Origin of the sequence: Paractinoplanes ovalisporus (assembly GCF_016834655.1) — a bacterium.
Taxonomy (GTDB): Bacteria; Actinomycetota; Actinomycetes; order Mycobacteriales; family Micromonosporaceae; genus Actinoplanes; species Actinoplanes ovalisporus.
Map to the genome: position 1 here is coordinate 56,702 of NZ_JAENHP010000006.1, position 402,779 is coordinate 459,480.

353 protein-coding genes, 1 tRNA gene, 1 pseudogene and 4 riboswitches (1 of these 359 cut by a window edge) are annotated in these 402,779 nt (G+C 70.3%); of the genes and pseudogenes, 210 read left to right on the forward strand and 145 right to left on the reverse strand.

Annotation, left to right across the window (positions count from 1 at the left end; genetic code table 11):
• The 5 genes from JIG36_RS54090 to JIG36_RS20380 all read right to left on the reverse strand — a co-directional run.
• Positions 1-2,466, reverse strand: the 5' portion of a protein-coding gene (locus JIG36_RS54090; RefSeq protein WP_203377937.1) for an FG-GAP repeat domain-containing protein. The gene continues 531 nt to the left of window position 1, outside the view; only the first 2,466 of its 2,997 coding nucleotides appear in the window; the start codon lies at positions 2,464-2,466; its stop codon lies beyond the left edge, outside the window.
• A 14-nt stretch (positions 2,467-2,480) separates the two neighbouring features.
• A complete protein-coding gene (locus JIG36_RS20365; protein WP_203377938.1) occupies positions 2,481-5,474 on the reverse strand; it encodes an FG-GAP repeat domain-containing protein in 2,994 nt (997 codons plus the stop codon).
• An 11-nt stretch (positions 5,475-5,485) separates the two neighbouring features.
• Positions 5,486-8,485, reverse strand: a complete 3,000-nt coding sequence (locus JIG36_RS20370) for an FG-GAP repeat domain-containing protein (protein ID WP_203377939.1) — start codon at positions 8,483-8,485, stop codon at positions 5,486-5,488.
• Positions 8,485-11,514, reverse strand: coding sequence for an FG-GAP-like repeat-containing protein (locus tag JIG36_RS20375; RefSeq protein ID WP_203377940.1), 3,030 nt, complete (start codon positions 11,512-11,514; stop codon positions 8,485-8,487). Before JIG36_RS20375 ends, JIG36_RS20370 begins: the two co-directional genes overlap by 1 nt.
• Positions 11,515-11,601: 87 nt before the next feature.
• Positions 11,602-13,686, reverse strand: a complete 2,085-nt coding sequence (locus JIG36_RS20380) for a S9 family peptidase (protein WP_203377941.1) — start codon at positions 13,684-13,686, stop codon at positions 11,602-11,604.
• Between the two features lie 201 nt (positions 13,687-13,887).
• Here JIG36_RS20380 and JIG36_RS20385 point away from each other — a divergent pair, with 201 nt between their 5' ends.
• Positions 13,888-15,030: an FAD-binding oxidoreductase gene (locus JIG36_RS20385; RefSeq protein WP_307872814.1), complete on the forward strand. Its 1,143-nt coding sequence runs from the start codon at positions 13,888-13,890 to the stop codon at positions 15,028-15,030.
• 6 nt (positions 15,031-15,036) lie between these two features.
• Here the strand turns inward: JIG36_RS20385 and JIG36_RS20390 are convergent, their stop codons facing one another.
• Positions 15,037-15,648, reverse strand: coding sequence for a dihydrofolate reductase family protein (locus tag JIG36_RS20390; RefSeq protein WP_203377942.1), 612 nt, complete (start codon positions 15,646-15,648; stop codon positions 15,037-15,039).
• 182 nt (positions 15,649-15,830) lie between these two features.
• On the reverse strand, positions 15,831-17,918 hold the full coding sequence (locus JIG36_RS20395) for a SpoIIE family protein phosphatase (protein ID WP_203377943.1): 2,088 nt from the start codon (positions 17,916-17,918) through the stop codon (positions 15,831-15,833).
• 62 nt (positions 17,919-17,980) lie between these two features.
• Here JIG36_RS20395 and JIG36_RS20400 point away from each other — a divergent pair, with 62 nt between their 5' ends.
• Positions 17,981-22,387 (forward strand): HAMP domain-containing protein, encoded by a 4,407-nt coding sequence (locus JIG36_RS20400; RefSeq protein ID WP_203377944.1) that lies wholly within the window; start codon positions 17,981-17,983, stop codon positions 22,385-22,387.
• A 19-nt stretch (positions 22,388-22,406) separates the two neighbouring features.
• The gene (locus JIG36_RS20405; RefSeq protein ID WP_203377945.1) at positions 22,407-22,955 is read left to right on the forward strand and encodes a response regulator; all 549 of its coding nucleotides are present in this window, start codon (positions 22,407-22,409) and stop codon (positions 22,953-22,955) included.
• Positions 22,956-22,959: 4 nt separating this feature from the next.
• On the opposite strand, the gene JIG36_RS20410 is transcribed toward JIG36_RS20405, so the two are convergent.
• Complete coding sequence (locus tag JIG36_RS20410) at positions 22,960-23,286, reverse strand: STAS domain-containing protein (RefSeq protein ID WP_203377946.1); 327 nt, start codon at positions 23,284-23,286, stop codon at positions 22,960-22,962.
• A 146-nt stretch (positions 23,287-23,432) separates the two neighbouring features.
• On the opposite strand from JIG36_RS20410, the gene hemL reads away from it, so the two are divergent.
• The 6 genes from hemL to ccsB are packed head-to-tail and all read left to right on the forward strand — an operon-like array spanning position 23,433 to position 29,370.
• Positions 23,433-24,776 carry a glutamate-1-semialdehyde 2,1-aminomutase gene (gene hemL / locus JIG36_RS20415; protein ID WP_203377947.1) on the forward strand — a complete coding sequence of 448 codons (1,344 nt, stop codon included), beginning with the start codon at positions 23,433-23,435 and terminating at the stop codon, positions 24,774-24,776.
• Positions 24,773-25,420 carry a histidine phosphatase family protein gene (locus JIG36_RS20420; protein WP_203377948.1) on the forward strand — a complete coding sequence of 216 codons (648 nt, stop codon included), beginning with the start codon at positions 24,773-24,775 and terminating at the stop codon, positions 25,418-25,420. The genes hemL and JIG36_RS20420 overlap by 4 nt, the downstream gene beginning before the upstream one ends.
• Positions 25,417-25,980, forward strand: a complete 564-nt coding sequence (locus JIG36_RS20425; RefSeq protein ID WP_438870742.1) for a TlpA disulfide reductase family protein — start codon at positions 25,417-25,419, stop codon at positions 25,978-25,980. The genes JIG36_RS20420 and JIG36_RS20425 overlap by 4 nt, the downstream gene beginning before the upstream one ends.
• Complete coding sequence (locus JIG36_RS20430; protein ID WP_203377950.1) at positions 25,980-26,774, forward strand: cytochrome c biogenesis CcdA family protein; 795 nt, start codon at positions 25,980-25,982, stop codon at positions 26,772-26,774. The genes JIG36_RS20425 and JIG36_RS20430 overlap by 1 nt, the downstream gene beginning before the upstream one ends.
• The gene (resB, locus tag JIG36_RS20435; RefSeq protein WP_203377951.1) at positions 26,771-28,393 is read left to right on the forward strand and encodes a cytochrome c biogenesis protein ResB; all 1,623 of its coding nucleotides are present in this window, start codon (positions 26,771-26,773) and stop codon (positions 28,391-28,393) included. The genes JIG36_RS20430 and resB overlap by 4 nt, the downstream gene beginning before the upstream one ends.
• Entirely contained in the window at positions 28,393-29,370 is a 978-nt protein-coding gene (gene ccsB / locus JIG36_RS20440) for a c-type cytochrome biogenesis protein CcsB (RefSeq protein ID WP_203377952.1), read from the forward strand. The genes resB and ccsB overlap by 1 nt, the downstream gene beginning before the upstream one ends.
• Positions 29,371-29,386: 16 nt before the next feature.
• Here the strand turns inward: ccsB and JIG36_RS20445 are convergent, their stop codons facing one another.
• Positions 29,387-30,295 (reverse strand): hypothetical protein, encoded by a 909-nt coding sequence (locus JIG36_RS20445; protein WP_307872816.1) that lies wholly within the window; start codon positions 30,293-30,295, stop codon positions 29,387-29,389.
• Between the two features lie 116 nt (positions 30,296-30,411).
• Between JIG36_RS20445 and JIG36_RS20450 the strand changes: the two genes are divergently transcribed.
• Genes JIG36_RS20450 through JIG36_RS20480 form a run of 7 tightly spaced genes read left to right on the forward strand, consistent with a single transcriptional unit; the run spans position 30,412 to position 36,707 of the window.
• Positions 30,412-31,872: a menaquinone biosynthesis decarboxylase gene (locus JIG36_RS20450; RefSeq protein ID WP_203377953.1), complete on the forward strand. Its 1,461-nt coding sequence runs from the start codon at positions 30,412-30,414 to the stop codon at positions 31,870-31,872.
• Positions 31,869-32,765, forward strand: a complete 897-nt coding sequence (gene mqnP / locus JIG36_RS20455; RefSeq protein WP_203377954.1) for a menaquinone biosynthesis prenyltransferase MqnP — start codon at positions 31,869-31,871, stop codon at positions 32,763-32,765. The genes JIG36_RS20450 and mqnP overlap by 4 nt, the downstream gene beginning before the upstream one ends.
• A gap of 31 nt (positions 32,766-32,796) precedes the next feature.
• Positions 32,797-33,309: a SigE family RNA polymerase sigma factor gene (locus JIG36_RS20460; protein WP_203377955.1), complete on the forward strand. Its 513-nt coding sequence runs from the start codon at positions 32,797-32,799 to the stop codon at positions 33,307-33,309.
• On the forward strand, positions 33,290-34,342 hold the full coding sequence (locus JIG36_RS20465) for a hypothetical protein (RefSeq protein ID WP_203377956.1): 1,053 nt from the start codon (positions 33,290-33,292) through the stop codon (positions 34,340-34,342). Before JIG36_RS20460 ends, JIG36_RS20465 begins: the two co-directional genes overlap by 20 nt.
• 41 nt (positions 34,343-34,383) lie before the next feature.
• On the forward strand, positions 34,384-34,908 hold the full coding sequence (locus tag JIG36_RS20470) for a SigE family RNA polymerase sigma factor (RefSeq protein ID WP_203377957.1): 525 nt from the start codon (positions 34,384-34,386) through the stop codon (positions 34,906-34,908).
• A complete protein-coding gene (locus tag JIG36_RS20475; protein ID WP_203377958.1) occupies positions 34,895-36,052 on the forward strand; it encodes a hypothetical protein in 1,158 nt (385 codons plus the stop codon). Before JIG36_RS20470 ends, JIG36_RS20475 begins: the two co-directional genes overlap by 14 nt.
• 16 nt (positions 36,053-36,068) lie before the next feature.
• Positions 36,069-36,707 (forward strand): UbiX family flavin prenyltransferase, encoded by a 639-nt coding sequence (locus tag JIG36_RS20480; protein ID WP_203377959.1) that lies wholly within the window; start codon positions 36,069-36,071, stop codon positions 36,705-36,707.
• Here JIG36_RS20480 and JIG36_RS20485 read toward each other — a convergent pair.
• Positions 36,680-36,955, reverse strand: coding sequence for a BldC family transcriptional regulator (locus JIG36_RS20485; protein ID WP_030442123.1), 276 nt, complete (start codon positions 36,953-36,955; stop codon positions 36,680-36,682). The two genes, JIG36_RS20480 and JIG36_RS20485, sit on opposite strands and share 28 nt — an antisense overlap.
• A gap of 213 nt (positions 36,956-37,168) precedes the next feature.
• Between JIG36_RS20485 and JIG36_RS20490 the strand changes: the two genes are divergently transcribed.
• The gene (locus tag JIG36_RS20490) at positions 37,169-37,618 is read left to right on the forward strand and encodes an Lrp/AsnC family transcriptional regulator (protein ID WP_203377960.1); all 450 of its coding nucleotides are present in this window, start codon (positions 37,169-37,171) and stop codon (positions 37,616-37,618) included.
• 162 nt (positions 37,619-37,780) lie between these two features.
• Here JIG36_RS20490 and JIG36_RS20495 read toward each other — a convergent pair whose 3' ends face one another.
• The 4 genes from JIG36_RS20495 to JIG36_RS20510 all read right to left on the reverse strand — a co-directional run bounded on the left by JIG36_RS20495 (position 37,781) and on the right by JIG36_RS20510 (position 45,223).
• Positions 37,781-38,431, reverse strand: a complete 651-nt coding sequence (locus JIG36_RS20495; RefSeq protein ID WP_203377961.1) for a putative glycolipid-binding domain-containing protein — start codon at positions 38,429-38,431, stop codon at positions 37,781-37,783.
• A gap of 245 nt (positions 38,432-38,676) precedes the next feature.
• Complete coding sequence (locus JIG36_RS20500; protein ID WP_236047829.1) at positions 38,677-40,653, reverse strand: DEAD/DEAH box helicase; 1,977 nt, start codon at positions 40,651-40,653, stop codon at positions 38,677-38,679.
• A gap of 301 nt (positions 40,654-40,954) precedes the next feature.
• Positions 40,955-43,336: a hypothetical protein gene (locus JIG36_RS20505; RefSeq protein WP_203377962.1), complete on the reverse strand. Its 2,382-nt coding sequence runs from the start codon at positions 43,334-43,336 to the stop codon at positions 40,955-40,957.
• A 207-nt stretch (positions 43,337-43,543) separates the two neighbouring features.
• Positions 43,544-45,223 carry a C40 family peptidase gene (locus JIG36_RS20510; protein ID WP_307872817.1) on the reverse strand — a complete coding sequence of 560 codons (1,680 nt, stop codon included), beginning with the start codon at positions 45,221-45,223 and terminating at the stop codon, positions 43,544-43,546.
• Between the two features lie 292 nt (positions 45,224-45,515).
• Here JIG36_RS20510 and mqnE point away from each other — a divergent pair, with 292 nt between their 5' ends.
• From mqnE to JIG36_RS20540, 6 genes are all read left to right on the forward strand, one after another.
• Positions 45,516-46,685: an aminofutalosine synthase MqnE gene (mqnE, locus tag JIG36_RS20515; RefSeq protein WP_203377964.1), complete on the forward strand. Its 1,170-nt coding sequence runs from the start codon at positions 45,516-45,518 to the stop codon at positions 46,683-46,685.
• A 25-nt stretch (positions 46,686-46,710) separates the two neighbouring features.
• A complete protein-coding gene (locus JIG36_RS20520; RefSeq protein WP_203377965.1) occupies positions 46,711-47,145 on the forward strand; it encodes a hypothetical protein in 435 nt (144 codons plus the stop codon).
• Positions 47,146-47,156: 11 nt separating this feature from the next.
• The gene (locus JIG36_RS20525) at positions 47,157-47,432 is read left to right on the forward strand and encodes a DUF4229 domain-containing protein (RefSeq protein WP_203377966.1); all 276 of its coding nucleotides are present in this window, start codon (positions 47,157-47,159) and stop codon (positions 47,430-47,432) included.
• A 56-nt stretch (positions 47,433-47,488) separates the two neighbouring features.
• Positions 47,489-47,554: riboswitch (cobalamin riboswitch) on the forward strand.
• Positions 47,555-47,686: 132 nt separating this feature from the next.
• On the forward strand, positions 47,687-48,622 hold the full coding sequence (locus JIG36_RS20530) for an ABC transporter substrate-binding protein (protein ID WP_203377967.1): 936 nt from the start codon (positions 47,687-47,689) through the stop codon (positions 48,620-48,622).
• Positions 48,619-49,704: a FecCD family ABC transporter permease gene (locus JIG36_RS20535; RefSeq protein ID WP_203377968.1), complete on the forward strand. Its 1,086-nt coding sequence runs from the start codon at positions 48,619-48,621 to the stop codon at positions 49,702-49,704. Before JIG36_RS20530 ends, JIG36_RS20535 begins: the two co-directional genes overlap by 4 nt.
• Entirely contained in the window at positions 49,701-50,465 is a 765-nt protein-coding gene (locus JIG36_RS20540; protein WP_203377969.1) for an ABC transporter ATP-binding protein, read from the forward strand. The genes JIG36_RS20535 and JIG36_RS20540 overlap by 4 nt, the downstream gene beginning before the upstream one ends.
• Here the strand turns inward: JIG36_RS20540 and JIG36_RS20545 are convergent.
• Genes JIG36_RS20545 through JIG36_RS20570 form a run of 6 tightly spaced genes read right to left on the reverse strand, consistent with a single transcriptional unit; the run spans position 50,462 to position 55,887 of the window.
• Entirely contained in the window at positions 50,462-51,214 is a 753-nt protein-coding gene (locus JIG36_RS20545; RefSeq protein WP_203377970.1) for a VOC family protein, read from the reverse strand. The two genes, JIG36_RS20540 and JIG36_RS20545, sit on opposite strands and share 4 nt — an antisense overlap.
• 50 nt (positions 51,215-51,264) lie before the next feature.
• The gene (locus JIG36_RS20550) at positions 51,265-52,005 is read right to left on the reverse strand and encodes an ABC transporter permease (protein ID WP_203377971.1); all 741 of its coding nucleotides are present in this window, start codon (positions 52,003-52,005) and stop codon (positions 51,265-51,267) included.
• A gap of 17 nt (positions 52,006-52,022) precedes the next feature.
• Positions 52,023-52,907 (reverse strand): ABC transporter ATP-binding protein, encoded by an 885-nt coding sequence (locus JIG36_RS20555; RefSeq protein ID WP_203377972.1) that lies wholly within the window; start codon positions 52,905-52,907, stop codon positions 52,023-52,025.
• Between the two features lie 9 nt (positions 52,908-52,916).
• Positions 52,917-53,231, reverse strand: a complete 315-nt coding sequence (locus JIG36_RS20560; RefSeq protein ID WP_203377973.1) for a winged helix-turn-helix domain-containing protein — start codon at positions 53,229-53,231, stop codon at positions 52,917-52,919.
• Positions 53,228-53,860 (reverse strand): transporter, encoded by a 633-nt coding sequence (locus tag JIG36_RS20565; RefSeq protein ID WP_203377974.1) that lies wholly within the window; start codon positions 53,858-53,860, stop codon positions 53,228-53,230. Before JIG36_RS20565 ends, JIG36_RS20560 begins: the two co-directional genes overlap by 4 nt.
• A 50-nt stretch (positions 53,861-53,910) precedes the next feature.
• Positions 53,911-55,887, reverse strand: a complete 1,977-nt coding sequence (locus JIG36_RS20570) for a HelD family protein (protein ID WP_203377975.1) — start codon at positions 55,885-55,887, stop codon at positions 53,911-53,913.
• A gap of 170 nt (positions 55,888-56,057) precedes the next feature.
• On the opposite strand from JIG36_RS20570, the gene JIG36_RS20575 reads away from it, so the two are divergent.
• The 5 genes from JIG36_RS20575 to JIG36_RS20595 all read left to right on the forward strand — a co-directional run bounded on the left by JIG36_RS20575 (position 56,058) and on the right by JIG36_RS20595 (position 61,258).
• Complete coding sequence (locus tag JIG36_RS20575; RefSeq protein WP_236047831.1) at positions 56,058-56,645, forward strand: helix-turn-helix domain-containing protein; 588 nt, start codon at positions 56,058-56,060, stop codon at positions 56,643-56,645.
• Positions 56,646-56,694: 49 nt separating this feature from the next.
• Positions 56,695-57,918: an MFS transporter gene (locus tag JIG36_RS20580; RefSeq protein ID WP_203377976.1), complete on the forward strand. Its 1,224-nt coding sequence runs from the start codon at positions 56,695-56,697 to the stop codon at positions 57,916-57,918.
• Positions 57,915-58,766 carry a menaquinone biosynthetic enzyme MqnA/MqnD family protein gene (locus tag JIG36_RS20585; RefSeq protein ID WP_203377977.1) on the forward strand — a complete coding sequence of 284 codons (852 nt, stop codon included), beginning with the start codon at positions 57,915-57,917 and terminating at the stop codon, positions 58,764-58,766. The genes JIG36_RS20580 and JIG36_RS20585 overlap by 4 nt, the downstream gene beginning before the upstream one ends.
• A 34-nt stretch (positions 58,767-58,800) precedes the next feature.
• A complete protein-coding gene (locus tag JIG36_RS20590) occupies positions 58,801-60,261 on the forward strand; it encodes an LPXTG cell wall anchor domain-containing protein (RefSeq protein ID WP_203377978.1) in 1,461 nt (486 codons plus the stop codon).
• Positions 60,262-60,442: 181 nt separating this feature from the next.
• On the forward strand, positions 60,443-61,258 hold the full coding sequence (locus tag JIG36_RS20595; RefSeq protein WP_203377979.1) for a class I SAM-dependent methyltransferase: 816 nt from the start codon (positions 60,443-60,445) through the stop codon (positions 61,256-61,258).
• Positions 61,259-61,269: 11 nt separating this feature from the next.
• On the opposite strand, the gene JIG36_RS20600 is transcribed toward JIG36_RS20595, so the two are convergent.
• The gene (locus JIG36_RS20600; RefSeq protein WP_307872818.1) at positions 61,270-62,178 is read right to left on the reverse strand and encodes an AraC family transcriptional regulator; all 909 of its coding nucleotides are present in this window, start codon (positions 62,176-62,178) and stop codon (positions 61,270-61,272) included.
• A 126-nt stretch (positions 62,179-62,304) separates the two neighbouring features.
• Here JIG36_RS20600 and JIG36_RS20605 point away from each other — a divergent pair, with 126 nt between their 5' ends.
• Positions 62,305-63,078, forward strand: coding sequence for an SDR family NAD(P)-dependent oxidoreductase (locus JIG36_RS20605; protein WP_203377980.1), 774 nt, complete (start codon positions 62,305-62,307; stop codon positions 63,076-63,078).
• A gap of 2 nt (positions 63,079-63,080) precedes the next feature.
• Here JIG36_RS20605 and JIG36_RS20610 read toward each other — a convergent pair whose 3' ends face one another.
• Complete coding sequence (locus tag JIG36_RS20610) at positions 63,081-64,037, reverse strand: aldo/keto reductase (RefSeq protein ID WP_236047834.1); 957 nt, start codon at positions 64,035-64,037, stop codon at positions 63,081-63,083.
• Between the two features lie 138 nt (positions 64,038-64,175).
• On the opposite strand from JIG36_RS20610, the gene JIG36_RS20615 reads away from it, so the two are divergent.
• The 3 genes from JIG36_RS20615 (at position 64,176) to JIG36_RS20625 (ending at position 67,094) form a co-directional block, all read left to right on the forward strand.
• Entirely contained in the window at positions 64,176-65,777 is a 1,602-nt protein-coding gene (locus tag JIG36_RS20615) for a beta-1,3-glucanase family protein (protein ID WP_203378253.1), read from the forward strand.
• 57 nt (positions 65,778-65,834) lie between these two features.
• Entirely contained in the window at positions 65,835-66,470 is a 636-nt protein-coding gene (locus JIG36_RS20620) for a Type 1 glutamine amidotransferase-like domain-containing protein (protein WP_203377981.1), read from the forward strand.
• Between the two features lie 153 nt (positions 66,471-66,623).
• Positions 66,624-67,094, forward strand: coding sequence for a cytidine/deoxycytidylate deaminase family protein (locus JIG36_RS20625; RefSeq protein WP_203377982.1), 471 nt, complete (start codon positions 66,624-66,626; stop codon positions 67,092-67,094).
• Between the two features lie 226 nt (positions 67,095-67,320).
• Here the strand turns inward: JIG36_RS20625 and JIG36_RS20630 are convergent, their stop codons facing one another.
• Together JIG36_RS20630 and JIG36_RS20635 are read right to left on the reverse strand one after the other, a co-directional pair.
• Positions 67,321-68,154 carry an SWIM zinc finger family protein gene (locus JIG36_RS20630; RefSeq protein ID WP_203377983.1) on the reverse strand — a complete coding sequence of 278 codons (834 nt, stop codon included), beginning with the start codon at positions 68,152-68,154 and terminating at the stop codon, positions 67,321-67,323.
• 1 nt (position 68,155) lies between these two features.
• On the reverse strand, positions 68,156-71,446 hold the full coding sequence (locus JIG36_RS20635; protein WP_203377984.1) for a DEAD/DEAH box helicase: 3,291 nt from the start codon (positions 71,444-71,446) through the stop codon (positions 68,156-68,158).
• Positions 71,447-72,010: 564 nt separating this feature from the next.
• Here JIG36_RS20635 and JIG36_RS20640 point away from each other — a divergent pair.
• The 19 genes from JIG36_RS20640 to nuoN all read left to right on the forward strand — a co-directional run bounded on the left by JIG36_RS20640 (position 72,011) and on the right by nuoN (position 92,574).
• Positions 72,011-72,736: a TetR/AcrR family transcriptional regulator gene (locus JIG36_RS20640; protein WP_307872819.1), complete on the forward strand. Its 726-nt coding sequence runs from the start codon at positions 72,011-72,013 to the stop codon at positions 72,734-72,736.
• 33 nt (positions 72,737-72,769) lie between these two features.
• Positions 72,770-74,011 (forward strand): cyclic dehypoxanthinyl futalosine synthase, encoded by a 1,242-nt coding sequence (gene mqnC, locus JIG36_RS20645; protein ID WP_203377986.1) that lies wholly within the window; start codon positions 72,770-72,772, stop codon positions 74,009-74,011.
• 298 nt (positions 74,012-74,309) lie between these two features.
• The gene (locus tag JIG36_RS20650; protein ID WP_203377987.1) at positions 74,310-75,005 is read left to right on the forward strand and encodes a demethylmenaquinone methyltransferase; all 696 of its coding nucleotides are present in this window, start codon (positions 74,310-74,312) and stop codon (positions 75,003-75,005) included.
• 140 nt (positions 75,006-75,145) lie between these two features.
• Complete coding sequence (locus tag JIG36_RS20655) at positions 75,146-75,406, forward strand: hypothetical protein (protein ID WP_203377988.1); 261 nt, start codon at positions 75,146-75,148, stop codon at positions 75,404-75,406.
• A 106-nt stretch (positions 75,407-75,512) separates the two neighbouring features.
• On the forward strand, positions 75,513-76,808 hold the full coding sequence (locus tag JIG36_RS20660; RefSeq protein WP_203377989.1) for a geranylgeranyl reductase family protein: 1,296 nt from the start codon (positions 75,513-75,515) through the stop codon (positions 76,806-76,808).
• A 70-nt stretch (positions 76,809-76,878) separates the two neighbouring features.
• Positions 76,879-77,244: an NADH-quinone oxidoreductase subunit A gene (locus JIG36_RS20665; RefSeq protein WP_133873576.1), complete on the forward strand. Its 366-nt coding sequence runs from the start codon at positions 76,879-76,881 to the stop codon at positions 77,242-77,244.
• 6 nt (positions 77,245-77,250) lie between these two features.
• Positions 77,251-77,922, forward strand: a complete 672-nt coding sequence (locus tag JIG36_RS20670; protein ID WP_203377990.1) for a NuoB/complex I 20 kDa subunit family protein — start codon at positions 77,251-77,253, stop codon at positions 77,920-77,922.
• Positions 77,919-78,614 carry an NADH-quinone oxidoreductase subunit C gene (locus tag JIG36_RS20675; RefSeq protein ID WP_203377991.1) on the forward strand — a complete coding sequence of 232 codons (696 nt, stop codon included), beginning with the start codon at positions 77,919-77,921 and terminating at the stop codon, positions 78,612-78,614. The genes JIG36_RS20670 and JIG36_RS20675 overlap by 4 nt, the downstream gene beginning before the upstream one ends.
• The gene (locus JIG36_RS20680) at positions 78,611-79,936 is read left to right on the forward strand and encodes an NADH-quinone oxidoreductase subunit D (RefSeq protein ID WP_203377992.1); all 1,326 of its coding nucleotides are present in this window, start codon (positions 78,611-78,613) and stop codon (positions 79,934-79,936) included. Before JIG36_RS20675 ends, JIG36_RS20680 begins: the two co-directional genes overlap by 4 nt.
• Positions 79,936-80,778: an NADH-quinone oxidoreductase subunit NuoE gene (nuoE, locus tag JIG36_RS20685; protein WP_203377993.1), complete on the forward strand. Its 843-nt coding sequence runs from the start codon at positions 79,936-79,938 to the stop codon at positions 80,776-80,778. Before JIG36_RS20680 ends, nuoE begins: the two co-directional genes overlap by 1 nt.
• Positions 80,775-82,091 carry an NADH-quinone oxidoreductase subunit NuoF gene (gene nuoF, locus JIG36_RS20690; protein ID WP_203377994.1) on the forward strand — a complete coding sequence of 439 codons (1,317 nt, stop codon included), beginning with the start codon at positions 80,775-80,777 and terminating at the stop codon, positions 82,089-82,091. The genes nuoE and nuoF overlap by 4 nt, the downstream gene beginning before the upstream one ends.
• Entirely contained in the window at positions 82,091-84,565 is a 2,475-nt protein-coding gene (locus JIG36_RS20695) for an NADH-quinone oxidoreductase subunit G (RefSeq protein WP_203377995.1), read from the forward strand. The genes nuoF and JIG36_RS20695 overlap by 1 nt, the downstream gene beginning before the upstream one ends.
• Positions 84,566-84,570: 5 nt before the next feature.
• Complete coding sequence (nuoH, locus tag JIG36_RS20700; RefSeq protein WP_438870746.1) at positions 84,571-85,929, forward strand: NADH-quinone oxidoreductase subunit NuoH; 1,359 nt, start codon at positions 84,571-84,573, stop codon at positions 85,927-85,929.
• A 1-nt stretch (position 85,930) separates the two neighbouring features.
• Positions 85,931-86,524, forward strand: a complete 594-nt coding sequence (nuoI, locus tag JIG36_RS20705) for an NADH-quinone oxidoreductase subunit NuoI (RefSeq protein WP_203377996.1) — start codon at positions 85,931-85,933, stop codon at positions 86,522-86,524.
• Positions 86,524-87,267, forward strand: a complete 744-nt coding sequence (locus JIG36_RS20710; protein WP_203377997.1) for an NADH-quinone oxidoreductase subunit J — start codon at positions 86,524-86,526, stop codon at positions 87,265-87,267. The genes nuoI and JIG36_RS20710 overlap by 1 nt, the downstream gene beginning before the upstream one ends.
• Positions 87,264-87,563 (forward strand): NADH-quinone oxidoreductase subunit NuoK, encoded by a 300-nt coding sequence (gene nuoK / locus JIG36_RS20715; RefSeq protein WP_015618499.1) that lies wholly within the window; start codon positions 87,264-87,266, stop codon positions 87,561-87,563. Before JIG36_RS20710 ends, nuoK begins: the two co-directional genes overlap by 4 nt.
• A 12-nt stretch (positions 87,564-87,575) precedes the next feature.
• Entirely contained in the window at positions 87,576-89,501 is a 1,926-nt protein-coding gene (nuoL, locus tag JIG36_RS20720; protein ID WP_203377998.1) for an NADH-quinone oxidoreductase subunit L, read from the forward strand.
• On the forward strand, positions 89,498-91,039 hold the full coding sequence (locus JIG36_RS20725; RefSeq protein ID WP_203377999.1) for an NADH-quinone oxidoreductase subunit M: 1,542 nt from the start codon (positions 89,498-89,500) through the stop codon (positions 91,037-91,039). The genes nuoL and JIG36_RS20725 overlap by 4 nt, the downstream gene beginning before the upstream one ends.
• A gap of 2 nt (positions 91,040-91,041) precedes the next feature.
• Complete coding sequence (gene nuoN / locus JIG36_RS20730; protein ID WP_203378000.1) at positions 91,042-92,574, forward strand: NADH-quinone oxidoreductase subunit NuoN; 1,533 nt, start codon at positions 91,042-91,044, stop codon at positions 92,572-92,574.
• Between the two features lie 243 nt (positions 92,575-92,817).
• On the opposite strand, the gene JIG36_RS20735 is transcribed toward nuoN, so the two are convergent.
• Entirely contained in the window at positions 92,818-93,852 is a 1,035-nt protein-coding gene (locus JIG36_RS20735; protein ID WP_438870743.1) for a polyprenyl synthetase family protein, read from the reverse strand.
• A gap of 86 nt (positions 93,853-93,938) precedes the next feature.
• Positions 93,939-95,132: an MFS transporter gene (locus tag JIG36_RS20740; RefSeq protein WP_203378001.1), complete on the reverse strand. Its 1,194-nt coding sequence runs from the start codon at positions 95,130-95,132 to the stop codon at positions 93,939-93,941.
• Positions 95,133-95,284: 152 nt separating this feature from the next.
• On the opposite strand from JIG36_RS20740, the gene JIG36_RS20745 reads away from it, so the two are divergent.
• Both JIG36_RS20745 and JIG36_RS20750 read left to right on the forward strand, forming a co-directional pair.
• Positions 95,285-96,079 (forward strand): IclR family transcriptional regulator, encoded by a 795-nt coding sequence (locus JIG36_RS20745; protein WP_203378002.1) that lies wholly within the window; start codon positions 95,285-95,287, stop codon positions 96,077-96,079.
• A gap of 144 nt (positions 96,080-96,223) precedes the next feature.
• The gene (locus JIG36_RS20750; RefSeq protein WP_203378003.1) at positions 96,224-96,964 is read left to right on the forward strand and encodes an anti-sigma factor family protein; all 741 of its coding nucleotides are present in this window, start codon (positions 96,224-96,226) and stop codon (positions 96,962-96,964) included.
• Between the two features lie 15 nt (positions 96,965-96,979).
• Here the strand turns inward: JIG36_RS20750 and rarD are convergent, their stop codons facing one another.
• The 3 genes from rarD to eccE form a co-directional block, all read right to left on the reverse strand.
• A complete protein-coding gene (rarD, locus tag JIG36_RS20755) occupies positions 96,980-97,921 on the reverse strand; it encodes an EamA family transporter RarD (RefSeq protein WP_203378004.1) in 942 nt (313 codons plus the stop codon).
• 355 nt (positions 97,922-98,276) lie between these two features.
• Entirely contained in the window at positions 98,277-98,657 is a 381-nt protein-coding gene (locus tag JIG36_RS20760; RefSeq protein WP_203378005.1) for a phage holin family protein, read from the reverse strand.
• A 350-nt stretch (positions 98,658-99,007) separates the two neighbouring features.
• Positions 99,008-100,753, reverse strand: a complete 1,746-nt coding sequence (eccE, locus tag JIG36_RS20765) for a type VII secretion protein EccE (RefSeq protein ID WP_236047835.1) — start codon at positions 100,751-100,753, stop codon at positions 99,008-99,010.
• A gap of 429 nt (positions 100,754-101,182) precedes the next feature.
• On the opposite strand from eccE, the gene JIG36_RS20770 reads away from it, so the two are divergent.
• From JIG36_RS20770 to JIG36_RS20790, 4 genes are all read left to right on the forward strand, one after another.
• The gene (locus JIG36_RS20770) at positions 101,183-101,500 is read left to right on the forward strand and encodes a WXG100 family type VII secretion target (protein WP_307872820.1); all 318 of its coding nucleotides are present in this window, start codon (positions 101,183-101,185) and stop codon (positions 101,498-101,500) included.
• Positions 101,501-101,517: 17 nt separating this feature from the next.
• On the forward strand, positions 101,518-101,814 hold the full coding sequence (locus JIG36_RS20775) for a WXG100 family type VII secretion target (RefSeq protein WP_203378008.1): 297 nt from the start codon (positions 101,518-101,520) through the stop codon (positions 101,812-101,814).
• 510 nt (positions 101,815-102,324) lie between these two features.
• Positions 102,325-105,621 carry an SseB family protein gene (locus JIG36_RS51995; RefSeq protein ID WP_307872821.1) on the forward strand — a complete coding sequence of 1,099 codons (3,297 nt, stop codon included), beginning with the start codon at positions 102,325-102,327 and terminating at the stop codon, positions 105,619-105,621.
• Complete coding sequence (locus JIG36_RS20790; protein ID WP_203378009.1) at positions 105,618-105,983, forward strand: UCP033725 family protein; 366 nt, start codon at positions 105,618-105,620, stop codon at positions 105,981-105,983. Before JIG36_RS51995 ends, JIG36_RS20790 begins: the two co-directional genes overlap by 4 nt.
• Before the next feature lie 79 nt (positions 105,984-106,062).
• Here the strand turns inward: JIG36_RS20790 and JIG36_RS20795 are convergent, their stop codons facing one another.
• The 3 genes from JIG36_RS20795 to acs form a co-directional block, all read right to left on the reverse strand.
• The gene (locus tag JIG36_RS20795) at positions 106,063-106,986 is read right to left on the reverse strand and encodes an alpha/beta fold hydrolase (protein ID WP_203378010.1); all 924 of its coding nucleotides are present in this window, start codon (positions 106,984-106,986) and stop codon (positions 106,063-106,065) included.
• A gap of 93 nt (positions 106,987-107,079) precedes the next feature.
• Positions 107,080-107,574, reverse strand: coding sequence for a hypothetical protein (locus JIG36_RS20800; RefSeq protein WP_203378011.1), 495 nt, complete (start codon positions 107,572-107,574; stop codon positions 107,080-107,082).
• 123 nt (positions 107,575-107,697) lie between these two features.
• On the reverse strand, positions 107,698-109,689 hold the full coding sequence (acs, locus tag JIG36_RS20805; RefSeq protein WP_203378012.1) for an acetate--CoA ligase: 1,992 nt from the start codon (positions 109,687-109,689) through the stop codon (positions 107,698-107,700).
• Positions 109,690-109,902: 213 nt separating this feature from the next.
• Between acs and JIG36_RS20810 the strand changes: the two genes are divergently transcribed.
• Together JIG36_RS20810 and JIG36_RS20815 are read left to right on the forward strand one after the other, a co-directional pair.
• Positions 109,903-110,634, forward strand: a complete 732-nt coding sequence (locus JIG36_RS20810; protein ID WP_307872822.1) for a Fic family protein — start codon at positions 109,903-109,905, stop codon at positions 110,632-110,634.
• Positions 110,635-110,702: 68 nt separating this feature from the next.
• Positions 110,703-111,176: a PH domain-containing protein gene (locus JIG36_RS20815; RefSeq protein WP_203378014.1), complete on the forward strand. Its 474-nt coding sequence runs from the start codon at positions 110,703-110,705 to the stop codon at positions 111,174-111,176.
• 615 nt (positions 111,177-111,791) lie between these two features.
• On the opposite strand, the gene JIG36_RS20820 is transcribed toward JIG36_RS20815, so the two are convergent.
• Both JIG36_RS20820 and JIG36_RS20825 read right to left on the reverse strand, forming a co-directional pair.
• The gene (locus tag JIG36_RS20820; protein WP_203378015.1) at positions 111,792-112,592 is read right to left on the reverse strand and encodes an HAD family hydrolase; all 801 of its coding nucleotides are present in this window, start codon (positions 112,590-112,592) and stop codon (positions 111,792-111,794) included.
• Between the two features lie 398 nt (positions 112,593-112,990).
• Positions 112,991-113,365: an STAS domain-containing protein gene (locus JIG36_RS20825; protein ID WP_203378016.1), complete on the reverse strand. Its 375-nt coding sequence runs from the start codon at positions 113,363-113,365 to the stop codon at positions 112,991-112,993.
• Between the two features lie 217 nt (positions 113,366-113,582).
• On the opposite strand from JIG36_RS20825, the gene ssd reads away from it, so the two are divergent.
• The 8 genes from ssd to JIG36_RS20865 all read left to right on the forward strand — a co-directional run bounded on the left by ssd (position 113,583) and on the right by JIG36_RS20865 (position 118,649).
• Positions 113,583-114,656, forward strand: a complete 1,074-nt coding sequence (gene ssd, locus JIG36_RS20830; protein ID WP_203378017.1) for a septum site-determining protein Ssd — start codon at positions 113,583-113,585, stop codon at positions 114,654-114,656.
• Entirely contained in the window at positions 114,653-115,876 is a 1,224-nt protein-coding gene (locus tag JIG36_RS20835) for a TadA family conjugal transfer-associated ATPase (RefSeq protein ID WP_438870744.1), read from the forward strand. The genes ssd and JIG36_RS20835 overlap by 4 nt, the downstream gene beginning before the upstream one ends.
• Complete coding sequence (locus JIG36_RS20840) at positions 115,873-116,577, forward strand: type II secretion system F family protein (RefSeq protein ID WP_307872823.1); 705 nt, start codon at positions 115,873-115,875, stop codon at positions 116,575-116,577. Before JIG36_RS20835 ends, JIG36_RS20840 begins: the two co-directional genes overlap by 4 nt.
• Positions 116,574-116,807 carry a hypothetical protein gene (locus JIG36_RS20845; RefSeq protein WP_203378018.1) on the forward strand — a complete coding sequence of 78 codons (234 nt, stop codon included), beginning with the start codon at positions 116,574-116,576 and terminating at the stop codon, positions 116,805-116,807. The genes JIG36_RS20840 and JIG36_RS20845 overlap by 4 nt, the downstream gene beginning before the upstream one ends.
• A 128-nt stretch (positions 116,808-116,935) precedes the next feature.
• Positions 116,936-117,520, forward strand: coding sequence for a type II secretion system F family protein (locus tag JIG36_RS20850; protein WP_203378259.1), 585 nt, complete (start codon positions 116,936-116,938; stop codon positions 117,518-117,520).
• Positions 117,521-117,603: 83 nt separating this feature from the next.
• Positions 117,604-117,789: a DUF4244 domain-containing protein gene (locus JIG36_RS20855; RefSeq protein WP_203378019.1), complete on the forward strand. Its 186-nt coding sequence runs from the start codon at positions 117,604-117,606 to the stop codon at positions 117,787-117,789.
• Positions 117,786-118,145: a TadE family type IV pilus minor pilin gene (locus JIG36_RS20860; RefSeq protein ID WP_203378020.1), complete on the forward strand. Its 360-nt coding sequence runs from the start codon at positions 117,786-117,788 to the stop codon at positions 118,143-118,145. The genes JIG36_RS20855 and JIG36_RS20860 overlap by 4 nt, the downstream gene beginning before the upstream one ends.
• A 105-nt stretch (positions 118,146-118,250) precedes the next feature.
• The gene (locus JIG36_RS20865; RefSeq protein ID WP_203378260.1) at positions 118,251-118,649 is read left to right on the forward strand and encodes an Rv3654c family TadE-like protein; all 399 of its coding nucleotides are present in this window, start codon (positions 118,251-118,253) and stop codon (positions 118,647-118,649) included.
• Positions 118,650-119,145: 496 nt separating this feature from the next.
• Here JIG36_RS20865 and JIG36_RS20870 read toward each other — a convergent pair whose 3' ends face one another.
• Positions 119,146-121,461 (reverse strand): DEAD/DEAH box helicase, encoded by a 2,316-nt coding sequence (locus tag JIG36_RS20870; RefSeq protein ID WP_203378021.1) that lies wholly within the window; start codon positions 121,459-121,461, stop codon positions 119,146-119,148.
• A gap of 132 nt (positions 121,462-121,593) precedes the next feature.
• On the opposite strand from JIG36_RS20870, the gene JIG36_RS20875 reads away from it, so the two are divergent.
• From JIG36_RS20875 to topA, 6 genes are all read left to right on the forward strand, one after another.
• A complete protein-coding gene (locus JIG36_RS20875) occupies positions 121,594-121,950 on the forward strand; it encodes an STAS domain-containing protein (RefSeq protein WP_203378022.1) in 357 nt (118 codons plus the stop codon).
• The gene (locus JIG36_RS20880) at positions 121,947-122,387 is read left to right on the forward strand and encodes an ATP-binding protein (protein WP_203378023.1); all 441 of its coding nucleotides are present in this window, start codon (positions 121,947-121,949) and stop codon (positions 122,385-122,387) included. Before JIG36_RS20875 ends, JIG36_RS20880 begins: the two co-directional genes overlap by 4 nt.
• Positions 122,388-122,649: 262 nt before the next feature.
• Complete coding sequence (locus tag JIG36_RS20885) at positions 122,650-124,992, forward strand: sodium-translocating pyrophosphatase (protein WP_203378024.1); 2,343 nt, start codon at positions 122,650-122,652, stop codon at positions 124,990-124,992.
• Positions 124,993-125,086: 94 nt separating this feature from the next.
• Positions 125,087-125,617: a hypothetical protein gene (locus tag JIG36_RS20890; protein WP_203378025.1), complete on the forward strand. Its 531-nt coding sequence runs from the start codon at positions 125,087-125,089 to the stop codon at positions 125,615-125,617.
• A 36-nt stretch (positions 125,618-125,653) separates the two neighbouring features.
• Positions 125,654-126,604 (forward strand): hypothetical protein, encoded by a 951-nt coding sequence (locus JIG36_RS54795; RefSeq protein ID WP_438870745.1) that lies wholly within the window; start codon positions 125,654-125,656, stop codon positions 126,602-126,604.
• Between the two features lie 206 nt (positions 126,605-126,810).
• Complete coding sequence (gene topA / locus JIG36_RS20905) at positions 126,811-129,663, forward strand: type I DNA topoisomerase (protein ID WP_203378026.1); 2,853 nt, start codon at positions 126,811-126,813, stop codon at positions 129,661-129,663.
• A gap of 7 nt (positions 129,664-129,670) precedes the next feature.
• Here topA and JIG36_RS20910 read toward each other — a convergent pair whose 3' ends face one another.
• The gene (locus JIG36_RS20910; RefSeq protein WP_203378027.1) at positions 129,671-130,972 is read right to left on the reverse strand and encodes a D-arabinono-1,4-lactone oxidase; all 1,302 of its coding nucleotides are present in this window, start codon (positions 130,970-130,972) and stop codon (positions 129,671-129,673) included.
• Between the two features lie 114 nt (positions 130,973-131,086).
• Between JIG36_RS20910 and JIG36_RS20915 the strand changes: the two genes are divergently transcribed.
• The gene (locus JIG36_RS20915; protein ID WP_203378028.1) at positions 131,087-131,716 is read left to right on the forward strand and encodes a TetR/AcrR family transcriptional regulator; all 630 of its coding nucleotides are present in this window, start codon (positions 131,087-131,089) and stop codon (positions 131,714-131,716) included.
• Between the two features lie 4 nt (positions 131,717-131,720).
• On the opposite strand, the gene JIG36_RS20920 is transcribed toward JIG36_RS20915, so the two are convergent.
• On the reverse strand, positions 131,721-132,926 hold the full coding sequence (locus tag JIG36_RS20920; RefSeq protein WP_203378029.1) for an amino acid deaminase/aldolase: 1,206 nt from the start codon (positions 132,924-132,926) through the stop codon (positions 131,721-131,723).
• Between the two features lie 228 nt (positions 132,927-133,154).
• Between JIG36_RS20920 and tmk the strand changes: the two genes are divergently transcribed.
• A complete protein-coding gene (tmk, locus tag JIG36_RS20925) occupies positions 133,155-135,989 on the forward strand; it encodes a dTMP kinase (protein WP_438870747.1) in 2,835 nt (944 codons plus the stop codon).
• A gap of 389 nt (positions 135,990-136,378) precedes the next feature.
• Here tmk and JIG36_RS20930 read toward each other — a convergent pair whose 3' ends face one another.
• Positions 136,379-137,572, reverse strand: coding sequence for a DNA polymerase III subunit delta' (locus tag JIG36_RS20930; protein WP_203378030.1), 1,194 nt, complete (start codon positions 137,570-137,572; stop codon positions 136,379-136,381).
• Between the two features lie 163 nt (positions 137,573-137,735).
• On the opposite strand from JIG36_RS20930, the gene JIG36_RS20935 reads away from it, so the two are divergent.
• From JIG36_RS20935 to JIG36_RS20945, 3 genes are read left to right on the forward strand one after another with little or no spacing between them, the layout of a single operon-like run.
• Positions 137,736-138,062 carry a YbaB/EbfC family nucleoid-associated protein gene (locus JIG36_RS20935; protein WP_203378031.1) on the forward strand — a complete coding sequence of 109 codons (327 nt, stop codon included), beginning with the start codon at positions 137,736-137,738 and terminating at the stop codon, positions 138,060-138,062.
• Positions 138,063-138,064: 2 nt separating this feature from the next.
• Entirely contained in the window at positions 138,065-138,694 is a 630-nt protein-coding gene (locus tag JIG36_RS20940) for a hypothetical protein (RefSeq protein ID WP_203378032.1), read from the forward strand.
• Positions 138,694-139,302 carry a hypothetical protein gene (locus JIG36_RS20945; RefSeq protein ID WP_203378033.1) on the forward strand — a complete coding sequence of 203 codons (609 nt, stop codon included), beginning with the start codon at positions 138,694-138,696 and terminating at the stop codon, positions 139,300-139,302. Before JIG36_RS20940 ends, JIG36_RS20945 begins: the two co-directional genes overlap by 1 nt.
• 576 nt (positions 139,303-139,878) lie before the next feature.
• Here the strand turns inward: JIG36_RS20945 and JIG36_RS20950 are convergent.
• On the reverse strand, positions 139,879-141,789 hold the full coding sequence (locus tag JIG36_RS20950; RefSeq protein ID WP_203378034.1) for a hypothetical protein: 1,911 nt from the start codon (positions 141,787-141,789) through the stop codon (positions 139,879-139,881).
• A gap of 159 nt (positions 141,790-141,948) precedes the next feature.
• On the opposite strand from JIG36_RS20950, the gene JIG36_RS20955 reads away from it, so the two are divergent.
• Positions 141,949-142,785: a PSP1 domain-containing protein gene (locus tag JIG36_RS20955; RefSeq protein ID WP_203378035.1), complete on the forward strand. Its 837-nt coding sequence runs from the start codon at positions 141,949-141,951 to the stop codon at positions 142,783-142,785.
• A 539-nt stretch (positions 142,786-143,324) separates the two neighbouring features.
• On the opposite strand, the gene JIG36_RS20960 is transcribed toward JIG36_RS20955, so the two are convergent.
• Entirely contained in the window at positions 143,325-145,049 is a 1,725-nt protein-coding gene (locus JIG36_RS20960) for a metallophosphoesterase (RefSeq protein WP_203378036.1), read from the reverse strand.
• Positions 145,050-145,160: 111 nt separating this feature from the next.
• On the opposite strand from JIG36_RS20960, the gene JIG36_RS20965 reads away from it, so the two are divergent.
• Positions 145,161-145,237, forward strand: a tRNA-Thr gene (locus JIG36_RS20965).
• A gap of 52 nt (positions 145,238-145,289) precedes the next feature.
• Here the strand turns inward: JIG36_RS20965 and JIG36_RS20970 are convergent.
• Together JIG36_RS20970 and JIG36_RS20975 are read right to left on the reverse strand one after the other, a co-directional pair.
• Positions 145,290-145,832, reverse strand: coding sequence for a type 1 glutamine amidotransferase domain-containing protein (locus JIG36_RS20970; RefSeq protein ID WP_203378037.1), 543 nt, complete (start codon positions 145,830-145,832; stop codon positions 145,290-145,292).
• A gap of 52 nt (positions 145,833-145,884) precedes the next feature.
• A complete protein-coding gene (locus JIG36_RS20975; RefSeq protein ID WP_203378038.1) occupies positions 145,885-146,343 on the reverse strand; it encodes a DUF2231 domain-containing protein in 459 nt (152 codons plus the stop codon).
• A gap of 574 nt (positions 146,344-146,917) precedes the next feature.
• Here JIG36_RS20975 and JIG36_RS20980 point away from each other — a divergent pair.
• From JIG36_RS20980 to JIG36_RS21005, 6 genes are all read left to right on the forward strand, one after another.
• A complete protein-coding gene (locus JIG36_RS20980) occupies positions 146,918-147,061 on the forward strand; it encodes a hypothetical protein (RefSeq protein ID WP_203378039.1) in 144 nt (47 codons plus the stop codon).
• A gap of 380 nt (positions 147,062-147,441) precedes the next feature.
• Positions 147,442-147,894 carry a DUF6232 family protein gene (locus tag JIG36_RS20985; protein ID WP_203378040.1) on the forward strand — a complete coding sequence of 151 codons (453 nt, stop codon included), beginning with the start codon at positions 147,442-147,444 and terminating at the stop codon, positions 147,892-147,894.
• Positions 147,895-148,038: 144 nt separating this feature from the next.
• Positions 148,039-148,971 (forward strand): helix-turn-helix domain-containing protein, encoded by a 933-nt coding sequence (locus JIG36_RS20990; protein WP_203378041.1) that lies wholly within the window; start codon positions 148,039-148,041, stop codon positions 148,969-148,971.
• Positions 148,972-149,032: 61 nt separating this feature from the next.
• Complete coding sequence (locus JIG36_RS20995) at positions 149,033-149,227, forward strand: DUF397 domain-containing protein (RefSeq protein WP_203378042.1); 195 nt, start codon at positions 149,033-149,035, stop codon at positions 149,225-149,227.
• A 251-nt stretch (positions 149,228-149,478) separates the two neighbouring features.
• The gene (locus JIG36_RS21000) at positions 149,479-149,676 is read left to right on the forward strand and encodes a DUF397 domain-containing protein (RefSeq protein ID WP_203378043.1); all 198 of its coding nucleotides are present in this window, start codon (positions 149,479-149,481) and stop codon (positions 149,674-149,676) included.
• A 60-nt stretch (positions 149,677-149,736) separates the two neighbouring features.
• Complete coding sequence (locus JIG36_RS21005; RefSeq protein ID WP_203378044.1) at positions 149,737-150,282, forward strand: DUF6226 family protein; 546 nt, start codon at positions 149,737-149,739, stop codon at positions 150,280-150,282.
• Here the strand turns inward: JIG36_RS21005 and JIG36_RS21010 are convergent.
• A complete protein-coding gene (locus tag JIG36_RS21010; protein ID WP_203378045.1) occupies positions 150,262-151,425 on the reverse strand; it encodes a geranylgeranyl reductase family protein in 1,164 nt (387 codons plus the stop codon). The genes JIG36_RS21005 and JIG36_RS21010 overlap by 21 nt on opposite strands.
• Between JIG36_RS21010 and JIG36_RS21015 the strand changes: the two genes are divergently transcribed.
• From JIG36_RS21015 to JIG36_RS21030, 4 genes are read left to right on the forward strand one after another with little or no spacing between them, the layout of a single operon-like run.
• Positions 151,424-151,984, forward strand: coding sequence for a sugar O-acetyltransferase (locus tag JIG36_RS21015; RefSeq protein ID WP_203378046.1), 561 nt, complete (start codon positions 151,424-151,426; stop codon positions 151,982-151,984). The two genes, JIG36_RS21010 and JIG36_RS21015, sit on opposite strands and share 2 nt — an antisense overlap.
• Positions 151,981-152,550 carry a TetR/AcrR family transcriptional regulator gene (locus JIG36_RS54095; RefSeq protein ID WP_203378047.1) on the forward strand — a complete coding sequence of 190 codons (570 nt, stop codon included), beginning with the start codon at positions 151,981-151,983 and terminating at the stop codon, positions 152,548-152,550. The genes JIG36_RS21015 and JIG36_RS54095 overlap by 4 nt, the downstream gene beginning before the upstream one ends.
• Positions 152,551-152,564: 14 nt before the next feature.
• Entirely contained in the window at positions 152,565-153,806 is a 1,242-nt protein-coding gene (locus JIG36_RS21025) for an MFS transporter (protein ID WP_307872824.1), read from the forward strand.
• Positions 153,807-153,811: 5 nt separating this feature from the next.
• On the forward strand, positions 153,812-154,051 hold the full coding sequence (locus tag JIG36_RS21030) for a hypothetical protein (RefSeq protein ID WP_203378048.1): 240 nt from the start codon (positions 153,812-153,814) through the stop codon (positions 154,049-154,051).
• 58 nt (positions 154,052-154,109) lie between these two features.
• On the opposite strand, the gene JIG36_RS21035 is transcribed toward JIG36_RS21030, so the two are convergent.
• On the reverse strand, positions 154,110-154,598 hold the full coding sequence (locus tag JIG36_RS21035) for an NUDIX domain-containing protein (RefSeq protein ID WP_203378049.1): 489 nt from the start codon (positions 154,596-154,598) through the stop codon (positions 154,110-154,112).
• Positions 154,599-154,611: 13 nt separating this feature from the next.
• Positions 154,612-155,562: a non-homologous end joining protein Ku gene (gene ku / locus JIG36_RS21040; protein ID WP_203378050.1), complete on the reverse strand. Its 951-nt coding sequence runs from the start codon at positions 155,560-155,562 to the stop codon at positions 154,612-154,614.
• Positions 155,563-155,658: 96 nt separating this feature from the next.
• Here ku and ligD (JIG36_RS21045) point away from each other — a divergent pair, with 96 nt between their 5' ends.
• The 4 genes from ligD (JIG36_RS21045) to JIG36_RS21060 are packed head-to-tail and all read left to right on the forward strand — an operon-like array spanning position 155,659 to position 158,296.
• Entirely contained in the window at positions 155,659-156,609 is a 951-nt protein-coding gene (gene ligD, locus JIG36_RS21045; RefSeq protein WP_203378051.1) for a non-homologous end-joining DNA ligase, read from the forward strand.
• Complete coding sequence (gene ligD / locus JIG36_RS21050; protein WP_203378052.1) at positions 156,599-157,507, forward strand: non-homologous end-joining DNA ligase; 909 nt, start codon at positions 156,599-156,601, stop codon at positions 157,505-157,507. Before ligD (JIG36_RS21045) ends, ligD (JIG36_RS21050) begins: the two co-directional genes overlap by 11 nt.
• Positions 157,508-157,541: 34 nt before the next feature.
• Entirely contained in the window at positions 157,542-157,886 is a 345-nt protein-coding gene (locus JIG36_RS21055) for a PadR family transcriptional regulator (protein ID WP_203378053.1), read from the forward strand.
• Positions 157,883-158,296, forward strand: a complete 414-nt coding sequence (locus tag JIG36_RS21060; RefSeq protein ID WP_203378054.1) for an HAAS signaling domain-containing protein — start codon at positions 157,883-157,885, stop codon at positions 158,294-158,296. The genes JIG36_RS21055 and JIG36_RS21060 overlap by 4 nt, the downstream gene beginning before the upstream one ends.
• A 36-nt stretch (positions 158,297-158,332) precedes the next feature.
• Here the strand turns inward: JIG36_RS21060 and JIG36_RS21065 are convergent, their stop codons facing one another.
• A complete protein-coding gene (locus JIG36_RS21065; RefSeq protein ID WP_203378055.1) occupies positions 158,333-159,994 on the reverse strand; it encodes a DNA repair helicase XPB in 1,662 nt (553 codons plus the stop codon).
• 121 nt (positions 159,995-160,115) lie between these two features.
• Positions 160,116-162,545 (reverse strand): helicase-associated domain-containing protein, encoded by a 2,430-nt coding sequence (locus JIG36_RS21070; RefSeq protein ID WP_203378056.1) that lies wholly within the window; start codon positions 162,543-162,545, stop codon positions 160,116-160,118.
• Positions 162,546-162,633: 88 nt separating this feature from the next.
• On the opposite strand from JIG36_RS21070, the gene JIG36_RS21075 reads away from it, so the two are divergent.
• Genes JIG36_RS21075 through JIG36_RS21085 form a run of 3 tightly spaced genes read left to right on the forward strand, consistent with a single transcriptional unit; the run spans position 162,634 to position 163,932 of the window.
• Entirely contained in the window at positions 162,634-162,837 is a 204-nt protein-coding gene (locus tag JIG36_RS21075) for a hypothetical protein (RefSeq protein ID WP_203378057.1), read from the forward strand.
• Between the two features lie 34 nt (positions 162,838-162,871).
• The gene (locus tag JIG36_RS21080) at positions 162,872-163,495 is read left to right on the forward strand and encodes an HAD family hydrolase (protein WP_203378262.1); all 624 of its coding nucleotides are present in this window, start codon (positions 162,872-162,874) and stop codon (positions 163,493-163,495) included.
• Positions 163,496-163,545: 50 nt separating this feature from the next.
• Positions 163,546-163,932 carry a cold-shock protein gene (locus tag JIG36_RS21085; RefSeq protein ID WP_203378058.1) on the forward strand — a complete coding sequence of 129 codons (387 nt, stop codon included), beginning with the start codon at positions 163,546-163,548 and terminating at the stop codon, positions 163,930-163,932.
• Here JIG36_RS21085 and JIG36_RS21090 read toward each other — a convergent pair.
• From JIG36_RS21090 to JIG36_RS21100, 3 genes are all read right to left on the reverse strand, one after another.
• The gene (locus JIG36_RS21090) at positions 163,929-164,741 is read right to left on the reverse strand and encodes a 1,4-dihydroxy-6-naphtoate synthase (protein WP_203378059.1); all 813 of its coding nucleotides are present in this window, start codon (positions 164,739-164,741) and stop codon (positions 163,929-163,931) included. The two genes, JIG36_RS21085 and JIG36_RS21090, sit on opposite strands and share 4 nt — an antisense overlap.
• Before the next feature lie 139 nt (positions 164,742-164,880).
• The gene (locus tag JIG36_RS21095; RefSeq protein WP_203378060.1) at positions 164,881-165,561 is read right to left on the reverse strand and encodes a futalosine hydrolase; all 681 of its coding nucleotides are present in this window, start codon (positions 165,559-165,561) and stop codon (positions 164,881-164,883) included.
• Positions 165,562-165,908: 347 nt separating this feature from the next.
• Positions 165,909-167,786 (reverse strand): MFS transporter, encoded by a 1,878-nt coding sequence (locus JIG36_RS21100; RefSeq protein WP_203378061.1) that lies wholly within the window; start codon positions 167,784-167,786, stop codon positions 165,909-165,911.
• An 87-nt stretch (positions 167,787-167,873) separates the two neighbouring features.
• On the opposite strand from JIG36_RS21100, the gene JIG36_RS21105 reads away from it, so the two are divergent.
• Positions 167,874-168,719: a DUF3027 domain-containing protein gene (locus tag JIG36_RS21105; RefSeq protein ID WP_203378062.1), complete on the forward strand. Its 846-nt coding sequence runs from the start codon at positions 167,874-167,876 to the stop codon at positions 168,717-168,719.
• Positions 168,720-168,728: 9 nt separating this feature from the next.
• Here the strand turns inward: JIG36_RS21105 and JIG36_RS21110 are convergent, their stop codons facing one another.
• Positions 168,729-168,941, reverse strand: a complete 213-nt coding sequence (locus tag JIG36_RS21110; protein ID WP_236047979.1) for a DUF2530 domain-containing protein — start codon at positions 168,939-168,941, stop codon at positions 168,729-168,731.
• 172 nt (positions 168,942-169,113) lie between these two features.
• Here JIG36_RS21110 and JIG36_RS21115 point away from each other — a divergent pair, with 172 nt between their 5' ends.
• The 4 genes from JIG36_RS21115 to JIG36_RS21130 all read left to right on the forward strand — a co-directional run bounded on the left by JIG36_RS21115 (position 169,114) and on the right by JIG36_RS21130 (position 172,928).
• Complete coding sequence (locus tag JIG36_RS21115) at positions 169,114-170,538, forward strand: NCS2 family permease (protein WP_203378064.1); 1,425 nt, start codon at positions 169,114-169,116, stop codon at positions 170,536-170,538.
• A 71-nt stretch (positions 170,539-170,609) separates the two neighbouring features.
• Positions 170,610-171,056 carry a MarR family winged helix-turn-helix transcriptional regulator gene (locus JIG36_RS21120; RefSeq protein WP_203378263.1) on the forward strand — a complete coding sequence of 149 codons (447 nt, stop codon included), beginning with the start codon at positions 170,610-170,612 and terminating at the stop codon, positions 171,054-171,056.
• A gap of 67 nt (positions 171,057-171,123) precedes the next feature.
• Positions 171,124-172,455, forward strand: a complete 1,332-nt coding sequence (locus JIG36_RS21125; protein ID WP_203378065.1) for an MFS transporter — start codon at positions 171,124-171,126, stop codon at positions 172,453-172,455.
• A gap of 59 nt (positions 172,456-172,514) precedes the next feature.
• Positions 172,515-172,928: a hypothetical protein gene (locus JIG36_RS21130; protein ID WP_307872825.1), complete on the forward strand. Its 414-nt coding sequence runs from the start codon at positions 172,515-172,517 to the stop codon at positions 172,926-172,928.
• A 33-nt stretch (positions 172,929-172,961) separates the two neighbouring features.
• On the opposite strand, the gene JIG36_RS21135 is transcribed toward JIG36_RS21130, so the two are convergent.
• Complete coding sequence (locus JIG36_RS21135; RefSeq protein ID WP_203378066.1) at positions 172,962-173,297, reverse strand: hypothetical protein; 336 nt, start codon at positions 173,295-173,297, stop codon at positions 172,962-172,964.
• Between the two features lie 54 nt (positions 173,298-173,351).
• Between JIG36_RS21135 and JIG36_RS21140 the strand changes: the two genes are divergently transcribed.
• On the forward strand, positions 173,352-173,978 hold the full coding sequence (locus JIG36_RS21140) for a TetR/AcrR family transcriptional regulator (protein WP_203378067.1): 627 nt from the start codon (positions 173,352-173,354) through the stop codon (positions 173,976-173,978).
• A 136-nt stretch (positions 173,979-174,114) separates the two neighbouring features.
• Here the strand turns inward: JIG36_RS21140 and JIG36_RS21145 are convergent, their stop codons facing one another.
• The 3 genes from JIG36_RS21145 to sepH are packed head-to-tail and all read right to left on the reverse strand — an operon-like array spanning position 174,115 to position 176,083.
• Complete coding sequence (locus tag JIG36_RS21145) at positions 174,115-174,489, reverse strand: hypothetical protein (RefSeq protein WP_307872826.1); 375 nt, start codon at positions 174,487-174,489, stop codon at positions 174,115-174,117.
• A gap of 32 nt (positions 174,490-174,521) precedes the next feature.
• Positions 174,522-175,049: an RNA 2',3'-cyclic phosphodiesterase gene (gene thpR, locus JIG36_RS21150; protein ID WP_203378265.1), complete on the reverse strand. Its 528-nt coding sequence runs from the start codon at positions 175,047-175,049 to the stop codon at positions 174,522-174,524.
• Positions 174,998-176,083: a septation protein SepH gene (gene sepH, locus JIG36_RS21155; protein WP_203378069.1), complete on the reverse strand. Its 1,086-nt coding sequence runs from the start codon at positions 176,081-176,083 to the stop codon at positions 174,998-175,000. The genes thpR and sepH overlap by 52 nt, the downstream gene beginning before the upstream one ends.
• A 323-nt stretch (positions 176,084-176,406) precedes the next feature.
• Here sepH and JIG36_RS21160 point away from each other — a divergent pair, with 323 nt between their 5' ends.
• Positions 176,407-179,736 carry a hypothetical protein gene (locus JIG36_RS21160; RefSeq protein ID WP_203378070.1) on the forward strand — a complete coding sequence of 1,110 codons (3,330 nt, stop codon included), beginning with the start codon at positions 176,407-176,409 and terminating at the stop codon, positions 179,734-179,736.
• Here JIG36_RS21160 and serC read toward each other — a convergent pair.
• Together serC and JIG36_RS21170 are read right to left on the reverse strand one after the other, a co-directional pair.
• Positions 179,715-180,827, reverse strand: a complete 1,113-nt coding sequence (gene serC / locus JIG36_RS21165) for a phosphoserine transaminase (RefSeq protein ID WP_203378071.1) — start codon at positions 180,825-180,827, stop codon at positions 179,715-179,717. The genes JIG36_RS21160 and serC overlap by 22 nt on opposite strands.
• Complete coding sequence (locus JIG36_RS21170) at positions 180,824-181,930, reverse strand: citrate synthase 2 (RefSeq protein WP_203378072.1); 1,107 nt, start codon at positions 181,928-181,930, stop codon at positions 180,824-180,826. Before JIG36_RS21170 ends, serC begins: the two co-directional genes overlap by 4 nt.
• Positions 181,931-182,192: 262 nt before the next feature.
• Here JIG36_RS21170 and pdxH point away from each other — a divergent pair, with 262 nt between their 5' ends.
• From pdxH to JIG36_RS21205, 7 genes are read left to right on the forward strand one after another with little or no spacing between them, the layout of a single operon-like run.
• A complete protein-coding gene (gene pdxH / locus JIG36_RS21175) occupies positions 182,193-182,819 on the forward strand; it encodes a pyridoxamine 5'-phosphate oxidase (RefSeq protein WP_203378266.1) in 627 nt (208 codons plus the stop codon).
• Positions 182,816-184,138, forward strand: a complete 1,323-nt coding sequence (locus tag JIG36_RS21180; protein WP_203378073.1) for an MFS transporter — start codon at positions 182,816-182,818, stop codon at positions 184,136-184,138. The genes pdxH and JIG36_RS21180 overlap by 4 nt, the downstream gene beginning before the upstream one ends.
• A 10-nt stretch (positions 184,139-184,148) precedes the next feature.
• Positions 184,149-185,069 carry an aldose 1-epimerase family protein gene (locus JIG36_RS21185; protein WP_203378074.1) on the forward strand — a complete coding sequence of 307 codons (921 nt, stop codon included), beginning with the start codon at positions 184,149-184,151 and terminating at the stop codon, positions 185,067-185,069.
• A gap of 6 nt (positions 185,070-185,075) precedes the next feature.
• Positions 185,076-185,690: a nitroreductase family protein gene (locus JIG36_RS21190; protein ID WP_203378075.1), complete on the forward strand. Its 615-nt coding sequence runs from the start codon at positions 185,076-185,078 to the stop codon at positions 185,688-185,690.
• A gap of 35 nt (positions 185,691-185,725) precedes the next feature.
• Positions 185,726-186,019 carry a type II toxin-antitoxin system VapB family antitoxin gene (locus tag JIG36_RS21195; protein ID WP_202993985.1) on the forward strand — a complete coding sequence of 98 codons (294 nt, stop codon included), beginning with the start codon at positions 185,726-185,728 and terminating at the stop codon, positions 186,017-186,019.
• On the forward strand, positions 186,019-187,185 hold the full coding sequence (locus JIG36_RS21200) for an acyl-CoA dehydrogenase family protein (protein WP_203378076.1): 1,167 nt from the start codon (positions 186,019-186,021) through the stop codon (positions 187,183-187,185). The genes JIG36_RS21195 and JIG36_RS21200 overlap by 1 nt, the downstream gene beginning before the upstream one ends.
• 42 nt (positions 187,186-187,227) lie before the next feature.
• Complete coding sequence (locus JIG36_RS21205) at positions 187,228-188,004, forward strand: DUF4230 domain-containing protein (RefSeq protein ID WP_203378077.1); 777 nt, start codon at positions 187,228-187,230, stop codon at positions 188,002-188,004.
• 210 nt (positions 188,005-188,214) lie between these two features.
• On the opposite strand, the gene JIG36_RS21210 is transcribed toward JIG36_RS21205, so the two are convergent.
• The gene (locus JIG36_RS21210; protein ID WP_203378078.1) at positions 188,215-188,403 is read right to left on the reverse strand and encodes a PspC domain-containing protein; all 189 of its coding nucleotides are present in this window, start codon (positions 188,401-188,403) and stop codon (positions 188,215-188,217) included.
• A 238-nt stretch (positions 188,404-188,641) separates the two neighbouring features.
• Between JIG36_RS21210 and JIG36_RS21215 the strand changes: the two genes are divergently transcribed.
• The 7 genes from JIG36_RS21215 to JIG36_RS21245 all read left to right on the forward strand — a co-directional run bounded on the left by JIG36_RS21215 (position 188,642) and on the right by JIG36_RS21245 (position 198,949).
• On the forward strand, positions 188,642-190,492 hold the full coding sequence (locus JIG36_RS21215; RefSeq protein WP_203378079.1) for a DUF5941 domain-containing protein: 1,851 nt from the start codon (positions 188,642-188,644) through the stop codon (positions 190,490-190,492).
• A complete protein-coding gene (locus JIG36_RS21220; protein WP_203378080.1) occupies positions 190,489-192,645 on the forward strand; it encodes a bifunctional glycosyltransferase/CDP-glycerol:glycerophosphate glycerophosphotransferase in 2,157 nt (718 codons plus the stop codon). Before JIG36_RS21215 ends, JIG36_RS21220 begins: the two co-directional genes overlap by 4 nt.
• 133 nt (positions 192,646-192,778) lie before the next feature.
• Positions 192,779-194,080, forward strand: a complete 1,302-nt coding sequence (locus JIG36_RS21225; RefSeq protein WP_203378081.1) for an ABC transporter ATP-binding protein — start codon at positions 192,779-192,781, stop codon at positions 194,078-194,080.
• 167 nt (positions 194,081-194,247) lie between these two features.
• Entirely contained in the window at positions 194,248-195,114 is an 867-nt protein-coding gene (locus JIG36_RS21230) for a hypothetical protein (protein ID WP_203378082.1), read from the forward strand.
• An 81-nt stretch (positions 195,115-195,195) separates the two neighbouring features.
• Complete coding sequence (locus JIG36_RS21235) at positions 195,196-195,696, forward strand: ATP-binding protein (RefSeq protein ID WP_307872828.1); 501 nt, start codon at positions 195,196-195,198, stop codon at positions 195,694-195,696.
• An 87-nt stretch (positions 195,697-195,783) separates the two neighbouring features.
• Entirely contained in the window at positions 195,784-196,524 is a 741-nt protein-coding gene (locus JIG36_RS21240; RefSeq protein ID WP_203378084.1) for an HAD family hydrolase, read from the forward strand.
• 61 nt (positions 196,525-196,585) lie between these two features.
• Positions 196,586-198,949 carry a glycoside hydrolase family 65 protein gene (locus JIG36_RS21245; protein ID WP_203378085.1) on the forward strand — a complete coding sequence of 788 codons (2,364 nt, stop codon included), beginning with the start codon at positions 196,586-196,588 and terminating at the stop codon, positions 198,947-198,949.
• Positions 198,950-199,010: 61 nt separating this feature from the next.
• Here the strand turns inward: JIG36_RS21245 and JIG36_RS21250 are convergent, their stop codons facing one another.
• A complete protein-coding gene (locus JIG36_RS21250; protein ID WP_203378086.1) occupies positions 199,011-200,042 on the reverse strand; it encodes a coiled-coil domain-containing protein in 1,032 nt (343 codons plus the stop codon).
• 3 nt (positions 200,043-200,045) lie between these two features.
• Positions 200,046-200,178, reverse strand: a riboswitch (cyclic di-AMP (ydaO/yuaA leader).
• Between the two features lie 211 nt (positions 200,179-200,389).
• Positions 200,390-200,524: riboswitch (cyclic di-AMP (ydaO/yuaA leader) on the forward strand.
• Positions 200,525-200,527: 3 nt separating this feature from the next.
• On the opposite strand from JIG36_RS21250, the gene JIG36_RS21255 reads away from it, so the two are divergent.
• Positions 200,528-201,562 (forward strand): coiled-coil domain-containing protein, encoded by a 1,035-nt coding sequence (locus JIG36_RS21255; protein WP_203378087.1) that lies wholly within the window; start codon positions 200,528-200,530, stop codon positions 201,560-201,562.
• A gap of 25 nt (positions 201,563-201,587) precedes the next feature.
• Here JIG36_RS21255 and JIG36_RS21260 read toward each other — a convergent pair whose 3' ends face one another.
• The gene (locus JIG36_RS21260) at positions 201,588-202,364 is read right to left on the reverse strand and encodes an ABC transporter ATP-binding protein (RefSeq protein ID WP_203378088.1); all 777 of its coding nucleotides are present in this window, start codon (positions 202,362-202,364) and stop codon (positions 201,588-201,590) included.
• Positions 202,357-203,253 (reverse strand): ABC transporter permease, encoded by an 897-nt coding sequence (locus JIG36_RS21265; protein ID WP_203378089.1) that lies wholly within the window; start codon positions 203,251-203,253, stop codon positions 202,357-202,359. Before JIG36_RS21265 ends, JIG36_RS21260 begins: the two co-directional genes overlap by 8 nt.
• Before the next feature lie 179 nt (positions 203,254-203,432).
• Between JIG36_RS21265 and JIG36_RS21270 the strand changes: the two genes are divergently transcribed.
• Positions 203,433-204,035, forward strand: coding sequence for a TetR/AcrR family transcriptional regulator (locus tag JIG36_RS21270; protein WP_307872829.1), 603 nt, complete (start codon positions 203,433-203,435; stop codon positions 204,033-204,035).
• Positions 204,036-204,125: 90 nt separating this feature from the next.
• Positions 204,126-204,398 (forward strand): Atu4866 domain-containing protein, encoded by a 273-nt coding sequence (locus JIG36_RS21275; RefSeq protein ID WP_203378091.1) that lies wholly within the window; start codon positions 204,126-204,128, stop codon positions 204,396-204,398.
• Between the two features lie 199 nt (positions 204,399-204,597).
• Here JIG36_RS21275 and JIG36_RS21280 read toward each other — a convergent pair whose 3' ends face one another.
• Positions 204,598-205,836 (reverse strand): MFS transporter, encoded by a 1,239-nt coding sequence (locus JIG36_RS21280; protein ID WP_203378092.1) that lies wholly within the window; start codon positions 205,834-205,836, stop codon positions 204,598-204,600.
• 73 nt (positions 205,837-205,909) lie between these two features.
• On the opposite strand from JIG36_RS21280, the gene JIG36_RS21285 reads away from it, so the two are divergent.
• The 3 genes from JIG36_RS21285 (at position 205,910) to JIG36_RS21295 (ending at position 208,096) form a co-directional block, all read left to right on the forward strand.
• Positions 205,910-206,920 (forward strand): LacI family DNA-binding transcriptional regulator, encoded by a 1,011-nt coding sequence (locus JIG36_RS21285; RefSeq protein WP_203378093.1) that lies wholly within the window; start codon positions 205,910-205,912, stop codon positions 206,918-206,920.
• A gap of 31 nt (positions 206,921-206,951) precedes the next feature.
• Entirely contained in the window at positions 206,952-207,506 is a 555-nt protein-coding gene (locus tag JIG36_RS21290) for a hypothetical protein (protein WP_203378094.1), read from the forward strand.
• Between the two features lie 143 nt (positions 207,507-207,649).
• On the forward strand, positions 207,650-208,096 hold the full coding sequence (locus JIG36_RS21295; protein WP_203378095.1) for a hypothetical protein: 447 nt from the start codon (positions 207,650-207,652) through the stop codon (positions 208,094-208,096).
• 67 nt (positions 208,097-208,163) lie between these two features.
• On the opposite strand, the gene JIG36_RS21300 is transcribed toward JIG36_RS21295, so the two are convergent.
• Positions 208,164-209,720 (reverse strand): GGDEF domain-containing protein, encoded by a 1,557-nt coding sequence (locus JIG36_RS21300; RefSeq protein WP_203378096.1) that lies wholly within the window; start codon positions 209,718-209,720, stop codon positions 208,164-208,166.
• 45 nt (positions 209,721-209,765) lie between these two features.
• A complete protein-coding gene (locus JIG36_RS21305) occupies positions 209,766-210,494 on the reverse strand; it encodes a TetR/AcrR family transcriptional regulator (protein ID WP_203378097.1) in 729 nt (242 codons plus the stop codon).
• Positions 210,495-210,581: 87 nt separating this feature from the next.
• Between JIG36_RS21305 and JIG36_RS21310 the strand changes: the two genes are divergently transcribed.
• Positions 210,582-212,228 carry an MFS transporter gene (locus tag JIG36_RS21310; protein ID WP_203378098.1) on the forward strand — a complete coding sequence of 549 codons (1,647 nt, stop codon included), beginning with the start codon at positions 210,582-210,584 and terminating at the stop codon, positions 212,226-212,228.
• 7 nt (positions 212,229-212,235) lie between these two features.
• Here JIG36_RS21310 and JIG36_RS21315 read toward each other — a convergent pair whose 3' ends face one another.
• The 3 genes from JIG36_RS21315 to JIG36_RS21325 form a co-directional block, all read right to left on the reverse strand.
• The gene (locus tag JIG36_RS21315) at positions 212,236-212,643 is read right to left on the reverse strand and encodes a rhodanese-like domain-containing protein (protein ID WP_203378099.1); all 408 of its coding nucleotides are present in this window, start codon (positions 212,641-212,643) and stop codon (positions 212,236-212,238) included.
• Positions 212,640-213,113 (reverse strand): cysteine dioxygenase, encoded by a 474-nt coding sequence (locus JIG36_RS21320; protein ID WP_307872830.1) that lies wholly within the window; start codon positions 213,111-213,113, stop codon positions 212,640-212,642. Before JIG36_RS21320 ends, JIG36_RS21315 begins: the two co-directional genes overlap by 4 nt.
• Before the next feature lie 294 nt (positions 213,114-213,407).
• Positions 213,408-214,400 carry a magnesium transporter CorA family protein gene (locus tag JIG36_RS21325; protein ID WP_203378101.1) on the reverse strand — a complete coding sequence of 331 codons (993 nt, stop codon included), beginning with the start codon at positions 214,398-214,400 and terminating at the stop codon, positions 213,408-213,410.
• A gap of 276 nt (positions 214,401-214,676) precedes the next feature.
• Between JIG36_RS21325 and JIG36_RS21330 the strand changes: the two genes are divergently transcribed.
• From JIG36_RS21330 to JIG36_RS21340, 3 genes are all read left to right on the forward strand, one after another.
• A complete protein-coding gene (locus JIG36_RS21330; protein WP_307872831.1) occupies positions 214,677-215,786 on the forward strand; it encodes a neprosin family prolyl endopeptidase in 1,110 nt (369 codons plus the stop codon).
• 154 nt (positions 215,787-215,940) lie between these two features.
• On the forward strand, positions 215,941-216,462 hold the full coding sequence (locus JIG36_RS21335) for a sigma-70 family RNA polymerase sigma factor (protein ID WP_203378102.1): 522 nt from the start codon (positions 215,941-215,943) through the stop codon (positions 216,460-216,462).
• A complete protein-coding gene (locus JIG36_RS21340) occupies positions 216,459-217,169 on the forward strand; it encodes an anti-sigma factor family protein (protein ID WP_203378103.1) in 711 nt (236 codons plus the stop codon). The genes JIG36_RS21335 and JIG36_RS21340 overlap by 4 nt, the downstream gene beginning before the upstream one ends.
• Before the next feature lie 22 nt (positions 217,170-217,191).
• On the opposite strand, the gene JIG36_RS21345 is transcribed toward JIG36_RS21340, so the two are convergent.
• The 6 genes from JIG36_RS21345 to JIG36_RS21370 all read right to left on the reverse strand — a co-directional run bounded on the left by JIG36_RS21345 (position 217,192) and on the right by JIG36_RS21370 (position 228,230).
• A complete protein-coding gene (locus JIG36_RS21345) occupies positions 217,192-218,205 on the reverse strand; it encodes an ABC transporter permease (protein WP_203378268.1) in 1,014 nt (337 codons plus the stop codon).
• A gap of 2 nt (positions 218,206-218,207) precedes the next feature.
• Positions 218,208-219,176: an ABC transporter permease gene (locus JIG36_RS21350; protein ID WP_203378104.1), complete on the reverse strand. Its 969-nt coding sequence runs from the start codon at positions 219,174-219,176 to the stop codon at positions 218,208-218,210.
• On the reverse strand, positions 219,166-220,689 hold the full coding sequence (locus JIG36_RS21355) for a sugar ABC transporter ATP-binding protein (RefSeq protein WP_203378105.1): 1,524 nt from the start codon (positions 220,687-220,689) through the stop codon (positions 219,166-219,168). Before JIG36_RS21355 ends, JIG36_RS21350 begins: the two co-directional genes overlap by 11 nt.
• A 61-nt stretch (positions 220,690-220,750) precedes the next feature.
• Positions 220,751-223,492 (reverse strand): AbfB domain-containing protein, encoded by a 2,742-nt coding sequence (locus JIG36_RS21360; RefSeq protein WP_203378106.1) that lies wholly within the window; start codon positions 223,490-223,492, stop codon positions 220,751-220,753.
• A 237-nt stretch (positions 223,493-223,729) separates the two neighbouring features.
• A complete protein-coding gene (locus JIG36_RS21365) occupies positions 223,730-224,809 on the reverse strand; it encodes an ABC transporter substrate-binding protein (RefSeq protein ID WP_203378107.1) in 1,080 nt (359 codons plus the stop codon).
• A gap of 160 nt (positions 224,810-224,969) precedes the next feature.
• Complete coding sequence (locus JIG36_RS21370; protein ID WP_203378108.1) at positions 224,970-228,230, reverse strand: ATP-binding protein; 3,261 nt, start codon at positions 228,228-228,230, stop codon at positions 224,970-224,972.
• 223 nt (positions 228,231-228,453) lie between these two features.
• Here JIG36_RS21370 and JIG36_RS21375 point away from each other — a divergent pair, with 223 nt between their 5' ends.
• Positions 228,454-229,077: a response regulator transcription factor gene (locus tag JIG36_RS21375; protein ID WP_203378109.1), complete on the forward strand. Its 624-nt coding sequence runs from the start codon at positions 228,454-228,456 to the stop codon at positions 229,075-229,077.
• Between the two features lie 17 nt (positions 229,078-229,094).
• Positions 229,095-230,123, forward strand: a complete 1,029-nt coding sequence (locus tag JIG36_RS21380; protein WP_203378110.1) for a S66 peptidase family protein — start codon at positions 229,095-229,097, stop codon at positions 230,121-230,123.
• On the opposite strand, the gene JIG36_RS21385 is transcribed toward JIG36_RS21380, so the two are convergent.
• Positions 230,107-231,591 (reverse strand): MFS transporter, encoded by a 1,485-nt coding sequence (locus tag JIG36_RS21385; RefSeq protein WP_203378111.1) that lies wholly within the window; start codon positions 231,589-231,591, stop codon positions 230,107-230,109. The genes JIG36_RS21380 and JIG36_RS21385 overlap by 17 nt on opposite strands.
• A gap of 166 nt (positions 231,592-231,757) precedes the next feature.
• On the opposite strand from JIG36_RS21385, the gene JIG36_RS21390 reads away from it, so the two are divergent.
• The 3 genes from JIG36_RS21390 to JIG36_RS21400 are packed head-to-tail and all read left to right on the forward strand — an operon-like array spanning position 231,758 to position 234,373.
• Positions 231,758-232,051: a helix-turn-helix domain-containing protein gene (locus JIG36_RS21390; RefSeq protein WP_203378112.1), complete on the forward strand. Its 294-nt coding sequence runs from the start codon at positions 231,758-231,760 to the stop codon at positions 232,049-232,051.
• Positions 232,048-233,340: a type II toxin-antitoxin system HipA family toxin gene (locus JIG36_RS21395; protein ID WP_203378113.1), complete on the forward strand. Its 1,293-nt coding sequence runs from the start codon at positions 232,048-232,050 to the stop codon at positions 233,338-233,340. Before JIG36_RS21390 ends, JIG36_RS21395 begins: the two co-directional genes overlap by 4 nt.
• 19 nt (positions 233,341-233,359) lie before the next feature.
• Positions 233,360-234,373, forward strand: a complete 1,014-nt coding sequence (locus tag JIG36_RS21400) for an NADPH:quinone reductase (protein WP_203378269.1) — start codon at positions 233,360-233,362, stop codon at positions 234,371-234,373.
• On the opposite strand, the gene JIG36_RS21405 is transcribed toward JIG36_RS21400, so the two are convergent.
• From JIG36_RS21405 to pseB, 6 genes are read right to left on the reverse strand one after another with little or no spacing between them, the layout of a single operon-like run.
• Entirely contained in the window at positions 234,351-235,364 is a 1,014-nt protein-coding gene (locus tag JIG36_RS21405; RefSeq protein WP_203378114.1) for a PseG/SpsG family protein, read from the reverse strand. The two genes, JIG36_RS21400 and JIG36_RS21405, sit on opposite strands and share 23 nt — an antisense overlap.
• 2 nt (positions 235,365-235,366) lie before the next feature.
• Positions 235,367-236,092 carry a cytidylyltransferase domain-containing protein gene (locus JIG36_RS21410; protein ID WP_203378115.1) on the reverse strand — a complete coding sequence of 242 codons (726 nt, stop codon included), beginning with the start codon at positions 236,090-236,092 and terminating at the stop codon, positions 235,367-235,369.
• Entirely contained in the window at positions 236,089-237,585 is a 1,497-nt protein-coding gene (locus JIG36_RS21415; protein ID WP_203378116.1) for a class I SAM-dependent methyltransferase, read from the reverse strand. The genes JIG36_RS21410 and JIG36_RS21415 overlap by 4 nt, the downstream gene beginning before the upstream one ends.
• Positions 237,582-238,445 carry a hypothetical protein gene (locus tag JIG36_RS21420; protein WP_203378117.1) on the reverse strand — a complete coding sequence of 288 codons (864 nt, stop codon included), beginning with the start codon at positions 238,443-238,445 and terminating at the stop codon, positions 237,582-237,584. Before JIG36_RS21420 ends, JIG36_RS21415 begins: the two co-directional genes overlap by 4 nt.
• 3 nt (positions 238,446-238,448) lie before the next feature.
• Positions 238,449-239,567 carry a DegT/DnrJ/EryC1/StrS family aminotransferase gene (locus JIG36_RS21425; protein ID WP_203378118.1) on the reverse strand — a complete coding sequence of 373 codons (1,119 nt, stop codon included), beginning with the start codon at positions 239,565-239,567 and terminating at the stop codon, positions 238,449-238,451.
• Positions 239,567-240,547, reverse strand: coding sequence for a UDP-N-acetylglucosamine 4,6-dehydratase (inverting) (gene pseB, locus JIG36_RS21430; RefSeq protein ID WP_307872832.1), 981 nt, complete (start codon positions 240,545-240,547; stop codon positions 239,567-239,569). The genes JIG36_RS21425 and pseB overlap by 1 nt, the downstream gene beginning before the upstream one ends.
• A gap of 193 nt (positions 240,548-240,740) precedes the next feature.
• Here pseB and JIG36_RS21435 point away from each other — a divergent pair, with 193 nt between their 5' ends.
• The 9 genes from JIG36_RS21435 to JIG36_RS21475 all read left to right on the forward strand — a co-directional run bounded on the left by JIG36_RS21435 (position 240,741) and on the right by JIG36_RS21475 (position 251,817).
• On the forward strand, positions 240,741-240,986 hold the full coding sequence (locus JIG36_RS21435) for an acyl carrier protein (protein WP_202993943.1): 246 nt from the start codon (positions 240,741-240,743) through the stop codon (positions 240,984-240,986).
• Entirely contained in the window at positions 240,979-241,716 is a 738-nt protein-coding gene (locus JIG36_RS21440; protein WP_203378120.1) for an SDR family NAD(P)-dependent oxidoreductase, read from the forward strand. Before JIG36_RS21435 ends, JIG36_RS21440 begins: the two co-directional genes overlap by 8 nt.
• Positions 241,713-242,942 carry an AMP-binding protein gene (locus JIG36_RS21445; RefSeq protein ID WP_307872833.1) on the forward strand — a complete coding sequence of 410 codons (1,230 nt, stop codon included), beginning with the start codon at positions 241,713-241,715 and terminating at the stop codon, positions 242,940-242,942. The genes JIG36_RS21440 and JIG36_RS21445 overlap by 4 nt, the downstream gene beginning before the upstream one ends.
• Complete coding sequence (locus tag JIG36_RS21450; protein WP_203378121.1) at positions 242,939-243,976, forward strand: LuxE/PaaK family acyltransferase; 1,038 nt, start codon at positions 242,939-242,941, stop codon at positions 243,974-243,976. The genes JIG36_RS21445 and JIG36_RS21450 overlap by 4 nt, the downstream gene beginning before the upstream one ends.
• Positions 243,973-245,160 (forward strand): acyl-CoA reductase, encoded by a 1,188-nt coding sequence (locus JIG36_RS21455; RefSeq protein ID WP_203378122.1) that lies wholly within the window; start codon positions 243,973-243,975, stop codon positions 245,158-245,160. Before JIG36_RS21450 ends, JIG36_RS21455 begins: the two co-directional genes overlap by 4 nt.
• A gap of 5 nt (positions 245,161-245,165) precedes the next feature.
• Positions 245,166-247,514, forward strand: a complete 2,349-nt coding sequence (locus JIG36_RS21460; RefSeq protein ID WP_203378123.1) for a hypothetical protein — start codon at positions 245,166-245,168, stop codon at positions 247,512-247,514.
• Between the two features lie 83 nt (positions 247,515-247,597).
• On the forward strand, positions 247,598-248,899 hold the full coding sequence (locus tag JIG36_RS21465) for a sensor histidine kinase (RefSeq protein ID WP_203378124.1): 1,302 nt from the start codon (positions 247,598-247,600) through the stop codon (positions 248,897-248,899).
• 27 nt (positions 248,900-248,926) lie between these two features.
• Positions 248,927-249,571 carry a response regulator gene (locus tag JIG36_RS21470; protein WP_203378125.1) on the forward strand — a complete coding sequence of 215 codons (645 nt, stop codon included), beginning with the start codon at positions 248,927-248,929 and terminating at the stop codon, positions 249,569-249,571.
• Between the two features lie 71 nt (positions 249,572-249,642).
• Positions 249,643-251,817, forward strand: coding sequence for an MMPL family transporter (locus JIG36_RS21475; protein ID WP_203378126.1), 2,175 nt, complete (start codon positions 249,643-249,645; stop codon positions 251,815-251,817).
• Here JIG36_RS21475 and JIG36_RS21480 read toward each other — a convergent pair.
• From JIG36_RS21480 to JIG36_RS21490, 3 genes are all read right to left on the reverse strand, one after another.
• Positions 251,814-252,464, reverse strand: a complete 651-nt coding sequence (locus JIG36_RS21480; RefSeq protein WP_203378127.1) for a GNAT family N-acetyltransferase — start codon at positions 252,462-252,464, stop codon at positions 251,814-251,816. The genes JIG36_RS21475 and JIG36_RS21480 overlap by 4 nt on opposite strands.
• A 168-nt stretch (positions 252,465-252,632) precedes the next feature.
• A complete protein-coding gene (locus JIG36_RS21485) occupies positions 252,633-252,986 on the reverse strand; it encodes a fluoride efflux transporter FluC (RefSeq protein ID WP_203378128.1) in 354 nt (117 codons plus the stop codon).
• Between the two features lie 37 nt (positions 252,987-253,023).
• Entirely contained in the window at positions 253,024-253,395 is a 372-nt protein-coding gene (locus JIG36_RS21490) for a fluoride efflux transporter FluC (RefSeq protein ID WP_203378129.1), read from the reverse strand.
• Positions 253,396-253,791: 396 nt separating this feature from the next.
• On the opposite strand from JIG36_RS21490, the gene JIG36_RS21495 reads away from it, so the two are divergent.
• Positions 253,792-254,631: a hypothetical protein gene (locus JIG36_RS21495; RefSeq protein ID WP_203378271.1), complete on the forward strand. Its 840-nt coding sequence runs from the start codon at positions 253,792-253,794 to the stop codon at positions 254,629-254,631.
• On the forward strand, positions 254,631-256,499 hold the full coding sequence (locus JIG36_RS21500) for a hypothetical protein (protein ID WP_203378130.1): 1,869 nt from the start codon (positions 254,631-254,633) through the stop codon (positions 256,497-256,499). The genes JIG36_RS21495 and JIG36_RS21500 overlap by 1 nt, the downstream gene beginning before the upstream one ends.
• Before the next feature lie 91 nt (positions 256,500-256,590).
• Here the strand turns inward: JIG36_RS21500 and pseI are convergent, their stop codons facing one another.
• Together pseI and JIG36_RS21510 are read right to left on the reverse strand one after the other, a co-directional pair.
• Positions 256,591-257,619: a pseudaminic acid synthase gene (gene pseI / locus JIG36_RS21505; protein WP_203378131.1), complete on the reverse strand. Its 1,029-nt coding sequence runs from the start codon at positions 257,617-257,619 to the stop codon at positions 256,591-256,593.
• Positions 257,619-258,071 (reverse strand): GNAT family N-acetyltransferase, encoded by a 453-nt coding sequence (locus JIG36_RS21510; RefSeq protein WP_369076881.1) that lies wholly within the window; start codon positions 258,069-258,071, stop codon positions 257,619-257,621. The genes pseI and JIG36_RS21510 overlap by 1 nt, the downstream gene beginning before the upstream one ends.
• Positions 258,072-258,197: 126 nt before the next feature.
• Here JIG36_RS21510 and JIG36_RS21515 point away from each other — a divergent pair, with 126 nt between their 5' ends.
• Entirely contained in the window at positions 258,198-260,444 is a 2,247-nt protein-coding gene (locus JIG36_RS21515; protein ID WP_203378132.1) for a putative bifunctional diguanylate cyclase/phosphodiesterase, read from the forward strand.
• 32 nt (positions 260,445-260,476) lie between these two features.
• Here JIG36_RS21515 and JIG36_RS21520 read toward each other — a convergent pair whose 3' ends face one another.
• Entirely contained in the window at positions 260,477-261,412 is a 936-nt protein-coding gene (locus tag JIG36_RS21520) for an aminoglycoside phosphotransferase family protein (RefSeq protein WP_236047852.1), read from the reverse strand.
• Positions 261,413-261,690: 278 nt separating this feature from the next.
• Positions 261,691-263,922, reverse strand: a complete 2,232-nt coding sequence (locus JIG36_RS21525; protein ID WP_307872834.1) for a putative bifunctional diguanylate cyclase/phosphodiesterase — start codon at positions 263,920-263,922, stop codon at positions 261,691-261,693.
• 263 nt (positions 263,923-264,185) lie between these two features.
• Here JIG36_RS21525 and JIG36_RS21530 point away from each other — a divergent pair, with 263 nt between their 5' ends.
• The 7 genes from JIG36_RS21530 to JIG36_RS21565 all read left to right on the forward strand — a co-directional run bounded on the left by JIG36_RS21530 (position 264,186) and on the right by JIG36_RS21565 (position 271,389).
• On the forward strand, positions 264,186-264,947 hold the full coding sequence (locus tag JIG36_RS21530; RefSeq protein WP_203378134.1) for a DeoR/GlpR family DNA-binding transcription regulator: 762 nt from the start codon (positions 264,186-264,188) through the stop codon (positions 264,945-264,947).
• A 55-nt stretch (positions 264,948-265,002) separates the two neighbouring features.
• Complete coding sequence (locus JIG36_RS21535; protein WP_203378135.1) at positions 265,003-266,364, forward strand: ABC transporter substrate-binding protein; 1,362 nt, start codon at positions 265,003-265,005, stop codon at positions 266,362-266,364.
• An 84-nt stretch (positions 266,365-266,448) separates the two neighbouring features.
• Entirely contained in the window at positions 266,449-267,297 is an 849-nt protein-coding gene (locus JIG36_RS21540) for a carbohydrate ABC transporter permease (protein WP_307872835.1), read from the forward strand.
• Positions 267,298-267,325: 28 nt separating this feature from the next.
• Entirely contained in the window at positions 267,326-268,141 is an 816-nt protein-coding gene (locus tag JIG36_RS21545; RefSeq protein WP_203378137.1) for a carbohydrate ABC transporter permease, read from the forward strand.
• Positions 268,138-269,127: a zinc-dependent alcohol dehydrogenase family protein gene (locus JIG36_RS21550; protein ID WP_203378138.1), complete on the forward strand. Its 990-nt coding sequence runs from the start codon at positions 268,138-268,140 to the stop codon at positions 269,125-269,127. The genes JIG36_RS21545 and JIG36_RS21550 overlap by 4 nt, the downstream gene beginning before the upstream one ends.
• Before the next feature lie 53 nt (positions 269,128-269,180).
• Positions 269,181-270,692: an APC family permease gene (locus tag JIG36_RS21555; protein ID WP_203378139.1), complete on the forward strand. Its 1,512-nt coding sequence runs from the start codon at positions 269,181-269,183 to the stop codon at positions 270,690-270,692.
• Positions 270,693-271,080: 388 nt separating this feature from the next.
• Positions 271,081-271,389, forward strand: a complete 309-nt coding sequence (locus JIG36_RS21565; protein WP_203378140.1) for a hypothetical protein — start codon at positions 271,081-271,083, stop codon at positions 271,387-271,389.
• On the opposite strand, the gene JIG36_RS21570 is transcribed toward JIG36_RS21565, so the two are convergent.
• On the reverse strand, positions 271,386-271,919 hold the full coding sequence (locus JIG36_RS21570; RefSeq protein ID WP_236047853.1) for a hypothetical protein: 534 nt from the start codon (positions 271,917-271,919) through the stop codon (positions 271,386-271,388). The genes JIG36_RS21565 and JIG36_RS21570 overlap by 4 nt on opposite strands.
• 95 nt (positions 271,920-272,014) lie before the next feature.
• On the opposite strand from JIG36_RS21570, the gene JIG36_RS21575 reads away from it, so the two are divergent.
• Entirely contained in the window at positions 272,015-272,464 is a 450-nt protein-coding gene (locus tag JIG36_RS21575) for a MarR family winged helix-turn-helix transcriptional regulator (protein WP_307872836.1), read from the forward strand.
• Between the two features lie 73 nt (positions 272,465-272,537).
• Positions 272,538-274,316, forward strand: coding sequence for an MFS transporter (locus JIG36_RS21580; protein WP_203378141.1), 1,779 nt, complete (start codon positions 272,538-272,540; stop codon positions 274,314-274,316).
• A gap of 45 nt (positions 274,317-274,361) precedes the next feature.
• On the opposite strand, the gene JIG36_RS21585 is transcribed toward JIG36_RS21580, so the two are convergent.
• From JIG36_RS21585 to JIG36_RS21595, 3 genes are read right to left on the reverse strand one after another with little or no spacing between them, the layout of a single operon-like run.
• Positions 274,362-274,757 carry a nucleotidyl transferase AbiEii/AbiGii toxin family protein gene (locus JIG36_RS21585; protein ID WP_203378276.1) on the reverse strand — a complete coding sequence of 132 codons (396 nt, stop codon included), beginning with the start codon at positions 274,755-274,757 and terminating at the stop codon, positions 274,362-274,364.
• A 52-nt stretch (positions 274,758-274,809) separates the two neighbouring features.
• On the reverse strand, positions 274,810-275,157 hold the full coding sequence (locus JIG36_RS21590; RefSeq protein WP_203378142.1) for a hypothetical protein: 348 nt from the start codon (positions 275,155-275,157) through the stop codon (positions 274,810-274,812).
• A gap of 57 nt (positions 275,158-275,214) precedes the next feature.
• Complete coding sequence (locus JIG36_RS21595) at positions 275,215-275,799, reverse strand: TetR/AcrR family transcriptional regulator (RefSeq protein ID WP_203378143.1); 585 nt, start codon at positions 275,797-275,799, stop codon at positions 275,215-275,217.
• Between the two features lie 97 nt (positions 275,800-275,896).
• On the opposite strand from JIG36_RS21595, the gene JIG36_RS21600 reads away from it, so the two are divergent.
• From JIG36_RS21600 to JIG36_RS21620, 5 genes are all read left to right on the forward strand, one after another.
• The gene (locus tag JIG36_RS21600; RefSeq protein ID WP_203378144.1) at positions 275,897-277,108 is read left to right on the forward strand and encodes an MFS transporter; all 1,212 of its coding nucleotides are present in this window, start codon (positions 275,897-275,899) and stop codon (positions 277,106-277,108) included.
• A gap of 86 nt (positions 277,109-277,194) precedes the next feature.
• The gene (locus JIG36_RS21605) at positions 277,195-278,808 is read left to right on the forward strand and encodes an alpha/beta hydrolase (protein ID WP_203378145.1); all 1,614 of its coding nucleotides are present in this window, start codon (positions 277,195-277,197) and stop codon (positions 278,806-278,808) included.
• A gap of 237 nt (positions 278,809-279,045) precedes the next feature.
• The gene (locus JIG36_RS21610) at positions 279,046-279,633 is read left to right on the forward strand and encodes a TMEM165/GDT1 family protein (protein ID WP_203378146.1); all 588 of its coding nucleotides are present in this window, start codon (positions 279,046-279,048) and stop codon (positions 279,631-279,633) included.
• 9 nt (positions 279,634-279,642) lie between these two features.
• Positions 279,643-280,590, forward strand: coding sequence for a cyclase family protein (locus JIG36_RS21615; protein WP_203378147.1), 948 nt, complete (start codon positions 279,643-279,645; stop codon positions 280,588-280,590).
• 84 nt (positions 280,591-280,674) lie between these two features.
• Positions 280,675-281,364, forward strand: a complete 690-nt coding sequence (locus JIG36_RS21620; RefSeq protein WP_203378148.1) for a tetratricopeptide repeat protein — start codon at positions 280,675-280,677, stop codon at positions 281,362-281,364.
• On the opposite strand, the gene JIG36_RS21625 is transcribed toward JIG36_RS21620, so the two are convergent.
• The 3 genes from JIG36_RS21625 to JIG36_RS21635 all read right to left on the reverse strand — a co-directional run bounded on the left by JIG36_RS21625 (position 281,344) and on the right by JIG36_RS21635 (position 284,164).
• Positions 281,344-282,315 carry a lysylphosphatidylglycerol synthase transmembrane domain-containing protein gene (locus tag JIG36_RS21625; RefSeq protein ID WP_307872837.1) on the reverse strand — a complete coding sequence of 324 codons (972 nt, stop codon included), beginning with the start codon at positions 282,313-282,315 and terminating at the stop codon, positions 281,344-281,346. The genes JIG36_RS21620 and JIG36_RS21625 overlap by 21 nt on opposite strands.
• A gap of 110 nt (positions 282,316-282,425) precedes the next feature.
• Positions 282,426-283,640: a TolB family protein gene (locus JIG36_RS21630; protein WP_203378150.1), complete on the reverse strand. Its 1,215-nt coding sequence runs from the start codon at positions 283,638-283,640 to the stop codon at positions 282,426-282,428.
• Positions 283,637-284,164, reverse strand: a complete 528-nt coding sequence (locus tag JIG36_RS21635; RefSeq protein WP_203378151.1) for a SigE family RNA polymerase sigma factor — start codon at positions 284,162-284,164, stop codon at positions 283,637-283,639. Before JIG36_RS21635 ends, JIG36_RS21630 begins: the two co-directional genes overlap by 4 nt.
• A gap of 359 nt (positions 284,165-284,523) precedes the next feature.
• Here JIG36_RS21635 and JIG36_RS21640 point away from each other — a divergent pair, with 359 nt between their 5' ends.
• On the forward strand, positions 284,524-285,813 hold the full coding sequence (locus JIG36_RS21640) for an NAD(P)/FAD-dependent oxidoreductase (protein WP_203378152.1): 1,290 nt from the start codon (positions 284,524-284,526) through the stop codon (positions 285,811-285,813).
• Between the two features lie 51 nt (positions 285,814-285,864).
• Entirely contained in the window at positions 285,865-286,575 is a 711-nt protein-coding gene (locus JIG36_RS21645) for a LamG-like jellyroll fold domain-containing protein (protein ID WP_203378153.1), read from the forward strand.
• On the opposite strand, the gene JIG36_RS21650 is transcribed toward JIG36_RS21645, so the two are convergent.
• Positions 286,572-287,789, reverse strand: a complete 1,218-nt coding sequence (locus JIG36_RS21650; RefSeq protein ID WP_307872838.1) for a glycoside hydrolase family 18 protein — start codon at positions 287,787-287,789, stop codon at positions 286,572-286,574. The genes JIG36_RS21645 and JIG36_RS21650 overlap by 4 nt on opposite strands.
• 126 nt (positions 287,790-287,915) lie before the next feature.
• Between JIG36_RS21650 and JIG36_RS21655 the strand changes: the two genes are divergently transcribed.
• Together JIG36_RS21655 and JIG36_RS21660 are read left to right on the forward strand one after the other, a co-directional pair.
• A complete protein-coding gene (locus JIG36_RS21655) occupies positions 287,916-290,039 on the forward strand; it encodes a phage holin family protein (protein ID WP_203378154.1) in 2,124 nt (707 codons plus the stop codon).
• A gap of 46 nt (positions 290,040-290,085) precedes the next feature.
• The gene (locus JIG36_RS21660) at positions 290,086-291,168 is read left to right on the forward strand and encodes a hypothetical protein (RefSeq protein WP_307872839.1); all 1,083 of its coding nucleotides are present in this window, start codon (positions 290,086-290,088) and stop codon (positions 291,166-291,168) included.
• Here JIG36_RS21660 and JIG36_RS21665 read toward each other — a convergent pair.
• The gene (locus JIG36_RS21665; RefSeq protein WP_203378156.1) at positions 291,122-291,991 is read right to left on the reverse strand and encodes an SDR family NAD(P)-dependent oxidoreductase; all 870 of its coding nucleotides are present in this window, start codon (positions 291,989-291,991) and stop codon (positions 291,122-291,124) included. The genes JIG36_RS21660 and JIG36_RS21665 overlap by 47 nt on opposite strands.
• Before the next feature lie 38 nt (positions 291,992-292,029).
• Here JIG36_RS21665 and JIG36_RS21670 point away from each other — a divergent pair, with 38 nt between their 5' ends.
• A complete protein-coding gene (locus JIG36_RS21670) occupies positions 292,030-292,992 on the forward strand; it encodes a Dyp-type peroxidase (protein WP_203378157.1) in 963 nt (320 codons plus the stop codon).
• Here the strand turns inward: JIG36_RS21670 and JIG36_RS21675 are convergent.
• The 5 genes and pseudogenes from JIG36_RS21675 to JIG36_RS21695 form a co-directional block, all read right to left on the reverse strand.
• On the reverse strand, positions 292,985-293,620 hold the full coding sequence (locus tag JIG36_RS21675) for an HAD-IA family hydrolase (RefSeq protein WP_307872840.1): 636 nt from the start codon (positions 293,618-293,620) through the stop codon (positions 292,985-292,987). The two genes, JIG36_RS21670 and JIG36_RS21675, sit on opposite strands and share 8 nt — an antisense overlap.
• A gap of 87 nt (positions 293,621-293,707) precedes the next feature.
• Entirely contained in the window at positions 293,708-294,319 is a 612-nt protein-coding gene (locus JIG36_RS21680) for a hypothetical protein (RefSeq protein WP_203378158.1), read from the reverse strand.
• 28 nt (positions 294,320-294,347) lie between these two features.
• A complete protein-coding gene (locus JIG36_RS21685; protein WP_203378159.1) occupies positions 294,348-295,034 on the reverse strand; it encodes a DedA family protein in 687 nt (228 codons plus the stop codon).
• A 46-nt stretch (positions 295,035-295,080) separates the two neighbouring features.
• Positions 295,081-295,428 (reverse strand): DNA polymerase ligase N-terminal domain-containing protein, encoded by a 348-nt coding sequence (locus JIG36_RS21690; protein WP_203378160.1) that lies wholly within the window; start codon positions 295,426-295,428, stop codon positions 295,081-295,083.
• A gap of 10 nt (positions 295,429-295,438) precedes the next feature.
• A pseudogene (locus tag JIG36_RS21695) lies at positions 295,439-296,176 on the reverse strand (dolichyl-phosphate beta-glucosyltransferase); the annotation flags it as partial.
• 72 nt (positions 296,177-296,248) lie between these two features.
• Between JIG36_RS21695 and JIG36_RS21700 the strand changes: the two are divergent.
• Positions 296,249-297,433: an MFS transporter gene (locus JIG36_RS21700; protein WP_203378162.1), complete on the forward strand. Its 1,185-nt coding sequence runs from the start codon at positions 296,249-296,251 to the stop codon at positions 297,431-297,433.
• Between the two features lie 56 nt (positions 297,434-297,489).
• Positions 297,490-299,088, forward strand: coding sequence for a glycoside hydrolase domain-containing protein (locus JIG36_RS21705; RefSeq protein WP_203378163.1), 1,599 nt, complete (start codon positions 297,490-297,492; stop codon positions 299,086-299,088).
• A gap of 65 nt (positions 299,089-299,153) precedes the next feature.
• Here JIG36_RS21705 and JIG36_RS21710 read toward each other — a convergent pair whose 3' ends face one another.
• On the reverse strand, positions 299,154-299,969 hold the full coding sequence (locus JIG36_RS21710; protein ID WP_203378164.1) for an RNA polymerase sigma factor SigF: 816 nt from the start codon (positions 299,967-299,969) through the stop codon (positions 299,154-299,156).
• Between the two features lie 338 nt (positions 299,970-300,307).
• Here JIG36_RS21710 and JIG36_RS21715 point away from each other — a divergent pair, with 338 nt between their 5' ends.
• From JIG36_RS21715 to JIG36_RS21725, 3 genes are read left to right on the forward strand one after another with little or no spacing between them, the layout of a single operon-like run.
• Positions 300,308-300,721, forward strand: a complete 414-nt coding sequence (locus tag JIG36_RS21715; protein WP_203378165.1) for an ATP-binding protein — start codon at positions 300,308-300,310, stop codon at positions 300,719-300,721.
• A gap of 29 nt (positions 300,722-300,750) precedes the next feature.
• Positions 300,751-301,068, forward strand: coding sequence for an STAS domain-containing protein (locus JIG36_RS21720; RefSeq protein WP_203378166.1), 318 nt, complete (start codon positions 300,751-300,753; stop codon positions 301,066-301,068).
• Positions 301,069-301,077: 9 nt separating this feature from the next.
• Positions 301,078-302,304 carry an SLC13 family permease gene (locus JIG36_RS21725; protein ID WP_203378167.1) on the forward strand — a complete coding sequence of 409 codons (1,227 nt, stop codon included), beginning with the start codon at positions 301,078-301,080 and terminating at the stop codon, positions 302,302-302,304.
• 167 nt (positions 302,305-302,471) lie between these two features.
• Here the strand turns inward: JIG36_RS21725 and JIG36_RS21730 are convergent, their stop codons facing one another.
• Positions 302,472-303,467, reverse strand: coding sequence for an intradiol ring-cleavage dioxygenase (locus JIG36_RS21730; RefSeq protein WP_203378168.1), 996 nt, complete (start codon positions 303,465-303,467; stop codon positions 302,472-302,474).
• A 193-nt stretch (positions 303,468-303,660) separates the two neighbouring features.
• On the opposite strand from JIG36_RS21730, the gene JIG36_RS21735 reads away from it, so the two are divergent.
• The 8 genes from JIG36_RS21735 (at position 303,661) to JIG36_RS53305 (ending at position 313,692) form a co-directional block, all read left to right on the forward strand.
• The gene (locus tag JIG36_RS21735) at positions 303,661-304,806 is read left to right on the forward strand and encodes an ROK family transcriptional regulator (RefSeq protein WP_203378169.1); all 1,146 of its coding nucleotides are present in this window, start codon (positions 303,661-303,663) and stop codon (positions 304,804-304,806) included.
• Positions 304,803-305,612 carry an ABC transporter permease gene (locus tag JIG36_RS21740; protein ID WP_203378170.1) on the forward strand — a complete coding sequence of 270 codons (810 nt, stop codon included), beginning with the start codon at positions 304,803-304,805 and terminating at the stop codon, positions 305,610-305,612. The genes JIG36_RS21735 and JIG36_RS21740 overlap by 4 nt, the downstream gene beginning before the upstream one ends.
• Positions 305,609-306,370: an ABC transporter ATP-binding protein gene (locus tag JIG36_RS21745; protein ID WP_203378171.1), complete on the forward strand. Its 762-nt coding sequence runs from the start codon at positions 305,609-305,611 to the stop codon at positions 306,368-306,370. The genes JIG36_RS21740 and JIG36_RS21745 overlap by 4 nt, the downstream gene beginning before the upstream one ends.
• Complete coding sequence (locus tag JIG36_RS21750; protein ID WP_203378172.1) at positions 306,367-307,356, forward strand: aliphatic sulfonate ABC transporter substrate-binding protein; 990 nt, start codon at positions 306,367-306,369, stop codon at positions 307,354-307,356. The genes JIG36_RS21745 and JIG36_RS21750 overlap by 4 nt, the downstream gene beginning before the upstream one ends.
• Positions 307,353-308,822, forward strand: coding sequence for a sulfatase family protein (locus tag JIG36_RS21755; RefSeq protein ID WP_203378173.1), 1,470 nt, complete (start codon positions 307,353-307,355; stop codon positions 308,820-308,822). The genes JIG36_RS21750 and JIG36_RS21755 overlap by 4 nt, the downstream gene beginning before the upstream one ends.
• Positions 308,819-310,234: a sulfatase family protein gene (locus JIG36_RS21760; protein WP_203378174.1), complete on the forward strand. Its 1,416-nt coding sequence runs from the start codon at positions 308,819-308,821 to the stop codon at positions 310,232-310,234. The genes JIG36_RS21755 and JIG36_RS21760 overlap by 4 nt, the downstream gene beginning before the upstream one ends.
• Before the next feature lie 77 nt (positions 310,235-310,311).
• On the forward strand, positions 310,312-311,148 hold the full coding sequence (locus JIG36_RS21765; protein WP_307872841.1) for a formylglycine-generating enzyme family protein: 837 nt from the start codon (positions 310,312-310,314) through the stop codon (positions 311,146-311,148).
• A gap of 354 nt (positions 311,149-311,502) precedes the next feature.
• Entirely contained in the window at positions 311,503-313,692 is a 2,190-nt protein-coding gene (locus tag JIG36_RS53305) for a glycoside hydrolase family 43 protein (RefSeq protein WP_203378176.1), read from the forward strand.
• Between the two features lie 89 nt (positions 313,693-313,781).
• On the opposite strand, the gene JIG36_RS21775 is transcribed toward JIG36_RS53305, so the two are convergent.
• Positions 313,782-314,585: an SDR family NAD(P)-dependent oxidoreductase gene (locus JIG36_RS21775; protein WP_203378177.1), complete on the reverse strand. Its 804-nt coding sequence runs from the start codon at positions 314,583-314,585 to the stop codon at positions 313,782-313,784.
• A 231-nt stretch (positions 314,586-314,816) separates the two neighbouring features.
• Between JIG36_RS21775 and JIG36_RS21780 the strand changes: the two genes are divergently transcribed.
• Positions 314,817-315,668 carry a LysR family transcriptional regulator gene (locus JIG36_RS21780; RefSeq protein WP_203378178.1) on the forward strand — a complete coding sequence of 284 codons (852 nt, stop codon included), beginning with the start codon at positions 314,817-314,819 and terminating at the stop codon, positions 315,666-315,668.
• Here the strand turns inward: JIG36_RS21780 and JIG36_RS21785 are convergent.
• A complete protein-coding gene (locus JIG36_RS21785; RefSeq protein WP_203378179.1) occupies positions 315,665-317,230 on the reverse strand; it encodes a cation:proton antiporter in 1,566 nt (521 codons plus the stop codon). The two genes, JIG36_RS21780 and JIG36_RS21785, sit on opposite strands and share 4 nt — an antisense overlap.
• A gap of 145 nt (positions 317,231-317,375) precedes the next feature.
• Positions 317,376-317,476, forward strand: a riboswitch (ZMP/ZTP riboswitch).
• Between the two features lie 18 nt (positions 317,477-317,494).
• On the opposite strand from JIG36_RS21785, the gene JIG36_RS21790 reads away from it, so the two are divergent.
• The gene (locus JIG36_RS21790; protein WP_203378180.1) at positions 317,495-318,919 is read left to right on the forward strand and encodes a glycine hydroxymethyltransferase; all 1,425 of its coding nucleotides are present in this window, start codon (positions 317,495-317,497) and stop codon (positions 318,917-318,919) included.
• Positions 318,920-318,973: 54 nt separating this feature from the next.
• Here JIG36_RS21790 and JIG36_RS21795 read toward each other — a convergent pair whose 3' ends face one another.
• On the reverse strand, positions 318,974-319,549 hold the full coding sequence (locus JIG36_RS21795) for a YbhB/YbcL family Raf kinase inhibitor-like protein (RefSeq protein ID WP_203378181.1): 576 nt from the start codon (positions 319,547-319,549) through the stop codon (positions 318,974-318,976).
• A 68-nt stretch (positions 319,550-319,617) separates the two neighbouring features.
• On the opposite strand from JIG36_RS21795, the gene JIG36_RS21800 reads away from it, so the two are divergent.
• Positions 319,618-320,028, forward strand: a complete 411-nt coding sequence (locus JIG36_RS21800) for a MarR family winged helix-turn-helix transcriptional regulator (RefSeq protein WP_307872842.1) — start codon at positions 319,618-319,620, stop codon at positions 320,026-320,028.
• A gap of 91 nt (positions 320,029-320,119) precedes the next feature.
• On the opposite strand, the gene JIG36_RS21805 is transcribed toward JIG36_RS21800, so the two are convergent.
• A complete protein-coding gene (locus JIG36_RS21805) occupies positions 320,120-321,046 on the reverse strand; it encodes an aminoglycoside phosphotransferase (protein WP_203378182.1) in 927 nt (308 codons plus the stop codon).
• A 525-nt stretch (positions 321,047-321,571) separates the two neighbouring features.
• Between JIG36_RS21805 and JIG36_RS21810 the strand changes: the two genes are divergently transcribed.
• Positions 321,572-324,214 (forward strand): AAA domain-containing protein, encoded by a 2,643-nt coding sequence (locus JIG36_RS21810; RefSeq protein WP_203378183.1) that lies wholly within the window; start codon positions 321,572-321,574, stop codon positions 324,212-324,214.
• 31 nt (positions 324,215-324,245) lie between these two features.
• Here the strand turns inward: JIG36_RS21810 and JIG36_RS21815 are convergent, their stop codons facing one another.
• The gene (locus tag JIG36_RS21815; RefSeq protein WP_203378184.1) at positions 324,246-324,737 is read right to left on the reverse strand and encodes a metallophosphoesterase family protein; all 492 of its coding nucleotides are present in this window, start codon (positions 324,735-324,737) and stop codon (positions 324,246-324,248) included.
• 364 nt (positions 324,738-325,101) lie between these two features.
• Here JIG36_RS21815 and JIG36_RS21820 point away from each other — a divergent pair, with 364 nt between their 5' ends.
• The gene (locus tag JIG36_RS21820) at positions 325,102-327,333 is read left to right on the forward strand and encodes a discoidin domain-containing protein (RefSeq protein ID WP_203378185.1); all 2,232 of its coding nucleotides are present in this window, start codon (positions 325,102-325,104) and stop codon (positions 327,331-327,333) included.
• 71 nt (positions 327,334-327,404) lie between these two features.
• On the opposite strand, the gene JIG36_RS21825 is transcribed toward JIG36_RS21820, so the two are convergent.
• From JIG36_RS21825 to JIG36_RS21835, 3 genes are all read right to left on the reverse strand, one after another.
• Positions 327,405-328,574 carry a helix-turn-helix domain-containing protein gene (locus tag JIG36_RS21825; RefSeq protein ID WP_203378186.1) on the reverse strand — a complete coding sequence of 390 codons (1,170 nt, stop codon included), beginning with the start codon at positions 328,572-328,574 and terminating at the stop codon, positions 327,405-327,407.
• A 212-nt stretch (positions 328,575-328,786) separates the two neighbouring features.
• On the reverse strand, positions 328,787-330,052 hold the full coding sequence (locus JIG36_RS21830) for an ATP-binding protein (RefSeq protein WP_203378187.1): 1,266 nt from the start codon (positions 330,050-330,052) through the stop codon (positions 328,787-328,789).
• Between the two features lie 154 nt (positions 330,053-330,206).
• Positions 330,207-331,181, reverse strand: a complete 975-nt coding sequence (locus tag JIG36_RS21835) for a LacI family DNA-binding transcriptional regulator (protein WP_236047855.1) — start codon at positions 331,179-331,181, stop codon at positions 330,207-330,209.
• Positions 331,182-331,322: 141 nt separating this feature from the next.
• On the opposite strand from JIG36_RS21835, the gene JIG36_RS21840 reads away from it, so the two are divergent.
• From JIG36_RS21840 to JIG36_RS21850, 3 genes are read left to right on the forward strand one after another with little or no spacing between them, the layout of a single operon-like run.
• Positions 331,323-332,372 carry a sugar ABC transporter substrate-binding protein gene (locus JIG36_RS21840; protein WP_236047857.1) on the forward strand — a complete coding sequence of 350 codons (1,050 nt, stop codon included), beginning with the start codon at positions 331,323-331,325 and terminating at the stop codon, positions 332,370-332,372.
• A gap of 1 nt (position 332,373) precedes the next feature.
• A complete protein-coding gene (locus tag JIG36_RS21845; RefSeq protein WP_203378189.1) occupies positions 332,374-333,396 on the forward strand; it encodes an ABC transporter permease in 1,023 nt (340 codons plus the stop codon).
• Entirely contained in the window at positions 333,393-334,196 is an 804-nt protein-coding gene (locus JIG36_RS21850; protein WP_203378190.1) for an ATP-binding cassette domain-containing protein, read from the forward strand. The genes JIG36_RS21845 and JIG36_RS21850 overlap by 4 nt, the downstream gene beginning before the upstream one ends.
• A gap of 41 nt (positions 334,197-334,237) precedes the next feature.
• Here JIG36_RS21850 and JIG36_RS21855 read toward each other — a convergent pair whose 3' ends face one another.
• From JIG36_RS21855 to JIG36_RS21870, 4 genes are all read right to left on the reverse strand, one after another.
• Positions 334,238-334,447, reverse strand: a complete 210-nt coding sequence (locus JIG36_RS21855) for a hypothetical protein (protein WP_203378191.1) — start codon at positions 334,445-334,447, stop codon at positions 334,238-334,240.
• 71 nt (positions 334,448-334,518) lie between these two features.
• On the reverse strand, positions 334,519-336,468 hold the full coding sequence (locus JIG36_RS21860) for an ABC transporter permease (RefSeq protein ID WP_203378192.1): 1,950 nt from the start codon (positions 336,466-336,468) through the stop codon (positions 334,519-334,521).
• The gene (locus JIG36_RS21865; protein WP_203378193.1) at positions 336,465-337,895 is read right to left on the reverse strand and encodes an extracellular solute-binding protein; all 1,431 of its coding nucleotides are present in this window, start codon (positions 337,893-337,895) and stop codon (positions 336,465-336,467) included. Before JIG36_RS21865 ends, JIG36_RS21860 begins: the two co-directional genes overlap by 4 nt.
• 142 nt (positions 337,896-338,037) lie before the next feature.
• A complete protein-coding gene (locus JIG36_RS21870) occupies positions 338,038-338,808 on the reverse strand; it encodes an IclR family transcriptional regulator (protein ID WP_203378194.1) in 771 nt (256 codons plus the stop codon).
• Positions 338,809-338,920: 112 nt separating this feature from the next.
• Between JIG36_RS21870 and JIG36_RS21875 the strand changes: the two genes are divergently transcribed.
• Positions 338,921-339,772, forward strand: a complete 852-nt coding sequence (locus JIG36_RS21875; protein ID WP_203378195.1) for a fumarylacetoacetate hydrolase family protein — start codon at positions 338,921-338,923, stop codon at positions 339,770-339,772.
• A gap of 52 nt (positions 339,773-339,824) precedes the next feature.
• On the opposite strand, the gene rhaI is transcribed toward JIG36_RS21875, so the two are convergent.
• The 6 genes from rhaI to JIG36_RS21905 all read right to left on the reverse strand — a co-directional run bounded on the left by rhaI (position 339,825) and on the right by JIG36_RS21905 (position 346,385).
• Positions 339,825-340,991, reverse strand: a complete 1,167-nt coding sequence (gene rhaI, locus JIG36_RS21880) for an L-rhamnose isomerase (protein ID WP_203378196.1) — start codon at positions 340,989-340,991, stop codon at positions 339,825-339,827.
• Complete coding sequence (locus JIG36_RS21885) at positions 340,988-341,317, reverse strand: L-rhamnose mutarotase (RefSeq protein ID WP_203378197.1); 330 nt, start codon at positions 341,315-341,317, stop codon at positions 340,988-340,990. The genes rhaI and JIG36_RS21885 overlap by 4 nt, the downstream gene beginning before the upstream one ends.
• 25 nt (positions 341,318-341,342) lie before the next feature.
• Positions 341,343-342,419, reverse strand: a complete 1,077-nt coding sequence (gene rhaS / locus JIG36_RS21890) for a rhamnose ABC transporter substrate-binding protein (protein ID WP_307872843.1) — start codon at positions 342,417-342,419, stop codon at positions 341,343-341,345.
• A gap of 23 nt (positions 342,420-342,442) precedes the next feature.
• The gene (locus JIG36_RS21895) at positions 342,443-343,444 is read right to left on the reverse strand and encodes an ABC transporter permease (RefSeq protein ID WP_203378198.1); all 1,002 of its coding nucleotides are present in this window, start codon (positions 343,442-343,444) and stop codon (positions 342,443-342,445) included.
• Positions 343,437-344,480, reverse strand: a complete 1,044-nt coding sequence (locus tag JIG36_RS21900) for an ABC transporter permease (protein WP_236047859.1) — start codon at positions 344,478-344,480, stop codon at positions 343,437-343,439. The genes JIG36_RS21895 and JIG36_RS21900 overlap by 8 nt, the downstream gene beginning before the upstream one ends.
• A gap of 99 nt (positions 344,481-344,579) precedes the next feature.
• On the reverse strand, positions 344,580-346,385 hold the full coding sequence (locus JIG36_RS21905; RefSeq protein WP_307872844.1) for a sugar ABC transporter ATP-binding protein: 1,806 nt from the start codon (positions 346,383-346,385) through the stop codon (positions 344,580-344,582).
• Between the two features lie 209 nt (positions 346,386-346,594).
• Between JIG36_RS21905 and JIG36_RS21910 the strand changes: the two genes are divergently transcribed.
• The gene (locus tag JIG36_RS21910) at positions 346,595-347,629 is read left to right on the forward strand and encodes a LacI family DNA-binding transcriptional regulator (RefSeq protein WP_203378199.1); all 1,035 of its coding nucleotides are present in this window, start codon (positions 346,595-346,597) and stop codon (positions 347,627-347,629) included.
• Between the two features lie 1,008 nt (positions 347,630-348,637).
• On the opposite strand, the gene JIG36_RS21915 is transcribed toward JIG36_RS21910, so the two are convergent.
• The 4 genes from JIG36_RS21915 to JIG36_RS21930 all read right to left on the reverse strand — a co-directional run bounded on the left by JIG36_RS21915 (position 348,638) and on the right by JIG36_RS21930 (position 350,546).
• Entirely contained in the window at positions 348,638-349,054 is a 417-nt protein-coding gene (locus JIG36_RS21915; protein WP_203378200.1) for a roadblock/LC7 domain-containing protein, read from the reverse strand.
• 42 nt (positions 349,055-349,096) lie between these two features.
• Positions 349,097-349,651 (reverse strand): hypothetical protein, encoded by a 555-nt coding sequence (locus JIG36_RS21920; protein ID WP_236047861.1) that lies wholly within the window; start codon positions 349,649-349,651, stop codon positions 349,097-349,099.
• Between the two features lie 80 nt (positions 349,652-349,731).
• Positions 349,732-350,178, reverse strand: coding sequence for a hypothetical protein (locus JIG36_RS21925; RefSeq protein WP_203378202.1), 447 nt, complete (start codon positions 350,176-350,178; stop codon positions 349,732-349,734).
• Positions 350,175-350,546: a hypothetical protein gene (locus tag JIG36_RS21930; RefSeq protein ID WP_203378203.1), complete on the reverse strand. Its 372-nt coding sequence runs from the start codon at positions 350,544-350,546 to the stop codon at positions 350,175-350,177. The genes JIG36_RS21925 and JIG36_RS21930 overlap by 4 nt, the downstream gene beginning before the upstream one ends.
• Positions 350,547-350,954: 408 nt before the next feature.
• On the opposite strand from JIG36_RS21930, the gene JIG36_RS21935 reads away from it, so the two are divergent.
• From JIG36_RS21935 to JIG36_RS21975, 9 genes are read left to right on the forward strand one after another with little or no spacing between them, the layout of a single operon-like run.
• Positions 350,955-352,985 (forward strand): bifunctional aldolase/short-chain dehydrogenase, encoded by a 2,031-nt coding sequence (locus JIG36_RS21935; RefSeq protein WP_203378204.1) that lies wholly within the window; start codon positions 350,955-350,957, stop codon positions 352,983-352,985.
• Positions 352,982-354,325, forward strand: coding sequence for a rhamnulokinase (locus JIG36_RS21940; RefSeq protein WP_203378205.1), 1,344 nt, complete (start codon positions 352,982-352,984; stop codon positions 354,323-354,325). The genes JIG36_RS21935 and JIG36_RS21940 overlap by 4 nt, the downstream gene beginning before the upstream one ends.
• Positions 354,326-354,328: 3 nt before the next feature.
• On the forward strand, positions 354,329-355,066 hold the full coding sequence (locus tag JIG36_RS21945; protein ID WP_203378206.1) for a (Fe-S)-binding protein: 738 nt from the start codon (positions 354,329-354,331) through the stop codon (positions 355,064-355,066).
• Entirely contained in the window at positions 355,063-356,472 is a 1,410-nt protein-coding gene (locus JIG36_RS21950) for a LutB/LldF family L-lactate oxidation iron-sulfur protein (protein ID WP_203378207.1), read from the forward strand. Before JIG36_RS21945 ends, JIG36_RS21950 begins: the two co-directional genes overlap by 4 nt.
• Positions 356,469-357,065, forward strand: coding sequence for a LutC/YkgG family protein (locus tag JIG36_RS21955; protein WP_203378208.1), 597 nt, complete (start codon positions 356,469-356,471; stop codon positions 357,063-357,065). Before JIG36_RS21950 ends, JIG36_RS21955 begins: the two co-directional genes overlap by 4 nt.
• The gene (locus JIG36_RS21960) at positions 357,062-358,477 is read left to right on the forward strand and encodes an L-fucose/L-arabinose isomerase family protein (RefSeq protein ID WP_203378209.1); all 1,416 of its coding nucleotides are present in this window, start codon (positions 357,062-357,064) and stop codon (positions 358,475-358,477) included. The genes JIG36_RS21955 and JIG36_RS21960 overlap by 4 nt, the downstream gene beginning before the upstream one ends.
• 18 nt (positions 358,478-358,495) lie before the next feature.
• A complete protein-coding gene (locus JIG36_RS21965; RefSeq protein WP_203378210.1) occupies positions 358,496-359,383 on the forward strand; it encodes an NmrA family NAD(P)-binding protein in 888 nt (295 codons plus the stop codon).
• A gap of 24 nt (positions 359,384-359,407) precedes the next feature.
• The gene (locus JIG36_RS21970) at positions 359,408-360,199 is read left to right on the forward strand and encodes an SAM-dependent methyltransferase (RefSeq protein ID WP_203378211.1); all 792 of its coding nucleotides are present in this window, start codon (positions 359,408-359,410) and stop codon (positions 360,197-360,199) included.
• Positions 360,200-360,216: 17 nt separating this feature from the next.
• Entirely contained in the window at positions 360,217-360,780 is a 564-nt protein-coding gene (locus JIG36_RS21975) for a DUF1707 SHOCT-like domain-containing protein (protein WP_307872845.1), read from the forward strand.
• Between the two features lie 12 nt (positions 360,781-360,792).
• On the opposite strand, the gene JIG36_RS21980 is transcribed toward JIG36_RS21975, so the two are convergent.
• Both JIG36_RS21980 and JIG36_RS21985 read right to left on the reverse strand, forming a co-directional pair.
• Positions 360,793-361,515, reverse strand: a complete 723-nt coding sequence (locus JIG36_RS21980) for a LamG domain-containing protein (RefSeq protein ID WP_307872846.1) — start codon at positions 361,513-361,515, stop codon at positions 360,793-360,795.
• 5 nt (positions 361,516-361,520) lie between these two features.
• Entirely contained in the window at positions 361,521-362,645 is a 1,125-nt protein-coding gene (locus JIG36_RS21985) for a hypothetical protein (protein WP_203378212.1), read from the reverse strand.
• Positions 362,646-362,754: 109 nt separating this feature from the next.
• Here JIG36_RS21985 and nhaA point away from each other — a divergent pair, with 109 nt between their 5' ends.
• The 4 genes from nhaA to JIG36_RS22005 are packed head-to-tail and all read left to right on the forward strand — an operon-like array spanning position 362,755 to position 369,843.
• Positions 362,755-363,909, forward strand: a complete 1,155-nt coding sequence (gene nhaA, locus JIG36_RS21990; protein ID WP_307872847.1) for a Na+/H+ antiporter NhaA — start codon at positions 362,755-362,757, stop codon at positions 363,907-363,909.
• 36 nt (positions 363,910-363,945) lie between these two features.
• Positions 363,946-365,868: a putative bifunctional diguanylate cyclase/phosphodiesterase gene (locus JIG36_RS21995; protein WP_307872848.1), complete on the forward strand. Its 1,923-nt coding sequence runs from the start codon at positions 363,946-363,948 to the stop codon at positions 365,866-365,868.
• Positions 365,865-366,746: an ABC transporter substrate-binding protein gene (locus JIG36_RS22000; protein WP_203378213.1), complete on the forward strand. Its 882-nt coding sequence runs from the start codon at positions 365,865-365,867 to the stop codon at positions 366,744-366,746. The genes JIG36_RS21995 and JIG36_RS22000 overlap by 4 nt, the downstream gene beginning before the upstream one ends.
• 46 nt (positions 366,747-366,792) lie before the next feature.
• Positions 366,793-369,843 (forward strand): M4 family metallopeptidase, encoded by a 3,051-nt coding sequence (locus tag JIG36_RS22005; protein WP_203378214.1) that lies wholly within the window; start codon positions 366,793-366,795, stop codon positions 369,841-369,843.
• On the opposite strand, the gene JIG36_RS22010 is transcribed toward JIG36_RS22005, so the two are convergent.
• The 6 genes from JIG36_RS22010 to ahcY all read right to left on the reverse strand — a co-directional run bounded on the left by JIG36_RS22010 (position 369,844) and on the right by ahcY (position 376,983).
• Positions 369,844-371,421, reverse strand: a complete 1,578-nt coding sequence (locus tag JIG36_RS22010; protein WP_203378215.1) for an ABC transporter permease — start codon at positions 371,419-371,421, stop codon at positions 369,844-369,846.
• The gene (locus tag JIG36_RS22015) at positions 371,418-372,311 is read right to left on the reverse strand and encodes an ABC transporter ATP-binding protein (RefSeq protein WP_203378216.1); all 894 of its coding nucleotides are present in this window, start codon (positions 372,309-372,311) and stop codon (positions 371,418-371,420) included. The genes JIG36_RS22010 and JIG36_RS22015 overlap by 4 nt, the downstream gene beginning before the upstream one ends.
• Positions 372,308-372,913, reverse strand: a complete 606-nt coding sequence (locus JIG36_RS54100) for a TetR/AcrR family transcriptional regulator (RefSeq protein WP_307872849.1) — start codon at positions 372,911-372,913, stop codon at positions 372,308-372,310. The genes JIG36_RS22015 and JIG36_RS54100 overlap by 4 nt, the downstream gene beginning before the upstream one ends.
• Positions 372,914-373,113: 200 nt before the next feature.
• A complete protein-coding gene (locus tag JIG36_RS22025; protein ID WP_203378217.1) occupies positions 373,114-373,731 on the reverse strand; it encodes a hypothetical protein in 618 nt (205 codons plus the stop codon).
• 57 nt (positions 373,732-373,788) lie between these two features.
• On the reverse strand, positions 373,789-375,459 hold the full coding sequence (locus JIG36_RS22030) for a Na+/H+ antiporter (RefSeq protein WP_203378218.1): 1,671 nt from the start codon (positions 375,457-375,459) through the stop codon (positions 373,789-373,791).
• 48 nt (positions 375,460-375,507) lie between these two features.
• The gene (ahcY, locus tag JIG36_RS22035; RefSeq protein ID WP_203378219.1) at positions 375,508-376,983 is read right to left on the reverse strand and encodes an adenosylhomocysteinase; all 1,476 of its coding nucleotides are present in this window, start codon (positions 376,981-376,983) and stop codon (positions 375,508-375,510) included.
• A 185-nt stretch (positions 376,984-377,168) separates the two neighbouring features.
• Here ahcY and JIG36_RS22040 point away from each other — a divergent pair, with 185 nt between their 5' ends.
• From JIG36_RS22040 to JIG36_RS22055, 4 genes are all read left to right on the forward strand, one after another.
• Positions 377,169-378,491, forward strand: coding sequence for a HAMP domain-containing protein (locus tag JIG36_RS22040; protein ID WP_203378220.1), 1,323 nt, complete (start codon positions 377,169-377,171; stop codon positions 378,489-378,491).
• A 300-nt stretch (positions 378,492-378,791) separates the two neighbouring features.
• Entirely contained in the window at positions 378,792-379,853 is a 1,062-nt protein-coding gene (locus JIG36_RS53310; RefSeq protein WP_203378221.1) for a LacI family DNA-binding transcriptional regulator, read from the forward strand.
• Between the two features lie 80 nt (positions 379,854-379,933).
• Positions 379,934-380,263, forward strand: a complete 330-nt coding sequence (locus tag JIG36_RS22050) for a YciI family protein (RefSeq protein ID WP_203378222.1) — start codon at positions 379,934-379,936, stop codon at positions 380,261-380,263.
• Positions 380,264-380,265: 2 nt separating this feature from the next.
• Complete coding sequence (locus JIG36_RS22055) at positions 380,266-381,423, forward strand: RNA polymerase sigma factor (RefSeq protein ID WP_203378223.1); 1,158 nt, start codon at positions 380,266-380,268, stop codon at positions 381,421-381,423.
• Here the strand turns inward: JIG36_RS22055 and JIG36_RS22060 are convergent.
• From JIG36_RS22060 to JIG36_RS22075, 4 genes are all read right to left on the reverse strand, one after another.
• Positions 381,403-382,095 (reverse strand): SDR family NAD(P)-dependent oxidoreductase, encoded by a 693-nt coding sequence (locus JIG36_RS22060; RefSeq protein ID WP_203378224.1) that lies wholly within the window; start codon positions 382,093-382,095, stop codon positions 381,403-381,405. The two genes, JIG36_RS22055 and JIG36_RS22060, sit on opposite strands and share 21 nt — an antisense overlap.
• 37 nt (positions 382,096-382,132) lie before the next feature.
• Entirely contained in the window at positions 382,133-383,353 is a 1,221-nt protein-coding gene (locus JIG36_RS54105) for an EAL and HDOD domain-containing protein (protein WP_307872850.1), read from the reverse strand.
• A gap of 7 nt (positions 383,354-383,360) precedes the next feature.
• A complete protein-coding gene (locus JIG36_RS22070) occupies positions 383,361-384,587 on the reverse strand; it encodes a CehA/McbA family metallohydrolase (RefSeq protein WP_203378225.1) in 1,227 nt (408 codons plus the stop codon).
• Between the two features lie 85 nt (positions 384,588-384,672).
• The gene (locus tag JIG36_RS22075) at positions 384,673-385,476 is read right to left on the reverse strand and encodes a lipoprotein (protein WP_203378226.1); all 804 of its coding nucleotides are present in this window, start codon (positions 385,474-385,476) and stop codon (positions 384,673-384,675) included.
• A gap of 135 nt (positions 385,477-385,611) precedes the next feature.
• Here JIG36_RS22075 and JIG36_RS22080 point away from each other — a divergent pair, with 135 nt between their 5' ends.
• The 3 genes from JIG36_RS22080 to JIG36_RS22090 all read left to right on the forward strand — a co-directional run bounded on the left by JIG36_RS22080 (position 385,612) and on the right by JIG36_RS22090 (position 390,045).
• Positions 385,612-387,594 (forward strand): glycosyl hydrolase family 28-related protein, encoded by a 1,983-nt coding sequence (locus JIG36_RS22080; protein WP_203378227.1) that lies wholly within the window; start codon positions 385,612-385,614, stop codon positions 387,592-387,594.
• Positions 387,595-387,691: 97 nt separating this feature from the next.
• Positions 387,692-388,579 (forward strand): NAD-dependent epimerase/dehydratase family protein, encoded by an 888-nt coding sequence (locus JIG36_RS22085; RefSeq protein ID WP_236047863.1) that lies wholly within the window; start codon positions 387,692-387,694, stop codon positions 388,577-388,579.
• Between the two features lie 35 nt (positions 388,580-388,614).
• Positions 388,615-390,045, forward strand: coding sequence for an aminotransferase class I/II-fold pyridoxal phosphate-dependent enzyme (locus tag JIG36_RS22090; protein ID WP_203378228.1), 1,431 nt, complete (start codon positions 388,615-388,617; stop codon positions 390,043-390,045).
• Positions 390,046-390,048: 3 nt separating this feature from the next.
• Here JIG36_RS22090 and JIG36_RS22095 read toward each other — a convergent pair whose 3' ends face one another.
• Together JIG36_RS22095 and JIG36_RS22100 are read right to left on the reverse strand one after the other, a co-directional pair.
• Entirely contained in the window at positions 390,049-391,479 is a 1,431-nt protein-coding gene (locus JIG36_RS22095; RefSeq protein ID WP_203378229.1) for a calcium-binding protein, read from the reverse strand.
• A 43-nt stretch (positions 391,480-391,522) separates the two neighbouring features.
• Positions 391,523-393,064, reverse strand: a complete 1,542-nt coding sequence (locus tag JIG36_RS22100) for a calcium-binding protein (RefSeq protein ID WP_203378230.1) — start codon at positions 393,062-393,064, stop codon at positions 391,523-391,525.
• Positions 393,065-393,303: 239 nt separating this feature from the next.
• Between JIG36_RS22100 and JIG36_RS22105 the strand changes: the two genes are divergently transcribed.
• On the forward strand, positions 393,304-393,852 hold the full coding sequence (locus tag JIG36_RS22105; RefSeq protein WP_307872851.1) for a SigE family RNA polymerase sigma factor: 549 nt from the start codon (positions 393,304-393,306) through the stop codon (positions 393,850-393,852).
• Complete coding sequence (locus JIG36_RS22110) at positions 393,849-394,568, forward strand: hypothetical protein (protein WP_203378232.1); 720 nt, start codon at positions 393,849-393,851, stop codon at positions 394,566-394,568. Before JIG36_RS22105 ends, JIG36_RS22110 begins: the two co-directional genes overlap by 4 nt.
• Positions 394,569-394,622: 54 nt before the next feature.
• Here the strand turns inward: JIG36_RS22110 and JIG36_RS22115 are convergent, their stop codons facing one another.
• The 3 genes from JIG36_RS22115 to JIG36_RS22125 form a co-directional block, all read right to left on the reverse strand.
• Complete coding sequence (locus tag JIG36_RS22115) at positions 394,623-395,213, reverse strand: class IV adenylate cyclase (RefSeq protein ID WP_203378233.1); 591 nt, start codon at positions 395,211-395,213, stop codon at positions 394,623-394,625.
• A 154-nt stretch (positions 395,214-395,367) separates the two neighbouring features.
• On the reverse strand, positions 395,368-397,746 hold the full coding sequence (locus JIG36_RS22120; protein WP_203378234.1) for an AAA family ATPase: 2,379 nt from the start codon (positions 397,744-397,746) through the stop codon (positions 395,368-395,370).
• A gap of 3 nt (positions 397,747-397,749) precedes the next feature.
• A complete protein-coding gene (locus tag JIG36_RS22125) occupies positions 397,750-398,415 on the reverse strand; it encodes a hypothetical protein (protein ID WP_203378235.1) in 666 nt (221 codons plus the stop codon).
• 165 nt (positions 398,416-398,580) lie between these two features.
• Here JIG36_RS22125 and JIG36_RS22130 point away from each other — a divergent pair, with 165 nt between their 5' ends.
• Complete coding sequence (locus JIG36_RS22130) at positions 398,581-400,467, forward strand: hypothetical protein (protein WP_203378236.1); 1,887 nt, start codon at positions 398,581-398,583, stop codon at positions 400,465-400,467.
• Here the strand turns inward: JIG36_RS22130 and JIG36_RS22135 are convergent.
• The 3 genes from JIG36_RS22135 to JIG36_RS22145 are packed head-to-tail and all read right to left on the reverse strand — an operon-like array spanning position 400,440 to position 402,344.
• Entirely contained in the window at positions 400,440-401,150 is a 711-nt protein-coding gene (locus JIG36_RS22135) for a hypothetical protein (RefSeq protein WP_203378237.1), read from the reverse strand. The genes JIG36_RS22130 and JIG36_RS22135 overlap by 28 nt on opposite strands.
• A 26-nt stretch (positions 401,151-401,176) precedes the next feature.
• Entirely contained in the window at positions 401,177-401,881 is a 705-nt protein-coding gene (locus JIG36_RS22140) for a beta/alpha barrel domain-containing protein (protein ID WP_203378238.1), read from the reverse strand.
• A complete protein-coding gene (locus JIG36_RS22145; protein ID WP_203378239.1) occupies positions 401,871-402,344 on the reverse strand; it encodes a hypothetical protein in 474 nt (157 codons plus the stop codon). Before JIG36_RS22145 ends, JIG36_RS22140 begins: the two co-directional genes overlap by 11 nt.
• Between the last annotated feature and the right edge of the window lie 435 nt (positions 402,345-402,779).

The following is a 402,779-nucleotide window of genomic DNA, read 5'->3' on the forward strand; positions in this document are numbered from 1 at the left end:
CTCGCCGCCGAGGTAGGCGCGCAGGCTGCCGTCGGAGCGGCGGATCAGCAGGTCGTTCTTGTAGTCCTTGCTGATGTCGCCGAACGGCACGAGACCGTTGAGCGCGCCCAGCGACTCGTCGCCGGCACTGTTGAGCACGGTGGTGCCGTTCGGGCCGGGCTCGGTGAACTGCCAGCTGCCCTGACCGGTCGCGGCGCTGCTGAGCGCGAGCAGCGTCGGCCGGCCGGTGCACTCGTAACTGTGCAGGGTCGGAGTGCCGCCGCAACCGACGGTGAAGAGCCCGGTGGCGACGTTGGTCGAAGCGCCGTCCACAGTGGCCGCCAGCGTCCAGCGGAACGTGCCCTTGGTGGCCCGCCGGCCCCCGATGGTGCCGTCCCACGAGAGGCTCGTGGTGACCCGTGCGGCGCCGCCGGTGACCCGGGCGGTCTCGGTGGACCGCAGGGGTGCGACGGTCAGCGTGGTCGACTCGACCGGCCGGCTGAGCTGAGCGATCACCGGGAGGGCGCCCGGCAGGGTGATCGCGGTGGGCACGGTCGTGACGCCGGCCGCGGGAGCCGAGGGGGTCACCCCGGGGTCGACGACGTGGACCGCGTTGCCGGCGTCGACCCAGGCGGCGTCGCCGCCGAACTTGTCGACGGCCCACGTGATGTTGCGGTCGTCGGTGAGGTCGCCGCGCGGGAACGTGGCCATCCTGACCGGCTCGCCCAGGACGCCGCCGGTGAGGTCGTAGCGCAGCAGGTCGCCGTTGGCGTCGTGCCGGACCAGGTAGTTGTCCGCGAGCAGGAACTGGCCCGCCGGTACTCCGATCAGCTTGCGGGTGGCCAGCTCCACCACCCCGGCCGTGCCGTCGGCGCAGGCCCAGTAGACGTGCTTGCCGGTCGCCTGCAGCTCGGTCTTGGCGCAGGGCGACCCGGTGCCGACCGGCTGCAGGCCCTGGACTCCGGTGGCCAGGTTCCAGACCTCGACCAGGGCGCCGGTGCCGGCCCGGTACATCGTGTTGAACCACAGCGCCGAGGCGGGCGCGCCGGCGAAGCTGAGCTTCGTACCGTTGGCCCGGAAGACGTCCTGCGAGTTCGGGTAGTTGACCAGACGGTAGTTGGGTGACGCGTCGACCAGCCGGGCGTTCGGCCCGATCGCGGGCAGGACGGTGCCGAGCGGGACCGACCGCAGCTGCGGGTTCTCCGGCTCGTCGCTCAGATAGGCCGACCCGTTGCTGGCCCCGTCGATCGCCCGGACGCAGATCACGCCGGCCTGGCACGCCGCCGGGTTGACCAGCGGGCCGTCGGCCACCGCGGAACCGGTGCCCGGCGCGCCGACCCCGAGCTGCGTGGCGTACTGCCGGAAGAGGGGCGAGACACCGGGCCGGATCAGGGCCGTCGTGTGCCGCACGACACCGGTCGAGATGCTGACACCGGCGCTGGTCATGGCGGTCAGGGGCAGCACGACCGACTGGCCGTCCGCGGTCGCCTTGCGCACCGACCAGTCGCTGGTGCCGGTGCCGCCGGTGAGAAGAACCCCGTCCGCGCCCTGCAGAAGGGTCTCCCCGCCCTGCGCCACGACCTCCGTCGGCGTGGTGCGGCCGGCGGCGTAGCGCAGAACCGGCAGCTTGCCGGTGGAGTTGATCGACGTCGTGGCCAGGATCAGATCCTCGCCGGCCAGGCCGACGTGCCCCGAGTTGATCGTGGACACCTCGATGGGGTCGGGCGCGGTCGCCGTGCCGTCCAGGATCTCCTCGCGGTTGAGGATCTCGGCCGTTCCGCTGGTGAACAGGCCGACCGCCTCGTCGGAGAGCTTGTACCAGCCGGCCGCGGTGGTCGTGGGCAGCACACCGATCTTGCCGGTGGCGGCGTCCAGCAGGCCGTAGCGCGGTCCGCCGCCGTTGGAGCCGAGCCGCAGCAGGGCGCCCTTGCCGTCGCCGTGAGCGATGGTGACGGTGGTCGCGTCGGCCGGGACACCGGTGACCGGCACCGCGGTCCAGGAGCCGTCCGCGGCCCGCTTGCGCGGCTCCAGCTCGGACGGGCTGCCCTCGGAGATGGAGAGCAGCGAGTCGCCCATCAGCCGGAACCGGGCGATGCTCGGTCCCATCGGCACCTCACGCCACGTCATCGTGGCGAGGTCGAGCGCCTGACGGGTCGTGTCGGTGACCGGATGGCCCGGTGTCGAGATGCCGAGCACGACGGTGTCGCCGCCGGCCGGGGTGAGGTTGGTGGCGTTCACCCCGGCCAGCTCCTCGACCACCGTGGTGCGCCGGTCGGCGTAACTGGTCCACAGCCACGGCGTGCCGAAGCGGTGCAGGTATCCGGTCGCCCCGGCGAACAACAGCTCGTCGGAGATGTAGGAGTCGATGGTCGGTGCGGGCAGAACCCGCACCTCGGACGGTGCGGCGGCCGCCCGGGCGATGCCCGGGACGGCCAGTGCGGTAGCGACGAGAACGCCGCCGAGTGATACTGCGATGGATCTCTTCACGTTTCCCCCGTGAATCAGTAGAGACCTGCGTAACTCTGGTAGCCGGTGCCGACGAGCAACCGGTCGCCGAAGGTGCCGGTGCCGGTTCCGAGACGCCGATAGACGTTGCCCGCGGCGTCACGGAGCAGAAGGTCGTTCTTGCCGTCCTCGTTGAGGTCCCCGGCGCCGACGACCACGTTGTAACCGAGCCAGCCCGTACCGACGACCTTCAAACCGGCCTGGAAGGTGCCGTCGCCGTTGCCGTAGAGGGCGTACATCGTGCTGGTCGGGTCGTACTGCAGCATGAGGTCGGCTTTGCCGTCGCCGTTGATGTCGCCGTTGCCGACGAACCGGCTGTAGCCCTTGTAACCGCCCTCGATCTTGGTGGCCGCGTTGAACCCGCCCTTGCCGTTGCCGGTGAAGAGGTAGAGCGCGCCGGTGGACGTCTCGCGGGCGATCAGGTCGGACTGCCCGTCGCCGCTGACGTCACCGGTGTGGATCAGCGCGTTGTACGAGTTCCAGTTGCCGGGGATGACCAGCGACTTGCTGTTGACGTTGGGCGGCCCGCCGTCGCTCAGCAGGACCCGCAGCGAGCCGTCGGAGCGGCGCACCAGCACGTCGTTGCGGTAGTCCTTGCTGATGTCGCCGAACGCCACCACCGCGGTCGGCCCCGCCCACGAGCTGATGTGGTTCGTCGGCAGCAGGCTCGTGCCGGGCGGGTTGGTGAAGAACCAGCGGCTGAGGCCCGTGGCGCTCGGGCTGAGCGCGAGCACGGACGGCCGTCCCTGGCAGTCGTAGCTGTGCAGGGCCGGCATCCCGTCGCAGACGACGACGGTTCCGTTCGCGACCGGGGTGGTGGTCGCGTCGGCGGTGACGGACAGCGTCCACCGGTACGTCCCGCTGGCCGCCCGCTTGCCCGCGATGGATCCGTTCCAGGTCGCCGCGGTCTCATAGCGCGTCGGCCCGGAGGCGGGTCCGGTGACGGTGGTCCCGGTACGCACCTGGGTGAGGGTGAGCCGGGCCGAGTCGACCGGCCGGGTCAGCCGCACGGTCGCCGAGAACGCGTCCGGCAGGGTCACGGTGGTCGGGGCGTAGTGGTAGAGGGCGGTGGGCGCCGACGGGGTCACGCCCGGGTCGACGATGTGCGTGGCGCTGTCGCCGTCCACCCAGGCGACGTCGCCGCCGAACTTGTCGACGGCCCACGCGATGTTGCGGTCGTCGGTCAGTTCGCCACGCGGGAAAGTGGCCATCGTGACCGCGTCGCCCAGCGTGCCCTCGGTGAGGTCGTGGCGTACGAGAGCGCCATTGTCCTCGTGCCGGGCCAGGAAGTTGTCGCCGAGCAGGTGGAGGCCCGCCGGGACCGGGATGTTCCGGCCACCGACCTTGTCGTAGACGCCGGCCGGGCCGCTCGCGCCGCACGTCCAGTAGAGGTGCCGGGCGGTTGCCTGGACCTCGGTGGCGGTGCAGTCCGATCCGGTGCTGACCGTGGTGCCGGCCAGCCCGCTGTCCAGGTCCTTGCCCTGGATGGTGCCGGCCCCGGTGGCGGTCCACAGTGTGTCGAACCACAGGGCGGCGCCGGTCACCGGGCCGGTCGAAAGGACGGTTCCGTCGTACCGCACGACGTACTGCCGATCCGGACCGGTGCCGTTGACGATCCGGAAGCGGTTCGAGGCGTCGACCACGGTTCCGCCGGTGGACGGCAGGGGCGTGGCGGTGATGTGCGAGGTCGATTCGGTCGACGTCATCAGCGAGACCTCGGACGGGTCGGCCCTCATGTAGGACGTCCCGGTGGCGAAGCCGTCCACGGTGCGTACGCAGGTCTCGCCGGTCTGGCACGGAATCGGGTCGTGCAGGGCGTGCTCCGGGGCGGCCGGACTGCCGGGTCCCGCGGCGAACTGGTGGGCGGAGAGGCGGTACTCCGTGGCCTCACCGGGACGGTGCCGCGCCGTGACGCGGCGCAGCATGCCCGAGCTGAGCGTGACCCCGGCGTTGATCCTCGGCCCGGTCAGGGACAGAACCACCGGCTGGCCGTCGGCGTCGGCCCGGCGAACGGCCCAGTCGGCCGGTCCGGAACCGCCGACGAACAGCACACCCTCCGGCGCCTGGACGATCTCTTCGTTCGCCTCGGCCACCTTCGCCGGGGTGGTGTTGTCGCGGGTGAACCGCCACAGACCATCCCGCGTGGGGCTCGGATTCTGGACGACGACATCGCGCCCGGCGAGCCCGGCCCGATGGGTGTAATAGCCGTCGGGCAGGGTGATGGTGTCCGGCTCGTCGGTGAGCGCCGACCGGGAGAACGTCTTGGCCGCGGCCGGGAGCAACAGCCCGACACGGTCCTCGGTCAGCACCACCCGGGAGGCGGCGCCGGCGGCGGGCATCAGTTCGGTCCGGCCGGTGCTCGCGTCCAGCAGGCCGTAACGGGTGCCGAACGAGCCGCCGAAGCGGAGCACGGCATGGGTGTCGTCGCCGGCCTCGATCGTGATGTTGGACGTGCCCTCGGGAACGCCGGTGACGGGGGTCGTCGTGGTCGTGCCGTCCGCCGCCGTCCGCTGCAGTTCGGCCTCGTAGATGGCGACGAGCAGCAGCGAGTCGCCGATGAGGCGGAAGTACTGCCGGTCGTTGGGCTTGGTCACCGCGCGCCATGTCATGGTGCCGAGGTCGAGCGTCTGACGGGTCGTCCCGGAGCTCGGGTGGCCCGGGGTCGACGTCCCGACGCCGATGACGTCGCCGCCCATGCCGGTGATCGACCCGGCGCCGACGCCGTCGAGGGCGTCGACCACGGTGGTGACCCGGTCGGCGTAACGGGTCCACAGCCACGGCGTCGAGCTCATGCGGCGATGCAGGAATCCGGTTGTCCCGGCGAAGACCGGGAGGTCGCGCTGGTAGTCGGCGGTGTCGTTCGGGTAGGCCGGGGCAGGGACGACGGTCACCTCGGACGGCGCGGTGGCCGCCTGAGCGATGCCGGGAACGGTCAGACCGCCGCCGGCGACGATGACGACGCCGGCGGCGGCCGCAAAAGCTTTCTTCATGATTCCCTGTGTCAGTAGATGCCGGAGTACTGCTGGTATCCGGTGCCGATCTGGGTCCGGTCGCCGAAGGTCCCGTTGCCGGTGCCGAACCGGCGGAACAGGTTGCCGGCGGTGTCGCGCAGGACGAGGTCGTTCCGGCCGTCCTCGTTGATGTCGCCGGCGCCGATCACGACGTTGTAGCCGAGCCAGCCGGTGCCGACGACCTTGAGACCGGCCTGGAAGGTGCCGTCGCCGTTGCCGTAAAGGGCGTACATGGTGCTGGTCGGGTCGTACTGCATCATCAGGTCGGCCTTGCCGTCGCCGTTGATGTCGCCGTTGCCGACGAACCGGCTGTAGCCCTTGTAACCGCCCTCGATCTTGACGCTCGCGTTGAACCCGCCGGTGCCGTTGCCGGTGAACAGGAACAGCGCACCCGAGTCGCGGTCACGGGCGACCAGGTCGGAGCGCCCGTCCCCGTTCAGGTCACCGGTGTGGACGAGGGCGTCGTAGACGTTCCAGTTGCCCGGGATCAGCACCGACGAGTTGCTGCCGAACGGCGCCTGGTCGCCGCCGAGGTAGGCGCGCAGGCTGCCGTCCGAGCGCCGGACCAGCAGGTCGTTGCGGTGGTCCTGGTTGATGTCGCCGAACGGCACCAGGCCGTTGAGCGCGCCCAGCGACTCCGGGCCGCCGTCGAGCAGCAGGGGATTGGTGGGGCTGCCCTGTTCGAAGAACCACCAGGAGCCCCGGCCGGTCGAGGCGCTGGTCAGCGTCAGCAGCGACGGCTGGCCGGTGCACTCGTAGCTGTGCAGGGGCGGGGTGCCGCCGCAGAACACGGAGAAGATCCCGTCAGCCACCTCGGAGGTGCGTCCGTCCACTGTGCCGGAGATCGCCCACCGGTAGAGGCCCTGGGTGGCCCGCTTGCCGTCGACCATGCCGTCCCACGAGAGGGCCGCGGTGACCCGGGCCGGGCCACCGGTGGTGCGGGCCGAGACCTTTCCCGTACGGACGGAGGTGACCGTCAGCGTGGACGAGGTGATCGGACGGGACAGCTGGGCGCTCGCGGTGAACGTGCCCGGCATGGTGAGACGTCCGGTGTCGGTGGACGAGGGCCCGACCGGGTCGGACGGGTCGACGCCCGGGTCGACGATGTGCACCGCGTTGCCCGGGTCGACCCAGGCCACGTCGCCGCCGAACCGGTCGACCGTCCACGAGATGTGGCGGTCGTCGGCCAGCTCACCGCGCGGGAAGGTGGCCATGGCGACCGGCTCACCCAGCGTGCCACCGGTCAGGTCGTAGCGCAGCAGGGCGCCGCCGGCGTCGTGCCGCACGAGGTAGTTGTCGCCGAGCAGGAACTGATGCCCGGCCGGAACCGGGATGCTCTTCTTGGCGGCCAGGTCGTAGACACCGGCCGGCCCCTGCTGACCGCAGCTCCAATAGAGGTGCTTGCCGGTCGCCTGCACCTCGGCCGCCTGGCAGGGCGCGCCGGTGCTGATCAGCTTGTTGTCGGGGTTGCTGATCCGCAGGTCCCAGGGCGCGAGCACGCCGTCGGGCTGGGCGCGCCACAGGGTGTCGAACCACAGCGAGGCGGCCGGGGTGCCGGGGAAGGACCGCCAGTCGCCGTCGGCCTGGTAGGCCCACTGCGAGGTCGGCGTGTTGACCAGCCGGAAGCCGGGCGAGGCGTCGACCAGCGAGGCGTCGGTGGTCTGCAGGTCCCAGGCGGTGTCGCCCGGGGTCGAGCTGCGCATCAGGCGGTTGCGGGGGCCGGAGGCCACATAGGAGGCGCCCTGGCTGTTGGAGCCGTCCACCATCCGTACGCAGGTGGCCCCGGTCTCGCACGGCAGCGGGTCGACCAGAGCGATGTCGTTCACCTGGGAGCCGGTTCCGGGGGCGCCGACGCCGATCTGCTCGGCGAAGAGCCGGTAGTCGGCCGCCTCGCCCGCCCGGGGCAGGGCCGCGACGTGCCGCAGCACGCCCGACGAGAGGGTGACACCCGCGTTGACCATGTCGCCGACGAGCGGGAGCACCACCGATTCGCTGGTCGCGGTCGCCTTGCGCACCGACCAGTCGCCGACGCCCGACCCGCCGACGAAGAGCACGCCGTCGGGGGCCTGCGCGGGGAACGTGTCGGCGCGCGGCACCAGCGTCGTCGGCTGGCTGCTGCCGACGCGGTAACGCAGCACCGCCTTGTCGGTGAGCGTGATGGACGGGGTGACGATGATGTCCTCGCCGGCCAGCCCGATCAGGCCCAGCGAGACGGTGGAGGGGAAGGTGACCGCCCGGGGTACGGTCGCCGTCCCGGCCAGGACTTCGGCGCGGGGAAGGCTGCGGGCCCCGAAGTTGGTGAACATGCCGATCCGGTCCGCGGTGAGCACTACGTCCTGGGCGGCGGGGACGTTCGGCAGCTCGGCGACCCGGCCCGAGGCGACATCGAGCAGCCCGTAGCGGGCAGTTCCGGAGACGGCATAACGGAGTACGGCGCCGGTGGCGTCGGCGGCGGCGATGGCGAGGTTCGTGGCTCCGTCCGGGATGCCGGTGACCGGAACCTCGGTGGATCCCCGGCTCAACTGCACGACGGCCGGGGTGTCCCGGCTGATGGTCAGCACCGAGTCGCCCAGCAGCCGGTTGTACGACTCGGCGGCGCCCATGGTGATCTCGCGCCAGGTCATCGTGGCGAGGTCGAGGGCCGGGCGGGTGGTCGTGGTGACCGGGTGGCCGGGAACCGAGACGCCGAGCACCACCGTGTCACCGCCGCCCGAGGTGATCGCCGAGGTGGCCACGGCGGCCAACGCACCGACCACTGTGGTCCGGCGGTCGGCGTAGGTCGTCCACAGCCACGGCGTGTCCGACGCACGGCGGTGCAGGAAACCGGTGTCGCCGGCGTGGGCCAGCGTCTCGGTCGGATAGGTGGGATAGGCCGGGGCCGGAACGACCCGGACCTCGGAGGGGGCCGTGGCCGCCACGGCGACGCCGGGAACGGCCACACCGGTCGCGATCAGGAGGCCACCGAGGGCGGCCGTCAACGTCTTCTTCATCAGTAGATCCCCGTGTATTTCTGGTAGCCGGCGCCGATGAGCTGGCGGTCGCCGAAGGTGCCGGCGCCGGTGCCGAGGCGGCGGTAGAGGTTGCCGGCCGCGTCGCGGACCACGAGGTCGTTCTTGCCGTCCTCGTTGAGGTCGCCGGCCCCGATGATCAGGTTGTAGCCGAGCCAGCCGGTGCTCACGAGCCGCAGACCGGACTGGAAGGTGCCGTCACCGGCGCCGTACATCGCGTACATCGTGGTGCCGAGCAGCAGGATGAGGTCGGCCTGGCCGTCGCCGTTGATGTCGCCCGGCCCGACGAAGCGGTCGTATCCCTTGTAGCCACCGGCGAGCTTGACGCCGGCCGCGAAGCCGCCCGTGCCGTTGCCCTTGAAGAGATAGAGGGCGCCGGTGTCGGTCTCGCGGGCGATCAGGTCGGACTGCCCGTCGCCGCTGACGTCCCCGGTGTGGATGAGGGCGTTGTACTTGTTCCAGTTGCCCGCGATCAGCAGCGACGTGCGGCCGCCGAAGTTCGGGTCGTCGCCGCCGAGGTAGACCCGGAGCGAGCCGTCACTGCGGCGGATCAGCAGGTCGTTGCGGAAGTCCTTGCTGATGTCCCCGTACGGCACCACGGCCGTGACGCCGTTCCACGACTCGGTGAAGCCCTGGTCGTGCAGCGCGGCCGTGGCCGGATCCGAGATCAGCCAGTGCCCCTCACCGGCCGGCGACTGCCGCAGGCCGAGCAGCGACGGCACCCCGGTGCACGAGTAGCTGTGCAGGGTGGGCACGCCGCAGTTCACCGTGATGAGGCCGGTCGTGACGGCGGCGGTCGAACCGTTCGCGGTCACGGTCCAGCGGTAGCGGCCGCTCGGCACCCGCTTGCCGTTCTGATAGCCGTTCCACGACAGGGTCACTGTGGTGCGGGCCGGGCCACCGGTCGAGGTCGCGACGACCGTGCCGGTGCCGGCGTCGGCGATCGTGAGCTTCCACGAGTCGATCGGCCGGGTCAGCGTGATCCAGCGGTTCCAGGCGCCGTCGGTCATGTACCAGACGTCGGTCGAGAACGTCTCGCTCGAGGTGAAGACGCTCGGCGCGGACGGGGTCACGCCGGGGTCGACGATGTGCACCGCGTTCTGCCCGTCGACCCACGCGACGTCGCCGCCGAACTTGTCGACGGCCCAGGTGATGTTGCGGTTGTCGGCGAGCGAGCCGCGCGGGAACGAGGCGAGGCGGACCGGTTCGCCGACCGTGCCGTCGGTCAGGTCGAGGCGTACGAGGGTGCCGTTGTCGTCGTGGCGGACCAGGTAGTTGTCGCCGAGCAGGTAGAGGCCCGCGGCCAGCGGCAGGTTGACGCCGCGCACCTTGTCGTAGACGCCGGCCGGCCCGCTCGTGCCGCAGGTCCAGAAGACGTGCCGCGCGGTGGCCTGCACCTCGGAGGCGGTGCAGTTCGAGCCGGTGCTGAGCGTGGTGCCCGTACGGCCGCTGTTGAGGTCCTTGCCCTGGATCGAGCCGGGCGCGGTGGCGCTCCACAGGACGTCGAACCACAGGCCGGCGCCGGTGACCGGGATGCTCGTGTACCGGTCGTAGCCCGGGTCGTAGACGTACTGCGACGCGGGCGAGGTGCCGCGGACGATCGCGTAGTTGAAGGACGCGTCGACGACGGCGCCGCCGGCCGGGGGCAGGACCTTCTCGACGTGGCTGGTGTGGATGTCCTGCCGGCTGATCACCGAGATCGAGTCCTCGCCCGGGGCCCGGCTGACGTACATGGTGCCGTAGTGGTTGCCGTCCACCGACCGGACGCAGGCCACCTGATCGGCGCAGGGCACCGGGTTGTCGAGCGGGCCACCCTCGAGCCGCTTCGGGTCGTCGGCGCCGGGCACCAGCTCGTGGTTGAAGACCTGATAGTTGGACTCGGAGACGGCCTCGATGTGCCGCAGCACGCCGTGTGCGAGCGTCACACCGGCGTTGGTGAGCGGCTGCATGTCGCTGATCCGCAGGACGATCTGCTGGCCGGCGCCGGTGACCCGGCGGATCGCCCAGTCGGCCGGGCCGGTGCCGCCGACCAGCAGCACACCGTCCGGCGCCTGCTGCATGTGCGGGAGGGAGGTCTGGGCGAGCGCCACCGCCGTGCCGGTCTCGCCGGGCGCGGTGAGCCGCTGCGCCGGGACCTGGCCGGTGCCGGTCGGAACGACGATCACGTCGCGGCCCGCGAGCATGGCGCGGTCGGCCGGAATCGCGGCCTCCGGGTTGATCACCTCGGCCTCGGCGCGGCCGGCGACCACACCGGAACGGTCGTAGGTGTGGGCGACGTCGGAGGTGAGCAGCGCGACCCGGTCGTCGGTCAGCCGGGCGGCGGTCGCGATGCCCGGGAAACCGGCCGGGATCAGCGCGACCTCGCCGGTCTTCAGGTCGAGCAGGCCGTAGCGCGCGGCGCCGCCGACGGCGAGCCGCAGGACGGCCGACGTGTCGTCACCGGTCAGGACGGCCGGGGCCGGGAACGTGGTGCCCGTTTCGAGCCCGCTGAGCGGCACCACAGTGGCCGACCCGTCGGGGGCGATGTGCCGCATCTCGAGCAGCGACGCGCTCGCGCTGTTGCGGGAGAGCATCGTGCCGCCGTACACGAAATGCAGGTTGGTCTGGCTCTTCGGCTTGGCCAGTTGCCGCCACGTCATCGTGGACAGGTCGAGGGTGGTCACCGTGTCGGCCGAGGTGTGGCCGGGGACGCCGGAGAGCGTGACCGTGTCGCCGCCGGACGGGACGAGGTCGCTGCGCGAGATGCCCTCGAGGCCCTCGACCAGCGTGGTGGCACGGGTGTCGTACCGCGTCCACTGCATGGTCCCGGTGCCGGCCCGGCGGTGCAGGAACCCGGTGCGGCCGGCGAACCAGATCTGCTCGACCTGGTAGCCGGTGACCGTGTCGGACGGGATGACGGTCACTTCGGACGGAGTGGTGGCGGCCTCGGCCGGGGAGGCGACCGAGACGCCGACCGTCAGAACGAGACCGGAAACGACCGCCGCGATCGCGCGGCGGGAAGCACTGTGCATTTATAGCCCCCGTATTGATCGACCGGATCGTAGACATTCACCGTCGCCGTTTCAACAGTGATGTCTCCGGTCGGCCCGGGGGCCCTGCTAATTGCCGCTGAGTCCCAGCACGTCGAGCGTCCAGGAGAGTACGAACGCCTCTTCGCGCCAGGCGTCGTAGCGCCCGCTGGGACCGGAGTGGCCGGCGCCCATCTCGGTCTTGAGCAGGTAGTCGCCGTCGGGGGCGACCGCGCGCAGCCGGGCCACCCACTTGGCCGGCTCGTGATAAAGCACGCGGGTGTCGTTCAGGCCGGCCATCACGAGAATTCGCGGATATTTGAGCTCCGCGACGTTTTCGTACGGGCTGTAGCCCTTCATATATGCGTAGACGTCGGATGATTCGATCGGGTTGCCCCATTCTTCCCACTCGGTGACCGTGAGCGGGAGAGAAGGGTCGAGGATGCTGGTCAGCGGGTCGACGAACGGCACCTCGGCCAGGATCCCGGCGAACTCCTCCGGCGCCAGGTTGGCGATCGCACCCATCAGCAGGCCACCGGCCGAGGCGCCCCGGGCGACCAGCTGAGCGGGCGTGGTCCAGCCGCCGCGGGTGAGGGCCTGGGCGCAGGCGATGAAGTCGGTGAAGGTGTTGCGCTTGGTGAGGATCTTGCCCTGCTCGTACCACCGGCGGCCCATCTCGCCGCCGCCGCGGATGTGGGCGATGGCGAAGACGACGCCGCGGTCGAGCAGCGACAGGCGGGCGATCGAGAAGTACGGGTCGACGCTGGTCTCGTACGACCCGTAGCCGTACAGCAGCATCGGGGCCGGGCCCTGCTCGTGCACGCCCTTGCGCGCGACGATCGAGATCGGCACCCGGGTGCCGTCGGACGCGATCGCCCACTCACGGAACTGCTCGTAGTCGGCCGGGTCGTAACCGCCCAGCACCGGCTTCTGCTTGCGCAGCATCATCGAGCGGGTGTTCAGGTCGACGTCGTAGACCGAGCCGGGCGTGACCATCGACGTGTATCCGATGCGGACGGTCGCCGTGTCGTACTCCGGGTTGCCGGCGAGGCCCACCGCGTACAGAGGCTCGGGGAACTCCATCTCGTACGAATCGGTGCTGCCCGCGGTCATCACGCGCAGACCGGTCAGGCCGTCGCGGCGCTGCGAGACGACGATGTGGCGGGCGAACGCGTCGACCGACTCCAGGCGGGTGCCCGGCTCGTGCGGGATGAGATCGACCCAGTCGCCGGGATGGTCGGCCGAGGTGTAGGCCAGCGCGAAGTCTTCGGCGTCGCGGTTGTGCAGGATGAGGAAGCGGTGGCCGTGGTGCTCGATCGAATATTCCACGCCCTGCTCACGCGGCGCGATCAGGGCTGCCTCGGAGTCGGGGGCGTCGGCCGGGATGACCCGGACCTCGGAAGTGATCTTGCTGCCGGCCGAGATGACGATGAACTTGTCGCTGCGGGTCGTCTCGACGCCGACCCAGAAGCGCTCGTCCGCCTCCTCATAGATGATCACGTCTTCGTCCGAGGGGCGGCCGATCGTGTGGCGCCAGACGCGGTGCGGGCGCCAGGCCTCGTCGACCGTGACGTAGAAGAGCGAGCCGGCGTCGGTCGACCACGCGCTGTCGTAGAACGTGTCGGGCACCTCGTCGGCCAGCACCTCGCCGGTGCGCAGGTCCTTGACGCGCAGCGTGAAGCGCTCGTCGCCCGAATAGTCGGTGGAGTAGGCCAGCCAGTTGCCGTCGACGCTGACGTCGAACGCGCCGAGAGCGAAGTAGTCCTTGCCCTCGCCCAGCTCGTTGCCGTCGAGGAGCACCTGCTCGTCGGCCTGGTCGGTCATCGACGGCGGGTCGGTCTCGCCGGGGCGCACGGGCACCCGGCAGTGGATGCCGTACTGCTTGCCCTCGACCGTGCGCGTGTAATACCAGTAGTCGCCCCTGCGGGAGGGCACGCTCAGGTCGGTCTCGAGGGTGCGGCCCTTGATCTCGTCGAAGATCGTGCCGCGCAGGGCCGCCAGATGGGCCGTCGCCTGCTCGGTCCACGAGTTCTCGGCTTCGAGGTAGGCCAGGGTGCGCGGATCCTCCTTGCCGGCCAGCCACGCGTATTCGTCGGTCACGGTGTCGCCGTGGAAGGTGCGCTCGGTGGGCACCTGGTCTGCCGTGGGTGGGCGGTCGGGAGTCTGGATCGTCACCTGCCCTAGGTTACCGGTCCGGTTTTCCCGGCTTCCGGAGTTCTTGCGCCTGTGGACCGCGCTCATTCGAACACGTGTACGATATGCCAGAGTGGACGATCTTCAGACCGTTCGATCCGCCGCCGTCAACGATTCCGCTGTTTTGACAAGACCCGCTGTTTTCGACAAGACCCGCTGTTTCGACAAGACGTGGAGGGCCCGGTGCCGTCGCAAGATCCCGATCGGGTGCTCAGTGCGCTTGTGGACATCTGCGGACCCGACTATGCGCGTGCTGCCCGCTCGATCGACACGGTCTCCGGCCGCCGGGTCGGCCACGTCGCCGTGCCGGCCACGGCCCGGGCGGTGGCCGATGTGCTGCGCCTGGTCGCCGACGAGGGCCTGAGCGCCCTGCCGCGGGGCAGCGGCTCCAAGATCGACTGGGGAACGCCGCGGGCCGGGGTCGACGTGCTGATCGACACGGGCCGGCTCAGCGGCATGTGGAACCACGACGTCGAGGGCGCCACGGCCGAGGTCGCGACCGGCACCCCGGTGCGGGCCCTGCAGGCCGCGCTCGCGTTGCAGGGTCAGCGCCTCGTGGCCGACCCGCCCTCCCGCGCGGCCACGGTCGGCGGCATGCTCACGGTCAACGAGTCCGGGCCCCTGCGCTACCGCTACGGCACGCCCGCGGAATACGTCACCAGCGTGGCCTACATCGACCGGGTCGGCGAGGCGGCCTCGTCCGACGGGGAGGACGGCCGACCCGGCCTGGCCGAGATCGACGGTGTGATCACCGCGGCCACGCTGCGTCTGGAGCCGCTGCCGCAGGCCCGCCGCTGGGTCGGGGTCGCCGTGCCCACCCCGATGCAGCTGGGAAAACTCGTCGCCGCGGCCGATGAGGCCGAGCCCAGCGCGATCGAGGCCGATCTGCCGGCCGGCGGTCAGGGCGGCACCCTGGCCGTGCTGTTCGAGGGCGCCGAGGCGTCGGCCGTCGAGCGGGCCGAGTCGCTGGCCGCCGCGTGGGGCTCCGGCGCCGTGGTCACGCCGATCGCGCCGCCGTGGTGGGGTGTCTATCCGTTCCGCCGCGACGACGTGGCGCTGCGGCTCTCGGTCTCCGCCGCCGACCTGCCGGCCGCGCTCTATGCCCTGGGCGACGCCGTCGGCGGGCCGGTGCCGGTGCGCGGTTCGGCCGGGCTGGGCAGCGTCCACGCGGTGCTGCCGGGCAGCCTTCCGCCGACTCGCATCACCGAGATCGTCGAGAGCGTCCGGCACGTCCTGCTCGCCCGCAACGGGCGGGCGGTCGTCGTCGCGGCGCCGGCCGAGGTGGCCCACGAGGTCGAGATGGCCGGGCGGCTCGACTTCTTCTAGTGCTTCCTAGTGCAGCACCGCATACCTGCTCGACGCGGCGGCCGGGTGCCGCTCGGGGATGTAGTCGCTGCCCACGGCGTAGGTCAGATAGGCGAAGGCGCCGATCTGGGCGGTGCCGGTCAGCGCCAGGTGCCGCGCGGTCAGGTGGCGGGGCAGCAGCGGAGCGCCGCGGCCGAGCACCACCGGGGCGATACCCAGGATGATCTCGTCGAGCAGGCCCTGGTCGACGAACTGGCCCACCAGGTCACCGCCGCCGACCAGCCAGACGTTCTTGCCCTTGGCGGCCACCAGCATCGCCTCGTGCACCCGCTTCACGTCGCCGCTGACCATGAAGATGTTGGCGTCGGGCACGAGCGGCAGCTCGCGGTTGGCGAAGACCCAGCACGGGATGTCGCCGTAGAGGTCGTGCCAGTTCTGCGGCTGGGCCAGCACGTTGTCGTTCTCGAGCACCCACTCGTAGGTGGTCGCGCCCATGGCGAACGCGCCGACACCCGCGAAGAAGCCGCCGAAGGGGTTCTCGTTGCCCCCGTCGACGTCGAAGAGCCACTCCAGCGAGTTGTTCTCATCGGCGATGTATCCGTCGATGCTCGTCGCCGTGTAGTACTGAGTTTTCGCCATGACAAACACCATGCCACGAAATATCAGGCTTAAAGGGGCGAATCGGCTGCCTTAAGAGTGGCTGTGCGCAGGCTGTGCCGCCGTCCTTCTCAGGCGCCGTCGCGTGGGTCAGGATCGCGGTGTCAGGCCGAGCCTGTCAGGAGTCGTTTCGCGGGCCGGACCGCGATGTCGGGGCGGACCGGTCAGGCGTCGTTGCGCAGGACCAGGATCGCGATGTCGTCCCGGGGCTCCTCGACCGAGAAGTTAATGGTGGTGGAGCGCAGCCGGGCCGCCATCACCTCGGCCGGATAGCCGGCCAGCGGCCCCGCCGCGTCGCGCAGCCGGCTCGTGCCGAACAGCTCCCGCCCGCGCCGGCGCTCGGTCACGCCGTCGGTATAGAAGATCAGCGAGTCGCCCGGCTGCAGCCGCACGTCGACGTCGGGCGAGGTGATCGACTCGAGCAGGCCGAGCGCCGTGCCGCCCTCACCCACGAACGACGTCTTGCCGTCCCCGTTGACCAGCACGGCCCGGTCGTGGCCGGCCAGGTGCAGGCAGACGTCGAGCACGCCGCCGGCCGAGCGCGTGACCGAGGCCATCGCGAGCGTGCAGTAGCGCCCACCACCCCGCTGGACCAGCGTCTTGTTGACCCGGCAGAGGATCTCGCCCATCGGCTTGCCGTCGTCGACCAGGATGCGGATCACGTCGCGGACCAGGCCGGTCACCGTCGCCGCCTGCACACCCTTGCCCGACACATCCCCGACGACCACGATCCAGCTGTCGGGGCCCGAGGGCACCACGTCGTAGAAGTCGCCGCCGACCTCGGAGCCGGTCGGCACGTATTCCGCGGCGAATCCAACCCCCTCGACCTTGGGCAACGCCGGGGGCAGCAGGGAGGCCTGGAGCGTACGGGCGACCTTGTGCCTCTCGTCGTGGATGCGCGCGTTGTCGATCGCCAGGGCCGCGCGCCGGGCGACGTCTTCCAGCACGTTCACCTCGTCGGCGTCGTGCCGGATGCGGTGGTGCCGGCCCACGGCCAGCGTGCCCAGCCGGGTGCCCCGAGCGACCAGCGGCACCGCGAAGCCCTCGGTCGGCGCGCCCAGCATCACCTGGGTGCCCAGGCGGGAGGCCTCCTCGAGGCGGGTCAGGATCGAGTCGGGCCCGGTCTCGGCCAGCGTCTCGTGCAGCTGGGGCAGCAAAGCCTCGTCGGTGTGCGTGGCCGCCGCCAGCTGCAGCCGGCCCCAGGCGTCGGTGGTGTGCACCGCACACCACTGGCCCAGCCGCGGCACCACCAGCTGCGGGATCAGCGCCATCGTGAGGTTGACGTCGAGCGACTGGGCGAGCAGCTCGCTCGCCTCGGCCAGGAAGGTCAGCCACGTCTGGCGGCGCAGGTCGGCGCGGCGCAGGCGGTCGTTCTCCAGATGGAGCGAGAAACGCTCGGCGACCAGCGTGGCCAGCGGCTGGGCGAAGCCGACGGGGGAGGCGTCGAGCTCGAGCTCACCCGCGTACGGCCGTTGGACCAGCAGCGGCACCCGGATCGTGTCGGCGTCGTCGCGCGGCGCCCGGCCGTAGCGGGCCAGCATCTGGCGCCCGCCGCCGTCGCCGCGGTCGAGCCGGATCACACCACCGGCCGCGCCGGTCAGCCGCGCGAGCTGGGCCAGCAGGTCGGCCGCGAACTCGGCCACGCCCTCCTCGGAGTGCCGCTCGGGGTTGACCTGCAGCAGCGTGGTGAGCGCGCCGACGCTGGGCGTGCCGTCCTCGGGGGCGTTCATCGTCGCGGGCACCACGGCGGTGACCTCGCCGGTCGGGGCCCGCTCGAGCCGGAACCAGACACCCTTGCCCGAACCCTCGTGCACCGTGCCCCAGCGGCTCGCGAAATGGTCGACCAGCAGCAGGCCACGGCCCCGCTCGGCCACCTCGCCGATGTCCACGCTCTCGTTGCGCGGCCCGATCGCCAGCTGCTCGACCGGGCCCGGCGCGAAGTCGGTGACCGTTACCGTCAGTCCGGTCGTGTCGGCGCGCACCTCGATGTCGAGCTCGGTGTTGGCGTGCACCACCGCATTGGTGGAAAGCTCGGTGGTCAGCAGCAACGCCTCGTTGAGCAGGCTTTCGAGCCCGGCCTCCTCGAGGACCGAGCGCACGAGGGCGCGCGCGGCGGCCGGGGTTCTCCGGTCGTTGGGCAGCCGGACGCGCCGGACCAGCCCACCCGAAGGGGTGTCCGAGATCGCATCGGCCACTGACACGCATGCATCCTCTCCTGTAGGTGGGCCCGTGCACAAAGTCGTCTCTCGCATTGACCCGGTCGAGCGAGAGAGGATAGGGAGCCCACGCCGGATGGACAGCGAGTGAGGACAGCATGACCGCGGCCAAAGAAGCCAGCGTCGGCCTGCCCGACGACACCGCCGTGCTCGGTGAACTCGCCGAGGCCCTGCGGCGTGTTCGCCGAGGCGATCTCAAGGTGCGGCTGCCCCGCCGCAGCGGGACCGCCGGTGAGGTCGCCGATGCGTTCAACGAGGTGGTGTCGCTCCAGGAGCGGCAGAATCTCGACCTGCGCCGGATCAGCCGGATCGTCGGACGCGACGGCCGGCTCACCGAACGCCTCGACGACGAGGGCCTCGACGGCTCCTGGGCCGACAGCGTCCGATCAGTGAACTCCCTGATCGATGACCTCGGCCGGCCCACCACGGAGATCTCCCGCGTCATCGTGGCCGTCGCCGAGGGTGACCTCTCGCAGCACATGGCGCTGGAGATGGACGGACGACCCCTTCGGGGTGAATTCCTGCGCATCGGCCGCACGGTCAACACCATGGTCGACCAGCTGTCGTCGTTCGCCGACGAGGTGACCCGGGTGGCCCGCGAGGTGGGCACCGAGGGCGAGCTGGGCGGCCAGGCCGACGTCCGGGGCGTGGCCGGCACGTGGAAGGACCTGACCGATTCGGTCAACACGATGGCGTCGAACCTGACCCACCAGGTGCGGTCCATCTCACAGGTCGCGACGGCCATGGCGCGGGGCGATCTGTCCCAGAAGATCACGGTTTCGGCCCGGGGTGAGGTCGCCGAGCTGTCCGACACCATGAACGGCCTGACCGACACCCTGCGGCTCTTCGCCGAGCAGGTGACCCGGGTCGCCCGCGAGGTGGGCACCGAGGGCAAGCTGGGTGGCCAGGCCGAGGTGCCGAACGTGGCCGGCACCTGGAAGGACCTCACCGACTCGGTGAACTCGATGGCCTCGAACCTGACGAGCCAGGTGCGCAACATCGCCCAGGTGTCGACGGCGGTGGCCAAGGGTGACCTGTCGCAGAAGATCACGGTGGCCGCGCAGGGCGAGATCCTGGAGCTCAAGGACACCGTCAACACGATGGTCGACCAGCTGTCGAGCTTCGCCGACGAGGTCACCCGCGTGGCCCGCGAGGTCGGCACCGACGGCCGGCTGGGTGGTCAGGCCCAGGTGCGCGGCGTCTCCGGCACCTGGCGCGACCTGACCGAGAACGTGAACCAGCTCGCCGACAACCTCACCGACCAGGTGCGCAACATCGCCCAGGTCTCCACGGCGGTCGCCAAGGGTGACCTGTCGCAGAAGATCACGGTTGACGCCCGGGGTGAGATCGCCGAGCTCAAGAACACCGTGAACACCATGGTCGACCAGCTCTCCAGCTTCGCCGAAGAGGTGACCCGCGTGGCCCGCGAGGTCGGCTCGGAGGGCAAGCTCGGCGGCCAGGCCCAGGTGAAGGGCGTCTCGGGCACGTGGCGCGACCTCACCGACAACGTGAACTACATGGCCTCGAACCTGACGAGCCAGGTGCGCAACATCTCGTCGGTCACCCAGGCCGTGGCCAAGGGTGACCTGTCGCAGAAGATCACGGTCGACGCCCGCGGCGAGATCCTCGAGCTCAAGTCGACCGTCAACACCATGGTCGACCAGCTGTCCTCGTTCGCCGACGAGGTCACGCGTGTGGCCCGCGAGGTGGGCACCGAGGGCAAGCTGGGCGGTCAGGCGCAGGTGCGGGGCGTGGCCGGCACGTGGCGCGACCTCACCGACAACGTCAACTCGATGGCCTCGAACCTCACCGGCCAGGTCCGCAACATCGCCCAGGTCTCGACGGCGGTCGCCAAGGGTGACCTGTCGCAGAAGATCACGGTCGACGCCCAGGGCGAGATCCTGGAGCTGAAGTCGACCGTGAACATCATGGTCGACCAGCTGTCGTCGTTCGCCGACGAGGTGACCCGCGTGGCCCGCGAGGTGGGCTCGGAGGGCAAGCTGGGCGGTCAGGCGCAGGTGCGGGGCGTGGCCGGCACGTGGCGCGACCTCACCGACAACGTGAACTACATGGCGTCGAACCTGACGGCCCAGGTGCGCAACATCGCCTCGGTCACCACGGCGGTGGCCAAGGGTGACCTGTCGCAGAAGATCACGGTCGACGCCCGCGGCGAGATCCTGGAGCTCAAGGACACCGTCAACACGATGGTCGACCAGCTCTCCAGCTTCGCCACCGAGGTCACCCGGGTCGGCCGCGAGGTTGGCGTCGAGGGCAAGCTCGGCGGTCAGGCCCAGGTCAAGGGCGTCTCCGGCACCTGGCAGGACCTCACCGACAACGTGAACCAGCTGGCCTCGACGCTGACGATCCAGCTGCGCGCGATCGCCGAGGTGTCCACCGCCGTGACCCGCGGCGACCTGACCCAGAGCATCGCGGTCGAGGCCCAGGGCGAGGTGGCTGAGCTCAAGGACAACATCAACCAGATGATCGTCACGCTCCGCGAGACGACCAAGGCCAACGCCGAGCAGGGCTGGCTCGACTCCAACCTGGCCCGCATCGGTGGCCTGCTGCAGGGTCAGCGTGATCTCGGCGAGGTCTGCCGCATGATCATGACCGAGGTGACCCCGCTGGTCGACGCCCAGCTCGGCGCGTTCTTCCTGGTCGACAACGAGCAGGCGGTCATGCGGCTGCGGCTGGCCGCCTCGTACGGCTATGTCGCCCGCAACCACGAGGTGACCTTCGGGCCGGGCGAGGGGCTGGTCGGTCAGGCCGCGGTCTCGCGCCGCACGATCCGGGTGCGGGCCACCCACGACGGCATCCTGACCATGCGCTCCGGCCTGATGTCGATGCCGCCGAACGACCTGGTCGTGCTGCCGGTGCTGTTCGAGGGCGAAATGCTCGGCGTGATCGAGTTCGCCTCGGTGGCGGCCTTCTCCGGGTTGCATCTCACGTTCCTGGAGCGGCTGGTCTCCACGATCGGCGTCGCCCTCAACACCATCCAGGCCAACCGCCGTACGGAGGAACTTCTCTCGCAGTCGCAGCGTCTGGCCCGCGAGATGCAGGACCAGTCGGCCGAGCTGCAGCGCACCAACGCCGAGCTGGAGGACAAGGCCCAGCTGCTGAGCGAGCAGAAGGCCAACATCGAGACCAAGAACCGCGAGATCGAGCAGGCCCGCCGCGGCCTGGAGGAGAAGGCGCAGCAGCTCAGCCGGGCCAGCGCGTACAAGTCGGAGTTCCTGGCCAACATGAGCCACGAGCTGCGCACGCCGCTGAACTCGCTGCTGCTGCTGGCCCGGCTGCTGGCCGACAACAACGACACCAACCTGACCGAGAAGCAGATCGAGTTCGCCCGCACGATCCACAGCGCCGGCACCGACCTGCTCTCGCTGATCGACGACATCCTCGACCTCGCCAAGATCGAGGCCGGCCGGATGGACGTCGAACCCGACCAGGTCGACTTCGAGGGTGTGCGCAGCTACGTCGAGCAGGCCTTCGCGCCGCAGGCCAACGAGAAGGGCCTGGAGTTCCGGGTCTGGCTGCAGCCGGGGCTGCCCGAGTCGATCCTCACCGACACCCAGCGGCTCCACCAGATCCTGCGCAACATGCTGTCCAACGCGGTCAAGTTCACCGACAACGGCTCGGTGACGCTGAGCATCTTCGGCGCCCCGCCCGAGACCGACTTCGAGATCCCGGCGCTGGCCGCGGCCCGGCAGGTGATCGCGTTCGCGGTGACCGACACCGGCATCGGCATCAACGACGAGAAGCTGGCGATCATCTTCGAGCCGTTCCAGCAGGCCGACGGCACGACGACCCGCAAGTACGGCGGCACCGGCCTGGGGCTGTCGATCAGCCGCGACCTGGCCGCCCTGCTCGGCGGCACGATCGTGGTCTCGTCCCGGCCCGGTGAGGGCTCGACGTTCACGCTCTACATGCCCGACGCGCTCAGCGCCGAGGCCATCCCGCCGCTGAGTCTGCCCACCCTGCCGTCGACCACGGTCGTGGTGCAGCCCGCGCCGGCCCCGCTCGACATGCCGCTGATGGAGATGCCGGTGCTCAGCCACCGCCCCGAGATCGAGGGACATGTGGTGAGCCCGGCCAGCCGTCAGCTCGACGGCGCGACCGTGCTGATCGTCGACGACGACGTGCGCAACGTGTTCGCGCTGACCAGCGCGCTCGAGATGCACGGGCTCAACGTCCTGTACTCCGACAACGGGGTCGACGGCGTCCGCAAGCTGGCCGAGCACCCCGAGGTCGACATCGTGCTGATGGACGCGATGATGCCCGACCAGGACGGCTACGAGACGACCCGGGGAATCCGCCGAAATCAGCGCTTCCAGGATCTCCCGGTAGTCTTCCTGACGGCGAAGGCGATGCCCGGCGACCGGGAGTCGGCGCTCGCGGCCGGCGCCAGCGACTACATCACCAAGCCCGTCGACCTCGATGAGCTGATCGAGCTGATGGCCCGCTGGGTGAACGCCGACAAGACCACGGAGCCGGACCTGGGCTGAGGTCCACGAGGGGAGCACGGTGGCGGAGCGCGCGAAGGCCCTGCTGGTCGACGATCGCAAGGACAACCTGCTCGCCCTGGAGGCCATCCTCCAGGGCCTGCCGGTCACCCCGGTGGCGGTCGAGAGCGGCGAGGCCGCGCTGAAGCAGCTGCTGACCGACGATTTCGCGGTCATCCTGCTCGACGCCCAGATGCCCAACATGGACGGCTTCGAGACCGCCGGCCACATCAAACGGCGGGAACGCACCCGGCACGTGCCGATCCTGTTCCTCACCGCCGCCGACCGCGACGCCCAGCTCGCGCTGCGGGGCTATGCGGTCGGCGCGGTCGACTACCTGACGAAGCCCTTCGACCCGTGGGTGCTGCGGGCCAAGGTCTCGATCTTCGTTGATCTGTGGAACAAGACACAGCAGCTCAAGGCCCATTCCGAGGCGACCCGTGAGCGTGAGGCGCAGTGGCAGCGGCTCACCGAGACGGTCGACGAGGCAGCGCGGGTGCTGCGCTCGGGCGGCGACGAGGCGGCCGCCGAGGCGCTGGCCCTGCTCGAGAAGGCCCGCTGGGGAAACTGACCCCTCAGGCGGTGCTGCTGATCATCAGCGCGCTGCGCAGGCCCGTGATGTCGAGCACTCGGAGCAGGAAGTCGCCGACGTTGGCCAGAGCCAGGACAGAACGGGCATGTTGCGCCTTGCGGCTGAGCACCACGAGCGTGCCGAGGCCCTGGGAGTCGCAGAACGTGACGCCGGCCATGTCGAGCACGATGCGGGCGGGCGGATCGGTCAGAACCTCGTTGACCAGCGTCGACAGGTTCGTGACCGTGAGCACGTCGATTTCCCCGGCGAGGTGGAAGATGACCTCGTCGGGTGCGTGCTCAGCTGTGATCGACAGCTCGGGTCGCTCCACGCGGCCAGCCTATCGCCTGTGCGCATGTTCGGCCTGTTGGGCACGACCGTATCGGGGCGTTCCCGACAACACCGGTGGCCGCTGCGCGTCATCCTCGGGTGATGTGAGGAACCCTCTTGAGATTCCCGCCGGACCGCGCTGACACAATGGGAGCCGCTGTGACCACCTCATACCGCGCCGAGGGCCTCCCCTACCCGGAGGACGCCCCGGTCTCCCAGGCCCTGTTCGACCGCGCCCAGGCCATCGTGCCGGGCGGGGTCAATTCACCCGTGCGTGCGTTCCGAGCGGTCGGCGGCACGCCCCGATTCATGGACCACGGCAAGGGCCCGTGGCTCACCGACGCCGACGGCCGCCGCTATGTCGACCTGGTCTGCTCGTGGGGTCCGCTGATCCACGGTCACGCCCACCCCGAGATCATCGCGGCGATCACCGCCGCCGCCTCGCGGGGCACCAGCTTCGGCACCCCCACGGCGGGCGAGGTCGAGCTGGCCGAGGAGATCGTCCGCCGCACCCCGGTCGACGAGGTCCGCCTGGTCAACTCGGGCACCGAGGCCACCATGACGGCGATCCGGCTGGCCCGGGGCTACACCGGCCGTTCCAAGATCGTGAAGTTCGCCGGCTGCTACCACGGCCACGTCGACGCGCTGCTGGCCGCGGCCGGCTCCGGGGTCGCGACGCTGGGCCTGCCCGACTCGCCCGGCGTGACCGGCGCCGCCGCCAGCGAGACGATCGTGCTGCCGTACAACGACGTGGCCGCCGTCGAGGAGGCCTTCCGGCAGGACGGCGCCGACATCGCCGCGATCATCACCGAGGCCGCGGCCGGCAACATGGGCGTGGTCGCCCCGCGCGACGGCTTCAACCAGCGGCTGGCCGAGATCGCCCACGCGGCCGGCGCCCTGCTGATCGTCGACGAGGTGATGACCGGCTTCCGCGTCTCGGCCGGCGGCTGGGCCGGGCTCGACCCGGTCGACGCCGACCTGTTCACCTTCGGCAAGGTCATGGGCGGTGGCCTGCCCGCGGCGGCGTTCGGCGGCCGCCGCGAGATCATGTCGCGGCTGGCCCCGGCCGGCCCGGTCTATCAGGCCGGCACCCTCTCGGGAAACCCGCTGGCCTGCGCGGCCGGCGTCACCTCGCTGCGGCTCGCCGACGAGTCGGTCTACAAGCGGCTCGACGAGCTCTCGGCCACGGTCGGCGCGCTCGCCTCCGACGCCCTGACCACCGAGGGCGTCCCGCACCGGCTCTCGTTCGCCGGCAACATGTTCTCGATCTTCTTCACCGAGTCCGAGGTGGTCGACTACGAGTCGGCCAAGACCCAGGACGCGGGCGCGTTCAAGGCGTTCTTCCACGCGATGCTGGCCCGGGGCGTCTATCTGCCGCCGAGCGCCTTCGAGTCGTGGTTCGTCTCGACCGCGATCGACGAGGAGGCGCTGGAGCAGATCGCCGCCGCGCTGCCCCATGCGGCGCGGGCGGCAGCGGGGGGAGCGGCATGAGCAAGACGACCGTCCACGTGCTTCGGCACGGCGAGGTCTTCAACCCGAACAAGATCCTGTACGGCCGGTTGCCCGACTTCCATCTGTCGGAACTGGGCGCCCAGATGGCCGTCGCGGCGGCCGAGGCGCTGGCCAAGCGCCCGATCACCCACGTCGTGGCCAGCCCGCTGGAACGCGCGCAGGAGACGGCCGTCCCGATCGCCAAGGAGTTCGAGCTCGACATCGCCACCGACGTGCGGCTGATCGAGAGCGCGAACTACTTCGAGGGCAAGAAGGTGTCGGTCGGCGACGGCGCGCTCACCAACCCGCGGCACTGGTGGGTGCTGCGCGACCCGATCACCCCCTCGTGGGGCGAGGCCTACCTGGTCATCGCGCAGCGCATGTTCGCCGCGGTGCAGGCGGCCCGGGTCGCCGCCGAGGGGTCCGAGGCGGTCTGCGTCTCGCACCAGCTTCCGATCTGGACGCTGCGGCGCTATATAGAGAAGAAGCGTCTCTGGCACGACCCACGCCGCCGCCAGTGCGGCCTGGCCAGCCTCACGTCCTTCCACTTCGAAGACTCGAAGGTGGTCGGCATCGACTACTCCGAGCCCGCCGCCCATCTGGTGGCCCTCTCCGCGACTGCCAAGACCGCCAAGGGAGCTTGACCATGCGCCGCCTCGCCGCCGTCCTGGCCGCCGCCGCTGTCACGGCCGGCGTCCTCACCGGATGCGGCGGGGAGGACAATTGGGCCAAGAAGTGCGGCACCGCCGGCGGGGTGGTGGAATGCGGGCCCGATCAGCGCACCGAGGTCAAGCCGGTGAGCGGGGAGCTGCTCGACGGTGGCAGCTACGACCTCGCGCAGGACCGGGGCAAGGTCGTGGTGGTCAACTTCTGGGGATCGTGGTGCGCGCCCTGCCGGGCCGAGGCCGACGACCTGGAGAACACGTTCCAGGCCACCAAGGACAAGGGCGTCACGTTCATCGGGGTCAACTCCCGCGACGACAAGGACGCGGCCCGCGAGTTCGAGCGCGGCCGGGTGACCTACCCGAGCATCTACGACTTCGAGGGCCGGGTCGGCCTCCAGTTCGACGTGACCAACACCGCCATGCCGTCGACGCTGATCATCGACCGTCAGGGCCGGATCGCCGTCGCGATCCGCCAGGCCACCACCGTCACGCAGCTGCAGCCGCTGGTGGAAAGGGTGGCCGCGGAGGGGAACGGCTGATGGGTGAGAGCTTCGCCGGAATCGCCGGCACCGGGCCGCTGCTGCTGGCCATCGGGGTCGCGGTGCTCGCCGGGCTGGTCAGCATCCTGTCGCCGTGCGTGTTGCCGCTGCTGCCGGGCTATCTCTCCTACGTGACGGGCCTGGCCGGCTCCGACCTGGATGCCAAGGAGCCCGCCGAGGCCGGTGGCGGCGTGGCGACGCTGGCCCGGCCCAAGGCGCGGACCGGTCGTGTTCTGGCCGGGACGAGCCTCTTCGTCCTCGGGTTCACGGTCGTCTTCACTATCCTGACCACGGCCGTGGCCAACCTGACCTTCCTCGTACGCCATCAGGACGTGCTCAACATCGTCCTCGGCATCCTGATCATCCTGCTCGGCGTGGCCTACCTGGGGTGGATCCCCGGCATGCAGCGCGAGGCCCGCATCTCGAAGCTGCCCGCGGCCGGCCTGCTCGGCGCGCCGGTCTTCGGGGCGATCTTCGCGTTCTCGTGGATCCCGTGCGTCGGCCCGACCCTGGGCGCGGTCATGCTGCTCGCCTCCACGACCGGGGAGACCAGCCGCGCCGTCACGCTCGCCGTTGCGTACAGCCTGGGCCTGGGAATTCCGTTCGTGATCTTCGGTCTTTTCTTCCGCAAGCTGCTCGGCGTCTTCCGGGCGATCCGCCGGAACAGCCGCTGGGTCACCCGGATCGGCGGCGTGCTGCTCATCCTGGTCGGTCTGGCGCTGGTCACCGGCGGCTGGGCCCACTTCCTGGTGTGGCTGCGGGTCACCTTCGACTTCGGGGGGACGGTGCTGTGACCGTCGTCGAGGAACGCCCGGCTCCGTCCTCGGCGCCGCCACCGAGACGCGTCAACCGGCTCTGGGCGCTGCTGCGCAACTCGTGGCGGCAACTGACCAGCATGCGTACGGCGTTGGTCCTGCTCTTCCTCCTGGCCGTCGCGGCGATCCCCGGTTCGGTCTTCCCCCAGCGCGGGGTCAACGCCGAGCGCGTCACCCGCTATTACCAGGCGCACCCGCAGCTGGCGCCCTGGCTCGAGCGGCTCGGCGGTTTCGAGGTCTACTCCTCGGCCTGGTTCGCCTCGATCTATCTGCTGCTGTTCACGTCGTTGATCGGCTGTGTGGTTCCGCGCCTGCTCGACCACGTCCGTGCGCTGCGCCAGGCCCCGCCCGACGCGCCCAAGCGGCTCAACCGGCTGCCCCAGCACGCCGAGCCCTGGTCGCAGCCCGGTGTGCCGGCCGAGGTGGCCAAGTCCGTCGCGGCCGGCCTGCGCCGTCGCCGGTTCCGCACCAGGCTGCGCGAACGGGAGGACGGCAGCTGGACGGTCTCGGCCGAGAAGGGCTACCTCAAGGAGACCGGCAACCTGCTGTTCCACGCCGCCCTGCTGGCCGTGCTGATCGGGGTGGGCTTCGGGCACTGGTACGGCTGGCACGCCAACCGCATCCTGATCGGCGGCAACGAGCTGGGCTTCTGCAACACGCTCACCCAGTACGACGACTCCACGCTCGGCCCGCGCGTCGAACCGGCCGACCTGCCCAACTTCTGCCTGCGGCTCACCGACTTCGAGGCGACGTTCCAGTCGACCGGCCAGCCCCGGACCTTCTCGGCCACGGTCGGGGTCAGCGAGGACAACGGCCCGTACGAGACCCGCAAGTTCACGGTCAACGACCCGTTGCGGCTCGACGGCGCGAACGTCTATCTGCTCGGCCACGGCTACGCCCCGATCCTGAAGTACACCGACCGCTACGGTGTCTCGCAGACCAAGGTCGTGCCGTTCCTGCCGATGGACGCCATGCAGACCAGCGAGGGCGTCGCGCAGTTCCCCGACGTCAACATCGACCCCAAGAGCGACAAACGGGACTCCACGCTGCAGATGGGCTTTGAGGGGCTCTACCTGCCGACCTCGCCCACCGACGGCAGCGCGACGTCGGCGTTCCCGGCCGAGAACAACCCGATGCTCTACCTCAGCGCCTACCGCGGAGACCTCGGGCTCGACGTCGGCACGCCCGGCTCGGTCTACTCGCTCGACCAGGGCCAGATCGCCGGCGGCGACCTCAAGAAGGTCAGCGGCGACCGCCCGCACGCGCTCAAGCTGGGCGACACGTGGACCCTGGACGACGGCACCAAGCTGGAGTTCGTCGGCACCCGCCCGTTCGCCACGCTCTCCATCCGGCACGACCCGACCCAGGTGCTGGCGCTGGTCGGCGCCGTGGTCGGCCTGCTCGGCCTGATGCTCTCGCTGGGCGGTCACCGCCGTCGTGTCTGGTTCCACGTGCAACCAGATGCCGACCTGGCAGGTTCGCCCGGAGAGTCCGGCGGTACGTTGTTGACGGCCGGTGGTCTGCCCCGCACCGACTATCCCGGTTTTGAAGACGAGTTCAAGGCACTGGTGAAGGCCGCCGAGGAAGGGACACCCTGATGGCGGAGTTGTCGAATCAGCTGATGGCGGCGGCCGTCCTGGCCTATCTGGCCGCGATGGTCTGCTACGCGGGCGAATACGCGTTCGGCAAGCGCAGCCGCATCGGCCGCGCCGCCGTGCGCCCGGCGAAACAGCTGGTCGGCGCCGGTGCGCCGGTCTCCGACGACGTGGTGCCGGACGACGCGCCGGTGGTCGAGGAGCCGGTCCGGCGTGACCGCGGCGAACTCGTCGGCCGGATCGCGGTCGGCGTCAACCTGCTCGCCCTGCTGCTGCACCTCGGCGGCCTGGTCACCCGTGGCGTCGCGGCCGACCGCATGCCGTGGGGCAACATGTACGAATACATCCTGGCCACCACGTTCATCGCCTCGGCGGTGTGGGCCGGTGTCGTGCTCGCCCGCCCGGCCGTCCGCCACCTGGGCCTGTTCGCCACGCTGGCGCTGGTCGTCATGCTCGGCGCGGCCAGCATGATCGCCTACACCCCGGTCGGCCCGCTGGTGCCGGCGCTGCACTCCTACTGGTTCATCATCCACGTGTCGACGATCATCATCGGCTCCGGCATCTTCCTGATCGGCGCCGTGCCGGCCGCGATGTTCCTCATCCGCAACGGGTACGACGAGGGCAAGCGCCGCTTCCCCTACACGCTGGGCAAGCACGTGCCCGAGGCGATCGCGCTCGAGCGGCTGACGTTCCGCCTGCACGCGTTCGCGTTCCCGCTGTTCACGTTTGGCGCGCTCATCGCCGGGCCGATCTGGGCCGAGGCGTCGTGGGGCCGCTACTGGGGCTGGGACCCCAAGGAGGTGTGGGCGTTCATCTCGTGGATCGTCTACGCCGGTTACCTGCACGCGCGGGCCACACCCAGCGTCAAGCGCACGGTGGCGACCTGGATCGCGCTGCTCGGCTTCGTGACCATGCTGATGAACCTGTTCGGCGTCAACCTGTTCTTCGAGGGTCTGCACTCGTACGCCAACGCCGGCTGAGACCCCGCGGCCGCCCTCAACGGCGGCCGCAGTCGCCCGCCGTCCACGTGTCGTAGCGGGTCAGCCAGTCGAGGCAGAAGCCGCCGCTGAGCTCGCGCTTGGCCGGGTCGGTGCCGGTCAGCGTGGGCACGTCGTCGCGCCAGAACCGGGGCGACCCGCCGTCCGCGGGCCGCAGCCGCACGTTGTCGACGGTCACCGGCGGCACGTCGACCCGGCCCGGCCGCCCCGCGTCCACGTGCACCTCGACGTACTGCTCGATGGTCGCGGTGCTGCCCAGCGGCAGCTTCTGGGCGGTCAGCAGGTTCCACCGGTCGCCCCACCACAGCCAGGCGCTCCACACCCCGTCGGAGTCGGCGTGCAGGTCGAGCCACACCTTGTCGCCTTGCTTCAGCGTGTACTGGTCGTAGAACTGCCAGGTCTTGGTGTTGGTGTTGAACGTGTAGACCTTCTGGCGGCCCGGGTCGGCCCATCCCGTCTCGGCCCATCCCGCCTCGAGCCAGTTGATGGTGCCGCGGCCCATGTTGCGCTTGACCATGAAGCGGCTCGCCACGAAGTCGTACGTGCGGGGACGGATCGTGGTGTCGACGACCGACATCCGCCCGGAGACGCCGGCCCACTCGCCTCCGGTGTTGGCGCCCAGGTGGTGGTAGCCGCTCGGGGTGAACCCGGTCTGGCCGCGCCGCGCGATCCGCACCCCCGACTCCAGGATGTGACCTGCCGCACGACAGGCCCCCGGGGTCCGTTCGCCGGCCGGCCGGGTCGGCGCCCGCTTCGACTTGGCGGCGGGCGGGCAGGCCGGCAGGGACCGGATCGCAGCCTCTCCCGCGTGGGTCCTCTTGCCTGCGGAAACGGCCGGCGGAGCGGGAATCAGCGCCGTGGTCAGGGCCGCCATCGCGCACCACAGCACCGCGTTCCGGATCTTCACCTGCACCTCGTCTGCGCCGGAGGGGACAATTGCCCACTCAACGCGAATCGGACATGGTGAGTGACGGTGATCGCCCGCGCGCGGAACTGTCGGACCGGTGCGCGAGACTGGTTGTCATGGCGCCTCGTGGGTTTCCCTTTGAAGATCTGCAGAGCTTTCTCGACGCCCTCGAGGCGGCCGGCGAGCTGCGCCGGGTGACCGTCCCGATCGACCCGTCGCTGGAGATCAGCGAGGTGGTGACGCGTACGGTCCGCGAGGGTGGCCCGGCTCTGTTGTTCGAGCGACCCACCCGCGGCTCGATGCCCCTGGCGATCAATCTCTTCGGCACCGAGAAACGGATGGCCATGGCCCTCGGGGTCGAAAATCTTGACGAGGTGGGCGACCGCATCGGGGGGATGATCAAGCCCGAGCTTCCGGTCGGCTGGTCGGGCATCCGCGAGGGCATCGGCAAGGTGCTCCAGCTGAAGTCGCTGCCGCCCCGCAAGGTGAAGACCGCGCCCTGCCAAGAGGTGGTGCTCAAGGGCGACGAGGTCGACCTCGGCCTGCTTCCCGGCCTTCAGGTCTGGCCCGGCGACGGCGGCATCTTCCACAACTTCGGGCTCACCCACACCAAGCACCCCGAGACCGGCAAGCGCAACCTGGGGCTCTACCGCCTTCAGCAACACTCGAAGAACACGCTCGGCATGCACTGGCAGATCCACAAGGACTCCACGGCCCACCACGCCGTGGCCGAGCGGCTGGGCCAGCGCCTGCCGGTGGCCATCGCGATCGGCTGCGACCCCGTGGTGAGCTATTCGGCGTCGGCGCCGCTGCCCTCCGACATCGACGAATACCTGTTCGCGGGCTTCCTGCGCGGTGAGCGGGTCGAGATGGTCGACTGCCTGACCGTCCCGCTGCAGGTGCCGGCCGAGGCCCAGATCATCCTCGAGGGCTATCTCGAACCCGGCGAGCGGCTGCCCGAGGGCCCGTTCGGCGACCACACCGGCTTCTACACGCCGGTCGAGCCGTTCCCGGTGCTGCACATCGAGTGCATGACGATGCGTAGGAAGCCGATCTACCACTCGATCATCACGTCGAAGCCGCCGCAGGAAGACCACGGCCTCGGCAAGGCGACCGAGCGCATCTTCCGGCCGCTGCTCAAGATGATGATCCCCGACATCGTCGACTACGACCTCCCGTCGGCCGGCGTCTTCCACAACTGCGCGATCGTCTCGATCAAGAAGCGCTACCCGAAGCACGCCCAGAAGGTCATGAACGCGATCTGGGGCGCCCACTCGATGGCGTTCACCAAGCTGATCGTGATCGTCGACGAGGACTGCGACGTCCACGACTACAACGAGGTCGCCTTCCGCGCGCTCGGCAACGTCGACTACGCCCGCGACCTGCTGCTCACCGAGGGCCCGGTCGACCACCTCGACCACGCGTCCTACCAGCAGTTCTGGGGCGGCAAGGCGGGCATCGACGCCACCCGTAAGCTGCCGTCGGAGGGCTACTCACGAAGCTGGCCCGAAGAGATGACGATGTCGCCCGAGGTGATCAGCCTGGTGGACAAGCGCTGGAAGGAGTACGGCATATGACGGCGATCGCGGCGGTGCCCGAGAAACCCGGCAAGGTCAAGGCGTTCCTGCGCCTGGTCGCCATCGAGCACTCGGTGTTCGCGCTGCCGTTCGCCTATCTGTCCGCGCTGGTCGCGCTCGACCGCCTCGACACCGGCATCCACTGGGTCGACCTGCTGCTGGTCACGGTCGCGATGGTCTCGGGCCGCACCTTCGCCATGGCGGCCAACCGCATCCTCGACCGCAAGATCGACGCCCTCAACCCCCGCACGCAGAACCGCGAGCTCGTCACGGGCGCGGTCAGCCTGCGCACGGCGTGGACCGGGGCCGCGGTCTCGCTGGTGGTGCTCTTCGTCGCGGCCGGCCTGCTCAATCCGCTCTGCCTGCTGCTCTCGCCGCTCGCCGTGATCCCGCTGGTGATCTACCCGTACGCCAAGCGGTTCACGAACTTCCCGCATTACGTGCTGGCCCTGGCCCAGGCCGTGGCCCCGGTCGGCGCCTGGCTCGCGATGACCGGCACGTTCGACGGCTCGGGCCCGGCCTGGCTGCTCGGCGTCGCGGTCGGCCTGTGGATCGGCGGGTTCGACATCATCTACGCCTGCCAGGATGTCGAGATCGACCGCAAGATCGGCGTTCACTCGACCCCGGCCCGGTTCGGCGTGCGCACCGCGCTGCACATCTCCACCGTCACCCACGTGCTGACGTTCGCGCTGTTCGTGTGGTTCGGCCAGATGGTCGGCCTGGGCTGGCTCTGGTGGATCGGCCTCGCCCTGACCGCGGTCGCCTTCGCCTACCAGCACATCGTCGTCACGCCGAACGACCTGTCGAAGGTCAACCGGGCCTTCTTCACGGCCAACGGCTTCGTCGGCATCGCGCTGTTCCTCTTCGCGCTGCTCGACCTGATTCTTTTGTAACCCGCCACGTGTCGGCGTCCGTCTAACTCTCGTGAGTGACAAGGACGCCGAGTTCCGGGAGTTCGTGACGGCCCGTCTCGACTCCCTGCGCGCGCTCGCGTTCCTGACGTGCGGCGACTGGCAGGTCGCCGAAGACGCCGCCGTCACCGCCCTCAGCAAGCTCTACGGGCGGTGGAACCGGGTCGACAACCGGGAGGCGTACGCCCGCACGATCGCGGTGCGGGCCGCCATCGACGAGACCCGACGGCCGTGGTGGCGGCGCGAACAGTCGCACGGGGACGCGCTGCCCGAGATGCCGGTCGACGGTGGGCACCACGCGGTCGACGAGCGGCTGCGCATCCAGCAGGCCCTGAGCCGGTTGCCGGCCAAACTGCGCGCCGTCCTGGTGCTGCGCTTCCTCGAAGAGATGAGCGTGCAGGAGACGGCGGCCGCGCTGCGCTGGCCCGAGGGCACCGTGAAGGCGTACACGTCGAGGGGTCTGGAGGCGCTTCGGCAGATCCTGGACGAGCGGAGGGAGGGGCGTCGTGCGTTCCGAAATGGGTGAGCTGCTCGAGGAGGCCGCGCAGGGCGCGCCGCCGCTGCGGCACGACGCCGAGTCGGTGCTGCAGGTCGGTCGTCGCCGGCAGCGACGCCGCCACGCCGGCTGGGCGATCGCGGCCGTGGTGGCGGTGACCGCCGCGATCGGGGTGCCGCAGATCGCCCGGCGCGGGCCGTCTCATCCGGTCACGCCGCCGCCGACCCCGGTGGTGATCACGACACCGGTCAAGGGCGCGCTGCTGCCGTTCGTCACGCGTTTCCAGGGCTACGAGACCGTCGGCTTCCGCGTCACCGATCCCGAGATGGTGTCCACGTCATGGAACCTGGCCTCGGTCTCGTTGGCCGCCAGCAGCCGGAAAAATGACTGGATGAAGCTACTGGTGTATGAACCCGGCACCGACCCGGTGGCCCGCTATCCGGGCGCGAAAATCATCGCCGTTGCTCCGATCAACGGCCGCCGAGCCTTCTTTCTCCAGCCGGCCGGTGCGAGCGACCGGGATCGCTCCCTCTTCTGGGAGTACGCCGAGGGACTTTTCGCCCGACTGATGCGAGCCCAGCCCGAGACGTCTGACCTGGACATGCAGAAGGTGGCCGATGGCTTCCGGCTGAGCCCGGAGAAGCCGGTGAAGGTCCCGTTGCGGGTCGGTCATGTGCCCCCCGACTACCGGCTGGTGGCCGTGTCCGGCCCGCTCCAGAATCTGACTTTCGAGCATGTGGATCGGGCGGCCGCGCGGATGGCGACGCCGGACCGCGACTACGACAACCGGTACACCGGCACCAGCCATCGGAGCCTGTCCATCAGGCTGATGCGCGTGCCCACGGGTGCTGATCCTGACCCGGACCGGGTCACGTGCAAGTCGGACACCTGCTTCCGCTCGGTGGCCGGTGGCCGATATCGGCTCCTGGTGGGTGGCGGGCACGGCCTGGAGGACGACCGCCGGGTGCTGGAGTCGATCACCATGGCCGACCTGGACGATCCGGCCGGCTGGATCCCGGTCAACGAGGCCGTGCCGGAGTCCGTCCAGCTGCGGGTGCCGTAGATGCCTGTAACCGTTTCTCCAGTGACCTCCGTCTAACCCGCGTGAGCGACAACGAGGCCGAGTTCCGCGAGTTCGTCGGGGCGCAGATGGATTCGCTGCGCGGGCTCGCCTACCTCACGTGCGGCGATTGGCAGGTGGCCGAGGACGCGGTTCTCTCGGCCCTCGCCCGCCTCTACGTGAAGTGGGGACGGGTGGAGAACCACGATTCCTATGCCCGTACGGCGGTGGTCCGCGCGGCGATCGACGAGACGCGCCGACCCTGGTGGCGTCGCGAGCAGTCGCACAGTCACGCCATGCCCGACATGGCGGCCCCCGACGTCATCCCGCACGCCGACGACCGGATGCACCTGCGTGAGGCCCTCCTTCAGGTGCCGGTGAAGCACCGCGCGGTTCTGGTGCTGCGGTTCCTGGAAGGGCTGAGCGTTCCGCAGACCGCGGCCGCGCTGCGCTGCCCGGAGGGGACCGTCAAGGCGTACACGTCCCGTGGTCTGGAGACGCTGCGGCGGATCCTCGGTGTCGACATCAGCCTCGACGAACGGACGGAGGCCCGTCATGAAGCTGTCTGACCTGCTGGAAGACGCGCCTCCGCCACGGTTCACGGTCGATGACTTCATCCGTGCCGGACGTCGGCGTCGTCGGCGGCGGAATGCCGGGTGGGCGATCGCGGCCGTGGTGGCGGTGGCCATCGCGATCGGGGTGCCGCAGATCCTCACCCGGCCCCCGTCCCACCCGGTGAACCCGGTGCCCACGCCGACGCGGGCCCTCGACCGGCTGTTCAAGACCTACCAGGTCGGCGATCTCACGGTGGGCGATCCGGAGTGGGTCGGGGTGAACAACCAGACCACCTACATCGGGCGGGACCGGCCACCTGGGCGTCCGCTGCGCGCGGTCGGCATTCTCAACGTCTATCGCGCCGGATTCGAGCCGACGCGCGCCTGGGCCGAGAAAGTCACCCCGACCGACCCGATCGGCGGGCGCCCGGCCTACTTCGCCGCGGCCCGTCCCGCCCGGGACAACGGGATCTGGAAACCGGTCCGGGTGCTGGTCTGGCAGTACGCCGACAACGCGACCGCCGTGGTCACGGCGTACGACCGCTATCTGGGTCTCGACGACGCCGAGATGCGTGCGGTCGCGTCGCGGTTCGTTCTGCAGGCCACACCACAGCCGATCCGCCAGCGATACACCGTCAGCTGGACACCGCCGGGCCTGCGACTCGCGGCGGTGGAGTATTCGATGCGGGGCCCCGGGTCGGTGGTGTTCGTGCCCGAGGCAGCGGCGGCCACCTTCGAGAGCACCGCCCTTGACGGCGAGACCGCGGGTTTTCTGGCCAACCTCGACACGAAGAACCAGAATTTCGGTCCGATCGCCGTCCCGCCGGGTGGGATGGTCATGGACCTTCTCGGCGGGGGCCGCAGCGACCAGGGTCCGGTCCCCGAGTGCGGACCGAAGCGGTTTCCGGACTTCAACGCCGAGACGAACGCGTCATGGACGAGACAGTGTGTCGCCCAGATCGTCCCGATCTCCACCGCCGGCGACCCGGACAGTACGACCGGGCTCTATCTGACCGTCCGCGCCGGCGACGCCGTGCCCCTGGACCATCTGCGGCAGGTCGCCGCGTCGAGCAAACCGACGGGCCCGATGGCGAGGCCGGATTCGTGGAAACCGTCGGTGGAGGCCTTCCCCACTTCTGCCCAACTGCCGCGCGACTAGGAGGCACACTTGGGACATGCGTGAACCGTGGGTCGTGGGTGTCTCGGGTGCCTCGGGCACGCCCTATGCCCGGGCCGTGCTCACGGGGCTGCTGGACGCCGGCGAGGCCGTCGACCTGGTGATCTCCAAGGCGGCCCGGCTCACCATTCTCGACGAGACCGGCGCCACCGTACGCGATGCGCACTGGAAGGACGACGTCGGCGCATGGCTGGGCCGTGACCTGGGCGACCTGTCGTACTGGCCGGCGGGTGACCTGGCCGCGGGTCCGAGCAGTGGCTCCTACCCGGCCCGGGGCATGATCGTGGTGCCGGCCAGCACGGCGGCGTGCGCGGGCATCGCCATCGGCCTGTCCAAAGACCTGCTGCAGCGAGCGGCCGAGGTGAATCTCAAGGAACGTCGACGCACAGTCATCGTTCCCCGCGAGACACCGGTGACACGCAGTCACCTCGAGCACCTGATCGCCCTGCACGACGCCGGGGCGGTCGTGCTGCCGGCCAGCCCGGGCTTCTACGGTTCGGGCGCCCAGGCGACCGCACAACAGCTGGTCGACTTCGTGGCGGGCAAGGCGCTGGACGCACTAGGCGTGCCTCACACGCTCCTGACCCGGTGGAAGGGCGAGCTGAACGCTCAGCGCAACCCGTTGGGCGGGCCGTAACCCATGCCCGGGTTGGTGGGACCAGCATTCCGGGGCCGGTTGGCGGCGTCGTCCTCGCGCATCTCCTCGACCACGCCATCGCCTTCCAGCAATGCGCGGACCTCGGATTCGCGGAATCGGCGGTGGCCACCTGGCGTGCGAATGCTGCCGATACGTCCGGCGGCGGCCCAGCGCGTGACCGTCTTCGGGTCGACGCGGAACAGCGCGGCCACCTCGCCTGGTGTCAGCAGACGATCTCCAGTGTCCACAGCCCCCTCCTCGCGTCGGTCATTTGGAGCGGCCGTGATCACGGTGAGTGTCGGCGTGCTCGATCGGGACGTAAAGCCATTAGAGCATTGCCCCGGAACCGAGTCCCTGGAATGCGGAAAAAGCCCTAATTGCGACAGTGATCGTTATCCTGCCGCCGTTTTCGCCGCTACCGGGCGTGAGTGACGATCTGCCACCCGTTTAGGGTCATCACCATGGACTCCATCGACCTCCGCCTGATCGAGCTGCTACGGGAGAACGCCCGCTCGTCGTATGCCGAGCTCGCGCGCAAGGTCGGGCTGTCCGCTCCGGCCGTGCACGAGCGGGTCGGCAAACTCGAGGCAGCCGGCACCATCCGGGGTTATCGGGCCGAAGTCGACCACGAGGCGCTGGGCCTCGGGGTGACCGCGCTGATCGGCATCATCGAGGACTCGGGCGCCGACACCGACGACGTGCTGACCGCCGTGCGGGCCATGCCCGAGGTCGAAAGCTGCTATTTCATGGCCGGCGTGGAGTCGTACCAGCTGACCGTCCGGGTCGGCACGATCGCCGAGCTCGAGCAGCTGATCGTGCGCATCAACCGCACACCCGGTGTCGCCTCCACCCGTACGGCGATCGCGCTTTCGACCAAATGGGAGAACCGGCCCCAGCCCGGTCTCGCCTGAAAAAGCCATTTCCCGTACGGCGTGAGGTGGCGCTCGGCCGGCCGTCGCGTTGATGTCGTCGTCCGGCCGCCGTCGCCGGGCAAGCGGGTTCGGGCGTGATCGCCGGGACCGTCCATCGAGGCCGATGCCCCGGGAAGGCCGGTCAGAGGCCGCCTGCGCCGCTCAATCCGCCCTCTTGGGGCGTGGATCACCCGCCCGGACGGCCAGGCCCGGATAGTCGATTACGAAGCCGTCGTCGTCGATGGCCAGGTCGGCGCTGAACGTCTCGGTGGCGAATCGGACCCGGCCCTCGCCGAGCGCGGTGTAGATCTGGTCGGCCTGCACGATCTCGAGGCTCGGCAGCAGCACCCAGGCCACACTGACCCGGTGCGCGACACCGGTGTCGCCGGCGGCCGGGTGGTGCAGCCCGAGACGGCGGATCGGGAGCGTGTTGGTGAGCGGGGAGCCGCTCAGGTCGACGTCGAACGCGCCGTACAGCAGATCGGGGTCCTCGGTTCCCGGCAGGCCCGCGCCCGCGTGCCCGGCCGCCGACAGCACGGCGTCGAGGTCACCCTGCTCGGCGGTGGTGGCCCGCCAGCGCCCGGCGGCCAGTTCGAGCCGGATGCTCCGCTTCCAGCCCGCCCCCTCGGCGACGACGTCGAAGAACCCCGTGACCCAGGCCGGATCCGTACGCAGTTCGTACCGGCACGTGTAGGGGACCGGATCGACGGCCAGGGCCGTCCCGCGGGCGTAGAGCCCGTCCGACGCGTCGACCAGGACGTGCTCGGACCCGGCAGTGTCCTTGCGTTGCCAGAACAGGGCGGAGGTCAGCATCCTCCCTGTCTACCCGGGCCGCTGCCTCGTGAAAAGCCACCCGCTCACGCCGCGGCCAACTTCCCTGACGGCCCGTCCTCGTTCCGGAGGGTGGGAAAGGCGAACGCCGACACCTGCGTCGGCGCGTGACGGCCGGCCCCTCGTTCCGGCGGGCGGAAAGGCGAACGCCCGGCACCTGTGGATGCCGGGCGTTCGTGGTGGTTCGTCAGCAGGCGGCTGGCGCGGCCTGCGTGGACCCTCTTCGGTCAGTAGCTGCGCGCGGGGCGGGCGGTGCCGTAACGGCCCGACGGGCCCTCGCGGCGGTCGTTGCGCTGGTTGTTGTCGCGGCGGAATCCGCCGGTCCGCTCGCCGTTGCGGCCATAGCCGCGGTCGCCGCGGGAACGGTCGCCACCACCGGCGTAGCCGCCACGGTCGGAACCAGTGCGGTCGCCACCGGCGTAACCGCCCCGGTCGCCGCCGGCGTAGCCACCCCGGTCGCCCGAACCCGTGCGCTCGCTGTAGCCGCCGCGCTCGGGACGGTCGCCGTACGAACGCTGCGGACGGTCACGGTCGCCGTAGCCGCCGCGCTCCGGGCGGTCGCCGTAGGACCGCTGCGGACGGTCACCGGACGGGCGGTCGTCGAAGGACCGCTGCGGACGGTCACCGTACGAGCGTTGCGGACGGTCACCACGGGGACGGTCGCCGTACGAGCCGCGCGGGCGGTCGCCGAAGCGGCCCCGCGGACGGTCGCCACGCTCGCGGCGGGGCTCCGGCTCGTCGACCACGGGAACGCCGCTCGGCTCGCGGGCACCGGTGATCTCGATCAGCTTCTCGTCGCCGTTGCGCACCCGCACCTCGGCCGGCGCGACCCCGGCCTTGGACATCATGGCCTGGGTGCTGCGGCGCTGCTTGGGCAGAACCAGCGTCACGACCGCGCCCGACTCGCCGGCCCGGGCGGTGCGACCGGCCCGGTGCAGGTAGTCCTTCGGGTCCTTGGGCGGGTCGACGTGCATGACCAGCGAGATGCCGTCGACGTGGATGCCGCGGGCGGCCACGTCCGTCGCCACGAGGACGCTGGTGCGACCCTCCTTGAACTCGGCGAGCGTGCGCGTGCGGACCCGCTGGGTCTTGCCGCCGTGCAGCCCACCGGCCCGGACGCCGACCTGCCGGAGCTGCTCGACCAGCCGGTCGACGCCCATCTGGGTGCGGGCGAAGACGATCGTCTTGCCGGCCCGGTTGGCGATCGCCGCCGCGATCGGGAACTTGTCGTGCGGCGGGATCAGCAGCAGGTGGTGGTCCATGGTGGACACGCTGGCCTCGGCCGGCGCGGTCGAGTGCGTGACCGGGTCGTGCATGAACCGCTTGACCAGCGCGTCGACGTCACCGTCGAGAGTGGCCGAGAAGAGCAGCCGCTGCGTGCCCTCGGGCGTCTTGGCGAGCAGCTCGGTGACCTCGGGCAGGAAGCCCATGTCGGCCATCTGGTCGGCCTCGTCGAGAACGGTGATCTCGATGTCGTCGAGCTTGCAGGCGCCCCGCTCGATCAGGTCGCCGAGCCGGCCCGGGGTGGCGACCATGACCTCGACGCCGCGGCGCAGCGCGTCCATCTGACGGTCGTACGGAACGCCGCCGACCGCGGTCTTCAGGAACACGCCGACCGAACGACCCAGCGGCATCAGCGCGTCGGCGACCTGCATGGCCAGCTCGCGCGTCGGCACCAGGATCAGGGCCTTGGGGTGGTGCGGGCGGGCGCGGCCGCCCTGGGCGATGCGGGCCAGCAGCGGCAGGCCGAACGCCAGGGTCTTGCCGGAGCCGGTCTGGCCGCGGCCGAGAACGTCACGGCCGGCCAGCGCGTCGGGCATGGTCGCGGCCTGGATCTCGAACGGCGTGGTGATGCCCTCACGCGTGAGGACGCGCACGAGCTCGGCCGGCAGGCCCAGCTCGGCGAAGCTCGGAACGACGACCGGTTCCGCGACGGGCTCCTCGGTGGTGGCTTCCGGAGCTTCGACGGCCTCGACGGCGGTGGTGGCTTCCGGAGCCTCGACGGCCTCAACGGCGGTGGCTTCCGGAGCCTCGACGGCCTCGACGGCTTCGGTCGAGTCGGCGTCGGTCGCGACAGCCTCGGTGGCGTCGGCCTCGACCGTGACCGAGGTCTCTTCGGCAACCGGAGTCTCGGGGGTCTGGTCTTCGGTGGAACGGGGTTCGAAGACGGACGGGAACGTGCTGGGATCAGCGAAAGTGGTCAAGAGAACCTCTCTACGGGGGCGCATGCTCGCGAATGACCCCGCCGCGGCTGTGGTGATAGCCGACCGCTGAAATGCCCGCAAGAACGCCCGTGGCGTGCGCCGCAAGGGCACGCCGCTTCAATAACTGTCATAAGTGTACGGCTCAACGTTTCGCACGCCGACCGCATTCCGCGCCGCTAGTGGGCAGGCTCACCGCACGCGTGACGCACGGCACGAGACCCCTGAGGCGCAAACCCGACCAGCTTAGGTCGCGTCCGGTGATGCGCCAAATCCGGCGACCGGCGTCACCGGCCGCCGGCAATCATGAGAAGACGCCGCTCATCCAGTCGCTGAACGAGCTTCCGGCGGTCAGCAGGAACACCACGCTCACCGTCACGAGCAGGCCCAACACGACCAGCATGGCGACCGCGACCTTGAGGTTGCTGCGCCGCCGGTCGATCACCTCGTCGCGCCAACCCTGGGCCAGGATGTGTCCGGTAAGCGACCCGGAATTCTCCACGGCGTTGGTCGAAACGGGCATCGTCGCGTCGATCGTCTCGTATCCGCCGGTTCCGTAGAGCGTGCCCGGCGGCATCCCCGGTTGCGTCCCCGGCTGCATCCGCTGCTGCGGAACGGCCATCGTCGGCTCGGGGTCGAAGCCCGGCGGGTAGGCCGGCGCGCCACCGACCTGAGTGGCCGGTGCTCCGCCGAGCTGGGTGGTGGGGGCGCCGCCGGCGTGGGTGGCCGACGGGCCGGACTGCTTGGCGGGCGCGCCGCTGACCGGGGGTGCCGGCGCGGTCGGGGGCTCCTCGTTCGGCCGGGCCGAACGGGCCGGCGAACCGAACGGCTGAGTCGGATTCGCACCGAAAGGAGCCTGCTTCGGATCCGGCCCGACGACCCCGTACGGGGTGGTGGCGGCCGGCGAGCGCCCTCCGGTGGCGGGCGGCACGGTGTACGACGGCAGGCCGCTTCCCCTCGACGGGATCATCGGCGGCGGCGGGACGATCGGCTGCGGCGGACCGGGCACCGGGCTCGGTCCGGGCGGACCCGGAACCGGGCTGGGCGACGGTCCCGGCGGAACCGGCGACGGTCCCGGGCCGGGCGGCACGGGCGAGGGGCCAGGGCTGGGCGGAACCGGCGACGGTCCCGGGCCGGGCGGCACGGGCGAGGGGCCAGGGCCGGGCGGAACCGGCGACGGACCGGGACCGGGCGGAACCGGTCCGGGCGGCATCGGGCTCGGCACCGGGCCGGGCGTCGGGCTCGGCGGCGTGGGTGCCGGCCCGGGGGTCGGGCTCGGGAACGGTCCCGGGGTGGGCGCCGGGAACGGGCCGGGCGACGGCGGGGCCGGGAACGGGTCGGGCGGCCGGATCGGATCGGGTCGTCCCGGGTCGGGGCGCTCCGGTTCCGGCTCGGTGGGCTCCGGACGCGACGGCGGGGCCGGCACCGGGGCCGGCGGCTCGGGCTTCGAGGGCTCCGGCTTCGACGGGTCGGGCTCGCCGGGCTCAGGGTCACCCGGCGTCGGCTCGGTCGGCTGCGGATCTCCGGGCTGCGGGTCTTTGGGCTGCGGGTCCTTGGGCTCGGGGTCGCCGGGAGCGGGTTCGGGCGTGGTCGCGACCGGTGGCCGGGAGCCGGTCGGCGGCGGCGTGACCTTGGCCCGCGCCACGACGGAACGGCTCTCCTGCCCCGGCTCACCCGAAGCGGGCGGCGCCGAGGTGGGAACGGCCGCAGAGCCCGAGACGGGAGCTGAGGTCGGTCGAGCCGAGCCGGACGCGGATCCCGAGACCGGGGCGCCGCTCGGCCGGGCCGAAGCGGATCCCGCGGCGGGCGGCGCCGAGGTGGGAACGGCGGCGGAGCCGGAGACGGGGGCCGAGGTGGGTCGGTTCGAGCCGGATCCCGCGGCGGGCGGCGCCGAGGTGGGAACGGCGGCGGAGCCGGAGACGGGGGCCGAGGCGGGTCGGTTCGAGCTGGATCCCGTGGCGGGCGGCGCCGAGGTGGGAACGGCGGCGGAACCGGCGGCGGGGGTCGAGGCCGGGACGACGGGCGCCGAGGGGGCGGCCGAGACCGGGGCCGACGCGACGACGGTCGGCTTGACGACCTTGGCGCCGGCGGCCTCATCGGAGGACTTGCTGCCATAGAGCTTGGCCTCACCGGTGCCCCACCCCGCGGCCCGGGAAGCGCCGGCCGACTCGGGGCTGATCGAACCGGGCACGGTGGCGCGGGCGGCACCGGAGCTGAGCGAGGTGGGCAGGCGGCGGCTGGCGCCGTCGACCCGCTCGGGCACGAGCTCGGAGGCGGGGCTGACCGGTCGCGCCGACCCGACGGCCTTGCTGCCGCCCTCACCAGGCACACCCGAAGCGGGCGCACCGGAAGCGGGCGCACCGGAAGCGGGCGCACCGGAAGCGGGCGCACCGGAAGCGGGGGCGTCGGAGATCGGGCCGCCGGACCTGGGCGCGTCCGAAGTGGGCGCGTCGGAGGTGTCAGCGTCGGGGAGCGGGCCGCCGGACGTCGGCGTGCCCGAGGCTGGAGTGCCCGAGACAGCGGCCGACGCCTTCGCTGAACTTCCGTCACCGGTGGGCTTGGCCGCCCACAGGGCTCCGGGCGCGGGCGGCGGTGGCGGAGCGTATCCGTCCTGGTCGCCCGCCGGCGTCCGCGCAGCGGGCGGCTTCATGCCGTCGCTGTCCGGTGCCGCCTGCCGCTCGTCCATGGATCCTCCCGACCGCCGCGTGCCGACGGGATTCGGTCGTCGGGCGCTGCAATAACCGTGCCATATCCGTGCTCGTCAGCACACCCGGCATCAACCGGACCATGCCCCCGGCCCGGCCCGGACCACCGGAAAGGCGATATTTGATCGCCTCGTGGCCGAGCGTGCCAACCGGCAAGACCGAAGCGGACGCGAGGCCCGGAACGGCCGTCAGGAGCCGGAAGAGGACGCCTTGCTGCTCGCCGACTCGGCCGCGTTGGCCGAGCTGGTCGTGCCGGTCGGCGTGGACACCGAGTTGGACGCGCTGGATCCACCAGAGCTGGAACCGCCGGAGCTGGAACCGCCCGAGCTGGACCCACCCGAGCTGGAACCGCCGGAACTCGAGCCACCGGAGTTCGACCCGCCGCCCGAGGGGCTCTCGCCGCCACCCGTCGCCGGGGGCGTCGTGGCCGGCGGCGGATTGGTGGCCGGTGGCGTGGTGGCGGGCGGGGTCGTGGCCGGGGGTGTCGTTGCGGGCGGCGTGGTGGCGGGCGGCGTCGTCGCCGGCGGCGTGGTGACCGGAGGCGTCGTGACCGGCGGCGTCGTCACCGGCGGGGTGGTGACCGGAGGCGTGGTGCCGGGCGGGGTCGTGCCGGGCGGGGTGGTTCCCGGAGGCGTCGTGCCCGGCGGGGTGGTTCCCGGCGGTGGCGTCGTCGGCGGCCGGCCCGGCGTGGTCGGGTTGCCGGGCGTCACCGGGTCGGGGTCGGGGCTGCCCAGCTCGGGACCCTGGACGATGCCTTCGATCGAGCCGAACACCCGCGTGGCCTGGAACAGGCGCGACCAGCGGACGGGCGTCAGCCGCACGTTGAGACCCGTGCGCGGGGCCTCGACCATCATGCCGTCACCCGCGTACATCGCGACGTGGTGGATGCCCCGCCAGCTGTTCGTGTAGCTGAAGAACAGCAGGTCGCCGGGGAGCAGCGAGTAACGCGAGACGACCTTGTTGCGGGTCTGCCAGTACTGGTCGCGGGAGACGCGGGTCAGCTGGAAACCGACCGAGCGGTATGCCGCGTACATCAGGCCGGAGCAGTCGTATTCGTCCGGGCCCTCTTCGGACCAGACGTATGGGTCGCCGCGCTGAGCCAGCGCGAACCGCAACGCCTGCATGGCCCGGGCGTCGGCGCCGCGACCAGCCTCGGCCCCGGCCAGGAAGCCCGCGCCGAGCGCGCTGTCGACCCCGGCCTGGCTGGCCTCGGCGGCGGCGATCTCGTCGGCGTGCGCGAGCTCGAGGCGCTGCTGGGCGGCCTGCTTCTGGGTCAGCTGGGTGTTGAGCTTGGTGTATTTCGCCGCGAGATCGGAATAGCGCGCGCTGCTCACCGTCTGGTCGTCGAGGGCGAGCTGAGCGGTGATCTGGGCCAGCTCGATCTGACGGGCGATGGCCTGCTGGGTGCCGTCGCCGCGCTGGAGGCGGGCCAGGTCGCCGAGGTCGGAGAGCCCGCCGAGGCCACCCGGCGGCATCGCGGCGGCGTCGATCACCGACTGGGCGGCGGCGTCGGCGGCGGAGGTCTGCGCCGTCTGCAAGGTCTCGGACGCCTGCTTGTATTTCAGCTGGGCCGCGGTCTGCTGGTCACGGGCGAGATCGCGGTCTTGTTCGAGCTGGATCAGCTGGTCGCCCAGGGTGGCGACCTCGTTGCGACCCTTTTCGATCTGCTGGAGGACCGGGCTCGAAGCGGCGCCGGCCAGCGAGGCGGCCGGGGTCGCGGCCTTCTGACCGGGCATGGCCAGGGTGCCGAGGGCCATCGGGCGGGAGCCGACGTCGGGCACGGCGACGCTGAACGTGTCTTGCGGGGCGGCGGCCGGGTCGGCGAAGGCCGGGACGGGCTGGAAAAGGGCAGCAATAGTGGCAGCCACGGTCGAAAGCAGCACAGGACGCCACAACAGGGGCGCGCTGCGTGATCGCCGGACTCCAACTCGTGCTGTCGCCATGTGCTCCCCGTCCGCCGCGGTGTCGCCACCGCATGCCGTTCCCCCTAAAGACTTACCTCACGCCTTGCATGCCTGTCGATTGATCGAAGGTGAAAGAAGGCTGGGAATCCGGTGACCAACCGCGTGACCTGCACCGCCGCCCGAACGGCCCGATCAAGATCACTAACGGCAGGACGTACGCTCGACGGCGAGGAACCGAAAGAGGGGCGCACACCACATGGATGCCGGACTGAAGCGCGAGCTCGAGGCCAAGGTCTACGCGGGTGAGCGGTTGAGCCGTTCCGACGGTGAGGCGCTCTACGCCAGCGACGACCTGGCGTGGCTCGGCCGGCTGGCCCACCACAAGCGCACCGAGCTCAACGGCGACCGCGTGATGTTCAACGTCAACCGGCACCTCAACCTGACCAACGTGTGCAGTGCCAGTTGTGCGTACTGCTCGTTCCAGCGCAAGCCGGGCGAGAAGGACGCGTACACGATGCGCATCGAGGAGGCCGTGGCCAAGGCCAAGGAGATGGAGGACGAGCAGCTCACCGAGTTGCACATCGTCAACGGCCTGCACCCCTCGCTGCCGTGGCGTTATTACCCCAAGGTGCTGCGTGAGCTGAAGGCCGCTCTGCCCGATGTGAAGCTCAAGTGCTTCACCGCCACCGAGGTTCAGTGGTTCGAGAAGATCAGCGGCCGGCCGGCCAGTGAGATCCTCGACGAGCTGATGGACGCCGGGCTCGAGTCGCTGACCGGGGGCGGCGCCGAGATCTTCGACTGGGAGGTCCGGCAGCACATCGTCGACCACAACACCCACTGGGAAGACTGGTCGCGCATCCACCGGCTGGCCCACGAGAAGGGCATGAAGACGCCGGCCACCATGCTCTACGGCCACATCGAGGAGCCCCGGCACCGCGTCGACCACGTGATGCGGCTGCGCGAGCTGCAGGACGAGACCGGTGGCTTCGCCGTCTTCATCCCGCTGCGCTACCAGCACGACTTCCACGACTCGCAGGACGGCAAGGTGCGCAACCGGCTCCAGGAGCGCACCACGATGGCCGCGCCGGCCGAGTCGCTCAAGACGTTCGCCGTGTCGCGCCTGATGTTCGACAACGTGCCGCACGTGAAGTGCTTCTGGGTCATGCACGGCCTCTCGGTCGCGCAGCTCACGCTGAACTTCGGCGCCGACGACCTCGACGGCTCGGTGGTCGAATACAAGATCACCCACGACGCCGACTCGTACGGCACCCCGAACACGATGCACCGCGACGACCTGCTCGAACTCATCTGGGACGCGGGTTTCCAGCCGGTCGAGCGCAACACGCGGTATGAGGTCGTGCGTGAGTACGACCGGGCGCCGTCCCTGGCCGAGCGGCGCAGCGAGCCGCAGAAGGTCTGGGCCTGAGCCCAACGCGTACGCTGAACCCGTCATGACGGACACGCAGAGCGAGCGCCGCCCGCGCCGCGACCCCAGTGGACGCCTGGCCACGATCGGTGACCTCGTCGGCACCGCCATGGCCGGGCTGGTGACGGGCGCCGTCCTGCTGCTGATCCTCGAGGCGATCCTGTCGCTGACCCACGTCTCCGAGTTCGGCGACACCAGCGGCTGGCTCGCGATCATCCTGCCGGTCTGGCTGTTCGTCGAGGAGTTCCGGGCCGAGGGCTTCGGCGCCTCGCGCGTGGTGGTCGCCCTGCTGTCGGCCGGTTTCGCCGTGGCCGCCGGCATGACGGTGGCCGGTTTCGCCGCGAGCCAGTTCGAGTTCCCGACCTTGGTCAGCGGGCTGGCCGGTGCGGCCGGCTTCACCGTCGTCTACTGCCTGATCTGGTTCTACGGCCTGCGCTGGCTCAACGACCGCAACGGCTAGGGAGAGGGAAAATGAGTCCCGCCATCAAATACACGCTGGGCCGGATCGGCCTGTTCGTGATCGTCCTCGGGGCCCTTTCCTTCGCGCCGCTCAACCTCCTGGTCGCCGGCATGATCGCGATCGTGGTGTCGGCCGTCGCGTCCTATTTCCTGCTCGCCAAGTGGCGCAACGAGATGAACGAGCAGCTGGCCGGCGCCGTCACCCGCCGCAAGGCCGAGAAGGACCGGCTGCGCGCCGCCCTGGCCGGCGACGAGGAAGCGGCCTCCGAGGGCGACCGCGCCAAGTGACATGCGGTTGATCAAGCTCCGCGTGGGATAGCGTCGGAGGGACCGCGTTCAGCGAAGCCGGTGCGAGTCCGGCGCTGTCCCGCAACTGTGTGCCCGTTCCGTGCCGGGACGGGCGAGCCAGGTCGCCTGGACGCCGGTCGCGAACCAGCGCTCCCGGGGAGGGGCGCCTCGCGGACGGACCGCCCCCGAGGCCTCGTCGGCGAAGCACCCGGCCGACATCCGTCGGCACAGCACCCGGCCGACCGGAGGACCTCATGAAACGCGTGCTCACGGCTGCCCTCGCGGCCACCACCCTGCTCGTCGCCGGCGCCTGCGGCGGCAACGACGACACCGACACACCGTCGGGCACCTCGCCCTCCAGCGCGGCCAGTGCGTCGTACCCGGTGACCGTCGGCGACCTCACGCTGGACAAGCAGCCCGAGAAGATCGTCTCGTTGAGCGCGACCGCCACCGAGATGCTGTTCGCCATCGGGGCCGGCCCGCAGCTGACCGCCGTCGACGACCAGTCGAACTATCCGGCCGACGCGCCGAAGACCGACCTGTCCGGATTGAAGCCGAACGCCGAGGCGATCGCGGCCAAGGATCCCGACCTGGTCATCCTCTCCAACGACATCGACAAGATCGTGTCGCAGCTGGACGCTCTGAAGATCCCGACCTTCCTGGTGGCGGCCTCGACCGACCTCGACGGCACGTACGAGGAGATCGGTGAGCTGGGCACGCTGACCGGGCACAAGGCCGAGGCCGACGCGCTCAACGAGAAGATGAAGGCCGACATCGACAAGATCGTCAAGGACGTGCCGAAGCGGAGCACGCCGCTGAGCTACTACTACGAGCTCGACCCGACGTTCTACTCGGTCACGTCGAAGACGTTCGTCGGCTCGATCTTCTCGATGTTCGGCATGGAGAACGTGGCCGACGCCGCCGACGCGGACGGCGCCAAGGGCGGCTATCCCCAGCTCTCCCAGGAGGCGCTGGTCAAGTCCGATCCGGACACGATCTTCCTGGCCGACAGCAAGTGCTGCCAGCAGTCGCCGCAGACCGTGGCCGCCCGCAAGGGCTGGAGCACGATCACGGCCGTGAAGAGCAATCAGATCTACGCGCTGGACGACGACATCGCCTCCCGCTGGGGCCCGCGCACGGTCGACCTCGTGCGCGCCATCGCCGACGCGGTGGCCAAGGTCCCCGCGTGACAGCTCTGCTCCGGGACAACCGGAGCGCCGTGCTCAAGCCGGCCGGCCTGCGGGCCGGCTGGCTGGCCGGTGGTGTCGTCGCGGTGCTGATCGCCCTGATCGCCGGGCTGGCCTTCGGCTCGGTGTCGCTGCCGCCGGCCGGGGTCGCGGTGGAAATGCTCAACCTCGTCCCCGGCGTGCATCTGCACAGTGGACTCTCCGACCGCGAGGTGGCCATCCTCACCGAGCTGCGGCTGCCCCGGGTCGTGCTCGGGCTGCTCGTCGGTGGCCTGCTCGCCCTGGCCGGGGCCGCCTACCAGGGCGTCTTCCGCAACCCGCTGGCCGACCCGCACCTGCTCGGGGTCGCGGCCGGCGCGGGCCTCGGCGTCACCGCGGTGATCTCGCTGCGGGCCGGGGCGACCGGTGACGCGACGGCCGACCTGCCGATCGGGGTGCCGGTCGCGGCCTTCGCGGGCGCGCTGCTCGCGGTCGCGCTGACCTGGCTGCTCGGTGCGGCCGGGGGTCGCGACCGCTCACCCGCCACGCTGATCCTGGCCGGGGTGGCGGTCTCGTCGTTCCTGGCCGCAGGGCAGACCTTCCTCATGCAGCAGCACGTCGACACGCTGCGGGAGGTCTATTCCTGGCTGCTCGGCCGGCTGGCCACCGCCGGCTGGCACGACGTGCTGATCGTCCTCCCGTACGCGGTGGTGACCGCCGTGATCGTGCTCGCCCAGCGCCGCGAGCTCGACGTGCTGACCGTCGGCGACGAGGAGGCGAGCGGTCTCGGGCTGCATCCGCAGCGCAGCCGCTACCTGCTGATCGTGGCCGCCTCACTGGGCACGGCGGCCGCGGTCTCGGTCTCGGGCCTGATCGGTTTCGTCGGCATCATCGTCCCGCACACGATGCGACTGCTGGCCGGGCCCAGCTACCGCTCGATCCTGCCGCTCTCGGTGCTGTTCGGGGGCGCCTTCCTGGCCCTGGCCGACCTGCTCGCCCGTACGGCCGGAGGTCAGGCCGAGATCCCGATCGGCGTGGTCACCGCCTTCTTCGGCGCGCCGTTCTTCATCGTCGTGCTGCGCCGCAGCCGGGCCGGCGCCGCATGATCAGGGTCAACGACCTGCGCGTACGCCTGGACGGCAACCCGATCGTCGACGGCGTGGACCTGGACGTGGCCCGGGGCGAGTGGGTCATGGTGATCGGTCCCAACGGGGCCGGCAAGTCGACCGCGTTGCGCGCGATCGGGGGCCTTCTTCCCTTCACCGGCACCGTCGAACTGAACGGCCGGCCGGTCGACACGCTGCCCCGCCGCGAGCGCGCGAAGACGATCGCCATGGTCAACCAGACGCCGACGGTGCCGCCCGCGATGCGCGTCCTCGACTACGCGCTCCTCGGCCGTACGCCGTACATCCCCCCGCTCGGCCGGGAATCCGCCACCGATCTGGCCGCCGTCGAGGAGGTGCTGGAGTCGCTGGACGTCGCGCAGTTCGCCGGGCGGCGGCTCGAGACGCTCTCGGGCGGCGAACGGCAGCGGGTGTTCCTGGCCCGCGCGCTCGCCCAGGGCGCCGGCATCCTGCTGCTCGACGAGCCGACCAGCGCGCTCGACATCGGGCACCAGCAGGAGGTGCTCGAGCTGATCGACCGGCTGCGGGCCGAGCGCGGCCTGACCGTGCTCGCCACCATGCACGACCTCTCCGTCGCCGGGGAGTACGCCGATCGCATGGTGCTGCTGGCCGGCGGGACCGTGGCCGCGGCGGGACCGGCCCGAGCCGTGCTGACCGAGGAGAACCTGGCCGAGCACTACCGGGTCCGCGTACGCATCATCGAGGGCGAGCACGGTCCGCTGGTGGTACCCGTACGGGGCTAGGAAGGTCTGCCGGCGAGGACGGCGAACCAGCCGCCCTGGGCGTCGGCGAGCACGGCGTAGCGGCCGATCGGAAGAGTGGTCGGGGGACGCACGATCGAGCCGCCCAGCGTGAGCGCCCGGTCCGTCGCGGCGTCGCAGTCGGGCACCGCGAAGTAGACCGTCCAATGCGGACCCACGTCATCGTGCCATTCCTCGGCGAGCATCGGCTGGATCCCGCACACGGGGGTCTCGTGCACCTTCGCCACCACGTACGGGATGCCGGACATCGAGCTGTTGCGGAACTGCCAGCCGAAGACCGCCCGGTAGAACCCCATCGAGGCGTCGAGGTCGCGGGTGTTCAGCTCGTTCCAGGTCAGCGCGCCGGGCACGTCGAACAGTTCGGCCCCGCGCATCGTGCCCGGCTCCCACACGCTGAACGGCGCGCCGCCCGGGTCGAGGAACGCGGCCATCCGGCCCTGGTCCTGCACGTCGAACGGGGGCACCAGCACCTTGCCGCCGGACGCGGCGACCCGGGCGGCGACCCCGTCGGCGTCGTCGGTGCCGATGTAGGTGCTCCAGGCGGTCGGCTGGCCCACCCCGTAGAGCGGGCCGGCGCCGGCGACCGCCCGCCCGTTCAGCAGGAAGGTGGTGTAGTCGCCGGCGACGTCCGCCGTCCAACCGAACAGGCGCGTGTAGAACCGTTCCGCGTCAACGGGATCGGCGGTACCCAGATCGACCCACGCGGGTGATCCGGGAGTCGATGGGGTCATGGCCGCATCGTCGCATCGCGCACCTTTGGACGGGCTTAAGTGTCGTGGTTCTAGCTGAACCGCCGACCCTCGTCCCGTCGATAGGCCCACACGGCCACCCAACCTAGGGTGATCGTCCAGCCCGCCAATGCGGCGATCGAGCTGAAATCGTACGGAAAGTCACTGACCGCGGCCCACATGAGCCGGGCCGCCCCGCCGGTCGGCAGGTAGGGCGCCAGGTCCTCGACGAACCCGGGCGCCATGCCGGGGCCGGTCATCAGGCCGCCCAGGAACGCCAGCGGGAAGAACAGCAGCTGAGCCACCACGACCGCGGCCTTCTGGGGCATCGAGTAGCCGATCGCGAGTCCCATCAGGATGAACGGGATGGCGATGACCACGGTCGTGGCCAGGGCGACCAGGAAGGCGGTCATCGTCACGGTGGCCTCGGTGAGGAACGCGGCGATCAGGATCACCGGCAGCAGCGAGACCAGCATCAGGGTCAGGCCGGCCATGACACGACCGGCGAAGCGCGGTCCGGCCCCGGCGGGCAGAGTGCGCACGTACGGATCCCAGGGCTGCGCCCGGTCCTCCGACACCCCCACGCCGTACTGGAAGAGGTTGGTCGACATCACCGAGAACGTGACCATCGAGGCGGTCGCGGCCGTCGCGTACTCGGCGTTGCTGCCGACGAACGGGACGACAAAGGCGAGCATCGCCGCGGCCGGGAAGAACGCGCTGCCGAACAGGGCGATCGGGATGCGGGCGGTCTCGATCAACTGGAACCGGGCATGGGTCATCGCGAGCGAAGTCATCAGGATCTCCTCAGGCTTCAGGCGGCGGCCGGGGTGCGGTCTTCGGTGATGGTCAGGAACGCCTCCTCGAGCGAGGTCGGGCGCACCTCCAGGCCCCGGAAGGGGACCTCGTGAGCGACCAGGTCGCGCACCAGGCGGTCGGCGTCGGGGGTCAGCACGTGCAGCCGGTCGCCGTCGCGCTCGACACTCGCCACGCCGGCCAGTTCGGGCAACGCGTCGCTCAGGGTGAGGCTGACCCGGTGGACGGCGACCAGGCCGCGTACGGCGTCGACCGTGTCGTCGGCGAGCACCCGGCCACCCCCGATCACCACCACCCGCCGGGCCAGGGCCTCGATCTCTTCCAAATAATGGCTGGTCAGCACGACCGTGCCGCCCTCGGCCGAGAACGAGCGGATGCCGTCCCACAAGAACCGCCGGGCCTGCACGTCGAGGCCGGTGGTGGGCTCGTCGAGGAACACGATGCGTGGCCGGCCGACGAACGCCAGCGCGACGGCGACCCGGCGCTTCTCCCCGCCGGACAGGCCACCGGTCTGACGCCGGACGAGATCGGTCAGCCCGAACCGGTCGAGCAGCTCGCCCTTGGGCAGCGGATCGTCGTAGTGGGCGGAGACGAAGTCGACCACCTCACCCACCCGCAGCGAGGCGGGCAGGCCGGTCTCCTGTGGAGTGACGCCGAGGTGTCGCCGGTTCTCCGGACGGCGGGGGTCGCCGCCGAGCAGCTCGACCCGCCCCGACGTGGGCCGCCGGATGCCGGTCAGCAGGTTGACCAGGGTGCTCTTGCCGGCGCCGTTGGGACCGAGCAGACCGACCAGCTCGCCGGCCTCGACCTCGAAGCTCACGCCGTCGAGAGCCAGCTTGTCGCCGTAGCGGCGGGTGACGTCTTCGGTGCGGGCCAGGATCACGACTGCTCCTCAGGGGTTCAGCAGCGCGCGGAGCGCCGCGGTGTAGTCGTCGAAGGCGAGCCGGCCGCGGCGGGTGAGCCGGACCAGGGTGGCCGGGGTGCGGCCCTGGTGGGTCTTGGTGACCTCGACATAGCCCGCGTCCTCGAGCTTGCGCAGGTGGACCGAGAGGTTGCCGGCGGTCATCCGCAGGGATTCCTGCAGCTGGGGGAAGGTGATGCGGTCGTGCTCGCCCAGCACCGAGAGGGCCGAGACGACGCGGAGCCGGGCCTGGGCGTGGATCACCGGGTCGAGCTCGGTGACGAGTGGTTCGCTGTTGTCGCTCATCGCAGGCGCTGCCACCCGATGATCCCGGCCGCGATCATGCCGCCGCCCCCGGCCACGGCGACGATCAGCGCGTGCCAGCCCGGGCCGATCAGGATGCCGGCGACGTTGATGGCGCTGGTCCAGGCGCCGAGGACGAACAGGTCACGGTCGTTCCACACGGCGCCGCCGGCCATGTGCAGCGCGCCGGTCAGCGCGACCATGCCACCGGCCCACAGCAGGCCCGCCTTGTCTTCCGGCAGCAGGTCGCTGAACTGGCCGAAGAGGATCGAGAAGGCGGTGAAGGCGATGGACCAGCTGACGCCGTACATGATGCCCTGGCGGGTGCTGGGACCGGAGACGCGGCTGCTGACCCGGCTGCCGGCGATGCCGGTGGTGATGCCGGCCGCGACCATCAGCAGCGCCAGGCCGGTCAGCGGGATCCACTCGGGCAGGTCGACGAAGACCCGGCCGTCGGGACCGAAGCGCAGGAAGAAGAGCGTGAAGCCGACGAGCCAGGCGATGCCCCACGGCCAGAACATCATGCGCGGGTCGGGCGACAGGTCGCGGCCGAGGTTGTGACGCTCCCGCTCGATCAGGGCCAGGGACTCGGCCGGGTCGAGCGGGGGCGCGTCGTCGTCGATCGGGGTCATGCAAAGAACTTTACCGCACAAAGTCAAAGAGGTTTGTGCCATAAAGTTGACTAGGCGGATGCGAGCGGTCCCGGAAGCGGTTTCGCATGTACGACCGACAGCCGCGAGACCGCGCGGGTCAGCACCACGTAGAGCCGGTTGAGACCCTTGGCCTCCGCGTCGGCGATGTCGGCCGGCTCGTGGACGACCACATGGTCGTACTCGAGGCCCTTGACCATCGTGGCCGGCACCACCTCGACGCGGGGCTCGTCCTCGATGCCGGCCGCCGCCAGGTGCCCGCGCAGCCGGTCCACCGCCGCGTCGGCCGCGATCACCGCGACCGAGCCCTCGTGGGTCAGGGCCGCGGTCACCTCGGCCAGGGTCTCGGCGTCCAGATCGGACGGATCGGTCACCGCCACGATCGCCAGGTCACCGTCGCGGCGCAGCGACACCGCCTCGGGCACGTCGACCCCGAGCGCGGGCAGCAGGCGGTTGGCCAGGGCGACGACCGAGGCCGGCACGCGGAACCCGACGGTCAGCGGCACCACCGCCGCCTCCGGTTTGCCCAGGTGGGCCAGCGTCTCGGGCCACTCGGCGGCGGCCCACGGCGCGGTGCCCTGAGCCAGGTCGCCCAGCACGGTGATCGACCCGTGCTCGCTGCGCCGGGCGATCGCGCGGGCCTGCATGGGGGAGAGGTCCTGCGCCTCGTCGACCACGACGTGCCCGAAGCTGGGCTCACGGTCGAGCAGCCCGGCCGCCTCGTCGATCAGCACCAGGTCGGCGACGCTGAACTTGGCCGACTTCACGGTCCTGGGCGGCTTGGCCCAGCGGATCGCCGCCCGCTCCTCGTCGGTCAGCACGCCCTCCGGCGGGTCGGTCAGCACCTCGGCGACCAGCGCTTCCGGAGTGACCGCGGGCCAGGCCGCCTCGAGGAAGGCCGTCACCGGGGCGACCTTGCCCATCTTGCGCAGCCACCCCTCACCCGGCGAGTTACCGGTGCGGTATTCCGACTGCCGCTGCAGAAGAGCAACCACACGCGCCCGTACGCGGTCACGCCCCACCGCGTACGGAAGGCCCTCGCGCCGTGCCTCGTCGACGATGCGCCGCAGCGGTTCGGCGTCGATGCGCCACCGGTACGAGCCGTCCGACACCATGATCGGTTCGGTGGGTTTGGTGAGCTTGCGCCACAGCGCCCGGCTCAGCACCTCGGCCATCCGCACGTCGTTCTTGACCAGGGTCGCGGCCGGGGTGTCGACGGCCCGCACCGGAACCCGGGCGACCAGATCGTCCACCGTGCCCTGCTGCACCTCGACCTCGCCCAGGGCGGGCAGCACGGCCGAGATGTACGACAGGAAGGCCGTGTTCGGCCCGACGATCAGCACGCCGGAGCGCCGCAGCCGTTCCCGGTGCAGATAGAGCAGGTAGGCCGCCCGGTGCAGGCCGACCGCGGTCTTACCGGTTCCGGGCGCGCCCTGCACACAGATCGAGTCGGCCAGGTCGGCCCGCACCAGTTCGTCCTGCTCAGGCTGGATGGTCGCCACGATGTCGCGCATCGGCCCGACGCGGGGCCGCTCGATCTCGGCGGTCAGGATGCGGCTCTTCGTGCCCAGTTCCTCGCCGCGGTCCAGGTGTTCGTCCTCGAAGCTGGTCAGCTCGCCCTGGACGAACCCGAACCGGCGCCGGGTCGCGACGCCCTGGGGGTCGCGCACGCTGGCCCGGTAGAAGGAGCGGGACAGCGGCGCCCGCCAGTCCAGCACCATCGGCTCGCCGGCGTCGTCGGTGACGTGGCGCCGGCCCACGTGGTAGGCCGCGTCGTCGATGTCGAGGCGGCCGAAGAACAGTGGCGTGGTCGGGTCGTCGGCCAGCTCCTTGACGCGGCGGGCCATGTGACGGCCCAGCTGCTCGGCGGTGTAGGCGTCGCCGGCCACCCGGTCGCCGGTCGAGAAGAGGGCCTCGGCGCGGCCTCGCATGCGGGCCAGAGCGGCCCGCGACTCGGCGAGGTGGTGGCGTTCGGCGGAGAGTTCGGTGTCCAGATCGAATGCGGGCACGGTGCATCCTCGGGCCGGTGTTGCGTCGGCTGCTCGCGTATCCGGGGGGCTGCAGGTCACCGCCCGGCGCGAAGGGACGTCCGCTGCGGTGCATGCTCACCACGGCCGTCAAGCGGCCGTCCACGTTACGCCACGTGAAGCGTCCGCCTCCACCGAATTAATCTGGCCGCATGACGGACGAGCGTGGGCGGGGCGGCGGGATGCGGATCACGGACCCGCAGGTGATGCGGGCTCTGGCCCATCCGGCGCGGATCGCGATCGTCGAGCATCTGAACAGCACCGGGGCCGCCGTGACGGCGACCGAGTGTGCGGAACTGGTGCATCTCTCGCCCAGCGCGACCAGCTATCACCTGCGGGAACTGGCCAAGTATAGGCTCGTGGAGCAGGCGGCCAGCCGAGGTGACGGGCGCGAGCGGGTCTGGCGCAGCACGAGCACCGGGTTGCGGATCGACACCGACCGGAACGACCCGGAGACCGCGTCGGCCCGGGCGGCGCTGGTCGACATCTTCCTCGAGCGCGACATGGCCCGGGCCCGGGAGTTCATCGCCCGCGCCGCGAGCGAGCCGGAGGACTGGCTCGAGACGTCCACGCTCAGCAGTCATCAGCTTCTCCTCACGGTCGACGAGCTGCGGGAGCTCAGCGAGAAGTTGAACGCGCTGGTCGATCCGTACCGGGCCCGCCGACGGCAGGAAGATCCGCCGGCGGGGGCGCGCCGGGTCCAGCTCACCTACATGGCGTATCCCGACGAAGCCCCATAAACCTCGCACGCTCTAGCGCCGGCGAGACGTGAAGGATTATTTTCGAAGTATGTCCTTCACATCTCGCGATGACACGCGCTGGCGTGACGTGTACGTCGTGGCGGGATCGCGCGCGGTCTCGGTCTGCGGCGACTTCCTGGCCGCCACCACGCTGGCGCTCGTGCTCCAGCAGGGCGGCCACGGCGGCCTGGCCGTCTCGGGGCTGATGCTCGCGGCGAGCCTGCCGCTGGCCGTCCTCGCGCCGATCACCGGCCGCCTCGCCGACCGGGCCGACAGCCGGACGATCCTGGCCGTGGTGCCGCTGCTGCAGGCCGCCGTCTGCCTGGCCCTCGCCTTCGCCACCCATCCGGTGGCGATCATCGGGCTGGTCGCGCTGCTGGCCTGCGGACTGGCGTTCACCCAACCGGTGCTGGGGGCCCTGCTGCCCGAGATCGCCCGCCGGGAGGATCTGGCCAAGGCGAGCGGCCTGACCCAGACCGCGGGCAACATCGGCATGCTGGTCGCGCCCGCCCTGGCCGGCATCCTCGTGGGCCAGACCGGTGCCCGGTTGCCGCTGCTGCTCGATGCGGCGAGTTACCTCGCGCTCGTCGTGGCCGCGCTCTCCCTGCGTACACGCCGAAAGGGTCTGGGAACCGGAAAGGCGGCGCTGGTGCCATGGCGGCTGCGCGACGACCGCACGCTCAGCGTCATGGTCGGCGTGCTGGCCGCCTCGATCGCCGGAGTCAGCCTGATCCAGGTCGTCGAGGTGTTCTTCATCCGGGACACGCTCGGCGCCTCGACCACGGACTTCGGCTTCGTCGCGGCCTCCTGGACCGTCGGGATGCTGCTCGGCAACGTGATCTTCAGCCGGGTCCCGCCACGGCGCATCACCGTGCCCGCGCTGCTGGTCGTGGTGGCCGGTTCCTGCCTGCCCCTCGTGCTCGGCGCGACCGCGCCCGGTCCGTACTGGCTGATCCCGCTCTGGATCGCCGGTGGCGTGTGCAACGGCGGCATCAACGTCTTCATCACGGTGATCGTCGCGGGGCGTACTCCCTCCGCTGCCCGCGGCCGCGCCTTCGCCGCCCTGAACGCCGCCGTGCAGGGCGCGGGCATGATCGGACTGCTCGTCGCGGGCCCGCTCGTCGAGGTGGCCGACCCGCGGCTGCTGATGGCCGTGGCGGGGGCGTTCGGCCTGGTCATCCTCCTGTCGAGCATCCCCCTGGTGCGACGTGAGCCACCTTCGGTTCCAGCCACGAGCGAAGCGCCACCGGTGCGGGATAGCGTCGGAGCATGAGCGACAGCGCCGGTCGGCCCCGGGTCGGGCACATCCAGTTCCTCAACTGCCTCCCGATCTATTGGGGTCTGATGCGGTCCGGCGCCCTGCTCGACGTCGACCTGCGCAAAGACACACCCGAGCGGCTCAGCGCCCAGCTGGTGGCGGGCGACCTCGACATCGGCCCGATCACGCTGGTGGAATACCTGCGCCACGCCGACGACCTGCTGCTGCTGCCCAACCTCGCCGTCGGCAGCGACGGGCCGGTGCTCAGCGTCAACCTGATCTCGACCCGGCCGCTGGCCGAGCTCGACGGCCGCCCGGTGGCGCTCGGCTCGACCTCCCGCACGGGCGTGATGCTGGCCCAGATGCTGCTGTCCGAGAAGTACGGCGCCGAGCCGGAATACTTCCGCTGCCCGCCCGAGCTCACCCAGATGCTCATCGAGGCCGACGCGGGCGTGCTGATCGGTGACCCGGCCCTGCGCGCCATGTACGAGGCCCCCCGCTCGGGCCTCGAGGTCGTCGACCTGGGCCAGGCCTGGCGCGACTGGACCGGCCTGCCGATGGTCTTCGCCGTCTGGGCCGTCCGCAAGGACTTCGCGGCCGCCCACCCCGGCATGGTCAAGGACGTGCACGAGGCGTTCCAGCGCTCGCGCGACCTCTGCCTGGGCGAACTCGACGAGGTGGCCGCGGCCGCCGCCCGCTGGGAGCCGTTCGACGCCGACACCCTGGCCACGTACTTCCGGGCGCTCGACTTCTCGCTCGGCGAGCGGCAGATCGCCGGTGTGCGGGAGTTCGCCCGGCGTGCGGCGGCTCGCGGTGAGGTGCCCCCGTTGCCCGCCGAAGGCCCGCTTTTCGCCGAAGTTTGATCTCTGTCAGCGCAGGTCCTACGCTGCGCGGACTATGCGCAGACTCGCCCTTCCCGCGGCCGTGGCCGCCCTGGTCCTCGGCGGTCTCGCCGCACCCGCCCAGGCCGCGCCCGAGCCCGATGAAGCGCTGGTCGGCGTGGTGCTGCCCGAGCAGGTGGCGGTGATCGCCGGGCAGACCAAGACGGTCCGGGCCGAGGTGTTCAACGCCGGCCGGACCACGGCCCGGAACGTGCGCGTGGACTTCGGTGGCGTAGACCCGGCCCTCGCCCTCACCCTGCCCGCCGGCTGCGACGCCACCTCGTGCCCGGTCGGCGACCTGGCTCCCGCCAGCAGCAAGGTCCTCACCCTGAAGATCGGCGTGACCGGCGACAAGCTGGCCTCGACGTTCACCGTCACCACGGGCGCCTTCGAGACCGAGGTGACCGTCGTGCGCTCGGCGGGCGGCGTCGACCTCGAGATCGAACCGATCCCGGGCCTGAAGCTCGGCCGTGGCCAGTCCGCGACCCTGCCGATCACCGTGCACAACACCGGCACCGAACCGGTCGACTCGGTCGGTCTCGTGGTGCTCGGCGAGGCCGGTCTCACCGCGCTCGGCGCCTATCGGAACTGCCTCTCGCTCGACGACATCGAGGAAGACCTGGACTCCGGCGCCGGCGTGATCTGCAAGTTCGACGAGGAATTCGCGCCCGGCTCGACGTTCACCGTCCCCGGCAGCGACCCGCTCAAGATCAAGGTTGACCGGGACGCGGGCGGCCCGTACACGTACTCCGCCGCCGTCATGGCCGTCGGCGTGAACGACGCCGACGCCGCGCTGCTGGCCAGGAAGAAGACCGGCAAGGTGCTGACCCTCAACGCGCTGCGCACAACCTCGGACATCACCGACGGCGACGCGCCCGAGGACATCAACGAGGACGACAACGTCGCCCTGTTCGGCGTGGCCGTCGGCAAGTCGGTCGCCGACCTCGCCGCCGTGGGCGCCACCGCCGAGGGCGACCGCGTCACCCTGAACGTCGGCCTGCGCAACAACGGCCCGACCACGCTGATCCCCGGCAACGACGACTTCACCTGGTTCCCGAGCGTCCAGGTCACCCTGCCCGCGGCTCTCGAACTGACCGATGTGGACATCAACTGCCTGCCCGGCGCCGACGCCACCGAGTGGGACTTCGAGGGCGCCGGAACCGTCGACGGCCTCGTCTACACCTGCTTCCCCGAGATGGGGGCGGCGGTCGGCGAGACCGTCGAGTTCGAGTTCGGCGGCACGGCGACCGGCCGCGGTGAGGGCTCGGTCGTCGTCGACGGCGGCGTCCAGGACACCAACGCCACGAACAACCGGGCCGCGATCATCGTCACCTCCGACGGGGGCGGTCAGGGTGGCGGGCTCCCGGTCACCGGCGCGCCTGTGGGGTGGGTCACGCTGGGCGGGGCGCTCCTGCTGATCGCGGGGGCGGTGGCGGCCTTCGTCTTCCGCCGCCGGCGAGTGGTCACGACGCTTTAGGAGATTTCGTACGGGAGGTCGCGCGCACCAGAAACACCGGGGTTGTCCTGATCTGCTCGAGTCCCCGGCTTCGGTCGCGTCCGACCAGGCATCCCGGGAGGCCCCACGTTCCGGTCGTCCCCGGTCGATGCGTCAAGCGGGCTCATACACGTTGCCCGTTCTTGCTAGCGTCCGACGGATCATGATGAGTCCCGACTTCGACGGGCACGAGCGGGCCCGCTGGGCCGGCCGGGCCACCGTCTACGACCGCAGCTTCGCCCGCCTCTGCGCCCACCCGGCCGAGGCGCTGCTCGACGCGGCCGGTGTCGACAAGGGACACCGCTTGCTCGATGTCGGCACCGGAACCGGCACGGTGGCGGCCCTGGCCGCCGCCCGCGGCGCGACCGTGACCGCGGTCGACGCCGAGCCGTCGATGCTGGACCTGGCCGCCGAGCGCCTGCCCGCCGGCGCCACGGCCCTGGCCACGCTGCCGATACTGCCGTTCCCGGCCGGAATCTTCGACGCCACGGTGGCCAACTTCGTCATCAACCACGTCGGCAACCCGGTCGCCGCCGTCTCCGAGCTGGCCCGGGTGACCCGCTCCCGGGGGCGCGTGGCCGTCACCGTGTGGCCGTCACCACCGCCCACGGCCCAGCAGCTGTGGTCGTCGATCTTCGACGCGGCCGGCGCCGAACGGCCCTCGTCGTTGCCGAGCCTGGAGCCCGCGAAGGACTTCCCCCGTACGGAATCCGGCCTGTCCACGCTGCTCGGCGCGGCCGGCCTGACCGAGGTCACGTGCACCACGATCGCGTGGACGCTGCACATCGCCCCCGACGACTGGTGGGCCGGACCAGCGGCCGGGTTGAGCAACGCAGGCCTGATCCTGGCCGCCCAGCCGCCGTCGGTAATCGCCGAGATCAGGGCCGCGTTCGACGAGCTGACCGCCCCCTACCTGTCGGACGACGGCTTGCTGGCGTTGCCCACGCAGGCCCTGCTGGCCGGCGCTCAACGCCCCTGACCGCCGGTCTGCTACGGCACGGACAGGGCGGCGAGCGGAGCGTCGGCTCGGAAACGGGCGGCGTCGCGGCTCGGGGGTGCGCCGAACTGGCGGCGGTACTCGCGGCTGAACTGGGACGGGCTGTCGTAGCCGACGTGGTGGCCGACGCCGGTGACGTCGTTCGGGCGGGTGGCCAGCATCAGGCGAGCCTCCTGCAGGCGGATCTGTTTCTGGAACTGGATCGGGCTCATCGCGGTGACCGACTGGAAGTTGCGGTGGAACGCCGACACGCTCATGCCGGCCAGGCGGGCCACGTCCTCGACGCGGAACGACTCCCGGTAATGGTCGCGAATCCACCGCACCGAGCGGGCCACGTGCGCGAGGCTGCTGTCGGCCAGGCCCAGCTGCCGTACGGTCGCGCCCTGCTCCCCGGTGACCAGCCGCCACAGGATCTCGCGCCGGATCAGCGGCGCCATCACGGGAATGTCGCGGGGGGTCTCGAGCAGTCGGAGCATCCGTACGGCGGCATCGACCAACTCGGCCGGGGCGTCACTGACCGCAATGGCCGACGGGGCTCCGGTGACCGGTGGTAGGGAACCGTCCGGTGCCTGGAGCAGCATCTCCGCGATCTCGGCCGGGTCGAGCACCAGCCCGAACCCCAGCGCCGGCGCCTCGGTGTAATGCCCGGTCACCGGCAGGTCGATCGAGGCCACCAGGTATTGGCCGGCGCGATATTCGAAGACTCGTTCCCCGAGCGCGAGCGTCTTGGCCCCCTGCGCGATGAGGGCGAGCACGGTTCCCGACATCGAGGCGCTGTTCTCGTACGCGGTAATGGCCCGCCCGATCAGCACGCCGTCGATGGCCGTGGTCGCCTCCGGCCGCGCATGCCGATCCAACAGGCCCCGCAACTCGCCCAGCCGACTGCCACCATCTGACCTCACCGTTCCACCCTGCCGCACATCGAGAGGATTGGGCAAGCAAGGGCGACTCGCGTTCTACTCCACAACCCCGAGCCCTGGTGACATGGAAGGAGAGAAATTACGCCGTACGGGAAGAGGGGTTGAATTATGCGAGTCGCGGTTGTGGTGGGTGGCAGTTCGGGGATCGGCCAGGCGGCTGCCGTCGAGCTGGGACGCCGGGGAGTCGGCGTGATCGTCACCTACAGCGGCAACCCCGCGGGCGCCGAGGACACCGTGGCCGCGGTCGAGAAGGAGGGCAGCACGGCCGTCGCGTTCCGGCTCGATGTCGGGCGCACCGAGGAGTTCCCCGAGTTCCGCGAGCGGGTCGCGGGCGCGCTGCAGGAGAAATGGCAGCGTGACACCTTCGACTACCTGGTCAACAGTGCCGGCTTCGGCGGGATGGCGATGTTCGAGGACGTGACCGAGGAGCTGTTCGACCGGTTCCACCGGGTGCTGCTCAAGGGGCCCTACTTTCTCACCCAGACCCTGTTGCCGCTGCTCGCCGACGGTGGGGCGATCGTCAACGTCAGCAGCAACTCGGCGCTGCCCACGGGTGAGGCCGATCCGGGTTACACGGCGTACGCGGCGATGAAGGGTGGCCTCAACGTGTGGACCCGGGTGCTGGCCAAGGAACTCGCCGGTCGCGGGATCCGGGTCAACGCGGTGTCGCCGGGACCGACCCGCACCCGGCTCGCGGATGCCGACGGCGTGGTCGGGTTCGACGCGTACCCGGAGGTCATTCCGATGCTGGCCGCGAAGACCGCGCTGGGCCGGCTGGGCGAGCCGGACGACATCGGGGTGGCCGTCGCCGCGCTGCTCGGCGACGACGGCCGGTGGATCACGGCCCAGAACATCGAGGTGTCGGGCGGCTTCGGCCTCTAGGTTCAGGCGCCCAGGGCCTCATCCAGCGCCGCGAGGTCGGCCGCCGACAGCTCCCACGAGCCGGCGGCCGCGTTCGCGTGCACCTGCTCGGCGGTCGTGGCGCCGGCGATCACGCTGGTCACGGCGGGTTTGGCGGCCAGGCCGGCGATCGCCACGTCAAGCAGGCTGTGCCCGCGATCGGCGCCGAACGCGGTGAGCGCCTCGATGGTGTCCCAGTCGGCGCCGTCGACCCAGCGCTGGTAGCGGGGGAGCGACAACCGGGTGCCCGGGGCCGGCTTTTGGTCGCGGCCGTATTTGCCGCTGAGCAGGCCCGAGTCGAGCGGGAAGAACGGCAGCAGGCCCAGCCCGAACTGCTCGCAGGCGGGCACGACCTCCTTCTCGACGTCGCGGTGGAGCAGGCTGTACTGGTTCTGCGCGCTGATGAACGGGGTCAGGCCGCCGGCCCTCGCCGTCCAGTCGGCGTCCGCGATCTGCCAGCCCGCGAAGTTGGAGTTGCCCAGGTAGCGCACCTTGCCCGAGCGTACGAGGTCGTCGAGGGCGGACAGCGTCTCGTCGATCGGCGTACGGGGGTCGGGTTCGTGCATCTGGTAGAGGTCGATGTAGTCGGTCTCGAGCCGCCGCAGTGACGATTCGACCGCCCGTACGATGTAGCGCCGCGAGCCCCGGGCGCCGAAGTCGTTGCCGTTGAGCCGCCCCACGTCCAGCCCGAACTTGGTGGCCACGATGACCTCGTCGCGGCGGCCCTTGAGCGCCGCGCCGAGGCATTCCTCGGAGGCCCCCGGGTCGGTGCCGTAGCGGTCGGCGGTGTCGAACAGCGTGATCCCGGCCTCGAACGCGGCGTCGACGACCTCGCGGGTGCCGTCCATGTCCAGCTTGCGGCCGAAGTTGTTGCAGCCGATGCCGACCACGGAGACGACCAGGCCCGAGGTGCCCAGCCGGCGGTAGCTCATCTCACTCATGAGCACGACCCTATGCCCGTTCGGGCCGACGTTTGCCCGGGACGCCATCACATCGGCACCCGTCTATTGACACAGCTCGGAAACAAAACGGACTCTTTTCTGAGAGCGCTCTCCCCGTTCCGTTCCCCCTTGAAACGGATGGTGTTCCCCGTGCGTAAGTTCCTGCGATCCTTGGCCGCCCTGGCCATGACCGTGCCGATCGCGGTCGCGGTTTCCCCGCCGACGGCCCAGGCCATCGGCCCGAACATCCTGCCCGTCACCGTCTCGAACAACACCGGACGCGGCGACGCCGTCTACCTGTACGTCATCGGTATCCAGCTGTCGTCCGGCCGCCTCGGCTACGTCAACCAGGGCGGCACGTTCAGCCCGTGGACCGGCGGCGCCATCCCGCCCGCGCCCGCTCCCGACGTCGCCATCAACGGCGCCGGCAACGGCGGGTCGACCACCATCAACTTCCCGCGCGGCTTCTCGGGCCGGGTCTACTTCTCGCTCGGGCAGAAGCTCAAGTTCTTCCTCACCCCGGACGGTCTGGTGCAGCCGGCGCCGTGGGCAGGCGGCGACGCGAACCGGGACATCCTGTTCGACTGGAGCGAGTTCACCTACAACGACTCGGGTCTGTGGCTGAACAGCTCGCAGGTCGACATGTTCGCGGTGCCGCACGCGGTCTCGGTCACCGGGGCCAACGGCGCCACCAAACGTACGGGTGACCTGGTCGCCAACGGGCGCGACAACATCATCAACGGCATCCGCAACGCGGGTCTGGGCAGCACGGTCTACTCCCGCTCGGACGGCACGGTGCTGCGGGTGCTCGCCCCGGGCAAGGCGGCGGGCGCGGGCCTGATGAGCACCACGTACCTCGACCCGTACATCGCGTCGGCCTGGAACGCGTACACCGGGAAGAACTTGACCGTGGTGCCGTTCGCGGACCAGCCGAACACGCGCTACACCGGGCGCACCTCGGGCAACGTCATGCGTTTCACGAACTCGTCGGGCGCGCAGGTGGCGTCGTTCAACCGGCCGTCGTCGGCGTCGGTGTGGGGCTGCGACGGCGACCTGCCCGCGCCCAACGACCTGGTTGTCGGACCGATTTCCCGTACGCTCTGCGCCGCGCTCAACCGGGGCACGCTCGGCACCATCGACACCCAGCCCAGCACCAACGCGGCCGACTTCTACAAGAACAACCCGACCAATGTGTACGCCAAGGTGATCCACGCCAACATGCAGGACGGCAAGGCGTACGCGTTCGCCTTCGACGACGTCGGCGCGTTCGAGTCGCTCGTGCACGACGGCGACCCGCGTTCGGCCGGCATCCACTTGACGCCGTTCACCGGTGGCGGCGGCCCGACCAACCCGCAGCCTACGGGCGTTCCGGTGATCAGTTCGCTCAACAACAAGTGCATCGACGTGCCGAGCTCGAACTTCGTCGACAGCGCGCCGCTGCAGATGTGGACCTGCAACAACTCCGGCGCCCAGAAGTGGACCTTCACCGGAGGCACGCTGCAGGCCGGTGGCAAGTGCATGGACGTGCAGGCCGCGGGCACCGCCAACGGCACGCCGATCCAGCTCTACACCTGCAACGGAACGGCGGCCCAGCAGTTCGTGCTGAGCGGGGCCGGTGACCTGGTCAACCCTCAGGCCAACCGTTGCGTCGACATCAAGGAAGTGAACCCGAACGACGGCGCCCGCCTGCATCTGTGGGACTGCCTGGGCGCGGCCAACCAGAAGTGGCGGAAAGGCTGACAGTCCGCGCTGAGATCGGCCCCACCGCGACTCGTGGTGGGGCCGTACCTTTGTCGCATGATCTTCCTCGGGGGCGGCGGCAGCGAGAACGACGAGGCGAAACTGTGGGACGAGGTCTTCCTCCCCGGCCGCCGGATCGCGCTCTGGCCCGAGGCGATGCCCAGCAGCCGCCATCCCGACGTCGAACAGTGGTTCCGCCAGGCCCTCCACCCGCGCGGCGAGTTCGTCATCGCGTCGCCCGCTTCCGAACTCGCTGATGTGGACGTCCTGGTCATTCCCGGCGGAAACACGTACGAGTTGGTGGCGGCGGTCCGCGATCGCCTACCCGCCCTGCGCGCTTTCCTGGCCCGGGGCGGCCACATCTACGGCGGCAGCGCGGGCGCGATCCTGTTGGGCGCCGACATCGACATCGCCGGCATCCTCGACCCCAACGACATCGGCCTGACCGATACCGCCGGCGCCGACCTGCTGGCCGGATACGTGGTCTACCCCCACTTCACCCCCGACCAGTCACCGACGGCGGCGGCGTGGGCCACGAGTCACAACGTCGCCGTCCTGGCCATCCCCGAGACGGCGGGCGTCATCGTCGACGGCACCACCGCCCGGAACGCCGGCCCCGCCCCCGTCGACGTCTTCACCCCGACCAGCCACGCGTCCCACGCCGCCGGCGACTCCTGGCCCCTGACCGCATAGCGCCGACCTCACTACCTGTTGGCGGCATCGCCGCCATTTCCCGGCCCCTGACCGCACAGCGCCGACTTCGCTACCCGTTGGGGGCATCGCCGGCATTTCCTGGCCCTCGATCGCTCAGCGCCGACCTCGCAGCCCCGAATCTAGAATCGGCCGGTGGACATTCCCATGCGTGAGTTGACCGATGACGATCTGGCCCTGATCGAGTTCGCGCGGGAGATCGTGGACGCCAACACCGACGGCGAGTTCGGGGTGCACACCATGGGCGCCGCGGTGCGCGAGGCGGACGGGCGTATGTTCGGCGGTATCAACATCTACCACTTCCTGGGCGGCCCCTGCGCCGAACTCGTGGCCCTGGGAAACGCTCGGGCCTCCGGCGGACGCGAGTTCACAACCATCGTCGCCGTGGGCAACTGCGAGCGGGGCACGGTGGGCCCGTGCGGCCGTGACCGTCAGATCCTGTTCGACTACCACCCGCGCATCCGCGTTCTGCTGCCGACCGAACAGGGCATCCGCAGCGTCGCCGTCACCAACCTGATGCCGTTGGCCGCACGCTGGGACGCCGCCGAAGGAACACAGCCCTACGACCCGAGCGACTTCACCATCCACAATGGGCAGATCTCGTAACGCCTCGCGGCGTACCGGCGTGCGGCGAGCGTCCAGTTCGGAGACTCGGCGCCGCCGCTGCCGATCCACGCGTGCAGGTCCAGCGACGCTCACGCCTCAGGTGGGGGCGCGTCGAGGTCCTGCCGCAGCAGTTCGCCGGAGCCTGGCCGGTCGCCGCCGGTAGCGCGGTCGCGGTAAGCGGGTTCGGAGGCTCGGCGCCGATCCGCCCGTGCAAGCCCAGCGGCGCTCACGCCTCGGGTGGGGGTGCGGCCAAATCGCGGTAGGCGGGGCGTAGCAGGTCGACGAGCGGGATGTGACGGACGCGGATCGCGGGGGCGTCGAGGGCGCGCAACAGCAGCTCAGGCGGGGCCGTGATGCGGGACGGGCGCTCGCGCAAGCGGCTCAGGCTGATCGCGGGGGTGTAGAAGTCGGCGAGGTGTTCCTCCAAAGGGGACTCTTCAACCGCGAGGGGGTCGACCGGCGGCGTCGGCTCGGGAGTTCCGCGGAGCGCGTCGAGCAGCGCCTCGCGCGGGCGGCCGCGCCAGGCCAGCACCAGGAAAGGGTCGGTGTCGAAGGCCTCGGCCAGCACGTACAGCACCGCCGAGCCGTGCTTGCAGGGCACGCTCCAATCAGGACAGCTGCACCGGATGTCGAGACGATCGGGGAACAGGGGCGCTTCGTGGGCGGCGAACAGCTCGACGATCTCGTGGGGCATCTCGCCCGCCAGCAGAGCCGCACGATAGAGGGCCTGTGAGCCCAGCGCATCCGTCAGCTCGGTCCACTGTGTTTCGTCGAGCGCCGTGATGTCGATCGTGACCTCGTACGGCTGCGGCCGTGAGCCCTGCACCCGGCCGGTGACCCGACCCGCCGTCAGCGCGAAGTCCATCACCTGGCCCTTGCGCGCGTAGGCCCGCCCTCGCGCGAGCCGGCCCCCGTCGCAGATCTGCTCGAGCACGTCGACGAACCGGCGCGACCACCAGCTGTCGCCGATCTTGCCGCGCTTAGCCCGCACGGCGATGCCGCCCTCGACCTCGATGGGCCGCGCGGTCTCGAAGAACCGTCCATTGGGGTCGATCGGCATGTCAGCGCACCGCCGCGGGGTCGAGCGCGAACAGTTCGCGCAGCTGATCGGTGCTGAGGTCGGTGATCCAGTCTTCGCCGGTGCCGACGACCGACGACGCGAGTGCCTTCTTCCGTTCGATCATCGCGTCAATCTTCTCCTCCAGCGTCCCCGAGCAGATGAACTTGCGCACCTGCACGTTGCGCGACTGTCCAATGCGGAAGGCGCGGTCGGTCGCCTGGTCTTCGACGGCCGGATTCCACCACCGGTCAAAGTGGACGACGTGGTTGGCGGCGGTCAGGTTGAGCCCGGTGCCGGCCGCCTTCAGCGACAGGAGGAACAGCATCGGCTCGTCGTGGTTCTGGAACCTTTCGACCAGTTCGTCCCGCTTCGGCTTCGACAGTCCACCGTGGAGCCACAGAACCGGGCGGTCGAGGTGTGCCGCCAGGTAGGGCTGGAGCAGCGAACCCCACTCCGCGTACTGCGTGAAGATCAGCGCCTTGTCGCCGTCCTCGATGATCTCCTCGGCGAGCTCTTCGAGCCGGGCCAGCTTGCCCGAGCGACCCGGCAGCCGGGAGCCGTCTTTGAGCAGGTGGGTGGGGTGGTTGCAGACCTGCTTGAGCTTGGTCATCGCGGCCAGCACGTTGCCGCGCCGCTGGATGCCCTCGCTGCCCGAGATCGCCTCCATCATGTCTTCGACAACGGCCTGATAGAGCGTCGCCTGCTCGGGCGTGAGCGTGCACCAGACCTTCATCTCGTTCTTCTCGGGCAGGTCCGAGATGATCGTCTTGTCGGTCTTCAGCCGGCGCAGCACAAACGGCCCGGTCGCCCGCTTCAACGCGGCGGCGGCGTCCTCGTCCTGGCGCACCTCGATCGGTTCCTGGAACCGGCGCCGGAACCGCTTGACCGGCCCGAGCAGGCCCGGGTTGCAGAAGTCCATGATGGACCACAATTCGGCCAGGTGGTTTTCCACGGGCGTGCCGGTGAGGGCGAGACGCGTGCGGGCCGGGACCGATCGCACGGCTTGGGCCTGCCGGGTGCCGCTGTTCTTGATGGCCTGCGCCTCGTCGCACGCTACGCGTCCCCATTGGACTCTGTGCAGCGCCTCGATGTCGCGAACAGCCGTGCCGTACGTGGTGAGCACCAGATCGGCGTTGCGAACCGCCACGTCGAAGTCTTCGCCGCGCTGCCGCGTGCCGCCGTGATGCACATAGACCCGGAGGCTGGGCGCGAACCGGGCCGCCTCCTTCTGCCAGTTGCTCACCAGAGACATAGGACAGATGAGCAGCGTCGGTGCGACGAGCGAACCGGCCGGGGACGGCGTGGCCGCGTCGGCGGTTGTGGCGGCAGCGACGTTCGAGCCAGCGGTTGTGGCGACCATGACGGTCGCGTCGGCGGTTGCCGCGGCAGTGATGGTCGCGTCGGCGGTGACGGTTGCACCGGCTTCGGCCCGTTCGGCGAGCAGCAGCGACAGGGTCTGGGCCGTCTTTCCGAGGCCCATGTCGTCGGCCAGGATGCCGCCGAGCCCCAGGCGTGACAGGAAGTGCAGCCAGGAGAGACCGCGTTCCTGGTAGGGCCGGAGCGTGCCCTGGAAATCGGCCGGCGTCGGCACCGGCGCGAGACGTTCGGCGGCCTGCCCGGAGAGCAGGTCACCCAGCATCCCGTCGGCGTCGACCTCGACCAGCGGCAGATCTTCCTCGCCGCCGTCCATGACCTGCTGCAGCACCTCGCCCGCGGTGAGCTCACCCTCCCGCCGTTTGCCGACGGCCTTGAGCGCGGCCTTGAGCTGACGGTCGTCGAGCTCGACCCACTGCCCCCGCACGCGGACCAGCGGAACCTTGAGCCGGGCCAGCTCGGCCAGCTCTTCCGCGGTCACCACCCCGTCGCCGATCACCAGGTCGAGCTTGAAGTCGACCAGGTCGTCGAGACCGAACCCGGAATCGGCCACGGCTCGCGTTGCGCTGCCCTTGCGGGACTTCGACCGGGTGGTGAGCTTGAGCCCGACCCCCTTGCGGCCGGCCCACGCCGGCAGCTGCACACCGAACCCGGCCGCCTGCAGCAGCGGCGCGGCCTGACGCAGGAACTCGTGCGCCTCGCCGGTGTCGATCTCGAGCCCGTCCGGTTCCTGGTCTTGCAGGGCGAGGTGGAGCAGCGGGAACAACCGCACGGCCCGCCCGAGCCCGGCCAGCAGCGTCTCGTCGGGCCGGGCCGGCAGCCCTGGGAACCGGCCGCCCTCCCACACGTCGGCGGCGCTCAGGTAGAGGCTCGGGTCTTCGGCCGACTGCAGCGCGAACTCCAGCCCCCACGCGTCGCTGCCGACCTCGGGCTCGCTGAGCCGGAAACTGACCCGGATGGGCCCGTTGGCCTCGTGTGCCGCGCGGAGCCACTCGGTCAGCGCCTCGCGCAGCTCGCGCTCCTCGGCCGGCTTGGCCCCGGGCAGGGCCGGGTCGGCCGCGGTGAGCGCCGCGATCCACCGGTCGGCGAGGGGTCCCTTGGGGCCGGTGCGGTGGCCCAGCAGAATCCGCTCGGGCATGACCGCCCGGGCCGCCCCGTCGAGCAGCGAGGCCAGCGCATCGCGCAGCGTGACGGCCACTCCGGCGTCGGCCGCGCGGGCCTCGGCCGGCACTGTCTCGGCCGCCGCCGACTCGGCCGCCGCTGACTCGGCCGCCGTTGTCTTGGCCGCCGCAGCGGCGGTCGTCGCGTCGCCGGTGCCCGCGGGGACCGGGGAACGGACCACGGCCGGCATGGCGGCGGCGAAGTCGCGGTAGGTGGCGGCGTCGGCCCCGGTGATGACCGGACGCCAGCGGGCGGTCGCGACACCCGCCTCGGTGACCAGCTGGGGCAGCATCCGGCCCCGGCGAGCCAGGTCGCAGGCGTGACCGGCCAGCACGCTGAGGTAGCGCAGCGACGACCCGGCCAGCCACGGTCCGGCCGGGTCGGGCTCGGCCAGCGCGGCGAGGGCCGCGAGCGCGGCGTCACCCGGCAGCAGCAGGACCGGCACCGACCACTCGGCCAGCCGGACCCCGCGGCTCGCCGACTCGACGCCGGTGTCGGGGGAAGGGAGCGGGCCTCGGGCCGAGCTCGGCAGCCGCAGGGTCAGCGACCCCGCGACCGCCTTGGTCAGCGCGTCGCGGACGTCGTCGGACGTCTCGGTCAGCTCCGCGAGCAGCGCCTCGGCGCCGGGCGCGAACGGATGCGGCCGCTGCTGGGCCCGGGACCGGGTCGTCGACGGGAGATCCGGATCTTCGGCCCAGAGCGCGAGCTGACCCGGCCGGTCTGTGCCCGGCACCCAGCCGCCATGCACGACGAGCACACCCACCCCCTGAAAGAACGCATCGAGACTAACGACCCGGGCCCGCCGAAACGACTCGCGACCCGGCCGCCACTCCACCCAGAGCGGATCGGCCAGCGGCAGAGCCCTCGCCGTCAGCCGTGAGACCGAACCGCAGGAGAACCCGGACGGGTCGAGGCGTCGAACCATACGGAACAGATCAGCGGACGCGGACCGGCCCTGTGGCGGAGGTCCCGTTCGCGGACTGCGTCGTCGCAGGCCGCGGATCGCGAGAACGTCGAGCAGCCGCACGAGGGTCGCCGAGGTCTTGGGGGTGAAGCCGACCTCCGGAACGGAGTCCCAGGGTGCGGCGAACCGTGACCTGCGGCGACGACCGTAAGAGCGACGCCGGCCGCGCGTCTTCCAAGGCTGAGGATGCACAGGAGGCCTCCGACGTCAGCTCACGCGGAGAATCACGAGAAACTTGCCAGAGACGGACAACGAGCGGGGCACGTCGTCAACAGTGATCGTCACAGGTCGCCTCCCCCGAGGACGGAAGTCTGTACGCCGTACATAATACGGCGTACAAGAAAGGAGTGCCACCCCGTGGCCGAGGCTCGACGCACCATCGATCTGCTGTGGTTCCCCGAGGCGGGGGAGAAGCGGCGGGGCCGCCGCCCGGGCCTGAGCGTGTCGCGCGTGGTCGAGACCGGCATCGCGCTGGCCGACGCCGAGGGGCTGGAGGCCGTCTCCATGCGCCGGGTGGCTCAGGAGCTGGGCGTCGTCCCGATGACCCTCTACACCTACGTGCCCGACAAGGCGACGCTGCTGGAACTGATGCTCGACCGCGTCTACCTCGCGATGACCCGGGTGGACCGGCCGGACGAGCCGTGGCGCGACCGCCTGGCCGCGATCGCCGAGGAGAACCGCCGCCTCTACGCCGAGCACCCGTGGGCGGCCGACCTGCCCGCCGGTCGCCCGCCGCTGGGCCCGGGTCTGATGGCGAAGTACGAACACGAGCTCACGGCGTTCGCGGGCTGTGGCCTCGACGACGTCGCCACCGACGCGGCCCTGACCTTTCTGCTGGGGTTCGTGCAGTCGTCGGCCCGGACCGCCGCCGAAGCGCGCGACGACGCCGGGTGGTGGGAGGTGAACGGCCCGGCCTTGGCCGTCGTGCTCGACGAGCAGGCCTATCCCACGGCCGCGCGCGTCGGGGCGGCGGCGGGCGAGGCGCAGGGGGCCGCGATCAACCCCGATCATGCGTACGCGTTCGGCCTGGACCGAGTGCTGGACGGGCTCGGAGTGCTCATCGCCACGCAACGTGCCGACTGACGGCGAGGGAGCCGGGGACGTAATCTCGACTACGTGACGGCGAACCCGGAGATCGACAGCATCCTGCAGCGCGCCGCTGACGGCGGACGGATCACGCCCGAGGAGGCGCTGCTCATCTACACCGACGCGCCGTTCCACGCGCTGGCCGAGGCCGCCGACACGGTGCGCCGCCGGCGTCACCCCGAGGGCATCGTCACCTATCTGATCGACCGCAACATCAACTACACGAACGTCTGCGTCACCGCGTGCAAGTTCTGCGCCTTCTTCCGTGCCCCGAAGCACAAGGAGGGCTGGGCCCACCCGATGGAGGAGATCCTGCACCGCTGCGGCGAGGCGGTCGATCTCGGCGCTACCCAGGTGATGCTGCAGGGCGGTCACCACCCCGAGTTCGGTGTGGCGTACTACGAAAATCTCTTCTCCTCGGTGAAGCAGGCCTACCCGCAGCTCGCGATCCACTCGATCGGCCCGAGCGAGATCCTGCACATGGCCAAGGTCGACGGCGTCTCGATCGAGGAGGCGGTGCTGCGCATCAAGGCCGCGGGTCTCGACTCGATCGCCGGGGCCGGCGCCGAGATGCTGCCCGACCGGCCGCGCAAGGCGATCGCCCCGCTCAAGGAGAGCGGCGCCCGGTGGCTCGAGGTGATGGCGGTCGCGCACCGCCACGGCCTGTCGTCGACCGCGACGATGATGATGGGCACCGGCGAGACGCACGCCGAGCGCATCGAGCACATCCGCATGATCCGCGACGTGCAGGACCTGGCCGTCGCCAACGGCTACCGCGACGACGCGGTGGAGACTGGCCACCAGGTTGGGGGCTTCCGCGCGTTCATCCCGTGGACCTACCAGCCCGAGAACAACCACCTGAAGGGCCGCACCCAGGCCACGACCATGGAATACCTGCGGTTCCTGGCCATGTCCCGGCTGTTCTTCGACAACGTGTCGCACCTGCAGGCGTCGTGGCTGACCACGGGCAAGGACGTCGGCCAGCTCTCGCTGCACCTGGGCGTGGACGACCTGGGCTCGATCATGCTGGAGGAGAACGTCATCTCCTCGGCGGGCGCCCGGCACCGGTCGAACCTGCACGAGCTGATCTGGATGATCCGCACGGCCGACCGCATCCCGGCCCAGCGCGACACGCTCTACCGCCACCTCGCGGTGCACCACACGCCGGCCGACGACCCGACCGACGACCGCGTGGTCTCGCACTTCTCGTCGATCGCGATGCCCGGGGGCGGCGCCGGCCGCACCCAGCTGCCGCTGGTCGAGGCCCAGTAGAAGCCCGAAAAGCCGAAGAGACGTACCGCCATTGACCGTTCGGTCAGGTAGCCCTCCCCAAACTGTGGAGGGCGGGTATCTCCTTCGTAACGAGCCCTGTGAACCTCTGTTGCGGGTGTTCCACAGGCGGTTACGTTGCCTGCGTAAGGCCTGAGAACTTCCTGACGCAGAGCCGGGGATTCATACCGGTGATGGTCGCGGACCCGACCGATGGCGGTCGTATATATAACGCACAAGGAATCGGGCGGGATGGTTACCCATCCCGCCCGATCTGTGTCTCGGGTGAGACAGTTGACGCGTGACGCGCGCAGATCTGGACAAGCAGCCGCATGAGGTCGCCGAGATGTTCGACGGCGTGGCCGAGCGGTACGACCTGACCAACACGGTGATCTCCTTCGGGCAGGACCGTGGCTGGCGCCGCGCCACCCGCGCGGCCCTGGGTCTGCGGCCGGGCGAGCGGGTGCTCGACGTCGGCGCCGGCACCGGCATCTCCACCGACGAACTGGGTCGCTCGGGTGCCTTCGCCGTCGGGGCCGACCTCTCCACCGGCATGCTGCGGGCCGGGCGTCGCGTACGCCCTCAGGTCCCGCTGGTCGCCGGTGACGCGTTGAAGCTGCCGTTCGCCGACGAGACGTTCGATGCCGTGACGATCTCGTTCGCGTTGCGCAACGTCGTCGATATCGAGGGCGCGTTGCGTGAGCTGGCCCGGATCACGCGTCCCGGCGGGCGGCTCGTGATCTGCGAGTTCAGCACCCCGACGTTCGGTCCGTTCCGCACCGTCTACATGCAATACCTGATGCGCTCGCTGCCGTCGGTCGCCCGCGGGGTGTCGAGCAACCCCGACGCGTACGTCTATCTCGCGGAATCGATCCGCGCCTGGCCCGACCAGCCGGCCCTGGCCGCGCGGATCGCCGCGGCCGGACCGTGGAGCCGGATCGGATGGCGCAACCTGACCGGCGGTGTCGTGGCCCTGCACCGCGCCACCAAAGCCTAGGAGCTGCACCGCGCCCCAAAGCCTAGGAGCTGCACCGGGCCACCAAGGCCGAAAGCTGCACCCGGCCACCAAGACCGGCCTGAAGAGGGATAAATACGCCTTTTGCCGCGAAACGGCGAACGGCCTGTTTGGCTCGGCTCATGACGACCTTCGGGCAACTCGAAGACACCGACATCGACATCGCGATCGACGAACGCGACGCCGGCGAGCGCCGCGGCATGGAGCTGGCCACCCGGCTCCGGATGGTCGCCGCCGAAGACCCTGACCTGGCCCAGGAGCTGGTCGACAACCTGATCGTCGCCCTCGACAAGGCGATGGGCGGCAACTTCCGCGAGTACCTGGACGGTGACGCCCGCACGGCGGCGGACAGAGTTCTCGCACAGGGCAATTCACCCAGCTGAAACAGTTAGGGTTCCCTAACCCGAACGACCTTCAATGGCCGTCCTAGACTCCGACTTGGCGCGCTTGTGAACTGTTTCACGAGCCGCTGCGAGACGGAGGTGTGGTGTGCGCAACCAAGTACCATCCGGGCGAATAGCCGACGAGGCTGATGTCATCGTCGTCGGGGCCGGTCCGGGAGGATCAGCGGCGGCCTATCACATGGCGCGGCACGGGCTCAGAGTCGTGCTGCTGGAGAAGACCGAGTTCCCGCGCGAGAAGGTGTGCGGCGACGGGCTCACCCCGCGTGCCGTCCGCCAGCTGGTGCGGATGGGCATCGACACCTCGGAGAAGGCCGGCTGGCTGCAGAACAAGGGTCTGCGGGTCATCGGTGGCGGCGTACGCCTGGAACTGGACTGGCCCGATTTGGCCAGCTTCCCGAACTACGGCCTGGTGCGCACCCGCCTCGACTTCGACGACATGCTCGCCCGGCGGGCCGTCGAGGCCGGCGTCAAGCTCTACACCAATACCAACGTCAGCGGTCCGGTGCTCGACGACGACGGGCATGCGGTCGGTGTGGTGGCCAAGATGGGCCCCGAGAAGGAGCCCGTCGAGTTCCACGCCCCGCTCGTGATCGCCGCGGACGGCGTCTCGGGCAAGCTCCCGATCGCGATGGGCCTGACCAAGCGCGACGACCGCCCGCTCGGCGTGGCCGTCCGGCGCTATTACCACTCGCCGGTCCGCGCCGACGACGACTACCTCGAGTCGTGGCTCGAGCTGCGCAGCGCGCAGGACCGCGACCGCCTTCTCCCGGGCTACGGCTGGATCTTCGGCATGGGTGATGGCAGGGTGAATGTGGGCCTCGGCATTCTCAACAGCTCCAGCGCGTTCGGCAAGACCAACTACCGCGCGATGCTGACCGACTGGCTGGCCGGGACGCCGGCCGACTGGGGCATGCGCGACGAGTCCAACGCGGACGGGCCGATCCTCGGCGCCGCGCTGCCGATGGGCTTCAACCGGGTGCCGCACTACACCCGCGGCCTGATGCTGGTGGGCGACTCGGGCGGCATGGTCAACCCGATGAACGGCGAGGGCATTGCCTACGCCATGGAGAGCGGCGAACTCGCGGCGGAGGTCGCGGTCCAGGCGCTCGCCCGCCCGGCCGGCGCCGACCGTGAGCGCGCCCTGCGGGCGTACCCGGCGGAACTGAGCCTCAGGTTCGGCGGCTATTACCGCCTTGGTGGCGTATTCGTGAAGTTGATCGGGAATCCTCAGATCATGCGGATTGCCACGAAACACGGCATGCCGCATCCGACTCTGATGCGATTCGTTCTGAAGCTGCTGGCCAACCTCACGGACCCGCGGGGAGGCGACAGCATGGACCGGATCATCAACGGCCTCAGCAAGGTCGCTCCGGCGGTATGAGCACCCCGCGGCCGACACGATCAAATCGGACTAATAGTGTGAACCGGCTAATAGTCGACCAGGAGACACGATGACGATCAACCCATACGTCCCGATCGTCGGGTTACTGATCCTCGGCGCGCTCTTCGCGTTGTTCTCGGTCTCGATCGCGCCGATCGTCGGCCCGCACCGCTACAACCGGGCCAAGCTCGACGCTTACGAGTGCGGCATCGAGCCGGCGCCGCAGCCGGTCGGTGGAGGCCGCTTCCCGGTCAAGTTCTATCTGACCGCGATGCTCTTCATCATCTTCGACATCGAGACCATCTTCCTCTACCCGTGGGCCGTCTCCTTCGGAGCGCTCGGCCTGTTCGGGTTCGTCGAGATGGTCCTGTTCATCGTCACCGTCTTCATCGCCTACACGTACGTGTGGCGACGCGGCGGACTCAACTGGGACTGATGCGTCATGGGTATCGAAGAGAAACTCCCTGCCGGAATCCTGCTCACCTCCGTAGAGAAGGTCTCGAACTGGGCGCGTAAGTCCTCGTTCTGGGGCGCGACGTTCGGCCTGGCCTGCTGCGCCATCGAGATGATGGCGGCCGGTGGCCCGCACTACGACCTGGGCCGCTGGGGCATGGAGGTCTTCCGGGCCTCGCCCCGCCAGGCCGACCTGATGATCGTCGCGGGCCGGGTGAGCCAGAAGATGGCGCCCGTCGTCCGCCAGATCTACGACCAGATGCCCGAGCCGCGCTCGGTGATCTCGATGGGCGTGTGCGCCTCGTCCGGCGGCATGTTCAACAACTACGCGATCGTGCAGGGCGTCGACCACATCGTCCCGGTCGACATCTACCTGCCCGGCTGCCCGCCGCGGCCCGAGATGCTGATCGACGCCATCCTCAAGATGCGCGAGAAGGTCATGGCCCAGCCGCTCGGCCCGAACGGCAAGAAGATGCTGGAGGCCCGCAAGGCCGAGGGCAAGGTGCCGATCGTCGCCCCGGGCGCGATGCCGTCGTCGTACCGGGTCGACAAGGCCCGGCGTGCGGAGTGGACCCAGGCGGTCAAGGAAGGCCGCGAGGAGCAGCTGCGCATCGAGAACTGGATGAAGCTGCAGCCGCACCTGCGGGAGGGTGGCAAATGACGGTCGAACCCAGCAGCCCGGAAGGCGCCAACCTCGGCGCCCCGGCCCAGACGCCGTCCAGCCCGCAGAAGGGCATGTTCGGCATCACCGGCACCGGCGACGTCTCCGGCTTCGGCGGCCTGGTCCGCCCGCGCCATGAGGTGGTCGGCAGCCCCAAGCCGTACGGCGGGTACTTCGACGAGGTCACCGACGCGCTCGAGGAGGCCTACCCGGGCTTCGCCGACGCCGTCGAGAAGGTGGTCGTCGACCGCGACGAGCTGACGCTGCACATCGTGCCCGAGCGGATCGCCGAGGTCGCGCAGATCATGCGGGACGACGATTCGCTGCGCTTCGAGCTCTGCTCGTCGGTCTCCGGCGTGGACTACCTGAACAGCGACGCCCGCCGCCTGCACGTGACCTACCACCTGGCCTCGATGACCTACCGGCGACGCGTACGGCTCGAGGTGGCCGTGCCCGCCGGCGGCAGCGTCCCCACGGTCACCAGCGTCTACCCGACCGCCGACTGGCAGGAGCGGGAGACGTACGACATGTTCGGGGTGATCTTCACCGGCCACCCGAACCTGACCCGCGTGCTGATGCCGGACGACTGGGAGGGCCACCCCCAGCGCAAGGACTACCCGCTCGGCGGCGTGCCCGTCGAGTACAAGGGCGCCGAGATTCCGCCTCCTGACCAGCGGAGGGTCTACCAATGACACAGTCCGGATACGCAAGCGAGCGCGAGACCACCGAGGGTCGCGTCTTCACGGTCACCGGCGGCGACTGGGACACGGTCACCGGCAGTGTCGACCCGCTGAGCAACGAGAAGATCGTCGTCAACATGGGTCCGCAGCACCCGTCCACGCACGGCGTGCTGCGGCTGGTGCTCGAGCTCGAGGGTGAGACGGTCACCGACGTCCGGCCGGTCGTCGGCTACCTGCACACCGGCATCGAGAAGAACCTCGAATACCGCAACTGGACCCAGGGCACGACGTTCGTGACCCGCGCCGACTACCTGGCGCCGCTGTTCAACGAGGCCGGCTACTGCCTCGCGGTCGAGAAGCTGCTCGGCATCACCGACGACATCACCGAGCGGGCCAACACGATCCGGGTGCTCTTCATGGAGCTCAACCGGATCTCGTCGCACCTGGTGTGGCTGGCCACCACGGGCATGGAGCTCGGCGCGATCTCGATGATGCTGTACGGCTTCCGCGAGCGCGAGTACATCCTCGACATCTTCGAGGAGACCAGCGGCCTGCGGATGAACCACGCGTACTTCCGCCCGGGCGGCGTCGCGCAGGACATCCCGGAGTCGGCGATCAAGAAGATCCGCGACTTCCTGGTCTATCTGCCGAAGAAGCTCAAGGAGTACGAGGCGATGCTCTCCGGCCAGGTCATCTGGCAGGAGCGTACGCAGGGGGTGGCCGTTCTCGACGTCACCGGCTGCCTCGCCATGGGCGTCACCGGTCCGGTGCTGCGCTCGGCCGGCCTGGCCTGGGACCTGCGCAAGACCATGCCGTACTGCGGGTACGAGAACTACGAGTTCGACGTGCCGACCGCCACCACCGCCGACGTGTGGGGCCGCTACCAGGTGCGCCTGGCCGAGATCCGCGAGTCGCTGAAGATCGTGGAGCAGGCCCTCGACCGGCTGCGCCCCGGCCCGATCTTCATCGCCGACAAGAAGATCGCGTGGCCGGCCCAGCTGGCCGTCGGCCTCGACGGCATGGGCAACTCGCTCGAGCACGTCGCCAAGATCATGGGCCAGTCGATGGAGTCCCTGATCCACCACTTCAAGCTCGTGACCGAGGGCTTCCGCGTGCCGGCGGGCCAGGTCTACGTCGCGATCGAGCACCCGCGCGGCGAACTGGGCGTGCACGCCGTGTCGGACGGCGGCACCCATCCCTACCGGGTCCACATGCGGGACCCGAGCTTCGTGAACCTCCAGGCCATCCCCGCGATGGCCGAAGGCGCGCTGCTGGCCGACGTGATCGCCGGCGGCGCGTCCCTCGACCCCGTGATGGGTGGGTGTGACCGCTAATGACTGACACCTCGGTGGAATTCTCCCCCGCCGCCGCTCCGCTCGCCGAGAAGCTGCTCCCGGCCGCGCTCGAGATCATCGCGCGCTACCCGGCCGACCGCAGCCGCTCGGCCCTGCTGCCGTTGCTGCACCTCGTCCAGACCGAGGACGGGCACGTCAGCCCGAACGGCGTCGCCTTCTGCGCCGAGATCCTGGGCATCAACAAGGCCCAGGTCGGCGCGGTCGCGACCTTCTACACGATGTACAAGCGGCGGCCGACCGGCGAATACCTGGTCAGCGTCTGCACCAACACGCTCTGCAACACGCTCGGCGGCCAGCAGGTCTACGACGAGCTGTCCGAGCACCTCGGCGTCGGGCACGACGAGACCACGGCCGACGGCCGGATCACGCTCGAGCACGCCGAGTGCCTGGCCGCCTGCGACTACGCGCCGGTCGTGACGGTCAACTACGACTTCGCGATCGACGAGGCCACCCCCGAGGCGACCATCGGCCTGGTCGAGCAGCTGCGCAACGGCGAGCGGCCCACGCCCAGCCGGGGTTCGCGCATCTGCTCGCTCAAGGAGATGCAGGTCCAGCTGGCCGGGTTCGCCGACCCCCGCGAGGGCGCCGTCGCCGACGGTGTGGCCGGGGCGCCGACCCTGCGCGGCGTGACGCTCGCGCAGGAACACGGCATCGCGGTCGCGAACTTCAACCCGGACACGCCGATCACCAAAACGAAGCCGGCCCGCGAGGAGAAGACCAAGCCGGTCAACGCCGCCGAGGCGGCCGGTGTGGCGTCCAACAAGCCCGCCGCCGACGCCAAGCCGGCCGGGGACTCCCGCGGTAACGAGGTGAAGAAGTGACTCAGCCACGGCGTGAGGTTCTCCAGAAGCTGACCCCGGTGCTCACCAAGCGCTGGCTCTCGCCGGACGCCTGGAAGATCGGCGTCTACGAGCGGCTCGACGGCTACGCGGCGCTGCGTAAGGCCCTCGACGTGCACCCCGACGACCTGATCCAGCTGGTCAAGGACTCGGGCCTGCGCGGCCGGGGCGGCGCCGGCTTCCCGACCGGTCTCAAGTGGGGCTTCATCCCGCAGGGCGACGGCAAACCGCACTACCTCGTGATCAACGCGGACGAGGGCGAGCCGGGCACCTGCAAGGACCTGCCCCTGATGACGTACGACCCGCACTCGTTGATCGAGGGGGCGATCATTGCCTCGTACGCGATCCGGGCGAACCGTGCGTTCATCTACATCCGCGGCGAGGCCGTCCACGCCGCCCGCCGCCTGCGCAACGCGGTCGAGGAGGCGAAGGCCAAGGGCTACCTCGGCCGCAACATCCTCGGCTCGGGCTTCGACCTGGAACTGGTCGTGCACAGCGGCGCCGGCGCCTACATCTGCGGCGAGGAGACGGCGCTGCTCGACTCGCTGGAAGGCTTTCGCGGCCAGCCCCGGCTGCGCCCGCCCTTCCCGGCCATCGCGGGCCTGTACGCCAGCCCGACCGTGGTCAACAACGTCGGGACGATCGCGAGCGTGCCGTACATCGTGCTCGGCGGTCCGGACTGGTGGAAGAGCATGGGCACGGAGAAGTCGTCCGGCCCGATGATCTATTCGCTCTCCGGCCGCATCGCCAATCCCGGCCAGTACGAGTGCGGGCTCGGCATCACGCTGCGCGAGCTGATCGAGCTGGCCGGTGGCATGAAGCCCGGGCACAACCTGAAGTTCTGGACCCCGGGCGGATCGTCCACCCCGCTGCTCACGGCCGAGCACATCGACACCCCGATGGACTTCGAGGGCGTGGCCGCGGCCGGGTCGATCCTGGGCACCACCGCGATGCAGATCTTCAGCGACCAGGACTGCCCGGTCTATTCGACGTGGCGGTGGCTGGAGTTCTACCACCACGAGTCGTGCGGCAAGTGCACCCCGTGCCGCGAGGGCAACTACTGGATGGTGCGGACCTACCGCCGGATCCTCAGCGGCGAAGGCACGTACAAGGATCTCGACACCCTGCAGGACACCGCCGACAACATCTTCGGCCGGTCGTTCTGCGGTCTGGGCGACGGCGCCGCGACTCCGGTCATGTCGACGCTCAAGTTCTTCCGCCAGGACTACCTGGACTACATCGAGGGCCGGACCGCTCCGCGGCTGTCCGCCAAGGCTCTGGTTGGAGCTCACTGATGACGGACGTAGCCAAGAAGGCTGACACGGTCACCCTCACCATCGACGGCATAGAGGTCACGGCGGCCAAGGGCGAGCTGGTCATCCGCGTCGCCGAGCGGATGGGCATCGCGATCCCGCGGTTCTGCGACCACCCGCTGCTGGCCCCGGCCGGCGCCTGCCGCCAGTGCCTGGTCGACGTGGAGGGCCAGCGCAAGCCGGTCGCCTCGTGCACCCAGACCGTGGCCGAGGGCATGGTGGTGCGCACGCAGCTCACCTCCGAGGTCGCGGCCAAGGCCCAGGGCGGCGTGATGGAGCTGCTGCTGGCCAACCACCCGCTGGACTGCCCGACCTGCGACAAGGGCGGCGAGTGCCCCCTGCAGAACCAGGCGATGACCAACGGCCGGGCCGACTCGCGGTTCAAGGAGCACAAGCGCGAGTACGAGAAGCCGATCCACATCAGCAGCCAGGTGCTGCTCGACCGCGAGCGCTGCATCCTCTGCCAGCGCTGCACCCGGTTCTCCGAGGAGATCGCCGGTGACAAGTTCATCGACCTGATGGACCGCTCGTCCGGCGAGCAGATCAACGTCTACCGCGACGACTTCTTCGGCGGCACGGGCACCGGCGACGGACAGGTCGGCGAGGGCGAGGGTGACGTCGCCTTCAACTCGTACTTCTCCGGCAACACCATTCAGATCTGCCCGGTCGGCGCGCTGACCAGCGAGCAGTACAGGTTCCGGGCCCGCCCGTTCGACCTGGTCTCCACACCGACCACCTGTGAGCACTGCGCGGGTGGTTGTTCGCTGCGGGCCGACCACCGGCGCGGCAAGGTGCTGCGGCGTCTGGCCGGCGACGACCCGGCGGTGAACGAGGAGTGGAACTGCGACAAGGGCCGCTGGGGCTTCCAGTACCAGGTCGCCAACGACCGGATCATGAACCCGCTGCTGCGCGACACCGAGACCGGTGAGTTCCGCGAGGCCTCCTGGAGCGAGGCGCTGCTGGCGGCGGCCGAGGGCCTCAAGGCGGCCACGGCCAAGGGCGTCGGGGTGCTCGCGGGTGGCCGGCTCACGGTGGAGGACGCGTACGCGTACGCGAAATTCGCCCGGGTCGCCCTCGGCACCAACGACATCGACTTCCGGGCCCGCCCGCTCAGCGCCGAGGAGGCCGACTTCCTGGCGTCCTCGGTTGCCGGGGTCTCCGACGTCACCTACACCGACGTCGAGAACGCGCCGTCGGCCGTGATCGTGGGGCTCGAGCCCGAGGAAGAGAGCGGCATCCTCTTCCTGCGCCTGCGCAAGGGCTTCCTGCGCAAGAAGCTGCAGGTCACGGCGGTCGCGCCGTACCTCACCCGCGGCTTCGGCAAGATGGGCGCGACCCTGGTGCAAACCGTTCCGGGCGACGAGGCCCGGGTGCTGGCCGAAGACCCGGCGGTCGCCGCCGCGCTGGCCGCCCCCGGTTCACTGCTGCTCGTCGGTGAGCGCCTGGCCACCGTGCCCGGTGCGCTTTCGGCCGCGGCCGCGCTCGCCGCCCGTACGGGAGCCCGGTTGGCCTGGGTCCCCCGCCGGGCCGGCGACCGGGGCGCGATCGACGCCGGCGTCCTGCCCAACCTGCTGCCCGGTGGCCGCCCGGTGGGCGACCCGGCCGCCCGCGCCGAACTGTCGCTGGCCTGGGACGTCGAAGCCGGTGCGCTGCCCAGCAAGCCGGGCCGTGACACCGACGCCATCGTCGCCGCGGCCGCCGCCGGTGAGCTCGGTGGCCTGCTGGTGGCCGGCGTCGACCCCGGTGACCTGTCCGACCCGCGGCTGGCTGAGCAGGCGCTCGACCACGCGGGCTTCGTGGTCAGCCTGGAGCTGCGGCACAGCGCGGTCACCCGCCGCGCCGACGTGGTGCTCCCGATCGCCCCGGCCGCCGAGAAGTCCGGCACCTACCTCAACTGGGAGGGCCGCCTGCGGTCCTTCGGCACGGTCCTGCCGAGCACGGCGATGACCGACGGCCGGGTGCTCGAGGCGATCGCCGCTCTGATGAACGTGACGCTCGCTACCGGCGACGTGATGGCCATCCGCCGGGAGCTGGGAGCAATGCCGCTCACCAAGGCGCCCCGCCCGTCGGTCCCCTCGGTTGCCGCCGCGGCGCTGCCCGAGCTCGGCGAGAACGAGGCCGTGCTGGCCACCTGGCACCACGCGATCGACCAGAGCTCGCTGCTCGAGGGCGACGAGGCGCTGGCCGGCACCGCGCGGACGCCGGTGGCCCGGATCGGCAAGGACCTGGCCGAGTCGCTCGGTGTGATCGACGGTGACGCGGTCACCGTCGGCACCGACCGCGGCGCGATCACCCTGCCGGCCGAGGTCACCGACCTGCCGGCGCGGGTGGTGTGGCTGCCCACCAACTCACCGGGCTCGTCCGTCGGACGCAGCCTCGGTGTGACCGCGGGTGCGGTCGTCCGGATCTCCGCCGGCGCCGCCGGCCCGATCCTCGCGTCGGAGGCCTCGGCATGAACGACATGATTCTGGCGGCCCATGCCGTCGATCCCACCTTGCAGACGTTCGAGAACGACGTCTGGTGGATCTCCCTGATCAAACTGTTCGGCGTCTTCGTCCTGCTGCTCCTGCTGACGCTCTTCACGATCGTCTACGAGCGCAAGGTCGTGGCCCGGATGGCGGTGCGGCCCGGTCCCAACCAGGTCGGGCCCTGGGGCATCCTGCAGAGCCTCACCGACGGCGTGAAGCTGCCGTTCAAGGAGGAGATCATCCCGAAGACGGCCGACAAGGTCGTCTACTTCATCGCTCCGGTGATCTCGGCGACGGTCGCCTTCACGGCGTTCTCGGTCATCCCGTTCGCGGGCGTGGTCCCCATGTTCGGCCACCAGACGGCCCTGCAGCTGACCGACGTGCCGGTCTCGGTGCTGGTGCTGCTGGCCTGCTCGTCGATGGCGGTCTACGGCGTCGTGCTCGCCGGGTGGGCGTCGGGTTCGACCTACCCGCTGCTGGGTGGTCTGCGGTCGAGCGCCCAGATGATCTCGTACGAGGTCGCCATGGGTCTCTCGATCGTCGCGGTGTTCATGACCGCCGGCTCGATGAGCACCTCGCAGATCGTCGCCGCCCAGGCGCACGGCAACCCGGTCAACCTCTTCGGGTGGGAGGTGACGACCCCGAGCTGGTACGCGGTCCTGCTGCTCCCCAGCTTCGTCATCTACTGCATCGCGGCCGTCGGCGAGACCAACCGCGCGCCGTTCGACCTGCCCGAGGCCGAGTCCGAGCTGGTCGGTGGTTTCCACACCGAATACTCGTCGTTCAAGTTCGCGCTGTTCTTCCTGGCCGAGTACATCAACATGATCACCGTCTCGGCGTTCGCCACCACGCTGTTCCTCGGCGGCTGGCGCGCCCCGTGGCCGATCACCTGGTTCTGGGAGGGCGCGAACTCCGGCTACTTCGGGCTGATCTGGTTCTTCGCCAAGGTGCTCCTGCTGCTGTTCGGTTTCATCTGGCTGCGGGCCACCCTGCCCCGCATGCGCTACGACCAGTTCATGCGCTTCGGCTGGAAGGTCCTCATCCCGGTCAACCTGGTGTGGATCCTCTTCCTGAGCTACGTCAAGGTCGCCAACAACGAGCTGTCGCAGCAGGCCAAGTGGTTCTCGATCGTCGGCATCGTGGTCGTCGTCCTGCTGATCGCCATGCTCTGGCCGGCCGCCCGCAAGCCACGCCAGCTCTCCGTCGAGGAGGAGCTGGCCTCCAGACCACCAGGAAGTTTCCCGGTACCACCGATGGATCTTCAGGTTCCCCCCAGTCCTCGGGCCCGCCGGGCGGTGGCCGAACGCGCCCCCGCCACGGTCGGGTCTCCGGAAGAAAACAAGGAGGTGTGACGTGGGTACGTTCACCGGCTCCTTCAAGGGCTTCGGGGTGACCTTCGCGCACATGTTCCGCAAGGTCGTCACGACCGACTACCCGTTCACGCCGCCGACGCCGGCGCCGCGCTACCACGGCCGGCACATCCTCAACCGGCACCCGGACGGCCTGGAGAAGTGCATCGGGTGCGAGCTGTGCGCCTGGGCCTGCCCGGCCGACGCGATCTATGTCGAGGGCGCCAACAACACCGACGAGCAGCGGTTCTCGCCGGGCGAGCGCTACGCCGGGATCTACCAGATCAACTACGCCCGCTGCATCTTCTGCGGGCTCTGCATCGAGGCCTGCCCGACCCGTTCGCTGACCATGAGCAACGAGTACGAGCTGGCCCGCGACAGCCGCCAGGACCTGATCTTCACGAAGAAGGAACTGCTGGCTCCGCTGCTGCCCGGCATGGAGCAGCCGCCGCACCCGATGCGCCTGGGTGACACCGACAAGGACTACTACGTCGGCGCGCTCGACAACCCGGGCACCTCGGCCGGCGCCGAGCGGGCGCCGTGGGCGACCAACGAGGCCGAGGACGCCACCGGAAGCGCCGCGAAGGAGGCCGTGTGATGGACCACGTGTCCACCGGCGAAGCGGTCGCCTTCTGGATCCTCGGCTCGATCGCCGTGATCGGCGCTCTCGGCATGGTGATCGCCCGCAACGCGGTGCACTCCGCGCTGTGGCTGGTCGTCACGATGCTCTGCCTGGGCTTCCTCTACGTGGTCAACTCGGCGCCGTTCCTGGGCGCGGTGCAGATCATCGTCTACACCGGCGCGATCATGATGCTGTTCCTGTTCGTGCTCATGCTGGTCGGCCGGGACGCCTCGGACTCGCTGATCGAGACGCTCCGCGGCCAGCGGGTGGCGGCCATCCTGCTCGGTCTCGGCTTCGCCGCGCTGGTCGGAACCGGTCTGGCCCGCTCGCTCGGCGACGTGCAGGCGGTCGGCCTGACCGAGGCGAACGCGAACGGGAACGTCCAGGGACTCGCGTCTCTGCTCTTCACCCGCTATGTGTTCGCCTTCGAGGTCACCTCGGCGCTGCTGATCACCGCCGCCGTCGGCGCGATGATCCTGGCGCACGTCGAGCGGGCCAAGGAAGACGTGGTCAACCAGGTGACCCGCATGAAGCAGCGGTTCCGCCCGGGCAACTACCCCGGTCCCAAGGCCGGACCCGGCGTCTACGCCAACACCATGTCGGTCGCCGCCCCCGCGCGGCTGCCCGACGGCAACGGCGCCGAGCGCAGCATCTCCCCGATCCTGCCGATCCGTGAACTCACCGCGGACGAGGCGGCACCGAAGGGAACCGAGAAGTGACTCCCGACTACTACCTGGTGCTCGCGGCGATCCTGTTCACCATCGGCGCCGCCGGGGTGCTCGTGCGCCGCAACGCGATCGTGCTGTTCATGTGCATCGAGCTGATGCTCAACGCCGCGAACCTGGCCCTGGTCACCTTCAGCCGCATCAACGGCAGCCTGGACGGCCAGATCATCTCGTTCTTCGTGATGGTCGTCGCGGCCGCCGAGGTCGTGGTGGGTCTCGCGATCATCATGTCGATCTTCCGTACGCGGCGCTCGGCGAGCGTCGACGACGCGAACCTTCTGAAGTACTAAAGGGGCCTTCACGTGGAACAGACAGTGGAGTACGCCCCCGCGACGGGGGCGCTGAGCGGAATTTGGCTGCTTGTCGCCATTCCGCTCGTCAGCGCCGCGATCCTGCTGCTCCTCGGCAAGCGGGCCGACAAGTGGGGGCACTGGCTCGGCGTCCTTGCGGTGGCGGCCTCCTTCGTGCTCGGGTTGATCTTCTTCTTCAGCCTGCGCGGCCTCGAGGCGGAACAGCGGTCGGCCGAGCTGAGCCTGTGGGACTTCATCGCGGTCGGGAACCTGCACGTCGACTTCGGGCTGTTGTTCGACCCGCTGGCCGGCGTGTTCGTCCTGCTGATCACCGGTGTCGGCTCGCTGATCCACCTGTACGCGGTCGGCTACATGGAGCACGACGAGGGCCGGCGGAAGTTCTTCGCCTACTTCAACCTCTTCGTCGCGGCGATGCTGTTGCTGGTTCTCGGCAACAACTACGTGATGCTCTACTTCGGCTGGGAGGGCGTGGGTCTCGCGTCCTACCTGCTGATCTCGTTCTGGTACACCCGGCCGTCGGCGGCCACCGCCGGCAAGAAGGCGTTCCTGATGAACCGGGTCGGCGACGCCGGCCTGGCCATCGGCATCTTCGTGATGTTTGCGACGCTCGGCACCACCCAGTACGACGAGGTCTTCGGCAACGTCAGCGCGCTGAGCTCGACCACGGTGCTGATCCTGGGCCTGCTCCTGCTGCTGGGCGCGGCCGGCAAGTCCGGTCAGTGGCCGCTGCACGCGTGGTTGCCCGACGCCATGGAGGGCCCGACCCCGGTCTCGGCCCTCATCCACGCGGCGACGATGGTCACCGCTGGCGTCTACCTGATCGCCCGCTCCAACGCGATCTTCACCGCCAACACGGTGCTGCAGACGGTCGTGGTCAGCGTCGGTGCGCTGACGCTGCTGATCGGCTGCATCATCGGCGCCGCCAAGGACGACATCAAGCGGGTGCTGGCCTGGTCGACCGTCAGCCAGATCGGCTACATGTTCCTCGGCGTCGGGCTCGGCGGCGGGGCGTACGCGCTGGCGATCATCCACCTGCTGGCGCACGGCTTCTTCAAGGCCAACATGTTCCTCGGCGCCGGTTCGGTCATGCACGGCATGCACGACCAGGTGGACATCCGGCGCTTCGGCGGCCTGCGTAAATACATGAGGTGGACCTGGCTCACCTTCATGATGGGCTGGCTCGCGATCATCGGTATCCCGCCGCTGTCCGGTTACTTCTCCAAGGAGCCGATCATCGCGGCGGCCTTCGAGCGCGGCGACTGGACCTCCTGGCTGTACGGCATGGCGGCGCTGCTGGGCGCGGGCCTGACCGCGTTCTACATGACCCGCCTGTTCGTGCTGACCTTCCACGGCCCCGAGCGGTACACCGAGGACAACAAGCACCCGCACGAGTCGCCGTTCATCATGACCGTGCCGCTGATGCTGCTGGCCCTCGGCTCGATCGGCGCCGGCTGGCTGATGTCGACCTCGGTGCCGGGCTGGCTGGAGCCGGTCTTCGGGGCCGAGGAGGCGCACCACGAGGCGGTGCTGCCGCACTCGCTGATCTCGATCCTGGGCATCGTGGTCTCGGTCCTCGGCGCGGGTCTGGCCTGGGCCATGTTCCGCCGGGGGACGGCGCTCGAGCCGCAGCCGGCCGGGGTCGTGGTCACCGCGGCCCGCCGCAACCTCTACACCGACGCGATCAACGAGGCGGTGTTCGAGCGGCCCGGCATCTATCTGACCCGGGCGCTCGTCTTCCTCGACAACAGGGGCATCGACGGGCTGGTCAACGGCATCGCGGCCGGCATCGGGGGCAGCTCCGGCCGACTGCGGAGGCTGCAGACCGGCTTCGTACGCTCGTACGCCCTCTCCATGCTCACCGGTGCCGTCGTAGTCGTCGGCGCCTTCCTCGCGATCCAGCTTGGGTGGTTGGCGTGAACGACTTTCCGTTTCTGTCCATCCTGACGCTTCTGCCGTTGGTGGGCGCCATCGCGGTGGCGCTCATCCCCAAGGCCAAGGCCGAGCTCGCCAAGACTGTGGCGTTCGTCTGGTCGCTGGTCGTGCTGGTGCTGAGCATCTTCATGTGGATCGCCTTCCAGGTGGACGGCGACCGCTTCCAGTTCCGCGAGTCGTACGCCTGGATCCCCTCGTGGGACGCCCGGTTCACGTTCGCCGCCGACGGCATCGCGCTCGTCATGCTGATGCTGATCGCGATCCTGTTCCCGATCGTGATCCTCGCGTCGTGGCACGACGTCGAGAAGACCAACCGCTCGGCGCCGGTCTACTTCTCGCTGCTGCTGGCCTTCGAGTTCACGATGATCGGCGTCTTCGCGGCCGCCGACATCTTCCTGTTCTACGTGTTCTTCGAGGTCATGCTCATCCCGATGTACTTCATCATCGGCTCGTTCGGTGGCCAGCGCCGCCAGTACGCCGCGGTGAAGTTCTTCCTCTACAGCCTCGTCGGCGGTCTGTTCATGCTGGCCGCGGTGATCGGGCTGTGGGTGGTCGGCGGCCACACGTTCGACTTCAGCAAGCTGGCCGAGGCGGGCGCGTCGATCGACCAGAACACCGCGCGCTGGCTGTTCCTCGGCTTCTTCGTGGCGTTCGCGATCAAGGCGCCGTTCTTCCCGTTCCACACCTGGCTGCCGGACGCCGGTGGTGCGGCCCCGGCCGGCGCCGCGGCCCTGCTCGTCGGCGTGATGGACAAGGTCGGAACGTTCGGGATCCTGCGCTACTGCCTCTCGCTGTTCCCGGAGGCGTCACGCTGGTTCGCCCCGGCGGCCCTGGTGCTCGGTGTCATCGGCATCATCTACGCGGCACTGCTCGCGGTCGGCCAGAACGACCTCAAGCGCCTCGTGTCGTACACGTCGATCGCGCACTTCGGCTTCATCGGCATCGGCATCTTCGCGTTCACCACCCAGGCCGGCACCGGCTCGGTGCTCTACATGGTCAACCACGGTCTCGCGACCGGCCTGCTGTTCATCGTGGTCGGCATGTTCGTCGCCCGCCGCGGCTCCAACCTGATCAGCGACTTCGGTGGCGCCGGCAAGCTCGTCCCGGTCCTCGCCGGGGTGTTCTTCTTCGCCGGTCTGGCGTCGCTGGCGCTGCCCGGCACGGCGCCGTTCATCAGCGAGTTCCTGGTGCTGATCGGCACGTTCACCGTGCACCCGGCGTACGCGGTGGTGGCCACGGCCGGCATCATCCTGGCCGCCGCCTACGTGCTCTGGATGGTGCAGCGCACCACGCAGGGCACCCTCAACCCGGCCCTCACCGAGGTGCCGGAGATGAAGAAGGACATCACGCTCCGCGAGAAGGTCGTGGTGGCCCCGCTGATCCTGTTGATCATCCTGCTCGGCTTCTATCCGAAGCCGGTCACCGATGTGATCAACCCGGCGGTGCAGGCCACCATGCAGGACGTCGGCGTCGAGGATCCGGGGCCGACAGCGGTCGTCGCTAACGAAAGGGTGGGCCGCTAGCCATGGGAGAGCTCTCACTGCCCGGGATCGACTACGGCGCACTGCTGCCGATGCTGATCCTCTTCGGGGCGGCCTGCCTCGGGATCCTGGTCGAGGTGTTCACGCCCCGCCGGTCCCGCAACGGCATCCAGCTGACCCTCGCGTTCCTCGCCCTCGCGGCGTCGTTCGTGGCGGTGATCGTCCAGCACAGCACCCGGAAGATCACGATCGGCGGCGCGGTCGCCGTCGACGGCCCCACGGTCTTCCTCCAGGGCGCGCTGCTGGTGCTGGGTGCGGTCTCGCTCATGCTCATCGGTGAGCGCTCGATCGAGCGGGGCGGCCCGTTCGTCTCGCAGGCGGCCATCACGGTGGGCTCGCAGAAGGACGTCAAGCAGGCGAACGACCAGCCCGGTATGACCGAGGTCTACCCGCTGACGATCTTCGCGATCGGCGGCATGATGCTCTTCGTCGCCGCCAACGACCTGCTCACCATGTTCGTCGCGCTCGAGGTCTTCTCGCTGCCGCTCTACCTGCTCTGCGCGCTGGCCCGCCGCCGGCGTCTGCTCAGCCAGGAGGCCGCGCTCAAGTACTTCCTGCTCGGGTCGTACGCGTCCGCGTTCTTCCTGTTCGGTGTGGCGCTCGTCTACGGCTTCTCGGGCGGCATCTCGCTCTCGGCCGTGCACGACGCGGTGGCCAACCCGCAGCGCAGCCAGATCCTGCTCTACGCGGGCCTGGCGATGATCGCGATCGGTCTGCTCTTCAAGGCCGCGCTCGCGCCGTTCCACGTGTGGACGCCCGACGTCTACCAGGGCGCGCCGACGCCGATCACCGCGCTGATGGCGGCCTGCACCAAGGTCGCCGCGTTCGGCGCGCTGCTGCGGATCCTGTACGTGGCCTTCGACGGTGTGCGCTGGGACTTCCAGCCGGTGCTGGGCGCGATCGCGGCGCTCACGATGCTGGTCGGCGCGATCCTCGCGGTCACCCAGACCGACATGAAGCGCCTGCTGGCCTACTCCTCGGTCGCGAACGCCGGCTATCTGCTGGTCGGCGTCCTCGCGCTCAACGAGGAGGGGCTCAGCAGCACGATGTTCTACCTGGTGGCGTACGGCTTCTCGGTCCTCGCCGCCTTCGGCATCGTGACCCTGGTGCGGGACGCCGACGGGGAAGCGACCCACTTGGCCCGCTGGGCCGGTCTGGGCCGCAAGAGCCCGCTGTTCGCCGCGACCTTCACGTTCATCCTGCTGGCCTTCGCCGGTATCCCGCTGACCAGCGGTTTCACCAGCAAGTTCGCGGTCTTCGGGGCGGCCGTCGAGGGCGGCCAGACGTGGCTGGTCATCTTCGGCGTGATCACCAGCATGCTGCTGGCGTTCCCCTACCTGCGGGTGGTCGTCATGCTGTGGCTCTCCGAGCCCAGCGAGACGACGCCTACGGTCTCGATCCCGGGCTTCCTCACCTCGGCCGCCCTGGTCATCGGTGTGGCCGCCACGATCGCTCTGGGCGTGGTCCCGGCCCCGCTGATCGACCTCACGCGAGACGCGGCGCAGTTCGTACGCTGATATCACTCCACTGACGAGAAAGCCCCGGGCCTGGTGGTCCGGGGCTTTCTCGTTGCCGGTCCGTGCGCTCGGTCCGGCCTTCAGATGGTCGTCTCAGGTCAGCCGGGCGGTCGGCCCAGCTTGTGACTCAGCTCGTGTGGCTCAGCCGCGGTCGGCTCGTCTCGTGTGGCTCAGCCGCGGTCGACTCGTCTCGTGTGGCTCAGCCGCGGTCGACTCGTCTCGTGTGGCTCAGCCGCGGTTGACTCAGCTCGTGCGGTCGGCGATGAAGTCGCAGAGGGCTTCCATCGCCCGCTTGGCCTCGCCGTCGGGCAGCGGCGCCAGCTCGGCCCGCGCCTCTTCGGCATAGGTGCGGACCGTCTCGCGTGCCCGCTTCATGGCGGCCGACTCGCGCAGCAGCGTCAGCGCCTCGGCGTGCAGGTCGTCGTCGGTGATCGGGCCGCTCGCCAGCAGCTCACGCAGCCGCACGGCCGAGGCGTCGGTGTCGTCACCGGCCAGCGCGTAGAGCACCGGCAGCGTCGGCACGCCCTCGCGGAGGTCGGTGCCCGGCGTCTTGCCCGACTGCACCGACTCGGAGGCGATGTCGAGCAGGTCGTCGGAGAGCTGGAAGGCGATGCCGATGGTCTCGCCATAACCCGCGAGGGCCTCGACGAACTCGGCCGGAGCGCCCGAGAACAGGCCGCCGAACCGGGCCGAGGTGGCGATCAGCGAGGCCGTCTTCTCGGTGATGACGTGCAGGTAGTGCTCGATCGGGTCGCTGCCGCGGGGGCCGACCGTCTCGGCGATCTGACCGTGCACGAGCCGCGCGAACGTGCGCGCCTGCAGCTGCACCGCCTCGGGGCCGAGCGAGGCCGCCAGATCGGCCGCCTGGGCGAACAGGTAGTCGCCGACCAGGATCGCCACCGAGTTGGTCCAGCGTGCGTTCGCGCTCGGGGCGCCGCGGCGTACGGGGGCCTCGTCCATGACGTCGTCGTGGTAGAGCGTGGCCAGGTGGGTCAGCTCGACCACGTTGGCAGCCGCGATGATCTCGGGCGCGGACGGGTCGCCGAACTGGGCGCCGAGCGCCACGAGCATCGGCCGGAACCGCTTGCCGCCCGCATCGGCGAGATGGCGCGCGGCCTCGGCCACCAGTGGGTCGGCGCTGGCCACGTTGGCCCTCAGCGCCTCCTCGACAGCGGCCAGCGTCGCCGTCACCCTCTCGTCGACCACGGGATCGATGTCGAGGCCGAGCGACGACAGCGTCATGTCACCGGTGCTCACCACGCTTTCACGATGCCACATGGGTCCGACGACTTCGGCCCCAGGGGTCGCGCCAGCAAGATCAAAATCCGGATCTGGCACACGTACGGCTCACGCCCGGACCGCCCCTATGCAGTGGGCTCCGGGGTGTGGCGCCTCAGCAGGTGGCTGCCCAGCAGCATCGCCCCCGCCGCGGCCAGCATGAGCCCGGCCGCGACGAACCACATGGTGGGGTAATCGGTCGTGCTCGCCACGGCGCCCAGCCCCAGCGGGCCCAGGCAGCCCCCGGCATAGACGCCGGTCTGCGTGATCGAGGTGGCCGCGGCCGGTGCCTGCGGGTGCAGGCGGACCACCGCGAAGTTCATCAGGCCGGGCCACGACCAGCCGAAACCGAAGCCGAGCACGACCCCGGCGACCAGCGGCAGCCCGCCCGGCACGGCGAGCAGGGCCAGGCCGGCGGCCCCGGTCAGCAGCAGGCCGGCGATCACGGCGATCGAGCGGTCGGGCCGGCGGTCGGCCAGCCAGCCGCCGAGGACCCGGGCGACCACGCAGACCGCACTACCCAGCGTGAGGGACAGACCGGCCGGACCCGGAGAAATACCGCGAGCTACCGCGGAATCGACGAGGAACGTGCCGAGCGCGTTGGCCGCGGCGGCGGCGAGCGTGGCCGCGACGCCCACGACGATCAACGCCCCGGTCGCCTGTTTCGCGGTCCGGACCGAGGTACGGCGGGAATGGGAAGTCTCGGCCGGAACGAGCAGCAGGGCGCCCGCCGCGAGCACGGCGACGAAGACGAACGCCCACCGCCAGCCCAGGGTCAACGCGACCGTCGGCACCGCGGCGCCCGAGAGCAGGGTCGCCACCGGGATGGCGGCCTGCTTGATGCCGAAGGACAGGCCCTGGCGTCGCGGCGGCACGTGCCGGGACAGGGTCGTGTTGCTGGCGAGCTGACCCATCGCGTTGGCCCCGGCGCCCAGGGCCAGGATCGCGATGAGACTCCACAATGTATTGGCGAAGGCCGCTACGCCGAGCAACGAGGCCGAGGCGAGCGCGATGCCGGCCCGAGAGACGCGCGTGGCGCCGTAACGCTCGACGAGATAGCCGGCCGGCACGGAGGCGAGCGCGCTCGCGCCGAAGTACGCCGACACCGCGAGCCCGAGCCCGGCCGGGGAGAAATCGAGTTCGTCGCCGATCTGCACGGCGAGGCCGCCGACGAGGAACACCGGGACACTGACCGCGATGGTCGTCGTCAGGGCGCCCGTCGATGCCCGGAATGCGCTGGTCGGCGCGCTCGGTGGAGAAAGGATCTTGAGCTTCGCCATCTCCCGCAGACTAAGCCGGGAGAATGCATCCGTGCGCGCTGAGTGCTAATGACCACACGGCTCGTGTAAATCGATCGTGATCCACATGCTTTTGGCATTCCATCGGAGGAAGATTATTCATATGGTGTAAGTCCCTGGCGTCGGAGGTAGCAGTGCGCGACCCCCTGGCGGAGCCGTCCGACCTGATTCGGAGCGTGTCACGCGCCCTGCGCGTGCTCGAGTCGGTCGGCCGGGCGCCCCGCGGACTCACCGTGAAGCAGATCGCGCGACGGTGCGAGTTGACCGTCGCGACGACGTACCACCTGGTGCGCACCCTGGCCTACGAGGGTTACGTGATCCGCCGTGAGGACGGCACGTACATCGTGGGCCTGGAGATCGCGGACCGGTACCGGGAGCTGGTCTCCGCCTTCCGGGGCCCGCCCGCGGTGGGGGAGGCGCTGCGGCGCGCCGCGCTCGACAGTGGTTACACCCACTATCTGGGCCGCTTCGTCGGCGGGCGTATAGCGGTGACGGCCTCGGCCGAGGGCGCACGGTCGCCGTTCGTCGACGACATGTCGCCCGGCTTCGACGAAGGCGGTCACGCCACCGCCCTCGGCAAGGCTCTGCTGGCGACGCTCACCCCGGATCAGCGGGCGCGATATCTGCGCGACTACGGCATGCGGGCGTTCACCCCGGCCACGCTGACGACCCCGGAAGCGCTCGAGGCCGACCTCGCGGCCGGTGAGCGGCGCGGCATGCAGCTCGAGATGGGCCAGTTCCGGCAGGGTCTGGCCTGCGCATCGGTGCTGGTCATTGCCGACCGTGACATCGAACGGCGGCTCGTGCTGGCGTGCGCGTTGCCGGCCGCCGAGATGCTGACCTCGGCCCGGGTCGTGCGGGCGAAGCTGACGGCCGCCGCCCGCAACGTGGCCGAGGCGCTCTCCGCCGGAGAGTCGGCCACGGCTTGACGGCGGTGCGGGATCTGGTCGCGCCGGCGGCGGTGCGGGATCTCGTCGCGGCCTGACATGCGTACCTAAGACTCCGTTGAACCTCTGGTGCATCCCTCACGTAAAGCAGGGTGCAAGGGGGATGTCGGCGGAGGGTGGTGACGGGTGCACTGCGAGCACGAGCACGACGACGGGGCGTACGTGCTGGGCGCCTTGTCGCCGGCGGAACGAGCGGCCTACGAGGGGCATCTGGCCACCTGTTCCTTCTGCCGGGAGGCCGTCGCCGACATCTCGGCGCTGCCTGACCTGCTGTCCCGGCTCGACGCGAAGGAGTTCGCGAAGCTCCTCGACCCGTCGCTGACCAGTGGCGAGGGTCACCCCGGGGCGGCTTTCCGCGACTGGGCGACCAGCGAGTGGCAGACCCTGGCGTCCGATGCCAAGCGGCGCACTCCCGATGCCAAACGACGCAAAAACGGCAAAGCTTTCCGCGTACGGGCATTGAGCACCGCCGCGGCCGCGGTGCTCGTGGCGCTCATCGGTCTGGGCGTCTTCGCCTGGACGCGTGACAACGCCGCTGCCGACGCGCCTCCGAGCGGTCCCGCGGTGGCGATGACCGCCGTGCAGCGGTCGTCCCCGGTGTCCGCCTCCGTGCGTCTGACCAGCACTTCCGGCGGCACCAAGGTCGACCTCGTCTGCTCCTACAGCGCCGAGGCCACCCGGCCGTACACGTTCACTCTGATCGCCTACGGCCCCGACGAGGAGAAGGAGTCGCTGGGCTCCTGGAAGGCGATACCCGGCGCGGAGTTCGAGATGCCCGGCGTCACGCACTTCGGCATCGACAGCCTCTCGCGACTTGAACTGGTGCAGTACGACGGAAAGGCGCTGCTCGCCTACGACGTCCCCTGATCTGTTGATTCCAGGTCAGCGGGGTGGCAGGGTGGCGGCCGGTTCGACGGTGGCGGCCGTCGTTCCGGCCGCCGTCTCTCCCCGGCGGGGGCGGCGGCGGAGGGCGTCGACCGTGAAAATGATCAGTGCCAGCCACACCAGCGCGAAACCGGCGAGGCGGGCCGGCGGCATCGGCTCGTGATAGATGAGCAGCCCGACGGCGAGCTGAAGGATCGGCGCGATGTACTGCAGGATCCCGATCCCGACCATCGGCACCCGGTTGGCCGCGGCCGCGAACAGCAGCAGCGGAAGCGCGGTGGCCAGCCCCGAAAAGATCATGAGCACGGTGTGGGTGGCCGAGACGTGCCCGAACTCGGCGTCACCGGCCGTCGTCAGCCAGGCGACGTAGACCAGCGCGGGCAGCGCCAGCACCGACGACTCCACGAACAGGCCCTCGGCCGGCGGCAGCGACATCCGCTTCTTGACGAGGCTGTAGGTGCCGAAGCTGCCGGCCAGGATCAGGGCGATGTACGGCAGGTGGCCGTAGTCGACGGTCAGGACGGCCACGGCGACCGCGCCGACGCCGACCGCGACCCACTGCAGCGCGTGCACCTTCTCGCGCTGCACGGTCACGCCCAGCAGCACGATGACGAGCGGCGTGATGAAGTAGCCGAGCGCGGTCTCGACGACCCGGTCCGAGTTGACGCCGTAGATGTAGGCGCCCCAGTTGGCCCCGATCAGCAGGGCGGCCAGAGTGAGGCCGCCGAGCAGTTTCGGGCTGCGGGCGAGGCGCTTGACGAACGCCCAGTTGCGCATCGCGGCGAGCAGCAGGCTGACGAACACGACCGACCAGATCACCCGGTGGGCCAGGATCTCCAGCGGTGACGCGGGTTGCAGGTGCTTGAAATAGATCGGGAAGAACCCCCACAGCACGTACGCACCGATGCCGTAGAGGTATCCACGCCGCTCGTCGCTCATGCCCCTCACCGTAAGGTTTCGAGCGTGTTGCGCCCCTTGCATATGGCCGACCTCACGGCCGTCGCCGCGCCGGCGGACGACGTGCGCCCCCGCGCATGGCCGACCTGACAGCTGTTGCCGCGCCCACGGACGACGTGCGCCCCTGCGCATGACCTCACGGCCATTGCCGCGCCCACAGACGACTCGCGCCCTTGTGCATGGCCGACTTCACGCCCGCGAACGACGAAGCCCGGCCCGCCCCTTTCGTACGGGACGCGGCCGGGCTGTAGCAGGTGCGCAGACCCACCCCGCAGACGCGCGACGGGCCGGTGGTGGACGACGTCGCGTGCTTCAGTTTGTCGTCGTCGGGATGTGATCAGTCGTCGCCGTCGGGGACGAGCATGTTGAGCAACCAGCTCACGATGCCGACAAGCAGCGCTCCGAGCACGGCGCTCGGCCAGAACTCGTCCACGTGGAACGGCAGGTCGAACTGACCGGCGATCCAACTCGTCAGCAGGAAGAGCGCGCCGTTGACGACCAGCGCGATCAGCCCGAGGGTCAGCACGTAGAACCCGCAGCCGACAACCTTGATGATCGGCCGCAGCACCGCGTTGATCACACCAAAGATGACCGCGACGATCAGCAACGTAATGATCTTCTGCGACACGGAGTCGGTCGTGAGTTCGATGCCGTCGATCAAGACGGTGGCCAGCCACAACGAGAACGCCGTGATCAGAAGCCGAATGATGAGGCCCATGGCCCGGAATGGTGCCACGATCACGCCACTCCCGGCCGCGACACACCCCGATCTTGTCGATGTCGTTGCGACAATTCTCCCATATCGACCGCACCCACGGACCGGCGCGCCCCTGCTGTCTCTGCGGAACGCTGCTCCCGGCCGTCCGAATCCGCCCTGCCTGGTCGCTCTGCCGCTCCCGGGTCGCATCGCCACGCGGCCGCCCCGTCGCACTGCCAGCCAGTCGCATTTTCCGGCCGGTCGCGCTGCCACGCTGCCGCACTGCCGACTGGCTGCCCACGTTCCCAGCTGACCGGACGCCGCGTCGCCCACCGGCCAGTCGCTGCGCCGCCGGCGCGTTGTGGGTGGGGTCAGCGGCCGGGTGGGCCGACCAGCTGGGTTTCGATGGGGGTGTGGGCCAGGGCGGCCCAGCGGACGGCTCGGCGGTTGACGACGCCGACCATGTCGGGGCGGATCCGGGTCATCCACTGGGCCACCTCGCCCAGGCCCAGGGCGCCACCGATCAGCGTCGCCTCCTCGGGGCGCAGCGGCTGGAGGATCAGCAGGTCGGCCCGGGACGCCACGTCGACGTCGGCGGCCGAGAACTCGTCGCGGACCACGAGCGTGGCCTGCCAGCCCTCGCCAGGGCGGTTGTCGGCGCCGACGGGGCCGATGTCGACAACGATCAGAAGCGGGTGCAGGGCCGAGCCGGGCGGGATCTCGATCGGGCGGCCCGGCGGCACCACGGCGATCGACTCACCGGGGACGGCGGCGCCGCGTACGAACGGCTCCCAGGCCCTCGGACGGGCCGTCTGCACCACCACGCGCGCGCCCAGCGCCATCGCCCGCAGAGCGACGAGCTGAGCACACCGGACGCCGCCCACCAGCAGGGCGCGGGTCTGCTCGGGCCGGAAGAGGCGGCTCACCACCGGGTTGCCGTGGCGGTTGCGGCCCAGCATCAGACCCGACGTGCCGACCGGCAGCTGAAGGCCCTCCAGCAGCTCGGCCGGCTGGACGCCGTCGGCCGGCAGGCCGGGCACGGCACTCGGGACGCCCCCGAGCGGCAGCGTGGCGAACAGCCCCTGAAGATGCTCGCCGTCGAGGCGCTGGGCCGACGCGTGTTCGGCCGACAACAGCTTGCGCAGCGCCTGGGTGGCGACGCCCAGCGACTGGGGCTCGGGCGTGGCCAGGCGGACCGTCATGTCGAGCGGGGTGGGGCCGTGCGCCGCCTGCGGGCCGGCGATCAGCGACACGGTCGTCGCGGAGGCGGGCAGCGTGAGCATGCGGGACACCAGCCGCCGGGAGGTCTCGACCCGCGGGTCGGGCCAGCGCCGCAGCCGGAACGTGGTCTGGCTCAGGCCGCCGATGCGCAGACCGGGCCACGTCTCCTGAGCCGTGCCGACGCCGTCGTCGTGGGCCAGCTCGGCGATGACCCGTAACGCGGCCGCCTCACCCAGCGGGCGGGCCGGCACCGCGGACAGGCGGCGTACGAGCTTGCGAACCAGGCCGGACAGCGACCGGCGCAGCTCATCCTCGGACCAGCCCTCGGCCCGCAGCACCCGCACCGCGAGCAACGCCCTGCTATGGCCGAGCAGGCGGCCCTCGGTCAGCTGACGGTACGAGTTGGCGGGCGTGCCCGCACCGGCGCGCAACGCGGGGGCCGGAGCCCCGGTCATCAGCAGCTGGATCAGCACCGGCGGCAGCTCGGCCTCGGCCGAGGGGAGCAGGGAGGCGGGGGAGGGCAGATCGGGCGCGTCTTCGGCGAGCAGGCCGGCCGGGTCGCCCAGCTCGAGCACCGCGGTGAGGCCGTGACCGTCGACGACGACCGCCGCCGGGTCGCCGGCGAGATCGGTCTGTTCCACGCGGGCGCCGGGCGCCAGGAAACGCAGCAGCGCCGTCGGCCCGGTGTCGATCGCGGCGGTGTGGCGGCGACCGCCGAACCGGAGCCCGACGCCGAGCCACTCGAACGCCCAGCGCCGCCGCAGCCGCAGCCAGGTCAGAGCGAGGATCGCCACGGCCAGGACACCGCCCGCGACGCCGCCGATCGGGCCGTTGACGGCGCCGACCGCCACCGCCACCGCGGCGACCTGGGTGGCGACGAGCTGACCGACCCGCATGCCGAACAACCGTCCACGTCGGAGCGGCCGCGCGCCTGCCTTCGGTTGTGGTTTCGCCGGGCCGGAGAGCTCGCGGTAGTCCCGGTCGCCCGCTGCCACGCCAACCGTCACGACACACCGCCTTTCCCCGCGTCTGTCCTTGTGCGGCGCCTATCGTATTTGCTTCGCCCCACCGGACGTGGGCCCTGTGGACAAGCGGAAAGTTATCCACAGGCCTTGATGCCGGGCTTTCACGCCTTGACGAGTTTCGCTACGGTCGGCGACATCAATGAAGAGTAGTCGGCCGCTCACGGCCCGCCCCCCAAGGCTTGTGGTCAGGGGTTAGCCTGGTGGCCAGCGTCGATATGTCGCAGGTGAATGATCACCGTCCGTCCACAACGGATCACGACATGGGTCGGCGAACCGACGAGAAAGCGGGGTGACTTCCGGGTGGCCGGAACGCAGGTAACAGCGGACGAGATGGCGGCGGCGGCGAAAAACTTCGACAACGTCAACGCGGGGCTGCAGCAGATGCTGTCCACGCTGATGAACGAACTGTCGTCGCTCAGCGGCACGTGGAAGGGCATGGGCGCCGCGGCGTTCGATCAGGTCAAGGTGCAGTACGAGACCGACCTCAAGTCGCTCAACTCGGCACTGGCCCAGACCGCGGAGTCGATCCGCGTGTCCGGCGTGAACTACACCTCGACCGATGACGACGCTGCCAGCCGCGTGACCGGCTCCGGTGGCTCCTTCTCGCTGCCGCTCTGATCCGGGGGAGACAAGACATGGCTAACGACGGAATGTTGCTCGTCAACTTCGAAGCCCTGCGCGGCGCGAGCGACCACATCAACAAGGCGATCAGCACGCTGCAGCAGCAGCTCAGCGACCTCGAGCGCGACGCCAAGCGGCTTGTCGACTCGTGGGACGGCGAGGCTCAGCAGGCGTACTACCAGCGGCAGGAGACCTGGCGCCGGTCGGCCAACGACCTGACCACGATCCTGCAGAACATCAAGGGTGCGGTCGACCAGTCGGCCGACGACTACGTCAGCACCGAGAAGTCGGCGACCGCGCGCTTCCAGTGAGGGTGCGGCCCTGCCGCATCCGTGAACGGCCGGACCAGTCATGCGACTGTCCCGGCCGTTTCGCATTTCTCGGAGCGGACAGGTCAACGTCGCGGTGTGCGCGCCAGGGCGCCGGTGACGGGCCGGCCGGGGGTGTCGCGGCGTGGGCGCGAAAGAACTGTTGTGCGTCTGGGCGGGCAGCGCACCGGAACGCGGGCATTGCGGGGCGGCCGGCAGGCGATTCGGGGTGGAGATCACGGACGGGGGAACGTACGTCCGTTAGGTCCGTTCTTGCGAAGCTTGGTGTCCCTCGAACGCGTACTGGTACGTCTGGGCGATACGGCTACGATCAGTTGTTGATTGATCGCTTCGAGCGACCGAAACGGCGTTCCGGAGAGCTTCCGGGCGCATACTTAGGGCTTCGACCACCCGCTTTACTCATCTGCGTACTGCCGCCCATTGTGATCGTGGCCTGACCTTGTAGGTTGTACGCGTTGAGATGGCCTCGTCGCGCGGTGGGGAGAGGTGGACGTGTCCGAGTGGGAGCCGGCTACGGACGCCGAGGTCGCTATGCGCGATGCTTTGCGCACCGACGACCAGGAGTCGTACTTCCGTATTCTCTCCGGCGTTGACCTGCTCTTACCCGTCTCCGCCGATGCGCTCGCGGGTCTCGCGCCGCTCGGCTGGGGCACGTGGAGCACGGGCGGCCGCACACACGTGCTGGCCTTCACGTCGACGTCAGCATTGCAGGCCTGCCTGGCCGACTACACGGGTTCGGCCCGTCGCGTGCCGTACGCGGAGCTCGCCAACACCTGGCCCAACCTCGAGTGGTGGCTGGCCGTCAACCCCGGCCTGCCGATCGAGGGATATCTGCCGGCCTGGTTCGTGGCCCAGCTCTCGCGCGGCGACCTGAGGCTGCCGACCCGCGGCCCGGGCCGCGCCGAGTCCTCGACCAGCTCGGGCAAGATGCAGGACCTCCAAGCCGCCGCGATGGCTGCCAACGCGGCCGCCGCCCGCACCGAGGAGCCGGCCCGTCCGGGCGGCCCCACCCACGAGGGCCAGCCGCTCACCGCGGCCACGGGTTCCTACCCGCAATATCCGACGCCGGCCGCCGCCTCCTACGGTCAGGCCGCTGCCGCTTCCTACGGTCAGGCCCCGGCCGCCTACGGCCAGGCCGCTGCGAACACGTACGGCGGCGCTTACGCCCACGGACCGGGCGAGCCCCCGGCCAGCGACCTGCCCACCCGCACGCCCTCCGGCCCGTACGGCCAGCCCGGGCAGCAGTCTCCCGCCGGCGGTCTGCCGACGCGGACGCCATCGCCCGGCCCGGGTCAGGCCGAGCCTCCGGCCTACGGTCAGTCTCCGGCCGGTGGTCTGCCGACACGGACGCCGTCGCCCGGCTTCGGTCAGGCCGAGCCGGGCGGTCTCCCGACCCGTACGTCTTCGCCCGGCTTCGGTCAGGCCGAGCCGGGTGGGCTGCCGACCCGCACGCCGTCCGCCGCCGGTGGCCTGCCCGCTCGCACGGCCCCGGCCGCGTTCGGCCAGCAGCCGTCGAGTGCCCCGCCCGCGGCCGACCGCCCGGCGAGCGCCCCTCCGGTCTACGGCCGTCCGGCGAGTGCGCCGCCCGCAGCCGACCGCCCGGCGAGCGCCCCACCCGTCTACGGCCGCCCGGCCGGCGCGCCGCCCGCAGCCGACCGTCCCGCGAGCGCTCCTCCGGTCTACGGCCGCCCGGCCAGCGCCCCTCCGGCGTACGGTCAGCCGACGAGCCCGCCGCCCGCGAGCGCACCCCCGGCGTTCGGCCAGCCCGCAAGCGCGCCGCCCGCATACGGCCAGCCCACAAGCCCGCCCGCATACGGCCAGCCCACGAGCCCGGCGGCCTATGGCCAGCCCGCGAGCCCGGCTGCGCCCGGCCACGCTCCGGTCCGTCCCGGCGGCTTGGAAGCGCCGGCTTCGCCCGCCGAGGCCCGGCCCGAGCAGGTCGGCCCGAGCGGTCTTCCGGTCCGCACCCCCGGCACGGTGCTGCCGAGCGGTCTGCCGTCGCGCAGCCCGAGCGCGGCGCCGGCCTCCAGCCCGGCGTCGGCCCCGCCCGCGCCCGCCGTGGTGCCCCCGGCCTATCAGGCGCCGGCGGTTCCGCCGACGGGTGGCCGCCCGACGTCGATGGACGAGAGCGCGCTCGCCGCCCTCCAGGACCCGAGCGGTCCGCTCCCGGTCCGCACCCCGATGGCGCAGACCCCGCCGCCGCCGGACAACTTCGCCCCGCACAACCCGGACGAGACGCCGTTCGACCCGAGCTGGTCGGCGTCGGCCCCGCCCGCGAGCCCGCGCAGCAGCGCCCTGACCGACCTGCCGCGTCGCAAGCCCGCCGAGAACGGCCAGTCGGCCGGCTTCCCGCAGGGCCCGGCCTCGGCCCAGGCCGCAGCCGCCCAGCGCCAGCCCTCGGCGATGCCGCCGATCTCGGCACCTCCGGCTCCGGCGGCATCAGCGGCCCCGTACGCCCCGCCCGGAAGCCCCGCCGGCAGCCCGCCGGCCGGAAGCCCCGGAAGCCCGCCGTCCGGAATGTCGTCGGCGGGACTGCCGCAGAGGGGCGCGTCCCAGGCCGGAATGCCGCCCGCCACAACGTCGCCGGCGGGAATGCCTACCGAGCCCAGCCCGGGCTTCGGAACCCCGCTGCCCCGCCGGCAGGCGACGTCGCCGGCCGAGCGCCCCGGTCTCACGTCGTTCCCGGCGTTCCAGACCAAGTCCGAGGCCGCCGCCCCGCAGCCGATGGCCCCGCCGGTCATCCCGGGCTCGCCCGGCAGCGACCGCCCGGCCCGGCTCGGCGCCCAGCCCTCGTTCGAGAACCCGGCCCCGCTGAGCCCGCCGCCCGCGCCGAAGGTCGACTTCCACCCGGCCAACGACGTCGAGCAGGACCTCTTCGACGCCGCGAGCGTGCACAACACCGACACCTTCCTGTCGACGCTGCTGCTCGCCACCGTGCTCGTCCCGGTCGCGAACCACTCCCGCCCGGGCAGCGCGCCCGGCGAGTCCGGCTTCGCGTTCCGCACCGAGCAGATCGACGGCGAGACCTTCCTGGTCGTCTTCACCAGCAAAGACAGGCTGGACGAGCACCACACCGCGCCGACCCGCACGGTGGGGGTCAAGTTCGTCGACCTGATCCGCAACTGGCCCGACCCGGCCTGGTCGTTCGCGGTCAACCCGGACGGCCCGATCGGCGCCAAGTACCCCGGACCGCAGGTCATCGCGCTGGCCAGCTGGGCCGCCGAATCCGGCCTGGGCAACGACGCCGACGGCCCGGTCGAGGACACCCCGGTGCCCGCGCCCGAGCCCGCCAGCGACGACAAGCAGCACGCCACGGTCATGCAGAAGACCCTGCCGCCGGACCAGGTCGACTACTACCTCGAACGCGGCTACGACCGGGTGGCCGGGTTCGTGCACCGCGCGACCGAGGTCGAACACCTGCGGACGCCGGCGGAACTGCTCGGCGCCCTGGGCCTGAGCTACGACACCTCACCGCACCAGGCCGACGCCAAGGAGGCGTACGTCCTGCGCTGGCCCGCCTATCGTCCGAGCCTCTACCGGATCCCGTACGGCGGTCAGAACGAGCAGGCCCTGCGCGCGATGGACGGCTGGGTCATCGAGCGCGCGCCCTTCCGGGGCAACGGTTTCGCGCCCGGCGAGGGCCGCGACGTGATCGCCGAGTTCAAGGTGGACAGTGTCCGCCTGCCGCACGGCGCGCAGCTGTGGCGCATCGACGTCGACGGCAACGAGCGCATGGTCGCGATCTTCGACAACGACGGTCCGCTCTGGCGCCGGGTGGGTGAGCAGTGATGCGTGACGGCTACGTGGTCGCCTGGCAGGGCAGCGAATACGACGCGGCGCCGGACGGCGACAACGTGCGGATCTATCGCACCGACCCGGCCGACGGCTTCGACGAGGTGCGTCCGGGCCGCTATTCGCGGGTGCTGACCCCCGAGGAGTACGACGAACTGGTCTACGTCCGCACCACGTGCACGTGGCGTGGCGCCCCGTTCATCGTGCTCGCCGAGGCCAACGCGTGGTTGCGGGTGGAGTACACCGGCGGTCGCGCGCCGATCGCCCGCCAGCTGGGCCTGGAGGAGTTCGACTTCGGGGTCTACCAGGGCTGGGCGCCGCTCCACGAGGTCTCCGACCTCCACGAGCAGCGCATCTGAAGACCTTCACGAGCAGCGCATCTGAAGACCTTCACGAGCAGCGCATCTGAAGACCTTTACGAGCAGCGCATCTGAGGCGCTAGTTGGTCTTCAGCCAGCGCAGCACTTCGCCGGTGACCACGTCGGTCGCCTCCTGGTGCAGGAAGTGTCCGACGTCGGGGATCAGCCTCCACTCGTACGGCGCAAGAACGTAGCGCCCCGACCCCTGCGCGGTGCGGGGGAGGGTAGCCGTGTCGAGCCCGCCGTGCAGTTGCAGCGTCGGCGTGACCAGGGGCTTCTGCATCAGCTTGACGAAGCGGTAGCCCTGCAGGCGGAGGGCACTGCGGAACACCCAGCGGTAGGCCTCCAGGGCGCAGAACGCCGCCTGCGGGATCTGCATGGCCTCACGGCAGCGGGCCACGTAGTCCTTGAAGTCGGGCGTCTCTCTCCACTGCGGACTGGTCCAGTTGGTCATGAGCTCGCCCACCATCGCCGCGTCGTCGCGGGTGAGGACGTGTTCGTAGCGCGGCACCTGGAAGCGCAGCACGGCCGAGGAGGCGGCGAACTGGCCGCGCGGGTCGGCGAACAGCGCCGCCCGCAACCGCAGCGGGTGGGCCGCACCGAGCACGACCAGCCGGTTGACCAGTTTGGGGTGGAAGGCGGCGGCGGCCCAGCCGATCATGCCGCCGGCGCCGGCCCCGACGATCGTCGCGTTGCGTTCGCCGAGCGCCCGGATCAGCCCGGTGACGTCGGCCGCCATCGTGTAGCCGTCGTAACCCCGTGGCGGCTTGTCGCTCGCGCCGTAGCCCCGGAGGTCGATCGCGGCCGCCCGGAAGCCCGCGTCGGCGATGCGGGGCAGCACGTCGTGCCACGCCCACCAGAACTCCGGGAAGCCGTGGAGGAAGAGCACCAGCGGGCCGGTGCCGGCCTCGACGACGTGGAAGCGGCTGCCGTTGGCACCGACGAAGCGATGGGTCCAGGGTCCGTCCACCAGCACGCACGACTCGTCCACCCGACCGCCCATGGCCTCCAGCCTAGGCGTTCGGGTCGAGCGCGACCGCGCGGCGGCCGCAACCAACGCGCGACGGGCCGGTGGCGGGCGTAACCGGGCCGAAACTCAGTCGGATCCGATCATCACGCGGTCGAGGACGGCCGGCTTGCCGGAGCCGCAGTCGACCGGGGTCTTGCCGGGGGTGATTCGGGCCTGCACGTGGTCACCCTTGGCCAGCGGCAGCGGCTTCTTGGAGTAGACCGACCAGGCCACGCCGTCTTCGGACTTCAGGCCGTAGCAGGGCCCGGAGCCGCCCTTGGTGACGGTCGCGGTGATCGAGCCGACGCGCAGCTGCGAGAGGTCGCCCGGCGCCGGGGCGGCGATGTCAGCCGGGCGGCTGGGCGGCGGAAGGGGCGAGCTGTCGCTGTCGGCGGGCTGGCCGGGCGGCGCGTTGGGATCGGCGGCGGCCGGCGGCGCCTCCGACCCGGTGACCGTGCCGGGGGAGGGCGAGACGGCGGGGCCGGTGCCTCCGGCCGGTGTCACGTCGTCGCGTGAGCAGCCGCCGACCAGCAGCAAGGCCAGTGCCAGCGCACCGGCGACGCCCGCGGTGGACCTGACCATGACCTGTACCCCCGTGACCGACGATCGCGGCCGACCCGGACCGCGGCGCAAAGCGTAACGGTTTCACGTCGTGCGTGGGGTACCGCGGCGCCCGGGGTGGTCCCGGGCGCCGCGTCAAAGGCGTCAGTCCTCGGACTTGCCGGTGTTCATGCCCTTCGAGATCAGGTCCATCACCGCGGAGTCCTGCAGCGTGGTGACGTCACCGAGCGACCGGTTCTCGGCCACGTCCTTGAGTAGGCGCCGCATGATCTTGCCGGAGCGGGTCTTCGGCAGCTCGGGCACCAGCATGATCTGGCGGGGCTTGGCGATCGGGCCGAGCGTCTTGGCCACGTGGTTGCGCAGGTCGACGTTGAGCTGCTCGCCCGCGTCGCCCTCGGTGTCCACGTTGCCGCGCGGGATCACGAACGCCACGATCGCCTGACCGGTCGTCGGGTCGGTCGCGCCGACCACCGCCGACTCGGCCACGGACGGGTGCGAGACCAGGGCCGACTCCACCTCGGTGGTCGAGATGTTGTGGCCCGAGACCAGCATGACGTCGTCGACCCGGCCGAGCAGCCAGAGCGCGCCGTCCTCGTCCTTCTTGGCGCCGTCGCCGGCGAAGTAGATCCATTCGTCCGACGAGCTCGAGTCGGCTCCGGCGCCGAAGCGCGACCAGTACGTGTCGAGGAACCGCTTGTCGTCGCCCCAGATCGTGCGGAGCATCGACGGCCACGGGTCGCGCAGCACGAGGAAGCCACCGCCGCCGTTGGGCACCGACTGCGCCTGGTCGTCGACCACGTCGGCCGTGATGCCGGGCAGCGGGGTCATGGCCGAGCCGGGCTTGGTCGCGGTCACACCGGGCAGCGGCGAGATCATCACGCCACCGGTCTCGGTCTGCCACCAGGTGTCGACGATCGGGGTGCGGTTGCGGCCGATGTTCTCGCGGTACCACATCCACGCCTCGGGGTTGATCGGCTCACCGACGCTGCCGAGCACGCGCAGCGACGAGAGGTCGTACCCGGCCGGGATGTCGTCGCCCCACTTCATCATCGTGCGGATCAGAGTGGGGGCGGTGTAGAGGATCGACACCTTGTACTTGTCGACGATCTGCCAGAACCGGTCGCGGCCCGGGGTGTCCGGCGTGCCCTCGTACATGACCTGGGTGGCGCCGTTGGAGAGCGGCCCGTAGACGATGTAGGAGTGCCCGGTGACCCAGCCGATGTCGGCCGTGCACCAGTAGACGTCGGTCTCGGGCTTGAGGTCGAAGACGGCGTTGTGCGTGTACGAGACCTGGGTCAGGTAGCCGCCGGTGGTGTGCAGGATGCCCTTCGGCTTACCGGTCGTGCCCGAGGTGTAGAGGATGAACAGCGGGTGCTCGGCGTCGAAGGCCTGCGCCTCGTGTTCCGGGCTGGCCTGCTCGACCGTCTCGTGCCACCACTTGTCCTTGTCGGTCCACGCGACGTCCTGGCCCGTACGGCGTACGACGAGCACGTTCTCGATGCTCGGGCTCTTCGCGACGGCCTCGTCGACGGTCGGCTTGAGCGCCGACGGCTTTCCGCGCCGGTAACCGCCGTCGGCCGTGATGACCAGCTTGGCCTCGGCGTCAGCGATGCGGGTCGAGAGCGCGTCGACCGAGAAGCCGCCGAAGACGACGCTGTGGGTGGCGCCGACGCGGGCGCAGGCCAGCATGGCGACCGCGGCCTCGGGGATCATCGGCATGTAGATCGCGACCCGGTCGCCGGCGGTGATGCCCAGGTCGGTCAGCGTGTTCGCGGCCTGACTGACCTGCTTCAGAAGTTCCGCGTACGTGATGGTGCGGGTGTCGCCGGGCTCGCCCTCCCAGTGGATGGCGACCTTGTCACCCCGGCCCGCCTCGACGTGCCGGTCGACACAGTTGTAGGCGATGTTCAGCTCGCCGCCGATGAACCACTTCGCGAACGGCGGGTTGGACCAGTCCAGAACCTGGTCCCACTTCTTGGCCCACGTGAGGCGGTCGGCCTGCTCGGCCCAGAAGGCAAGCCGGTCGGCCTTGGCCTCCTCGTACGCTTCCGCCTTCACATTGGCGGCCGCGGCCAGGGCCTCGGGCGGCGGGAACTGCCGCGTCTCCGAGGACAGGTTTTCCAACGTCTCACTCATGAGGGCGGCTCCTCTTCACTGCTGACCCGGGCATCTTCGTTGCACACTAGTTGCGCCGATGGACACCGGCGAGGGTTGTGCGGCTGTGCGCGCCAGAACGTCCCGCACGCGCGCCGGGTGACCATTAGCTGATTGATACTGCGCGAATCTTGCCAGTTCTGAGCCCGTTTGTGCAGCCCATGTTTCGACCGTTTTACCGGCTACGGTGTTCCCGTGGATCCACTATCCCCGCTACTCGATCTTGCCGACGTCGCTCCCGCCCTGGCTGAGGCCCGTGAGCGTGTCGACGCCGCGATGCGGCACCGGGCGCTGCGCCGGCACGGCGGTCAGGTGGCGGCCGAGGCCAGTCTTCGCGCAGCCGTGGCGAGCGCCGCGCTCGAGGGTCATCCCTACGAGCTTGATGACGTACGCGGGGGGACCGTCACCGATCCCGTCGTGCAGGGGGCGTTGCGGGTCGCCGAGGGCGTGGGCGGGCTGGTCGACCTCTGGCCCCGCGCGCCGCGCCAGGTGCTGGCCAAGCTGCACGTGCTCGCCGCCGGGGGCGTGGTGCCGCCGGCCGAGCTGGGCCGGCTCACCGGGGCGGCCGACCGCGTCGACATGCTCGCCGGCCTGGTCGCGGGCAACGACCGTACGCCTCCGCTCCTGCTCGCCGCGATCGTGCACGCCGAACTGATCACGCTGCGGCCGTTCGCCGGTCCGGCCGGTGTCGTGGCCCGGGCCGCCGCCCGTCTGACGCTGATCAGCCGCGGATTCGATCCGCGAGGTTTGGTGGCGGTGGAAGTGGGGCATCAGGCCCGGGAACCGGAGTACGTCGGTTCGGCCGGCGCCTATGCCACCGGCACGCCCGACGGGGTGCGGTCGTGGCTGCGTCACTACGCCGCCGCGGTCACCGTCGCCGCCGACGACATCACCGCTATCGGTGACGATGTCCTGGCATCCGTATGACCGGACGTTGAACCATGCATTTGTGCGGACAGCGGAAGTGATCGCCGGCGGCTTCTAGACTTTGTCGCGTGGAGACGTGGGAGCGCCCGTACTCGCCCGGCGCCGGTCGCTGGCTGGTCATCGGGTGGGAAGCCTTCGCCCTGGGCCTGGTCGCCTGGACCTCGATCGAGACGTTCGCGCTGGGCTGGCACGGCGTTCGCCTGCTGACCTGCGCGCTCGCTGTTCTCTGGGTGCTCGGGGCCTACCGGATCATGCAGATGGGCGCCTACGTCAGCGACGGTGGGCTGCGCATCCACGGCCTGCTGCGCTCGCGCACGATTCCGTGGGAAGACATTGCCCACGTACGTCTCCACGAGGCCAGCCACCGGATCGGTCCCTGGAAGATTCCCAGCGGCATGACCGTGCTGGTCGAGCGGCGCGACGGCTCGACCATCAACACCGAACTGTGGGCGCAGGGAGTCGATTTCCACTCGCGGCCCAAGCTGTTCCGCGCCGTCTATCACGAGCTGCGGAACCGGCACCTGGCCGCGCAGAACGCCTGACGGTTCTGGGCCCTCTTCCGCGAGCACCGCAACCGGCACCGGGCCGTCCTTTGTGACGGGGCTGCGGAACCGGCGCTGGGCATCTTTGTCACGGGCTGCGGAACCGGCGCCTGACCGTGGAGAAATTTAGAGCCGGCGTCCCTTGAGGGGCGCCGGCTGCTGCGCGTCCGGACCGGGTTATCAAGCGTGCACCTGGGTCGTTGTCGCCAGTCCACGAGCCTCGCGGCTCCTCGATCGGAGCCCAGGGGGCCGCGGTCCCGACGCAACGTGCCTGCCGTGGCTGATCGCGCGTGGGTTCCCGGTGGCCGTGCACGATTTCCGCTGCCGGCCGACCGGAAACCCGGCCCTTCGGCGACGAACCTCGCCAGTTCTTTCTACGCCCGACGGGGCATGATCGCCAGAGCTTCGGCCCGGCAAAACTGGCTTTCGGTATTAGTCAGACCAAAGCCATTCGCGCTGCTCATTGGGGTTGCGCACGCGGGCGCGATCACTGAGCGCAACGCGCACAGATACGCATCGTCTCCGGCTGAACGGTATTCACGCAAGGGTCGGAACGCGCCCGGCACCTCGGAAAATCGCCGGCCCTCAGCCCGTACGGGGAAATGGTCTTGATCTTCAAGCCGGTGTGCGCGTGCGGCGGTGGCGGGCGTAGAGGGCCAGACCGATCGCGGCGCCGACGCTCACACCCAGGGCCGCCGCGGCGACCGGCACCGCGGGACGATCACGCAGACGCCGGCTCAACGGAATCGGGTGGCGGAACTCGAGGACGGGCCACTCGTTCTCGGCGGCGGCCCGGCGCAGAGCCCGGTCGGGATTGACGGCGCTGGGATGACCGACCGCCTCGAGCAACGGAAGATCACTGCTGGAATCGGAGTAGGCGTAGCAGTCGGCCAGGTCGTAACCGCGCTCGTCGGCCAGCTCGCGGACGCCGACGACCTTGCTCGGGCCGGCCGCATAGAACTCGACCTCACCGCTGTAACGCCCGTCCACGATGCTCATGCGGGTCGCGATGATGTCGGTGATGCCGAGCAGCGCGCCGATCGGGCGGACCATCTCGTCGCCCGATGCGGAGACCAGCACGACATCGCGCCCGGCCGCCTGGTGCTCGGCGATCAGCGTCGCGGCCTCGGCATAGACGTACGGGTTGATCAGCTCGTCGAGCGTCTCGGCCACGATCTGCTGCACCTGCTCGACCCGCCAGCCCTTACAGAGCGCGGCCAGATAGTCGCGGGTGCGGGCCATCGCCTGTTCGTCGGAGCCGCCACCCAGCCGGAACATCAGCTGTGCGTAAGCGGACTGGACCATGTCACGGCGGCTGATCAGGCCGTCACGGTAGAACGGCCGGCCGAAGGCCAGCGCGCTGGACTTGGCGATGACCGTCTTGTCGAGGTCGAAAAACGCGGCACTCAGGCCCACGGGCGGCAAGTGTAGTCGCATGGGGCTCCCCGCCGTCGTCCTCGCCGCGCCCGAGCGGTCCGGCCGTGACTGCCTGTGAAATCGGTCAGACGGGCAGCAGTATCGCAGTGAGCAACAATCAGTACTCGACTGTGCTGCTCTTGTGAGGCATGCTTGTGCTGTTGCGATCGGGATTCACGTTGTGACGGTCGCGCCCCACCATTCAAGAACCCTCGGTGATTGCGCCCCCCGCGATCACCGAGTCGATTCGGCTCGACCCCCCCGGAGCCGAATCCTCGGACGGCCCCCGTCTCCCCCGACGGGGGTCGTTCCCTATCCGCGGGCTCTTCCGGGGTTTCCCGATCTGCTTTCCTTCCGGACGCCGGTTTTTGGCCTTCCAGACGACCGTTTCGGAGCTTCTAGGCGCCGGTGGCCCGGGTCTGGCCGGCCGTTTCGGTCTCGCCTCCGGCCTCAACGGTCGCGCCCAAGCCGAAAAAATCGCAGAGCCCCGTCACCTCGAGCACCCGGCGGAAGGCCGGGCTGGGGTTGATCACGAGGAAGCGGGACTCGATCTCGGTGGCGGCGCGGTAGCCCTCGATCAGCGCGCCCAGACCGGTCGAGTCGATGAAGGTGGCGGATTTCAGGTCGACCCGCACGGAAGGCGGGGACCACTCGGTGACGGCGTCGCGCACACTGCCGGCCAATTCGTCCGCATTCGAGAAGTCGACCTCACCCACGACGGTCACGGTGGCCGAGCCGTCGGCGTCGAGCGAACGGTTGATCGAGCTTTCCATGCCAACCCCATTGGTCCGTGTCGGACCCCAACATACCCAACCGTCGCTGCTTCCACTCGTCGGCGACAACCCACTTTCCATAGCAGATCGACCGTACGAAGACGCGATATCCACAGGGCATCGAGTTGTCCACAGGCTCGGCGGTCGCCGCTCGCCGCCGCCCGGACGGGTCGCCAGGGTGGGCGCCACAACCGACGCCCCGCGCTGGAGACCGCCGATGCCCGCTGCCCGTCTGCCCCTCGTCGTCACCGCCGACCCCGACCTGCTCGACGACCTGCTCCGCCTCGCCGCCGCCGGTGGCACCCAGGTCGACGTGGCGCCCGACCCGGCCGCCGCCCGCGCCCGCTACGGCACGGCCCCGCTCGTCATGATCGGCGCCGACCAGCTCGACGCCTGCCTGCGCGCCCGGCTGCCCCGCCGCTCCCGGGTTGCCGTCGTCGGCCGCGGCGAGGTGGCCGAGTCTAAGTGGACCGCGGCCAACGCCCACGGCGTCGAACACATCGCCGAACTGCCCGCCGCCGAGGGCTGGGTCGTCGACCGCTTCGCCGAACACCTCGAACAGCCGGTCGGACGCGTCCTGGCCGTCATCGGCGGGCGCGGGGGCGCCGGCGCGTGCACCCTGGCCGCCGGGCTGGCCACCACCGCGGCCGCGGCCCGCCGCCGCACCCTGCTGATCGACGCCGACCCGCTCGGCGGCGGCCTCGACCTGATGTTCGGCTGGGAGTCGCGCGACGGCCTCCGCTGGTCGGCGCTGGCCGAGGCCGGGGGCCGGGTCGACCCGCCCGCCCTGCTCGAGGCGCTGCCGCACCACGGCGACCTCGTGGTGCTCTCGTTCGACCGCGAGGCGACACCCGTCGTCCCGCCCGAGGCGATGGGGTCGACCATCGACGCCGGCCGCCGCGCCCGCGACGTGATCGTGGTCGACCTGCCCCGCCGGCTCGACGACGCCGGGGTGCTGGCCCTCGAGTGCGCCGACCAGGCGGTGCTGATCGTGCCGGCCGAGGTGCGGGCGTCGGCCGCGGCGGCCCGGGTCGCGCGGATGGTGCAGGCCCACCGCAGCGAGCTGTCCCTGGTGGTGCGCGGGCCTGCGCCGGGTCGGCTGCGGCCCCGCGAGATCGCCTCGGCGCTCGGGCTGCCGCTGATCGGCACGCTGCGCCCCGAGCCCGCGATCAGCCAGCTCGTCGAGCGGGGGCGGCCACCCGGGGCCGACGGCAAGGGGCAGCTGGCCGAACTGTGCCGGCGGATCCTGGCCGAGCTGCTCGGGGACGTCTCGGCCGAGGTGGCGGCGTGACCGCGTACGGGGGTCTGGGCAGCCGGCTCGCCGCGTCCGCGCCGGCGGTGGCTGACCGGGTCCGTCACCGGTTCGCGGTCGACGGCGGGGAGGCGACACCCGCCGCCGTCGTGCACGCCGTCCGCAGCGAGTCCGACGCTGCGGCGCTGGGCGACACGGCCGTGCTGCGCCTGGCCGACCGCGTGCACGACCAGCTGGTCGGGGCCGGGCCGCTCGCTCCGCTGCTGGCCGATCAGCAGGTCACCGACGTGCTGGTCAACGGCTTGGCGGTCTGGGTCGACCGGGGTGCGGGCCTGACCCGGGCGCCGATCGTGCTGGGCAGCCTCGAAGAAGTCCGCCGCCTCGCCCAGCGCCTCGCGGCCGCGTGCGGGCGGCGGCTCGACGACGGCCAGCCGTACGCCGACGCTCGGCTCCCCGACGGCACCCGGCTGCACGCGGTGCTGCCGCCGGTCGCGACCGACGGGCCCTATCTGTCCCTGCGGACGTTCCGCCAGCGGCCGTTCCGCCTCGACGACCTGGTCGAGCACGGCACCGTCTCGGCCACGGTCGCCCCGCTGCTGGCCGCCGTCGTCGCGGCCCGGCTGGCCTACCTGGTCGTCGGCGGCACCGGCAGCGGCAAGACGACCCTGCTGGCCACGCTGCTCGGCATGGTGCCGCCCACCGAGCGGATCGTGCTCGTCGAAGACGCCGCCGAGCTGCGGCCCCTGCACCCGCACGTGGTCGCCCTGCAGGCCCGCACCGCGAACGTCGAGGGGGCGGGCGCGATCGGGCTGACCGACCTGGTGCGGCAGGCGCTGCGGATGCGGCCCGACCGTCTGGTGATCGGGGAGTGCCGCGGCGCCGAGATCGCCGATCTGCTGGGCGCACTCAACACCGGCCACGACGGCGGCGCGGGCACGCTGCACGCCAACACCCCGGGCGACGTCCCGGCCCGGCTCGAGGCGCTCGGGTTGCTCGGCGGTCTGCCCCGGGCGGCCCTGCACGCCCAGGTGGTGGCGGCGCTGCAGGTGGTGCTCCAGGTGCGGCGTACGGATCGGGGCCGTGTCCTGGAATCGGTGAGCGTGCTGCTGCCCTCGGGCGAGGAGCGCCTGGCCACCGTGGTCCCGGCCTGGCGGCGGCGACGCGGGGCCGGTCCGGCGGCCGGGGCGCTGGCCCGCATGCTGGCCGTCCGCGGTGTCGCCGTGCCCGCGATCCTGACCCCGCCGGTGGTGGCGCCGTGACCTGGGGGCCGTTGCTGCTGGCGGTGGGCGCGCTCGCCGTCGTGCTGCCGAGCGGATGGACCCGCCGGATGCCCCGCACGTCGCCGGTGGCGCTCGGCCGTCGGATCACCGCGTCGGCCCGGCGGTCGCCACGGCGGACGGTGGCGGGCGGCGTCGCGACCGCGGCGACGATCGGCCTGTTCGCGGGCGGCCCGGTGGCAGCGGCGATCGCGGCCGCCTACGCGGGTCTCGCCGGGCGGGCCCTGGTGCGGCGCTCGGCCCGGCAGCGGGCGGCCAAGGAACGCGCCGCGGCGCTCGACGCGCTGGCGTCGCTGGCGGCCGACCTGAGGGCCGGGCTGCCGCCGGCGTCGGTGCCGGCCACCGGCAACCGGCTGGGGCGGCTGACCGCCTCGGTGTGGCACCTCGCCGAGAGAACCGGTGCGCCCGCCGCCGACCTGGTCGAACGCATCGAGGCCGACGCCCGGGCGGCCGACCGCGCTGCCGCCTCGGCGTCGGCCCAGGCGGCCGGGGCCCAGGCCACCGCGATGCTGCTGGCGGCGTTGCCGGTGGCGGGCCTCGGTCTGGGGATGGCCATGGGAGCCGACCCGTTCCAGGTCCTGCTGCATACGCCGTTGGGCGCGGCGTGCGGGCTCGTCGCGGTGGTGCTCCAGACGGCCGGGCTCCTGTGGTCCGAGCGCCTGACCCGAGGGGCGGCCCGATGACTGCGACCCAAGGCGACCCGATGAGTGCGGCCTACGAGCGATCCGGCCGACTGGTCGAAGACGCGGGCCTGATGAGTGCGGGCTGCGAGCTCGACGAGTTTCTGCGGGCCGGGCAGCCGGGGCGCGTGCCGTTGCGGTCGTGCTGCATCGCCGTGCTGCTGGCCGTCAAGGGGGAGCGCTGCCAGTCGCTGCCGGTCGAGCGCGCCCACGAACGGACCTGCGCATCGTGACGGCCCTGCTGGTTGTGGCGGCGGCCCTCGTGCTGGTCGTCGCCCCGGTCACCGGTGGACGCGCGGTGCGGCGCCGGCTCGTGCGGCTGAGACCCACGGCCGGGGCGTCCGCGACCGACGGCGGTCGCATGCGCGTCCTGCTCGCCGTCGGGGCCGGCGTGATCGTGGCCGGGTTCTTCGCGACCTGGTGGGGCGTGGGGCTGGGCGTTGTCGCCGGGGTGGGGGCCGAGCGCTTCCTGCGGCGGCGCGAGCCGGCCCACGTACGGCAGGAACGCCGCGCCGCCGCAGCCGACCTCCCGCTCGGGGCCGACCTGCTGGCCGCGGCGCTGCGGGCCGGCGCACCGGTCGACGGGGGCGCCGCGGCGGTGGCCGACGCGCTCGACGGCCCACTGGGGACACGGTTGCGGCGGACGGCACGCTCCCTGGCCCTCGGGGCGGCGCCGGCCGAGGCGTGGGAACACCTCGACGGCGTTCCGGGCGCCGAGCGGCTGATCTCGGCCGCCGTGCGCACCAGCGCGAGCGGAGGTGCGCTGGCCGGGGCGCTCGGCCGGCTCGCCGACGACTTGCGGGCCGACCGGGCGGTCGCCGTCGAGGCCGCGGCGCAGCGGGCCGGGGTGCTCATCGTGCTGCCGCTCGGGCTCTGCTTCCTGCCCGCCTTCCTGCTCGCCGGGCTTGTCCCGGTGCTGATCGCGGTCCTCGGGGACGTCCTCTGACCCGGGGCCACCAGGGCCGGCCGCGGGCCGGTCGTCAAGGCCGGCCGCGGGCCGGTCGTCACCACAACCGAAGGAGAACCACCGTGCGCAAACTGCTCGCGAACTACGCCCGCCTGCGGGTCGAGGCCGCGGACGCCGGGATGAACACCGCCGAGTACGCCGTCGGAACGCTGGCCGCCGTCGCCTTCGCCGGCATCCTCTACAAGGTCGTCACCGGCGCCAGCATCACGGCGGCGCTGTCCGGCATCATCGGTCGGGCGCTGAAGTGACCGGGCGCCGGTGGCCCGGCCGCGACCGGGGAGCCTTCACCGCCGAGCTCGCGGCCGGGCTGCCGGCGCTCATGCTGCTGCTGTTCGCCGGCTTGGCGGCGGTGTCAGCGGTGGCGGCCAAGGGCCAGTGCCTCGACGCGGCACGCGAGGCCGCCCTGGCCGAGGCTCGCGGCGGTTCCGGAGCCGCCGCGGGCGCCCGGGTCGCCCCGCCGGGCGCCGCAGTCGAGCTGACCGGCGACGGCGAGGCGGTGACGGCCCGGGTGCGCGCCCACCTGAGGGTGCTCGGCGCCAACTTGCCGGCAATAACCGTCGAGGGCACAGCAACAGCCGCCCGCGAACCCGAGGCGATCCCATGAGGCGCCGCGGTGGCGCATCGTCAGGGTCGGGGGCGGTGCCGTGAGGAGGCTGCGGTGGAGCGTCAGGTGCCGCGATGGTGCGTCTTCAGGGCGGGGGCCGGTGCCGTGAGGGGTTGTGGTGGCAGCAGCTCGCGAGCCGGCGCCGGCTCCAGGAGAGATCGCGGTGCGGCGACGATCCTGGTGCTGGCGATCGGCCTGACCCTGACCGCGGCGGGCCTGGCCGGTGCTTCCGTCGGCGCGGCCCGGGTGGGCCGTCACCAGGCGCGCGCGGCGGCCGACCTGGGCGCGCTGGCGGGCGGCGCGAGGGCGGTCTTCGGCCCGGAGACCGCCTGCGCACGGGCCGCCGAGTTCGTGGCCGCCAACCACGGCCGCATGACGTCGTGTGTGGTCGAGGGTCTGGAGATCGTCGTCCAGGCCGAGGTGGTCGTCCACACCGTCGTCGGCATCAGCGGCCGCGCAACCGCGACTGCCCGAGCCGGCCCGATCTACGCCGTGCCGAGTTGACCTGCTCGCCCGACCAGGCAAAGTCGGGTGGATGTGAGCGCGCACGTCAGCTGTCCCACGATGCCGACATCAGTCCTTCGCTCCGTGGGACGGGGAGAGCTGGGTTACTTTTCGGCCGGAGGCTCATCGTCCGCACTCCGCGCTGGGAGGACTCAAGCTCATTTGGCATCCCCGGAAGGTTCGGCCGGGTCTGCGGCTCTCTTCGCCGATCGACGCTTGACGGAACTTAGTGCGCGACGAACGCGGGAGCCGGCCGAGCCCGTCCTGCTGATCCAAGGCTCAACTTCGATGCTGCGCAGTGCCTCGATGGGCTGTTCACGCTCATCCGGCTTCATCGGGATCACATGCTTGCTCAGAAAACGCTGGTCCATCCACTTAGCGAGGACTGGACGAAAGCAAGCACCAACTTAACCAAAACGGGCGACGTCACCACTATGGTGCGCCCGGTTGCTCACAAGACATCGCGCCCCTACAACCGCTGCCAATTACGCACGCGTTACGCCGTGGCGAGGGCGGCCAGGACGGTCCGCAGCACCTGGACGGCTCCGGGCTTGTGCAGCGGATTGTTGCCGTTCCCGCACTTCGGGGACTGCACGCACGCCGGGCACCCCGCCTCGCAGGCGCACGCCCCGATGGCCTCCATCGTCGCGGACAACCAGGCCTCGGCCACGGCGTAGGCACGCTCGGCGAAACCCGCCCCGCCCGGGTGGCCGTCGTAGACGAAGACCGTCGGGGCCTCGGTGTCCATGTGGTTGGCCGTCGACAGGCCGCCGATGTCCCAGCGGTCGCACGTCGCCATCAGCGGCAGCAAACCGATCGCGGCATGTTCGGCCGCGTGCAGGGCGCCGGGAACGTCGGGCGGTTCCACGCCGGCGCGGTCCAGGGCCTGGGGTGAGACCGTGAACCAGACCGCGACCGTACGCAGTTCGCGTACGGGCAGGTCCAACGGCCTGGTGTCGATCACCTCGCCGGTTGCGATGCGGCGGCGTTGGTACGAGACGACCTGGCTCGTGACCTCGACGTCGCCCAGGAACAGGCCCACCGGTCCGGCGTCCACGTGGGAGCGGATGCCCAGCACCGACACGTCCGTCACGTCGCGGGCGTGGGTCGACCAGTCGGGTTCCTCGTGGTGCACCAGGGCGATCGCGTCGTCCAGGTCGAGGTTGTCGACGACGTAGGTCACGCCCTGGTGCAGATAGACCGCGCCCGTGTGCAGCATGACGTGGGACGACGTCTGGTCGATCGTGCCCAGCAGGCGGCCGGTTGACGACTCCACGACCGAGACCGGGGCGCCGCCGGCGCCGCGCAGGTCGACGTCGGGGCGGCCGGGATGCGTCCAGTACCAGCCCGACGGTCGTTTCCGTAGCGCGCCCGAGGCAGTCAGGCCTTCGACGGCGGGAAGGGCCGCCTCCCCGAACAGCTGCAGATCGGACGATGTCAGCGGCGCCTCGGAGGCCGCGCAACACAGCTGCGGGCCCAGCACGTACGGGTTCGCGGGGTCGAGCACCGTCATCTCGACCGGGCGGCCGAACAGCGCCGACGGGTGGTGCACCAGGTAGGTGTCGAGCGGGTCGTCGCGGGCGATCAGCACCGCCAGGGCCTCGCCGCCGTCGCGTCCGGCCCGGCCCGCCTGCTGCCAGAGCGACGCCCGGGTGCCGGGGTAGCCGCAGATCAGCACCGCGTCCAGGCCGACCAGGTCGACGCCCAGTTCGAGGGCGTTGGTCGAGGCCAGCGCGAGTAGTTCGCCCGAGAGCAGGGACCGTTCGATGTGGCGGCGGTCCTCCTTCAGGTAGCCGGCCCGGTACGCCGCCACGCGGTCGCCGAGCCCGGGCACCACCTCGTCGAGCGAGCGCCGCGTCATCGTCGCCACCACTTCGGCGCCCCGGCGCGAGCGGATGAACGCCAGCGTTCTCGTGCCCGCCACGACGGCGTCGGTGAGCAGGTCGGACGTCTCGCTCAGGGCGGAACGCCGTACGGGGGGAAGGTCTGGCTCCTCGGGCGGCAGCAGCGGCGGCTCCCACAGCGCGAAGGTCGTCGCACCGCGCGGTGACGCGTCCTCGGTCACCGCGGTCACCGGCAGGCCGATCAGCCGCGAGGCCGCGTCGGCCGGATCACCCGAGGTCGCGGAGGCCAGCACGAACGTCGGCGACCCTCCGTAACGGGCGGCCAGCCGGCGCAGACGGCGCAGCACGTGCGAGACGTGCGAGCCGAACACACCGCGATAGGCGTGGCACTCGTCGATCACCACGTATCTCAGGCGGCGCAGGAACGTCCCCCAGCGCGCGTGGCCAGGCAACATGCCGTGGTGGAGCATGTCGGGATTGGTGAGCACCAGCCGCGAGTGCTGCCGGATCCACTCCCGTTCCTCGCGGGAGGTGTCGCCGTCGTACGTGGCCGGCCGCACCCCGTCGAGGCCGAGCTTCGTCACCGCGCGCAACTGGTCGGCCGCGAGCGCCTTGGTCGGCGAGAGGTAGAGCGCCGTCGCGCGCGGATCGCCGAGCAGCGTCGAGAGCACCGGCAGCTGATAGGCGAGCGACTTGCCGGACGCGGTGCCGGTCGCCACCACGACGTGGGTGCCCGCGGCCGCCAGGGATGCCGCGGTCGCCTGGTGTTGCCACGGCTGGGCGATGCCGTGCGCGGCCAGGGCGGTGATCACTTCGGGTGACGCCCAGGAGGGCCAAGGAGCGGTTTTTCCCGTACGGGCGGGGATCTGCTCGACGTGGGTGATGGGGGAGTCGGCCGCCGGGACGCGGGCCCGCAGCCGGTGCAGCAGCTCGGCGGGGTTGTGGGCGGTCGACGTCACGCGCGCCACTGTGACACCCGAATGACGTCAACCTCAAACGGGTACGACGGTGGAGCCGGACGAAGGGTCCGTGCCGGTCAGTGGTTAGATTCGCTGGGGAGTTTCGCCCTGGATCAGCGTGCCCCGCAGGGAGGAGGAGCGATGGAGCTGTCCCTTGCGACCCGGACTGTCGCCGAGCACACGGTGCTCGAGGTGGGCGGCGAGGTCGATGTCTACACGGCGCCGAGGTTGCGTGAGCGCCTCGTCGAGCTGGTGGACAGCGGGGTGCGTAACGTCGTCGTCGACCTCGGCGGGGTCGAGTTCCTCGACTCGACCGGCCTCGGTGTGCTGGTCGGCGCGATGAAGCGGCTGCGGGTGGCCAACGGGCGGTTCAGCCTCGTCTGCTCCAAGGAAGCCCTTCTCAAGATCTTCCGGATCACGGCCCTCGACCAGGTGTTCCCGATCTTCCCCACGATCGAGGCGGCGACCCGGGACAGCGACGGCAGCGCGAATTCGTGATGGCGACGGTTCGGCTTTCCTTCTCGCCGGCCCCCGTGCATGTCCGCACTGCACGGTTGGTCGGTGTTGCGGTGGCCCGGCGCGCCGGGGTCGCCGAGGAACTGCTGGACGAGGTCCGGCTGGCGATCGGTGAGGCCTGCACCCGTGCCGTCGCCCTGCACAACCAGTACGGTCTGCCCGACCTGGTGACCGTCGAGATGTCCGATTCGGACTCCTATTCCGTACGGGTCATCGACCACGCCCCGATCGAGGCGAGTGTCGGCCTGACCAAGCTGCCACCGGACGAACTGGCCGACGAATCGCTGACCGACGAGGCGCTCACCACCGGGGTGGGTTTCGCGCTCCTGGCCGGTTTTGTCGATGACCTCCAGGTGCGCCCGGTTGAGGACGGCCCGGGCACCGAGGTCCGTATGGTGTGGCCCGTTCAGCGGCGCTGACCGAAAAAAGCAAGTCAAGAACCATATCAACTGACATCTATACCCACCGACGCGCCCGCTAACACAGCGGCGAACATCACCACGACACGGCCGGATTCAGGTGTGACCATCACCACGATTGGCCGCTACAGTACGCGAGTTATCAGCTACTGCTCCTGGTCCCGCGGCCGCGGGACCCAGTTGTCGTTTCCCCTTGGACGGGGATGCGCCCGGACGGATACGTCCGCCGCACCGGGCGCGGTCGGTGTACAGGAGGACATTGATGTCCGGGACCTCATTAAGTGGTTCTAACGTCACATTTGTCATCGTCGCCCTGGTCTTCGCGCTCATCGCGCTGGGCTTCGCGGCGATGTTCGTCCAGTCGGTTCTCAAAGCCGGCCGGGGCACCAAGAACATGCAGGAGATCGCCGGAGCCGTCCAAGAAGGCGCGTCGGCCTACCTGTTCCGCCAGTTCAAGACCCTCGCCATCTTCGTGGTGATCGCGGTCGTCCTGCTCTTCCTCCTGCCGGTGCACGACACCGACAACGAGGTTTGGGTCAAGATCGGACGCTCGCTGTTCTTCATCGTCGGCGCGGTGTTCAGTTCGTTCATCGGCGGCGCGGGCATGGCGCTCGCCACGCGGGCCAACCTGCGGGTGGCCGCGGCGGCGAGTGAGCAGGGCGGTCGCGAGACCGCGATGGGTATCGCCTTCCGCACCGGTGGTGTGGTCGGCTTCCTCACGGTCGGCCTGGGCCTCTTCGGTGGCGCGCTGGTCGTGCTGATCTTCCGCAGCGACGCCCCGACCGTGCTCGAGGGCTTCGGCTTCGGCGCCGCGCTGCTCGCCATGTTCATGCGGGTCGGCGGCGGCATCTTCACCAAGGCCGCCGACGTCGGCGCCGACCTGGTCGGCAAGGTCGAGCAGGGCATCCCCGAGGATGACCCGCGCAACGCCGCCACCATCGCCGACAACGTGGGCGACAACGTCGGTGACTGCGCCGGCATGGCCGCCGACCTCTTCGAGTCGTACGCGGTGACCCTGGTCGCCGCGCTGATCCTGGGCTCGGCCGCGTTCGGCCAGGACGGCCTGATCTTCCCGCTGATCGTCTCGACGGTCGGCGTCGTCATCGCCATCCTGGGCGTCTTCATCACCCGGCTGCGGCCCAGCGACCGCAACGGCCTGACCGCCATCAACCGGGCGTTCTACATCTCGGCGGCCGTCGCGGCCGTCGCCGTCGCCGTGGTCAGCTTCGTCTACCTGCCGTCGAGCTTCGCCGGCTTCGACGACGAGGGCATCGCCGCCGACATCCTGGCCAGCGGCCGCGACCCGCGCTGGATCGCCGTCGGCGCCGTGGTCATCGGCATCGTGCTGGCCGCCGCCATCCAGGCGCTGACCGGCTACTTCACCGAGACCAACCGGCGTCCGGTGCAGGACATCGGCAAGTCGTCGCAGACCGGCGCGGCCACCGTCGTGCTGGCCGGAATCAGCGTCGGCCTGGAGTCCGCCGTCTACTCGGCCCTGCTGCTGGGCGCCGGAGTCTTCGGGGCGTTCCTGCTGGGCGGCTCGTCGCTCACCCTGTCGCTGTTCGCGGTCGCGCTGGCCGGCACCGGCCTGCTCACCACGGTCGGCGTCATCGTCGCGATGGACACCTTCGGCCCGATCTCGGACAACGCGCAGGGCATCGCCGAGATGTCCGGCGACGTCGACGAGAAGGGTGCGCAGATCCTCACCGAGCTCGACGCGGTCGGCAACACCACCAAGGCCATCACCAAGGGCATCGCGATCGCGACGGCCGTGCTCGCCGCGACCGCCCTGTTCGGCTCGTACACCAACAGCCTGGCCACGTCGCTGGCCGACGCCGGCATCGACGCCGGCCAGGTCGGCAACGAGATCCTGGGCCTGCTCAACATCGCCAACCCGCGCAACCTCGTCGGCCTGCTGGTCGGCGCGGCCGTGGTGTTCCTCTTCTCCGGCCTGGCCATCAACGCCGTGTCCCGCTCGGCGGGCGCGGTGGTCATGGAGGTCCGCCGCCAGTTCCGCGAGTTCCCCGGCATCATGGACCGCACCCAGCGGCCCGAGTACGGCCGCGTGGTCGACATCTGCACCCGGGACGCGCAGCGCGAGCTGCTCACCCCGGGCCTGCTCGCGATCATGGCTCCGATCGCCGTCGGCTTCGGCCTCGGCGCCGGCGCGCTCGCGTCCTACCTGGCCGGTGCGATCGGCACCGGCACGCTCATGGCGGTCTTCCTGTCCAACTCCGGTGGCGCCTGGGACAACGCGAAGAAGCTGGTCGAGGACGGCAACTTCGGCGGCAAGGGTTCCGAGTCGCACGAGGCGACGATCATCGGCGACACCGTCGGCGACCCGTTCAAGGACACCGCGGGCCCGGCCATCAACCCGCTGATCAAGGTGATGAACCTGGTCTCGCTGCTGATCGCCCCGGCCGTCGTGGCCTGGAGCATCGGCAGCGACCAGAACAACCCGCTGCGCATCACGATCGCGGTCGTGGCGGCGGCGATCATCGCCGGTGCGGTCGTCTGGAGCAAGCGCAAGCCGATCTCGATGGGCGAGGACGCCCCGTCGAACCCGGCCGGCGACTCCTCCCCGACCGCCAAGGTCACCGCCTGATCCACGGGCACGGCACCAACGCGGGGCACCCGGTGACGCCGGGTGCCCCGCACCATAGATGAGGTTGTCGGACGTTGCCCGTACGCTGCTTCCCATGCGCCCGGCCCGACCCCTCGTTCTGCTGGCTCTTCTCGCGCTCGTCGTCTCGCTCGGCGCCTGTTCGGGTTCGCACAGCGCCCGCGCCTGGGCCGCCTCGGTGTGCACCACTCTCGAGCCGTGGCGCTCCGAGATCGGTTCCCTCACCAGCCGCACCCAGCAGCAGATGGACAGCGCGACCACGCCCCGCCAGGCCAAGGAAAATCTGATGCGCCTCTTCACCGGCGCCGCCGACGCGAGTGAGAAGGCCCGCGCCGGAGTGGCCAAGGCCGGCGTGCCCGACGTCGACAACGGGCAGCAGATCGCCGACGGCTTCACCGGTTCGCTGGCCGCCACCCGCGACGCCTACGCCAAGGCCAAGAGCGGCATCGAGGTGCTCCAGACGGCTCCCGCCCAGACCTTCTATCAGCAGGTCGGCCAGGTCGTTCAGCAGCTGCAGACGGACTATCAGGCCAGCGGCCTCGACACCAGCAAACTCAACTCGACCGAGCTGCAGACCGCCTTCGACGAGTTGCCCGAGTGCCGGTGAGATGACCGAGCCGAGAATCGCCCGAGTGCCGGTGAGATGACCGAGACGGGGTGGCCGCTGATCCCGCGCGAGGTGCTCCCCGCGCCGGTCCCGGCTGCCAAACGCCCCGCTCACCCGCGTGCCGACCCGCCCGCCGAGGCCGGTCGTCAGCTGCCGTTCTTCGGGGCCGAGACGATCGAGCCGTCGCCCGCCGATCTGGCCGGGTTGCTGGCCGGGCCGGGGGTGCTCGGTCGCATGGGCGGCACGGCTCGCGTCTCGGTGCCGGTCGACGCCGCCTGGCGGGTGCACGTCCTGGTCGGTGAGCTGGTGATCCGCGGGCTCGTGGTGAGCTGGCGTCCGACAGATCAAGAGCCTTCCCTCGTACGGGATGTCGTGTATGCCCCGTTGGAAGAGGATTCGCCGCCCGAGCTCGACAGCGACGCCGACCCGCCTGCTAAATCCGCTGAATCAGAAATGTCCGATAAGGGCCGAGCGCGAAGGGAGGGCCAGGCTCATGCGGAGGCCAGCGGCGTTCCCGTCATCGAGGGCGACGACGTCTCCGCCATCGAGGGGCGAAACGCCGGGGAGCAGGGCGAAGGCGAGCCGGTGAGCGGGTCGGAACCGGAGGGCGGCGACGAGCCGGAACCCGAGCCGGCCGGTCCCAGGTTCGAGGTGCTCACCGCGTACTCCCGAAGATTGAACGGTCTTGCTCAGGCCTGGCCCCAAGCCGCCTCCCAGCTTTTTCTCAGCGGCCCGCGCCTGCGCCTCTGGGTGGCGGCCGCCGGCGAGCCGGTGCCCGGTGGTTACGCCCTCGGTCTCGACCCGGCCAAAGACGTCGCGGAGATCGACGCGGCGCTGGTCCGGGCCGGTCTCGCCGGGCGCCCGTCCGCCGACGGCCGACGCTATCTGATCATGGGGAAGAGGCGGGTCGCGCGCCTCGCTGAGCTGGTCGGAGACAGACCCGCGGCGGCGCCCGAGCAACTGTGGCCGGGCGGCGCGGGTGCGTGATCTTCCTGGATTGTGTGCGACACGACAGCATGTCGGCGGTGTACGGTGTCGCCGTCGGAGGCATACGGTGGCCGGACCGTTACCATCCGACTCCGGGGTTCCCGGGGAATGCTGACTCGTCCGGCGCGTTACGTTGAAAGTCTGTGTTCCGCCGGGTCCGTCTGGTGGAACATGGCGGAACGCTGAGTTCGAAGTTTGGGAGTGCCGTGCCGAGTGACACCAGGACGACCCGTCTGGTCATCGTCGAGTCCCCGTCGAAGGCCAAGACGATCGCCGGTTATCTGGGGCCCGACTATCTGGTCGAGGCCTCCATCGGCCATGTCCGTGACCTGCCCAAGAACGCCGACGAGGTGCCCGAACAGTACAAGGGCGAGTCGTGGGCGCGTCTCGGGGTCGACGTCGACAACGGCTTCCACCCGCTCTATGTGATCTCGGCCGACCGCAAGCAACAGATCGCCAAGCTGAAGAAGCTGGCGAAGGAGGTCGACGAGATCTTCCTCGCCACCGATGAGGACCGCGAGGGTGAGGCCATCGCCTGGCACCTCCTCGAGACGATCAAGCCCAAGGTCCCCGTCCACCGGATGGTCTTCCACGAGATCACCCGGCCCGCGATCCAGGCCGCCGTGGCCAACCCGCGCGCCATCGATCAGAATCTGGTCGACGCCCAGGAGGCCCGCCGCATCCTCGACCGGCTCTACGGCTACGAGGTCAGCCCGGTGCTCTGGAAGAAGGTCATGCCGAAGCTCTCGGCCGGCCGTGTCCAGTCCGTGGCGACCCGCATCGTGGTCGAGCGGGAGCGCCAGCGCATGGCGTTCCGCACGGCGGAATACTGGGACATCAACGCCCTGCTGGCCGTCCGGGGCGAGGTCGACGGTCCGCGCCAGTTCGGCGCCACGCTGATCGCGCTCAACGGCGACCGCATCGCCACCGGCAAGGACTTCGAACCCACGACCGGCCGTCTCAAGCCCGGCGCGGCCGTGACGCAGCTCGACGAGAGCGGCGCCCGGGGGCTGGCCGCGCGCCTCGAGGGCCAGGAGTTCACCGTCACCCGGGTCGAGGAGAAGCCGTACCGCCGCCGGCCGTACCCGCCCTTCATCACCTCGACGCTGCAGCAGGAGGCCGCCCGCAAGCTGCGCATGTCGTCGGCCCAGGCGATGCGCACGGCCCAGCGCCTCTACGAAGAGGGCTACATCACCTACATGCGTACCGACTCGGTCAACCTGTCGGAGACGGCCATCGCGGCCGCCCGCCGGCAGATCGCCGAGCTCTACGGCGAGCGCAGCGTTCCGCCGGAGCCCCGCCACTACAAGGGCAAGGTCAAGAACGCCCAGGAGGCGCACGAGGCCATCCGGCCCGCCGGAGACAGCTTCCGCACCCCGGCCGAGGTCTCCAACGAGCTCTCGGGCGACGCGTTCCGGCTCTACGAGCTGATCTGGCGCCGCACGGTCGCCTCGCAGATGACCGACGCGGTCGGCAACTCGATCTCGGTGCGCATCCGGGCCGTCTCCACGGCTCAGGAAGAGGCCGACTTCGGCGCCACCGGCAAGACGATCACCGAGCCGGGCTTCCTGAAGGCCTACGTCGAGTCCTCCGACGACGAGAGCGCCGAGGCCGAGGACGCCGAGCGTCGCCTGCCCAACCTCGTCAAGGACCAGTCGCTCGACGCCGACGAGCTGAACGCCGCGGGCCACCACACCAGCCCGCCCGCCCGTTACACCGAGGCGTCGCTGGTCAAGGCGATGGAGGAGCTCGGCATCGGCCGCCCCTCCACATACGCGTCGATCATGCAGACGATCCAGGACCGCGGTTATGTCGAGAAGCGCGGGCAGGCCCTGATCCCGACGTTCATCGCGTTCGCCGTGATCAACCTGATGGAGCAGCACTACCCGCGCCTGGTCGACTACGGCTTCACCGCCGCGATGGAGAACGATCTCGACGGCATCGCGGGCGGCGACCACGCCTCCCTCGACTTCCTGACCTCGTTCTACTTCGGCAGCCAGACCGCCGGGGCCGACGACGAGATCGCCAAGGCCGGCGGCCTGCGCAAGCTGGTCACCGAGAACCTGAGCGCCATCGACGCCCGCCTGATCAACTCGATTCCCCTCTTCGACGACGAAGAAGGGAGGCACATCGTGGTGCGGGTCGGTCGTTTCGGGCCGTACCTGCAGCGTCAGATCCCCGGTGCCACCGAGGAGCAGGCGAACGACAAGGCGAACCGGGTCTCGATCCCCGAGGGCGTCGCGCCCGACGAGCTGAACCCCGAGAAGGTCAAGGAGCTCTTCCTCGGCGGTGGCGGCGAGCGCAGCCTGGGCGACGACCCGCAGACCAACGAGCCCGTGCTGATCAAGTCGGGCCGGTTCGGGGCCTATGTGCAGAGCGGGGAGCGGCGCGGTTCGCTGTTCCGCTCGCAGACGCCCGAGACGCTCACCCTCGACCAGGCACTCCAGCTGCTCAGCCTGCCCCGGGTGGTCGGCAAGGACCCCGAGGGCAACGAGATCATCGCGAAGAACGGACGCTTCGGCCCGTACGTGCAGCGCGGCACCGACTCGCGCTCACTGGCGAGCGAGGACCAACTGTTCACAGTCACCCTCGACGAGGCGCTGGCGCTGCTGGCGGCCCCGAAGACCCGCGGGCGGGCCGCGGCCAAGCCGCCGCTGCGCGAGATGGGTCCCGACCCGGTGACCGAGAAGCCGATGGTCATCAAGGACGGCCGCTTCGGCCCCTATGTCACCGACGGCGAATACAACGCGTCGCTGCGCGGCGACCAGACCCCCGAGAACCTGACGATCGAGCAGGCCTCGGAGATGCTGGCCGAGAAGCGGGCCAAGGGTCCGGCGCCGAAGAAGCGGACGGCCAAGAAGGCGCCCGCCAAGGCCGCCGGCGAGACGGCCGCGAAGAAGGCTCCGGCCAAGAAGGCGGCGGCGAAGAAGGCCACGCCCGCCAAGAAGGCCGTGGCGAAGAAGGCGACGCCCGCCAAGAAGGCCACGCCGGCCAAGAACGCGGCTCCGGCCGCCGCCAAGAAGACGGCGCCGGCCAAAGCAACGGCGAGCGCGGAGTAAATAAGGTCTAGGCTCCGAGCACCCGGTCCAGGTAGTCGTTGGTGAACACCCGGGCCGGGTCGAGCCGGTCGCGCACGGCCACGAAGTCGTCGAACTTCGGATAGACCGGGCGCAGATCCTCGGCCGTACGGTAATGCAGTTTGCCCCAGTGCGGCCGCCCGCCGAGCGGCTGGCAGACCGCCTCGAACGCGCGGAAGTACGGCTCGTAGGGCGCCCCGGTGAACTGGTGCACCGCCACGTAAGCCGATTCGCGCCCGTAGCCGTGCGAGAGCCAGACGTCATCGGGGCCGGTGAACCGCACCTCGACCGGGAACTGGATCTTGAACGGCAGGCCGTCGATGATCCGGGGCAGCGCGTCGAGCACCTCGGGCAAAGCCTCGCGCGGGATCTCGTACTCCATCTCGGTGAAGTGGACCCGCCGCGGCGTGCAGAAGACCCGGTCGGAGCGCTCGGTGTAGGTGCGGGCGGTGAGCGCGCGGGCGGCGATCGACTGGACGGTGGGGACGACCGCCGGCACCCGGCGACCCAGCTTGCAGACGCCCTGCCAGACCGTGTTGGCCAGGAACTCGTCGTCCATCCAGCCCCGGAACGACGACAGCGGCCGGTCGTTCTCGGCCACCTTGTTGTTCCGCTTGAGCTGGGCCCGGTCGGTGTACGGGTACCAGTAGAACTCGACGTGCTCATTGCTCGGGATCCACTCGCCGAGCCCGGCCAGCACGTCGGCCAGCGCCATCGGCCGCTCGTCGGCCAGCAGCGTGAACGCCGGCACGCAGCGCAACGTCACCTCGACGAGAATCCCCAGAGCGCCGATCCCGAGCCGTACGGCGGGAAAGATCTCGTCGTCCTTGCTCACCGTGAGCACTTCGCCCGAGGCGGTGACCAGCGTGACCGCCTCGACACAGGTCGCCAGGGTGCAGTGGTTCGCGCCGGTGCCGTGCGTACCGGTGGAAATGGCTCCGGAAATCGTCTGGGCGTCGATGTCACCGAGGTTGGGCATGGCCAGGCCGTGCTGGGCCAGGATCTCGTTGAGCTTCCACAGCGGCATCCCGGCCTGCACCGTGACCAGCGGACCGTCGACCGAGACGAGGTCGGTGAGCTGGTGCATGAGCATCCGCTGGTCGTTCGCGACCGCGATGTCGGTGAAGGAGTGGCCGCTGCCGACGACCTTGACCCGGCGTCCGGTTTCCGACGCCACCTTGACGTGGCCGACCACCTCGTCGACAGTGCCAGGGGTCAGGACGTCTACGGCGAGTGACTGCTGGTTGCCGCCCCAATTGATCCACCGACGGGCGTTCCGGGGAGTAGTCATTCAGGCTTTGTCCTCCGTACGAGCGGACACCGGCACCGCGCGTCCCGTCGATGCCCCTCGCTCGTTGATCCGAGTAACGTTCCGATTATCACTGCTGAGAGGGAGTGGCGACGCGTGTCGACACCAACCGTCACCACCGGGCCGCTGCGGCGTGTCCCGGTGCAGGGCAGAAGCGTTGCCCGGGTCCAGCGCATGCTCGACGCCTGCGCCGAGCTCGTGGACGAGGTCGGCTATGAGGGCCTGACCACCACGCTTCTGGCCGAGCGCGCCGAGGTCGCCATCGGCTCGGTCTACCAGTTCTTCCCCGACAAGAGGGCGATCGTCCAGGCACTGGCGATGCGCAACATGGATGCGTACCTCCAGGGTCTGTCCGACCGGTTCGGCAGCGAGACGTTCGCCCACTGGTGGGACGGCGTCGACGCGGCGATCGACATCTTCATCCAGATGCACCGCTCGGTGCCCGGCTTCCGCACGCTGCACTTCGGTGACGTGGTCGACGTGCACCTGCTCGACATCGAACGCGACAACAACGCGGTCATCGCCGAGCGCCTGGCCGAGCTTCTGGTCGATCAGTTCCAGCTGATGGACCGGGCTCGCCTGCGGTTCTCGCTGGAGATCTCGGTGGAGGCGGCGGACGCGCTGATCAAGCTGGCGTTCCGGCGCGACCAGAACGGCGACGAGTCCGTTCTGACCGAGGCCAAGGCGCTGATCCGGGAATACCTGCACCGCGCCGTGACCAACTGAACGGTCACCCGAGGAAAGCATGACCCTCTCCCCGGTACGTCGGGGCCGGCGTCGCTGACTCGCCGTCGACCAGCTGAAGCTCGTTGACGTGCTCGCACAGCTCGCCGGCCTTGGCGTGACGGAACCAGACCCGGTCGCCCGGCCGCAGCGTGCTCGCGACGTCGCCGACCAGCGGCGTCTGCACCTCGCCCGGGCCCTCGTCGGGCTTGAACCTGAGGCCCTCGGGCAGCCACGGGGTGGGCTGCCGGGACGTCTCGGCCGGTCCCGACGCGATCCAGCCCCCGCCCAGCACGGTCGCGATCCGCGGCGCCGGGCGGCGCACCACACTGAGCGCGAAGAACGCGGCCGGGGTCGGGCGCCACGCGGAATAGGCGTCGAACAGCGTCGGGCCGTACAGGCCGGAACCCGCCGTGACCTCGGTGACCACCGGGTCGGCGCCGGTCGCGGCCACGCTGCCGGTGCCGCCGGCGTTGACGAACTCCAGGTCGGCGTGCTCGCGGACGGCTTTGACGGCCTCGGTGCGCCGCCGCACGATCTCGGGGAACGAGCGCGACTGCATCAGGCGGATCGCGCGGCCCCGCAGCGCCCGGCCGGGCGGCAGGTCACCCAGTCCGGCGATCTGAGCCTCGTACGACATCATCCCGACCAGCCGGAACCCGGGGCGCGCGGTGAGGCGTCGAGCCAGCGCCGAGGCCTGCCCGGCGGAGTGGACGGGGGAGCGGCGCACGCCGACATGCAACCCGCCGGCGGGACGCCACGACGAGTCGAGATCCAGACACAGCCGTACGGCGGGACGGTCGCCCGGCGGAGTGACCTGATCCACCAGATCGAGGTGCGACGGGTGGTCCACCATGATCGAGATGGCGTCGGCCAGCTTGGTGTCGGTGGTCAGCTCGCGCAGCGCGGTGCGGTCGACCGACGGGTACGCCACCAGCACGTCATCGGTCAGACCGGAGCGCACGAGCCAGATCGCCTCGGGCAGTGTGTATGCCATGACGCCGCGCCAGCCGGGCCGGGCGAGAACGCGTTCCAGCAGCGTACGGCAGCGAACCGACTTGCTCGCCACGCGCAGCGGCTTGCCGTGGGCGCGGGCCACCAGCTGATCGGCGTTGTCGTCGAAGGCCGCCAGGTCGACCGCCGCCACGGGCGTCTCGAGATGGGCCGTGGCCCGGTCGAGCCGCTTTTGCAACGCCTTGCGTTCCTCGATCACGCCCGCACCGTATCTCCGTTCCTATCAATGCGAAAGCTCTTCACTTATTCGATACCCGAACGTGGGTAAACCGGCGGCTACGACCCGCCCGATAGAGTGCACCCTGCGGTAATCACGGGAGGTACGGCCATCGACACCGAAAAGCGGGAAACCGGCCCGGTCGACTTGTCGGGCGCGGCGGCGCTGCGCTCGGTGCTTCGCATCCGGCCCTTCCGCCGCCTCTGGCTCGTGCTCGGCCTCGCCTCGTTCGGCGACTGGATCGGCCTGCTGGCCACCGGCATCTTCGCCGCGGCCCAGTTCGAGAGCAGCGTCGGCCAGGGCGCGGCGTTCGGCGGCACCATCGCCGTCCGCCTGCTGCCCGCGCTGCTGCTCGGCCCGATCGCGGGCGTGTTCGCCGACCGCTTCGACCGGCGCTACACGATGGTCATCACCGACCTCATCCGGTTCGTGTTCTACGGCTCGATCCCGCTCGTCCCGCTGTTCGGCGGGTCACCGGGCGTCACCGTGCTCTGGGCGACCATCGCCACGTTCATCGGCGAGACCATCACGCTGATCTGGATCCCGGCCAAGGAAGCCGCGGTGCCCAACCTCATCCCGAAGTCGCGGATCGAGGTCTCCAACCAGCTCACGCTCGTCACCACGTACGGCATCACGCCGATCCTGGCCGCGCTCGCGCTCTCCGCTCTCACCGCGGGCATCCAGCAGTCCGGCGCCACCCTGCCCGACTGGGCCCAGCCCGTGCAGATCGCCCTCTATCTCAACGCGATCTCCCGGCTCGCTACTGCGCTCACCGTCTTCTTCGGCATCAAGGAGATCGGCGGCAAGAGCGCGGAACGTCAGGAAGCCGCCCAGCAGCAGAGCATGACCCGGCAATTCCTCGACGGCTGGAAATACATCGGGACCACCCCCCTCGTACGGGGTCTGGTGCTCGGCATCTTCGGCGCGTTCGCGGCCGGCGGCGTGGTGATCGGCGCCGCCAAGACGTTCGCGACCTCGCTGGGCGCCGGTGAAGCCGCGTTCTACCTGCTCTTCGGCACCATCTTCATGGGCCTGGCGGTCGGCATCGGCCTCGGCCCGATGATCATCCGGGACCTGTCCCGCCGTCGCTGGTTCGGCATGAGCATCGTGCTGGCCAGCGGCTCGGTGATGTTCCTGGGCGTGGCCTTCCACCTGTCCATGGCCCTGGTCGGCGCGCTGCTGGTCGGCGCCGGCGCGGGCATGGCGTTCCTGGCCGGCACCACTCTTCTCTACGGCGAGGTCGACGACGCCGTACGGGGAAGGGTCTTCGCCGTTGTCCAGATCGGCGTGCGGATGGTGTTGCTGCTCGCCATCACGCTCTCCGGTTTCCTCGTCGGCCTGGGCAGTTCCCGCCGCGTCGAACTGGGCGTCGTGCATTTCGACGTCTCCTCGACCCGCGTGTTGCTGCTGGTCGCGGGCGCGATCGGCGTGTTCGTCGGCATCGGCTCGTTCCGCCAGATGGACGACAAGCGCGGCGTGCCGGTCCTGGCCGACCTGTGGGGCTCGCTGCGCGGCCGTCCGCTGGCCCCCGACGAGCAGTTCGTGCGCAGCGGCGTCTTCGTGGTCTTCGAAGGCGGCGAGGGCGCGGGCAAGTCGACCCAGGTCACCCGGCTCGCCGGGCTCCTGCAGGCCGAGGGTCGCGACGTGGTGGTCACCCGCGAGCCCGGCGCCACCGATGTCGGGGCGCGCATCCGCCACCTGGTGCTCGACAAGAGCGAGGCCCCGTCGGCGCGGGCCGAGGCGCTGCTCTACGCGGCCGACCGAGCCCACCACGTGGCGACGGTGGTGCGGCCCGCCCTGGCCCGGGGCGCGGTGGTGATCAGCGACCGTTACGTGGACTCCTCCCTGGCCTACCAGGGCGCCGGCCGCACGCTGCCGGTCGCCGAGATCTCGTGGTTGTCGTCGTGGGCCACCGGCGGCCTGAAGCCCGACCTGGTGGTGCTGCTCGACGTCGACCCCGGAGTGGGCCTCAACCGGGTGGACTCGCGCGGCGAGGGCACAGACCGCCTGGAGAGCGAGTCCCGGTCGTTCCACGAGCGGGTGCGATACGCCTTCCTCGACCTGGCCGCCGCCGACCCGAAGCGTTACCTGGTGCTCGACGCGGCGCGGCCGCTCGAAGAGATCACCGACGCGGTGGAGACCCGTCTGGCCGGCCTGCTGGGAGCGAACGAGCCCAGCCATCCCGCGCCGGCCTCGACCGACCTGCCGCCGGAGCCCGATTTCGACGCCCCCGACCTGACCACACCGCCCGACCGCCGAACCGGCCCCACCGACCGCCGCGGCGCCGATCAGCCGACCACCGACTTGTTCGCTCCCACCGAGCCGGTCCCCGCCCCGACACCCCTGACCCCGACCACACCGGCCGCGTCTCCGGCCGCCTCAGTTTCGGATGGCCCGGTTGCGGACGGCCGGGTTGCGGGCGGCCCGGTTGCGAATGGCATGGCCGGAGACGGCTCGGTTGAGGCTGCCCTTGTTGCGGACGCCCCCACGCAGCCGATCCCGGCGGCCGAGGTAACCCAGCCCGTCGAGCCCCGCCCGTCGGTCGACGCCACCCAGCCGATCGATTCCCGCTCAGCCGCTGACCTGACGCAGCCGATCGACCCCGGTTCGGTAGCCGAGGCCACCCAGCCAGGCGAAGCGGGTTCGACGCGCGACGCCACGCGGCCGATCGATTCCCGCGCGGTGGTCGAGGCCACTCAGCCGATCGAGTCCCGTCCGGCCGTTGACGTCACGCAACCGGTCGACCCTGGCTCGGTGGCCCCGGCCACCCAGCCGAGCGAAGCGGGTTCGACGCGCGACGCCGCGGATGCCACGCAGCGGATCGATGCCGGGTCGACGCGGGATGCCACGCACCCGACCGGATCCCGTTCCGCCGGTGACGTTGCTGACTCCTCGCGGCCGGCCCCGTCGAACGCCGACGAACGCCCCCGCCACCACGCCAACGGCCGCGACGAGGAGCCGCCGCTCGAAGAGATGGCGGAACTGCTCGGCATCAACGACGACGAGACCCCGGACGGCCCCAACCGCTACAGCGGCCGTCGCTGACCTCTCGCTTCTCCCGCACGACCGTCCGGAGGGACGCGTGCGCCGTTTCGGACTGATTGGCCCAGCGGACCACGGCGTCCCGTTGACCACCAGCACCCAGGCCGAGATGCGGCCCGACGAACCGGGAACCACCGTCTTGGCCGCCCACATCACCAGGGCCAGCTGCAGACTTCTACAGCCCCACCACTTCCGGCGACGGCTGCGTCCCCGATGACGCCGGGTCAGCCGCGCAAGGGCGAAGTGTTGTTACTCCCTGCTCTCGCCCCGCCAGCGGTGCGGTGACCTGGCCGACGAGGCGGTGCGAGCCCGGTCGGTGACCGTCGGCATCGGTGTCGCCCGCGTTGCCGGCCCGAAGCTGTGCCGTCGGCTGCGTCTCGGACGGCGGTGGGTCAGCCGCGCCAGAGGGTCAGCATCATGGCCTCCACGGCGATCTCGGGCTTGACGTTTTCGTCGATGGCCTGGCGGCAGGCCAGCACGGCCTCGAGGCGGCGCAAGGCACTCTCGGGGGACCAGCGGCCGGCCGCGGCCTCGGACTGGGCGGCCACGTCGGTGTGCACGACGCTGACCGGTGCGCGCATGTTCGTGACGAGGACGTCGCGGTAGAAGCCGGCCAGGTCGACCAGCGCACGGTCGAGCGCGTCGCGTTTCGAGCGGGTGGCCCGTGACTTCTGGCGGCGCTCCAGGTCTTTGATCTGGCCGGCGGCGCCGCGCATCGCGCCCGCCGCGCCCCGGCCCGTGCCGCCGGCGCCGAGCGCCTGTTCGAGGGAGGCCCGCTCGGCTGCGTCGGTCTCGACCAGCTGCTCGGCCGCCTCGGCCTCGGCCGCCTTGATCAGCGCGCTGGCCGCCTCGAAGCAGGCACCCACCCCGCTCAGGCGGCGCGGCACCGACAACACGGCATCGCGCCGGCCGCGGGCATCGGTGTCGTTCGCCAGGCGCTTCGCCCGGCCGACATGCCCCTGCGACGCGGCCGCCGCCCAGGCCGCCACGTCGGGCGCGATGCCGTCGCGACGGACCAGCACCTCGGCCACCGCGTCGGCCGGCGGCTGCCGCAGCGCCACCACCCGGCAGCGCGACCGGATCGTCACCGAGATGTCGTCGGGGTGGGTCGAGGGGGTGCAGAGCAGGAACACCGTGCGCGGGGGCGGCTCTTCGATCGCCTTGAGCAGCGCGTTTCCCGCCTGCTCGGTGAGGCGGTCGGCATCTTCGATCACGACGATCTGCCACCGCCCGCCCGAGGGCGCGCTCGCCGCCCGCAGCACCAGCGCACGCATCTCGTTGACGCCGATCGACAGACCCTCGGGGACCACGAACCTCACGTCGGCATGGGTCTTGCCCAGCGTCGTGTGGCAGCCGTGGCACTCGCCGCAGCCGATGCCACCACGCTCGCACTGCAGCGCGGCCGCGAAGGACCGCGCGGCCACCGACCGGCCGCTGCCGGGCGGGCCCGTGAAGATCCAGGCGTGGGTCATCGCGCCCGCGGCCACCTGCTCACCGGCCACGACCCGGGCCGCGGCCGCCGCGGCCTGGCGCAGCGTGGCAACCGGCTCATTCTGGCCCACCAGATCGGCGAAGACGTCACTCACGGCACCGATGGTATTGCGCCCCACCGACAGAAGCGCATCCGTCATCCACAGGCCCGGCAGTTATCCACAGTGGAAAACCTGGCGTAGCGAAGGAGTCACTCTTCCGGGTACGTTCTGGTCCCGGTGCGCGACGGCGCGCTGACGCACGGTGAGGAGCCTCGGCATGGCACGTGAGATCGACGAGGCGTGGATCAGCGAGGCCATCGAGAGGCATCGACGTGTGGAGCAACTGCGCGACGACTATGAACGAGCGGTCGGGTCACATCATGTCTCGGTCCACTCACCCGACGATTCGATCGAGGTCACGGTGACCGCTGCCGGCCAGATAACCGACATCCAGATCCACGGTGGTCTGCAGCATCGCCGACCGGCCGAGTTCGCCCGCGAGCTGCAGGCCGCGGTCGCCAGTGCCGCCGAGGCCGCCCGCTGGGCCCGCGAGAAGCTGCACGACGAGATCTTCGGCCGGCTGCGGTCGCTGGGGGAGGCCTGAGCATGGACGAACTGGCCGATCGACTCGACCAGGCGGCCGACGCCCTGGCCGCCGTCGCACGCGAGGTGCCCACCCTGACGGTCACCCCGGCCGTGTTCGGTGTTGTCGATGCCGGGGCCGAGCCGGAGCCGGGTGGCGCCGAGGCCGCGTCCGGGCCGGGTCGGGCCGGGGTCGCGTCCGGCCTGGGTGGTGCCGGGGTCGCATCCGGCCTGGGTGGTGCCGGGGTCGCGTCCGGCCTGGGTGGTGCCGGGGTCGCGTCCGGCCTGGGTGGTGCCGGGGTCGCGTCCGGTTCCGGTGCAGCGAGTGCGTCCGGTTCCGGTGCTGGGGGTGCGTCCGGGGCAGGTGCCGGGATCGCGCCCGGGTCGCGTGGCGCCGGGGTCGCGCCCGGGTCGCGTGGCGCCGGGGTCGCGTCCGGGTTGAGTGGTGCCGGGAGCGTGGGCGGGCCGGGTCTGCCCGGGCGTCTCGGCCGGTCGCTCCACGAGCATTTCGGCGCCGTCCTCGAGGCCCGGGCCCATGAGGCCTCCTCGGCTGCAGCGCGCCTGGCCGACATGGCCGGCTCGGTGCGCACGACGCGACGGCACTATGCGGAAACCGATCACGCGGTCGAACGCCGCTTCACCCGGGAGTTGTGATGGACCGGCTCGACCAGGTGCTCGATTCCGCGATCCCGCTGCTCAAGCGGGCCGAAGACGTTATCGGCGCGGCCGGTGCTCCGCCGGGTCATCCGGTGTGGGGGCAGCTTCGGCTCGTACGGCTGATGCCCGCCGACGCCGCGCACGCGGTGGCCGCCCTGCGTCCCGAAGCCCTGGCCGAGGCCGAGCCCGAACTGCGCGCCGACGCCCGTGCCTGTGCCGAAGCCGCCGTCCTGCCGCCGCCCGGTGAATGGGAGGGCGAAGCCGCCGAGGCCTACGACGACCTGCGCCGGCGCACCGCCGCCCACCTGTCGGGCGGCGACGACAGCCTAGACGAGCGTTTCGAAGCCACCGCCGACCTGGCCGCCGCCCTGCACGACTGGATGACCCGTACGCGGGAACACCTGGCGGCCGCCCTGGCCGACGCGCTGATCTCGGCCGAGGCGCTGACCCTCACTGCTGCGGCGAGCCACCCACCCCTGCCCGCCGAGACGGCCGCGGCCGCCGATCTCACGGCTTACGTCCTGCGTACGATCGCCGCCGACTACGCCGAGGCCGAAGAACTCCTGGCCGGCTCGCAGCGGCTGGCCGAACCGATACCGCTGTGATATTCCGGCCGGCGCGGCGGTGATGAGGGCGAGTCTGGCCCCGTACGGAATGGGGTCGTCGCTGTGCGCCGCAGGGACCGCGTCGGGCACCTGATCCGGCTGCGTGCCCGGGTGTACGCATGGGCGCGGCGCCGCATTCGGATAACCGGAAAGAACTCCGAATGCGACGCCGCGTCCTCCTGCACCCCCCGCAGGTGTAAGACCACTCAACGCTACTGATCGATGAATGTCTTGGGGTTGAGCGGGCTTCGAACCGCTCGGTGGAGACGGGAGGGGACAACCGTTCGGGTCCGACTCATCCATCAGGAGATCGACATGACTCCATCTGGATGACTCCGGTTCCGGAATCCGCCCCGGGCCGCTCGCTTCGCGGCAGCAGGAAGAGGGTCGCTCGCCGCACCGCAGTGAGAAGACGGCCGGGTCCCACTCGCCATGCCGCAGTGAGATGTGGGTCCGGAATCCCGCAGGCCCGTTCGCCGTATGGAAGCGGGATGCTCGGGGCATGGGAAGCCGAGCGGGCGGCCCACCAGCTGGTTCGCCGGCGGGCCGCCCACTTGTGTGATCACACCCGAGTGATCACGCCTGGGTGCGGCGGCGTCGCAGGCCGATCAGAACGGCCCCGACTCCGGCCAGCAGCAGAGCGCCGCCGGCCATGGCGATCCGGTCGAGCCGGGGGCCCGTCACCGGCAGACCGCCGCCCTGGCCCGCCGGGGAGACGGCGGGAGCCTCGGGCGAGACGGCGGCCGCCTCCAGCAGGCCCATCGACATGGTCAGCGTGAGGTCGGAGCCGCTGCCGTAGCCGTCCTGGCCGCGGCCCTTCGAACCCGAAGACTGCGTCATCGCGACCTTGATCGACGCGGCCCGGGCGGCGATGGCGTGTCCCTTGATCGCGTGCCGGACGTCGCCCAGCGAGACCCGCAGCTTGATCCCCTTCTCGGGCGCGGTGGCCGACTCCGGCTGCGGGGCCGAGACCGGCGGCAGTCCGGGAATGGTCGGAACCGGCATCGGCGCGGTCCGTCCGAGCCCGGTCAGCCCCTTCAGCGACGCCGACTCCATCGTGTGCCGGTCCGGGGTCAGCGCGATGTCGACGTGCTCGCCCGCGGCGGACAGGCGCTTGGTCGCGATGCCCTCACCGGAGACCTCGACGACCGCGGGCCGATAGCTGACCTTGCCCCCGGAGGTCGCGGACATGGCGGCCTCGAGGGTGGGCGCCCGCAGCACCCGTACGCGGACCTTGCCGCCCGCGAGTTCGATGAGTCCCGCGGTGACGGTCGAGCGGGCCGCCGTACGGGCCTCGTCGTTGTGGTGTTCGATCGCGGTCGTGCCCCGGCTCGTCATCGTGCCGGGAACGCGGACCAGGTCGCCCTTGAGCAGGCTCAGGCTCGACAGGGAGACGTCGGAGCGCCCCGTCTCGCCGGCGACGCGGCCGCACGCCATGCCCGGGTCCCACTGGGCGTGGGTGCCGATCCGGCCCTTGCCGAGGGTCAGCGGGCCGGTCCGGCCGGCCGGGGTCGAGCGCTGGGCCGCCTTGGCGTTGGTCGGCGGGGCCTGCTGGAGCAGCGGCTTCGCGACCGCCGGGTGGCCGGAGCCGTCAAGCAGGCGGGCATAGGCGGCCGCGGAGATGCGGGCTTTCGCGATCATTGCCGTACGGGCCTCGCCGAGCCCGATCTCCGACACCGCAGCGATGGTCTTGTTGCCGTCGCTCGTCGGGCGGGCGCGCTTGTCCGAGACCCGGCCGTCGCCGTCGTCCTCGGCCCCGGTGCCGTTCACCCGGTCGGCCCGTCGGTCGCCATCGCCCGGGTCTCCGGCCTCGGCGCCGCGTGCGTCCGCCCCGCCGGCCTTCGCGCCGTCTGTGCTTGCGCCGTCTCCGGTCGCGCTGTTTCCGGTCGCGCCGACTCCACGCGCGCCGTTTCCGCTCGCGCCGCCCGTCTTCGAGCCGGCCGGGCCGGTGTGACCATTGCCCGAATTGTCAGCTTCGTCGCCGGTCGGTTCACCGCCACCGACGCCACCGGTCAGGCCGTCCACCACGTCGCCACCCTGCTCGGCGATCTTGTCCACCGGTCCGCGCCGGGCCGGCGGCACCACGTCGGCGACCCCGTCGGTCCCGGTTGCCGCCTTGGGCGCTGCCCCGAGATAGCCCAGAACCCCGGTGCCGATCATCCCGATGCTCTCGCTGACGGTGTCGCTGTCCTCCGGGTCGGGTACGACCGAGTCGTCGTGCCCGCTCAGAACCCGGCCGGCCGCGCCCCCGGCCGTGCCCTCGGTGCCGGCCTTCTCGCGGTCCCGGCCGTCGCGCACCTTCGGTCGTTCCGCCGACGAGCGGATCTCCAGCTTGTTGATCCTCAGGAGCTCGGCCCCGGACTGCGCCGCGAAGTTCTCGGCCCGTTCGCAAGGGGCGGGCGCCGCGAGTGCGGGCTGCGGTGCGGTGAGGGCGCTCGCGAATCCGAGCGCGACGACACTGGCGGCCAGCGACCTGGCGGGCGTCATGTGGCAGTTCCCTCCGGAGATGGGCCGCGCTGAGCGGCGTCTACGGGTCTGCCCAACGAAGGTCGATTAGGGCGGTTGCGATGCATCTATGCGACAACCCCGACGGGTAGCCCAAAACCGGCATTTGGTGCGGGCTGTGCGGCGTCGTAGGGTGGGAGCATGGGCATGCTGTGCGCGGTCAGTTTCAACCGGTACGGCCGCCTCTACTACCTCGATCCGGGCGAGTTCTCGCCCCAGGTCGGCGACCGTGTGCTCGTGCCCACGGACGACGGCCCCGAGGTGGCGGAGTGCGTCTGGGCGGCGCAGTGGGTGAGCGAGGACACTTCGGGGTTCCCCAAGGTGGCCGGGCTCGCCGATGACAACGATCTGCGACGCGACGAGCTGCTGCGCAAGCGCAAAGCGGAGGCCAAGGTCGCCGCCAAAAAGCTGATCAAGGCCCACGAGCTGCCCATGAAGGTGGTGGCGGTCGACCACGTGCTCGACCAGACCGGCTCAGGCAGCGCCCGCACGACGATCTATTTCACCGCCCCGCACCGGGTCGATTTCCGTTCCCTCGTGAGGGACCTGGGCGCGACCCTGCACTGCCGCGTCGAGCTCCGCCAGCTCTCGGCCCGCGATTCCGCCCGGGTCCAGGGCGGCATCGGCTCATGCGGCCGCGACTTGTGCTGCGCCACGTTCCTCACGGACTTCGAGCCGGTCACCATCCGCATGGCAAAGGACCAGGACCTCCCCCTGAACCCCTTGCGGATCTCCGGCGCCTGCGGCCGCCTGATGTGCTGCCTGAAATACGAGCACCCGCTCTACCAGAAGTTCCAGGCCACGGCGCCCGCTGTCGGCACGAGGGTGACCACCCCCGAGGGCGACGGCCGGGTGGTCGCCCACAGCGTCCCGAAAGACGCGGTGGTGGTCCGCATGGACGCCGACGGTTCCCGCTGTTCCTGCAGCCGAGCCTCAGTCTGCGGCCCGCGCCAGGCCCACGACGAGCAGTACAACTAGCCGAGCCGCAGCTCTCTCACTCGTCACACCACCACCCAGCTGCCGGGCGGCAGCTCTCCGCTCGTCACGCCACCACCCAGCCGCCGGACGACAGCACTCCGCTCGTCACGCCACCACGCAGCGGCCTTGCGGCTGCTCTCCGCTCGTCACGCCGCCACGTGGCCGCTCTTCCACTCGTCGCGGCGCCTGGTGCCGGCGCGGCGTGTCAACGCCGCCGCAGTCACCGATCTCCATCCCGACACGACCGCTTCGGTGGTAGGTCACGTGGTCTGGCGGGCCGTGACCAGCAACGGGACCTCGCGGGCACGGCTGTTGAGGCGGCTGCCGGACAGATTCCTGTGCGGCGTCGCACGCTTCGATGCGGGACAAGTCACGTGGTCGAGCGGTGCTCAGCCGTCCAAGACGCATACACCGGCCCAGGCCCACAGAGGCGCCCAGCTAGCAGTCGGCAGCCACCAACTCGGCCCCATCTCGACGCGCCATCACGTGCGGCCCGTCGGCGTCCCTCGGACGGGCGTGATCATGCGGCAGTGTCGGGCTCAGCGGACTTCGATGGGCGGCTCGATTCGGGTCGGGGTCAGCGGGCCGTTGGGGTGCAGCCAGGAACTGTCGGGAGCGCCGTGCGGATCGGCCGTCCACTTGCGGCAGATCTTCTCCACGGCGATGGGGTGGATGGTCAGGGTGCCCTCGCGGTCGATGTGCATGCGCAGGAAGCTCTTGGCGTCTTCGATGCCCTGGCCCGCGAACAGCTCGTTGACGTTGACGCCGACCAAGGACGCCAGCAGCAGGTAGAGCGCCGTCACCTGCGTGGCCAGGAAACCGAACACCGGCCCGTAGACAACGGCGGCCACAACCAGCGGGCCCGGCCACGTCCAGTCGTGGAACGGCAGCTGGAGCCACAGCCACGTGCCGAACACGGCGAGTCCGATGTGGGCGAACGCATGCAGCAGGCCGGCTATCCAGTGGCGGGCATGCTTCGGTTTGTCGGCTTTGGGGGGTTGGGCGAAGGCCACCGACCCGCCGATGATCAGCACCAGCATGACGGACAGCGGGATGCTGAACAGGCGGGCCACGATGCCGGCGCCGTCGGTCGACGCGCCCGCCATCGCCAGCATGGTCAGCACGTGGATGATGCCGAGCATCGTGACGAAGCCGGGGTTGCGGGTCGGCACCCGGTGAAACACGCTCCAGCCCATACGCTTGGAGGCGGCAGCGTCCGGATAGGACTTGCGGAACGCGTACGGCTTGCTCACGCTGCGATTGCGGGTGAGCGTATCGGGCTGCGGGACGATCAGCTCGTTCGGGAGATCCTGCGTGCCGAGCAGATAGGCACCGCCGCCCCCACAGGTGATCATCTCGCGGTCGGGGTCGCTGTAGCGCGCGTAGTGGTGCATGTCGCCGGAGACCAGCACCCGCGTGGTCGCCCCGGTCGGGTCGAGGATCTTGCGGATGAAGTAGTCGATCGCGTCGTAGTCCTCGGGGGCGTCCTTCGCCTTGACCCACTTCGGCGAGGGGGTCATGAGGATGACGCGGTCGTGCGGCCCGAGATGGTGGGCCGCCTCTTCGAAATATTGCAGCTGAGGGTCGTCGATGTACGCCCCGAACTGCTCGTCGATCGCGAACAACCACCAGTTCGCCGGCAGCTTGACCGCGAAGTAGGACCGGCGCTGCTCGGTGCGCCAGCCGCCGATGTGCCCGTCTTTCCGGCGGGCGAAGAGCCGGATGAACGCGGTGAGACCGTCGTACCAGTCGTGGTTGCCGGGCAGCGCGAACAGCGTGGGCTGAGGGGCGCCGGCGGGCGGCTCGGGCAGCGCGGCGCGGTAGGGCCCCTTCATGCGGCTCTCGTAACCGTCGCCGCTGGCCAGCGGATAGACCTGATCACCGCCCATGAGCAGCAGGCGGCCGCGGGGCAGGGAGGCGCCGCCGACCTCGAGCCGCGGCTGGGCCAGCAGGTAGGCCACCGAGTAGGTCGCGTTGAAGCCGTCACCCAGGTCGGCCACGTAGTCGAGCCAGAGCTCGCCATCCTCCGTACGGGAATGGTCGAACCACCCGCCGTCGAGCGCGTTCTGCAGCTCGCGCTTGTCGAGATAGGCGCCGAAGAGGACCGCCAGCAGGGTGCGCACACCCGTGCTGAGCAGCAGAAGCGGGGCCAGCCAGCCGACCGGTCGCTGCGGCGTGAACCCGAGCTCACGCGGGTGCATGCCGGTCGGCCGGCGCGGCACGACCTGACCGGTGGGCGGAGGCTGCGGGTGATCGTCGGTCACGCCTGGCACACTAGCCCCCGCCCCCGACAGAAACCCTGTCCGATTACGGCGGACCGGAGTGCCGCCCCCGCCGAGACGCCCGGGGCCGATACCGTACACTTGATTCTCGTTGCCGCCTTAGCTCAGTCGGCTAGAGCGACGCACTCGTAATGCGTAGGTCGACGGTTCGATTCCGTCAGGCGGCTCCACTGCGAAGGCCCAGGTCAAGCGACCTGGGCCTTCGTTTTTGCCCGTACGGAGTCACGCCTTCGCGAGGCGGCCGACCAGCTCGTCGCAGAACGCGGGCAGGTCGTCCGGCTTGCGGCTGGTGATCAGGTTGTCGTCGGTGAAAACCTGCTCGTCGACCCAGGTGGCGCCGGCGTTGGACAGGTCGGTGCGCAGGCTGGGCCAGCTCGTCAGGGTGCGGCCGTCGACGACACCGGCCTCGATCAGCGTCCACGGGGCGTGGCAGATGGCGGCCACCGTTTTGCCCGACGCGACGAAGTCACGCACAAAGGCAACGGCGTCGGGGTCCGTACGGAGGAAATCGGGGTTGGCGACACCGCCGGGTAGGACGAGTGCGTCGTAATCAGCGACGCTCGCTTCCTTGACCGGCTTGTCGACCCGGTGTTTGCCGCCCGGGTCCATGTGATTGACGGCTTGAATCTCGTCGTCGTTGATCGAGACGAGCTCGGCCGTGCCACCGGCTGATTCGACCGCCTTGCGCGGCTCGGTGTATTCGACTTCTTCCACGCCGTCCGCGGCGAGGAACGCGACGCGTTTGCCCTGAATCGACGGTGCCATCTCGGCGCCCCTTTCTCGTTCGGATCAGGGCGCCGAGAACCGTGCTGACGCCCTAATAGCCGCGATTCCCGACGGCGGCGCGCGCAAACGCCGGCGTACGGCCGTTGGCCAGCTCGCCGCCGAACCAGGCGCCGAAACCGGAGATGGCCAGCGCCAGGATCTCGAGGAGGAACAGCCCGACACCGGCCTGCCGGTCGGGGTCGCCGACGCGGACCATGAGGATCACGGCGAACAGGAACAGCACGCCCATGTTGAGCAGCAGGCGGAGCACCCCGATGCGCTTGGCGTCGGGACGGCGTACGAAGGCCAGGTCGATCGCGCCCGCGAGGGCCGCGGCCACACCGCCCACCAGACCGGCGACAATGTTCCAGTAGGCCAGCGATCCAACGATCGCCGGGGCACCGAGCAGGTTGGCCACGTCGAAGATGACGGCCATCGCGAACAGGCCCAAGGGGAACATCACCAGAATCGGCTGCACCGCCTGGCCCGCGATCTTAAGTCGGCTCTCCATGCGGGTTATCGCCCTTCTACCTGCGAGATCACAGGTTCGAGGTTGGCATCCGACGGTGCCCTACCCGGTCGGTTCGTCTATGAAACGCCACAAGGTGGTCAGAGTGACGCATGCTACCCATCGTTCATTCGGCTTCTACTCAATCTGCAACATGGCAGATTGATGCGTAGCGGACCGCCGGGAGGCATGTTCTACTGGACTGACAAGGGCGGAGTTGGAGGGGAGACGGTAAACAACGGCACCCGGCGGCAACCGGGTGCCGTTCTTGCCTTCGCGGGCGATCACTGTGGTCTTCGTGCGGGGCGGACGACGTCTCCCTCCAGCGCCATCCTGGCCCGGTCTCCCGGCTTGTCGCAAGAAGCCGGGAACAACGAATGCGCCATGAGCAAACGCTCCACTCGATCGTGATGGACGGCCGGCTCCGTGTCGGTTCCCAAACTCGCACCACGTCGTCGGCCGTCCTTCGCACCCGAAGTGAAGCGCTTGGCACCTCACGCGTCCGAAGTGATTCGATGATGGACGGGGAGTCGCCGACGATCGCTCGCCTGCGGGTGCAAGATTGAAGCCTTGGCCGATGGTCGCCGGCGTCGCGGGGAAGCTCTGGTCGGCCGGCGCTCGACACCGCAATCGGTTCGAACAACTCTGGGCCGCGGCCCTCAGTGAGGGCGACACGACGCGGTTCCTCAAGGGGCGCATCGACGATCTGGCGGTCGGCTGATACCAGCTCTCAGCTGCGACGATCCGCCATGAATGACCCCGCCCGAACCTATCGCGGGCGGCGAACGCATCGATGACGTCTGAGTGGCCGCAACGAGGCGCCTACCCGGCTTGTGCTCAATCTGCTACATGGCAGGTTGATGGGTAGCGTGCTCGTCGCTCAGCGTGCTGTACTACCTGTAGGGCAACAAGGGCGGGTTGGAGGAAAGGCGGCTTGACGGCGGCGCCCGGCGGCAACCGGGTGCCGTTTCCGTCTCTGTGATGCCTTCTAGCTACGCCGAAGATCTTCCGAACTGGCGAGGCGGGAAAACATCTCTCTCTGAGCGCCATATTGGCGCGGTCTTCCTTTCCTCGCAAGTACGCAAGCGGAAGGAATGCGCCATGAGCAAACGTCTCTACTATCGCAGTCCGAGCGTCGTGATTACCGACGAGCTGTTTGTCCGCCGTGGAATGCCGCTGACCAGCTACGCCGTCCGCGATCTCCACAACGTCGGCGTGGTTCGGGCCGGCAGCGCGCCGGGTTCCCCGACCACCGTGCTCGCCGTGGCTGCCGGTACGGTGGCCGCCGTCGGTGCGGGGTGGACACTCCTGGAGCCACCCACCGCTTACGGGATCGGACTTCTGGCCGTGACTGTGCCTCTGGCGTGCACCATTCCCTCAATGGTGCGACGTGGCAACCGTGCGTGGGAGCTGCGCGCGATCTATCGGGGATCCGACGTAACGCTCTTCTCCAGCTTCGACGAACGTGAGTTCAACCAGGTCAAGCGTGCTCTGCGACGTGCTATCGAGCAGGCGCCTCCACCCCGGAAGGGCCTCGATCTGGCCGCTGCTTGATCTTCAACGAATCACCTCACCCCAACTTCCCTCGTCTGGTAGGACGTAGTTAGGATGGCCGCGACCTTGCGGACTGCCATTAGGCAATCCGCGAGGTAGCAGGTTGTTTGATCCCAAACGGACTACTTCAACGATGAAGGACCGATGGCCGACGGCGAATCGCCTACGATCGCGCGCCTACGCGTACGCATCGCTGTTCGCGAGGCGCGTGAGGCCGCTGGTCTGACGCAGGCGCAGGTCGCCGAGTCTCTGGAGTGGTCCCACAGCAAGGTCATCCGGATCGAGAACGGCGACAACACCATCTCGATCCAGGACCTGCGAGGTTTGCTAGCACTGCTCAACATCCAGGACAAAAAGCGGGTCGATGCGCTCCTGGCCGATGCCCGGATCGCCCGCAAACGGCAGCCGGAGCAGTCAGCCTGGTGGAAGAAGTCGCCGTTCCGCGAGGAGATGTCCGATCCTCTGCGACGCTTCGTGGAGTACGAGGCCGAGGCGTCCGAGATTCGTTCCTTCAACATTTTCTATGTCCCTGGTCCGCTCCAGACTTCTGCCTACGGCGCTGCCCTCACCGCGATGTGGAAAGGCGACGGTGAGGCACTGTCGGAGGAGAGCGAAGGCGGCGGATTCACGGAGAAGAAGGTCGAGGCGCTGGTCGACGCCCGACGTCTGCGCCGGGAAGCGATGCAGCGCCGGAGCGGGTCGCTGAAGTATCTCGTTCTGTTCGACCAGTCGGTCCTGATGCGGCCGATCGGTGGCGCCAGCATTTTCGCTGCTCAGTTGCAGCAGATCGTCGATCTGGCCGGAGCCGGGTTCACCAAGGTGCGCATGCTCCCGTTCGATCTCCCCATCGCCATTGCCAACAACGGGAGCTACGACCTGCTCCAAGTGGGTGAGGACGGCTCCCGCAGTGAGGTGATGTACCGCGAGAGCGGCCCGAAGGACGAGATGGTGGAAAACCGGCCGGTGACCGAGCGGCACCGTCATAGATTTGATCAACTTTGGGAAGCAGCAACGGCTGAAAGCGACACGATCAACTTCATCCGTACGCGAATCGATTCGTTGGCGAAACCTAAGTGAGGTCTAGCACATGAAATCGAAAACTGCCATGTAGTACGTTATTCGAAGCAGGAGATATTAGATGGTTGAGGTCGTTCCTTCTGAGTGGCGTCGGAGCACCCGATGCACCGGTGGTAACTGCATTGAAGTAGCCAAGGTCGACGGTGGCTACCTCATCAGGGACAGCAAGAACCCGGACTCGGGCCAGCTCTCGTTCAATGACGCGGAGTGGGATGCTTTTGTCGCCGGAGTGAAGGCTAACGACTTCACTTTCTGAGAATAGTTCTGCATGCCCGCCCCGCGCTGAACACGGCGCGGGGCGGGCGTCGTAGGGATAACTTCGGCATTCCTTAGCGGCGTGGCGACGCCCGTGCGCTGCAAAACGGGCGAAAGCCTTCATGGCGGGTCAAATTTCCGGTCATCAAGGTACATAGTGTGCGCACGTCCCGTGACTGAGCTATTCATTCCTGCCGTGCCTAGAACCCGTCGCCTACCGTGGGATTCGGGAACCGGCACGGAGGTGTGCAGATGAACCAAGGAAACGAAGGCCCACAGTGGCGTAGCTCCAGTCGTTGCTCCGGGGGCACTTGCGTCGAAGTCGCGAAGGTCGGGGATCTCTACCTGATTCGTGACTCGAAGAATCCCGGCGCCGCCGCTCACTCGTTCACCGAAGAGGAGTGGCTCGCGTTCGTCGCGGGTGTCAAGAACGGCGAGTTTGTCTTCTGATTGGGGGGAAGCTCGCGGAAGTGCTGGTGGGTCGTCGGCCGAGGGCGGCATACTGCGCTGGTGAGGGCTGACCCGCACGCTGCCCGCTTTGCCGTTCTGCATGACGCGGCCGAGGCGTTGCTGGACGAGCTGGCGGAGCGGTACACGGTTGACCGCCGGGAGAGCAAAGAACTGCTCGGTCCGGCCGATGCCCTGGTGCGGATGGAAAGGCTCATGCCGCGTACGCCCGCGGCCGCGCCCCTGGCGGTTGCGTTCACCGAGGCTCCGGGACTGGCCCTGCGTCTCGGGCGATGGTGGGTCGAGACCCTGCCGATGTGTGCCTGCGAGGTCTGCGACGAAGACCCGTCACGCCTGGTCGAGGTTCTGCGGACGCAGGCGTCGGCCCTGGTCGAGGGCGGGTTGTGGGAGCGGGTGCGGCGCGGGGTCGGCGGGTCCTGGTTCGAGAGCCGGCTCATCGGTGACGGCATCAACGCCCGGCGCGACGGGCCACTGACCAGGGGCGACGCACGCGAGGCGCGGCGCAGCGGATTCGCCGCGGCCGTGCAATGGGCGCCCTGGCCGCATCGGGCCACCAACCTGTCCGGGTCAGGCTCGGAAAAGGGCTAACAGGGCCCGTACGCCGGGACGCCTGATCGCGTGGGCCATGGAAAGGTCACCCCGGCAGAACGTCTCGAACGCGCGCCAGCCCAGGGGCGTGGCCATCGCCAGGTGCACGACACCGGGCAACCGGGAGAAGGCGTTCAGCAACCGGCGCCCGGCGGTCATCTCGGGCACCAGCTCGGCGGCCACCCGATGTTCGTACGAGGAAAGGTCGTTCCACGCGGCGCCGGCCCACGAACCGGACCGCAGCGCGTAACTGATGCCCTCGCGGGTCCACGGCTCGAGCAGGCCCGCGGCATCGCCGACGACGACCACCCGGCCCCGGCGCAACGGAGCGTCGGGGTGCCGGCAGCGTGTCAGGTGGCCGGAGTCGCGCACGACCGGACGGTCCGCGAAGCCGAGCCGCGAGACGAAGTCGTTGAGGTATTCCTTGGTCGCCGCGCCGTGGCCCTTGGCCATGATCACGCCGACCGTGAGCTCGTCCTCCTTGGGGAAGACCCATCCGTAGGAGCCGGGGAACGGGCCCCAGTCGAGCAGGACCCGGCCCTGCCACGCCGCCCGGTCGGCCGGGGTCGCGGCCAGCTCCACCTCGAGGCCGAGGTCTTGCTGCTCGAACGTCACGCCCACGTAGCGGGACGTGATGCCGGCCGAGCCGTCGGCACCGATGACCACGCCCGCCGTGATCTGGTCGCCGCCGGCCAGCGTCACGGTGGCGACGTCGTCGTTCTGCTCGACCGACCGGACCTGGGAGTTCTGCCGCACGACGGCGCCCGCGGCGACCGCCGCCGAATACCAGGCGTGGTCGAAGTCGTCGCGGCGGACCAGGGTGAGGAACGGCCGGCCGGACGCCCGGCGGGTGAAGGAACGCCGTCCGTCGCGCGTGAACGTGAGAGCGGAGATCCGGTCACGGGCGGGAACGTCGATGTGGGCCGAGGCGTACGACAGGGAAGTTCCGATGAGACCGCCGCCGCAGGTCTTGTAGCGCGGGTGCTCGGCGCGTTCGAGGACGATCGTGCGGGCCCCGGCTGCGGCGGCCGCGCGCGCCGCGGACAGTCCGGCCGGGCCGCCGCCGACCACCGCAACATCCCATGCCGGCTGTTCGCTCACGAGCGGGAGTCTAGCCACGAAGTTATGTACGCTCGTACGCATGAGTACGATGCGCGAGCGGATGCTCGCCGGTGAGCTGTACCGCGCCGACGACCCGGCTCTCTTCGAGGACATGGGACGCGCCGCGTCTCTGTCCCACCGCCTCAACCTCGCCGACCCGGCCGACCACGTTCTGCGGCGTGAGCTGCTGACCGAGCTGCTGGGCGGCTTCGGCGAGGACAGCGAGATCCGGCCGCCGTTCCGCTGTGACTACGGCTACCAGACCTTCGTCGGGGCCCGCACGTTCGCCAACTTCGGGCTGATCAGCCTCGACGTGGCGACCGTCACGATCGGCGACGACGTGCAGATGGGCCCCAACGTGCAGCTGCTCACCGCCTGGCACCCGGTCGCGGCCGGTCCCCGCCGGGACAAGTGGGAGGCGGCCTCGCCGATCGTCATCGGCAACAACGTCTGGCTCGGCGGCGGGGTGATCGTCCTGCCCGGCGTCACGATCGGTGAGAACACCGTGGTCGGCGCGGGTGCCGTGGTCACCAAGGACCTGCCACCGAACGTGGTCGCCGTCGGCAATCCGGCCCGGATCATCCGCGAGGTCGAGCCGTGACGGCCGTTCCCGCCGCGCGCTCGCCGCGGCGCTACGACCCCGACCGCAAGAGCCGGATCATCGACGCGGCCCTCGAGGTGATCGCCGACCACGGCGTCGCGGGCACCACCAGCCGGCGCATCGCGGCCGCGGCCGACGTGCCGCTGGGCTCGATCACCTATCACTTCAGCGGGATCGAGGACCTGCTGGAACAGGCCTTCCGGCGGCACTCCGAGCAGATGTCGCCGCGCTACGAGGCGCACTTCGAGCACGTGACCGACCTGGCCGGGTTCGCCGACGCGGTCACCGACCTGATCCACGGCGGGGCGGGTGGCGACGCGCGGGACTGGGCCGTCGCGTACGAGCTCTATCTCGCGGCCCTGCGCGACCCGGCGCTGCGGAGTGTGACCGAGTCGTGGATGCGCCGGTCACGGGCGGTGCTGGAGCGTTTTGTCGATCCGGTCAGCGCCCGGGCCGTCGACGCCTTGATCGAAGGACTCGTCATGCATCTGACCCTGTCCACCGCCACCTTCGACCGCGCCGACACCCGCGCGATGGTCGGCCGTTTCCTGGGGATAGCGCAGTGACGGAGAAACGGGCAGTGACTGAGGAACGAGCAGCGCCGGAGGTGCGAGCGGCCACCCGGGCCGTCTACGCCGCCTTCATCATGGCCGGGGTCGCGGCCGCCAGCTGGGCCTCCCGCATCCCGCAGGTGCGCGACGAGCTCGGGCTCACCCCGTCCCGCCTGGGGCTCGTGCTGCTCGCTCTGGCCGCCGGCTCGATCGTCTCGTTGCTGCTCGCGGGCCAGATCGTCGATCGCTTCGGGTCGAGCCGGACGGTGGCCGCGATGGGCGGGCTGCTCGGCCTGGCCATGCTCTCGATCTCGGTCGGCTACGAGTTCGGCGTGCTCCCGGTCGTGCTCGCCCTGTTCGCGTTCGGCTTCGCGAACGGCGCCTGGGACGTCGCCATGAACGTGCAGGGCGCGATCGTCGAGCGCCGTCTCGGGAAGGCGATCATGCCGCGCTTCCACGCCGGTTTCAGCGTCGGCACGGTCGCGGGCGCGCTGGTCGGCGCGGGTGCGGTCGCGGTCGGCGTCTCGGTCACGATCCACCTCGCGGTCACCGCGGTGCTGATCGCGGCGATCGTCATCGTCTCGGTGCGGGCCTTTGTCCCCGACGACGCGGGTCCGGCGCCGACCGTGACGCCCTCCGACCCCACGATGATCGGCTCCAACCCGCCGGTCATCTCGCGGGGCGAGCGTTTCCGGCAGGCCGTGTCGACGTGGCGGGAGCCGCGCACGATCCTGGTCGGCATCTTCGTGCTGGCGTTCGCCTTCACCGAGGGCGCCGGCATCGACTGGATCAGCGTCTCGATGATCGACAGCTACGGCACTTCGGCGGCGGTCGGCACGCTGGCGTTCGCCCTGTTCCTGAGCGCGATGACCGCCGGCCGCTGGTTCGGTCCGGCCCTGCTCGACCGTTACGGCCGGGTTCCCGTCGTACGGGTCCTGGCCGCGGTGAGCCTGGCCGGCCTCGCGCTGTACATCCTCGGGCCGTCGACGCCGTTCGCTTTTGTCGGCGCGCTGTTCTGGGGGCTGGGCGCGTCGCTGGGCTTCCCGGTCGGCATGAGCGCGGCCGCCGACGATCCGGCCCACGCGGCGGCCCGGGTCAGCGTCGTCGCCTCGATCGGCTACTGCGCGTTCCTCGGCGGCCCGCCCCTGATCGGCTTCCTCGGCGACCACGTGACCGTCAAGAACGGCCTGGCCGCGGTGGCCGTCCTGCTGATCGTCTCGCTCACGCTGGCCGGGGCGGTCAAGCCACTGCCCGAGCCCGCCGTACGGTGAATGACATGCCCAAGCCTCAGATGAGTGCACCCCAGCCCGCCGCCGACGAGATGCCGGCCCACGTGTTCGGGGTGGTGACCGAGGACGGTCGCTGCGTCACATGCGGTGACGCCGTGACCGACGTGAATGCCGAGCCGCTCGACTACGAGGAGTTCCCGGACGGCACCATGGTCGTCCGATCGGTGGTCTTCGTGGTGCTCCCCTGCGGCCACGACTTCACGCGTGAGGTGCGGAGCGCCGGCTGACGGCGGGGCGGCCTGGACGCGTACGGGGAAATGGTTGGTCGGCGGCTCGAGGCCGAGCTCACTTCATGACCAGCCGGCCGGTCGACTCGAACTGAGCCAGGTCGGCCAGCACCTCGTCGATCACGAACGACTTCGGCCCGGGGAGCGCGTCGAGCGGGAAGAAGCCGGCGTCGACCGATTCGTCGGTCTGGCGCAGCAGCTCGCCCTCCCAGGTGTGGATCCGGAACGACATCAGGATCTGCTGGTAGGAGTGGCCGTAGTCGTTCGTGTACGTGTAGGCCGAGTAGAATGCGAACGGCGTGAGCGAGGTGGCCCGCAAGCCGGTCTCCTCCCACGTCTCGCGGATCGCGCACTCCTCCATGCTCTCGCCGAGTTCCATCGCCCCGGCCGGGATGGCCCAGCGGTGGTTGTCGGAGCGCTGGATGAGCAGCAGACGGTTCTGATCGTCGAGGATCACCCCGCGCGCCCCGACGAACAGGATCGTGTCGGTGTCGCCGATGCTCGCCCGCACCTTGCCCAGATAAGACTCAGCCCACGTCAATCCCACGGCGCAACTCTAGTCATGCCGACTTCTTCACGGCCTTCTTGGCGGGCGTGGCCTTCGCCGCGGTCGTCTTCTTGGCGGGCGTCGCCTTCTTCGCCGGGGCCTTCTTGGCTGCTGCCGTGGTCTTCGCAGCGGGCGCCTTCTTCGCTGTCGACGCTGATCCGGAGCCGCCCGCTGCGGCATCCTCGCCGCGCGCCTTCTTCGCCCGCTCGACCGAGGCCTTGAGCGCCGCCATCAGGTCGACCGCGGCCGCCGGGGCCTCCTCGGCCTCTTCCGGCTGCACGATCTCGCGGCCCTCGACCTTGGCGTCGATGACCTCCTGGAGCGCGGCCCGGTAGTTGTCGGTGAACTCGTCGGCCTTGAAGCTGCCGGCCATCGAGTCGATCAGCGAGCTGGCCATGGCGAGCTCGGCCGGGCGGGTCTCGATGTCTTCGTCGAGGAAGCCGAAGTCGGGGGTGCGCACCTCGTCGGGCCAGAGCATCGTGTTGAGCACCAGCACGTCCTCGTGCACGCGCAGGGTGGCCAGCTGCTCCCGCTGCCGGATGGCGATCTTGACGATGGCGACCCGGTCGGCGTCCTGCAGGGCGTCGCGGAGCAGCACGTACGGCTTGGCCGCCTGCCCCTCGGGCTCGAGGTAGTACGCCTTGGCGAACAGGATCGGGTCGATGTCGTCGGCCGGCACGAACTCCAGCACGTCGATCGCCCGGGACGTGGTCAGCGGCAGGTCGGAGAAGTCTTCGTCGGTCAGGATGACCATCTCGCCGCCGCCGATGTCGTAACCCTTGGCGATGTCGTCGTAGCTGACCACTTCGCCGTCGATCGAGCACGTGCGCTGGTATTTGATGCGGCCGCCGTCGGTGCGGTGCACCTGGTGGAACCGGATGTCCTTCTCCTCGGTGGCGGAGTACAGCTTGACCGCGATGGACACCAGCCCGAAGGAGACCGCGCCCTTCCAGATCGCTCTCATGTCCCCTCCAGATACCCCGTTCGGGAAAAACCCCTGATCAGGATCGCATCACTGAGACTCCTGCGTAAGGTGTTCGTCCCTGCCTATGGTGATCGGGTGCCCGGTGCGCCATTGTCTCCCATGCTCGCGACCTCGGGCGCGCTGCCGGCCGGGCCCGGGTGGAGCTACGAGTTCAAGTGGGACGGAGTCCGTGTCCTCGCGCTCTTCACCGGGGGTCCACCCGACCTGTTCGCGCGTTCCGGTGCGGTCGTCACTGCCGCATACCCCGAGATAGCCGATCTTCACCTGCCCGAGGGCACGCTGCTCGACGGCGAGATGGTCGTGCTCAACGACGCGGGCCGGCCCTCGTTCACGGCGCTGGCCGAGCGGATGCACGTCCGCGAGCGGCTGCGGGCGGCCCGGCTGGCGGCGACGCTTCCCGTCACGTACATGATCTTCGACCTGCTCTACTACGACGGCGAGGACCTCACCGGCCTGCCCTACCTGGCCCGTCGCGAGAAACTCGAGGAGCTGGGGCTGGCCGCGCCCCGGTGGATGGTGCCGCCCGCGTTCGGTGACGGGCCGGCGACCGCGCAGGCGGCCCGCGAGAACCATCTCGAGGGCGTGGTGGCCAAACGGGAGGACTCGGTTTATCTGCCGGGGTCGCGCTCGCCCGACTGGGTCAAGGTCAAGTTCGACCGTACGGGCGACTACGTGATCGGTGGGTGGCGCGCCGGTGTCCGCAAGCTCGGCGGCCTGCTCGTCGGCGTGCCGACCGCGGACGGACTGGCGTTCCGGGGCCGGGTCGGCGGCGGCATCGGGGCGGTCGCCGAGAAGGAGCTGCTGGCCGCGCTCGAACCGCTGGCCCGGAGCGATTCGCCGTTCGTGGCGGGTGCGGTCCCGCGTGAGGATTCCCGGGGCGCGCACTGGGTACGGCCCGAACTGGTGGTCGAGGTGCGTTACGGGAACCGGACGCCGGACGGACGGTTGCGGTTCCCCCGTTTTCTGCGTTTGCGTGACGACAAGTCTCCCGAGGAATGCGTGGAGGAGGACGAGGATGGCCGGTGAACGGTTTCCCGTCTCGATCGACGGACGCGATTTCGAATTGTCCAACCTCGACAAGCTGATGTACCCGGCCGCGGGTTTCACCAAGGGCGAGGTCATCGACTACTACACACGGATCGCGCCGGTGATGCTCCCGCACCTGGCCGGCCGTGCGGTCACCCGCATCCGTTATCCGAACGGCGTCGACGGGGTGCATTTCTTCGAGAAGAACAAGCCCGGCGGTACGCCGTCCTGGGTGCGCCTGGAGACGCTGCCGGTGCCCGGGTCGACCAAGAGCCGGGAGACGATCGACTTCGTCGTGGTGGACGACCTGCCGACCCTGGTCTGGCTGGCCAACCTGGCCGCCCTCGAGCTGCACACGCCGCAGTGGCGGATCGGTCAGGATCCCGACCTGCTGGTGGTCGACCTCGATCCGGGCGCGCCGGCCGGGTTGCGGGAATGCAGCGCGGTGGCGGTTCTGATGCGCGACCGGCTGGCCTCCGACGGGGTGGCCGCCTATCCGAAGACCTCGGGCAAGAAAGGCATGCAGTTGTGCTGCCCCATCTCGGGCACCCAGGATTCGGAGTTCGTTTCCCGGTACGCGAAGAGGGTCGCCGAGGAACTGGCCACGATGGTGCCCGGCTCGATCACCGCGAAGATGGCCAAAGCCGTACGGCCGGGAAAGGTCTTCATCGACTGGAGTCAGAATGCGGCCGCCAAGACCACGGTGACGCCGTATTCGTTGCGGGCCCAGGAGGTGCCGACCGCCTCCACGCCGCTCACGTGGGACGAGGTGGAGGCCGTCGCGACCGGGGCCGAGGAACCGCGGCACTACCGGGCGTCCGACGTGCTGGAGCGGGTCGAAGAGCACGGTGACCTGCTCGAAGACCTGCTCACGCCGGGGCCCGCGCTGCCGGGGTAGCGGGTACCTTGCGACGCAAGGTACTGTGTGCCGCATGGCAGATGTCTCGCAGTTGTCGACGAGTCTGCGCCGCGGCACGTTGGAGTTCTGCGTCCTGTCGATGGTCGAGCTCGAAGACAGGTACGGCAACGAGATCGTGCGTCGGCTGGGCGAGGAACCCAACCTGGCCGCCGGGGAGGGCACGATCTATCCGCTGCTCTCGCGCCTGCGCCGCTCGGGTTGGCTGGAGAGCAAGTGGGTCGAGTCGCCGAGCGGACCACCGCGGCGCTACTACGGGTTGACCTCGGACGGGCGCTCCGCGCTCGACCATTTCCGCACCGAATGGGTGTCGTTTCGACAGACCGTCGACCGTCTCGTGGGAACCGGGGAGGCCGCATGAAGACCAGGCAGAACGATGTCGTCGCGGAATATCTGCGCGAGGTCGACCAGCGGCTGGCCGGGATCCCCGTGCTCCAGCGCCGGGAACTGCTCGCCGACCTCGAGGCGCACATCGCCGCCGAGCGGGTCGACCGCAACCTCGACAGCGAGGGTGAGCTCATCGAGATGCTCGAAAAGCTCGGCAGCCCCGAGGTGGTGGCGGCGGCCGCACACGAGGAGGCCGGCACCCAGCCGAGGGCGCCCCAACCTCCCCGCCGGCGGCTCTGGCCGTGGTTCGTCGGAGTCGGCGCGCTGCTGGTCGTGTTCGCGTTCTGCGCGTCCGCGCTCTTCCTGGCCCGGGTCGATTCCACCGAGCAGCCGGCCCCGCCCGAGCCCGCGGTCACCGCTCCCGTGCCCCAGCCGACCTCATAGGGCGTACGGCCCGTGCGGCCGTACGCCCGGATGTCGTCAGTCGATCTGGGGGAGCGCCGGGCCGAGGATGTCGTCGGCGTCGACGATCGTGTAGGCGTAGCCCTGCTCGGCCAGGAAGCGCTGGCGGTGGGCGGCATATTCGGTGTCGATGGTGTCGCGGGAGACCACCGTGTAGAAGTGGGCCTGGCGCCCGTCGGCCTTGGGGCGCAGCACCCGGCCGAGGCGCTGGGCCTCTTCCTGCCGGGAACCGAACGTGCCGGAGACCTGGATGGCCACCGCCGCCTCGGGCAGGTCGATCGAGAAGTTGCCGACCTTCGACAGCACCAGCGTGCGCAGCTCACCGGCCCGGAACGCGTCGAACAGGCGCTCGCGCTCCTTGTTGGTGGTCGAACCCTGCACGATCGGGGCGTCGAGGTATTCGCCGAGCTGGTGCAGCTGGTCGAGGAAGCCACCGATGACCAGCACCGGCTCGTCGGGGTGTTTGTCGACCAGCGCCTTCACCACCGGCAGCTTGGTGCGGGCGGTGGCCGCCACCCGGTAGCGCTCCTCGGACTCGGCCACCGCGTAGGTCATCCGCTCGGCGTCGGTCAGCGTGACCCGCACCTCGACGCACTCGGCGGGCGCGATCCAGCCCTGGGCCTCGATGTCTTTCCAGGGGGCGTCGTAGCGCTTCGGACCGATCAGCGAGAACACGTCACCCTCGCGGCCGTCCTCGCGCACCAGGGTGGCGGTCAGGCCGAGCCGGCGACGGGCCTGCAGGTCGGCGGTGAACCGGAAGATCGGCGCCGGCAGCAGGTGGACCTCGTCGTAGACGACCAGGCCCCAGTCGCGGGCGCCGAACAGGTCGAGGTGGGTGAACGCGCCGCCGCGGCGGGACGTGAGCACCTGATAGGTCGCGATGGTGACCGGCCGGATCTCCTTGCGCTCGCCCGAGTATTCGCCGATCTCCTCCTCGGTCAGCGACGTGCGGGCGATCAGCTCGCGCTTCCACTGCCGCCCGGCCACCGTGTTGGTCACCAGGATCAGCGTCGTGGCCTTGGCCGTGGCCATCGCGGCCGCGCCGACCAGCGTCTTGCCGGCGCCGCAGGGCAGCACCACCACGCCCGAGCCGCCCGCCCAGAAGCCGTCGACCGCCTCCTGCTGGTAGGACCGCAGGGTCCAGCCGTCTTCGGCCAGGCTGATCTCGTGGGCCTCGCCGTCGACGTAGCCCGCGAGGTCTTCGGCCGGCCAGCCGAGTTTGAGCAGCGCCTGCTTGAGGCGGCCGCGCTCGGACGGGTGGACGGCGATGGTCTCGTCGTCGATCTTGGCGCCGAGCATGCCGGCCAGCTTCTTGGACTTCGCCACCTCGACCAGCACGATCTTGTCGAGGCCGCGCAGCACGAGGCCGTGACCCGGGTCGTTGACCAGCTGGAGACGGCCGTAGCGGTCCATGGTCTCGGCCACGTCGACCAGCAGCGCGTGCGGGACCGGGTAGCGCGAGTATTTGATCAGGGAGTCGACCACGCTCTCGGCGTCGTGGCCGGCGGCGCGGGCGTTCCAGAGGCCGAGCGGGGTCAACCGGTAGGTGTGGACGTGTTCCGGAGACCGTTCCAGCTCGGCGAACGGGGCGATGGCCATCCGGCACGCCTGCGCGTCGGGGTGGTCCACCTCCAGCAGAAGAGTCTTGTCGGACTGGACGATCAGAGGTCCGCCGCTCACTGAATCACCCTTCGAAGAGCACTAACCGACCCTCCAGTGTGACACGGAAACCCGGGCAACCCTCCGGCCCCGCGACTCGTTGATCAAGAGGCCGCACGCGTTCGGGGGCGTGCGGCCACTTCTACGCCTGATCGTCCGGTACCGCGGCCGTGATCCGGTGCAGCGCGAACGTGTGCAGGGTCTCGGTTCGTTCGTCCTCGGCCCGCAGATAGCCCGCACTCAGCGACACCGGCCGCACCAGCCGCGACAGAGTCGCCCCGTGCGAGTCGACATAACCCACCCAGACCCGGACCTTTTCCCGTACGGCCTGTTGCAGCACCGCCATCGCCTGCCCGTGCTGCTGCACCGAGGTGAGCCCCGGCACGCCCTGCCCGTTGGCCGCGCGCACGCTGACCGGGGCCCGGCGGGCCGCGCGGGTGGCGATGTCACCGCGCCGGATCTGTTCGACCACGCCGGCCAGCCGCGGCCCGGCGAGCACCGGCGGACCGGTCTGTTCGGCCAGGCGCGAGGCCACCGACGAACGGGTCGGAGCTCGCCGCACCTTGGGCCGGGTGAGCACGGCGGCGCCCCCGGCGTCCTCGGCCACCGGCGCGAAGCCCGCCTCGCGCAGGCCGCCCAGCAGCCGCGCCACCTGCAGCGGACTGACCAGCACGGTCGGGGCGATCTGGCGCAGGCCGAGCGGAGCGAGCCGCTTTTCGGCCATCACCTCGGCCAGCAGCGCCTCGTCGTCGCTGCGCAGGTAGGAACCGGCCGACCCGGCCCGCAGCCCGCCGTGCTTCCGCGCGGCGTCGTCGATCATGTAGGTCAGCGTCTGCGGCACCGGGGTGCGCGACCGGCGCCGGAACAGCGAGTGCAGGTCGGCCGCCGTGTAACCGACGTCGAGGGCCCGCCGCACACTGGCCGCGGTGACCCGGAACACGCTGGCGCCGCCGGCCGACTCGGGCTCGGCGATCACGTCGAGCTCGGCCGCCAGTTCGGGCTCGGGCGGACCGGGCACCACCACCGACAGATCGGCCTGCACGAGCACGTGGTCGACCGGGGCCGGCAGCAGCGCGTCGAGCGTGCGGACGGCGTCACCGGGCGGCTCGGCCGAGCCCGGCCGCACCCCGAGCGGGTCGGTGTCGCCCTCGTCCACGTCTTCCAGCAGCAGTCGCCCGTACGAGGTGATGGCCCCGAGCGCGCTCACACCCAGTTGCGCCGCGCCGGCCAGGGCGTCGCGGTGGGCCGCCTCACGCCCGCGCGAGCGCCGCGGGGTCTGCCAGGCGAGCAGGCCCAGAACCTCGTCGACCTGCGGTGCCGTGCCCGGTTTGAGGTCGGCCAGCACGAGCAGGCCCTCGCGCCGGGCCAGCGGGGCGCCGGCGCGCTCGGCGTCGGGGGCGAGCGCGTTGATCGGGCGGTCCCGGTCGTCGCGCTGACCCACCAGGCCCGGCTGCCGGGTCATCGCGAGCCACGCGTGGGCCAGGGCCGACCAGCGCTGGGCGATGCTGAGCGCGCGCCACAGGTCGTACGCACCGGTGGGCAGGAAGATCTCGTCGACGGTTCCGCCGGCCCGGCTCACCGTGACCGAGCGGCTCGTGCCGGACGCGTCGGTCTCGCCGAGCAGCCCCGACGCGTACGCGATCTCGAGCAGCAGCGCGGCCCCCGGCTCGTCCAGCCCGGCCGCGCGGGCGAGACGCTTGAGATCCCGTACGCCCAGACCACCGGCCCGCAACACCGGAGCGGGCTCGGCCGCGAGCGCCTCCAGCAGCGACTCGGTGCTGCGGACGGCCTCCATCACCTGACCCGCGCCGGCCGAGTCGACCGACTTCGGGTCGCGGGTCGTGCCCTCGGGGATCGGCGGGAACGGCCGCAGCGCACCCAGCGGGCCGGTGTCACGCCGCAGCAGCATGCCCACCTCGCGCGGAAGCTCGACCAGCTCGCCGTCGGGGCGGGGCGCGCGGCCGGCTTCGCTGATCGGCACCAGCACGTGGTTGTCGACCAGCCACTGCACCGGCTCGGCGACCGACTCGCGACGCAGGGCGCCGATCGGCGGGCCCACGGCGAGCCGGTCGAGCACCGCGCGGGCGCCGGGCGGGGCGGCCAGGACCGTACGGCGCAGCTTGGCCTTGTCGGCGCAGAGCGCGGCCGCCTGCGGGTCGAGGAAATCGGCGGGACGGCCCAGGCCGGCGGGGTAGGGGGAGGTGACCTCGTCGATCGCGCCGACCAGGTGGAGGGCGTCCGCACCGCCGTACAGGAGGAAACGCACTCGCAGCCGGTCGACCGCGACCCGGACGTCGTCGGGCGCGACCCCGGGGGCCAGTTCGAGAATGGCCTCGACCGAGGTGGTGGCCGTCTCTTCGGAGCGGCTCAGGCGGGCCGCGTCGAGGATGTGGAGGGTGAACTCGTCGAGGCCGTCGAGGCAGCGCGCGACCGAGCCGCGGGACTGCGCGCGCACGGCGAGCGCGGAGATGTCGGCGGGCACGGGCACGACGAGGTCGGGACGCAACTGGACGAGCGCGCTCAGCGCCTCGTCGGTCAGCGACCGGAGTTGATCGGCGAATGTGGTGGCCATCGTGTTCAACGCTAGCCGCCGTGGGACGATATTGAGGTGTCCGGCATGGCCCGGACACTGATCCGTACGGACGCTGAAGGGGACATCTGTGGCCGCGAAGAACAAGTTGCCCGGGACCGACGTCAAGGGCGGCGCGGGCCCCCGCCAGACGCAGTCGGTCGACATGAAGGGCCACCTGAACGTTTCCGAGCTCATCTCGGACCGCGCGGCGGCGCCGTCACCGTTCGGTGACGACCAGACCTTCCCGCTGCCGGTGGACCGCCTGAACTACATCCCGTCGACCCCCGCGTGACGCTTTTCTCACACGTGCGCCGGGTTCGTCGATGATGAGCCCGGCGGTCGGGTTCGACCTGGACATGACCCTGATCGACTCCCGGCCCGGCATTCACGCCGCCTACCGGGCGCTGACCGCTTCGACCGGCGTCTTCGTCGACGCCGACCTCGCGGTCACGCGCCTGGGGCCGCCGTTGCGCACCGAGCTGGCGCACTGGTTTTCGGCCGACCAGGTCGAGGAGGCGGTCACCACCTATCGCGCCCTCTACGTCGAACACGCGATCACCCCGGCCGTGCCCACCGAGGGCGCGGTCGAAGCGTTGGCGGCCGTCCGCTCGCTGGGGCTTCGGGTGGTGGTCGTCACCTCGAAGCTGGGGCGGCTGGCCGCGTTGCATCTCGACCACCTCGGCATGGTCGCCGACGAGCTGGCCGGTGACCTGTTCGCCGAGGGCAAGGCGGCGGCGCTGGTCGAGCATGGTGTGCGCTGGTATGTGGGCGATCACGTGGCCGACATGGTGGCGGCGCGAACGGCCGGGGTGCCTGGGATCGGTGTGACGACCGGGCCTTGCTCAGCCGACGAACTCTGGGACGCCGGGGCCGCGTACGTGCTGAAGGATCTGACCGCCCTGCCCGCTCTGCTGCGCGAGATTGCGGTTGGGCCGACGGGCACCGCTTAAGTAGCCTTGCGGTGAGCGGTTGTTTCCATTGAGTGAAGTTGAGGTCAGCGGTGCCCACGGGTCGAGTGAAGTGGTACGACGCGGCGAAGGGATTCGGATTCGTCACCAGCGATGAGGGCGGCGACGTGTTCCTGCCCAAGGGCGCGCTGCCGGCCGGGGTGGCCGAATTGAAGACGGGTCAGCGCATCGAGTTCGGTGTGGTCGACAGCCGCAAGGGCGCCCAGGCCATGGGCGTCAAGCTGATCGACGCCCCGCCGTCGCTGGCGGAGCTGCGACGCCGCCCGGCGGAAGAGCTGCACAGCATGGTCGAAGACATGATCAAGGTCCTCGAGTCGCAGGTGCAGCCCGGACTGAGCCGCGGGCGCTACCCGGACAAACGAGTCGCGCAGAAGATCGCGCAACTCGTGCGTGCCGTCGCGAAAGAGTTCGAAGTCTAGATAAAAGGTTTCACAGCAGGCGTCAGACCCGCCGCTGCCGAACGCTGCAACAGGGCGTCGGCGGCGGCGAGTCCGTCTCGGCCCAGCTCCAGCGTGAACTCGTTCACATAGAGGTCGATGTGCTGCTGCACGACCTCGGGCTCCATCTCCTGCGCGTTGGCCAGGATGAACTCGCGGCTCGCGTCGGGGTTGGCCCAGGCCATGCTCACCGAGTTGCGGATCCACTCGGTCGCCTGGGCCGGGTCGACCACGCCCCGCTTGGCGAGGATCGCGCCCAGCGGGATCGGCAGACCCGTGTCGGCCTCCCACCACTCGCCCAGGTCGGCCAGCGCGTGCAGGCCGTGGCGCTGGTAGGTGAAACGGGCCTCGTGGATGACCAGACCGGCGTCGTACTTGCCCTCGGCCACGCCCGGCATGATCTGGTGGAACGGGACGACCTCGATGCGGCCCGGCGCCCGGTCGGCCGACCAGAGGCGGAAGAGCAGATAAGCCGTCGTACGGTCGCCCGGCACGGCCACGGTCTTGCCGGTGAGATCGACGCCCGGTTCCCGGGTGAGCACGAGCGGACCACAGCCCCGGCCGAGCGCGCCGCCGGTGGGCAGCAGCTCGTAGTCGTCGAGCAGCCACGGCAGAGCCGCGTAGCTGACCTTGACCAGGTCGAACTCGCCCCGCTCGGCCGCCGTGTTGGTCACGTCGACGTCGGCGAACGTCAGGTTGACCTCGGGAGCGCCCGGGATGAGCCCGTGCACCAGAGCGTGGAAGACGAACGTGTCGTTGGGGCACGGAGAGACCGCGAGTGAAAGCGCCACGGCGTCCACGCTAGACGCGTCACCCGGTCATCGGGCGGCGCGACAGGTGTCTCTCATCCCACACGCCCTCCGCGTGCCTTTCTCGCCGCTTCGCTCCGGGCTCCGTTCCGGGCTTCGTTCCGGGCTTCGTTCCGGCAAGTTATCCACAGGCTTTCCACAATGCGCCGGAAGCTGTGGACAACGCCGCGAAGGCCTCCTTGAGCCGCCACGCCGCCCTGTCCCGAGGCCCGATCGGGTTGGAGATGCTGCGCAGCTCAACGAAGGGAAGCCCGGCGGCGGCGACCGCCACCCCGTAGCCCTCCATGGCCTCGGCCACGGCCTGTGGATAACTTCGCGCCAGCCGCTCGGCGGTGGCGGTGGTGCCGGTGACGGTGCTCAGGGTCACGACGTCCCCCGGGACCGCTGTGGGCAGGGCATCGGTGAGCGCTTTCACGAGCGCCGGGTCGGCGTCGATCACGCTGGTGCCGAAGCCGAGCTCGTCGACCGTGAGGAAGCCGTCGGGGGTTTCGGCGCCCAGATCGGCGGCGATGCTGCGGACGCCGACAACGACTGATCCGACCGGCGCCCGCCCGACGAAGCCGCCCGCGATTCCCGCTGAGACGACGGCGCGGTAGGGCCCGTTCCCGCTCGCGCTTCCACTCCCACGCCCGCTCGCGCTCGCGCTCGCGCCTGCGCTTGCCAGCAGCCGGGCCGTGCCGGCCGCAGCGGCCGCGGGCCCGACACCGACAGTTTCGACGACGACGTGGTCGGGGTCGGCGCCCGCCCGCACAGCTTCGGCCTCAGCGGCCACAGCGGTTACGACCAGGAGGGGCAGAGTCATCGGGCGGCGTCCTTGAATCTCAACGGGGCTCCTCGCGGTGCTTAGTGACGGTCCCGGCTGCTGTGGCTGGGCGCGATGGTGACAGCTCCGGAATCCGTGGCTTCGTGACGGGCCCCGACAGCCGCGGCGGTCGGACCCGGTCGCACGTCCTTGATCGTCGTCTCTGTAGCGCGCCTTACCTAGCGCCTTACCTAGCGCATTACCCGCCCTACCAGGGGGCCTCCACCCAACACCCATCCTGGCGGAAATTGGCGATCAACGCGGACCTGGGGGTGTCCTGCCTGTGGACAGCGCGGGATTGTGGATAACCCCCGGGCGGGCCGGTTGGCGAGCATGATGGGCGGGTCTCAGCGGTCCGGGTCGTTGGTGGGGGAGGAGTTGCCGTTGGTGGGGTGGTCGGCTGAGCTCGGGCGATAGACGTGGAAGCCGGGCGGGGCCAGTGCCGGGTCGGGCTTGGGCTCCTCCTGGGTCGGCGGCGGAGGAGGCGGCGGCGGGGGTGGCGGCTCGGAGGCGGCCTTCTTGTCCCTGCGGCGACTGAGCCAGCCCTTTTTGGGCTCGCCCAGGTCGACCTTGGTGGGGTCGGTGCCGCGCGGGGGCCGCGCGGGCTGCGCCGAGGGCTGCCCGGGCCGCGACGAGGGAGACGTGGGCCGGTTGGGGGGTGGCACGTTGTTGGCTCGGGTCCGGGTCGGCACGGTTGGTGCCTCGGGCCACGGGTCGGTCGGCTCGGCGGAGCGGGTGGTCCGTGTCTGGCCGTCACGTGACTCGCCGGGAGTGGACGGCTGGCTGTCGGCGTGAGAACGGCCGGGCGAAGCGGGGCCAGGTTCGGCGGAGGTGCCGACGGCGGGTGAGACGGGCGTGGGGTCGTCGACCCGGCCGCTCAGGCGTTCGTTGTGCAGGCGCGTGGCGATGTAGCCGGCCCGGACCGCGGCCGCGACGGCCAGCAGGGCGGCCAGGCCGACGCCGAGGCGGCCGGGGAGCGGGATGATGCCGATGCCGCCGCCCAGCACCCAGGCGATCATCAGGACCGTCTCGGAGTGGGCGAACGCGCTGGCGCGCAGGCGTTCGGGGACGCGTTCCTGGATGCTGGCGTCGACCGCCAGCTTGGCAATGCCGCTGAAGATGGCCACCACCAGCGCCAGCAAGGTGACCGTGGCCAGGCTGTAGAAGAGCGTGGCCAGCACGCCCGTCGCCGCCGTCACTGTGAGGCCGGCTGACTGCAGGGCCAGCGGGCGGCGGATGCGCAGACGGGTGCCGACGGCGGTGGACAGGAACGTGCCCACGGCCAGGGCGCCACCGATCAGACCGACCGAGCCCTGGCGGCCGATGTCGTTGCCCAGGATCGTGGTGTCGAGCTGGTCGGCCATGATGACGAAGGCCAGGAACAGCAGCATGAAGCCGTAGAGCAGGCGGAGACTGGCGGCGCCGATCAGCGTGGCGACCACCAGCTTGCCCGAGAGCGGGCGGTCCTCGCCGCGGCCCAGGCGCAGCATCGTGCGCCACGGGCGGGGCACGGCCTCGGGCGGGTCGGAGTCGGCGCGCGGTGGCAGGCGCAGCGACACCACCATGCCCACGATAAAAATGATCATCGCCACGCGCAGGGGCCACTGCGGGCCGAACTTGAACGCGAGCAGGCCGACGGGGGCGACCACGGCGCCCGCGAACGTGCCGTAGACGCTGGCCCGGGCGCCGACCTGAGACAGGCCGATGCCCTCGGGCAGAAGTCTGGGCACGGCGGCTGACCTGGCTACGCCGTACGCACGGGAAAGCGCGAGAACCCCGAAAGCCGCCGGATAAAGTCCCCAGCCGAAAAGGTGATCGGAGATCACGTAGGCCAGGAAGGCCCGGCCGAGCATCGTGACCGCGAGGGCGTAGCGGCGGCCGTGGCGGAAGTGGTCGAGCAGCGGGCCGACCACGGGGGCCAGCAGCGCGAACGGCACCATGGTGATGAGCAGGTAGAGCGCGACCTTGCTGCGGGCCTCGCCCAGCGGGACGTTGAAGAAGATGGTGCCGGCCAGGCCGATCGCGATCAGCGTGTCACCGGCGCAGGAGAGCGCGTGCAGGTCGAAGAGCCGGATCATGCCGGTCTCGTTGGCGGCGCCCTTGGCCCGCGCCGTGCCGACCCGGCGGGTGGCCCACGCTCCACCGCGCACGGAACCGCGCACCAGCAGGCGGGCCGCCTTGACGCCGGTGCCGACGGTGCGTCCGAGAGAGGGAAGCAGCGGCATGGCACCCATCCTGACTGATGGGAGCGAGCGGTGTCCCGTTCCGGGACCGGCAGAATCCGGGGGAGTCGGTGCGGAACAGGTGACCGGGTGGGGGACAATAGACAGGTGACGACTCGGACCACCACGCGTGCCGCCCGCCTCGACCAGGTTTGTGCCGATGCTGTCGGGGTCGCTCGGGGCGCCATCACCGATGTGGACCCGGCTGACGTCGGCGACCACCTCGAGGCCATTGCCGAGGGCGACCGGGTTGTGACCCACCTGTTCGAGAGTCACCTCGCGGGCTACCGCGGCTGGCGCTGGGCGGTCACGGTGACGCGGGTGCCGCGCAGCCGCCACGTCACCATTTGCGAAACCGTGCTGCTGCCGGGGCCCGACGCGCTGCTCGCTCCGGGCTGGGTGCCGTGGAACGAGCGCCTCCAGCCGGGCGACCTCGGTGTGGGCGATCTCATGCCCACCGCGCCCGACGACGAGCGCCTGGCCCAGGGCTACGTGTTGAGCGACGACCCAGCCGTCGAAGAGGTCAGCTGGGAACTCGGCCTCGGCCGCTCGCGGGTCATGTCGCGGGAGGGCCGCATCGACGCCGCCCAGAGGTGGTACGACGGTGAGGCCGGTCCCGAGGCGCCCATCTCAGTGGCCGCCCCGCGCAACGCCCGCTGCGGCACCTGCGGGTTCTACCTGCCGCTGGCCGGTTCGATGCGTTCGATGTTCGGCGTCTGCGGCAACCTCTACGCCCCCGACGACGGCCGCGCCGTGAGCTCCGACCACGGTTGTGGCGCCCACTCCGAGGCCCTGCTCGGCACGCCCGAGCCGCAGGCGCCGGTCGACGAGCTGCCCACGGTCTACGACGACAGCGAGGTCGAGTCGGTCGCGGTCAGCCGCGGTCACGGCTCGGTCGAAGAGAGCGAACCGGCCGAGGACTACGGCCACAGCTAGGCAGACCACCTAGGCCTCTGACGTCACCCTGAACTCGGGGTGAGTCAGCGCGCGGCGGCGGCGACGGTGCCGGTCGTGGACGATCATGGTGATCAGGCCGGGGATGCCGGCCAGGAACCCGGCGATGCAGATCTGAAGCCAGCGGTCGGGGCCGTCGGCCAGCCACACGATGAGGGCGGCGACGGCGAACGCGGCCAGGCCGCCGACGGCGAACGGGACCATGGGTGGGTCCAGCGGCTCGACACGGGGCTGCGGAGTGCTCACACCGACAGGATAGGTCCGCGGAGATCACCGGTGGGTCCCTGTGACAGGGCCGACACAGCCTGGTTTTGCGCAGGTCATCGACTGCTGAGACCATGCCCGCGAAGTTTCCTCGTGAACCGGAGAGGGCCGCATGACCGCCGCAACCGATACCCGTACACCGAAAAATGGTTTTGATCGGTTCTTTGAGATCTCGGCCCGGGGCTCGACCCTCGGCCGTGAGGTTCGCGGTGGCCTGGCCACCTTCTTCACGATGGCCTACATCGTGGTGCTCAACCCGCTGATCCTCGGCAACGGGGTCGACGGTGACGGCGCCCAGCTGGCCATCACCGCCCTGGCCGCGGGCACGGCGCTGGTGGCCGGTCTGATGACCATCCTGATGGGCGTCGTGGCCCGGTTCCCGCTCGCTCTGGCCGCCGGCCTCGGTGTGAACGCCCTGGTCGCGTATGAGATCGCCCCCACCATGACCTGGGCCGACGCGATGGGCCTGGTCGTCATCGAGGGCGTGCTGATCGCGATCCTGGTGCTGACCGGTCTGCGCACGATGGTCTTCCGGGCCGTTCCGACCCAGCTCAAGACCGCGATCGGCGTCGGCATCGGCCTGTTCCTGATGATCATCGGGCTGGTCGACGCGGGCTTCGTGCGCCGCATCCCGGACGCGTCCGGCACCACCGTCCCGCTCGAGCTCGGCGTCGGCGGCAAGCTCTCCACCTGGCCCACCGTGGTCTTCGTGGCCGGTCTGCTGTTCACGCTGGTGCTCTTCGTCCGCAAGGTGCGCGGCGCGATCCTGATCGGCATCCTCGGCAGCACCGTGCTGGCGATCATCGTGGAGGCCATCGCCCACCCCAAGGGCTGGTCGCTGAACACCCCGAAGCTGCCCGAGAAGATCGTCAGCTCGCCCGACCTGTCGCTGCTCGGCCACTTCAACGTGCTCGACTCGTGGTCGCGGGCGGGCTGGCTGGTCGTGATCATGTTCATCTTCACGCTGCTGATCACGGACTTCTTCGACACCATGGGCACGATGGTCGCCGTCGGCCAGGAGGGCAACCTCCTCGATTCCGAGGGCATGCCGCCGCGTACGCGGGAAATTCTGCTCGTCGACTCGGTGGCGGCCGCCGCGGGTGGTGCGGCCAGCGTGTCGAGCAACACGTCGTACATCGAGAGCGCGGCCGGTGTCGGTGAGGGCGCCCGCACCGGAGCCGCCAACCTGGTCACCGGCGTGCTCTTCCTGCTCGCCATGTTCCTGGCGCCGCTGGTCACCGTGGTGCCGTTCGAGGCCGCGTCGACCGCGCTGGTCGTGGTCGGCTTCCTGATGATGACCGCGGTGAAGCAGATCGACTGGAGCGACTACACGATCGCGATCCCGGCGTTCCTGGCCATCACGCTGATGCCGTTCACCTACTCGATCTCCAACGGCATCGGCGCCGGCATCATCACCTACGTGCTCCTCAAGGCGGTCACCGGCAAGGCCCGCGAGGTCCACCCCATCCTGTACGGCGTGGCTGTGCTCTTCGTCCTCTACTTCTTGCGTGGCCCGCTGGAGACTTGGATCCTGTGACCTGCGGTGACCGAGGTCATGTGCGTTTCCAATGTCGTTAGCCTGGCTCATTAGCTAGGCTAAGAACCGTGATGGAGTGTCCCGTGGTGGCGGATCGAGGCACAGCCGATGAGCTGGCCAAGGCCCTGCGCGAGGCGATCATGCGACTGAACCGGCGGGTCCGTCAGGCCCGCCCGGTCGGTGATCTCACCTTCAGCCAGCTCTCCGCGCTGACCAGCCTCCAGCTGGCCGGCGCGCTGACCCCGCGTGAACTGGCCGACGTCGAACGCGTCCAGCCCCCGACGATGACCAAGATCGTCGGGAAGCTGGAGGAACGTGGCCTGGTCGCGCGGACCCCGCACCCGACCGACGGCCGGCAGGTCATCCTGTCGGCCACGGAGCAGGGACGGGCCGTGCACGCCCAGTTCGAGAAGGCGCGGAACGTCTGGCTGGCGACCCAGCTGGCCGACCTGGCGCCGGACGAACGGGAAACACTGGCCCGGGCCTCGGAGATCCTGCAGAAGATCTCCCGCGCCTGAGGGTTCGGCTACGCGGCGCTTCGTCACGAGACGATGACGCGTACGACCGAACAGGAGGCACAACCGCGTGCGGTCAGTGCTGGACACCACATTCCGGTCCCTCAGGGTTCGCAACTACCGGCTCTTCGCCACCGGCCAGCTCGTGAAGCTGGTCGGCGTGTGGATGATGTTCACCGCCCAGGACTGGCTCGTGCTCGACCTGTCCGGCAACTCGCCCAGCGCGCTCGGCCTGGTGACGTCGCTCCAGTTCCTGCCGGTCCTCCTGCTGACCCTGTACGCCGGTAAGCTCGCCGACCGCTTCGACAAGCGCCGCCTGCTCGTGATCGCCAACGCCGCGTTCGCGATCACCGCGATCGCCCTCGCCGTGCTGGTCGCCTCGGGGCACGCCGAGCTCTGGCACGTCTTCCTCTTCGCCGGTCTGCTCGGCATCGCCAACGCCGTCGAGACCCCCGTCCGTCAGGCGTTCGTCTCCGAACTGGTGGAACTGCCGCTGCTGCCCAACGCGCTCGCCCTGTCGGCCGCGACCTTCAACACCGCCCGGATCGGCGGCCCGGCCCTGGCCGGCGTCGCGCTCGCGCTCTTCGGCACCGGCCCGGTCTTCCTGATCTCGACCGTCCTGGCGATCGCCCCGATCTTCAGCTACACCCGCATGCGCGCGGCCGACCTGAGGCCCGCGGCCCGGCAGGCCAAGAAGGACGCCCGCATCATGGACGGCCTGCGCTACGTCGGCCGGCGCCCCGACCTGGTGCTGCCGATCAGCCTGATGTTCGTGGTCGGCATGATCGGCTTCAACTTCCCGGTCACCCTGGCCGCCCTCGCCAAGATTGACTTCAACGCCGGACCGTCCACGTTCGGCCTGCTCACCACCGCCCTGGCCGTCGGCGCGCTCGGTGGCGCCCTGGCCGGCAGCGCCCGCCGGGCCCGGCCCAGCTCGCACCTGGTGATCGGCGCGGCGATCGCGTTCGGCGCGCTCGAGTTCGCGGTCGGCTTCGCCCCGAACTTCGTGGTCGCCATGCTGGTGCTGATCCCGACCGGGTTCTTCTCGATCTACTTGGCCCAGGCCGCGAACCACCGCGTGCAGATGGGCGTCGACCCCGAGTACCGCGGACGGGTGATGGCCCTCTACGTTCTGGTCTTCCTCGGCACCACGCCGATCGGGGCGTCGCTGGCCGGCTGGTGGGGTGAGCGGTTCGGGGTGGCGTCGAGCATCTCCGGCGCCGGGGTCGTCTGCTTCGTCGCCGGGCTGATCGCCCTGGTGTGGCAGCTCCGCACGAACGGTGAGCGGATCGAGATGACGCTGCGGCCTCGTCCCCGCCTGACGCTGGTGCCTCCGGCGCCGGTCTCCATCCCGCCGGTCGCGCCAGCAGCCCCTCCCAAAGTCGCGGAAAGGGCGGCCTGACGGGTATTTGGCAGGAAAGCCTATTCCGATCCGGCTCGGTTCCCCTTTAGCGTCAGTGCGTGGCCTACGCGCACATGGTTGTGCTCACGGCGGCGCTCGTTCCTCTCCTGCCGTACGCGGTAGTGGTCGTCCGGCGGAGGGAAGAGCTCCGCCGCAAGCGTGCGTGGACCCCTCTCGACCAGGCGTGCCACGAGGTCGACCCGGCCGCCGTGGTGGCCCGCCTCGGCCCGCCGCCGATCGAGTGGCTGGCCCACGACCTGCGGCGTCTCGAGCGTCAGCGCCGCGGTGGGGTCACGCTCGAGTCCGACCGCTGGTTCGAGGCCGTGATGCGGGCCTACGACGACCGCCTCTGCATGGCCTGCGAGTGCCTCGGGGTGGAGCAGAACCTGCGCCCGCTCCACGGCATCGACCGCGAGATCGAGCGCGTGCGGGTCGTGGGTGCGCTCGAAGCGGCCGGCCTGGACCTGCGCTGAGGGGCCGGCCTGGACCTGCGCTGAGGCGCCGGCTCAGACCTGCGCTGAGGTGCGCCGGCCGGCCATGAGCGCGGCCAGGATCAGGGCGACGGCCGCTCCGGCGATGCTGGGCAGGCCGACCTCATCGCGTACGGCGTAAGAAGCCGCCGATGTCGCCAAAACACCGCCGCTGTAGGCGAACGCGACCGGCAGCGCCATGCGGGCCGCTCGCTCGGGCAGGGCTGCGGCCACCGCCAGCGCGACGATCAGGATCAGATCGGGCACCAGGAACATGTTGTCCGAGCGCCAGGAGTCGTGAAGGAACAGGAAGACGAAGGTGCTCAGGCTGAGCGTGGCCCCTACGAGTCGGCCCCAGGCTACGAGTCGCATGTCTACACCGTAGACAAGCGCGCGGCCCATGTCTACGGCGTAGACTTCGGCGCTGTGCGGTTGACCCCTGCCCTGATCACCGAGGCCACGCTCGCGCTCGGCGACCGTGAGGGCGAGAAGGCGATGTCCATGCGGCGCATCGCGAACGAGCTCGGCTGCGACCCGATGGCCATCTACCGCCACTTCCCCAACCGCGAGGCCCTGCTCGACGCGGTCGCCGACCAGATCGTCGACGAGGTGCCGCCGCCGGCCGAGGGCGAGCCGTGGGACGAGCGCATCCGGGCCGTGCTGACCGGGATGCGAGCGGTGGCGTTGCGCCATCCCGGGATCGCCGGTCACGTCGCCGCGCGGCCGCCGCTGGGCTCGCGGGGGCGGCGCTACGCGGGCGGGCTGCTGGCCGCGCTGGCCGAGGCGGGGCTCCCGCCGGCCGACGTCGTGCGGGCGTTCCAGGCCCTGATCGCCTACTCGGCGGCCGGCTTGCGGATGGCGGTCGACGCGGGAGAGCGCGACGCCCGCTGGCACCAGGTGAGCGGCGCGATGGACGACCTGCCGGGCGACGCCATGCCGGTGGTGGGTTCGGAGGAGCAGTTCGAGTACGGCTTGAGGCTGCTGCTCAACGGGATCCGAGTGGAGGGCCGGTTATCCACAGCCGAGGGTTGTCCACAGGGCACCCCACGTTGATCGCCGGAAATGGGGACAATCGATTTGGGGGGATCCCCCGCGGGGTGAGTTGCTTGGACGGCGGAGTGAGGTGCTTGGTCCGCGGGTGGCGCGTGGTGCGTGGTCCGTGGGTGGCCCGTGGTCCGCGGGTGGTGCGTCAGGTTGTCGCGTCGCCTGTCGCTGGAAGGGCGCGAATCTTGATCAGTTCCGCCAGCAGTGTCTCGGGGAGTCGTAGCGGCGCGAGCAGATCGCGGACGTAGCCGGCGCGGACATCGGGACTCATGCTGTTCCACGCGTCGCCGCTCGAGCGTAGGTGACGGCGGACCGCTTCGACGCGGGTCTCGTGCCCGTCGGCCGCTCGCCAGTTGGTCCAGCCGTCTCCGGGGTCGGCGGCCTCGAGAGCGTCAGCGAGGCGGTTCTGCACCGCGGCGATGTACGGGCTGCCGGCGTAGATGCTGGTGAGATCGTCGCCTTTGCTTTCGAACAGGAAGCGGTGCAGGGCCAGAATCTCGCGGTAGTCCTCGACGCGCACGGCATCAGTGTTCACAAGCGGCAGTATGCCGTTCAGAGAAGCCAACTGGCGAGGCGGTTGTAGCGGCCCTCGGTGCTCTCGAGCAGGGTGAACCCGGTTACCGGCCACGGGGCGCCCTCGTAGGCGGCCAGGGCGTTCCGTAGGGCCGGGTCGGGGGTGTAGGAGACCGTCAAGTGGGGCTGGAACGGGCGGCTGTCGCTCGGGAAGCCGGCCAGCGTCAACGCGTCGCGGATGCCCTCGCGCAGCTCGTGCAACTGAGCCACGTCACCGTCCACTCCGGCCCACGAGACTGAGCCGAAACGACCGCCGCCCGACAGGCGTAGCTCGAACGGGGGCGGGGACGGGACATCAGCCAAGGCCTCGGCGACCGGAGAGGCTGCAGCGTCGCCGAGGAACACCAGCGTGAGGTGCCACTTGTCGAGCGCGGTCAGGCGGGATGACGACGGCAGGGCGTCGAGCAGCGGCGTGAGGGCCGACGGCGGTGGGTAGACCGCGACGAAGAGCCGGGTCAGGACGACTCTCGGGCCGCGGGGCCGCCGCCGAACAGGACGTCGTCCCAGCTGGGCAGGCGCTTGCGGGGCTTGGCCTCGTCGGTCTCGCCGGACTGCTGCTGGCCCTGGCCCACCGTGCGCCGGGGGCGCAGGACGGCCAGCGACGGCACCGCCGGGACCTCCTTGGGCAGGTCGGAGTCTTCGTCGAAGGCCGAGCCGGAACCGCCGCCGAGCAGGGCCGCGGCACCGCCGGCGACCGGGCGGCGAGGCGTCTCGGCGGGGCCGGCGTCGAGGCTGCGGCTGCCCGCGGACGGGCTGAGCGGGCGGTCGAGCGAGGCGAGCAGCGCGTCACGCCCGGCCCGGATCGGGTCGCGGGTGGGACGGGCGGCCGGAGTTTCGGCGGCGGGCAGGCCGTGGCCACCGCGAGTCGGTTCGGCCGAGCGGGACGGGCCGGGCAGGCCGTGACCGCCGCGCTCGGTGAAGGCGCGCTCGGGAGCGGGCTCCTGACCCAGGATCTGGGTCGGCCGCTCGGCGCACAGGTATTGCGCCATGTCGTCGTGCGGCGACACGACCTGGCGGCCCTTGTCGAGGTCCCAGATCGCCTGGGCCGTCGCCTTGCCGGAGGGCCAGGTGGCGACGATGCGCCACGTGCCGTCCTCGCGGCGGAACGCATCCCACGAGATCTTCTCGGTGTCGATGCCGTGCTGGGCCAGGCGGCTGTCGACCACCTCGGCCAGCGGGGCGCCGGAGTCCGAAGTCTTCAGACGGGTGCGGCGGGCGTGCTGCGCCAGCATGGCGCGTTCCTGCAGCACCGGACCCGCGTAACGCAGGACGCGGTCGACCGGCACGCCGGCGATGCGGGCGACCTCTTCGGCCGACTCACCGGAACGGATGCGGGCCTGGATGTCGCGTGGGGACAGCACGGGCTGGGCGTCGGGCGCCATGACGGCGACGGCCGTGCCCGGTGAGACCGGGTGCCCATCGCTGCCGATCGCGCCGGAGACCCGGTCGTCGATCGGGAGAGCCAGGAGCCGGCCGACCTCGTCGGCGAGCACCATGGCCTGGCCGTCCTCGGAAAGGGCGACGAAGCGTACCGGCCGCATGCGTTGCCTCCGTCCCGTCGCGTTGGCCTTGCCACCCGAGCCTCATCGACCCGGGCGCATTGGGGAACACGGTACGCGCCTTGGTCACCTAATGGTGGTAAGCCACGCCGCCCAAGTTCGCTGAGCTGCGATGATCTTGAAAATTCAGAACCTTCAACTGCGGATGTACGCAGGGCGGGGTGACCAAGAGCACTAGGTCAGAACCCTGCCGGACGACGCGGCCGGCTGCAACTCCGGGCCGCAAAGCGGGCGCCGGCCGTAGTGGGTGGTCACGCGAAGGTGTCCCCGCACGAGGGCCACGCGCGGGCTAAGGTCTCCCGTTCGTGACCGGATTCCTGCGCGCGGGACGACTGGCCCGCCTCGCCCCGGCCGATCTCACCGTGGCCCAGGCCGGGCGTCTGAGGTTCCCGTCGGCGTCACGGGTCGAGAAGTTCACCCGTGACCTGGAACGAAACGGCGCGTTGCGGGCGCTGCTGCGGGCCCATCGGGGTTGGCTGGCGCTCTACTGTGTCGCCGGGCTGGGTGTCGTCGCGCTCGGGCCGGCCGTGCCCGCCCTGGTCGGCCGGGTCGCCGATGAGCTGCGGGCCGGTGCGGTGACGCCTTCCGTAGCCGCGCTGGTCGTCGGGGCCGTCGCGCTCGCGGCTGCCCTGCGCTGGCTGTCGACCTGGCTGGTGCGCGCGCTGCTCTACCAGATGACCACCCTGCTCAAGGGTGCGATCTTCGCCCGGCTGCAGCGGGTCGATCCGGCGTGGACGGCCGGCGGCGGCCGCTCGGTGAGCACCTTCCTGGTCACCGCGCCGCAGCAGGTCGCGCAGATCGCGTTCGGGGCCGAGTTTGTGGTCAACACCGTGCTGGTGCTGGCCCTCACCGGCTATCTGTCGGTGGCGTTCGGGTGGGTCGGGCTCGCGGTCGCCGGGCTGGTCGGGATGCTGGTCGCCGGGTGGCAGAGGCTGGTGCGCCGCGAGACCCGGGTGATGCACGGCTATCTGGCGTACGGGCACCGGCGCGTCGCGCTGGTCGACACGGTCACCCGGCACTGGGCGTCGATCGCCCGGCAGCAGTGGTCCCGGCCCGTGCTCGAAGCGGCCGAGCAGGCCCGGGACGGCCAGCTCGCGGCCCTGCGGTCGGCGTCGCGGCCCGGGGCGGTGCTGGCCGCGCTGGCCGGTGGCGGCACGGCGCTGGTCTGCCTGGTCGCCGTGGTGCTGGCCGGCGACCTGGGCGCGGGCCTGGCCCTGCTGCTGGTCGTGCAGCTGCTGGTCGCCGCGGTCCGCGAGAACATGTCGACCTATGGCGCGGTGGCCTGGGCCGCGACCATGACCGCCGACGTCGAGGCCCTGTTCCGCGAGGCGCCGCTGATCGCGCCGGCCGGCGACCCGCCCCGGCCCGGCGAGCGGATCGTCGTGCTGGGCGATTCCGTCGCGGTCCGGACCTATCTGGACGACCGGCCCGGACGGGTCGCCGTGGTCGCCCGCAACGAGCCCGAACTCGACGGCACGATCGCCGACAACGCGACCCTGTGGAACACCGCCTCGACCGGGCTGAGGGACGGGCTGAGGGACGGGCTGAGGGACGGGCTGGGGGCGGCGGTCGCGCGGGCCGGGCTGAGCGGGCTCTTCGCGGCGCGCGGGGACGACGGGCTGGCGACCGGGCAGCGACGGCTCTCCGACGGCGAGGCGGTGCGGCTCAGCGTGGCCCGGGCCTGGCTGTCGGCGCCGGACGTGCTGGTGGTGGACGACGCGTTCTCGGCCCTCGACCCCGCGACCGCGGCCCAGGTGAGCGCGGGTGTGTTCGGCGAGGAGGAGGGGCCGGCGCGGGTTTACGCGGGCACCCGCACCGACCCGGCGGCCTGGGCGGACACGGTGGTGCTGTGCGGGCCGGACGGTGTCGACGTGCGCAAACGGGCCGATGTGACGGCGGATGATCTGGCCCGTTGTCTCCCGGCCGAGGAGGCCCGCCGGTGGGCCGCGGCCCTGGGGCCCGCGTCGGCCGACATGCCGAAGGCGCCGCTCAGCACCCGCTCGCAGGACGCCGCCCGGGAAGGCGACGGCTCGGGGGACGCCGCCCGGGAAAGCGACCAGTCGCGGGACGCCGCCCAGGAGGGCGCCCGCTCGCGGGACGCCGCCCGGGATGCTCCGTTCACGGCTCGCGCCCGGACGGGCGTACTGGACGGGGTGGGCCTGGAATCCGACGTGGAGCCGCCGAGCCTGCGTGCGGCGGCCGCGCGACTGGCCGCTCTCTTTCCCCGGCGGGTGCTGGCGCTGACCGGGGTGCTGCTGGCCGGGCTCGTGGTGACCGAACTCGCCGTGGCCGGAACGCTCGGCGCCGAGCGGGTGAACGTGGTCGCGCTGGCGGTTCTGGCCGGGGTCGCCCTCGCCGTCGAGGGCGGATACCGGTTCGTGGTGCTGCGCGGCCCGTTGCCGGCGACCCGTCGGCTGCACCGGCGAATTCTCGAAGGGATGCTCGACCGGGGCCTGACCGAGGGCTCGGCGACCGCGGCCGGGCGGTTCACCGACGACTTCACGACGACCGAGCTGTGGTCGCCGGGGATCCTGCTGCGGGGCGTACGGGCCGTGCTCGCGACGGCGGCCTCGGTCACCGCGATGGTTCTGGCCGCCCCGGTCGCGGCGGCCGGAGTGGTGATCCTGGGCGTCCTGGCGGTGGTGCGTTACCCGTCAATGCGGCGGGCCGGCATCCGCGGCCGGGCCCTGCTGGCCGCGACCCGGGGGCCGCTGCGCACCTATGCCGGAGCCGTGTTGACCAGCCGCTCGTTCGTGCACAGCAGCGCCCTGCGGCCCGGTCTGGCCGCTCGCTTCCGTGACCTGCTGGCGATGGAGCACCTGGGCCTCTACGCCGCCCACGGCACCCGGATGGCGATCGTGGCGTCGGTCGAGGCGGCCGGGGTGCTGCTCTTCGCCGGCACGGTGGCCGCGGCCGCCTGGGCGCCGGTGGGCTGGACCGGTCTGCTGGCGGTCGCGGTCTATGCCGCGTACGCGATCGGCGAACGTTTCGCGGCCGTGGTCGAGGCCCATCAGGAAGTCGACGGCACCACTCAGGTGCTGGCCCGCGTCTACGCCCTGCTGCCCCCGGCGACCGACCCCAAGCAAGCCGAGCAGACCGAGCGAACCGAGCGAACCGAGCGAACCGAGCGAACCGAGCAAGCCGAGCGCGCCACAGCCGGTCCGGGGCCGGAGCCTGACCTGGTGACGCCGGGCCAACTGACCGTCCTGCGCGGTCCGTCCGGGGCCGGCAAGAGCACGCTGCTGAGGACCGTGCCGGGCCGCCTGGTCGAGAACGAGCCGCCGCCGCTCCCGATCCCGCTCGGCGAACTGCGCCGGCCCGACGCGCTCGCCCTGACCGGCCGCTGGTCGGCGACCCTCGGCCTGCCGAATGCCGAAAAATCAGGACAGCTGGCCGAGATGAGCGTCACCCACCGGCAGCTCGTGGCGCTGGCGACGGCCTGCGCGGACGAACCCGATGTGTTGCTGATCGACGAGACGACCAGCGCCTTCACCCCGGCCGCCGAACGGCAGCTGCTCACGCTCGTGCGCGAGCGCCTGCCGCGGGCCGCCATCGTGGCCGTGCTGCACCGCCCGGACAACACCGACCTGGCCGACCGGGTGGTCGAGCTGGGTCAGAGGCGCTCGGCAACGTAGTCGATGCAGGTGGTCAGCGCGGTCACGTCGGACGGCTCGACCGTCGGGTAGAGCGCGACCCGCAGCTGGTTGCGGCCCAGCTTGCGGTAGGGCTCGGTGTCGACGATGTCGTTGGCCCGCAGCACCTTGGCGATCGCCGCGGCGTCCACGCCCTCGAAGTCGATCGTCGCCACGGCGGCCGAGCGCAGCGCGGGGTCGGTGACGAACGGGGTCGCGTACGAGGAACGGTCGGCCCAGCCGTAGATCGCGGCCGCACTCTCGGCGCTGCGCTTCACGGCCCACGACAGACCGCCCTGCGCGTTCATCCAGTCAAGCTGCTCGGCCGCCAGGAACACCGTGGCCAGGGCAGGCGTGTTGTAGGTCTGCTCGAGGCGCGACTGCTCGATCGCGGTCACCAGGTCGAGGAACTGGGGGATGTAGCGCCCGCTCGCCTTGATCTCGAACGCGCGCTCGATCGCCGCCGGGGACATCAGGGCCAGCCAGATGCCGCCGTCGGAGCCCAGCGCCTTCTGCGGGGCGAGGTAGTAGACATCCGTCTCGCGCAGGTCGACGTCGAGGCTGCCGCCGCCCGAGGTGGCGTCGGTGAGCAGAAGCGCGCCCTCGTCGACACGGCGGACCGGAACGGCCACGCCGGTGGACGTCTCGTTGTGGACCGAGGCGTAGACGTCGACGCCGGCCTCGGCCGTGAGGTAGGCCGCGGAGCCGGCGGGGGCCCGGTGGATGGTCGGCTCGGCCAGGAAGGGCGCGTCGGTCACGGCCTTGGCGAACTTGGCCCCGAACTCACCGAACTCGGCGAACTGCGCTTTCTCCCGTACGAGACCGAACGTCGCCGTCTCCCAGAAGGCGCTGGTGCCGCCGTTGGACAGGACCACCTCATAGCCCTCGGGCATCGAGAAGAACTCGGCCAGGCCACGGCGCAGGCGGGCCACCTGCTCCTTCACCGTCTTCTGCCGGTGGGACGTGCCGAGGAACGTGCGGGACACCGCGGACAGCGACTCGACGCCCTCGGGGCGCACCTTGCTCGGGCCGGAGCCGAAGCGTCCGTCGACGGGGCGAAGGGTCTCGGGGATCCGGATGTCAGTCACGGTCAAACATTATGCGGCAGGTTGTCGTAGCCCTCGACCTGCTCCGGCTTGCGCGGCGCCGCTCCCACATAGCGGACGGACGGGTGCACGACCCGGCCCAGCTTCTTCTGCTCCAGCACGTGCGCGCTCCAGCCGGCCACCCGCGCGCAGGTGAACATCGAGCTGAACATGTGGCCCGGCACCTCGGCGAAGTCGAGCACGACGGCCGACCAGAACTCCACGTTGGTGGGCAGTGGCCGGTCGGGCTTGCGCGCCTGCAGCTCGGCCAGCGCGGCCTGTTCGAGCGCCACCGCGACCTCGTAGCGCGGGGCGCCCAGCTCGCGGGCCGTGCGCTTGAGCACGCGCGAGCGCGGGTCTTCGGCGCGGTAGAGCCGGTGACCGAAGCCCATCAGCCGCTCGCCGCGGTCGAGGACACCCTTGACGTACGACTCGGCGTCGCCGCTGCGCTCGACGTCTTCGAGCATGGTCAGCACCCGGGCCGGGGCGCCGCCGTCGAGCGGGCCGGAGAGCGCCCCGATGCCGGAGGAGATGCAGGCGGCCACGTCGGCCCCGGTCGAGGCGACCACGCGGGTGGTCAGCGTGGAGGCGCTCATGCCGTGTTCGGCGGCCGAGATGAAATAGGCGTCGACCGCCTTGACGTGCCGCGGGTCGGGCTCGCCCCGCCAGCGGCGCATGAACCGCTCGACGATCGTCTCGGCCTTGTCGATGTCTTTCTGCGGCACGGCCGGCAGGCCCAGCCCGCGGGCGGCCTGGGCGACGAACGAGAGCGCGGTGACCGACACCCGGGCCAGGTCGCGCCGGGCCTGGTCGTCGGAGATGTCGAGCAGCTGGTCGAGACCCCAGTAGGGGGCGAGCATGGCGACCGCCGACTGCACGTCGACCCGGATGTCGCCGGAGTGCACCGGCACCGGGAACGGTTCCGCCGGGGGCAGCCCGGGACCGAAGCGCCCGTCGACGAGCAGGCCCCAGACATTGCCGTACGAGACCTGGCCGATGAGGTCCTCGATGTCGACGCCGCGGTAACGCAGTGCGCCACCGGCCTCGTCGGGGTCGGCGATCTCGGTCTCGAAGGCCACCACGTCCTCGAGCCCGGGCTTGAAGTCGGTCACGACCCTCCTGCCACCAGAATGCTGTAGGTGTTTCATCTTGCTCGTCAGGTAACGGCAGGTCGACCCACCGCGATGTGCTCTCCGCGACACCCATCCTCACCGACCTGACGGACGGCCCGAAGCGACTTAGGGTCGTTTGCGGTGCTAACGATCCCCGGAAGCACGGTCCCAGGAAGCACGATCCCCGGAAGCACGATCTCCGGAAACGGAAAATCAGAAAGCTGGAACGCTCGTGACCCTCGAACCGCCGTCGCCCGCGAGCATGCGACGTGACTACACCGCGCGCGGGGCGCTGCTCGAGACGGACCTCGCGGCCGACTGGCGCACCCAGTTCGAGGCGTGGTTCAGCGACGCCACCGGGTTCGGGCTGCCCGAGCCGAACGCGATGATCGTGTCGACCGCCACCCCCGAGGGCCGGCCGAGCGCGCGCACGGTGCTGCTCAAGGAGTACGACGAGCGCGGGTTCGTGTTCTTCACCAACTACACCTCGCGCAAGGGGTCCGAGCTCGCGGCCAACCCGTACGCGAGCCTGGTCTTCCCGTGGTTCGGCATGCAGCGCCAGGTGCTGGTGGCCGGGGCGGTCGAGCGGGTCGGGCGGGCCGAGACCGAGGAATACTTCGCCTCCCGGCCGCGCGGATCGCAGCTGGGCGCGTGGGCCAGCCCGCAGTCGTCGGTGCTGCCCGACCGGGAGACGCTCGACGCGAGCCTGGCCGCCGTCGAGGAGCGCTTCGGCGACGGTCCGGTGCCGCCGCCCGGGCACTGGGGCGGCTTCCTGGTGCGGCCCGAGACGGTCGAGTTCTGGCAGGGGCGGAGCAGCCGCCTGCACGATCGGCTGCGCTACCGCCGTACGGGAAACGGGTCTTGGGTCGTCGAAAGGCTGGCGCCGTGAGTCAGGACGCGGTCGAGGCCACCGAGAAGGTGACCGAGCGCCGGTCCTGGGTGATCGACATCCGCCCGCTGAGGGTGACCGCCTACCGCCGGATGTGGATCGGCAACGGCGTCTCGTTCTTCGGGTTCCAGTTCACCTCGGTGGCCGTCCCGGTCGAGATGTACGCGATCACGAACTCCTCGGCCTGGGTCGGGCTGCTCGGCGTGGCCGGTCTGGTGCCGTTGCTGATCTTCGGGCTGTGGGGCGGCGCGGCGGCCGACGTGGTCGATCGCCGCAAACTGCTGCTGGCCAGTTCGATGCTGGCCTGGATCGCCACCGTCGGGCTGCTCGTGCAGGCGCTGTTCGCCGTGAACAGCGCCTGGCTGCTGCTCGCGCTGACCGCCGTGCAGTCGGCCGGCTTCGCGATCAGCTCACCGACCCGGCAGGCGATCATCCCGCGCATCGTGCCGTCCGGGCTCGTCCCGGCGGCGAACACGCTCGCCTACACGACCACCACGGCCGGGGGCGTGCTCGGACCGCTGGCGGCCGGGCTGATCTTCGCGGTCTCCGGCACCGGCGCCGGCGTCACCACGGCCTACCTGGTCGACGCCGTGCTGTTCACGATCTCGTTCTGGGCCACCTGGCGGCTGCCGCCGATCCCGCCGGTCGAGCACGGGCCGGGCGAGGACAAGCCCACCGCCGGCCTGCGCGGCATCGCCGTCGGCCTGCGCTTCCTGGTGACCCAGCCGGTGCTGCTGCTCTCGTTCGCGGTCGACATCGTCGCGATGGTGTTCGCCATGCCGCGGGCGCTGTTCCCCGAGGTCGCGGTCGACCGGTTCGGCGGCGACTGGGCGGTCGGCTGGCTGTTCAGCGCGATCGCGATCGGCTCGGTGGTGGGCGGCCTGACCTCGGGCTGGATCGGCCGGATCAAACGCCAGGGCCTGGCCCTGGTGATCGCCGTGGTCGCCTGGGGCATCGCGATCGGGCTCTCCGGCCTGGCCCACAGCCTGTGGCTGATGGTGCTGCTGCTGGCCGTGGGCGGCGCGGCCGACCTGGTCAGCGCCGTCTACCGGCAGTCGATCCTGCAGGTCTTCGCGCCCGACCGGCTCCGCGGCCGGCTCCAGGGCGTGTTCACGGTCGTGGTCGCGGGCGGACCCCGGCTGGGCGACCTGCGGGCGGGCGCCACCGCCGACCTCACCTCGCCCGCCGTCTCGTGGGCCGGCGGCGGGTTCGTGGCCGCCGGTCTGGCCGTCGCTCTCGCCGCCGCCTTCCCGGCCCTGCTCAGATACCGCCCGCCCGCCGTGCAAGCCGCCGCTACGGACGACGATGCGAACCGATAATGTCCAAGCCATGACGAGTGTCGTTGCCGCGAAGTCCGGCACCCAGTGGTCCATCGAGTCGGACGGGCAGAGCGCCGTCGTCGTGGAGGTCGGCGGCACGCTGCGCGGCTATTCCGTCGGCGACGTGCCGGTGCTCGACGGCTTCGAGGCCGACGAGCTCTCCCCGGCCTCGGCCGGTCAGATCCTCGCGCCCTGGCCCAACCGCATCCGCGACGGTAAGTACACCTTCGAGGAGCAGTCCTACCAGCTCTCGCTCACCGAGCCGGCCCGGCACAACGCCATCCACGGGCTGGTCAACTGGAGCAGCTGGACGCTGGTCGAGCAGACCGCGTCGTCGGTCACCCTGCAGTTCGAGCTGCCCGCCCAGATCGGCTACCCATGGTGGCTGACCCTGCGCTCCACCTGGTCGATCTCGGCCGACGGGCTGCGCTGCGACCAGACGGTCGTGAACAACTCGCCGTCGAACGCGCCCTGGGGCTACTCGGTGCACCCCTACGTCCAGCTGCCGGGCGTGAGCGTGAACGACACCCTGCTGCACGTGCCGGGTCGCACCCGGATCGTGGCCGACGGCCGCCTGCTGCCGATCGGCTCGAACGCGGTGGCCGGCACGGAGTACGACTTCACCGAGCCCCGCAAGATCGGTGACCTGGTGCTCGACACCTCGTTCGGCGACATCACGCACGATGCCGACGGCATCACCGAGGTGACCATCGCCGACCCGTCCTCCGACCGCAAGGTCGTGGTCTGGGCCGACGAGAAGTTCAAGTTCTGGCAGGTCTTCTCGGGCGACACGCTGCACGGTGAGCGGTTCCGCCGGTCGCTGGCGATCGAGCCGATGACCTGCCCGCCCGACGCGTTCCGCACCGGCCGCGACCTGATCGTGCTGGCCCCCGGCGAGAGCTGGTCGGCTTCGTGGGGAATCCGGGGCTGACCCGCAGTGGATTTCGAAGAGGTTCTGCGCAAGCGGCGGATGGTCCGGAGCTACGACCCGGACCGTCCGGTCCCGTCCGAGATCGTCGACAAGATCGTGCGGCACGGGCTGCGGGCGCCGAGCGCCGGCTTCTCCCAGGGCTGGAGCTTCCTGGTCCTGACCGAACCGAAGGACCGCGAGCTCTACTGGTCGTCGACCGCCGGTGACGGCGCGCCCGACGAGTGGCTGGCCCGGATGAGCACGGCACCGGTGATCGTTGTGTGCTTCTCGAACAAGTCGGTCTACCTGGAGCGTTACGCCCAGCCTGACAAGGGCTGGACCGACAAGGACGAGGCGCGCTGGCCGGTGCCGTACTGGGACATCGACACCGGCTTCGCCGCGCTGTTGATGCACCTCAGCGCGGTCAACGAGGAACTGGGCTCCTGCTTCTTCGGCATCCCGGTGCCGGCTGTCGCGGGCTTCAAGGAGGCGTTCGGGGTTCCGGACGAGTTCAACCCGGTCGGGGTGCTCACCGTCGGCTATCGGGCACCGGACAAGAGGTCTCCGTCACTCAAGCGCGGGCACCGCCCGGTGGACGATGTGGTGCATCATGGCCGATGGGCCGCGCCGAGAGAGGGTTAGGCTGTGCTGATGGGTTCGGGAGAGGGGGATCGGCCGTGATCTTCAAGGCGGTCCGGGACGGCGCTCCGTATCCCGATCACCACACCACCCTCAAGGCGTGGGCCGAGATCCCGCCGCGCCCGATCCGGCTGGCCGATCTGATCACGACGAAGCGCGAGCTGGCGCTCGACAAGCTGCTCGCCGAAGACTCGACGTTCTACGGCGACCTCTTCCCGCACGTCGTGGAATATCAGGGCCATCTCTACCTGGAAGACGGCCTGCACCGCGCGCTGCGGGCGGCGCTGCAGCAGCGCAACCAGATCCACGCCCGGGTCCTGGTCGTCGACTGATGGTCGCGCCGCTCGATCTTCTCGACCTCGACACGCTGCTGAACGACGAGGAACGCGACATCCGCGAGGTCGTGCGCCGGGTGGCCGACGACCGCGTACGCCCGCACGTCGCCGGCTGGTACGAGTCGGGCACCACCCCGGTCCGCGAGCTGGCCCTCGAGTTCGGCAAGCTCGGCCTGCTCGGCATGCACCTGACCGGCTACGGCTGCGCCGGCGCCTCGGCCGTCTCCTACGGCGTGGCCTGCATGGAGCTCGAGGCGGCCGATTCCGGGGTGCGTTCGCTGGTCAGCGTGCAGGGTTCGCTCGCCATGTACGCCATCTGGAAGCACGCCTCCGAGGCGGAGAAGCAGCGCTGGCTGCCCGGCATGGCGACCGGCGAGCTGATCGGCTGCTTCGGGCTGACCGAACCCGACCACGGCTCCGACCCAGCCAACATGTCGACCCGGGCCCGCCGCGACGGCGACGACTGGATCCTCGACGGCGGCAAGATGTGGATCACCAACGCGCCGGTCGCCGACGTCGCCGTGATCTGGGCCCGCGCCGAGGAGGGCGTGGTTGGCTTCGCGGTGCCGACCGACACGCCCGGCTTCTCGGCGCGCGAGATCAAGCACAAGATGTCGCTCCGCGCGTCCAGCACGGGCGAGATCACGCTCGACGGCGTCCGCCTTCCCGATTCGGCCCGCTTCCCCGAGGCGCGCGGGCTCAAGGCGCCGCTGTCCTGCCTGACCGAGGCCCGGTTCGGCATCATCTGGGGCTCGATGGGCGCGGCCCGTGACTGCCTGCGGGTCGCGATCGACTATGCGACCACCCGGGAACAGTTCGGCCGGCCGATCGGCGGCTTCCAGCTCACCCAGGCCAAGCTGGCCGACATGTCGCTCGAACTGCAGAAGGGCTTCCTGCTCGCGCTGCACCTGGGCCGCCTGCGCGACTCGGCCGGCTCGCTGCGGCCCGAGCAGGTCAGCGTGGGCAAGCTCAACAACGTGCGCGAGGCGATCGCAATCGCGCGGACCTGCCGGACGATTCTGGGCGGCAATGGGATCAGCGGGGAATATCCCGTTATGCGCCATGCGAACAATTTGGAGAGCGTCCTCACCTACGAGGGAACATCCGAGATCCATCAGCTGGTCATCGGCCAGAAATTGACCGGATTGAACGCTTTCGCCTGACGGTCCGCTGCGGATGTCGTACCCCCCTCGTACCTTGAAGTCATGGCCAAGTCACCGGACGCTTCCACCTCCACCGACGTGGGAGAGCCGACACGGGAATACCCCGCCGTGCCGACGGAGCAGCCCGCCGCGCCGCCCGAGACCGCTTCGGCGCCGCCCGAGCCCGCACCCCGCGTCAGCGGCTTCGCACGCCTGCTGATCTTCACGTTCTTCGTCTTCGCGCTGATGGTCGCGGCCTGCCTCGGCCTGCGCGCGGTGAACGTGCTGCCCAGCTTCGACAACCCGTTCTCCGACAAGACCACCGACCGCAGCCAGCCGGTGCTGCTGCAGTCCATGCGTGACCTCAGCCGCTACGTCGCGGCTGACGGCACCTTCCAGGTCATCGTCGACCTGCAGGAGAACAAGGAGAACATCCCCGACTTCCTGGTCAACCGGCGCACGCTGTTCGTCGGCTCGGGCACGGTCGAGGAATACGTCGAGTTCGGATCCCTGGCCGACGACGCCTTGACGATCGACAACGACAAGAACACGGTGACGATCACGCTGCCGCCGCCACAGCAGGGCACGGCCAACCTCGACATGCAGAAGAGCTATGTCGTGGCCGAGGAGCGTGGCTTGTTCAACCGCATCGGCGACGCCTTCCGCAGCGACCCGGGCAAGCAGCAACAGGTCTACGCCCTAACCCAGCAGCGCATCACCGAGGCCGCCCGGGCCAGCGGCCTCGACGCCCGGGCCAAACAGAACACCGAGCGCATGCTCGAGAGCCTGTTCACCCGGCTCGGCTATCAGACGGTGACCGTCACGTTCGATACGCCGTAGGAGCAAGGCACACCGTAGAGGCAAGACGCGCCCTTGAAGCAGGACGCGCCCTTGAAACAGAACAGGCCGTAGAAGCGACACGGGCCTCGCCGGAAGGCGAGGCCCGTGCGGAAAAGTGGCACCCGTAACGGTGAAACCGGGCGCCGCCGGCCCGGGGGCGGGGTGGCGGCGCCCGGCGTTCTACCGGCGCTTCGGGGGGAGCGCCGCGGCTTACTCGTTGGGCAGCATGACCCAGAGGATGATGTAGATCAGGAACTGCGGACCGGGCAGCAGGCACGAGATCACGAAGATCAGCCGCATGATGTTCGGCGAGACGCCGAAGCGGCGGGCCAGGCCGGAGCAGACGCCGGCGATCCAGCGGTCGTTCCGGGGGCGAGCGAGACGGCGTGTCACAGTCACTTCACTCCTTCATCGGGGGCTACCGGCTGCTTGCCGGTGCATGTACTCAACGGTAAGGACGCGGTGACCGTCCGCCCTCGGTCCGCAGGTGGAGAAGGGCGACCCGGCTCCCGTAAGGGTGACCCGTACCCCCGTACCATCCGCTGTTAACCTGGGTGCCGATTTGCCGCCTCTGACACGCTCAGGGGCGAGTGGCAGGCCCTTAAGCAGGCCCTAGGAGGCATGCGGTGACAGACCGGTGACGCTGGCCGTCCTGCACGCCGGCACCGGCAACGCCCTCGACCCGTCCGACGCCGACCGGCTCGGCGCGGAACTGTCGGCGGCCTTGCGCTCGGCCGGTGCGAGCAGCGTCGACCGCGGTCCCGACGCGCTGCGCGAGGTGGCCCGCCGCGCCCAGGAACCGGTGCTGATCAGCGAGGACAACCTGGTCGCCCACCCCAGCCTGCTGTGGATGCTGGCCACCGAACCGGCCGGCCGCAGCACCGTGCTGGTCGTCCCCGACCCGGCCGGTGACCTGCGCGAAGACCGCGGCAAGATCCTCCCGGCGGGCGAGGGCCCCGGCAACGTGCGCTACGGCGGCGCGATGTGCGTAGCCCCGGCCGACCTGCCGCTGCTGGCCCAGGTCGCCGAGAAGGGCGACGCCGACCTGCTGCCCGCCCTGCTCGAGGCCGGTCTGGTGCCGGTCGCGACCCCGCTGCGGCTGCTCCGGGCCGAGCTGGTGCACGACACCGACGAGCTCGCGCGGGCCCGGCAGCGGGTGGCGGCCGTCGACGAAGACCGGGCGCGCCTGCGCATGGCGGTCAAGGAGAAGGACGACTTCTTCACGACGTACGCCGTGAGCACCTGGTCGCCGCTGGTCACCAAGCTCTCGGCCCGGCTCGGCCTGACCCCGAGCGGCGTCACGGCGATCTCGGTGCTGTTCGCCGTCGCCGCCGCGCTCGCGTTCTGGCAGGCGTCGCGCCCCGCCATGATCGCCGGTGGCATCCTGCTCTACCTGGGCTTCGTGCTCGACTGCGTGGACGGTCAGCTCGCCCGCTACACCCGGCGGTTCGGCGCGTTCGGCGGCTGGCTCGACACGATGGCCGACCGCGCAAAGGAGTACGCGGCGTACGCCGGTCTCGCCGCCGGGGCCGAGCGCATCGGGCTGCCGTACGCCTGGCCCCTCGCCATCACCGCGATCGTGCTGCAGACCGTGCGGCACATGACCGACGGCTGGTACGGCGCGCTGCACGACGAGGCCGCCGCCCATCCGCGCCCGCAGGCCGCCGGGGGAGTGGGCGCCCGGCTCAGTGCGGCGTCGACGCGGGTCCAGGGCGACACGGGCTCGGTGGCGTACTGGCTCAAGCGGATCGTGGTGTTCCCGATCGGGGAGCGCTGGGCGCTGATGTCGGTGCTGGCGATCTTCACGAACGGGCGGATCGCGCTGGCCGGCATGGTCGTCTGCGGCCTGTTCGCGATGGCCTACACGCTGGCCCTGCGCTCGCTGCGGGCGATCAGCATGCGGGTCGGCGTGCTGGACAAGGTGGACACCTCCCGCTTCCGCGACGACGGTTTCCTCGTACGGGCCGGGCTGAGCCGAGTCAAGGCGCCCGCCCCGCTCGGGTTCGCCGCCCTGGCCGCCGTCGCCGCCCTGGCCCTGGTGATCCTGCTGCTCACCGGCGTGGTCGAGCCGCCGGCCAAGGTCGCCCTCGCGGTCACGGCGCTGATCGTGCTCGCGGCCGGTCTGCCCGCCCGGGCCCGGCACGGCGGCCCGCTCGACTGGCTGATCCCGGCCGGCCTGCGCGCGGCCGAGTTCCTGATCGTGGTCGCCGTCGGCGCGTCCGGCTCGGTGCCGACCCCGGTGACCTACCTGCTGATCTTCATGCTGACGCTGCACCACTACGACCTGGTCGCGCGGATGGAGAAGATCGCGCCCGCGGGCCGGGCCGGTGGTGATCCGCTCGGCTGGGACGGCCGGGTGGTGGTGCTGACCGTCGCCGCGCTGGCCGGGGTGCCGACCGCCGGCGTGGTGGTGCTCGCCGTGCTGGTCGGCGGCATGTTCGGATTCAACGCGATCGCCGACTGGCGGACAGGTGGCACCCGCTCGTGACTCTCCTGAGCATCGTTCTGCCGGTCTACAAGGTGCAGGGCTACCTGCGTCAGTGCCTCGACTCGCTGCTGAGCCAGTCGTTCGCCGACTTCGAGATCGTCGCCGTCGACGACCGCTCGCCCGACTACAGCGGCGCGATCCTCGCCGAGTACGCCGCACGCGATCCCCGCGTACGGGTCGTGACCGCCCCCGAGAACCTGGGCCTGGGCCGTGCCCGCAACCTGGGCCTCGAGCACGCCGTCGGCGAGTACGTCTGGTTCGTCGACTCCGACGACTGGCTGTCCCCCGGCTCACTGGCCGCGGTGGCCGCCCGGCTGCGCGCCACCGACGCCGACCTGCTGATCGTCGGCTGGGACCGGGTGCACTGGGACGGCCGGGTGCAGCTCGGCAGCGCCCGCAAGCCGCTGGCCGAGGCGCCCGAGGTGTTCTCGGTTGAGCAGTGGCCGCGGGTCCTCAACATCCTGCACGTGGCCTGGAACAAGGTGGTCCGCCGCGAGTTCCTGCTGCGCCTCGGGTTCGTCTTCGAGGCCGGCTGGTATGAGGACGTCTCGTTCTCGTTCCCGGTCATGCTGGCCGCGCCCCGGATCAGCACCCTGCCGCGCACGTGTGTGCACTACCGGCAGCGCCGCACCGGCGCGATCACCCGGACCGTCGGCGACCGGCACTTCGAGGTCTTCGACCACTGGGAGCACGCGCAGGCCCTGGTCGCCAAGTACGCGTCCCCCACCGACGAGGTGCGTGGCCTGCTCTTCCGCCGGATGATCTGGCACTTCCTGCGGGTGCTGCGGCACGACGCCCGGGTGCCGCGCGAGTCGCGGGCCCGGTTCTTCGGCCGGATGAGCGAGATGTACCGGCAGTACCTTCCGCCCGACGGCTATCCGCAGCCGGGCGGGGGCGAGGGCGTCCGCTACCGCATGGTGGCCCGCGGCTCGTACCGGTCGATGCGCGCGTTCGACTTCGCCCTGCGCACGCTGCGCCGGGGCAAGCGCCTGGTCCGCCGTACGGGCGGGTTCGTCAAGCGCCGCTCGCGGCAGGCCCTCGGTCACCTCTACTACCGGGCGCAGCTGCGCATGCCGGTCGACCGGTCGCTCGCGCTCTACGGCGCCTACTGGTACCGCGGGGTCAGCTGCAACCCGGCCGCCGTCGCGGCCAAGGCCGCCGAGCTGGCACCGCACATCCGCCACGTCTGGGTGGTCGCTCCGGGTCGCTCCGGGTCGCTGCCGCCGGGCACCGACCATGTGGTCGCGGGCACCCTGCCGTACTACCGCGCCCTGGCCCGGGCCCGCTACCTGGTCAACAACGTCAACTGGCCGAACCGCATGGTCAAGCGGCGCGGCACGACCCACGTCATGACCCACCACGGCACCCCGCTCAAGAAGATGGGGGCCGACCAGGTCGACCACCCGGCGGGCGTACGGGATGCCGACTTCAAGGGCCAGATGCGGCGCGCCGACCGCTGGGACTTCAGCGTGACCGCCAACGCGCACACCACGATCGCCTGGGAGTCGGCCTACCCGACCTCCTACCAGACGCTCGAGGTGGGCTACCCGCGCAACGACCGGCTGGCGCTGGCGACGGCGGCCGACAGCGCCGCGGCCCGCGAGAAGATCGGCGTCACGGCCGGCTCCGGCCCGGTCGTGCTCTACATGCCCACCCACCGCGAATGGCTGCCGGCCGGGCAGCAGGTGGTCGACGTCGAGCGGCTCGCCGAGTCGCTCGGGCCGGACGTGGTGCTGCTCGTCCGCAAGCACTACTTCTCGGCCACGACCGAGCTGCCCAGCGCGGGCACCGTCGTCGACGTCACCGACCACCCCGTGGTCGAGGACCTCTACCTCGCCGCCGACGTGCTGCTCACCGACTACTCGTCGGCCATGTTCGACTTCGCCGTGCTGGACCGGCCGATCGTCGTCTTCGCGCCCGACTGGCCGGTCTACCGCGACCTGCGCGGCACGTATTTCGACCTTCTCGCCGAGCCGCCGGGCGCGGTTGCGACGGATTTCACAGCGCTGGCCGACCTGTTCCGCAGCGGCGCATACGCGGACGAGACGACCCGGGCCGCCCGCGCGGAGTTTCGGCAGCGCTTCTGCTATCTCGACGACGGGCACGCCGCGGAGCGCATTGTCCGCCGTGTATTCCTCGGGGAAACGGCGTAACCAAGCAGTGACCCAGCGCGAATGGCACGTTCACCCGATGGCGTGACATCGATACTCCTCGTCAAATTAGGCCGATCGCCGGCCGTCGTGGGACCGGGATCACATTGATGGAGCCCGGCAGGGGAGGTAGACGGTGTCAACCGTCTCGCTCAAGGACGTCACGAAGGTCTGGCCGGACGGCACGATAGCCGTCAACAACGTCAGCCTGGACGTCGACGATGGTGAGTTTCTGGTCCTTCTCGGGCCCTCGGGCTGCGGGAAGTCCACCATCCTCCGCATGATCGCCGGCCTCGAGGATCCCACCGAAGGCGACATTCTTCTCAACGGCGACCCGGTGCTCGAACTCGCGCCGCGCGACCGCAGCATCGCCATGGTCTTCCAGGACTTCGCCCTCTATCCGCACATGACGGTGGGCGACAACATCGGCTTCCCGCTCAAGCTGTCCGGGGTCGAGCCGGCGCCGCGCGGGGAACGGGTCGGCGACGTCGCCGCCGCGCTCGGCATAGGGGACGTGCTGCGGCGCAAGCCGAGCCAGCTCTCCGGCGGCCAGCGGCAGCGGGTCGCGATGGGGCGCGCGATCGTCCGCCGCCCGGGCCTGTTCCTGATGGACGAGCCGCTCTCCAACCTCGACAGCGGGCTGCGGGCCGAGTTGCGGGCCGAGATCTCGAGCCTGACCCGCGAGCTGGGTGTCACCACCATGTACGTGACGCACGACCAGGCCGAGGCGCTCACCATGGCCGACCGGGTCGCGATCATGCGCAAGGGCATCCTGCAGGACGTGGGCACCCCGACCGAGGTGTACGGGCGCCCGGCGACCCTCTATGTGGCGGCCTTCCTGGGTGCGCCCCGGATGAACCTGCTCGAGGCGTCGGTCTTTGTGCACCTCGAGCGCTACATCGAGCTGAACTTCGGTGAGCAGGCGCTCTACCTGCCCTGGAACGACATCCGGGCCCGCGCGGTGGCGCACTACCACGGTGAGCGGATCGTGGTCGGCATGCGGGCCGAGGCGCTCACCCCGGTCGCGCCGGACCAGCCGGGCGACGTGCTGCGTGGCCGCATCCGCTATCTCGAGCACCACGGGCACGAGTCGCTGGCCTACCTCGACATCGGCGCCACGGCGATCGTCGTCGACGAGATGGGCGCCCGGGCGCGTGAGGACGAGGAGCCCACCGGGGGCGCGCTCAAGCGGTTCGGCGGCGCCCTGCAGCGCCTCGCCGGCCGGTCGAACGGCACGGCCGTCAAGACCCGTGAGAGCGAGCAACAGAGCGTGCTCAACGACCCGGGCCGCCACCACCGCCGCCCGGCCGAACTGGGGGTGCGGCTGGCGCCATACCCGCCGGTGCTGCCCGGGCATCCGCTCGCGGTCGCGGTGAAGATGGACGCGCTGCACTTCTTCGACGAGCGCGGCGACCGGATCGACGTCGGCTGGCGCTGACGTCGTCTTGCGCTGATATCGGCTTGCGCTGACCTCGGCGATCTACCCGAAAGGCTCCCGCTCAGGCGGGGGCCTTTCCCCGTTTGCGGTCATGGCGTACGGTTCCGCTCACACGTCGGTGCGATGGCGTATCGACGGTACGGACCCGACCTCTAGGAGGTAGGCACGTGGCTAACGCGTCTGGGCTCTTGGTAATCGAGCGCATCCTGCGTGACCGGCAGGGCATCTGGCAGCAGGTCGTGGAGGATCGTGACCTGCCCAAACTCACCGGGCAGATGCTGGTCAGCTCGGTGGTGGCACTGGCCGTCTACGGCGCGGTGCTGGGTTCCTTCCACAGCGTGCTGATGGCCCTGACCTCGGCGGTCAAGCTGCCGCTGCTCTTCCTGGTCACCCTGGCCATCAGCCTGCCCACGCTCTACCTGTTCAACCTGGTGTTCGGCGCCCGGCTGTCGATCCGGCAGTCGCTCTCGATGGTGATGGTCGCGCTGACCGTGACCGCCATGCTGGCGCTGGCGTTCGCGCCGATCAGCCTGTTCTTCCGGATCACCGCGCCCGACTACGCGTTCTTCAAGCTGCTCAACGTGGCCATCCTCGCGCTGTCGGCCCTGATCGGGCTGCGCTTCCTGACCGGCGGCATGCGGGTGCTCAACGAGCACGGCCTGCTCGCGCCCAAGCCCGTCGAGGCCGCCCCGCCGGCCGCCGCCGAGCCGGCCAAGGCCCTCGTGACGGCGGGCGCGCCGGCCGAGACCGCCAACGGCACGGCGGCCCAGCCGGCGCCCGTTCCGGTGCAGATCCCGCCCGGCTTCGGGCACCACCCGCCGCAGCGCCCGGGGCAGCGGCCGGTGGGTCAGCCGACGCCGCCCAGCATGACCCTGCTCTACATCTGGATCCTGCTCTTCGGGTTCGTCGGCACCCAGCTCGCCTGGACGCTGCGCCCGTTCTTCGGCAGCCCGAACATGGACTTCAGCCTGTACCGGGACATCAACGGCAACTTCTACGCCGAGATCTTCCGGACGATCGCCGACCTTTTCTGAGCCCCGCCGGCTCTTTTATCGTGGACGCGTGGTGCCACTGAGGTGGCACACCGCGTAGGCTGCACCACGGTGGAGGAAAGAGTGAGGCAGGGTGTGCGACCGGCTCCGGGCGCGGAGCCGGTGGAGGCTGGTGTCTCGCCGACGGTCCTCGCCGAGCCGGTGCCCGCCGCCGCGGGCCGGCTGCTCGACCGCCGCTTCGGGCGTGACGAGATCACCCTGGTGCGGCACGAGGTGTCGGCGCGGCTCGGGACAGCCGGGCTCGGCGGCGACCGGCTGGCCGGCTTCGTGCTGGCGGTCAACGAGGTGGTCACCAACGTCGTGCTGCACGCCGGCGGCAACGGCCGGCTGCTGCTCTGGCTGGCCGGCGACTCCGCATGGTGCTCGGTGACCGACTCCGGCCCCGGCATCCCCACGCACTACCTGACAACTCCAGAGATTCCCGAGGCATATGAGGTGGGTGGCCGCGGCATCTGGCTCGCCCACCAGCTGTGTGACGAGGTCACCGTGGCGACCGGCCCGATCGGTACCACGATCGGGTTGCGGATCATGGTCGCCACGCCGATCGACACACACCGGCAATAGCACTTTGAACTGCCCGTAAACGCGCCGTCGAAATGTGAAGCCGCCCTTCCGGGCTCATGGGTGTCCGGGTGCGACTACATTGGGCGCGTGCTCGGACTACCTCCTCAAGTGACCGCATGCCTTTTCGACCTTGACGGCGTGCTCACCCAGACCGCCCTTGTGCACAACGCCGCGTGGAAGCAGACGTTCGACACCTTCCTCGAGGCGTGGTCGGCGCAGCACGGGCAAGAGTTCGTGCCGTTCGACCCCGGCGCCGACTATCACAAATATGTCGACGGCCGCCCCCGTGCCGACGGTGTCCGCACCTTCCTGGCCTCTCGGAACATCACCCTCCCCGAGGGCACCCCGGACGACGGTCCCGACCAGCAGACCGTGAACGGCGTCGGCAACAAGAAGAACCTCCTCGTCCTGCAGAAGATCAAAGAAGGCGCCGTCCAGGTCTACGACGGGTCCGTCGACTATCTGAAGGCCGCGAAGGAGGCCGGCCTGCGCCGGGCCGTCGTGTCCGCCAGCGCCAACTGCAAAGACGTGCTCGAGGCGGCCGGCATCGCGGACCTCATCGAGGTGCGCGTGGACGGTGTCACCGCCCGCGAGCAGAGCCTGCCGGGCAAGCCCGCGCCCGACACTTTCCTCTACGCCGCCGAGCAGCTCGGCCTTCCGCCGGAAAGCTGTGCCGTCTATGAGGACGCCCAGGCCGGCGTGGCCGCCGGACGGGCGGGAAAGTTCGGGATCGTGGTCGGGGTTGACCGGGTGGGTCAGACTCAGGCCCTTCTGGACAACGGTGCCGACATCGTCGTCACCGACCTGTCCGAACTCCTGACGCGCTGAGCACGTATCAGCGTTTACATCATCAAGACTTTTCCCTTGCTCATTTTCGAGAGGCACCACCGTGATCCGTGAACGGGCTTATCCCGTCGACCCGTGGCACATCCGGGAGACCCGGCTCGACCTGGACCTGCTGGCCCAGTCAGAGTCGGTGTTCGCGCTGGCCAACGGACACATCGGGATACGCGGAAACCTGGACGAGGGCGAGCCCCACGGCCTGCCGGGCACCTATCTGAACTCGTTCTACGAGCTCCGCCCCCTGCCGTACGCCGAGGCCGGATACGGCTTCCCCGAGTCCGGCCAGACGATGGTCAACGTCACCAACGCCAAGCTCATGCGGCTGCTGGTCGACGACGAGCCGTTCGACGTGCGCTACGGCGAGCTGCGGTCCCACGAGCGCGTGCTCGACCTGCGGGCCGGCACGCTCGAACGCACCGTCGAGTGGGTGTCCCCGTCGGGGCAGGCGATCCGCGTGCGCACCGTACGAATGGTCTCCTTCACCCAGCGCTCGGTCGTGGCGTTCCTCTACGAGGTCGAGCCGCTCGACGGCCCATCGCGCCTGATCCTGCAGTCCGAGCTGGTCGCCAACGAGCAGCTCCCGCCGATGAGCAAGGACCCGCGGGTCGCAGCTGTGCTCGACCACCCCCTGCAGTCCGAGGAGGTTCTCGAGCAGCGCACCGGCGGTCTTCTGGTGCACTGCACCAAGGCGAGCGACCTGCGGATGGCCGCGGCGATGGAACACCTCGTCGACGCGCCCGGCAAGCACGCGGTGACCACCGAAGGCCACCCGGACTGGCTGCGGACGACCGTGGCCTGCAAGCTCGAGCCGGGCCAGAAGCTGCGCGTGGTCAAGCTGGCCGCGTACGGCTGGTCCAGCCACCGCTCGCTGCCCGCCGTGCGTGACCAGGTCGGCGCCGCGCTGGCCAGCGCCCGGCTCGACGGCTGGGAGGGCCTGGTCGAGGCTCAGCGCGAATACCTCGACGCCTTCTGGGACCACTCCGACGTGAAGGTCGAGGGCGATCCCGAGGTGCAGCAGGCCGTACGCTTCGGCCTCTTCCACACGCTGCAGGCCGGTGCCCGGGCCGAGCAGCGCCCGATCGGCTCCAAGGGCCTCAGCGGCCCCGGCTACGACGGTCACACGTTCTGGGACGCCGAGACCTTCGTGCTGCCGGCGCTGACCTACACCCAGCCGTCCGCGGCGGCCGACGTGCTGCGCTGGCGGCACTCGACGCTCGACCTGGCCCGGGAGCGGGCCCAGACGCTCGGCCTGCAGGGCGCCGCCTTCCCGTGGCGCACCATCCGCGGGCAGGAGTGCTCGGCGTACTGGCCGGCCGGCACCGCGGGCTTCCACATCGGCGCCGACATCGCCGACGCCGTCCGCCGTTACGTGCAGGCCACCGGCGACTACGACTTCGAGCGCGAGGTCGGCCTCGAACTGCTGGTCGAGACCGCGCGGCTGTGGCGCTCGCTCGGTCACCACGACCGGCACGGGCGCTTCCACATCGACGGGGTGACCGGCCCCGACGAGTACACGGCCGTGGTCAACGACAACATCTACACGAACCTGCTGGCGCAGCAGAACTTCCTGGCCGCCGCCGACGCCACCAAGCGTCACCCCGACCTGGCGCGCAAGCTGGGCGTGGACGACGAAGAGACGGCGAGCTGGCGGGACGCGGCGGCCGCGACGCATATCCCGTACGACCGGGAACTGGGTGTCCACCAGCAGTCCGAGGGCTTCACCCGGCTGCAGGAGTGGGACTTCGAGAACACGCCGCCCGAGGCCTACCCGCTGCTGCTGAACTACCCGTACTTCGACCTGTACCGCAAGCAGGTGGTCAAGCAGTCCGACCTGGTCATGGCCATGTACGTCCGCGGTGACGCGTTCACGCCGGAGGAGAAGGCGCGCAACTTCGCCTACTACGAGGCGCGTACGGTCCGGGACTCGTCGCTGTCGGCCTGCGTGCAAGCGGTGATGGCGGCCGAGGTGGGCCACCTCGAACTGGCCCACGACTATCTGGGCGAGGCCGCCCTGATGGACCTGCACGACCTGCACCAGAACTCGCGGGACGGCCTGCACATCGCGTCGCTGGCCGGCACCTGGATCTCGCTGGTGGCCGGTCTGGGCGGCATGCGCGACTTCAACGGCCAGCTGTCGTTCGCGCCGCGCCTGCCCAGCCGCATCAACAACATGGAGTTCTCGCTGCTCTGGCGCGGCCTGCGGCTGCGGGTGAACGTGACTGCCGAAGACGTGACCTACTCGCTGCGCAACGGCGGCGGCTCGGCCCGCCTGGTGATCAACCACCACGGCAAGGACGTCGAGGTCACCCAGGTGAAGCCGGTGACCGTGCCGATCCCGCCGGCGCACCCGGTCGGCCCCGCGCCGACCCAGCCGGCCGGCCGGGCCCCGGTGCGGCGCGCGACGAGCTGACCCGCACGTTCCGTTCGCAAAAAAGGCCCCGGGTCACCCCGGGGCCTTTTTGTAGCTGCGGTCAGAGCATCGACACGTGCACGTGGTCGGTGTGGTCGCTCGGCCCGCTGTAGGACTTCCAGCCGCTGGCCGGGAACCAGATCTGCTTGTACCAGATGACGTAGTAGATGCCGAGCCGGTCGGCATTACGCACCAGGAACGCCATCAGGTTGTTGCCGTACGTGCGGGTGTCGGCATTGTGGGCGGGCGCGAAGCCCTTTTTCTGCAACGACCAGTCGCAGGCCCGGCCCTTCGGATGCTCGAACGGCCCGCCGTTGCGGTGACAGCCCACGAACCGATTGAAGCCGGCCTTCTTCACCTCTTTGTACATGTGCATCGTACGGGCGGTGACACAGCCGCTGGTGGTCTCGTCCTGCACGTTGCAGCCCTCGGGCGAGAAACCGCCGTCGGAATTGCGCGGCGCGGGCGCCGCCTGGGGCGATTTCGCCAGCACCAGACCGTGCGTGAGGCTTTCCCCGCCGACCAGCGCGAGCGCCTTGTCGGCCGACTCTTTCTGCTTCCTCATCGCGACGAGGTTGGTCTGCTGCTTCCTGACCTCGGCGTCGAGCGCGGCCTTCTTGCTGTTGACGTCGTCGATGGCCCGGTTGAGCTCGGCCAGCTTGCGGTCCTGCAAGGCGTTGATCTCTTCGAGCGAGACCGCCTTGGCCAGGAAGTCGTCGGAGTTCTGGCTGCCGAGCAGGAAGCCGGCGGCCCCCAGGTGACCGGTGCGGTACTGCTGACCGGCGATCGCGTTGACCTCGGGCAGCAGCGCGAGGCGCCGGCCCTCGGCGAGCTTGATCTCGGCGGCCAGCTTCTTCTGGGCGGCGGTGGACTTGGTCACCGCGGACCGGGCGGCGACGAAGCGACGGTTCGACGACTCCAGCACGTCGTCGAGGGTGGCATTTTCTCCCACTGAGCTGCCGCCCTCGTCGGGGGTGGCGGAGGTGCCGTCGCCCGGCTCGGCGCTCGCCGGGGAGGCGGGCACGGCCAGGAAAGAGATGGCCACGATCGGCGCCAGGGCAAGCATCAGCCACCGGCGGGGTCGTACGGTCAATGCAGTTCCTTCCGGTAAACCGCCGACCGGGTTAGCTGACGGGTTCGGGACGGAAGCGATCCCTACCGCTTGCGCGGATGCACCCCACTGACCTGGTTCCCCGGCTCGCCTCGCGGCGATTGGGCGGTGGCCTGCCGGCACCTCGGGGGCGGCGCCTCGGTGGCAGAACCGGCGGCCAGTTTACCCGAGAGTCCGCCCCGCTTCAGCGCTCGGGAAATGGCAATTTCGTAGTTGTCCGAACACATTCCGTAAGTGCCGTGACGGGCCGTCGCAGGTGAATAGCGGTGCGTATGAAAACTGTCGATCAGTCGATGTAATGGGTATGGTCGGTCACGGCCCCCACCCCCAGGGGACCGCCGCCTAATCGTCTTCGGACGAGCCGGGGAACCAATCTTTCCGGGGTGAATCCGCGTCCGCGCGGTAGGGATCACTTCCGTCCCGAACCCGTCAGCTAACTCGGTCGGCGGCCGACGGAAGGAACAGGTGTGCGGCACAAGACTGTCCGGCGACGAACGGCGGCCCTGCTGGCCCTGCTCGTCGCGATCTCCGGGCTGACCCTCGCGGTGGCCGGTCCGGCCTCGGCGGCGCCGGGTGACACCGGCGACGACGGCGAGGGTGCTCCCAAGTCCCTGATCCAGCAACTGCAGGCCGCCTCCAAGGGCTTCGTCGAGGCCAAGGAGGCCCTGGCGCGGTCCAAGAGCCGGCAGGCCCAGCTCGCCGCCAAGGTCAAGGAGCTCGACGCCGAGCTCGCGCCCCGGCAGGCGGCCATCGACGAGATCATCCAGCAGTCGTACCGGACCGGTCGTCTCGGCCCGATGAGCGCGCTGCTCACGGCGGGCTCGGCCGGCGGCTTCCTCGACCGCGCCGAGACGCTCGAGACGGTCGCCGTGAAGGAGAACCAGGTCGTCGCCGACCTCAAGGCCACCCGGGACGCCCAGGCCCAGGCCAAGCTGGCCATCGACATCGAGGTGCGTAACCAGCAGAAGCAGGTCAACGTGATGGCCAAGCGCAAGGTGCAGGCCGAGAACGCGTTGAAGGCGGCCAACACCGGCGGGGATGCCGACGAGCCGACCGACGGCGGGTCGAGCGACAAGGCCACCCCGGCGCCGCGCAACCGGGACGGGTCGCTGCCCGACGAGAGCTGCAGCGAGAACGACCCCACCACCAGCGGCTGCCTGACGCCGCGCACGCTGCACGCGCTCAAGCAGGCCCAGGCCGACGGCTTCACCCGCTATGTGGCGTGTTTCCGGCACCAGAACAGCGGTGAGCACCCCAAGGGGCAGGCGTGCGACTTCGCGGCCGAGAAGAAGGGTTTCGGCGGCGTCGCGTCGGGTGGTGACAAGACGTACGGGACCAACCTGGCCAACTACTTCATCAACAACTCGGACCGGCTGGGCGTGCTCTACGTCATCTGGTTCAAACGCATCTGGCTGCCGTCGAGCGGCTGGAAGGCGTACTCCCGAGGTAACGGGGACCCTTCCAGCGACCACACCAACCACGTGCACCTGTCGGTGCGATGACCTGGCGGGGGAGTGCGGGACCTACCTATTTGTTGACGTAGGTCTCGTACTCCTTCAGCACGTCCTCGGTCGAGCCGTCGGCGCGGATGACGCCCGACTCGAGCCAGATGCTGCGCTCGCACGTGTCGCGGATCGACTGCTCGCTGTGGCTGACCAGGAAGACCGTGCCGGCCTCCTTGCGCAGGTCACGCACCCGCTGCTCGCTGCGCTTGCGGAACTTGGCGTCACCGGTGGCCAGCGCCTCGTCGATCAGCAGCACGTCGTGCTTCTTGGCCGCCGCGATCGAGAAGCGCAGCCGGGCCGACATGCCGGACGAGTAGGTCTTCATCGGCAGCGAGCTGAAGTCGCCCCGGTCGTTGATGCCGGAGAACTCGATGATGTCGGCCGTCTGCGCCTTCACCTCGGCCGGCGACATGCCCATGGCCAGGCAGCCCAGCTCGACGTTGCGCTCGCCGGACAGGTCGTTCATCAGGGCCGCGTTCACGCCCAGGAGGGACGGCTGGCCGGCCGCGTAGATGCCGCCGCCGCGCTCGACCGGGAGCAGCCCGGCGATCGCCCGCAGCAGCGTCGACTTGCCCGAGCCGTTGGTGCCGATCAGGCCGATCGCTTCGCCCTTGTAGGCGACGAAGCTGACGCCCTTGACCGCGTGCACCTCGCGTACGGCCGCGCTCTTCTTGCCCGTGACGATGCGCTTGAAGCTGGCTAGCGGCGTGTTCGAGCCGGCCGCGGCCGACCCGTAGATGCGGTAGACGACATGCGCGTTGTCCGCGATGACGGTCGGTTCCCGCTCGTTGTCAGCCACGGCCGTAGCCCTTCTCTCCGCGCCAGAAGTAGACGTAACCACCAAAGCTGACCAGGACCGTCCAGATGATCGCCTGGATCCACAGGAGGCCGACCGGCTGGGCCAGCGTGACGTTCTCCATCAGCGCGTGCCGGATCAGCTCGATGAAGATCAGCATCGGGTTGGCCTCGACCAGGGCCAGCTGCCACCCGTGCAGCCGCTCGGCGAAGAAGGTCACCGGGTAGAGCACCGCCGAGCCGTACATCCAGATGCGCAGGATGTACGGGATGAGCTGCCGGATGTCGGTGACCTTGGAGATCAGCCGGGACACGAACAGCGCCAGGCCCGCGTTGAAGAACGTCTGCAGGATCAGGGCCGGGATCAGCAGCAGCCATTCCACGGTGATCGGCTCGCCGGTGAGCAGCACGATCGCGATCAGCACGACGATCGAGGCGATCATGTTGCGGACCTCGACCAGGGTGACCGCGATGGGCAGGCTGGCCCGGGGGAAGTGCAGCGCCCGGATCAGCGCCATGTTGGCGGTGATCGACTGGGAGCCGGCCTGGACCACCGTCTGGGTGAACCCGAAGATGAAGACGCCGGCGCAGAGGTACGCGATGAAGTTGTCGACGTTCTGCTTGGTGTTGATCAGGACGCCGAAGATCAGGTAGTAGACACCCGCGTTGATCAGCGGCGTGAGCAGCTGCCAGACCACGCCCAGCTTGGTGCTGCCCAGCGAGGCGCTGACCTTCGCGTTGGCGAAGGCGGCAATGAAGTGCCGGTAGGACCAGAGGTGCCGGGTGTATTCCGGCAGCCTGGGCAGGCGCCCGGCCTTGGTCAGGCCGTGCTCACGGGCCAGCTCCTTGAGCGATGGCCCGGTGTCGGACTCGGCAACCGCCGTCTGAGCCATGGGGTGGTGCTCCGATCTCGTCGGCCCGTGCGAGGAGGCGGGCCCTGGTTCTTTAGGCGAGAACACTCAATCAGCATGTCAAGTCTCGGCCGATGGAACGGCCTCGTATCGACGTGACCGGAAGGTTATCGGACCAAACGGCGGAACGCAACCGTAACGTCCTGGCGTATAGTGACCGTGTGGCGACAGGAAAGCGTGCTCCCGCCGGGGCGGCGGTGCTCCGTACCGACATCACCGTGGCAATTCGTGACGCGGTGATGCACGAGCTGGCCGAAGTGGGTTACGGCCGGCTCTCCATCGAGGCCGTGGCGCGGCGCGCCGGCGTCGGCAAGACCGCGATCTACCGCCGCTGGAGCAACAAGCTCGAGATGGTGCTCGAGATCGTCTCCGACGTGGCCGGCCGCAGCGTGCCACTGCCCGACACCGGCAGTTTCGCCGGTGACCTCCAGCTGATCATGATGATCGTCAGCCGGGCACTGCAACACCGGATCGCGTCGCAGATCATTCCCGACCTGATGGCCGAGGCCGCGCGCAACCCGCAGATCGCCGAGACCCTCCAGAAGGCCCTGCGCACCCACCAGCAGGCGGTCGGCGAGAAGCTGGTCGGCCAGGCGGTGGCCCGCGGTGAACTGCCCGAAGGTACCGATCCGGACGTCGCGGTCGATCTGATCCTGGGGCCGCTCTACTGGCGTCTGGCCGTCTCGCGTTCCAAGCCCGACGCGGAATACCTCGAGAAGCTGATGACGGCCGTCACGGCGGCTCTGCGGGCCGGCGGGAGCTGAAAGCAACCCGGTCGCACCGGTCGGTCGGGTCGAGCCGGGCGCGCATCTGCCGAAGGTAGGGGCTCTGAACCCCTGACCTCCGGAGCAGCCATGCGCAGTCACCACGCCGACACCGCCGTTCTGGACGCGGCCGTGTTGCTCGCCGGCGCTTGGAAGAGCGCTGACGGCTCGGTCCGCCTCGACATCAAGACCGACGGAACGTACGCGGGGAAGGTCGTTGGTCGCAAGCGTCGGCCGCGCGGCACCTACGACCTGAACGGTCGCACGCTGACCCTCAGCGACGACTCCGGCCTGCACACGCCCGTGATCGTCGGCGACGGAGTGCTGGAGATGGCCGGTCACCGGCTCGGGCGTGCCAATTAGCAACTGGTCGTAACCCCTACCCCTCCCTACCGGGGGCGGGCCCAGACCCTACTCGGCCCGCCTGAAGATCGCCGGGTTGTCCACAGGCGCGGAGTTGTCCACAGGCTGAGCTTCCAGCCGCCTCCAAGATCGCCCCCACTCGATAAAATCGCCGAGGGTGGGGGACCCCCGGTGGGGCGGGCCTCTGATCATTTGAGGCTCAGGCGGCGGCCGGCTCCAGTTGGGGCGCGTCGGGGGTCGACGACGGGCGGCGGTCCAGGCGGAAGCTCAGCGCGGCCAGCAGCAGGCCCGTGACGGCCAGCAGCACGCCGATCCAGGCCGCGGAGAGGTAACCCCACCCGGCCGCGATCGTGACGCCGCCCAGGGCCGCTCCGGCGCTGTTGGCGATGTTCGAGGCCGACTGGTTGACGGCCGCACCCATGAGCTGGGCGCCGGGAGCCACGGCGATCAGGCGGGCCTGCAGGGCGGGGCCGATGAACAGGGCCGCCGCGCCGACCAGGAAGGCGGCCGCGAACAGGCCGACCGCGGTGTGGGCGACCACGCCGAACAGGGCCACGGTGGTGATCATGGCGGCGAAGCCGAGCAGCATGGTGCGGCGCAGATTGTGGTCGGCCGCGAAACCGCCCACGGCGTTGCCGACGGTCATGCCGACGCCCATCACGGCCAGGACCCACGGCACGTACGACTCCGACAGGCCCGTCACATGCGTGGTGACCGGGGCGATGTAGCTGTTCACGGCGAAGAAGCCGCCGAAGCCGACCGCACCCACGGCGGCCGCCAGCCACACCTGCGGGGAACGGAACGCGCCCAGCTCGGCCCGTGGCGAGCCGCCGGCCACCGGGGCCACCTCGGGCACGGTGAAGAGCACGAAGAGCAGGGTGAGCGCGAAGACGCCGGCCACCGCCAGATAGGCGATCCGCCAGCCGGCCGCCTGACCCAGGCTGGTGATCAGCGGGACGCCGAAGACGTTGGCCGCGGTCAGGCCGCTGAGCACGACGGCGAACCCCTTGCCCTGGCTGCCCGGGCCGAGCATGGAGGCGGCGAGCAGGCCGGCCGCCCCGAAGTAGGCGCCGTGGGCCAGCGCGGCGACGAAGCGACCGGCCAGCACCAGGCCGAACGTGGGGGCCAGGGCGGAGGCGATCGTGCCCGCCACGAACAGCGTGAGCAGGCCGAGCACCAGGCGGCGCCGGGGCATGCGGGCGGTCAGGGCGGCGATCGTGGGCGCGCCGACCACCACGCCCAGCGCGTAGACCGTGATCATCCAGCCGGCCGTGGCGACGGCGTCCGGCGCCGAGCGTGCGTAGGCCGTCGGCAGCAGGTCGCGGGCCAGGTCGGGCAGCAGGCCCATGGCGACGAACTCGGTGAGGCCGAGGCCGAAGCCGCCCAGGGCGAGGGCGAGCAGGGCCGCCCAGCGGCGACCGGCGGTGAGGTTCTCCACCTGATCGACTCTAGAACGTTCTAGTTGCGTCGGTGGTAGAACGTTCTAGTCATCACAGGTAAATTCTCCGGACATGACGGTGGGGGATCGGCGGACGACGCTGGCCGACGTCGCAGCCGAGGCGGGCGTCTCGGTGGCATTGGTCTCGATCGTGATGCGCGACGCCCCGGGCGCGAGCGCCGCCACCCGGGAACGGGTGCTCGAGGTGGCGCGCCGGCTCGACTACCAGCCCGACAGCCGGGCCCGGCTGCTGCGCAGCGGACAGAGCCGCCTGCTCGGCGTGGTCTTCGGGGTGCAGCACCCGTTCCACGACGACCTGCTCACCGGGCTCTACGACGCGGCCGAACGGATCGGCTACGAGCTGACGCTGAGCGCGGTCACCCCGCGGCGTGACGAACGTACGGCGATCTCGGGTCTGCTCCAGGACCGGTGCGCCGCGCTGGTGCTGCTCGGGCCGCAGATCCCGACCGCCGAACTGGCCGCGCTGGCCGATCGGCTGCCGGTCGTGGCCATGATGCGTACGGTGCGGCAGCGGCAGGTCGACGTGGTGCGCACCGACGACGCCCGCGGGCTGCATCTGGCCGTCGACCACCTGGTCGAGCTGGGCCACCGGAACATCGTGCACGTCGACGGCGGGCGCTGGCTGTCCTCGGCCGAACGGCGTCAGGGCTATCGCGACGCGATGCGGCGGCACGGGCTGGAGGCGTACGCGCGGGTGGTGAACGGTGGTTTCGGCGAGGAGGACGGGGCCCGTGCCGCCCGGGAACTGCTCGACGACCCGCCGACCGCGGTGGCCGTCTTCAACGACCTCAGCGCCACCGGCCTGCTCGACGTGCTGCGCCGGCACGGGCTCGAGGTTCCGGGCGACCTCAGCGTCGTGGGGTACGACGACAGCAGCTTCAGCCGGCTCGCCCACATCGACCTCACCACCGTCGCGCAGGACATTCCGACGATGGCGACCCTGGCCGTGGCCCGCGCGGTCGAACGCATCGACGGCGCCCAGGTCGCGCACCGCGAGGTGGTGATCCCGCCGCGCCTGGTGGTCCGGGGGACAACCGGGCCCGCTCCCGCGCCCGCCACCTAAGCATCCGGCGTTCTGCGCCGAAAAGAGGCTCATGAGGCTTCGAGGGACGGCCCTGGTGGTGGTGCCGTTCCTGCTGAGCGCCTGTGGCGGCGGCTCCGACCCGTCGGCGAACTCCAGCCCCACGGCCGACGCGGGCGGCGGCGCCTGGGTCAAGGTCCAGCCCGGCAACCCCACGGCCAGCCCCTCCGTCAAATACACCGGGTCGCCCCGGCCCGGGTTGCCGCCGGTGTCCTTCATGCCCACGAGCACGGAATGCGCGGTGCCCTGGGACTCCGACATCGAGAAGGTCCTCATCCCGATGACCGTGACGGTGGGCCAGGGCTCGCTGAAGGTCCAGTGGCCCAACCGCTACGGCAACCGCTACCGCGTCGCCGCCGTTCCGCAGGAACTCGTCAGCGGCGCCCAGCCCGAGCCGGTCTGGCAGACCATCACCACCGGCGGCGAGTGCACGGCCAGCGCCACGATCAGCGGCCTGACATCCGGAGCCGCGTACGTCGTCTGGCTGGACGCGCCCGACACCCCGCGCGGGCCGGACAACTCCCGCGGTCTCTACAGTGGTCGTTCCTCGGTCGTGAAGCCTCAATAGCACTCCGCTTGCAGGCAATGATGTGCACTGCCGATGCCTGATAATACCTACACCCCACCGCGTATCCGTTTTTCCGGTTGACGATGCGTTGACGGCGTCGTGTATCGTGGCGATCGACGTTGACGCATGTCACTGTCTGTGACATGGAATTCTGCGGGGGAAAAATGAAGAAAAATGTCACGCGCCTAGCGACCGTCATCAGTGCGGTGGTGGCGACAATCGCGATTTCGGCGTCGGCCGCAATGGCCGCGACGACGTGGTCGAAGGCGGCCAGCTTCGGCAAGGCGATCGCCACGATGACTCCCAGTGGTGACCTCAAGTTGCGAGTGGAAGCACAGGATCTGCTGGGTGACAGCAACGCCGTCACCGCCGAGGTGGACATTGTCTCCGGCGACCAGACCACGCACTGGCGCGTGGTCAACAGCTTCGGCTACGGCAGCTCGCAGACTTTGGAAAAGCGTTTCGACGGTGGCAACGTCGGTTTCAGCGGCCACGTGAAGATCCGGATCTGCAAGTGGCGCCAGAACGGTATTCCGGGCGGCCTTTCCTGGGGTTGCACGGCGTGGGCCTCGCGGTCTTACTCGCTGTGACCCAGTCTTGATCAACTGAATATTGAAATGGTCGCCCGGGTGCACCCGGGCGACCATTTATTTTGCTTCAGGAGGCGATGGTGTTGCGGCCGCTCCACTTAGCCGCGTAGAGGCGGTCGTCGGCCTCCCGGAAAAGCGTCTCGCCCGACATGCCCTCGGCGAGCGCCGCCAGTCCGACGCTCACGGTGAGTCGTACGCCGGGAAGAATGTCAGTGCGGGCCACGGCGGCGCGGATACGTTCGGCCACTTCACGGCCCACGTCGAGGTCGCCCCGCAGGAAGACGGTGAACTCGTCGCCGGCGTAGCGCACCGGGATGTCGTCGGGGCGGCAGTGCGCCCGCAGGATGCGGGCCACCTCTCGCAGCGCCCGGTCACCGGTGGCATGCGAGTACGCGTCGTTGATCGCCTTGAAGTGGTCGACGTCGACCAGCAGCAGCACCGTCGGAGCGGTGAGCCGGCCCTGGTCGATGCGCTCCATCAGCAGGTCGAAGCGGCGCCGGTTGTCCAGCCCAGTCAGCGGGTCACGCAGCACCTCGCGCTCGGCCCGCGCCCGGGCCGCCTCCGACTCCTCCCGCTGCCGGGCCTGCCGCAGCATCGCGAGCCTCTGCTCCCGCAGCCGCCACAGCTCGCGGGTCTGCCCCTCGACCGCCTCGAACAGGTCACGCCCGGCCTGCCCGTCGTCGGCGGCGAGCGCGGTCAGCGCCAGTTCGAACCGGATGATCGGCTTCTCGTCGGGCCGGGTGCCGAACCCGCACAGTTCCCGGGCGGCGACAAATTCCGTACGGGCCTCGCTCAGGGCGCCCTGGGCGCGCAGACTGATGCCGAGGGCCAGATGGGCCATCCGGGCGTACCGGTGGTTCTCGGCCTCGCGCAACGGCATCACCGCCTCGCGGGCCAGCTTCTCGGCCGGGATCACGTCGCCCAGCTTGGCCAGCGCCGGCGCCAGCATCGAGGCCGCGATCACGTCGTCGGGGCGCTGTTCGACCTGCTGCCGGGTGATCTCGGCGCTGCGCCGCAACCGGGTCGCGGCCTCGTCGTGCCGGCCCACGTGGCTCAGCCGCAGACCCCAGTGCAGCAGGGTCGCCGCGTGCACGAGGGCGAAGTTGGCGTGGGTGATGCTCAGCCGCTCGTATGTGGACGCGGCGATTTCGTACATCTCGGCCGCCGTGGCCGCCTCGGCATACGAGCACAGCGCCGAGATCCGCCGCTCGCCGTCGGTGAACGGCCGGTCGAGCAGCACCGCGGCGCGGGCCAGATGGCCCATCCCGAGGAAGTAGCGTCCACCCAGGACGTCGAGTTGAGCCAGGTCGCAGAGCGTCTTGGCCTCGCCCAGGCTGGAACCGGCGGCCTGGTGCAGGCGCAGCAGCCGCTCGCCGAGCTCGGCCGCCTCGGCCAGGCGCCCCAGGAAGAGGTTGGCGTACATCTGCCCCTGGACGAGGAACGGCACGCTGCGTTCGTCGCCCACGGCGTACGCGATGGCGAGGTAGGCGTCGGCGGCCTCCAGCGCCTCGTGACCGTGACCGGTGTTGGCCAGACGGTGCACCCGGCGTGCCAGCAGGTGCAGCGGCCCGAACGTGGTGACCGGCACCGGCAGCCGCGCACCCCCCGCGATCTCGCCGTCCATGGTCCCAGTATCAACATTGGACGGGCGATCACCTACGGCGGATGTCTATCGATCTGGTGGACGTGGTGTCGCGTACCGGTCGAGACCGTCGACCAGCAGCTCGAGACCGAGGTCGAAACGGGCCTCGGGACCCCCGCCCATCAGGTCGTCCGCGTATTTCCGGACGTTCGGATAGCGGTCGGCCGGCAGCTCCTCGAAATATGCCTTGGCCTGCTCGCCGAGTTGCCCGATGTAGGTCTGCTTGTCGCTGCCGGCCTCGCGGACCTGACGCCGCCAGATCGAATATTCGTACGCGTCGGCGGTGATGTAGAGAAATATCCGATCCATCGCCCACGAGGCGATCCGGGACGGTATGCCGCCGGCCAGCATCATGCCCAGCATCGCCTCGGTGATGAGCAGCGCGTTGGGCCCGGTGGGGATGGTCGCGAGCGCGGCCCGGGCCAGGTCGTTGTGCGCGATCATCGCCGCGTGCCCGGCCCGGGCGAGTTCCTTGACCTGTTCCTTCCACCGCGGCGGGTCGAGCTCGGGGATCTCGACCAGGCCGCACATCTCGTCGAACATGAGCTGGAGCAGCTCGTCCTTGCTCGCCACGTGGGCATAGAAGCTGGCCGGGCCGGTGTCGAACTCGGTCGCGAGCCGCCGCATGCTCACGGCGTCGATGCCTTCGGTCTGCACCAGGCGCAGGGCCGTCCGCACGATCTCGGTCCGGGTGAGCGGGGTCTTGGCGGGCCGGGCGCGGCGGCGCCGGCCGGGCGGCCAGTTCAGGTCGGTCATCGCCGGCAAATTTACTTTGACGCGAACGGCGTTCGCTAGTAGAACGGTGTTCGTATCATACGAACACCGTTCGTCAGGGGTCTCATCATGTATTCCGTAATCGAAGCGGAGCAACGAACGCCGTACCGCTGGCGCTGGGTCGCGCTCTTCGTGATCCTCGCCGTCGAGGTGATGGATCTGCTCGACGCGCTCGTCACCAACATCGCCGGGCCGGCCATCCGGGCCGAACTGGGCGGCTCCTACAGCCTGATCCAGTGGCTCGGCGCCGCCTACACGCTGGCCATGGCGATCGGCCTGCTCACCGGGGGCCGCCTGGGCGACATCTTCGGGCGCCGTCGCCTGTTCCTGATCGGCGCCGCCGGGTTCACCCTGGCCTCGCTCGCCTGCGGCCTGGCCCAGACGCCGGGCCAGCTGATCGCCGGGCGGGCGATCCAGGGCCTGTTCGGCGCGGTGATGCTCCCCCAGGGCCTCGGCATGATCAAGCAGATGTTCTCGCCGGCCGAGCAGGCCAAGGCGTTCGGCGCGTTCGGCCCGGTCATGGGCCTGTCCTCGGTCGGCGGCCCGATCCTGGCGGGTTGGCTGGTCGACGCCGACTTCTTCGGTTCCGGCTGGCGGATGATCTTCTTCATCAACCTGCCGCTCGGTGTCTTCGCGGTGATCGGCGCGCTGCGGTTCCTGCCCGAGTTCAAGAGTGAGCGCGTGCCGCGCCTCGACTGGCTGGGTGTGGTGCTGGCCGCGGCGGGCGCGTTCCTGCTGCTCTATCCGCTGGTGCAGGGTCGCGAGCTGGACTGGCCGGTCTGGTGCTTCGTGCTGCTGGCCGCCGGCGTCGCCACCTTCGGGTTGTTCTCGATCTATGAGGCCCGCCGGGATCGCCGTGGGCTCGACCCGCTGGTCACGCCGAGCCTGTTCCGCAAGCGTGCGTTCAGCGGCGGCCTCGCCGTCGGGCTGGTGTTCTTCGCGTCTCTGATCGGCACCGGCCTGGTCTTCACCTTCTATCTGCAGATCGGCCTGGGCTATTCGCCGCTGAAGGCCGGTCTGACCACGCTGCCGCAGGCCCTGGGCACGGTGGCCGGCTTCGTGGCGGCCGGTTCCGGTCTCAGCGAACGCCTCGGTCGCAGACTGCTGCTCATCGGCACGGCCGTGATGATGGCGGGCACGGCCGGGTTCATGCTCACGGTCTGGCTGGCCGGCGCCGCGATCTCCCCCTGGCGGCTGATCCCGGCCCTGGTCGCGATCGGCGCCGGCATGGGCCTCGCGATGGCGCCGTTCTTCAACATCGTGCTGGCCGGCGTGGACGACGAGGAGACCGGTTCGGCCTCGGGCGCGTTGACCTCGGTGCAGCAGCTCGGCGGGGCGTTCGGCATCGCGGTGCTCGGCACGATCTTCTTCGCGCTGGTGCCGGGCCAGGTCGCCGCGCACGTCGACCCGTCGTCGGCCGAGCTCCAGTCGGTGCTCACCACCGCGGGCGTGCCCGCCGACACGCAGAACGCGGTTGCCCTCGGTCTGCGTGACTGCCTGCGGGACCGGGCCGGTGAGGACGATCCCGACGTGGTGCCGCCGAGCTGCCGGTCGGCCGCGGCCGATCAACCCCAGGTGCGTGCGTACGCCGGTGAGCAGGTCCGAGCCGGCTTCCAGGACGCGACGGTGCTGACCGCCGGGGTGGCCCTGCTGTTGCTGGCGTTCGCCTTCGGCCTGTCCTTCCTGCTGCCCCGCAAGGCGCGGCCCGACGCCTGATCGCCGTTCAGGCCGAGCTTGGGATCGTGGGCAGGCCGGCCTCGCGCCACGCGGCGAAACCGCCCTCGAGATCGGTCGCGCGGGACAGGCCGAGATCCTGCAGGGCGGCCGCCGCGAGGCTGCTGGTGTAGCCCTCCTGGCAGGTCACGATCACTTCGAGGGCGTAACTGTCGGCAAAGGACAGCCGGGCCTCGCTGCGCGGGTCGAGCCGCCACTCCAGCACGTTGCGTTCGATGATCACGGCGCCCGGGATCTCGCCGAACTCGGCGCGCTGGGCGGCCGGGCGGATGTCGACCAGGACCGCGCCACGACCCACCGCGGCTGCCGTCTCGAGCGGGCCGACCCGGTCGAGACGGGCCCGCGCGTTGGCCAGGATCTCGTCGATGCCCAGCGACCCGGGCGGGGCCACGGTCACCACTGCGCACCGGCCCGTTCCACCGTGAGCACCTCAAGGCTCTCGGGGCCGACGCGGTATTTGGTCATCGTGGTGAGGGCCGGCCCGTAGACGTGGACGCTGACCGCCGGCCGGTGACCGCGGTTGGTCATGCGGTGCACGTGGTGGCTCCCGAACCGGCGGCCGGCGCCCTCGCCCAGCTCACGGGCGGTGACCCGGGGCGCGTGGCCGTCGGTCAGCGACACCGTGTCCTCGGTCAGGGTGCCGCCGAAGACGTGGAACGCGCCGGCCGAGCCGCCGTGGTCGTGCCACTCGGTGCCCTGCCCCGGCAGCCAGGTCAGCAGCCACACCTCGTAGTCGTCGGCGACGTGCAGCCGGTGGTACCAGCGGTCGACCGGGTTGAACCGCGGCGCGACCGCCCACTCGTCGGGCTCGGTCGCGAAGCGGGCGGCGATGGCGAGATGGTCGAGTCGGGTGTCGACGGCGGTCACGGAAGCTCCTCGCTTTGCATACATTGCCTATCAGTCCTATAGGTTTACCGCCACAGTGCCGTCCAGGATAGCGGGAATCGCACGTGTGTGGCGGAAATCAGCCGATCAGGGTTGCGCGCCGCTCATCGGCACGCGCAAGCGCAGGTCAGCTCGGACAGCAGGCGCTGGCGCACCGCGCCAGATCAATCGCCAGGTCGGCGATGAGAGGGATACCCATCCGCTGCATGGTCAACATGGTGGGCGCTTTCGACCGTGATCGTCAAACGGCGTCCAGAATTCGGGAAGCGCGGTAGGTCACCACCAGCCGCGGCGTTTGGCCCAGGTCAGCAGGAGGGCCGACATCACGGTCATGATCGCGAGGATGGCCAGCAACGGGCCGGCCTGGGTGCGGTCGTTGACGATGATGTTCATGCCGTAGATCGACGACAACGCCGTGATCGGCAGCGTCACCACCGCGATCACGGCCAGCCGCTCGGCCGCGATCGTCATCTTGGTCTCGGCCCGTACGCGGTAGAACTCGATCACGCCCTGCAGGTATTCGCGCTCCCCGTCGGCCAGGGCGCGGATCCGGGTGAGCTGGTCGACCACGTCGTTGATCAACCGCAGCTCCTCGGGCGGCACCCGGGTCTGCAGCGCGGCCACCCGGCCGTACACCTCGGCCCCGAGCGCGCCCATCGTGCGCACCGCGAGCAGGCCGTGCCGGGCCTGGAACAGCTCTTCCAGGAACTCCTCGGGGTTGCCCATGTGGCCGCCGGTGACCCGCTGCTCCAGCTGCCACACGTCGGAGGTCAGTTCCTCGATGAAGGCCTCGAGCCGATGGGTCAGCGCTGACGTGATCGCATGGGACAACTCGAACGGGGAGGACGGGCGGAATCGTCCACTTTCGAGCCGGCGTTGGACGGCCGATGTCTCGCGGAGTGCGACCTCGATCGGCAGATTCGGATTGATCGGCCCGTGCACGGTCACGACGTATTTATCGCCGATCAACTGATCGAGTTCGAGATAGTGGACATGCCCGGATGGTCCGCGTTCCGGACCGTGCAAGATCAGGAGTTGTTGATGCGGATATATCCGGACACGAGGCACGCGATTTCGTTGCATACAGTCACGGACGGCCAGAGGGTGGCAATCTAACACGTCGGTCAGCATCGCCACGGCTTCGTCACTGCATTCCGGAATGTCCACCCAGACAAGGGTTTCCGGACGTTCCAGGAGACCGGCCACATCGGCCACCGAGTGTCTCTCGACGGTGTGGCCGTCGAGTGCGAGGACCGTGATCGCGGCCATGCTCACACGCTAGACCTGAAAGAAGCTCGCGGCACTTAGCCTCTTTCCTGACAGCAAGTGAATCCCGCCCTCCGGAGTCGTCTCGATACGCTCAGTCAGCGAAATTCGTCTTTTCCTCACCGGATCGGCTCAGCGCCTCAGCCGTTAAGGCGGAAATCGCGCTGAGCAGGCGCTGTGGAATCGAGAAAGCTATATGGTGACGTCGCCGCCGAGAACCGGTGCCGGAGGCAACCTCGCCCGCTCCCGGAAGAACCCCCGATCAACGAGGACGGACAAGTGTTGAAGTCACGCCGCGGCCTCCTGGCCGCCGGCCTTGCGATCGCCGTGATCGGCGCGATTGGCGTCGCCTCCACGGTGAATGCGGGTGCCGACCAGATCGCGAGTCCGCCCGAGGCGAGCTCCGCTCCGGCCGACGCCGACGCTCCCGACTCACAAGCCCCGGCTGACGAAGTCGTCGCCGACGATGTCGCTGTCAAAGAGCCGCCCAGACTGCCCTGGGGCGACACGCCCAAGAAGCTCAGGAAGGGCCGCGGTGGCGCGTCCAGCAAGTCACTGCGCGACCAGGGTCTCTCCGCCGCCCCGCCGGACGCCAGCGGCTCGGTGATTCCGGAAGGCGTCGAGGCGCCGAAGGGCCGCAGCACCCGCACCAGCGTGCTGCGCACCGAGATGACCGACGCTGTCCCGCCGAAGCCCCTGGGCCTCAAGGCGGAGGAGAACAAGGTCAACTACATGTACAACGTCGGCTCGCAGGCCGCCGACACCGCCGGCGTCTACGCCAACATCACCATCGGCCGGCCGGAGCTCGACAAGACCGACTACCACACGCTGGCCGAGCTGGCGCTGCAGTCGGCCGACGGCCAGCAGGTCGTCGAGGTCGGCTGGACGGTCGACCGCCTGGTCAACGGTGACGACGACCCGCACCTGTTCGTCTTCAGCTGGATCAACGGCAAGCCGACCTGTTACAACAAGTGCAACTGGGTCCAGTCCGAGGGGTCGATCGCCCCGGGCGCGACGCTGACCTACGGCGTCACCAAGAAGTTCGGCATCCAGTACTACGAAGACGGCTGGTGGATCGCCTACGACACCGACTGGATCGGCTACTTCCCCGAGAAGCACTGGAACGCCGAGGGCGTGAAGTTCAACCGCTCCGGGTTCGTCCAGGTCTTCGGCGAGGTCGCGGCCTCCAAGGACCTGTCCTGCACCGACATGGGCAACGGCACCATCTCGGCCAAGGACACCGCGGCCCGCGTTTCGAGCGTCACCTTCGTCGAGGGCCCGACGGTCGAGATGTACATCCGCAGCACGGCCGAGAAGGCCTATCCCGTTTCGCAGCTATCGACACGCTCCTTCCGGTACGGGGGTCCCGGCACAGGAGTCTGCGGCTAGTCGAGGCGCGACATGTGACGCGATGCCCGGTCCCGGCGAGGGGGACCGGGCATCGTTCTTTATTCTGAGAGACCCTGTCCAGGGGCGATCGAACCGAGTTCACCGTTGCGGTGTACAACGTGGTGGCGAACCGGAGTTCGAGAAGGCGGGCGGGATGAGGCGACGGGTGAGCCCCGACGAGGAGCTGATGACCGCGCTCTACACCGAGCACTACGCGGTCCTGCTCAGCTTCGTCCTGCGTTACGTGCATGATCGGCATCGCGCGGAAGACCTCGTACAGGAAACGCTTCTGCGGGCCTGGAAGCACATCGACCACCTGGACACCGACCCCGGCCGCACCCGGTCCTATCTGCTGACCATCGCCCGCAACGTGGTCACCAACGCGTGGCGGGCCGAGCAGCGCCGCCCGCACCTGGTGGCCGACGAGGCCGCGGTGAACGCGATGCCGTCGGCCGACAACGTCGACGAGATGGTCGAGGGCTGGCTGGTGGCCGAGGCGCTGGAACGGCTCTCGGCCGATCACCAGGCGGTGGTCCGGGCCATGTACTACGAGGGCCAGAGCGTCGCCGACGCCGCTCGCAAACTCTCGGTGCCGGAGGGCACGGTCAAGTCCCGGGCGTATTACGCGGTGCGGGCGTTGCGCACGGTGTTCGAAGAGATGGGGGTGCTGCGGTGAGCACCGACCACGACGAGCTGCACCGGCTGCTCGGGGGCTATCTGCTGGGTGGGCTCGACGAGGCGGACACCGACCGGCTCGACGCCCATCTGCGCGACTGCGACCGCTGCCGCGACGAGCTCGACCGCCTGGCCGCCGTGCCTGAGCTGCTGCGCCGCCTGCCCGAAGCGCACCGGGAAGAGCCGGGTGTCGCGTTCTCGCCGGTCAGCATGTCGGCCAAGCCGAGCCAGGAGAACATCGACGGCCTGTTGCGCCGGATGCGGGCCGAGCAGTCCCGGCAGAGCCGGGTGGCCGGTGTCCGCTGGTTGGCCGCGGCGGCCGTGGTGCTGGTCGCGGTGGCGATCGGCTTCGGCGTCCTGCGCGGCAACCGGGAGAACCGGCCGCCTCAGGTGCTGCCCAGCCCCGAGTTGGTGACCGCGCAGTTCCAGCCGGCCGAGGGCAGCGGCATGGCCGGTCAGGCCGTGCTCACCCCGAAGACGTGGGGGGTGTCGGTGGCCCTCGACGTGAGCAGGCTCAAGGGCCAGGGCCCCTTCCACTGCGAGGTGCGCGGCCTGTCGGGGCAGGTCGAGCAGGCGATGGTGTGGGGCCCCACCCCGAGCGGCAACGCCAAGGTGATCGGGGCCAGCTCGATCCAGCTGACCAATGTCAGCCGGATCGAGGTCCTGGACCACGACCGGCACGTGCTGGGCACGGCCGATCTTGAATAGCGGCGTGGCCCGCGAAGAATAGCTACGTGACTCTTCGGAGCCGTACGAGATAGGTCTGGGCCACCACGACCAGGGCCAGGAACGCCCCGCTGATCACCTGCTGCCAGTTGCTGTTCAGATTGCCGACCTGGTTGATCAGGTTCTGGATCACGCCGAGCAGCAGCACACCGGCGATGGTCCCGGCGATCGTGCCGGCGCCACCGGTGAGCAGCGTCCCGCCGATCACCACGGCGGCGATCGCGTCCAGCTCCATGCCCGTGCCCAGCACGGTCACGCCCGAGCCGAGCTTGGCCGCGTTGATCGCGCCCGCGAGCCCGGCCAGCAGACCCGAGAGAACATAGACCCAGACCTTCGTACGGCGGACCGGCACGCCCATGAGGCTAGCCGCGTCCTCGCTGCCGCCGACCGCATAGATCGAGGCGCCGAAACGGCTGCGGGCCAGCACCACGATGCCGATCACGACGAGCGCCGCCACGATCCAGACCTGGTAGCCGATGTCGAGGAACGAGCCGTTGCCGAGTTTGCGGAACGCGTCGTTCTGCACCAGGTAGGTGTTGGAGCCCTCGGAGCTGATCGCCCGCATGAGCCCGCGCGCGCCGAGCAGCGCGGCCAGCGTCACGATGAAGGGCGCCATCCGGGTGTACGCGATGAGGAGTCCATTGGCTAGGCCGATCGCCCCGCACACGGCGAGCGGCAGCAGGAACGCGGCCAGGATGCCGTACTGCGAGGCCCACGCGGCCAGCACGCCCCCGAGCACATAGAGCGACCCGACCGACAGGTCGATGCCGCCCGTGATGATTACGAAGGTCATGCCGAGAGCGATCAGCATCGGCGGCGCGGCCGCGACCAGGATCGTCGCCGCGTTGTCGAAGCTGCGGAAGTTCTCGAAGGTCGCGAGCGCGATCAGCACCACGACGATGAGGACCGCGAGGGCGCCCTGCCGCTGGATCGTGCCGACGATGCGGTCGGTGCGCTCGGCCTTGCGGACGTCCTCGGCGACGATCGCCGGGGTTTCCGGTTCCGAGACGTTCGTCATGGTCACCGGGTCTTCCTCTCTCGGGCCACGTAGACCGCGATCAGAATGATCACGGCCTGCACCATCTCGGTGGTGGAGGGCTGCAGGTTGTGCTTGATCATCGTGGCGATCACGAGCTGCATGAGCAGGGCGCCGGCCACCGTGCCCAGCACCCGGACCTTGCCGCCGGTCAGCGGGGTGCCGCCGACCACCACGGCCGTGATCGCGGACAGCTCGATGAGCAGGCCCACCGAGGACGCGTCGCTGGACTGGATGCGGGCCACCGAGAGCAGACCGGCGATCGAGGCGAGCACCGCGCACACGATGTAGACGGTGATCAGCACCCGCTTGACCGGCAGGCCGGCCAGCTCGGCGGCGGGCCGGTTGCCGCCGATCGCCAGCAGCCGGCGGCCGAAGACCGTGCGGCGCACGACGAACCCGACGATCAGCACCATCGCGGCCGCGATCCAGACCAGCACCGGGATGCCGAGCAGGTCGCCCGAGCCGAGGTAGAGGAAGTCGGCGTTGCGGATGTCGACCAGCTTGCCCTCGCTGATCACGACCGCGAGGCCGCGGCCGCCGACGAACAGGGCCAGTGTCGCGACGATCGGTTGCAGGCCGACCCGGGCCACCAGGATGCCGTTGATGAAGCCGACGGCCACGCCGGCCAGCAGGGCGACGATGATCGCGGCGACCACGCCGTACCCGAGATAGAGCGGGATGAAGGCGGCCGCGAGCGCCATGACCGAGCCGACCGAGAGGTCGATGCCCTCGGTGCCGATCACCAGCGCCATGCCGAGCGCCACGATCACGATCGGCGCCACCTGGATCAGCTGGATGCGCAGGTTGCTCCAGGTCGCGAAGTACGGGGTGAAGAAGATGTTGTAGACGACCAGCAGCACGATCGCCGCGTAGACGCCGTACTTGGGCAGCCAGGCCTTGAGCCGGGCGGCGTCGACGACGGGCCGGGCCGCCACCGTTTCAGTGCTCACGGGGGGCCTCCGTAGCGATGGTCGACATCAGGTCCTCGGCGGTGACCTCGGCGCCGGTCAGGGTGCCGACCACGACGCCGTCGCGCAGCACCACCACCCGGTCCGAGCCCTCGACCAGCTCCTCGGCGTCCGACGAGACCAGCACGACACCGAGTCCTTCGGCGGCCAGTTCGTCGATCAGCGACTGCACCTCGGCCTTGGCGCCGACGTCGATGCCGCGGGTCGGCTCGTCGAGCAGCAGCACCTTGGGGTCGGTGGCGAGCAGGCGGGCCAGCAGCACCTTCTGCTGGTTGCCGCCGGAGAGGTCACCCACCGCCTGGTCGGGGCTGGACGCCTTGATCCGCAGACGTTTCATGTACTTGTCGACGATCTCGTCGATCTTCGCGTCCGAGACGAACCCGCCGCGGGACACCCGGGGGAGCACGGCCAGCGCGATGTTTTCGCGCACCGAGAGGCCGGGGACGATCCCTTCGGCCTTACGGTCCTCGGGTTGCACCGCCACACCCGCTTTCACCGCCCGTACGGGGGTGGGCTTCTTCAGCTCTTTGCCGTCGACCTCGATCTGACCGCTGTCCAGGTGGTAGGCGCCGCCGATGGCCTTGACCGTCTCGCTGCGGCCGGCCCCGAGCAGCCCGCCCAGCCCGACCACCTCGCCGGGGCGCACGTCGAAGCTGACGTCGTGCAGCTTGTGCCGGCTGTTCAGCTCGCGCACGCGCAGGACGGGCGCGGCCTCCTCGTCGCCGGTGGCCGATCCCGAGAAGGCGGTCGCGCCCTCCCGGCGTACCTCGGCCATGTCGCGCCCGAGCATGAGCGACACCAGCTTGATGCGCTCGAGGTCGGCCAGCTTGCCGGTGTGCACGAGCTTGCCGTCGCGCAGGATCGTGACCGCGTCGCAGATCTCGTAGAGCTCGTCGAGACGGTGGCTGACATAGACGATGCCGATGCCCTTGGCGTGCAGGTCACGGATGACGCCGAACAGGGTCTGCACCTCGCGCGGCTCGAGCGAGGAGGTGGGCTCGTCCATGATGACGACCTTGGCGTCGATCATGACGGCCCGGGCCAGGGCGACCATCTGCTGCGCGCCGAGAGCGAGCGTGCCCAGCTGGCGGCGGACGTCGGTGGTGACGCCATAGCCGGCCAGCACCTCGCGGGCCTCGCGGTCCATCCGGCCCCGGTCGATCAGGCCGAACGCGTTGCGGGGCTCGCGGCCGAGGAAGAGGTTCTGCGCCACGCTCATCAGCGGGACGAGGTTGACCTCCTGGTAGATGGTCGAGATGCCGGCGCGCTGGGCGTCCATCGGGGTGCCGAACTGCGCCGGCTGGTCCTGGTACTTCAGCTCGCCGCCGTCCGGCTTGTAGACCCCGGTGAGCACTTTGATCAAAGTGGACTTACCGGCGCCGTTCTCGCCGACGAGCGCGTGCACCTCGCCCGGTTGCAGAGTGAACGAGACCGAGTCGAGGGCGCGTACGCCCGGAAATATTTTCGAGACGTCGACGACTTCGAGCAACGCCATGCAGCTCTCCTGTTCGGTGCCGGGCGGGTGGTCAGGGAACCACCCGCCCGGTGGCTCTCCGCTACCCCAGTGGGGCCGCGTTGTTCCAGGTCACGTCGGCGTTGTAGCTGCCGGCGTTGTCCCATGTGTTGCCACCGCCGTTGGTGGCGATGTAAACCGCTTCGCCGTAGTGGCGCCAGTAGTAACCGGGATAGTTGATCGATTCGAGCGAGATGTTGCCCGATCCGCCGTTGAGGCCGGGCTGACCGCAGAAGGTGGCGTCCTGCTGGAACGTCGCCGAGCCGTCGTTGGTCGCCGTCTGCAGCCGGTAGTTGGCGTGCCGGAGGAAGCGGCCCGGATAGTTGACCGATTCGAAGGTGTAGCAGCTGTTGTCGGCCAGACCGGTGCGGACGGTGAAGGTGGCGTCCTGCCGGTCGGTGGCCGAGCTGCTGGTGCTGATCACGTCGGTGCGGGCCAGGCTGTCGCGGTGCCGCAGGTAACGGTTGTCGTAGCCGGCGGTGGTGACCCGGAACGACCGGCTCTGCCCGACGGTCAGGTCGGCGCCGCTGCGCCACAGCGGCGGACCGACGGCCCAGGTCGCGTCGTCGTTGAACGACCCGCCGGTGCTCGCCTCGACCCACACCTCTTCGCCGCGGTGCCGCAGGTAGCGGCCGGCGAAGTTGGCCGACTCGAGCGACGTGCCGCCGCCGGAGAGGCCGGGCCGGGCGCAGAACGTCGCGTCCCCGGCGAAGGATCCGCCGGTGTTGGCCTCGCGGTAGACCCGCGAGTCGCGGTGACGCAGGTACTGGCCGGGGAAGTTGCGCGACTCGAACGAGTAGCAGGACGCGTTCGACAGGCCGGCGCGCACGTAGTACGTGGCGTCCTGCCGGTCGGTCGTCGCGCTGGACGTCGAGATCACGTCGGTGCGGGCCGCGCCGCCGGCGTGCCGCAGGTAGCGGTTGGTGTAGCCGGGCGTGGTGACCCGCAGCGAGGCGAGCCGGTTCACCGAGAGCGTGGTGCCGTTGGCCGCGCCGAGGACCCGCAGGTTGACCTCGCGGACCCGGGCGAAGTCCATTTTGCGCACCTGACGGTCGTACGTGTAGAAGCCGTTGAGCTCCTCCTCCACGTCCGTCGGCTCGGTGTAGACGGATCCGGACAGGCCGTTGCCGTTGATCAGGTCGACCAGGCGGCTGGTGATCTGGATGTAGCGGTTGGTCAGCGCGGTCGAGTCGGGCAGCCACTCGTACGCGAACTTCCCGGTGGTCGGCCACTCGTGCCCGGCCGAGCGCAGGCCCAGGCCGCCGTACTCGCCGTTGACCACGAACCGGGTCGCTGTCGGCGGGCGGGTGATGCCCGGACCGACGTACATGTGGTCGTCGATGACGTCGCCGTTGCCCGGGTCGGGGTCGGAGTCGCAGCAGTTGGAGCCGGAGTTGTGGTTGACCATCCGGGTCGAGTCCCAGCTCTTGACCAGGTCGGCGATCCGGCCGGCGTCGTACTCGCCCCAGCCCTCGTTGAACGGCACCCACTGCACGATCGACGTGATGCCCTTGTGCTCGTCGATCATCTCCTTGAGTTCCTTCTCGAACCGCGTACGACCCACCGTCGACGGCTCCCGGCCGCTGGCCAGCGCGGGCATGTCCTGCCAGACCATCAGGCCCAGCCGGTCGGCCCAGTAGAACCAGCGGTCGTTCTCGACCTTGATGTGCTTGCGCACCATGTTGAAGCCGAGCGCCTTCTGCTGCTCCAGGTCGAAGCGCAGCGCGGCGTCGGTGGGCGCGGTCGAGATGCCGTCGGGCCAGTAGCCCTGGTCGAGCGTGCCGAGCTGGAAGACGAACTTGCCGTTGAGCGTCGGCCGGAGCACACCGCCGAGCATCGCCTTGCCCAGTGACCGCATGCCGAAGTAGCCGCCGACGGCGTCACCGCTGGCCAGGGTGACCCTCAGGTCGTACAGGAAAGGGTCGTCCGGGGTCCAGAGATGCGCGTTGGGCACCGGGACGCGGAACGACGAGCCGACCGTGCCGCTGGCCGAGCCGACCACCGTGCCGCCGGAGAGCACCTGCGCGGTCACCTGCTGGCCACTGGCGTTGGCGGCCTGCACGACCAGGTCGAGGCCGCCGGCCGACACGTTCGGGGTGGTGTCGAGCCGGGTGACGCGGGCCGGGTTGGTGGGTTCCAGCCAGACCGTCTGCCAGATTCCCGAGTACGGCGTGTACCAGATGCCGCCCCGGCTCAGGCGCTGCTTGCCGACCGGGATGTCCTGGCCGTTGGTGGGGTCCCAGACGCCGACGATGATCTCGTTGCTCCCGGAGCGGAGAGCGCTCGTGATGTCGTACGAGAACTTGTCGTAGCCGCCCTCGTGCGTGCCGAGCAGCGTGCCGTTGACCCACACCTTCGACTGCCAGTCGACGGCGCCGAAGTTGAGCTGCACGTTCTTGCCCGACCAGCCGGCCGGGACGGTGAACGAGCGCTTGTAGTACGAGTAGTCTTGGCGCCGCATGATCCCGGAGAGCGCGCTCTCGATCGGGTAGGGCACGAGGATCTCCTCACCGAGGGTCTGTCCCGTCGGCGGGGTGTTGATGTTCGACGCTCCGGCGAACTGCCAGATGCCGTTGAGGCTCTGCCAGTCGGTGCGCGTCAGCTGGGGGCGGGGGTATTCCGGGAGCGGGTTGGTGGTGCTGACCTGGTTGGACCACGGGGTGGCCAGCGGTGGTGTCTTCGGAACGAACGCTGCTGCGGGCGAGGCGAACGCCACGACCGCGCCGGCGCTGGCCGTGATGGCCGCTACGGCGAGGGCGAGGAGCCTCCGGGGATGTGCAGTCACGTTCTCTCTCCTTCGAAAGAGTGAGCCGTGCGAGGACGCACACATACTGACGTGATCGCACACGACGCAGCAATAGACGAACTTCAATCTTTCTTAACTGCGCGGAAACGGCCGCCGACGGCGTGGAGCAGTCGGGCGGCCGCAGCGGAACGAGCGGCGGCCGCGGGACCGGCCGGCCGCCGTGGGGGAACGGCCGGCGGGGCCGCGAGGATCGCCCGCGGCGCCGCCGGCGTCCGCTCAGTAAGCCGCGCTGATGTCCGTCTTGGCGTTGTCGGCGCCGTACTGCCGGTCCTGGATGATGATGTCCTGGCCGACCGGCTCACCGTTGAAGAACTTGGTCGCCGTCTCGAAGGCGAGCGGGCCGAAACGCGGGTTCGACTCGATCACCGCGGACGCCCAGCCGTCCACAATGGCCTGCACAGCGCCCTTGGTGCCGTCGATCGACACGACCTTGACGTCACCGGCCTTCTTGGCGGCGCCCTTGAGGGCGGTGATGGCGCCGAGGGCCATCTCGTCGTTCTCGCCGTAGATGCCGTTGATGTCCGGGTTGGACTGCAGTAGTTGCTCGGTTACTTTCTGCCCTTCCTCGCGCGAGAAGTTGCCCGTCTGTTCGAAGACGACCTCGATGTCCGGCGCGACCTTGGCGATCTGGTCCTTGAAACCGCTCGTCCGCAGCGTGGTCACGTTGTTGCCGGGCGAGCCGAGCAGGATCGCGACCTTGCCCTTGTTGCCCATCGCCTTGGCCATCTCGTCGGCCGCGCGCTTGCCCTGCTCGGCGAAGTCCGACCCGATGAAGGTCAGGTAGTCCTTGCACGGGGTGGCGTTGATCTTGCGGTCGATCGTGATGATCGGGATCTTCTTGGCCGACGCCTTCGCGAAGACGGAGTCCCAGCCGTCCGAGTTGAGAGGCGCGATGACCAGCAGTTGGACGCCCGAGTCGATCATCTGCTCGACGTCGCTGATCTGCTTGTTGAACTGTGAGTTCGCGTTCGTGAAGGTGGGGTTGCTGATGCCCAGCTTCGCCGCCTCGTCCTTGATGGACTGGGTCTCGGCGATGCGGAACGGGTTCGCCTCCTTCTCCGACTGCGAGAAGCCGACCTTGGCGGTCTTCAGGTCGATCTTGGTGCCGCCGTACTGGTCGATCGTGCAGGTCGGGCCGCCGGCGTCGGCTGACTGCACCACCTGGGCGCCGGCCGACGCCGGTGTCCCGGTCGAGGCCGTGTCGCTGTCCTCGGACTTGGCGCACGCGCTGACGAAGAGAAGGGCCGCACCGAGAATCGCGGCCGCCGGCCGCCAACTGCGGTGAGAAACGCTCATGACAGAGCTCCTTAGCGGTGGATGTGACATCGGGGAGTAACCACCTGGAAACACATTCACGCACTATCGAACTTTTTCTGTCAAGGCATGGCCCCATAGACGCGCAATAACGAACGTGTATCAAAGTCATCGATGCGCGGAGCGGCCACTCCGAACAGGATCAAACCATGGATGTCGATGTGCGCGCGACGTCCCAGCGCGCGGACATCGAGGCGTACAGACGCCGGGCCTCGTCGGGGCGCTCCCCGCTGAGCACCGCGGCGTCCTCGAGCGCCGCCGCGAGTTCGAGCACCCGGCCCACCTTGCGGTAGTGCGCGGCCGCGGTCCGGGCCGGCGCCGGATCACCGAGCAGCAACGCCTGGCAGCGCAGGTTGGCCGCGTACGCCCGGGCCGGTCGCACCTCGCGGGCGGCCTCGGTGGCGCAGATCGAGGCGGCCCGCTCGGCCACCTCGGGACGGTGGTGACGCTGGGCCAGCCGCAGCACGTCGGGCAGCCACTGGTGGCGCAGCATCATCGGCGCGTACGCCGGTTGCAGCAACGGGCCGAGCAGGTCGAGCGCCTCGGCCGGACGGTCCTGCTGCTCGGCCGCCAAGGCCCGCGCGACCAGCAGGAAGTCGCAGTTCTCGCGCTCGGCCTCGCTGGCCGGCACCGCGTCGGCGGCGCCCAGATGGGCGGCGGCCAGGTCGGGTGCGTCGCGGTGCAGCGCGATGAGGGCGGCCACCCCGTGCAGCAGCATCGTCACCGCGCCCGGCTCGCGCTGCCCGTGGAAGGTGATGCCCGGACCGTCCTCGGTGACCGCGCCCACCTCGGCCAGCGCGTCGTCCCAGCGACCGAGCCAGTAGTCCTGCACCGCGGCCGCCACCTGCAGACCGGCCGGGGCGCCGCGCAACGTCTCCTGGGCCTCGTCGAGCCGGTCGAGGTTCTGCAGCGAGAACAGCCGGTTGTCGAGCAGGTCGACATAGGTGCCGCCCAGCTCCGGGCGCCCGCGCACCACCTCGAGGGCACGGTCCACATGCTCCAGGGCCCGCTCGTGGTCACGCCGTATCGAGCTGGTCAGCCAGATCGTCTGCAGGGCGAAAGCGGTCTCGTACGGGCGTCCGGCCGCGGCCGCCTCGTCGTGCACGACCCGGGCCCGCTGCTCGGCCGCGTCCAGATCGTCGAGGTCGCCGCGGTGGAAGTTGGCCAGCAGCACCCGGTGCCGCGAGCGCCAGATCTCCGGCACCCGCTCGTCGTCCACCGCGTCACGCAGCATCGCCTCGGCCTCGGCCGTCTCGCCCCGCCGGTGACGCATCGTGGCCAGCAGCTGGCGCATCTCGGCCCGGTCGGCCGGATCGGTGGCGAGGCTCATCGCCTCCTCGGCCTGGTTCATCGGCGCCCGCCCCTGGCGGAACTCGAGCCGCACCAGGGCGACCAGCAGCACACCCCGCTCCGCGGCCGAGGGCAGCTCGGTGGCGAGCGTGCGCCGGATCAGGTCACCGGCGATCTGCGGCGCCCGGCGCACCACCGCCGCGTGGTGCTTGACCAGCCAGTTCAGCACCCACGAGTCGACCACCGGGGCGGAGGCGTTGAGCTGCTCGGCGACCCGGATCAGCGGGCTGCCGCCGGCCGCCAGCACCTCGGCCGCATGCCGGTGCAGGCCCGCGCGCAGGGCCGGGGGCACGCTCGCGACCAGGGCCTGCCGCAGGAACGGATGCCGGAACGCCAGGTCGGTGCTGCTGTCGACCAGCACAGCAGCCGCCAGCGCCTCCTCCAGCGCGCCGACCAGGTCGAGCGCCGAGCGGCCGGTGACGGCCACGACCTCGCTGACCGAGAACTCCGAGCCGAGCAGCGCGGCCAGCCGCAGCACCTCCCGGGTCTCGGGGGAGAGCACGTCGAGCGCGGCATGCACGGCGTCGAGCAGGGTCTGCGGGGGATCGACGGTGACCTCGGGACCGATGTCGGCCCGGCCGCCGCTGATCTCGACCGCGTCGCGCTGCCGCAACGCCGCGATCAGCTCGCGCGCGAAGAGCGGGTTGCCGCCCGAACGGGCCGCCAGCGCGCGCAGGTTGTCGCCGGGCGGGGCGCCGACCAGGGCGGTCACCATGCGGTCGAGTTCGCCGGGGGCGAGCGGGCCCAGGTCGAGCGGCATCCGCTGCCGGGCCAGCACCTTGCGGCGCAGGTCGGCCTGGTGCGCGTCGGGCCGGGCGGCGGCCACCAGCAGCAGCGGCAGCCGGGGGACCAGGCCGAGCAGCCGTTCCCACACTCGCACGGTCGCGCTGTCGGCCCACTGCATGTCGTCGACGACCAGCACGAGCGGGGACGAGGCGCACGCCGACCGCACGGCGGCCACGATGACGTCGTCGGCCGGTTCCTTCTCGAGCCCCAGGGCCCGCGACAGCACCTGCAGCGGCACGCGCGAACCCAGCTGGTCGGCCGCACCCCAGGCGACCCGGCAGCCGAAGCGGGCGGCGTCGGCGAACGCGTGGGTGAGCAGTTCGGTCTTGCCGATGCCGGGCTCGCCCGAGATCCACACGGCGTTGCCGATGCCGGCCGCGACCGAGCGCACCAGCCCCCGCAGGTGATCAATCTCGGCCACCCGCCCGACCCACGAGCGACCGCCGAGACCGTCACGCAGCGCCTTGGCGATCGGCGTCGGCACGATGGTGCGGTATTCGTGGGCGGCCCGGCGCGGGCCCCGGTCGCGGTCGCCGGCGCCGGCCAGCAGCTGCCGCTGGAGCGAGCGCAGCGCCGGCCCGGGCTCGATGCCGAGCTCGGCGACGAGCGTGCGGCGGGCCGTGCGGAACACTTCCAGCGCCTCGCCGTGCCGGCCGGCCCGGTGCAGCGAGCGCATCAGCAGTTCGTGGAGCGGTTCGTGCAGCGGGTGGTCGCGGACCAGCGCGGTCAGCTCGGCGATCAGCCCGTCGTCGCCGCCGGCCTCCAGGCGCAGCCGGGCCCGCTGCTCGGCCGCGGCCAGCCGCAGCTCGGCCAGCCGCTGGCGGTCGAGTTCGAGGAACGGGCCGGCCAGGGTGGCGTACGCGTCCCCGCGCCACAGCGCCAGCGCGTCGTCGAGCCGGGCGACCGCGGCGGTCGCGTCCCCGGCAGCCAGCGACTCGGCCGCGGCCGCCCGCAGACGCTGGAAACGGGCCGAGTCGAGGTCGTCCTCGTCGACCCGCAGCAGGTAGCCGCCCGAGCCGGTGCTCAGGCTCTCCGCCTTCAGCACCCGGCGCAGCCCCGAGACGTACGTGTAGATGCTGCCGACCGCGGTCGCCGGCGGCGAGTCGCCCCAGATGGCGGAGATCAGCTCGTCGCGGCCCACGACCCGGCCGGCGTGCGCCGCGAGCACCGCGAAGACCGCCCGCTGGCGCGCGGGACCCAGTTCGAGCTCGGTCTCCTGCCGCCAGGCACGGACCGGCCCGAGCACGCTCACGCGCACGTTCGCCACGTGTCCTCCCGGGTCGGTTCCCTGTCAACATCGAGGGAGACGGGCCGGGTGTCAATGGATAACACAAACCGCACTTACGGGCACTCATGAGCCCGCGTCCTTCCGTGCGGGCGCCGGCCTCTGCTGAACTGGTTCACCGGCCTTCCGCGTGCGATGAAGATTCCGTGAAGGTTCCGTGAAGGCTCGTTTCCGACACTGCTTCCCTGACCTACGGGAGGCAGCCATGGAACAGACCCGGATCGCCGTTCAGGCGACGGACCCGCTCAGCCACGCCGGTCTCGCCGCGTTGCTCCAGTTCCGCGGCGATCTCACGGTGCTACGCAACGCCCAGCGCGGCGAGGCCGACGTGCTCGTGGTGGCCGCCGAGCGGCTCAGCACCGAGGTGGTGGCGACGCTGCGCCGCGCGACCTCCGAGACCAGCGCCCCGGTCGTCCTGGTGGTTTCCGAGATCGACGAGGGGGACCTGCTGACCGCGGTCGAGTGCCGCGTGGTCGCGATCCTGCCGCGCGGGGCGGTCTCGGCCGACCGGCTGGCGCACAGCGTGAAGGCGGCCGCGTCCGGTGGCGGGGTGCTGCCGCCCAACCTGGTCGGCGAACTGCTCAAGCACGTCGAGCGGATGCAGCGCGACGTGCTCACCCCGAACGGGCTGAACGCGTCGGGCCTGACCCCGCGCGAGATCGACGTGCTGCGGCTGATGGCCGACGGCTTCGACACCAACGAGATCGCCGGCAAGCTCTGCTACTCGGAGCGGACCGTCAAGAACGTGATCTACGGCGTCACGCACCGGCTCAAGCTGCGCAACCGATCCCACGCTGTGGCATATGCGCTACGCGCCGGGATGATCTGAGCGGTTTCATGAGGGGCATGGACGCCCCGACCAAACTCAAGCCCGGTGACCGCGTCGCCGTCGTCTCGCCCTCGTGGGCCGGCCCCGGGGTCTACCCCGCGGTCCACGAGCGAGCCCTCCAGCGCATTCGGGACGATCTCGGCCTGGAACCGGTGGAGTTCCCGACCACCCGCAGGCCGGGTGCGCCGGCCGCCGAACGAGCGGCCGACCTGATGGCCGCCTACGCCGATCCCACGGTCCGGGCCGTGTTCGCCGCGATCGGCGGCGACGACCAGATCACCGTGCTGCCGCACCTCGACCCGGCGCCGTTCGTGGCCGACCCCAAGCCCTACTTCGGCTACTCCGACAACACCAACCTGCTGAACTGGCTCTGGACGCACGGCGTGGCCGGTTATCACGGCGGCTCGACGATGGTGCACCTCGCGCGTGACCTCCACCCCGCGCACCTCACGTCGTTGCGGGCCGCGCTCTTCGAGACCGTCGACCTGCCGATCACCGAGGTGAACGAGTTCAGCGAGGAGGAGTCGAACTGGGCCGACGCGGCGTCGCTGGACACGCCCCTGGCCGCCGTTCCCAGTCCCGGCTGGTCCTGGCACCGGCCCGACACGGTCGTGACCGCGCCGACCTGGGGCGGCAACCTCGAGATCGTGCACTGGAACCTGGCCGCCAACCGGTGGATCCGGCCGGTCGAGCGCTACGCCGGCTCGATCCTGCTGGTCGAGACGTCGGAAGAGATGCCACCGGCCGACGAGGTGTTCCGCATGCTGCGCAACGCCGGCGAGCGGGGGCTGCTCGAACAGTTCCCGGCGGTGCTGGTCGCTGCGGCCAAGGCGGCCCTCTTCGGGGAGCCCGCGTCGGCCGAGGATCGCACCCGATACCGGGACGACCAGCGCGAGGCCGTGCTACGGGCAATGGCCGCCTACAACCCGTCGGCGATGGTCGTCTTCGGGATCGATTTCGGACACACCTCGCCGCAGTGGATCCTCCCGTACGGCGGTCGCATGACGGTCGACGGCCCGAACCGGACGATCACGGCGCACTACTAGCGGTTTCGCGGGGCTGAACCGGCGGCGCGCACGGGTCACAGAACGAGCGGGCCGGGGCCTTGGCCGGCAGCCGCTTGGGCACCAGCAGGAAGGCGAGCACGGCGCCGGCCACCATCAGCCCCGCGCAGATCATCATGGTGTTGCGATAGACCGGCGCCAGCTGGGCGGCGTCGGTCAGGTTGCCGCTCCCGAGACCGGCCGCGAGGGGCAGCACCGCGACCGCCAGCAGACCGGCCGCCCGGGCCACGGCGTTGTTGACCCCCGAGGCGATTCCCGCGTACGCGTCCTCCAGCGCCCCGAGCGCAGTGGCGGTCAGCGGTGCCACGAGTGTGGACAGCCCCAGCCCGAAGACCAGCACCGCGGGCAGCACGTCGGCCCAGTACGTCGCGTCGCTGCCGATACGTGACATCAGCACCAGCGCGACGGCGCAGATCAGCGGGCCCACGGTCATCAGAATCCGTGGCCCGGTGCGCTGCGAGAGGGCACCCGCCCGGGCCGAGAGCACCAGCATCAGCGCGGTCGTCGGCAGCAGGGCGATGCCACTGGCCAGTGGCGTGAAGCCGGAGACGACCTGCAGGTTGACCACGAACAGGAAGAACACCCCGCCGTTGGCCGCATAGACCAGGAACGTCACCAGGTTGGCCCCGCTGAACGCCTTGTTGCGGAAGACGCGCATGGGCAGCATCGGGTGCGGCGACCGCTGTTCGGCCAGCACGAACGCGATCATGGAGCCGAGGCCGATCGCGAGCGAGATCAGCACCACCGGGTCGCCCGGTCCGTTCGCCGGCCACGCGGTGAAGCCGTACGTGAGCCCGGCCAGGCCGGCCGCCCCGGTGAGCACGCCGGTGACGTCGAACGTGCGGGCCGCCTCGGGATTGCGGGACTCGGGCAGGTGCTTGGCGCCGACCCACAGCACGATCGCGGCCAGCGGCACGTTGATCAGAAAGATGTAGCGCCAGTCGCCGACCTCGACCAGCCAGCCACCGAGGAACGGGCCGAGCGCACCGCCGATCCCGCCGAGCCCCGACCAGGCGCCGATCGCCCGCGAGCGGTCCTCGGCCGCGAACGACGCCTCGAGGATGGCCAGCGCGCCCGGGGTGAGCAGGGCGCCACCGATGCCCTGCAGGACACGGGCGGCGATCAGCATCTCGACGTTCTGGGCCAGGCCGCAGAGCAGCGAGGCGAGGGCGAACCAGGTGACGCCGAGCAGGAAGACGCGCTTGCGGCCGTAGCGGTCGCCGAGCGAGCCACCGAGCAGGATCAGCGAGGCCAGGCTGAGCGCGTAGCCGTTGACGGTCCACTGCAGGCCGGCGGCGTCCGAGCCCAGGTCGCGGCCGATCTCGGGCAGCGCGATGTTGACGACGGTGGAGTCGATGAAGGCGAGGCTGGAGCCGAGGACGGTGGCGAGCAGCACCCAGCGTCCGGACGCACTGTGATAGCGCACCGGCGCACCGGCGGTGAGATCCATGCCGCGACACTAACCCCGCTCACGCGGTGCGGTGTACCAGAGAGTGGTCCGTGATGTGAGCGTACGTGCACATGTCATGGAATGAGCACGTACGTGCCCACGGCTGGCTATGTGCACGTACGCGCACGGGAGCTATGATGTGCACGTACGTGCATAGGGAGGGCTCGTGCGTCTCAGCAACGCAACCGACCTCGGTGTCCATCTCCGCGATCGGCGCCGTGCGTCCGCGATGACCCAGGCTCAGCTGGCCGTTCGCGCCGGGGTCAGCCGACGCTGGCTCTCCGACCTCGAAGCCGGCAAGCCGACGGCCGAGATCGGGCTCGTCTTCAAGGTCGTGGCGGCGCTTGGCCTTTTCCTCGACGCGCGCCCCGAGCCCGAGCCCGAACTCGATCTCGACGCTTATCTGGATTCTCTTGGCGGGGGTTCGGCGCCCGGCTCGCCGGGTGGAGGGCCGACGTGAGCCGGGAACTGGTGGTGATGCTGGGCGGGCGCCGGGCCGGAATGCTCCGTCAGGGCAACGACGGCATCCTGACGCTGGAGTACGACGCGGACTACCGGAGTGCCGAGACCTCCCTGCCGCTGTCCCTGTCGCTCCCGCTGACCCGTGGCGCCTACACCGGCTCTGTCGTCCGTGCCTACTGCCAGGGGCTACTGCCCGACAACGAGAACGTGCTCGAACGTTGGGGCCGCGAATTCCAGGTCTCCGCCGGCAACCCGTTCGCCCTGCTGAACCACGTCGGCGAGGACTGCGCCGGGGAGGCCCAGTTCGTTACGGGTGAGCGGGTCGAGGCAATGCTCGCGTACGAAGGCAAGGTCGAACCGCTGACTGAGGAAAGGCTCGCCGAGCGGCTGCAGATCCTGCGGCGGGACCCGTCCGCCTGGCACCTGGCCGGCACGGGTCAGTTCAGTCTGGCCGGCGCGCAGGCCAAGACCGCGCTGCACTTCGACGCGACGAGCGGCCGGTGGGGTGATCCGTCCGGCGCGATCCCGACGACGCACATTCTCAAACCGGCTATCTCCGGTTTCGACGACCACGACCTCAACGAGCATCTCTGCCTGCGGGCGGCCCAGAACCTCGGTCTGCGCGCGGCCAGCTCGCGGGTGCTTTCGTTCGGCGGGGAGCGGGCCGTCGTGGTGGACCGCTACGACCGGTTCCCGGCGGGCGGCGGCCGGATCGTCCGGGTCCATCAGGAAGACATGTGCCAGGCGCTCGGGTTGCCGCCGACCGCGAAGTACCAGAGCGAGGGCGGCCCGGCACCGGAGCAGATCATCGACCTGATCCGGCGGGTGGTGACCCCCGCGGTCGTAGCCGAGCAGGAGGTCGGCCGCTTTGTCGATGCGCTCGCGCTCAACTGGCTGATCGCGGGCACCGACGCGCACGCCAAGAACTACTCGCTCCTGCTGCGGCCCGGGCAGGCCCGGCTCGCGCCGCTCTACGACGTCGCCAGCAGCCTGCCGTACGACGACATGTATCTGCCCCGGCTGCGGCTCGCCATGAAGATCGGCTCGGAGTACCGGGTGGAGGCGATCACCGGGCGCCACTGGGCCGCTTTCGCCGAGCGGAACCGGCTCGACCCCGCGCGGGTGCGGGAGCGGATCGGCGAGCTGGCCGGGCGGCTTCCCGACGCGTTGCGCGAGGCGGCGGCCGCCGACGCCGTGCGGGCGCTCGGCAGCGATCTGCCCGGCCGGCTGGTCGCGCGGATCACCGAGCACGCCGCGCGCTGTGCTGGAGCGCTCGGCGGAACGTGAAACTAGGGTGGGATGCATGATGCGTGCAGCCGTCTTCTCCGAGCCAGGTCCCGCGTCCGTTCTTCAGATCACCGAGCGGGACCTGCCGCCCGCCGGTCCGGACGAGGTGCGGGTCCGGATCGTTCTCTCCGCGGTCAACCCCACCGACACCGGCACCCGGGCCGGCCGCGGCGTGCCCGACGGCATCTCGCCGCCGCGCGTGCCCAACCAGGACGGCGCCGGCGTGGTGGACGCGGTCGGTGACGGCGTGCACGGGCTCGAACCCGGTGACCACGTGTGGGTGTGGGACGCCGGCTACGGCCGCGAGAACGGCACCGCGCAGGAGTACGTCGTCCTGCCCCGCCGTCAGGTCGTGCGGATGAACGACGACGTCCCGTTCGAGGTCGGCGCCGACCTGGGCATCCCCGCGCTCACCGCGCACCGCTGCCTCACGCTGGCCAGCGACGGGCCGGACAGGCTGGAGCCGGGGGCCCTGGAAGGGCGCACGGTGCTGGTCGCGGGTGGGGCCGGCGCGGTCGGCAACGCGGCCATCCAGCTCGCCAAGTGGGCCGGCGCGACCGTGCTGACCACGGTCTCGTCCAAGGAGAAGGGCGAACTGGCCGCGGCCGCGGGCGCCGACGTGGTGATCAATTATCGCGAGGAGGACGTGGCGGCCCGCGTGCGTGAGGTCAGCGAGACCGGACCGCACATCGTCGTCGAGGTCAACACCGAGAACCTCGCGCTCGACCTCGACGTGATCGCCCCGAACGGCAACATCGCCATCTACGTGGCCGGCAAGGTCGCCATTCCGAGCTTCAAGGCGATGCTCAAGAACGTCAGCCTCGACTTCGTGCTGACCTACACCACCTCGGCCGAGGAGAAGGACAACGCCGTCGCTGCGGTGGCCGAGGCCGTCAACGCCGGCGCCTTCCGGGTGGGGGAGGAGGCTGGGCTGCCGATCCTGCGCTACCCGTTCGAGCGGATCGCCGACGCCCACGAGGCCGTCGAGAACAACGCCGTGGGCAAGGTCGTCATCGAGGTGACGCAGCCCTAGCCAGCAGCGCGTCCGCCACCCGCTCGACACCGCGGCCGTCCACCGCCGACCAGGCCCGCTGGGCCAGCTCGGTGCGGGCGGCCGCGTCGGTGAGCAGCCGTTCCAGCGTGTCGACGGCGTCGGCGCCCAGGTGGCCCAGCCGGCCCAGCCCGGCCCCGAAACCGCGGGCGATCGTCCGGTCGTACCCGAGGATCTGGTTGTCGACCACCCAGACCAGCGCGGCCGGTAGGCCCAGGCAGAGCAGCTCCCAGGTCGACGTGCCGCTGGCGCTCACCGCGAGGTCGGCCTCGGCCAGCAGCTTGGGCAGGTCGTCGGTGGGCGGGATGATGTCGAAGCGCTGCCCCTCGCCGGGCACGACGGCGTGCAACTCGTCACGCAGGCTCTCGTTGGCTCCGATGATCGTGGCGTCGAAACGCGCCCCGGTCTGGGCCAGCCGCACGGCGATCTCGGGCGCGGCGCGGTAGGCGTCGGTGCCGCCGAAGAAGGCCACCACCTTGGGCGTACGGGCGTCGGTGTGCACCGGCGGCGTGACCGGCCGCAGCGACCGCACCGAACCGCGCAGCAGCGCGTAGTCGAGACCGGCCAGGCCGAGCGCGCCGTCGACCTCGACCACCGAGTCGAGGTTCTGGTCGACGTAGATGTCGGCCGTCTGGCCGCGGAAGTCGCCGTCGACGATCGCCAGCACCGGCCGCCCGGTCGCGCGGACCGCGACCGAGTGTTCCGGCGGCAGCGTGTAGGAGTCGATGACCAGGGCGTCGAGCTCCAGCTCCTCGACCGCGGCGACCAGGCCGGCCGGGTCGGACGGGGGCGGGAGGCAGGGCAGGCCGCGCTGGGTGAGCTGGCGTTCGGCCCACTCCACGCCGCCGAGGTCACCCAGGAAGACGACCACGACGCCGCGGGAGACCAGCTCCTCGGCCAGCGCGACACAACGGACCAGATGCCCGACGCCGGTGCGGGCACCGGCGTCGCAGCGAATACCGACGATCGTCACCGTTACGCCTGGACCAGGGCCTTCTGCAGGACGTGGGCGTTGAGCTCGATCAGGTCGGGGCGACCGGCCAGCCAGTTGGCCAGCTCGCGCACCGAGATCGGCTCGTCGCCGAAGTGGCCGACGATCGCCTCGATGAGCTTCCAGTCGTCCTCGGTGTCGAGGGTGAGCCGCAGGTGTGACAGGTCGGGCTGCATGGTCAGCCCGATCACGTCGAAGTCGTCCGCGTGGGTGTAGATGTACGACGTCACGTGGGTGCGGTGGTGCTCGGTGGCGAGCGCGTCGACCGCCAGCAGCACCGGCGTCCGCACGACCTCGACGTCGAGGCCGCGGGGGAGCGTACGGGTGATGGAGGTGGTCATGTAGTCGACGCCGGACGCGGTGAACACGCGGTGGGCCAGCGCGACCAGGTGCGGGTCGAGCAGCGGGCAGTCGGCCGTGAACCGCATGACGACGTCGCTCTCGTGCTGCCCGAGCACGCCCAGGAAGCGGGTCAGCACGTCGTCGACCGGACCGCGGTAGCAGGGGATGCCGATCGCGGCGCACTCGGCCACGACGGCGTCGTCGGCCGGCTCGATGGTGGTCGCGACGACCAGGGTGTCCAGCACGCCGCTCTGCTGGGCGGCACGGACCACACGCTCGAGGACACTGCGGCCGCCGAGCTGGCGCAGCACCTTGCCGGGGAGGCGCGAAGAGCCCATCCGGGCCTGGATGATGCCGAGGGTTGTCATTTGAGTCCTTTTCGAAGGCGGTTCCGTGCCTTGCGGGCGACCCCAAAGCCGATCTTCGCGACGCGGAAGCTCACCGTGCCGCTGAACAGGGCGACCTGTTTGCGCAGCTTGGTGAGTTCCTTGTCCCGCTTGTTGAGCTCGCGTTCGTACCACTGGGCGCGGGAGGTCGCGTCGGCGATCTGCCGGCGCAGCGCCCGGAGCTGTTCCTCGTGCTCGCGGCGGGAATCGGGAAGGGGGATCTCGGCCTCCGCCGGGACGGGCGGGACGTCGTCGGGCAGGCCCGCGGCGCCGTGGAGGACCGAGGTGAGCGTCTGCAGATCGGTGGCGGCGGGCCAGGGGTGGGCGTAGCCCCCACCGAGGAGCGTCTGTGCGAACCGGCGGATCACGTCGGTCTGCGGGGGGATGCTGGGGTCGAGCACTGCGAAGGCGTCGTGGTGGACAACGACGTTGTCGGCGGTGGATTGCGGGAGGGCGGCGGCCCAACCGGTGAGCAGGCGCCGCAGCAGCGGCAGATCGTGGCGCAGGGCCGCGCCGAGCAGCAGCTCCTCGAGCAGCCGGCCGGCCGGGAGGGGCCCGTTGAGCACGTCGCCCTCGCCGATGAGCACCCGGCGGACCCAGGCGCCGTCGGGGCCGGGCGCGATCTCGACCACCGGGCCGTCGCCGGCCAGCACCGGCGGCAGGTTGAGGACGGCCGCGGGGCGGGGTGCCTGGTGGGCGACGACCAGCCAGGAGGCGGCGAACTCGGGACCCAGGCCGCCACGGACGGCGGCCGCGGCGAGCCGGCGGGGATCGCTGAGAACGGCCTTTTCCGCGTACGCCTGACCGACCGCCCCCGCGGCGACGGCGGCCAGCACGTCGGCCGGGCCGTCCTGCAGCGCGTTCGGGGTGGCGATCAGGGTCGGCGACTCGGGCACCGGCCAGGCCGAACCCAGCCAGTCGATGGCGAGACCCTCGGCCGAGAGCTTGCCGGCCAGCCGGGTCGGGTTGCCGGGCTTGGTGTCGAACTCGCCCAGCGGCCGCCATGCGCTGTCGGTCTGGGCCGAGGTGGCGGTCGTCGGGTCGACCAGGCGGTGCACGCCCAGCTCGTTCTCGACGGCCAGCAGCAGAGTTCCGCCGGGGCGCAGGGCACGCTTGAGGGCCTGCAGGCTCGCGGCCCAGTCGAGCTGCTCGTCCTCGACCGAGCAGAGCCGGTCGAGCCCGTCGAGGGCCACGATCACGTCGTACTTCTCGGCGTCGGGCAGTTTGGCCAGCGTGCCGCAGAGGACGGTGCGGCCGCGGGCGTCGAGCTCGATCGCCTCGGGCTCGGAGCGCACCAGGCAGGTGACCGCCGACCGCTCGGCCAGGGCGTCGATCAGCTCGTCGGTGTGCGGGCCGGCGACCAGCACGTCGGCGCCGGCCGGGAGCTGGCCGGCCAGATATCCGAAGAGGGCACCCCCGGCGCGGGGGCGGTCCTCGGTGAACGACGGCATCTCACCACCGATCATCTCGATCATGCGGGCACCTCGGCTGGACGTGACTCAGCGTGCGCGGATTCGGCAGTGTAATACCCCGTCCAACCCAGCATCGCGCGCAGCTCCGCCGGTGACGCCAGGTAACCGTCTCCCAACTCGCTCATGGCCGAGGCGCGGGCCGCGGCGGCGTCGAGACGCTTGCCGTGCAGCTCGGGCCAGCTCCGCCGGATGCGGTCGGCGGTGGGGCGGTGTTCCTTGTCGAGGTGCATCGGGTCGCCGTAAACGGCGCCCTCACACCCGGCCGCGATCCCGTGGAAGATCGCGCTGCTCAGCCGGTTGGACGCCACGCGCTTGTGTTTGCGCAGCTCGGCCAGCTGGTTGTCGAGGAAGTCGATGTCGGTGTCGCGCCACTGGTAGCCGCGGTAGCCGTGGCAGATGACCCGGCCGTACTTCTCGTACGAGGCCCGGACGGCGTCGTTGCGGTATTCGTGCCAGTAGAGACAGAAGGTCACCGGGCCACCGCGCTCGGTTTCCATGATCTCTTCGACCTGGCGCTGGTGGTCGCCCGCGATGTGCTGGCCCTCCCACCCGTGGAAGGGGTACCAGATCGTCCCCTCCCGAGGAGCGGGCGTCGGATCGGGCCGCATGGTCAGCAGGTAGAGAAACGGGGCGCCGACGACCGTGGCCTGGCGGCGCCCCATCGACCAGGCGCGGCGCCGGGTCTGCTCGGAATAGACGAAGATGGGCCGGCCCGGCACGTAAGGCGTGCCGGCACCGAGCCCGTCGACCACGTTCCACCCGTGCTGCAGGTAGCCGTTGATCCGGGGCGGATGCTCCGGATCTAACCCGCAGTATTCGGCCAGGATGTGCGCGTGGCCGTAGAAGTGGTTGGCGTGGTGCACCCGCTAGCTCCCGAGGATGTTACGCAGCGTCTCCACAACGCGGTCCTGATCGGCGTCGGAGAGATCGACGAAGAGCGGCAACGATAGCTGTTCAGCGTAGAAGGTCTCCGCCACGGGGCACATGCCCCGCTGGTAGCCCAGGTCGGTGAACACCGGGTGCCAGTAGACCGGGATGTAGTTGACCTGCACGCCGATCCCGGCTTCGCGCATCCGCTCGAAGACTTCACGCCGACGACCGTCCAACACCCTCACGGGATAAAGGTGACGCAGCGGGTCGACGCCCTCACGCTGGATCGGCAGGCGCAGACCCGGCACGTCGGCCAGCAGCTGGTCGTACCGCGCGGTCAGCTGCTGGCGGCGGGCCTTGAACGCGGCCAGCCGCTTGAGCTGCGAGCTGCCGAGCGCGCAGAGCACGTCGGGCAGCCGGTAGTTGTTGCCGAACTCGTGCACCTCGTAGAACCAGGCGCCCTCGTCCGGGTGACGCAGGTCTTCGCGGACGACCCCGATCGTGCGGAACGTGCGGGCCCGCTGGAGCAGGTCGGGCCGGATCGACGCGACCGCGCCGCCCTCGGCCGTGGTCATGTTCTTGGTCGGGAAGAACGAGAACGTCGTCAGATCGGCCAGCGAGCCCACCGGGCGGCCGTTCACGGTCGAGCCGATCGAGTGGGCCGCGTCGCCCACGAGCACCGCGCCCACGCCCTCCGCGATCTTGCGGAGCGCGTCGTAGTCGGCCGGGTGGCCCGCGTAGTCGACCGCGCCGATCGCCTTCGTGCGCGACGTGACCGCGGCCTCGACCGCGGCCGGGTCGATGTTGGCGGTCTCGTCCTCGATGTCGGCGAAGACGATCTTGGCGCCCAGCAGCGACGCCGCCGAGGCCGTGGCCACGAAGGTCATCGGGGTGGTGACGACCTCGTCACCCCTGGTGACGCCGGCCGCCGCGTACGCCGTGTGCAGCGCCGTCGTGCCGTTGGTGACGGTGACCGCGGGAGCGCCCGCGACCGCCTCGATGTCGGCCTCGAACTGCGCGACCCGGGGGCCGGTGGTCAGCCAGTCACTGCCGAGGGCGGCGACGACCGCCTCGACGTCGGACTGGTCGATCGACTGCCGCCCGTACGGCAGCATCAGTTCTCCTCGAGCAGCTTGCGCATGTCCTCGACGGAGAGCCAGAGGTCGTTGTTGTCGGAGCGGTAGTTGAAACCGTCCGGAACCTCTTCGCCGCCCTCGGGGGTCTCGTAGCCCCAGCTGGCCACGACCGGCTGAACCACGTAGCGGTCGGGGAAGCGCAGCGTGCGACGGCTGTCGTCGGAGGCGATCATCTCCTCGTGGAGCTTCTCGCCCGGCCGGACGCCCATCTCGTGGGTGGCCGAGTTCGGGGCGACGGCCTCGACCAGGTCGAGGATGCGCATGCTGGGGATGCGCGGCACGAACAGCTCGCCACCCTGCATGGTGTCGAACGAGTCGACGACGAACTTCACGGCCTGGGGGAGCGTGATCCAGAAGCGGGTCATCCGCTTGTCGGTGATCGGCAGGCTCTTGCCCTCGGCGGCCAGCTTGCGGAACAGCGGGACGACCGAGCCCCGGCTGCCCATCACGTTTCCGTAACGGACGACCGCGAGGCGGGTCGGGTGGGTGGCCGCGTAGTGGTTGCCGGCGATGAAGAGCTTGTCGGCCACGAGCTTGGTCGCGCCGTAGAGGTTGATCGGGCTCGACGCCTTGTCGGTGGAGAGCGCGACGACCTTCTTGACGCCCTTGTCGATCGCGGCGTCGATCACGTTCTGAGACCCGTTGATGTTGGTCTCGACGAACTCCGACGGGTTGTACTCCGCCGTGTCGACCTGCTTGAGAGCGGCGGCGTGCACCACGTAGTCGATGTTGTGCATCGCGCGCTCGAGCCGCGCCTTGTCCCGGATGTCGCCGAGGAAGAAGCGCAGCCGCGGGTCGTCGCCGAACATCTGCCGGACCTCGTACTGCTTCAGCTCGTCCCGGGAGAACACGACGATGCGCTGCGGGTCGAGGTGGGTCAGGGCGTAGTTGAGAAACGCCTTCCCGAACGACCCGGTAGCACCGGTGACCAGGATCGATGATCCGCTGAGTACAGACACTTTGATTTTCTCCCGGGGGGTGGGACAGGACGCAGTACGAGCCGGAAGCATAACCAGCCGACCAGCAGATTTCTGGGCCAACCCGAAACGCAAACCTTAGTTCACCTGGTGTTCAGATAGAGTTGCCCTCTGGTTAACCGCGTGCGACGAGGTTAAGAATCCTCTGTTCACCCAGCCCCCTTGGAGAACCCCTGTGAGTGACCTGCAGAGACTGCGCGAGGCGTTCCGCACCGCACTGGACCTTCCGGCGGACGCGCCCGTGGACGACCTGCAATACCAGGACAACGAGAAGTGGGATTCCCTCGCTCACATGTCTCTGGTGGCCGCCATCGAGGACGAGTTCTCCGTGATGATTGACACAGACGACGTCATCAACATGTCGAGCTTCGCCGAGGCGACCCGCATCCTCGGCAAGTACGGGGTTGACTTCAATGAGTGATCGGGTGGCCCTGGTAACAGGCGCCTCCCGGGGAATCGGTCGGGCCACCGCCACGCGTCTCGCGGAGCAGGGGCACGACCTCGTGCTGCACGGTCATCGCGCCGATGCGATCGCGGCCGTCGCTGAGGAGTTGTCCGGCAAGTATGGCGTAACCGCGCTGAGCGGCCACGGTGACATTGCCGACCCCGCGACCAGCAAGGCGCTCGTGCAGCTCGCCTTCAGCAACTTCAAGCGCCTGGACGCGCTGGTGGTCAACGCCGGCACCCACGCGGCGGGCATGCTCGGCATGACCGACGACGCGACCATCCAGCGCCTGTTCGCGGTGAACTCGGCCGGCGCGGTCTACACGCTGCGTGGCGCGACCCGCCTGCTGGCCCGGGGCAAGAACCCGGCCGTCGTCCTGGTCTCGTCGATCACCGCCTCGCGCGGCATCGCCGGCCAGGCCGTCTACTCGGCCTCCAAGGCCGCCGTGGCCGCGCTGGCCAAGTCGGCCGCCAAGGAGCTCGGCAAGCAGGGCATCCGGGTCAACGCGATCGAGCCCGGCTTCATCGCCACCGACATGCTCGACACTCTCGACGAAAAAGGCCGCGAGGAGCGCATCGCCGACACCGCCCTGGGCCGCCTGGGCGAGGCCGACGAGGTCGCCGACGTGATCGCGTTCCTCCTCTCCGAGCAGGCCCGGTTCGTGACCGGCCAGGTGCTCGGGGTCGACGGAGGATTGACGCTGTGAATCTGTTCCACCCCGGTGCCCGTGTGATCGACGCGGCCACCGGCGAGACGCTGACCGAAGACATGATCGAGGCGGCGGCCGCCGCGCTGGCCCAAGAGCCGGGCGGGGTGGTGTTCCACCCGTTCGAGACGACCGTGCCGGCGATCGCCCGCTATCTGGCGGCGTTCCGGCTCGGGCGTCCGATCGTGCTGCTCGACCCCGACGGCGACCACGCCGCGCTGGCCGAGCGGTTCGCCACCACCGAGGTGCACCCCGACCTGGCCCTGCTGCTGACCACCAGCGGCTCGACCGGCAACCCGAAGCTGGTCCGGCTGAGCGCCGGCGCCGTGCGGACGAACGCCGAGCAGATCGCCGAGGTCCTCGGCATCACGCCGGAGTCGGTGGCCGTCACGACGCTGCCGCTCTTCTACTCGTACGGGATGTCGGTCCTGAATTCGTACCTGCTGGCCGGTGCCACGGTGGTGCTCGAGCGCACCGGCATCATGCAGAAGGACTTCTGGGCTGCCGTGAACGAGCACGGCGTCACCTCGATGGCGTTCGTGCCCTCGCAGTACGAGATGCTCCGCCGGCTGCGCTTCGACCCGGCGAAGTACCCGACGCTGCGGACCCTCACCCAGGCCGGCGGGCGGCTGCGGGCCGAGCTGGTGACCGACTTCGCCGAGCGGATGGCGACCGTCGGCGGCCACCTTTTTGTGATGTACGGCCAGACCGAGGCGGCGCCGCGCATGGCGACCCTGCCCCCGGCCCGCATGGCGGAGAAGACCGGTTCGGTCGGCCTCGCCCTGCCCGGCGGCGAGTTCACCGTCGAGGACGACGAGGTCGTCTACCGCGGTCCGAACGTGATGATGGGCTACGCCGACACGGCGGCCGACCTCGCGCTGGGTGACACCCAGGGTGGCGAGCTGCACACCGGTGACCTCGGTCGCATCGACGACGAGGGATTCCTGTTCATCACCGGCCGCATCAAGCGGATGGGAAAGGTCTTCGGTGTCCGGATCAACCTGGACGACGTGGAGAAGAACTTCCCGGTGACCGCCGTGGCCGGCGACGACAAGCTGGTCGTCTTTGGCGTGGGCATTTCGGACGACGAGGCACGCGGCCTGCGCACCAAGATCGCCGAGTGGCTCGGGACACATTTCTCCGGCGTCGTAGTGCGTAGTGTTGACGCGCTGCCGTTGCTGCCCAACGGCAAGACCGACTATCGGGCGCTGGAGTCTTCGTTGTGAGTGTCTTCACCCTGTCTCAGGCGGCGAAGGAGGGGGTCCTTCTCAAGGAGCTCTCCGCGCTGACCGAGCATCACCGGGAGAACTGCGAGCCGTACGCGCGAATCCTCGCCGCTTCCGGCTACACACCCGCCACGTCGGTCGCGGGCCTGCCCTGGCTGCCGGTCCGGCTGTTCAAGAACCTCGAGCTCAAGAGCATCCCGGACGACGAGGTGTACAAGGTCCTCACGTCCAGCGGAACCACCGGCGCCGAGGTCAGCAAGATCTACCTCGACAAGGCCGCGGCCGCCGAGCAGACCCGCAAGCTGGGCGCCACTGTGCAGAGCGTGCTCGGCCCCAAGCGGCTGCCGATGATCCTGGTCGACACCAAGGCGATGCTGAAGGACCGCAAGTCGTTCAGCGCCCGCGGCGCCGGCGTGCTCGGCATGTCGAACTTCGGGCGCAACCACGTCTGGGCGCTCGACAACGAGGGCCACGTCGACGTCGAGGCGCTCAAGGGCTTCCTCGAGCAGTACGGCGACGAGCCGTTCCTCATCTTCGGCTTCACCTACCTGGTCTGGCTGCACCTCTACGAGGTCGCCAAGGACAACGGGCTCGACCTCAGCAACGGCATCCTGATCCACTCGGGCGGCTGGAAGAAGCTGGTCGACCAGGCCGTCTCGCCCGAGGAGTTCCGCAACCGGCTGGCCGGGGTCGGGCTCACCAAGGTGCACAACTACTACGGGATGATCGAGCAGATCGGCACGATCTTCCTCGAGGGCCCCACCGGCGGCTCGCTCTACTGCCCCGACTTCGCCGACGTGGTGATCCGCGACCCCGAGACGTGGGCCGAGCAGCCGGTCGGCCAGCCCGGCCTGATCGAGGTCATCAGCACGCTGCCCACCTCGTACCCCGGTCACGTGCTGCTGACCGAAGACCTCGGTGTGGTGCACGGCGTCGACGACGGCGACTGGCCCGGCAAGCGGTTCTCGGTGATGGGCCGGCTCCCGCGGGCCGAGGCACGCGGCTGCTCCGACACCTACCGGGAGGCAGCGTGATCCAGTACCGCTTCGGCGTCGAGGGCGACCTGACCGCCCCCTCCGACGACCGTCTCACCGTCGGCGACCCCCGGGTCATCGACTTCCTGGCCAAGCTGGCCCGCAAGCTGCTGGCCCCGGCCGTGGCCCGGCGCCACCCCGAGCTGGGCTCGCTCGGCTTCTTCCTGCGCCCGGCCGAGCTGCACCGCACGGTCGAGCACATGAAGAACGGCGACGCCCTGGTCTTCCCGCGCGGCAACGTCTTCCACATCCCGCCGGCCAACGTCGACACGATCTTCGTCTACTCGTGGGCGCTCTCCGCGCTGGCGGGCAACCACAACGTCGTACGGATCTCGGAGCGCTCGGCCACCGCCGCCGACACGATCCTGACCGCGCTCAACGAGGTGCTGGCCGACGCCGACCCGGTGATCGCCCGCACCCAGCGCATGATCACCTACGGCCGGGACGACAAGGTCACCGCGGCGCTCAGCCAGTGGGCCGACCTGCGGGTGATCTGGGGTGGCGACTCGGCCGTCGAGGCCATCCGCAAGCACCCGCTGCGCCCCTCGGCCCGCGATCTGACCTTCCCCGACCGCACGTCGTGGGCGGCCCTCTCGGCCGACGGCTGGCGGGCCGCCGACCCGGCCCAGCGGCGCGCGGCGGTGCTCGGCTTCACCAACGACTCGTACTGGTTCGACCAGGCCGCCTGCTCCTCGCCGCGCACGGTCTTCCTGGTCGGGGACGACACTGACGGCGTACGGGAAGAATTTGTCTCTCTGCTTCTCGACATGGTCGGGCAGCGCGGCTGGGAGATCGACGCCGCCATGGCCGTCGAGAAGCGGGTCAACGCGTACGGCATGGCCGCGACCGGCGCGATCTCGGCGATGGAGTTCCCGGCGAACTCGGTCACCGCGATGTCGCTGATCACGGTGCCCGACGCCCCGCGCCGCTGGATCGGTGCCGGCGCCTTCCCGTTCGCCCAGGTCGGCTCGCTGCTCGAGTTGGTGCCGGCGATGAACCGGCAGGACCAGACGTTCAGCCACTTCGGGTTCACCAGCGAGCAGCTGCGCGAGTTCGCGCTGGCTCTGGGCGGACGCGGAGTCGACCGGATCGTCCCGTTCGGCCAGGCGCTCACTTTTGGTTCCATCTGGGACGGTTATGACCTACCGCGCGAATTCACCCGGTTGACGACGCTCGTAGAGTGACGGCCGTGCTCGAGACCACCGAGGCGCCGCCGCCACCCGCAGCGACTCCCTCGGTGGTCCCCCGACGACGCCCCGCCCCGGTCCACCGCCACCTGCGGTGGCCGCTCGCGATCCTGCCCTGGATCTTCCCGGCCGTCCTGCTCGTCCTGGCCCTGCTGAACACGGGTGTGTCGGGCCGTGACATCGCGCTCTACGCGTTCTACTTCGCGATCGACATCGTGCTGCCGGGCACGCTGGTCTACCGGCTGCTGCGCGGCAGCCGCGGCAACGTGCCCGAAGATCTGGGCCTCGGCGCCGCCACCGGCATGCTGCTCATGCTGGGCGGCTGGGCGCTGTGTGCGTTCCTCGGCACCCAGGTGCTGCTGCCGTGGTGGCCGGCGCTGATCGTGGTGCCGTTCCTGGCCGTGCCCCGACTGCACCGGCACTGGCGGGTGAGCCGTCCCCGCCCGCTGCCGCTGCGCTGGTCGTGGATCGTCGCGGGCGGCCTGGTGCTGCTCGTCGGCTCGGAATACCCCGGCTGGACCACCACGCCGCTGCCGCCGGCCGGGGGCGTGATCTATCAGGACCTCTGGTACCACCTGGCCCTCGTGCACGAGATGATGCGCTCGATGCCGTTCCAGGTGCCGCAGATGGCCGGGGACTCGCTGACCTACCACTACCTCTCCGACGCCGACATCGCCACGGCCAGCATGGTCACCAAGATCGACCCGGCCGTCGTGATGCTGCGCCTGTGGATCGTGCCGGTGGCCGGCACGGCGGTGCTGGTGATGGCGGCGCTGGCCCGCACCCTGAGCGGCAAGTGGTGGGCGGGCGCGCTGGGCGGGACGACCGCGATCCTGGGGTTGCCGCTGCTGCTGGGCGCGGCCACCACCGCGCTCGGCGTGAACCCGGTCAGCCCGTACAGCCCCTCCCAGACGTACGCGGTCCCCTTGCTCGGCCTGCTCGTGGTGCTCACCGTCGACGTGTTGCGGGGCCGCGGCCTGGGCTGGGCCTGGCTGCTGATCTTCCCGCTCGCCCTGGCCTGCGCCGGCGCCAAGTCGAGCGCGCTGCCGCCGTTCCTGGCCGGGCTGCTCGCGGCCGCCGTGATCGTGGCCTTCCGGCATCGCCGTCGTCTGCTGCCCACCGCGGCGTTGTTCGCGCTGACGATCGGGGCCGTTGTGCTCGGCTTCCGCCTCTTCGCGGGCGGTGGGGCGGGCACCCTGGGCTTCCAGCCGCTCGCCATCCTGTTCTGGGTCGTGCCCTACCGCCAGACGATCGGCTATCAGGACGTCATCGACAAGAACATCTTCCTTCCGTACGGGGTGGAGCACACCGGAACCGCGGGCCGCGCCTTCATCGCCGGGGTGCTGATCTGGTGGCTGCTCATGCAGGCGCCGCGCATGCTGGCCCTGGCCGGCATCGTCGCCCGTCCCACCCGCACCGAACCGGCGATGTGGCTGCTGGCCGGCATGACCGCGGCCGGCGCCGGGGCGACGTTCCTGCTCTGGCACCCGTCGGCCAGCCAGATCTACTTCTACATGGGCGCCGCCCCGTTCGGCACGGTCGCGGTCGCCTGGCTCATGGCCGCGACCGCGCGCAGCTGGCGGCCGGTGCTGGCCGGGGTGCTGGCCGGCGGCATCTGGGCGCTGATCGCCCCGCAGATGTTCCCGCCGCGGGTCGACCGGGTGGTGCGGTGGGCCCTGGTGCTGGCCGAGCCGATCGTCCGTACGGCGGTCATCGCCGTCGGCGTGGCCGCGATCGCGCTGATCCTGCGCCGGGTCTTCACCGGCCGCACTCCCTGGCAGGCCCTGCCGGCGGGCATCCTGGCCGCGGTGCTCGGCGCCGGGCTCATCGGCGGGGCCCAGCGGCAGATCCAGGAGGTGGACGCCGCGCTCTCCGCCGTGCCCACGCCCTCCGAGGAGGATCCGGGCAAGGTGATCCTGCCCGAGGAGATGCTGGCCGCGGAGTGGCTCGACGACCACGCCGGCCGGGACGACGTCGTCGCCACCAACGTGCACTGCACCCCGATCGACTGGACCTCCGGCTGCGACGCCCGGGCGTTCTGGGTGGCCGGGCTGGGCGGACGCCGTACGGTCATCGAGAGCTGGGGTTACACCGACGCGGCGGTGGCCGAGGACGGTGTGAACGGCGAGCGCTACATGCGGCAGCCCGCCCCCGACTTCGAGCGTTACCAGCTCAACCAGAAGGTCTTCGCGGACGGCCAGGAGGCCGACCTGGCCGAGTTGAAGCGGCTCTACAACGTGAGGTGGCTGTTCGCCGACGACCGGGCGGCCGGGGTCGTCTCGTCCAACCTCGCGCAGATCGCCAAGGTCCGGTTCACCTCCGGCCCGGTGACGATTTACGAGTTGCCGTGATGCTTAGGGTGGGGTTAACCCTACCGTCGACTCGGCGGTGAGCAGGATCGGAACGGAGCGCGCCGATGCCTAGCGTCAACGACATGACGACGTACGCCTCCCCGCCCACCCGCTCTCCGCTGGTCCGACTGGCGCGCCAGATCGGCATCGACACTCAATACGTGCTGATCGGCTTCCCGCTCGGCATCGTCACCGTCTCGCTGTTCATGAGCCTGTTCTTCACCGGACTGGGCCTGATCATCATCTGGGTCGGCCTGCCGATCCTGCTGGCCACGCTGATGACCGCCCGCGGTTTCGCGACGCTGGAGCGGGCCCGCATCGGGCCGGTCTTCGGCCGCAAGATGCCGCACCCCTATTACAAGACGGCGCCGGAGGGCGCCGGCCTCATCCGTCAGATGCTGGCCCCGGTCACCGACGGCCAGACCTGGCTCGACCTGCTGCACGGGATGTTCCGGTTCATCCCCAGCACGGTCTCGTTCAGCCTCGTTGTCACGTGGTGGTCCGGCGCCATCGGTGGCCTGACCGTGCTGCTCTGGGACTGGTCGATCCCGCGCCCCGAGGACAACACCGACCTGCCCGAGCTGCTGGGCATGGGCGACGGCACGGCGACCCGTCTGATCTTCTACTTCGCCTGCGGTGTCTTCTTCGCCGGCACGCTCTACCCGGTCGTCCGCGGCGCCGCGCTGCTCGAGGCGTTCTTCGCCCGCGGCCTGCTCAACGGCGTCAACGACCTGCGCGAGCAGGTGGCCGAGGCCAACGCCGCCCGCGAGGTGGCCCAGCAGCAGAAGGCGGCCGCCGTCTCGGCCGAGGCCACCGCGCTGCGCCGGCTCGAACGCGACATCCACGACGGCCCGCAGCAGCGCCTGGTGCGCCTCGCGATGGACCTGGGCCGCGCCGAGCAGCAGTTCGCGACCGACCCCGAGGCGGCCCGGGCCACCGTGGCCGAGGCCCTCACCCAGACCCGCGAGACGCTGGACGAGCTGCGTGCCCTGTCCCGCGGCATCGCCCCGCCGATCCTGGTCGACCGCGGTCTGCAGGCCGCCCTGACCGCGCTGGCCAGCCGCTGCACCATCCCGGTCGACCTCGACGCCCCCGTGGCCGAGCGGCTCGAACCGGCGCTGGAGTCGACGGCCTACTTCGTGGTGGCCGAGGCGCTGACCAACGTCGCCAAGCACAGCTACGCCAACGAGGTCCAGGTCAGCGTGCGGCGCAACGTCAGCGGCCTGCTGGTCTCGATCGCCGACGACGGCGTGGGCGGCGCGAGCGTGGCCAAGGGGCACGGCCTGGCCGGCCTCGACGACCGGGTGCGTGCGGCCGGTGGGGTGCTCGACGTCGACAGCCCGGCCGGGGGAGGGACGAGGCTCACCGCCGCCCTGCCCGTGTGAATCCGGGAAATCTGACAGCATGACCCCATGCGAGTGGTGATTGCTGACGATGCGGTGCTGTTGCGTGAGGGACTCGTCAGGCTCGTCGAAGAGAACGGCTACACCGTGGTGGCAGCCGTCGGCGACGGGCCTTCCCTCGTGTCCGCGATCGTCGAGCACAAGCCGGACGTGTCCATCGTGGACGTCCGCATGCCGCCCTCGCACACCGACGAAGGGCTCCGGGCGGCGGTGGAGGCGCGCAGCCGGGTGCCCGGCACGCCGATTCTGGTGCTGTCGCAATACGTCGAGGTCTCGTACGCCGACGATCTGCTGGCCGACCGCCTGGGCGCGGTCGGCTATCTGCTGAAAGATCGGGTCTCGCTGGTCGCCGAGTTCCTCGACGGGCTGCGCCGGGTGGCCGGGGGAGGCACGGTTCTCGACCCCGAGGTGGTCAGTCAGCTTCTCGTACGCCGTCGTCGTGACGATCCGCTGCGGGCGTTGACGCCGCGCGAGCGCGAGGTACTCGGGCTGATGGCCGAGGGCCTGTCGAACAACGCGATCGCCCGAAAGATGGTCGTCACCGACGGCGCGGTCGAGAAGCACGTCCGCAACATCTTCACCAAGCTCGCGCTGCACCAGGACGAGGAACAGCACCGCCGGGTGATGGCAGTGCTGGCCTACCTCCAGGGGTAGGGCTAACCCCACCCTCGATACGCGGGTCAGCTGTATCGATTGGGATCTCCCCGGTTCATAGCGTCTGTGGCATGAAGAAGCAGCATGGGGAGCAAGTAAAGGGACTCGCGGCCCGAGCCGCGTTATGGAGCGCCCGCCACCGGGCGCTCGCGATCCTCGGATGGATCGCCTTTGTCGTCGCCGTCACCGTCCTCAACGGACACTTCGGCACCCTCGAGGCGACGTCGTCGGACCAGGGACACGGGGACTCTGGTAAGGCGGACCGGATCGTCGAGGCGGCCGGGTTCCCCGAGAAGCCGGCCGGCGAGATGGTCATCGTGCAGAACCGCGCCGGCACCGACCGCGCGGCCGCGATCACCGACGTGACGGCGGCGCTGAAGAAGACCACCGACGTCATCGACGTGCAGAAGCCGGTCGAGTCGCCGGACGGCCGGTCCTCGCTCATCACGTTCAGCATCAGCGGCGACTCGGAGACCGCCTCCGACCGGGTGCAGCCCTCCCTCGACGCCGTCGCCGCCGTGCAGGCCGAGCACCCCGACCTCTACATCGGACAGGGCGGCTCGGCCAGTGGTGACAAGCTGATCGGCGACAAGCTCGACCAGGGCCTCACCAACCTCGGGATGCTCTCGATCCCGGTCACCCTGGGCATCCTGCTGGTCGCCTTCGGCGCGGTGGTCGCCGCCCTGCTGCCGGTGCTGCTGGCCATCATGGCCGTGGTCGCCGCGATGGGCCTCCTGGCCTTCGCCAGCCGCCTGGCCCCGACCGTCGACACCACCGTGCACGTCATGCTCCTGGTCGGCCTCGCCGTCGGCGTCGACTACTGCCTGTTCTACATCCGCCGTGAACGCGACGAACGCCGCAACGGCGCCGACCCGCACCGCGCCCTGGTGATCGCCGCCCAGACGTCCGGCCGCTCGATCTGGATCTCCGGTCTCACGGTCATTGTCGCCATGGCGGGCATGTTCTTCACCTTCGACGCCACGTTCGTCAGCTTCGGCGTGGGCACGATCCTGGTGGTCGCCACGACCGTGCTCGGCTCGCTGACCGTTCTCCCCGCGCTGCTCTCGGCGCTGGGCGACAAGGTCGACGCGGTGAAGATCCCCGGTCTTTACCGCAAGCGCGGCGACGGCCGGATGTGGAACGGTTTCCTGCGTCTGGTGCTGGCCAAGCCGCTGATCTCGGCCGTGCTGGCCGTCGGGGCGCTGGCCGCCCTGGCCGCACCCGTGCTCGACCTGCGGACCAAGGCCGAGGGCATCGAGGACATGCCGGTCAGCCTGCCGATCGTCCAGGCCTACAAGGCGGTCGACGAGGCCTTCCCCAGCGAGACGTCACCGGCCGACATCGTGGTGCAGTCCCCGGCCGTACGGGGGGAGCGCTTGGACTCGGCGGTCGCGCGGCTGCGCTCGGCGGTCGAGGCCAGCGACGGCAAGTTCACCGGGCCGGTCGAGGTGGACATCAACCCGGCCGGGACGGTGGCGGTCGTCTCGGTCGGACTGGCCGATGCCGCATCCCTCTCCGAGCTGCGGGAGTCGGTCGTCCCGGCTGCCTTCGGAGACCTGCCGGCCCTGGTCACCGGCGAGGCGGCCTGGAACGCGGACTTCAACGCCCGTCTCGACGCGAGCATGCCGTGGGTGTTCGGCTTCGTGCTCGGACTGGCCTTCCTGCTGCTGCTGGTCTCGTTCCGGTCGGTCGTCGTGGCCGTCACCGGGGTCGTCCTGAACCTGCTCTCGGTCGCCGCCGCGTACGGGATGCTGGTCTTCGTCTTCCAGTACGGCCACTTCGAGAAGCTGCTCGACTTCCAGGCCTCGGACGGCATCACCAACTGGATGCCGCTGTTCCTGTTCATCATCCTGTTCGGACTGTCGATGGACTATCACGTCTTCGTGCTGAGCCGGATCCGCGAGGGGCACGACCGTGGCCTGCCGACCAAGCAGGCCGTGCGCGAGGGCATCGGCCGCACGGCCGGGGTCATCACCAGCGCGGCGATCGTCATGGTGGCGGTGTTCGGGCTGTTCGCGACGCTGCCGCTGGCCTCGACCAAGCAACTGGGCATCGGCCTGGCCGCGGCCGTGCTGCTCGACGCGACCATCATCCGGGCCGTGCTGCTGCCGGCCGTGATGGCGATGCTCGGCGAGAAGAACTGGTGGCTGCCGAAGTGGCTGGGGTGGCTGCCGGAGGTCGCCCACGAGCCGCCGCCGGCCGTCACCGACGCCGACCGGCCGGAGCGGGAACTGGCCCGCGTCTAACCGCCGTGCAGCAACAGTTCCGCGCCGACCGGTCGGTAACCCGCCGACTGGAAGGCGCGGATGCTGCGTGCGTTGCCGGCCGCCTGCTGCGACCAGAGCACGTCACCGGCCGGGATCAGGTGGCGGGCCGACCGGGCCAGCGCCCGGCCCAGCCCGCGGTCGCGGACCTGCTCGTCGACCTCGATCGAGACTTCCCAGCGGCCGGCCACCCCGCGCCCGACCGTCAGCAGGCCGCCGCCGGGCGTCAGCCACGTCCGCACGTCGTCGCGGTGCGTGTGGGCCCGGCGTACGCGGGGATGGTCTTGATCCTGCTCGGTCAGGGGGAGTGGCGGCGGGCCGGGGAGCGCGGCGGCCACGGTCAGCAGGTCGATGGTGTCGGTCGCGCGGCCGGTGCGGTCGAGCAGGGCGGCCAGGAAGCGGGGGTTCATGGTGGCGGCCAGCGCGTCACAGCCGGTGGCGGCGAGGGTCGAGCGGATCCAGCTGGGGTCGTCGTCGAGGAAGATCACGGTGTGGGCGGTGAAGGCCACGACGCCGGCGTCGCGGTCGCTGGGCTGGGGGACGATCGTGGTGCCGCCGTCGGGCGGGGGGAACTCACCGGCGGCGGCTGATGCCAAAATCTCGGCCAACTTCATCCCACGATCCTGCATCGGGCGGGCTTACGGGTGGGGCGAAATTCCGGCGCCTGTGGACAGGCGGGGCCCCTGTGGACAACCGGCCGGCGGGGCTTGACAAAGGGGTAGCGTCCTACCCCATCTCCCCGAGGTGGGTGGGGGTTTGGGATGGCCGGACCGCCCGCACAAACCGGCAAAACCGGCCTAAATCGCGGAGCCGGACAAATACCCCAGTGAAGCGGCGGCCAGACCGGCGGCCAGACTCACGCCGACGTAGAGGGCGGCCCGTCCCCGCGCACCGGTCGTGAACAGGGTCAGCGCCTCCAGGCTGAACGTGGAATACGTGGTCAGGGCCCCGCAGAAGCCCGTGCCGAGCAGCGACGTGACGCCGTGCGGGGCGGGCAGGCCGATCAGGAAGCCGAGCAGCAATGAGCCGGCCACGTTGACCACCAGCGTGCCCAGCGGGAACGTGCCGGCCCGGCCGCGCAGGGCCTGGTCGGTGAGGTAGCGCAGCGGCGCCCCGATCGCCGCGCCCAGCGCGACCAGCAGGGCCGTCACCGGGACACTCGCGCGTTCGGCGCAACCAGCATGGTCGTCACCGGGGCACCCGCGTGGCCAGGGCGGTTCCGGCCCAGACGGCCAGCAGTGCACCGATCACGGTGGTGGCGAAGTAGACCAGCGCGACCACGGCCGGGGAGCCCAGCACGTCCGTCATGGCCGTGGAGAAGGTGGTGTAGCCGCCCAGGAAGCCCGTGCCGAGGAAGGGGCGCAGGTAGCGCTGCTGCGGGCGGAACCGGGCGATCCACGCGACCAGGGCGCCGATCAGGAAGCAGCCGGAGATGTTGATCAGCCAGGTGGCCCAGGGAAAGCCGCCTGGCTCGTGCTGGAGGGCGACGTTCAGGGCGTAGCGGGCGAGCGCGCCCAGCACCCCGCCCGCCGAGATCGCCCCGATTGTCCGGCCGTCCATGCTGATCACGCTAGACGCCACCGAGGGGCAGGCGTGACCGGGGCGGACGTGGCGGCGTCCACCCCGGCCGGCCTGTGAGCGTCCACTGTAGGCGATGATCTTGAGAAGTGCCCCTCGATCGGGAAGTTACGCTCTGATCGGGTGATGTGTGACACAACGGCGGCTCACGAAACGGGGCCGTATCGGCGCTGTTCGCAGGCCATCTGCGGACAATTCGGCCGCGCGGCTCGCCGCGGCGACCGGGGAACGATTACCTAACGGTCCGCGCGAAACCTAACCTTGGGTGGTACCTTTCGGCGTCGACTTGACGGGCCGCGGCACGGCCAGGCCTGGCAATATCGCGCGCCCGAGCGAACCGAGATGGCGGCGCACCAGCAGCCGGCGATGGACGAGGGAATGCATCACGCCAACTATCACTACGGTCACGCCCACCTGTTGGCCCGCTACTGCGATCTGCCCGATCCGCTGCACCCGCCCCGCCTGCAGGGCTATCTCCAGCACGGCTGGAACATGGGTGACGGCCTCGCCCCGGGCACTCCGTTCGTAGACGGCAGCAAGATCTTCGTCTGGTCCGAGGAGACGCGTCGTCGTTCCTGGTCGCAGGGTCGCCGCGACGTCATCGTGGTCGGTGCCCCGTTCGCGTACCTGCTCGAGATGGAACCCGAGCCGGCCGACGCCCCCGAGCCCGAGGGGACGATCTTCTACCCGTTCCACGGCTGGGAGGGTCAGCAGATCAGCGGCGACCACCAGAAGCTGATCGACGAGGTCAAGGCCGTCGAGACGGGTCCGGTGACCGCCTGCCTGTACTGGAACGAGTACAGGATGAAGAGCGTGCGCAAGATCTACGAAAACGCCGGTTTTCGGGTGATCTGTCACGGTTACCGTGGTTTCTGGTGGCGTGACCACAACCGCGAGTTCCTCGTCGGCCAGCTCAAAGAGCTGCGTAAGCACCGCCGAGTAGTGTCGAACCGGCTGTGCAGTGCCGTCTGGTACGGCGCTCTGGCCGGCCGGGAGGCCGCCGTCTACGGCGACCCGATGGTCCTTGACAACGCTGACCCCACGTTCGGCGGCGAGCCCCGTCTACGCCGGCAGTGGCCTGAGCTTTATGGGCACCAGACCGACAACGCGGTCACCCACGCGCTGGCCCGCCGGCAGCTGGGTGCCGACGAGTTGGCCCAACCCGACGAACTGCGCGCCATCCTGGGCTGGCCCGCTTCCACAGAGAAGGTGAAGTGATGTCGGAGCGCTCCGCTGCCCTGCTTCCGAACCAGGGTACGGACTTCGAAGCCGCGCTCTCGGCGCCGCCGGTGAACAACCTGCGGCGTATCGGCGGCGAGATGTTCGCCTGGAGCGACCGCGACCCGCAGCGCAGCGAACCGCTGCCGCGCGGCGCCGTCCTTCGCCATCTGCTGAGCCAGTACGCCGGCCCGGGCCGCACGGTCCTGGTCGCGGGCCCGCACGCCGAGGAGGTCGTGGTCGCCCTGGCCGACAGCGGCGCCTCGGTGAGCTGGCTGCTGCGTTCGCTGATCGACGCCGAGGAGGCGGCCCGCAACCACTCGCGGGTCACCGTCCTGGCCGGCGCCGCGATCAAGCTCGACGCCGCCGAGAAGTTCGACCTCGTGGTCGCCGCCGACGGTGTCGACCGGCTGAACTCGGCCGAGGGCGAGCAGATGTCGGCCGCCCAGCTCATCGACCGCCTCGCCGCGGCCGTCCAGCCCGACGGCGTGCTGCTGCTGGTGCACGACAACCACTTCGGTGTGCACCACACCGTCCGGCTCGAGCCCGGCGACCGCGAGCGTCTCGACTCGGACTGGTACGACCCCGAGGACGACAACGACACGCAATACCCGGCGTCGCCGGAGCAGCTGGCGGCCCGGCTCGCCGAGTCCGGCCTGACGGTCGCCGCCTCGTACGCCGCCTTCCCCGAGCCGGCCGCCCCGACCGTGCTGGTCGGCCCGGGCCTGCTGGGCGAGGTCTCCTCCCCGCTGCGCCCGCGCCTGGGCACGGCGCTGTCCCAGGCCTTCGCCGCCGCCTATCGTGGCCGAGCGGTGCTCAGCGACCCCCGTCGCCTGGTCCGCCGCGCGCTGCGGGCCGGTGCCGAGGGCACGGTCGCCCCGGCCTGGCTGGTCATCGCCCGCGGTTCCGACCAGGCCACCGCGGTCCCGGCCCACGAGCTGCTGATCGGCGACGCGCACGGCACCTTCGCGTACGAGGTGGCCGCCTCCGCCGACGGCGCGGTGCGCACCACCGTCCTGGAGCAGCTCGAAGGCCCGATCGAGCGGGAGGGTCTGCGCCGCATCAGCGAGCCGGAGGCCCCCGGCACCGACGACGGTTTCGTGCTCGAGGAGCGCCTGCTGCACCTCGCGGCCACCAACGACCTGCGCCACATGCGGATCGAGCTGGCCCGCTACGACTCCTGGCTGCGCTCGCAGGCCCAGGAGGGCATGCTCACCGGCCCGGTCGCCCTGGCCGGCCTGGCCGACGTCTTCCTCACCGAGGACGGCCCGTCGCTGCTGCCGACCCGCTGGGAGCCGGTCGAGCCGATCCCGCTCGAGACCGCCGAGATCCGCGCGGTCTGGCTGTTCGCCGTCCAGCTGGTCACCTCGGGTCAGCCGCACCCGTGGTCGATCGCCTCGTCGGCCGTCGACCTGACCGCGATCCTGCTCGGCATGGTCGGCCTGGGCGTCGACGCCGACCGGGTCCGGGCGGCGGTCGAGCTGCACGTCCGGCTCGAGACGGCCGAGTTCGAGCTGAGCCTGTCCGACCAGCACGACCGGCGGCTGCAGCTGCTGTCCGTGTCGCCGGGCTCGGCCCAGGTCGACGTGGCCGGTTTCCGCGAGCTCACTGAGGCGCTGTGGCGTCAGCGCTACGAGGCGAGCCATCTGCTGGCGATGATGGACTGGACCGAGCAGATGATCAAGTCGCGCGACCTCGCGGTCAGCAAGATGGACTGGGAGGTTCAGTTCTACAAGAAGACCTGGGCCGGCCGGTTCCTCTGGGTCTCGCGCAGCGCCTACCGGGTGCTCATGCGCGACGGCCGCAAGTTCGTGCGGGGCCGCCGGGCGCGCAAGGCGGCCGAGGCGCAGTCCAACGCCGTACGGTGACGGCGGGCTCGGCAGGCCGCCGAAGCGCAGGCCAAACGCCGTGAAATGACAAAATCGGGGGCCCCGGGTGGGGCCCCCGATTTTTTCTCTCTTAGACCAGGTCCCAGCTCAGCGGGGTGCCCTTGGCCGCGTCGGCCGTGAAGGTGCGGCCCATGACCAGCCCGATCGAGTCGGGCTCGAGGCCACCGGTAGGACGGATCGACCGGACGTTCTCCGGCGTGACCTTGTCGCCCGCCTTGACGTCGGCCACCACATAGAGCGACCGGCGGAAGCGCAGGCCCTCCTTCTCGGCCTCGGTCGGGCCGATGTGCGTGGTGCCCAGCGCCTGCCAGGCCCGCTCCGACTCGATCCGCAGCGCCTTGAGCTCGGCCGGCTCCAGCGAGAAGGCCGAGTCGACGCCGCCGTCGGCGCGGTCCAGCGTGACGTGCTTCTCGATCAGGCAGGCGCCGAACGCGACCGAAGCGATCGGCACACCGATGCCGTGCGTGTGGTCGCTGAGGCCGATCGGCAGCTCGAGCATCTGGGCCAGCACGGGGATGCGGCGCAGGTTGGTGAACTCCGGCGGGGCCGGGTACGACGCCGTGCAGCTGAGCACGGTGATGTCGGTGGCGCCGACACCCTGGGCGGCCTCGACCGCGGCCGCGATCTCCTTCACCGACGCCATGCCGGTGGAGATGATGATCGGCTTGCCGGTGCTCGCGGCGAGGCGGATCAGCGGCAGGTCGGTGATCTCGGACGACGCGATCTTGTACATCGGGGCGTCGAGCTTCTCGAGCAGTTCCACCGCCGTACGGTCGAACGGGCTGGAGAACGGCGTGATGCCCCGCTCGCGGGCCCGCTCGAAGATCGGCTGGTGCCAGTCCCACGGCGTGTGGGCGCGCTCGTACAGGTCGTAAAGATAGGCCTCGGACCACAGCTCGTGGCCCTTGGAGATCTGGAAGCGCGGGTGTTTGACGTCCACGGTCATGGTGTCGGCCGTGTACGTCTGGATCTTGATGGCGTCCGCGCCGTTGTCGGCCGCCGCGTCGACCAGCGCGAGCGCCCGGTCGAGGGAGCCGTTGTGGTTCCCGGACATCTCCGCGACGATGTACGGCCGCTTGTCGGGCCCGAACTTAGTCATTACTTCCCTCTCTCCGTCCAGACGACGGTCTTCATCTCGCCGTCGACGAGCCGTTCGTAGCGCCGCGTCTCCTTGAAGCCGAACCGGCGGTGGAGCGCGAGCACCTGCTTGTTGTCGGCGAGTGTTTCCCCGCCCAGAGTCTCCAGGCCGAGTGGGCCGAAGGCGTAATCCACGGCTTCCTTCTCGAGCCGCATCCACGCCGCGAGCAACCGGTCGCCCAGGCCTTCGCTGTCGAGGTAGAACGACCAGGTGTTCTCGTTGAAGATCACGACACCGGCCGGCGTCCCCCGATCGTCTTCGTAGATCAGCACATCACGCCAGCGGTTTTCCCACCACTTCGCGTGCTCCTCGGGCTTGATCTCGTGCGTGGTCAGGCTCACCGCACGCACCGACTCGTGGTTGCGCCAGGGCAGGATCATGTCCCGTTCGGCGTAGGTCGCAGGTCGCAGCACAGTGACAAAGTATGGCCGCCCCGCGCTCCGTTCCGCCGGGGACCTCGGTCACAGCGCGATTCCTCACCTTTGCCGGTCACCCGCCGATGACTCCGGAAGCAATTTTCTCACCGAGAGGCGGACCGGATGGGCGTGCTCAGGGGTCGGCCCGGCCGACCACTCCTCGCGTCCGGGTTGTTGCTGCTGTTCGCGGTGGTCGCGTTCGCGATCAACTCGGTCGAACCGGTGATCCCCTGGGTGGTCCTCTGGTTGCCCGGCGTCATCGCGGCCGGGGTGCTCGGGGTCGAGAGCCGGCGAACCGCCCGCACCGAGCACCTGCCGCCGCAGGTCCGGCAGTTCTGGGGCCGGATCGCCGTGGTCTGCGTGCCGGTCGGCCTCGGCAACGCGGCCCAGGCCTATCACGTGCTCAGCGCGCCCGACCCGGCCCGCGCGGGTGTCGGGGCCGGGCAGATCGTGTTCCAGGGCATCGCCGTCCTGCTCGTCATGTATGCCCTGCTCCGCCTGCCCTACGGCACCCAGACCCGGGGCGAGCTGTTCCGGGTGGTGCTCGACGCGAGCACCGTCATGCTGGCCTGCGCCGTCTTCCTGTGGCACTTCTCGGCCCGCTACGCGCTCGAGGACGACCCCCGGATGCAGTACCCGGCGCTGGCGCTGAGCCTGCTCGCGCTGCTCGCCGTCTTCGCGGTCGCCAAGTTCCTGCTGACCAGCCAGAACCACATGGCCGCGGGCGCCCTGCGCATGATCGGGGTCGCGGTGGCCATCGGCGCCCTCGGACCGATCCTGCGACCGCTGATCGCCCCGGTCGACCCCAACCTGTTCCCCGACATGATCGACCTGCCCGCGCTCTTCTTCTGCGCCGCGATCGCCACCCGCCGTCAGCGCGCCGCCCGGACCGGTCCGCTCCGCGGCGCGAAGCCGGTCCGCCGGCGCCCGTTCAGCTTCCTGCCCTACCTGGCCGTCGCCGCCGTCGACGGGCTGCTGCTCGCGGTGAGCTGGCAGGCCGACAGCGCCGACCGCCGGATCGTGGTGGTCGCGGCCGTGCTGCTCACCGCGGTCGTTGTGATCCGCCAGATGACCGCGTTCCGCGACAACGGCCGTCTGCTTCAGCGCCTCGACCACGGGGCCACCCACGACGCGCTCACCCAGCTGCCCAACCGGGTGCTCTTCCACGAGCGGCTGCGGCGGGCCGTGGAGGCGCCCGACCGCCGGCCCGTCGCCGTCGCGCTGATCGACCTCGACGACTTCAAGGAGGTCAACGACACGCTCGGGCACGAGGTCGGCGACCAGCTGCTGATCGCGGTCGCCCAGCGCCTGAACGGCTGCGTACGCGCCGAGGACACGGTGGCCCGCCTCGGCGGCGACGAGTTCGTCGTGGTGCTCGACGGCGCCGACCCGCAGGCGGCCGACCTCGCCGCTCAACGCATGATCGACTCGCTCCGGGCGCCCGTGTCGGCCGACGGGCACGAGCTGCCGATCCGGGCCAGCATCGGCATCGCCGACGGGCGCGCCGGGGATGACCCGAGCGTGATGCTGCGGCAGGCCGACATCGCGATGTACGCCGCCAAGGCCATTCCCGGTACGGCGTCGTTGCACTACCAGCCCGAGATGGCCGGTAACGCCGACCTGGGTGCCGAGCTTCCCGGTGCGATCCGTGACGACCAGCTGTTCCTGCTCTTCCAGCCGATCGTCGCCCTCGACGGGGACCGCCGTGTGCTGGGCGCCGAAGCCCTGGTCCGCTGGGCCCACCCCGCGCACGGCACGCTGGCGCCCGACGCCTTCATCCCGGTCGCCGAACGCACCGGGATGATCGTCCCGCTCAGTCGCTGGGTGCTGCGGGCCGTGCTGAGCCGCATGTCGGCCTGGCCGGCCGGCACCGCGGTGAACATCAACATCTCGGCCCGGGACCTGCGCGAGCCCGACTTCGCCGAGACCGTGGCCGGTCTGCTCGCGGAACACGGGGTCGCTCCCGGACGGGTCACCCTGGAGATCACCGAGTCGATGCCGGTCGAGCCCGGGGAGTCCCTGGCCGTGCTGCGCGACCTGCGCGACCTCGGCGTGAAGTTTGCGCTCGACGACTTCGGCACCGGCAGCTCGACGCTGAGCCTGCTGCACGACGTGCCGGTCGACGAGGTCAAGCTCGACCGTTCGTTCAGCCAGGCGGCGCCCGATGACCGGCTCACGGTCGCGGCCGGCGTCGCGCACCTGGCCCAGGCGATGAGCCTGCACGCCGTCGCCGAGGGGGTCGAGACCGAGGAGCAGGCCGAGCGGCTGCGTGGGCTCGGCTACCGGGCCGCGCAGGGCTACCTGTTCGCCCGCCCTATGCCCGCCGCCGACTTCGAGGCGATGCTGCCCTTGACGTCCGTCCCCGCCTAGAGGTTCGTCCCCGCCCAGTAGATCGTCCCTGCCTAGAAGTAGCCGGCCAAGTAGGTGAGGGAGGCCGCCCGGTCCTCGTTCGCCGTGTGCGGGCGGCGCAGCTCGTCGGCGTAGATCGCGATATCGGCCAACATCCACCACAGCCGGTAGAACCCGATCAACTCCGGCGACACCCTCCGCCCGGTCTCCCGCTCGTAGCGCCCCAGCAGTTCGGCGTCGTCACCCGGCCCGCTGCCGAACATGGCGCCGGTCAGCATCCACAGGTCACGCTCGGCCGGCGCCAGAAGCACGGTGTCCCAGTCGATCAGTCGAAGACCTTCCGCCGTACGCAGGAAGTTGCCCGGATGTGGCTCGCCGTGCGTGACCACCCACCCCGCCGGGTCACGTGCGGCCCGGGCCAGGTCGTCGAACTCGGCCAGCCACCCGCGCACCCGTTCCGCATGCTCGGCCAGCACCCGGTGGGCCGCCTCGCCGTAGGGCCCGGACGTCCACGGCCGTGCGAGGCCGTTCAGGGCCTCCTCGAGCCCGGCTCGCCCCGGCAGCCGCAGGGCGGTGCGCGGCGCCGTCGAGGCCACGGCCGGGGTGGCCCGGTGGAGCGCGATCAGCAGGTCGAGCACCCGGTCACGCTGCTCGGGCGGATGCGGCCCGAAATCACCGGCGACGCCCTCGACCATCGGGTAGACGGAGAGCAGGTGTCGAGGGCTCAATGCCCGTACGGTCGTGCCGTCCTCCGCGGGCACGGGAGCGATCACGAAGGGGAGCCGCAGTGCCGTGGCCGTGCTCAGAGCCCGTTCGAGCCCCGCGGCGTCGCCCCGGGTGTCGACCGTGACGAACCACCGGCCGCCGACCGCCCAGTGGTAGCCGCCGGCGCCGACGGGCAGGTAGGTCAGCTTCCCGTGCACGCCCCATCCGGCGGCGAGTCCACGCCGCAGATCGTCGTCGATCAGGCCCTCAGGTCGCTCCCGCATGCCGAGCATTCTGGCCCGCCGGCCGACGGCCCGGGGTCCGCCCTGTGGACAACGCGGGAGTGTGGATAACCCTGGGCCGCTCCCCACGGCGACCTACGCTGGGCGCGCGCGCCTCTTCCTTAGACCCAGGGCGGGTGGGGGAGGTGGTGGCGTAACTGCTCATCCAGGGGCGGCGGTGACGCGACCGCCCATCCAGACGCGACCGCCCATCCAGACGCGACCGCCCATCCAGGGCGGCGGTGACGCGGCCGCCTGTCCGGGGAGGCGGGGCGTGGGGATCAGGGGAAGAGCAAGTCGTTGAGGGCGGCGCCGGTCAAAGGCTCGGCGAAGTAGTAGCCCTGGCCCATCTCGCAGTTGCCGCCCGCCAACGACGTCAACTGGCCGGCGTGCTCGATGCCCTCGGCGACCGTCGAGAGTTGCAGCGCGCGGCCCAGCTGGATGATGCCGTGGGTGAGGGCGGCCGCGGTGGGCTCGTCCACCACGTCGTCCACGAAGGATTTGTCGATCTTGATGATGTCGACCGGGAAGCGGCGCAGGTAGGCCAGGGACGAGTAGCCGGTGCCGAAGTCGTCGATGGCCAGGCGCAGGCCCAGCGCCTTGAGTTCCTCGAGGCGCCGCAGCGTGGCCGGGCGGTGGTCGACCAGCAGCGACTCGGTCAGCTCGAGCACGAGCTGCGAGGCCGGCAGGTGGGCGTCGGTCAGCGCCGACTCGACGACCTGGATCAGCGAGGCCTGGTCGAGCTGCACGGCCGACAGGTTGACGCTGACGGTCAGCGGCGGGCCCTCGCGGCGGGCGTTCCACTCGGCGACCCGGGTGGTGGCCTCGCGCAGCACCCATTCGCCGATCGGCACGATCATGCCGGTCTCCTCGGCGAGCGGGATGAAGTCCATCGGCGGCACGATGCCGCGCTCGGGGTGCATCCAGCGGATCAGGGCCTCGACGCCGGTGATCTCGTTGGTCCGCAGGTGCACGATCGGCTGGTAGCGCAGCTCGAACTCGTGCCGCAGCACCGCGCGGCGCAGGTCGGCCTCCAGCGCGATGTGGGCCTGGAACGCCTCCTGCATGGCCGGCTCGAACACCTCGTACCGGTCCTTGCCGAGCTTTTTCGCCTGATACATCGCAAGGTCGGCGTGGACCATGAGCACCGAACCGGCGTGCTCGGCGGGCGCGCTGAACGCGACGCCGATGCTGGAGCTGATGAACGTCTCGGCGCCGAGCAGGTCGAACGGCTCGCGCAGCGCGGTCAGGATGCGGTCGGCGATCGGCATCGCCTCGGCCGCGCTGTTCAGGCCGGGCAGCAGCACGGCGAACTCGTCGCCGCCGAGACGCGCGGCCGTGTCGCCCTCGCGCAGGCAGCTCTGGATCCGCGACGCCACACCGGTCAGCAGTTTGTCGCCCGCCGCGTGCCCGAGTGAGTCGTTGACGACCTTGAAACGGTCGAGGTCGACGAAGAGGACGGCCCCGCCGGGACCGGTGGGGCTGAGCGTCTCCTCCAGGCGGGTCTGGAACAGGGCCCGGGTGGCCAGGCCGGTCAGCGCGTCCAGGAACGCCTGGTTCATCGCCTCCTGGGTGCGCGCGTCGGTCAGCGCCAGGCTGAGGTGGTCGGCGAAGGCCTGCAGGATCTCGCGGGCCGGCTTGTCCCAGTCGCGCGGCCGGCCGTAGGTGCCGACCGCGATGCTGCCCGAAACCTGCCCGTTCTCGTGCACGGGCGTGGCCATGATCGAGCGGAGGTGCGCGGAGGTCATGGGGGACAGCGCGATCGGCGAGGTCGTGTAGTCCTCGACCGCGATCAGCTCGTCGCCCAGGATGGCCAGGCCGGAGACGCCGCCGGCCGTGACCGGGACGCGCTGGAGCTTGGCCGCCACGTCGGCGGGCACGCCGGTCGACGCGACGACGCTGCCCACCGAGAGGTCGTCCCGATCGAGCAGGCTGATCGCGACCATGTCGACACCGAGCAGGTCGCGCACGGCGGCGGCGACCATGTCGAAGACCTGCGGTACGGGCATACGCCGCCCGATGGCCCGCTGGACGTTGCCGAGCTCCTCGAAGACCCGGCGGCCGTGGTCGAGGTAGCCGAGCAGCCGGCCGTTCTCCTCGGCGTAGCGGCGCTCGGACTCGATGACGTGCAGCGACTGGAGGCTGAGCTCGAGCACGCGGGCCATGCCCCGGAGCAGGCACACCTCTTCGGCGGTGAACGGGCTGCTGACCCGGCCCAGAACCAGCACGCCGGGACTTGTGCCGCTGATCGTGGCGAACGTGACCGCGTACCGGCCGTCGCCCAGGTCGAGGCTGGCGCGCCGGCCGACCGCGATCTCGGCCAGCGTGTACGCGGGAACCTGGTCGGCGGGCAGGCCGATGGAGGCCACCACCCCGCCGTCGATCATCAGGATCGCGACGTCGGCGTCGAGGGCGCGCGCGGCGCACTCCACGGCAGCGTGATGCGCGGCCGGTCCGGCGGGCCGGTCGGCCACCGCGGACAGGAACTCTGTCAGTTGATCCGTCGCAAGCACGGGTTGTAAGTCGGCCCTGGCGGGGCGGATCTGAGGAATCCAGGCTCGCCCGAGCTCACATGACCGGTCACGATGTGGTCATGATTTCCGCGCAAACGGTCAAGTGTTTTGGGAGCTTGATCATACTTTGAGGTGATCTTGCCCGGAGTTCGCGACCGGGCAAACGGGCAAGTAAACAACGAAACAGCGGAGCTTGTGATGGAGGCCACAGGTTTCTTCGGTGTTACAAATAGGTCGGTCAACGAGGGCGGAGGTGGCGGCAATTGAATGCGGACGAGCGGCAGCATCAGATCGTCGCGCTGGCCCGCCGGCACGGTGAGGTCGAGGTCGCGAAACTCGCGGCGGAACTCGACGTCTCGGCCGAAACCATTCGTCGTGATCTGCGGCTGCTCGAAAAGCACGGCCTGATTCGGCGTACGCATGGCGGCGCGTACCCGGTGGAGACCGCGAAATTCGAGACCGACCTCGCGATGCGGACCATTCGCGGCGTCCCCGAGAAGCGACGGATCGCGGCCGCCGCGGTCGGGCTGATCGGAGACGCCGAGACGATCTTCATCGACGAGGGCTTCACTCCTCAGCTGATCGCCGAGGCGTTGCCCACCGACCGGCCGCTCACCGTGGTGACGGCCTCGCTCAACACCGCGGCCTGGCTGGCCGCCTCCACGCCGGCCACGGTATTGCTGCTCGGGGGCCGGGTGCGGGGGCGCACCCTGGCCACCGTCGACCACTGGGCCGGCAACATGCTCTCCGGCTTCGTGATCGACCTGGCCTTCGTCGGGGCCAACGGGATTTCCCGCGAGGTCGGGCTCACCACGCCGGACCCGGCCGTCGCGGATGTGAAGGCGCGTGCGGTGGCGGCGGCCCGTCGTCGCATCTTCGTCGGCATTCACACGAAATTCGGTGTCCGCACATTCTGTCGATTCGCCGAGATATCTGATTTCGAGTCACTGGTCACGGACACCGCATTGCCGGTTTCCGAGGCGAACCGCTATGCCCGGTTGGGACCACAGGTCATCCGGGTCTGAATCAAAGTTTTACTACTCCCTACTCGCCGTTTTCGAATAAAACGGAGGTTCCACCATGCCCAGAAAACTCGCCATGGCGACGGCTGCCGCGGCAGCCGGCGTGCTGCTGGTGACGGCCGGCTGTTCCGGCGCCGGTTCGACCGGCGGCGGCAGCGGCGACTCCGCCGACAACACCATCACGGCGCTGATGGTCGGCAACCCGCAGATGGAGGACATCCAGAAGCTGACCGCCGACAACTTCACCAAGCAGACCGGGATCACCGTGAAGTTCACGATCCTCCCGGAGAACGAACTTCGCGACAAGGTGACCCAGGACGTCGCCAACCAGGGCGGACAGTACGACGTCGCCACCGTGGGCGCCTACGAGGTGCCGATCTGGGCCAAGAACGGCTGGCTGCACGAGGTCTCGACGCAGGCCCAGGCCGACTCCGCGTACGACGTGAACGACCTGATCAAGCCGATGGTGTCGTCGCTGAGCGGCGAGGACGGCAAGATGTACGCCGCCCCGTTCTACGGCGAGTCGTCGTTCCTCATGTACAACAAGGAGCTCTTCGAGGCCAAGGGCATCACGATGCCCGAGAAGCCGACGTGGGCCCAGGTCGCCGAGTACGCGGCCAAGCTCGACGACAAGAGCAAGGGCATCTCGGGCATCTGCCTGCGCGGACTGCCCGGCTGGGGTGAGCTGTTCGCGCCGCTCACCACGGTCGTCAACACGTACGGCGGCACCTGGTTCGACAAGGACTGGAACGCCCAGGTCAACTCGCCCGAGTTCAAGGCGGCGACCGACTTCTACGTGAACCTGCTCAAGCAGCACGGTCAGCCCGGCGCCCCGCAGTCCGGCTTCACCGAGTGCCTCAACACGTTCGGCCAGGGCAAGGCGGCCATGTGGTACGACGCCACCTCGGCGGCCGGCACCCTGGAGGACCCGAACGCCAGCAAGGTGGCCGGCAAGGTCGGTTACGCGTACGCCCCGGTGAACAAGACCGAGTACTCCGGCTGGCTGTGGACGTGGGCGTGGGCCATGCCCAAGACCACCAAGAAGGCCGACGCCGCCTGGAAGTTCATCTCGTGGGCGACCAGCAAGGACTACGAGAAGCTGGTCGGCGAGAAGCTCGGCTGGTCGCGCGTTCCGTCCGGCAAGCGCACCTCGACCTACTCGATCCCGGAGTACAAGGAGTCGGCCAAGGCGTTCGCGGACGTCACCCTCGGCTCGATCGAGCACGCCGACCCGACCAACCCCGGTGTGCAGCCCCGGCCCGCCCTGGGCGTGCAGTTCGTCGGCATCCCCGAGTTCGCCGACCTCGGCACCAAGGTGTCGCAAGAGGTGAGCGCGGCCATCGCCGGCAGCAACACGGTCGACAAGGCCCTGGCCGACGGTCAGAAGCAGGCCGAAGACGTGGCGAAGAAGTACAAGTAAGTGAGCACCTCCACGGTAGCCCGGCCGAGCAGGCGGACCCAGCCGCCTGCTCGGCCCACCAAGGGCGGAGCAAAGGACCGCTGGGTGCGACGGGCGCCGCTGCTGCCCGCGCTGATCTTCGCGATCATCGTCACGCAGGTGCCGTTCCTGTACACGCTCTACCTCTCGACGCTGAGCTGGAACGCCCTGCGGCCCGGGGACAAGCCGTTCGTCTGGCTCGACAACTACGTCACGGTGCTCTCCGACTCGCGGCTACGGTCGGCACTGCTCAACACCGTGGTCCTCACGGCCGGCGCGGTGATCTTCTCGGTCATCCTCGGCCTGGTGTTCGCGCTGCTGCTGGACCGCAAGTTCCTCGGCCGCGGGATCGTCCGGACCATGCTGATCACGCCGTTCCTGGTGATGCCGATCGCCGCCGCGCTGCTCTGGAAGCACGCGCTTTTCAACCCGACGTACGGCCTGATCAACGGTCTTTTCGGCGGCTCGACCGACTGGGTCTCGTCCTATCCGAAGGCCGCGGTCATCACCACGCTGGTGTGGCAGTGGACGCCGTTCATGATGCTGATCCTGCTGGCCGGCCTGCAGTCGCAGTCGCACGAGGTGCTCGAGGCGGCCCGCGTCGACGGCGCCAACGCCTGGCAGATCTTCACCAAGATGACGATCCCGCATCTGCGGCAGTACCTGGAGCTGGGCGCCCTGCTCGGCTCGATCTATCTGGTCAACACGTTCGACGCGATCTTCAGCATCACGCAGGGCGGTCCCGGCACGGCGACGACCAACCTGCCGTACGAGATCTACCTGACGATGTTCCGCAAGTTCGAGTACGGCGAGGCCTCCGCGGCCGGCGTCATCGTGGTGATCCTGACGATCATCGTGGCCACGTTCGCCCTGCGGGTCATCTCGGGCCTGTTCAAGGTGGAGGAGAACCGATGAGGGCCCTGTGCATGGTGGAGGAGAACCGATGAGGGCCCGGCTGCAGAACTCGGTCTGGGGCGTGGTGGCCTGGATCGCGGGGATCATCTTCGTGTTCCCGGTCATCTGGATGGTGCTGACCAGCTTCAAGCAGGAGGCCGACGCGGCCACCAACCCGCCGAGCTGGTTCTTCGCGCCAACCCTGGCCCAGTACGGCCAGGTCTTCGACCGCAACATCACGCCGTTCCTGCTCAACTCGCTGATGGCCAGCGTCTTCTCGACGATCCTGGTCGTGTTGCTGGCGACCCCGGCCGCCTACGCCCTGTCGTTGCGGCCGGTGGCCAAGTGGAGCGACTCGCTGTTCTTCTTCATCACGACGAAGATGATGCCGGCGGTGGCGGCCTTCCTGCCCGTCTATCTGCTGGTCAAGCACCTGGGCATGCTCGACAACGTGTGGACCATGGTCATCCTCTACACGAGCATGAACCTGCCGCTCGCGGTCTGGATGATGCGGTCGTTCCTGCTCGAGGTGCCGCGCGAGGTGCTCGAGGCGGGCGAGGTCGACGGCGCGAGCCTGATCACCTCGATCCGCAAGATCATCCTGCCGATCGTCAGCCCCGGCCTCGCGGCCACCGCGCTGATCTGCTTCATCTTCGCCTGGAACGAGTTCTTCCTGGCCGTCAACCTGACGGCCACCAACGCCAGCACGTCGCCGATCTTCCTGGTCGGGTTCATCTCCAGCGAGGGCGCGTTCCTGGCCCGGCTCTGTGCCGCCGCCACGATCGTGTCGCTGCCGGTGCTCATCGCCGGCTGGGTGGCGCAGAACAAGCTGGTCCGTGGTCTGTCGATGGGAGCCGTCAAGTGAAAGCGGCGGTCGTGGTCACGCCCGGGACGATCGAGATCCAGAACGTCCCGGACCCGGCCCCCGGTCCCACCGAGGTGGTGGTCAAGCCGGCCGCGGTCGGCATCTGCGGCACCGACCTGCACATCATGGACGGCGAGTTCGCCCCGTCGTTCCCGATCGTGCCCGGTCACGAGTTCGCCGGCGAGATCGTCGCCGTCGGCTCCGAGGTCTCCGACTATGCGGTCGGCGACCAGGTCGCGGTCGACCCGTCCCTGTACTGCGGTTACTGCTATTACTGCAAGCGGGCCCGGGGCAACCAGTGCGAGAACTGGAACGCGATCGGGGTGTCGGTGGCCGGTGGCGCGGCCGAGTTCGTGGCGGCGCCGATGGCCAACCTGTTCCAGCTGCCGAGCCACCTCGCGGCCAAGGACGCCGCTCTCATCGAGCCGCTTTCCTGCGCCGTACGGGGATTCGACGTGCTGCCCCGGGCGATGGCCACCTCGTACCTGATCTATGGCTCGGGGACGATGGGCCTGATGATGCTCGAGCTCGCGAAGCGGGCCGGTGCCGAGTCGGTGTCCATGGTGGACCTCAATCCGGCCCGGCTCGAGACCGCCCGCAAGCTCGGCTGCACCGCGGCCACCACCTCGGCCGACGAGCTCGACGCCCCGCGCGGCTGGGACGTGGTCATCGACTGCACCGGCGCCGAGGCGGCGATCAGGGACGGTCTGGCCCGGGTCGGCCGGGGCGGCACCTTCCTGCAGTTCGGCGTCTCCAACTACGACGCCCGGGTGGCGATCGAGCCGTACGAGATCTATCGGCGCGAGATCACCATCACCGGCTCGATGGCGGTGCTGCACAGCTTCGACCGGGCCGGTCAGCTGCTCGCGGCCGGGGTGCTCGACCCGTCGATCTTCGTCAGCCACCGGTTCCCGCTGGCCGACTACGCGTTCGCTCTCGACCAGTTCCGGGCCGGGGTCGGCAGGAAGATCCTCATCGAACCGTGAGTGAACCCTTACGGCCAGTTGTCAGGTAGTCACTCTTCAGATCAAATAGATGGGTGAGTACGACCCTGGCTCCGGGCCGGCTCGGCGCGGCCGCCGTCGCGTTCTTCGCGCTCGCCGCCACCGCGCCGATCGCGGTGCTGATCAACGTGGTGCCCGCCGCCTCTGCCACCGGCGGCGGGCCGTTGGTCCCTCTGAGCTTCCTGGCTCTGGGCATCGTGCTCCTGCTCTTCTCGGCCGGATATTCGGCCATGGCCCACCGCGCGCCGTTCGCCGGGGCGATGTACACCTATGTCACCCGCGGCCTGGGCCGTCCGGTCGGCGTCGGCGCCGCCTGGCTCGCCCTCGTCTGCTACCAGGCCATTCAGCTCGGCCTCTACGGCATGGTCGGCGCGGCCGCGGCGCCCATGCTGAACAGCTGGTTCGGTCTGGAGACACAGTGGTGGACGGTCGCCGCCGCCTGCTGGTTGCTGGTCGCGCTCTGCGGTCCCATCCGCTCCGAGGTCGGCAGCGGCCTGATCGCCCTGCTCGTGCTGGCCGAGGTCGCGGTCACGGCCGGGTTCACCGCGGCCAACATCATCGACCCCGGCGGCGGCCAGATCACCCGGGCCACCCTCGTGCCGTCCGGCGTCGACATGGGCGCCCTCGGGTTGTTGCTCGTCGTGGGCCTGCTCGCCTTCGCCGGTTTCGAGACCACCGGCACGTACGCCGAGGAGTCGATCCGCCCGCGGCGAGATCCCGGCCTGGCCACGTACGTGACCGTGGCCGCGATCGCCCTCCTGCTGGCCACCGCCTCGTGGTCGTTGAGCACGGCCGCCGGGGCCGGGCAGGTCACCGCGCTGGCCCGCGGCCGCGGCTCCGAGATGCTGTTCGACCTCGCCGCCGGTCGCCTCGCGCCGTGGGCCGTCACCCTGGGCCGGTTGATGCTGCTCACCGGCCTGTTCGCGGCGATCCTGGCGCTGCACCACGCGATCTCCCGCTACCTGTTCGCCCTGGGCCGCGAGCGGGTTCTCCCGGCCGCCCTGGGGCGCACCTCCCGGCGTACGCTCGCACCCCGCTCGTCGTCCTTGACACAGTCCGCCGTGGCCGCGTTGCTGCTGGCGGGAGCGGCCGTGGCCGGGGTCGCCGATCCGCCGCTGGCCGGCCGCCGCCTGGTGATCGCGGGCGGGCTCGGCATTCTGGTGCTGTTGCTGGTCACGTCGGTGGCCGCGCTGCTGCACCTCAACCAGGTGCCGAACGGCGAGGGCGCGTACACCCGATTCGTCGCCCCGGTGCTGTCCACAGTGGCGCTCGGCTCGCTGGGTTATCTGGCCTTCCGTGATCTTGGTGCGTTGTTCGGCGTACGGGAAAGCCTGTGGGTTGTGCCTCTGGCCCTGGTGACCGTCGGACTGATCGGTGCGCTGCACGCGCTGATACTGCGGGCCACCCGGCCGGTGATCTATGCGGGCATCGGCCAGGGTGGTGCTCCGGTGGTGGTAACGCCGCAGGTGCCGCGACCTCGAGCCGCCGAGGAACCGCAAGAGCCTCGAGAGCCGGGCGCGCACCGGCCTGAGCGTGTGAACCGCTGATGCGCGCGCCGGATCCGCGACCCGAGAGGGTACGGATCCGTGCGCTCGGCATGGACCCGGCAACCGGCCGGTTCCGGCCCAACGAGGCGGTCACCGCCGTACGCATCGAGGTGGAACTGGGCGTACGCCTGACCCGGGCCGAACCCGGTCATCGGGCGGACTGGTTCGACGAGGGCGGCCGCTCCTACGACGCGGTGGGCCCGTTCGCGGCGCACCGGTTCGATCAGCAGTGGACGCGGTTCTCGCAGCAGATCGTGCTGCACCTCAAGAAGGCGGACCTGGTGCCGGTGGACGTTTCGCTGTTCACCGCCGACCAGGTGGCAAGGGTGGAAAGGTTCCTGGCGGAGCGAGGTCTGGCACCGCGTGTCTTCATTCTTGGGCGGGCACAATGGCGGCACTCATCATGGTCCGGCCGGGCCGGGACTGGCAGTCGACGGGTGGTCTGTTCGAGTGGACGCTGGAATACCTCATTCCGCGGCTCGGCGACCAGAAGACGGCCGACTGGCTCCGCATGGTCGTCGCGGAGAACCTCGGCAGCCTCTGGATCCCCGACCTCCCCGACGCCGGCCAGGAGGAGATCTACGCGCTGCTGCGTGCGGACCTGGTCGCGACCGCCCGTCGTGAGCTCCCCGACGGGCCCGCCAAGCCGGCGGCGCTCACGCAGCTCCGCGAGCTCGTGGCGCTGACCTGGTCCTAGGAGAAGAACTCCTGGATCTCGGTCAGGGTCAGATAGCCCCGCTGTTCGCGCTCGTGGGCCGCCGGGGGCAGGCGTTTCGCGGTGACCGGCACCTCGGGGGCGTCGGTCGGCAGGCTCGGCACCTGTGGTGTGGGTGGCAGCGCGGTGAGGGTGAGGGCCTGCCGGATCACCTCGAACATCGCGCGGACCTCCTCGGTCGCGGCGCGGGTGGCTGCGGCCGGTGGGGTGCCGTCCGGCAGCGCGCAGGTGAAGTTGGCCCACAGGCAGTCGTCCAGCCGGCGGATGTCGGCGCTGGGCCGCAGGTGGTCGAGCCGCCCCTCGGCGACGATGCCCAGTTCGCAGGCGGAGAGCCCGGTCTGCTGCCACCAGGAGCGCCAGCGTGGGTCGGCGTCCAGGGTGCGGGCGACGTGGCGCAGGGCCGAGACGTGCTCGCGGGGAGCGCGGCCGCCGCCGGTGGTGGTGCCCAGGTGCGGGCGCAGCCAGGAGCAGGCCTCCATGGCCGGTACGTGGTCGAGGGTTTGCTCGTCCATGACTGCATGGTGACATTTCGTCCGGTGTGCGTCAGCTCGACAGTCCGGCGCTTTCGGGGGAACCGTCATTCATAAGCTGGTGATATAAAAGGGGAGTGCAGCCTGCCACCGCCATCACGGACACTGATGCCGCCATCGCCTCAGGGTTCGAGCGCTTCTACGAGACGCTCCGCCGGCTCACGCCGCGCGGGCCGCTCAGCCTGACCGCGGCGTCGACGCTGCGGCGGCTCGAGCGCTCCGGACCGCACCGCCTCAGCGAGCTCTATGCCCCCGAGGGAATCAGCCAGCCCGCGATGACGCAGCTGGTGACCCGCCTGGAGAAGGAGGGGCTGGCCGAGCGCACGGACGACCCCACCGACGGGCGGGCCGTGGTCGTCAGCATCACCGACGCCGGCCGGGCCGCCGTGGCCCACCGTCGCGCGGTGCGGGCGGCGGCGCTGTCCGAGCTGTTGCAGGGCCTGACCCCCGAGGAGCACGCGGCCGTGGTGGCCGCGCTCCCGGCCCTCGAGAAGCTCAGCGACTTCGCCGCCGAGCGGGCCACCTAGCGGCTCCGGGTCGCCGGCTCCCCCTAGCCGCGCGGCCATCGGTGCCCGAAATATACCTAAATAGGAGGCCTGCGTGCTATCCGTGGATCATCCGCGCTACAAGTGGATCGCGCTGTCGAACACGACCCTCGGCACCCTGCTGGCGACGATCAACGCGTCGATCGTGCTGATCTCGCTCCCCGCGATCTTCAAGGGCATCCACGTCGACCCCCTCGAGCCCGGCAACGTCAGCTATCTGCTCTGGATGCTGATCGGATACATGCTGGTCACCGCGGTCCTGGTGGTCACCCTGGGACGACTCGGCGACATGTACGGCCGCGTCAAGATCTACAACGCCGGCTTCGCCATCTTCACCCTCACCTCGATCATCCTGTCGCTGGACCCGTTCGACGGCAGCGGCGGCGCGCTCTGGCTCATCGGCTGGCGGGTGCTGCAGGCGGTCGGCGGCGCGATGCTGATGGCCAACTCGGCCGCGATCATCACCGACGCGTTCTCGGCCAAACAGCGCGGCATGGCGCTCGGCGTCAACATCGTCTCGGCCCTGGCCGGCTCGTTCATCGGCCTGGTGCTCGGCGGTGTGCTGGCCGAGTGGGACTGGCGGTCGATCTTCTGGGTCAACATCCCGCTCGGCATCCTCGGCACGGTGTGGGCCTACCGCTCGCTGCACGACACCGGCGTCCGCCGCAGAGCGAAGATCGACTGGTGGGGCAACGCGACGTTCGCGGTCGGGCTCACGGCGGTTCTGGCGGCCATCACGTACGGAATCCAGCCGTACGGCGGGCACACGATGGGCTGGACCAACCCGTGGGTCCTGATCGGACTGATCGGCGGGGCGCTGGTGCTCGTCGCGTTCGGGGTGATCGAGACCCGCGTGCCGGAGCCCATGTTCCCGCTGGCGCTTTTCAAGAACCTCGCCTTCACCAGTGGCAACGCCGCCAACCTGCTGGCCAGCGTGGCCCGCGGCGGTCTGCAGTTCATGCTGATCATCTGGTTGCAGGGGATCTGGTTGCCGCTGCACGGTTACGACTACGAGTCGACCCCGCTCTGGGCCGGCATCTACCTGGTCCCGATGACGATCGGCTTCCTGGCCGCCGGTCCGGTCGCGGGCTTCCTGTCCGACCGGTTCGGCCCGCGCCCGTTCGCCTCCGGTGGCTTGCTGGTGATGGCTGTGTCCTTTGTGGGCCTGCTGCTGTTGCCCGGCAACTTCAACTACGTGGTGTTCGCCGTGCTCATCTTCGTCAACGGCCTCGGCGGTGGCCTGTTCGCGGCCCCCAACACGTCGCTGATCATGTCGAGCGTCCCGGCCGACATGCGCGGCGCCGCCTCCGGCATGCGGGCCACCTTCCAGAACGCCGGGCAGGTGCTGTCCATCGGCATCTTCTTCTCGCTGATGGTGGCCGGCCTGGCCGACTCGCTGCCCGGCACCCTGAGCAGCGGCCTGACCGGCCAGGGCGTTCCCGCCGACACGGCCGCGTCGATCGCCGCGCTGCCGCCGGTGGGCACCCTGTTCGCGGCCTTCCTCGGCTACAACCCGATCGGCGAACTGCTCGGACCTCAGGTGCTGGGCGCCCTGCCCGCCGACAACGCGGCCCGCCTGACCGGCCTGGAGTTCTTCCCCCAGCTGATCTCCGAGCCCTTCCACGACGGCCTGGTGATCGTCTTCTGGCTGGCCATCGCGATGGCCGTGGTCGGCGCGATCGCTTCCCTGGTCAAGGCCAAGCCGGCCCCGGCCTCCGACTTCGTCGCGCACGAGTCCGAGGTCAAGGCCGAACTCTCCGACGCCCAGCCCCTGAGCCCGGCCACCCCGGTCGCCGAGCCCCTGGACGGCGAAGGATCCATCCGTACGGTTTGAGCCGGAGTTACGCGGGCCCGCTGGTCGACGGCGGGCCCGCACGACCTAGGTCTGCGGTCCTCGAAGCTCGTCGCGCCACTCTGCGAAGCGTCTGCGCATGGCGGCTATGCGTTCAGAATCGGCTTGGTAGGCAGCAAAGCGTCGATCGGGGTATCTCGTCAGCATCCCCAGCAGGTCGGCGAAGACCATGCGGTCGAAGCCGGCATCCGCGTGCTCGGCAAGTTCGAGCAGTTGCTCTCGCGTGAATCGGCCCGTCGTCAATGCGGCGTCGACATCCAGGAAGTCCCGCGGTTCTGCCCTGGTGAAAAGCGCTGACATCTTTCCCGCGACAACGTCGTCGATGTGCAGGACCGGGCCGACATCCATCATCACCGGCGGAAGCGAGCGCCAGTTGGCAGCCAGCTCAACCTTGTACGCCTGCTGGGGCGGATCGGGCTCGATGACCGCGAGGCGGGCGAAGGTCTCGAACTGCTGAGAAGACCGGGCTCCATCCTCAGCCGGCTAGCGCCTGCGACGACTGAGCCAGCTCGGGGAACCTGGCCTGCCAGAGCGCCCGCAACCGTGCGGGGAGCCACAACGCGGGCCACAGCCGGCGCAGGGTCTCGTCGTGCAGCCACCGGCGCAGGTCGTCCTCGGTGGCCGCCTGGTTCAGAACGGTCTGGTAAAGGACCTGCATGTCGCCGGGGTCGTCCAAGTCGTAGGTAGCGTCACCTGACCAGTCGAGGGACCGGTCGAGGTTGACCGTGCCGCTGACCGGACCACGGAGATCGGCCAGGCTGGTGGCAACCACGTAGTGCCTCTGGTCCGCATATCGCGAACCCGGTGGCGCACTGCTTGCCATTTCCCCTCCTTCTCCCGGCATTTCGATTCTACGGTGAGCTACGCCGGCGCGGCGGGCTCAGAGCGTGGCGGCGGCCAGCAGGGAGGCGGCTATGCCGCGGGCGGTCAGGGCGGCCTCGGCCCGCTTGTCCATGCGCGCGCCGACGGTGGCGCCGTCGTAGAGGACGACCAGCTGGTCGGCCAGGGCGGCCGGGTCGCGGGCGCCGGCGTCGCGGGCCAGCTCGTGGAACAGGCCCCGGGTCCAGGCGCGGTTGGCGGTCGAGACCTCCTCGACCGGGCCGCCGGCGGGGGACTCGGCGCTGGCGTTGTAGAAGGCGCAACCCCGGAAACCAGCGGCGCCGGCCAGTTCGGCCAGCACCTCGAACACGCCGAGCAGGCGGTCGCGGGGGTCGTCGTAGCGCTCCAGACCGTCCAGCATGCGGGTGCGGCGCAGGCTGTGCCGGCCCTCCAGGTAGGCCCGGACCAGCTCGTCCTTGCTGCCGAAGGTGCTGTAGAGCGAGGCCTTGGCGACGCCGGCGCGCTCGATGATGCGGTCGATGCCGACGGTGTGGACACCTTCGGCGTAGAACAGCTCGTCCGCGGCGGCCAGCAGGCGGTCGCGGGCGGAGGCCTTGCGGGCCGTGGAGGGTGATGCGGCGGACATGCGGTTGACGATACCAGACAGGTCTGTCTAGTCTTCGGCAGTGAATCAGACAGACCTGTCTGTCGGAAGTCGAAGCCAAATGCCCGGAGGCAACCCCATGACCGCCGTCGCCCAGCCGGTGCGAAGCAGCAGCCGACGACTGTCCCGCCCGGTCGCCTTCGCCGCGATCGCCGCCATCTTCGTGACGTTCGCCGCCGCGTCCGCCGCGCCCTCCCCGCTCTACGTCGTCTATCAGCACCTGTGGGGCTTCTCCGCGACCACGCTCACGGTGATCTTCGCCGTCTACGTGGTGGGCCTGATCGGGTCGCTGGTCATGCTCGGCGCGCTCTCCGACCACATCGGCCGCCGTCCGGTGCTGGCCGCGGCGATCGGGCTCGAGGCGATCTCGCTGATCCTCTTCCTGACCGCCGGTGACGTCGGCATCCTGCTCACCGCGCGGTTGCTGCAGGGCATCGCGACCGGTGCCGCTATGACCACCTTGGGCGCGGCGCTGGTCGACCTGAACCCGCCGCACGCGCCCGGACGGGCCGGCCTGATCAACGGCATCGCGCCGGTCGCCGGTCTGGCCATCGGCGCCCTGGGGTGCGGGGCGCTGGTCCAGTACGGCCCCTCGCCCACCCACTTCGTCTGGGCGCTGCTGCTGGCCGGCATGATCCTGGCCGCGATCGTGGTGGCCCGCATCCCCGAGACCTCGGCCCGCCGCCCCGGCGCCGCCGCCTCCCTCGCGCCCAGGCTGGGTGTTCCGGCCCGTCTGCGCGCCGACGTGCTCGCGCTCGTGCCGATCATCGTGGCGAGCTGGGCCATCGGCGGCCTCTACCTCTCCCTCGGCCCGTCGGTCGCGGCCGGCGTGTTCGGGCTGAGCAGCCACCTCATCGGCGGCCTGGTGGTCACCCTGCTCTGCGGCACGGGGGCCCTGACCTCGTACGCGCTGCGGAACGTCCCGACGAAGCGGGTGCTCACCATCGCCGGGAGCCTGCTGACCGCCGGTGCCGTCGTCAGCGTCGCCGGGCTGGAGTGGAGCAGTGCCGCCCTGGCCGCGGCGGGCACCGTGATCTCCGGGGTCGGGTTCGGCGCGTCGGCGCTGGCCTCGTTCGGCACGCTGGCCGTCCTGGCTGCCCCGCACGAGCGGGGCGAGCTGTTCGCGGTCGCGCTCGTCATCGCGTACGTGGCCTTCAGCGTCCCCGCTGTGATCGCCGGTTTCGCCGCCACCTCGGCCGGACTGCACGCCACCGCGCTCGTCTACGGACTGGTGGTGGCGGCCCTCGGCGCAGTTGCCCTCATGGCCCAGCGAATTTGTACAAAGGGCTGAAAAACCGTTCGCTCCGGCGTGGACGACCCCCGATCGGGTCGCCCACGCCTCACCATATTGGGGCGAATTGGACACGAGAGGCTGGCATGAGACGACTTCTGGCGGCGGCCACCACGATCGCCTTGGCGGTGATCGGAGCCCCCGGCGACGCGCGGGCGGCGAACGAGCGGACCGACGGGCCGGGTTACGCGCGAGCCGCCCACTCGATCCGGTGGAGCGCCTGCACCGACCCCTCCCTGCGTACGCACAAGGCCGACTGCGGCTTCGTCAGCGTGCCCCTGGACCACTCCGCGCCGAACGGCAAGAAGATCCAGATCGCGGTGTCGCGGATCAAGCACACCGTCCCGGACGCCAAGTTCCAGGGCGTCATGTTCGTCAACCCGGGCGGGCCGGGGGCCAAGGGCCGCGGGCTGTCGGTGCTCGGTTCGCTGGTGCCGAAGCAGGCCGGGGCGGCGTACGACTGGATCGGCTTCGACCCGCGCGGTGTCGGCGCCAGCAAGCCGTCGCTGAGCTGCGACGACGACTATACGGGGTACAACCGTCCGCCGTACGTGCCGACCAGCTCGAAGATCGAGAGGACCTGGCTCAAGCGGACCGAGGCGTATGCCAAGGCGTGCGCGAAGGCCGGCGGTGACCTGCTCGGCCACCTCAAGACGCTCGACACCGTGCGGGACATGGACCTGATCCGGTACGAGCTGGGCGCCCGTCAGATCAACTTCTACGGCTTCTCGTACGGGACCTACCTGGGCCAGGTGTACGCCACGCGCTACCCCGAGCGCGTACGCCGCATGGTGCTCGACGGCGTGGTCAACCCGACCCGTGTCTGGTACGACTCGAACCTCGACCAGGACCTGGCGTTCGACCGCAACATCCAGGTCTATTTCGCCTGGCTGGCCGAGAACCACAAGGTCTACCGCCTCGGCCGGACCGCCCGGGAGGTGCGTAAGCGCTTCTACGACGAGCAGAAGGACCTGACCCGCAAGCCGGCCGGCGGCGTGATCGGCCCGTCCGAGCTGACCGACATCTTCCTGCAGGCCGGCTACTACACGTTCGGCTGGGCCGACATCGCCCGCGCCTTCAGCGGCTGGGTGCGCGAGGGCGACCCGAGCGGGCTGCGCAAGCTCTACGACGCCAACAACCCGCAGGGCCGGGACGCCGACAACAACTACGCGGTCTATCTGGCCACCCAGTGCACCGACGCCGCCTGGCCCAAGAGCTGGACCAAGTGGACCTCGGACAACTGGGAGGTGCACCGCAAGGCGCCGTTCGAGACCTGGGCCAACGCCTGGTACAACGCGCCCTGCCGCAACTGGGCGGCGCCCAGCGGCATCCCGGTGACCGTCTCGGGCGAGACCGTCCCGCCGGTCCTGATGATCAGCGAGACGCTCGACGCGGCCACCCCGTTCAGCGGCGCCCTCGAGGCCCGCAAGCGGTTCCCGCGCTCGGTGCTGGTCGAGGGGGTCGGCGGCACGACCCACTCCGGTTCGCTCTATGGCAACCGGTGCGTGGACGACACGATCGCCGACTACCTGGCCACCGGCAAGCTGCCCGAGCGGCAGTCCGGCGAGCGCTCGGACAAGCGCTGCTCGCCGATCGAGCCGCCGGCGCCGGTCGCCGCGGCCACGGCCGACACCAAGGCCAAGCGGGTACCCGTGCCCGCCGAGCGCCTGGAGATGCAGAAACTCATCGCCGGCCGGTGATCACGCTCACGACCCCCGCCCACGGGCGGGGGTCGTTGGCTATGCTCGTTTCTGCGAAGGGGAGTAGCTCCCAATGTCGCGGTCGACATACTGACCCTTGATCGTCGAAAAGGGTCCGGCCGCGCGGCCTTCACCAAGGCGAGCGAGACCTTCGACCATGGCTGCACACGTGCGGCCGGGTCGAGGTCGCCCTGAGCCGCTTCTGCCCGGTCCGCTTGATACCGGGAGAACATTTCTGTGGAAGGCTTCCTCGTCGCGACGGCGGTCAGCTTCGCCGTCATCTTCGTGGCCGAACTGGGCGACAAGTCCCAGCTCATGGCCATGACGTTCGCGACCCGATTCAAGACGCTGCCGGTGCTGATCGGCATCACCGTCGCCACCGCGATCGTCCACCTGGTCTCGGTCGGCATCGGCTACGGCCTGGGCGCGACCCTGCCGACCGGCTGGATCAACCTGGTCGCCGCCCTGGCCTTCCTCGCCTTCGGCGCCTGGACGCTGCGCGGGGACAAGCTGACCGACGACGAGAAGACCAAGGCCGAGCGCAGCACCGGCTCGGCGATCCTGGCCGTCGGCGGCGCGTTCTTCCTGGCCGAGCTGGGTGACAAGACCATGCTGGCCACGATCACCCTGGCCACCCAGTACGGCTGGTTCGGCACCTGGCTGGGCTCGACCATCGGCATGGTCGCGGCCGACGCGCTCGCCATCGTCGTGGGCCGCATGCTCGGCCGGCACCTGCCCGAGAAGGCCATCAAGTACGGCGCGGCCGCACTCTTCGCTATCTTCGGCATCTGGTTGCTGATCGAGGCGATCATCGAGCTGCGATAGGGGTCTGCCGTGCAGCAGTACCGGGCCGAGCTGAACGCCGACGTCACCTTCACCACCGGCGGGCGCCTGCAGGCGCAGGGCCTGCGGGTGGAGGTGCCGCACCTGGAGGTCACCGAGGCCGACCTCGCCATGATCCTGGTCGGTTCGCTCGGGCTGCGCGACGTCGAGCGGGTCGAGCTCAGCGGGATCCGGACGTTCGCCGAGACGACGCCGCCGGCCGGGCCGCCCGGGTCGCCGAGGCTGCGCTTCGTCGAGCTCAGCCACGTGATCTCGGGCGGCATGACCACCTATCCGGGCATGCCCGCCCCGGTCGTCTCGGCCCACCTGACCTGGGAAGACTCCCGCCCGCAATACGCGCCGGGCACCGAGTTCAGCCTCGACCGCATCGAGATGGTCGGGCAGACCGGCACCTACCTCGACACGCCCCGGCACCGCTACGCGGGCGGCACCGACCTGGCCGGGATGCCCCTGGAACGCCTGGCCGACCTGCCCGCCGTCGTCGTGCGCACGGCGGGCAGCGGGCGCCGGGCGGTCACCGAGGGCGACCTCGAGCCGTACGCGGTGGCCGGTCACGCCGTGCTGCTGCACACCGGCGGCGACCGGGGCTGGGGCACCCCGGATTACGCGACCGACGCGCCCTATCTGACCGGCGAGGCGGCCGCGCTGCTGGTCGAGCGGGGCGCGGCCCTGGTCGGCATCGACTCGGTCAACCTGGACGACAACACCCCGGCCGCCGCGGGTGAGCGGCCCGCGCACACCGTGCTGCTGGCGGCCGGCATCCCGATCGTCGAGCACCTCACCGGTCTCGGGAACCTGCCGCCGCACGGCGCCCGCTTCACCGCCGCGCCCCCGCGGATCACCGCCTTCGGCACGTTCCCGGTGCGGGCCTTCGCCCAGGTGCCGTACTACGAGCCGCACGACCACAACCGGTCGGCGGGCTGGATGCCGAGTCGCTGATCTGGCCGAAAGCCCTCATTCGGCGCCCGAACCCGCCGATTATTCACATGTGAGCACCATCCCCCTGCGGACCGGCGGCCGCCGATGACGGAGCGGCCCGTCACCAGTCCGGCCGCCCCCGACCAGCTGCTGGACACCGGTCCGCGTGCCTTCAGCGGCGCCACCGAGGTGGCCGTCGCCCAGGCCGCCACGCTGTTCGAGCAGCTCGAGCTCGAGCGGGCCGTCGCCACGCTGCTGCCGGTGGTCAAGGCCGACCCTGGCGCGATCGAGGGCTGGATCCTGCTGGCCCGGCTGCGGCTCGCCCTCGACGAGGCGGCCGACGCGCTGGACGCGGCCGACCACGCCATCCAGATCAACCCCGGTGACCCGCGCCCGCTCGCCCTGGCGAGCCGCGCGCTGACCGTGCTCGGCCGGCACGAGGACGCCGTCACCATGGCCTACCGCGCGGTCATCGCCGACCCCCGCAACGCGCTCTGGCACGACCGGGTGGCCTGGGCGCTGCTCTCGGCCGACCGGCAGATCGCCGACGCCGAGCAGGCCGCCCGGACGGCGATCGGGCTGGACCCGACCGAGGCGCACTACTACTACACCCACGGCGTGACGCTGGAGACTCTCGGGCACACCGACCAGGCCCGGCAGGCGCTGCTCACCTCGCTGCGCATGGAGCCGGAGAACCCGGTCGCCCAGCACCGTCTGGCCGTGCTCAACGGCGAGGCCGAGCGCGCACCCGAGGCCAGGAAACGCGGCTGGAAGCTATTCGGGCGCCGGGGCTGACCGGTACTTACGGCGGATGGCGAGCCAGAACAGCCAGCCCAGCCCGATGATGAAACCGAAGCTGATCAGGCGGTAGAGCACCACCGCGGCGACCGCGTACGAGCTCTCCAGCCCACCGGCGACCAGCCCCAGAACCAGAGCGCCGTCGACCACGCCGAGCCCGCCGGGCACGATCGGCACACTGGCCGCGGCCATCCCGGCGCAGTAGGCGATCACCAGCCCGACCGGGTTGATCTCGTCGGCGCCCACGGCGACGCAGCACAGCCACAGGCAAAGCGCGTCGAAGAGCCAGTTGAGCAGGGCCAGCACCACGGCCAGGGCGAAGTTGGCCGGGTGGACCCGCACCTCGCGCAGCTGTTCGACGAAGCCGAGCAACCGGTCGTGGCCGTGCCCGGGCGGTCGCTTGCGCACCCGGTTGACCCCGCCCAGCACGGCCCGCACCGGGCGGTCCAGCAGCTGGGGATGCTCGGCCAGCTGGCGTACGCCGAAAGCGACCACCACGGCCCCCACCGCATAGAACACCAGCGTGTGCCAGCTGCCGGTGTTGCGGGCCAGCAGGCCACCGACCGCACCGATGACCACCAGCGCCCCGGCCGACAGCACCCCGCTGAGCGCGATGCACCACGACGCCACCGCCGGCGAGGCACCGAATCGGCGCAGCTGCTGAAAGTTGAAGGTGGTGGAGAAGACCGGGCCGCCCGGCAGCGTGGCGCTCAGCGAGTGAGCCGCGTACGCGGTGGCGACGTGCCGCTTGATGCTGACCTTGGTGCCGGCCCCGCGCAGCAGGGCGCGCTGCATGCGTGCGTACGTGCCCATCGAGGCCAGCTCGGCGGCGACCGCGGCCGCCACCCAGTTCCAGTGCGGGGCGCGCAGCTGGGCCAGCGCTCCGGCCAGCGCCGACCAGCCCAGGACCAGCTCGACGCCGAGAACGATCACGACGAGGACGGCCACGGTCGGTCCCCGTCGCCACCACGGCGGTAAAACGGTCGTGGGCCGGGCGGACTGCTGCTGCACGGCCATTGCCCTCAATGCTCGCATCCGGGAACGGACGGCGCTGGACTTCAGCGTGTGTACGCGAGCAGATCCAGACCGCGTACGGAAGCGGGCTCTTTCGCCTGCACCTTGAGCGTGTTGTCGGGGCCGAAGAGCGACAGCAGGGTCTTGCCGTCGTCCTCGGTGCGCACCAGCAGGTTGCCGTCGGTGTCGAAGACGGCGCCGACCACCGAGCCCGAGACCGGCAGCACCGCGAGATCTCCGGTCGCCGTGTCGATCACCGCGTCGGCCGTGTCGGTGCCGGTCGTCTGCTCACCCGTCGTCTGCAGCGGCACGGTCACCCGGGCGCCGGTCGCGTCGACGCTGGTCGGCTTGCACGCGGCCAGCCCGTCCGGGTTGTCCTGCGGCTGCTTGTCGCCCAGCACCGGCACCGTCGTGCTGGTGCCGGCCTCGGCCCCGGCCACCTTGAGCCCGCAGTAACTGGTCGCGTAGACGAGCGTGCTGCCGTCGCCGGACCAGCGGAAATGCTGTCCCGAGGCGAGTCCCTCGGGCAGTGGGGTGATCTCGCCCGACTCGAGGTCGAGCACCCCGGGGGCGGACTCGGCGACCAGCAGCCGGCTGCCCTCGGGCGACCACACCGGGGCCTGCCCGACCGCGTCGATGTTGGCCGCGACCTGTTTCGTCTCGCCGCCCGCCTCGCTGACCAGGAGCTTGCCGTCCGAGACGTACGCGATCCGGTAGCCGTCGGGCGAGATGCCGACCGAGGAGGGCGCGTCGGAGAGCACGACCTCGGTGTTGCCGTCGGACGGGGACATCCGGACGACGTCGGGGCCGGTGCCGTGCTCGGCGTAGAACACGTGTCCCGGCATGTCGGACAGCGTGCGTGATTTCGGCTTGGCCGGCTTCGGCTTGTTCGCGGGCTTGTCCGGCCGGGGCGGGCGGGCCGGCGAATCGTCCTTGTCGCCGGGAGTGGCGGACGAGGCGGAACCCGAGGACTGCGCCGTCGAGGACAGTGACGGCAGGACCGAGGAGGCCGACTGCGGCGCCGCGGCCACCGGCACGTTCTGCTGCTTGCCGTGCGGCATCTGCCACAGGCCGCTCGCCAGCACCACCAGCACCACCATGGCGGCGCCGGTGCCGACCGCGGCCTCCTTGCGGGCGATCCGGCGCGAGCGGGTGACCGCCCGCTCGTACATGTCGGCCGGCTCGGCGATGTCGGCCAGGTCGTGCAGCGAACTGCGAAGGCGATCGTGGTCTCTGGGCCGCTCTTGTTCGGCGCTCATCGCCCCGCCTCCGGCGCGTCAGCGAGCATCCGCAGGTCGGGCAGCATGGCCCGGAGGCGATCGAGGGCACGGGCGGTCTGGGTCTTCACCGTGCTGACCGAGACGCCGAGCAACTGGGCCGACTCGGCCTCGGTGTGATCCTCGAAGAACCGGAGCACGATCACGGCGCGCTGCTTGGCGCTCAGCGTGAGCAGGGCCCGGCGCAGAACCAGCCGCTCGACCGTGGCGTCGGAGTGGTCGTCGCCGCCGGTCTCGTGGTCGGGCTCGAAGTCGGCCGGCATCACCTCGGCCACCTTGGGACGGCGCCAGAACGACACCTGCGCGTGGTACATGACCTTGCGGGCGTACGCCTCGGCGTTCTCCGTCTTCTCGAGGCGCTGCCAGGCCCGGTGGGTGCGGGCGAGAGCTTCCTGGACGAGGTCTTCGGCGAGGTGCTGGTCGCCGGTCAACAGGTACGCCGAGCGCAACAATGCGTGCGTCCGGGTACGGACGAAATGCGCATAGTCGGCCTCACGGGCGTCCATTCGAAGGTGTCCGTTCGAGGTGTCGAGGGAGACGTGAGCGTACCCAGGCGGCTCAATCACCGCACTCCCGGTCACGTCGACCCCCTCCACCCCGCGCACGCCGGGCGATGCCACCCCGTGTGGGCACCGACCTGCGGTTTCACCGTGTGATGCCGCCCCGTGCAGGCACCATCCGGCGCCTAACAAGACGCTCGGAGGGAGCTTGCCGGACGACAACCGTTCGGCCCATTTTTCGGCTCCTCCGAACGGCTGATCGCCCCGGTGTCGCCGCCCTCACACCGGGCGGGCCGCGTTTTCTGTAGCGTCGATGGGCATCGGTCTGAACGTGGGCGCCGCGGCGCCCGGAACGGAGGACCCGCATGGCACGCCCCCGCATCGTCATCGTCGGCGCCGGATTCGCCGGCTTCACGGCCGCGCGTACGATCGCCCGGCTCTCCCGTGGCGGCGCCGAGATCGTCGTCGTCAACCCCACCGACTACTTCCTCTACCTGCCATTGCTGCCCGAGGTGGCGGCCGGCATCCTCGAGCCCCGCCGGGTCACGGTCTCGCTGCAGGCCACCCTTCCCGGCGTACGCCAGATCCTGGGTGAGGCCGACGGTTTCGACCTGGACAACCGCACGATCACCTATCGCGACCCGGAAGGGCGGCCCGGTTCGCTCGGCTACCACCGCCTGGTGATCGCGGCCGGCAGCGTCAACAAGCTGCTGCCGGTGCCCGGAGTGACGGAATACGCGCATGGCTTCCGCGGCATCCCCGAGGCGCTCTATCTGCGAGACCACATCACCCGCCAGATCGAGCTCGCGGTCAACGCCCCGACCGAACGGGAACGCCGGGCCCGCTGCACCTTCGTCGTGGTCGGCGCCGGCTACACCGGAACCGAGGTGGCGGCCCAGGGTGTGCTGTTCACCGAGGCGCTCGTGGCCCGGCGTCCCGAGTTGCAGGGTCACGTGCGGTGGCTGCTGCTCGACACGGCCGACCGGCTGCTGCCCTCGCTCGACCGGCGCCTGAGCGACGCCGCCGACGAGGTGCTGCGCGAGCGGGGTGTCGAGCTGCTTCTGGGCACGAGCGTGAAGGAGGCCACCGAGGACGGCGTGCATCTGTCCACGGGCGACTTCGTGCCGACCTGCTCGCTGATCTGGTGCGTCGGGGTGCGGCCCGATCCGGTGGTCGAGGGCCTCGGCCTGCCGCTGAAGAACGGGCGGCTGGTGGTCGACGAGTTCCTCAACGTCCCCGGCCATCCGGACGTCTACGCCGTCGGCGACGCGGCCGCGGTGCCCGACCTGACCCGCCCGGGCGAGTTCACCGGCATGACCGCGCAGCACGCCACGCGGCAGGGCGCCGCCGTGGCGAAGAACATCGCGGCCTCGTACGGGCATGGCCGCCGTCGCCCCTACAAGCACCACGACCTGGGTTTCGTCGTCGACCTGGGCGGGCTCGACTCGGCCGCCAACCCGCTCGGGGTGCCGGTCAAGGGCCTCCCGGCCAAGGTCGTGACCCGCGGCTACCACCTGCTGTCGATGCCAGGGAACCGGGTGCGGGTGGCGGCCGACTGGCTGCTCGACGCGGTGCTGCCGCGCCAGGGGGTCCAACTCGGACTGGTGCCCGGCCGGGCGGTGCCGTTGGACAGCGCCGCGCCCGAAACGCCGTGAGCAGGGGGGTTAAGCAAACATTACAAAGCGTTCACAAGCCATAATTCCGGCATGCAATCATGTTGGCTCGCCTTGTCGGTTCTCCTCGTCGCCGCTGGTGGGGTCCCGGCGGTGGCGGCCCCGGCGGCGCCGGTCCTCATGGCGCGGTACGCCTTCAACGTGCCGCCCGGCACGATCGTCGACGACTCCGGCCGCGGCCACACCCTGCGGATCATCTCGGGGCACGGGGGAGCGGTCCGCCGGGTCGTGCACGGCCGGGGGACGGCCCTGCTCTTCCCGTCGCGCTGCGTGCAACAGGTCTGCCCGCACGTGGCACTGCAGACGCCGTCCACCCCTGACCTCAACCCGGGTGCGCGCAACATCTCGTACGGCGCCGATGTCTATCTGAGCCCCACGCAGACCAGCAAGGGCCAGAACGTGGTGCAGAAGGGCTATTCGACCCGGGGCAGTCAGTGGAAGCTGCAGATCGACGGCGCCGCCGGCCGGCCCAGCTGTGTGCTGGTCGGCGACCGCAATCCCCGGATCCGCATGGTCACCAGCCCGTTCACGGTGGCCGACGGCCGCTGGCACCGGGTCCGCTGCTCGCGGATCGGCGGCACGCTGTCGGTCTGGGTCGACAACGTGCTGCGCGGCCGCATCGGTGTGCCGCCGCGGCTCTCGGTCACGAACAACCGCCCGCTGAGCATCGGCGGCAAGGGCGCCTACGCCGACAACGACCAGTTCAACGGCGCCCTCGACAACGTCTGGATGCAGGTCGGTTAGCGGCGTTCGGCGAGCCCGTCCGACACCGCGGTGAGCAGGTCGGCCCGGGTCGTGTCGCCGGAGAGCTCCCACGCGAACGCCCCGCCCAGCCGCTTGTCCCGGGCGTACGTCATCTTGGTCCTGATCGTCTCGGGGGTGTCGTAGGACCACCATTGGTCGCCGCAGAAGGCGTACGCCGTGCCGGCCACCGTGCCCGTCGGTGGGCAGCGCCCGACCAGCGATTCATAGTCCTCCAGGCCCTTCTCGTAACGCCCGGCGGCGGGTCCGCGGCCGGTCCCGCCGGGCTCGGGGTCGCTCACCCCGGTCCAGCCCCGGCCGTAGAACCCGACGCCGAGCAGCACCTTGGACGAGGGGACGCCGAGCTCCAGCAGTTTGTCCACGGTGGCCGAGGTGGTCGACGCCTCGCGCGGGATGCCCGGGTAGGGGGTGAGTGGCGAGTGCGGCGCGGTCTTCGGCACCTTGCGGACGTCCTCGCCGCCCGCGCCGAAGTAGTCATAGGTCATCGCGTTGAGCCAGTCCGCCGTCCCGGCCGCTGCGCGGTAGTCGGTGGCTTCCAGCTTCGTCACGTCACCGGGCACCGCGGCCGTGACCAGCGCCTGCGGCCCGAAGGCGGTGCGCAGCGACCCGAGCACCCGGGGCAGCGCGTCCGGCCCGCTCTTGTCGCAGGAGACGCCGCACGCGTTCGGGTATTCCCAGTCCACGTCGATGCCGTCGAAGACCCCGGCCCAGCGCGGGTCGTTCACCAGCGTGCGGCACGACGCGGCGAACGCCTCGGGGTCGCGGGCGGCCGCGGTGAACCCGGCCGAGCCGGTCCAGCCGCCGAACGACCACAGCACGCGCAGCCCCGGGTGCTTGGCCCTGAGCCGGCGCAACTGGCCGAAGTTGCCCCTCAGCGGGTCACCGGGCCGATCGGCGACACCGTCCACGCTGCGGCCGGCCTCGATCGGCTTCTCGTAGTCGGCCCAGCGGTCGGAGGCCGTGCACCGGCCCCCGTCGACCTTGCCGAACGCGTACAGCAGATGGGTGAGACGGCCCGCCGTCCCGCTCGTGTCCAGGTCTTTCACCTGGAAGTCGCGGGCGTAGACACCCCAGTTGGTGAAATAGCCGACCACCTTGGGCGGTGGTTCCGGTGCCGGCTCGGGCGCGGGTGGGGACGACGAGCAGGCGGCGAGGCCCAGCAGGATAAGGATGATCAAGACGAATCGGGCGCGCACCGCTCCGAAGCTATCCGGACGGGACAAGCACGCCACAAGTGATCACTCGTCCGGGTGTACCGCCGGGGCCGGGTGATTCCGGGCACGGTCGTCCACCCCGTCGGCCCGTTGTGCGATTGTTTGGCGGTGGCCATCAGCCCGCACGAACCCCCCGCCGCTCCGGTTCTCCGCAGCTGGCGGGCCGAGCTGCGTGCCCTGCTGAGCTGGCGGCGGATCCTCAACCGGCTGCGCGCCGTGCTGCGCAGCGCGCTGGTGACCTTCGTCGTGCTCACCGTGACGCTGTGGCTGATGCCGGGTGTGGAGAGCAACGACATCGTCGACACACTGGGCCTGGTCGCGATCGTGGCCGGGGTGGGCGCCGTGCTGCGCCCGTTGCTGCTGCTCGGCATCACCGCCCTGGGTGGCTGGGGCGCGATGCTGCTCGGCGTGATCGCGCAGGTGGTCGTGATCGTGGTTGCGCTCGAGCTCGACCCGGCCAACCGGATCAGCGGCCTGCCCTCGCTGGTGATCACCGCGATCCTGGCCATCATCGGCGCCGCGATCGTCGACTGGATGGCCGACAGCGGCACCGACGACACGTTCGTCCGCGAGGCCCGGCGGCTCATGCGCGGCGTGCGGCGGCGTCAGGCCCGGCTGGCCGGTGGCCCGGTCCTCACGTTCCGCCGTCCGCGTCAGGGCGCCGAGCCGGGCCTGCTGATGGTGCAGTTCGACGGCCTGTCCGAGCCGGTCCTGCGCTGGGCGGTGCGGGCCGGCAACCTGCCCACGCTGGGCCACTGGCTGCGTTCGGGCAGCCACACGATGCGCGGCTGGCACACCGGCCTGCCCTCGACCACACCCGCCTCGCAGGCCGGCATCCTGCACGGCGCGACCCGGCAGATCCCGGCGTTCCGGTGGTTCGAGAAAGACACCGGCAAGCTCATGGTGACCAACCGTCCCCGCGACGCGGCGGTGCTCGAACCGCGGCTCAGCGACGGTCGGGGCCTGCTGCGCGACGGCGGCGTGAGCATCGGCAACGCGTTCAGCGGCGACGCCGCGGTCAACCTGCTCACCGTCAGCCACGCGGCGCTGCCGGGCCGGTCGGCGCGCGGCTGGGCGGCGTTCATGGCTTCTCCGTACGGCTTCACCCGGGCCCTCGTGCTCGGCGTGGGCGAGGTCTTCACCGAGCTGCACCAGGCCCGTCAGCAGCGCCGCCGCAACCTGCAGCCCCGGGTCAGCCGGTCGGGCGCGTTCCTGGCCCTGCGGCCGGCGTCGATGCTGCTGCGCGACGTCAACGTCTCGCTGATCGCCGAGCAGATGGCCCGCGGCGCCCCGGCGATCTACTGCGACCTGGTCGACTACGACGAGGTGGCGCACCACGCCGGCCCGGCCCGCCCCGAGTCGATGCGCCAGCTCGAAAGCCTCGACCGCATGCTCGGCGTGATCGAACGGCTGGCCCCCGAGGCGGCCCGCCGCTACCACCTGGTGGTGCTCTCCGACCACGGGCAGAGCCAGGGCGCGACGTTCCGCCAGCGCTACGGCGAGAGCCTCGACGAGGTGGTCGAGCGTTTCTCGGCCGGCGACGAGGCCGAGGCGCCCGAGTCGCCGGCCGAGTCCGAGGCCACCGAGGAGCCCGAATTCCCCGAGCCGCCGGTCGCCCCGCTGCTGGTCGTCTCGTCGGGCAACCTGGCGCTGGTCTATCTGACGAAGTTCACCGAACGGCTCGACCGGGCCGCGATCGACCGGCAATATCCGCGCCTCATCCGTGGTCTGGCCGCGCACCCGGGCATCGGCCTGGTGATCGTGCGGGACGCCGACGGCCCGGTCGCGCTCGGCACGTCCGGCAGTCACCGGCTCAGCGACGGCACGGTCCAGGGCATCGACCCCCTTCTCCCGTACGGACCTCGCGCGCGCTACGACCTGCTGCGTCACCAGGAGGCGGTGCACGTCGGCGACCTGGTGCTGATCAGCTGCGTCGACCCGGTGACCGAGGAGGTCGCGGCCTTCGAGGAGCTGGTCGGCTCGCACGGCGGTCTCGGCGGCTGGCAGACCGACGCCGTGCTCGTGCATCCGGCGCGCTGGCCGGTGACCGAGGCCGAGCTCGACGGCCCCGACGCCGTGCACCACCAGCTGGTCGAGTGGCTGGCCATGCTGGGGCTGCGCACCCAGCCGCCGGCCGCCGACGACGAGGCCCTGCAGCTGGAGCACGAGGCCCGGAAAGAGATCTTCGAGCGGCCCGGATCACCGAGACTTTCCCGGACGCACGACGGTTAAGCACTTTGTGCCGCGACTCCCACTTGTCCTCCTAGCTCTGGCCGCCGTGCTCCTCCCCGCCTCCGCCGCCCCCGCGGTGAGCCCCACGGCACGCTCGACCGCGCCCACCTTCAACGGCAGCGTCTACGCGATCACCCACCGCGGCGCGACGACGTACGTCGGAGGGACGTTCACGACCGCCACCGCGGGCGGACGCACCTATGCGCGGGAGCGGCTGGCCGCCTTCGACTCGCGCACCGGCAAGCTGCTCGACTGGGCGCCGAGCGCCGACGGCGTGGTCCGGGCCCTGGCCGCCACCGAGGACGCGGTCTACGCGGCCGGTGATTTCCGCGCCGTCAGCGGCGAGCCCCGCGATTCCCTGGCCCGGCTCCACCCGACCAACGGCGCCGTGCGTTCCTTCCGCCACACCCTTTCCGGTACGCCCTACGCGCTCGCCACCGGCAACGGCCGGCTCTACCTGGCCGGCAGCTTCACCCAGGTCACCGGGGAGAAACGGGCCAACCTGGCCGCGTTCTCGCTGACCACCGGCAAACTCGACCCGGCGTGGCGGCCGGCCGCCGACGACACGGTGCACGCGCTCGCGGTCACCGGCCCCCGGGTCTATCTGGGCGGCGGCTTCCACCTCGTCGGCGCGGTCAAGGGCACGTTGCGGCTGGCCTCGGTCAACGGTGTGAGCGGTGCGGTCGACCCGGCGTTCCGGCCCCGGGTGCCGGCCGAGGTGCGGTCGATCTCGCTCGACCCGACCGGTGTGCAGGTGGCCACGGCGGGGGTGGGCGGCCGCGCGATCTCGTACAGCTACACCGGCGCTCCGCGCTGGCAGCGGGTGTTCGACGGGGACGCCTCGACGATCGCCTCGGCCGGTGGCATCACCTATGTCGGCGGGCACTTCGACAACGCCTGCCTGACCGAGCGCAACGGCGTCAAGGGCGGCTGTGTGGACGGTTCGCGTCCGCGCTTCAAGCTGGTCGCGGTGACGGCGAAGGGGCAGCTCACCTCGTGGGCGCCGAAGGCCAACGGCGTGATCGGCGTACGGGTGCTCAGCGTCAACCACGTGGCCGGCACGATCGAGGCCGGCGGTGACTTCACGACGATCGACGGCCGGGATCGTCGCCGGTTTGCAGCCTTCTGACCGCGGCCACGCGCTGGCTGATCCACCAGTAGCGTGCCGGCGCCAGACGGGCCAGCAGGTCGCCGCCCTTGGCCACCCCGCCGATGACCAGACGGGACCGGCGGTCGTGCACGGCGGCCACGATCTGCTTGGCTGCCTCCTCGGCCGGCATGGTCAGCGCCCGCTCGGCGAAGCGCCGCGCCTGCTCGGCCTGGGCGCCGCCGGGGTCGCCCGCGCTGAGCCGCGCGTTGGCCGCGATGCCGGTGCGGATGCCGCCCGGGTGCACCACGGTCACGCCGACGCCCTGCGGCTCCAGCTCGTGGCGCAGCGCGTCGGAGAAGCCCCGGACGGCGAACTTGCTGGTCGCGTAGGCCACCTGACCGGCCGGCGCGATCAGCCCGAACAGGCTCGACACGTTCACCACGTGTGACCCCGGCCGGGCCAGCAGCTGGGGCAGGAACGCCTTGGTCAGCCGCACCACGGCCAGCAGGTTGATCTCGAGCAGCCACTCGAAGTCGGTCAGCGAGTTCTGCTCGAAGCTGCCCATCAGCGTGACGCCGGCGTTGTTGACCAGCAGGTCGACCCCGCCGTGACGCGCCGCGACCTCGGCCGCGAGGTCGAGCCGGTCGCCGCCGTCGCTCAGATCGATCTCGTACGTCGTCACGTCCCGCGCGCCGAGTTCACCGGCCAGCCGGGCCACCTCGGCCAGGCCGTCCGCGTTCCGGTCGACGAGCACCAGCACCGCCCGCCGCCGGGCCAGCTCGAGGGCGAGGGCCGCGCCGATGCCGCCCGCGGCCCCGGTGATCAGGCACGTGCGTCCGGCGAAGGCGAACCGATCACTCATCGGTCCATTATCGGCCTCTGATCCCTAGACTGCGGCTCATGACCGCGCCCCGCTCCGTTGCCCCGACCGTCGAGTCGCAGGCCGTGCTGGCTCCGCTCACCGACGCCGCGATCTTCCTGGTGGCGACCGTCCGTCCCGGCGGCGAGCAGGTCGTGCGTGACCTTCTCGAAGACATGGGCGGGTTGCAGCGCACCGTCGGCTTCCGGCTGCCCGCCGCCCAGCTCTCCTGCGTCACCGGCATCGGATCCGACCTGTGGGACCGCCTGTTCGCCGGCCCCCGCCCGGCCGAGCTGCACCGGTTCCGCTCGTGGAAGGGCCCCCGGCACACCGCGCCGTCCACCCCCGGCGACCTGCTCTTCCACATCCGGGCCGGGCAGATGGACGTGTGCTTCGAACTGGCCGGCAAGATCGCGGGACGGCTGGCCGGGGCCGGCGAGATCGTCGACGAGACGCACGGCTTCAAATACTTCGACGAGCGCGACCTGCTCGGCTTCGTCGACGGCACCGAGAACCCGACCGGCGCCAAGGCCCGGGCCGCGGTGGTGATCGGCGACGAGGACGAGGCGTTCGCCGGCGGCACCTACGTGCTGGTGCAGAAATACGTGCACGACCTGGCGGCCTGGAACGCGCTCAAGGTCGAGGACCAGGAAGCCGCGATCGGCCGCACCAAGCTCGACAACGTCGAGATCCCGGACGAGCAGAAGGCGCCGAACTCGCACCTGGCCCTCAACGTGGTCGAGGACGCGGACGGCAACGAGCTGAAGATCCTGCGCGACAACATGCCGTTCGGCTCGGTCAAGGAGGGCGAGTACGGCACGTACTACATCGCCTACGCCGCCACGCCCGACATTCCCGAGCTGATGCTGCGCCGGATGTTCCTGGGCGAGCCGTACGGCACGTACGACCGCATCCTCGACTTCTCGACCGCCCTGACCGGTTCGTTGTTCTTCGTCCCGACCGCCGATTTCCTCGAAGACCTGCCCGAGGCCCCCGCTAGTTGAGGGCCGCGGCCAGGTCGGCCAGCGTCTCCAGCCGCAGGTCGCCGTCGAGCCCGCGCAGCGCCGCGGTGTGCGCGCCCGCGGCCCGGCCGGCCTGCAGGCCCACCTCGGCGTCCTCGACCACCAGGCAGTCGGCCGGGTCGACGCCGAGCAGCTCGGCCGCGCGGCGGTAGCCCTCCGGGTCGGGCTTGCCGGCCGCGATGTCGTCGGTCGTCACCAGCACCGGCGCCACGATCCCGGCCGCGTTGAGCCGGGCCTTGGCCAGCCGCGTGTCGGCGCTGGTCACCACGGCCCAGCCGATGCCCCGGGTGGTGAGCAGCAGGAGCAGTTCGTGCGCGCCGGGAGTGGCGTGCACGTCGGAGAGGTCGTCGTACTGCAGTTCCAGCTGCCGGGCCGACGCCACGACCATGGCCGCCTCGTCGAGGTGCGGCAGGAGCTTGCGGACGGTGGCGATGCTCGGGCTGCCGTGCGCCATCTCGTACGCCTCCCGGCCGTCGACCCCGTACTCGGACGCCCAGGCCAGCCACGACCGCTCGACCGCCCCGTCGGAGTCGACAAGCGTGCCGTCCATGTCGAAGAGGACCGCCCGCACGGCGGTCACGTCGAACGGGCCAGGCTTGATCTCGGGCACCGGAACCTCCTGCTCGTGGAGTTGATCTCACCCCGAACATACTGATGCGGCGCCCGCCGAGGCAGGCGCCGCAGAGCGGTCAGTGGGTCAGCGCTGGGCCGGGCGCCGCCGGGGCGTGGCCGGGGCCTGCGTCTCCACCACGGTTGTGGTCTTGCGCGGAGCGCGTGCCCGCGGGGTGGCGGCCGATGCGGCGGCCTTGCGAGCGGTCGACCGGGCGGCGGTGGCGCGGGCCGTGACCGGCTCGACCGGCTGCTCGGTCTCGACCGCCGGCGCGGTCTCGGCCGGAGGCTCGGGCTCGATCGGCGGCGGAGGCACGACGGCCGGCAGCGCCGGGCTCACCGGGGTGGACGCCGCGGCGCGGTCCTTCTCCTTCTCGCGCCGCACGAGGTCGTGCAGCACGCTCTTGCCGTACTTCTCCTCGAGCGTGGCCGCCTTGCTCTGCGCCTTCTCGGCCCGGGAAACGGCCTTCTTGTGCGCCTTCTCCAGGCGGTCCTTGTCGCGGGCCTGGGTCTTGAGCGACCGCTTGAGCCGCTTCGCCTCGGCCTCGGCGTTCCGCAGGGCCTGCGTCTGCCGGCGGGTCATGTCGGCGTTGGTTCGCAGCCGGTTCTCCAGCTCGGTGACGGTCGTCTTCGTCTTCGCGGCTGCTTCGTGCGCGGCCGTGGACTGCTCCCTACGGCGGTCGAGCTGCTTGGTGCTCACGACTTTCTCCTTCCGTCTCATCTTTTGCCTACCCGTGCGACGGCGGGGCAATCTCTTCGGACGCCGTGTCCTCGATCGCCGGCTTCTTCGCCCGCCGGCGCCGGATATGGCGTACGTGCAAGGTCACGTAGGTGGCCACGGCGAGCACCACGGCCGCGATGGCCAGCCATTTGTACTTGTGGGCGTGTTCGATGATCTCGACGAGGTGGGTGCCGAGCAGATAGGCGACGGTCGTCCAGAGGCCCACCCAGAGGGCGGCGCCGATCGCGTTGTAGATCAGGAACGTGCGCCACGGCATCGCCGTGATGCCGGCGATCACCCCGTTGAGCTGGCGCAGCCCGTCGATGAAGCGGGCGACCAGCACGACCCGGCCGCCCCGGCGGGCGAAGAACCCCTCGGCCCGGGCCAGCCGCTCGGGGGTCAGGAACACGTATTTTCCCCAGCGCAGCGCGAGCTTGCGGCCACCGCGCACGCCGATCCAGTAGCCGATGTTGTCGCCGAGCACGGCCGCGACGAACGCGATGGCGGCGACGGCGAAGATGTTCAGCCGGCCGGCGCCCGCGTAGATCGCCGCGGCGACCATGATCGTCTGACCGGGTGCCGGGACCCCGAAGCTTTCGACCCCGATGACGCCGGCGACGGCGAAGTAACCCCATCGGTCGAGGATCGGGGCGACTCCGTGCAGGAATCCGGGCAGGTCGGCTTGTGGAGGCATCGGCTCAACCGTAGCCGGGACGCGCCCGGCGAAACCTGGGGAGTCACTACTGCGGCTGGTCCTTTGTGCGGTGAAGCAGCCAGTTGACCCCGTCGGTGTGAATCAGCGCGTACCGGTGTGAGCCGTCCCGGCCGTGCAGGGTGAAGACGATCCGCTTGTCGTTGCGGTCCTCTTGCTCCCACCAGCCGATGTCGGCGATCGACTTGTCCGGATCGGTGTAGGTGAGGTGGTCGAGGCCGTGGTCGGGCACGGCGACGGCCAGCCGGTTCTTGGCCGGGTCGGTCGGCAGGCCGCGCGGGACGGCCCACGAGCGCAGCACGCCCTCCTCCTCGAGCCGCAGGTCGAAATGCGGCCGGGGTTTGCGGTGGTCATGCAGCACGAACGCGGGCTCCACCCTCGAACTGTATGCGGGTTCGGACGTCGGCGAGGGGCAGAGTCGGCAGGGTCCGCCGCAGGCGTGCGATGCCCCGCAGGTCCTCCCGGGCCGTGGCGACGATGTCGACCTTGCTGTTCGGGTCGTCCACCCAGTCGACCGGCACCTCGTGTGTCCGCAGCCCGGCCCGCTCGGCCAGCACCAGCAGCTCCGTGTCGAAGAACCAGTTCGTGTCCTGCACCATCGGCAGCACCGCCCGCGCGGCCCCGGCCCGGATCGCCTTGAAACCGCACTGGGCGTCGGTGAACTTCGCCCCCAGGGTCGCGCGCAGCAGCAGGTTGTAGCTGCGCGAGATGAACTCCCGCTTGGGCCCGCGCACCACCCGGGAGCCGCGCCGCAGCCGCGACCCGATCGCCACGTCGGAGTGCCCCGAGATCAGCGGCGCCACCAGCGGCAGCAGCGCCGCCAGGTCGGTCGACAGGTCGACGTCCATGTACGCCAGCACCGGCGCGTCCGAATTCAGCCACGTGTACTTGAGGGCACGTCCCCGGCCCTTTTGGGCGAGATAGACCGCGGTCACCTCGGGCAGTTCGACGGCGAGCCGCCCGGCGATCAGGGGAGTGTCGTCGGTGCTGGCGTTGTCGGCGATCGTGATGCGGAACGGGAACGGCGAGACCGCGCGCAGGTAGTCGCGCAGGCGGCGCACGCTGTTCTCCACGTCGGCGGCTTCGTTGTAGACCGGGATGACGATGTCGACCACTGGCTTCATGCGGTCAACGATCGTCGCGGCGACTTTCTTCAGGGTGTGGCAAAACTGTGTGACCTCTGTGAAAGTACCTCCATGCGCCCGAGATCAGCCCTCGCGCTCAGCGCCCTGGCCGTCGGCACGTTCGCGCTCGGGATGACCGAATTCGTCATCACCGGCCTGCTCCCCGAGATCGCCGCCGAGTTCACCGTGTCGATCCCCACGGCGGGCCTCCTGATCTCCGCGTACGCCCTGAGCGTCGTGATCGGCGGCCCGCTGCTCACCGCCCTGGTCGCCCGGCGGTCGCGCAAGCCGGTGCTGATCGCCCTGCTCGGTTTCTTCGTCGCCGGCAACCTGATGTCGGCCGTCGCCACCGGCTTCGGGCTGATGATGGCGGGACGGATCGTGGCCGCGCTCTGCCACGGCTCGTTCATCGGCATCGCCACCATCGTCGCCGCCGCCCTCGTGCGCCCGGAACGCCGCAGCAGCGCGATCGCGGCCATGCTCAGCGGCATCACGCTCGCCAGCGTGGCCGGGGTGCCGCTGGGGACGCTGCTCGGCCAGCAGTTGGGGTGGCGGGCCACGTTCTGGGCGATGGCCCTGCTCGGCCTGGCCGCCGCGCTGGCCACGGCCGCCTTCGTCCCGCCGATGCGCGCGGCGGCGGGCGCATCGGCCCAGTGGGACGCGTTCCGCAATCCCGCCGTCTGGCTCGCGCTGGGCATGACCGCGCTCGCCTTCGGAGCCGTCTACGCCCCCTTCACCTATGTCGCGCCCCTGATGACCGAGGTGGCCGGGTTCGGCTCGGGCGCGATGCCGTGGCTGCTCGTCCTCTTCGGGCTCGGCCTGGTGCTCGGCAACGTGATCGGGGCCCGCGCCGCCGACCACCGTCTGATGGGGACGATCGTCACGGCGTCGGTGGCGATGCTGATCGTGCTGGTCCTGTTCACCTGGACCTCGCACTCGCGGGTTCCGGCCGCCGTCACGCTGTTCGCGCTGGGCGTGGTCGCGTACGCCACCGTGCCCGGCCTCACCACCCGTGTGATCACCGCCGCCGACGGTGACGGGCAGAACCTCATCGTGTCCTCGGCCGCGGTCTCGGCGTTCAACCTCGGGAACGCGGCCGGCGCGTACTTCGGTGGCCGGGCCATCGCCGCCGGGTGGGGATTCGACTCAACGCCCCTGGTGGGAGCCGCGATGGAGGTCGGCGCGCTGGTCCTCGCCGCGCTTCTGGTGGTGACCACCCGGACGAGGCAGACCAGCCGTTCGGTGGAGGTGGGGTAGGGAGGCGGCTGCTTTGCTCGGTGGTCGTTTCGAGAGCGTCGCCGAGAAAGGTAGTCATGGGGGTTCTGGCACCCGCGCGTCGTCACCGCCGCACTCTGGCGATCGCCGCGCTGATCGGCGCCGTGGTCGTGAGCCTGTCGGCGTTCGCGCTGCAACGCGCCGACGCGGCCACCTATTCGACGGTCCAGCCGGGCTCCTTCACCGGGTACGCGTTCGACGCCTGCACCGCCCCGACGAGCGCCTCGATGAAGGCGTGGAAGGCCAGTTCGCCGTACAAGGCGATCGGCATCTACATCGGCGGCGTGAACCGGGGCTGCGCCCAGCCGCAGCTCACCGCGGCCTGGGTGAAGGAGCAGGTGCAGGCCGGCTGGAAGCTGCTGCCGCTCTATGTGGGACTGCAGGCCACCTGCACCACGATCGGCGGGGGCCGCAAGCTGATCGACAACGCGACCGCCGACACGCAGGGCCGCGCCGCCGCCTCCGACGCGATCGCGCAGGCGGCGGCCCTCGGTCTGGCGCGCGAGAGCATCATCATCTACGACATGGAGTCGTACCGGACGGACGACGCCGTCTGCCGTAAGGGTGTGCTCGCGTTCATGAACGGCTGGACCGCCCGGCTGCACGACAACGGCTACTTCTCCGGCTTCTACTCCAGCGTCGCGTCCGGCGTGTCCGACCAGGTCGTCGCCTACACCACGCCCGGCTACACCCGGCCCGACTATGTGGACTTCGCCCGCTGGGACCAGAAGGTCACGGTGGCCGACCCGCTCATCCCCGGCACGGTCTGGCCCGGCAAGCGGCGCATGAAGCAGTACCGGGGCGGCCACAAGGAGACGTACGGCGGCGTCACGATCAACATCGACAACGACTACGTCGACTTCGCGCCGCTGCCGAAGACGAAGGCGGCCGACTTCACCGCGAACGGCTGGTCGGACGTGCTGGGCCGCTCGTCGACCGGCTACCTGTCGGCGTTCCCCGGCAACGGCTCGCTGGTCGACACCAACCAGCGGCGCACGCTCGGCAGCGGCTTCGGCGCGATGAAGGAGATCGTCCGTATCGGCGACCTCAACCGAGACGGCCGGGAAGACGTGATCGCCCGTCAGACCAACGGCGACCTGTGGTTCTACCCCGGCACGGGCACCGGTTTCGGCGCCCGCAAGAAGATCGGCGCGGGGTGGCAGGTGCTCCGTGAGATCACCGCGATCGGCGACCTCACCGGTGACGGCTACCCCGATCTGCTCGCCATCTCCAAGGGCCACAACCTTTACCTGTACGCGGGTCAGCCCGGCAGCAAACTGAGCGGCGCCAAGCTGGTCGGCGGTGGGTGGTCGGACAAGTCCGAACTGGCCGGCGCGGGTGACTTCAACCGCGACGGCTTCCCCGATCTCGCCGCGCGCGTCGCCTCGGACGGCAAGCTCTATCTGTGGACCGGCAAGAAGGGCGGCTTCACCGGCAAGCGGCTGGCCCTGGGCGCCTCGGGCACCGACCTGCGTGACCTGATCGGCGTCGGTGACTTCGACCGTGACGGCTTCCCTGACCTGGCCGCCGTGCAGAAGTCGACCGGCAACCTGGTGCTGCTGAACGGCGCCGGCAGCAGCGTGCGGGCCCCGTTCCGCCTGGCCGCGGGTTACGGCGGCATCGCCCCGCTCGCCTAGGCACGCGCTGGAAACACTTGTGGCCGGCCCGAACCGGGCCGGCCACAAAACTCTGGGGTGCTGATTTACAGGGTGTCGGCCGCGAGCTGGCCGCGCAGCTTGGTCAGCGCCTTGGTGAGCAGCCGCGAGACGTGCATCTGGGAGATGCCGATCTGGTCGGCGATCTGCGACTGGGTCAGGTTGCCGTAGAAGCGCAGCGTCAGGATCTTCTGCTCGCGCTCGTCCAGCGTGGCCAGGGCGGGGCCGAGGGCCACGCGGGTCTCGGCCAGCTCGTACTCGTAGTCCTCGCCGCCGAGCGTGTCGCCGAGCTCGGTCGTGCCGTCGGCGCTGATCGGGGTGGACAGCGAGGTGGCGTTGTAGGCGCGGGCGCCCTCCAGGCCCTCCAGCACGTCTTCCTCGCTGACACCCAGGTGGGTGGCGACGTCGGCGACGGTCGGGGAGCGGCCCAGCGAGTGGGTCAGGGTTGCGTTGGCCTCGGTGATCGCCAGCCGGAGTTCCTGCAGGCGGCGGGGCACGCGCACCGACCACGTGCGGTCGCGGAAGTGGCGCTTGATCTCACCGATGATGGTGGGGATCGCGTAGCCGGCGAAGTCGACGCCGCGCTCGGGGTCGAACTTGTCGACCGCCTTGATCAGGCCGACCGTGGCGGTCTGCACGAGGTCGTCGGTGGGCTCGCCGCGGCCGGAGTAGCGGTGGGCGAGGTGGCGGGCGAGGGGCAGCCAGGCCTCGATCGCCCGGTCGCGCAGTGAGGCGCGCGACGGGTGACCGGCGGGCATCGCGGCCATCGCGTTCAGCAATTCGGCGGCGCTGTCGACGGGCGCGTTGGCCCCGGCCGGAAGCGTCTCAGTCTGCGTCTTGCTGCTGGTCTCGGTGACGGTCATGTCGGTTGGTCCTCCCTGGCACCTGTCCGGAGAGCCGGTCCTGATCTAGCTGGACCCGGTCGGTCGGGTGTCCCTATCTGCAGGCTGACGGCGATCGATGGGATCACCGTCAACCGCGCACGCTTGGCCGTTCGGTTATGACCAACCTAGCCGACAAGGCCAGGAAAGACTAGCCGAAAGTATGAGTTACTTTGCGTGATAGCAAATATACGTAGAGGATCTTGTTCGCCGAGTGGCGTCCGTCGATCCCTCGCACACCAGGGATTAATCCGTACAGCTGACCTAGTGGCCTGTCCGGGCCAGTGTCAAACGTTGTTGAGCGGGAAAAGATGAGGGACATGACCAGGCTGAGCTCCACGGCACCCCATCCCGACGCCGTCGAGCTGCGTGCGTGGCGGCTCGACAGCTTCGGTGAGCTGCGCAAGTTGCGGGCGGCATTGCGGGAGGCGATCGAGAGGCAGACGGCCGAGACCGACGACCTCTTCGACAAGATGGCCGTGGTCGCGACCGAGCTGGCGACCAATGCGCTGCGGCACGGCCTGCCGCCGACCGAGGTGCGGTTGCTGCGCGAGGATGACCACCTCATCCTCGACGTCGCCGATCACGATCTGGGCACGCTCCCAGAGGTCGACGCGGATCGCCCGCTGGGTGCCGGAGGCCTCGGACTGCAGCTCACGCAGACCTTCGCGATCGATGTCGGCTGGTATCAGACCGAGAAGACCAAGCATGTCTGGGCGAGCTTCCCGGGCTGAATCCCTCCGGGCCTGATAGAAATGCGCCCGTGGCGGACTCCTATCAGATCGGCCGGGCCGCGGCGATCCTGCGGCCCCGCGGCGAACTGGACATCAACGCGCGCGACGACCTGCGTGCGGCCATCCTCGAGGCGCTCGACGGGCCGGCCGGCGTCACGGTTGATCTCACGGATGTCACCTTCATCGACTCCGAGGCGCTCGGTGCGCTGATCGACGGCTACAACGCCGCGGTCACCCTCGAGGCCGGGTTCCGGGTAGTCGGCGCTCAGGCCGGGGTCGCGCGTGTGCTCACCGTCTCAGGCGCGCAGGCGCTCTTCGACAGTGCGCGGGAGCCGTCCGGCTCGTAACCTGCGGCGGTGCAACTGATCACCGCGGCCGTGCTGCTGGTCGCCGTGCTGGCGTTCGCCGTCATCCGGCCGCGGGGTCTGCCCGAGGCGGTGGCGGCCGTGCCCGCGGCCGGCCTCGCGATCGCCTTCGGCCTGGTGTCCCCGGGCGACGCCGGGGCCGAGTTCCGCGAGCTCGGGCCGACCGTCGGCTTCCTCGCCGCGGTGCTGGTGCTCGCGCATCTGGCGGCCGAGCACGGCGTTTTCTCGTACGCGGGAAGGGTCGCGGCCCGCATCGGCGGCGGTGACCCGAAGCGGCTGCTGGCGGCGGTCTTCGTCGCGGCCTCGCTCACCACGGCGCTCCTCAGCCTGGACGCGACCGTCGTGCTGCTGACCCCGGTTGTGCTGGCCACGGCGGTCCGCGTGGGCGCCCGTGCCCGCCCGCACTCGTTCGCCTCGGCCCACCTGGCCAACTCGGCGTCGCTGCTGCTGCCCGTCTCGAACCTGACCAACCTGCTCGCGTTCGCCGCCAGCGGCCTGACCTTCCTCGGCTTCACTGCCCTGATGACGCTGCCCTGGCTCGCGGTGATCGTCGCCGAATACCTCGTGTTCCGGCTCTACTTCCGCGGCGACCTGCGGGTGCGGGAGGAGCCCAGGCCCGACGGCGGCAACGGCCCGGCACCCCGGTACGCGCTGATCGTGCTGGCCGTGACGCTGGCCGGTTTCGCCGTCGCTCAGCCTTTCGGCGTGCACCCGGCCTGGGTCGCCGTGGCCGGCGCGCTCTTCCTGGCCGTGCCCCACCGGGTGCCGCCGGCCACCCTGATCCGCGAGGCCAACCTGCCGTTCTGCGCGTTCGTGCTGGCCCTCGGGGTGGTGGTGCTGGCGGTGCAGCAGCACGGCCTGGAGAGGTTGCTCGGCGCGATCGTTCCCGACCACGCCGACCTGCTCGGCCTGCTGGCCGTCGCGTTCCTGGCCGCCGCCCTGGCCAATCTGCTCAACAACCTGCCGGCCACGCTGGCGCTGCTGCCCGTGGTCGAGGCGAAGCCGGGACTGCTGCTGGCCATGCTGATCGGGGTGAACGTCGGTCCGAACCTGACCTATGTGGGTTCGCTGGCGACCCTGCTCTGGCGGCAGATCCTGCACACCCACGACGCGGCGCCCGACCCGCGGGACTTCCTCAAGCTCGGGGTGCTGACCGTGCCCGTGGCGCTACTCGTCGGCGTGGTGGCGCTGTGGCTGGGCCTCAAGGTCATGGGCTAGAAAAAAGCTCATGGGCTAGAAGACAGGAGCGCACCCTCGTCGCCGCGCCGGTATCGGTCCGGGGAACGGCCGAGGTGATCCGGTGGGGGATTCGGCGACGGGGTGCGTCCGACGTAGTCAGTCTTGTCGATACCTTTGTTACAGGCAAGTAAAACAGGTTACGGAACTTAGTTGGCCGGCGGAGCGCCGCTGGGCGGGGTCCCGCCCTGGCCCGGGCCGCCACCGCCGGGGGCGCCGCTGGGCGGGGTGCCGCCCTGGCCAGGGCCACCGCCGCCGGGCGCCGAGCCTGCGCTCGGGGTGGTCGTGGTGTCCACCTTGACGGTCAGGGTGACCGCGAACCCGCTGGAGACGTCGCCCGAGACGGCACCCGTCTGCAGGGCCGCCTCGTCGTCGCCGAACACGTTGTCCGAGGCCAGGGTGATCTGGCTCAGGTTGCTCACCGACGACGAGTAACCGGTGGTGGCGTACACCTTGTCGCAGACGTCCTTGGGCAGCGCGACCTGCGAGGTGGCGATGGCCTTGGTCGAGTCGGTGATGTCGGCCTGGCCCGGGTAGACCTCGAAGTGGATGTGCGGCCACCGGCCGGTGTAGCAGGCGGGGAAGATGCTGGTGAACTTGACCTTGCCGGAGGCGTCGGCGATCTGGACGCCGCGCAGGTAGTTCTGGTCGGTGACGCCCTCGGTGTAGAGCGAGTAGCGGCCCTCGCGGTCGCAGTGCCACACATAGACGGCGACATCCTTGAACGCCGCGTCGTTGTTCGCCATGTCCAGGATCGTCAGCTCGAGGGTCATCGGGACGCCCTGAGCGGTGCCGCTGGCCGTGCCGAAGCTGGACCGGATGTCGCTGCGGACCACGCCGCTCTGCTCCAGCACGTCGGGCCCGTTCGACCCGTCGCCCGGATAGGGACCGGCCGTCTCGTCCGGGATCTCGCCGGTGGAGGTCGACGAGGACGCCGCCGTGGACGACGAGGAGGACGAGGTCGTGTCGTTGTTGCTGCTGCAGGCGGCCAGCCCGAGCACCGCGGCGCCCAGGCCCACCCCGCGCAGCACGTGCCGCCGGCTGGCCAGCGTGGCCAGGTCGAACCCGAGCCCCTGGTCGACGACCTCCTCGTCGGGCCGGGGGAGCCGTCGTCCCTCATAAGCCGGTCTGGGGTCCTGTGCCATCGGTTCGCTCCTCATCGTGTTGCCGCACGCTTGAAAGTCACCGTAAGTCCGGTTCTTGTGGATTTGCTTTGAGTTCGCTGTCCCTCACCCCTGCATGACAGGCCTGTTACAGGGGAAGTTCTCCTACCGGTATAGGAGAGATAATTCTGTCGGACTGTTGACGGAAAAATAGAGGCGCGCCTACGGTGGCGACGTGTCCGGTTCTCAAGGCGTACATGCGCTGGTCAGGCGTGCTCACGAGGAGCGCGTGCTGGCGATTCTGCGCGAGCGCGGCGGGCTCAGCCGGGCCCAGATCGCGGCCCGATCGGGCCTTTCACGCACGACTCTTTCCGAAATAACTGGCGACCTTCTCGCACGCGGCGCGATCGTGGTCGTCAATACCGATGCCCGCGACCGGGCCGGCAGCGGCCGCCCGGCCGAACTGCTCGCGCTCGATCCTCGGTCCGGCCAGTTCCTCGGGGTCGACCTCGGGCACACCCGGGTCCGGGTCGCGGTCGCCGACGCCGCCCACGAGGTCATCGCGAGCGCTGTGGAGGAATATCCACCGGGCAGTTCGTGGCCGCTGCGGCTGGCGGCCGGCGTCGACCTCATCGACCGGGTCGCCCGCGAGCAGGGCATCATCCTCTCCGCGCTGCAGGGCATCGGGGTCGGTGTCGCCGGTCCCTATCCGGCCGGCGGCTCCCGGGCCGACGTGCTGGCCGCCTTCTCGGCCCGCTTCGCGGCGCCGGTGATCGTCGACAACAACACCCGGTTCGCCGCGCTCGCCGAGGCCAGCGGCGAGGCCGAGGCGGCCGACGTCCTCTATGTGCGCCTAGCCGACGGCATCGGCGGCGGCCTGGTCGTCGGCGGCCGGCTGGTCTCCGGTGCGGGCGGCGCGGCCGGCGAGTTCGGCCACGTCAAGGTCGACCCGGCCGGTGGGGCCTGCCGCTGCGGCAAGCGCGGCTGCCTCGAGACGGTCGCGGCGGTGCGCCCCGCGCTGGCCGCCGCCGGCGTGCGCGACCTGGGTGAACTGGCGCTCCGGCGGGAGGAGCCGCGGGTCCGCGCGGCGATGGACCGGGTCGCCGACGCGCTCGGCCGCGTGCTCGCCGACGCCGCCCTGATTCTCAATCCTGAACTGATCGTGATCGGCGGTCCGCTGCCGTTCGCCGTGCCCGGCATCGTGACCCGGGCCGGGGCCGTCATCGCGGCCGAGATGATCCCGCTCGGGGCCGGCCCGCTGATCCGGGCCGCCCGGCTCGGTGACGACGACGGCGCCCGCGGCGCCATCACCGCTTGTTTCCTGCAGTCCCCACTGCTCGCCGACTATCCCGCCCCCCGAACCCCTGGGAGCTTGTCATGACCGTCGTCCAGGTGGACACCGAGGTGACCACCGGCAGCCCGCCGCCCCCGGAGCGCCGTCGTCGCGGCGTACCGAAGTCTTTGTGGAACGCCCTGTCGGTGGTGCTCGGAGTCGGGGTGTGGTGGGGCTTCTCGCTCACCGGTTTCGACATCCCGGCGCCGCCCGAGGTGCTGAAGCGCGGAGGCGAGCTGATCGCCGACGGCACCCTGGCCGACGACGTGCTGGCCAGCCTCGGCCGGGTGCTCGCCGGGTTCGTGCTCGGCGTCGCGCTCGCCATCCCGGTCGGCTTCCTCATGGGCTGGTACGGCGTGGCGCGCGGCCTGCTCGAGCCCTGGGTGCAGTTCTTCCGCACGATCCCGCCGCTCGCGATCATCCCGCTGGCGGTGGTGCTGATGGGCATCGGCGAGACCCCGAAGATCTTCGTCATCTTCCTGGCCTCGTTCCTGGCCTGCGTCATCGCCACCTTCCAGGGCGTCGTCAACGTCGACAAGACGCTGATCAACGCGGCCCGGGTGCTGGGCGCCAAGGACGGCACGATCTTCGCCCGCGTCGTGGTGCCGGCCTCCACGCCGTTCATCCTCGTCGGCATGCGGGTCGGCCTCGGCTCGTCCTGGGCCACGCTGGTCGCGGCCGAGCTGATCGCCGCGCAGCAGGGCCTGGGCTACCGCATGCAGAGCGCGCAGCTCTACTACGACCTCCCGACGATCTTCGTGGGCCTGATCAGCATCGGCGTGCTCGGCCTGCTGATGGACCGCGTGCTGCTCCTCGCCGAGCGCCGTCTGACGAACTGGCAGGAGCGCCGATGATCACCATTCAGAACGTCCGGAAGACCTTCCCGATCAAGGGCGGCGAGTTCGTCGCGCTGGGCGGCGTCGACCTCGACATCGCCGACAACGAGTTCGTCACCGTCGTCGGGCCCTCGGGCTGCGGCAAGACCACGGTCATGAACATCCTGGCCGGGCTCGAGACGCCGACCAGCGGTCAGGCCCTCGTACGGGAGAAGGAGATCACCGGTCCCGGGCCCGACCGCGGCGTGATCTTCCAGCAGTACGCCCTCTTCCCGTGGCTCACCGTCCGCAAGAACGTCGAGTTCGGACTGCGGACGGCCGGCGTGGGCCGCGACGAGCGGCGCGAACGGGCCCAGCACTTCATCGACCTGGTCGGCCTGCACGACTTCGCCGACGCGCTGCCCCGCACGCTCTCCGGCGGCATGAAACAGCGCTGCGCCATCGCCCGTGCCTACGCCGTCAACCCGTCGATCCTGCTGATGGACGAGCCCTTCGGCGCGGTCGACGCCCTCACCCGCGTACGTCTTCAGGAACAGCTGCTCCAGACCTGGAGCCAGGAGAAACGCACCGTCGTCTTCATCACCCACGACGTCGACGAGGCGGTCTTCCTCGCCAACCGGGTGGTCGTCATGGCGGCCCGGCCCGGCCGGATCGTCGAGATCGTCGACGTCGACCTGCCCTACCCCCGTACCGAAGAACTGCGGCTCAGTCCCGCCTTCACGGCGCTGCGCAATCGCGTGTGGAGCGCCGTCTATCACCAGGAGCCAATTGCATGAAACGTCTTCTCGCCGCCCTCGCGGCGGCCTCTCTTCTCACCGTGGCCGCGTGCGGATCATCCGATGACAACGAATCGTCCGGTGGCACCACGAAGGTCAACTTCGGGTACATCGCCGACTTCAACGGCGCCAGCCTGCTGGCCGTCGCCGACGACCAGAAGCTGTGGGAGAAACACGGCATCGAGGTCAGCACCAAGGTCTTCACCAACGGCCCGCTGCAGATCACCGCGATCAACGCCGGCGACCTCGACTTCGGCTACATCGGCCCGGGCGCGGTCTGGCTGCCCGCCTCCGGCAAGGCCAAGATCGTCGCGCTGAACTCGCTCGGCAACGCCGACCGGGTGATCGCGCAGCCCGGCATCACCGACCTCGCCCAGCTCAAGGGCAAGAAGGTCGGCGTCCCCGAGGGCACCTCGGGCGACATGATCCTGACCCTGGCGCTGGAGAAGGCCGGCCTGTCCGCGACCGACATCCAGCGCGTCCCGATGGACCCGGCCACGATCGTCTCGGCGTTCGCGTCGGGCCAGATCGACGCCGCCGGCATCTGGTACCCGCTGCTCAACAACATCAAGCAGAAGAAGCCGGACCTGGTCGAACTGGCCAAGAACGAGGACTTCGCCGACAGCGTCTCCTTCCCGACCGCGTTCGTGGCCGGCAACGAGGCCGTGAGCGGCAAGGCCGACACCGTCACCAAGGTCGTGCAGGTGCTGCGCGAGGCCATGGACTTCCGCGCGGCCAACCACGACAAGGCCGTCGAGCTCACCGCGGGCCTGCTCAAGCAGCCGGCCGACGCGGTCAAGGCGGACGCCGCCAACAGCAAGATGCTCGACTCCAAGACACTGGACGGCTACACGGCCGACGGCACGGTCGACAAGTGGCTGAAGGGCATGGGCGACTACTTCGTCGGCGCCAAGAAGCTTCCCGACAACCCGGACCCTTCGACCTACTACCTCGGTTCCGTCTTCACTGGAGCAGCATCGAAGTGAACTTCCTCTTCCTCATGACCGACCAGCACCGGGTCGACACGCTCGGGGCGTACGGCAACACCCAGGTCCGTACGCCCCACCTGGACCGCCTGGCGGCGACCGGGACCCGATTCGACCGGTGGTACACCCCGACCGCCATCTGCACACCGGCCCGGGCCAGCCTGCTCACCGGGCAGGCGCCGTTCCGGCACAAGGTGCTGGCCAACCACGAACGCAACGTCGGCTACCAGGAGGACCTGCCGGACGGCACGTTCACCTTCCCGGTCGCGCTGCGCGAGCAGGGTTACAACGTGGGCCTGATCGGCAAGTGGCACGCCGGCACGATCAAGGCCCCGGCCGACTACGGGTTCGACGGCCCCCACCTCACGGGCTGGCACAACCCGGTCGATCATGAGGACTACCGGGCGTATCTCAAGGAGAACGACCTTCCCCCGTACGAGATCACCGACCGGATCCGCGGGACGCTGCCCAACGGCGGCCCCGGGAATCTGCTCGCCGCCCGCCTGCAACAGCCGATCGAGGCGACCTTCGAGTACTACATGGCGACCCGGACGATCGAGATGCTGCGTCGCTACGCGGCTGATCCTTCGAAGCCCTTCTACCTGGCCACGCACTTCTTCGGGCCGCACCTGCCGTACATCGTCCCCGACGAGTACTTCGACATGATCGATCCGGAGACGGTCGAGCTGCCGAAGTCGATCGCCGAGACGTTCGAGGGCAAGCCGCCGGTGCAGCGCAACTACAGCGCCCACTGGACGTTCGACACCATGCCGATCGAGGTCACGCGCAAGCTGATCGCGGTCTACTGGGGTTACGTGATGATGATCGACGAGCAGGTCGGGCGGATCCTCGACGAGGTCGACCGGCTCGGCCTGACCGACGAGACCACGGTGTTCTTCACGTGTGACCACGGGGAGTTCACCGGGGCCCACCGGCTGCACGACAAGGGGCCGGCCATGTACGAGGACATCTATCGCACGCCGGGCATCGTCCGGATCCCGGGAGCGCCGCCGCAGGTCCGGGACGAGTTCGTCTCGCTGCTGGACTGCACGGCGACGATCCTCGACCTGGCCGGCGTCTCGGCGGAGGCCGCGGTCGACTCCCGTAGCCTCGTCCCGCTCGTGCGGGGTGAGCGGCCCGAATGGCAGCGGGACATCGTGGCCGAGTTCCACGGCCACCACTTCCCCTATCCGCAGCGCATGCTCCGCGAAGACCGCTACAAACTGGTCGTCAACCCGGACTCGACCAACGAGCTCTACGACCTTCTCCGCGACCCCGACGAACTTCTCAACATCTATCACCACCCGGAGATGGCCGAGGTGCGCGGGCGGATGATGCGGCGGCTCTACACCCTGCTGGTCGAGCGGGACGACCGGTTCTACCACTGGATGACCTCGATGTACGACGTCGGCACGGTGGACCACGACCCGACCCTGAGCGGGCTCGACGAGGCGTCGTACCGATGAGCGGGCGCCGGCCGAACATCGTCATGATCCTCACGGACGACCATGCCGCCCACGCGATCTCGGCGTACGGGTCCCGGGTCAACACGACGCCCCGGATCGACGAGATCGCCCAGCTCGGCCGGCGCTTCGACAACTGCTTCGCCACCAACTCGCTGTGCTCGCCGTCGCGGGCCAGCATCCTGACCGGCACCTACAGCCACGTCAACGGCGTGACGACCCTGGTCACGCCGATCGACGCGGCCCAGCCGAGCTTCGTCAGCGCGCTGCGCTCGTCGGGCTACCGCACCGCGATGGTCGGCAAGTGGCACATGGGCGACGGCCCCGGGCACGACCCGCAGCATTTCGACTACTGGGATGTGCTGATCGGCCAGGGTGACTACGTGGACACGGTCTTCCTGGATAAATCGGGCAAGCGGGTGGTCGAGGGCTATGCCACCGACGTCATCACCGACCTGGCCCTCAACTGGATCTCGTCGCTGCCGGCGGACGATCCGTACTGCGTGCTGATCTATCACAAGGCGCCGCACCGGCCGTGGGTTCCGCCGCCTTCCTTCGCCGGCCGTTACGTCGATCCGATCCCCCTGCCGCCCACGTTCGACGACGACTACGCGACCCGTACGTCGTCGGCCCGTCGAGCGGCCATGCGGATCGCCGAACACCTCACGCTCGAAGACCTGAAGGTTCCGCCGCCGGACGGCTTGTCGTACGAGGAGGAGGCGCTCTGGAAGTACCAGCGGTTCATGGAGGACTACCTGCGCTGCGTGGACTCGGTCGACGACAACGTGGGCCGGGTGACCGACTTCCTGCGTACGCGGGGAGATTTTGACGACACCCTGCTGATCTACGCCTCCGACCAGGGCTTCTTCCTCGGCGACCACGGGTGGTTCGACAAGCGCTTCATGTACGAGGAATCGCTGCGCATGCCGCTCGTCCTGTCGTACCCGGCCCGGGTCGCCCCCGGCGTGGTCGGCGAGATGGTCACCAACGTGGACTGGGCGCAGACGCTGCTCGAAGCGGCCGGGGTGCCCGCCCACCCGCGCATGCAGGGCCGCAGCTTCTGGCCGCTGCTGACCGACGGATCATACGAGCCGGCCGAGGGCGTCTACTACCGCTACTGGGAGCACGACGACGTGTTCCACAAGGCGCCGGCGCACTACGGCTACCGGACATCGCGCTACAAGCTGATCTACTTCTACAACGACGGCATGGGCCTGCCCGGCTGCGGCTGGGGGACCTACCCGCCCGAGTGGGAGCTCTACGACCTCCTCGTCGACCCGGCCGAGGTGCGCAACGTGTACGACGATCCGGCGTACGCGGGAATCCGGGAGGAACTGACCGTGGCGATGTGGAACGAGCAGGCCCGCCTCGGGGACAAGCCACACCCGAGCCAGCCCCGGCCGGTGACGTCATGAGCGCCTGCTGCAGCCCGTCGGCCTCTTCGCGCGGCCCGTCCGGCGTCGTCGCTCCCACCCGCCGGGGTCGGCATCCGGTGCCGCAGGCGTCCGTGCCCGGGCAGACGTTCGCGATGGGTGACGCCTCCGGTGACGGCGCCCGCCCCGACGGCGAAGAGCCGGTCCATCCCGTACGGGTATCGCCGTTCCAGATCGACGCCACCACCGTGACCGTGGCCGACTTCCGGGCGTTCGTGTCGGACAGCGGATACCGCACCGAGGCCGAGGCGTTCGGCTGGTCGGCCGTGTTCCATTCGGTTGTTTCTTCTTCGGACGCGGACCACGTGGTCGGCAGCATGGCCGGGACGCCGTGGTGGCTGGGCGTCTCCGGAGCCGACTGGGCCCACCCCGGCGGCCCGTCCACGACGGCTCTCGATGACCACCCGGTGGTGCATGTCAGCTGGAACGACGCACAGGCCTACTGCACGTGGGCCGGCCGGCGGCTGCCCACCGAGGCGGAATGGGAATGCGCGGCCCGGGGCGGCCGGGAGTCACTCCGCTACCCCTGGGGTGACGACCTGCCGCCGGAGTGGGCCTGCAACATCTGGCAGGGCACGTTCCCGACCGAGAACACGGCCGACGACGGTTGGGTGACCACGGCGCCGGCCCGCTCGTACGCACCCAACGAATACGGTCTCTACCAGCCGATCGGCAACGTGTGGGAGTGGTGTGCCGACTGGTTCTCACCCCGGTACTACGCGATGTCCCCTGTGGATGATCCGCAGGGCCCTTCGCTGGGCGCCGCACGCGTGATCCGCGGTGGCTCCTACCTGTGCCACGACTCGTACTGCAATCGCTACCGCAATGCGGCCCGCTCGTCGAACACTCCCGATTCCTCGACCGGCAATACGGGCTTTCGTACGGTCGCCCTCTGATCCCGCTACTCCCGTCGATCGTCCCTGTTCGCCCCTTCATGATCTGTCCCTGTTTTGCCGGCCAAGGATCGACCTGATTTGCCCGTTCGCAACGTGCTCGTCCTCGACCGCCGTCAACGTGTCCAGCCCATGATCACCCGCAACGTGTCCAGCCCATGATCACCCGCAACGTGTCCGGCCCATGATCACCTCCAACTTGCCCGGCCCACCCGACCAGGGGGCCTCCACCCTAAAGAGGTGCGGGGTCGATGGCCGAGTTATCCACACTGGCGACTTATCCACAGGGGCGCCCCCAAGCCCCGCCCGTCGCCGCTAGCGTTCCGACCCGATTCCCCTCGTCCCCGGGAGCCACGGATGGCCCGCACCCGCACCACCACACTCTGGCTGTTTGTCTTGATCATCGCCGCCTTCGCCGTCGCGCCGAGCCCGGCCGGAGCCGCCCAGCCCGCCGCCGCTACCTACACCAACCCGGTCAGCGCCGGCACCGTCGACACCTTCCCCGACCCGGCGGTCATCAAGGGCAAGGACGGCAAGTGGTGGGCCTACGGCACCACCAACCCGATCTTCAACAGTCGCGGCGAGACCGGCGAACACATCCTGCCGACGCTCAGCTCGACCGACCTCGTGCACTGGACGTACGCGGGTGACGTCTTCCCGCTCACCGCCAAACCGAGCTGGTGGCCGGCCGGCACCCGGCCGTGGGCGCCCGACATCCGGTACTACAACAACGCCTACCGGCTGACCTACTCGCTGTCGGTCGGCGGCATCGGGCTCGCCACCAGCCCGGGGCCGAACGGGCCGTGGACCGACCGCGGCCAGATCCTGCCCGCGGCCAGCGGCTGCCCGACCGGCGCGATCGACCAGGCGATGTTCACCGACACCGACGGGTCCTACTACCTCTACTGGGGCAGCTACGACACGATCTGCGTGGCGCGGATGAACGCCGAGGGCACCGCGATCTCGGGCGCGGTCACCCAGATCGGCCACGGGCGGCGCATGGAGGGCGGCTTCGTCGTCCACCGCGGCGGCTACTACTATTTGTTCTATTCGGACGGTGGCTGCTGCGACGGCGCGTTCAGCGGTTACACCGTCAAGGTCGGCCGGGCCACCTCGCCCCTCGGGCCGTTCACCACGCCCACCGGGGTGCGGCTCACCGACCTGACCAGCAAGGACGGCAACGTGCTGGCGGCCACCGGCAACGGCTGGGTCGGGCCGGGACACAACTCGCTGGTCACCGACCTGGCCGGGCAGGACTGGCTGGTCTACCACGCCATCCCGCAGAACGACCCCGACTTCCCGCCGGTCACGGGGGCCAACGGCGCGACGCTCAACCTCACCAAACGGCCCCTGATGATCGACCGGCTCGATTGGATCAACGGCTGGCCCACCGTACGGGCGGGGGCCGGCCCGTCGCGAACCGCCGAGACCGCGCCCGTCACGTCGTGGACCGTGGGCAGCACCTTCGACTTGGGGGCGGCCGGGTTCACGGGTGGCTTCACGTGGTCGGGCGGCCTGCTCACGGCCACCGGCGCGGCGACCTCGCTCAGCGCGGGCTCGGTGAGTGGCAACGTGCGGGTCGAGGGTGACGTGCGGGGAACGGCGGCCGGCATCTCGTACGGGCCGGTCACCGCCTGGCTCGACAGCGCGTCGAAGCGGCTGGTCGTGGACGGCGCGGTGTCGGGTTCGCAGGCGCTGCCGGCCACCTTCAACTACCAGTCGTGGCACACGATCGTGCTGACCCGGCGCGGGAACTCGCTGGTGGTCACGGTCTCGGCCGACCGGCTGCTGCAAGACGTGGCGACGGTGTCGGTCACACTGCCGGCCTCGTTCACGGGTGGGCGGTTGGGAGCGGTTTCCCGTACGGGACCAGCCGATGTGGACAACCTCGGTGCCGCGCCGCTCTACACGCCGGTCACGCAGCTGGTCGCCGATCCGCGGGTGGGGGCGTTGCTCCCGGCGTACTCGGACGAGTTCAACGGCACCGCCCCGAACGCGGGCTGGAGCTGGGTCCGGCCCGACGCCACGGCCACGGTCAGCGGCGGTTCCCTCGTGCGGCCCACGCAGGCCGGCGATCTCGCGCTGGGGTCGAACAGCGCCGGTGTGCTGCTGCGCGACGCGCCGGCCGGGCCGTTCGTCGTCGAGACCAAGCTGCAGTTCGACGGCGTACGGGGGAATCAGCAGGCCGGGCTCGTCCTCTATGACCATGACGACCGGTTCGTGAAGCTCGCCCACTCGGTGCTGCCGCTCAACGGGATCGCGAACACGTTCCTGCAGCAGACCGAGTTCACGAAGGAGGACCGCCGCGTCTCGAACAACGCGGTCACGTCGGGTCCGTCGTTCGGCGGTCCGGCCCCGGCGACCATGTGGCTGCGCGTGCTCTACCGCGACGGCGTGGCCCGCATGGCCTCCAGCCGCGACGGCGTGACCTGGGAGTGGGGCGCCGCGTGGACGATGCCGCGGCCGCTGCGGATCGGTGTGGTCGCGATGGGCGGCACGGGCGCGACGGGGCGGTTCGACTACGTCCGCACGTACGCGGTGGGCTGACCGGCCCGGGCGCCGGGGCGGGGAGCCCGAGGCGCCCGGGCGTTGGGGGAGCCTGGTGGGGGCCGCTTGGGGGCGGCCCTCACCAAGGCTCAGAGCACCGCTGCGGTCAATTTCCGTACGGCGGCAGTGATCTCGGGAGTGACGTGGGCCCGCAGCGAATCGTCGGGCTCGCCGGTGGGGCCGAAGATCGTGCCGGGGCCGGCCTCGGCGGTGGCGGCCCGGATCACCGCCGCGGCGGCCTCGGTGACCGGTCGCTTCACGCCCTCCTGGATCGAGCTCCACATCGGACGCATCGCCGGGGGGAGCATGCGCTCGGCCATCGCGGCCGCGTTCGGCGTGGCGGCCGGGCCAGGGTCGGCCAGCACCAGCGTGATCCCGCGCCGGTGCAGATCGCCGGCCACGTCCAGCGACCATGCGAGGTTCGCCAGCTTGGCCCGGCCGGTGACGGCCAGACCGTAGTACTCGCCGGGCAGGTCGACCTCGGCGAAGACCGGTGTCGCGGCCATCATCGCCGACGACGTCACCTGTACGATCCGGCTCGGGTCGGCCATCGGGACGGTGGTGGTCAGCATGTACGGCGTGAGGTGGTTCAGGGCGAAGCTGCCCTCGATCCCGTCGGTGGTCTCCCAGCGGTCGACCCACATGCCGCCCGCGTTGTTGACCAGCAGGTCGAGCGGGCCGTCGGCCGCCAGTCGCCCGGCCAGTCGCCGTACCTCGGCGAGGGACGAAAGATCGGCCGCCACGAACCGGGCCCCCAGCCGCTCGGCGGCCTCCTGACCGCGGGCCGGGTCGCGGGCCACCAGCGTGACCGCGTAGCCGGCGCCGGCCAGACCGCGGGCGATCTCGTAACCCAGACCGGCCGTTCCAGCGGTGACTACCGCCTTCTTGCTCATGTGATTTCTCCCCTTTGATGGTGATGTGCCGGCCGGGCAGACTTGAGTCTGGTGCGGGGCGTCGCCGCCGGGTAGGGAGCCCACGGCATGCTTGCGATGTTCGGAAGGCATGGCAGCTGCTGGGCGTCGCCGCCGGGTAGGGAGCCCACGGCATGCTTGCGATGTTCGGAAGGCATGGCAGCGCTCGGGAGCAGCGGGCTGGGAATGCGTGGCGAGCGAACGGGGGATGAGATGAGTGACCTGGATCTGCGCCGCCTGCGTTACCTGGTGGCGGTCGCCGACGAGGGTGCCATCACCGCCGCCGCTGAGCGGCTGGAGATGACGCAGCCCGCGCTGTCCCGGGCGATCCGCGCGCTCGAGGCCGAGGTCGGCGTGCCGCTGCTCGTGCGCGGGCACCGTGGCGTCGAGCCGACCGAGGCCGGGCGCGTGCTGCTCGACGAGGCCCGCGAGATCGATCGGCGGGTCACCCGGGCGGTCGGCCGGGCCCGGCGGGTCGCGGCCGGCGACGACCGGCTGCGGGTCAGCGCCCGAGGCTGCGACGTGGCCGTGGTCGAGCGGCTGACCAGGGAGTTCGAGGGTTCCACGGCCGTGGTCGCCGACTGGCGGACACAGACCGACGGCCTGCGTACGGGCGAGGCCGACCTGGCGTTGATCCGGGGCGGATTCGACCGCCGGGGTCTGGACAGCGACGTGCTCGCCGTCGAGCCGCGGGTGGCGCTGCTGCCCGAGGGGCACGCGCTGGCCGGCCGCGACGTGCTCGACCGGGATGACCTCGCCGGCGTTCCGGTGGTGGTCTGGGCGACCGATCAACCGGCCGAGCGCGAGTTCTGGCTGGGCTTCCCCGGTTCGGTCGCCGGGCCCGAGGTCAACGACATGCTCCAGCTGCTGGCCGTGGTCCGGCTGGGCCGGGCGGTCGCCTTCGTGTCGAGCGCCCTGCCCGTCGCCGCCCAGCCAGGCGTGGTCGTCGTGCCCGTCAACGACCTGTCACCGGCCGAACTCCGCCTGGCCTGGCGGGAGGACGAGCGTTCGCCGGCGGTGGCCCGCTTCGTGCGGCACGCCGCGGCGGTGCTCCCGACCGGTTAGGCGGCGCCCGTCGGGGGCGCGGTGTGGCGGGCGGCCTGGCGCAGGTCGATGTCCTCGATGAGTTCGCGGGCGATCTCCTCGGGCAGGGTGCGGTCGTGCACCGCCTTGCCCACGGCCAGTCGCTGCGCCTCGAACGACGCGTCGATGTCGGCCGCGGGCTGGGCGGCCGCGTCGGCCGCGATCTGGCGGGCGCGTTCGCGCAGCTGCTCGGTCTCGGCCCGTTCGGCGCTCAGGTCGAACTTGAGTTTGCGGGCCAGCCAGCCGATCGTCGTGCCCTGGATCAGCAGCGTGCCGAGGGTGACGAACAGCGCGATGGCCTGGATGGCGTCGCGGCCCGGGAACTCGGCGCCGGACGCGGTGTGCTCGGGGATCGAGGCCGCGGCGGCCAGCGTGAGGATGCCGCGCATGCCCGTCCACCCGACCAGCAGCGTCTCCCGGGTGGTCGGCGCGGGCAGCGGCACCCCGCCATTGCGCTCGTGGCGTTCCCGCCAGCGCTGGTAGCGGGCCCGGAAATAGACGTCCTGCTCGACCCGGCGCTGTGTTCCGCGTTCCTTGAGCTGCCAGCGCCCGAACAGGAAGTAGACGCCGGCCAGCCGGATCACGATCGCCGCGACCAGCAGGACACCGGCCGCCACCAGCGTGCGGATCAGGCCGGGGTCCTCCGACTCGTACAGCTCCTCCAGGACGAACTTCAACTGCAGGCCGATGTACGCGAACACGAACGTCTCGAGCAGGAAGTCGAGCACCTTCCAGACCTGCTCCTCCTGCAGGCGGGTCTTGTAGGCGCCCGGGTACTGGTGCTGGGGGTCGAGCGTCAGGTTCACGCTGATCGAGAACGCGGCCATGACCACCGCGAGGATGCCCGAGGCGTGCACCTCCTCGGCGGCCAGGAACGCCGTGAACGGCACGAGCAGCACCAGGGACGTCTCGAGGGTCGGGTTGCGCAGCCGCTTGCGGATCCGGAGGGCGAAATACGCGAACAGGGCACCGATGCCGACGCCGATCGACGCCGTACGGAGGAACTCGACGATGCCGCCCTGCCAGGTCGTGTGCTCGCCGTTGACCGCGGCCACGGCGATGCTGAACAGGGTCAGCGCGGTCGCGTCGTTGACCAGGCTCTCGCCGGTGAGGATCGAGGTGACCCGTTTCGGCAGTCCGATCTCGTCGCCGTGCGAGACGGTCGTGATCGTGTCGGGCGGGGCGAGCACCGCACCCAGCACGAACGCCACCGACAGCCCGAGCGTGGGCAGCAGCCACGACGAGAGGAACCCGAGCGCGCCGCAGGTGACCGCGACCAGCACGACGCCGAGGGCCCAGATCGCCCGGATGTTGGCCCCGAAGTTGGCGAACGACGCGCCGCGGGTGGCCGAGTAGAGCAGCGGCGGGATGACGATCGCGAGGATGACCTCGCTCTCCAGCTCGAGGCGCGGCACCCCGGGAATGAACGACGCGGCCGCCGCCAGCACCACGATGATCATGCCGGGTTCGACGCCGCGGCGTTTCGCCATCGACGACACGAAGATGCCCAGACCGATGATGAGCAGGATCTGTACGCCGTTCACGCCGATCAGATTAATGAACGGATCAAGGCTCGACCGGGCCGACCGGGGACGAAATCATCGTCCGGCGGGGAACTCGCGGCCAGGTTGTGGGAGACCTCGCAGGAGCCGACGGGTGTGCTCCGGCCATCCTCCGCCGGTATGCTCAGCGACGGGCCGTGACTGGCGCGTCAAGGTGGTCAACCATCGGGGAGCGGCTCCGACGTCGAGACATTCGGCGGCGACCTGCCGTGCGCCTGGGCCTCTGCATAGTGATAGAGAGGTCCCATGTCCGAGCTGAACGCCGAATCGCACGCCTTCCGCTCCGCCCTCGAGGTGGTCCGGTCCGTCGAGCCCCGCATCGCCGACGCGATCGCCAAGGAACTGAACGACCAGCGTGAGTCGCTCAAGCTGATCGCGAGCGAAAACTACGCCTCGCCGGCCGTGCTGCTGGCCATGGGCAACTGGCTCTCCGACAAATACGCCGAGGGCACGATCGGGCGCCGCTTCTACGCCGGTTGCCAAAATGTCGACACCGTCGAGTCGGTCGCCGTCGAGCACGCGAAGGCCCTGTTCGACGCGCCCTACGCGTACGTGCAGCCGCACTCCGGCATCGACGCCAACCTGGTCGCCTACTGGGCCGTCCTGGCCGACCGGGTCGAGGTGCCGTATCTCAAGAAGTTCGAGAAGCGCCAGATCAACAACCTGACCGACGCCGAGTGGGCCGAGCTGCGGCAGGCCTTCGGCAACCAGCGCATGCTCGGCATGAGCCTCGACGCCGGCGGCCACCTCACCCACGGCTTCCGCCCGAACATCTCGGGCAAGATGTTCGACCAGCGCTCGTACGGTGTCGACCCGGCGACGGGCCAGATCGACTACGCGGCCCTGCGCGACACCGCCCGCGAGTTCAAGCCGCTGATCATCGTGGGCGGCTACTCCGCGTACCCCCGGAAGGTGAACTTCGCGACGCTGCGCGAGATCGCCGACGAGGTGGGCGCGACGTTCATGGTCGACATGGCGCACTTCGCCGGTCTGGTCGCGGGCAAGGTCTTCACCGGCGACTTCAGCCCGTTCCCGCACGCCCACATCGTCACCACGACCACCCACAAGTCGCTGCGCGGCCCGCGCGGTGGCGCCGTCTTCGCCCAGCCCGAGCTGGCCGACCAGGTCGACCGTGGCTGCCCGATGGTGCTCGGCGGCCCGCTCGCCCACGTCATGGCGGCCAAGGCGATCGCGTTCGCCGAGGCCCGGCAGCCGTCCTTCGCCACCTACGCCCAGCAGATCGTCACCAACAGCCAGGCGCTGGCCGAGGGCCTGCTCAAGCGGGGTGTGCAGCTGGTCTCCGGCGGCACCGACAACCACCTGGTGCTGATCGACGTGCACCCGTTCGGGCTGACCGGTCGCCAGGCCGAGCAGGCCCTGCTCGACTCGGGCGTGGTCACCAACCGCAACGCGATCCCGAACGACCCGAACGGCGCCTGGTACACCTCGGGCATCCGCATCGGCACCCCCGCCCTGACCTCCCGGGGCCTGGGCGTGGCCGAGATGGACCAGATCGCCGAGCTGATCCACACGGTCCTCGCCGGAACCACTCCCGACGCGACCTCCAAGGCCAAGTTCCACCTCGACCCGGCCGTCTCCGACCGCGTGCACAAGCAGGCCCACGAGCTGCTGGCCGGCTTCCCGCTCTACCCCACGGTCGACCTGGGCTGATCTCTTTCGTTCGCCGTCCCGCAGGCTCCTTTCCCGGAGCCTGCGGGATTTTTTCTACGCCGACGCCGACGCCGACGCCGACGCCGACGCCGACGCCGACGCCGACGCCGACGCCGACGCCGACGCCGACGGAGCGGTGCTGGTGGCGACGAGAACGGCCCGGCCGAGGGTGTGCGGCAGCAGGCTGATGTTGAACATCGCCAACGACTGCCCGTCCGGAACGTCGAGCGTGTCGACACTCAGGGCCGTCACGCAGAGGAAGAGCCGGTGTGTGCCGGTGCCGGCGGGCGGGTTGACGCCCGAATAGCCCGCCACGCCCAGGTCGTTCGGCACGTGGCGGGCGCGGCCGGGAAGGGCGGCCGCGGCGTTGTGGGCCAGGCCGGTCGCGGTCGCCGGGATGTCCTTGACGATCCAGTGCCAGAGGCCACCCGGGATCGGGGCGTCGGCGTCGAAGGCGGTCACGACCAGGCTGCGTGTGCCGGCGGGCAGGTCGGCCCACCCCAGCTGCGGGGACTGATTGCCCTCGTTCGCATAGGCGTCGCGGGGGAGCGCGCCGCCCGCCTCGAAGTCCGTGCTGGTCAGGGTGAAGGCCAGAGCCGGAAAAGCCAGTTCGTACGGGTCGTAAGCCATCGATGCACTCCAGTTCTACAGTCTCGCTGTACAACGGAAAAGTACAGCATTGCTGTAGAGTTCGGCCAGTGAGTGACGACATGGAGATCGCCGAGGACCTGCGGGCGGCCGTCGGTGACTTCGTGCGCCAGGTGCGGGCGTACGAGACGATGCCGCCCGGGCAGGCCGGGGCGCTGGGCCACCTGGTGCGGGAGGGCCCGCTGTCGATCGCCGACCTGGCCCGCCGGGAGCGGGTCAAGCATCAGTCGATGACCCGTACGGTCGGGTTGCTGGAATCGCAGGGCCTGGTCACGCTCGCGCCGGCCGAGCACGACCGCCGTCAGATGGTGGTGGCCGTCACCGGGGCCGGAGCCGCCCGGCTGGGTGAGCAGCGTCAGGTCCGGGCCGGTCGCATCGCCGAGGCCATGGCCACGCTGGGCGCCGAGGAACGTGAGCTGGTCGCCCGCATCCCGGCGATCATCCGAAAGCTCACTCCCTGACCCGCCGTCCGCGGCTCACCCTGGGGCCGGCGTCCGCGGCTCACCCCTGGGCCGGTGTCCGCGGCTCAGCCTCTGACCCGCCACCCGCGGCTCACACCCTGACGTGCCCGAGGCGGGTGGCCAGCCAGCGCAACGTCTGCAGGCCCTGCTCACGCTGCATGTCGCGCAGCCGGCGCGGGCCGGGCAGGTGCCATTCGCGCCAGGCTCGGCCGGCCAGTCCGGCCAGCGCCACGTTCACCGCGTCGGGCGGCGCGTCCGGCCAGCAGGAGAGCAGTAGTTGCTCGGGGTCGTGACCGCAGGCGGCCACGTCGGGGGCCAGACGCACTACGTCCATCCAGCCGGGCGCGGTCCACAGGTGGGTCCAGTCCACGATGACGAGCCGCCCGTCGGGGCGCCGCAGGAAGTTGTCGCGCCGCAGATCGCCGTGGTGCAGGGCGGCGTCGTGTCGGGCGCGGCCTCCGGACAGCGCCGGCAGCCAGCGGCTCTCCAGATCTGCGAGCAGGCCGATCGGCAGGTCGACCGGCAAAGCGATGTCGCGCACGTGTTCCACGCACTGACGGGCGCCGGGCTCACGGTTCAGCGCCGCCCAGGTGCCAAGGCGAGGGACAAAGGCTTCCGCGTACGGCGTTGTGCCCGTGACAGGGGAGGGGTCGAGCAGTTCCCGCGTACGCCGCAGGACCGTCACCAGCTCAGGCAGATCCGCCGCCGCCCACCGTGTCACGGGATCGCCCTCGACCACCTCATACGCGGCGACCCACCAGCCGTCGGCCGAGGCGCTGCCCACCAACCGTGGGCCGAGCGAACCGGTCACGCCGGCCAGAACGACGCCCGCCTCGTCGCGCGTCGCCTTGATGAAGAGCCGCTTCCCGCCCGCACCGGTGACCAGCGACGCGATCGACGGCGTGAAACCCGAGTCGGCGGGTTGCTCGTCCGCCAACGGCTCACCGAGCAGCCGGACGACCGCATTCCGGACGGCCCGGGGCGCGTCGGTCACTCGTGGCCGCTGGAAGTCCTCCACGCCGGCGACAGTACGCAGGCCGCGAAGAAAAGAGGCAGACGAGGGCGGCGGTGACTGGAAAGCAGGTGGTGGCGTGGGAGGTAGCTGCATCGGATGGCGGCGGTGGTGACTGGAATGGGCGGCGCCGGAACGAGGAAGGGGACGGTGGCACGGCGAAGGCGTGATGACGGGCGAAAGGCCGGCGCCGAAACGAGGAAGTGGCGGCAGGGGGCGGTGCTACGGCGAAGAGGCGATGACGGGCGAAAGGCGGCGTGACGCAATGGAAGCGGTGGTGGTGACGGGGGAAAGACGGCGGTGACCGGCAACAACAGCCGCGACAGGACGAAGGCGGCGGTGGCGCGGGAAAGGAGGTGGCGGCTGCTGGGGAGCGGTGGCGGTGGCGCGGGGGAAGGTGGCTGGAGCTGGCGACGGCGGCCCGGCGAAAAGGGCGGCGGCGGGACGAAGGCGGGGTGACGCGGCGACGGTGGCGGGTGGGGGCGCGGTCCGGCGGTTCTGGAGTGTGCGGGTCGCGTAGCCTCGGGCTCGATGGAGCCGTCGCGGGTGTTCGCAGTGCTGGCCGAGCTCGCGCCGGCCGGGGGTGACCGCGAGTTCGACGTCAGCCGTGGTGGGCAGCCGCTGGTGTGGCTCGACGACGCCGAGCGGGTCGGGCGCACCAAGGAGGCGAACCGGCTCGCCGCGATCGGGGTGCTGCACCGCGAGGAAAGGCCTCTGCGCCGCGGTTGGGGGCTGCTCGTCGGGCGGGCCGAGGTCGAGGGCAGGACGCGCAAGATCCGGGTGCCGTTGCTGAGCCAGCCGGTCCAGCTCGAACGGGGGCTGCTCGGCTACCGCGTCGTGCCGGCCGGGGACATCGAGATCACGCCGCTGATCGGGGACCGTGACCTGGCCGCCGCGCTCGAGGCGGCGCCGGGGCTGGCCGGGCCGGGATGGCTCGAGGCGACCGGCAGCAAGGCCTGGATGTGGTCGGCCGCCGAGGCGACCGGGTTGCCGGTCGACGCGCTGGCCACCGGGCGCCGCGCCCCCACCGACCGGGTCGTGCTCGTGCCCGAGGCCGCGCTCTATGTGGTGCGGGACGTGTTCGGGGCCGGCCTCGCCGACGGTCTGCGCAGCTGGGCCGGCCGCGACCTCACCGGGACGGCGCTGGCCGCGCTCTACGGGGAGAGCCCGGAGCATGAAGAGGACCGTACGGACGTGGTGTCGCCGTTGCCGTTGAGCGAGGCCCAGGCCGAAGTGGTGCGGCGGGTGCGCACGGCGCCGATCACCGTCGTCTCGGGGCCGCCGGGCAACGGCAAGAGCCACGCCGTCGTCGCGGCCGCGCTCGAAGTGGTCCACCGCGGCGGGTCGGTGCTGGTCGCGACCCAGTCGCCGCACGCCGCCGAGGTGCTGGCCGGGCTGCTGGAACGCTATCCGGGCCCGGTTCCGGTGCTGTTCGGCGACGCGGCCCGGCGGGAGAGCCTGGCCACCGAGCTGACCGCCGGGCTCGGCGACGGCGCGAGCGACGGTGAGTTGCGGGCCGACGCGGCGAGGGTCAGAACGGCCCAGGGTTCCGTACGGGAATTGCGCCTCGAACTGACGAGGGCCCTCGAACTCGAATCACGGGCGGCCGAGCTGCCGGACTGGCAACCCCGGCTCGCCGAGCTGACCGCCGAGGTGCCTGGCGCGTTCCGAGAGGGCGTCGATCTGGAGCGTTCGCGGGCGCGGCTCGACCGGGGTGGCCTGGCCCGGTGGTGGACGTTGCGGCGGCTCGGCAACCCTTCCCTCGTACGGGAAGCTCTGACCGCGGCCGCCGCGCAGCGTGCCGCCGCCCACCTCGCCGCAACCGGCGGCACCGACCTGGAGTCGCGGTGGGCTCGCCTGCACGAGGCCGAGGGTGAGCTGGCCCGGGCCGTCGGTGACGCGATGCGCCGGGATGCGCGCAGTCAACAACGCTGGGACCGGGCCGCGCGCCGGGGTGCCGCCGAACTCGCCGCGGCGTTGCGGGCCGGGCGCAACCGTCGTCGTGAACTGCTCGCCACGATCGAGGCCGGGCCGTTGGTACGCGCTCTCCCACTCTGGATCGGCACGGTCGCCGACGTCGAGGATCTGCTGCCCGCCGCGCCCGGGATGTTCGACCTGGTGGTGCTGGACGAGGCGTCCCATGTGGACCAGGTGCGCGCGGCGCCGGTGCTGGCCCGGGCCCGGCGCGCTCTGGTGGTCGGCGATCCGCGGCAGCTGCGGTTCGTCTCGTTCGTCAGCGACGTCGACGTGGCCGAGGTGCTCGCGCGGCACGGGGCGGACGAGCGGACCGACGTACGGCGGGTGAGCGCCTACGACCTGGCCGCGGGAGCCGCCCCGGCGACCTGGCTGGCCGAGCATCACCGCAGCGTGCCGCACCTGATCGGGTTCTCGGCGCGGCGCTTCTACAACGACCGGCTCGACGTGCTGACCCGCACTCCGGCCACCGAACGGGCCGACGCGATCGACGTGGTGCGGGCCGAGGACGAGGTCGCGGCGGTGCTCGAGCTTGTCGAGAAGACGGCCGCTTCGGGCGTACGGGGAATCGGGGTGATCTCCCCGTTCCGCCCGCAGGCCGACGCCCTGGAGGCGGCGCTGGTCGAGGCGTACCCGGTCGAGCGGATCGAGGAGCTGGGCCTGCGCGTCGGCACGGTCCACGCGTTCCAGGGCAGCGAAGCCGACGTCGTGATCGTCTCGCTGGGTCTGAGCGCCGACGACTCGCCCGGGCGGCGTCGTTTCGTGGCCGATCCCAACCTGTTCAACGTCATGGTCACCCGGGCCCGGCGGAAGTTGATCGTGGTGACGGCGCTGGACGAGCCCACCGGTCTGATCGGCGATTTCTTCGCGTACGCCGCGTCGCCGCTCGCTTCGGCCCCGCTCGCGGTTCTGCCCGCAGCCGGCACGGGCTGGGCCGCCGAGCTGGCGACCGAGCTGAACCGCCTCGACGTGATCACCCGGCCCGCGTACGCCGTCGGCCGCTGGACGATCGACCTTTGCGTCGGCCCGCCCGAGGCCCCGCTCGGTGTCCTTTGCGGACCCCACCCCGACGGTCCCGAGGCCCACCTGGCCCGTCGCCGCGCCCTGACCCAGGCCGGTTGGCGCCTTTACGACGCTTTCGCGAGCCGCTGGGGCGGCGACCCGCGCCGGGCCGCTCTGGAAATAGCCAGCTCCCTGTGACTCGCCGGCTCCTGGTGACTCGCCGGCCGCCTCAGAGGGTGATCAGACGTACGTCGGTCAGCGTGCCGTCGTGGATCTCGGCGGTCTGGTAGGTGCAGTGCGGCTGGCGCCGGCGGTCGGTGGGGGAGCCGGGGTTGAGCAGCCGCAGGCCGTTGGCCGCGGTGGTGTCCCACGGGATGTGGGAATGGCCGAAGACGAGCACGTCCACCTCGGGGAAGCGGGCCGCGCAGCGTTCGGTCCGGCCCGTCGACTGGCCCGTCTCGTGCACCACCGCGAACCGCAGACCGGCCAGGTCGGCGTACGCGATCTCGGGCAGACGGGACCGCAGTCCGGCGCCGTCGTTGTTGCCGTAGCAGGCGATCAGGCGGGACGCCCGCTCCTCGAAGGCGTCCAGCGTGGCCTCGTCGACCCAGTCGCCGGCGTGGATCACGACGTCGGCCGTGTCGATGTCGGCCCACAGCCGGGGCGGTAGGTCGCGGGCCCGCTTGGGCAGGTGGGTGTCGCTCGTGAGGACCAGACGCACCCGTTCAGCGTAGAGCGCTTTCCTTGGCCGTACGGGAGTAAGATTAGCCGAATTGAGGGGTTCGAGTGTTTAATCAAGTCGTGGCGGAACCGGTTCCGTGGTCTTCGTTATCGGACCGTCAAGTGACCGGAAGGGCAGCCGACGCGCGGCCCTGAACTGTGGTTTTGCCCGAAGGGGCAGCTCTCGCGCCGAGGTTTCCGGCACAAGGCCGGCGAGGTTCCGGAACCGTGTTCATCTATGGACAGCGGATGAACGCGTCCATAGCGTCGGTCGCGGGGGAGCGCTCTCCAAACACCCCGAGGAGAGTTCGGCCTTCCCTAGGGCGCAAGAGTCCCCCTTGCGCATCCCCGCCCAAGGAGAAGCAATGACCATCCCCGTCTCCTCCGCACCTGTGCGGAGGCGCTCCCCCTGGCGATTGGCCGCGGTCAGCGGCCTCGTCGCCACCGTCGTCGCGGGTTACGCCGCGATCACCGCGGTCGGCGCGAACGCCGCCGAAACCCTGCTCTCGCAGGGCAAACCGGCCACCGCGTCGTCCACCGAAGCCGCCGGCGCCTATCTCGCCTCCGAGGCCGTCGACGGCAACGCCGGCAGCCGCTGGTCGTCGGCGTTCAGCGACCCGCAGTGGCTGCAGGTCGACCTGGGCAGCTCGCAGGCGATCAGCCGCGTCGAGCTGAACTGGGAGACGGCCGCCGCCAAGGCCTTCCAGATCCAGGTCTCGGACAACGCCAGCAGCTGGACCAGCATCTATTCGACGACCACCTCGACCGGCGGCAACCAGAACCTCACGGTCAACGGCACCGGCCGGTACGTGCGCATGTACGGCACCCAGCGCACCACCGGCTACGGCTACTCGCTGTGGGAGTTCAAGGTCTACGGCGGCGGCACCACCACACCCCCGACCACGCCGCCGCCGACCACCCCGCCCCCGACCGGCGACCCGATCCCGGGTGGTGGCAGCCTCGGCGCCAACGTGGTCGTCTTCGACCCGTCGATGTCGAGCGCCAGCATCCAGGCGCGGGCCGACCAGATCTTCGCGCAGCAGGAGTCGGCGCAGTTCGGCACCGGGCGCTACGTGCTGGCGTTCAAGCCGGGCACCTACAACAACCTGAACATCCAGGTCGGCTTCTACACGTCGATCGTCGGCCTCGGGCAGAACCCGCAGGACGTGCGGATCAACGGTGACATCACCGTCGACGCCGGCTGGTTCCAGGGCAACGCCACCCAGAACTTCTGGCGCAGCACCGAGAACGTGTCGGTCTACCCGGTGAACGGCACCAACCGCTGGGCCGTCTCGCAGGCCGCGCCGTTCCGCCGCATGGACATCCACGGCAACCTCAACCTGGCCCCCAACGGCTACGGCTGGGCGTCCGGCGGCTACATCTCGGACTCCCGGATCAGCGGCAGCGAGGGTCAGTACTCGCAGCAGCAGTGGTTCACCCGCGACAGCCAGATCGGCTCGAACACCAACGCGGTGTGGAACCAGACGTTCGTCGGCGTGCAGGGCGCCCCGGCCGCCAGCTACCCGAACCCGCCGTACACGGTCATCGGTCAGACCCCGGTCATCCGCGAGAAGCCCTACCTCTACCAGAGCGGCAGCGACTACGCGGTCTTCGTGCCGAACCTGCGCACCAACACCTCGGGCGCGACCTGGGTCAACGGGAACACCCCGGGCTCGTCGATCCCGCTCTCGCAGTTCTACGTGGCCAAGCCCGGTGACACCGCCGCGCGGATCAACCAGGCGCTCGCGCAGGGCCTGAACCTGATCTTCCAGCCCGGCATCTACCACATCAACCAGACGATCAACGTGACCCGGGCCAACACCGTGGTGCTCGGCCTCGGCTACGCGACGATCATCCCGGACAACGGCGTCACCGGCATGCAGGTGGCCGACGTGGACGGCGTGAAGATCGCCGGCGTGCTGTTCGACGCGGGCACCACCAACTCGCCGAACCTGCTGGTGATGGGCGCGGCCGGCTCCTCGGCCAACCACGCCGCCAACCCGTCGACGGTCCAGGACGTCTTCTTCCGGATCGGTGGCTACATCGCCGGCAAGGCCACCAACAGCCTGCTGGTGAACAGCAACAACGTGATCATCGACCACATCTGGGCCTGGCGGGCCGACCACGGCAACGCCGGCACCTACGGCTGGACGGTCAACACGGCCGACAGTGGCCTGATCGTCAACGGCAACAACGTGACCGCGTACGGCCTGTTCGTCGAGCACTACCAGAAGACCGAGGTGCTCTGGAACGGCAACGGCGGCCGCACGTACTTCCTGCAGAACGAGCAGCCGTACGACCCGCCGTCCAACGCCGCGTGGCGCACCGACGGTGTCCTCGGCTACCCGGCCTACAAGGTGGCCGACAGCGTGCAGACCCACGAGGCGTGGGCGATGGGCAGCTACGCGGTCTTCCTGGACAACCCGGCCATCCACTCGGCCAACGGTTTCCAGGCCCCCACCCACGGCGGCGTGAAGTTGCACAACATCTTCACGATCTCGCTGGGTGCCGGAACGATCGACCACGTGGTCAACAACATCGGCGCCCCGGCGCAGGCCAGCAACGTGGTGCCCTCCACGGTCACCAACTTCCCGTGACAGTTCTCTTCCGATGAGAGGCGGCGCCGCGGGTCATCCCCGCGGCGCCGCTGTCTGTCCGTCCGTGCTTTTTACTGCCCGACCCGCATCCGCTCGCACAGCCCTCGCAGAGCGGTTCCGCCGGCCCGGCGCCGCGCCCGGTCGAGCAGAGCCCGGGTCGTCTCCTGCAGCAGCGGCGACGAGTGGACGTGTTGCGGGGCCACACGTTCCGCGACGAGCAGGTGCCGCACGGCCTCGTCTTCACGGGAACGCATCCCCGCATAGGCCCGCGCCAGATCCGTGTGGAAGAAGACCAGCCGCGATTTGACCTGGGCCGCGCTCAGATCGACGGTTGAGGCCATCGCGACCGCGCGGGCGGAGTCCCCGGCGTCGATCGTGGTGCCGATCCGCCACAGGTTGACGTTGGCCGGGCCGAAGAAGAGTGCGTGGGTGGCGGTTTCCCCCGTACGTGCGGCGATCCGCGCTGCCTCGACGGCCCAGGCGTCGTCGCGGGCCGCCACGGCCCCGACCAGATGCAGCACTCCCGTGACCTCGAGCCCCGGATCGGCGGCGCTGACCGCCTGTTCGGTGATCGTGAGGGCCCGCCGCCGGGACCCGCAGTTGATCGCGGCGCAGGCCCGGGAGAAGGCGGCCAGTCCGAGCAGCGCGGGGTCGCCGATCTCGGCGGCCAGCTCGTGGCAGCGTTCCGCGCCGACCCAGGCGTCCCCCGGATGGCCCAGCGCGCGCAGCAGGGACGAGGCCAGGAACGTCGCTTCGCACAGCATCCGCAGAGCCGGGCCGCGTTCGGGCCCGTCGCACGCCGCGTACAGGTCACCGACGAGCCGGGGCGCCAACGCCATCGCGCGGTCGTACTCGCAGTCGTGACGCAGGTCGCGCAGCAACGTGAGGTCGCGGTCGAGCTCGGCGACCGGCCGCGCCGTACCCCGGGCGTCCGTCACCGGGTCGATGTCGACCAGCGCCTGCCGCAGCGCGGCGACACCGGCTTGGGCCTCGGCGGCCCGGCGGTCGGCGGTGGGCATCGGCGTGCCGGTCAGCTCGACGATCGAGCACTCCAGCGCGACCGCGATGTCGGCCAGCACGAACCGGTTGTCGGCCGCCTGCAGTCCCCGCTCGATCCGGCTCCACGAGGCGTGCGAGATGCCGGCCCGGTCGGCCGCGTTACGGATGCTCCACCCACGCATGAGCCGCCGCGCCCGGATCCGGTCGCCGATGATGGGGTCAGGCTTCGCCGATCGTGACATCGCAGTCTCCCTCCGATGTCTACTGACGGTAGGCGCCGCCGGGCCCGCGACGTCTCGCCTATGTACCGGTACGTCGCCGATCCGATCCGCCCGCGAACGGTCGCACAGTTCGAGTCATGAAGAAGACAGCCCGGCGCCTGATGATCGGCACCTTGGTGCTGGCGTTCGTGGCGCAACTGCTCGAGGTGCTGAACGGTGTGCTCACGCTCGTCTCAGGCCTCACCTGACGGCGCGGCCACCTGCCAGAGCGCGCTGACCGGCATGGCCCGCATCCGGTCGCCGAACGGGAGCGTCGAGTCGCCGGTGTGGAGGACGACCCCGGCGATGAAGTCGTCGCCGAGACGGTCGGCCAATCTGCGCAGTCCTCGGAAATCGTCGGATCTCACGGTCGAAGCGGCCTTTACCTCGACGCCGACGACCTGGCCGGCCCTGTTCTCCAGCACGGCGTCGACCTCGAACTTGCTGTGGTCGCGGTAGTGGAAAATCTCCACGGCCTGTTCCGACCAGGTGAGCTGACGCGACAGCTCGGACAACACGAACGACTCGAGCAGCGGCCCGAACTGCGCTCCGGGCCGGAGCAGCGCATGAGCGTCCACGTCGAGCTCGTTCGCGGCGAGCCCGGAGTCGACGAAGACCAGCTTGGGGGCGGCCGTGGCCCTGGTCCCGAGATTGCGCGACCAGCCGGGGATCCGCTTGACCAGAAAGATCTCCTCCAGCGCCTGGAGGTAGCGGGCGATCGTCGGGCGGCTCAACCCGAGCGCTGACTCCAGCGAGTTGGCGCCGATGACGGTCGCCGACCTCGCCGCCAGCAGCCGTACCAGCTTGCGCAGCTCTCCCTTGTGCTGGATGTCCGACAGCTGTCGGACGTCACGGTCTATGAGCGCCTGGACGTAGGAGTCGAAGAAGCGCTGACGGCGCCGGGCATCGTTGCGGACGGTGGCCTCGGGGAGTCCGCCTCGCACGATCCTGGCGGCATAATCGGCACGGGTCACGGACGACTGGTGCCTCAGTGCCGGGCCGAGTGTGAAGATCGCGTCCACGAAGCCGTCCGGCGCACCGTCGATCTCCCCCTGGGAGAAGGGCCAAAGTTCGACGGTCTCCATGCGTCCGGGAAGGGCGTCGGGGGCGGCGACCATCCCGTACAGCTGCGATGAGCCGGTCAGCAGATAGCGGCCTGGGCGGGGATCCCCGTCGACCGCCACCTTGATGGCGAGCAACAGCTGCGGCACGCGCTGGATCTCGTCGATGACCAGCAGCTGCGGGGAGTCGACGAAACCCTCCGGGTCGGCGATTGCGGCCGCGCGGTCGGCCTCGCGATCGAGGTCGCGGCGGTCGGCGAGCCGGTCACCGGCGACGACCTTGACGAGGGTGCTCTTGCCCGCCTGGCGTGCGCCGCTGATGAGCACCACCCGGGTGTCAGTCAGCGCGGCCACAACCTGAGCGGCGGCTCGGCGCGGAACCAGATCTGAGGTTGACACACCTCATCCTAGCTGGGAAATGTTCGATCCGCGGCGGTGAAGCTTTCGATTTGCGGCACCTTGGCCTTTCGATTTGCGCCGCGTGCGTGTTCGATTTGCGGCGCATGAGCCTTCGTTCTGCGGGACCCGCGGGTTCGGTTTGCCCCTCAGCCGGCTACAGCTCGCCCGAGCCGCGGGGGATCAGGGTGGTGGGGATGCGGATCTCGCGCGGTGCGCCGTCGTAGCCGTCGATGCGCTCGAACAAGGCCTCGGCCGCCGTGCGGCCCATCCGGGCCGGGTCTTGGGCGACCACCGTGACCGGCGGGTCGAGCAGGTCGGCCAGCGGGAAGTCGCCAAAGCCGACCAGCGCCACCGCATGCTGGCGGCCCAGGCGGCGCAGGGCCCGTACGGCCCCGAAGGTCACCGTGCTGCGGGCCGCGAACAACGCGGTCGGGGCGCCGGGGCCGCGCAGCATGGCGATCGCCGCCTTCTCGGCCTCGGTCGGATCGTGCAGATCGTGCACCGCGGGGCCGGCGCGACGGCCCAGTGCGCGCTGGTAGCCCCGGTAGCGGTCGCGGGCGGTGGACAGGTGCCGGTGGCCGCCGAGGAAACCGATCTGGCGGTGGCCGTGGGCGATCAGGTGGCGGACGGCGCCGGCCGCCCCCGAGACGTTCGTCGAGACCACGGTGTCGCCGGTGGCGCCGGCCGGGATGCGGTCGACGAAGACCACCGGCATGGTGTGCGGCTCCAGCTCAGCGCCGCTCGGGGCCAGGATCAAGCCGTCCGTCTGGCGCTCGGCGAAAGCGGCGGCCAGATCCCTTTCCCGTACGGGGTCATGGTCGAGACTGCCGGTCAGAACGTGGATGCCGCGGGACCGGGCCTGATCCTCGACCGCCCGGTGCAACGCGGCCGAGAACGGGTGTGACACGTCGTCGAGCAGGACCCCGATCGTCCGGGTGCTCCGGTCGTGGCGGCGCAGCATGGTCGCGCCGACGTGGGGACGGTAGTCGAGCGACTCGACCGCCGCCTGGACGCGCGCCACCAGGTCGGGGGCGACCGTGGTCTCGCCGTTGACCACCCGCGACACGGTCTTGAGGCTGACCCCGGCCGTGCGGGCCACGTCGTTCATGGTCGGTCGCTGAGGCGTCATCCTTCGACCTCCATCGATGTTGATCACGCTGTGCAACATCTTGGAAACCCATTGTTGACATGCCGTGAAGGCGGGCGTCTACTTCGAGACAACGTTGTCTCTCAATGCGCGAAAGACCGCTAAATCGGTTCGGGAGGAGACATGCGCGATCCCACCATGTCCAGAGCAGGAAGGATGCTGGCCGCCGGCTGCGTGGTGACCCTCGTGCTCGGCACGGCCGCCGCCTGCAACCGGGGCACCGGCGAAGACGTCGTCGGTCTGATCACCAAGACCGACACGAACCCCTTCTTCGTCCAGATGAGAAAGGGCGCTCAGAACGCCGCCAAGCAGCAGGGCGTCGAGCTGCAGAGTTTCGCCGGCAAGCAGGACGGCGACAACGAGGCGCAGGTGCAGGCGATCGAGAATCTGATGTCGTTCGGCGCCAAGGGTTTCCTGATCACCCCGAACGACTCCAAGGCGATCGTGCCCTCGATCGACAAGGCGCACGAGCAGGACATGCTGGTGATCGCCCTGGACACGCCGGTCGACCCGCCCAACGCCGCCGACGCCACCTTCGCCACCGACAACTACCAGGCCGGCAAGCTGATCGGGCAGTGGGCCAAGGCCAAGTTCGACAAGGACGGCAAAGAGGCGAAGATCGCCATGCTGGACCTCAACGCCAACCAGGTCTCGGTCGACGTCAAGCGCGATCAGGGCTTCCTCGACGGCTTCGGCATCGACATCGGCGACCCCAACAAGATCGGCGACGAGAACGACCCGCGGATCGCCGGCCACGACGTCACCGACGGCGCCGAGGACGGCGGGCGGACCGCGATGGAGAACCTGCTGCAGAAGGACTCGTCGATCAACCTGGTCTACACGATCAACGAGCCCGCGGCGGCCGGCGCCTACCTGGCTCTGCAGGCGGCCGGCAAGGAGAAGGACACCGTCATCGTCTCGATCGACGGCGGCTGCCCGGGTGTCGACAACGTGTCCAAGGGGATCATCGGGGCCACCTCGATGCAGTTCCCGCTGAAGATGGCGCAGATGGGCATCGACGCCATCGCCGCGTACGCCAAGGACGGCACCCGGCCGCAGGCGACACCCGGCAAGGACTTCTACGACACCGGAACCCAACTGATCACCGACGACCCGCAGGCCGGCGTGGAGGCGAAGGACTCCGCGTGGGGCAAGCAGAACTGCTGGGGTTGACATGGCCACCACCACGACCGCTCCCGCCGACTTCGACGTACAGAAGAACGACTCGCTCGGCCTGCGCATTCAGCATCTGCTGCACTCGAATCCCGTACTGGGACCGCTGGCCGTTCTCATCGTGGCGATCATCGCGTTCTCCATCGTCAACGCGCGTTTCCTGACCGCCACCAACCTGTCGCTGGTGCTGCAACAGGTGACGGTCATCGCCGTGCTCGCCCTCGGTCAGACGCTGATCATCCTGACCGCCGGAATCGACCTGTCGGCGGGCGCGATCGCCGTCTTCTCGTCGATCCTGATGGCCGAGTTCTGCGTCAAGGCCGGCATGCCGGGAATCATCGCGCTGCTGCTCGGTTTCGCCTGTGGCACCGCGATGGGCGCGATCAACGGCTTCCTGGTGACGCGGATAAAACTGCCACCGTTCATCGTCACGCTCGGCACGCTGACCATCTTCTTCTCGCTCAACTCGGTGGTGAGCAATTCCGAGACCGTACGCGGAACCGACATGCCCGGCCTGATGACATGGACCGGCGACTCGATCCCGATCGGCAACTTCCGATTGACGTACGGGTCGATCATCATGCTGCTGCTGTTCGCGTTCTTCTTCTACGCCCTCGGCAACACCGCGTGGGGCAAACACGTCTACGCCACCGGCGACGACACCGAGGCCGCGCGGCTCGCCGGCATCCAGACCGGCCGGGTGCTCTTCTCGGTCTACACCGTGGCCGGCCTGCTCTATGCGATCGGCGGCTGGATCCTGATCGGCCGGCTCGCCTCGGCCAGCCCCAACGTGGGCGTCGAGTACAACCTCGACTCGATCACCGCCGTCGTGCTCGGCGGCACCAGCCTCTTCGGCGGCCGGGGCAGCGTGATCGGCACGCTGATCGGCGCGCTCATCGTCGGCGTGTTCCGCAACGGCCTGCAGCTGGGCGGCGTCGAGGTGGTCTGGCAGGGCTTCGCGATCGGCCTGCTGGTGCTGGTCGCGGTCTCCCTCGACCAGTGGATCAGGAAGGTGAAGACATGACCGCCACGACGGGAAAGCACGCGGCCACGCAGACCCCCGTGCTGCAGGCGAAGGGTCTGACCAAGCGGTACGGGCGGGTCGTCGCGATCAACGGCAGCGACCTCGAGCTGTATCCCGGCGAGATCCTGGCGGTCATCGGCGACAACGGCGCCGGCAAGTCCAGCCTGATCAAGGCGCTGTCCGGTGCTCTGGTCCCCGACGAGGGCGAGATCTTCCTCGACGGCCAGAGAGTCCATTTCCGTACGCCCATGGACGCGCGCACCGCCGGCATCGAGACCGTCTATCAGACCCTCGCGGTGGCGCCCGGCCTGGACATCGCCGACAACCTGTTCCTGGGCCGGGAGCAGCGTCGTTCCGGCCCGCTGGGCTCGGTGTTCCGGATGCTCGACAAGGGCCAGATGCGCTCCGAAGCGAAACGCCACATGAGCGAACTGGGTGTTGCCACGTTGCAGAACATCGGCCAGGCCGTCGAGTCGCTTTCCGGCGGCCAGCGGCAGGCGGTGGCGGTGGCCCGGTCGGCCGCGTTCGGCAGCAAGGTGGTGATCCTCGACGAGCCGACCGCGGCGCTCGGCGTCAAGGAGGGCAACCGCGTCCTGCAGCTGATCCGCGACGTCCGCGACCGGGGGCTGCCGGTCATCCTGATCAGCCACAACATGCCGCACGTGTTCGAGGTGGCCGACCGCATCCACATCCAGCGGCTGGGCCGCCGGGCCACGGTCATCACCCCGAAGTCCCACTCGATGAGCGAGGCGGTGGCCATCATGACGGGGGCCGCCGAGCCCCCGCCCCAGGCCGCCTGAAAAGTTCTCGAAGCAGCCGGCGCCGCTGTCCCGGGCGCCGGCTACTTCTTCTTTTTCTTGCCCTTGTTGTCGTCCCCGAACATCTCGCCGAGCATCGCGTTGTCCCGCTCGGTGGCGGTCTTCGGCTCCCTGACCGCAACCTTCCAGAACACCGCCACGACCACCAGGAGCCAGGCCCACCAGGGAATACCCGATTCCGGCCCGAAAAGCGCCGTGGTCACATCCGACGCGGTAGTGAGGTACTGCTCCATCCGTGGCTCCTCGCTCGCTGAAAACGTCGGCCCTGTGATCGGCCGGCGAGCGCCGTGCCTGAGCAGTTCGGTCAACCTTTGACCGCGCCCGCGGTGAGGCCCTCGGTCAGGAAGCGCTGGCCGAACGCGTAGATGACCACCACCGGGATGCTGACCAGCAGCGACGCCGCAGCCAGCTGGCCCTGCGGCACGACATCTCCGGCGATCATCGACTGCATCCCCACGGGCAGGGTCTTGAACTCGTCCTTGGTGATGAACACGAACGCGAACAGGAACTCGTTCCAGGCGTTGGTCAGGGTGAACAGGGCGACCGCGAGCAGGCCGGGCTTGGCCAGGGGCAGCACCACCCGGCCGAACGCCTGGACCCGGGAGCAGCCGTCGACCAGCGCCGCCTCCTCCAGGTCGGCCGGGATCGACGAGAAGTATCCGGCCAGCAGCCAGGTCGCGAACGGGATGGTGAAGGTCGGATAGGTCACCACCAGCGACCACAACGAGTCGGTCAGCCGCACCCCGATGAGCAACTGGTACAGCGGGATGAACAACAGGGCGCCCGGCATCACGTAGGTCAGCAGCACCGTGACGGTGAAGCCCTGAGCCCCGCGGAACCGCAGACGGGCCAGCGCGTATCCGGCCAGGGCGGCGCACACGAGGGCGACGATCGTGGACGCGGCCGACACCATCAGGGTGTTGAGATACCAGCGGCCGAACGGCTGGTTGGTGAACAGCGCACCGAACTGCTCCCAGGTCCACGGGGCCGGCCACAGGTCGTCGACGCGCGCGACGACCTGTCCCTCGGTCTTGAAGGCCGTGACGGCGATCCAGTACAGCGGGCCCAGCACGAAGGCCAGCAAACCGGTCAGGGCGACACCCCGCCCGGTCCTGGACACCACGGACGACGTACGGCGGCCGCCTTTGTCCTGCAGCACCGAGACCACCCGGCCGACCGCCGCCGCGATCAGCAGGATGACGCCGAGAATCAGGGCCGCCTTCCAGAAGATGTGCGGTGACGCCCAGGCCAGCAAGCCGGCCACCAGCACGCCGAAGGGCCACAGCGGGACGCGGCCCGGGCCGGCGCCGGCGTCCTGACGCAGCAATCGGACCAGGAAGAATACGAGCCCGGCGATGACCGGCAGCATGACGAGGGTGACCGCCGCCCCGGCGCCGTACTGGAGCTGGAGGATCGCCTTGGAGTAGGCCACGAGGACGTACGGCGCCGTGACGTCGCCCGGGCCGCCCTGGGTCAGCAGCCAGATCAGGTCGAAGTTGTTGAACGTCCAGATCGACGAGAGGGTCACCGTCACGGTGATCACGTGCCGCAGGCCGGGCAGCGTCACGTGCAGGAACCGCTGCAACGCCGAGGCGCCGTCGATGGTCGCCGCCTCGTACTGGTCGGTGGGGATGGCCTTCAGGCCGGCGAGGAAGCAGACGGTGAAGAACGGCACCCCCTTCCACACGTTGACGAGGATCACGGACGGCATGGCCAGTGACGCGTCGGACAGCCACCCGGCGGGCCAGGCGTCGACAAGGTGCGTGGAGGCCAGCAGCGGCCCGATCCCCGAGGCAGTGAGCAGGGTGTTGACGCTGCCGAAGATCGGGTCGAGCAGCGCGCGCCAGCTGAACGCGGTCACCACCGTCGGCACCACCCACGGCACCAGCAGCAGCCCGGTCAGCAGGGCCCGGCCGCGGCCCAGGTTGTGCAGCAGCAGGGCCGCGGCCAGGCCCAGCACCACCTTGAAGATCTCGGCGTAGGCGGTGAAGACGAAGGAGTTCACCACCCCCGTACGGAACTGGTCGTCCCCGGCCAGGGCCAGATAGTTGTCCAGGCCGACGAACACGCTCTCCGACCCGTGCCGTTCCGTGGTGCTGGTGATCATCGACCGGACGATCGGCACCAGCACGAGCACACCGACCAGCACGGCCGTGGGCGCGAGGAAGAGCGTCGCCAGCCGCCAGTCCCGGCCCAGCCGCCGCTGGGTCGGGGTGAGCGAGCCCGGCCCGGGTTCGCGCACGAGCAACCTCACTGCGGCAGCCCCTGCTGGGCGAAGATCTGCACCATCTTGGCGTGGGCCGCGGTCACGGCCTGGGCGGCCGCCGTGCCCTGAACAACCTGCTGCATCATGTCGGTGAGCACGTAGGCCGCGACGACGGCCTGCTGGCCGGCGCTGGCCTTCTGCGGGAACTTCAGGCCGTTCCTGGTGGCCAGCGGCAGCGGCTGCTGCGACATGGTGCGGACCATGGGGAACGCCGGGTCACCGCTGGTGAAGTAGGGGTCGGCGTCCCAGACCTTCTCCCAGGCCGGCATGACCAGGCCGGGCGCCTCCTTCGACACGCCGACCAGTGCGGGCGCGCTGACCAGGTATTGCGCCAGCAGCTTGGCCAGCGCCGGATTCTTGGCGCCCTTGAAGACCACGAAGCCCTGGGACTGGCCGAGCAGCAGCGACTTGTCGGTCGCCGGTCCGATGCAGTCCGAGAAGACATGGGTGTTCTCGTACACGGGGTTCTTCTTGGTCTTGGAGTCCGCGTAGACGCTGAAGCTGTTGCGGGTGTAGCCGAGGACCCCGGCCAGCCAGTTCTCGTTGTTGCTGGTGTCGGTCCAGCTGGCCACTCCGGGCGGCAGCATCGGCTTGTACTTGGGATTGGTGTAGATGTCACCCAGGAAGGTCACCGCCTGCACCGTCTCCGGGGAGTCGAAGGTGACCTTCCGGCCGTCGTTGGAGGCGATGGCTCCGCCGTACGAGTTGATCAGGGCCTCGATCATGCCGTTGCCGTCGCCGGACCGGTTGACCATCATGCCCCAGCCGAACCGGCGCTTACCCGGGTCGGAGATCTCCAGGCACAGGTCGCGCAACTCCTCCCAGGAGTAGACGTCCTTGGGAGCGATGCTCTTCTCCTGCATCCAGTCCTTGCGCAGGAACGAGCCGATCCCGATGAAGTGGTACGGGATGGCGTACCACTTGCCGTCGAAGACGCAGAAGTTCTTGGCCTCCGCGCACGGCTCGCCGTACTGGGTCGTCAACGCCTTGACGACGTCGGTCACGTCCTCGAGGTCGCCCAGCGCGTGGAACTGCGCGATGAAGCGGGAGTCGGTCATGAAGGCCAGGTCGCGCGCCACGCCGCCCTTGACCTCGGTGTCGATCTTGGCCACGACGTCGCCGGCGTCGGCCTGGACCAGGCTGTTCTCAATCTTGGTGCCGGTGGCGTCGGCGAACTTCCGGATCGAGTTGTCCAGAGCCTCGTTGGCCGCGTTGGAGTAGAGCTTCTGCGACAGCAGCCCCATCGCCGAGCCTTTCATCGACGACGCGGCGTCGAGCAGGTCCTTCGGCACCTCCGCCTGCACGTTGCCGGTCGACGAGGAGGTGCCGCCGCACGCGGCCAGACCGGCCGCGCCGAGCACTCCCACCCCCATCCCCAGAAAGCCGCGCCGGGACCACGACGTTCCATCCCCCATGACCTTCGCCTCCTTCGCCCAGTCTGCGTTCGAAATATCGAACCTCGTTCGAGATATCGTCGAGAGTGGACGCGACGGTAGAGGACCCCGATGAAGGGTGTCAATGTCTCGATACGGCTTTTGGCCAGGAGCGGTAAGCGGGCTATCGGGGCTGGGCCGGGTAGCCCATGCGGACCGACAGCGTGGCCGCCCCGTCCCGCACGAGCGTGGTCCACTCGTCGTGCGCCTGCGGGGTCCAGCGGATGATCGGCGCCGAGACGCTCATGGCCGCGATGACGACCCCGGCGTGGTTCCGGACGCCCGCGGCGACGCACCGCATGGCGCTGTCGGACTCGCCGATGTCGACCGCGACCCCCTCGGCCCGTACGCCGTCGAGATGGGCCCGCAGCCGGTCCGGGTCGGTGATGCTCTCCGGCGTCATGCCCGGCAGGACACCCTTCGCCAGGACGGCGTCCAGCGTGGACCGGTCGAGGCCGGCCAGCAGGACCTTGCCCACCGCGGTGCAGTTGGCCGGCAACCGCCGCCCGACCGCCGAGACCATCCGGACCGGGTGGGTGCTGTCGACCTTGACCAGGTAGATGACGTCGGCTCCGTCGAGCACGGCCACGTGAACCGCCTCGTTGCACGCGGCGCCCACCTCGCGGGTGACGCTCTGCGCCTCGCGAACCAGGTCGAGCCGGCCGGCGAACGCCGCGCCGAGCTGGAACAGCGGCATGCCGAGCCGATATTGCACCGGCTGGCCCGGTACCGGGATCAGATAGGAGCGTTCCACGAGCGTGACCAGAAGCTCGTGAACGGTGGTGCGGGGCAGGTCGAGCCGTTCCATCACGTCGCGGGCCGACAGCTGGGGACGGTCCAGGAACAGTTCCAGGATGTCGAGCGCGCGGACGACCGCCGGTACGACACGGGGCATGTCGGTCATCCCTTCGAGCGGCCGGGTCCAGCACTGCCGAAAAGCGTAACCACGTCTTCCGCCCTCTCTGATTCCGGCCTGTTTCCGCACGTCACGAACCTAGGATGGTCAAATGTCGATATCCCTTCACCGTCTGCGGGCCGGGCAGTCGTCGCGGTGGGCAGTTCGCTCGGGCCGCGAATGGCGCGAGCTCGACGGCTCTCTGGCCGGCCTGCTCGCCGTGCCGCTCGATCAGGCCCGGGCCACGATCGAGACCGCCGCTCGGGAGGCCACCGCCGGCGAGATGCCCGGCGAACGGGTTCTGCCCCCGCTCGACGAGCAGGAGGTGTGGGCGGCCGGTGTCACCTATCTGCGCAGCCGGGACGGCCGCAAGGAGGAGTCCGGGCACGGCTCGCTCTACGACCACGTCTACGACAACGAGCGCCCGGAGATCTTCTTCAAGTCCAGCCCCTGGCGCGTGGTCGGCGACGGTGAGGCGGTCGGGATCCGCAGCGACTCCGGATGGGACGTGCCCGAAGCGGAAGTCGGCCTGGTGCTCAACTCGGCTGGGGAACTGTTCGGCTACACCCTGGGCAACGACATGAGCAGCCGGTCGATCGAGGGTGAAAATCCGCTTTACCTGCCGCAGGCGAAGGTCTACGACCGTTGCTGCGCCCTGGGTCCGGCCATCGTGCCGGCGTGGACGGTCGGCTCGGGCCCGATCCCGGTCGGGTTGCGGGTGCTGCGCGACGACCGCGAGGTCTTTGCCGGCACGACCTCGACGGCGGCGATGGCCCGCACCTTCGACGACCTGGCCGGCTGGCTGTTCCGCGCGCTGAGCTTCCCGACCGGCGTGGTGCTGCTGACCGGCACCGGCGTCGTACCGGAAGCCGGCTTCACCACCCGGCCCGGCGACCAGATCGAGATCACGTCGGCGCCGCTGGGAACGCTGACCAATCCCGTGGTCGAGGTCGGGACCGCCTGAACGGCTGCGGCCCCGCGGTCGCGGCCGACGCGCGGGGCCGGTTCGCGGAGGGTCAGGCGCCCCAGCCGGCCTGGGTGCCGCCCACGCGGTCGGCGATGATTTTCTCGTCGTAGCCGCTCCGGCGGTAGGCGGCGATCGGGTCGGGGTCGAGGCCGGCGTCGGTGCGGACCTCGGCCAGCAGGGGGCGGACGTCGGTGTTGTAGGCGTCCATGAAGACCGCGTTCGCCTCCAGCACGTCGCCGGCCAGCTGGGCCCGGGTCAGGGCGTCGCGGTCGACCAGCAGGGCCTTGGCCGTGGCCTCCTGCACGTTCATCACCGAGCGGATGATCGCCGGGATCTTGCGCTCGATGTTGTGGCACTGGTCGAGCATGAAGGCGATCCCGTACGCGGGGTCCAGGGCGCCGCCGCGGACGATCTCGTACATGATGCGGAACAGCTGGAACGGGTCGGCCGCCCCGACCATCAGGTCGTCGTCGGCGTAGAAGCGGCTGTTGAAGTCGAAGGCGCCGAGCTTCTTCTGGCGCAGCAGGAACGCCACGATGAACTCGATGTTGGTGCCGGGCGCGTGGTGGCCGGTGTCGATGCAGACCGTGGCCCGCTCGCCCAGCTCGATGCAGTGCGCGTACGACGTACCCCAGTCGGGAATGTCGGTGGCGTAGAAGGCCGGCTCGAACAGCTTGTACTCGAGCAGGATGCGCTGGTCGCCGGTGAGCCGGTCGTACGCCTCGCGCAGCGCCGCCGCCAGCCGGTCCTGGCGGTCGTGCAGGTCGTCCTGGCCGGGATAGTTGATGCCGTCCGAGAACCACAGCTTCAGGTCGCGCGACCCGGTCTGGCCCATGATGTCGATCGCCTCGAGCAGGTGATCGGTGGCCTTGCGCCGCACGCCCGGGTCGGGGTTGGTGACCGAGCCCAGCTTGTAGTCGTCGTCCTGGAAGACGTTGGTGTTGATCGCGCCGATCTCCACCCCCAGGTCCCGCGCGTACGCGGTGAGGGCCGCGTAGTCGTCCACCTTGTCCCACGGGATGTGCAGCGCCACGGCCGGGGCGATGCCGGTGAACCGGTGCACCGCCGCCGCGTCGGCGATCTTCTCCTCGGGGTTGCGGGGCACGCCCGGCTGGGCGAACACCTTGAAGCGGGTGCCGGAATTCGCGTAGGCCCACGACGGGGTCTCGATGCGCTGTGCCGTCAGGGCGCGCTTGACGGCGGCGAGGTCGGTCATGGGGTCTCCTGAGAATCCTCGGAAAGGTGGAACACCTCGGTGAGTTGGGGGAACCCGTCGTTGGGTCCGCCCCCGGCGAAGAACTCCGCCATTTCCGACTGCCACCTGGTGTTGACGTCCAGCGCCGCCATGGCCGCCTGGGACGCCTCGAGATCGTCCGCCTCGACGTAGCCGATCAGCAGCCCGTCGGTGCGCAGAAAGAGGGAGTAGTTGCGCCAGCCGGTGGCCCGGAGTGCGTCCTGCATCTCGGGCCACACGGCCTGGTGCCGCTCCACGTATTCCGCCATCCGCTCGGGGCGGATCTGCAGGGAGAAGCAATAGCGCATTTCCTGTACGGCTTTCTGTCGGCGGCTAGAAGTTGAACTGGTCGATGTTTTCCTTGGTGAATTCCGTCGGCGGGCCGAGGACGATCTCGCCGTTCGCGCCGATCGTGTATTCGCCGAGCTTGCCCGCCTTGAACTTCTCGCCCTCGGCGCCGGTGATCTGACCGGAAGCCATCGCGGCACCGGCGTAAGCGGCGAGGTAGCCGATGTCGGCCGGGTTCCACAGCGCGAACTTGGTGACGGTGTTGTCCTTCACGTACTCGCGCATCTGGTTCGGCAGACCGAGACCGGTCACCGCGACCTTGCCCTTGTAGCTGGAGGACGAGATGTACCGCGCCGCCGCCGCGATGCCGACCGTGGTCGGGGCGACGATGACCTTCAGGTTCGGGTACGACTGCAGCAGGCCCTGAGCCTCCTGGAAGCTCTTCTGGTCGTCGTCGTTGCCGTACGCGACCTTGACCAGCTTCAGCTTGGCGTAGTCGGGCTTCTCCAGCTCCTTCTTCATGACCTCGATCCACGAGTTCTGGTTCGTGGCGTTCGGGGTCGCCGACAGCACCGCGATCTCACCGCCGTCGCTGCCGGCCTGCTCCAGGGCCATCTTCGCGAGGGACTCGCCGATGCCCTGGGTGGTGGCCTGGTTGATGAACGCGTCGCGGCAGTCCTTGCTGGCGTCCGAGTCGAACGTGATCACCTTGATCTTGGCGGCGCGGGCCTGGTTGAGCGACGGGCAGACCGCGTTCGGGTCGTTGGCCGCCACCACGATGACGTCCTGCTGCTGCTGGATCAGCGTGTTGATGTACGAGACCTGCGACGAGGCGGACGCGTCGTTCGGGCCGACCAGCTTGTACTCGCCCTTGAGCTCTCCGACGGCGACCTTGCCGCCGCCGGTCTCGACATCCGAGTACGGGTTGTTCAACTGCTTCGGCAGGAAGGCGATCTTGAGGCCCTCCTTGAGCGCCGCGTTCGGATCGGCGGCCGCGGAGGCCTGCGTACCGGAACCGCTGTTGGTGTTGCTGTCTTTGGTGGTGCCGCCGCAGGCGGTGAGCCCTGCGACGAGGAGTGCGGCCGAAGTAACGGACAGTAGCGTCCGGGGGGAGCGAAGCACTGCGTACTCCAATCTCTCGGGTGTTATCGCGCGGCGGCCTGCCGCAGTTTGCGGCGGTGCCAATTGCCGCGTACGGCGGTGGTGATGTTGGGAAGCAGCACGGAGAGCACGAGCAGGGAGCCCGTGACGATGTTGAGCGCCTGCCCGGAGACGTCCTCCAGGCGCAGCGCGTTCTGCAGCGCGGTCAGCAGCACGACACCGGCGAGCACACCGGGCAGGCTGCCCTTGCCGCCGAAGATCGAGACACCGCCGAGAAGGACGGCCGCGACCACGGCGAGTTCGAGGCCCGCGCCGTTGTCGGCCCGGGCGCTGGAGTAACGGAGTGTCCACAGCACACCGACCAGGCCGGCGACGGCGCCGCTGACCACGTACAGCCAGAATTTGGTCCGGGCCACCCGGATGCCGGAAAAGTGCGCGGCCTGCGCGTTGGCGCCGATGGCGTAGAGCGAGCGGCCGAACGGGGTGGCGTGCTGGACGATCCCGAAGATCACGGCGAGAGCCACGATCAGGATCAGGACATTGGGTACGGCGCCGTCCCCGATCGTGCCGGTGACCCAACCGGTGTAGTTCCACGGGAAGTCGGCCACCGCGCCGTCACCGAGCACCACGAACGCGAGACCGCGGTAGAGCGCCAGCGTGCCGATGGTGACCGCGAGCGAGGGCAGGCCGAGACCGGTGATCAGGAAGCCGTTGACCACACCGCAGATCGCGCCGATGACCACGCAGAGCGGGATGATCGTCTCGATCGACAGGCCCTGGTTCCACAGCCAGCCCATCATCGAGCTGGTCAGGCCGAGGGTGCTGGCCACCGACAGATCGATCTCGCCGGTCACGATGATCATCGTCATCGGCAGCGCGATCAGGATGATCGGCAGCAGGTCGAGCACCATGAACGTGAAGTTCCGGCTGGTGCCGAAGTTCTCCACGCTGAACGAGGCGATGATCAGCACCAGGACGGTGAGCACGGCGATGATCGTGTCCCAGCCGGTCAGCCGGCTTCTCCACGCGGGCCGGGTGTCAGACATGCGCGTCCCTCTTCCGCAGACTGCGGCCGATCCGGACCGCGACCAGGCGGTCGGCGCAGATGGCCAGGATGATCAGCGCGCCGACGATGGCCTGCTGCCAGAACTGGTTGATGTCCAGCACCGCCAGGGCGCTGCCGATCACCGTGAGCAGCAGGGCGCCGAGGGCCGCACCCCAGACCGTGCCGCTGCCGCCGAAGACGGCCACCCCGCCGACCACGACCGCGGCCACGACGTTGAGCTCGTAACCGTTGCCGGCGGCGGCGTCGACCGTGCCGAACCGGGCCGCGTAGAGCACCCCGGCCAGACCGGCCAGGGCGCCACTGAGGACGAACGCGCCGAGCAGGTTCCGGGCGACCTTGATGCCGGCCAGCTCGGCCGCGGCGGGGGACGACCCCATCGCGTACAGCTCGCGCCCGACCCGGTAGTTGCGCATCATCAGCGAACCGGCGCCCACCACGATCAGCGCGATCAGCACCAGCCAGGGGATGCCCAGCAGGTTGTCGTTGGCGAAGGTCAGGAAGTGGCGGGGCAGCTCGTCGGCGTTGACCTGGGAGCCGCCGGCCCAGGAATACGTGATGCCGCGATAGATGTAGAGCGTGCCCAGCGTGACGACCAGCGCCGGGACCTTGCCGTAGCGCACCAGCACACCGTTGAGCAGCCCGGCGACCGCGCCGACGGCCAGGCCGGCCAGGATCGCCACGATCATCGGCAGGTCCTGGTTGTTGCTCATCATCGTGGCCACGGTGAACGCGCTGAGGCCGAGCACCGAGCCGACGCTGAGGTCGATGTTGCGGGTGATCACCACGACGGCCTGGCCGGTGGCCATGACCGCGAGGATCGCCGTGTTCAGCAGGTTGTCGCGGATGCTCTGGCCGCTCAGGAAGCGCGGGTTGTCGATTGCGGTGTACGCCACGAGGATCGCCAACGCGAGCACGATGCCCAGTTCCCGCGTCTTGAGCAGGTTGCCGGCCCTTTTCTGGGCCGGGTTCCCGAGCGGGGCGTCGGTCGGTGCCGACCGGTTCGAGGTAACGGTCATGCCGCGCCTCCGCTGACTTCGAAGCCGCTGTTCATGCTGGGCCTCCTGGGGTTTGCCCTCCTGGCCCTGCGTGCGCTTCGCTGACTCCGGTGCAGTCGGTCATACCGCGACCTCCTGGCCCATGGCTGCGTACATCACGGACTCCTCGGTCGCTTCGCCGCGGGTGAGCTCGGCCGTGACGCGGCCCTCGCGCAGCACGATGATCCGGTCGGCCATGCCCAGCACCTCGGGCAGCTCCGACGAGACCATGACGACCGCGAGGCCGTCGGCGGCCAGCGACGACATCAGCCGGTGCACCTCGGCCTTGGTGCCGACGTCGATGCCGCGGGTGGGCTCGTCGACGATCAGCAGCTTCGGGCCGGTGGCCAGCCACTTGGCGAGCACGACCTTCTGCTGGTTGCCGCCCGAGAGCGTGCCCACCGCGTCGGACAGCCGGCCCAGCTTGGTCTGCAGCCGGCGGGTCCAGGTCTCGGCCGCCTCGCGCTCGGTGCCGCCGAACAGCAGCCCGAGCCGGGCCAGTTTGCGGGCGCGGGGCAGGGTCACGTTGCGCTCGATCGACAGGTCCATGACCAGGCCCTGCTGGCGGCGGTCCTCGGGCACCAGCGCCATGCCGGCGGCCATCGCGGCCCGGGGCTCGTTCCGCTTCAGGCGCCGGCCGTGCACCTTGACGGTCCCGCTGTCGTACGGGTCGACGCCGAACACGGCCTGCATGACCTCGGAACGGCCCGCGCCGACCAGCCCGGCCAGGGCGACGATCTCCCCGGCCCGTACGGAAAAGGAAATGTCTCGGAAAACGCCCTCACGGGACAGGCCCTCGACCTCGAGCACCACCTCGCCCGGCTCGACCTCCTGCTTGGGGAAGAGCGCGCTCAGGTCACGCCCGACCATCCGCCGGATCATGTCGTCGACGCTGAGGTCGGCCACCATCTCGGTGGCGACGTGCCGGCCGTCCCGCATGATCGTGACCCGCTGGCAGAGCGCCGTGATCTCCTCGAACCGGTGCGAGATGAACATGATCGCCGCACCCTCGTCGCGCAGCGACCGCACCACCGCGAAGAGCCGCTCCACCTCGACCGCGGAGAGCGCCGCCGTGGGCTCATCCATGATCAGCACCCGGGCCTCGGCCGAAAGGGCCTTGGCGATCTCGACCAGCTGCTGGTCGGCGATCGAGAGGCCACGGGCCGGCCGGGTCGGGTCGAGCGGCACACCCAGGCGGCGGAAGAGGCGCTCGGCGTTGGCGTGCATCTGTTTGCGGTCGATCTGCCGGAGCCGGGTCAGGGGCTGGTTGCCCATGGCGATGTTCTCGGCCACCGACAGGTCGGGGAAGAGCGTGGGCTCCTGGTAGATGACGGCGATGCCGGCCGCTTTGGCGTCGGCCGGGCCGGAGAAGTCCACATCGGAGCCGTCGACCCGCAGGGTGCCGGTGTCCGGCCGGTGCACGCCGGCCAGCATCTTGACGATGGTGGACTTGCCGGCGCCGTTCTCGCCGACCAGGGCGTGGGCCTCGCCCGGATGGAGCGGGAAGCTCACTCCCTGTACGGCCGCCACCGCCCCGAACGACTTGGAGACGTTCCGGACTTCCAGTCGCGCGGGTTCGTGGTTTTTGTTGTCCCGCTTGGCCGTGCCGGTCGTCGCCTGCGTGGGACGGGTTGAGGCGGGCTTCGTCGTCTCGTCGGGTGCGGGTGGTGCCGCTTTCTCCTGCGCGACGTTGTCCTGCTGTTCCTGCGCGGCTTGCTTGTCCGGCGCGGCGCTGTCTTGCGCGGCTTTCTCGCGTGTGGGCGGCGCGGCTTTGTCCTGTGTGGTCTCGTTCGTCGCGGGCCCGGGGGAGTGGTCGGTGGTGGGGTCGTTCTTTATCTGGCTGTTCTGCGCGGGCCGGTTTTCGGGCCGGGCGTTTGCCTCCGCCACGGGCCACCTCCACGTCGCTTGTGTGCACGGTCTTTGAAATGTTTCAATGACGGTTGAAATGTTTCATCACCGCTGGGACGAACGTAGGTGGCCCCGATCACACCTGTCAAGCACTGGGAGGAAACGATGTGGAAACACGTCCGTCGCGTCGCCGTCGCGTACCGTAAGATGCGGCTTCAACGTTTCAACTCCCTGCTCAGGAGGTCCTGGTGCTGAACGGCAGGACGCCGTCCGTCAAGGACGTGGCAGCGGCCGCCGGCGTCTCGCTGGGCACCGTCTCCAACGTGATGAATCGGCCCGAGGTGGTCAGCGCACGCACCCGTGAGCGCGTCGAGCGGGCGATGGCCGAGCTCGGGTTCGTCCGCAACGAGTCGGCCCGGCAGTTGCGGGCCGGCACGAGCCGCACCCTGGCCTACGTGATGCTCGACGGCACCAACCCGTTCTTCCACGACGTCGCGCAGGGCATCGAGTTCGCCGCCGAAGACGCCGACCTGTCGCTGTTCATCTGCAACAGCAACAGCCGCGCGGCCCGCGAAGAGGTGCACCTCGACCGCCTGCTCCAGCAGCGCGTGCAGGGCATCCTGATCACCCCCGTCGACCCCGCCGCCCCCCACCTCGACGAGCTGGTCCGCCGGGGCGTCCCCTTGGTGATCGTCGACCGCGTGCGAGGCGCCGACAGCTGCTGCTCGGTAGCCGTGGACGACGTCCTGGGCGGCCGCATCGCCGTGGAGCACCTGGCCGAACAGGGCCACACCCGGGTCGCGTTCATCGGCGGCCCCGAGTCGATCGGCCAGGTCCACGAGCGTCTGCAGGGCGCGCGCGAGATCTGGGAGTCGCTGGGCCACGACCCCGAAGACCTGATCTACCTGCCGACCGACTCCCTCTCGGTGGCGGAGGGCCGCTCGGCCGGTGAACGCCTGGCCGGCCTGGCCGCGCGGCGCCGCCCCACGGCCGCGTTCTGCGCCAACGATTTGCTGGCGCTGGGCTTGCTGCAACAGAGCATCGGCGCGGGCTTGCGGGTCCCCGACGACTTGGCCATCGTAGGTTTCGACGACATCGAGTTCGCCGCCGCGGCGGCCGTGCCCCTGACGTCGGTGCGTCAGCCCCGCCAGGAGCTGGGCCGGGCAGCCGCCCAGCTGGTCCTCGACGAGGCCACCAACCCGAACCACCGCCACCAGCAGTTGCAGTTCCAGCCCGAACTGGTGGCCCGAGCCTCAACCGCCACCCGCGCCCGCGCCCTGTAGCTCATCCAGGGGTCCCGCCCGGCTCGTGTCCTGCGGTCCCGTTTCGGCCTCGCGCCCTGTGGTCCCGTTTCGGCCTTGCGCCCTGTGGTCCCGTCGCGCGCTCGGTTCCCTGCCGGCGGCGCGGCTCCCGGCATCGGCGGACCGACGTGTGGATCTTCGCAACGCACCGAACAAGATCGTTGTCGGGCGGAGCAGCCACCACCTCCCCCGCCCGCCCAGGGAAAGAAGACGGGGTGAACCTACCTCGGAGCGGCACCACGAGGGCTGCGATGTGCACAGAAGCGGCTATCCGGAATCGGGGCTATCCACAGGCCTTCGGGCGGCAGGGGTTGCGTGCTCACGGACTGCGATCGCTGGCGTCGTCGGCGCTACCTGGAGTCATAGGTGGGCGCTTTGTCGCTTGTGGTACTGAGTGGGTCGCGCCGACAACCGGTCCTCACGCACGGGGCTGCCCTAACGACCCGGCTCAATCGCGCACGCCGTGGACGATTCCGCGACCGTCGCCGCCCACCTGCTGAGCCGGGCACGACCAAGCCGCAAAGCCGGTGGTCGGTTGTCGGGAGGGCGTGCTGAGTAAGCCGCGCCTGCCGGATCAGCATTCTGAGTGGGTCGTGCCTGCTGGGAGGACACGCTGAGCGGGTTGCGCCCGTGGGAAGGGGGCAGCTGCTTGGGTGCCGTTCCGTGGTGGTCCCGCGCGCACTTGGCGCCGCACCCGCTAGAACGTCAGGACAGTGCCCTGGGCGGGTCGCGCCGGCCGTAACGGCGTCCTAAGCAGCCACACCAGCCAAAGGGGCTCGCTGAGAGGAGGCGCACCCATGGGACGGCTGTGGAGTGGGCCCGAGCCGGACAGAGGCCGAGCGTGCTCGCGATGCCCGGAACGACCTGGCATCAGGCCGGCGCGAGGGCGAGGGGAAAGGGTGCGACGCCCAGCCGGCCCGCGGCGGCCGCGGCTGACGGTAGCCGCGGACGCCGGAGGGGGGTGGGCCGGCTGGACGTCGCGAGGGGGGATCAGAAGTTCGAGCCGAAATAACCCGAGTCGACGGTCTGGATGTGGAGCAATCCGGCCAACCGGCTGGTCACCGGGCGCGCCTCCAGGTGGAGGCGGGCGATGTTCAGGCCGCTGTCGCCGATGACCGCCAACAGGGCCAGCTCGCCCACCGCGTAGACCGACAGGTAACCGCCCTGGTTGCGGATCGTCACCTCCTGGAAGGTGCCCTGGTTGAGGGCTGCGCCGCAGGTGCGGCTGATGCCGTGCGCGCCCGCGGCCAGGGCCGCGATGTCGTGGGGCTCGGGGCCGGCCACCGTGTCGTGCAGGATCAGCAGGCCGTCGACGCCGGCGATGACGCAGCCGCGCACCCCGGTGACCTGGTGGCGTAGCGCGGCCAGCTCGGCCCGGACGGCCTGGAACGGATCGGAGGGTTGCACGTCTTTCTCCAGGGGTGGGTGGCCTGCGGGAGGGGTGGAGAACTACAACGCGCGCAGGGCGACCAGCACGCGGTCGAGCACTTCGTCGTCCGTGACGTACGGCCGGCCCAGCAAGCTGAGCAGGTCGGAAGCTTCGTCGTCGGTCTCGGGCTGATCGAGACGGTGCCGTCGGGGGAGCAGTCCTTCGGCGGTGTCGGGGACCTGGATGGCGTCGCTGAGGTCGACAGTGCCGCCGCCGAGGTCGCGGGGGAGAAGGGAGGTGCCGTTGAGAGATGTGGTGGGTGAGGTGAGCGCCCGCGGTGAAGCGGATACGGGCGCCAGCTCCCGCGCGTACGAGGCCAGGATCGACCCGAACTCGCGCCGCGCCATCGCCAGGTTGGCCCCGGCCCGGCGCAGCACCAGGTGGGCGACGAGCGGCGCCTCCGAACCCACCAGCCGTACGACGTGGAACGCGTCGACGCTGGTGAGAAGGATGTCGCTGAGCTCGTCGCCGCCGTTCCCGTCGAGGAGCACGAGACCGGCCGCCGCCGCGGCGAGTGTGACGGCGGCGGCGGATTCCTGTTCGGTCGGCGCTGTCTCACCCGCCCACCACAGCACTCTTGGACCTTCTGGGTCCAGCAGAGACACCGCGTGGGCGCCGGGGATTCCCAGCGCCTCCGTCAGCGGCGGCACGGACATCAGCTGAGGCCGGCGTCCAGCTGCTTCATGACGAGACGGGACTGCGTCAGGATCATGCCCGTGTTCGCGGTCTTGCGGGCGACCACGACCGCGGCGAGTTCCTGGTTGGTGCTGCGCAGGAAGACGTGCACGTGCGACTCGCTCTGCGCCATGAACTCCTGGAAGTAGTGGCGGTCGTCGAGCACGCCGTAGCGGGCCTTGAAGATGTCTTCGATCATCACCACGTTGCGACCCTGGAACAGGTCGAACGTGGCCGCCGCGAGCAGGTCGAGCACCTCGCCGGGGTGCTCGTCCAGGGTGTCGACGGCAAGCAGCATGCCGGTCGACATGTCGACGAGGCCGGCGCCGACGCACTCGGGCACCTGGGCGCGGAACTGCTTCACGGCGTCGCCGATCAGCTGGGTGGTGCTCCGGATGCCGAGTCCGGTCTCGTCAACGGCCGTCATACGTCGAGCTCCGCTTCGATCTTCCGCAGCTGGTGCCGGGCCAGACCCAGGTTGGCGCGGTTCTTGTTCAGGGCCAGGTAGAGGAAGAACGCCTCGTTCCCACGGCCCTGGAGCAGACGGATCAGGTGGTACTGGGTGTCGAGGGTGATCAGGATGTCCTCGATGGTGTCGGCCAGGCCCAGCATTTCGAGCGTGCGGACCTTGGCGCGGATCACGTCGGTGTTGCCGGCGGCGGCGATGTTCATGTCCATGTTCAGACCGCCACCCATGACACCCAGCGTCAGACCGCTGGTGTAGTCGACGAGCGCAACGCCGATCGCGCCCTCGATCGTCATGGCTTCCTTCAGGGAAGTCTCGATGTTCGCCACTTGCTCCTCCTCCTCGCGCCGTCACTGTCGGTCACGAGCTTGGGACCCGTGCGGGTTGTCGGCGCCAACAGTGGCACGTCATAGGTGCTATGAGCAGTGATCAGGGACCAATTCGTGCAGGTCAGACCGAAGATCGAGGGGTCGCATGATCGGACGACCCCGTCGGGGGTCAACCGAACGGCATGGAGATGGCCGTTTCGTCGGATGGACACGATGCATCATGCCCCACCAAACGGAGTGGAAAGTTTCCTTGAGCGACGGCCGGGGTCACTGCCAGGTAGAGAAGCCGAACATTACCTGAGTGACGGCTGGGAGCCGTGATGTCTTGACCGGCGGTGCCACGGGGCCGTAATCTGTCGGCAATCAATGAAACGTTTCACAGCCGTCCAAACCCCCTCGAAGGACGCCATGACGAACCCCGCAGTCCGTGACCTCCTCGATCGCAGCAACCGGCTCGGCGCCGACCCGCGCAACACCAATTACGCCGGCGGCAACACCTCGGCCAAGGGCCGTGAGACCGACCCGGTCACCGGCGAGCCCACCGACCTGCTGTGGGTCAAGGGCTCCGGCGGCGACCTCGGCACCCTCACCGAAAAAGGTCTCGCCGTGCTCCGCCTGGACCGGCTGCGGGCATTGACCGGCACCTATCCGGGCGTCGAGCGCGAGGACGAGATGGTCGCCGCGTTCGATTACTGTCTGCACGGCCGGGGCGGGGCCGCCCCCTCGATCGACACCGCCATGCACGGCCTGGTCGACGTCGCGCACGTCGACCACCTGCACCCCGACTCCGGCATCGCCATCGCCACCGCGGCCGACGGCCCGGCGCTGACCAAGGAGATCTTCGGCGACCGGGTGCTGTGGGTGCCGTGGCGCCGCCCCGGGTTCCAGCTCGGGCTCGACATCGCCGCCGTCCAGAAGGCCAACCCGCAGGCCATCGGCGTCATCCTCGGCGGCCACGGCATCACGGCGTGGGGCGCTTCGAGCGAGGAGTGCGAGCGTAATTCGCGGGAAATCATCCAGAAGGCCGCGGAATACCTGGCGCAGAACGGGCAGAAAGCGCCATTCGGCAAGGCCAAAGCGACAAGCCTCGCAGAAGACGAACGACACGAACGTGCGGCGGAACTTTTCCCGGTTCTTCGAGGCCTGGCCTCCACTGACCGTACGCAGGTCGGCCATTACACCGACACCGCCGAGGTGCTCGACTTCGTCAACAGCGAACGCCTGGAGGAGTTGGCTGCCAAGGGCACGAGCTGCCCCGACCACTTTCTGCGCACCAAGGTCAAGCCGATGGTGCTCGACACCGCCCCCGACGCCCCGCTCGACGAGGTCGTGGCCCGGGCCAAGGAGCTGCACGAGGCCTACCGCGAGGACTACCGCGGCTACTACGAGCGGCACGCCACCGCCGACAGCCCGGCCATCCGCGGCGCCGACCCGGCCATCGTGCTGGTGCCCGGCGTCGGCATGTTCTCGTTCGGCGCCAACAAGCAGACCGCCCGCGTCGCCGGCGAGTTCTATGTCAACGCCATCAACGTGATGCGCGGCGCCGAGTCGGTGTCGACCTACGCCCCGATCGACGAGGCCGAGAAGTTCCGCATCGAGTACTGGGCTCTCGAGGAGGCCAAGCTCCAGCGGATGCCCAAGCCGAAGCCCCTGGCCACCCGCATCGCGTACGTGACCGGCGGCGGTTCCGGCATCGGCCGCGCGATCGCCCTGCGCCTCGCGGCCGAGGGCGCCTGCGTAGTGGTCGCGGACCGCGACGCGGAAGCCGCAAAACGGACGGCGGACGAGATCGGAGGCAGCGACGTCGCGGTGGCAACGGAAGCCGACGTGACCAGCGTGGCCGCGATCGAGAAGTCTCTGCAGGAAGCGGTGCTGAGCTTCGGCGGCGTCGACCTCGTCGTCAACAACGCCGGCCTCTCCATCTCGAAGCCGCTGCTGGAGACCACCGAGCAGGACTGGGACCTGCAGCACGACGTGATGGCCAAGGGCTCGTTCCTGGTGTCGCGCGAGACCGCCCGCATCATGCTCGCGCAGGGCCTGGGGGGCGACATCATCTACATCTCCAGCAAGAACTCGATCTTCGCCGGGCCCAACAACGTGGCGTACGGGGCGACCAAGGCCGACCAGGCCCACCAGGTACGTCTCCTCGCCGCCGAACTGGGGTCCCACGGCATCCGGGTCAACGGCATCAACCCCGACGGCGTCGTCCGGGGTTCCGGCATCTTCGCCGGTGGCTGGGGCGCCAAGCGGGCCGCGGTCTACGGCGTTCCCGAGGAGAAGCTGGGCGAGTACTACGCGCAGCGCACCCTGCTCAAGCGTGAGGTGCTGCCCGAGCACGTGGCGAACGCGGTGTTCGCGCTGACCGGCGGCGACCTCACCCACACGACCGGCCTGCACATCCCGGTGGACGCCGGCGTGGCCGCGGCCTTCCTGCGATGACGAAGAGCTTCGCCGCGGTCGACCTCGGCGCGTCCAGTGGACGCGTCATGGTCGGCCGCGTGCAGAGCCGCGAAATCCAGATCGAAGAGGTGCACCGGTTCGCCAACGAGCCGGTGCGGACGACAAATCTGCACTGGGACATCCTGAGCCTCTATCGCGAGGTGAAGGAGGGCCTGAAAAAGGCCGGCCCGGTCGACAGCATCGGCATCGACTCGTGGGCGGTCGACTACGGCCTGCTCGACGCGAGCGGCGCCCTGCTCGGCAATCCGGTGCACTACCGCGACGGCCGCACCGACGGTGTCGAACTCGACGGGATCCCGGACGAGAATCTGTACGACACGAACGGCCTGCAGAAGCTGCCGATCAACACGATCTATCAGTTGGCCGCCGCGAAGGACACACCGCAGTTCGGGATCGCCCGGCGGATGCTGCTCATCCCCGATCTGCTGGCCTACTGGCTGACCGGCGAGATCGGCGCCGAATACACCAACGCCTCGACGACCGGGCTGCTCGACGTGCGTACGCGGGAATGGTCGTCGCCCTTGATCTCGGCGCTGAAAATCAAGCCGTCGCTGTTCCCGCCGATCTGGATGCCGGGCGCGACGATCGGCGAGCACGAGGGCACAAAGGTCGTCGCCGTCGGTTCGCACGACACGGCGTCGGCGGTCGTGGGAGTGCCGGCCGAGGGCGAGAATTTCGCCTACATCTCGTGCGGAACGTGGTCGCTGGTCGGCCTGGAACTGAACGGGCCGGTGCTCAGCGCGGAATCGCGGAAGGCCAACTTCACCAACGAGGGCGGCGTCGACGGCACCATCCGCTATCTGCGCAACGTGATGGGTCTCTGGCCGCTGCAGGAATGCATGCGCGAATGGGGTTCACCCGACATCGGTGACCTGTTGCGGAAGGCGGCCCGCGAGAAGCCGGTGGTGATCGACATCGACGACCCGGTCTTCATGCCGCCCGGCGCCATGGCCGCGCGGGTGGCGAAGGCGGCCGGACTGCCCGCCGACGCGAGCCCGGCCCTGCTCACGCGGTGCATCATGGACAGTCTGGCGCTGGCCCACCGTAAGGCGGTCGAGCAGGCCCAGCAGCTTTCGGGCCGGCATGTCGACGCGGTGCACATCGTCGGCGGGGGCGCTCGCAACGAGCTGCTCTGCCAGCTCACCGCGGACGCCTGCGGCCTGCCCGTGCTGGCCGGTCCGGTCGAGGCCACCGCGCTCGGCAACCTGCTGATCCAGGCCCGCGCGGCCGGGGTGATCGAGGGCGACCTGGCGGCGCTGCGGACGGTTCTGCGCGAGACTCAGCAGATAGTGCGGTACCAGCCCTCAACGAGGAGGTAGCCCGTGCGGATAGCGTTGTTCGCCACCTGCCTGGCCGACACGATGTTCCCCGCGGCGGCGAAGGCGACCGTCCAGCTGCTGGAACGGCTCGGCCACGAGGTGGTCTTCCCCGAGGCGCAGACCTGCTGCGGCCAGATGCACATCAACACGGGCTATCAGAAAGAAGCGGTTCCCCTCGTACGCCGTTACGTGCGCACCTTCGAGTCGTGTGACGTGGTGGTGGCGCCCTCCGGCAGTTGTGTGGGCTCGATCCGGCACCAGCACGCGACCGTCGCCCGGCAGGCCGGCGAGCCGGGTCTGGCCGCGCGCGCCGAGGCGGTCGCGAGCCGCACGTACGAGCTGTCCGAACTGCTCCTCGACGTGCTCAAGATCGAGGACGTGGGCGCCTACTACCCGCACCGGGTCACCTACCACCCGACGTGTCATTCGCTGCGGGTGCTGCGGGTCGGCGACCGGCCGCTGCGGCTGCTGCGCCAGGTGCGCGGCCTCGACCTGGTCGAGCTGCCCGCGGCCGAGCAGTGCTGCGGGTTCGGCGGCACGTTCTCGGTGAAGAACGCGGACACGTCGACCGCCATGCTCGCCGACAAGATGCGGCACGTGCTCGACACCGGCGCCGACGTCTGCACGGCCGGTGACGTGTCCTGCCTGATGCACATCGGCGGCGGCCTGTCCCGGCTGCGGACGGGTGTACGGACGGTCCACCTGGCGGAGATCCTGGCATCGACGGAGGCGCCGGCATGAGCACTCACGCACCCAAGGGCGTCGGGCATCTGCGCGGTGACGAGCCGTTCCCGGCGGCGGCGAAGGTCGCTCTGGCCAACCCGCAGCTGCGCCGCAACCTGCAGCACGCCACCACCACCATCCGGGGCAAGTCGGGCCGGGTGATCGCCGAACTGCCCGACTGGCAGGAGCTGCGCTCGGCCGGGTCGGCCCTCAAGGCGTACACGATGGCGAATCTGCCCCGGCTGCTCGAGCAGCTGGAGGAGAAGGTGACGGCCGCGGGCGGGGTCGTGCACTGGGCGGCCGACGCCACCGAGGCCAACCGGATCGTCACCGACCTGGTGCGGCGGACCGGCGAGCAGCGCGTCATCAAGGTCAAGTCGATGGCGACCCAGGAGATCGGGCTCAACGAGGCCCTGGAGGAGGCCGGGATCACGCCGGTCGAGACCGACCTGGCCGAGCTGATCGTGCAGCTGGGCCACGACAAGCCGTCGCACATCCTGGTGCCGGCCATCCACCGCAACCGCTCGGAGATCCGCGAGATCTTCCTGCGCGAGATGCCCGGCGTCGACCCGGACCTCACCGACAACCCGCCCGACCTGGCCGGGGCTGCTCGCCGCTATCTGCGGGAGACGTTCCTGTCGACCCGGGTGGCGGTGTCGGGCGCGAACTTCGGGGTGGCCGAGACCGGCACTCTCGCGGTGGTCGAGTCCGAGGGCAACGGCCGGATGTGCCTGACCCTGCCCGACACGCTGATCACGGTGATGGGCATCGAGAAGGTCGTCCCCGCGTGGGCCGACCTCGAGGTCTTCCTCCAGCTGCTGCCGCGGGCGTCGACCGGCGAGCGGATGAACCCGTACACGTCGATGTGGACCGGGGTGACGCCCGGCGACGGGCCGCAGAACTTCCACCTCGTGCTGCTCGACAACGGGCGTACGGCCGTCCTGGCCGACGAGGTGGGCCGCCAGGCGCTGCACTGCATCCGCTGCTCGGCCTGCCTCAACGTGTGCCCGGTCTATGAGCGGACCGGCGGGCACGCCTACGGGTCGGTCTATCCCGGCCCGATCGGCGCGGTGCTCTCGCCCCAGCTCACGGGGGTGGAGGACAACAGTTCCCTCCCGTACGCGTCGTCGCTGTGCGGCGCCTGCTTCGACGCGTGCCCGGTGAAGATCGACATTCCGTCCATCCTCGTGCACCTGCGGAACCAGGCCCCGCATCCACGGTCCGAGAAGGCAGCGATGGCGGCGGCGGCGTACGCGATGGACCGCCCGCGCGTCTATGAGCGCGCCCAGAAGGCGGCCCGGATCGCCAAACTGCTCGGCAAGCGGGGGCGGGGGTTGCCGCCGCCGCTCAACGGGTGGGCCGCCAGCCGTGACCTGCCCGAGCCGCCCGCCGAGACGTTCCGGGATTGGTGGCGGGGACGATGAGCAGCAAGAACCTGATCCTGCGCCGGATCCGGGAGGCGCTGGGCGACAACCCGGCGCAGCCGGAGATTCCGCGTGACTACCGGCGCGCCGCCGAGGCTCCCGTCGACCTCGATCTGCTGGTCGAGCGGCTCGAGGACTACAAGGCCGTCGTCCACCGCACGTCGGATATCTCGGACGCGATCAGCCGGATCGTCGGCGACGGTCAGGTGGTCGCGCCCCCGGGAGTGCCCGTCGAGTGGCTTCCGAGAGGGAGCAAAACCGACAACGGACTTACCGCGGCCGAAATCGCGGAGTCCGACGGCGTGGTCACGGCGGCCGCGGTGGCGATCGTGGAGACCGGCACGATCGTGCTCGACGCGTCACCGGACCAGGGCCGCCGCATCCTCTCGCTCCTGCCCGACCTGCACATCTGCGTGCTGCGCCCCGACCAGGTGGTGGCCTCCGTGCCCGAGGCCGTGGCCCGCCTGACCCCCGGCCGCCCGCTGACCTGGATCAGCGGCCCCTCCGCCACCAGCGACATCGAACTCAACCGCGTCGAGGGGGTGCACGGCCCCCGCAACCTCCACATCGTCCTCGTCGAGGAGGCAGCATGATCCTTACCCCGAAGCCCCGCCGCAAGATCCGTATCGGCCTGGTCGCCGGCGGGCTCGGCACCTACTGGCCCCAGTTCCCCCACCTGCTCCCGCAACTGCAGGAGTCCGCGCGCTACGTCTCCGAACGCTTCCAGGAGATGGACGCTGAGGTCACCGACGTCGGGTTCATCTCCGACGCGCAGGAGGGCACGGCCGCCGCCGAGAAGCTGCGCCAGGCCGACTGCGACCTGATCGTCCTGTTCCTGACCACCTATCTCACGTCGTCGATGGTGCTGCCGATCGCGCAGCGCGCCACCAGCCCGATGCTGGTCATCGACCTGCAACCGACCCAGAAGATGGACCACGCCTCCTTCGACACCGGCTCGTGGCTGGCCTACTGCGGGCAGTGCCCGGTGCCCGAGGTCGGCAACCTGTTCCGCCGCGCCGGCATCCCGTTCCGGTCGGTCACCGGCTGGCTGCGGCAGGAGTCGGCGTGGGCGCGCATCTCGCAGTGGATCACCGCCGCCCGCGTCCGGGCCGCTCTGCGCGAGGCCCGGCACGGGCTGATGGGCCACCTCTACCCCGGCATGCTCGACGTCTCGACCGACCTCACGTTGCTGCCCACCACGTTCGGCTCCCACGTCGAGGTGCTGGAGTTCGACGACCTGCGCGAACGCACCCTCGCGGCCACCGACGCCGAGGTGGCCGAGCGGATGGATCTGGCCCGCAAGATCTTCGTGCTGGACGACACGGTCAACGAGGAGGACTTCGCCTGGGGCGCCCGGGTCTCGGTCGGCCTCGACCGGCTGGCCGACGACTTCGACCTGGACAGCCTGGCCTACTACCACCGCGGCCTCGCCGGTGAGCAGCACGAACGCCTCGGCGCCGGGATGATCCTGGGCGCGTCGCTGCTGACCGCCCGCGGCATCCCGGCCACCGGCGAGTACGAGCTGCGGACGACCGTGGCCCAGCTCGCCACCCAGGTCGCCGGTGCGGGCGGGTCGTTCTGCGAGATCCAGGCGCTGAACTTCGAGGACAACGTGGTCGAGATGGGCCACGACGGCCCGGCCCACCTGGCCGTCAGCTCCAAGCAGCCGCTGCTGCGCGGCCTCGGCGTCTATCACGGCAAGCGCGGCTGGGGCGTCTCGGTCGAGTTCGACGTACGGCCCGGGCCGGTCACCCTGCTCGGGCTCGGCCAGGACCGGGACGGCTCGCTGTCGTTCATCGCGGGGGAGGGGACCGTGGTCGAGGGGCCGCTGCTCGCGATCGGCAACACCACCAGCCGCGTCGACTTCGGCCGCGACCCCGGCGAGTGGGTCGACGACTGGAGTGCCTCGGGCGTCGGCCACCACTGGTCGCTCTCGCTCGGGCACCGCGCGGCCGACTACAAGGCCGCGGCGAGTTTGCTGGGCATCGAGTTCCGCCAGGTGTGAGCCGGGTATGGGGTGGTCATGACGATTGCCGTGACCACTCCCACCGGACATGTCGGCTCCCGCGTCGTCCAGCTGCTCGTGCAGGCCGGTGAGCGGCCGCGCGTGCTCGTGCGCGACCCGGCCAAGCTCCCGGCCGAGCTGCTGCCACTCGTCGAGGTGGCGCAGGGCGACCTGCTCGACGCCGGCTTCGTGAGCGATGCCCTCAAGGGGGCGGACGCGCTGTTCTGGGCCTCGCCCGAGTCGTTCACCTCACCCGACCCGCTGGCCGACATGGTCACCATGGGTCAGAACGCCGCTTCCGCCGTACGGGGTTCCGGTGTCCCCCGGGTGCTGCAGATCAGCAGCGTCGGGGCGGAACTGCGCGGCGGCGCCGGCCTGATCGACGGGCTGGCCCGCAACGAGGAGGACCTGGCGGCGACCGGCACCGACCTGCTGACGTTGCGCTGCGGCTACTACTTCACCAACCTGCTCGGCATGCTCGACCCGTTGCGCGAGGGCGTGCTGACCACCACCGCCCCGCCGTCGCGACGCATGCCGTGGGTCGACCCGCGTGACGTGGGCGAGGTGGCCGCCGCGTGCCTGCTGGCCGGCTGGTCGGGGTCGTCGGTCGGCGCCGTGCACGGCCCGTCCGACCTGACCTGGACCGAGGTGGGCGAGATTCTGACCGCCGCGCTGGGCCGGCCGGTCTCGATCGTCCAGATCACCGACGAGCAGCTGCGCGAGGCGCTGACCGGCGCCGGCCTGAGCGAGGCGGCCGCGTCCGGCGTGGCCGGGATGACCTCCGGCATTCCCGGTGACTTCCGCCCCGAACAGCCCCGCGACGTGCGCACGACGACACCGTCGACGCTGGCCGGATGGGCGTACGCGAACCTGCGCCCGGCCCTCTCCGGCGGGACTTCAAATTGATCCACTTTGGATTACACTGCGCGCATGGTCGACGAGACGCGGGTCCATTCGGCGCGGCGCTACAACTACTGGCTCGGCGGCAAGGACAACTTCGCCGTCGACCGTGAGTCGGGTGACCTGATCGCCGCGAACTTCCCGACCATCCGCGTCACGGCCGTCGAGAACCGCGGCTTCCTGCGCCGCGCGGTCGAGTTCCTGGCCGGTGAGGCCGGCATCCGCCAGTTCCTCGACGTCGGCACCGGCCTGCCGACGGCGGACAACACCCACGAGGTGGCGCAGCGGCTGGCCCCCGACTCGCGGATCGTCTACGTCGACAACGACCCGATGGTTCTGGTGCACGCCCGCGCGCTGCTCACCAGCACCCCCGAGGGCCGCACCGCCTATCTCGAGGCCGACCTGCGCGAACCCGGCCGGATTCTGGCCGACGACACGTTGCGCGACGTGCTCGACCTGGACCAGCCGGTCGCGGTCATGCTGATCGCGGTGCTGCACTTCGTCCGCGAGACCGAGGTGGCGGTGAGCATCGTGCGGACGCTGCTCGACGCGCTGCCCTCCGGCAGCTACGTGGTGATCAGCAACGCCACCGGCGACTTCGCCGACCCCGAGACCAAGGCCCGCTTCGACGCGCTGATGGCCGCCGGCAAGCTCGACGCCTTCGTCCGCACCGCCGACGAGGTCCGCGAGCTGGTCGACGGCCTCGAGATCCTCGAGCCGGGCGTCGTGCCGGTCAGCGACTGGCGGGCCGACGGGGAATCCCAGCCGCGGCCCAAGCCCAGCGAGGTCGCGGTCTACGGCGTCGTCGCCCGCAAGCCGTAAGCCTTAGGATCACGCGGGTGACCACACCGATGCGGGTGCCGCCGTCCGAGCCCGAGCGGGAACACGCCGCCGAGCTGCTGCAGAAGGCGTGCGGAGACGGGCGCTTGACGCTCGAGCAGTTCAGCATGCGGGTCGGCCTGGTCTGGGCCGCCGAGAACACGGATGAGCTGGCCCGGGCCACCGAGGGGCTGGGTCAGACGCCGATCGTCGGGTCGGCCAGCACGGTCGACAAGGTCGTCACCGTCTTCAGCGAGAACAAGCGCCGGGGCCGCTGGCGCCTGCGCGAGTCGCGGCTCAAGGTGTTCACCCTGTTCGGGTCGACCGAGCTCGACCTGCGCGAGGTGCTGACCGACCAGGACGTCATCGAGATCGCCGGCACCTGCACGTTCGGCGAGCTCAAGGTGATCGTCCCCGAGGGCGTCGAGGTCGACCTGACCGGCACGGTCGCCTTCTCGTCGCGCAACATGCACCTGGCCGCCGTGCCCCGGGTGGCCGGCACCCCCGAGGTCCGCGTCCACATCACGACGTGGTTCAGCAACGTCGAGGTCGTCTCCCGGCCCTACACGCTGCCCAAGGCCTGACGCCCGAGCCATCTAGCCGATCTCGACCCACACGTCGTCGAGGATGCCCTGGAACTGGTCGTTGTCGGCGAACGAACCCTTGCCACCGATGCTGAACGGGATGTGGTTGCTGACCGACAGGTCGGCCGGCAGCGTCGCGCGGCCGCGGACCACGTCGTCGACCAGGATGCTCAGGCGGCTGCCGCTGCGACGGCATTCCAGCGTGTGCCAGCGGTCGTCGGCCACCCCCACACCGCTGATCGCGGCGTGGATGACCGTCCGGCGGTCGTCGACCAGCACACAACTGGGCCGCCCGGCCAGGCCGTCGATCTGCAGCTTGTACTGGCTGCCCCGGATGGAATAGCCCTTCTGCATCACGTTCTCGCCCTTGGTCGTCTGGTCGGCGGCCAGACGCACCGACGCGCCGTAGCGGATCGGCCGCTTGCCCGGGTTGAGTTCAGCCGTCGTGGGCGCGCGCAGGGCGATCCGCGGGCAGGGCTCGTCGTGGCAGGGCGTGGGGAAGACGAGGGCCTTCCCGCCGTTGCGGGCCACCGTGGCGTAGGCCCCGCCGTTGCGGCTCACCGGGCTGAGGTCGTGGCCGTGCCCGGTGACGTCGGCCAGCAGCGACGGCCCGTCGAAGGTGTAGCGGACGGTGAACGTGCTCGCGTCCGAAGGCACCGTCGCCGCCCCGGCCGAATTCGTCACTCCGGCCACCAGCAGCAGGATCAGGGCGCAGAGAAGGGAGCGTCGGGACACCCGGATCACCCGAACGACGCGTAGCGCCTCTGGGCCTGCCCGCCGATCGTGGTGAAGTCGCCGCCCGCGGCCACCGTGCCCCGGTCCGGGTCCACCGCCAGCGTGCGGACGCCGACCACGCCGTTCGCCTGGGGCGCCCAGCGCGAGAGCGAGCCGTCGCGCTCCACCGCGGCCAGCTTGACCCGCCGCACCGACCCGGCGTCGCACTCGCCGTTGTCCGCGTCGTCGCCGTTCGCGCAGGCCCGGTCGAAGTGCCCGCCCACATAGGCGACGCCGTCGAGCACCGCGACGGCCTGGGCGTCACCGTCGAAGACCCGCGTCCACCGGTTCCGCCCGGCCGACGTGAACGCCATCGCCCGGCCGCCCGCCCCGCCCATCGCGGCGTAGACCCCCGAACCGTCCACGGCGAGGGCGTGCACGACGGCCGGCGCCGAGGCCCGGAAGCCCCGGTCGGCGTCGCCGCTGCCGTCGCCGCGCACCGCGACGAGGTGACGGCGGAAGGCGCCGCCCAGATAGACGCGTTGCCCGCGCACGGCGAGGGCGTTGACGACCCCATCGGCCCAGGGCGTCCAGTCGTCGTCGAGCCGGTCACCGGCCAGCGAGAACGCGGCCACGTGCCCCCGGTCGTCGCCGTCGACCCCGGTGATCGTGCCCGCCGCGTACAGGCGGCCGTTGCCGACGGCGAGCGCGCGCACGCTGCCGTCGATGCTGTGGTCGAACGAGGCGACCCCGCCGTCCCCAGCGTCGATCCGGGCGATCGCCTCGCGGTCCTCGCCGTTCACCTCGTCGAAGTCCCCACCCACGTAGACATAGCCGGGCACGACGGCCAGGGCCCGTACGGTGTCGTCGGCCGAAGGCGCCCAGTCGAGCAGTTCGCCGGTGCGTCCCGAGAAGGCGGCGATCCGGTTGCGGGTCACGGTCCGGCCCTCGATCGTCATGCGGGTGAAGGAGCCGCCGACATAGACGGTGTCCCCCCGGTAGGCGATCGCGTAGACCGAGCCGTTGAACGAGGGCGCCGACCGGGCCGCACTCGCGCCGACCACCGCGAGGGCCGGCTGCCCGGAGGCGCACACCGCGAGGGCCGCAACCCCGGCCACCACCGCGCGCCGTACATGCTGAGAGATACGCACGCCGTGTCAACGCGCCACGCACGGAAAGGTCGCGACGGCGGATAGGATCATTGTCGGGTGTGCCGGGAAGTCTGGTCGGCGATCGCTTCGCCGACCCCTGGAGACGCCCGTGCCCACCCCCGCGCGCCTGCTCGCTGCCCTGCGCACCGAGACCACCGCCGGCTTCCTGCTGCTCGGCGCGGCCGTCACCGGGCTGATCCTGGCCAATTCGCCCTGGTCGGATGCCTATCACCGGCTGGCCGGGGCCGATCTGGGGCTGACCGTCTCGCAGTGGGCCTCGGACGGGCTGCTGGCCGTCTTCTTCTTCGTGGCCGGGCTGGAACTCAAGCGCGAGTTCGTCGCCGGTGACCTCCGCGATCCGCGCCGGGCCACGCTGCCGATGGCGGCCGCGGTCGGCGGCATGATCGTGCCGGCCCTGCTCTACACCGCGATCGTCCTGGTCGCCGGGGGTGACGGCCTGAGCGGCTGGGCGGTGCCGGTCGCCACCGACATCGCGTTCGCCCTGGCCGTGCTCGGCGTGATCGGCCGGAGTCTGCCGCCCGGCCTGCGCCTGTTCCTGCTCACCCTGGCCGTGGTCGACGACCTGCTGGCCATCGCCGTGATCGCGGTCTTCTACACCTCCTCCCTGCACCTCGTCCCGTTGCTGCTCACCGTCCTGCCGCTCGCCGCATTCGGGTTCGGAACCCAGCGGGGTGTCCGCGCGTGGTGGGCCCTGCTGCCCCTGGCCGCCGCCACCTGGGCGCTGATGCACGAGTCGGGGGTGCACGCCACGGTCGCCGGGGTGCTGCTGGCGTTCACCGTGCCGGTGCGCGGGCCCGCCCTGGCCGAGCGGTTCGAGCACTGGTGGCGGCCCGTCTCGGCCGGGATCGCGGTGCCGGTGTTCGCCTTCTTCGCGGCCGGGGTCACGGTCGGCGGCAGCTTCGGGACGGTGCTGGGCGACCCGGTCACGATCGGCATCGTGGTCGGGCTGGTGCTCGGCAAGACGATCGGCATCACCGGCGCCACCTGGCTGGTGCAGCGCTTCACCCGGGCCGAGCTGCCCCGCGACGTGGCCTGGCCCGACCTGCTGGGCCTGGCCATGCTGGGCGGGATCGGCTTCACCGTCTCGCTGCTGATCGGGGAGCTGGCCTTCGGCGCGGCCCCGGAACCGAAGGTCGGCGTGCTCGGCGGATCGCTGATCGCGGCGGTGAGCGCAACCGTGTTGCTCCGCGCCCGCGACCGGTACTACCGGAAATCTCAAGACGTCCAGGACGCCGTCGATTAACTCGCCGTGTGGCGACGCGGGAAGACCAGGGCGGGTGTGCGGACAAGCGCGCGCCTGTTCGCCACGTACGCCGTAGCCAGTCTGGTCCCGATCGGCGTGCTGGGCGCGGTGATGCTGCACGGCACCACCGAGGACGCCGCCCGCTGGGGCCAGGACCAGGGCCGGGCCCAGGCCGCGGTGATCGCCGAGATGGCGGTCGCGCCCGCGCTCGACGAGGCCGACCTGAGCAGGGGCCTCACCACCGAGCAGCGGTTCCGGCTGCAACGGGCCACCGACCTGGCCATCTACAACGACTCGGTGCTGCGCCTGCGGGTCCGCGGCTTCAACGGCCAGGTGGTCTTCTCCGACGACGGCTCGACCGCCGGCGGCGTGTCGATCAACGACCCGGCGTTCCGCTCGGCGTCGGCCGGGCACACCGAGGTCACCCTGCTGGCCGCCCCCGAGACGCCCGGCGGGCAGGTCATCCGGGTGCTGCAGCCGATCGTGGCCAGCGCCAGCGGTGAGGCCCAGGGCGTGCTCGAGCTCTACCTTCCGTACGCGCAGATCGCGGCCCGCCTGCACGAGCAGACCACCGTCACGTACTGGCGGCTCGGTCTCGGTCTGGGCGCGCTCTATCTGGTGCTCGGCCTGATCTCGTGGTCGACCACCCGTTCACTGCGCCGCTACGCCCAGCGCCAGGCCCACGAGGCCCTGCACGACGCGCTGACCGGCCTGCCCAACCGGGCCGCCTTCCACGAGCGGGCCCGCGAGGCCGTGGCCCAGGACGGCGAACCGGGGGCGGTCGTGCTCGTCGACCTCGACCGGTTCAAGGAGGTCAACGACACCCTCGGCCACCACGCGGGCGACGAGCTGCTGGCGGTCGTGGCCGACCGGCTGCGCTCCGGGCTGCGTCCGGCCGACACGCTGGCCCGGCTCGGCGGTGACGAGTTCGCGCTGATCCTGCCCCGCAGCGATGCCGCCGCCGTTCGCGGCCTGCTCGACGAGCTCAGCGCCGACCTGGCCCGCGAGGTGGTGCTGGACGGCGTGCCGGTCAGCGTCGAGGCCAGTTTCGGTGTCGCGCTCTATCCCGAGCACGGCCACGAGGTCGAGGAGCTGCTGCGCCGGGCCGACGCCGCGATGTACCACGGCAAGCGCGGCTCGTCCGACATCGTCGTCTACGCCGGCGAGAACATGGCCCACCCCACCCAGTGGCTGGTCGTGCAGGCCGAGCTGCGGCACGCGCTGACCCGCGACGAGCTGGTCCTGCACTACCAGCCCAAGGTCGACCTGCGCTCGGGCGAGATCGTCGCGGTCGAGGCGCTGGTGCGCTGGCAGCACCCGCAGCGCGGCCTGCTGCCGCCCTCGGAGTTCCTGCCCGCCGTCGAGCAGTCCGGGCTGATCGAGCCGCTGACCGCGTGGGTTCTGCGCCGCGCCCTGGCCGACCAGGCCATGTGGACGGCGACCGGCCGGTCGTGGGCGGTGTCGGTGAACGTCTCGGCCCGCAATCTCGAGAAGCCCGGCTTCACCGACTTCGTCTCGGGCCTGCTGGCCGAGCACGGCACCGCGCCCCACCGGCTGCTGCTCGAGGTCACCGAGACCGCGCTGGCCGCCGACGCCCGCTGCGCGGCCCAGGCCGTGATCGACCTGACCGCCCGCGGCATCGGGATCTCGGTCGACGACTTCGGCACCGGCTACACCAGCATGTCGCAGCTGCGCGGCCTGCCGATCGCGGAGGTCAAGATCGACCGGACGTTCGTCCGGGACGTGCTCGACGCCCCGCCGAGCCAGGCCATCGTCCGCGCGGTCATCGCGCTCGCGCACGGCCTCGGCAGCCGCGTCACCGCCGAGGGGGTCGAGTCACCCGAGGTGGCCGGCTGGCTCGCGCAGGCGGGCTGCGACGAGGCCCAGGGTTACCTCTACTCGCGCCCGGTCCCGTGGCGCGAGGTCGGAACGTACGAGATCACCGGAGCTGCTCAGTGAAGCGTGCCCTGCTCGCCGTCGCCCTCGTCGCCGTCACCGCCGGATGCGCCGCCCCCGGGGCGACCGGCACCACGGCCACCGGTGACGCCGGCATCGCGGTCGACCAGACTCTGCACGCGAGCCTGCCGGACGCCATCCGGGCCCGCGGGACGATCCGGTTCATGACCGACGCCAGTTACGCGCCGATGGAGCAGTTCGCGGCCGACGGCCGTACGATCATCGGCTTCTCGCCCGACCTGGCCAGCGCGATCGGCTCGGTCCTGGGGGTCCGGGCCGAGATGGTGCAGGGCGACTTCCACACCGCGCTCGACGACATGGCCGCGGGTGAGTACGACGGGGTGCTGTCGTCCATGAACGACACCCCCGAGCGGCGTAGGAAGGCCGACTTCGTCGACTACTTCTCGGCCGGCACGGCGATCATCGTGCAGCGTGGCAACCCCAAAGGCGTCACCGGATTCCGCGCCCTGTGCGGACTGGTGGTGGCGACCGAACGCGGCACCGTGCAGGCCGACCTGCTGAAGCGGTCGCAGCGCGCCTGCGGGGACAACCCGATGACGATCAAGCTCTACAAGACGAACGCGGACGCGCTGGTCGAACTGCGGACCGGGCGGGCCGGCGCGGTGCTCAACGACTTCCCGCCCGCGGCCTACCTGGCCACGGACACCCGCACCAAGGCCTACTACCAGCTGGCGTCGACCACCCAGTATGAGCCGGGCCTGTTCGGCATCGCCTTCGCCAAGGGCGACCCGGCCCTGCGCGACGCCGTCCAGGCCGCCTTCGACCGGCTGGTCCGCACCGGGGTCTACACCGAACTGCTGCAGCGATGGGGCATCAGCGACGGCGCGATCGCCAGCGGCACGGCCTACACCGATTCCTAGAATCGTTTATTGTTCGGTCGTCATCAATATTGACAGGGGCTGAGCAATGACGGTCTGGCGCGGCAACTCGCGCGGCATCCTGGCCACGGTCGCCGCGGCGGCACTCATCGGGGCCGGAGCCGCGATCGCCGTGTCCGGCCCGTCCGGGTCCACCGGCACGCTGACCGTGGCCCGGGGCGGCCCCGCGACCCCCGAGTCGAGCTCCCCTCCGGTCGAGGCCGGGCGGTCCACCCCGCCCGCCGCCAAGCCCGCCTTCGTCGCGGCCGCCCGCGCGGCGGTCACCGGCCACAAGACCGCCGTCCGCGCCGGCAACGGCGAGAAATACCAGGCCAAAGACGTGGTGGTCGACGCCGACGGCGGCCGGCACGTGCGGTTCGAGCGCACCTGGAAGGGCCTCGACGTGCTCGGCGGCGACTTCGTCGTGCACACCACCGGCTCGGGCTCGTTCACCGGCGCCACCGTCGCGCAGACGTCCGCGATCGAGGTCGGGCGCGAGCCCGAGGTCACCCGTGGCGCCGCCGTCGCCGCGGCCCAGCGGGAGCACAGCGGCCGGGCCGAGGCGCGGCTGGTCGTCGACGCCTCCGCGGGCGAGCCCGTCCTGGCCTGGGAGGTCACCGTGGCCGGGCGGCACGTGGTCGTGGTCGACGCGACGACGGCGGCCGTGCGGCGCAGCTGGTCGCTGGTGAAGACGGCCGACGAGGGCACCGGGCACGGCGTGCACACCGGCGACGTCAAGCTGGCCACGACGCGTACGGGGGAAGGCGCCTTTGAACTGACCGACGCGGGCCGGGGCGGCGGCACCACCCGGGACGCGCTGAACAACACCGCCGCGCCCACGCGGAACAACTCGAAGGCGTTCACCGACGCCGACGACGTGTGGGGCAACGGCTCGATGACCGACCGGGCCTCGGCCGCCGTCGACGTGCACTACGGCATGGCCCGCACCTGGGACTACTTCGACACCACGTTCGGCCGGTCCGGCATGGGCGGCGACGGCAAGGGCGTCACCGCCTACGTCCACCACGACGTCAACGACGCCAACGCGGCCTGGGGCGACTCGTGCCGCTGCATGTACTTCGGCGACGGGTTCAACGGGGCCACGCCGTGGACGTCGCTCGACATCGTCGCCCACGAATGGGCCCACGGGTTCAACCTGCGCACCGCCGACCTCGACTACACCGGCGAGGCGGGCGGGCTCAACGAGGCCAGCAGCGACATCTTCGGCACGCTGGTCGAGTTCGCCGTGAACAGCCCGGCCGACCCGCCCGACTACCTGGTCGCCGAGAAGGTCGAGACCGACCCGCTGCGTTACATGGACGATCCCCACCGCGACGGCGTCTCGCCGTCCTGCTGGAGCTCGTCGGTCAAGAACCTCGACGTCCACTACTCGTCCGGCATCGGCAACAAGTTCTTCTACAACCTGGCCGTCGGCAGCGGCACCACCCGGTGGGGCACGAGCACCCCGTGCGGCACCGCAGGCCCGGTCACCGGCATCGGCAACGAGGCCGCGGCCCAGATCTGGTACCGCGCGATGACCGCCTACATGGTCTCCAACACCAACTACTCGGGGGCGCGCAAGGCGACCCTGCAGGCGGCCACCGACCTCTACGGTGCGGCGAGCGCCGAGCGGGCCGCGGTGCAGGCGGCCTGGCTCGCGGTCGGTGTCACCGGTTCCGACCCGGTGCCGGTCGAGCCGGTCAAACCGGTCGTCGAGCCGTACAAGCTGCCCGACACCCTGGTCGGTCAGCCGGTCGAGTTCCAGATGACCGGGCACGACCCGCAGCGGCAGCCGATCACCTGGTACCCGATCTTCCTGCCGACCGGTCTGGCCATCTCCCCGAGCGGCCTGATCACCGGGACCCCGACCGAGAAGAAGCAGTGGGTCGTCTCCATCGGCGCGCGGGACCCCGACGGCAACCTCAACAGCGCCGGCGCCTACTGGTTCATCAAGGGCCCGCCGGTGCTGGTGGCTCCGCCCGCCGACGGCGAGTTCCACGTCGGCGAGCCGGCCTCGGCCTCGGTGACCTTCGACGACGGCGCCGACGCCACTCTGGACACCCTGAACCCGATGAAGGTCGAGGTGACCGGTCTGCCCGAGGGTCTGACCGCCGCCACCGGCCCGGTCACCGACAACAAGATCACCGCGACCGTGACCGGCACGCCCACGAAGGCGGGCACCGGGACGGCGGTATACACGGTGACCGACGCCGACGGCGGCACGGCGACCGCCTCCCAGCCGTGGACCGTGGGCCCGCGGCTGCGGCCCACCGCGCCCGAGGGCGTCACGGTCACCGCCGGCGCCGGAACCGCCCTGATCAAGTGGGACGCCCCGCCGGCCGACGGCCCCGAGATCACCGGCTACGTCGTGCGGTCGCAGCCCGGTGGCGAGCAGACCCTGCCCGCCACGGCCCGCTCGGTGACTCTGACCGGCCTGAACACCACACAGGCGTACACGTTCGGCGTCAAGGCGACGAGCGGCGGTGGTGACAGCACCGAGAAGCAGGTGCGGGTGGATCCGACCGCCCTGACGATCGCGCCGGCCTCGCTGATCGCCGGTTACACCAACCCGGTCACCCTGACCGGCTCGGTGATCCGCGACGGCGACGGTCCGGTCGGCGGCGCCCAGGTGCATCTGGAACAGCAGACGGCGGGCACCACGACGTGGACCCGGGTGACCACGGTCAAGACCGGCGCCGCCGGCAACTGGAGCCACGTGGTCAACCCGGCCGTGACCACCTCCTACCGCGTGGTCTTCCCGGCCGGGGCGAGCGACATGTGGCCGGCCACCTCGCCGGTCGCCGCCATCACGGTCCGCTACGCGGTGACGGTCACCCCGTCCACCACATCGACCACGGCGACCCGGCCGGTCACCTTCACCGGCACGATCCGCCCGGCCACACCGGGCGTGATCGCCAGCCTCCAGCGCTACACCGACGGCGAGTGGGTGACCATCCAGAGCACGCCGGCCACCACCAGCGGGTCCTATTCGATCTCCCGGGCGTTCGCGCGGGGAACATGGAACCTGCGGGTCGTGGCCAGTGGCGGCGGCACCAACGCGTACGGCTTCACCTCAGCCGTCCGCCTCACCGTGAGCTGATCACTCGGGGACGTTGCGGCGGCGCAGCCCGGTGACCCCCACCGCGGTCAGGGCCGCCGCCACGACCGTCAGCGACACCAGCGGCAGCGCCGACAGATCGCCGCCGGGCAGCTTCGGGACGTGGGTGAACGGCGAGATGTCAAGGAACCACTGGTCGAGCTGGAGGGTCTGGCCGACCAGCAGCACCAGCAGGCACATCGCCGGCGGCGCCCAGGCGACCGCGGACAGGCGTGGCACCAGCCCGAACGCCAGCACCGCGACGCCGGCCAGCACCCACACCGCGGGCAGCTGCACCAGCACCCCGCCGAGGATCTCGCCCAGGTCACCGTCCGGATAGGTCAGCGACGTGGCCAGACCCTCGACCGCCAGCACCACGGCCGGCCCGAGCAGCGCGAAGAACAGGTTGGTGCCGGCCCAGGTGTAGCGGGACACCGAGGTGGTCAGCACCGCCTCGGTGTGGCCGGTCTGTTCCTCGTCCCGCATCCGCAGCGTGGTCTGCACGCCGTAACAGGCCGCGATCAGCCCGACGATGCTCGCGATGCCCGCGAAATAGCTGTCGACCAGCGCGTCCGAGCCGCCGAGCCGGGTGAAGACGTCGCTCAGCCCCTGGTTGCCGGCCGCGATGTCGAGCACGCTGGCGCCGACCCCGCCGAAGATCAGACCGAGCAGGGCGAACCCGATGGTCCAGGCGACCAGCATCCCGCGGTGCAGGCGCCAGGCCAGCCCGAACGGCGAGCTCAGCCCGGCCGGCGCCGAGGCCGGGCCCAGGCGGGCCGGCAACTGCCCGACCCCGAGGTCGCGGCGGGACTGCAGCCGGCCCGCAACGGCCACCGTGACGACCGTGAACGCGAGCGCGAGCAATGCCGGCCACCAGTCGTTCACGCCGTACGGGAAGAGGTGTTGCACCCATCCGATCGGCGAGAGCCAGCTCATCCACCGCAGCGACCCGTCACCGACGGCCGAGGTGTCACCGCCGACCCGCAGCACGAACGCCGCCGCGAGCACGGTCAGCGCGATCGACCGGGCACCGCGCGCACCGCTGGTGAGCTGGGCCGCGACCGCGCCCACCCCGGCGAACACGAACACGCTCAAGGTCATCTCGGCCCCGAAGGCCAGCGAACCCGCGGCCGGCAGGCCCTGGCCCACCATCGCCGCCGTCAGCACCACACCCATCAGCAGCCCGGCCGCGCACGTGGTGAGCACCGCCGCCGCCAGCTGGGCGTGCCGTCCGACCGCGGCCGCGCCGATCAGCTCGGTGCGGCCCGCCTCCTCGTCGGCGCGGGTGTGCCGGATGACCGTGAGCAGCGCGCACAACCCGGCCAGGACCGGCAGGAACCCCGCCCGCCAGGCCACCAGCTCACCCAGCGACGACCCGTGCAGCGGGCCGTAGAGCGTCACGAACCCGGTGTTGGTCGCGCTGAGGCGGGCGTAGTCGATGCGCTCGGCGTCGGTCGGGAACAGCCCCTCGAACGAGGCCACATATCCCGCCGGCACGAGCCCGAGCAGCACCGCCCACACCGGCATGATGATGCGGTCACGGCGCAGGATGAGACGGACGAGCCGCCCGGCGCCGGTCATCGCTCGTCCTTCTGATATTGCCGCAGGAACAGCTCCTCGAGCGACGGCGGCTGGCTGACCAGGCTGCGCACGCCCACCTTGACCAGCTTCTGCAGGGCCGGTTCGAGCGCGTCGGTGTCGACGTCGAACCGCACCCGGTCGTGGTCGAGCTGGAAGTCGTGCACCCCGGCCAGCGTGGCCAGCCCGTCCGGCGGCCCGGCCAGTTCGGCCTGGATCGTGGTGCGGGTCAGGTGGCGCATGTCGGTCAGCGTGCCGGTCTCGATCGTGCGGCCGTCCCGGATGATCGTCAGCCGGTCGCACAGCGCCTCGACCTCGGACAGGATGTGGCTGGACAGCAGGACCGTACGGTCGCCGCGGCGCTTCTCCTCCAGGATGACCTCGCGGAACACCTCCTCCATGAGCGGGTCGAGCCCGGAGGTCGGCTCGTCCAGGATCAGCAGCTCCACATCGGACGACAGGGCCGCGATCAGGCCGACCTTCTGCCGGTTGCCCTTGGAATAGGTGCGGCCCTTCTTGCGCGGGTCGAGCTGGAACCGTTCCAGCAGCTCGGCCTTGCGTCTCGGGTCGAGCCCGCCGCGCAGCCGGCCCAGCAGATCGATCACCTCGCCGCCGGTCAGCGCGGGCCAGAGGGTGACGTCGCCCGGCACGTAGGCCAGCCGTTTGTGCAGCTCGGTCGCCTCGGTCCAGGGGTTGCCGCCGAGCAGCTGGACCGCGCCGCCGTTGTGCCGCGACAGGCCGAGCAGGATGCGGATGGTGGTGGTCTTGCCGGCCCCGTTGGGACCGAGGAACCCGTGCACCTCGCCGGTGGCCACGTGCAGATCGAGCCCGTCGAGGGCGGTGACCTTGCCGAACCGTTTGACGAGCCCCGTGGCAGTGATGGCCTCGGTCATGACTTGTCCTTTCCGGCCGTCAGCCGGTCGATCGCGGTCTGTGCCTGGAGCGCCTGCTCCGGCGTGATGAGGGGTTGGCTGAACAGCTCCAGGGAGGCCTGGAGCATGCGGCCCCATTGCTTCGGCTCGGTGACGTCACCGTCGAGCGCCCGGGACATGAGGTCACGCATCGTGAACATGGACATCTTCATCACGGCGAGCACCGCGACGAACGCGCGCGTGTCGGAGACCTTGAGATCGGTGCTGGCGAGCCACTGCTCGCCGTACTCCAGCATGCGGTCGAAGATCGCCTGCCCGGCGGGTGAGCCGTCCATGGTGGAGCGGATGAGATAGCGCTGGAGCAGGGCGATCCGGGTGTCGAAACCGTCCAGCGTGTTGAACTCGGTGAAGCGGCCGCTGAGCTTGGTGACCTCGTTGAGCGCCCACTCGTCGCAGGCGTCACGGAGGCCCTCTTTGGACCCGAAATGGTGACGCAGCAGGCCGGAGGATACGTCGGCCTGCTGCGCAATGTCACGGATCGTAGCCCCGTCGACGCCACGCTCCGCGAACAACTCGATGGCGGCGTCACGGATGCGTGCTCGGGCGGTCAAGTCGCTACTCACGCGTGTAATTTACTACACGGTTGTGTAGCCGAAGTGTCTGACTTTAAGAACGAAGATCAAATGCCGGATGTCGTAGCGGGGTGGTGGGTGCAGACCGTCACTCACGCCGAGGGCCGCGGCGGGCTGAGCTGGGCGCTGGCGCGCCCAGAACGCTCAACCCACCACGGCGACGTGCGTGAGTGGTTCCGCTCACAAAGTCGTTATCGCAGCGCCTTCAGCGTGGTGCGTGCCTCTTTGGCGGCTGTGCGGATGGGCTCGATCTGCTTCTTGATGGCGGCCGCGTCGGGGCCGGGCTTGATCGCAAGCAGAGCGTCGACCTGGCCGTTCAGGATTTTCTCGACCTTGGCTGCGCCCTCGCGGTCATCCAGCTCGGCGGCCGCCGCCAGCTCGGCGTCGATGGCCGTGGCCAAGCGGACCTTGGGGCCGGTCAGGATGAAGACGCGGAAGTCGACGACGACGCTGCGGGCGGCGTCCTTGCCTGTCTTGTCGCGCAGGGCGGTGAGGCCGCTCTTCTGCTCGTCGACGAGCTTGCCCAGCGCCTCCTTGTGCGCCGGCTGCAGGTTCTTGGCCTTCTCGATCGTGGCGTCGAAGCGCTCGAGGGCCTTGAGCCGGCGGTCGACCCGCTCGGCGACCGACCGCTTCGAGCCCGCGGCCCGCAGGTCGTCGGCCACGTCGGCGGGCTCCTCGAGCGCGCCCATCTGCTGGTCGGCCGAGACCAGCAAGGTGTCGATGGCCTGCGCGGCGCCGGGCTGGGCGGCGCACGCCCCGCCGGCGAGCAGGACCCCGGAGAGCAGCAGGGGAACGAGGATTCGTCTCATGCCGCTGAGCGTCCCGGTCGCCGGTCAGGGAAGTGCGAACCGTTTGTAAGAGTTGTGTCAGGCCCGCCCCCGGTCGGGGAGCAGCCTCTCCTCGTGGTCCAGCTCCCGCTCGAGGATGCGCAGACCCTCGTCGTTCAGGTTGCCGGCGTCACGCCAGCGCAGCAGCTCCTCGCGCTGCGCCTCGATCACCTTGCGCCGCACCATCAGCGCCGCCTCGTACTGCGGCGACACCGGAACCTCGTCGGAGTCGGACTTCTCCAGCATGTCGAGGCGCCGGCGGTAGCGCTCGATCCGCACCTCCAGCTGCTTGCGCATGTGCTCGATGGCGACGTCCTCGACGTGGTCGTGCTTCTCTTCCTGAATCTCGTCGAGCCGGGCCAGGGCCGCTTCCACCGAGGCCGTCCGGGCCTCGTTGCGCTCGCGGGCCTCGTCGGTCTTGTTCGCCCGCAGGCCCAGCCACTGCACCAGCGGCGCGAAGGTCAGACCCTGACCCAGCAGCGTCACCAGCACGACCACGAACGCGCAGAAGTGCAGCAGGTCGCGCTGCGGAACCGTCTCGGGCAGCGTGAAGATGGCGGCGAGGCTGATCACGCCGCGGGTGCCGGCCCAGCTCAGCGCGGTCACCTCCTTGCCGGTGAGCGCCTTCTCCCGCACCTTCTCGACACGCACCGGATCGCCCGCCTCGTCCTCGGCGATCGGGCCGGTCTCGCCACCCAGGCGCATGTGCAGCGAGCGTGGCAGCACCTGGGTGAGCAGCAGCCACAGCGGGCGTAGCAGCAACGTCACACCCACGGTCACCGCCACCGCGATGACGATGGTCGACGTCTCGTACTCGGTCAGCCCCTCGACCACGGTCGGCAACTGCTGGCCGATCAGCAGGAAGACCAGGCCCTCGAGCAGGAAGTCGACCAGCCGCCAGACCGCGGTGGTCTGCAGCCGGCTGGCGGCGGCGCTGTGCCGGGACGAGTCGTGACCGATGATCAGACCGGCGATGACGACGGCGAGCACACCCGAGACATGCACCGACTCGGCCAGCACGTACGCGGCGAGCGGGGTGGCCAGCGAGATCGCGTTCGCGGTCAGCGGGTCGTGCCGCAGGTGCCGCAGATAACGGACGACGTAAGCGACCACGACACCGGCGACGACACCGCCCGCGGCCTTGATGAAGAACTCGAGCGTCGCGGCCGGGAACGAGAACCCGCCGCCCTCGGTGGCCGCGATCGCCACGGTCAGGATGGTCAGCGCGGTCGCGTCGTTGAGCAGGCCCTCACCCTGGATCAAGGTGATCATCTTGGGGGGCAGGCCGGCCCGGCGACCCACGGCGAGCGCCGCCACCGGGTCGGGCGGGGCCACCGCGGCGCCGAGCGCGATGCCGGCCGCCAGCGTCGCGCCGGTCACCCACAGGTTGAGCCCGACGCCGATGAGCAGCGCGGTCGCCAGCACCAGCAGCACCGACAGACTCACCACGGTGCGCATGTGCCGGCGGATGTCGAGCAATGACGCGTCGAGCGCCGCGCTGTAGAGCAACGGCGGGATCACGTACGTCATGATCAGCTCAGGTTCGAGCTCGACGTTCGGCCCGGGCAGCACGGCGTACGTGATGCCCACGATCGTGAGCAACGCGGCGGCCGGCAGCCCCGTCTTTTCGGCGATCATCCGGATCGCCACGATCACACCGACCGCGGCCAGGATGAAGAGCAGGGTTCCCTCGACGTGCACGTTGAACATCTTTCCCTGCCCGGCCCCGCCGATGAGGCCGGGCGGGGAAAGCAGTTGTCAGTAGCGGTAGTGCTCGGGCTTGTAGGGGCCCTCGATGTCGACCCCCAGGTATTCCGCCTGCTTCTTGCTGAGCGTGGTCAGGCGTACGCCCAGGGCGTCGAGGTGCAGCCGGGCCACCTTCTCATCCAGATGTTTCGGAAGAACGAACACCTGCTTCTCGTACTCACCCGGCTTGGTCCAGAGCTCGATCTGGGCCATCACCTGGTTGGTGAAGGAGTTCGACATGACGAAGCTGGGGTGGCCGGTGGCGTTACCCAGGTTCATCAGACGCCCCTCGGAGAGCACGATCACCGAGTGACCGTCGGGGAAGCGCCACTCGTGCACCTGCGGCTTGATTTCAACCTTATCGATTCCGGGCACCTTGGCCAGGCCCGCCATGTCGATCTCGTCGTCGAAGTGGCCGACGTTGCCGACGATGGCGTTGTGCTTCATGGCCGCCAGGTGCTCGGCCGTGATGATGTCGGTGCCGCCGGTGGTGGTGATGAAGATGTCACCCTGGGCGACGACGTCTTCGAGCGTGGCGACCTGCATGCCGTCCATCGCCGCCTGCAGCGCGCAGATCGGGTCGATCTCGGTCACCACGACACGGGCGCCCTGGCCGCGCAGCGTCTCGGCCGCACCCTTGCCGACGTCACCGTAACCGCAGACCACGGCGAGCTTGCCGCCCAGCATCACGTCGGTCGCCCGGTTGAGGCCGTCGACCAGCGAGTGCCGGATGCCGTACTTGTTGTCGAACTTGCTCTTGGTGACCGCGTCGTTGACGTTGATCGCCGGGAAGAGCAGCGTGCCCTCCTTGGCCAGCTTGTAGAGCCGGGCCACACCGGTGGTCGTCTCCTCGGTCACGCCGCGGATGTCGGCCGCGATGCGGGTGAACCGCTGCGGGTCCTCCGCGAGGCTGGCCCGCAGGGTCTCGAGGATGATCCGGTATTCGTGGTTGTCGTCCTCGGTGGCCTGTGGAACCGCGCCGGCCGCCTCGAACTCGACGCCCTTGTGCACGAGCAGGGTGGCGTCGCCGCCGTCGTCGAGGATCATGTTGGGGCCGAGGCCGTCACCGAAGTCGAACAGCTGCATGGTGGCCCACCAGTACTCCTCCAGCGTCTCGCCCTTCCAGGCGAACACCGGGACACCGGCGGGCTGCTCGACCGTGCCGTTGGGGCCCACGACGACGGCCGCGGCCGCCTCGTCCTGCGTCGAGAAGATGTTGCAGGACACCCAGCGGACCTTCGCGCCGAGCGCGATCAGGGTCTCGATCAGCACGGCGGTCTGCACGGTCATGTGCAGCGAGCCGGCGATCCGGGCGCCGGCCAGCGGCTTGCTGTCACCGAACTCCGAGCGCAGCGACATCAGGCCCGGCATCTCGTGCTCGGCCAGACGCAGCTGGTGACGACCCGCCTCGGCCAGTGAAATGTCGGCAACCGCGAACTCGACCCCGTTGACAGAGGTCAGACGGCTTTTGACAAGATCGGTACTCACGCGAGGGCTCCTCCCTCATCAGGAGGCGCCCTTGGGGTCAGAAACCCGGGCCGAGCGTGGCGGAGACCGGCCAGAAAACCGGTTCCGTCGCAGCGCCTCTCGACGCGGGCAGGTACTACCTTAGCCTTTCGTTCGTCCGGCAGCCGCCGCACCGCCCTCCCCCGTCCCGAGGACTCGCCCCGGTCATGAGGCTTCGCACTCAGCTTACGCTGACAGTCACCGCCCTCGTCGCGCTCGTGGTCGCGCTCGCCGGCCTGGTCATCGTGGTGCGCATCGACCACCGTGACCGCGCCGACCTCGACAACGTGCTGGCCACCCGGCTCGAACAGGTGCGGGCCGCGGCCACGAAGAACGGCTCGCTCCCCACCGACGGCAGTTACGCGATCCGCCTGATCCAGGGCGGCGAGATGCTGAAGCAGGTCGGTTCCTCGGCCGGGTTCCCGTTGCCCGCCAAAGACGGTTATTCGACGGTGAGCTCGGGCGACGACGAGTGGCGTTCGGTGGCCGAGACCCTGCCCACGGGTGCCCAGATTCAGATTCTGGTGAGCCTGGACGACCTGAAGGGGCAGCACACCGATAACGTGCTGGTCGTGGATCTGCTGGTGCTGCTCGCCGCCGTGTTGAGTGCGGCCGGGGTCTGGTTCGCGACGGGGTTGGTGTTGCGCCCGTTCCAGAGGCTGCTTGTCGCCGCCCGGGACCTCGACCCCGCCGACCCCGAGCAGAGGTTGCCCGAGGTCAAGAGCCCGCGCGAGGTCACCGAGCTGACCGCCACCCTCAACGACTTGCTGGACCGGGCGCGAGCCGCCGCCCCCTCCGCCACCCCCGCCTCCTCCTCCGGTCTTTCTCCGGCCGCAGCGGGCTCCCCGGCCGCCACAGACGCCTCCTCAGGCGACCCCGCCGCCGTGGCAGAGCCCACCGTCGAGATGCGCGCAGTCGAGCGCAGGCGCACGGCCAAGCCCAAGACCGCACCCAGCTCCGAGATCGCGCCCGATTCCGGTCCCGCCGCGTCTGCGCCCGAGTCCCAAGCCCAGTCCACGTCTGACGCGTCGTCGCCCGCGCCCGGCTCCGGGGCTACGTCCGTCGCGTCGCCCGCGCCCGGTTCCGAGGCCGTGTCCGCCGCGTCGTCGCCTGACACCGCGTCCGGTTCCGGCTCCGGTTTCGGGGATGCGTCCGCCGCATCGTCGCCCGAGATCGCACCCACCTCGTCGTCGTCGCCCGCGCCCGCCGGTTCGTCGCCCGAGCTTCAGCTCGCGCCCACGTCGCCTGGGTCCGCTCCGGCCGGTTCGTCGCCCGAGCCGGTGCCGGCCGCCGCCGCGTCCTTTGCCCCGGCCGCCCCGGCCCCTTCCCCGGCCGTCGCCGAGCTGCGCCCGAGCCTGGCCGACCTCGGCTTCCAGCTCGACCAGCTGCTCGACAACCCCGAGATGCCGGCCACTCAGCGCCACCTCATCCTGGCGCTCATGGCGGACGAACACCGCCGCATGACCGCCCTGATCGACGGTGACGCGTGACCAGTCGCGCAATGGGCTGACCAAACATCAAAGTCCTTCCATAAGCCCTCAGAAACCCCTCATCCTGTACGGGCGAGGGCAGATGCCCTGCGTGTGCGAGAACGCTACCGCCGGACCACCCGCCCCAACCGCCCTGTGGATAACCAGCCTTCCCCTGTGGATAACCCAATCTCAGAACTCGCCCCGAGGCGTAGGGTCGCCCCCATCCCTGCCCCTGGGTGGTCGGGGGTGGTGGTGGGCCAAAAGCAGCTGAGCGCGTGCGCGCAGGGGCCGGCAGCGACGAGGGCGGAGGGAGCGGACGTGCAGCACCCCTATCGGATAAGCGAGATCGCCGCCCAGGCCGGCCTCAGCCAGGCCACCGTTGACCGGGTGCTGCATGCGCGCGGCGGCGTGCGGCCCGGCACCGTGCGCGATGTCCACCAGGCCATTGCGGCGCTCGACCGGCGGCGGCAGCAACAGTCGGAAGATGTGCCGCTGCCCGCCCGTGTGGTTCCGATCGACCTGGTCGTGGAAGACCGGGACCGGGTCGAGGCTGCCCTCCGGGCCGAGCTGGGTGGCCTGCGCCCGGCGGTGATCCGGCCCCGCTTCCACTCGGCGGCTGACCCGGTCGCGGCGCTGGGACGGGTGGCCCGGTCGCGGTCGCAGGGGCTGGTCGTTCAGGCGCGCGAGACACCTGAGCTGGTCGAGGCCGTCGGGCGCCTCGAGATTCCGGTGGTCACTCTTGGAACCGACCTTCCGGCCAGCAAACGCGTGGCCCACGTCGGGCTTGACGAGAGCGAAGCCGGCGCCACGGCGGCCTACCTGGTCGAACAATGGCTGGCCGACCGGGCCGGCGTCGTCCTGGTCGTGGGCGGAGCAAGGAGCGATCAGGCGGCGGTCGTGGGCGGAGCAAGGAGCGATCAGGCGGCGGTCGAGGGCGGAGCGAAGAGCGAGCGGGCGGCAGCGGCCGGGAGCGGCGCGAAAAGCGAACGAATAGCAGGCTTCGAAGCCGAACTGCGACGGCGGGCGCCCAACCGGCGGGTGCTGATGGTGGAGGCGGGGAGCGTACGGCGGGAGCTCGCCATGAACCCCTCGGTGCGAGCCGTCTATGACCCGGGCGGCGGGACCGCGGCCGCCGTGGTGGAGGCGTTCGCGGCCGAGCGGCGCAACTACGACGTCTTCGTGGCGCACGAGCTCGACGACGACAACGCCGACCTTCTGCGGGCGGGGCGGCTCTCCGCCGTGCTGCACCACGATCTGCGCGCCGACCTGCGGCAGGCCTGCGTGGCCGTCCTTCAGGCCCTGGGGGCGCTGCCGGGGCCGGTGCGGTCGGCCCCGGCGAGCGTCCAGGTGATCACGCCGCTGAACATTCCCGGAAATTGATGCGGCAGCGCTGTCCGGATCGGGGGGCCGGCGTTCGTCACCCGGGTGACAAGCTGATCGAGCCGATGAAGGGGACAGCGATGAAATACATGATGTTCGTCTGCAGCGACGCCGAGCCCGAGACCGACGAGTCGCGGGTCCCGGACATCGAGGTCTGGGTGGCCGAGAACGACGCCGCGGGACGACGCGTCACCGGGAACGTGCTGGCACCGCCGAGCGCGGCCACCACCGTACGGGTGCGCGGCGGCGAGACGATGCTGACCGACGGGCCGTTCACCGAGACCAAGGAGGTCATCGTCGGCTTCGACATCCTTGAGTGCGCCGACCTGGACGAGGCGATCGCCGTCGCCGCCGCGCACCCGATGGCCTACGCCGGGCGGATCGAGCTCCGGCCCTACGCCGACATCTGAGGATGGAAGCCGTCGCGCGGGCCCACCGGGAGAGCTGGAGCCGGATCGTGGCCACCCTGATCCGGGTGACCGGCGACTGGACGCTGGCCGAGGACTGCGCCCAGGACGCCCTGGCCGTGGCTCTCGAACGGTGGCCGCGCGACGGCGTCCCGGACAACCCGGGCGCCTGGCTGATGACGGTGGCCCGGAACCGGGCGATCGACCACCTCCGGCGCGCCGCCGTCGAGGGTCGCAAGCTGCGGGAGGTGGCGATGACCGAGCCCGGTCCGGACGACAACGAGATCGGGGACGACCGCCTCCGGCTGATCTTCACCTGCTGCCATCCGGCGCTCGCTCTGGAGGCCCGGGTGGCGCTCACCCTGCGTACGGTGGCGGGGGTCTCGACGGCCGACATCGCCCGCGCGTTCCTGGTGACCGAGTCGGCGATGACCCGGCGGATCACCCGGGCCAAGTCCAAGATCTCGGCGGCGCGGATCCCGTACCGCGTGCCCGAGGGTGACGCGCTCGGTGAGCGGCTGCCGGGTGTGCTCGCGGTGCTCTATCTGCTCTTCAACCGCGGTTACGACGGTGAGCCGCTGCTGGCCGGCGAGGCGATCCGGCTGGCCCGGCTGCTGACCGAGCTGATGCCGGGCGAGTCCGAGGTGTCCTCGCTGCTCGCGCTCTTCCTGCTGCAGCACTCGCGGCGGCACGCCCGGCGCGACGAGGCGGGCGAGCTGGTCACGCTGGACCGGCAGGACCGGGCGAAATGGGACCGCGCCGCCATCGCCGAGGCGCTGGAGATTCTGCTGCGGACACCCATCGAGGGCCCGTACGCCCTGCAGGCGCGCATCGCCGCATGTCACGCGGCCGACGACACGGACTGGCGGTCGATCGCGCTCTGGTACGACGAGCTGGCCCGCGTGCAGCCCACCGCCGTCGTGGAACTGAACCGGGCCGTGGCGCACGGGTACGCGTACGGGCCCCGCGAAGGACTGGACCTGCTGCGGGCGATCAGCAAAAGCGTGCTCGAGAACTACCCGATGGCCAAGGCGGTCGAGGCCGACCTCACCGCACGCGCCGGGGACTCCGAGAGGGCGGCCGCCCTGTTCCGTGAGGCGGCCGCGGCGACGCCGGACGGGCCCGAACGCCGCGCGCTGCTCTCACGCGCCGACAAGCTCTAGCACCGTCCCGCCGGCTCCGGCCCGCAGCAGCCCGAGCGCGGCCGCCACGACCTTGGTCGGCGGGATAAGCGGCGCCGCTTGCGCCCGCTCCTCGGGGGACATGGCGGCTACCTCGGCGTGGGCCCGGTCGAGGCCGATCCAGTTCGGCACCAGGCAGGTGACCCGGGTGCCGCCGATGCGGGCCGGGTCGCCCAGCGACGTGGTGAAGCGGATCAGGCCGGCCTTGGCGGCGCCATATTCGGGGGAGCCGTACGGGGCGTCCTCGGTCCCGGCCGATGAGGCGATGTTGACGATCGCGCCGCCGCCGAGCGCGGCCATGGGTTTCAGGGCGAGCTGGGTGAGGTGCATGGGCGCGCGCAGGTTGAGGTCGAGGGTGCGGCCCCAGGCCTCGGGCGCGGCGTCGGGGAACTGCTCGCCGGGGGTCCAGCCGCCGGCATTGTTGATCAGCACGTGCGGGCCGCCGGCGTCGACGGCCCGGGCGATCAGGGATTCGGCGTCCGTGGGGGAGGTGACGTCGCAGCGTACGGCCGTGGCGCCGGTCTGGCGGGCGGTCTCCTCGGCCGCGTCCAGGTCGACGTCGGCGGCGAACACGTGGGCGCCGTCCTCGGCAAGACCGGCCGCGAGATAACGGCCGAGCCCGGAACCGGCGCCGGTCACGATGGCGATGTCCATCAAGACGACGCTAGGCGAGAAGCGGGCGGCCCGCAGCTCAAGCAGCGGCCAGCCGGTTGGAGGCATCCAACGCCCGCGTCGACCAGCGCACCGCGTCCATGTACTGCGGCGCCAGGTCGAAACTGCCCAGCTCACCCCGCTCGTACGAGTCGACCGCGCGCAGCACCTGCCCCAGCCGCCCGCTGCCGGTCGTGAGCGCGGCCGCCACCGCCGGAGCGAGCGGGAACTGGTCGCTCATCTCGGCCGTCGGGATGCCCAGCACCCCTGCCACCCCGGTGATCACCCCGGCCATGAACGCCGCGTCGGGGGCGGCCCCGAACCACTGCGCCACGTTCTCGCAGAGCCGGGCCCGGGTCAGGACCCCCAGCATGTGCTCCTCGGTGGCCCCGCCGACCTCGTCCAGCACCATGAGCATCGCCCATTGCCGGATGTGTTTGAGGCCGACCATCACGATGGCCTGCCGTACGGAGGAAACGCGGTTGGCGTGCCCGGCGGCGACCGAGTTGCTCGCCCGCAGCACCCGCAGCGACAACGCGGGATCGCTGGCGATGATCGAGACGATGCGCGGCATGTCGGCGTCGGGGGCGCTGAGCGCGGTGACCAGTTCGAGACGGCGCAGCCGGGAGGGGGAGAGGCTGGCCACCGTCAGCACCTGCGGGTGGCTCAGGGCGTACCCCTGGCGCAGTTCCATGCCGTAGCGGTCGGCGATCGCGAGCTGTTCCTCGGTCTCCAGCCGTTCGGCCACGAGCTGGATGTTGGGGAACTGGCGGACGGCCGCGACCACCTCGTCCAGGTTGCTCAGGTCGCCGTCGAGAAGATCGAGTTTCACGTACGAGGCCAGGCCGAACAGCCGCTCGTGCCCGGCGCCCCAGACGAAGTCGTCCAGTGCGATCTTGTAGCCGGCCTCGGCCAGGCGCGTGATCCCGGCGATCACCTCGTCGTCCATCTCCACCGTCTCGAGCACCTCGAGCACCACCTGGGCCGGCCCGAACGGCAGCGCCAGCTCACCCGAGAGGAACTCGCGGGTCAGGTTGATGAAGCACAGGCGGTCACCGGCGACCTCGCGGATCCCGAACTCGGTGAACGCGTTGATCATGACGGTGCTGGTCGCGTACGTGTCCTGACGCCCGGCCGCGACCGCCTCCATGCTGCCGCGGAAGAGCAGTTCGTACGCGACGACGTCGCCCTGTGCATCGAAGATCGGCTGACGGCCGACGTGCACGAGCTTGGTGCCGTCCGCGGAGTCCGATGTCTTCACGCGCTGCCTATCGGCCGGACGGGTGTCGAGTTGACGCTTTAACCGAGGTTGATCCACCGGTCAGCCACCACGGACTCGAATAGGCGAGGCCGAAGTCGTTGCACGCGTGACCCACGGGACCGGGTGTCTCGTTGTCGCGGGCCGGGTCCGAGAGCCGCAGCACGACCCAGTCACCGTCGGACACGTCGAGCGGCACCACGAACTTCACCACCTGCCCGGTCCGCACCTCCAGCATCCCCACCACCTCGGGCGCGGCCGGGCCGGGCCGCAGCACCTGCAGCGAGAGCGGGCGACCGGTCAGCCCCTGGCCGCCGTCGAGGTCGAGGCGGAAGGTCACGTCACCCTTGGCCAGCGGCAGACGACCTCCCATCCGTACGCCGTCGGCCGTGGCGTCCAGGCGCAGCCCGTCGACCCGGCTCGCGAAGAACCGGCGCGCCCGCATCGCGGCCAGCACCCCGTCGCGGGTGTTCCCGGTGACCCAGAGCCCCGTACGTCCCTTGCCGTCGTCGTGCCCCCAGTCGCTGCCGTGCTCGTCGGGGGTGCCGGTCAGGCCGGTCCGCCAGCCCGCGTTGAGACAGGCCACGAGCGGGGACGGGTGGTCCGGCCAGCCGCCGAAGACGTAGTCGTCGCCGCTGTTGAACATCTCCAGCGCCACCATGTGGTCGGCCAGCCGGGCGTCGTACGCGAAATCGCCGAACACCTCCCGCTGGCGTCCCGGGTGGTTGAAGCTGCCGATCCCCGAGGTGCCGGCCAGCCACTCGTACAGCTTCTTCTCGTCGGCCGCGGCGCTCAGGTCGGCGAACTCGTCGGTGAACCAGACGTTGATGTGGCCGATGTGCGAATGCGACCACTCGAAGCCGCGCAACGTCGTGTAGGAGCCGGGCTGGTAGGCCTGGTCGGCGAGCTTGCCCAGTTTCTTCCACTTGTGGCCGGTGATGCCGGTGAATCCGGAATCGGTGGCGTGGTCGGTGAGCGCGGCCACGTCCAGACCGGCCGTACGCATCGAATCGAACGCCAGCTCGGGCACGCCCATGCCGTCCGAGAGCAGCGTGTGGTTGTGCAGGTCGGCGTGCACCAGCGTGGTGCCGCGGCTGACCCGGGACAACCGGCTGGCGGGTGCCGCCGACGCGGATGCCGGGCCCGGCGCGGCGGCCAGCGTGAGCAGACCGCCGGCGCCGGCCAGCAGAGATCGACGGGAGACGGGTCGGTGGGGATGGAGGTGGCCTGAGGTCACCCGAGGAGCATGTCAAGGCCGTCCGTGATGATCAGGCGAATCGCGCAACGACCCTGTCCAGATTGCCCCGTATGAGGTCATCCGTTCAGCCGGTGGTCTGCCACAGGCTGTCGTCCCCGGCCATCAGCCGCGTGGGGCCGCGCTCGGCCACGGCGACCGGCTCGACCGGTGAGTTCCGAGAGTCAACCCCGGTTTCCCGTACGGGCGGAGGCGGCGCCGCCGGGGCCCAGCGCCCGTCGTCGACGACCCAGGCGGCGGGCTGCTGGTCGGCGCCCGTGCCGGTGATCAGCCAGCTCCCGTCGGGCCGGGCGGTGATGCCGGTCGCGGACGTCCCGGCCCGATCCGACTCGTCCAACGTGAAGGTCACGCCGTCGGAGGAGAGCCAGGCCGCCGCCCCGCTGGTCCGGGTCCCGGCGATCGCGAAACCCTGACGGCTCGCGGCGATCGGGCCCACGTCGATGGCCTCGTCACCCCCGTACGTCTCGAACGGGGCCTTGTTCTCGGTCATCCGCCCGTCCGCCTGCCGTCGCCAGGTGCTGACCCGGGGGTTGCCGTGGGCGCCGCCCGGCACCGAGCCGACCATCGCCACCCGGCCGTCCGCGCAGGCCACGCTCCGGATGATCTGTCGCGGGCCGTAGTAGCTCTCGGGCCGCGGGACGAACCGGACCTCGGTCCACGGGTCGCCGGTCCATGCCGCCGGGCGGGTCTCGGTGGCGCCGGTCCGCACGGCGCCCACGGCCCACCACGTGCCGTCGCAGTCGGCGACGTCGGTCAGCACCACCGGGCCGTCCGCGGGCAGATCGATCCGGGTCCACGTGGGCGTTTGCTCCGGCTTGCTGCAAGCGGCGACCAGCAGCACGGCGAGGATGAAAGAAAACGAGCGCTTCACGTAAGCATCGAGCAATCTGCCGAAAACTCTGGACCGAACCTTGTGGACTGCGTCACAGCAATCTTATGGTCACTCCACCCCACCCGGTGCCCGTCCCGCCGCGGGGAACGCTCCCCTCGAGAAAGAGCCTCGTTGATGCCTTCGTCCTTCCGGCGGCCGGTCCTCACGGCCATCGCCGCGTTGAGCGCCCTCACGCTCCTTCCGTCCCCGGCATTCGCTTCGCCCTCGTCCTCGGCCGTGGTCACCCGCGCCGCCCTCGATCCCTCCCTGGTGGCCGGTCGCGGCGCCTCGGTCGCGTTCTCGGAACAGGAGGCCGAGCGCGCCAAGACCAGCGGCACGGTCATCGGCCCCGACCGCACCGCCTACACGCTGCCCGCCGAGGCCTCCGGCCGTTCCGCCGTGCGGCTCACCCCGGGCCAGTACGTCGAGTTCACGCTGCCCAAGGCGGCCAACGCGATCACCGTGCGCTACAGCATCCCCGACTCGGCGACCGGCGGCGGCCTGACCGCGCCCCTGACCGTCAAGGCCGGCGGCACCACCCGCACGATGACGCTGACCTCGCAGTACTCGTGGCTCTACAACCAGTACCCGTTCACCAACGACCCGGGCGCCGACCTGCTGCACCCCGACTGGTGGATCACCGAGTGCGCCTGCGTGCCGGCCCAGACCACACCTGCGCCGGTGATCAGCAAGCCGTTCCGGCCCGCCCACTTCTACGACGAGCAGCGCCTGCTGCTGGGCCGCACGGTCGCGGCGGGGGAGAAGGTGCGCCTCACCGCGTCGTCGGCCGTGCCGTGGACGGTCATCGACCTGCTCGACTCGGAACAGGTCGGTCTCCCGTACGTCAATCTGATCGCGGCCAACGTGCTCGCGTTCGGCGCCGACCCGACCGGCCGCCGCGACTCCGCCCCCGCGTTCGACAAGGCCATCGCGTTCGCGAAGAAGGCCAGGCTCAAGGTGTACGTGCCGCCGGGCGTCTTCCAGGTCAACCGCCACATCATGGTCGACGACGTGACGATCGAGGGCGCCGGCAACTGGTACACGATCATCAAGGGGCGTGAGGTCGCCCTGCCGACGCCCGCGCCCGACGGCTCGGTGCACACCGGGGTCGGCTTCTACGGCAAGGACGCGGCCGACGGCGGCAGCCGCAACGTGCACCTCTCCGGCTTCGCGATCCAGGGTGACGTACGGGAAAGAATTGACACCGACCAGGTCAACGGGGTCGGCGGAGCGATGAGCGACTCGACGATCAAGGGTCTGCACATCCAGCACACCAAGGTCGGGCTGTGGTTCGACGGGCCGATGAGCAACACCCGGGTCGAGGGCAACATCATCGTCGACCAGATCGCCGACGGCCTGAACTTCCACACCGGAGTCACGAACTCGGTGGCGCGCAACAACTTCATCCGCAACAGCGGCGACGACGCGCTCGCGATGTGGGCCGAGAAGACCACCAACGCCGGCAACACGTTCGACCGCAACACCGTGCAGACCCCGGTGCTGGCCAACGGCGTCGCGATCTACGGCGGTAGGGACATCACCGTCTCGAACAACCTGATCGCCGACCCGGTCCGCGAGGGCAGCGCTCTGCATGCCGGGTCGCGCTTCGGGGCCGAGCCGTTCACCGGCACTCTTCGCTTCACGGGGAATACGACGGTCCGTGCCGGCACCCTCGAACTGAACTGGAACATCGGGCTGGGTGCGATCTGGATCTATGCGCTCGACCGCAGCATCGACGCCGCCATCGAGGTCACCGGCGACCACTACCTCGACAGCACCTACAACGCGATCATGATGGTGTCGGAGTGGTCGGTGAAGGACCTCTACTCGATCCCGGACGCCCACTTCAAGGACGTCCGGATCGACGGCACCGGTACGAGCGTGCTCAGCGCCCGGGTGGCCGGCGGCGCGTCGTTCGAGAACGTCGACGCCCGCAACGTGGGTGCGGTCGGCGTGAACAACTGCGGCAGCTTCGGCTTCACCCCGGCCGGATCCGAGTTCACCGTCACCGACCGTGGTGGCAACGACGGCTGGCTCGCGCCCTGGATGCTGCCCAACACGATCACCTGTGACGACCGCCCGCCGGTCGTCGCGCCCCCGGCGCCCTCTCCCTGGTAGCCAGTTCGCCGCGGTCGCCTCGTCCGAACGATTCGGGCGGGGCGACCCGGTCTTGGTAGCCTTCTCGATCGGGAGTCTTCAGTCGGGAGAGGTTGCGTTGAGTCAGACACTGCTGGTCACCGGTGGCGCCGGTTTTGTCGGTTCCGCCCTGATCAAGTCCCTGCTCGAAGACTTCCCGGCGGCCGCGGTGGTGTCACTCGACAACTACTTCACCGGCGTCCCGGAGAACCACGTGAACGACCCCCGGGTGACCTACCTCGACGGCTCGACCGCCGACCTGGCCAAGATCTGGGCCGATCGGGGCCTGCCCCGCCCCGAGATCGTGTTCCACCTGGGCGAATACTCCCGGATCGTCACCTCGTTCGAAGACCACGACCTCACCTGGGACTTCAACCTCCTCGGCACCAAGGAGGTGGTCAAGTTCGCGGCGGCCCACGGTGCGAAGCTGATCTACGCGGGTTCGAGCTCGAAGTTCGGCAACGACGGGCAGGACGAGAACCTCAACCCGTACGCGTGGACCAAGGCCAAGAACATCGAGTACATCAAGAACTACTCGAACTGGTACGGCCTCGACTACGCGATCACGTACTTCTACAACGTCTACGGCCCCGGCCAGATCACCAGCGGCAAGTACGCGACGGTGATCGGCATCTTCGAGGACAAATACCTCAAGGGCGAGCCGCTGCCGGTCGTCTCCCCGGGCACCCAGACCCGCGACTTCACCCACATCGACGACATCGTGCGCGGCATCGTGCTGGTCGCCCAGAAGGCCGGCGGCGACGGCTACCTGCTCGGCGCCGGCCACGAGTGGCCCATCCTCGAGGTCGCGAAGATGTTCGGGGTTCCGTACGAGCTGACCCCGGCCCTGCGCGGCGAGCGCACCCGCGGCCAGGCCGACACCACCAAGGCCGGCGAGCTGGGCTGGGCCCCCGAGCGGCGCCTCGACGACTACATCGCCTCGTTCGTGGCGGCCCACCCGCGCTGACGTTTACCAACGCTCCATCTGGGGATGCGCCGGCCATGGACCAGCGGCGCACCCCCGTACTGGAAGCGATCGAGAAGTTCCGCGAGGGCGACAGCTACACCTTCGCGCTTCCGGGACACCGGTTCGGCCAGAAGCTCGATGACCGAACCGTCTCTGTGCTCTCCCGGGGGGCCTTCGAAGCCGACGTGATCACCGCGAAGGCGGTGGTCTCCGAGGCCGAGGAGCTGATGGCCGACGCCGTCGGAGCGCGGCACGCGGTGTTCACGACCTGCGGGTCCAGCATTTCGATGCACACGGCGATGCTCACCGTCATCGGGCCCGGCAAGCGGGTGCTGGTCGACCGCAACGTGCACAAGTCCGTGGTGGCGTCACTGATCCTCTCCGGCGCCGACCCGGTCTGGCTGCGGCCGCGCTGGGATCACGAGAACCAGATCGCCCACCCGGCGAGTGCCGAGGACGTCGAGGAGGCGCTGCGCCGGGAGCCCAACGCCGCCGCCGTCCTCATGATCACTCCGACCGAGTACGGGACCGGTGCCGACGTACGGGGAATCGCTCGTCTCTGTCATCGCCGCGGCATTCCGTTGCTGGTCGACGAGGCGTGGGGTGCGCACTTCCCGTTCCACCCCGACCTGCCGACCGCGGCCGTTCACGCCGGCGCCGACCTGGCCATCCAGAGCCTGCACAAGGCCGACGGCGGGCTCTGCCAGGCCTCGATGATCCTGCTCGGCAGCGACCGGGTGGACCCCGTCGACCTGCGGCGGCAACTCGACCTGATCACCACGACCAGCCCGTCCGCCCTGGTCTACGGCTCGATCGACGGCTTCCGGCGGCGCATGGTGTCGGACGGCCGCCAGCTGCTCGACCACGCCCTGGGCCGGATCAACCATCTGCGCGCCCGGCTGCACAAGATCCCCGGTCTCGAGGTGCTGGACGAGACGATCATCGGGCACGACAGCGTCGCCGAGTGGGACCCGTTCAAGCTCTCGGTCGACGTCTCCGGCCTGGGCATCAGCGGCTACCAGGCGAAGGACTGGATGTCCGGCCGGGAGCGCCTGGTGATGCAGCTCGGCGACGCCCGCCGGGTGGTCTGCTCGCTCACCTACTCCGACACCGAGGTGGCCCTGGAGCGCCTGGCCGACGCGTTCGAACGGCTGGCCGCCGAACCGCCCGCGCCCGACCGGCCGGCCCCGGCCGTGCCGCCGCTGCACGAGCTCGACCTCGAGCAGGCGATGAACCCGCGCGAGGCCTGGTTCGCCCGCACCGACCAGGTCACCGACCCGGCCGGGCGCATCTCGGCCGAGATGATCAGCCCCTACCCGCCGGGCGTCCCGGTGATCCTGCCCGGCGAGCGCTTCAACGCCGAGGTCGTCGACTACCTGCGCGCGGGCGTGGCGTCCGGCATGACCCTGCCGGACGCCACCGACCCGTCGATGAAGACCTTCCGCGTCGTGCAGGAGAGGAGCTAGACCCTAGGGCGTCGGCTCGGCCGGTGGGGTGGTGGGCAGGCTTTCGCAGTCGGTCATCACCTCGTGCGTGCCGGTGGGGGGTGCGTAGCACGAGTCGGTGTCGCCGCCGCCCGAGAGCGTCTCGGAACCGGAGACGGAACCGGCCGGCTCGGACCAGAGGAGGTCGTTGCCGTCGCTGCCGTAGAGGCGGTCGGCGCCGGTACCGCCGAACAGGATGTCCTCGCCGGTGCTGCCCCAGAGCACGTCGTCGCCGGGGCCACCGACGACGAAGCCGCCGCCGGCGCCGGCCCAGATGGTGTCGTTGCCGGCCTCGCCGTATCCGTCGCCGCTGAGGCCGATGCGGATCACGTCGTTGCCGGCGCCACCCCGGACGATGTTCTCGCCCGTACCGCCGTCGAGTTCGTCGTTGCCGCCCTGGCCGAACAGCTTGTCATTGCCGGTGTCGCCCCGGATCACGTCGTTGGCCGTGCCCCCGTAGAGGGTGTCGTCGCCCGCGCCGCCGTCGATCAGGAGGGCGCGGCCGGTGCCGATGTAGACGGTGTCGTTGCCGCCGCCCGCCTCGACCGTCTCGTCCCCGGGGCCGGCGTCGATCAGGTTGGGCCCGTCGTTGCCCCAGATGTAGTCGTAGCCGGGAGTGCCGGTCACGTTCTCGATCTGGTAGAGCCAGTCGTTGTCCGGGATCATGACGCCGAGCGTGTGGACCTCACCGCGGCCGTTCCGCAGATCGATGTTCCCGCTCGCGGTGGCGGCCGCGTAGGCGTACGAGATGGTGTCGGTGCCCGCCCCGCCATAGACCATGTCGCCGCCACCGCCGCCGGCCAGCCAGTCGTTGCCGGCCTCGCCGTACATGACGTCGTTGCCGGCCCACCCGTTGAGCACGTCGTTGCCGGCGCCGCCGTACATCTTGTCGTTGCCGACGCCGCCGCTCAGGTTGTCGTTGCCGTCGCCGCCCGAGACGACGTCGTTGCCGGTGCCGGCGAGGATGCGGTCGTTGCCCGCGTCGCCGTACAGGCTGTTGGCGACGTTGTTGCCCGTGAGCGTGTCGTTGCCCGCGCCCGCCGAGACCAGGGCGGTCAGGCCGGCGGTCTTGTTGACGAACGTGTCGTTACCGTCGCCCAGGCTCACCCGCAGTGCCTTGGGCGCGCTCTTCGGCGTACAGGTGACCTTGGTGCTGTCGCCCTTCACGGCCTTGCAACCCGAGCCCGCCTTGACGGCGACCCGGTCGTCGACGGTGACCGTGCTGCCCGCATGAGTCACGACGACGCTGTTGGTGGCGCCCGCGGCCGCGACGAACTGCACCGTGGTGCCCGAGACCGAAGCGGTTCCGGCGGTGGCGGCCTCGGCCGACTCGGCCGAGAAGATGGTCGAGGCGACGGCCGTGGAACCGGCGGCTACGACGAGAACAGCGGGGAGCAACCACTTCCGGCGTGACATGTTCGTCCTTTGTATAGGGCGGGGAGTGGGATCATAGACGGTCTCAGGGCTTCGGTTCCGTCGCCGGGGTGGTGGCCAGGGTCTCGCAGGTCACCTCGTGCGTGCCGGTGGGCGGCGCGTAGCAGGTGTCGGAGCCGTCGCCGCCGGCGACGACCTCCGAGCCCGAGTTCGATCCGGCCGGCTCGGACCAGAGCTGGTCGTCGCCCTCGCCACCGTTCAGCCGGTCGGCGCCGGTGCCGCCGAAGAGCTGGTCGCCGCTGTAGCCGCCGATCAACTGGTCGTTGCCGGGGCCGCCGACGAGCAGGTCGCCGTTGATGCCGGCCCGGAGCACGTCGTCGCCGTCCTCGCCATAGATCGGGCCGCTGCCGCCGGACGCCTGCAGGACGTCGTTGCCGCTCCCGCCGCGGATGACGTTGGTGCCCTCGCCGCCGTGCACCAGGTCGTTGCCCGCGCCGCCGGTGATGACGTCGTTGCCGGTCTCGCCCCACAGGGTGTCGCCGTCGGCGCCGCCGTCGATGACGTCGTCGCCCGGACCCGCCAGCACGTAGTCGGCGCCCGCACCGCCGTAGACGACGTCGTGGCCGCCGCCCGCCTCGATGTGGTCCTTGCCGGCGCCGCCGTCGATCACGTTGCGGGCGCTGTTGCCGTAGATGTGGTCGTTCCCGGCCGTGCCGCCGACGTTTTCGATGCCGCTGAGGAAGTCGTTGTCCACCGGGCTCGGACCGGTGGCGGCGACCACGCCGGCCCGGCCGTCGCGCAGATCGATCATCGCCGAGGCGGTTCCGGCGTACGAGTAGGTGACCAGGTCGATGCCGATGCCGCCATAGATGGCGTCGCTGCCGGTGCCACCGGCCATACGGTCGTCGCCGTCCTCGCCGAACATGGTGTCGGAACCGGCCCAGCCGTTCAGGGTGTCGTTGCCGGTGCCGCCCAGCAGCCGGTCGTTGCCGACGCCGCCGCTCAGGTTGTCGTTGCCGGCGTTGCCATAGAGCACGTCGTTGCCGTCGGTGTCGGACAGCGAGTCGTTGCCGTCGCCGCCGTAGTGCACGTCGTCGCCCGGGCCACCGGCCATCACGTCGTCACCGGCTGCGCCCGAGAGGATGTCCTTGCCCGAGCCGCCGTACAGCCGGTCGTTGCCGTCCTGCCCGTAGAGGGAGTTGCCGGCCGAGTTGGCCCGCAGCGAGTCGTTGCCGGTGCCGCCGAAGACCGTGGCCTTCAGGGCGTACGTCCCGGTGGTCTGGTTGACGAACGAGTCGTTCCCGTCGCCCAGGCTGACCCGCAGGGCCTTCGCGCGGCTGGCCGGCGTGCAGGTGACCTTGGTGCTGTCGCCGCGGACCGCCCTGCAGCCCGAACCGGCCTTGACGGCGACCCGGTCGTCGACGGTGACCGTGCTGCCCGACAGCGTCACGACGACGTTGTTGGTCGCGCCCGGCCCGGCGGTGAACATCACCGTGGTGCCCGAGACCGACGCCAGACCGGTGGTCGCGGCTTCGGCCGATTCAGCCGACACGATCGTCGAGGCGACCGCGGTGGAAGCGGCGGCTACGACGAGAACGGCGGGGAGCAACCACTTCTTGCGCGACAATGTTCTTCCTTCGGGCGGCGCACCGGAATGCGGGGCGGGGAGTGGATCATAGACCGGCTCTCCGGGGCTGTGACCAGGGCGGCGACCTTCGTATCCGTCTGGGCCCGTACGGAATCGGCGGTTTTGATCTTGAGCTTCCGATTGTTTCCCGCGCCGATGTGATCTCGGGCTTCCGGTTGCTCGGGGCGCCGATGATGGGCGTCATGCAACCTGGCCGGAAAGCCGATCGTCATCGGGGTGTGAGACGAGACAGAGGCTCGGGCCGAACCGAGCGAGACGAGCAGTTCCACGAATTTGTGGTCAGCCGGCGACCTCGGCTTCTGCACACGGCGACCCTGCTGACCGCGGGCGACACCCACCTGGCCGAAGACCTCGTCCAGGCGGCGCTGACCAAGCTCTACGTCGCCTGGCCGGCCTTCCAACGGGCGGACAATCCGGACGGTTATGTCCGCCGCGTGCTGGTCAACACGTTGATCGACGAGAAGAGGCGGATCTGGCGGCGCCGGGAGCAGACCATGGCTGTGCTCCCCGACGTCGCCGGTTCAGGCCCCGCCGGCTCCGGTCCCGCCGGAGACGCCGTGCGGCAGGCGCTTCGCGAACTGCCCCCACGCATGCGGGCGGCGGTTGTCTTCCGCTACTTCTACGACCTCGACGTGGCAGCCACAGCGGACGCGCTGAGCTGCTCGGAGGGCAACGTGAAGAGCCAGACCGCCCGGGGTCTGGACCGTCTCCGCGCCGCGCTGAACCAGGCGCAACCCACCTTTCTCAGCCAGGGAGCCACCCCATGAACGACCTGCGTGACCACTTTCACGAGATCGCCGGGCCGATGACCGCAGTCGACAACAACCAGGTCGAGGCCGACCTGACCCGCGGCCGCCGCGCGCTGCGCCGCCGCCGTTCCGTCCAGGCCGTAGCCGGTTCGGCGTTCGGCGTCGCCGCGCTGGCCGCCGCGATCGCGGTCGCCACCAGCACCGGCGCCCCCACCGCACCGGCCGACCGCACCACCGCCGGCGCACCGACCGTCCAGCTGGTCGCCTACAAGGGCGAACAGCCCAAGGGCTTCACGGTCGACAAGGTGCCCGACGGCTGGTTCGTCCAGACGAGCGAGCAGGGCTACCTGACGATCGCCCCCGAGAAGGCCAAGAACCCCGGCCCCGACGTCAACCCGTCGGAGGAGCCGGTCTACAACCCCGACTCGTTCGAAGACAAAATCGCCATCATGCTCGAGTCGAAGGACCAGAGCGGCCCGTCCCGAGAGGGCAAGAAGGTCAAGGTAGGCGACAAGGAGGGCGTCCTCCTCAAGAGCCTCCAGGGCGTAACCCCCGACGGCAAGGTCCCACCCGCCGCCGGCGGCGACACCGGTTGGGAGCTCTGGCTGCAGCAGCCGTCCGGCATCTACTTGATCGTCCAGGTCTGGCAGGGCGTGGGCCTGACCGAGTCCCAGATCGTCGAACTGGGCGCCGGAGTCCACGTCCACAAGGACGCAGTCCAGGGCGTCGGCTGACCCCCAGAAACACGGCCCGCGACCGAAAGTCCACCCGGTCGCGGGCCGTTGTCGTCATCTGTCCGTCGAACGATCGCCTTGCCCCGGTCCGGGAGTCGCGGCGAAGGTCAGCGTCTCCTCCTTGAGGATGTCGCGATTGAGGACGGCCAGATAGACCTCGTCGACGCTGCCGTAGCCGGCATACGCGAAGTCGAATCCGAGCTTCTCGGCGGTCTCGCGCACGACCGCTTCGCTCGGGCCCTCGACCTCGACGTATGTGGAAAGCCCGGGCCAGGTGTCGACGTCGAGGGTCACTTCGCCGAGCTTCCATTCCTCTCGGTAGTTTTCCTGGTAGCGCAGGGCTTCGAAGCCCATCGCCTCCAGCAACGCCTTCGCTGCGAGGAAGTCGTCGACCTGAATCTCGGCTTCGAGGGTCGTGTCGATCGCCGACACATCGCTGGTGGTCTGCTTGTAGGTCATCGTGACTCGCCGGCCCTCGTCGCGCAGCCGAAGCCAACCGCCGCGCTCGGCGATGTCCTTGTTCGTGAAGACGAAGCGTCGCATCAGAGTGCGAGGCATCACGCATAGGCCACCCTGCGCCCTGAGCGTGTGGCGGAAGGCATCGGTGTCGATGTCGAGGAAACGGGCCTCGAACTCGGTATCCATGAACTTTTCTCCTACGGCCGGGTCGCGATGACCAGGCCCATCCGGTGAGCGTGTTCGTTGAGCTGCTCGACGTGAGGCGCGTTCTATGAGCAGCCCGGCCTCAGGGCGTACAGGCGGGCCGAAGTTGCCTTCATGCGATGGCAGACGCCTTTCGCTATGGGGCTGGTTCGCCGCCTGGTCGGGACGAACCGTTCGGGTCGCGCGGCTGCGGAATGACCGGGCGGCTCCACTTGTCGGATTCGGTCATCGCGGCCGCGACCACCTCGGCCGGCGGTGGTGGGGGAACGGGCAGCGGCGCGCTCAGTCCGGCGTGATCGCGGTGCGCCGCCAAGGCCGCCCGGTGATAGCCCTCCAACTGTGCGGCGAAGGTGTCGTCGGCATAGATCGAACCGTCGACCAAGGGGCCCGGACGGCCTTCCAGCACGGCCACCACGTCCTCACCGGCCAGCGTCTTGTGTGTTTCCAGCGCATGCGCCAAGGCCAGCACGTCGCGGCGGTTCTCCTTCAGGATCGTGGCGGTGCGTTCGAGCATTTCGCCGAGGTTGTCCTCGATGCGATCGGCCAGTGCGCGTCGCGCCGCGAGTTCGTCGGAACCCTTGGGCGGCCCGCCGGGAGTGCCGACTCCGAGACGGCTCGACGTGGCGTACGAGGAAACGGTCGACCCCATTCCCCAGACGCCCTCCATGTTGGTCGCCACCGCCGTCGCCGATTCGAGGTCCCCGGAGACGCCGGACGAGCTGTCGCCGTCGAAGAACATCCGCTCGCCGGCCAGCGAGGCCAGCGAGACGTAGATGTCCGACTCGTAATGGCTGCGCCACGTCGTGAACTGGTCCTCGGGCGGGATGCTGGCGACCATTCCGAGATAGCCGCTGCCCTTCTCGATGGTGGCGATGTCGATTTCCATGTGATGCCGGCTGCGATAGGCGACCACGGCGTGGCAGGCCTCGTGCACCGCGACCGCGTGCCGTTCCCGCTCGATGTATTCGACGTTCTCGGCCGGTCCGAGCTCCTTGAGCTGCTTCGCCTTGATGATGTCGCGCCAGGTGATGGTGTCGCGGCCGTCCCGGATGGCGGTGATCAGCGCCTCGTTCACCATGTCCTTGATGGTGGCGCCGGTCGCGTACGGGGTGATGGTCGCGAGCTTGTCGATCTGTTCCTCGTCCAGTTCGTGCTTCACCTTGTCGAGATAACCCTCGTAGGTGCGCACCCGGCCCGCCTTGCTCGGATAGCCCACCTTGTAGATGCGGTCGATGCGTCCGGGCCGCAGCAATGCCTCGTCCAGTGCTTCGGGCAGGTTGGTCGCCATCATCACGAGGATCCGGTATTTCGGCGGCGGCTTCGGTCGCATTCCCAGGGCCCGGCGCACGTGCCGGTTGATGAAGCCGCGCGGTTTCTTGAGGCCGGACAGCTCGGTCAACAGCGCTTCCAGGGTGCCCATGCCTCCGCCGCCGCCCATCCCGCCGCCGTACATCATGGCGTTCCGGGTGACCAGTAAGCGCGAGTCGTTGGACATGTAGGACATGCCGTTGCAGGCGGTCGGGGAAAAGCCGCGGGGGAAACCGCCCTGACCGCCGCCCTGGGCCAGCGCGCCACGGTTGCCGAGCGAATCGGCCTCGTCGAAGAACACGATGACCCCGCCGTAGCGCAGCGCCAGTTTGCGCAGCTTGCGGAAGAGCGATTTCACCTTCAGAACGCCTACGCCGAAGAACATGTTGATGAACGCGCCGGGGTCGACGAAGACGTACGGCTTGCCGGTCTCGCCCGCGACCGCCTCGGCCATCAGCGTCTTTCCGGTTCCGGGCGGCCCCCACAGCAGAATGCCGCCGGGAACGTACCCGCCCTTGGCCTCGATCGCTTCCGGGCGCTCCAGATAGACGATGTTCTCCCGTACGCGTTCCAGCACGTGATCCTGCCCCCACACGTCGGCGAATCGGGTCTTCACGTCGTCCGGGTAATAGACGTCGACGCCGCCGCGGGACAGGAACCAGAAAATCGCCGCGAACTGCCCCACGGCGATGAACAGAATAAAGATGACCTGCAGGAACATCGGCGCCGCGGACCACAGCAACGCCGGCACCTGGAACAGCGCGAGCGCGGGCGAGGTGTCGAGCACCGAACCGAGGATCAGCGCCACCACGCCGATGAAGACCAGCCACTTGAAGATGCGGATCAGGCGGAACCGGGTCCAGTCCGAGAACAGCCGGTGCGACGTACGCTCGACGCCGCCGAAGATTCCGTGCGTCCACACGCGGTGGTACCAGGAGACGTGTTCGCTGAGCAGATAATGCAGCTGGCGCAGCACCTCGACGCCGGCCAGCACCATCAGCGTGATGCCCTTGCCGTCGGTCAGCTGATTCCGCATCGCGTCGGTGAACGGCAGCAGCGGATTGTCCGCCATGGCCGCCCAGACCAGGCAGAACCACGCGATCGCGAAGAGCAGCAGGAATTTGATCCGGTCCCAGAAGGCGAGGGGTTTGCGCGTGGTCCGTTCCCTTTCGCGCGGCCCCGCATCGGGCGGGCGCAGACCTTCCATTCGCTAACTCCTCACCGTGAAGGACGTCGCGATCGTGTCCAGTTCGTCGGACCGGTCGCGGTAGCAGCTGGTCGAACACCGGATGATCAGCAGGTAGAGCTTGCTGCCGTCGGTGTTGAGCAGCGCGGTCTGGTCGAACGTGTGCATGACACCGCTCGCCAGCTCGTAGTCGTAGACGATGCGGACGCCGTGCAACCCGCCCTCGGGCGTGAGGACCTCGTCGCGCACCAGCTCGAATCCGGTCAGTCCGAGGGCCGCGCCGGCCGACGCCTCGCGGGCCTCGGCGGTCACCGGCAGGAACGCGTTGCGCAGCATGTCGAGGGAGACGGCGTTCTGCTGGGGTTCGCTGAGATCGGCCACCCGGGCGTACACGATGGGCTGTGCGGTGATCCCGCTCGTGAGCAGATGGGTGGCGTCGGGGACGGCCGAGGCGTCGTAGGCCACCGACCACCACGCGTCGCGCCGCAACTGGGCGGTCGCCGAGTCGGGATTGGACCCGCTCAGCGTGTCGTCCACATCGCCGGTGTCCGTCTCGTGCCACTCGTGCGGCACCTTGAAATAGGTCTTCTGCCCCGAATTCTTGACGTACGTGAATTCCGGTGCCCCGCATGCGGCACCGCCCGCCACCAGGATCAAGGCGAGCGCGGCCGCCACCGTTCGTCTACGCATCTGAGTCCACCGCTCTGACGCACGCACACTGTCCGTACGGGCAGTATCACCCCGAGCTGTTACGAACTCGTACCGTCCTTTTGGGCTGAACGCGCTTGCCTATCGAGACATCCAGATGGTTAATTCTCCTGCCGGCGCATCGCCGGCCACGGGGAAGGAAACCAAGTGAAGAAAGCCTTTGGGGCGGCGCTGGCCGCTGCCCTGGGTGTGGTCCTCGGCGTCCCGGGCGTGGCGTCCGCCGCCTGGCACCTCGACGCCCCGCCGCAGGTCATGAGCGGCTGGACCGATTCCGCCAAGCCGGGCAAGGCGTTCCCGGCCGCCGGACAGCAGGATTTCCCGCTCGGCACCTGGACCGACGAGGCCGGGGTCACCCGCACGTCGCGGGTGTACGCCACGTTCGACCTTTCCGCGTACGAGGGAGCGAAGCTCTCGGGCGGCACGGTCTACGTCCAGGAGAACACGCGCGCCGACTGCACCAAGCGGTCGATCGAGATCTGGCGTACGAAGCCGGTGTCGGCCGCCCCGACCTGGAACAAGGCTCCGGCCGAGCTGACCCGGCTCGACGGCATCCAGACCGCCGGGGTCTGCGCGCGCACCACGATCGGCTTCGACGTGAGCGCCGGCATCGCCGAGGCGGCCGCGGCCAAGCAGCGGCTGGTCACCTTCGAGCTGCGGGTGCCGGCCGAGCACGAGGCCGACCCTTCGTACGCGAAAACGCTCTACTGGTATTACGACATCAAGCTCAACCTGTCGTACAACCATGCGCCCAAGGTCGACAACGCGCACCTCTACAACGCGGGCTTCCCGTGTACGCAGCTGAAGCCGTACCCGGTCGTCTCAGGTTTTGCGGGTCGCCTCCAGGCCCTGGTCACCGACGTCGACGCGGACGCCGGCACCGCCGACGGCGAGCGGCTGACCGGCGAGTTCGCGCTGTGGCCGGTCGGCAGCCCCGACGACCGCAGCGTCTACACCGACAGCAACGCGCGCTCCGGTTTCGTGGCCAACGCCAACGTTCCCGTGACCACTCTCGTGCAGGGCAAGTCGTACGGCTGGCAGGCCCGGGTCAGCGACGGCACCGAGACCTCGGCGTGGTCGAAGAAATGCTTTTTCACGTACGACGGCAACGCACCCTCGGCCCCGGACGTGACCTCGACGACCCACCGCCCGAATGAGTGGGGCCCGGTCGGGGTCGACCCGACGTTCGTGTTCGACGGGCACAAGGACAAGGACATCGCCGGTTTCCAGTATTCCTGGACCGACCTGGGCGTCTCCGGCGTCTGCGAGGGCGGCGAATATCTGCGGCTGGTGTGCCACGACCCGTTCACCGAGCCCCGTACGGTGCGGGCCGACGTGCCCGGTGGCAAGGTCACGCTCACGCTGAACCCGGACGCGACCGGCCCGAAGCGGCTGTCGGTCCGCTCGCTCGACGCCGCCGGCAACACCTCACCCACCAAGGTCTACGAGGTGCTGATCGCCGGCAACGAGCCGGCCGTCACGGTCGAGAGCGGCACGCCCCGCTGGAACGAGGAGGTGCTGCTCAAGCTCACCCCGCACGACGGCGTGCCCGCGGTGTCGGAATACCTGATCGAGCGCGAGGGCGTCGACGGCGTCGAAACCCGCGAGGCGGACGAGAACGGGGTCGCGTACTTCAGCTTCATCGCGAGCAATCCCAACTACGAGACCATCACCGTCCGCAGCCGCAGCGCCAACGGCTTCACGTCGGCGCCGTCCCGCTGGTGGACGACGTTCGCCCCGTACCCGGAGGTCGAGTCCGGCGTGTACGACGGCACGACCGGCCCGTCCGGCGGCGTCGGCGTGCCGGGCAGCTTCACCTTCTTCCCGCCCGCCGGCTGGCCCGAGGTGGCCTCCTACCGCTACTCCTTCGACGGCGACGAGCCCACCACGATCGACGCCGGCGAGAACGGCCGGGCGACCGTCACCTGGACACCCACCACCGAGGGTTACCACTGGCTGGAGGTCCAGGCCGTGAAACCGGACGGCACGGTGGGCGACTACAGCAATTACTACTCGTTCGAGGTGGCCTCGTCATAAGCCGCCCGTAAAGCCACTTTCCGGTCCTGATCGGCCCGCCGCCGTGCATCGGCGAGTTCTTTGATGAGCCCGTCGAGTTGCCGCTGCACATCAAGCAGCCCACGCTCGGCGGCGGGCCCTTTCAGCCGTTCGACATCAAGTCCCTTACGGACTCCCGCCCGCTCCAGCAGCCGCCCGATCCGCGGCCCCTCAGCCCGCACCTCGCGAACCACTTCCTGAACCCGCTGCCGCCCGAACTCAGCCTCGTGCCAGCTCTTGTCGTCCCGTTTCGCGGTCGTCGACACAATCTGGAAGCGCAGGTCCTCGCAGGCTTTCAGGGCTTTGTCACAGGCCCGCACGGCGTCGGCTTTCGCGCGATAGGCCGGGTCTTCGCGCAGCAGCAGAGGTTCCAACAGCCCATCCACCCGTACGGCGTAGGTCTCGTATTTCTCGCGAGCTGCGTCCCGCGCTTTCTCCGTCGCTTTGCGCGAGCCCCGGGCCCGGCGATATTGCTGGCTGCGCTGGTCGTTCGCGCTGAACAGCCCCCCGAGAAGCCGGTCGCGCCAGTCCGTCCCGGTTTCCGCCGCGGCGCTGTCCCGTTCCGCCTCGGCCGTCGCCCGTTCGGCTTCTCGCAGCTCCCGCCCGGCCGCCCGAAGAAGAGCAAGGTGGGGCGCCAGAAGAAGCCGTTCCTCGTCGCTCAGCACCCCATCACCCCTTCCTCCTTCTTTCCTTACCCCTTCAGGGCCCGGATCGTCCCGAGCGCTTCCGCGTACGAGTGGAACCGCACCCCCTCACGGCGGGCGCGTTCGGCGAGCGTGAACACCAGACCGCGTACGTGGGGAAGGTTTTCGATGATTTCCCGCACGTTGACCGGGGCGAAGTCCAAACCGACCAGCATCGGATGGCCGGCCGCGAGGTCGTCCAGGTCCGCGATCTGGAACTCCTCCTCGTATTCCGGGGACTGGTCGCGCAGAAAGGCCCACGAGTCACGGTATTCCGGCAGCACATCGGCCTGGAAGAACGAAACCTCGAGGTCCGGCTCATCTTTGTAGGCGCTCAGCACCCATCCCGGATCGTCGTCGTGAGCGATCTCGATACCGCCGTACACGATCCCGATCCCCGCAGCGCTCAACCGGGCCCGCACCTCGGCCGGTGGCAGCACGGTCCGCACCGGCTGCACCATCCGGGCGTGCATTGCTTGAGCGATCCGCAGGATCCGCGCCGGTTCATCGTCGAGTTCGAGAAGCGGCACCAGCGAGGCCCGCGACAGCGCCCCATCGATCGCGGCCGCCTGCTCGACCGTGATCTCCCGCCTGTCCTCGAACCGCGGATCCGGCGTGAGGTCCACCCCGAGCAGGTCAGCTCCCGCCTTCTCCAGTGCGAGAGCCTCATCCACCGACCGGACCCGGTCCACCTTGATCAGCTCATTCGTCATACCGCACCACGTTCCCGCCCAGCTCGTCGGCGCCCCGGAAGTCTCGCGGGATCACCCAGGTCTTCCCTTGCGTGCTCGTAGAGATTTTCCAGTACGGCGACCCGTCCGGCGTGTGCCGCCCACCGCCCGGATGAACCTGAATGTTGGTGATCTCCGGATGCCCCTCGATGCGCACCTGCTGGGCCCGCTGAGAAGTCCCCCTCTTGGTGCTCTGCTCGACATGGGCCCGGTATCCCGCAGCCTCGAACTGATCAGCGATGTCTTGGGCCGAGCGCCCGTTCAGCGATTGGGGGTTGGAGACAATGTTGTCGACGAAGTCCGCCCCGGTTCCGCTTTCGGGCCGCGCCGCGCTGAGCTCAGGCCCCTCGTTCCCGCGAGACGTACCGCCGACGGCAGCCGGCCGGGGCCCATCGACTCTCCCCGCGTCAAACCGGGCTGCGGTCGCATCCTCGTGGGCCCGCATGCTCCCGCCGCCCCCGCCGGGCCCTCTGGCACGAGGCGACGACGGCGACGCGTCCTCCGCGTCTCCGCCATGCCCACGAGGTCTCGACGCCATGCAGTCCCCCGAGCCGGGTGATGATCACCATCAATGTCCCATCGTAGGATCCGACCGCCACCCCCGAGGTGAGCCGCCGCTTGGCCGAAGAGGGTCACCTGATGGAGATCGAGCCCACGGCTGAACACCCGGACCTGCCTGGGATGGAGCGAGCCCGGGCCTACAAAACGTAGGTCCGGGCTCGCTCGATGTCTCGAGAAATCAGAGGGTGCCCCCGGTAGTGTCCTGGCTCAGCACATCGGAATAGGGTGTCTCGCGTCATCGGAATAGGTATGTCTCCGGACATCGGCATGGCGTCGTAGCCGCCCGGTCGGGTGGTTGCAGGGTGCGGCGTGTCCACAC

Coding starts and splice junctions, on each gene's coding strand:
- JIG36_RS20680 (WP_203377992.1), top strand. CDS start 78,611: ATGACACAGTCCGGATACGCAAGCGAGCGCGAGACCACCGAGGGTCGC.
- JIG36_RS22055 (WP_203378223.1), top strand. CDS start 380,266: ATGGAAGCCGTCGCGCGGGCCCACCGGGAGAGCTGGAGCCGGATCGTG.
- JIG36_RS21135 (WP_203378066.1), bottom strand. CDS start 173,297: ATGCGACTCGTAGCCTGGGGCCGACTCGTAGGGGCCACGCTCAGCCTG.
- JIG36_RS20945 (WP_203378033.1), top strand. CDS start 138,694: ATGGACCGGCTCGACCAGGTGCTCGATTCCGCGATCCCGCTGCTCAAG.
- pdxH (WP_203378266.1), top strand. CDS start 182,193: ATGCGACGTGACTACACCGCGCGCGGGGCGCTGCTCGAGACGGACCTC.
- JIG36_RS22110 (WP_203378232.1), top strand. CDS start 393,849: ATGAACGACCTGCGTGACCACTTTCACGAGATCGCCGGGCCGATGACC.
- JIG36_RS22090 (WP_203378228.1), top strand. CDS start 388,615: ATGGACCAGCGGCGCACCCCCGTACTGGAAGCGATCGAGAAGTTCCGC.
- JIG36_RS21810 (WP_203378183.1), top strand. CDS start 321,572: ATGGAGCCGTCGCGGGTGTTCGCAGTGCTGGCCGAGCTCGCGCCGGCC.
- JIG36_RS20980 (WP_203378039.1), top strand. CDS start 146,918: ATGGTCGCCGGCGTCGCGGGGAAGCTCTGGTCGGCCGGCGCTCGACAC.
- JIG36_RS20490 (WP_203377960.1), top strand. CDS start 37,169: ATGGACTCCATCGACCTCCGCCTGATCGAGCTGCTACGGGAGAACGCC.
- JIG36_RS21470 (WP_203378125.1), top strand. CDS start 248,927: ATGCGAGTGGTGATTGCTGACGATGCGGTGCTGTTGCGTGAGGGACTC.
- JIG36_RS20950 (WP_203378034.1), bottom strand. CDS start 141,789: ATGACGCCCGCCAGGTCGCTGGCCGCCAGTGTCGTCGCGCTCGGATTC.
- JIG36_RS21775 (WP_203378177.1), bottom strand. CDS start 314,585: ATGAGCAAGAAGGCGGTAGTCACCGCTGGAACGGCCGGTCTGGGTTAC.
- JIG36_RS21845 (WP_203378189.1), top strand. CDS start 332,374: ATGGCCACCACCACGACCGCTCCCGCCGACTTCGACGTACAGAAGAAC.
- JIG36_RS20400 (WP_203377944.1), top strand. CDS start 17,981: ATGACCGCGGCCAAAGAAGCCAGCGTCGGCCTGCCCGACGACACCGCC.
- JIG36_RS20740 (WP_203378001.1), bottom strand. CDS start 95,132: ATGGCGAAGCTCAAGATCCTTTCTCCACCGAGCGCGCCGACCAGCGCA.
- JIG36_RS21385 (WP_203378111.1), bottom strand. CDS start 231,591: ATGGATCTCACCGCCGGTGCGCCGGTGCGCTATCACAGTGCGTCCGGA.
- ccsB (WP_203377952.1), top strand. CDS start 28,393: ATGGCGGAGTTGTCGAATCAGCTGATGGCGGCGGCCGTCCTGGCCTAT.
- JIG36_RS21295 (WP_203378095.1), top strand. CDS start 207,650: ATGGAATTCTGCGGGGGAAAAATGAAGAAAAATGTCACGCGCCTAGCG.
- JIG36_RS21545 (WP_203378137.1), top strand. CDS start 267,326: ATGAGGGCCCGGCTGCAGAACTCGGTCTGGGGCGTGGTGGCCTGGATC.
- JIG36_RS21875 (WP_203378195.1), top strand. CDS start 338,921: ATGTCGATATCCCTTCACCGTCTGCGGGCCGGGCAGTCGTCGCGGTGG.
- JIG36_RS21570 (WP_236047853.1), bottom strand. CDS start 271,919: ATGGACGAGCAAACCCTCGACCACGTACCGGCCATGGAGGCCTGCTCC.
- ssd (WP_203378017.1), top strand. CDS start 113,583: ATGCCCGCTGCCCGTCTGCCCCTCGTCGTCACCGCCGACCCCGACCTG.
- JIG36_RS21115 (WP_203378064.1), top strand. CDS start 169,114: ATGACCGCCGCAACCGATACCCGTACACCGAAAAATGGTTTTGATCGG.
- JIG36_RS20495 (WP_203377961.1), bottom strand. CDS start 38,431: ATGCTGACCTCCGCCCTGTTCTGGCAACGCAAGGACACTGCCGGGTCC.
- JIG36_RS20675 (WP_203377991.1), top strand. CDS start 77,919: ATGACGGTCGAACCCAGCAGCCCGGAAGGCGCCAACCTCGGCGCCCCG.
- JIG36_RS21590 (WP_203378142.1), bottom strand. CDS start 275,157: ATGGCAAGCAGTGCGCCACCGGGTTCGCGATATGCGGACCAGAGGCAC.
- JIG36_RS21630 (WP_203378150.1), bottom strand. CDS start 283,640: ATGAGCGCCGAACAAGAGCGGCCCAGAGACCACGATCGCCTTCGCAGT.
- JIG36_RS21865 (WP_203378193.1), bottom strand. CDS start 337,895: ATGGGGGATGGAACGTCGTGGTCCCGGCGCGGCTTTCTGGGGATGGGG.
- JIG36_RS21895 (WP_203378198.1), bottom strand. CDS start 343,444: ATGTCTGACACCCGGCCCGCGTGGAGAAGCCGGCTGACCGGCTGGGAC.
- JIG36_RS21495 (WP_203378271.1), top strand. CDS start 253,792: ATGCATCACGCCAACTATCACTACGGTCACGCCCACCTGTTGGCCCGC.
- JIG36_RS22060 (WP_203378224.1), bottom strand. CDS start 382,095: ATGGACATCGCCATCGTGACCGGCGCCGGTTCCGGGCTCGGCCGTTAT.
- JIG36_RS21535 (WP_203378135.1), top strand. CDS start 265,003: ATGCCCAGAAAACTCGCCATGGCGACGGCTGCCGCGGCAGCCGGCGTG.
- sepH (WP_203378069.1), bottom strand. CDS start 176,083: ATGCGGCCGGTACGCTTCGTCGCCCTTTCCGAGGACGGCCAGGCCATG.
- JIG36_RS21565 (WP_203378140.1), top strand. CDS start 271,081: ATGGCGGCACTCATCATGGTCCGGCCGGGCCGGGACTGGCAGTCGACG.
- JIG36_RS21055 (WP_203378053.1), top strand. CDS start 157,542: ATGGCAGATGTCTCGCAGTTGTCGACGAGTCTGCGCCGCGGCACGTTG.
- JIG36_RS20430 (WP_203377950.1), top strand. CDS start 25,980: ATGGGTGAGAGCTTCGCCGGAATCGCCGGCACCGGGCCGCTGCTGCTG.
- JIG36_RS21300 (WP_203378096.1), bottom strand. CDS start 209,720: ATGGACGGCGAGATCGCGGGGGGTGCGCGGCTGCCGGTGCCGGTCACC.
- JIG36_RS21745 (WP_203378171.1), top strand. CDS start 305,609: ATGATCACCATTCAGAACGTCCGGAAGACCTTCCCGATCAAGGGCGGC.
- JIG36_RS21010 (WP_203378045.1), bottom strand. CDS start 151,425: ATGCGTACGAGCGTACATAACTTCGTGGCTAGACTCCCGCTCGTGAGC.
- JIG36_RS20760 (WP_203378005.1), bottom strand. CDS start 98,657: ATGGGCCTCATCATTCGGCTTCTGATCACGGCGTTCTCGTTGTGGCTG.
- JIG36_RS22010 (WP_203378215.1), bottom strand. CDS start 371,421: ATGACCGGCGCCGGGCGGCTCGTCCGTCTCATCCTGCGCCGTGACCGC.
- JIG36_RS21015 (WP_203378046.1), top strand. CDS start 151,424: ATGAGTACGATGCGCGAGCGGATGCTCGCCGGTGAGCTGTACCGCGCC.
- JIG36_RS21760 (WP_203378174.1), top strand. CDS start 308,819: ATGAGCGGGCGCCGGCCGAACATCGTCATGATCCTCACGGACGACCAT.
- JIG36_RS20590 (WP_203377978.1), top strand. CDS start 58,801: ATGCGCAGACTCGCCCTTCCCGCGGCCGTGGCCGCCCTGGTCCTCGGC.
- JIG36_RS21060 (WP_203378054.1), top strand. CDS start 157,883: ATGAAGACCAGGCAGAACGATGTCGTCGCGGAATATCTGCGCGAGGTC.
- JIG36_RS20665 (WP_133873576.1), top strand. CDS start 76,879: ATGACGATCAACCCATACGTCCCGATCGTCGGGTTACTGATCCTCGGC.
- JIG36_RS20850 (WP_203378259.1), top strand. CDS start 116,936: ATGCGCGTCCTGCTCGCCGTCGGGGCCGGCGTGATCGTGGCCGGGTTC.
- JIG36_RS20520 (WP_203377965.1), top strand. CDS start 46,711: ATGACGGACACGCAGAGCGAGCGCCGCCCGCGCCGCGACCCCAGTGGA.
- JIG36_RS21095 (WP_203378060.1), bottom strand. CDS start 165,561: ATGACTCTGCCCCTCCTGGTCGTAACCGCTGTGGCCGCTGAGGCCGAA.
- JIG36_RS21400 (WP_203378269.1), top strand. CDS start 233,360: ATGCGTGCAGCCGTCTTCTCCGAGCCAGGTCCCGCGTCCGTTCTTCAG.
- JIG36_RS20475 (WP_203377958.1), top strand. CDS start 34,895: ATGAAGCTGTCTGACCTGCTGGAAGACGCGCCTCCGCCACGGTTCACG.
- nuoN (WP_203378000.1), top strand. CDS start 91,042: ATGGGAGAGCTCTCACTGCCCGGGATCGACTACGGCGCACTGCTGCCG.
- JIG36_RS21935 (WP_203378204.1), top strand. CDS start 350,955: ATGACGAACCCCGCAGTCCGTGACCTCCTCGATCGCAGCAACCGGCTC.
- ku (WP_203378050.1), bottom strand. CDS start 155,562: ATGAGAGCGATCTGGAAGGGCGCGGTCTCCTTCGGGCTGGTGTCCATC.
- JIG36_RS21665 (WP_203378156.1), bottom strand. CDS start 291,991: ATGAGTGATCGGTTCGCCTTCGCCGGACGCACGTGCCTGATCACCGGG.
- JIG36_RS21970 (WP_203378211.1), top strand. CDS start 359,408: ATGGTCGACGAGACGCGGGTCCATTCGGCGCGGCGCTACAACTACTGG.
- JIG36_RS20530 (WP_203377967.1), top strand. CDS start 47,687: ATGAAACGCGTGCTCACGGCTGCCCTCGCGGCCACCACCCTGCTCGTC.
- JIG36_RS20910 (WP_203378027.1), bottom strand. CDS start 130,972: ATGACTACTCCCCGGAACGCCCGTCGGTGGATCAATTGGGGCGGCAAC.
- JIG36_RS20885 (WP_203378024.1), top strand. CDS start 122,650: ATGTCCGGGACCTCATTAAGTGGTTCTAACGTCACATTTGTCATCGTC.
- JIG36_RS20615 (WP_203378253.1), top strand. CDS start 64,176: ATGGTGTTCCCCGTGCGTAAGTTCCTGCGATCCTTGGCCGCCCTGGCC.
- JIG36_RS20375 (WP_203377940.1), bottom strand. CDS start 11,514: ATGCACAGTGCTTCCCGCCGCGCGATCGCGGCGGTCGTTTCCGGTCTC.
- JIG36_RS21795 (WP_203378181.1), bottom strand. CDS start 319,549: ATGGCTTACGACCCGTACGAACTGGCTTTTCCGGCTCTGGCCTTCACC.
- JIG36_RS21365 (WP_203378107.1), bottom strand. CDS start 224,809: ATGAGCGTTTCTCACCGCAGTTGGCGGCCGGCGGCCGCGATTCTCGGT.
- JIG36_RS21925 (WP_203378202.1), bottom strand. CDS start 350,178: ATGACGGCCGTTGACGAGACCGGACTCGGCATCCGGAGCACCACCCAG.
- JIG36_RS20630 (WP_203377983.1), bottom strand. CDS start 68,154: ATGCCGATCGACCCCAATGGACGGTTCTTCGAGACCGCGCGGCCCATC.
- JIG36_RS20370 (WP_203377939.1), bottom strand. CDS start 8,485: ATGAAGAAGACGTTGACGGCCGCCCTCGGTGGCCTCCTGATCGCGACC.
- JIG36_RS20955 (WP_203378035.1), top strand. CDS start 141,949: ATGGGCATGCTGTGCGCGGTCAGTTTCAACCGGTACGGCCGCCTCTAC.
- JIG36_RS20735 (WP_438870743.1), bottom strand. CDS start 93,852: ATGTGGCATCGTGAAAGCGTGGTGAGCACCGGTGACATGACGCTGTCG.
- JIG36_RS21465 (WP_203378124.1), top strand. CDS start 247,598: ATGACGACGTACGCCTCCCCGCCCACCCGCTCTCCGCTGGTCCGACTG.
- JIG36_RS21740 (WP_203378170.1), top strand. CDS start 304,803: ATGACCGTCGTCCAGGTGGACACCGAGGTGACCACCGGCAGCCCGCCG.
- JIG36_RS21710 (WP_203378164.1), bottom strand. CDS start 299,969: ATGACCGTCACCGAGACCAGCAGCAAGACGCAGACTGAGACGCTTCCG.
- JIG36_RS21205 (WP_203378077.1), top strand. CDS start 187,228: ATGGCCAAGTCACCGGACGCTTCCACCTCCACCGACGTGGGAGAGCCG.
- JIG36_RS20605 (WP_203377980.1), top strand. CDS start 62,305: ATGCGAGTCGCGGTTGTGGTGGGTGGCAGTTCGGGGATCGGCCAGGCG.
- JIG36_RS20595 (WP_203377979.1), top strand. CDS start 60,443: ATGATGAGTCCCGACTTCGACGGGCACGAGCGGGCCCGCTGGGCCGGC.
- JIG36_RS21335 (WP_203378102.1), top strand. CDS start 215,941: ATGAGGCGACGGGTGAGCCCCGACGAGGAGCTGATGACCGCGCTCTAC.
- JIG36_RS21640 (WP_203378152.1), top strand. CDS start 284,524: ATGGCACGCCCCCGCATCGTCATCGTCGGCGCCGGATTCGCCGGCTTC.
- JIG36_RS21620 (WP_203378148.1), top strand. CDS start 280,675: ATGACGGAGCGGCCCGTCACCAGTCCGGCCGCCCCCGACCAGCTGCTG.
- JIG36_RS21940 (WP_203378205.1), top strand. CDS start 352,982: ATGACGAAGAGCTTCGCCGCGGTCGACCTCGGCGCGTCCAGTGGACGC.
- JIG36_RS21685 (WP_203378159.1), bottom strand. CDS start 295,034: ATGCCTCCACAAGCCGACCTGCCCGGATTCCTGCACGGAGTCGCCCCG.
- JIG36_RS22140 (WP_203378238.1), bottom strand. CDS start 401,881: ATGACGAATGAGCTGATCAAGGTGGACCGGGTCCGGTCGGTGGATGAG.
- JIG36_RS21715 (WP_203378165.1), top strand. CDS start 300,308: ATGACCAGGCTGAGCTCCACGGCACCCCATCCCGACGCCGTCGAGCTG.
- JIG36_RS22125 (WP_203378235.1), bottom strand. CDS start 398,415: ATGCGTAGACGAACGGTGGCGGCCGCGCTCGCCTTGATCCTGGTGGCG.
- JIG36_RS22120 (WP_203378234.1), bottom strand. CDS start 397,746: ATGGAAGGTCTGCGCCCGCCCGATGCGGGGCCGCGCGAAAGGGAACGG.
- JIG36_RS20975 (WP_203378038.1), bottom strand. CDS start 146,343: ATGGAGAGCCGACTTAAGATCGCGGGCCAGGCGGTGCAGCCGATTCTG.
- JIG36_RS21950 (WP_203378207.1), top strand. CDS start 355,063: ATGAGCACTCACGCACCCAAGGGCGTCGGGCATCTGCGCGGTGACGAG.
- JIG36_RS22015 (WP_203378216.1), bottom strand. CDS start 372,311: ATGACCGAGGCCATCACTGCCACGGGGCTCGTCAAACGGTTCGGCAAG.
- JIG36_RS20710 (WP_203377997.1), top strand. CDS start 86,524: ATGGACCACGTGTCCACCGGCGAAGCGGTCGCCTTCTGGATCCTCGGC.
- JIG36_RS20450 (WP_203377953.1), top strand. CDS start 30,412: ATGGCGCCTCGTGGGTTTCCCTTTGAAGATCTGCAGAGCTTTCTCGAC.
- JIG36_RS21425 (WP_203378118.1), bottom strand. CDS start 239,567: ATGCTGCCGTACGGGCGGCAGTCGATCGACCAGTCCGACGTCGAGGCG.
- JIG36_RS22040 (WP_203378220.1), top strand. CDS start 377,169: ATGAGGCTTCGCACTCAGCTTACGCTGACAGTCACCGCCCTCGTCGCG.
- JIG36_RS20620 (WP_203377981.1), top strand. CDS start 65,835: ATGATCTTCCTCGGGGGCGGCGGCAGCGAGAACGACGAGGCGAAACTG.
- JIG36_RS21730 (WP_203378168.1), bottom strand. CDS start 303,467: ATGGCACAGGACCCCAGACCGGCTTATGAGGGACGACGGCTCCCCCGG.
- JIG36_RS21515 (WP_203378132.1), top strand. CDS start 258,198: ATGGGCGTGCTCAGGGGTCGGCCCGGCCGACCACTCCTCGCGTCCGGG.
- JIG36_RS21265 (WP_203378089.1), bottom strand. CDS start 203,253: ATGGCTCAGACGGCGGTTGCCGAGTCCGACACCGGGCCATCGCTCAAG.
- JIG36_RS20775 (WP_203378008.1), top strand. CDS start 101,518: ATGGCTAACGACGGAATGTTGCTCGTCAACTTCGAAGCCCTGCGCGGC.
- JIG36_RS20610 (WP_236047834.1), bottom strand. CDS start 64,037: ATGAGTGAGATGAGCTACCGCCGGCTGGGCACCTCGGGCCTGGTCGTC.
- JIG36_RS20365 (WP_203377938.1), bottom strand. CDS start 5,474: ATGAAGAAAGCTTTTGCGGCCGCCGCCGGCGTCGTCATCGTCGCCGGC.
- JIG36_RS21415 (WP_203378116.1), bottom strand. CDS start 237,585: ATGATCGAGATGATCGGTGGTGAGATGCCGTCGTTCACCGAGGACCGC.
- JIG36_RS20395 (WP_203377943.1), bottom strand. CDS start 17,918: ATGCGAGAGACGACTTTGTGCACGGGCCCACCTACAGGAGAGGATGCA.
- mqnE (WP_203377964.1), top strand. CDS start 45,516: ATGGATGCCGGACTGAAGCGCGAGCTCGAGGCCAAGGTCTACGCGGGT.
- JIG36_RS21345 (WP_203378268.1), bottom strand. CDS start 218,205: ATGACGAACGTCTCGGAACCGGAAACCCCGGCGATCGTCGCCGAGGAC.
- rarD (WP_203378004.1), bottom strand. CDS start 97,921: ATGAGCGACGAGCGGCGTGGATACCTCTACGGCATCGGTGCGTACGTG.
- JIG36_RS22025 (WP_203378217.1), bottom strand. CDS start 373,731: ATGAGACGAATCCTCGTTCCCCTGCTGCTCTCCGGGGTCCTGCTCGCC.
- rhaI (WP_203378196.1), bottom strand. CDS start 340,991: ATGACCGACCTCGCCGCCGTCAAGCGCGCCCTGACGGCACAGCGCATC.
- JIG36_RS21380 (WP_203378110.1), top strand. CDS start 229,095: ATGGACGCCCCGACCAAACTCAAGCCCGGTGACCGCGTCGCCGTCGTC.
- JIG36_RS20845 (WP_203378018.1), top strand. CDS start 116,574: ATGACTGCGACCCAAGGCGACCCGATGAGTGCGGCCTACGAGCGATCC.
- JIG36_RS21200 (WP_203378076.1), top strand. CDS start 186,019: ATGGTCGCGCCGCTCGATCTTCTCGACCTCGACACGCTGCTGAACGAC.
- JIG36_RS21750 (WP_203378172.1), top strand. CDS start 306,367: ATGAAACGTCTTCTCGCCGCCCTCGCGGCGGCCTCTCTTCTCACCGTG.
- JIG36_RS20585 (WP_203377977.1), top strand. CDS start 57,915: ATGAGCGACAGCGCCGGTCGGCCCCGGGTCGGGCACATCCAGTTCCTC.
- JIG36_RS21840 (WP_236047857.1), top strand. CDS start 331,323: ATGCGCGATCCCACCATGTCCAGAGCAGGAAGGATGCTGGCCGCCGGC.
- JIG36_RS21110 (WP_236047979.1), bottom strand. CDS start 168,941: ATGGTCCCGTTCGCCGTCGGCGGCCTGGCCGCGTTCGCCGTCGCCGCC.
- pseI (WP_203378131.1), bottom strand. CDS start 257,619: ATGACTAAGTTCGGGCCCGACAAGCGGCCGTACATCGTCGCGGAGATG.
- JIG36_RS21900 (WP_236047859.1), bottom strand. CDS start 344,480: ATGACCGTTACCTCGAACCGGTCGGCACCGACCGACGCCCCGCTCGGG.
- JIG36_RS21885 (WP_203378197.1), bottom strand. CDS start 341,317: ATGCGCTATTGCTTCTCCCTGCAGATCCGCCCCGAGCGGATGGCGGAA.
- JIG36_RS21375 (WP_203378109.1), top strand. CDS start 228,454: ATGGAACAGACCCGGATCGCCGTTCAGGCGACGGACCCGCTCAGCCAC.
- JIG36_RS21820 (WP_203378185.1), top strand. CDS start 325,102: ATGACCATCCCCGTCTCCTCCGCACCTGTGCGGAGGCGCTCCCCCTGG.
- JIG36_RS20670 (WP_203377990.1), top strand. CDS start 77,251: ATGGGTATCGAAGAGAAACTCCCTGCCGGAATCCTGCTCACCTCCGTA.
- JIG36_RS21790 (WP_203378180.1), top strand. CDS start 317,495: ATGTCCGAGCTGAACGCCGAATCGCACGCCTTCCGCTCCGCCCTCGAG.
- JIG36_RS21605 (WP_203378145.1), top strand. CDS start 277,195: ATGAGACGACTTCTGGCGGCGGCCACCACGATCGCCTTGGCGGTGATC.
- JIG36_RS20875 (WP_203378022.1), top strand. CDS start 121,594: ATGGAGCTGTCCCTTGCGACCCGGACTGTCGCCGAGCACACGGTGCTC.
- JIG36_RS21080 (WP_203378262.1), top strand. CDS start 162,872: ATGAGCCCGGCGGTCGGGTTCGACCTGGACATGACCCTGATCGACTCC.
- JIG36_RS21870 (WP_203378194.1), bottom strand. CDS start 338,808: ATGCCCCGTGTCGTACCGGCGGTCGTCCGCGCGCTCGACATCCTGGAA.
- JIG36_RS21780 (WP_203378178.1), top strand. CDS start 314,817: ATGAGTGACCTGGATCTGCGCCGCCTGCGTTACCTGGTGGCGGTCGCC.
- JIG36_RS20420 (WP_203377948.1), top strand. CDS start 24,773: ATGAGCAAGACGACCGTCCACGTGCTTCGGCACGGCGAGGTCTTCAAC.
- JIG36_RS21070 (WP_203378056.1), bottom strand. CDS start 162,545: ATGGCCACCACATTCGCCGATCAACTCCGGTCGCTGACCGACGAGGCG.
- JIG36_RS21440 (WP_203378120.1), top strand. CDS start 240,979: ATGAGTGATCGGGTGGCCCTGGTAACAGGCGCCTCCCGGGGAATCGGT.
- JIG36_RS20940 (WP_203378032.1), top strand. CDS start 138,065: ATGGACGAACTGGCCGATCGACTCGACCAGGCGGCCGACGCCCTGGCC.
- JIG36_RS22095 (WP_203378229.1), bottom strand. CDS start 391,479: ATGTCACGCCGGAAGTGGTTGCTCCCCGCTGTTCTCGTCGTAGCCGCC.
- JIG36_RS21410 (WP_203378115.1), bottom strand. CDS start 236,092: ATGACAACCCTCGGCATCATCCAGGCCCGGATGGGCTCTTCGCGCCTC.
- JIG36_RS21700 (WP_203378162.1), top strand. CDS start 296,249: ATGCGCCCGAGATCAGCCCTCGCGCTCAGCGCCCTGGCCGTCGGCACG.
- nuoH (WP_438870746.1), top strand. CDS start 84,571: ATGATTCTGGCGGCCCATGCCGTCGATCCCACCTTGCAGACGTTCGAG.
- JIG36_RS22115 (WP_203378233.1), bottom strand. CDS start 395,213: ATGGATACCGAGTTCGAGGCCCGTTTCCTCGACATCGACACCGATGCC.
- hemL (WP_203377947.1), top strand. CDS start 23,433: ATGGGAGCCGCTGTGACCACCTCATACCGCGCCGAGGGCCTCCCCTAC.
- JIG36_RS20795 (WP_203378010.1), bottom strand. CDS start 106,986: ATGGGCGGTCGGGTGGACGAGTCGTGCGTGCTGGTGGACGGACCCTGG.
- JIG36_RS21275 (WP_203378091.1), top strand. CDS start 204,126: ATGCGCAGTCACCACGCCGACACCGCCGTTCTGGACGCGGCCGTGTTG.
- JIG36_RS20580 (WP_203377976.1), top strand. CDS start 56,695: ATGTCCTTCACATCTCGCGATGACACGCGCTGGCGTGACGTGTACGTC.
- JIG36_RS21960 (WP_203378209.1), top strand. CDS start 357,062: ATGATCCTTACCCCGAAGCCCCGCCGCAAGATCCGTATCGGCCTGGTC.
- JIG36_RS21955 (WP_203378208.1), top strand. CDS start 356,469: ATGAGCAGCAAGAACCTGATCCTGCGCCGGATCCGGGAGGCGCTGGGC.
- JIG36_RS21355 (WP_203378105.1), bottom strand. CDS start 220,689: ATGGCGTTGCTCGAAGTCGTCGACGTCTCGAAAATATTTCCGGGCGTA.
- JIG36_RS21290 (WP_203378094.1), top strand. CDS start 206,952: ATGAGGCTTCGAGGGACGGCCCTGGTGGTGGTGCCGTTCCTGCTGAGC.
- JIG36_RS22145 (WP_203378239.1), bottom strand. CDS start 402,344: ATGCGGGCCCACGAGGATGCGACCGCAGCCCGGTTTGACGCGGGGAGA.
- JIG36_RS20655 (WP_203377988.1), top strand. CDS start 75,146: ATGACGACCTTCGGGCAACTCGAAGACACCGACATCGACATCGCGATC.
- JIG36_RS21600 (WP_203378144.1), top strand. CDS start 275,897: ATGACCGCCGTCGCCCAGCCGGTGCGAAGCAGCAGCCGACGACTGTCC.
- JIG36_RS21825 (WP_203378186.1), bottom strand. CDS start 328,574: ATGTCACGATCGGCGAAGCCTGACCCCATCATCGGCGACCGGATCCGG.
- JIG36_RS21645 (WP_203378153.1), top strand. CDS start 285,865: ATGCAATCATGTTGGCTCGCCTTGTCGGTTCTCCTCGTCGCCGCTGGT.
- JIG36_RS21855 (WP_203378191.1), bottom strand. CDS start 334,447: ATGGAGCAGTACCTCACTACCGCGTCGGATGTGACCACGGCGCTTTTC.
- JIG36_RS21325 (WP_203378101.1), bottom strand. CDS start 214,400: ATGGCCGCGATCACGGTCCTCGCACTCGACGGCCACACCGTCGAGAGA.
- JIG36_RS20560 (WP_203377973.1), bottom strand. CDS start 53,231: ATGAGCGACAACAGCGAACCACTCGTCACCGAGCTCGACCCGGTGATC.
- JIG36_RS20525 (WP_203377966.1), top strand. CDS start 47,157: ATGAGTCCCGCCATCAAATACACGCTGGGCCGGATCGGCCTGTTCGTG.
- JIG36_RS21490 (WP_203378129.1), bottom strand. CDS start 253,395: ATGGACGGCCGGACAATCGGGGCGATCTCGGCGGGCGGGGTGCTGGGC.
- JIG36_RS20990 (WP_203378041.1), top strand. CDS start 148,039: ATGGCCGACGGCGAATCGCCTACGATCGCGCGCCTACGCGTACGCATC.
- JIG36_RS22005 (WP_203378214.1), top strand. CDS start 366,793: ATGACGGTCTGGCGCGGCAACTCGCGCGGCATCCTGGCCACGGTCGCC.
- JIG36_RS21120 (WP_203378263.1), top strand. CDS start 170,610: ATGGAGTGTCCCGTGGTGGCGGATCGAGGCACAGCCGATGAGCTGGCC.
- JIG36_RS20565 (WP_203377974.1), bottom strand. CDS start 53,860: ATGACCCCGATCGACGACGACGCGCCCCCGCTCGACCCGGCCGAGTCC.
- JIG36_RS20575 (WP_236047831.1), top strand. CDS start 56,058: ATGACGGACGAGCGTGGGCGGGGCGGCGGGATGCGGATCACGGACCCG.
- JIG36_RS20505 (WP_203377962.1), bottom strand. CDS start 43,336: ATGGACGAGCGGCAGGCGGCACCGGACAGCGACGGCATGAAGCCGCCC.
- JIG36_RS20800 (WP_203378011.1), bottom strand. CDS start 107,574: ATGGTCAGGTCCACCGCGGGCGTCGCCGGTGCGCTGGCACTGGCCTTG.
- eccE (WP_236047835.1), bottom strand. CDS start 100,753: ATGCGGGTCGGTCAGCTCGTCGCCACCCAGGTCGCCGCGGTGGCGGTG.
- ligD (WP_203378052.1), top strand. CDS start 156,599: ATGGCCGGTGAACGGTTTCCCGTCTCGATCGACGGACGCGATTTCGAA.
- JIG36_RS21000 (WP_203378043.1), top strand. CDS start 149,479: ATGAACCAAGGAAACGAAGGCCCACAGTGGCGTAGCTCCAGTCGTTGC.
- mqnP (WP_203377954.1), top strand. CDS start 31,869: ATGACGGCGATCGCGGCGGTGCCCGAGAAACCCGGCAAGGTCAAGGCG.
- JIG36_RS21500 (WP_203378130.1), top strand. CDS start 254,631: ATGTCGGAGCGCTCCGCTGCCCTGCTTCCGAACCAGGGTACGGACTTC.
- JIG36_RS20825 (WP_203378016.1), bottom strand. CDS start 113,365: ATGGAAAGCTCGATCAACCGTTCGCTCGACGCCGACGGCTCGGCCACC.
- JIG36_RS21305 (WP_203378097.1), bottom strand. CDS start 210,494: ATGACCGACCTGAACTGGCCGCCCGGCCGGCGCCGCCGCGCCCGGCCC.
- JIG36_RS22050 (WP_203378222.1), top strand. CDS start 379,934: ATGAAATACATGATGTTCGTCTGCAGCGACGCCGAGCCCGAGACCGAC.
- JIG36_RS20540 (WP_203377969.1), top strand. CDS start 49,701: ATGATCAGGGTCAACGACCTGCGCGTACGCCTGGACGGCAACCCGATC.
- JIG36_RS21595 (WP_203378143.1), bottom strand. CDS start 275,799: ATGTCCGCCGCATCACCCTCCACGGCCCGCAAGGCCTCCGCCCGCGAC.
- JIG36_RS21030 (WP_203378048.1), top strand. CDS start 153,812: ATGCCCAAGCCTCAGATGAGTGCACCCCAGCCCGCCGCCGACGAGATG.
- JIG36_RS20970 (WP_203378037.1), bottom strand. CDS start 145,832: ATGGCACCGTCGATTCAGGGCAAACGCGTCGCGTTCCTCGCCGCGGAC.
- JIG36_RS20935 (WP_203378031.1), top strand. CDS start 137,736: ATGGCACGTGAGATCGACGAGGCGTGGATCAGCGAGGCCATCGAGAGG.
- JIG36_RS21285 (WP_203378093.1), top strand. CDS start 205,910: ATGACGGTGGGGGATCGGCGGACGACGCTGGCCGACGTCGCAGCCGAG.
- JIG36_RS21670 (WP_203378157.1), top strand. CDS start 292,030: ATGACCGCGCCCCGCTCCGTTGCCCCGACCGTCGAGTCGCAGGCCGTG.
- JIG36_RS21100 (WP_203378061.1), bottom strand. CDS start 167,786: ATGCCGCTGCTTCCCTCTCTCGGACGCACCGTCGGCACCGGCGTCAAG.
- JIG36_RS21475 (WP_203378126.1), top strand. CDS start 249,643: ATGAAGAAGCAGCATGGGGAGCAAGTAAAGGGACTCGCGGCCCGAGCC.
- JIG36_RS21835 (WP_236047855.1), bottom strand. CDS start 331,181: ATGACGCCTCAGCGACCGACCATGAACGACGTGGCCCGCACGGCCGGG.
- JIG36_RS21635 (WP_203378151.1), bottom strand. CDS start 284,164: ATGGACGCCCGTGAGGCCGACTATGCGCATTTCGTCCGTACCCGGACG.
- acs (WP_203378012.1), bottom strand. CDS start 109,689: ATGAGTGAGACGTTGGAAAACCTGTCCTCGGAGACGCGGCAGTTCCCG.
- JIG36_RS21310 (WP_203378098.1), top strand. CDS start 210,582: ATGTATTCCGTAATCGAAGCGGAGCAACGAACGCCGTACCGCTGGCGC.
- JIG36_RS21705 (WP_203378163.1), top strand. CDS start 297,490: ATGGGGGTTCTGGCACCCGCGCGTCGTCACCGCCGCACTCTGGCGATC.
- JIG36_RS20995 (WP_203378042.1), top strand. CDS start 149,033: ATGGTTGAGGTCGTTCCTTCTGAGTGGCGTCGGAGCACCCGATGCACC.
- JIG36_RS21480 (WP_203378127.1), bottom strand. CDS start 252,464: ATGCAGGATCGTGGGATGAAGTTGGCCGAGATTTTGGCATCAGCCGCC.
- JIG36_RS22030 (WP_203378218.1), bottom strand. CDS start 375,459: ATGTTCAACGTGCACGTCGAGGGAACCCTGCTCTTCATCCTGGCCGCG.
- JIG36_RS20550 (WP_203377971.1), bottom strand. CDS start 52,005: ATGACTTCGCTCGCGATGACCCATGCCCGGTTCCAGTTGATCGAGACC.
- JIG36_RS22080 (WP_203378227.1), top strand. CDS start 385,612: ATGCCTTCGTCCTTCCGGCGGCCGGTCCTCACGGCCATCGCCGCGTTG.
- JIG36_RS20545 (WP_203377970.1), bottom strand. CDS start 51,214: ATGACCCCATCGACTCCCGGATCACCCGCGTGGGTCGATCTGGGTACC.
- JIG36_RS20985 (WP_203378040.1), top strand. CDS start 147,442: ATGAGCAAACGTCTCTACTATCGCAGTCCGAGCGTCGTGATTACCGAC.
- JIG36_RS21965 (WP_203378210.1), top strand. CDS start 358,496: ATGACGATTGCCGTGACCACTCCCACCGGACATGTCGGCTCCCGCGTC.
- JIG36_RS20890 (WP_203378025.1), top strand. CDS start 125,087: ATGCGCCCGGCCCGACCCCTCGTTCTGCTGGCTCTTCTCGCGCTCGTC.
- JIG36_RS21520 (WP_236047852.1), bottom strand. CDS start 261,412: ATGCGGGAGCGACCTGAGGGCCTGATCGACGACGATCTGCGGCGTGGA.
- JIG36_RS54795 (WP_438870745.1), top strand. CDS start 125,654: ATGACCGAGACGGGGTGGCCGCTGATCCCGCGCGAGGTGCTCCCCGCG.
- nuoE (WP_203377993.1), top strand. CDS start 79,936: ATGACTGACACCTCGGTGGAATTCTCCCCCGCCGCCGCTCCGCTCGCC.
- JIG36_RS20695 (WP_203377995.1), top strand. CDS start 82,091: ATGACGGACGTAGCCAAGAAGGCTGACACGGTCACCCTCACCATCGAC.
- JIG36_RS20480 (WP_203377959.1), top strand. CDS start 36,069: ATGCGTGAACCGTGGGTCGTGGGTGTCTCGGGTGCCTCGGGCACGCCC.
- JIG36_RS53305 (WP_203378176.1), top strand. CDS start 311,503: ATGGCCCGCACCCGCACCACCACACTCTGGCTGTTTGTCTTGATCATC.
- JIG36_RS20390 (WP_203377942.1), bottom strand. CDS start 15,648: ATGGCGAAAACTCAGTACTACACGGCGACGAGCATCGACGGATACATC.
- JIG36_RS21185 (WP_203378074.1), top strand. CDS start 184,149: ATGACGAGTGTCGTTGCCGCGAAGTCCGGCACCCAGTGGTCCATCGAG.
- JIG36_RS21850 (WP_203378190.1), top strand. CDS start 333,393: ATGACCGCCACGACGGGAAAGCACGCGGCCACGCAGACCCCCGTGCTG.